The 461,373-nt window shown below is 44.3% G+C and carries 358 protein-coding genes, 1 other RNA gene and 5 pseudogenes (2 of these 364 running past the window's edge); 119 read left to right on the top strand and 245 right to left on the bottom strand.

Going from position 1 to position 461,373, the window contains the following annotated elements; translation table 11 throughout:
* The 4 genes from DN752_RS03410 to DN752_RS03425 form a co-directional block, all read right to left on the bottom strand.
* Positions 1-383, bottom strand: partial view of a 3-keto-disaccharide hydrolase gene (locus DN752_RS03410; protein ID WP_112782679.1) — the 5' portion only. The gene continues 226 nt to the left of window position 1, outside the view; only the first 383 of its 609 coding nucleotides appear in the window; it begins with the start codon at positions 381-383; its stop codon lies off the left edge, out of view.
* Positions 380-1,159, bottom strand: a complete 780-nt coding sequence (locus DN752_RS03415) for a 3-keto-disaccharide hydrolase (RefSeq protein WP_112782680.1) — start codon at positions 1,157-1,159, stop codon at positions 380-382. Before DN752_RS03415 ends, DN752_RS03410 begins: the two co-directional genes overlap by 4 nt.
* Before the next feature lie 682 nt (positions 1,160-1,841).
* Positions 1,842-2,609 (bottom strand): XRE family transcriptional regulator, encoded by a 768-nt coding sequence (locus DN752_RS03420; RefSeq protein WP_112782681.1) that lies wholly within the window; start codon positions 2,607-2,609, stop codon positions 1,842-1,844.
* Positions 2,610-2,620: 11 nt separating this feature from the next.
* Positions 2,621-2,878, bottom strand: a complete 258-nt coding sequence (locus DN752_RS03425) for a hypothetical protein (protein WP_112782682.1) — start codon at positions 2,876-2,878, stop codon at positions 2,621-2,623.
* A gap of 300 nt (positions 2,879-3,178) precedes the next feature.
* Here DN752_RS03425 and DN752_RS03430 point away from each other — a divergent pair, with 300 nt between their 5' ends.
* Positions 3,179-5,506 (top strand): TonB-dependent receptor family protein, encoded by a 2,328-nt coding sequence (locus tag DN752_RS03430; RefSeq protein ID WP_112782683.1) that lies wholly within the window; start codon positions 3,179-3,181, stop codon positions 5,504-5,506.
* Between the two features lie 739 nt (positions 5,507-6,245).
* On the opposite strand, the gene DN752_RS03435 is transcribed toward DN752_RS03430, so the two are convergent.
* The 3 genes from DN752_RS03435 to DN752_RS03445 form a co-directional block, all read right to left on the bottom strand.
* On the bottom strand, positions 6,246-6,665 hold the full coding sequence (locus DN752_RS03435) for a GxxExxY protein (protein ID WP_112782684.1): 420 nt from the start codon (positions 6,663-6,665) through the stop codon (positions 6,246-6,248).
* Positions 6,666-6,889: 224 nt separating this feature from the next.
* Entirely contained in the window at positions 6,890-7,462 is a 573-nt protein-coding gene (locus tag DN752_RS03440) for a hypothetical protein (RefSeq protein ID WP_112782685.1), read from the bottom strand.
* A gap of 11 nt (positions 7,463-7,473) precedes the next feature.
* Positions 7,474-8,091: a hypothetical protein gene (locus tag DN752_RS03445; RefSeq protein ID WP_112782686.1), complete on the bottom strand. Its 618-nt coding sequence runs from the start codon at positions 8,089-8,091 to the stop codon at positions 7,474-7,476.
* 98 nt (positions 8,092-8,189) lie between these two features.
* Between DN752_RS03445 and DN752_RS25290 the strand changes: the two genes are divergently transcribed.
* Positions 8,190-8,369 carry a DUF6396 domain-containing protein gene (locus tag DN752_RS25290; RefSeq protein WP_394337166.1) on the top strand — a complete coding sequence of 60 codons (180 nt, stop codon included), beginning with the start codon at positions 8,190-8,192 and terminating at the stop codon, positions 8,367-8,369.
* A 14-nt stretch (positions 8,370-8,383) separates the two neighbouring features.
* Here the strand turns inward: DN752_RS25290 and DN752_RS03455 are convergent, their stop codons facing one another.
* From DN752_RS03455 to DN752_RS03480, 6 genes are all read right to left on the bottom strand, one after another.
* Entirely contained in the window at positions 8,384-8,830 is a 447-nt protein-coding gene (locus DN752_RS03455; RefSeq protein ID WP_112782688.1) for a hypothetical protein, read from the bottom strand.
* Between the two features lie 196 nt (positions 8,831-9,026).
* Positions 9,027-9,176 (bottom strand): hypothetical protein, encoded by a 150-nt coding sequence (locus DN752_RS24350; RefSeq protein WP_162633092.1) that lies wholly within the window; start codon positions 9,174-9,176, stop codon positions 9,027-9,029.
* 13 nt (positions 9,177-9,189) lie between these two features.
* On the bottom strand, positions 9,190-9,480 hold the full coding sequence (locus DN752_RS03465; RefSeq protein WP_162633093.1) for a hypothetical protein: 291 nt from the start codon (positions 9,478-9,480) through the stop codon (positions 9,190-9,192).
* Positions 9,481-9,843: 363 nt separating this feature from the next.
* A complete protein-coding gene (locus DN752_RS03470; RefSeq protein ID WP_112782691.1) occupies positions 9,844-10,122 on the bottom strand; it encodes a hypothetical protein in 279 nt (92 codons plus the stop codon).
* Positions 10,123-10,134: 12 nt separating this feature from the next.
* Positions 10,135-11,634 (bottom strand): hypothetical protein, encoded by a 1,500-nt coding sequence (locus DN752_RS03475; protein ID WP_162633094.1) that lies wholly within the window; start codon positions 11,632-11,634, stop codon positions 10,135-10,137.
* Positions 11,635-12,036: 402 nt separating this feature from the next.
* On the bottom strand, positions 12,037-14,286 hold the full coding sequence (locus DN752_RS03480) for a Tex family protein (protein ID WP_112782693.1): 2,250 nt from the start codon (positions 14,284-14,286) through the stop codon (positions 12,037-12,039).
* Between the two features lie 192 nt (positions 14,287-14,478).
* Between DN752_RS03480 and DN752_RS03485 the strand changes: the two genes are divergently transcribed.
* Positions 14,479-15,066: a TlpA family protein disulfide reductase gene (locus DN752_RS03485; protein ID WP_112782694.1), complete on the top strand. Its 588-nt coding sequence runs from the start codon at positions 14,479-14,481 to the stop codon at positions 15,064-15,066.
* Between the two features lie 490 nt (positions 15,067-15,556).
* Here DN752_RS03485 and DN752_RS03490 read toward each other — a convergent pair whose 3' ends face one another.
* The 10 genes from DN752_RS03490 to DN752_RS03535 form a co-directional block, all read right to left on the bottom strand.
* Positions 15,557-16,468, bottom strand: coding sequence for a serine hydrolase (locus DN752_RS03490; RefSeq protein WP_112782695.1), 912 nt, complete (start codon positions 16,466-16,468; stop codon positions 15,557-15,559).
* 79 nt (positions 16,469-16,547) lie between these two features.
* Positions 16,548-19,247 carry an alpha-L-rhamnosidase gene (locus DN752_RS03495; RefSeq protein WP_112782696.1) on the bottom strand — a complete coding sequence of 900 codons (2,700 nt, stop codon included), beginning with the start codon at positions 19,245-19,247 and terminating at the stop codon, positions 16,548-16,550.
* A gap of 345 nt (positions 19,248-19,592) precedes the next feature.
* A complete protein-coding gene (locus DN752_RS03500) occupies positions 19,593-20,471 on the bottom strand; it encodes an ROK family protein (RefSeq protein ID WP_112782697.1) in 879 nt (292 codons plus the stop codon).
* A 6-nt stretch (positions 20,472-20,477) separates the two neighbouring features.
* The gene (locus DN752_RS03505) at positions 20,478-22,640 is read right to left on the bottom strand and encodes a GH92 family glycosyl hydrolase (protein ID WP_112782698.1); all 2,163 of its coding nucleotides are present in this window, start codon (positions 22,638-22,640) and stop codon (positions 20,478-20,480) included.
* A gap of 166 nt (positions 22,641-22,806) precedes the next feature.
* The gene (locus DN752_RS03510) at positions 22,807-24,225 is read right to left on the bottom strand and encodes a glycoside hydrolase family 125 protein (protein WP_112786405.1); all 1,419 of its coding nucleotides are present in this window, start codon (positions 24,223-24,225) and stop codon (positions 22,807-22,809) included.
* A 541-nt stretch (positions 24,226-24,766) separates the two neighbouring features.
* On the bottom strand, positions 24,767-25,921 hold the full coding sequence (locus tag DN752_RS03515; RefSeq protein ID WP_112782699.1) for a glycoside hydrolase family 76 protein: 1,155 nt from the start codon (positions 25,919-25,921) through the stop codon (positions 24,767-24,769).
* A 361-nt stretch (positions 25,922-26,282) separates the two neighbouring features.
* Positions 26,283-27,410: a SusE domain-containing protein gene (locus DN752_RS03520; protein WP_112782700.1), complete on the bottom strand. Its 1,128-nt coding sequence runs from the start codon at positions 27,408-27,410 to the stop codon at positions 26,283-26,285.
* A 31-nt stretch (positions 27,411-27,441) separates the two neighbouring features.
* A complete protein-coding gene (locus DN752_RS03525; RefSeq protein ID WP_112782701.1) occupies positions 27,442-29,073 on the bottom strand; it encodes a RagB/SusD family nutrient uptake outer membrane protein in 1,632 nt (543 codons plus the stop codon).
* 12 nt (positions 29,074-29,085) lie between these two features.
* A complete protein-coding gene (locus tag DN752_RS03530) occupies positions 29,086-32,457 on the bottom strand; it encodes a SusC/RagA family TonB-linked outer membrane protein (RefSeq protein ID WP_112782702.1) in 3,372 nt (1,123 codons plus the stop codon).
* Positions 32,458-32,499: 42 nt separating this feature from the next.
* The gene (locus DN752_RS03535; RefSeq protein ID WP_112782703.1) at positions 32,500-33,552 is read right to left on the bottom strand and encodes a FecR family protein; all 1,053 of its coding nucleotides are present in this window, start codon (positions 33,550-33,552) and stop codon (positions 32,500-32,502) included.
* A gap of 317 nt (positions 33,553-33,869) precedes the next feature.
* Between DN752_RS03535 and DN752_RS03540 the strand changes: the two genes are divergently transcribed.
* From DN752_RS03540 to DN752_RS03555, 4 genes are read left to right on the top strand one after another with little or no spacing between them, the layout of a single operon-like run.
* Entirely contained in the window at positions 33,870-35,294 is a 1,425-nt protein-coding gene (locus tag DN752_RS03540; protein WP_112782704.1) for a circularly permuted type 2 ATP-grasp protein, read from the top strand.
* A 10-nt stretch (positions 35,295-35,304) separates the two neighbouring features.
* Positions 35,305-36,285 carry an alpha-E domain-containing protein gene (locus tag DN752_RS03545; RefSeq protein WP_112782705.1) on the top strand — a complete coding sequence of 327 codons (981 nt, stop codon included), beginning with the start codon at positions 35,305-35,307 and terminating at the stop codon, positions 36,283-36,285.
* Complete coding sequence (locus tag DN752_RS03550; RefSeq protein WP_112782706.1) at positions 36,282-37,025, top strand: peptidase; 744 nt, start codon at positions 36,282-36,284, stop codon at positions 37,023-37,025. The genes DN752_RS03545 and DN752_RS03550 overlap by 4 nt, the downstream gene beginning before the upstream one ends.
* Positions 37,015-37,878, top strand: coding sequence for a transglutaminase family protein (locus DN752_RS03555; protein WP_112782707.1), 864 nt, complete (start codon positions 37,015-37,017; stop codon positions 37,876-37,878). The genes DN752_RS03550 and DN752_RS03555 overlap by 11 nt, the downstream gene beginning before the upstream one ends.
* A gap of 275 nt (positions 37,879-38,153) precedes the next feature.
* On the opposite strand, the gene DN752_RS03560 is transcribed toward DN752_RS03555, so the two are convergent.
* Complete coding sequence (locus DN752_RS03560; protein ID WP_112782708.1) at positions 38,154-38,825, bottom strand: RNA polymerase sigma factor; 672 nt, start codon at positions 38,823-38,825, stop codon at positions 38,154-38,156.
* 317 nt (positions 38,826-39,142) lie between these two features.
* Between DN752_RS03560 and DN752_RS03565 the strand changes: the two genes are divergently transcribed.
* From DN752_RS03565 to DN752_RS03585, 5 genes are all read left to right on the top strand, one after another.
* Positions 39,143-39,682: an RNA polymerase sigma factor gene (locus DN752_RS03565; protein WP_162633095.1), complete on the top strand. Its 540-nt coding sequence runs from the start codon at positions 39,143-39,145 to the stop codon at positions 39,680-39,682.
* A gap of 111 nt (positions 39,683-39,793) precedes the next feature.
* The gene (locus DN752_RS03570; protein ID WP_112782710.1) at positions 39,794-40,774 is read left to right on the top strand and encodes a FecR family protein; all 981 of its coding nucleotides are present in this window, start codon (positions 39,794-39,796) and stop codon (positions 40,772-40,774) included.
* 117 nt (positions 40,775-40,891) lie between these two features.
* Positions 40,892-44,419, top strand: coding sequence for a SusC/RagA family TonB-linked outer membrane protein (locus DN752_RS03575; protein WP_112782711.1), 3,528 nt, complete (start codon positions 40,892-40,894; stop codon positions 44,417-44,419).
* A 16-nt stretch (positions 44,420-44,435) separates the two neighbouring features.
* A complete protein-coding gene (locus DN752_RS03580; protein ID WP_112782712.1) occupies positions 44,436-46,214 on the top strand; it encodes a RagB/SusD family nutrient uptake outer membrane protein in 1,779 nt (592 codons plus the stop codon).
* A 329-nt stretch (positions 46,215-46,543) separates the two neighbouring features.
* Positions 46,544-47,209 (top strand): endonuclease/exonuclease/phosphatase family protein, encoded by a 666-nt coding sequence (locus DN752_RS03585; RefSeq protein ID WP_245949525.1) that lies wholly within the window; start codon positions 46,544-46,546, stop codon positions 47,207-47,209.
* 80 nt (positions 47,210-47,289) lie between these two features.
* Here DN752_RS03585 and DN752_RS03590 read toward each other — a convergent pair whose 3' ends face one another.
* The 6 genes from DN752_RS03590 to DN752_RS03615 form a co-directional block, all read right to left on the bottom strand.
* Complete coding sequence (locus tag DN752_RS03590) at positions 47,290-47,661, bottom strand: lipocalin-like domain-containing protein (RefSeq protein WP_162633096.1); 372 nt, start codon at positions 47,659-47,661, stop codon at positions 47,290-47,292.
* Between the two features lie 328 nt (positions 47,662-47,989).
* On the bottom strand, positions 47,990-48,568 hold the full coding sequence (locus DN752_RS03595) for a hypothetical protein (RefSeq protein ID WP_112782714.1): 579 nt from the start codon (positions 48,566-48,568) through the stop codon (positions 47,990-47,992).
* A gap of 231 nt (positions 48,569-48,799) precedes the next feature.
* Positions 48,800-49,372 (bottom strand): hypothetical protein, encoded by a 573-nt coding sequence (locus DN752_RS03600; protein WP_112782715.1) that lies wholly within the window; start codon positions 49,370-49,372, stop codon positions 48,800-48,802.
* A gap of 360 nt (positions 49,373-49,732) precedes the next feature.
* Positions 49,733-49,936: a hypothetical protein gene (locus tag DN752_RS24355; protein WP_162633097.1), complete on the bottom strand. Its 204-nt coding sequence runs from the start codon at positions 49,934-49,936 to the stop codon at positions 49,733-49,735.
* 291 nt (positions 49,937-50,227) lie between these two features.
* On the bottom strand, positions 50,228-51,040 hold the full coding sequence (locus tag DN752_RS03610; RefSeq protein WP_162633098.1) for a DUF6973 domain-containing protein: 813 nt from the start codon (positions 51,038-51,040) through the stop codon (positions 50,228-50,230).
* A gap of 478 nt (positions 51,041-51,518) precedes the next feature.
* Entirely contained in the window at positions 51,519-52,022 is a 504-nt protein-coding gene (locus tag DN752_RS03615; RefSeq protein WP_112786406.1) for a DinB family protein, read from the bottom strand.
* 910 nt (positions 52,023-52,932) lie between these two features.
* Between DN752_RS03615 and DN752_RS03620 the strand changes: the two genes are divergently transcribed.
* Both DN752_RS03620 and DN752_RS03625 read left to right on the top strand, forming a co-directional pair.
* The gene (locus DN752_RS03620) at positions 52,933-53,625 is read left to right on the top strand and encodes a 2'-5' RNA ligase family protein (RefSeq protein ID WP_112782718.1); all 693 of its coding nucleotides are present in this window, start codon (positions 52,933-52,935) and stop codon (positions 53,623-53,625) included.
* Between the two features lie 140 nt (positions 53,626-53,765).
* Positions 53,766-54,794: an endonuclease/exonuclease/phosphatase family protein gene (locus tag DN752_RS03625; protein ID WP_112782719.1), complete on the top strand. Its 1,029-nt coding sequence runs from the start codon at positions 53,766-53,768 to the stop codon at positions 54,792-54,794.
* A gap of 367 nt (positions 54,795-55,161) precedes the next feature.
* Here DN752_RS03625 and DN752_RS03630 read toward each other — a convergent pair whose 3' ends face one another.
* The 9 genes from DN752_RS03630 to DN752_RS03670 all read right to left on the bottom strand — a co-directional run bounded on the left by DN752_RS03630 (position 55,162) and on the right by DN752_RS03670 (position 63,659).
* Positions 55,162-55,950 carry a gluconate 5-dehydrogenase gene (locus tag DN752_RS03630; RefSeq protein ID WP_112782720.1) on the bottom strand — a complete coding sequence of 263 codons (789 nt, stop codon included), beginning with the start codon at positions 55,948-55,950 and terminating at the stop codon, positions 55,162-55,164.
* A 215-nt stretch (positions 55,951-56,165) separates the two neighbouring features.
* Complete coding sequence (kduI, locus tag DN752_RS03635) at positions 56,166-57,005, bottom strand: 5-dehydro-4-deoxy-D-glucuronate isomerase (RefSeq protein ID WP_112782721.1); 840 nt, start codon at positions 57,003-57,005, stop codon at positions 56,166-56,168.
* A gap of 652 nt (positions 57,006-57,657) precedes the next feature.
* The gene (locus DN752_RS03640; RefSeq protein ID WP_245949446.1) at positions 57,658-58,866 is read right to left on the bottom strand and encodes a DUF4861 domain-containing protein; all 1,209 of its coding nucleotides are present in this window, start codon (positions 58,864-58,866) and stop codon (positions 57,658-57,660) included.
* A gap of 219 nt (positions 58,867-59,085) precedes the next feature.
* Complete coding sequence (locus DN752_RS03645) at positions 59,086-60,093, bottom strand: TQO small subunit DoxD (protein ID WP_245949447.1); 1,008 nt, start codon at positions 60,091-60,093, stop codon at positions 59,086-59,088.
* Positions 60,094-60,105: 12 nt separating this feature from the next.
* Complete coding sequence (locus DN752_RS03650; protein ID WP_112786407.1) at positions 60,106-60,525, bottom strand: DsrE family protein; 420 nt, start codon at positions 60,523-60,525, stop codon at positions 60,106-60,108.
* A gap of 196 nt (positions 60,526-60,721) precedes the next feature.
* Positions 60,722-61,108, bottom strand: coding sequence for a hypothetical protein (locus DN752_RS03655; RefSeq protein WP_112782724.1), 387 nt, complete (start codon positions 61,106-61,108; stop codon positions 60,722-60,724).
* Between the two features lie 234 nt (positions 61,109-61,342).
* The gene (locus DN752_RS03660) at positions 61,343-61,522 is read right to left on the bottom strand and encodes a hypothetical protein (RefSeq protein WP_112782725.1); all 180 of its coding nucleotides are present in this window, start codon (positions 61,520-61,522) and stop codon (positions 61,343-61,345) included.
* A 17-nt stretch (positions 61,523-61,539) separates the two neighbouring features.
* Positions 61,540-62,025, bottom strand: a complete 486-nt coding sequence (locus tag DN752_RS03665; RefSeq protein ID WP_112782726.1) for an RDD family protein — start codon at positions 62,023-62,025, stop codon at positions 61,540-61,542.
* A 365-nt stretch (positions 62,026-62,390) separates the two neighbouring features.
* Entirely contained in the window at positions 62,391-63,659 is a 1,269-nt protein-coding gene (locus tag DN752_RS03670) for a chloride channel protein (protein ID WP_112782727.1), read from the bottom strand.
* 283 nt (positions 63,660-63,942) lie between these two features.
* Between DN752_RS03670 and DN752_RS03675 the strand changes: the two genes are divergently transcribed.
* A complete protein-coding gene (locus DN752_RS03675; protein WP_112782728.1) occupies positions 63,943-65,307 on the top strand; it encodes a Gfo/Idh/MocA family protein in 1,365 nt (454 codons plus the stop codon).
* Here the strand turns inward: DN752_RS03675 and DN752_RS24360 are convergent.
* Both DN752_RS24360 and DN752_RS03680 read right to left on the bottom strand, forming a co-directional pair.
* Positions 65,261-65,764, bottom strand: a complete 504-nt coding sequence (locus DN752_RS24360; RefSeq protein ID WP_162633099.1) for a hypothetical protein — start codon at positions 65,762-65,764, stop codon at positions 65,261-65,263. The two genes, DN752_RS03675 and DN752_RS24360, sit on opposite strands and share 47 nt — an antisense overlap.
* Positions 65,765-65,987: 223 nt before the next feature.
* Positions 65,988-67,025 carry an alpha/beta fold hydrolase gene (locus tag DN752_RS03680; protein ID WP_112782729.1) on the bottom strand — a complete coding sequence of 346 codons (1,038 nt, stop codon included), beginning with the start codon at positions 67,023-67,025 and terminating at the stop codon, positions 65,988-65,990.
* A gap of 469 nt (positions 67,026-67,494) precedes the next feature.
* Here DN752_RS03680 and DN752_RS03685 point away from each other — a divergent pair, with 469 nt between their 5' ends.
* The 3 genes from DN752_RS03685 to DN752_RS03695 all read left to right on the top strand — a co-directional run bounded on the left by DN752_RS03685 (position 67,495) and on the right by DN752_RS03695 (position 69,848).
* The gene (locus DN752_RS03685; protein WP_112782730.1) at positions 67,495-67,779 is read left to right on the top strand and encodes a hypothetical protein; all 285 of its coding nucleotides are present in this window, start codon (positions 67,495-67,497) and stop codon (positions 67,777-67,779) included.
* Between the two features lie 160 nt (positions 67,780-67,939).
* Complete coding sequence (gene hemN / locus DN752_RS03690) at positions 67,940-69,289, top strand: oxygen-independent coproporphyrinogen III oxidase (protein ID WP_112782731.1); 1,350 nt, start codon at positions 67,940-67,942, stop codon at positions 69,287-69,289.
* 178 nt (positions 69,290-69,467) lie between these two features.
* Positions 69,468-69,848 carry a hypothetical protein gene (locus DN752_RS03695; protein WP_112782732.1) on the top strand — a complete coding sequence of 127 codons (381 nt, stop codon included), beginning with the start codon at positions 69,468-69,470 and terminating at the stop codon, positions 69,846-69,848.
* Positions 69,849-70,370: 522 nt separating this feature from the next.
* On the opposite strand, the gene DN752_RS25095 is transcribed toward DN752_RS03695, so the two are convergent.
* On the bottom strand, positions 70,371-70,505 hold the full coding sequence (locus DN752_RS25095) for a hypothetical protein (protein WP_262511691.1): 135 nt from the start codon (positions 70,503-70,505) through the stop codon (positions 70,371-70,373).
* 27 nt (positions 70,506-70,532) lie between these two features.
* On the opposite strand from DN752_RS25095, the gene DN752_RS03700 reads away from it, so the two are divergent.
* The 4 genes from DN752_RS03700 to DN752_RS03715 are packed head-to-tail and all read left to right on the top strand — an operon-like array spanning position 70,533 to position 74,584.
* Positions 70,533-71,657: a cytochrome-c peroxidase gene (locus DN752_RS03700; protein WP_112782733.1), complete on the top strand. Its 1,125-nt coding sequence runs from the start codon at positions 70,533-70,535 to the stop codon at positions 71,655-71,657.
* A 9-nt stretch (positions 71,658-71,666) separates the two neighbouring features.
* Positions 71,667-72,635: an MbnP family protein gene (locus tag DN752_RS03705; RefSeq protein WP_245949448.1), complete on the top strand. Its 969-nt coding sequence runs from the start codon at positions 71,667-71,669 to the stop codon at positions 72,633-72,635.
* A complete protein-coding gene (locus tag DN752_RS03710) occupies positions 72,592-73,482 on the top strand; it encodes a cytochrome-c peroxidase (RefSeq protein ID WP_245949449.1) in 891 nt (296 codons plus the stop codon). The genes DN752_RS03705 and DN752_RS03710 overlap by 44 nt, the downstream gene beginning before the upstream one ends.
* A gap of 10 nt (positions 73,483-73,492) precedes the next feature.
* On the top strand, positions 73,493-74,584 hold the full coding sequence (locus DN752_RS03715) for a transporter family protein (RefSeq protein WP_112782735.1): 1,092 nt from the start codon (positions 73,493-73,495) through the stop codon (positions 74,582-74,584).
* Positions 74,585-74,926: 342 nt separating this feature from the next.
* Here the strand turns inward: DN752_RS03715 and DN752_RS03720 are convergent, their stop codons facing one another.
* Both DN752_RS03720 and DN752_RS03725 read right to left on the bottom strand, forming a co-directional pair.
* Complete coding sequence (locus DN752_RS03720) at positions 74,927-75,247, bottom strand: hypothetical protein (protein WP_112782736.1); 321 nt, start codon at positions 75,245-75,247, stop codon at positions 74,927-74,929.
* 120 nt (positions 75,248-75,367) lie between these two features.
* On the bottom strand, positions 75,368-76,705 hold the full coding sequence (locus DN752_RS03725; RefSeq protein ID WP_112782737.1) for a hypothetical protein: 1,338 nt from the start codon (positions 76,703-76,705) through the stop codon (positions 75,368-75,370).
* A 292-nt stretch (positions 76,706-76,997) separates the two neighbouring features.
* Between DN752_RS03725 and DN752_RS03730 the strand changes: the two genes are divergently transcribed.
* A complete protein-coding gene (locus DN752_RS03730; protein WP_112782738.1) occupies positions 76,998-79,361 on the top strand; it encodes a TonB-dependent receptor in 2,364 nt (787 codons plus the stop codon).
* Positions 79,362-79,670: 309 nt separating this feature from the next.
* On the opposite strand, the gene DN752_RS25100 is transcribed toward DN752_RS03730, so the two are convergent.
* Positions 79,671-79,805, bottom strand: a complete 135-nt coding sequence (locus DN752_RS25100; RefSeq protein WP_262511692.1) for a hypothetical protein — start codon at positions 79,803-79,805, stop codon at positions 79,671-79,673.
* Between the two features lie 73 nt (positions 79,806-79,878).
* Positions 79,879-80,226, bottom strand: a complete 348-nt coding sequence (locus tag DN752_RS03735; RefSeq protein ID WP_112782739.1) for a hypothetical protein — start codon at positions 80,224-80,226, stop codon at positions 79,879-79,881.
* 240 nt (positions 80,227-80,466) lie between these two features.
* On the opposite strand from DN752_RS03735, the gene DN752_RS03740 reads away from it, so the two are divergent.
* A complete protein-coding gene (locus tag DN752_RS03740) occupies positions 80,467-80,940 on the top strand; it encodes a thioredoxin family protein (protein WP_112782740.1) in 474 nt (157 codons plus the stop codon).
* 34 nt (positions 80,941-80,974) lie between these two features.
* Here the strand turns inward: DN752_RS03740 and DN752_RS03745 are convergent, their stop codons facing one another.
* The 4 genes from DN752_RS03745 to DN752_RS03760 all read right to left on the bottom strand — a co-directional run bounded on the left by DN752_RS03745 (position 80,975) and on the right by DN752_RS03760 (position 89,454).
* The gene (locus DN752_RS03745; RefSeq protein WP_112782741.1) at positions 80,975-82,270 is read right to left on the bottom strand and encodes a D-alanyl-D-alanine carboxypeptidase; all 1,296 of its coding nucleotides are present in this window, start codon (positions 82,268-82,270) and stop codon (positions 80,975-80,977) included.
* A 141-nt stretch (positions 82,271-82,411) separates the two neighbouring features.
* Positions 82,412-83,824: a SusD/RagB family nutrient-binding outer membrane lipoprotein gene (locus tag DN752_RS03750; RefSeq protein WP_112782742.1), complete on the bottom strand. Its 1,413-nt coding sequence runs from the start codon at positions 83,822-83,824 to the stop codon at positions 82,412-82,414.
* 12 nt (positions 83,825-83,836) lie between these two features.
* Positions 83,837-86,938: a SusC/RagA family TonB-linked outer membrane protein gene (locus DN752_RS03755; protein ID WP_112782743.1), complete on the bottom strand. Its 3,102-nt coding sequence runs from the start codon at positions 86,936-86,938 to the stop codon at positions 83,837-83,839.
* A gap of 281 nt (positions 86,939-87,219) precedes the next feature.
* Positions 87,220-89,454, bottom strand: coding sequence for a sodium-translocating pyrophosphatase (locus DN752_RS03760; protein ID WP_112782744.1), 2,235 nt, complete (start codon positions 89,452-89,454; stop codon positions 87,220-87,222).
* A gap of 321 nt (positions 89,455-89,775) precedes the next feature.
* Between DN752_RS03760 and DN752_RS03765 the strand changes: the two genes are divergently transcribed.
* The 3 genes from DN752_RS03765 (at position 89,776) to DN752_RS03775 (ending at position 94,457) form a co-directional block, all read left to right on the top strand.
* Positions 89,776-90,765, top strand: a complete 990-nt coding sequence (locus tag DN752_RS03765; RefSeq protein WP_112782745.1) for an NAD(P)H-quinone oxidoreductase — start codon at positions 89,776-89,778, stop codon at positions 90,763-90,765.
* 675 nt (positions 90,766-91,440) lie between these two features.
* Positions 91,441-92,847, top strand: a complete 1,407-nt coding sequence (locus DN752_RS03770; protein WP_112782746.1) for an amidohydrolase family protein — start codon at positions 91,441-91,443, stop codon at positions 92,845-92,847.
* 587 nt (positions 92,848-93,434) lie between these two features.
* On the top strand, positions 93,435-94,457 hold the full coding sequence (locus tag DN752_RS03775; protein ID WP_112782747.1) for a pirin family protein: 1,023 nt from the start codon (positions 93,435-93,437) through the stop codon (positions 94,455-94,457).
* Positions 94,458-94,551: 94 nt separating this feature from the next.
* On the opposite strand, the gene DN752_RS03780 is transcribed toward DN752_RS03775, so the two are convergent.
* From DN752_RS03780 to DN752_RS03800, 4 genes are all read right to left on the bottom strand, one after another.
* Positions 94,552-94,884 carry a hypothetical protein gene (locus DN752_RS03780; RefSeq protein WP_162633100.1) on the bottom strand — a complete coding sequence of 111 codons (333 nt, stop codon included), beginning with the start codon at positions 94,882-94,884 and terminating at the stop codon, positions 94,552-94,554.
* Positions 94,885-95,259: 375 nt separating this feature from the next.
* A complete protein-coding gene (locus DN752_RS03785; RefSeq protein ID WP_112782749.1) occupies positions 95,260-96,384 on the bottom strand; it encodes a glycerate kinase in 1,125 nt (374 codons plus the stop codon).
* 338 nt (positions 96,385-96,722) lie between these two features.
* Positions 96,723-98,081 (bottom strand): alanine/glycine:cation symporter family protein, encoded by a 1,359-nt coding sequence (locus DN752_RS03795; protein WP_112782751.1) that lies wholly within the window; start codon positions 98,079-98,081, stop codon positions 96,723-96,725.
* Between the two features lie 162 nt (positions 98,082-98,243).
* Positions 98,244-98,624 carry a GxxExxY protein gene (locus tag DN752_RS03800; protein WP_112782752.1) on the bottom strand — a complete coding sequence of 127 codons (381 nt, stop codon included), beginning with the start codon at positions 98,622-98,624 and terminating at the stop codon, positions 98,244-98,246.
* 279 nt (positions 98,625-98,903) lie between these two features.
* Between DN752_RS03800 and proB the strand changes: the two genes are divergently transcribed.
* The gene (proB, locus tag DN752_RS03805; protein WP_112782753.1) at positions 98,904-99,992 is read left to right on the top strand and encodes a glutamate 5-kinase; all 1,089 of its coding nucleotides are present in this window, start codon (positions 98,904-98,906) and stop codon (positions 99,990-99,992) included.
* Between the two features lie 321 nt (positions 99,993-100,313).
* The gene (locus tag DN752_RS03810; RefSeq protein ID WP_112782754.1) at positions 100,314-101,234 is read left to right on the top strand and encodes a sugar phosphate isomerase family; all 921 of its coding nucleotides are present in this window, start codon (positions 100,314-100,316) and stop codon (positions 101,232-101,234) included.
* A 222-nt stretch (positions 101,235-101,456) separates the two neighbouring features.
* Here the strand turns inward: DN752_RS03810 and DN752_RS03815 are convergent, their stop codons facing one another.
* Together DN752_RS03815 and pgi are read right to left on the bottom strand one after the other, a co-directional pair.
* Positions 101,457-105,944, bottom strand: coding sequence for an ATP-binding cassette domain-containing protein (locus DN752_RS03815; RefSeq protein ID WP_112782755.1), 4,488 nt, complete (start codon positions 105,942-105,944; stop codon positions 101,457-101,459).
* Between the two features lie 92 nt (positions 105,945-106,036).
* Positions 106,037-107,680 (bottom strand): glucose-6-phosphate isomerase, encoded by a 1,644-nt coding sequence (pgi, locus tag DN752_RS03820; RefSeq protein ID WP_112786408.1) that lies wholly within the window; start codon positions 107,678-107,680, stop codon positions 106,037-106,039.
* A gap of 319 nt (positions 107,681-107,999) precedes the next feature.
* Here pgi and DN752_RS03825 point away from each other — a divergent pair, with 319 nt between their 5' ends.
* A complete protein-coding gene (locus DN752_RS03825; protein ID WP_112782756.1) occupies positions 108,000-108,743 on the top strand; it encodes an energy transducer TonB in 744 nt (247 codons plus the stop codon).
* A gap of 29 nt (positions 108,744-108,772) precedes the next feature.
* Complete coding sequence (locus DN752_RS03830; RefSeq protein ID WP_112782757.1) at positions 108,773-109,498, top strand: AAA family ATPase; 726 nt, start codon at positions 108,773-108,775, stop codon at positions 109,496-109,498.
* Positions 109,499-109,604: 106 nt separating this feature from the next.
* Here the strand turns inward: DN752_RS03830 and DN752_RS24365 are convergent, their stop codons facing one another.
* The 12 genes and pseudogenes from DN752_RS24365 to DN752_RS03880 all read right to left on the bottom strand — a co-directional run bounded on the left by DN752_RS24365 (position 109,605) and on the right by DN752_RS03880 (position 120,799).
* On the bottom strand, positions 109,605-109,781 hold the full coding sequence (locus tag DN752_RS24365; protein WP_162633101.1) for a hypothetical protein: 177 nt from the start codon (positions 109,779-109,781) through the stop codon (positions 109,605-109,607).
* A 314-nt stretch (positions 109,782-110,095) separates the two neighbouring features.
* Positions 110,096-111,358, bottom strand: a complete 1,263-nt coding sequence (locus tag DN752_RS03835; RefSeq protein ID WP_112782758.1) for a 6-bladed beta-propeller — start codon at positions 111,356-111,358, stop codon at positions 110,096-110,098.
* 337 nt (positions 111,359-111,695) lie between these two features.
* Positions 111,696-112,186, bottom strand: a pseudogene (locus DN752_RS24855) (IS1595 family transposase); the annotation flags it as partial.
* Positions 112,187-112,294: 108 nt separating this feature from the next.
* Positions 112,295-112,882 (bottom strand): hypothetical protein, encoded by a 588-nt coding sequence (locus DN752_RS03845; RefSeq protein WP_112782760.1) that lies wholly within the window; start codon positions 112,880-112,882, stop codon positions 112,295-112,297.
* Between the two features lie 178 nt (positions 112,883-113,060).
* Positions 113,061-114,146, bottom strand: a complete 1,086-nt coding sequence (locus DN752_RS03850) for a 6-bladed beta-propeller (protein WP_162633102.1) — start codon at positions 114,144-114,146, stop codon at positions 113,061-113,063.
* Positions 114,147-114,499: 353 nt separating this feature from the next.
* A complete protein-coding gene (locus DN752_RS24370; protein WP_162633103.1) occupies positions 114,500-114,649 on the bottom strand; it encodes a hypothetical protein in 150 nt (49 codons plus the stop codon).
* A 3-nt stretch (positions 114,650-114,652) separates the two neighbouring features.
* Complete coding sequence (locus DN752_RS03855) at positions 114,653-115,867, bottom strand: 6-bladed beta-propeller (RefSeq protein WP_112782762.1); 1,215 nt, start codon at positions 115,865-115,867, stop codon at positions 114,653-114,655.
* Positions 115,868-115,929: 62 nt separating this feature from the next.
* Positions 115,930-117,147 carry a 6-bladed beta-propeller gene (locus tag DN752_RS03860; protein ID WP_162633104.1) on the bottom strand — a complete coding sequence of 406 codons (1,218 nt, stop codon included), beginning with the start codon at positions 117,145-117,147 and terminating at the stop codon, positions 115,930-115,932.
* A 58-nt stretch (positions 117,148-117,205) separates the two neighbouring features.
* A complete protein-coding gene (locus tag DN752_RS03865) occupies positions 117,206-118,420 on the bottom strand; it encodes a 6-bladed beta-propeller (protein WP_162633105.1) in 1,215 nt (404 codons plus the stop codon).
* Positions 118,421-118,510: 90 nt separating this feature from the next.
* Positions 118,511-119,623, bottom strand: coding sequence for a hypothetical protein (locus tag DN752_RS03870; protein ID WP_112782765.1), 1,113 nt, complete (start codon positions 119,621-119,623; stop codon positions 118,511-118,513).
* A gap of 46 nt (positions 119,624-119,669) precedes the next feature.
* Positions 119,670-120,305, bottom strand: a complete 636-nt coding sequence (locus tag DN752_RS03875) for a hypothetical protein (protein ID WP_162633106.1) — start codon at positions 120,303-120,305, stop codon at positions 119,670-119,672.
* A 65-nt stretch (positions 120,306-120,370) separates the two neighbouring features.
* On the bottom strand, positions 120,371-120,799 hold the full coding sequence (locus tag DN752_RS03880; RefSeq protein ID WP_112782767.1) for a 6-bladed beta-propeller: 429 nt from the start codon (positions 120,797-120,799) through the stop codon (positions 120,371-120,373).
* A 728-nt stretch (positions 120,800-121,527) separates the two neighbouring features.
* On the opposite strand from DN752_RS03880, the gene DN752_RS03885 reads away from it, so the two are divergent.
* Positions 121,528-124,410, top strand: coding sequence for a TIM-barrel domain-containing protein (locus DN752_RS03885; RefSeq protein ID WP_112782768.1), 2,883 nt, complete (start codon positions 121,528-121,530; stop codon positions 124,408-124,410).
* A 91-nt stretch (positions 124,411-124,501) separates the two neighbouring features.
* Here the strand turns inward: DN752_RS03885 and acnA are convergent, their stop codons facing one another.
* The gene (gene acnA / locus DN752_RS03890) at positions 124,502-127,279 is read right to left on the bottom strand and encodes an aconitate hydratase AcnA (RefSeq protein ID WP_112782769.1); all 2,778 of its coding nucleotides are present in this window, start codon (positions 127,277-127,279) and stop codon (positions 124,502-124,504) included.
* 163 nt (positions 127,280-127,442) lie between these two features.
* Between acnA and DN752_RS03895 the strand changes: the two genes are divergently transcribed.
* The gene (locus DN752_RS03895) at positions 127,443-128,489 is read left to right on the top strand and encodes an endonuclease/exonuclease/phosphatase family protein (protein WP_112782770.1); all 1,047 of its coding nucleotides are present in this window, start codon (positions 127,443-127,445) and stop codon (positions 128,487-128,489) included.
* Between the two features lie 295 nt (positions 128,490-128,784).
* Here DN752_RS03895 and DN752_RS03900 read toward each other — a convergent pair whose 3' ends face one another.
* From DN752_RS03900 to DN752_RS03935, 6 genes are all read right to left on the bottom strand, one after another.
* On the bottom strand, positions 128,785-129,783 hold the full coding sequence (locus tag DN752_RS03900) for an MlaD family protein (RefSeq protein ID WP_112782771.1): 999 nt from the start codon (positions 129,781-129,783) through the stop codon (positions 128,785-128,787).
* Positions 129,783-130,532: an ABC transporter ATP-binding protein gene (locus DN752_RS03905; RefSeq protein WP_112782772.1), complete on the bottom strand. Its 750-nt coding sequence runs from the start codon at positions 130,530-130,532 to the stop codon at positions 129,783-129,785. Before DN752_RS03905 ends, DN752_RS03900 begins: the two co-directional genes overlap by 1 nt.
* Before the next feature lie 3 nt (positions 130,533-130,535).
* Positions 130,536-131,333, bottom strand: a complete 798-nt coding sequence (locus DN752_RS03910; RefSeq protein WP_112782773.1) for an MlaE family ABC transporter permease — start codon at positions 131,331-131,333, stop codon at positions 130,536-130,538.
* A gap of 69 nt (positions 131,334-131,402) precedes the next feature.
* A complete protein-coding gene (locus DN752_RS03915) occupies positions 131,403-132,578 on the bottom strand; it encodes a response regulator (RefSeq protein WP_112782774.1) in 1,176 nt (391 codons plus the stop codon).
* A gap of 1,173 nt (positions 132,579-133,751) precedes the next feature.
* On the bottom strand, positions 133,752-136,625 hold the full coding sequence (locus DN752_RS03930; RefSeq protein WP_112782777.1) for a PD-(D/E)XK nuclease family protein: 2,874 nt from the start codon (positions 136,623-136,625) through the stop codon (positions 133,752-133,754).
* Positions 136,626-136,711: 86 nt separating this feature from the next.
* The gene (locus DN752_RS03935; RefSeq protein ID WP_112782778.1) at positions 136,712-139,975 is read right to left on the bottom strand and encodes a UvrD-helicase domain-containing protein; all 3,264 of its coding nucleotides are present in this window, start codon (positions 139,973-139,975) and stop codon (positions 136,712-136,714) included.
* Positions 139,976-140,095: 120 nt separating this feature from the next.
* Between DN752_RS03935 and DN752_RS03940 the strand changes: the two genes are divergently transcribed.
* Positions 140,096-140,866, top strand: a complete 771-nt coding sequence (locus tag DN752_RS03940; RefSeq protein WP_112782779.1) for a YdcF family protein — start codon at positions 140,096-140,098, stop codon at positions 140,864-140,866.
* Positions 140,867-140,899: 33 nt separating this feature from the next.
* Here the strand turns inward: DN752_RS03940 and DN752_RS03945 are convergent, their stop codons facing one another.
* The 5 genes and pseudogenes from DN752_RS03945 to DN752_RS03965 form a co-directional block, all read right to left on the bottom strand.
* Positions 140,900-141,361: a CBS domain-containing protein gene (locus DN752_RS03945; RefSeq protein WP_112782780.1), complete on the bottom strand. Its 462-nt coding sequence runs from the start codon at positions 141,359-141,361 to the stop codon at positions 140,900-140,902.
* Positions 141,362-141,485: 124 nt separating this feature from the next.
* Positions 141,486-141,980 (bottom strand): hypothetical protein, encoded by a 495-nt coding sequence (locus tag DN752_RS03950; protein ID WP_162633107.1) that lies wholly within the window; start codon positions 141,978-141,980, stop codon positions 141,486-141,488.
* Positions 141,981-141,988: 8 nt separating this feature from the next.
* Positions 141,989-142,731: pseudogene (locus DN752_RS03955) on the bottom strand (copper homeostasis protein CutC).
* A gap of 4 nt (positions 142,732-142,735) precedes the next feature.
* A complete protein-coding gene (locus DN752_RS03960) occupies positions 142,736-143,719 on the bottom strand; it encodes an isoaspartyl peptidase/L-asparaginase family protein (RefSeq protein ID WP_112786409.1) in 984 nt (327 codons plus the stop codon).
* Between the two features lie 207 nt (positions 143,720-143,926).
* A complete protein-coding gene (locus tag DN752_RS03965) occupies positions 143,927-145,729 on the bottom strand; it encodes a tetratricopeptide repeat protein (RefSeq protein WP_245949451.1) in 1,803 nt (600 codons plus the stop codon).
* An 81-nt stretch (positions 145,730-145,810) separates the two neighbouring features.
* Here DN752_RS03965 and DN752_RS03970 point away from each other — a divergent pair, with 81 nt between their 5' ends.
* Complete coding sequence (locus tag DN752_RS03970; RefSeq protein ID WP_015267800.1) at positions 145,811-146,029, top strand: PspC domain-containing protein; 219 nt, start codon at positions 145,811-145,813, stop codon at positions 146,027-146,029.
* Here DN752_RS03970 and DN752_RS24860 read toward each other — a convergent pair.
* The 5 genes from DN752_RS24860 to DN752_RS03990 form a co-directional block, all read right to left on the bottom strand.
* Positions 146,026-146,454 carry a glycosyltransferase family 2 protein gene (locus DN752_RS24860; RefSeq protein WP_245949452.1) on the bottom strand — a complete coding sequence of 143 codons (429 nt, stop codon included), beginning with the start codon at positions 146,452-146,454 and terminating at the stop codon, positions 146,026-146,028. The genes DN752_RS03970 and DN752_RS24860 overlap by 4 nt on opposite strands.
* Complete coding sequence (locus tag DN752_RS24865) at positions 146,442-147,032, bottom strand: glycosyltransferase (protein WP_245949453.1); 591 nt, start codon at positions 147,030-147,032, stop codon at positions 146,442-146,444. The genes DN752_RS24860 and DN752_RS24865 overlap by 13 nt, the downstream gene beginning before the upstream one ends.
* An 86-nt stretch (positions 147,033-147,118) precedes the next feature.
* Positions 147,119-147,454, bottom strand: coding sequence for a YbaB/EbfC family nucleoid-associated protein (locus DN752_RS03980; protein ID WP_112782783.1), 336 nt, complete (start codon positions 147,452-147,454; stop codon positions 147,119-147,121).
* A 136-nt stretch (positions 147,455-147,590) separates the two neighbouring features.
* Positions 147,591-148,964 carry a histidine--tRNA ligase gene (gene hisS / locus DN752_RS03985; RefSeq protein ID WP_112782784.1) on the bottom strand — a complete coding sequence of 458 codons (1,374 nt, stop codon included), beginning with the start codon at positions 148,962-148,964 and terminating at the stop codon, positions 147,591-147,593.
* A gap of 300 nt (positions 148,965-149,264) precedes the next feature.
* Positions 149,265-149,474: a hypothetical protein gene (locus DN752_RS03990; protein WP_112782785.1), complete on the bottom strand. Its 210-nt coding sequence runs from the start codon at positions 149,472-149,474 to the stop codon at positions 149,265-149,267.
* Between the two features lie 1,068 nt (positions 149,475-150,542).
* Between DN752_RS03990 and typA the strand changes: the two genes are divergently transcribed.
* The gene (gene typA / locus DN752_RS04000; RefSeq protein WP_112782787.1) at positions 150,543-152,348 is read left to right on the top strand and encodes a translational GTPase TypA; all 1,806 of its coding nucleotides are present in this window, start codon (positions 150,543-150,545) and stop codon (positions 152,346-152,348) included.
* Between the two features lie 125 nt (positions 152,349-152,473).
* Here typA and DN752_RS04005 read toward each other — a convergent pair whose 3' ends face one another.
* Together DN752_RS04005 and DN752_RS04010 are read right to left on the bottom strand one after the other, a co-directional pair.
* Complete coding sequence (locus DN752_RS04005; RefSeq protein WP_112782788.1) at positions 152,474-152,944, bottom strand: hypothetical protein; 471 nt, start codon at positions 152,942-152,944, stop codon at positions 152,474-152,476.
* An 840-nt stretch (positions 152,945-153,784) separates the two neighbouring features.
* Entirely contained in the window at positions 153,785-155,248 is a 1,464-nt protein-coding gene (locus DN752_RS04010; RefSeq protein ID WP_112782789.1) for an NADP-dependent isocitrate dehydrogenase, read from the bottom strand.
* 325 nt (positions 155,249-155,573) lie between these two features.
* Here DN752_RS04010 and DN752_RS04015 point away from each other — a divergent pair, with 325 nt between their 5' ends.
* The 6 genes from DN752_RS04015 (at position 155,574) to DN752_RS04040 (ending at position 161,425) form a co-directional block, all read left to right on the top strand.
* Complete coding sequence (locus DN752_RS04015) at positions 155,574-156,359, top strand: enoyl-CoA hydratase/isomerase family protein (RefSeq protein WP_112782790.1); 786 nt, start codon at positions 155,574-155,576, stop codon at positions 156,357-156,359.
* 21 nt (positions 156,360-156,380) lie between these two features.
* On the top strand, positions 156,381-157,892 hold the full coding sequence (locus DN752_RS04020) for an oligosaccharide flippase family protein (RefSeq protein WP_112782791.1): 1,512 nt from the start codon (positions 156,381-156,383) through the stop codon (positions 157,890-157,892).
* 197 nt (positions 157,893-158,089) lie between these two features.
* A complete protein-coding gene (locus DN752_RS04025; RefSeq protein ID WP_162633108.1) occupies positions 158,090-158,686 on the top strand; it encodes a hypothetical protein in 597 nt (198 codons plus the stop codon).
* A gap of 126 nt (positions 158,687-158,812) precedes the next feature.
* Positions 158,813-159,406, top strand: a complete 594-nt coding sequence (locus DN752_RS04030; RefSeq protein ID WP_112782793.1) for a hypothetical protein — start codon at positions 158,813-158,815, stop codon at positions 159,404-159,406.
* A 111-nt stretch (positions 159,407-159,517) separates the two neighbouring features.
* The gene (locus DN752_RS04035) at positions 159,518-160,114 is read left to right on the top strand and encodes a hypothetical protein (RefSeq protein ID WP_162633109.1); all 597 of its coding nucleotides are present in this window, start codon (positions 159,518-159,520) and stop codon (positions 160,112-160,114) included.
* Between the two features lie 183 nt (positions 160,115-160,297).
* Positions 160,298-161,425, top strand: coding sequence for a glycoside hydrolase family 88/105 protein (locus DN752_RS04040; RefSeq protein ID WP_112782795.1), 1,128 nt, complete (start codon positions 160,298-160,300; stop codon positions 161,423-161,425).
* A 106-nt stretch (positions 161,426-161,531) separates the two neighbouring features.
* Here DN752_RS04040 and DN752_RS04045 read toward each other — a convergent pair whose 3' ends face one another.
* Positions 161,532-161,864, bottom strand: a complete 333-nt coding sequence (locus DN752_RS04045; RefSeq protein ID WP_162633110.1) for a hypothetical protein — start codon at positions 161,862-161,864, stop codon at positions 161,532-161,534.
* Between the two features lie 707 nt (positions 161,865-162,571).
* On the opposite strand from DN752_RS04045, the gene dut reads away from it, so the two are divergent.
* The 16 genes from dut to ssrA all read left to right on the top strand — a co-directional run bounded on the left by dut (position 162,572) and on the right by ssrA (position 184,787).
* Positions 162,572-163,006 (top strand): dUTP diphosphatase, encoded by a 435-nt coding sequence (dut, locus tag DN752_RS04050; RefSeq protein WP_112782797.1) that lies wholly within the window; start codon positions 162,572-162,574, stop codon positions 163,004-163,006.
* Positions 163,007-163,160: 154 nt separating this feature from the next.
* Positions 163,161-164,873: a tetratricopeptide repeat protein gene (locus tag DN752_RS04055; RefSeq protein ID WP_245949454.1), complete on the top strand. Its 1,713-nt coding sequence runs from the start codon at positions 163,161-163,163 to the stop codon at positions 164,871-164,873.
* The gene (locus DN752_RS04060) at positions 164,866-165,606 is read left to right on the top strand and encodes a DUF4292 domain-containing protein (RefSeq protein WP_112782799.1); all 741 of its coding nucleotides are present in this window, start codon (positions 164,866-164,868) and stop codon (positions 165,604-165,606) included. The genes DN752_RS04055 and DN752_RS04060 overlap by 8 nt, the downstream gene beginning before the upstream one ends.
* A 3-nt stretch (positions 165,607-165,609) precedes the next feature.
* Positions 165,610-166,860, top strand: a complete 1,251-nt coding sequence (locus DN752_RS04065; RefSeq protein ID WP_112782800.1) for a murein hydrolase activator EnvC family protein — start codon at positions 165,610-165,612, stop codon at positions 166,858-166,860.
* 236 nt (positions 166,861-167,096) lie between these two features.
* Positions 167,097-167,303, top strand: a complete 207-nt coding sequence (locus tag DN752_RS04070; protein WP_015267819.1) for a Sec-independent protein translocase subunit TatA/TatB — start codon at positions 167,097-167,099, stop codon at positions 167,301-167,303.
* A gap of 14 nt (positions 167,304-167,317) precedes the next feature.
* Positions 167,318-168,745: an Asp-tRNA(Asn)/Glu-tRNA(Gln) amidotransferase subunit GatA gene (gene gatA, locus DN752_RS04075; protein ID WP_112782801.1), complete on the top strand. Its 1,428-nt coding sequence runs from the start codon at positions 167,318-167,320 to the stop codon at positions 168,743-168,745.
* Positions 168,746-168,759: 14 nt separating this feature from the next.
* A complete protein-coding gene (locus tag DN752_RS04080; protein WP_112782802.1) occupies positions 168,760-170,154 on the top strand; it encodes a lytic transglycosylase domain-containing protein in 1,395 nt (464 codons plus the stop codon).
* Between the two features lie 87 nt (positions 170,155-170,241).
* Positions 170,242-171,351 (top strand): DUF4837 family protein, encoded by a 1,110-nt coding sequence (locus tag DN752_RS04085; RefSeq protein ID WP_112782803.1) that lies wholly within the window; start codon positions 170,242-170,244, stop codon positions 171,349-171,351.
* Positions 171,352-171,358: 7 nt separating this feature from the next.
* A complete protein-coding gene (locus DN752_RS04090) occupies positions 171,359-173,632 on the top strand; it encodes an NADP-dependent malic enzyme (protein WP_112782804.1) in 2,274 nt (757 codons plus the stop codon).
* The gene (gene ruvA, locus DN752_RS04095; protein WP_112782805.1) at positions 173,629-174,228 is read left to right on the top strand and encodes a Holliday junction branch migration protein RuvA; all 600 of its coding nucleotides are present in this window, start codon (positions 173,629-173,631) and stop codon (positions 174,226-174,228) included. Before DN752_RS04090 ends, ruvA begins: the two co-directional genes overlap by 4 nt.
* Positions 174,229-174,240: 12 nt before the next feature.
* Positions 174,241-181,380, top strand: a complete 7,140-nt coding sequence (gene sov, locus DN752_RS04100) for a T9SS outer membrane translocon Sov/SprA (protein ID WP_112782806.1) — start codon at positions 174,241-174,243, stop codon at positions 181,378-181,380.
* A 58-nt stretch (positions 181,381-181,438) separates the two neighbouring features.
* Entirely contained in the window at positions 181,439-181,816 is a 378-nt protein-coding gene (gene gcvH / locus DN752_RS04105; protein ID WP_112782807.1) for a glycine cleavage system protein GcvH, read from the top strand.
* Positions 181,755-182,201 (top strand): VanZ family protein, encoded by a 447-nt coding sequence (locus tag DN752_RS04110; RefSeq protein ID WP_112782808.1) that lies wholly within the window; start codon positions 181,755-181,757, stop codon positions 182,199-182,201. The genes gcvH and DN752_RS04110 overlap by 62 nt, the downstream gene beginning before the upstream one ends.
* A 73-nt stretch (positions 182,202-182,274) precedes the next feature.
* Positions 182,275-182,949, top strand: a complete 675-nt coding sequence (locus DN752_RS04115; protein WP_112782809.1) for an energy transducer TonB — start codon at positions 182,275-182,277, stop codon at positions 182,947-182,949.
* Between the two features lie 525 nt (positions 182,950-183,474).
* Positions 183,475-184,152 (top strand): energy transducer TonB, encoded by a 678-nt coding sequence (locus DN752_RS04125; protein WP_112782811.1) that lies wholly within the window; start codon positions 183,475-183,477, stop codon positions 184,150-184,152.
* A gap of 225 nt (positions 184,153-184,377) precedes the next feature.
* Positions 184,378-184,787, top strand: a transfer-messenger RNA (tmRNA) gene (gene ssrA, locus DN752_RS04130).
* On the opposite strand, the gene DN752_RS24375 is transcribed toward ssrA, so the two are convergent.
* From DN752_RS24375 to DN752_RS04185, 11 genes are all read right to left on the bottom strand, one after another.
* Entirely contained in the window at positions 184,750-186,306 is a 1,557-nt protein-coding gene (locus tag DN752_RS24375) for a recombinase family protein (protein ID WP_162633111.1), read from the bottom strand. The two genes, ssrA and DN752_RS24375, sit on opposite strands and share 38 nt — an antisense overlap.
* 316 nt (positions 186,307-186,622) lie before the next feature.
* Positions 186,623-187,093 (bottom strand): JAB domain-containing protein, encoded by a 471-nt coding sequence (locus DN752_RS04140; RefSeq protein ID WP_112782812.1) that lies wholly within the window; start codon positions 187,091-187,093, stop codon positions 186,623-186,625.
* 885 nt (positions 187,094-187,978) lie between these two features.
* On the bottom strand, positions 187,979-188,443 hold the full coding sequence (locus DN752_RS04145) for a DUF2703 domain-containing protein (protein WP_112782813.1): 465 nt from the start codon (positions 188,441-188,443) through the stop codon (positions 187,979-187,981).
* A gap of 77 nt (positions 188,444-188,520) precedes the next feature.
* On the bottom strand, positions 188,521-189,063 hold the full coding sequence (locus DN752_RS04150) for a sigma-70 family RNA polymerase sigma factor (protein ID WP_112782814.1): 543 nt from the start codon (positions 189,061-189,063) through the stop codon (positions 188,521-188,523).
* Positions 189,064-189,087: 24 nt separating this feature from the next.
* The gene (locus DN752_RS04155; RefSeq protein WP_112782815.1) at positions 189,088-189,486 is read right to left on the bottom strand and encodes a VOC family protein; all 399 of its coding nucleotides are present in this window, start codon (positions 189,484-189,486) and stop codon (positions 189,088-189,090) included.
* Positions 189,487-190,054: 568 nt separating this feature from the next.
* Positions 190,055-190,450 (bottom strand): SRPBCC family protein, encoded by a 396-nt coding sequence (locus DN752_RS04160; RefSeq protein WP_112782816.1) that lies wholly within the window; start codon positions 190,448-190,450, stop codon positions 190,055-190,057.
* Positions 190,451-190,461: 11 nt separating this feature from the next.
* Positions 190,462-190,845 carry a VOC family protein gene (locus DN752_RS04165; RefSeq protein WP_112782817.1) on the bottom strand — a complete coding sequence of 128 codons (384 nt, stop codon included), beginning with the start codon at positions 190,843-190,845 and terminating at the stop codon, positions 190,462-190,464.
* A gap of 450 nt (positions 190,846-191,295) precedes the next feature.
* Positions 191,296-191,865 carry a Crp/Fnr family transcriptional regulator gene (locus DN752_RS04170; RefSeq protein ID WP_112782818.1) on the bottom strand — a complete coding sequence of 190 codons (570 nt, stop codon included), beginning with the start codon at positions 191,863-191,865 and terminating at the stop codon, positions 191,296-191,298.
* Positions 191,866-192,143: 278 nt separating this feature from the next.
* Positions 192,144-192,944, bottom strand: coding sequence for an NAD(P)H-dependent oxidoreductase (locus DN752_RS04175; RefSeq protein WP_112782819.1), 801 nt, complete (start codon positions 192,942-192,944; stop codon positions 192,144-192,146).
* Between the two features lie 14 nt (positions 192,945-192,958).
* A complete protein-coding gene (locus DN752_RS04180) occupies positions 192,959-193,528 on the bottom strand; it encodes a hypothetical protein (RefSeq protein ID WP_112782820.1) in 570 nt (189 codons plus the stop codon).
* Between the two features lie 127 nt (positions 193,529-193,655).
* A complete protein-coding gene (locus tag DN752_RS04185; protein ID WP_112786410.1) occupies positions 193,656-194,027 on the bottom strand; it encodes a DoxX family protein in 372 nt (123 codons plus the stop codon).
* Between the two features lie 88 nt (positions 194,028-194,115).
* Here DN752_RS04185 and DN752_RS04190 point away from each other — a divergent pair, with 88 nt between their 5' ends.
* Positions 194,116-194,478 (top strand): winged helix-turn-helix transcriptional regulator, encoded by a 363-nt coding sequence (locus DN752_RS04190; RefSeq protein ID WP_112782821.1) that lies wholly within the window; start codon positions 194,116-194,118, stop codon positions 194,476-194,478.
* A 118-nt stretch (positions 194,479-194,596) separates the two neighbouring features.
* On the opposite strand, the gene DN752_RS04195 is transcribed toward DN752_RS04190, so the two are convergent.
* The 19 genes from DN752_RS04195 to DN752_RS04295 form a co-directional block, all read right to left on the bottom strand.
* Positions 194,597-195,205 (bottom strand): Crp/Fnr family transcriptional regulator, encoded by a 609-nt coding sequence (locus DN752_RS04195; protein WP_112782822.1) that lies wholly within the window; start codon positions 195,203-195,205, stop codon positions 194,597-194,599.
* 851 nt (positions 195,206-196,056) lie between these two features.
* Positions 196,057-196,251, bottom strand: coding sequence for a hypothetical protein (locus tag DN752_RS04210; RefSeq protein WP_112782825.1), 195 nt, complete (start codon positions 196,249-196,251; stop codon positions 196,057-196,059).
* A 7-nt stretch (positions 196,252-196,258) separates the two neighbouring features.
* Positions 196,259-197,080, bottom strand: coding sequence for a class I SAM-dependent methyltransferase (locus DN752_RS04215; protein WP_112782826.1), 822 nt, complete (start codon positions 197,078-197,080; stop codon positions 196,259-196,261).
* A gap of 344 nt (positions 197,081-197,424) precedes the next feature.
* Positions 197,425-198,909, bottom strand: coding sequence for a TlpA family protein disulfide reductase (locus tag DN752_RS04220; RefSeq protein ID WP_112782827.1), 1,485 nt, complete (start codon positions 198,907-198,909; stop codon positions 197,425-197,427).
* 281 nt (positions 198,910-199,190) lie between these two features.
* Complete coding sequence (locus tag DN752_RS04225; RefSeq protein ID WP_112782828.1) at positions 199,191-199,970, bottom strand: hypothetical protein; 780 nt, start codon at positions 199,968-199,970, stop codon at positions 199,191-199,193.
* 3 nt (positions 199,971-199,973) lie between these two features.
* The gene (traN, locus tag DN752_RS04230; protein ID WP_162633112.1) at positions 199,974-200,849 is read right to left on the bottom strand and encodes a conjugative transposon protein TraN; all 876 of its coding nucleotides are present in this window, start codon (positions 200,847-200,849) and stop codon (positions 199,974-199,976) included.
* 4 nt (positions 200,850-200,853) lie between these two features.
* Positions 200,854-202,068: a conjugative transposon protein TraM gene (traM, locus tag DN752_RS04235; RefSeq protein ID WP_112782830.1), complete on the bottom strand. Its 1,215-nt coding sequence runs from the start codon at positions 202,066-202,068 to the stop codon at positions 200,854-200,856.
* A complete protein-coding gene (locus DN752_RS04240; protein WP_162633113.1) occupies positions 202,065-202,364 on the bottom strand; it encodes a hypothetical protein in 300 nt (99 codons plus the stop codon). The genes traM and DN752_RS04240 overlap by 4 nt, the downstream gene beginning before the upstream one ends.
* Complete coding sequence (gene traK, locus DN752_RS04245) at positions 202,361-202,978, bottom strand: conjugative transposon protein TraK (RefSeq protein ID WP_112782832.1); 618 nt, start codon at positions 202,976-202,978, stop codon at positions 202,361-202,363. The genes DN752_RS04240 and traK overlap by 4 nt, the downstream gene beginning before the upstream one ends.
* Before the next feature lies 1 nt (position 202,979).
* Entirely contained in the window at positions 202,980-204,020 is a 1,041-nt protein-coding gene (gene traJ, locus DN752_RS04250) for a conjugative transposon protein TraJ (protein WP_112782833.1), read from the bottom strand.
* The gene (locus DN752_RS04255) at positions 204,017-204,646 is read right to left on the bottom strand and encodes a TerB family tellurite resistance protein (protein WP_245949455.1); all 630 of its coding nucleotides are present in this window, start codon (positions 204,644-204,646) and stop codon (positions 204,017-204,019) included. The genes traJ and DN752_RS04255 overlap by 4 nt, the downstream gene beginning before the upstream one ends.
* Complete coding sequence (locus tag DN752_RS04260) at positions 204,643-205,305, bottom strand: hypothetical protein (RefSeq protein ID WP_112782834.1); 663 nt, start codon at positions 205,303-205,305, stop codon at positions 204,643-204,645. Before DN752_RS04260 ends, DN752_RS04255 begins: the two co-directional genes overlap by 4 nt.
* Positions 205,295-205,741 (bottom strand): hypothetical protein, encoded by a 447-nt coding sequence (locus tag DN752_RS04265; protein WP_112782835.1) that lies wholly within the window; start codon positions 205,739-205,741, stop codon positions 205,295-205,297. Before DN752_RS04265 ends, DN752_RS04260 begins: the two co-directional genes overlap by 11 nt.
* On the bottom strand, positions 205,734-206,423 hold the full coding sequence (locus tag DN752_RS04270) for a conjugal transfer protein TraI (protein ID WP_112782836.1): 690 nt from the start codon (positions 206,421-206,423) through the stop codon (positions 205,734-205,736). Before DN752_RS04270 ends, DN752_RS04265 begins: the two co-directional genes overlap by 8 nt.
* On the bottom strand, positions 206,420-208,882 hold the full coding sequence (locus tag DN752_RS04275; protein WP_112782837.1) for a TraG family conjugative transposon ATPase: 2,463 nt from the start codon (positions 208,880-208,882) through the stop codon (positions 206,420-206,422). Before DN752_RS04275 ends, DN752_RS04270 begins: the two co-directional genes overlap by 4 nt.
* Positions 208,875-209,201 carry a DUF4133 domain-containing protein gene (locus tag DN752_RS04280; protein ID WP_112782838.1) on the bottom strand — a complete coding sequence of 109 codons (327 nt, stop codon included), beginning with the start codon at positions 209,199-209,201 and terminating at the stop codon, positions 208,875-208,877. Before DN752_RS04280 ends, DN752_RS04275 begins: the two co-directional genes overlap by 8 nt.
* 1 nt (position 209,202) lies before the next feature.
* Positions 209,203-209,508 (bottom strand): DUF4134 domain-containing protein, encoded by a 306-nt coding sequence (locus DN752_RS04285; protein ID WP_112782839.1) that lies wholly within the window; start codon positions 209,506-209,508, stop codon positions 209,203-209,205.
* A complete protein-coding gene (locus DN752_RS04290; RefSeq protein ID WP_112782840.1) occupies positions 209,486-209,833 on the bottom strand; it encodes a hypothetical protein in 348 nt (115 codons plus the stop codon). The genes DN752_RS04285 and DN752_RS04290 overlap by 23 nt, the downstream gene beginning before the upstream one ends.
* 170 nt (positions 209,834-210,003) lie before the next feature.
* Positions 210,004-210,540: a DUF6252 family protein gene (locus DN752_RS04295; RefSeq protein ID WP_112782841.1), complete on the bottom strand. Its 537-nt coding sequence runs from the start codon at positions 210,538-210,540 to the stop codon at positions 210,004-210,006.
* A 445-nt stretch (positions 210,541-210,985) separates the two neighbouring features.
* Between DN752_RS04295 and DN752_RS04300 the strand changes: the two genes are divergently transcribed.
* On the top strand, positions 210,986-211,294 hold the full coding sequence (locus DN752_RS04300; protein ID WP_211324125.1) for a nucleotidyltransferase family protein: 309 nt from the start codon (positions 210,986-210,988) through the stop codon (positions 211,292-211,294).
* Positions 211,284-211,622, top strand: a complete 339-nt coding sequence (locus tag DN752_RS04305) for a HepT-like ribonuclease domain-containing protein (protein ID WP_112782842.1) — start codon at positions 211,284-211,286, stop codon at positions 211,620-211,622. The genes DN752_RS04300 and DN752_RS04305 overlap by 11 nt, the downstream gene beginning before the upstream one ends.
* 38 nt (positions 211,623-211,660) lie before the next feature.
* Here the strand turns inward: DN752_RS04305 and DN752_RS04310 are convergent, their stop codons facing one another.
* Positions 211,661-212,500 carry an RteC domain-containing protein gene (locus DN752_RS04310; protein WP_112782843.1) on the bottom strand — a complete coding sequence of 280 codons (840 nt, stop codon included), beginning with the start codon at positions 212,498-212,500 and terminating at the stop codon, positions 211,661-211,663.
* Complete coding sequence (locus DN752_RS04315; protein WP_112782844.1) at positions 212,490-214,043, bottom strand: cyclic nucleotide-binding domain-containing protein; 1,554 nt, start codon at positions 214,041-214,043, stop codon at positions 212,490-212,492. The genes DN752_RS04310 and DN752_RS04315 overlap by 11 nt, the downstream gene beginning before the upstream one ends.
* 307 nt (positions 214,044-214,350) lie before the next feature.
* Here DN752_RS04315 and DN752_RS04320 point away from each other — a divergent pair, with 307 nt between their 5' ends.
* Together DN752_RS04320 and DN752_RS04325 are read left to right on the top strand one after the other, a co-directional pair.
* Entirely contained in the window at positions 214,351-214,806 is a 456-nt protein-coding gene (locus tag DN752_RS04320) for a DoxX family protein (RefSeq protein WP_245949456.1), read from the top strand.
* Between the two features lie 269 nt (positions 214,807-215,075).
* The gene (locus DN752_RS04325) at positions 215,076-215,357 is read left to right on the top strand and encodes a DUF6520 family protein (RefSeq protein WP_162633114.1); all 282 of its coding nucleotides are present in this window, start codon (positions 215,076-215,078) and stop codon (positions 215,355-215,357) included.
* A gap of 46 nt (positions 215,358-215,403) precedes the next feature.
* On the opposite strand, the gene DN752_RS04330 is transcribed toward DN752_RS04325, so the two are convergent.
* The 4 genes from DN752_RS04330 to DN752_RS04345 form a co-directional block, all read right to left on the bottom strand.
* A complete protein-coding gene (locus DN752_RS04330; RefSeq protein WP_162633115.1) occupies positions 215,404-216,768 on the bottom strand; it encodes a RagB/SusD family nutrient uptake outer membrane protein in 1,365 nt (454 codons plus the stop codon).
* Positions 216,769-217,015: 247 nt separating this feature from the next.
* Complete coding sequence (locus DN752_RS04335) at positions 217,016-220,225, bottom strand: SusC/RagA family TonB-linked outer membrane protein (RefSeq protein ID WP_112782847.1); 3,210 nt, start codon at positions 220,223-220,225, stop codon at positions 217,016-217,018.
* Positions 220,222-221,586, bottom strand: coding sequence for a TlpA family protein disulfide reductase (locus tag DN752_RS04340; protein WP_112782848.1), 1,365 nt, complete (start codon positions 221,584-221,586; stop codon positions 220,222-220,224). The genes DN752_RS04335 and DN752_RS04340 overlap by 4 nt, the downstream gene beginning before the upstream one ends.
* Positions 221,587-222,016: 430 nt before the next feature.
* Positions 222,017-222,220, bottom strand: a complete 204-nt coding sequence (locus DN752_RS04345) for a hypothetical protein (protein WP_112782849.1) — start codon at positions 222,218-222,220, stop codon at positions 222,017-222,019.
* Positions 222,221-222,326: 106 nt separating this feature from the next.
* Here DN752_RS04345 and DN752_RS04350 point away from each other — a divergent pair, with 106 nt between their 5' ends.
* From DN752_RS04350 to DN752_RS04380, 7 genes are all read left to right on the top strand, one after another.
* Positions 222,327-222,569 carry a helix-turn-helix domain-containing protein gene (locus DN752_RS04350; RefSeq protein ID WP_112782850.1) on the top strand — a complete coding sequence of 81 codons (243 nt, stop codon included), beginning with the start codon at positions 222,327-222,329 and terminating at the stop codon, positions 222,567-222,569.
* Between the two features lie 118 nt (positions 222,570-222,687).
* Entirely contained in the window at positions 222,688-225,654 is a 2,967-nt protein-coding gene (locus DN752_RS04355) for a type I restriction endonuclease subunit R (protein ID WP_112782851.1), read from the top strand.
* Entirely contained in the window at positions 225,647-226,918 is a 1,272-nt protein-coding gene (locus DN752_RS04360; protein WP_112782852.1) for a restriction endonuclease subunit S, read from the top strand. Before DN752_RS04355 ends, DN752_RS04360 begins: the two co-directional genes overlap by 8 nt.
* Before the next feature lie 3 nt (positions 226,919-226,921).
* Complete coding sequence (locus DN752_RS04365) at positions 226,922-228,202, top strand: AAA family ATPase (protein WP_112782853.1); 1,281 nt, start codon at positions 226,922-226,924, stop codon at positions 228,200-228,202.
* Entirely contained in the window at positions 228,199-229,938 is a 1,740-nt protein-coding gene (locus DN752_RS04370) for a type I restriction-modification system subunit M (protein WP_112782854.1), read from the top strand. Before DN752_RS04365 ends, DN752_RS04370 begins: the two co-directional genes overlap by 4 nt.
* A 133-nt stretch (positions 229,939-230,071) precedes the next feature.
* Complete coding sequence (locus DN752_RS04375) at positions 230,072-231,055, top strand: tetratricopeptide repeat protein (RefSeq protein ID WP_112782855.1); 984 nt, start codon at positions 230,072-230,074, stop codon at positions 231,053-231,055.
* Between the two features lie 425 nt (positions 231,056-231,480).
* Positions 231,481-232,842, top strand: coding sequence for a fibrobacter succinogenes major paralogous domain-containing protein (locus tag DN752_RS04380; RefSeq protein ID WP_112782856.1), 1,362 nt, complete (start codon positions 231,481-231,483; stop codon positions 232,840-232,842).
* Positions 232,843-232,882: 40 nt separating this feature from the next.
* On the opposite strand, the gene DN752_RS04385 is transcribed toward DN752_RS04380, so the two are convergent.
* Together DN752_RS04385 and dinB are read right to left on the bottom strand one after the other, a co-directional pair.
* Positions 232,883-235,807, bottom strand: coding sequence for a DNA polymerase III subunit alpha (locus tag DN752_RS04385; RefSeq protein WP_112782857.1), 2,925 nt, complete (start codon positions 235,805-235,807; stop codon positions 232,883-232,885).
* Positions 235,808-235,809: 2 nt separating this feature from the next.
* On the bottom strand, positions 235,810-236,961 hold the full coding sequence (gene dinB / locus DN752_RS04390; protein ID WP_112782858.1) for a DNA polymerase IV: 1,152 nt from the start codon (positions 236,959-236,961) through the stop codon (positions 235,810-235,812).
* A gap of 70 nt (positions 236,962-237,031) precedes the next feature.
* Between dinB and DN752_RS04395 the strand changes: the two genes are divergently transcribed.
* On the top strand, positions 237,032-237,847 hold the full coding sequence (locus DN752_RS04395) for a helix-turn-helix domain-containing protein (RefSeq protein ID WP_112782859.1): 816 nt from the start codon (positions 237,032-237,034) through the stop codon (positions 237,845-237,847).
* Between the two features lie 12 nt (positions 237,848-237,859).
* Here DN752_RS04395 and DN752_RS04400 read toward each other — a convergent pair whose 3' ends face one another.
* The gene (locus DN752_RS04400; protein WP_112786414.1) at positions 237,860-238,537 is read right to left on the bottom strand and encodes an SOS response-associated peptidase; all 678 of its coding nucleotides are present in this window, start codon (positions 238,535-238,537) and stop codon (positions 237,860-237,862) included.
* A 108-nt stretch (positions 238,538-238,645) separates the two neighbouring features.
* On the opposite strand from DN752_RS04400, the gene DN752_RS04405 reads away from it, so the two are divergent.
* Both DN752_RS04405 and DN752_RS04410 read left to right on the top strand, forming a co-directional pair.
* Positions 238,646-239,089 carry a hypothetical protein gene (locus DN752_RS04405; RefSeq protein ID WP_112782860.1) on the top strand — a complete coding sequence of 148 codons (444 nt, stop codon included), beginning with the start codon at positions 238,646-238,648 and terminating at the stop codon, positions 239,087-239,089.
* A gap of 160 nt (positions 239,090-239,249) precedes the next feature.
* Positions 239,250-239,597: a helix-turn-helix transcriptional regulator gene (locus DN752_RS04410; RefSeq protein WP_112782861.1), complete on the top strand. Its 348-nt coding sequence runs from the start codon at positions 239,250-239,252 to the stop codon at positions 239,595-239,597.
* Positions 239,598-239,612: 15 nt separating this feature from the next.
* On the opposite strand, the gene DN752_RS04415 is transcribed toward DN752_RS04410, so the two are convergent.
* Positions 239,613-239,813, bottom strand: coding sequence for a winged helix-turn-helix transcriptional regulator (locus DN752_RS04415; protein WP_112782862.1), 201 nt, complete (start codon positions 239,811-239,813; stop codon positions 239,613-239,615).
* Positions 239,814-239,919: 106 nt separating this feature from the next.
* Between DN752_RS04415 and DN752_RS25105 the strand changes: the two genes are divergently transcribed.
* Positions 239,920-240,051 carry a hypothetical protein gene (locus tag DN752_RS25105; protein WP_262511693.1) on the top strand — a complete coding sequence of 44 codons (132 nt, stop codon included), beginning with the start codon at positions 239,920-239,922 and terminating at the stop codon, positions 240,049-240,051.
* A 556-nt stretch (positions 240,052-240,607) separates the two neighbouring features.
* Positions 240,608-240,835, top strand: coding sequence for a thioredoxin family protein (locus tag DN752_RS04425; protein WP_112782864.1), 228 nt, complete (start codon positions 240,608-240,610; stop codon positions 240,833-240,835).
* Between the two features lie 124 nt (positions 240,836-240,959).
* On the opposite strand, the gene pdxR is transcribed toward DN752_RS04425, so the two are convergent.
* Positions 240,960-242,384 (bottom strand): MocR-like pyridoxine biosynthesis transcription factor PdxR, encoded by a 1,425-nt coding sequence (pdxR, locus tag DN752_RS04430; protein WP_112782865.1) that lies wholly within the window; start codon positions 242,382-242,384, stop codon positions 240,960-240,962.
* Between the two features lie 99 nt (positions 242,385-242,483).
* On the opposite strand from pdxR, the gene DN752_RS04435 reads away from it, so the two are divergent.
* The 3 genes from DN752_RS04435 (at position 242,484) to DN752_RS04445 (ending at position 244,704) form a co-directional block, all read left to right on the top strand.
* A complete protein-coding gene (locus tag DN752_RS04435; RefSeq protein WP_112782866.1) occupies positions 242,484-242,945 on the top strand; it encodes a cupin domain-containing protein in 462 nt (153 codons plus the stop codon).
* 58 nt (positions 242,946-243,003) lie between these two features.
* A complete protein-coding gene (locus DN752_RS04440; protein ID WP_112782867.1) occupies positions 243,004-243,909 on the top strand; it encodes a dihydrodipicolinate synthase family protein in 906 nt (301 codons plus the stop codon).
* An 81-nt stretch (positions 243,910-243,990) separates the two neighbouring features.
* The gene (locus tag DN752_RS04445; protein ID WP_112786415.1) at positions 243,991-244,704 is read left to right on the top strand and encodes a type 1 glutamine amidotransferase; all 714 of its coding nucleotides are present in this window, start codon (positions 243,991-243,993) and stop codon (positions 244,702-244,704) included.
* A 69-nt stretch (positions 244,705-244,773) separates the two neighbouring features.
* Here the strand turns inward: DN752_RS04445 and DN752_RS04450 are convergent, their stop codons facing one another.
* The 37 genes from DN752_RS04450 to DN752_RS04630 all read right to left on the bottom strand — a co-directional run bounded on the left by DN752_RS04450 (position 244,774) and on the right by DN752_RS04630 (position 281,452).
* The gene (locus DN752_RS04450) at positions 244,774-245,679 is read right to left on the bottom strand and encodes an ArdC family protein (protein ID WP_112782868.1); all 906 of its coding nucleotides are present in this window, start codon (positions 245,677-245,679) and stop codon (positions 244,774-244,776) included.
* 545 nt (positions 245,680-246,224) lie between these two features.
* Positions 246,225-248,207, bottom strand: coding sequence for a conjugal transfer protein MobC (gene mobC / locus DN752_RS04460; RefSeq protein ID WP_112782869.1), 1,983 nt, complete (start codon positions 248,205-248,207; stop codon positions 246,225-246,227).
* A 2-nt stretch (positions 248,208-248,209) separates the two neighbouring features.
* The gene (locus DN752_RS04465) at positions 248,210-249,496 is read right to left on the bottom strand and encodes a relaxase/mobilization nuclease domain-containing protein (RefSeq protein ID WP_112782870.1); all 1,287 of its coding nucleotides are present in this window, start codon (positions 249,494-249,496) and stop codon (positions 248,210-248,212) included.
* Positions 249,490-249,873 (bottom strand): plasmid mobilization protein, encoded by a 384-nt coding sequence (locus tag DN752_RS04470; protein WP_112782871.1) that lies wholly within the window; start codon positions 249,871-249,873, stop codon positions 249,490-249,492. The genes DN752_RS04465 and DN752_RS04470 overlap by 7 nt, the downstream gene beginning before the upstream one ends.
* 6 nt (positions 249,874-249,879) lie before the next feature.
* On the bottom strand, positions 249,880-250,095 hold the full coding sequence (locus tag DN752_RS04475) for a hypothetical protein (RefSeq protein ID WP_112786416.1): 216 nt from the start codon (positions 250,093-250,095) through the stop codon (positions 249,880-249,882).
* 588 nt (positions 250,096-250,683) lie between these two features.
* Positions 250,684-251,907, bottom strand: a complete 1,224-nt coding sequence (locus tag DN752_RS04480; RefSeq protein WP_222840300.1) for a transposase — start codon at positions 251,905-251,907, stop codon at positions 250,684-250,686.
* 373 nt (positions 251,908-252,280) lie between these two features.
* Complete coding sequence (locus DN752_RS04485) at positions 252,281-254,008, bottom strand: heavy metal translocating P-type ATPase (protein WP_373289273.1); 1,728 nt, start codon at positions 254,006-254,008, stop codon at positions 252,281-252,283.
* Positions 254,009-254,074: 66 nt separating this feature from the next.
* Entirely contained in the window at positions 254,075-254,239 is a 165-nt protein-coding gene (locus tag DN752_RS25295) for a hypothetical protein (protein WP_373289272.1), read from the bottom strand.
* Between the two features lie 13 nt (positions 254,240-254,252).
* Positions 254,253-254,624 (bottom strand): hypothetical protein, encoded by a 372-nt coding sequence (locus DN752_RS04490; RefSeq protein WP_052331481.1) that lies wholly within the window; start codon positions 254,622-254,624, stop codon positions 254,253-254,255.
* Positions 254,625-254,883: 259 nt separating this feature from the next.
* Positions 254,884-255,234 carry a DUF3703 domain-containing protein gene (locus tag DN752_RS04495; RefSeq protein WP_015268161.1) on the bottom strand — a complete coding sequence of 117 codons (351 nt, stop codon included), beginning with the start codon at positions 255,232-255,234 and terminating at the stop codon, positions 254,884-254,886.
* Between the two features lie 7 nt (positions 255,235-255,241).
* Entirely contained in the window at positions 255,242-255,802 is a 561-nt protein-coding gene (locus tag DN752_RS04500) for a methyltransferase family protein (protein ID WP_112782872.1), read from the bottom strand.
* Positions 255,799-257,142 carry a Na+/H+ antiporter NhaA gene (gene nhaA, locus DN752_RS04505; RefSeq protein WP_015268163.1) on the bottom strand — a complete coding sequence of 448 codons (1,344 nt, stop codon included), beginning with the start codon at positions 257,140-257,142 and terminating at the stop codon, positions 255,799-255,801. Before nhaA ends, DN752_RS04500 begins: the two co-directional genes overlap by 4 nt.
* The gene (locus DN752_RS04510; RefSeq protein ID WP_015268164.1) at positions 257,127-257,483 is read right to left on the bottom strand and encodes a SpoIIAA family protein; all 357 of its coding nucleotides are present in this window, start codon (positions 257,481-257,483) and stop codon (positions 257,127-257,129) included. Before DN752_RS04510 ends, nhaA begins: the two co-directional genes overlap by 16 nt.
* Complete coding sequence (locus tag DN752_RS04515) at positions 257,452-258,387, bottom strand: cation diffusion facilitator family transporter (RefSeq protein ID WP_015268165.1); 936 nt, start codon at positions 258,385-258,387, stop codon at positions 257,452-257,454. Before DN752_RS04515 ends, DN752_RS04510 begins: the two co-directional genes overlap by 32 nt.
* 2 nt (positions 258,388-258,389) lie before the next feature.
* Entirely contained in the window at positions 258,390-258,887 is a 498-nt protein-coding gene (locus DN752_RS04520; protein ID WP_041739125.1) for a DUF2231 domain-containing protein, read from the bottom strand.
* A complete protein-coding gene (locus DN752_RS04525; RefSeq protein ID WP_052331506.1) occupies positions 258,887-259,213 on the bottom strand; it encodes a hypothetical protein in 327 nt (108 codons plus the stop codon). Before DN752_RS04525 ends, DN752_RS04520 begins: the two co-directional genes overlap by 1 nt.
* A 93-nt stretch (positions 259,214-259,306) precedes the next feature.
* Positions 259,307-260,104, bottom strand: a complete 798-nt coding sequence (locus tag DN752_RS04530; protein WP_187328725.1) for a cation transporter — start codon at positions 260,102-260,104, stop codon at positions 259,307-259,309.
* A 50-nt stretch (positions 260,105-260,154) separates the two neighbouring features.
* On the bottom strand, positions 260,155-260,541 hold the full coding sequence (locus tag DN752_RS04535) for a DUF302 domain-containing protein (RefSeq protein WP_015268169.1): 387 nt from the start codon (positions 260,539-260,541) through the stop codon (positions 260,155-260,157).
* 135 nt (positions 260,542-260,676) lie between these two features.
* Entirely contained in the window at positions 260,677-263,178 is a 2,502-nt protein-coding gene (locus tag DN752_RS04540; protein WP_015268170.1) for a heavy metal translocating P-type ATPase, read from the bottom strand.
* Positions 263,175-263,603 carry an MgtC/SapB family protein gene (locus DN752_RS04545; RefSeq protein ID WP_015268171.1) on the bottom strand — a complete coding sequence of 143 codons (429 nt, stop codon included), beginning with the start codon at positions 263,601-263,603 and terminating at the stop codon, positions 263,175-263,177. Before DN752_RS04545 ends, DN752_RS04540 begins: the two co-directional genes overlap by 4 nt.
* A 15-nt stretch (positions 263,604-263,618) precedes the next feature.
* Entirely contained in the window at positions 263,619-264,509 is an 891-nt protein-coding gene (locus tag DN752_RS04550) for a bestrophin family protein (RefSeq protein ID WP_112782874.1), read from the bottom strand.
* Between the two features lies 1 nt (position 264,510).
* Positions 264,511-266,397, bottom strand: coding sequence for an FTR1 family protein (locus DN752_RS04555; RefSeq protein WP_245949457.1), 1,887 nt, complete (start codon positions 266,395-266,397; stop codon positions 264,511-264,513).
* 136 nt (positions 266,398-266,533) lie between these two features.
* Positions 266,534-268,468 carry a heavy metal translocating P-type ATPase gene (locus tag DN752_RS04560; protein ID WP_015268174.1) on the bottom strand — a complete coding sequence of 645 codons (1,935 nt, stop codon included), beginning with the start codon at positions 268,466-268,468 and terminating at the stop codon, positions 266,534-266,536.
* Between the two features lie 41 nt (positions 268,469-268,509).
* Complete coding sequence (locus tag DN752_RS04565) at positions 268,510-268,932, bottom strand: Fur family transcriptional regulator (RefSeq protein WP_015268175.1); 423 nt, start codon at positions 268,930-268,932, stop codon at positions 268,510-268,512.
* Positions 268,929-269,480 carry a hypothetical protein gene (locus tag DN752_RS04570; protein ID WP_015268176.1) on the bottom strand — a complete coding sequence of 184 codons (552 nt, stop codon included), beginning with the start codon at positions 269,478-269,480 and terminating at the stop codon, positions 268,929-268,931. The genes DN752_RS04565 and DN752_RS04570 overlap by 4 nt, the downstream gene beginning before the upstream one ends.
* Positions 269,481-269,482: 2 nt before the next feature.
* Positions 269,483-269,872 (bottom strand): AlbA family DNA-binding domain-containing protein, encoded by a 390-nt coding sequence (locus DN752_RS04575; RefSeq protein WP_015268177.1) that lies wholly within the window; start codon positions 269,870-269,872, stop codon positions 269,483-269,485.
* Between the two features lie 151 nt (positions 269,873-270,023).
* Positions 270,024-270,383 (bottom strand): zinc-ribbon domain-containing protein, encoded by a 360-nt coding sequence (locus tag DN752_RS25300; protein WP_052331482.1) that lies wholly within the window; start codon positions 270,381-270,383, stop codon positions 270,024-270,026.
* 2 nt (positions 270,384-270,385) lie between these two features.
* Positions 270,386-270,523 (bottom strand): P-II family nitrogen regulator, encoded by a 138-nt coding sequence (locus DN752_RS25305; protein ID WP_373289271.1) that lies wholly within the window; start codon positions 270,521-270,523, stop codon positions 270,386-270,388.
* Positions 270,524-270,526: 3 nt separating this feature from the next.
* Positions 270,527-270,727 carry a P-II family nitrogen regulator gene (locus tag DN752_RS25310; RefSeq protein ID WP_373289270.1) on the bottom strand — a complete coding sequence of 67 codons (201 nt, stop codon included), beginning with the start codon at positions 270,725-270,727 and terminating at the stop codon, positions 270,527-270,529.
* Positions 270,728-270,829: 102 nt separating this feature from the next.
* A complete protein-coding gene (locus DN752_RS04590; protein WP_112782876.1) occupies positions 270,830-272,053 on the bottom strand; it encodes an efflux RND transporter periplasmic adaptor subunit in 1,224 nt (407 codons plus the stop codon).
* Between the two features lie 48 nt (positions 272,054-272,101).
* Positions 272,102-276,514 (bottom strand): CusA/CzcA family heavy metal efflux RND transporter, encoded by a 4,413-nt coding sequence (locus tag DN752_RS04595; protein WP_112782877.1) that lies wholly within the window; start codon positions 276,512-276,514, stop codon positions 272,102-272,104.
* A gap of 328 nt (positions 276,515-276,842) precedes the next feature.
* Positions 276,843-277,163, bottom strand: a complete 321-nt coding sequence (locus tag DN752_RS25235; RefSeq protein ID WP_083892023.1) for a DUF6660 family protein — start codon at positions 277,161-277,163, stop codon at positions 276,843-276,845.
* A 323-nt stretch (positions 277,164-277,486) separates the two neighbouring features.
* Entirely contained in the window at positions 277,487-277,927 is a 441-nt protein-coding gene (gene tnpA / locus DN752_RS04610; RefSeq protein ID WP_245949527.1) for an IS200/IS605 family transposase, read from the bottom strand.
* 191 nt (positions 277,928-278,118) lie between these two features.
* Positions 278,119-280,062, bottom strand: coding sequence for a mercury(II) reductase (gene merA, locus DN752_RS04615; RefSeq protein WP_112782878.1), 1,944 nt, complete (start codon positions 280,060-280,062; stop codon positions 278,119-278,121).
* Positions 280,063-280,081: 19 nt separating this feature from the next.
* Positions 280,082-280,420, bottom strand: coding sequence for a heavy-metal-associated domain-containing protein (locus DN752_RS04620; RefSeq protein WP_015268182.1), 339 nt, complete (start codon positions 280,418-280,420; stop codon positions 280,082-280,084).
* A 4-nt stretch (positions 280,421-280,424) separates the two neighbouring features.
* Positions 280,425-281,078, bottom strand: a complete 654-nt coding sequence (merTP, locus tag DN752_RS04625; RefSeq protein ID WP_015268183.1) for a mercuric transport protein MerTP — start codon at positions 281,076-281,078, stop codon at positions 280,425-280,427.
* Entirely contained in the window at positions 281,075-281,452 is a 378-nt protein-coding gene (locus tag DN752_RS04630) for an ArsR/SmtB family transcription factor (protein ID WP_112782879.1), read from the bottom strand. The genes merTP and DN752_RS04630 overlap by 4 nt, the downstream gene beginning before the upstream one ends.
* Before the next feature lie 299 nt (positions 281,453-281,751).
* Here DN752_RS04630 and DN752_RS25395 point away from each other — a divergent pair.
* A pseudogene (locus DN752_RS25395) lies at positions 281,752-281,991 on the top strand (transposase); the annotation flags it as partial.
* A 133-nt stretch (positions 281,992-282,124) separates the two neighbouring features.
* Here DN752_RS25395 and ltrA read toward each other — a convergent pair.
* Positions 282,125-283,339 (bottom strand): group II intron reverse transcriptase/maturase, encoded by a 1,215-nt coding sequence (gene ltrA / locus DN752_RS04640; protein WP_112782880.1) that lies wholly within the window; start codon positions 283,337-283,339, stop codon positions 282,125-282,127.
* Between the two features lie 781 nt (positions 283,340-284,120).
* On the opposite strand from ltrA, the gene DN752_RS25320 reads away from it, so the two are divergent.
* From DN752_RS25320 to tnpC, 4 genes are all read left to right on the top strand, one after another.
* A complete protein-coding gene (locus tag DN752_RS25320) occupies positions 284,121-284,321 on the top strand; it encodes a helix-turn-helix domain-containing protein (protein ID WP_373289281.1) in 201 nt (66 codons plus the stop codon).
* 56 nt (positions 284,322-284,377) lie between these two features.
* On the top strand, positions 284,378-284,665 hold the full coding sequence (gene tnpA, locus DN752_RS04650; protein WP_112782882.1) for an IS66 family insertion sequence element accessory protein TnpA: 288 nt from the start codon (positions 284,378-284,380) through the stop codon (positions 284,663-284,665).
* The gene (gene tnpB, locus DN752_RS04655) at positions 284,665-285,006 is read left to right on the top strand and encodes an IS66 family insertion sequence element accessory protein TnpB (RefSeq protein WP_015268187.1); all 342 of its coding nucleotides are present in this window, start codon (positions 284,665-284,667) and stop codon (positions 285,004-285,006) included. The genes tnpA (DN752_RS04650) and tnpB overlap by 1 nt, the downstream gene beginning before the upstream one ends.
* A gap of 170 nt (positions 285,007-285,176) precedes the next feature.
* On the top strand, positions 285,177-286,727 hold the full coding sequence (gene tnpC, locus DN752_RS04660) for an IS66 family transposase (RefSeq protein ID WP_112782883.1): 1,551 nt from the start codon (positions 285,177-285,179) through the stop codon (positions 286,725-286,727).
* 472 nt (positions 286,728-287,199) lie between these two features.
* Here the strand turns inward: tnpC and DN752_RS04665 are convergent, their stop codons facing one another.
* The 6 genes and pseudogenes from DN752_RS04665 to DN752_RS04690 form a co-directional block, all read right to left on the bottom strand.
* A complete protein-coding gene (locus DN752_RS04665) occupies positions 287,200-288,399 on the bottom strand; it encodes an ATP-binding protein (RefSeq protein ID WP_112782884.1) in 1,200 nt (399 codons plus the stop codon).
* A gap of 542 nt (positions 288,400-288,941) precedes the next feature.
* Positions 288,942-289,010, bottom strand: a pseudogene (locus DN752_RS25325) (DUF6922 domain-containing protein); the annotation flags it as partial.
* Positions 289,011-289,022: 12 nt separating this feature from the next.
* The gene (locus DN752_RS04675) at positions 289,023-289,358 is read right to left on the bottom strand and encodes a helix-turn-helix transcriptional regulator (protein ID WP_211324128.1); all 336 of its coding nucleotides are present in this window, start codon (positions 289,356-289,358) and stop codon (positions 289,023-289,025) included.
* Positions 289,359-289,599: 241 nt separating this feature from the next.
* Positions 289,600-290,121 (bottom strand): annotated as a pseudogene (locus tag DN752_RS04680) (AAA family ATPase); the annotation flags it as partial.
* 123 nt (positions 290,122-290,244) lie between these two features.
* Positions 290,245-290,781, bottom strand: a complete 537-nt coding sequence (locus DN752_RS04685) for a dihydrofolate reductase family protein (protein ID WP_112782885.1) — start codon at positions 290,779-290,781, stop codon at positions 290,245-290,247.
* Between the two features lie 222 nt (positions 290,782-291,003).
* Positions 291,004-291,654 carry a hypothetical protein gene (locus DN752_RS04690; RefSeq protein WP_112782886.1) on the bottom strand — a complete coding sequence of 217 codons (651 nt, stop codon included), beginning with the start codon at positions 291,652-291,654 and terminating at the stop codon, positions 291,004-291,006.
* A 794-nt stretch (positions 291,655-292,448) separates the two neighbouring features.
* On the opposite strand from DN752_RS04690, the gene DN752_RS04695 reads away from it, so the two are divergent.
* Positions 292,449-292,637 (top strand): hypothetical protein, encoded by a 189-nt coding sequence (locus DN752_RS04695; RefSeq protein WP_162633116.1) that lies wholly within the window; start codon positions 292,449-292,451, stop codon positions 292,635-292,637.
* Here the strand turns inward: DN752_RS04695 and DN752_RS04700 are convergent.
* The 11 genes from DN752_RS04700 to DN752_RS04760 form a co-directional block, all read right to left on the bottom strand.
* Positions 292,622-293,671, bottom strand: a complete 1,050-nt coding sequence (locus tag DN752_RS04700; protein ID WP_112782888.1) for a hypothetical protein — start codon at positions 293,669-293,671, stop codon at positions 292,622-292,624. The genes DN752_RS04695 and DN752_RS04700 overlap by 16 nt on opposite strands.
* A gap of 137 nt (positions 293,672-293,808) precedes the next feature.
* Positions 293,809-294,837, bottom strand: coding sequence for a PorP/SprF family type IX secretion system membrane protein (locus tag DN752_RS04705; protein WP_317048519.1), 1,029 nt, complete (start codon positions 294,835-294,837; stop codon positions 293,809-293,811).
* Positions 294,834-300,998, bottom strand: a complete 6,165-nt coding sequence (locus tag DN752_RS04710; RefSeq protein WP_112782889.1) for an MBG domain-containing protein — start codon at positions 300,996-300,998, stop codon at positions 294,834-294,836. Before DN752_RS04710 ends, DN752_RS04705 begins: the two co-directional genes overlap by 4 nt.
* A gap of 160 nt (positions 300,999-301,158) precedes the next feature.
* Positions 301,159-301,713 (bottom strand): phage tail protein, encoded by a 555-nt coding sequence (locus DN752_RS04715; protein WP_317048520.1) that lies wholly within the window; start codon positions 301,711-301,713, stop codon positions 301,159-301,161.
* A gap of 261 nt (positions 301,714-301,974) precedes the next feature.
* Complete coding sequence (locus DN752_RS04720) at positions 301,975-302,217, bottom strand: hypothetical protein (protein ID WP_112782891.1); 243 nt, start codon at positions 302,215-302,217, stop codon at positions 301,975-301,977.
* A 201-nt stretch (positions 302,218-302,418) separates the two neighbouring features.
* Complete coding sequence (locus DN752_RS04725; RefSeq protein WP_112782892.1) at positions 302,419-303,282, bottom strand: follicular epithelium yolk protein subunit; 864 nt, start codon at positions 303,280-303,282, stop codon at positions 302,419-302,421.
* An 828-nt stretch (positions 303,283-304,110) separates the two neighbouring features.
* A complete protein-coding gene (locus DN752_RS04735) occupies positions 304,111-304,812 on the bottom strand; it encodes a response regulator transcription factor (RefSeq protein WP_112782894.1) in 702 nt (233 codons plus the stop codon).
* Complete coding sequence (locus DN752_RS04740; protein WP_112782895.1) at positions 304,778-305,575, bottom strand: sensor histidine kinase; 798 nt, start codon at positions 305,573-305,575, stop codon at positions 304,778-304,780. Before DN752_RS04740 ends, DN752_RS04735 begins: the two co-directional genes overlap by 35 nt.
* Positions 305,554-306,177: a hypothetical protein gene (locus DN752_RS04745; RefSeq protein WP_112782896.1), complete on the bottom strand. Its 624-nt coding sequence runs from the start codon at positions 306,175-306,177 to the stop codon at positions 305,554-305,556. Before DN752_RS04745 ends, DN752_RS04740 begins: the two co-directional genes overlap by 22 nt.
* A 189-nt stretch (positions 306,178-306,366) precedes the next feature.
* Positions 306,367-306,696 carry a hypothetical protein gene (locus DN752_RS04750; protein WP_112782897.1) on the bottom strand — a complete coding sequence of 110 codons (330 nt, stop codon included), beginning with the start codon at positions 306,694-306,696 and terminating at the stop codon, positions 306,367-306,369.
* 476 nt (positions 306,697-307,172) lie between these two features.
* On the bottom strand, positions 307,173-307,556 hold the full coding sequence (locus DN752_RS04760; protein ID WP_112782899.1) for a response regulator: 384 nt from the start codon (positions 307,554-307,556) through the stop codon (positions 307,173-307,175).
* A gap of 416 nt (positions 307,557-307,972) precedes the next feature.
* On the opposite strand from DN752_RS04760, the gene DN752_RS04765 reads away from it, so the two are divergent.
* The 3 genes from DN752_RS04765 (at position 307,973) to DN752_RS04775 (ending at position 310,212) form a co-directional block, all read left to right on the top strand.
* Positions 307,973-308,359: a DUF7793 family protein gene (locus tag DN752_RS04765; protein ID WP_112782900.1), complete on the top strand. Its 387-nt coding sequence runs from the start codon at positions 307,973-307,975 to the stop codon at positions 308,357-308,359.
* Positions 308,349-309,221: a sensor histidine kinase gene (locus DN752_RS04770; protein ID WP_112782901.1), complete on the top strand. Its 873-nt coding sequence runs from the start codon at positions 308,349-308,351 to the stop codon at positions 309,219-309,221. The genes DN752_RS04765 and DN752_RS04770 overlap by 11 nt, the downstream gene beginning before the upstream one ends.
* A gap of 691 nt (positions 309,222-309,912) precedes the next feature.
* Positions 309,913-310,212, top strand: a complete 300-nt coding sequence (locus DN752_RS04775; RefSeq protein ID WP_211324132.1) for a hypothetical protein — start codon at positions 309,913-309,915, stop codon at positions 310,210-310,212.
* 717 nt (positions 310,213-310,929) lie between these two features.
* Here DN752_RS04775 and DN752_RS04785 read toward each other — a convergent pair.
* The 10 genes from DN752_RS04785 to DN752_RS04830 all read right to left on the bottom strand — a co-directional run bounded on the left by DN752_RS04785 (position 310,930) and on the right by DN752_RS04830 (position 328,676).
* Positions 310,930-312,969, bottom strand: coding sequence for a family 20 glycosylhydrolase (locus tag DN752_RS04785; RefSeq protein ID WP_112782902.1), 2,040 nt, complete (start codon positions 312,967-312,969; stop codon positions 310,930-310,932).
* A gap of 4 nt (positions 312,970-312,973) precedes the next feature.
* Positions 312,974-315,079 (bottom strand): GDSL-type esterase/lipase family protein, encoded by a 2,106-nt coding sequence (locus tag DN752_RS04790; protein WP_112782903.1) that lies wholly within the window; start codon positions 315,077-315,079, stop codon positions 312,974-312,976.
* 15 nt (positions 315,080-315,094) lie between these two features.
* Positions 315,095-315,859, bottom strand: coding sequence for a creatininase family protein (locus tag DN752_RS04795; protein WP_112782904.1), 765 nt, complete (start codon positions 315,857-315,859; stop codon positions 315,095-315,097).
* 70 nt (positions 315,860-315,929) lie between these two features.
* A complete protein-coding gene (locus tag DN752_RS04800; protein WP_112786418.1) occupies positions 315,930-317,108 on the bottom strand; it encodes an AGE family epimerase/isomerase in 1,179 nt (392 codons plus the stop codon).
* 47 nt (positions 317,109-317,155) lie between these two features.
* Positions 317,156-318,688, bottom strand: coding sequence for a sulfatase family protein (locus DN752_RS04805; RefSeq protein ID WP_112782905.1), 1,533 nt, complete (start codon positions 318,686-318,688; stop codon positions 317,156-317,158).
* Positions 318,685-320,226 (bottom strand): sialidase family protein, encoded by a 1,542-nt coding sequence (locus tag DN752_RS04810; protein ID WP_245949458.1) that lies wholly within the window; start codon positions 320,224-320,226, stop codon positions 318,685-318,687. The genes DN752_RS04805 and DN752_RS04810 overlap by 4 nt, the downstream gene beginning before the upstream one ends.
* Before the next feature lie 36 nt (positions 320,227-320,262).
* Positions 320,263-322,974, bottom strand: a complete 2,712-nt coding sequence (locus tag DN752_RS04815; protein WP_112782907.1) for a sodium:solute symporter family transporter — start codon at positions 322,972-322,974, stop codon at positions 320,263-320,265.
* Between the two features lie 38 nt (positions 322,975-323,012).
* The gene (locus DN752_RS04820) at positions 323,013-323,942 is read right to left on the bottom strand and encodes a dihydrodipicolinate synthase family protein (protein WP_112782908.1); all 930 of its coding nucleotides are present in this window, start codon (positions 323,940-323,942) and stop codon (positions 323,013-323,015) included.
* Between the two features lie 50 nt (positions 323,943-323,992).
* Positions 323,993-325,486: a RagB/SusD family nutrient uptake outer membrane protein gene (locus DN752_RS04825; protein WP_112786419.1), complete on the bottom strand. Its 1,494-nt coding sequence runs from the start codon at positions 325,484-325,486 to the stop codon at positions 323,993-323,995.
* Between the two features lie 16 nt (positions 325,487-325,502).
* Complete coding sequence (locus DN752_RS04830) at positions 325,503-328,676, bottom strand: SusC/RagA family TonB-linked outer membrane protein (protein WP_112782909.1); 3,174 nt, start codon at positions 328,674-328,676, stop codon at positions 325,503-325,505.
* A 327-nt stretch (positions 328,677-329,003) separates the two neighbouring features.
* Between DN752_RS04830 and DN752_RS24875 the strand changes: the two genes are divergently transcribed.
* From DN752_RS24875 to DN752_RS04845, 3 genes are all read left to right on the top strand, one after another.
* Positions 329,004-329,351, top strand: a complete 348-nt coding sequence (locus DN752_RS24875; protein ID WP_245949459.1) for a ligand-binding sensor domain-containing protein — start codon at positions 329,004-329,006, stop codon at positions 329,349-329,351.
* Between the two features lie 26 nt (positions 329,352-329,377).
* Positions 329,378-333,172, top strand: a complete 3,795-nt coding sequence (locus tag DN752_RS04835) for a hybrid sensor histidine kinase/response regulator transcription factor (protein ID WP_245949460.1) — start codon at positions 329,378-329,380, stop codon at positions 333,170-333,172.
* A 621-nt stretch (positions 333,173-333,793) separates the two neighbouring features.
* Positions 333,794-334,093, top strand: coding sequence for a hypothetical protein (locus DN752_RS04845; protein ID WP_211324132.1), 300 nt, complete (start codon positions 333,794-333,796; stop codon positions 334,091-334,093).
* A 338-nt stretch (positions 334,094-334,431) separates the two neighbouring features.
* On the opposite strand, the gene DN752_RS04850 is transcribed toward DN752_RS04845, so the two are convergent.
* The 7 genes from DN752_RS04850 to DN752_RS24385 form a co-directional block, all read right to left on the bottom strand.
* Positions 334,432-335,601, bottom strand: coding sequence for a glycosyl hydrolase family 28-related protein (locus DN752_RS04850; RefSeq protein ID WP_112782911.1), 1,170 nt, complete (start codon positions 335,599-335,601; stop codon positions 334,432-334,434).
* 47 nt (positions 335,602-335,648) lie between these two features.
* Positions 335,649-337,205: a DUF4955 domain-containing protein gene (locus tag DN752_RS04855; RefSeq protein ID WP_112782912.1), complete on the bottom strand. Its 1,557-nt coding sequence runs from the start codon at positions 337,203-337,205 to the stop codon at positions 335,649-335,651.
* Positions 337,206-337,342: 137 nt separating this feature from the next.
* Complete coding sequence (locus DN752_RS04860; protein WP_112786420.1) at positions 337,343-338,920, bottom strand: sulfatase family protein; 1,578 nt, start codon at positions 338,918-338,920, stop codon at positions 337,343-337,345.
* 234 nt (positions 338,921-339,154) lie between these two features.
* Entirely contained in the window at positions 339,155-340,786 is a 1,632-nt protein-coding gene (locus DN752_RS04865) for a RagB/SusD family nutrient uptake outer membrane protein (RefSeq protein ID WP_112782913.1), read from the bottom strand.
* A gap of 28 nt (positions 340,787-340,814) precedes the next feature.
* Complete coding sequence (locus DN752_RS04870; RefSeq protein ID WP_112782914.1) at positions 340,815-343,973, bottom strand: SusC/RagA family TonB-linked outer membrane protein; 3,159 nt, start codon at positions 343,971-343,973, stop codon at positions 340,815-340,817.
* A 92-nt stretch (positions 343,974-344,065) separates the two neighbouring features.
* A complete protein-coding gene (locus DN752_RS04875) occupies positions 344,066-345,301 on the bottom strand; it encodes a glycoside hydrolase family 88 protein (RefSeq protein WP_245949461.1) in 1,236 nt (411 codons plus the stop codon).
* A 258-nt stretch (positions 345,302-345,559) separates the two neighbouring features.
* Entirely contained in the window at positions 345,560-345,703 is a 144-nt protein-coding gene (locus DN752_RS24385; protein WP_162633117.1) for a hypothetical protein, read from the bottom strand.
* Positions 345,704-345,836: 133 nt separating this feature from the next.
* Between DN752_RS24385 and DN752_RS04880 the strand changes: the two genes are divergently transcribed.
* From DN752_RS04880 to DN752_RS04920, 8 genes are all read left to right on the top strand, one after another.
* Positions 345,837-349,955 (top strand): hybrid sensor histidine kinase/response regulator transcription factor, encoded by a 4,119-nt coding sequence (locus DN752_RS04880; RefSeq protein WP_162633118.1) that lies wholly within the window; start codon positions 345,837-345,839, stop codon positions 349,953-349,955.
* Positions 349,956-350,269: 314 nt separating this feature from the next.
* A complete protein-coding gene (locus tag DN752_RS04885; protein ID WP_112782917.1) occupies positions 350,270-350,461 on the top strand; it encodes a hypothetical protein in 192 nt (63 codons plus the stop codon).
* Between the two features lie 146 nt (positions 350,462-350,607).
* Positions 350,608-352,995: a TonB-dependent receptor gene (locus tag DN752_RS04890; protein WP_112782918.1), complete on the top strand. Its 2,388-nt coding sequence runs from the start codon at positions 350,608-350,610 to the stop codon at positions 352,993-352,995.
* Positions 352,996-353,223: 228 nt separating this feature from the next.
* Complete coding sequence (locus tag DN752_RS04900) at positions 353,224-354,234, top strand: heparan-alpha-glucosaminide N-acetyltransferase domain-containing protein (RefSeq protein ID WP_162633119.1); 1,011 nt, start codon at positions 353,224-353,226, stop codon at positions 354,232-354,234.
* Between the two features lie 411 nt (positions 354,235-354,645).
* Complete coding sequence (locus DN752_RS04905) at positions 354,646-357,765, top strand: SusC/RagA family TonB-linked outer membrane protein (protein ID WP_112782921.1); 3,120 nt, start codon at positions 354,646-354,648, stop codon at positions 357,763-357,765.
* 18 nt (positions 357,766-357,783) lie between these two features.
* Positions 357,784-359,502 carry a RagB/SusD family nutrient uptake outer membrane protein gene (locus DN752_RS04910; RefSeq protein WP_112782922.1) on the top strand — a complete coding sequence of 573 codons (1,719 nt, stop codon included), beginning with the start codon at positions 357,784-357,786 and terminating at the stop codon, positions 359,500-359,502.
* Between the two features lie 11 nt (positions 359,503-359,513).
* The gene (locus DN752_RS04915; protein ID WP_112782923.1) at positions 359,514-361,085 is read left to right on the top strand and encodes a hypothetical protein; all 1,572 of its coding nucleotides are present in this window, start codon (positions 359,514-359,516) and stop codon (positions 361,083-361,085) included.
* A gap of 337 nt (positions 361,086-361,422) precedes the next feature.
* A complete protein-coding gene (locus tag DN752_RS04920) occupies positions 361,423-362,748 on the top strand; it encodes a family 16 glycosylhydrolase (RefSeq protein ID WP_112786421.1) in 1,326 nt (441 codons plus the stop codon).
* Between the two features lie 907 nt (positions 362,749-363,655).
* On the opposite strand, the gene DN752_RS04930 is transcribed toward DN752_RS04920, so the two are convergent.
* From DN752_RS04930 to DN752_RS04980, 11 genes are all read right to left on the bottom strand, one after another.
* Positions 363,656-364,669 (bottom strand): L-rhamnose/proton symporter RhaT, encoded by a 1,014-nt coding sequence (locus DN752_RS04930; protein WP_112782925.1) that lies wholly within the window; start codon positions 364,667-364,669, stop codon positions 363,656-363,658.
* A 31-nt stretch (positions 364,670-364,700) separates the two neighbouring features.
* Entirely contained in the window at positions 364,701-365,735 is a 1,035-nt protein-coding gene (locus DN752_RS04935; RefSeq protein ID WP_112782926.1) for an aldose epimerase family protein, read from the bottom strand.
* An 83-nt stretch (positions 365,736-365,818) separates the two neighbouring features.
* Positions 365,819-366,949: a mandelate racemase/muconate lactonizing enzyme family protein gene (locus DN752_RS04940; RefSeq protein ID WP_112782927.1), complete on the bottom strand. Its 1,131-nt coding sequence runs from the start codon at positions 366,947-366,949 to the stop codon at positions 365,819-365,821.
* 2 nt (positions 366,950-366,951) lie between these two features.
* The gene (gene aldA, locus DN752_RS04945) at positions 366,952-368,397 is read right to left on the bottom strand and encodes an aldehyde dehydrogenase (RefSeq protein ID WP_112782928.1); all 1,446 of its coding nucleotides are present in this window, start codon (positions 368,395-368,397) and stop codon (positions 366,952-366,954) included.
* Positions 368,398-368,432: 35 nt separating this feature from the next.
* Entirely contained in the window at positions 368,433-369,203 is a 771-nt protein-coding gene (locus tag DN752_RS04950) for an SDR family NAD(P)-dependent oxidoreductase (protein ID WP_112782929.1), read from the bottom strand.
* A gap of 12 nt (positions 369,204-369,215) precedes the next feature.
* Complete coding sequence (locus tag DN752_RS04955) at positions 369,216-370,235, bottom strand: zinc-dependent alcohol dehydrogenase (protein ID WP_112782930.1); 1,020 nt, start codon at positions 370,233-370,235, stop codon at positions 369,216-369,218.
* Positions 370,236-370,350: 115 nt separating this feature from the next.
* Entirely contained in the window at positions 370,351-371,538 is a 1,188-nt protein-coding gene (locus DN752_RS04960; protein ID WP_112782931.1) for a glycoside hydrolase family 117 protein, read from the bottom strand.
* Between the two features lie 868 nt (positions 371,539-372,406).
* Positions 372,407-373,786 (bottom strand): DUF2231 domain-containing protein, encoded by a 1,380-nt coding sequence (locus DN752_RS04965; RefSeq protein WP_112782932.1) that lies wholly within the window; start codon positions 373,784-373,786, stop codon positions 372,407-372,409.
* A 2-nt stretch (positions 373,787-373,788) separates the two neighbouring features.
* A complete protein-coding gene (locus DN752_RS04970; protein ID WP_245949462.1) occupies positions 373,789-374,895 on the bottom strand; it encodes an NHL repeat-containing protein in 1,107 nt (368 codons plus the stop codon).
* Positions 374,895-376,388, bottom strand: a complete 1,494-nt coding sequence (locus tag DN752_RS04975) for a DUF1501 domain-containing protein (protein ID WP_112782933.1) — start codon at positions 376,386-376,388, stop codon at positions 374,895-374,897. Before DN752_RS04975 ends, DN752_RS04970 begins: the two co-directional genes overlap by 1 nt.
* A 3-nt stretch (positions 376,389-376,391) precedes the next feature.
* Entirely contained in the window at positions 376,392-379,616 is a 3,225-nt protein-coding gene (locus DN752_RS04980) for a DUF1553 domain-containing protein (RefSeq protein WP_112782934.1), read from the bottom strand.
* A 110-nt stretch (positions 379,617-379,726) separates the two neighbouring features.
* On the opposite strand from DN752_RS04980, the gene DN752_RS04985 reads away from it, so the two are divergent.
* Entirely contained in the window at positions 379,727-380,593 is an 867-nt protein-coding gene (locus tag DN752_RS04985; RefSeq protein WP_112782935.1) for an AraC family transcriptional regulator, read from the top strand.
* Between the two features lie 56 nt (positions 380,594-380,649).
* Here the strand turns inward: DN752_RS04985 and DN752_RS04990 are convergent, their stop codons facing one another.
* A complete protein-coding gene (locus DN752_RS04990; protein ID WP_112782936.1) occupies positions 380,650-382,062 on the bottom strand; it encodes a sulfatase-like hydrolase/transferase in 1,413 nt (470 codons plus the stop codon).
* 9 nt (positions 382,063-382,071) lie between these two features.
* Positions 382,072-383,334: a glycoside hydrolase family 117 protein gene (locus DN752_RS04995; RefSeq protein WP_112782937.1), complete on the bottom strand. Its 1,263-nt coding sequence runs from the start codon at positions 383,332-383,334 to the stop codon at positions 382,072-382,074.
* Between the two features lie 396 nt (positions 383,335-383,730).
* On the opposite strand from DN752_RS04995, the gene DN752_RS05000 reads away from it, so the two are divergent.
* The 3 genes from DN752_RS05000 to DN752_RS05010 all read left to right on the top strand — a co-directional run bounded on the left by DN752_RS05000 (position 383,731) and on the right by DN752_RS05010 (position 390,702).
* Positions 383,731-385,347, top strand: coding sequence for a guanine nucleotide exchange factor domain-containing protein (locus DN752_RS05000; RefSeq protein WP_112782938.1), 1,617 nt, complete (start codon positions 383,731-383,733; stop codon positions 385,345-385,347).
* A 388-nt stretch (positions 385,348-385,735) separates the two neighbouring features.
* Positions 385,736-388,939, top strand: coding sequence for a SusC/RagA family TonB-linked outer membrane protein (locus tag DN752_RS05005; protein WP_112782939.1), 3,204 nt, complete (start codon positions 385,736-385,738; stop codon positions 388,937-388,939).
* A 17-nt stretch (positions 388,940-388,956) separates the two neighbouring features.
* Positions 388,957-390,702: a RagB/SusD family nutrient uptake outer membrane protein gene (locus tag DN752_RS05010; protein WP_112782940.1), complete on the top strand. Its 1,746-nt coding sequence runs from the start codon at positions 388,957-388,959 to the stop codon at positions 390,700-390,702.
* Between the two features lie 166 nt (positions 390,703-390,868).
* Here the strand turns inward: DN752_RS05010 and DN752_RS05015 are convergent, their stop codons facing one another.
* From DN752_RS05015 to DN752_RS05035, 5 genes are all read right to left on the bottom strand, one after another.
* The gene (locus DN752_RS05015) at positions 390,869-392,434 is read right to left on the bottom strand and encodes a sulfatase family protein (RefSeq protein WP_112782941.1); all 1,566 of its coding nucleotides are present in this window, start codon (positions 392,432-392,434) and stop codon (positions 390,869-390,871) included.
* Between the two features lie 440 nt (positions 392,435-392,874).
* Complete coding sequence (locus tag DN752_RS05020) at positions 392,875-393,885, bottom strand: zinc-binding alcohol dehydrogenase family protein (protein WP_112782942.1); 1,011 nt, start codon at positions 393,883-393,885, stop codon at positions 392,875-392,877.
* A gap of 284 nt (positions 393,886-394,169) precedes the next feature.
* Positions 394,170-395,873, bottom strand: a complete 1,704-nt coding sequence (locus DN752_RS05025) for a sulfatase family protein (RefSeq protein WP_112782943.1) — start codon at positions 395,871-395,873, stop codon at positions 394,170-394,172.
* Positions 395,863-397,377, bottom strand: a complete 1,515-nt coding sequence (locus tag DN752_RS05030) for a sulfatase-like hydrolase/transferase (RefSeq protein ID WP_112782944.1) — start codon at positions 397,375-397,377, stop codon at positions 395,863-395,865. The genes DN752_RS05025 and DN752_RS05030 overlap by 11 nt, the downstream gene beginning before the upstream one ends.
* The gene (locus DN752_RS05035) at positions 397,374-398,696 is read right to left on the bottom strand and encodes a Gfo/Idh/MocA family protein (RefSeq protein WP_112782945.1); all 1,323 of its coding nucleotides are present in this window, start codon (positions 398,694-398,696) and stop codon (positions 397,374-397,376) included. Before DN752_RS05035 ends, DN752_RS05030 begins: the two co-directional genes overlap by 4 nt.
* 157 nt (positions 398,697-398,853) lie before the next feature.
* Between DN752_RS05035 and DN752_RS05040 the strand changes: the two genes are divergently transcribed.
* Positions 398,854-399,774: an SMP-30/gluconolactonase/LRE family protein gene (locus DN752_RS05040; protein WP_112782946.1), complete on the top strand. Its 921-nt coding sequence runs from the start codon at positions 398,854-398,856 to the stop codon at positions 399,772-399,774.
* A gap of 193 nt (positions 399,775-399,967) precedes the next feature.
* Here the strand turns inward: DN752_RS05040 and DN752_RS05045 are convergent, their stop codons facing one another.
* From DN752_RS05045 to DN752_RS25115, 17 genes are all read right to left on the bottom strand, one after another.
* The gene (locus DN752_RS05045) at positions 399,968-401,824 is read right to left on the bottom strand and encodes a sulfatase-like hydrolase/transferase (protein ID WP_112786423.1); all 1,857 of its coding nucleotides are present in this window, start codon (positions 401,822-401,824) and stop codon (positions 399,968-399,970) included.
* A gap of 16 nt (positions 401,825-401,840) precedes the next feature.
* Positions 401,841-403,652: a DUF5060 domain-containing protein gene (locus tag DN752_RS05050; protein WP_112782947.1), complete on the bottom strand. Its 1,812-nt coding sequence runs from the start codon at positions 403,650-403,652 to the stop codon at positions 401,841-401,843.
* 27 nt (positions 403,653-403,679) lie between these two features.
* Positions 403,680-404,078, bottom strand: a complete 399-nt coding sequence (locus tag DN752_RS05055) for an L-rhamnose mutarotase (protein ID WP_112782948.1) — start codon at positions 404,076-404,078, stop codon at positions 403,680-403,682.
* 354 nt (positions 404,079-404,432) lie between these two features.
* Positions 404,433-405,968 carry an alpha-L-fucosidase gene (locus tag DN752_RS05060; RefSeq protein WP_112782949.1) on the bottom strand — a complete coding sequence of 512 codons (1,536 nt, stop codon included), beginning with the start codon at positions 405,966-405,968 and terminating at the stop codon, positions 404,433-404,435.
* Positions 405,969-406,055: 87 nt separating this feature from the next.
* On the bottom strand, positions 406,056-407,606 hold the full coding sequence (locus DN752_RS05065) for a carbohydrate binding domain-containing protein (protein ID WP_112782950.1): 1,551 nt from the start codon (positions 407,604-407,606) through the stop codon (positions 406,056-406,058).
* A 23-nt stretch (positions 407,607-407,629) separates the two neighbouring features.
* A complete protein-coding gene (locus tag DN752_RS05070; protein ID WP_112782951.1) occupies positions 407,630-409,390 on the bottom strand; it encodes a RagB/SusD family nutrient uptake outer membrane protein in 1,761 nt (586 codons plus the stop codon).
* Between the two features lie 12 nt (positions 409,391-409,402).
* Positions 409,403-412,552, bottom strand: coding sequence for a SusC/RagA family TonB-linked outer membrane protein (locus DN752_RS05075; protein ID WP_245949463.1), 3,150 nt, complete (start codon positions 412,550-412,552; stop codon positions 409,403-409,405).
* Positions 412,553-412,884: 332 nt separating this feature from the next.
* Positions 412,885-414,420: a RagB/SusD family nutrient uptake outer membrane protein gene (locus tag DN752_RS05080; protein ID WP_162633120.1), complete on the bottom strand. Its 1,536-nt coding sequence runs from the start codon at positions 414,418-414,420 to the stop codon at positions 412,885-412,887.
* 69 nt (positions 414,421-414,489) lie between these two features.
* Positions 414,490-417,615: a SusC/RagA family TonB-linked outer membrane protein gene (locus DN752_RS05085; protein WP_112782953.1), complete on the bottom strand. Its 3,126-nt coding sequence runs from the start codon at positions 417,613-417,615 to the stop codon at positions 414,490-414,492.
* A gap of 807 nt (positions 417,616-418,422) precedes the next feature.
* Positions 418,423-419,916, bottom strand: a complete 1,494-nt coding sequence (locus DN752_RS05090; protein ID WP_245949464.1) for an alpha-L-fucosidase — start codon at positions 419,914-419,916, stop codon at positions 418,423-418,425.
* Positions 419,917-420,005: 89 nt separating this feature from the next.
* Complete coding sequence (locus tag DN752_RS05095; protein WP_245949465.1) at positions 420,006-422,933, bottom strand: glycoside hydrolase family 2 protein; 2,928 nt, start codon at positions 422,931-422,933, stop codon at positions 420,006-420,008.
* A gap of 61 nt (positions 422,934-422,994) precedes the next feature.
* Positions 422,995-424,545: a sulfatase-like hydrolase/transferase gene (locus tag DN752_RS05100; RefSeq protein ID WP_112782955.1), complete on the bottom strand. Its 1,551-nt coding sequence runs from the start codon at positions 424,543-424,545 to the stop codon at positions 422,995-422,997.
* A complete protein-coding gene (locus DN752_RS05105) occupies positions 424,542-425,936 on the bottom strand; it encodes a glycoside hydrolase family 28 protein (RefSeq protein WP_112782956.1) in 1,395 nt (464 codons plus the stop codon). The genes DN752_RS05100 and DN752_RS05105 overlap by 4 nt, the downstream gene beginning before the upstream one ends.
* On the bottom strand, positions 425,933-427,318 hold the full coding sequence (locus DN752_RS05110; protein ID WP_112786426.1) for a sulfatase family protein: 1,386 nt from the start codon (positions 427,316-427,318) through the stop codon (positions 425,933-425,935). Before DN752_RS05110 ends, DN752_RS05105 begins: the two co-directional genes overlap by 4 nt.
* A 25-nt stretch (positions 427,319-427,343) precedes the next feature.
* Positions 427,344-429,017, bottom strand: a complete 1,674-nt coding sequence (locus DN752_RS05115; RefSeq protein WP_112782957.1) for a sulfatase-like hydrolase/transferase — start codon at positions 429,015-429,017, stop codon at positions 427,344-427,346.
* 251 nt (positions 429,018-429,268) lie between these two features.
* Positions 429,269-430,594, bottom strand: a complete 1,326-nt coding sequence (locus DN752_RS25110; RefSeq protein WP_211324134.1) for an alpha-L-fucosidase — start codon at positions 430,592-430,594, stop codon at positions 429,269-429,271.
* Positions 430,591-430,857, bottom strand: a complete 267-nt coding sequence (locus DN752_RS25115; protein WP_211324136.1) for an alpha-L-fucosidase — start codon at positions 430,855-430,857, stop codon at positions 430,591-430,593. Before DN752_RS25115 ends, DN752_RS25110 begins: the two co-directional genes overlap by 4 nt.
* Before the next feature lie 405 nt (positions 430,858-431,262).
* Here DN752_RS25115 and DN752_RS05125 point away from each other — a divergent pair, with 405 nt between their 5' ends.
* The 14 genes from DN752_RS05125 to DN752_RS05195 all read left to right on the top strand — a co-directional run bounded on the left by DN752_RS05125 (position 431,263) and on the right by DN752_RS05195 (position 442,629).
* A complete protein-coding gene (locus DN752_RS05125) occupies positions 431,263-431,952 on the top strand; it encodes a hypothetical protein (protein ID WP_112782958.1) in 690 nt (229 codons plus the stop codon).
* A gap of 186 nt (positions 431,953-432,138) precedes the next feature.
* Positions 432,139-432,732: a TetR/AcrR family transcriptional regulator gene (locus DN752_RS25120; RefSeq protein ID WP_317048521.1), complete on the top strand. Its 594-nt coding sequence runs from the start codon at positions 432,139-432,141 to the stop codon at positions 432,730-432,732.
* 52 nt (positions 432,733-432,784) lie between these two features.
* Positions 432,785-433,645, top strand: a complete 861-nt coding sequence (locus tag DN752_RS05135; RefSeq protein ID WP_112782960.1) for an SDR family oxidoreductase — start codon at positions 432,785-432,787, stop codon at positions 433,643-433,645.
* Between the two features lies 1 nt (position 433,646).
* Positions 433,647-434,000 carry a DoxX family protein gene (locus DN752_RS05140; protein WP_112782961.1) on the top strand — a complete coding sequence of 118 codons (354 nt, stop codon included), beginning with the start codon at positions 433,647-433,649 and terminating at the stop codon, positions 433,998-434,000.
* A 617-nt stretch (positions 434,001-434,617) separates the two neighbouring features.
* Positions 434,618-434,827 (top strand): helix-turn-helix domain-containing protein, encoded by a 210-nt coding sequence (locus DN752_RS05150; RefSeq protein ID WP_112782962.1) that lies wholly within the window; start codon positions 434,618-434,620, stop codon positions 434,825-434,827.
* The gene (locus tag DN752_RS05155) at positions 434,824-435,159 is read left to right on the top strand and encodes a HipA N-terminal domain-containing protein (RefSeq protein WP_112782963.1); all 336 of its coding nucleotides are present in this window, start codon (positions 434,824-434,826) and stop codon (positions 435,157-435,159) included. Before DN752_RS05150 ends, DN752_RS05155 begins: the two co-directional genes overlap by 4 nt.
* Positions 435,149-436,093 carry a HipA domain-containing protein gene (locus DN752_RS05160; protein ID WP_112782964.1) on the top strand — a complete coding sequence of 315 codons (945 nt, stop codon included), beginning with the start codon at positions 435,149-435,151 and terminating at the stop codon, positions 436,091-436,093. The genes DN752_RS05155 and DN752_RS05160 overlap by 11 nt, the downstream gene beginning before the upstream one ends.
* A 300-nt stretch (positions 436,094-436,393) precedes the next feature.
* On the top strand, positions 436,394-437,950 hold the full coding sequence (istA, locus tag DN752_RS05165; protein WP_245949435.1) for an IS21 family transposase: 1,557 nt from the start codon (positions 436,394-436,396) through the stop codon (positions 437,948-437,950).
* Between the two features lie 18 nt (positions 437,951-437,968).
* The gene (gene istB, locus DN752_RS05170; RefSeq protein WP_112782570.1) at positions 437,969-438,691 is read left to right on the top strand and encodes an IS21-like element helper ATPase IstB; all 723 of its coding nucleotides are present in this window, start codon (positions 437,969-437,971) and stop codon (positions 438,689-438,691) included.
* A 301-nt stretch (positions 438,692-438,992) separates the two neighbouring features.
* Positions 438,993-440,177 (top strand): hypothetical protein, encoded by a 1,185-nt coding sequence (locus DN752_RS05175; RefSeq protein ID WP_112782965.1) that lies wholly within the window; start codon positions 438,993-438,995, stop codon positions 440,175-440,177.
* 480 nt (positions 440,178-440,657) lie between these two features.
* Positions 440,658-441,116: an excisionase family DNA-binding protein gene (locus DN752_RS05180; protein WP_211324138.1), complete on the top strand. Its 459-nt coding sequence runs from the start codon at positions 440,658-440,660 to the stop codon at positions 441,114-441,116.
* 119 nt (positions 441,117-441,235) lie between these two features.
* Positions 441,236-441,682, top strand: a complete 447-nt coding sequence (locus DN752_RS05185; protein ID WP_245949529.1) for a PIN domain-containing protein — start codon at positions 441,236-441,238, stop codon at positions 441,680-441,682.
* A gap of 427 nt (positions 441,683-442,109) precedes the next feature.
* Positions 442,110-442,349, top strand: a complete 240-nt coding sequence (locus DN752_RS05190) for a ribbon-helix-helix domain-containing protein (protein WP_112782966.1) — start codon at positions 442,110-442,112, stop codon at positions 442,347-442,349.
* Positions 442,342-442,629 carry a type II toxin-antitoxin system RelE/ParE family toxin gene (locus DN752_RS05195; RefSeq protein ID WP_112782967.1) on the top strand — a complete coding sequence of 96 codons (288 nt, stop codon included), beginning with the start codon at positions 442,342-442,344 and terminating at the stop codon, positions 442,627-442,629. The genes DN752_RS05190 and DN752_RS05195 overlap by 8 nt, the downstream gene beginning before the upstream one ends.
* A 131-nt stretch (positions 442,630-442,760) precedes the next feature.
* Here the strand turns inward: DN752_RS05195 and DN752_RS24390 are convergent, their stop codons facing one another.
* Positions 442,761-442,937 (bottom strand): hypothetical protein, encoded by a 177-nt coding sequence (locus DN752_RS24390; RefSeq protein WP_162633121.1) that lies wholly within the window; start codon positions 442,935-442,937, stop codon positions 442,761-442,763.
* 158 nt (positions 442,938-443,095) lie between these two features.
* On the opposite strand from DN752_RS24390, the gene DN752_RS05200 reads away from it, so the two are divergent.
* Together DN752_RS05200 and DN752_RS05205 are read left to right on the top strand one after the other, a co-directional pair.
* The gene (locus DN752_RS05200; RefSeq protein WP_112782968.1) at positions 443,096-443,602 is read left to right on the top strand and encodes a hypothetical protein; all 507 of its coding nucleotides are present in this window, start codon (positions 443,096-443,098) and stop codon (positions 443,600-443,602) included.
* A gap of 5 nt (positions 443,603-443,607) precedes the next feature.
* On the top strand, positions 443,608-444,072 hold the full coding sequence (locus tag DN752_RS05205) for a helix-turn-helix transcriptional regulator (protein WP_112782969.1): 465 nt from the start codon (positions 443,608-443,610) through the stop codon (positions 444,070-444,072).
* 275 nt (positions 444,073-444,347) lie between these two features.
* Here DN752_RS05205 and DN752_RS05210 read toward each other — a convergent pair whose 3' ends face one another.
* The 8 genes from DN752_RS05210 to DN752_RS05245 all read right to left on the bottom strand — a co-directional run.
* Positions 444,348-447,908, bottom strand: a complete 3,561-nt coding sequence (locus DN752_RS05210) for a hybrid sensor histidine kinase/response regulator transcription factor (protein WP_112782970.1) — start codon at positions 447,906-447,908, stop codon at positions 444,348-444,350.
* On the bottom strand, positions 447,878-448,507 hold the full coding sequence (locus tag DN752_RS05215) for a ligand-binding sensor domain-containing protein (RefSeq protein ID WP_112782971.1): 630 nt from the start codon (positions 448,505-448,507) through the stop codon (positions 447,878-447,880). The genes DN752_RS05210 and DN752_RS05215 overlap by 31 nt, the downstream gene beginning before the upstream one ends.
* 178 nt (positions 448,508-448,685) lie before the next feature.
* Positions 448,686-450,809 carry a thioredoxin domain-containing protein gene (locus tag DN752_RS05220; RefSeq protein WP_112782972.1) on the bottom strand — a complete coding sequence of 708 codons (2,124 nt, stop codon included), beginning with the start codon at positions 450,807-450,809 and terminating at the stop codon, positions 448,686-448,688.
* Positions 450,810-450,820: 11 nt separating this feature from the next.
* Positions 450,821-454,120 carry a VCBS repeat-containing protein gene (locus DN752_RS05225; protein WP_112782973.1) on the bottom strand — a complete coding sequence of 1,100 codons (3,300 nt, stop codon included), beginning with the start codon at positions 454,118-454,120 and terminating at the stop codon, positions 450,821-450,823.
* A 152-nt stretch (positions 454,121-454,272) separates the two neighbouring features.
* Entirely contained in the window at positions 454,273-455,832 is a 1,560-nt protein-coding gene (locus DN752_RS05230) for a RagB/SusD family nutrient uptake outer membrane protein (RefSeq protein WP_112782974.1), read from the bottom strand.
* A gap of 21 nt (positions 455,833-455,853) precedes the next feature.
* Positions 455,854-458,928, bottom strand: a complete 3,075-nt coding sequence (locus DN752_RS05235; protein ID WP_112782975.1) for a SusC/RagA family TonB-linked outer membrane protein — start codon at positions 458,926-458,928, stop codon at positions 455,854-455,856.
* Between the two features lie 198 nt (positions 458,929-459,126).
* Positions 459,127-460,770, bottom strand: a complete 1,644-nt coding sequence (locus tag DN752_RS05240) for a sodium/sugar symporter (protein WP_112782976.1) — start codon at positions 460,768-460,770, stop codon at positions 459,127-459,129.
* A gap of 29 nt (positions 460,771-460,799) precedes the next feature.
* Positions 460,800-461,373 carry the 3' portion of a glycoside hydrolase family 2 TIM barrel-domain containing protein gene (locus tag DN752_RS05245; RefSeq protein ID WP_245949466.1) on the bottom strand. It continues 1,982 nt past the right edge of the window, so 574 of the gene's 2,556 nt are visible here — the last part of the coding sequence; its start codon lies beyond the right edge, outside the window; its stop codon occupies positions 460,800-460,802.

Raw genomic sequence — 461,373 nt, forward strand, 5'->3', positions numbered from 1 at the left:
AGCCATCCCCTTCCATAAGACTCATATATACCTCCTGTATCATGTCCAGGAGGAGCTACCTCCACTTGCCAGCCTGAAACCTTGGTTCCATCCACGGTGGAGCGGATAAACACCCCACTATTACCATCTGCACCTTGCTTAAATTCCAGCTCCAATTCAAAATCCTTGTAATGTTCGTCGGTTCCTAAATAACCATAAGCCTCATCAGGACCGCTTTCACAAACCAGTAGCCCATCTTCAACATACCACTTTTCGGTTCCATAGATGGTCCATCCACTCAGGTCTTTACCGTTAAATAGCTTAATTTTTTTACCTGCCAAACCTCCGGCAGTCAGCACCACTACTATTGGGAGAAGTAGCAGAAGGGTTTTTACGTATTTCATAGTTTTCTGATTTTTATATTTTTATACCAAGTTTTCGCTCCGTGATCCTGCAAGCCTATCAGGCCTGACTTTGCCACGCCATAGTCTGGATAGTCTTTCCATTTACCTTCAGCTTTCCTTTTCTCCCAGTCTTCCGACCAAGGGTCAAATGAAACAGTCTTTTTACCATTAAGGAAATATTCTGCCTTATCTTCTGTAAAAACAATTCTAGTCGTATTCCACTCACCCGCTGGCTTAACGGCCCCTTCAAAATCAGGTGTATACATGCCATAGTCTGCACCTATTGATTGCCACATTTCTAACTTTTGAGGAAAACCAATCTGGTCGATCACCTGGTATTCAGGGGCGGTATTATAAGGTGCTTCATGAGTAGCCTCGTCCACTATGTGATAAAAAATACCACTGTTTCCTCCTTCTGCTATTTTCCAGTCTATCTTCAATTCAAATTCACCAAACTCCTCTGGCCCATAGACTACATCCCCTCCGATATCTCCTCCTTTGCCAAGTGCTATAAAATTACTATTCTCGATAATCCATCCAGAAGGAAGCTCTTCTGCGTTATAGCCTCTCCAGCCTTCAGCACTCTTGCCATCAAAAAGTAGCTGCCAGCCTTCTGATTTCTCTGCCGCTGTGAGGGTATTGTCCTTGGCCTCAGCTCCTACATCAGAAGCCTTTACTTCCGACACTTCCGCCTCTCCTGCGCTATCCTTTTTACCACTACTGCATGCCGCCATCATGGCCGCCATTGCAACGATGCTCAGTGTTGTCTTTTTCATTTAAACAAGTTTTAATTTTATAGTATCTAAATTTTATTCCTTTTACTTATTATACTGTTCCAGAACAAACCTCCAAGCCACTCTTTTCAACGTGTCAATGGCGATGCAATATGAACTTCTTGACCTAATTTCACTGCACTAACCATTTCACGCACACAGAACAGCATATTTATTTAAAATCTAAGACCATAAATATAATATTTTTATATATATAATCCCTCTTAGTTTATTTTTTTTGGTAAATAAGTTTACGAAAGGAAGGGGACAGGAGACAAAAAAAACAAAGCATGGGGCTCATATAAATCCATTGGCGTCCAAGCAAAGATTTTACTTTCGAAGGGGATTCATTAAACCCGGAATATGCATTAGCCTATCTGTTGCGACCTGAAACTGCCTCAAAATCAGCCGTTTCACTTTAGTTTTCGGCATAACCGTAGCGGTGCTACGCTAATACCTCCAAACTAACTGATTTTCTTGCACTTTCAGCTCTCACTACGATTCCTAACGCATAATCCGGGTTAAACCACGCCCCTAAATACCCTAAAGGGGGCTTTCTAATCAGTCTTTCAAAGGATGGGGTAGTTTTGGAAATCAAAAAAATCTTTACTCTTTTCGTTTAAACCTACTTTTTCAGCGTAGGTAAAATTTAGTCGGACGACAATCCCATAAAAAACCGGCAAACTTAACCGGACTTTTTAATGTTGTACTTCAATTCTGAAATCATCTCCGCTAAATCCTCCAAGGTGACTGCCTTGTTTTTGTCCTTTGGATTGGGAAAGTCAGTACTGATAAATGCTTTGGCTTCCCATACCTCTTCCACCTCTTCGCCTGGAACCTCATAGGGTTTGTACATTTCATTATCAGATACTAAAAATAACTTTCCGTTTTCATCCAGATAATTAAAGACCCTTTTATAAACGACCCCTTCTGAAGCAGTAACCAAAATATAAGTCTTCCCGCTTTTAATTTCAGCAGGCTGCTCCACAAAAGCCCCAATGACCACGGTACCGGGCACCAAAGGCAACATGCTGTCCCCACTGACCTCAAAGGCTCGATAAGTGGCGTTTTTGGCTAGATTAGGCAGATGGAATTGGGGAAGTTGCTGCATGTACTCTGGATCAGCGTAGCCGTTGAGATAACCTGCGGATGCTTTTTGGGGGACCATGGTGATATTCTCATTTTCCTCCTGATCCAGCGATACGGTCAATATCTTGACATCGCGCTTTTGAAGGGCCTTCCTCCCCTTGCCTTCTATATCATGAAAAAGCAGCTCGTCAATGGAAACAGAAAGAATGTCCCCAATCATTTTAAGCGTGGACAATTTAGGCTCCGACCTTCCGTCTTCATAGGCAGAAATCATCGTCCTTTTAATCCCCAATTGATCAGATAGATTCTCTTGGGTCATTTGCATTTGCTTCCTTAAATACCTAAGATTTTTTCCAAGTAGCATTTTCAGTGATATTAAGCACTATAAAGATAAAAATTATGATCGTCTCTCCACTCACTCTTAAACGAAAACCGGTTTAAATCCATATTCGATCGCTCCATCAATTCCATTCGCTCACGGATTTCATCAATAACATCGGAGACTGCGCGATCACCATGTACCAATAAATATCCATACCGCGGATGAATCTCGTCTTCAACAAAGAATTTTACCTGATGGTTTCCTGAAGCAAGCAGCTTACTTACGATTCTGATTTTGGGAGACTTTTCCATGTACCTTAACTATCTATCAATGTTTCTTTTACAAACACTAAGATATAAATGTTTACATAATAAACAAAAATAAGTTTGTTAAAAAAACCAAATTGAGACACATATTGTCACAAAAAACCAAAATCACTCTATGCATCAACCTTCACTTCCGGAATATTGGCCAGATAAGGCATTACCCTACTATCATCTTATCGCTAGGGTACCACAAATCAGCTCATTTACCCATTGATCTAAAAGCTCCCTCGATCCTAAACCCTACCACATTAACTTTGGTTAAGACTAATACTAATCTATCAAACAATGAAACCAATCACCTTCACACTTATTGTATTTTTATGCTTATCGCCGTTGATAGCATCTGCCCAGTTGACTGTTTCTGGACAAATTATAGATGGTGACAATGACGAGCCATTGCTATTTGCCCAAGTGGCACTTTTTGAAGCGGGAGGTGACGAAACCATCACCTACACCCAATCTGATGAAAACGGGAATTTTAACCTCGGGACAGAAAGCGGAACCTATGATGTAAAAGTGTTTTTGATCGGATATGAAAACAAGAAAATCGAAAGCCTGAATGTCAATGAAGACCGTGACCTAGGCAAGATCACGTTGATCTCTGAAGGCAAGCAGCTGGACGAAGTAGTCGTCCAGTCCAACACCATCCCCATGCGTACGGACGTCGAAGGACTGGTCATCACCCCTGATCAAAACCTGGCCAATGTCGGAGGCACACTGCTGGACATCTTGAGGAACACCCCATCCATCAGCGTATCTGACGATGGCTCCATATCCCTTAGAGGAAGCTCTGGCACCAATATCCTGATCAACGGAAGAAATTCCTCACTCACCCAAAACCTCGACCAAATACCCGCCAGTGCCATTGAGCAAATCAAGGTCGTGAACAATCCGAATGCACGCTATGATGCAGAAGCCGAAGGTGGGGTCATCAATATTATCCTGAAAAGAGGAGAAGATATGGGTACCCACGGCGGTGCAGAGCTCACCTATGGCACGCGCAGTCGGCTCAATACCGGCGCCAGGTTTAACCACACTACCACCAAGTATAATGTCTATGCAGGCTACAATTACCGGGACTGGAAAGGTGTGAGTGAACGCTCCACCTTCCGAGAGGTATATGAGGACAATGAACTCCTCAACCAACAAGGAGACAATAGCGACAGACGAAAAAACCATAACCTCAACTACGGCGCTGATTATTATTTTGGCAAAAACATCCTTAGTTATCAAGGGGTGTATTTTACAGGCAAAGATGCTGAAAACAATTCGCTGTACTCCAAAATGACCGATAGCGAAACCGATGACCTCTTGCTCCAGTATGTGCGGCAAAACAACGAGTCTGAAACAGATGATGGCTATGACAATGCCCTGATCTATGAAAGGACTTTTGATGACAAGAACCGAGAACTGAAAATCAGCGCCAATAATTCCTATCAAAACCAATACAAAACCCAAAACATCAATATCTACCGGAATGCCTCAGAAGCGACACCGGAAAACCTCAACGGTCGAGAAAAAGCCCTGACGGATGAAAAAAGGTACACCTCCGTCATCCAAGCGGACTACATCCACCCAGTCAATGAAAAAGTAAAGCTGGAAATGGGGCTAAAATCCACTTTCAGAAAGTTTGACAATGATTACAAATATTACCAGTTCTCCGAAAGTACCAATGACTTCGTAGAAAACACCGACATCAGCAACCACTTTCTCTACAAAGACCAAATCCACGCTGCCTATTTCATTTATTCCAGATCGGGCGAAAAATGGGACATCTCCCTTGGCACAAGGGCCGAACAAACCCTCGTAGAAGGATTGCTCTACAACACCAACGAACTGAACGAGCAGGATTACCTGAACCTCTTTCCCAGTGTCCAGGCACTGTACAAGCTGAATGAGGAAAACAGCCTGAAATTTACCTACAGCAGAAGAATCGACAGACCGACCGCCTGGAGGCTCAATCCTTTTCCGGATATCACCGACTCCCTCAGCGTGAGAAGAGGTAACCCCAACCTCCAACCCGAAATGATCAACTCACTGGAAGTGGGCCATATGATCAATATGGAAAAGGCCAGCTTGACCACCAACTTGTTCTATAGGCATGTGGATGGTGTATTGGACTATATCACCTTGGTGGAAGACGGGATTTCTTACCAGCAGCCTGCCAACCTGAACACCGGCGAAGCGTATGGACTGGAATTTATCGGCATGGCTGACCTGACCGATTGGTGGAATATCAACGGAAGTGTCTCTTTGTTCCAGAGTAAAGTGGATGGGTCCAATATCGGTGAGGAATTTGTCAGCAAAGGCTTTTCCTGGAACTCCAAAATCACCACTGATTTCAAGCTTCCCCATGCCTTCACCTTGCAGCTGGTGGGCGATTATGAATCCCCAGAAGTAGAAGCACAAGGACGAGATTTTGCACGCTACGGTATGGATGCCACCTTGCTGAAAAAATTAATGGACAACAAGCTGCAGCTATCACTCAGCGTCCGTGACGTCTTCAACACCCGCAACTTTGGCGGCTACAACCAATCCAATGACTTCTACCAAGAATTCCGAGCAGAATGGGAAAGCAGGATCGCGCTATTTAGTGCCCGGTATAATTTTTAAACACTCTTTGATCTTTCATGGGCTATGTAAAAATTATTTGAACAACATAGGCACATAGGGCACAATAGTAGGTACAGCACTTCCCCTTAGTGCCTTACCTACTTTGTGGCAAAAAGCCTGTTGTTCCTGCAGCTGTGCTGCGGAACCACGAAAATCGAGTTTTTAACTCAACTCCACTTATGAGAGCTATTCTTAGAAAAATGGCTTGAGGGTAACCATATAAAAAAACATAGGGTTACTAGCTAAAATATGTGTCCTCATGTTTCTATGTGGTTCTTAATAAAAACCAGTCCTTGACCTTTCATGGGCTTTGTCAAGTGTGTTTGAACAACATAGGCAGATAAAAAAACATAGGGTTGCTAGCTGAACTATGTGCCCTCATGTTTCTATGGGGTTCTTAATAAAAACCAGTCCTTGATCTTTCATGGGCTTTGTCAAAAGTATTTGAACAACATAGGCACATAAAAAACATAGGGTTACTAGCTGAACTATGCGCCCTCATGTTTCTATGTGGTTCTTAATAAAAACCAGTCCTTGATCTTTCATGGGCTTTGTCAAGTGTGTTTGAACAACATAGGCAGATAAAAAAACATAGGGTTGCTAGCTGAAATATGTGTCCTCATGTTTCTATGTGGTTCTTAATAAAAACCAGTCCTTGATCTTTTATAGGCATTGTCAAGTGTGTTTGAACAACATAGGCACATAGAAAACTATAGTATTTTTCCCTTATGTTTGGCTATTATTCAGGCAGTGTGCGGAAAAGTTCATTCACATATGTCTTTTGCCCTTCTTTAAAAAGATTGGCGACGTTGAAGTTGATTAGAATCCCCTTTGGTACTTTCAGTAATTTCATATAGGTCAATAACTGGGCTTCGTGTACTGGCAACACGCTTTCCACTGTCTTCAACTCAACAACCAAAGAGTCCCCTACAAAAAAATCACACCGCAAGGTAACATCGACCTCTAATCCCTTGTATTCGATGGGCATGGCCAATTCTGATCTGAAATGTACATTGCGAAGTTGCAATTCGTGACATAAACATCTGTGATATACGCTCTCCAAAAGCCCTGGACCTAATTCTTTGTGAACTTCAATAGCTGCCCCCACCACTTTATAAGTCAATTGGTCAAGATGTCTCTTTGTCAAGTCTTTTTTCATAATTTATCATTCTTGACTTTTAAAATCACTTAAAAAAAACATAGTGTTGCTAGATGAACTATGTGCCCTCATGTTTCTATGGGGTTCTTAATAAAAACCAGTCCTTGATCTTTCATGGGCTTTGTCAAGTGTGTTTGAACAACATAGGCAGATAAAAAAACATAGGATTACTAGCTGAAATATGTGTCCTCATGTTTCTATGTGGTTCTCAAATGTTCTTGAAACTAAAACAGCTTAATATTGATCTTGGCCATTGGATATAGCCAAGCATAGTGGCTGTTTCCCAAAGCCAATGTGGCTGGTATGAGTTCATAAGCTATCCTACCTTGTTTAGGATCATACCTTATGCCTACAGAGGCTTTTGCTCCGCCGTATAGCATCGTAAAGTAATCGGACGAATGGTGCTGGCCTTCGAAGTCGCCCGTTCCCATCAGTCCTCTGCTATAACTCACAAAAACACCACCAGAGGTCACCAGTGAAAATCCTTTATACTTCACTAAATCATAGTGGATATCAACACCTAATGCGCTCAGGCGATAAAACAAATCCCTGGTATCCGTGAGGTAATCCTTGTACGAGCCAAAGGTCATATTCGGGTTGATCCTTAGGCGTTGCCTGTCTCCCAGTTCTTGCTGCCACCCTACCATATAGACCAGCCCTAAACTGGATTCATAGGCTCCATTATGCACGCCTATCCCCAAGCCCACGGTGATGGATTGCTCTTGCTTCTTCTCAGACTGACCATATAGATCAACGCCCAACAAGATGAATATTCCGAGTATTATTGTTTTCTTCATAGGTAAAACTTTTAGTTGGAAGGAGTAGCTTTCTTGTGCAGCTTAAAGGCAATTTCAAACATGGGATATCCCAGCACAAAACGCCTACTTCCTACATGGATATTTATAGGCCTTAACTCATAGGATAGTTTGCTTTTCTTGGGGTTTAACCTTATCCCGAAGGCTCCTTTTGCGCCAAAATAAACATGCGAAAAATATGCTGATTGTTCATTTTCCTCCACACACCAGTAACCTCCCGTACCGATAAGTCCCCTAGAATAACTGGCAAATGCACCAGCTGTCACTACAAGTGAAACCGATTTAACCCGGATCAGGTCATAATTTACATCCACTCCTAAATTGGTTAAACGGTAAAATTGTTCCTCTGTGTCAGTAAAGCCTATGGGGATAAATCCTCCAAAAAGCAAGTTGGGATTGATGCGCAGTCGTCCATCCAGGCCAATTTCCCGCTGGAAACCTAACGTATAAACGAACCCCATCCCTAACTCCGACCATCCCTCATTTACACCAAGACCCACTCCGGCTTCAATGCTATTTTTTCCAAAATCCTTGGTCTGCGCAAAAACGGAAGAACTAGACCAAATCATAAAAATAAGGACAGGGATCACTTTATTGTTTTTTACAGACATAAGCTACATGGATATTTGGCACGAACCAAAAAAACTCAATTCCCTGTCCTTTTCCCAAAAACCACCTACGCATAGATACGCACAGAGGAAAAAAACAATTGCTTCCCTATTTTTATGTTATAAAGGAACTGGTATTCACTTGTGAGACAATCCATATCCACACACATATCCTGGATACGGTGCTCCCACTGCCACCAGCCGTCAAATCCCCGTGGAAGGGCGGCCTCCAGCTGGGAAAGACTAAAGAAGCGAATCCCAAACGCCCACCGCTTCATTAGCCATACCATTTCGGTCAATAACAATCCTCCTCACAGTCCACTGCCTGGGCATAGTCTTCTTCGGTGATGTGGTGGGCGTAATGTTTATCATCTACTTTTTGTCCATTTATAATAGACAAGGCTTTAGCATTGCCATCTCGTACATCTTTCCATGTATAGACCAATAACTTTTGGTCTTCAAATACCACTCTGACAGAGTCAACTCCTCCATTTCTTAAGGAATAAAAATTTTGATGATCGTCATCAGAAATTATCCTAACTATTTTATAATGGGAATGCGAAGCGATATATATCGGGTCTGCCATTCCTTTCTTTTCAGAATTCCACTTACTATTATATCCAACTACCGTAACGGTTTTATCAGTTTCGTTGAAAATAGAATAATATACTTTATGCGATTTGCTATCTACACATCCCAAAAGGATAAGGATCAGCATCATTGACATAATTTTCCCTCTCATTTCTTACACTTTAATGGTATTCACTAAATAGATAGTCCAGCTCTGAGCCTTCCGTCGGGTTATCGTACATATCCTGGATACGGTGCTCCCACTGCCACCAGCCGCCAAATCCCCGAGGAAGGGCGGCCTCCAGCTGGGAAAGACTAAAGAAGCGAATCCCAAACGCCCCCCCGCTTCATTAGCCATACCATTTTGGTCAATAACAATCCTCCCCACAGTCCTCCGCTTGGGCATAGTCTTCTTCGGTGATGTGGTGGCTATAATCATATTTACCTGTATTTTTTCCACTAAGAATAGAACGGGCTTTAGCATTGCCATTTCGTGCATCTTTCCTGGTATATATCAATAGCTTTTGATCTTCAAATATTACTCTGACTGAATCTACCCCCCCCTTTAAGTGAATAAAAACTCATAGAAGTATTATCGCCAATGCCATTTATCCTAGTTACAGTATAATTGGAGCCGGGTCTGATCAAAATCGCCTCGGCCCTACCATTGGTATTGGGATCCAATTGATTAGCAAATCCAAGTACAGCCACTTCTTTATCCGTCTCGTTGAAAATCCTATACTGGAACTCATCATAGGCCTGATCCACACAGCCTGAGGCCAGAAGCATGAGCGAAATGAATAATGTTTGAATATTTTTCATGGTCATCGATTTTTAGTGGTACTCACTAAATAAATAGTCCAGTTCCTCCCCTTCGGTGGGATTGTCAAACTTGTCCTGGATGCGGCTCTTCCATTTCCACCAGCCGCCGACTCCCCTCGGAAGGGCGTCCTCCAGCTGGAAAAGACCAAAAGAAGCGGAGCCCGGACAAGCTCCGCTCCCGGAAAAGCAGGCCGCCCCCCTGTCAATAACAGTCCTCCCCGCAGTCTACCGCTAAGGCGTAGTCCTCTTCGGTGATGCGGTGCTGATAGTTGCTGTCCCCCCTTAGTATAGTTGAAGCTTTTACATTGTCATAACTGTCCTTGTCCGTATATACCAGCAACTTATTGTCCTCAAAAATCACCCTTACCGAATCAACCCCCCTCCTTTAAGCGAATAAAAACGCATAAAAGTATCATTACCAATGCCATTTATCCTAGTTACAGTATAATTGGATCCGGGTCCGATCAAAATCGCCTCGGCCCTACCTCTGCCATAAGGGACCGACTTGGTATAAAAACCCAATACTGTGACTTGTTTATCTGTCTCGTTGAAAATGGTATAGTGGAACTCATCATAGGCCAGGTCCACGCAGCTGGAAGCTACTAGTATAAGAGCAGCGAATAAATTATGAATATTTTTCATGACCTTATCGTTTTAATGGTATTCACTAAATAGATAGTCCAATTCCTCCCCTTCGGTGGGATTGTCAAACTTGTCCTGGATGCGGCTCTTCCATTTCCACCAACCGCCAAATCCCCTCGGAAGGGCATCCTCCAACTGGCCTAGCGTGTAGCCGCTGGCACGGTCATTGGGGTATTCTTCCCCTTTCTTATCTCTTTCGGACTGGTTGTAATCATCGATCATATCGATTACGATCGGGGTATAGCCTTTTTGGTCTTCTATGTCCTCCAAGGTTAAATTTTGCAGATTAAATTCATAAGGAAAGTCATACTTCCAATATCCCCTGTCCGGGTAATAAGCATTGGTAACGGTATACTCGACCCCAACGGCCCAGCTCTCGGGCAGGCGGGGATCGTTCGGCTTGCCCACCGCGGACGCGGCGAACTCGGCATTGGTATAGCCCAGGTCCCAGTGGGACACATGCGCCAGCTCGTGTACCGCCGTGGCGAAGAGGTCACGGCTGTCCAGCACCTTTCCGCTTTTTTCCCTCGAATAGATGAGCACCTCTGCGGATCCCACCAGGCTGTTGAAGGAGAAGTAATGCGCCCGGCCGCTCTTGTCCCGTACACCGATGCGGATCTTTGCGCCCGGCCCCCCGTTGGCGTTCGGCTTCCGGATGCCGTAGCGGTAGTGGCCGTACATGTATTCCCGTGCGCCGCGGTGTACGCTGGCGTACAGCCAGTTCAGCGGCGTGCCGCTCTTCATGATGGTCTTCCGCCACTGGTCGCCCCTCTTCAGGGTCTCGTAGCTGTACCAGGCCTGCCCGTAGCTTCCGCTTCGGATGTCCCAGTCGCCACTCTCCCATTTGATCCCGCATTTTACCTTCTTGCTCTTGAATTTGCTGACATAGAAGTATCCTTGACTATTGGTAATGGCTTCTTTCACTTTAAACCAGCGTTTCACCATTACTTTCACGCCGGCGATGGGGAGGATTTCCCCAGTGGTATTGTCTTCGTACATGATCCGGCCACTTGGATACCAGCTTTTTCTGGCTGCTTCTCCTTTATCTTCCTTGTTCCATTCTTCCACATATTCCTCATTTGCCGTGATCCGAAAGGCCTCATTCTCCAACTCTCTCCACTGAATCCCTACAAGTTGTCTTTTTAGTCGGTTCACTGCTGTCTTTCCCCCCACTTCTTCCTCATCTTCCTGAAGAAAAAGCACTGCCAGTATTTCGTACTCCATATCCCTGAACATATAGTCCCTGGGGACCACGGTGTACTGCCAAGTAATCCGGTCCTTGGCCACCGTAGGGTCATGATATGCCCCGGCCACTCCCTCTTCGATCTCATAGTCAAGCGGGAAGTCCGAGAGCACCAAACTGTCCTGCTCACTGAGTATGGCCATCTCAAAATCATCTTTGGGTAGAAAACGTACGTAATAATCCGTTACCTCAATCTGAAGCTCTTCCTCCCTAGCTCCGTATAAGATACTTTTATCGTCCTGCCTCAGTCTAAGGTATGCCTCCCTCATATTGGCCACGGTATACGGATTTTCCAGCTTTTTCCCCTAACTTATCAGGTGATCCGGTTCTTCCAATTTTTCAGAATCATTTTTTTCATTCATCTCATTTTTGGGCCCTTCAGAGGGCACCTGTTCACACGCAAATAACATTCCGGCCAAAGCGGATAATAAAAACAGTCTTTTCATTGGAGTAGTCGTCTAAAAGAATAAAAACAAAACAGTATTTAGCAAGTAAGGGATTCCCAAAGAAAAACCTAAAAACCACCTACGCATAGATACGCAACTGCCTAAATAATATAATAATTCATCTCTTGGTCATAATAGAATAAAAGCCGACTGATCCATCAGTCGGCTTTTATCGGTTTTTCAACAAGTAAAAAACAAGCTACTTGTTCTAATTCCTTTTCTTCATCACTTCCCAAACTTGCCTTTCAGCATGGCCAGCTTGGCGGCCAAGTCTCCTTCGGGTTCTTTTTCTTTTTTCCTTTCGCGCTTGGCTCCGCCAGATTTTCCTTTGCCCCGCTCGGCAAATGGGTCGGACTTCATGCTCAGGCCGATACGCTTGCGGTTAAGGTCTACCTCCATCACGGTGACTTCTACTTTTTGGTTGACGGTGACCACTTCGTTGGGATCAGAAATATAGCGGTCGGCCAAGTGGCTCAAGTGCACCAATCCATCTTGGTGAACACCCACATCCACAAATGCTCCAAAGTTGGTGATATTGGTGATGATGCCCGGAAGCTTCATGCCTACCTTGAGGTCCCTCATCTCGTTCACGCCCTCTTGGAAGCTGAACACTTCAAAGGTCTCACGTGGATCCCTTCCCGGCTTGGCCAGTTCTTCCATGATATCCTGCAAAGTGGGCAAGCCTACCGTCTCCGTCACGTAATTCTTCAGCACCACCTTAGACCGCAGCTCTTCACTCTTGATCAGCTCGGACACATTGGACCCCAGATCGGTGGCCATTTTATGCACCAGTTCATAGCGCTCTGGGTGCACGGCACTTCTGTCTAGCGGATCGGGGGCATTTTGGATACGAAGGAAACCTGCCGCCTGCTCGTAGGCCTTGTCGCCGAGTCTCGGTACATTTCGGATATCTTCTCGGCTTTTGAAAGGGCCATTTTCATTTCTGAAATTCACGATATTTTGTGCCAAGGCCGGCCCCAATCCAGACACGTAGGTCAACAGCTGCTTGGAAGCGGTATTGACTTCCACACCCACGCCATTCACACAGCTCATGACGGTATCATCCAGGGAATTTTTGAGGGCAGACTGGTCCACATCGTGCTGGTACTGGCCCACTCCGATGGATTTGGGATCGATCTTCACCAGCTCCGCCAAAGGATCCATCAGCCTTCGGCCAATGGACACTGCACCCCTGATCGTCAAGTCCAAATCAGGAAATTCCTCCCGGGCCACTTCCGAGGCAGAATAAATCGATGCGCCACTTTCATTTACCATCACTATCAATACATTACTGGGCAAACCAATGGACTTAAAAAACTGCTCGGTTTCCCGACCGGCCGTACCGTTTCCGATGGCAATGGCCTCGACCTGATGCTGGTCTACCAAGTGCTTTACCAAGGCTGCCGATTCGGCGGTTTTACGCTGTGGCTCATTAGGATAGATGGCATCATAATGCAGCACCTGCCCCTGTGGTCCCAGACAGGCCATTTTACATCCCGTCCTAAAACCTGGGTCGATGGCCATCACTGATTTCTCTCCCAAAGGAGCTCCCAAGAGCAATTGCCTTAGGTTTTCGGCAAAAACTTTAATGGCATCTTCATCAGCTTTCTTCTTCGTATAGAGCCTTACCTCGGTTTCCATGGAAGGCTTCATCAAGCGCTTATAGCAGTCTTTTATCGCCAGCTTCACTTGCTCCGAACTGGTGTTCTGTGCCGTAACGGTCATTTTATCCATCAGCGCCAGCGCATCCAGCTCTTCGGGACAAGAATCCAGCATCAAAAACAGTTCCTTCTCCCCTCGCCTCATCGCCAGCACGCGGTGGGACGGTGCTGTCTTGATGGGCTCTGACCATTCAAAATAATCTTTATACTTGATCGCCTCTTCTTCCTTGCCGGGGATTACCTTGGAGACAAACTTCCCTTCTTCGATGAAGAGGTCACGCATTTTTTTACGTAGTTCAGCGTTTTCATTGATCCACTCGGCGATGATGTCCCTGGCACCTTGGAGGACATCCTCCACGGAGGTCACTTCCTTTTCCTCATCAATAAAAGCCGCCGCTTCTTCCACGTCCATGGACGCTTGTTCGTAAATCTTGGTCGCCAGAGGCTCCAAACCCTTTTCGCGGGCAATGGTGGCCTTGGTCCGTCTTTTGGGCTTGTACGGAAGGTAAAGGTCCTCCAAAGCCGCCATGGTTTCTGCCTCGTTGATTTTCCCTTCCAGTTCTGGAGTCAGTTTTTCTTGCTCCTTGATGGATTTCAATATGGCCTCTCTCCTCTTATCCAAATCCCGAAGTTGCTGTACCCTGTCCCGGATAGCAGCCACCTGCACCTCATCCAATGACCCGGTCACTTCCTTTCGGTACCTGGAAATAAAGGGCACTGTCGCTCCCCCATCCAACAATTCAATGGTGTCAGACACTTGTTTCTGTCTGATACTTAGCTCTTCGGCTATTTTTAGATAATGCTTGATATTCATAAACTTATATTACTTATGCCATCCTTAAAAGCTGCAATTTAAAGTTTATGCAACAGTTTTCTGAGAGGATTTCGGTTTAATTATGACATGTAACAATAAAGGATTGTAAATCAAAACATAACTTTGCCAATAACTTCCCGTTAAGCAATAAAACCTACATCCTATTTAAGCGCTTTTTAATCCACCCAAAAAATGAATTGGAAAAAAGAAGTAAAAAGCTGGGGAGCTATCCTGGCTGTTTTTGTTTTTGTGTATGCCATGGGCTGGTATGCTCCTATAGTCGGCAAAATACAATCCATCATCCTTTCCACTGGATTGATCAAACCTGACATCGAGCAACAGAACGAAGTCGGAAAGAATTTTGACTACAGTGCCAAATTCACTGACCTTGATGGCCATCTTGTGGACTTGCAAAACTACCGCAACAAAACCGTTTTTATCAATCTCTGGGCCACTTGGTGCCCTCCCTGTAGAGCCGAAATGCCGCATATTGCATCCCTGTATGAAAAACTCAAAGACGAAAAGGACATCGCCTTTCTGATGGTCAGCTTGGATAAAGATGCTGAAAAGCCAAAGGAGTACATAAAAGGCCAAGGCTTCGCTTTCCCAGTGGCACACGCCAGCTATGGACTCAATGCCTCACTGAAGCATTCCTCTATTCCTACCACCTTGGTCATCGGCCCTGACGGTAAAATCCTCTTTAGACAAGAAGGAATGAGCAACTTTGATACAGAAGAATTCAGGGAGTTTCTAAAAGGACAACAGGTCGCTGACCTTTGACTCCAAAGGCCTGCAAAAAATGAAACAACCAATACTCAAGGCTAAAAATAAAGACAAGTAGATGAGGAAAATTTCCCCATTATGCCCTAAGTCCCTATAGTGATGAATCCCAAACCGCCTCTCATCCATAGCGCACCATTTTATGCATAATTTAATCCGGTTTAAGATGAGCCAATTCACTTAAACTTCACCCTGATTGAAAATTCACTAACAAAAATTTATTTTTTATAAATAATCGACAATAGCAAAGTCAGAATTTTGATTTTCAGTATTTTAAAATAACTTTGTTAAACACAATATATTTTATTCAAAAACCGTTTTCCGATATTTAAAAAACACACACAAGTACATAAGCTACCCCAAAAGCAAAGTAGAGGGTGACTTTAGGTTTAATCATCCATAAACAACAAATTATCTGCTCTTAGTTTTAAGTTAAACCTTTTTGGACATACGGTCCAAACTGGCTTTCTTCTGGACGTTTAACCCTCGGTCACCTCTCTTTTCCTTTTATGTACTCATATAGCATTCGGGAGACATCAGCCATTGCTTCAATTCCCTCACTAGGTACTTTTAGATTTTTTGACAACAAAACCAAAACATACCTCCTTCCATCGGGTAATTCTACTATCCCAGAATCATGCCGAACTCCCGTAATAGAACCTGTTTTATGCGCCACTGTGACATTCTTTGGAAGCTGCCCGGGAATGATCTCATTAAAGTGCTGGGCTTTCAGCACCTCAAACATCGCTAGTGAAGCCTCTTCACTCACGGCCTTTCCGCCAGCAATGGCTTCCATGATCAGCATTAGGTCATAGGCTGTCGTGGTATTGCTTAGTCCCTGTTCGTATGCTTTTAAATCTTCCACTCCCCTTAATACCTCTATGTCCTTGGCGCCCAATGACCGCATGGCCTCTGTGACCTTTTTGGCATCCAGCTTATCGATCAGGATATTGGTAGCGAGATTACTGCTCATCATTATCATCTGGAAATTGAGCTCGCGATAGGTACTGTATTGGCCTATTTTGCCATAGAGCCCCTCTTGGCTATCTACAGAAAGATCCATACTGTATGGGCTACCATCCACAATGCTCTTAAATTCATTGACGATTTTCACAGAATCGTCCAAGGCAATATTCCCTGCGGCCACTTGCTTGTAGAGCGCTATCATTACTGGAGTCTTCATCGTACTTGCGGCGTGAAACGTCTCCTTTTCGTTGATCAGAAGTGTCACTGGTTCTGCTCCCATCGACCTAAAAGCCACAGCAAAATCCCCTTCTACCTTATCTAGGCGTGTATTTATGGCCTCGCGAAGTTCACCAACGGACCCCTCTTCGGAAGGACTAGAATGGCAAGACACTGCTACCAACAGGATCAAAATCCCTATAAAAATACCTTTGTGCATGGCTCGATAGAATTTAGTGGTAAATGATAAAACCCTGTCAATATCCGGATTCCACTTAATTTATCAAACCTAAATTTTATTATTGTTTATTCACCTTATCTTGAGTGATTTTCCAATTATATTCTCCTGCATCTACCCGATATGCCACCTTTCCGTCAAGCGGTACATCTTGGCGTGCTGGCACATCTTTTCCGGTAATTTCAGTATTTGCAGGTAAGATCAACGTCGCTGTGGAGTTGGCGGGGATTGACACCATGTAGTTCAGCGCTCCTTTCTCCGTTCGCTTCCATGAGGACACAATCTCCCCATAAGGGCCTTGATGACTTGCTTCGAAATGTTCCAGATCTCCCACAAAATGGGGTGCTAAAAGTACATTCTTAAAGCCTGGATTGGCAGGGTCAGGCTTGATCCCCCCAAGTGCTTTGTACATCCATGCGCCCACTTCACCAAACATAATATGGTTCATGGAAATATCATTCTTTGAATCGATTTTCCAGTTTTCGTACAACGTAGTCGCACCATTGACGATCCACCATCCCCATGAAGGGTACGTTTCCTGCGCCGCTACCTTATAAGCGATATCAGGATAACCATTTTCGCTCAGTGCATTGAGAATGGCCTTGGTGCCTAACAGTCCCACATCCAGATGAAAGCCGTCTTTTTCTACCCTTTTGGCAAGGTTTGCGGCTACCTGATCCCTTAGCTCATCGGGCACAATGTCCCATTGTAAGGCCACACTCAGTTCTGTTTGGACTCCCTTTCCATATAGTGCCGTTTCCCGGTTCAGGTAGTTATCATTGATGGCCTTTCGGATTTTTTGGGACAATAGCGCATACTTTTCAGCTTCTTTCTCGTAACCGAGCAATCTGGCTGTTTTGGCCAAAATCCTCGCATCGGTAAGGTAATAGGCGGAAGAGGTGTATTCCACTGGTGACTTGGACTTTACTGGCACCCAATCCCCGAGCCCCCAAGAGGTCAATCCATCGGGACTGATCTCGGTGATGTGGTCCACATACCTTTTCATGGCATCATAATTCTCTTTTAGGATACGCGTATCTCCATAAAACAGGTAGACATTCCAAGGAATCAAACAAATCGTACTCGTCCAGTCAGGACCATTTCCCCATTCATAGCCCCATCCGGAAGTCGGGATAATGGATGGAAGTACTCCATTTGGCTGCTGCTCGTCTCGGTGATCATCCAGCCATTTTTCATAGACCTTGATCCCATCAAAGGAATACAGGCCCGTTTCTATGGCTATGTGCGCATCTCCTGTCCAGCCGTTCTTTTCTCGCTGTGGACAGTCTGTAGGATAGCCAAAAAGATTGGACAGGTAGGCATTGTTGGTTGCCCACCAGATGCCATCCAGTGTTTCGTTGGCTGAACTGACCTTGCCTACTGCCTCCACATCGCTGTGCATAAAATAACCTGTCAAGCTCTCCTTGGTAAGGTCGATGGGACGATCAGCGGTGACTTCCACATATTGGAAACCCTTATAATTGAACCGAGCGTTAAAGGATTCTTCCCCTGCTCCTTTTAGGATATAAATATCCGTCTGGAAGGGGTCACTGTCATCGGTAGGACGATAATGTACATCGATATTGGACATATCCACTCGTCCATTTTCATAAAGCCGTTCCCCATGCTTTAATCTCAGCCTAGTTCCTTCTTCTCCTTTTAGGGTGATCTTACTGACTCCTGAAATGTTTCTGCCCAAGTCAAACACATAAGTCGAATCATTGATTTTCTCCACCGTCTTGGCAGGAATGGTCTTATTGTAGCGAATGGGCGGCATGACCTGTGCAGAAATTTCCTTCGCTGGCGCCGACCGATAGATGACGTCTTTCCACTCTCGGTCATCAAAACCCGGCTTGTCCCAGCCCGGCTGTTCCATTCGGGCATCATAGTGCTCGGCGGTATAAATGCTATTGAAGATCACCGGGCTCAGTGCAGTCTTCCAGCCCTTTTCCGTACGAATGGTTTCTTCCGTTCCATCTTCATAGGTGATTTTCAAGTCCATACAGAAAGTGGGACGGTTTCGCCAAGGTGCGTTGTGAAAATCCCAAACGGCGGTAGATTGGTGATTGTACCAGCCATTTCCCAGCAGCACCCCTATGGCATTCTTTCCATTACGGAGTACTTCTGTGACATCATGCGTCACATAAAGCACTCTACGGTCAAACCTCGTATAAGCGGGGTCCAACTGATGATTTCCTATTCTTTTTCCATTTACATGCAATTCAAACAGCCCTCCTACAGCAATATAGGCCCTGGCTTTTTTGATAGACTTGGTGCTGGTAAATTCTTTTCGAAAGTACGGCGCTGGCTTTACTTCTTCGCCTTGACCATCTCCGATCCAAGCCCCCTGCCAATTGGCCTCATCCATCATTCCCATTTCGAAAGTGGCCATTGCAGAAGTTCCCAGCGAATTCCCCGCCTTGTCCCATACTTCCACCGTCCAAAAATACGTGGTAAACGGCGTTAATTCTTCTCCAGCATAAGTCACCAGCTGCCTATCATTCATTATCTTGCCACTATCCCACACCATTGCTCTTCCCACTACCAACCCTTCCTGATCAGTGGCCACCCGCACACGGTAGGCACTTTGGGCTGCCCCCTGACTGGCATCGTCCATCTGCCAAGTCAATCGCGGATGCGAAGTATCCAATCCCAGCGGATCTACCAAGTATTCGGTTTTAAGTGACTTTTGTGAAAATGCAAGGCTAAAGGTCAGTAGCAACAAAAAAAGGGTCAGGGCAGCTTTCGGCAATATCTTCATGGTTGATGGGTTGGAAAATTGTAATGTTGTAAAATTGGAATCTTGGAAAATTTCTCTTCTTTATTTAACCAGGCAAGCCTGTTTGCGCCAGATAAACCCAAGACAGGAATCGGGAACAACTTAAATTGAGTCAGAGACTCAACCTTTGCCTGTACTAGGGCAGCAGACCCAGTACTACCCAGGCTAATGCATATTCAGGGTTAAAAATAGCTAAAGGTGCCTGATCGATTACTTGAGTCAGAGACTCAATTCTTCACCGTGCTGGGGCAGAGACCCAGCACAACCACAACCACAACCACAAGTCTCAAGTCTCACTTCTCATATCTCACTTCTCAAGACTTAATTTCACTCTTCATACCAGCAGCTTGCTGCTCCGATCAGGGCAGATTCCTCGCCCAAGATACTTTTTTTTATAGGAACGTTTTGTAGGAATTGGGACAATACCTTTGCTGTTTCTGGTAAAAACAATGCTGAGGAGTGCGCTATACTTCCTCCCAATACAATGATCTCTGCATTTTCCTCACTGGCAAATTTCCCCAAGAACTTCCCTAAGTTATGGCCAAATTCCTTAAAGATCCCTTGCACCCAACTTTCTTCCTTCATATCTACCAATTCCCTTACTCCGCTAAGTTCTTGGCCTGTTGCTTCTTGGTACTTTTTGGCAAACCACCGGGTCGAAAAATACTCCTCCGCTATGCTATCGCTAAACTCTTCTCCCCAACGGGCAGCATCATGCGCTTCTGTACCGTGGTAATAAGCCGTACCGGCGCCTGTACCCAGCGTCATTCCAATGGCCCTTTTGTATCCTTTTGCGATGCCGGCAAAAACCTCACCTTGCAAAAAACAGGCGGCATCATTCTTAAATCGCACTTGGGAATTGGCTATTCCCAGTTTTTTGGCCAGTAAGTCCTTTACATTTTTGCGGTACAGCGATTCGTATTTGTCCTGTGTACTGTCTATAAAACTAATGCCCGCGTCATAGTCAAACGGCCCGGGCATCGCTATCCCTATTTGGATAGTAGACAAAGCCTCTTTCCCACAAAGTGGCGCTATAGCTCCTGCCCAAGCGTCCAAGACCTCGGTTATGCTGCCTTTGGAGTCCACCGGATGACGCTCCAGTCGCCCCTTGTCAATAGTACGGCTCACCAAGTCCACCACCCCAACGGTAATGTGCGAACCTCCTACGTCTACCCCTAAAGCATATGATGTTTCCTTCTTATTCATGGCTTTTTATTCAGTGGTCAATGTTATCGTCCCTCCTTTTTCTAACACTTCATGAGGAACAAAGTAACCATCTATTTTCTTTTCATCCACTTCTATTCCCTTTAAATCTCTTCCTCCTGAGGGATTTTGGATCACCACTGATTTGCCTGTAGGCAGGGTCCATTCCACTTCGTCAAATACCGGAACGGTCACCAAATATTCAGGATCAGCCGGACTGAGCGGATAAAGCCCCATGGCAGCCCAAGCATACCAAGAGGACATTTCCCCTGCATCATCCATACCGGAAAGCGCCAGTCCATGTTCACCGATACCATAATAATCGGCCAATAACTTATCGATTACCGCTTGGGATTTTTCAGGCTTGTTGACAAAATAGTACGAAAATGGTGCTTCATGATCAGGCTGATTGCCTTGACAGTATTGTCCCATAAACCCACTTACATTCCGGGCGATGTACTCAGGATTCCAAGGTTTGGTAAACAGGGTATCCAGTTTCTTTTCAAACTGCTCAGCTCCACCGTAAATGTCCACTAGCCCGGGCATGTCATGAGGTACATAAAAGGACAGTTGCCACGCATTCGCTTCACGGTACATGTATTCGTAGTAAGGATATTCTGGGTTGAATGGGCTGATCCAATCGCCATTTTCTAGCCTTCCACGCATAAAATTCACCGATGGATCGAATACGTTTCGATAATTCTGACCACGCTTGATCAAGTCTTGGTAGTGCTCCTCATCTCCCATGACCTTGGCAAACTGTGCCAATGAATAATCATCGTAGGCAAATTCCAAGGTTTTAGAAACCCCTGCTTTGGCCTTGGTTTCTACATGGGGATTTTCCACATCAGGATCAGCAATATAGCCTTTTTCAATATACTCTTTGATATGTGGACGGGTGCCTCCCTCTTTGTAAGCATTGTTCAACAGGTATTCATAGGCTTTTTCTACCTCAAAATCCGTAACCCCCCTGCGATAAGCCCCAGTAATGAACGGCGCCGCATGATCCCCATGAAAAAACGTAGGAATAAAACCACTGTGACTACCTTTCTCTACCAACGACTGAATCACATCTGCCGTCACCTCCGGCTGCATAATGCCCAACAACACCACTTTGTTTCGGTAAGTGTCCCAGAGAGAAGGCAGGGTATAATAGCGGAAGTCCTCCGTTCTGGTTTTTCCTCGCTCGTCCAAAAACTGGCCATTCACATCACTCCTAAGTGCTGGCCACTGAAAGGAACGATAGAGGGAAGTGTAAAACAATGTCTTTTCCTTTTCACTACCACCTTTTACCTTGATATGGCCTAGGAGTTTATCCCAGGTTTTTGCTGCTGCCCACCGCACTTCTTCAAAAGATTTATCGGCCACTTCTTGCTTTAGGTTGGCTTTAGCATTGGCCTCACTGACGTATGAAAGCCCGATTTTAAGCAATACAGGGGCATCATTTCCATTGGCCAAGGCAATTTTGGCATAGCCCTCCTTACTGCCTTCTTGGATCACCTCCATGGTTTCCACATCTTGGCTCAGTTCTACATAAAAATGCACCTTATCACGGCCCACCCGCTGAAATCCCTGCAGGGTATTGGCAGTAGGATTGGTGATTTCCCAATCGGATACGCCATTATTGGCTTTTGCCAAATCAAACAAGATCGTTCGTTCTTGGTTGTTTTCAAAGGTATATTCATGCACCCCTGCCCGTAATGTACTGGTCAATCTGACTTGAACATTATAATCTTCCAGATAAACTTCATAGAAGCCCGGTGAAGCCGATTCTTTTTCATGGCTAAAAGTGGATTTGAAAGGTGCCGTGGCATCAGGACTGATCGGCAAAATGGGGATGTTGCAGAGGTTCCAGTGTCCCTTATTGGTGTGTGTAAATCCGATGATCTCAGTATCCTCATATTCATAGCCAGCCCCTGACCCAAACTGGGTAATGGGACTCAGCTGCACCATGGCATTGGGGAGGGACGACCCCGGGTAGGTCAAGCCAGCCCAGACCCTCCAGCCCTCCGGGGGAGTGTAGCCAATATGCGCTGGACCTGTCAAAGGTGCCGTACCAATAAAGGGATTGACATAGCGGGAAAATCCCGCTTCCTCTTTCGGAACAAAGGCACAGCCCATCAGCTGCAAGGCCAATATGATCAGCATACTAAAGCTCAAAGAACGGTTCATAGGTCAGGTTATTTCTATAGGTTTAATAGTAATAGTATCAAGTACTGAGGATTAAGTACAAAGACACCTCAATGCTATATAATTTAAAAGGGAAGCCCCTCACAGAGGCTCTGCTAAGATCACAAAAATCTTAGCGCCTTTGTGAGAGGTACTCTTTAATGATTTATTACACCAGCAAATGCGGCTTTTCCTTGTACAGGGTATATATCAGCTCTCCAAATAGCGTGTTTGACCAAGCAAACCAGCTTCTGGTGAAGTTGTCGGGATCATCCTTATGGAATCCTTCATGCATAAACCCAGTGCCACCATGTGTGGATTTTAGCCAGTCCAAACACTGTTTGATTTCCGTGTCATCCGTCGCCGTCATGGCCTGCAAGGTGATGCTCATGTGCCAGATATAGTCCATGCCCACGTGAGGACCGCCGATTCCCTTGGCAGCTTTTCCTGAGAAGAAATAAGGGTTATCTTCGCTCAGTACGAAATTCCTGGTGTTTTGGTAAATCGGATCGTCAATTTCCAAACTTCCCAAATACCCCATGCTCAGCAAGGACGGCACATTGGAGTCATCCATGAAAAGCTGGTTACCGTAACCGTCCACTTCAAAAGCATAGATTTTTCCATAGTCCAAGTGCTCTGCCACCGCATATTTATGGAGTGCTTCCTCCACCTCTTTAGCAAGGTCTTCGCATTCCTTGGCTGAAGAGGTGTCCTTTTTCACCTCCTTGTAAATCACCGCCAGCTGTCGCAAAGACTGCACAGCAAACAAATTGGAAGGCACCAAGAACGGAAAAATGGTCGCATCATCCGATGGTCTGAATGCAGAACAGATCAAACCAACTGGTTTCACGGGATTACCATATCCATCCCCGGAAAGCGTGTCCGTTGCCCTTGGGGTAGTCCTTTGGAAATGGTAGGGTCCGTTATCTTCTTTTCGCTGCTGCTCTTTGAACGTTTTCACGACCAGCTTCATGGCTCTTTCCCAGCGGTCATCAAAGATGCTGGTGTCGTCTGTTTCTTTCCAGTAGCCATTGGCCAAGCGGACAGCATAGCAGAGGGAATCGATCTCCCACTTCCGCTCGTGAAGCTCGGGCTTCATGTCGGTATGGTCACTCTCCCATTCACTTCCAGTAGGCCCATTGTTAAAGGCATTGGCATACGGATCGATGATGATGCATTCATTGTGGCGATTGATCACCCCTTGGATAAGCTTTTTGAGCTTTTTATCCTTATTCACCAAGGTCACATACGGCCAAACCTGCGCGGAAGAATCTCGCAACCACATGGCATGGATGTCCCCGGTAATGACAAAGGTATCCGGCTCGCCATTTTCCTCGGAGTACTCCACTGTCGTATCCAAGGTATTTGGAAAGCAATTTTCAAACAGCCATGCCAGTTCCTTGTCCTTGATGTTCTTCTTTATTTCATCAATGGTATTTTCAACTGCCTTACTGGTAAAGTTTCGTTGGGCTTTTGGTGGACGGTTGGTTTCCTTCATGGCAAGCCCTGCAGCCATGGATACTCCAGGTCCCATGGCCAGTCCAAAAGACGCCGCAGCACTGGTTTTGATAAAATCCCTTCTGATCATGTTTTTCGTTATATTTTGCAATCCCATTCAAGTATTCGGGTTGCTTTTTATGAGGTTATTAATTGAATTCCCTCGTAAATTAATCGATTTAGCGTTACCAAACAAAGTTTTTCATATGAAGACCGGAGAGAATAATAAGTTAGGCACTTTTTGATCATTTTTTCTTATTGACCAACAAACCTACAGCCACTTCAACTTTTATTTCCCCCTTCCCTAATGGTTCCATTATTGCGGATTTCAAATCCGGACTACTGTTATGTTAAGTGAGGCCATAATCCTCGACTTCGCTCGGGAAGACAGGTAACGATATCATCCCGAGCGGAATCGAGGGATAACCAGCCCGAAAATTTATAGTTGACATGACACTAGCCAAGTGCTGGAAAGGAGCCCCAGCACAGCTCAAGAAAATGCCCCTAACTCCCTATAGGGGGAATTTGTCAAATGCAATCCGGTATTTGCCTCAAATCTCATGTCTCATGTCTCATGTCTCAAATCTCAAGACTCAAGACTCAAAACTCCCTACTAACCACGAGTCCCTTCCCTATTCCAACACCCCTTCTTCTTGCAACAAGGCCGCAGCTTCCATCAACATCATACCGGACAATTGGGTAGAGAGGTCCACTTGGTCACCCGGCAATTCACGCCAATAGGGACCGCAAAGCATATCTGGCCTGCGGAGACCATCGGCATAGAACGTTTCTGCATTGAACTTAAAGAAACTGATAAGGTCACCCCGATCGCCGTCAGACACAGCAGGCTCCTGGATCAGTTCGGTGAAATAACGGACAAAGATGCCTTTGAACAGTCCACCGTCGCCCTGTCCTTCATTTTTGAGGATTCCTTCTGTGGACAATTCCGACCTATTCATGGCAGATTCTGCGGTCTGAAGGGCATCCATTAGGTAGCCCGTTTCGCCCGTGATTTGGTACATGCGCAGGCCAGAACCTATCCATGTCCCGGCATTATAGGTAAATATCCACTCCTTTTTGACCGTAGGCGTGCCCTCGATCAATTCGATATGATCCCACACCAAACCAGTCTGGGGATCCACCAAATTGGCCTTTTGCCATTCGTAGAGGTCTTTGGCCCAGGTGAGGTACTTTTTTTCTTGGGTGACATGGTACAGCCTGGTGGCCAAGACAATAGTCGGCCCGTTAGACACGGCATTTTTGAGATTGGGGGTGTCTTTTTTCCAGGTAATACCTCCACCAAACACCTCACTATAGCTCTCCAGAATGTCCTCCCACAGAAATTCAGCCACTTCCAGGTATTCGGTATCATCTGTTTCATTATAAGCACGGACGCAGGCATTGCCCAGCCACAGCATGTCATCATTGAAGACATTCGAAAAGGCACCTCCATTTCGGTCCCTTATGCCATGGAGCAATCTCTTCATTTTGTCCAGATAGGCTCCATCACCAGTCCGGGAATAGGCATCCACATAAACATGGAGCGCATGGGCATTTGGCCAATACTGCCCGTAATCTCCCCCGGGGTTATAGTTAAAGACTCCATCCTCGGCAATATAAAGGGAATAAAGGCTATTTTGCATCGAATCAGCCGTGGCAGCATAATCATACTGCACTTCTTCCACTTGGTCAAAATCTTTACGAAGCGGTCCCAAATCACTTTCGATACAAGACGAAAATGCCCCACTTATCGCTAGTATTGACAAGGCTATTTTATATGTTTTCATCGTTTTGCTTTTTCTTTTTGGTCAATCTCTTTTTTGATTTTACGCTTTCTTGCCAGTAGTTTTTATTTCTCGCCGAACGCACAGAAAACCCAGAATGAAACAACGCTTTTCTGAGATTTCCGTGGTTTCTGTGAGGACCTATTTCATATTTCTGTGATTACTGGTATCATTGCGGAAATACATAATCTCTTTTTACACTTTTCCTTCATCCACCAATCCTTTGGCTAAATGACTATCAGGCTCTCCCAACAGCCGACGTCACTGCCATCGCAGCGGTAGTCATGAAAGGCAATCTCCTTTCCTCTAAAGGGACGGCCGCGTTGTTCCTCTTCGCAGTGACGGGCTGCTGAGCATAGTTTCCTTATTCCACGGTCACGGAATGTGTATAATTAGACCCTTCGGCATTGAAAATAACCTGGATGTCTGCAGCGGAATTGTCCACCTCGGTGGCAAATTTAAAGCAGTTGTTCCAGCGGTCATTGGTCACGGGCACCATGTACCAATAAGCCGGACCAGTGGTTTCATTTGGTCGCTGGTTGTCGCCATTGGTACTTCCAAACCACTCTTCGGCGGTGTTGCCTTCGGCATCAGTGACCATAAAACGGAACTTGTACCGCTCATCTCTGCCCCAATCCTCCTGCCTAAACTCGATCGGAAAGTCGTCTACCATCCAGGTACCATTTGATGAATATGGCAGTGCCGTGAGAAATTCCCCATTCGGTGCAAACCACAACTCCACCTCCCCAATCTCATGTATTTCGGTGGTTCCATTGGAGAAATCGACCCGGATACGGTAGACTTTTTCGTCACCTGTATATGCTGTTTCTCCATCTGCCCGCAGCTTCTCACCATCGATATAGTAAGTATCCGGTTCACCGGAATTTCTTTCCGCAAAGGCATAGGATCCTTCTGTCAAGGAAGTATACGCTTCAAAGGTATTGGCACTGGTCTTTTTCATCAATATGGCGTTGCCAAGGTCCTCTCCTGCTTCCGTGGCAGAACCTGTCAGGTACAATTCATCAGGGGCAGGAAAACCGGCTGGCCTTTCCACTTCTATCGTTCTGATATCCATGATTTCCTGTACATTAATTCCTTTTGAGGACTGTACTGACCACTGGAGCTTCCCTACCGCTTCGGGTTGGATGCCCGCCCTTTCGGCAATGCTGTTCAGCTCTGAGAATGGCAGTGTCAGTCTCCGCTGCATTCCTCTACCATCTGACGGAATGATAAACAATGGATCGGAGAAATCTCCCCCTTCTTCATCAAACACCACATCATAGAGTACCACACCATTGTCTTCAGCTTTGGCAGCTTCCCACTCAAATATGGCCGAACTCTGCGCACCGAGGTTCATATAGGCATTGTTTTCTGGAGAATATAAGGCCTGCACAGGAGTTACTTCCGTATGCATCTCAGTATCTTCCTGACAGCCCCAAAAGGCCAGCAGCACCATCATAAATGAAAGGAGTTTATAGCTTGTATTTTTCATTGTTGTATTGTTTTCAGGTTATTGTTCAGGTTTATTCCCAGCCGGGATTTTGGGTCAAATTAGCATTCAGGTTGCGTTCATCACGAGGGATAGGCCACAGGTAATGCTTGGAAGGATCAAAAGTCCTAAGGTTCACCCGCAAGTAGCCATTGTCTTCGGACGGTGGACCATACTGGGCGCCGTGGGCCCAGCCATTCAGCACATCTTCAGCAATGCGCCATCTACGGATATCAAACACCCGCAGGCCTTCCATGGCCAGCTCAATTCTCCGTTCGTTCCTGATCGCCTCTCTCCAACCTTCCTGGCCAAGATCGGCATCAAAATCCAATGCCGCCGGGGCTTCAAACCCTGCCCTTTCGCGAAGTGCCCTGACCGTCTCGTCCCAAGTGGTCTGGTCCATTTGATTAAGTTCATTCTTGGCCTCTGCATACATCAGCAGCACATCGGCATAGCGAAAAAGCATCAAGTTTAGCCCTGAAGCATAATCCGTATTGCGCGAGGGATCAAAATACTTTCGGGTATAATACCCTGTCGTCGTGGATGACGAACCCGGCACATATTCATCCGGTGCTGATTCATCCGGATCTGTCCCCGGCTCGATATAAATGGTATGGGTATCGCCATTGTCTTCCCATTCATAAAGGTGGTAAACAATGGTCGCTGTCAACCTTGGATCCCTGTTATCATATGGATCACTCTCCTCATAACCGGAATTGGGATCAGAAATGGGCAATCCATTTTCCATTAGATAGCTGTCCACCAATTCCTGCGTGGGTGCCAGGGCATTGAGACGGGCACCAGCTGACAGAGGTGCCATGTCAAAGAACTCAGCCCAAGTGCGCAACTGCGGCACATACTGCAGGCTGAGGATATCTTCTTGGCTGAACTGGTTTTCAGGCATAAACAGCCCCTCATAAGAAGGAAAAAGTCCATAACTGCCGTATTCCTCTCCCATAATCAATGGCTCGGTAGTAGCCACTACCTCTTGCCACTGGCCTTCATACAGGTGAACCCGTGCTTTGAGTGCCATGGCTGCACCGCTGGTGATGCGGCCCCGTTCTGCTTCTGGTAATTCCTGCTGGGTGGGCAGTACCTCGCTGGCTGCTTCCAATTCTCCCAGGATAAACTCCAGCACCTGGCTTTTTGGTGTTCTGGAAATGGTCTGAGCGTCCTCGATGGAGATGTCTTGGTCCAGTAGCGGCACATCTCCAAACCAGGTCATCAACTGAAAATGCTGATAAGCCCTGATAAAACGTGCTTCGCCTTTGATGCGTGCAAGTTCGGCTTCGTCCATATCCTCCACACGATCGATATTTTCCAATATGATATTGCAGGTCTTGATGGCACTGTAATTATCGTCCCACTGCGACTGGAGGCGCCCAAGGGAAGGGTCGTAGGTGCCTGCGGCCAAGGAAGCTGCTCCGGCATTGTCTCCGCGGCCATTAAAGGCATTGTCGGAAGCCCCTTCATTGAAAAAGAAGCGGTTGCTGGTAAACATCTGCGAATAGGCCGTATTCAACATGCTTTCTGCTTTGGCCGCGGAGGTCCAATAAGTCAGGTCCGTAAAGGTATTTTCCGGCGCCAACTCCAAGTCCTTGCAGCCTGTCCATAACAGTGTGCAACACGCCGATAACATGATTGTATAGTTATTGAGTTTTTTCATTGTCTGAGCTCTTTAAAAGGTGATATCCAATCCAAAACCATAATACACCATCGTAGGGTAAGCACGGGCACTATTAGCACCACCACTTCTCATACTGTTGTCAAATTCTGATAATTCTGGATCTACAAAATCCACTTTGGAAAGGGTAAACAGGTTTTGGCCGGAGAGATACGCACGGCAATTTTGCATGCCCAGTTTTTCAGCAAGCGACTTCGGCAAGGTATAGCCTACTTGTACGTTTTTAAGCCGTAAGTATGCCGCATCAAACAAATACATGTCCGATCCCCTTCGGAAGTTATTGGTATTTGACTGGCTACCATTATCGGCCAGTCTGGGATAGCGGGCATCAGGATTCTGTGGCGTCCAATAGTCCAGCTGGTGCTCGTACATGGTCATGCCATAGTTATAGTGAAAAGGCTCCACCATTTCTCCACGGATCATCATGGTCCTATTGCCCACACCTTGGGCAAATACATTCAGGTCAAACCCTTTCACACGGACATTATAAGTCAATCCAAACGTCATTCTTGGAAAAGGATTGCCAAACACATACTTGTCATCGTCATTGATCACGCCATTACCATCGACGTCCACGTAGCGGTTATCTCCAGGCTGGACATTGAGTCCTTCTGGTTTGGCACCATTCTCTACTTCATCGACGTTTTGGAAGTAACCGTCCCTTTTCAGGCCCACATAGGAATTAAAAGGATAGCCCTCTTTTAGCAGCACCTGCAGCTCTTCCATGCCGGTAAGTCTTTCTTCTCCCTGAAAGTCCAGTACTTTGTTCTTGGAATCGGCCAGATTAAAGGAAAAAGTATGCTCAAACAAGTCGCCTCTGTGGCGGTAGGTCGTGGTGATTTCCCAACCTTTGTTGCTTACTTTTCCATTATTAAAGTCCGGCAAAGAAGTACCAAACACCCCTGGTACCGCAGGAGGCACCAAAATATCAGAGGTCACTTTATCGAAGTAATCCAAGCTCAAGGTCAGCGCTCCGTCCATAAAGTCCAAGTCGGCACCGATATTGAACGTGGCTGCTCTCTCCCACTGGATATTGGGATTGGCATAGTTAAACCCTGTTCCGCCCACCGCGGCATTGTTAAAGCCATAGGCATTTTGGAAGGTGAAGAAGGTGGTTTGGTATTGGTAGTTTCCCACGTTCTGGTTTCCAAGCACACCGTAGGAAGACCTGATTTTCACCTCTCCGAAACGATCACGGTAACTGCTCATAAAATCTTCCTCGGAGATTCGGTAGCCTATTGATGCGGATGGGAAAAAGCCCCATCGAATGTCTTCACGGAACTTGGAAGAGCCATCATACCGAAAGCTGAATTCTGCAAAATACTTCTTGTCCAAATCGTAAGAAACACGGCCAAACAGGGAATTCAAGCTATTTTCAGATGAGCTTTGGTTGGAGTTATAGCTATCTGGGTTAATAATAGTCTCCGTAATGGGGGTGCCCAGCTCAGGGTCTGTAAATCGCTTATAGATACCTACACCCCGATCAGTGTGGTTTTCATTGGATACCCCTATCAGGGCATTCACCTCGTGACGCTCAGAAAACAGCTTATTATACTGTAGCATCAACTGGGAGTTAAGGTCCAGTCCTTTTCTGTTTTCATCCGTGGTATTTCGGTCTCCCCCGTAAATACCTCTTGGGTAAAAATCTACCTGCGTGGTCCTGGCATACATATTATTGGCATACATATTAAAGCCAAAAACTCCACGCATTTTCAGGTCGCTGGTCAACTTCAGTTCACCGCTGATATTGCCAAATACATTATCATCTATGTGTTCTCTAAAGCCACCTTTTTCAAGAATCCCCAAGGGATTGAATTGTTGTAGAATATCATTGGTCAGGTACCTTCCCAAGGAATCTTTTTGGGTATAATATAACGGTACCCTGTTGGCATCGGCCATCAGTGTTCCGCTGGAGAAGCTATGGTCCTTGATCAGCCTTCTGGTATAGGCCAATTTTGAACTCATCTTGAACCTGCCAAATTCATTGGTAAGGTTCATGCGAAAATTATATCGTGTGTATCCCTTTTCAGGTCCCACAAAATTGCTGCGCTGATCGGTGTAACCTGCCGACACCAAATAGGTCGAGTTTTCTCCTCCACCTGAGACCGAAAGGTTATGGTTTTGCTGAAGCGCATTCTTAAAAATCTCCTTCGCAAACCACTCCGTATCGCCGTTTTCCCTCATTTGACGGATTTGTTCAGGGCTAAACACCGCTTCACTCCTTCCCGCATTGAAAGCGGATTCATTGCGCAGCATGGCATTTTGATACCCGTGCACCGGTTGGGTAAAAAACTGCGGCGTATTGACCCCCACCAGGCCATTATAGGTTACTTTTGGGCGGCTATTTTTCTTGCCCTGCTTGGTTGTGATCAGCACGACGCCGTTATTGGCCCTAGATCCATAAATCGCGGCACTACCGGCGTCCTTCAGCACAGAGACACTTTCGATGTCCGAGGGATTCAGTAAGTTGATGTCACCACCAATTACCCCATCGATGACGATTAGGGGGCTATTATCACCCAATGTGCTGATCCCACGGATATTCAGGTTGATTCCTGCTCCAGGTTCTGAATTCCGTTGTTGGACGATCAGGTTGGCCGAAACACCCTGCAAAGCTTGGCTCATCGTGGCCACTGGCCTTCCTTCCAGCTTTTCTTGGCCTACTTGGTCCACGGCTCCTACCACGCTAAGTTTCTTCTGGGTGCCATAGCCCACTACCACCACCTCTTCTAGGGATGAAGTGCTCATGGCCAAGGTCACATTGATGGTAGACTGCGATCCCACCACTACTTTCTTGGATTCAAATCCAATATAAGAAAACACCAATGTGGCTCCTTCTGCAGCTTCAATGGAATAATTACCATCAATGTCGGTCACCGTCCCTTTGCTAGGTTCTCCTTCTACGACCACCGAAGCCCCAGGAAGTGGCTCTCCCGTATCGTCCAATACCTTTCCGGTCACCTGAATGAAATCCAATTGGGAGGGGCCTTCGGTTTTTTGGACTGTTGATGAGGCTTTGGACACGTGGATGGTGCTGTTGATCTGTTTGAATTTTAGGTGGGTTTTGGAAGAAATATCCTCCAAAACGGATAGCAAGGATTGCTTTTTCACTGAAATGCTCACCAGAGGAGTATTCCTCACTTGATCCAAATCAAAGGCGAACCTAAAATCCGTTTTTTGTTCGATGGTACGAAGTACCTTTTCCACCGGAGCATCCTCCAGTGCTAGGCTAACAAAGACACTTTCGAGGTCTTTCTGCTGGCTTCCGAAAGTTTGCTGGTGGGCCAGTCCTCCTGTCATACACATCAAGAGGAACAGGTACCGCATCAGCAGCTTTCTCCTGAAAACGAGTAGTTTTTGTTTCATTATTTTGGGTTATTTAGTTAATGTTATTCGACGCTATGTCGGTTATTTATTGCTGATAATTAGTTTTCCATTTTTTATTTCATAATCAAAATTCAATGAATACTCCATTCCTTTTAGCACATTTTCCAAGCTTTCATTTTTGAACTCTCCACTATATTTTCCAGTGAACTCCACTCCTGCCGCCAATTCAACATCCACATTGTACCACCTTGACAGACGGTCAAAAACCTGCTTGTAGGATTCTTCCCGAAACTTCAGGATACGCTCTTTCCAGCCGATCAGCTGATCATAGTCATATGTTCCTTTCGTAAGAGACAGGTCTCTCACATCAAAAAAAGTCGCTTCATCAGGGAGTAATGTGGCCGAAACACCATTTTCAGTGGCTACTTCTACCTTTCCGGTCACCACCGCCACATGAAACCCGTCATCCTCTGGGTATGCCCCAATATCAAAGGAGGTCCCCAGAACAGTGGTTTTCAATTGGCCACTCTGTACGGTAAAAGGCTTTTCGGGATTCTTGACCACCTCAAAAAATGCTTGTCCATCCAGCTCCACGGTACGCTCTTCTCCAAAGCTGGAAGGAAACCGGATCTCACTGTCAGAATTGACCGTCACTTGGGAGCCATCCGGCAGTCGGAATACTTTCTTCATTCCCTTCGGGACTTTTCTCACGACCCAGTCTGCGACCGGGACTTCTTCACTTGCTCCAGTTTGTCCTATCTCGTAATAGCTCAACAGAAAAAATCCCATCACCACCAATGCCGCAGCCATGGGAAGCCACCATTTAACCACCCTGTTTGGATACCTGAAGTGACTGTTATCGATTTCCTTATACTGCTCTTGCTTGACGTGATAATGGAGGAGATTGTCTTTGATCCTACTGAAGTCTTCCTGCGGCATTTGGTGCTGCTCTTTCCATGAAAGGGACTTGGCCAAATCCTTGGCCCTTACCAGCATTTCCTTCTTTTCTGGATGCTTTTCCAGCCAATGCTGCCAATAGCTATCCAATTCAGCATTGGAATGGGACAGCCACTTTATGAAAAGTGGATGCTTCAAAAAGTCTGCTTCATTTTTCGGGTCAAAGCTCATTGACATGGGCGTTTTGGGTTATTACTCTCGGTACAGTACTAAAGAGACCGCTCCCTTTAAAGTGACCCCATCAGGTTTTACTTTTTTCCCAAAAAGTTAAAAATGCTATTTCCTCAATAAACTTGTCCCGCCTCTTATTAATCAAGTACAAATCACGAACTTAAAGTAACAAACACCTGAAAAAACCAAATAATCACCAAGTATACCGATACAAAAACTAAAAATCACGCCATAAGTATTACTAAAAACGAAATATATTTTGCTTTTTATTAAATTTTAGTTAAATTATAGGTACATTTTTTACCAACTTTAACGAATCATATATGGATTTAAGTAACTACCAATGCAAAGGGCTTTATGATGAGATGTTTCAAGAAGACGGCATCTGTAGGGCTCATTATCATCCCTTCGAAAAACTATTAAGAAAGACACATCCAAAGAAACTCAAACAATTACAATTTTCGGCCAACAAAAGCCAGTTGGCCATGGGAATGACCTTTAATGTCTATCATAATGAAGAAGGCTTGGAAAAAATCCTGCATTTGGACGTCATCCCAAGAATTATTCCCAATGCTGAATGGCTTCAACTAGAGGCCGGCCTTAAGCAGCGCATCAATGCGCTAAACCACTTCATTCAGGACATTTATAACGATCAAAATATCCTTAATGATGGCATTGTCCCCCGGGACCTTATTGAAAACAGCAAAGATTTTCTAAAACCTTGCATGGGCTTGACTCCGCCTAAAGGCATCTGGTGCCACATCACTGGAACCGACCTGATCCGTGACAAGAGCGGGGAATATTTTGTATTGGAAGATAACTTGAGGTGTCCTTCAGGAGTATCCTATATGCTGGAGAGCCGAGAAATCATCAAGCGGGCATTTCCTAATATTCTCAATAAAACAGGTGTCATGCCGGTTTCTAATTACCCCACACGGCTTTTAGAAATGCTCAAAAACTTAAGTGTCAAAGACAAGCCTGTGGTGGGCGTACTCACCCCAGGGATTTATAATTCGGCCTACTTCGAACATTCCTACTTAGCCCTGCAAATGGGTGCCGAATTGGTCACTGGGGAGGATTTGATCGTCAGGGACAAAAAAGTGTACATGCAGACCACTCAAGGCTTCGAACAGATCGATGTCATCTATCGTCGGATTGATGATACTTTTTTGGATCCTGAGGCGTTTAACCCCGATTCACTTTTGGGCGTTCCGGGGATTTTTGAAGCGTACAGAGCAGGAAATATAGCCTTGGCCAATGCTCCTGGGACTGGCGTCGCCGATGACAAAGCCGTCTACGCCTATGTACCGGACATCATCAAGTACTATTTAAATGAGACCCCAATCCTCAACAATGTCCCCACTTATCTGTGCAGGAAGCCAGACGACCGCCAATATGTGCTCGACCATATCGAAGATCTTGTGGTCAAAGAAACCAATGCAGCAGGGGGATACGGCATGCTGATCGGTCCAAAATCCACTCCTGAAGAACATGAAAAATTCCGGAATTTGATCAAAACAAATCCCGACAATTACATTGCCCAACCCACCTTAAACCTCTCCACTGTTCCTACATTGGTAGATGACAGCGTGGAATGCAGGCACGTCGATCTCCGTCCGTATGTCCTGTATGGTGAGGAAATAGATGTCGTGCCCGGAGCACTCTCCAGGGTAGCCCTCAAAAAAGGCTCATTGGTGGTCAATAGCTCTCAAGGGGGCGGAAGCAAAGATACTTGGGTACTTTATTAAACAATCAACTATGTTAAGTCGCGTCGCAAATTCAATTTATTGGCTGGGAAGATACCTCGAGCGGGCAGAAAACTATGCCCGTTTTATAGATGTTAATTTTAACCTCATGCTCGACCTCCCTCCCGGCCTAAAAGCCCAATGGGAACCCTTGGTACTGGCTACAGGAGACCATGCCCACTATGTCAAAAGCCACAAGGATTTTGACAAACGGTCAGTGATCTTTTTTATGACCTTGGACCGATCCAATCCCAACTCCATTCTATCGGCCATTACCTATGCCCGTGAAAACGGCCGGATCGTAAGGGAACACCTGAGCAAAGAAACCTGGGAGAAGATCAACGGACTATACCATATGCTCAACAATACCTCCGAACGAAAGATATGGGGGAAAAAAGATCCCCGAAGCTTCTTTGAAGACATCAAATACCAAATCCAATTACTCTATGGACTCGCTGACACCACCGTGGCCCGTACCGAAGGCTGGTATTTCAGGACCTTGGGGATGTACCTGGAAAGGGCCGACAAAACCAGCAGGATACTGGACGTAAAATACCATATGTTACTGCCTTCTCCACAGGAAGTAGGTAGCCCATTGGATTTTCTGCACTGGAATGCTTTGCTAAAATCGGTTTCGGCATTTAATACCTACAGAAGACTTTATGGCACCATCGAATCCAGCGGACTCTTGGAATTTTTGGTATTCAACAGGCGCTTTCCACGCTCCATTTACTTCTGTATCAAAGAAGCCGAGGACTGCCTCCACATGATTTCGGACAGCCAAAATTATGACTTTAAAAACAGTGCGGAGAAAGAAATAGGTGCATTACGATCAAAACTGGCATTTAGTGATATTGCTGACATTATCAAAGATGGACTACACGAATCGATCGATGAAATCCAACAAAAAATAAATGTAATATCTTCGGAAATTGAACTATCTTTCTTCCAAATCAAACAACCATCTTTTACTCAAAACCAATCTCAATCATGACTTTTTGTTTAGGCATAAAAACAAAACATGGAATAGTGGGGCTATCAGATACCCGCATCACTTCCGGAAGCGAAACTACCACGTCCAAGAAAGTGTACGTGGTAAATAAAAAGAAGCACACTTTTTTCATTATGACTTCAGGCCTTCGTTCTGTCCGTGATAAGGCCATTACCTACTTCACCGAAGTAATCAAACAACAAGATGACAAGTTCTCCAAGCTTTATGAAACCGTCAATGAGCTGGGCAAACAAATAAAACAAGTAGCCAAAGAAGATGAAGAACACTTGACCAAATCTGGACTCAACTTTAACCTCCACGCCATCATAGGCGGCCAACTGGAAGAGGATGGTGAGCCCAAACTCTACCTTCTCTACCCACAAGGCAATTGGATTGAGATCAAAAGAGGCACCCCATTTGTCATCATCGGAAACAGTGGCTTTGGCAACCCCGTATTGCGAAGATCCATCACCTATGACGAAACATTGGAGTTTGCACTTAAAAGCGCCTTTTTGGCTTTCGATGCTACCCGAATATCCGCCAATGACGTGGACTTCCCCATCGACACAGTAGCGCTGATCAATGATGAATTTCATATCAAAGAACACCGCTTCGAACAGAACGAATTGGCTCATATTTCTGATTTTTGGAACAGTCGTTTAAAAATAGCCGTTTCCGAACTCCCCGCCGATATGCTAAACCGGGCTTTTCAAGAGAATGATACCAGGATAGATGAATACTGAAAAACGCCTTCACATCCATCATAAAACGTGTTATACGTATGGAGGAAAGGTAAAACTCAACCCGCAGAAGATTTTACTTTCCCCTTCCAATAGAAGGCATTTTCAGGCCCACTCGGTCCATACCAGCTTCTCCCCAGCGCCCAAGGGAATCAACCAGCGCGTGGACATGGAAGGGAATTTGTTTCAGCAAGTATGGTTTGACCAGGAAGTGGAAAAGTTTGAGATCAACACGCAAATAGAACTAACGGTTTTTCCCGTCAACCCTTTTGAATTCATCATCGATAAAAGTTTCGAAAACAGGAATGAAGCCGACGAATTGACCTTTAGCTATGATGAGGAGAAGCGATTTTACCTGCATCCGTTTTTAGCCAATGACACCACGGCCAAGATCAGTGATCTAGCCAGTCAGTTTAAGCGGGACAGCATAAATGCGGTAGATTTTCTCGTAAAAATAACCGCCCATATTCATGGTTTATGCCGCCATATGATCCGGGAAGATCCGGGGATCTGGTCCCCAGAAAAAACCCTATCGGAAAAGCAAGGCTCATGTCGCGACTTGGCCTGGTTGCTCATCACCATTCTTAGAGAGGAAGGCATCGCCAGCAGATTTGTCAGCGGATACGCCTATAACCCCGATCTTGAAGAAAACCATGAGCTGCATGCTTGGGTGGAGGCTTACTGCCCCGGTGCCGGGTGGATCGGACTGGATCCCAGTCTGGGCCTGTTGACAGATGCTGGCTATATCCCATTGGCAGCCAGCTATCTTCCACACCTGACCTTACCGGTAGATGGCACCTATGTCGGCAACTATTCTTCCAAGCTTGACAGCAGTGTGGAGATCAAAGAAATTTGACAGGAAAAGGTACAGGCTTGCTTGCCTGACGGCTAGACCATAGCCGTCAGGCTAATGCATATATGATGCTGAAAATCTATATCCTTATGTGGTGTCTGAGCAATTCACATAAGGGCTAGGGGGGTTTGAAATCCCCCTTATCTTGGTTCGGGATTTTAAATCCCGAACAGCAAATTAGTACTGATAGAGTGCTGATTTAGCTCGGCGAGACAGGTGACGCAGGTCATTAAGATTTGCCAATCTGTGAAACATTCTTCTTAGGTGAGATCCGGCCACTACCCCATCAATACGAAAAGCATTCGAAGGATATCCTTGTGCTTTTCCAGCATGCCATGTAGGCTGTCCAGTGTCCTGTAAAGTAATTTTCTTGCGGACTTAACCTGGGAAAACTCCATGATATGGGCTATTTCCTTGTATGAAAGTCCTTCAAAAAAGTACAATGCCAAAATTTCACGCTGCCTTACAGGTAGCCGGTTACAGGCCTCCTCCAACACTTTACGTTGGTCCACTGTAAATTGGGTACTTATGGAATGGTAATCTGGATCCACACGCAGTTGAAAGCCATGTGTTTTCTCAAAATCCTCATCCAACACCACCCGTCTTCGCTGCTTGATCAACCGCAACAAACGTCGTCTAAAACTACTGAAAAGGTAATACTTTATGGATTGGGCCATCCCTAGTTTGTGCTTACTCCTAATGACCTGATAAAAAACATCTTGGACAGCGTCATTGATGATTTCGGTATCTTTGGTAAACTGTCGCCCATAGTTAAAAAGCTTATGGGCATAACGCTCAAAAATCTTTGCCAATGCCGAATCACTTCCCTGTAGAAATGCCAGCCACAGGGCTGACTCAGCTGCTTCATCAGTAGTGACTTCCCCCATTGGATGCTCATTAAAAGCTGCAGGAACTTCCTTTATTGGTTTTATGGATTCGGAAAGGGTCATTTTGGGTGTCTTGGTTTTTGTGATAATAGGGCATCTTCTACCCTACTTACTTTACCACTTTTATCAAATATACACGTTCTAAAATTAACAACAAAAAAACTAAACCATTTTAGCAATACACTAGAAGCATTTTTGTCGAAATAAAAAATACTACTAGTCTAGCCCCTTCTTTTTTGAAATAAACAGCAAATTGTCAGATTAATTAACCTTTTCTTAATTGAAAAATTGAATAATGAGTGCTTCTTAGTTCTACTTTTGGAGTAAATAATTTCCCAATGGCAAACAGCAGGTCAAGTGATACCGAACTTTTAGAATTAATGGCATCACATAATGATCAAAGGGCTTTTAACACCATCTTTGATTATTATTGGGATGAACTATATCATTTGGCTATTGTGAAGACCAGTTGCCCCGACTTGGCGCAGGACCTCGCTCACGAGGTTTTTATCAATCTTTGGAAATATAGAAAGACCATCAAGGTTAAGGCTACATTCAGTGCTTACCTGGCCACCATGCTCAAGTACGGCTTCTTTAGACACTTGGCAAAACAAGATAAAGAAAGCGTAAAGGGTGATTTTTTGGCAGAACCTTACCATGAAGAACACGGCTTTTCGATCATGGAGTTTAATGAGCTCTATGATAAAATTAGCCAAATCAAGAGCTCTCTTCCCCCACGGTGCAAAGCAATTTTTGAAATGAACAGCTTCCAGCAAATGTCTGTTGAGGAAATAGCCACGAACTTCAAAATTTCCAGTTCTACTGTCCGTAACCAGCTGGCAAGAGCCCGTGAAGTATTTAAAGAACAATTGACCGAAGATGTCTCTTTGATTACGCTGTTGGCCATCTTCTTTCACTAGGCCTTGTTACCAAAACATTAAATACACCTCGATATCATTAATGATTTCATAACCATTTTCTTGTAGACGCCACGGCCTTCTTTTGACTCATGTAAGTGAAAAGCAAAAATTATGACCGTTCACCAATACTGGAAAAAACTCATTGATAAACTCTTCAACAAAACCATTGATACGGATGAACTGCAACAGCTGAACCAATGGTATGATGAGAAGGAGCTGAATGCACCTTCCCTAACGGAAGCAGCGCTAATAGAGCGAAAACAAAAGGCCTGGAAAAACATCCAGACAAATACCTCCATCAAGAAGAAGATCCCTTCACAGAAGAGGCGCTGGATCACCTGGTCTGGAGGCATAAAAATAGCCGCCAGCTTGTTTGTGGCCACGATCATCGGTTTACAGTATTGGATGCCGGATGAAGAGGTCATTCCCCCAGCCAAAACGATCACGATCAGTAATAAACTGGGACAAGTCAGTAGCTTCACCCTTCCTGACAGTTCTAAGGTTTGGCTAAGTACTGGCTCTAGCTTTTCGTATCCAGAGCGTTTTGACAGCATCCGGAATGTGGAACTGATCGGAGAAGCTTATTTCGAAGTCAAAAGAAATCCTGCCAAACCATTCGTAGTGCAATCGGCGGGGCTCAGAACGACAGTACTGGGAACCTCTTTTAACATCAGCGCCTACCCCGAGGAAAGCCCAAGCGTTTCGGTGCTCACCGGAAAAGTCCAGGTAGCTGAGAACCTTCCGAATGGCCAAAAAATCAATTTGATCAAAAACCAGCAAACCCACTGGGAGAAGGAAAATGGCTTCACTCCGGCCTTGCCTTTTAGCCCGGAAGCTATTTTGAAATGGCAAAAAGGCATTTTGGTTTTCGAAAATGCCTCCTTGGAAGAAGTAATCGAGGAGTTTTCCAAATGGTTTAACACCGACATCAAACTTCAAGGTGCCAAGGACAGTGACTGTAGGTTTACAGGTGAATTTAAAAACACCTCCCTTAAAAACGCTCTGGAAATCATCCAATATGCACTAAAAATCAACTATACCCTTAATGAAAATGAAGTAATCATCACAGCGCATAATTGCCTAAGGCAATAAAAAAATCCGGTGAAATTGGCCCTTCCACCGGATCTAAAAGATCAATTTAATTATCCCTGTTGCTTCCATCTTCGACCATGTAGCAGCCAGGGAGTAAACCTTTTATTCATCAAAATTATGAAAAAAAAACTACTTCGCATTGTTTTGAAGTCAACAGCGAACTTATTAATCATCGGTACGCTCATGTACTGCCTCAGCAATTTTGCTTTGGCCCATGAGACTAAGGCCCAGCACATGGGCGAAACGCAAATTGAGCTTTCCACCAGCAAGATGGAGCTTAGGCAATTCTTCTCGCAGGTGGAAGCCCAAAGCAACTTCAGGTTCCACTACAATGCTGTCTTGTCGGATGTGGAAACCGTCGTGTCACTAAATGGCTCAGCAGATCTGGAAACACTTCTCTATGAAGTCGCCAAACAAACTGACCTTAGTTTTAAGCAAGTCAATGAAGACATTGCTGTAAGAAAGTTGAAAAAAACCAAAGAAAACAAGGCGGTAGTCATCGACATCAACATATCAGGAACTGTCACCGATGCGGATACTGGCGAACCCATTGTCGGCGCATCGGTATTTATTGAAGGTTCTGGGATTGGAATAGCCACTGACCTGGATGGTAACTGGACCTTGGATATTCCGGAAGACCTCATGGGAAAAGACATCACAGCCAGCTACTTGGGCTATCAGTCGGCCACTGCCACCATCGGCCAAGGACCGATCAATTTCAGCCTTAAGTCCAATGAGCTTGACGAAGTCGTGGTCGTAGGCTATGGCACCCAGAAAAAAATCAACCTAACAGGAGCAGTAGACAATGTAACCGGAGAGGTATTCGAAAACCGCCCCGTTCCCAACATTGCCCAGGGGCTACAGGGAGCAATCCCCAACTTGAACATCAACATTCAGGATGGAAAGCCTACCCAATCACCTTCCTTTAACATTCGTGGAACGACCTCCATCGGCCAAGGCGGCGATGCGCTGGTGCTGATCGATGGTGTAGAAGGTGATCCTTCCATGATCAATCCTTCAGATATAGAGAGTATTTCGGTGCTCAAGGATGCGTCGGCCTCTTCCATTTATGGCGCCAGAGGTGCTTTTGGGGTGATCCTCATCACCACCAAATCCCCCTCCAAGGACAAGATGTCCCTTTCCTACACCACCAACTGGTCCATTAAGTCCCCTACGGTGGTTCCTGACCTGGTGACCGACGGCTATACCTGGGCCAGCATGTTTAACGAAGCGTGGACGGCATGGAACGATTACTCCCAGACACCCCAAAATGCCAACAAGACCCTTCCTTTCTCCCAAGATTATTTGGCAGAACTGAAGAGAAGATCTGAAGATCCAAGCTTACCGGATATCGAAGTCGGACCAAATGGTGAATACATCTACTATGGCAGCACGGATTATTACGGAGAATTGTACAAAAATAGCCTCTTGGCCATGGAGCACAACCTATCACTTTCCGGTAGCAATGGCAAAACGGGTTATTATATCACAGGAAGGTACTTTGACCAGGAAGGTCTGTTCCGGTACAATTCCGATGATTTCAAAATGTACAATTTCAGGGCAAAAGGCTCTTTGGAAATGACCGACTGGCTTACTGTAGAGAACAATACCGAGTATTCCTTCAGGCAATATCATAACCCGCTCAACGTCGGCGAAGGCGGAAGTATCTGGCGGAACATTGCTGATGAAGGCCACCCTTTGGCTCCTATGCTAAATCCTGACGGCACGCTCTCCTACTCAGCAGCTTACACCATTGGGGATTATTACTATGGTAAAAACGGCATTGACACCGAGCGAAGCATCATCAAAAATATCACCAGCTTCAACTCCCAGTTCTTTGACAATACTTTCCGTGTGCGGGGAAACTTTACTTTCCAAGATATCCAAAACAACGAACAACGAACCCGTGTACCGGTACCTTACAGCAGAAGTGAAGGGGTCATTGAGTATGTCGGCACCAACACCAACGACATCAGAAACCAACGCGCAGAAACCCGGTATATGGCCACTAACATCTATGCCGAATACGAACCTAAACTGCAAGGGCTGCACAGTGTAAAAGGCTTGGTCGGCTATAACTTCGAGACCTCAACCTATAACAGCCTCATGGCACAAAGAAATGGCTTGATCTATGAAGACGCCCAAGATATCAACTTGGCCCTTGGTCAATCCATCACGACAGAAGGTGGCTGGGACAGATGGGATATCCAAGGAGGCTTCTTCAGGGTAAACTATAATTATGCAGGCAAGTACCTTTTGGAAGTAAATGGCCGCTATGATGGCTCTTCCAAATTCCCCGAAGATCAGCGCTATGCCTTCTTCCCATCCTTCTCAGCAGGCTGGAGGGTATCTGACGAATCCTTCTTCAACATATCAGAAACCACCATTTCAGATTTTAAGATCCGTGGATCCTATGGTTCACTCGGAAATGGCAATATCAACTCCTATGCCTTCCAAGAGCTGTTTTCGATCTCCCAATCAGACAGAGTGCTCAACGGCGTAAAACCGCAATACACCAATCAGCCCGGCGTACTTCCTGATGGCTTGACATGGGAAACCTCCACTACCGCCAATTTCGGTATCGACTTGGGCATGTTAAGTAACCGCCTGACATTTACGGGGGATGCGTACATCAGAAATACCACAGATATGTTTACGGTAGGCAAGTCCTTGCCGGCCGTATTTGGAACTGCTGTACCAAAAGGAAACTACGCTGACTTGCGCACCAAAGGGTGGGAATTTGTCATCGCTTGGAGAGATCAAATCAATGTCGCCTCCAAGCCTCTTAATTACAATGTGAAGTTCTTTATGGCAGATTATAACTCCACTATCACCAAATACAATAATGAGAACAAACAGCTCACCGACTATTATGAAGGCATGAAAGTAGGCGAAATATGGGGCTATGTCACCGAAGGACTGTTTGAGTCCGTGGAAGACATCAATTCACATGCTGACCAAAACTACATCCAGTCCTCCACAAGCCGTACCACACTGCCCGGGGACATTAAATTCCAAGACCTGAACAATGATGGTGTGATCAACAAGGGGCTCAACACCGTGGACAATCCCGGTGACCAACAAATCATCGGTAACTCTACCCCCCGTTACACCTATGGATTTAATGTCGACCTGAGCTGGAACAACTTTTTCCTCAACACCTTCTTCCAAGGCGTAGGCAAGAGAGACTGGTGGCCAGGTGGAGAAGCAGGCCTTTTCTGGGGCCAATACAACCGTCCTTACAACGACGTACCTAAATCAATGCTGGGCAATATCTGGTCAGAAGATAATCCGGATGCTTATTTCCCACGATATCGCGGCTATACTTCCATCGGCAGCAATCGCTCTTTATCATCAGTACAGACCCGCTATTTGCAGAGCATTGCCTACCTGAGAATGAAAAACATCCAAATCGGATATAACCTTCCCAAGCATGTGGCTTCCAAATACAAAATGAGTGCTGCCAGGATTTATCTTTCCGGTGAAAACCTGCTGACCTGGTCGCCACTTTACAAGGTCACCAAAAACCTGGATGTGGAAAGCACCGGTCCGTCTGACCTTGTCCTTACCTCCGGTACTTCTGGAAACGGAAACAACTACCCTATCCTCAAGAGTGTAACCCTTGGGCTATCTATTACCTTCTAAAAAACGACCTCAAGCAATGAAAAATATCAAAAAACTATTTGGATCCATTGTCCTGGCAAGTGTGGTCGCTGCTGGCTGCGCCGAACTGGACCAATATCCTGAGGCCACTACTTCAAAAAGCGCTGTCTTTAACAGTGAAAATGGCCTTAACCTATATGCAAACTCCTTCTATAACGCCCTGCCCACGGCCAGAGATATTCACGCTGGAGATGAAATGGCGGACTATGCTGCCCGGACACAGGTGCCGGATTTTATCCGGCCGGGCAACTATAACCCTTCTCAAAGTAGCGGATGGAGCTGGGAAGACCTTCGGAATATCAATTACTTCCTAGAAAACAACAACAGTGAAGAGGTAAGCAAGGAAACCAGGAATCATTTTAACGCCCTTGCCCGCTTCTTTAGGGCTTTCTTCTACTTCGAAAAAGTACAGCGCTTCGGTGATGTGCCTTGGATCAATACTCCCATGGCCGTAGATGATCCTGCACTATTCGATGGCCGTGATCCGCGGACCTTGGTAATGGACTCGGTCTTGGCAGATCTGGACTACGCCATTGCCAATATCCGTCAAGGAGAAAACGAAAGCCGAAGCCTTATCACCAAAAATGTAGTGTTGGGCATTAAGTCTCGTGTTTGCCTCTTTGAAGGCACCTTCAGAAAGTACCATGAAAATTATGAGCTGACGAGCTCAGTGGAAAAATGGCTCAATGAAGCGGCATCCGCTGCCAAGCAAGTAATGGATAGTGGGGATTTTACCCTGTACAAAGGTGCTGGAGAGGACTTTTCCTATCGCTCATTATTTATCAGCGAAAAACCCGTAGCACAAGAAATCATGCTCGCCGTCGTAATCGATCCCTCCCTTAGCGTATTTCATGATGCCAACTGGTGGTGGACCAGTTCCACTTATGGTGCCAGGGTGAGTTTGACGAGAGATTTTATCCGTACCTATCTAAATGAGGATGGCACGCCATTTACGGAGCTTTCGGGACATGAAACCATGACCTTTATGGAAGAAACCAAAAACAGGGACAAGAGGTTACAACAGACCATCAGAATGGGCGACTACACCCGTACCAATGCCGGTGCCGTCGTACCTGCCCCACCGATATTTTCCTATACCTACACTGGCTACCAACCTATCAAATGGACGCTGGACGATATGTACTTTGATGGAGGCAACAGGAACACCAATAGTGTAAGTATGCTTCGGTACGCAGAGGTGTTGCTGAACTACGCCGAGGCCAGAGCCGAACTGGGTGAATTTACCGAAGCAGACTGGCTACTGACCATCAGAGCACTGCGCGAAAGGGCTGGCATCACCGGAAACCTTGGCATGCCTACAATGTCTGATCCTTACTTACAACAAACCTACTTTCCCGAAATAGCGGATCCTGTTCTGTTGGAAATCAGACGAGAACGAGGCATTGAACTGGTTTTTGAGGGATTTAGGTTTTATGATATCGTCCGATGGGACAAGGGGGAATTGATGGAAATGCCGTGGAATGGCTTCTATGTACCTACACTCAACACTCCACTAGACCTCAATGAAGATGGAGTTCTTGATGTAGCATTTTACACCCAACTGCCATCCAACCAAGTGGACGGAGTGACCTATATCAATGTCAGTGAAAACATTGACTCAGGGATAAATCCACAGCAACTGGACGAAGGCAATAAGGGAGAAATCCATTGGCTGGACCATCAGCCACGCGAATGGGAAGAAAAAAACTACCTCTATCCTATTCCTGAGAATGACCTGCTGATGAATCCTGCGCTGGGACAGAATCCAGGCTGGTAATTCCAGAAATAACCAGTAAATTGGCCGCGGACAGACCGGTGATAGACAGGAATGTCCACCAGTGCTTTCTGCGGCCAATCAATTATTGACACACCTTTCTTTAAAAACTAAAAGTCCATTAAAGTGACCAACAACCGATTCAAAACTTATCTGATAGCAGTCTTTGCACTGCTGGGAGCATTTATTTTATCACTGAGGGCCCAGGCACAAAGTGAAGAGCTCACCGTTGCTACGTTCAATATTCGCTATGACAACCCTGGTGATGCCCCAACAACTGGGACCACCGCAAGGAGGTAGTAGTCGACCTGATCAAATTCCATGGCTTCGACATCTTTGGGATCCAGGAAGGACTAAAGCACCAAGTGGAATACTTGGACGAACACCTGTCCAGCTTTGCCTACGTCGGCGTGGGCAGGGATGACGGGAAGGAAAAGGGAGAATACTCCGCCATCTTCTATAACGAGGAGAAATTTGCGGTGCTTGAAAGCAATACCTTTTGGCTTTCGACAGACACCACCAAGCCCAACAAAGGTTGGGACGCAGCTCTTCCAAGAATCTGCACCTGGGCCAAAATGGAAGATAAATCCAGTGGCCAGCAGTTTTATTTCTTCAATACGCACTTTGACCATGTAGGTACAGAAGCGCGCCAAGAAAGTGGCAAGTTGATTCTCAGCAAGATCAAGGAAGCTGATCAAGCAGGCATCCCTGTCATGCTTACGGGGGATTTTAACGTGGACCAAGAAAACCCCGCTTACCTGCTTTTGGAAAATTCCGAAGAACTCAAGGACTGCTATAAAGCCGCAGACCTCCGCTACGCCAACAATGGCACCTTTAACAGCTTCGACAACAGCAAAAGCACAGACAGGCGCATCGACCATGTCTTCGTGAGTGAATTCCTCGATATCAAAAAGTATGGTATCCTTACCGATACCTACCACAATCTTTATCCCTCCGACCATTTCCCAGTGATGGCGGTGATCAAATGGGATTATTAGGGTGTATTTAGTATTTAGAAATAGGTCCAAGTCTTTCGACTTGGACCTAAATTTCATAAGTCTACTCCTGTAATTCCATTTCACTCTACCCTTTCGTATTCAAGAGCACCTTGCTTTTTATTGGAAATGATCCGCTTTTTATCATCCATATATTCAATTACAAAATTCACCTTCATCATCATCACTTTCACGGTTAGTTTTTTGTTGTTGTCGGAGAGCTTCCAGCTTCCCTTGGTCTCTTTACTACCGATTATACTAACAAAATCATTTCCCTCTTTAAATACCTGATAGACTTCATCCGTCTTAAACTTCGAATGGATGTTCTGCTCTTTTCCCTTTTTGGTCCATTTGACAAGCTTCCATTTGCCGATTAGCTGATCAGCACTTTGGGCTTGGACTTGAAGGCTACCTACAAAAAAAAGCAGCATAATAGTGGCTAGTACTTTAGTCATGGTTCTGGTGTTATGGTTGACAAACAATATGTTACACTTTCAAATTAACCCTTTATATTAAAAAACACCAAAACAACCCCATTTTTAAAGTAAAAAATACTGATTCCCCTTCTTAAACAACTTGTCAAAATAATCATCCAATCTGGTCCAAGTCTGGAGACTTGGACCTAAACTGAAAAAAGTCTCCAGACTTTTACTCCCAGTCTAAAAACTGACCAAAGTTTACACCCAAATCACCATTTCGTTGAAGACCCGGACGATGGCAACAAAGCAAAATCCACCTGCCACTACCCATTACTGCCATTTGAGTATTTTATAACTACATAGACTAAAACCTGTAACCGACTTTAAACGAAAATGTAAAAAAGATCACAACGGCATCATCATTATAGGTAACCTCTTCGTCCAAAGCATAATAATAGCTTAAGCCAGTGATCGCCTCGTAGTTAAAGTGATTGCCAATATTTCTTCGTATGCCCCACATGGTACGAAAGGAAATATCACTGATCAAATCAGAGGACTTGGGATCACCAATGACAAACCAATCTGGATGATGTGTGATTTTTAGGGACACAAAATTACCACTGTTCCCATCGATCCTTTTGGATTTATCTAGCCTCTTGCTCAAATTATAATACCACCTAGGCTCCACAGTAAGTGCTGGAACGAGCAAAAAAGCTGCATTATCGTAATAATAATGATTCCAAATGTTACCGTCCAAACCTAACTCAGTCCTTAGCACAATCGTATTGGACAGCTTGGATTCATTATGTGCCCACACCCCCAATAGCCCTGCTTGCACACCATACATCGATTTCTCCACACTGGCCTTCTGTGTCTGGGCTTGGAGCAATGCCGTAAACGGCAACAATAGTAGTAGAATAAGTAGTAGTCGCTTTGTTTTCATCTTTTTATAAAATTGTTGTAGTCTCCAACATAAGGTCTTTATACTACAAAATGGTAAACCCCGCCTACTCATCCCTACGCAATATGACAAAAATCACCCTTTCAATACTAGCTGGTTCAAGTCTTCAGACTTGAACCTAAACTAAAAAAAGTCTCCAGACTTTTACTCTCTATCTAAAGACCGACCAAAGTATGCCTCCAAGTCACCACTTCGTTAAAGACTTGGACGATTTTATTTAATATGATATCCAAATCTAAGGGAAATAAACCCAATGGTATCTCCTGAATTTTCGGTATATCCAGCACTTTTATAAAGCAAGTATTGGTAACCAATTCCAATTCCGGCCTCAAAATTAAACTGGCTTCCCACATTACGGCGAATCCCCCACATCGGTACCAATCCTATATCAGGGATTACGGTCACCCCTGATCCAGCACCTACGGTAAACCAATCAGGATGATGAAATGCCTTTAGGGTTACAAAATTTGCACTGTTCATTGCTGTTCGCTTGAGCCGTCTCGTTCTTTTTCGGATATTATAATACCATCGTGGCTCTAGGGAAAGTTCTGGAAATAGGATGATACCTGATGTATTATACAAGTCATTTTGCCATATTCCTCCGTTAAGACCTACCTCGGTCCTTAGCGCAATGGTATTGGACAGCCTGCTTTCATTATATCCCCAAAAGCCCACCAAACCTGCCTGCACCCCATAAATTGATCTTTCCACACTTGCTGTCTGGGCTTGCACCACCTTGGTAAGTGGTAATAAAAATAGAACAAGTAGTAGTCGCTTTGTTATCATCTTTTTTAAAATTGATTATGACCTTCAACATAAGGTGTTTATACTACAAAATGGTAAACCCCACCTACTCATCCCTACGCAACATGACGAAAATCATTCTTTCAATACTAGCTGGTTCAAGTCTGAAGACTTGAACCTAAACTAAAAAATGTCTCCAGACTTTTACCCAGTCTAAAGACTGGCCAAAGTATGCGTCCAAGTCACCACTTCGTTAAAGACTTGGACGATGGCAATAAAGCAAAAATCCACCTGCCACTTTCTAATAAAAAAGCGACAAGTGGATTTCTTCCTCCATAATCAATACTGACTACTCCATACCCAAACTATCTTTCCCAGAAAAATAGCGGCTCGATGCCAAGTTTACTGCTGCCTGACTCCAATAGAATCCTCGGAAACAGTCACCCAAAAAAGACCACTCCCTGATATATACCCATTGGTAAAATACCCCATATTGCTCTTGACGGAAGTATTTCCCTCCAAAACAATTTCAAAATCCCCCTCTCCTCTTAGGTCAGGTCTTTGCCAAACATGGTAGACACTGTCCTCAGCCATAATTGAAATCATGACCGAGTCTTTTTTATCATATCCCACAAACACTTTTAGGTTCTGATCCGTCTGACTTAGGTTACGGATTCCGAGTTTCAAATCTTTCGCACCACTTCCTGAATCAACCAAGGAGCAAGCTGAGCACAGCAATATAATTGCCGTGAAATAGATTAACAAGGTTCTATTATCCATTTTAACATTATAAATCTTTAAAATATACAAGTTTATTATGGCTTATAGCTTTTACAACATTTACGTCTTTGGTGACTTTTAGGGCTATATCAGCTTTTGCTTCTAATGCATATTTAATTACATTATCATCTGGACATTCCAGCCACTTTTTGGTAAACCAAAGTTTCCTCTTTTTCTTTTTGATTTCAGCCACACTTCGAAAATACTCCCTACCAAAAAAATTATTATGAAGATCCATCTCTTGATCATAATCGGGATACCATCTTTTTCATTGCACAATTCATGGATAGAAGTAAACTCTTGAGCTAATGTAAGGCCTTTTAATATATCCTTTTTACTATCGGCATAGTATTTGGCTATCAGCGCGTTCCAAGCTGCATGTCGAAAAGCATCGCTTTTTGTTTGACCAAAGTTTCCTCCATAAATATCATATTCAAATTTCTCACTTTGTTCCTTGGCCTTCATTACAGCAGTAGCTGCAGTCGGCCTTGAATACAGGAACCAAAATTCCTCACCACATGCTGCTCCCCCATAATAATTTACTCTTGAAACCAAAGAAGATTCAGTACCTGCCGAAATAGATAAAATTTCCAAAAATATGTCATACTGCAAGTTTTTTTCATAATATTCCTCGATAAGCTCGATGTTTTCTGCTAGCTGCTCATCGGTTAGTTCTGGGAAATCTTCCCTGATCCGTTCGATATCCTTATCATTCATATTGTAAAGGTCTGGATAATTTTCGAGAGCCTTTTGTTCAGCTATAACAAGCTCTTCCAGTGATGGGTAACTCACTGTTTCAAGGGTGGCATTTACCCGACCTACAGTCGAAGAAACTTTGCTCAAATATAGCTTTTGATAATCCTCAAGCGTATAATTCAACGCTTCAATAGCTCTGCCCTTATGATTAACCTTAAGCCCTTTATAATCCACCAATACCTCAAGCTCACCAGAAGAGACTTTTGGTTCTTCCTGCCCTACATCCTGGCAGCTATTAAAGATAAAGGAGATCAATACTAGCATCCAAGCAACATGCCTAAATCTCCGTGTGTGTGTAGATTCGTGGAATTTTCATATTATAAAACTTATTTGTTGAAAATAATTATTAACCAAACTTAATTATTACAATAAAAAAAATTGTAAAACCCACCTACGCAAATCTACGCAACATGACGAAAATCATTCTTTTAACACTAAACTGGTCCAAGTCTTCAGACTTGGACCTAAACTGAAAAAAAGTCTCCAGACTTTTACCCAGTCTAAAGACTGGCCAAAGTATGCGTCCAAGTCACCACTTCGTTAAAGACTTGGACAATGGTAATAAAGCAAAAATCCACCTGCCACTTTCCAATAAAAAAGCGACAAGTGGATTTCTTCCTCCATAATCAATACTGACTACTCCATACCCAAACTATCTTTCCCAGAAAAATGGCGGCTCGATACCCAAGCTTCTAAGGTACACATACCCTTGTCCGCGGTGATGGATCTCATTGTCCACAAAATACAGCAAGGTGGCATAATTGCTGTTTTCATATTGGCCAAAGGCTACCTCTACCTTCTGGAAGCGCTCAGAGGTGATGCTAGGCCATGTTTCGTCGATTACCTGCGTCGCCTTGTCCCAAAGCTCCAAAAGGCCTTCTTTGGTCGTAGGCATGGATTTGGTGTGGTCAAACTCCTCTACTTTTTCCCATTCCCCGGAGGCCAGTCCCTTCACCCCGGGCACAGCGATATCGATCATCTCCATGGCCAAATGGGCAAATGGACGCATCCCTCCGACAGAATAATCAAACAATTTGTCCTCAGGAAATAATTCAATAGTCCTTCTGGTCAAATTTCTGTGTCCTTGCCAATGCGCTAACATCGCTTCGGTCGAGATAAATAATGCTTGGCTGGTTGCTACTGATTCGGTTTTCATAATGGTGTTCTTTTTAAAAGGTTTAAGATCAATCATATTGTATTACAAAGAAAACACCGACCAGTGACAGCCCTATGTCAGTAGGGTTTGGAAAATTTGAAAAATTTTAAAATTGGAAAATCAAGAGATTGTGAGGGATTACAAACCTCCAGTATTTTGACTTCAGGTCTGTACTTCCTTATTAGTAATGTCCAGATCAATTATTCGTTTTCATTTTTACATATTATTATAATTATTGAGTCAGAGACTCAACGCTTGTCAGTGCTGGGGCAGAGACCCAGCACAACCCAACTATCTAATGTCCTGTATCTTCAAACACCGCAGAAGTCATTCATGGGTACCTCATGCCCAACAAAGGAATTTTCTATTCTGCCTTGAGGTATTTGACGTTAAGAAATCAAAGAAGTGGACTGGAAAAGAGGCAGGCTCCCCTGACGTGAATCAGCACAAAAAGTAGGTTTGCTGCTCAAATGGTTTACCTGGCTTCCTTTAGGTCTACCTAGCTTTTAGACAGGAGGAGTTTGCCTGCGCGAGTGCTGGCTTTGATTTTAACCCGGATTATGCGTTAGGAATCGTAGTGAGAGCTGAAATTGCAAGAAAATCAGTTAGTTTGGAGGCATTAGCGTAGCACCGCTACGGTTATGCCGAAAACTAAAGTGAAACGACTGATTTTGAAGCAGTTTAAGGTCGCAACAGATAGGCTAATGCATATTCCGGGTTTAATCAAATAGCTCACCGCAGCGGGTTTTTTTGGTTACTTTTTTGACCTGAAGCAAAAAAGTAACAAGGTGACAAAGTGATAGTCACGCTATAATTTGGCAAACAAAAGAAAAGTTACCCACAGTAAATCATATAAAACTGTTTTTTCTTATTTTTATTCCTAATCAGAAAATCACGACAACTGTTATCAATGAAGCTTAAATCTCATTACGAATCACTTTTTCAATCCGCTCGTCAACAATTAATCCATGACCAATACGAGGTAGATAAAAAAATCGACAACCCTTCCGATTCTAGGCGTGGCATCACCCTACTGGCCCGACCTGACCATCACTGCAAAACTAAGATCACTGCTTTCTTGGACGAACTTCAGCTACTTGATCCCTCACAATATTACTATCCCCAATCCGACCTGCATATCACGATCATGTCCATTATTTCCTGTTATGCGGAGTTTCAGCTTGAGCAAATAAACCCAAAAGAATACATCAGCATTATCCTCGACAGCCTCCGTCATATCCCCCCTATCAAGGTCCACTTTGCAGGTGTCACGCTAAGTCCTGCGGGAGTATTGGTACAGGGATATCCAGATGGGGAAGCCCTTCAAGAGCTGCGGGATCGATTACGCGAACACTTCAAGTCCTCCACCCTTCAGCAAAGCCTGGACAAGCGTTATACCATCCAAACAGCCCATAGCACCATCATGCGCTATAGACATCCGTTAAAAAACAAAGATAAATTCCTCCAAACGATCGAATCCAATAGGCATACTGACTTTGGTACTTTTACCGTAAGCGAACTGGAATTGGTAGTTAATGACTGGTACCAACGCAAAAAAAACGTACTGGTACTCCATCAACTACCGATCCCCTCACAGCACTGAGCAACAACGACTTATCAAAAAATACCCCATTTACGGTATTTTATTCCAAGGTAGAATATGGTAACTTGCCGACATCATTAAGTGAATAAAAAGAAACTACTACTCCTTTTTTGATTTGTTTTCATCAAACTCACTTAGCTATGCCTAATTTACGAGAATTCAGTTTGGTTACGTTTAACCTCTATAATCTCAACCTTGCTGGGCATTCGATGTATCGGGATTATGATGGCTGGAGCGATGAGCAGTATGAAAACAAAATTACCTGGACATCCTACATGCTCCACCTGCTACAGCCGGACATTTTTGGTTTTCAGGAACTTTGGCATGAGGATGCGCTTAAAGAAGCCTTTGAACGGGCAGGCCTGACAGCATCGTACGATATCCTGTGTCCTTCTCATCATGATGGAAACAAGATAATCTGTGCGGGCGCTGTCAAAAAGGGACTTTTGGAAGGCGAGCCGGAATGGCTGGAAACCTTTCCTGAGAAATTTATCTTGAAAAGTGCCGGTGATGATCCCCAGACGCCTGATATCTCCGTACAAATCTCGAGTTTTTCTAGGCCAGTGCTCCATTTTAAAGTAAAACTCCGCGAAGACCGTGAAGCTGTATCGGTATTTGTGGCACATTTAAAGTCCAAGGCTCCTACTGCCATCTACCGGGAAGGTTGGTACCGCGATGATTATGATTACTATAAAAACCACTCCGAAACCCTGGGATATACCCTATCCACCATCAGAAGGTCGGCAGAGGCGGCTGCTCTACGCATGATCATCTTGGACAAATTAAAACATACTGACCTGCCAGTCATCGTGTTGGGAGATCTTAACAATTCCCAGCTCAGCGATACCCTGAACATCATGACCGGTCAGCCCCGATACTTACAAGGGCTCTCCTCCGGAGGTGGTGATGCAGACCTCTACACGGTAGCGACCTTGCAGGAATACCGCAGCCTCAGGGATGTCTACTACACCCATATTTTCCAGAATATCAGAGAATCGCTCGACCATATTTTGGTCTCACAGGAGTTTTATGATAATTCCAGAAAACGGATCTGGGCATTTGATGGAATGGAAATCTACAATGATCACTTGGCTGACGAAAACCACAAAGATACTGGCACCAACGACCATGGAATCGTCAAAGCTACGTTTAAGTACTCCCCTGCTTAAACCCAGAATCAATGCCGTTTAGTTAAGAAGATTTTCCAATACGGATCGTCCATTGAGAGAGTTATGATTTTAATCCATGGCCTTTTAAAATATGTACAAAATGGATCCGCCTTGCAAGTATTGGACGTTAAGGAATTAAAAAGCAGGCGGGCAAGAAGGCAGGTTTGTCTATCTCGGTGCTAGACAGGTTTACCTAGCTTTTAGATAGGAGGAGTTTGTCTGCATGAGGGAAGATTTTAATTTTAGGCCAATAGATGCACAACGGAAAGAATTCCTTATTCTCCTATCTCAAGCCTCACATCTTAAAAACTTAAAAAGCCCTCTCAGAAATGTCCAAGAGGGCTTCAATCAGTTAGTTTTCACATAATTACTCTTCGCCATGTGGCTTGCCGATAGTGGCCAAGATACCACCGTCTACATAAACGATTTGTCCATTGACGAAGTTACTTGCTTGACTGGCCAAGAAGACCATCGTGCCCTGAAGGTCCTCTGGATCTCCCCATCTTCCTGCAGGTGTTCTGTTGATGATAAAATCATTGAACGGATGACCGTCCACACGGATCGGAGCAGTCTGCTCAGTAGCAAAGTACCCTGGCCCAATACCATTTACTTGGATATTGTACTTGGCCCATTCTGTTGCTAAGTTTCTGGTCAGCATTTTCAGTCCACCTTTGGCGGCTGCGTATCCAGATACTGTATTACGACCGAGCTCACTCATCATGGAGCAGATATTGATGATCTTGCCCCCACCTTTTTCCTTCATGCCTTTGGCCACACGCTTGGACATCAGGAAAGGAGAAACCAAGTCCATGTTCACCACTTTGGCAAAATCGGCCACTTCCATTTCGAGCGCAGGAGTACGCTGGATCATGCCGGCGTTGTTTACCAAAATATCGATGGTGCCAAATTTACTTTCTATCTCAGAAAGCTTTTCGTCAACTTCCTTTTCATTGGTTACATCAAAAAGGTAACCGTGCGCCTCGATGCCATCAGCAGCATAGTCTTCCAATGCTTTTTCCATCTTGGCAGGTGTATGTCCATTTACGATCAGGGTGGCACCACTCTTTGCCAATGCCTTTGCCATGGCCATTCCCAAGCCATGGGTCGCTCCTGTGACAAGCGCTACTTTTCCTGATAGATCAAATAATTCTTTCATGTTTGGTTATTGGTTAATTAGTTATTCGGTAACTGTGTAATTTGTTTTATTGTCCACGGTCGACAGTCCACTGATGCATACATGTTGTCCCGCTGTCTCTGGCCTGCCTGGGCAGACAGGCGCGGGACTGAATAGCTTGGAATATTTACTCCGCTTGGGCCAAGATACCTCCGGCTCAATCTAGCGGAACCAACATTACATCGGGCACAGTTTCCTTACTTCATGTCCTTTACGGCCACTTTGTCCATATCACCATAATCCAGGTTTTCTCCGGCCATACCCCAGATAAAGGTATAATTGGAAGTACCTGAACCTGCGTGGATGGACCATGCTGGAGACAATACTGCTTGATGGTTTTTCATCCAGATGTGTCGCGTCTCCTGAGGCTGTCCCATATAGTGACAAACCGCCGCTGATTCGTCCAGATCAAAATAGAAATAAGCTTCCATTCTTCTGTCGTGGGTATGCGCAGGCATGGTGTTCCATACACTTCCTGGCTTCAGTTGGGTCATGCCCATCTGCAGCTGGCAGGATTCGACTACACTGTTTACGATCAGCTTGTTGATCACACGGTGGTTAGACTCCTCCATAGAACCAAGCTCTACTTTTTCGGCATCTTCCAATCCTACTTTTTTGGTCGGGAAAGAGGTGTGCGCTGGTGCTGAATTAAAGTACAAAAATGCCTGTCCTTCTGTGGAAGGGTTAAAAATCACTTCTTTCACCCCACGCCCTACATAAAGGGCTTCGCGTGTATTTAATTTATGATCGGTACCGTCCACGGTGATCAGCGTTGGCGCACCTACATTGATCACGCCCAACTCACGACGCTCCAAGAAGTAATCGGCTTTCAGCTGATCTACAGTTTCCAGCTCCAAGGATTTGTTTACTGGAGCAATTCCGCCAACGATATAGCGGTCAAACATAGAATAAACGCCGGTGATCTTATCGTCCTGAAAGATATTTTCGATCAAAAAATGATCCCTTAATTTTTGGGTGTCATAGCCTTTGACATCTTCAGGATGCGCTCCGTATCTGGTTACGATGTTCGTATGCATGTTAATTGTCTATTTATATAATTAGAAAATAATTTTTTCACTTTAAAACGGTCTGTGCAATCGATTACCCAATGTCGAGTCACCGCCTATTTCAATTTCCCTATATCCTCTTTCAGCTTACCGAAAAAAGGAATACAAAAACCTACAATAATACAACTCAATAGGGTTTTAATCCCTCGATTACCTGTCTGGAAAACAAAACTAACATATTTCACGAGAAAAGAAACCCGCACAGTATGGCGAATGGATGCCCTGTTCTCTAAATTAATGCCGTTTGATTTGGCAATCCTGGTAGCACTACCATGAATATGCTTTAAAATCAACCGCTACGTTTTAGAAGAGATTGCTTCACTCCATTACGCTGCGTTCGCAAGGACGCTATCGACAAGTTACTGGATGTACTTCCCTGATTAGTGTTGACCGGATTAATATTAGTTTTCATTATCAATTATTGTAATCGCTAGTCATTTACTAAAATCCTATTGTGTTTCTCTTTGCTCCAAAATAACCCCACCTAACCTCCCCGCCGTGGCGGGGAGGATTCTCACGTCTCACATCTCATGTCTCACCCTTGGCTCTTTCCTCTTTGTTCTTGGTTCTTTATTCTTGGCTCTTTGTTCTTGGCTCTTTCCTCTCCTTTATATACTATCCATCACTTTACACTTACTTCCAGTGGTTTTTCCAGTCCTTTGGCAAACTTCTTCAAGTAAGCATCCCATTCAGCCACATTGGCAAATTGACCACTTTTCTTCCAGCCAAATCCGGCATAGTAACTTACCTTTCCTTCATCAGGCTTGGTCATGATCAGCAGTTGGCTCCCATCTGGGTAATCTACTCGGTGGTCCTTTGATCCAATAACCTGGGCAGGATCGATGATCACTCCCAGTCCTAGTTCGCTTTTGTCCATTGGCTCCCAATAGCGGAAAATCCCCTGATCATCGTTCATTTTCACATCCCCCTTGCCTTCATGCAAAGTAATGCCCATCGTAACATTGGGGACAGAAGTTTCGCTTTTTACCGTAGTCACAAAATGGGTCATGTTACTGCCTAGGTCCAAGCTAATGCACTTGGTTTCAGCCACCATCTTACCGTTCGCCTCCCACGGCGCATAGGTCAGTTCAAAAAGCGTCCTGATCGGGCCCACAGCGATCCGCTCATAGCTCACGAAATTTCTTGAAGTATATAGAGAGTCGTTTTCCCAAATGCCAATCCCCCCTATTCCGCGACTGGAACCTACATGGTAAGGATCATAACCTTCTCCTCGGTCAATATGATAAGCACCTACGTTCTCTTCATTTTCTTTGTACCATTTATCGATAATCGGATAGTCCACACGTTTCAGCCAGCAGTCAATCCCACTCGATAGGGTACCTCCTGGTTCATTCTGTTCTATCCTGCGCTGGGCATCGGGACCATACGTACGGAAGGCCACGCGGTCATTTTCCCATGTATAATCATCCGTACGCTCTGGGACAAAGCGTGAAAAGGTCTGCTGCTCGGAAGTAGGCTGCTGCTCTCCTTCCTCCAGAGGACGTACGGTATATGTCCCTGAGCCACCTGCTTCCAAGTTGACCTGGAACAGCCACTGATCCATGGTCTTGTCCCCATCCAGGTCTACCCACTGATTCAGCAGGAGTCCGCCTTGAGCATCCGCAACCACAAGTTTTTCGGCCCCATATTTCTCTATTAGTGGTTGTAAATCTGCAGCATTTACTTCCACAGTACTTGAAGTTTTGGCCACTTCGGCTGGATTTTTTACTTCGATAGTTAACGAATCGGATGGGGTTTGGCAGCTGGCCAGCATCAACGTCATTCCGCCGAATGCCACCGCTCCTTTTTTGACCAAATTACACTTGGACATAAGATTAATGGTATTTTTCATGAAGATGAATAAGTCTTTATAATCCCAAAAAAACAGTTTATTCTACTAATGTAACGATGCCACGATGGCATCTGCAAGTGAAGGCTAAAATATATGCTCCATTAGCAAAAATTAGTGCTTTCTCCCCTATTTCTCCCAATAAAATTGGCGGCACACGGTAGTGGCGCCGCCAATGGAGCTGAATAGGGCATCTGCCTCCTACTTTTTCACTTGGTATTCCCAGCTGGCACCGCTGATGTCTGTTATTTTTAACGTATAGGTACCTCCTGCTAGATTTTTCAATTCAGGAACCATCAAATTTATAGTTGCTTTGGCTCCCAGTGGCACCACCAAGCTATGCTTACCCGGCTTTACTTTTGCGATATAATGATTCGCTATAGATGCGGGATCCATAGCAGCCAAGGCTTCATTGGAAAGCCCAAAAACCTCATTTCCAGCACTATCTTCTACTTCCATGCCTATGATCCAGGCACCGTAGACATCCACACCTTCCGTCCTGAAGACATCAAAAACCAGCCCTTTGTCAGTTAGTTCTCCTGCAGAAATTTCCAATTTCGGCTTCACCGATTTGTTATGGAGCGGCCCCCATAGTCCTCCATGAAACACCTGATTGGTCATCAAGGTGATCGCCAAAATGAAGAGTGAACCTCCAAGAACCAACTTGGGGTAGATGAGTGCCCTCACGGGCAATTCCCCAGAAGCTAACCAAGGAAACCACTTTTTCTTAGTGAAGGCATAATTGTGCTGCAGGAGATAATGGTCCACAGAATACTTCCCACTGCCCGTCAGAAAGAGGACAAAACCGGTCGCTATTCCCAATACACCTATCTGCCATTCGTCCAGGCACGTGGTCCCGATCCATCCTGACCCCAACAAAATCCCCATGGCCAGACCAAAAACACCAACGCTCATCAATCGGGTAAAGGCTCCCAACATGATCATCAACCCCACAATTCCTTCTACCACCGTAAAGATCACCATGGCCCACCAGAGCAAATCAGGGTTCTCTACCAAGTACTGGATAATGGGCTTGATGCCAAGGGCATGGGGCAAGAAATGGTTGAATTTCTCGCCGATATAACCACTGATTTCGGGATCGAGTTTATCGGTCAAGATCGTCCTTCTGTAAAGGGCCGAAAAGTAAGTCCAGCCCACCACTAACCGCAAGGAAAGTGTCATTAGGCCTACATCATTTTTTATCTTCATGTTCATTGTTTCTTAAAGTGTTATGGAATAATATCCTTCTTTTTGTAGTTGCAATCCGTAGAGGATGCCGTTTTCGGTGACACTGATTTCACGTGGCAATCCATCGGGATTCACGTCAAACTTCTGCAATGAAAAACCACAGGCCAATAAGGTCACCCGTTGTTCTTTGGCTGTTTTTAGCAATGGCTCCATGAGCGCTTTATCCACGAGGTCTTTTACAGTCTTGCCGCAAATAACCACTTGGAATTCACCAAATTTACCTCCGTCTTCCTTTGCCAACGCCTCTGCAGCCAACAGAATCGGCTTGAGCTGCGCTACATTTCTGGTCAGTACATAATAGTTATACTTATCTTTATTGCTATGAAGTTGTGCACTTGCCTGGCCAGCCAGCAGTAGGGAGACCATGGCAAGCAATGCTATTTTAAGTTTCATTTTTTTGTGGAGCTGTTTACAATCCTCGGCGCTTAACACCAAAAGACTGTTTATGGAAAATTAATATCACTTAAGGTCATGGAGATTAGATATACCAAGATCGATTTTGTTCTATTGTACAAAACCTACTAACCTATTTCACCTCCAGTTTAGCCTAAAGCGCATGTAAGGGAAGTTCTAATGTCAAAAAAGAAATTTACAGAGGGGTCTTAAAATTCTGATACAAAATATAATAAGGAACCGTGACCGAGGTTCCTAGCTTGGCATAAAAAAATGTTGGCAGCGGATCCTGCTCATTCCGTTCCAATTGGATAAATGCAGCAATCAGTGCAAGTGCAGGAGCCAGTTCAGCAGTGAAATCCACCACCGCGTGAGCCGCCGTGGTATCGTCAATGGCAAAACAGGAATCCGTGGCCTGCACAGCCTTGCTCTTATTGAGCACTTGGGTCTGCGTGGCTCCCAAAGCTTCTTGAAGGGAGTTCCTGACGGAGCAGGGAGAGCACAGCAAAAGCACCGTTAGCACCAATACGGCTATTGGATGCCACTTTTGAACCTTGCGCTTATTTCCCGATCTTTTTACCATTTGTATTTACCAAACGACACTGGATCAAAAAAGTTTATTCCATTTATCATTCTTAAACCCGGATTATGCGTTAGGAATCGTAGTGAGAGCTGAAATTGCAAGAAAATCAGTTAGTTTGGAGGCATTAGCGTAGCACCGCTACGGTTATGCCGAAAACTAAAGTGAAACGGCTGATTTTGAAGCAGTTTAAGGTCGCAACAGATAGGCTAATGCATATTCCGGGTTAAACCCTTTCTATTGCTTCTGTTGTTTTTTCATAGAATAAAGCAATATGCCCATCGCAATCATCAACAGTACATTGGATGTTACCCGAAGGTAAAATCCCTGATCAAATTTTTCCGAAGAAAAGATATTGACCAAAAGCAATATTGCACTGGCTACCAAAACAAAAATGGCATAATACTGTTTTTTCATGATTCAAACTAATGACGTTATTTAATTCCAATTTTAGTCCCGCGATAAGACGTAGATTCTCTTGCCTTACGAACGATCGTTTGACAAATAATATCATGCAAGGCCTGTTTGTTTTTGTTGGTATCGAGCATTATCGCTCCCCAAACCGTAGCAACAGATAAAAGTTTTGCGGGGAATCTTAATATTGCCTTAAGTAAACCTAATTTCTGGCCATTGGCATCATAAACTTTTAGCCCCATCAGCATTTTCCCCAAAGTGGCTCCTAAAATCCCTTCACATCCCGAGAAATAAAGCCAATTCGTCGATATATATATCACATAATACCCTTTCACAGCTGCTATGGATACTGGACTTATACCAATTGAAAAATACACAACAGTGGAAATCAGCATTTTAATGACAATCAGATCAATAATGAGGGCAAGAAACCGTACCATCAACTGAGGTTCCAACCATTCCGTTTTCCTATTCTTTCTAAAAGTTATTCTTTTATTCCTAAGCACAGCTACAAAATTTCATCATCAAGCTCATTAAGTATATCAAACAATCACCCCTGCTAAAGATAATCAAACCAGTTGATTAACAGAAACTTCACTGTAACAATTTACAAACCTCAGTTCGATTAGAAAACCGTTTCCGTACAGTGGTCGGAACATGCACTGCGAGGCTTAGGGGAGATTTGAGGGAGTGGAAGCCGTGGCAGCTCGCCGCGGCGAGTTGCCACACCCTTTTCCAACCCACATCCTCCTAAAAAGGGTTCGCAACGCTTTTAATGCTAAAAATAAGTCGAGCTCAGGTTACAAGCCTAGTGTACGGATCGAGTAAATTTCATAAAGCTAAGCCACAGCGTTATGAAAACTGCTCCTTCTTATTCTTTCACCATCTGTGAACCTATAAAAGGTATTTTGGGTGCCAAAAAGTATCCTGTCAAGCTTGCGAAAAATATAGGGATTATATGCCCAAACCCTGTCAAAGTAGCCAATAAAATAGTAGTGCTCATCGGAGTACGGGTCACACAGGCATTGACAGCAGCCATGCAGCTCACAATCGCCAAGGTCAAGTTTATCGTTGGAAATAATTGGTGAATAATTAGCCCCATAGTAGCTCCCACAAAAAACAGGGGAATGATAAATCCTCCACGCCACCCGGAGGTGACGGTTATGGAAATGGCAATAATCTTAAATATCAAAATCCCGAACAGTAAAGTCAATGAAAAATCGCTGGACAACAGTTCGTTTATTTCGTGATGGCCAAAGTACCGCGTAATCGGAAAATAAAATGCAATGATCCCTAATAACAACCCTCCTATCGCGGTTTTGACATAAATAGCAATCGGTTTCTTCTCAAATAGGGTCTTAAAAAACTTGGTACAAAAAATAAATACCCAGCCCAAAACGGCTCCAATGATCGCAAATAGCACCGCATATCCAAAGTCAAAAATACCAGCATACTCATAAGCGGACAAATCCCATGTCGGACCTAGCCCTAAGTGAACGATCAGGGCAAATACCAAATAGCTAAAGCAACTTGCCACAAATGCCGGAATAATGGCTTTGTAATATTCGACGGCATGTTTATGGTGGAGTATTTCAAGGGAAAACAAACTACCTCCCAGCGGAGCCCCAAATAATGCCGTAAACCCTGAAGCCATTCCTGCTATGCTCATCGACCTCAATTCTTCACCTTTCAACCGGAGCATTTTACCAAACCAAGTCCCCGTGGATCCAGTTACCTGTACTAGTGGTGCTTCTGGCCCAAGGCTTCCTCCCGATGCCACACATAATAATGAGGAAAGCACCATGGAAGGATTGTTTTTGGGGTCGAGCTTGCCTTTATTAAACCGGATATTGTTTACGATAAGATGTATCTCTCCAGGGTCCCCGATAAAATGAATGATCAAGCCAGCCAACAGACCACAAATAGTCATCAATGGAATGACCTGCCATCCCGTAAAAAAGGCAAGCTGGTGCATCAAAAACTCAAGGCCAATCCAATAAATGCCAGCGATTACGCCCCCTATCAAGCCCAGAAAAGCCCAAAGCAAAAATGTCCTACTAAAAACAAACGGATTAAACCGGACCGGTCTGTCCAAGATATCCAAATACCTTACTAGTTTTCGTTTTTGCTTTAATTTCACTTTATCAGGTCAGTTACAAGTTTTCTTTAGCATTTCCCAAACTCAAAATTAATAAAAATAGCTCCTAAAATGGATACGTATATAGGATTCTTTACCAGAATGGAAGAACAGAAAACAACAATAACCTGACAATAGTGGGTTAACTACTACAATGAGAATCCACTTCTATTATCTTTCCTGCATAATAAAACCCAGTAAAATCTGTGAAATCCGCTCACTATCTACTATTTTTTGCCTTATTTACCATTTGATTGTTCATCAAACCCATTAAAAAACCTCATCCATGATAACCAATAACGCCATCAACCGTCGCCATTTTATCAAAAGCTCCGCAGCTTCCCTTACCCTCGCCTCTCTTGGCGCCTTTAATCTTAGCTTTGCTAATGCTGATAAAACCTACCGTGTAGCACTGATCGGTACGGGATGGTACGGTAAAAGCGACCTTTTTAAACTGATCCAAGTAGCTCCAGTAGAAGTCATTGCGCTATGTGATGTGGACCGTATCCGGCTCAGAGAAGCCGGTGAGCTGGTCAGTCAGCGGCAACTTTCCGGCAACACCCCGAAGCTCTACAGTGACTACCAAAAACTACTCGACGAAAACGAACTGGATATCGTCATGATCGGCTCACCGGATCACTGGCATGCCCTCCAAGCCATCGCTGCCATCGAAGCAGGTGCCCACCTCTATCTTCAAAAGCCCATCAGTGTGGACGTGCTGGAGGGTGAGGCCATCCTCGCCGCCGCTCGTAAGCATCACCGCACTGTCCAAGTAGGTACCCAGCGAAAAAGTACCCCGCACCTGATCGAAGCCAAAAAAGAAATCGTGGACAAAGGCCTGCTCGGCAAAATCTCCCACGTGGAAATGTGCTGCTACTACCACATGCGCGCCAATGGCAATCCTCCCGTCCAACCTGTTCCTGATTTTTTGGACTATGAAAACTGGACCGGCCCAGCACCGCTTCGCCCTTATGACAAGCTACCTCACGGCAGCTGGTGGCGGACGTTTATGGAATATGGCAATGGCATCATGGGCGACATGTGTGTGCATATGCTGGATACGGTACGGTGGATGCTCGACTTGGGCTGGCCACAAAAAATCACTTCCACCGGAGGTATTTATGTACAAAAAGACGGTAAATCGAACATTGCCGACACCCAAACCGCCATATTCGAATACGATGAACTCAATTGCGTTTGGCAACACCGCACTTGGGGCAATCCTGATGATCCTGAGTACCCTTGGGCATTCGTCCTTCACGGTGAAAAAGGCACCCTTAAAGCCAGCGTAAAACAGTATGACTTTGTCCCCCATGGTGATGGAGATCCCATTCATGGGGATGTGGTCTACGAAAAGGAAAAATACCCTGAAGACTTAAAGGAAGAACGCATCGAACTACACGCTGCTCCGGCTACCAGAAATCACCTGAAGGACTTCCTCCAAGCAATGGAAAACAAATCCAGACCAGTGGCAGACATCGAAGAAGGCCACATTTCCTCTGCTTCCTGCATCCTGGCCAACCTCTCCATGGAACTGGGCAGAGCCGTCACTTATGACCCCGTCAAAAAAATCATCACCGACGACCCAGAAGCCACCGCCCTCCTCAAACGAAGTTACAGAAATGGCTGGGCGCATCCATGGAATGGGTAATATGGAGTCCGAATATAAACCGGATTCTAAATTTTTGGTGCAGGTGGTCTCCTGCACCTTCTATATGATCCTCCGCCAAAGGCGGATTAAGAGGAATGCGCATTACGTTTGCCCTGATGAACCAACTGTAGGATAAATAATCAGCGCAAATCTTAATCACCTGTGTCATCAGCGTGCTATCAGCCCCCAGCTTTTCCGCTTGATCCTTGGTCATTCCTAAGTAACCGGAATAATCAACAAATAAAAAAGGCGTCAAATGACGCCTCTCAAATTGGTGCCCAATCTGGCAGTTCGCTAAAGCTGGTTTTGCCTGCAGCGCCAGATCAGGACTTAATGTTTTCCCAATAATAAACCCTAAATTATTAACGCCTTCATGGTATTTATAGTCTAGAAATGAGTGAAAAAAACTTATATGCTTGGACTCTAATACGTTGAAAACACCAATAACAAATAACACCTATTTGGCAAGAATAAAGATTACACCTCATCCCATAGGCACTATTTTTAGTTTTTCTGATTTTAGCTCCTTAAAATAGGTAAAATTCACTCCTTATCCAAAACTTTACCCGGAGGCGGATTTATTACTATGATAGCTACCGATACAAGTAACAAATCCATGGATATTACCAAAAAAGTACCCGCCTGATTCGCCCTATATCCCAAATCTTGAAGTGAAGGTTTTAGAATTCCCACGGATCTCCCTTTGGATAAATCATCCCTTTCTTCCAGAGATCCTGATAGACGTGCTGTTTATCGGCGATATCCTCTTCCAGAAAGGCCTGGATAAACCTGATAAATACAGGGTGATTTCGATAATGTGGCAACCCATGCCCATCATTAAACAGGAAAAAATCACCATCATGATAGTGGGCGGCCAGTACCTGGTCTACCCGCTGATCCGCCAAACTGTCTGCGACACCTGAAAAAACCACTGATTTCCCTTCAAAACCAGCCACTTGATCATAATGAATCCCCTTTACCTGAAATGGACGCCGGGCATATTCCTCCATTACAGGCATCGACTGCTCTCCTATCCATCCTGTATTTTTTGGTGGACGCGCTTTCTTACCATCCCACTCTTGCAAACCGTACAGGTGCTCGAAACAGCGAATTGCCAAGGCAACATTCTCTCCTCTTTCATAATGATCTTCTGTGTTGATGGGCAAAGATTCATCAGGAGACTTTTTAATGGTAATCCCCATGGAATGCTGCAGCTCTAGAAGCAAGGGGTCAATACTTATGACACCATAGACACGTTTGGGATATTGTGCCATGTAGCGGTGCAGTAGCTCTCCCGAGGAGGACACCCCAAATAAGCTCACCTTGCTCCCCTTGGCCACAGCCTCCCGTACAGCCTCTAGGTCTTTGACCAATTGGTCGGAATTAAACACCTGATAGGCCATTGACCAGTCTATTTTATCTTTGCGCCATAGGGCCTCTCCGAAGCTTGGCTGCTGCTCTCTTCCTATGACTTTGACGACATTGAACTTCAGACGAAGGGGCTCGGGCCAAGCATCATCACCACTATAAAAGGTGAGTGCATCAGACACGACCAGCACAGTATTTTTCTTTGGATCATAAGGTGTTTCGTAGGTATAGTAAATCCTCCCCCAGCCCCATTTCTGTTTGCCGTAGACGAAGGGTACCTCTATCGCATGGTAGTCTTGTGGGGCATTCAAGGCCAAGCTGAGTGACCAAAAAATCATTAAAAATTTCATGCTGTAAAGAAATTGATTTTTCTCAAAAACCTATATTACAAGCTCTTAAAATTCGTTAAACCCGGTTTATGCATTAGGAATCGTCATAACCTGAGCTCAACTTATTTTTAGCATTAAAAGCGTCAAAGCGAACCTGTCTGCCCAGGCAGGCCCTTTTTAGGAGGATGTGGGTTGGAAAAGGGTGTGGCAACTCACCGCGGCGAGCTGCCACGGCTTCCACCTCCTCAAATCTCCCCTAAGCCCTGTTTGGCTCCAGACAAGCCTGCCTTTGGCTTCAGACAGGCTCGCAGTGCATGTTCCGACCACTGTACGGAAACGATTTTATAATAGAACCAATATTTCCAGATACATACTAACTAAACGACATTAATATTCTGGGCTCAACTAGTCTACATCACCATCTCCAAGGATCAGCTGGAATTTCCAGTCTGATTTTTTAACTTTGTTTCTCTACCTAAATACATGGACCATGGACCTTACTGATTTCAAAGACAGCCTTTCCCAAAACCACCCGCCTACTGATATCAGCATCATGCTGGAAGCCCTCTGGTATGATGGAAAAGGAAACTGGGATCACGCACATGCTCTCGTCAATGACCTTACCAGTAAAGATGCTGCCTATGTCCATGCGTACCTCCACCGTAAAGAGGGAGATGACTGGAATGCCTCCTACTGGTACCGAAATGCCGACAAGACCAAACCCACTTGCAGCCTAGACAAAGAATGGGAAAATATGGTCGAGTATTTTTTATAGAAACGCTATATTTTTCACTTAATCAAGCAATGATTCACTATCAATTGATGATTTCTTGCTTGCAAATAATATTCATGATATATATCATCCGCTAGACTGACTCAGATCAACCAAAGTAGGAGCAACGTTCAATAGTTTTGCCTTAACAATAAAACGCCTTATGGAGATCCCTGCTGAACTGATCGATAAATATGATGTAGCTGTACCAAGATACACCAGCTACCCTACTGTACCTCTGTGGGAGAATGACTTGGATGAACACTCTTGGAAAAACAACGTACAGAAAGCCTATCGGGAGTTTGGGGACAGCGAAGGGATTAGCCTTTATATTCACCTTCCGTACTGCGACAGCCTATGCACTTACTGTGGATGCAACAAACATATTACCAAAAATCATGATAAGGAAATCCCGTACCTAGAAGCCTTACGAAGGGAATGGGACATGTACCTAGAAATGCTTCCTTCCAGGCCAAAGTTAGCTGCCATCCACTTAGGAGGTGGTACACCTACATTTTTTTCTGCCGAAAACCTACAATCATTAATCCAATATATCCTTGATTCTTCAAGTGTATTGTCCCAAGCAAAATTCAGCTTTGAAGGGCATCCTAATAACACCACTCTTGAGCATTTATTAGCGCTTAAGGAAGTGGGATTTACACGGGTGAGCTATGGTGTTCAGGACTTGGACCACAAGGTCCAAAAAGCAATCCATCGGATTCAGCCTATTTCGAAGGTAGAAGAAGCTACATATCATGCACAGCTGGCAGGCTTTCAGCAGATCAATTATGACCTGATTTATGGCCTTCCCCATCAAACCGAAGAAACGATTCTCAACACAATGGAAGAAATCAGGAGGTTAATGCCCAGCAGAATTGCATTTTACAGTTATGCCCATGTGCCCTCTGTTTTTCAAGCACAAAAGAGCTTTGAACAATACTTACCTAAAAAGGCTGAAAAACGGAATCTTTATGAAACAGGAAAAGCAAAGCTAACATCCATAGGATACGAGGAAATCGGAATGGATCACTTTGCATTACCAGGAGATGAGTTATTAGAAGCCAAACAGACGGGAAGGCTTCACCGGAATTTTATGGGCTATACTGATTTCAGTTCCCATATATTGATTGGGCTGGGAAGTAGTGCCATCAGTGATGTCCACTATGCCTATGCGCAAAACACCAAAGATATAGAACTCTACAAAGAACAAGTGAACCTGCGACACTTTTCCCATTCCAAAGGCCATAACATGACACTTGAGGATATAAAGACGAGAAAAACAATCATGGACCTTATTTGTACAGGGACTACAGATGAAACCAATGTGGTGTGGAGAAGGGAAAACATGAAGTTGCTAAATGATCTTCAAGAAGATGGGCTGATCACTATGAGAAACAATGAAATTACAGTAACCCCACTAGGAACTGCCTTTATACGAAACATCTGTTCGGCATTTGACCATAGAATGAAAAACAAGCAGTCCCAAACCTTTGTCTTCAGTAAAGCTATCTAACTTATATTTTTTTTTGTTTTCCACCAGCCAATTTTTAGGCTGGACCCAGACTTGTCGATAGACGAGTTTGGGTTATTTATTTTATAAAACTTTGCGGGAGCTCACGCCCTTTTGGTATTGCTGAATTTTCACTTGTATTCTCCTTTTTAAAAAAAATTATGCTTAATTTTGCCCGCAAATGTTAAAGTCCTTATTCCATATATGGCTCTCCATGATTGTGGTGCTGAACAGCATGGTCTTTTCGGTGATCCAGATGGATTATGCCCTTAATAAGGAATACATCGCAGAAAACTTCTGTATCAACAAGGACAAACCCATGATGAACTGCGATGGCAAGTGTTTTTTGGCCGAAAAGCTCAAAGAAGCCCAAGACCAAAAAGAACAACAACCAGGCAGCATTGACTTTAGCAGGGATTTCGGTATTTTCATCTTGCAAGAAAGTGCCATCGCTTTTCAAAAATCCCCAATTCCATTGGAAACGCCCCTTGCGTATTACCAACCAAGAACTGGAACCAATATCCAATCGGACATTTTTCACCCACCCAATCACATTGGCTAAGCCTTCTCTGAAAACCAACCACACCCACCGGACCATTGCTATACAGGACTTCGTTTTCTATAGCAATCAAGTGTCCGCAGTAGTGGCTGGCAAACGTTACATTACTCATTTTCCAAGAAGATTTGTCTTTTAAGGATACCGTTGTGCTTGTATTGGAAAGTTAAACCCGGATTATGCGTTAGGAATCGTAGTGAGAGCTGAAATTGCAAGAAAATCAGTTAGTTTGGAGGCATTAGCGTAGCACCGCTACGGTTATGCCGAAAACTAAAGTGAAACGGCTGATTTTGAAGCAGTTTCAGGTCGCAACACCTGTGCGCCGTGGCGTAGATAGGCTAATGCATATTCCGGGTTAAATTGGATCAAGCCCGAATCTAGGATATATGCTTGCTTTAGCGCTGCATTTTGATATGCGCAAAAAAGCAAGGTAAAGGCATCACTTAACCCCGGCAAAATGGGCTTAGGGTAATACCAATACTATTAGTTTTGGTTACCTTCTCGCCCCTTTCCCTCATTTAGTGATTTCTAAATTCCTTGAATTTCGTATGCTCCAGCTTTTGGCTTGCCTCCATAAACTACCTTGACAGGCAATAGGTCTTCTGTCTCCATCGTGATCAAAATCAAAGCAATTGATGGCGTCAAGACCACCTTTCTTAGCAAACCGGCTTGGTTAATTTCATTGATTTTATGCGTTACTCAATCCGCCTTTTGGCGGGGACATTCATCCTATGTGGCTTGCTATGGGCATGTGGCAATGGAGAGGAAAGTGAACCTTCCTCCCAAAACCCTAGTCTTTCGCTCCAGCATCCGGAGTATTTCCCCAATGATGTGCCCATGCCTGCCGATAATCCACTGACCGAAAAAGGCGTGGAACTTGGCAGGATGTTGTTTTACGACAAACAATTGTCCGTCGACAGGACGATCTCTTGTGCTTCTTGCCACCAGCAGGAAAAGGCATTCACAGATGGTAAAAAAATCAGCACCGGCGTCAATGACACTCCAGGTGACAAGAACGCCATGTCCCTCGCAAACCTCCACTGGACATCCCGGTTCTTCTGGGACGGCAGGGCTGCTACCTTAGAAGAACAGGCTGTCCAGCCCATAGAAGACCACCGGGAAATGAACCTGCCATTGGATGAGGCGGTAGCACGCCTTCAGGCTGATAAACAGTACCCCGAGCGGTTCGAGGTGGCATTTGGCACGGATCAAATTACCGAAGAGCTGATCGGAAAAGCCATTGCCCAATTCATGAGGACATTGGTTTCTGGCGATTCGAAGTTTGATCAATGGATCAAGGGCGAAGTGAAGTTTTCCGAACAGGAGCAACTTGGCATGGAGCTGTTCTTCACCCATCCAGAGCCTTCTCTGCAGATTCGCGGCGGCAACTGCGGGGACTGTCACATCACTTTTCTGACCTCAGGAGACAGAAACAACCTGCTGGGCTTTCACAATAATGGACTGGACAATGACCAAAACCTCGAAGAAGGCCTCGCCGCCGTGACAGGAAATCCCAGAGACAAAGGGAAATTCAAAGCCCCCACGCTCAGGAATATCGCTTTGACTGCGCCGTATATGCATGATGGGCGCTTTGAGACACTGGAAGAAGTACTGGAACATTATGACCAACACGTCCAAATAAACCGCACACTGGATATCCTGGTGCTGGAGGCCAGCAATGAAATAATTTTACCCGGTGAGGACATCAAACTGCACCTTACTGATGGAGAAAAGGAAGCTATTCTTTCATTTCTCCAAACCCTTACGGATGAAAAATTTATTACTAACCCGAAATTTTCGGACCCATTTAATTAAACAATTGACATGAAAAAATTAGCAATACTATTAGTGACTATGTGGGCTTTTATCGCCTGCAACGACCGAGAAGAAACTCCTGCCTCTATGAAGGTGAATTTCAGCTTTTCCCACGTCCTCGATGGACATCCCCTAGAGTTGGAAAGTGCACCATTTACTTTGCCGTCAGGGGAACGTTTCATTCCACGAAAATTCAAGTATTACATCTCCAATATTACCTTTAACAACAGCACCAAAGGTACCAGCCACAGGGTCTCGGATGGTTATTTCCTCATCGATGAAGCAGGCAAGAAAAATTTTAGCGTGGAAGTCCCCGCCGATGAGTATGATCAACTGACCTTCTATGTCGGCATCGATAAAGCACGTAACCTTTCCACTGATCAGGTCGGTGACTTGGATCCTAACAATGACATGGCCTGGAACTGGAAAACCGGTTATATATTTCTGGCCCTTGAAGGTGAATGGGAATATGAGTCAGATGAACGCCAAGGACTGGTCGTACATATCGGCAATAATGACCCTGAAAGCGAACAAAATTTCAAAGCAATTAATTTTGACCTAGAGTCAAGCGGTAAAACCTTGGGTACTGAAGCGGTCGTTGACCTTGATTTCCAAGCCGAACTGAACGAACTATTTTTGGCCCCCATGAACTTGTCCTCCACGAGTTGGAAAACACCAGCATCATGGGCGGAGAATGGGCAATCAATATTGCCAATAATTATCAAGACGGCTTCTTTACACTCCAGTAACAGGTTTCACCAAGTTGAAAAAAGCAATTATATATCGGCTGCTCCTTCTTCTGTGCCTACACATACTGTTGACAGGCTGTCTTCCGGACGCTGGGAGTATAGAAGGGCAATCACCGGACTATATCATCCCGGTGATTGCCTCCAGCCTCCTTCAGGAAGATTTTCCCCAACCAGAGCGGAATCCCATGAGCAAACAAGGAGTGCTGCTGGGAAAAGCCTTATTTTATGACCCCGCCTTGTCAGCTAATGGTAAAGTCGATTGTGCCAGCTGTCATTTGCCTCAATTGGCCTTCAGTGACGGTGTCGACCTTAGCGATCAAGGAGTATCAGGAAAACCGCTCCACAGGCACTCTCCTGCCCTATTCAACATGGCTTGGCACAAAGGGCTGTTTTGGGACGGAGGATCCAATAACCTGGAATCACTCGTCTTTGGTCCCCTTACCCATCCAGATGAAATGGCAGCTGACTTGGGTGAAGTCATCCATTACTTGCGTGGTGACGAGAAGTACCCAGACCTATTTAAGGCAGCTTTTGAGACAGACACCATCACCAGTGCCTTCATCGGCAGGGCCTTGGCGCAATTTGTCCGAACGCTCATTTCCCAAGACAGTCGGTATGACGAGTGGAGACGGAATGAGGCCATATTATATGAGCAGGAAACCCGAGGATACCAGCTTTACCGGCAGCATTGTAGCAGCTGTCACGAAGAGGGCCTATTTACCGATCTCAAGTACCACAATAATGGACTGGATGCGACCTATCCCGATCCCTATGAGCTGGAAGGGCTACTGCTCGGCCGCTACCGCATCACCTTCGATGACCAGGACTTAGGTGCTTATAAAACCCCTTCGCTGAGAAATATTCAGCTGACGGCTCCTTACATGCATGATGGAAGGTTCGAAACGCTGGATGAGGTACTCGATCATTATGAAAACGGTATCCAACATAATGGGAGCTTAGCGCCCCAGCTGGAAAAAGGGATCAGTTTGACCAATCAGCAGCGAGAAGACCTATTGGCTTTCCTGGCTACCCTGACCGATTACACATTCATCAACAATAAAGCTTACCAAAAGTAGGCCCAAACCAATGAGAAAAAAGTTAATCATCTTATTCATAACACTAACATTCCCCCTACTGTCAAAGGAAGCAAAAGCCTGCGACAGCTGTAATTTCTTCGAATACAGCCTGCTGCAAAACAGAAGCTATATTGGATTGTTTTACAGGCATCGACAGTTTGGTGGATATGACCAATACGGCTACTCCTCTCCCAGTCCAGGAACGGCTATAGTTACCCCTAACCTAACCAATGGATTTGAAAATGGAGCTACTACCAAATACGTCCCCAATGCGCGTAAAGGCATCTTTCCTGCGATCGATCAGGACTTTATCGTGATGCACGAGCCAGAGGGAACAGGGCTGTATGTCAATAAAACGGATCAAGATTGGGAAACTTATGAAACGGTAGAGCTTAGGGGAAATTTCACTTTGCAAAACAAATGGAACTTTACCTTTATCCTCCCCTATGAATCGAACAGGGTGCATTACCAAAAAATGCTGGACCTGCCCAATCCCGTCCAAGATACAACCTTGACCGTCCATGGTTGGGGAGACTTGACCGTGGCAGCAGATTACATCCATTATATCTATAACGACAAAGCCCGTCATACCTTTCGGCCAGGATTGGCCATTGTCGCCCCTACTGGCCAATCAAACAAGGTAGCTTCAAATGACAGTCCATTTGATCCGATCATCCAGCCGGGAACTGGGTCTTGGAGCTATGTGGCTCGGCTAAACTACCAGTTGTTCTATACCAAAACTGGGCTGAATGCCGGATTCAGCTACAAACAATCCACCGAGGGCGCCCAAAACTATCAGTTCGGAAACAGCTTCAATGCTTCTGCCATTGGCTTTCATCAACTATCCTTCAAAGATGATTGGATGCTGGTACCAAATGCCGGAGCCTATTACGAACAATCCCAAGAGGACACTTGGACAGGGGAAAAACAGCAGCTGACCGGGGGAAAAGTAGCCTTTGCCCAAGCAGGTTTGGATATCAACAGGCAAGAATGGACCCTGAGCCTGATGTGGCAGACACCCGTGTACCAAGACCTGAAAGGCAATCAAATCCACCATCAAGACCGGATCAGTATTGGCATTATCAAAGCTTTTAAACTTTAAACCCGGGTTCAATGCCGTTTAGTTAAAGGTATTTCCCTGTTTTTACATGCTAGGAGTTTCTTTTCTATTTGACTTTAACTGTATGGCTTTGGCCATTTTGGTGGATTTTATCCTTTTCCTTTTTTCCATTGATGAAAAAAGAAAGAAAAAAATCTAGGCCGGTGGTCTGCCCTTTAAAATGGGACATAGATTTCCCATGCGACGTGGATCCGTCACCCATTTTAATTTTCATCCGGTGGCTCCGGGCTGAAAGAGAGTGGATCTCGCTGTTCCACGACGCGAGCTAACTCCCTTTCTTAACAGCCTGCACCACCGGATGAAAAACAGGCATACCAAGGGCCGTCATATGGAAACAACACCTTTTTGGGACTTATTAACTGAATCCGCCTTGCAGGTATTGAGCGTTAAGAAATTAAAAAGCGGGCGGGCAAAAAGGCAGGCTTGTTTGACGAAATGCTGGCCAAAAAGAATGTTGGCTGCTAAAAAGGAGGAGTTTGCCTGTATGAGGGAAGGTTTTAATTTTAGGCCAATAGATGCAAAGCGGCGGGTTTTTTTGGTTACTTTTTTGACCTGAAGCAAAAAAGTGACAAAGGTAAAGAGATGAAAACCATCTTGGAATTTAGCAAGAAAAATAACTGCCCAAGGAGAAAATATAGAACACATATTTCCAGATACACACTAAACTAAACGGCATTAAAACCGGATTGAATAAATAAAAAAGGGGAAAGCCAGTAGCTTTCCCCTTTTCACCTTTTACATTAACCCTTATATAAATACTACTATTTACAAAGCGATCTGAAACTGCATCACCGCCAGTCCCTTCCGATCGTCTGTAACAAAATTCCCTTCACTGTTTGCCGCAAAGATGGGGCGGCTCTGATAACTCAGCGACAGCTTCACCCGATTACCATCGATCAGCCAGTTGACCCCTCCATCATACATGGCCATGGGATCATCCAGCAGGTCAAAATCGGAGTATTGGCTGCTGATATAAGGCTGCAGAGTGCCTGCTTTACCGAATAAATCCCTTCTAAACAGGTAGCCAAACTGCGCATAGAACGTATTTCCCGTACCGATGGTCGGGAAGGCACTTCCTGGTCCATTGAGTGTTCCTTCAGCATTGACTCCCGTGGCAGGGTTCATGGCACCGATATTCCTGATATAGTTTTTTCCATAATCGCTATGCGTGTAAGCAGCGTAGGCTGTAATGGCGTTTCCTTTGCTGGGATCTATTGGCCGATCATAGAAAACATCCACCGCAAACAATCCCAAGTTCGTATTGACCGTGTCGGTTCCGTTATCCGCATAATGCCACATGGCATCTTTTTGGGTCATGAAACCCGCGCCAATATTAAAAACGCTCTTGCTTCCCAGGTACGACCCTTTCTGATAAGGCGTGGTATTGGATTCTTTGTCCAGAAACATATACTTAAAATAGCCGTGAAACTGGGCATAGCCTGGCTCCGCCGCAAATAATGCATTATCATCAATAATCGGTTCCTGGGCAGTGGACTGTTCGATGGACATGGGCTTGGACACGGCTACTCGATAATCCAACTTCCCCAATTGCCCTTTGGCGTACACGCTGTATTTGCGGACAAACTGGTCATTCACGTCATTGGTGGCCTGCTGATAAAGCGGTGCATCCAACGAAAGTATCGAACCAATCGAGGGGGAGGCATAACGCGACACCCCATTCCAGCCGGTCAACCCAGCTCCTAGGGACAATTTTTCTTTGGCTACCCTATACTCTCCAATGGCATCGAGAAAAAATAGCCCCTGCTTTCTCGGTGAACGGTAGGATAAATTGTTTTGGCCAAATTGAGTGTAGAAAAACACCTGATCTGTAAGCTGTCCAAATACCTGGATCCTCGTACGTCTCAGTCCAATATCCATGATCTGGTCATCCGGAGTACCATCCACTACTGACCCGGGGTTGGTCTGTGTATACCTCAGCCACACTTGGTTTAGAAAAGTCCCCTTGACATAATGGCTACCATCTTCATTGAGATCGAATTTAAGTTCTTTGTTCTTTTTAGTCTTGTCGGGTGGGGAGGTTTGCGCTAGAGCAGTTACAGAAAAGATCGCCAATATGACTAGCAAAACACTAAAATACTTCATGATAAATGATTAATAATGGGATACTGTTAAACCTATTGGTACGGCAAAAATAGAAATCTATCCATCAATTGTAACTATTTTATGTAAACTACCTATAATCAATTATGAACGGTGATACCATTTATAAACTTCCACCCAGCATATACATTAGCCTATCTTATCAGAGATAGGATTCTTGGTTAGAAACACTTTTGATTATTTATTTAGCCAGGTCTAATATTTTTTTTCTATTTATTTAATATTTAATTTCGTTTATATAAATAATAATTTTAGCAAAACCATTATATCAAATATGAAACAAACCATTACCCTATCTATATTGATCCTGTTGTGTAACGCTGGCTATGCACAAAGCAATGGAAAGATCGCTGGGCAAGTCACCCTGCCCCATTCCTCTGCTGTGTTTGCCACTGTACAAGTAATGGGAACAGACCACGGTGCCACGACGGACGAAAACGGAGAATTCTCCATCGACGATATTCCTACTGGAAAAGTGACTGTCCTCGTAAAACTGATGGGCTATCAACCTGCCCAGAAAACCGTCACCGTGGTCGCAGGACAAACCACCAAGGTGGATTTTCAGCTAAAGGAAGATAACTTAAACCTCAATGAAGTGGTCATCAGTGCCACCCGTTATGAACTGGACCGAAAAGAAGCTCCCGTAGTGGTCAATGTCCTCAGCCCAAAGCTCTTTAATGCCACCCAGTCTGTCGCACTTTCTGAGGGGCTTAATTACCAGCCGGGAGTCCGAGTAGAAACCAATTGCCAAAACTGTGGATTTACCCAGGTAAGGCTTAACGGACTTGAAGGAGCCTATTCCCAAATCCTGATCAATAGCAGGTCGGTCTTCAGTGCACTGAACAGTGTTTATGGCCTTGACCAGATCCCTACCAACATCATCGAACGTGTAGAAGTGGTCCGTGGCGGTGGATCTGCACTCTATGGCTCCAATGCCATCGGTGGAACCATTAACATCATCACCAAAGAGCCAGTGGAAAACACCTGGCAAATCGGCTCCAACATCTCCCTGATAGATGGCACCACTCCTGACAACTCTTTGAATTTCAACGGATCTCTCACCAGTGAAGACCTCCACTCGGGAGTTACCTTTCACGGTCTATACCGCCAGCGTGGCAGCTATGATGCCAATGGGGACAGTTTTACAGAGATCACTCGTTTGGAAAACAACACATTTGGTATGAAGGCGTTTTTGAAACCAAGTGAGCGTAGCAAGCTAAGTTTGGACTTCAGTGCCATCAAGGAATACCGCCGAGGTGGAGACCAGCTGGACCTTCCTCCACACTTTACGGACATTACCGAAGAACTCACGCACAATACCATCATCGGTGGAGTGACCTATGAGCAGTTCAGCGAGGATAGTAAGAATCATTTCTCAGTATACCTTTCGGGCCAAAAGACCCAGCGGGACAGTTATTATGGAGGCTTGGGAGGTGGCCGAACCGCAGCTGACAGTGCCTTGGCTACTAATGCCTATGGAAAAACGAATGATCTCTCCTTGGTGGCGGGGAGCCAGTTTTCCCGAAATTTCAGCAATAGTGATGTCGTTATTTTTGGGGCTGAATACCAACGGAGTGATGTGGAAGATGAAATCATCGGCTACCAACGTCTCATAGACCAATCGGTCAATACAGTAGGATTTTATGGCCAATACGAATGGCGACCAAGCGAGAACATGACGTTACTTGCAGGGGGGCGTTATGACCACACTTTTGTGGACGGTTTCTACAAACTCTCGGATATAACTCGGTCTTCGGACATCTCCACAGGCGTATTTAGCCCAAGGATAAATCTCCTGTACGACCTTCGAGAAAACCTACAGCTACGTCTTGGCTATGCGCGTGGTTTCAGGGCACCACAGGCCTTCAACGAAGACCTGCATATCTCCTCGGTAGGTGGTGAACCCACTTTTGTGATCCTGTCCGATGGATTGAAAACCGAACTTTCAGACGCCTATACTACCTCTCTGAACCTTTCTGAAAACATTGGCGATTGGCAATTCAGCTTCTTGGCGGAGGGTTTTTATACCTTGCTCAAGCGGCCATTTACCACTGTCAGCACAGGAGCCACACTTCCTAACGGCTCCATTCTGGAAGAAGTCCGTAATGGAGCCGGAGCAGAGGTCCGCGGCGGGAATTTTGAACTGAGCCTTTCTCCTTCTTCCCGCCTTGTCATACAGGCCGGTGGCACCCTTCAGCAATCCACCTATAAAGATCCACAAGTGCTGTTTGAGCCCGAAATAGAAAGTGAGGAAGAACCGACCGTGACGACCGATCAGTTCCTTCGTTCTCCCAACGCCTACGGTTATCTCTCCACCAATTTGTCATTGACAGAGCGTTTAGGCCTGGACCTTACGGGGGCCTATACTGGACCCATGATGGTACCGCATGTGATCAGTGAATCGGGCTTTATGGACTTGGTGGACACCCAGCAGTTTTTTGATGCCAATATCAAACTGTCTTATCACTTCGACCTGGCGGAAGGGTTCCATTTAGAAATCGCTGGCGGTGTCCAGAATGTCTTTAACAGCTACCAGACCGACTTCGACACTGGAGCACTCCGTGACTCCAACTATATCTATGGCCCTGCCAAACCGCAGACCTTTTTCTTTGGTGTAAAAATTGGTGATTTTCACTGAAACCGGAAGGTTAGAAGGTTTAACCCAATTTAAACCCGGATTATGCGTTAGGAATCGTAGTGAGAGCTGAAATTGCAAGAAAATCAGTTAGTTTGGAGGCATTAGCGTAGCACCGCTACGGTTATGCCGAAAACTAATGTGAAACGGCTGATTTTGAAGCAGTAAGAGGTCTTTTATTTGATTGACTTTGGCTGGGGAAACCTGATCATCTTGGTGGATTTTATCCTTTTCCTTTTTTCCATTGATGAAAAAAGAAAGAAAAAAATCTAGGCCGGTGGTCTGCCTTTTAAAATGGAACATGGATTTAACCTACGACCGAGATCCGTCACCCATTTTAATTTCCACCCGATGGCTACGACCTAAAAGTGAGTGGGTCTCGCTGTTCCACGACGCGAGCCAACTCACTTTCTTAACGGCCTCCACCATCGGCTGGAAAACAGGCATACCAAGGGCCGTCATATGGAAACAACACCTTTTTTGGCGCAGGGGGGCTTATAGTTCTCGCTCAACTTGGTTACTAAAGAAAATATACCACTACATGGAATAATGATGATAATTTATCCATAAGAAACTTATTAATCGGATCCGCCTTGCAGGTATTGGGCGTTAAGAAAGTAAAAAGCGGGCGGGCAAGAAGGCAGGCTTGTTTGACGAAATGCTGCCCTAAAAGAATGTTGGCAGCTAAAAAGGAGGAGTTTGCCTGCATGAGGGCAGGTTTTAATTTTAGGCCAATAGATGCACAGCGGCGGGGTTTTTTGGTTACTTTTTTGACCTGAAGCAAAAAAGTAACAAAGGTAAAGGGATGAAAACCACCTAGGAATTTAGCCAGAAAAATAACTGCCCAAGGAAAAAATATAGAACCCATATTTTCCAGATACACACTAACTAAACGGCATTGATCCCGGGTTTAAAGTAGTTGATTATACGCTTTCTTACCAGTAGGTTTTATTTCTCCCGAAACGTACAGAACATCCATAATGAAATAAGGATTTTCTGAGATTTCAGCGGTTTCTGTGAGAGCCTATTTACTATCTCTGTGATTACTGGTGGCATTGCGGGTATACATATATTAAGTATTAGCTAAACAATAATACACCTAACAGTTATGAAAACATTATTGCTCCCATTCATGGTAATGACAGGCCTATTCACTTCCCACCAGGCCGCTGGACAGGAAGAGATCGATTGGTTGACTTTTGAGCAATTGGAGGACTCACTGGAAATAGCGCCTAAGAAAGTGTTTATTGATTTCTACACCGACTGGTGCACGTACTGTAAAAAAATGGACAAAAAGGTCTTTACTGATCCTGAAGTGATTTCCACAATCAATAGTACTTATTATGCAGTCAAAATGGATGCGGAAAGCAGAGATACTGTCCACTTTGATGGACAGGCCCTTATCAATAGACAAGCGACGGACAACCGCCCAGGAATCCATGAAATGGCTTTACTACTCGGAAGCAGGAACGGAAAATTCACGCCCCCTACCCTGATTTTGCTGGACGAAGATTTCAGGGTTATTGATCGTAGATTTGCATATTTGTATAGTAAAGAATTGCTGAAATGGATAACACAATAAGCTCGGATCAAGGCGAACGCATTTAAACCCGAGTTCAATACCGGTCATGGATCAAATACAGCACCTTTTCCATTTCCTTTTTCAATTCATTGGAGCTGATCACATAGTTATTGTGCATAAAAGAGAAATAGAGCGTTTTACCGCTTTTGGTGAGCAGGTAGCCGCTGAGGCAGTGGACACCGCTGAGGGTTCCTGTTTTGGCATAGACATAAGGGTGCTCATCGTCGGACTTGTACCAAGAGCGGATCGTCCCGGACACACCTCCTGAAGGGAAATAAGCAAAAATCTTTTCCTCTGGCACTTCAGCCTTAATCTTTTCAAGTAACTTGATGATGCTCCTTGGCGTAAATTTATTCTGCGCAGAAAGCCCCGATCCGTCCACCCACTGGGGCTCATCAGGAAGATCTGCCAAGTAATGCTCCTCCAAATACTTAATGGCACCCCGCACATTGAGCGAGTCAGCAAGCTCATCGGCCACGAGGACCATCAACTGCTCTGCTAGAAAGTTATCACTGATCTTCAGCATCTGCTTATACAACGAATCACTAGCCACCCCTTTGAGCTTTTGATGTGGCCTGTTTTTCACGTTATCATAATCGATCATCGTGATACTCCTTCCCAAGGTATCTTCCAGCATCTCCCGCGTCAGCTGAGAAGAAGTCACAAAAGGCTTGTCGGTTTCAAATGACAACTCCTCGCCCACCAAGTGGTACCGGAAGTCATTGATGTTCTTATCCCGTAAAATCGAATATTCCCGAGCTGGCAAGCTAAGGTCTTCTTTGATCTGAGGAGCAAAAAAACGGGGAGAGTACGTCAAACTTTCAGTTTGCACTTCCTTTTTGAACCGGACGATATTGCCATAAATGGGCATAGAAGATCGCTCTGGGCCGTAATAATAGTTAAACCAATTCCATGACCATCCCGAAGCATAGGCCTGCACTTCGTCAAAATTGTCAGCCATGAACAATTGCTTATCGCTGCTTTCCAGAAAGTTTAGCACCGATCGGTCTTCAAAATCCGGGTGCATCAGGGAAGGATCACCTGTCCCCCAAAAGATAAGGGAATCACCGCTCTCCACATAATCCAAGGCGTTTACCTGATCGCCAAGCACCTTATGGGCTGCATAATAAGTAAACATCTTGGTATTGGAAGCGGGGGTAAAATACTTGTCCTCATTCAGGGCATACAGCACCTTGTCCTTGGCTGGGTCCACCAGCATAAAACCGGTAAAACCTTGGTCAAAGACCTTAGAATCGCGCACGGACTTTTTCACTTTCTGTACCGTACAGGCAGTAAATAAAACGAAAAGGGCTGGTAATATTTTTTTCATAAAGATGGTGGTTTCGTAATGATCATAAGTAGTAGCTCAAAAAAAAGAACCACAGATAAATGGGACAAACACAGGTGTATCGATTTTAAAATCATACTGTGTTTATCTATCATTATCTGTGGTTTGAATATTTTTCAACACTTACTCAACATCCCAGAATATACGATCTAGCAATGTTACTTCAGGAATGTTTTGACCATTTCTACTTACCTCACTGTCTGGATAGCGCAGTCTTCTGATGAATTGCCCGTTAAGATCTGGGTTAAGGTTTGCTGGTATAGTCATACCCTTATAGGCATAATCAAACCTTCTAGCATCATTCCAAGATTCAGGATGTAAGAACAAGGCCACCCATTTCTCTTTGAATATATCCTCCATGGTAAAGGCCGCCTCACCCATACTTACACTTGGGTCAGCCAAGTACGCTTCCATTTCGTCTGAAGGCACTTCTAGCATCTCCATGTGTGAAGTAATGCCATCAATGTAAGCTTGATAAGCCCTTGCTTTATCAGCTTCAAACGCTGCTTCAGCTTCAATGAACTTTTGCTCAGCGTAGGTCCCAATTAAAACCGGTGATTGCTTTGAAGTATAAAATTGGTCTTCGATCAAAGTGGACCTTGCTCCTTGCTCAGGAGCATTTCCCCTTCCTACTCCATTGGCTGTACCCACAAATTCACCTTCATCAGTAGTACCTATCATAAGGCTAAGCCTCGGGTCTTCCATAGCGTAAGAGGTACCGTCCAACGCTTGAACAAATTGCTCGGAAATCCAGCCTCCTAAAAGTAGGTTATCATTGTCTATTGCCACTTGCGCCCAAGGGTTAAAATCCTGCTCAAAAAAGAATACCTGGGCGTTATCCTCATTGGAAGTAAACCCATTTTCGACGGCTGACAACACCTCTTGCGCACTGTATTCGGCCTGTCCTTTTTGATGAATCATCAGACGGGCTTTTAGCATATTGCCAAATGCAGCCCACTTATCCAAATCCCCTTCAAAAATAAAATCATCTTCAGCAATAGTATAAATACTCTCTCCTTGCAGATTTTGTATTCCTTGATCTAGGTATTCCAAAGCTTGTTGATACAATACCATGTCATCATCATACACCGGTGTCAGCGTTTGGAATTCAAAACCTTCAGAGAAGGGAACATCACCAAAAATATCCACCGTCATACTCATGTTCAGTGCCATCATAATCTGAGCCACTCCCAGGTAGTTACTCGCACCGGATTCTTCCGCCTTTCCGACCATCACATAAAGATCGGTCATCACATTGTACAAATTAAACCATGTCGTACTGTAATCCAATGGATCCATGGTGTCCGTTGAACTTCCCGGATTGGCTGAGGCGAGGTATTGGACGTAATAGGACGTAAAACTCCCTAACCTGTATGTGTTCAATGCTGACTGATACGTTACATTGGTCATCAAGCCCGACAGTGGGGCATCTTGTGGGTTGTTGGGGTTTTCATTGACATCCAGATAGGAATCACATGAACTGGCAAACATGACCACAACAGCCCAAACGATATATTTATAGTTAAATCTCTTCATTGCTATCATTAATTAAAGTCCTAGATTGAGTGTAAAGAAGAAGCTTTGTACACCTGGATATCCCAATCCAGTGAAACCTACAGCATTTCCACCTGCACCAGCGGAGAATGACTCTGGGTCAAACCCGTCCCAAGGAGTAAACAAGATAATATTGTTTGCTGCCACTGAAGCCCTGATGGATCGGAATGGTGTATTTTCTAACAACTTCGTGTCAAAGTCATATCCCAAAGTAATATTCCTTAATTTGATATAACTGGCATCATTCACAAAATTCTCACTGATTCCGCGATAAGTATTTCTCCAATAACCTGCTCCATAGTCCACACCGTCGGGGCCAACACCCTGTCCGAGCCACACCTCTTTCGTGTTAGTGGATCCATCTTCCAAAACACCGTCAAACACAATGGATTCATTACGAATTGCGGTGTAATCATTTTTACCAAATGCAGAAAGGAAGTTTTCAAACTGGTTATATTGTTTCAAATCTGCCCTAAAATCAATAAGGAAGCTCAAATCAAAGTTCTTATAAGAAAATTCATTTTTCAACCCGCTAAACCATTTTGGAACGGCATTTCCCAGGATAAGCTGTGTAGTATTTCTCAAAGGAAATCCATCCTCACCGATTATCATTGGCAAGCTGGACTGGGCATACTTACTTTCAGGGTCTCCACCATAGCGCTGATAACTTGTACCATATAAATTACCATAAGCGTCACCTTCTATGAGTTTCATGGTCACTGTACTCCCTGCGTAGCCAGACTGACTACCTACGATGATCTCATCGATCCCCTCTCTGATTCCCACTACTTCATTTTTATTCTTTGTCATGTTTCCAGTCACCGTCCACTTAAAGTCGCTGGTTTCGATGATTTCTGCCCCCACTACCAATTCGATACCACTATTCTCTATTTCTCCGGCATTGGTGATATAGCTACTGAATCCTGTGCCATCTGAAATAGGAACAGGAATGATCATGTCCTTTGAATTGGACTTGAAATAAGTCACATCCAAATCAACCCTACCCTCAAAAAATGACAACTGGGTGCCAAATTCCAAAGAGGTAGTCAACTCAGGCCTAAGACCGGGATCACCAAAAGTACTGTTTCGACTAAATCCCACCTGTCCATTAAGAGGGAATACATCTGGAGCCACAAAAGTTGCTCCTAGGATATGGGGTTTGGTGTCTTTACCCACCTGCGCCCAAGAGGCTCGGATTTTACCAAATGTAAACCATGAAGGCATCGTCATATTCTCACTGAATACATAACTCACATTTACAGAAGGATAGAAAAAGGAATTGTTGTCCTTTGGAAGTGTAGAAGAAATGTCATTTCTACCGGTTAGATTAAAGAACAAGTAGTTTTTGTAATCCACTGTCAAATCTCCATAAAAGCCCACCAAACGCTTAATCTCACTATCTTGGTCTGTAAAAACCTGAGAAGTATAGTTAAGGTGATAAAAATCAGGAATCACAAAATCTGACCCGGTCGATACCACTCGATCAAACCTTCTTTCGAAAATATCATTACCCAATCTTAATGTAGTATTCCAATCTTCGGAGAACTGTTTTTGAAGGGTAATATAGAAGTTAGATGTCAAATCCCGCGCATTGATCCTGGTTTCCTCGATAAATCCCGTAGAGCTCAATGCGACTTCACCATCTATCCCTTTGGGACCAGGAGTAATTTCTGTCCTGCTGTCACTCGACACATCAGTCCCTAATCGGTAAGATAAAGTCAACCAGTCAGTGGGCCTATAATTAAGGTTAATGTTACCAATGATCCTATTGACATTATCTTCATAAGTAGCAAAACGTGCATCATAAATAGGATTGGTATTGCTATAAGTATTCATGGTACCATCAGGATTAATATAATCCCGGACATCCTGGGTTTCTGCCCAGTACATCATTCGCTCCATAAACCTATCATGGGGCACCCGATTACCTCCGGAATTAGAGAAATTCATGGATCCACTGAAATCAAACTTTTCACTGGCCTTTACCGTACCGGAAAGTTTGGCAGTAGTTCTGCTCCAATCACTAAAAGGAATAATACCCTGCTGATCCAATCTACCAAAGGAGCCGTAGAAAGTGGCATTTTCACTACCGCCAGAAAAGCTGATGTTATTATCAATATTCAAGCCGGTATCAAACGCCCTGTTCCAATTGTCCTGATACTTGTGTCCCGGCACTGTTTCCGCCACTTCTGCAATCGGCGCACCCCAAGCTGGCCAAAAACTGGAAGGGTCATACTCTCCACTAAACCCTTGACCAAATTGATCTTGAAGGTTGGGCATTTTTACCAGCTTATCCATTCCAATGGAGCTATTGATATTGATACGTGTCTCTCCTGCCTTGCCTTTTTTGGTACGGATGATCACTGCACCATTTGCTGCTCGGACACCGTACAAGGCAGTAGCCGCTGCTCCTTTCAGTACAGACATGGATTCGATATCATTGGGATTGATATCAGCCGCCCTGTTTGACATGCCTCGAGGAGTGTTGCCAGAGCCTGATTCAATGGTTGAATTGTTAATCGGCACACCGTCTACCACAAAAAGTGGCTGGTTATTGGCATTGGGGTCAAGAGAGTTGATCCCTCTAATGACGATCCGGGCACTTTGACCTGGAGCACCACCAGAATTAGTGATCTGCACACCTGCCACTTGGCCTTGGAGTGCATTGACCAAGTTAGGTTGCTTCGTCTTAGTAATTTCTTCGGATCCCACTACTTGAGCGGCATAACCAAGGCTTTTTTCACTCTGATCAATATCAAATGCGGTAACAACAAACTCACCCATCTCCGACACATCCTCTTCCATTACCACACCAATCGTCGTTCGGTTTTCGATGGCGATGGTCTGGGTAATATAGCCTAGGTAGGAAAACACCAAGGTTCCTTGCCCATTTGCTGCATCAATGGAATAATTCCCGTCCAAGTCCGTCACGGTACCCGTATTGGTTCCCTGTAACAACACACTCACCCCTGGAAGTGGCTCCCCATCTTCCGCGGTCGTCACCGTTCCGGTGATCGTCATTTCTTGCCCATAGACTTGACCTACCAGCAAAAAGACGAAAACCAAGAAGGTTAATTTCGTAAAGGTTTTCTTCATTTGTAATTAATTTATGGGTAAATATTTTTTAAACGATATTATATTTTATTATAAAAAAGAAATAAATTCATTTGTTTCGAATAAACCTATTTCCTAAAAACATACAAAATATAATATGTCAATTTTGTAAATTATTTGTTAATAAACAAACCGATAAAGTAAAAATTGAATAATGTGTAATTTTATGTCATTACCATAAAAATGGGTATAAAAAAAAGCCCCGATGCATCATCGAGGCCTTAATTCATTTCTTTTCAGTTGCTTAACACACCTCTTCTCTCTTATCGCTTCCCCTCTTCTTTCGCCTCCACCTCCTGCTGAAGCAACACCAATTCTTCTTGCACACTTTCTATGTTGATTTCTTTGTGGTCTTCATTGTTTCCGCCCATGCCGTGTGACGGAACTTCAGCTATATGAGGAGCAATAATCAAGGAGACAATGGAAGTCAATTTGATCAAAATATTCATGGAAGGTCCAGAAGTATCCTTAAAGGGATCCCCTACGGTATCTCCTGTCACAGATGCTTTATGTGCCTCAGAGCCCTTATATTCCATTTTGCCATCGATCTCCACTCCTTTTTCAAATGACTTCTTGGCATTGTCCCAGGCTCCTCCGGCATTGTTCTGAAAAATCCCCATCAGCACTCCGGAGACGGTGATCCCTGCCAAAACTCCGCCCAAAACCTCTGGACCAAAACTGAAGCCCACAATGATAGGCACCACCAATGCGATGGCTCCCGGTGCGATCATCTCACGGATGGAAGCCCTTGTGGAGATTTCCACGCATTTGTCATACTCAGGCTTGGACTTGTATTCCATAATACCGGGAATCTCCTTGAATTGCCTTCTTACCTCATTGACCATGTCCATGGCCGCTCGGCCCACTGCTGCTATCGCCAGGGATGAAAAGATAAACGGTATCATCGCCCCGACAAACAAGCCCGCCAAAACATCTGCCTTATAGATGTCAATGGAGTCTATGCCTGCAATCCCCACATAAGCTGCAAACAAGGCCAATGCCGTTAGCGCCGCAGATGCTATCGCAAATCCCTTTCCAGTGGCCGCCGTGGTATTCCCTACGGCATCCAAGATATCAGTCCGCTCTCTCACTTCCTTGTCACAGCCAGACATTTCTGCTATTCCACCGGCATTGTCTGCTATAGGACCGAAGGCATCGATGGCCAACTGCATTGCGGTCGTGGCCATCATCCCTGCCGCCGCTATGGCCACGCCATACAGTCCAGCACTCAAAAAGGATCCATAAATACCTGCTGCCAACACCAAGATCGGCATTACCGTAGACTCCATTCCCATGGAGAGGCCTCCAATGATATTGGTGGCATGCCCAGTAGAAGATTGCTTGATGATATTATTTACCGGCCTTTTACCCATGGCTGTATAATATTCGGTAATGATACTCATCAGCGCCCCTACCACCAAACCGATCAACACAGCTCCAAAAACGCCCATTTTGGTAAACACGGGTGAGTTGTCCCTTATCATGACCAAATCACCCTCGGGCAACATGAAATCAATCACAAAATAAGACGCCGCCACAGTAAGTAAAATGGATATCCAGTTTCCTTTGTTCAAGGCCGCCTGAACGCTGTCGGTTTCTTTGGAGATTTTTACAAAAAAAGTACCGATAATAGAAAAAACCACGCCCAATCCAGCAATGACCAAGGGCAGCAATACTGGTTCGATCCCACCCATCTGATCATTGGAAACAATCTCTCTTCCCAAGACCATAGAAGCGAGAATAGTAGCCACATAAGAACCGAATAGATCTGCTCCCATGCCGGCAACATCGCCCACATTGTCACCTACGTTATCGGCGATCGTTGCGGGATTACGTACGTCGTCTTCCGGGATGCCTGCTTCTACCTTTCCCACTAAATCAGCCCCTACATCAGCGGCCTTGGTGTAAATCCCACCTCCCACTCGCGCAAACAACGCAATGGACTCTGCCCCCAATGAAAAACCAGCCAATACTTCCAAGGCACGTTCCATATCCAATCCATTGACGTCACCGCCAGCGGATACCACGTAGAGATGGTAAAAAACAATAAATAGGGATCCCATTCCCAACACCGCCAATCCTGCTACTCCCAAACCCATCACGGTACCTCCTGTAAAAGATACTTTCAGCGCCTTGGCCAAACCTGATTTAGCCGCCTGTGTGGTGCGGACATTGGCCTTGGTGGCGATATTCATCCCGATATATCCGGCAAAGGCTGATAAAAAAGCTCCCAAAACGAATGAAGCTGCAATCACGGGGCTGGAATTTTCTACCAGTGTCCCCGACCAAGCCAAAATAATCCCTGCAATGACCACAAAATAAAAAAGTACTTTCCATTCTGCCTTTAAAAATGACATGGCGCCGCGGGCAATATAGCCTGCCAATTCCACCATCTTTTCGTCGCCTGTGGGTTGTTTATTTACCCAAGCGGACTTTACGGCCATCACAATAAGCCCCAATATCCCCAAGAAGGGGACCACGTAAATCATCTTTTCCATAGTATGTATTAGCGGTTTTTTTAAATGTTATATACCTAAACAAATATATTACTATTCAACTACGAAACAACCAGTACATTAATTATGAAAAGAACCCATATGACAATACAAATTTTGAATTGACAGTAAATATGTAAAATATTAACAATTAAACAATTCAGCTTGTTTTAAATTACTAAAACCCAAACCGATGATATGTTTTATTAAAAATCAGGAGAACGGGGTGATTTTTCCCTTTTTATAAGTTGATTTTGGTCATTGCTACTGTTTTTTTCCTATTCCCAACCATTATATTTACCAAAAGTACCATAACAGATCACTATGAAAGCAATCGTAATCTCTGAACCCGGAGGACCCGAGGTCTTACAAATCCAAGAACGCAATATCCCCAAACCTGCCGCACACGAAGTCCTGATCAAAGTGGCTGCTGCTGGCATCAACCGCCCCGATGTGGCACAACGGAAAGGCCACTACCCTGCTCCGGCTGATGCTCCAGCTGATATTCCGGGATTGGAAGTTTCGGGAACCATCTCTGCCAAAGGCAAAGACGTGAAAACTTGGGAGCTCGGCGATGAAGTCTGTGCATTGGTGGCTGGAGGTGGCTATGCGGAATTTGTCACCGCCCCCGCGGTCCAGTGCCTGCCCGTGCCTGAAGGTGTTTCGCTCTTGGAAGCGGCTGCCCTGCCGGAAACGTTCTTTACCGTTTGGAACAATATTTTTGACATTGGCCAGTTTGAAGAAGATATGACCGTGCTGGTACACGGAGGCAGCAGTGGCATTGGCGTGACGGCCATACAGCTAGTCCGTGCGCTTGGCGGCAAGGTCATCGTTACGGCTGGATCCAAGGAGAAATGTGAATACTGCACTGACTTGGGCGCCAATTTGGCCATTAACTATAAGGAAGAAGACTTTGAAGAGGCGATCAAGTCCAATCCGGCATTTAAAAAGGTAAACATCATTCTGGACATGGTCGGTGGAGACTATACCGCAAAGAACATCCGCCTGCTCAAACCTCAAGGGAAGCTCATCATGATCAACGCCATGAAGGATAGAATGGGTGAAGTGGATTTGCTAAGGATCATGGCCAACCGCCTTACGCTAACCGGATCGACCCTTCGTCCGCAGTCTATCGGATACAAAGGAAATATCGCCAAAAACCTCCAAGCGCATGCCTGGCCGTTCTTCCCGGAAAAGATCAAACCTATTATCCATAGAATCTTCCCCTTGGAAGAAGCACCCCAAGCACACCAGCTCATGGAAACCTCTGCACATATCGGCAAAATCCTACTCCAAATCCCTACAAAAGCATAATGGATTGGGGAATTAGGGAATTGGAAAATTTGAAGATTGAAAAGTTGAAAGGTTCTAAGGTTGTAACGTTGTAAGGTTGCTTATGCCCGTTGTTCCGACAGCTATGCTGCGGAACCAGTAGCATTGAGTTTTTAACTCAATACCACTAGTTTAGTGGTTTCATGGAAAGCTTGGCATGGTGTATCACCAAAACTTTACTAGAGACTTGAGAGCCTCATGCCGTAGGCATAAAAGCTTGCTAACAGCCACGATCATCAATGCTCAGTCATGTGCCGTAGGTACACCCCGTTGTTCCGACAGCTATGCTGCGGAACCAGTAGCATTGAGTTTTTAACTCAATACCACTAGTTTGGTGGTTTCATGGAAAGCTTGGCATGGTGTATCACCAAAACTTCACTAGAGACTTGAGGACACCATGCCGTAGGCAAGAAAGCTTGGTAACAGCCACGATCATCAGTCCTCAGTCATGTGCCGTAGGTACACCCCGTTGTTCCGACAGCTATGCTGCGGAACCAGTAGCATTGAGTTTTTAACTCAATACCACAAGTTTAGTGGTTTCATGGAAAGTTTGGCATCGATATCAATCGGTAAAAGCAATTTCCCTCGCCGTAGCCTCGCTTGTCCTGTACACTTCCAAATAAATACGTATATTTAACTAACACAACCGCTTTATCCATGAAAATAACCTCTCCTTTCATCTTGATGGTCTTATTGGCCTTTGGAATGATTGCTTGCCAAAACAAAAACAGCCAAAAGGAAGCGCCTTCACCGACCGCAAAAGTCATCGCCGATGTCAACATCATCGACATCCGTAATGGGCACATCACTAAAGGACACGTGGTGGTGGATTCGGGGAAAATCCAACGGATACTGCCCGTTTCGGAAGATGAAGCAGAAGTAATCCAAGAAGCAGAGCTGATCAATGGAAAGGGGAAATACCTAGTGCCGGGCATAGCAGAAATGCACGCCCACCTACCTTCGGTCATCTGGAATGACCCTCAAATGGAAGAGGTACTTTTTCTCTACCTTTCCAATGGCATCACCACAATCAGGGGAATGCTTGGCCACCACCTACACCTAGAACTCAAGGAAAAAGTGGCCAACGATAAAATCCTCAGCCCCAGAATCTACACTTCCAGTCCTTCGCTAAACGGCAATACCGTTACCAGCACCGAACAGGCTACCGAAATGGTCACTTCCTACCAAAAGGATGGCTTTGATTTCCTAAAACTCCACCCTGGCCTCCGGCTGCACGTCTTTGACCAAATCGTCAAAACAGCCAATGAAGTAAATATCCCTTTTGCCGGTCATGTCTCCACCTTGGTGGGTATCAGACATGCACTCGAAAGCGGCTATGCCAGCATTGACCATGTGGATGGTTTTTTGGAAGGACTGGTACCGGAATCGGCAGGGGTAAATCCTACCGAAAATGGTTTTTTTGGCTATAATTTTACCGAAAAGGCAGACACCACACTTATTCCAGACTTGGTAAAAACGACCAAAACACATGAAGTTTGGGTCGTACCGACCCAAAGCTTGTTTAGTAGGTGGTTTTCGCCCACTCCCGCCAAACAGCTGGCCAATGATCCCGAAATGAAATATATGGCTCCTGAGGTAATCGAAAACTGGATCAACAGCAAAAACAACCTCACCGAAACAGATGCGTACAACGCTGAGCAATGGGAGGATTTTATGGCCATCAGGAAGATGCTGATCCGTGGACTTCAAGAAAATGGACATGGCCTGTTGCTAGGTTCGGATGCTCCACAGGTGTTCAACGTTCCAGGTTTTTCCATCCAGCATGAAATGCAGGCAATGGTAGAGGCAGGTCTAAGTCCGCTTGAAACCCTGCAAATGGGTACAGTCAATCCAGCCAAATACTTTGGTCAAGAAGGCAATTTTGGTGAAATAGCTACAGGAGCCAGCGCAGACCTCATTCTTTTGGACGCTAACCCACTGGAAGATATTTCTAATATGCAACGCCCCAGGGGAGTGATGGTCAGAGGACATTGGATCAGTCGAGATCAGATCGACCAGAAGTTAAAAACTATCGCCGATAAGTACAGGGAATTGAATGAGTGAGAAATCATTCAATATGCTATAACACCTACTAGCCTATCTCTACCCCCTTACCTCAAAAGCGGCTCTATACTGAAATAAAGCCACACGCTAAGGCATATAAAAATGCTACATAAAACAGGTAACTTATTTGAGAACCACATAGCTATATAGGGCTCAATAGGGTGAAATTCCGAAATCAATTTACCCTGTACCTGTAACCTCGGTTCGATTATAAAACCGTCACTACGAGGCTTAGAGGGAGGTCTGAGCGGGTGGAAGCCGTGGCAGCTCGCCGCGGCGAGTTGCCACACACTTTTCCAACCCACATCCTCCTAAAAAGGGCCTGCCTGGGCAGACAGGTTCGCTATGACGGTTTCAATACTAAAATTAAGTCGAGCTCAGGTTTGTACTTTTAGATTGGGGCTTTGCACCAACTGGTGGTGGAACGTTGTGAGCGTCTTAAATACGAGTTTTTATTTTAAGTCCGGTTTAGCCATTCTACTAACCGAAAAAAGCAGAACTTTCATTCATTATGAAACCTTTTCAGGGAAATACGTGTATATACATTAGATTCATTTACATTTAATTTAAACGGCTTAGGAGGCACTATGAAAGATACAGCAGTCAAAAAAATCAGACAACTTGGATTCCAATGGCAAACACAAGATCCCTTTTTGTTTTGCGCCTATCACTTGGACGAATTTCCAGAAGGAAACGATGATCTTGGACCAAAAGCTTCTTTGGAAGGCCGAAATATCGGTCAGGACTTTACCATCCGAGATGGATGGAGAATGTACCATGGAAGCAAGGTACCCGGCTTTCCTGCCCACCCCCACAAAGGCTTTGAAACGGTTACATTGGTGGAGCGTGGATTTGCGGACCATTCGGATTCATTGGGAGCAGCCGGGAGATTTGGGCAAGGTGACGTGCAGTGGATGACCGCCGGTAAGGGCGTCATGCACAGCGAGATGTTCCCACTGCTGAACAAGGATGAAAAGAACCCTTTGCTGTTGTTCCAGCTATGGCTAAACCTGCCCAAAGCAAACAAAAACGTTCCTGCGCATTTCAAAATGCTTTGGGGAGAGACCATTCCAGTGCATACCGAAAAGGATGAAAACGGCCATCAGATCAGCATCAAGGTAGTGGCCGGACAGTATGCAGACGCAAAGGCTCCTGCTCCCAACCCAGATTCATGGGCAGCGGATCCTGAAAACCATGTGGCCATTTGGACCATCAAATTGGCGCCCAATGCCAAATGGACATTACCGGCCACAGCGGAAGGCATCAATCGCTCTCTATTCTTCTATAAAGGAGAAAAACTAGATACAGAAGGCTTTGAGGTGCCAGAGGGACGTTCACTGGACCTGTTTTCCGAAAAGGAAATCACTTTTGTGAATGGTAATCAACCTGCTGAGCTGTTGTTCTTGCAGGGAAAACCCATCAATGAACCAGTCGTGAAGCATGGCCCCTTCGTCATGAACAGTACCCAGGAAATCCATCAGGCCATGACGGAATTTCAGCAGACCCAATTTGGAGGCTGGCCATGGCCAAACCATGAACCCACCCATGCCAAAGAAAAAGGACGGTTTGCCATCCATGCTGATGGGCGCGAAGAGGTAAAAGACCAGTAACATTATTCATTCCGGCGACAGCAAAGTCTTCCTAGAAAACTAGGGCCTTTCCTTCGTCGGAATGTCTTTTTAACCCGGAATCAATGCCGTTTAGTTAAGGGTATTCCCTCCTTTTCATATACCTAAAAGTCCTTTTTTTGATTGACTTTGGCTGGGGAAACCTGATCATCTTGGTGGATTTTATCCTTTTCCTTTTTTCCCCCGAAAGCCTTCGGGGCAGGCTATTGATGAAAAAAGAAAGAAAAAAATCTAGGCCGGTGGTATGCCCTTTAAAATGGAACATGGATTTACCCTGCGACCGAGACCCGTCACCCATTTTAATTTCCACCCGATGGCTACGACCTAAAAGTGAGTGGGTCTCGCTGTTCCACGACGCGAGCCAACTCCCTTCCTTAACGGCCTCCACCATCGGCTGGAAAACAGGCATACCAAGGGCCGTCATATGGAAACAACACCTTTTTGGGACTTATTAACTGAATCCGCCTTGCAGGTATTGGGCGTTAAGAAATTAAAAAGCGGGTGGGCAAGAAGGCAGGCTTGTTTGACGAAATACTAGTCAAAAAGAATGTTGGCTGCTAGAAAAGGAGGAGTTTGCCTGCATGAGGGGAGGTTTTAATTTTAGGCCAATAGATGCACAGCGGCGGGGTTTTTTGGTTACTTTTTTGACCTGAAGCAAAAAAGTGACAAAGGTAAAGGGATGAAAAACACCTAGGAATTTAGCTAGAAAAATAACTGCCCAAGGAATAAATATAGAACCCATATTTTCCAGATACACACTAACTAAACGGCATTGAAACCGGGTTTAATCCTCTTCACCGAAATCACACTTACTTAAAAATTCCTTCAAGCTACTTTTCAGGTACTTCTCGGCGACATCACTTATATTTTGCAGACTAAAGTCCAATTCTGGCAAATTGACGACTTCATCAAAGCCACTCTTTATGCCTTCCTCCTCTCCTCCGGAAGTGATTAAAATAGCCTTTTTACGCTGTTGTTGAGCCAGTTGCAATAACTCATAGCTTCCTTTGCCAGCGGATGACTGACGGTCAAATCTTCCTTCTCCCGTAATCACCCAATCTGCCCACTTCACCTTTTCTTCCATCTCCACTCGCTCAAAGAAATAGTGGGCTCCTTGCTTGATTGCTACCGGAAAAAAAGCACTTAGCCCTAGGGCAATTCCACCTGCCGCACCAAAGCCCGGCTGATCCTCCAATGCTCCCTTTCCTTTGGCTTTCATCAGTTCAAAGACCCTTTTCGCTGCTTCTTCAAACGCCTGTTGGTCGGTATCCTTCAAACCCTTTTGCGGCCCAAATACCGGAATGGCACCTTCCTTCCCAAAAAAGGTATTGTTCACATCGCACAAACAGGTAAAGCGGATATTGTGCTTGATCGGCGACCGCTGGATATAGGCCACTTTGGACAGAAATCCTGGACTAAACACCGGGATTTCCCTGCCATGTTCATCCAAAAACAAAAAGCCCAATGCCCTCAATATCCCTGTTCCCATATCCACTGTAGCACTTCCTCCAAGTCCTAGGATGATATGGTCAGCACCTTGGCTGATCGCCTCCAAGACCAATAGCCCTGTCCCATAGCTACTGCTCGCTTTGGCATCTATCAAAGCACTATCCAGCCCTTCAAGCCCACTTACTGTGGCCACATCAATCAAAACAGTTTTTTGACTTTTATTTAAAAACATTAACCCTAATTTAACCCTTCCGATAGCATCAAGCCCCATCACCTGTAGTTCACTTAGCCCCAGCTGTTTGCCAAGCAACAAGCAAGTTCCGTCTCCTCCGTCGGCAATGGGACACAATTGGAATTCGGCTTGGCGCAAATGTTGGCTCAGTACTTCCTTGATCAGAGCTGCAGCGCGATCAGCTGGGATGGTTCCTTTGAAAGCATTGGGGGCTATGAGGATTTTCATAGGTTGGATACTAGGTTATTCATAAACAATCAACCAGCTTAACTCATACAGGTTCACATAGATCTATTGCGTCTTTAGTCCTCCATCAGAAACCTTTCGAAATTCCCTTGGTGGATTATTTGAAACGTACTTTCAGGATATGCTTTTAAGAAACTGTTAGGTCGTTTCACCTTAGCATTAGGGTTCCATTTGAATTCATAGGCCTGTATTTCCCCTCCTGACTCTTCAATAAAATCAATTTCAATGACTTTAAAATACAACTTTTTTGGATTTCATTCCGAAAAAGTCAGTACTTTATTGGATTTTATTCCGAAAAAGTCGATTTTAATATGGCCATTTTATAACGTGTTTTTTTTCTTCATCCGTATAAAGTAGTCCTTGGTGGCTGCCATTACTTTTGGTGAAAGGTAAATGGCAGAAATCATGGTTGGGAAAGCCATCACGGCATACATGCCATCCACAAAGCTCATGACCACCTTTAGCGAAACAACCGCTCCAGCCACGATGGTCAGCAGATAGAAGTAGTTGTAATAATTCGCCTTATCCGCTCCGAAAAGGTAATTAAAGCATTTGTGGCCATAATAGCTATAGGTAAACATGGTGGACAGCGCAAATACCAATACGGCAGCCATCAAGAAATATTTGCCTACCACCGGAATCCCGCTCTGAAAAGCAGAAAGGGTCATCAGCACGCCATCCTTTTCACCCGTTTCCCATACTCCTGTCACCATAATGGTCATGGCGGTAAGCGTACATACCACAATGGTATCGATAAATGGCCCCAGCATCGCAATCAAGCCCTCACGCACAGGCTCTTCATTTTTGGAAGCCCCATGCACCATGGGCGCGGTACCGATCCCTGCTTCATTGCTGAAGGCCGCTCGCCTTGCTCCTGTGATGATCACTGCTCCGACGGAGCCACCCAAAACGGCTTCTCCTGTAAAAGCATCATTGATAATGGCCCAAAAAGATGGTATTATCTGCCCACTGAATTTATACAAAATCACCAACACGCTAAGAAAATAAAGGGTCACCATAAAAGGCACCATTTTCGAAGCCACAGCCGCAATTCGCTGTATACCGCCCAAAATAACCGTAGCAACCAAAAGCATCATCGAAATGCCCAAAATCCATCGAGTAGAGGAACCATAATCCAAGCCAAAGGGCTTTAAAAGTACCACTCGCATCACCTCGGTCAACTGGTTGGCCTGGAAGATGGCCAGCAGTCCCATGATCCCAGCGACACAGAAAATGACAGACAGAAAGCGCCACTTCTTGCCCATCCCCTCTTCGATCACGTACATCGGCCCGCCTTGGATGTGTCCGGAGCTGTCCTTGCCACGGTACATGATGGCCAGCGTACAGGTAAAGTACTTGGTCGCCATGCCGACAAATGCCGACATCCACATCCAGAATATTGCTCCGGGACCGCCCATTCCGATGGCCAGGGCCACCCCACTGATATTGCCCAGTCCCACTGTCGCAGCAATCGCCGAAGTGAGAGCTTGGAAGGAAGTGATGTCCCCTTTGGCATTGGGGTCGTCGTATTTGCCACTTACCACCTTCATGGCGTGGGCAAATCCCCTGAAAGGAATTATTCCAGAATATAAAAACAACAATGTACCTCCCCCCAAAAGAAGGGACAGCAATGGCCATCCCCAAATCCAGTTACTAAAATCAATGATCAGTTGCCCCATAGTTTACGTTTAATTCATGCTATGCCGTCTTGCTTTTATTTTAAAGCAAAACTAAAAAGTGAATATTACCACCATTTTCCTACTTATCCAAAAATGAATTTTATAATCTAACAGATATTTTTGCTCACGGAAATCACGAAATACTCAGAATTGAAGGAAAAATTAATTAATAATTCTAATGATACTTTCTCTGTCTATTAAAAATGAACTGTTAAAGTTAATCAAGAAGCCTAGGGGTTTATTGGACAATTTGAGATAAGTAAGCAATTGTTTCTTATGCACATCCAGTAAATCGGAAACCGATTTAATTTCTAAAATCACACAATTTTCTATCAAAATATCCAGCCTAAACCCCATATCCAATTTTACTGAATGATAGTTTACAGGAACAGCAACCTGAGCTTCGGCAGCCAGTCCCGCTTTAGAAAATTCATACAATAACGCTTCTTCATAAACACGCCCCAATAAGCCGGGACCCAATTCTTTGTGAACTCTAAAAATAATCCCGCGTATTGTATATGTCAACTCCTTGTTTACTTCCAATTGCCTGATAATTTAGTTGGTAAAGCTTCAATTTAGAAATTTACTCGAGGACTTAGGGATTTTATAAAAAATGTCACCAAAAGTACTTTATTCGTACAGAATTCCAGTAACATTCCCCTCCTTAATCACCTGGTACATTCTGTGTACTCTGTGCATTCCGTGAGAACCATAAAAATTCCTGTGTAATCCGCGGGAAATCCCCACAATAAACATCCGGTCAATCCGAGAGAAATATCCGGAAACCTTGCTATTTTTGGTACTGCTTTATAAACTGTCCGTATGATCCACCAAAAGGCCAATACCATCGTTATCAAAATAGGTTCCAATGTCCTCACCCAAGCCAATGGTTCTCCTGACAACTTGCGCATGAAAGCCTTGGTGCGACAAATGGTCTACCTCCGAGAGCAAGGCCAAGAGATCGTCCTGATCACTTCCGGTGCAGTGGCTTTCGGGAGAAAATCTACGATTTTTGAGAAAAAAACCGATGCGGTCGTCCAGAAACAGATACTCGCAGCAGTTGGCCAAATCGAGCTGATCAAGAACTACAAGCAGCTTTTCCTAGAGCACAACACGCCAATTGCGCAGATCATGGTGACCAAGAGTGATTTCAGGGACAGAAAGCACTACCTGAACATGAAAAACTGCCTGGAAGGGCTCCTGAAAAACAATATCATTCCAGTAATCAATGAGAACGACACCGTTTCGGTGACCGAATTGATGTTTACCGATAATGATGAACTCGCAGGGCTGGTGGCCGCCATGTTGGATGCCAACAACCTGATCCTCCTCAGCAATGTGGACGGAATCTATAAGGGCCATCCGAATGATCCCGAAGCTGAGCTGATCGAAAAAGTAGGCTCAAAAACTCCATCGATGGCCAATTTTATTTCCTCTTCCAAAAGTTCCTTCGGCCGTGGCGGAATGCTCACAAAGATGAACATGGCCAAAAAATCAGCCGATCTGGGCATCGGTGTCACCATTGCCAATGGCAAACGGGAAGATGTGCTGATCGATTACTACCACAACAGGTTGCGGTGTACCTATTTTGAACCCGCCAAGGCCAAACAAAGCCCCAAAAAGTGGATTGCTCACAGTGAACACTATTCCAAAGGCGAAGTCATCATCAGTGCTGGTGCCGAAAATGCCCTGCGATCCGATACCATCACCAGCCTGCTCCCCATTGGAATCCTTGAGATCAGGGGAAACTTCACCAAGGGTGAAATCATCCGTATCCAATCGGAAGATGGCCGTAAAATTGGCCTTGGCAAGGCCGCCTATGGTGCCAAAGTGGCTGCCGAAAAACAAGGAATAAGCAATCAAAAACCCATTGTCCACTACGATTATCTCTACCTCTATCAAGATCGCTAAGGATAATCGCTTAACAAAAACAGCTGGAAATCAAGTATTGGAAAGCACGCTAATCACCCTCTTTTATAAGGAAAGCGATTTTCCTACGTGACTTTCACCACATCACCTTTGTTACCTTTCCCTTCAGGTGAAAAAAGATCAACACAAATCATACTCATCTGCAAGGTCTGTGTTCTATCAGAACCAGGCACAATCCCCAACTTTCCGGCTTGATCCCAATGAATATCCCGTGTATAAGTGTATTTTTGACTTTTGTAAAGCTATTCGGTATACCAATATAGCCTAAGGAAAAATTAACCATTACAAAAAGATACGATTACAATGAACACAGACCACACGACATTCGTCAGAAATGAAGAAAATAATAATGTATGGCTGTCCAAGAAAAGTGATCCAGCCGCTAGCTTTTCGGATCATGGCATTACGCCCACCGTCCTTGACAGTGAGGCGGAGATAGGCCAAGCCATGCTAAATGAGCTTTATGCCACCGCAGAAGGAAAAGATGGTGATATCAATATTGCCCTGCTTGGTGGTAGAGGCGCTCAGGAATTACATCGTTTGCTAGGAAAGCTGGCAGAATCGGGAGAAAAAGATGAGCTGCTCTCGCGGCTGAATGTATTTACCCAAGATGCCCTGGCACCGATGGGTATGGCCAATGGTTTTAGTTTTGTCAGGGATTTTGAGCGCATTTTGGGCGATGCTTTTTTCAAAAAAATAAAGAGTTTTACGCCCATGCAAACCGATACGGAGGACTTAGAATCTGCCTTGGTCGACTATTTGAATAAATTGGAAGACTTGGGCGGTCTGGACATCTTCTTTATTGGTCATGGTCCAGAAGAAAACCAAGCATCGCACCTGGCCTATATCAAGCCCTTTTCCGGAGCAAAGCCCCAACACGTGGCCGGTTTGATCCCCATTTCCAGTAGTATTTTGGAGCACCACATCAGCAAGTTTAAAGCTGGTGGAAGTGTGGTGAACGAACATGACGAAAAGGAATGCCGCTCTGCCGAGTACATCCTCACCTTGGGGCCAGCAGCCATCTTGCAGGCCAAAAAGGTGGTTCAATCCGTAGTAGATGCCGATTCTGCCCCCGCCAAAGTCAAAACCTACGCTAAGGTCCTCCACACAGCCATCAGTACCGACAGAGAGGAAGCCCTGCAACAGCTAAATGCCAACCCAGGCTTATGGATCCGGCTAAACGCAAACACGAAATCCTTTGTACTGCCTAATTTGGGCGTGTAATTCCTGGTGAATGCTGTTGTCAGTTAGGCAATAATCAGGTCGAAAACTCAAGATTATGATTTCCCAACCCGAGTTTGCAACACCGGTTGGGAAATCATGGTATTTGCCATACGACAAAGTTACTTTACCATAGAAAAGTGCTAACCCTGTCTGTTGCACCCCGTTGTCCCGTCAGTTGCACTGCGGGGGCTTTTGAAATTATGCCCCCGACTCCCTTCATAATCACTCTAACACCACACCCACGCCAATTTTCTCCAGCAGGTACGGATTGTGATCGATCACTAGGATGTCATTGGCTTGGCTAAGATCTTGGAGAATATCAAATAGCAGATCGATATCCGCATAGTGCAGGCCAGTGCTCGGCTCATCCAAAACCAAGAGCTGGTCTTGTGTCTTGCCATTAAGCCAATTGAGCAATAGCAAGCGTTGTTTTTCTCCCGAGGAGAGGGATTTTACCGTTTGCTCCAAGCTCAGGTGCGCCAAGCCTATCGCTTCCAGTTGTTGGATAAATTGCTGCCTGGAGCTGGCCAAATGCTGATCAGCCAGCCAAGTTTGCCATTCCTTCAGCGATAGGGCCAATACCTCCGCGATATGGAGCCCTCCCACACGGTATTCCAATAAATGGGACTGGTATCGCTGTCCATGGCACACCTCGCATTGTTCGATATGGTTGGCGGCGACATCCAGACTGGTAGCTACTGTTCCGGTTCCCTTGCAGTTGGGGCATTGACTGGACTTGTTTTTGTAGGAAAAGTCCTTCGCCTTTAAGCCTGTCTCCTTTGCAAAGATTTTGCTAATGTCTTTTAATAGATCCAAATACGCCACCAGCAAAGTACTGTTATGGGCATTCAGCTTTTTCGGCTCAAAATACTGGGCACCGCTGTATGGTTGAGGACAGCTAATGGCGGTACAGTTCACCGGATGACCTTGGACGATGCTTGGTATCAGGACATCTTTCACCAAGGTAGTCTTTCCGATCCCCGACTTACCCGTAATGGCCGTAATACCGCCTACAGGTATGTCCAATGCTTCCTTGACCAACGTATGCTTGGCCAGTTGCCGTAATGATATCGCCTCCTTCCCTGCTTCCAAGGCAATCGGCTTGGTAGGTTGCTTTAAAAATGGATGGCAATCCGGCTTTTTCAGAAAGGCATTCGGGATTCCATCAAAGGTAACATATCCCCCATGTTTTCCGGCTTTTGGGCCAATCTCCACCAAATTATCCGCTGCCATCATGATTTCTTTGTTGTGCTCGATCACGATTACGGTATTTCCCTTTTCTACCAACTCCTTCAACAGTTGCACCAGGTCCGGAATATTCTCTGCCGATAACCCCGCAGAAGGCTCATCCAACAAATAAGTAATTCCCTTTAGTGGACTATTGAGCTGCTTGATCAGGGCCACCCGCTGCTGCTCTCCCCCGCTTAAGGTCGTCGACTTTCGGTTGAGCTGAAGGTGATCGATATGTAGTTGGCTTGCCCGTTTAAGCGTATTGGTCAAATGTGCCCTGATGCTTTCGATCAGCTGTTGATCGACCTGTTCAGTAGCTTTCGATGTACTTAACCAGCGGTCAAGTCCTCTGAAATCCATCGATTTCAGTGCATGGATGGACTTATCTCCAATTTGTACTTCCAGCCGTTCCGTTTTGAGCCCACTACCGTAGCAATGGCTGCATTCAGCGTATGAAAGCAGGGATTTGAGCGGTTGGTATTTGTTCTTTCGGGTCAAAAAATATTCATCCATCAGGTACTTGAAAAGACCGCTCCACTTCATCTTTACCTGCTGCGTACCTTCCCGGGTTTTGGTTTTGAATTTCCAAGTTGCCTCCCAGGTTCTTTCTTCCACACCTTTGAACACCACCTCTTTTTGAACAGCAGTCAATTCCTTGAACGGGGTAGTCAGGTCAAAGCCATATTCCTTTCCGACTACTTCCAAAATGGCCATGTACTGTCCACTGGCTTGGCCATAATACGCCAAGGATTTGTGATGCTCAAACAGCCCATCCGCAATGCACTGGTTCTCATCCAAGACGATTTTGTTGAGATCGGGGAGCAATTCCTGCCCCACCCCATCACAGACTACACATTTTCCCAATTCATGGTTACTGGAAAAGTGGCTTGCAGACCACTCCAACCCAGTGTACTGGGCCTTTCTGGAAAAGGCAAAACGCAGGGTTTTATCAAAATCCGTTTGTTGGGCAATGTCCGAATGCTCGGAAAAGTTCTTCTCCTTTCGGGTAATGCAAATACTCGGGGTAAGGCCTTCGATATAATCCACTTCCAGCTGAAAATTAACACCCACTCTCGATTGCTGATAGCTTGAAAATTGCTTGGTCATTTCCTGCAAGCCATACCCGTGCAAGGTATCAATGACCAAGGAGGACTTTCCGGACCCAGAAATTCCAGTGACCACCGACAAATGCTCCTTGGGGAATTCCAGGCTGATGTCTTTGAGGGCATGCGTACGGGCTCCTCTGACGGCTATGACGTCTTGGTCCTGTACCGGTGGCAGCTTGTCCTCGGACAACTGAGGGCGTAAGGCATTGTCCACCAATATATCACATCCGGATTGGAAAAGCGGGTGATTCTCGAAACATACAATCCCTGCCGTTTGCTCTTTTAGTTGGTTCAAGGCATCCATCAATTGCTGCACATTCTGCTGATGCAGCCCGATGCTCGGTTCCTCCAAGAGCAAGATGGTCTTTTTGAAAGGCTTGGCAAAATGCTTGGTCAACTTGATACGCTGAGCTTCTCCCCCGGACAAGGTATTGGAAGGCTGGCCCAGCTTGATGTATCCCAGCCCCAATTGGAGCATCAAGGTCAATATCTCCGCCAGTTTCTTTTCTTCTGCAAAAAAGCCCCTTGCTTCCTTGATACTCAGGTCATAGATCTCCGCAATATTCTTATTGCCCCAATGTACTTTTAGCACATCGGGCTTAAAGCGCTTACCTTGGCAGACAGGACAGATTTGATTGATATTTCCCATCACGCTCATGGAAAGGGTGATCACGCCCGCTCCTTCACAGTTGGGACAGCGACCGGTTTTGTTGTTAAAGGAAAAAGCGCCTTTTGCCAATTTCAAGGCTTTTGCCTCAGGGGTTTTGGCCAGCAAATCCCGGATTTTATCGGCCAGCCCGGTATAGGTGGAAGGATTGCTCCGAGGCGTTTTTCCAATCGGCTGGTCCGTTACCGTAAGGATATTCAGGTCATGCTCTTCAGCGTAAGCGGAAATCCGCTCCTGCACCGCACTTGTTTTTCTGCTGACCACGGACAAGGTTTTGGCAGCGGGCTGAAAACTGGCTACCGGCTTGAGTGCCACTTGCTTTTTAGTCTGCTTACCAGCCTCTTGAGTAGCGGTCAAGGTCGGGCTTTCAAGCCCTGTTGCCTGTAGAAATTCCTCGGTGGCTCCGTTAAAAAGGACTTCTCCCCCATCTACTCCTGCTTTTGGGCCCAGCTCCACGATCCAATCTGCCGATTGGATAAAATCAAGGTCATGCTCCACCACCATCACGGTATTTCCCCGATGGATCAATCGATCAAAAATATGGCGAAGATGCTGTTGATAAGCCGACGGCAAACCGATCGAGGGCTCATCGAATACATACAAGATGCCTTGCAGGCTGCTGTTCACCTGCTTGATCAACTTTATGCGCTGCCCATCCCCAGAGGAAATGTCCAAGCTGGATGTGCTCAGTTGATAATGCTCCATGCCGAGCCGGATAAGGTCCAGCAGTTGGGTGCACAGCTTATCGACCAGTACTTTTTCACCACCGGTAAAGGCTTGTGCTTGAAGGCGGTCATACAATTGCTGCAAGGGCAGCTCCATCCACTCCTGAAAGTTCAATCCCTTCCATCGGTACGTCAGGTGTTCGGGCTTTATCCGTGCCCCGTGACAGCTTGGGCATAATTTGGAGCTCACAAAGCGCAAGATGCTGACATTCCTATCAAGTCTAAGAATATCAGACATGATAGGGATAATCCCTCTGTAATAGCCTTCCTCACGCGGTTTGGCCTTGAACCCCTCCCACCTGAGTCGGGATTCCAGGCTGTGTTTGCCGTAAAAGACTTTGATGCGGTTACTGCCATAGAGGATTACCTCCTGCTGTTCGGGACTGAGCTCCTTCCAAGGTACATCTACCGAAAACCCATGCGCGGCACACACCTTGTCCAACTCCTCCACCGTTACCTGTGAATAAACAATATAGCCATTGGGCAAGGTGGTGGTGATGGCACCTTCCCGCAAGGTCTTGTTCTCGTCGCCCACCAATTTATCGATATCGATGTACTCCGCCTCACCAATGCCACGACAGTTTTCGCAGGCTCCCTTTGGGTGGTTAAAGGAGAAAAGTGACTTGCTCATGGTCTCCTCCCCCGCATAGCGGGCAAATAACACCCGAAACAGCGGTGTCAACTCCGATAGTGTCCCAAAAGTAGCGCTGATAGACTGAAAGCGCTTGGACTGCTCCACCTTGATCACCGGTGGCAACTCAGTGATACTGTCCACCTCTGCGGTAGGGATCGCTTGTGCATTTTGCTGGTTATAGGCCGGCAGGCTTTCCAAAAAATAGCGATATCCTTCATTGGCTATCACTCCCATGGCCAAGGACGATTTCCCTGATCCCGATAAACCTGTCACCACGACCAGCTGATTTTCGGGAATGGCCAATGAAACGTTCTTGAGGTTGTTTTGGTAGGCGTTCGTAATGCGCATATAAAATCTGTTTTCTTATAGAAGAGCAAAGATAGAAAAGAAAAAGCCCGACAAAAGCCGGGCCTTGAATCCTGTTCAACTGATCTATTGATTTATCTCATGGCTTTGTAAGCATTGATCAGGCCATTAGTAGACGCATCATGTGAGGTGACTTTTTCATCCCCTTCCAGCTCAGGAAGAATCTTCTTGGCAAGGACTTTTCCAAGCTCCACACCCCACTGGTCAAAGCTAAAGATGTTCCATATTGCCCCTTGGACAAAGATCTTGTGCTCGTACATCGCCACAAGCGCTCCCAAGGTATAGGGATCTACTTTTTTAACCAAAATGGAGTTGGTAGGACGGTTGCCTTCAAACACCTTGTGCGGTGCCAATTTGGCGATCTCGGCTTCAGATTTGCCGGATTTGGCAAGCTCCTCTTTTACCTCCTCCAGCGACTTACCGTTCATCAAGGCTTCTGTCTGCGCAAAGAAGTTGGAAAGCAACTTCGGGTGGTGGTCGCCTACAGGATTATGGGAAATGGCTGGTGCAATAAAATCACAAGGGATCAAATGGGTGCCTTGGTGGATCAATTGGTAAAAAGCATGCTGACCATTGGTTCCTGGCTCTCCCCAGATGATGGGACCGGTAGTATAGTCCACTTTTTCGCCATTCCTAGAGACATACTTCCCGTTACTTTCCATATTTCCCTGCTGAAAATAGGCTGCAAAACGGTGCATGTATTGATCATATGGCAAAATAGCCTCTGATGCAGCTCCAAGGAAATTGGTATTCCATATTCCTATCAAAGCCAGAAGCACAGGGATATTTGACTCCAAGTCAGCTCCTCTGAAATGCTTATCTACCGCATGTGCACCTTCCAATAGTTTTTCGTATTGATCAAAACCTATGGCACAGGCAATAGGCAATCCGATGGCAGACCAAAGCGAATACCTTCCTCCTACCCAATCCCAAAAGGCAAACATATTGTCCGTATCAATCCCAAATTCCGAAACAGACTCGGCATTGGTGGATAATGCCACGAAGTGCTTGGCTACGGCTGCTTCATCTTTGGCATGGTCAAGGAACCAAGATCTCGCCGTATGGGCGTTGGTCATGGTTTCTTGCGTCGTAAACGTCTTGGAAGCAATAAAGAAAAGGGTCGTCTCCGCATCTACTTTTTTCAAGGTTTCGGCCATATGTGTACCATCCACATTAGAGACAAAGTGGATATCGAGGCTTTCATATTGGTAAGGCTTCAGTGCTTCAGTCACCATTACAGGCCCCAAGTCACTTCCCCCAATACCGATATTCACCAGTGATTTGATGGGCTTTCCGGTGAAGCCTTTCCACTCACCATTATTTACCTTATCGGCAAAGGCCTTCATCTGCGCCAACACGGCATTGACATCAGGCATGACATCCTTGCCATCTACTTCCACAGGGGTATTGCTGCGGTTTCTCAAAGCCGTATGAAGCACAGCCCTATCTTCTGTCTGGTTGATATGGACACCAGTAAACATCGCCTCTACGGCTGACTTTAGGTCAATTTCATTGGCCAATTCAAAAAGCGTGGACAACACTTCATCATCTATCCTGTTTTTCGAGTAATCCACCAAAATGTCCTCAAAACGGGTCGAGTATTTCTCAAATCGACTGCTGTCAGCAAAAAGTGATTGGATGGTTTGTGATTTTTTCTGGTCAGCCAGCTGGGACAATTTTTTCCAAGCTGCTGTTTGTGTTGGATTGGTATTTTTCATGTTTATTAGGTTGATTGGAAGGTCTGCTGTGACCAGCCCATGGTAAAATGAGTTTTCCAATTATTGGTTTAAAAACAGTTCAGTGAACAAAAATAAGATTTATATTTTGGCCATAAAATTAATCGGCACGAGTTTCAGTTACCATGTTGTTAATTTTAGTTCTAATAGTTAGCTTTTTTTAATTAAGATGACAGCATTCATTCTAAAAACCGTCTCCCCCTCCCATCAAAAAGGTCATTTGCGTATTTTTGCGTAGCCGGATTATTGCCGCACAACAAAAAATCCACTAAATTATTGAACTACACAACTCCTCTGAATTATGCTAAACAAAGCTTTTCTATGTGTATTTTGCCTCACGCTGATTTTGACCTATAAGCTTCAGGCCCAAGGCGTTATCCCTCTTAATAAATACGGGGAAGAAATCAAGAAAAAAGAGAAGGCGTACTATTACAAAAGGTTATTTTCCAGTGACGACCAAAAAGATGCCTATCATATATTGACCAAAGACCTTAAACTCGTTGGCTTATGGGTATTTATCAAGGACAAAAATGGAGAAATCATCCATTCCTCCAAGACTACTGTAGATTCCCTGGGCAACAAGACGGCAATAACCAACCACGATTATGTAGCCCGTATCGTCGAAAGGACATTTCTGAAAGAAGGAAAACCCATCAAGCAATACTATCAGGTATTGAAAAGCAATGCTACCTATATCAAGGAGGCTGATAGTGGTGAGTTTATCGAAACCCAACGTGTCATCCATGATGCCGCTTTCAAGGAGCCTAATGATTGGAATGACTTTCTGGCTCGGGAGATCACCTACCCCACTGAGGCTCGGCGAAATGGGGACTCGGGTACCGTCAAGGCTGCATTGTATATCTCCAAAGAAGGAAAGCTATCACATGTAGAAATTGCCAATTCGGCTTTTATGGCAAACAGTTTATGTAAAGAGGTCAGAAGACTGGTCAATAAATATGATGGGGACTTCTACCCTGCCCTAGACCTGGAAGGAAACCCTGTGGATGATTATTTCATTGTACCCATCAGATTTGTGTTAAATTGAATTTTTGAAATCACTGTTCACTCCCGATCATGGAACTCAACCAGAATTTTCTTACTTCCCTAGAGCCTCTTTTTGGCAATAAAAAAGGCTACCCCTATGATATACCTTCCCTCGCCAACTTGAAGGAGCTTTCATTTGGTGCTCCTGTCACGTTCTTCGTCGGGGAAAATGGCAGTGGAAAATCTACCTTACTGGAAGCCATTGCAGTGGGCATGAGCCTAAATGCCGAAGGCGGCAGTAAAAATTTCAACTTCTCGACACAAGAAAGCCATAGTCCACTATCGGAAGACATCAAGTTTATCAAAGGCTATAGAAAGCCCAAAGACAGTTTCTTTCTTAGAGCCGAGTCCTTTTACAATGTAGCCTCCGAAATCGATCGGCTCGGAGAAGAAATTTACAAATACTATGGCAATAGATCATTACACACCAGATCGCATGGAGAGGCCTTTTTGGCACTAATGGAAAACAGGTTCAGGGGAAATGGATTTTATCTTCTTGACGAAATAGAGTCAGCCTTAAGCCCTTCCAGGCAACTAGACGCCTTGGCCCAAATTGACCGTTTGGTAAAGCAACAGTCTCAATTTATTATTGCCACTCATTCCCCTATTCTGCTGGCCTACCCCAATGCCGATATCTTGGAATTCTCCGAGCAGGGCTTACAAAAAGTGCCCTACGAAGAAACAGCCACTTATCGTGTGACAAAGGATTTTTTGACGAATTATAAGCACATTCAGCATGTATTGTTTGATCAATAGACAGTAGTTCGTCCATTAGCAAACTTTTTGGCCAGTGCTTGATCACTGCTCCCGTTTTTTTTAGTAAAATCGAGTTTGGTAGGAGCTGGTACGGCTTCCTTTTTTGTCAGTAAATCCCCCCGAAGGCAACAGGAAAGACCACCGATAGATAACCGGAATACGGTCCAGGATTAAAGAAGCTGCCCGTAACCGGAAATCCCGAATGCAATGAAGGATATATCCCGTAAAGCTGGAGCTCTCCGTAAATTACCTGAGCCAGACCTCCCAGTACTAGAACTGTCATCAGTATTATGCTCTGGTTACCTGTACCTATTACTCTGATCATGAAGTACAATATCCCCATACCAGTAATATAATGGATTCGATATGATATAGGCGGCCCCTTGTGTAACACAAACTACTAGTAAAATATATATTATAAAATAGAGGTCAGCAGATAAATTCATAATTGGGACAATTTTTATAATACGACTTCATGATATCTGTCTCTAATCAAACCAGATAATAGGGTATTATCAACGTTTACTGAGAAACTCACTATATTTATCTTCTTGGTCAGGTACGAATCATTGCCTGTCCATAACCACACAACCTATTTTACATAAATACTTTCTTGGGCTTCATCAAAAGAATAATCGGATTGTCTTCCGCTTTAACAGTGCCCACCCCATTAAAATACATTTCTTTTTCCTGAAGTTCATGCCAGGGTAATACTACCTCCACTAGGAAATCACCGTGCATCACCTCATAGCGAATGGCCCACAAATATGAACTCAAGTAAATGTTCCTTGGAAAATCAGTCAAGTCATTGACTATTTTGTGAACGTGAAAATACCTATTTGATTTCTTGAAGTTTATATAATGGTTCAGCTGGTTGGTCGAATTTTCCTTAAAGTAATAGGAGAACGCCATAACATCATCGTTATTGATATTAAGTACCGGAAAAGTTGCCAACCCTTCCGTTCCCCTTTCCAAATACTCCATTTGTTTCTGGGTACTCCTTTGCCCAACTGTATTATCCATTCCATATTTCTCAAAATCAATGGTCAAAATAGGATCTGCCTCCATTCCAGATAACTGATAAAACGTATTGCTGTACATCAGCGAGACATATATATCCCCTTTATCATTCACTGTGAAACTTTCCACATTTGGGGAAAATGTATTTCCTTGGGAGTCTATATTCTTCTTAAAAAGCGCCCTTTGATCCTTATTGTCTTTTACCACAATAAGATCAGCATTGGTTACTTCATCATTTACAATATTTTCAATCTGCTGGGTGGAAAAGTACATAAAGTCATTTTTCCTTCTCCAAGAATTCGCCACTGGGGCAATAACTGGACGTTCTCGAAGGTACTCAAAGGAAATATTGGAATACTTGATCATTCTGGATCGCTCTCTTTTAGAATCATCGATTACCTCTATAAAGTCTTCATTTTCACTTATAAAGACCGGCCCCATCACAGTATATTCTTCGGGAGATTCCCCTTTATTGTCCAATTTTGAAATAAAACGCCCTTTCTTGTCAAATACAAAAATCGCCTCCTGTTGTTTATCTATTGCATATATGTACTTCTCTTTGATGACAACCTCTCTCAATTGCCCCATAAGGCAATTTTCACTGGTTTCGAGTTTTATATAATATACTGAATCCACCAATTCAGACAGTAGCATTGACCGATCAGCTTCTTTGGGGTTTATAACCAATACCTCATCTGCTGTGTGTCTTTTATCACCACAACTGCTGAAACATAATAAAAGGGTAAAAAAAATAAACCAACCAATCCCACAATCGATTACTAATGCCCTAAGCAGAAATAGCCGTCTTCTTAGGGTATAATTAAAGGCTAGAGAGAACATCTTATTACCTAATTGCACTCGCACCTTATGGAACTACATTCCGGCGATTTTCCACTAGGACAACATGCTGTACATTTTACAGTAGGTTGTCCATTATAATAATCCGTATGTGTGCAAGATCCACCAGGACAGTCAGAAACTGAACCCTCACTCTGCGCATACGCCTTACTATCTAACACTATAAGCGCCAAAGAAGGCAACAACTTTTCCTTATCAAAGTCCAAGCTGATCATAATGTTAAAGGTCAGCATTAGTCCGAAAACCCCTGCTGCGACCCAACGAAGCCATTTAATTGCTTTTAGGTTGTTTTTCATCATATTATAGTTAAATGTTATGATTATACGCTATCGTGCCAGTACGGGTAAATAGCCGCAATTACCAGCCTGTCAAATAATTTTTGGCCGAAGTTACTGATGGCTATATGTGCCCATTTCAGGTTGAATTTCCCCTCTGTCGATGAGGATATTTATGGATATGGATATCCACGCAGTCCTCCAGATTGACATAAGTCGTGCTTTCATCGGTCTGCAATACAGCCTCTTTATCTATAAAGTCCCTTACCAGTTTTTCGGCCGTTTTGGCTTTCTGGTCTTCGATCTTCTTCATTTTGAAATAACGGCAGCTTTTGTCCTTCTTCCCTGGTTCAAGGTCTCCCAAAACCGTAGATTCTGCCATTGTGGCCACTATGGCCTGTCTTTGGCTGCCCCTTCCTTTTTTGAGTGCCTGTTTTTTATCCTAACTGGTGGCTTTTTCCAAAAGGTCTCGTCATACTCCGCCATATCCTCAAGCCGGTATAATCCGTCGTTTTTTGCCCATTATTTCCCTGATTGTCCTGACACAAATAATCAACATCCTTCCGCTTTATAAAAGCTTTGAGACTAACTTAGGATACTGCCATAAATTCGTAAAATCATAAATGCCTTTTTCTATACCAATTCACCTGTATTTATCCAAAAACAGATCTGGGATTTCAGGAAAGCCTTTTGGGATGACACAGGCATCCAGAACGACTCCATTTAGATCACAGACCACATAAGCTGGAGAGGAAATTTGCTGGAACAACCGAGTAGATGTGTAATGGACATCTCCTTCATAAGTATACTTGTTTTTGAAAACTCTCCTTTGCCGTTCCGAGCTCTCGTTTATTAAGATATTAATGATTCCCTCCAACCCTTTTTCCTTTATCCGTTTCATCTCTATATCCAGGCACTTTGTACAAGAATTGACATCGATCAGTAAAATCAAGCGACGCCCGTTTTTATGGTTCATGCCCAGCCCTGAAAGATCCAATTGCTCCTTCTGGAGCCTGATGTTTTCCATTGCGATCCCCTGTAAGGTCGCCGTATAGCCCTCCATGAGGGAAGCATATTCCTGGAGCGATTCCAGTTCTTTTGTTTTTTTTGTCAACTCCACTGCATGCTTCACGCTATATTGTATATTCTGTTCCTTGGCTTTATAAAACGTATAAGCTAAAAATGCCAAGAGAAAGTTAAATACAATACTTATAATGATGACTTTTTTCATAAAACGATTTTTTTAAAATTTACAGTTACCATGAACTATCAGAAATAACCATCGCATAGGGCACCGGAGACCTGTCTCTTACAGATGCCAGCTTAAAGTATCCTGAGCGCAAAGCGAGGGGATGTTCATCGCACAAGAAATAACTGCTGCAGTAGCGATCGTACGAAAAATTGATTTTCTACGAGGGCATTTTGACATATCGGTATTTGTATATAACAGGTTTTGATATATCTATACTATCCAGGTTTTCCTCCTTCATCCCCAGCAGGCGGAGTGTTTCCCTGGAATATTCATCGGGGTACAGCAGCGCGATATTATAGCCTTGCTGGACACTGATTGGGGCAATGACATAATCTGTAACTTCGCCCAAGTCTTTTATGATCATCCCTTTTTCGGTTTTGAAGTCATACAAACCTTGCAATTGGGGTTCAATATCTTGGTTATAAAAGTTCACACTTACGATACTTCCAGTCCTATTAAAGTTATGCGCTGCAAAAAAATAATGTCCCTCAGAAAGGAGTTCATAAAAGTCCTCAGCATCTGAAAACTCGGCGACCTCTGTAGGAATCCCATGACTTCCAAAGTCAATCAAATACTGTTCTTTAAGTATTTTCCCATCCATCTTGTACACCATCTCCGACAAAGGCTCGCTATAATACAGCTCACCTGTATCGTCAGTTGAAAAACCAGTACTTTCCGTAGCTTCTATAATCCCAGGCCTTTTCTTTATATTGCTAATCAGCTGAAAATCTTCATCGTAGAATAGCTGTCCGTAATAATAACCCTCCTCCTCAAAATCGTCACTTATTCCCATGAAACCTTTTCCGGTGCCTACCATTTCGGTCAGGTAAATATTCATAGACTGCGAAGAAACCAGGTCAAATTCGGGAAAGGTATATTTAACAATGTTCCCTAGCCTTCTATCATATACATAAACGTTTCCTCCACTTACTGCAAAGGCATATAAAGATAAATACTCTCCTTCTGCTTCTCCATGTCTCTTCAATCGACCAATGTAGTTCCCTTCATGATCAAAAACATACAGTGCTTTGGCTAGTTCCCTGTCATGGAGAACCATATACTTATCCGTAAACCTTATGGTCTCAATCTTTCCGAGATAAACAGAATCTGGAAGTCGAAGGGGTACAAACTTGCTTTCCTTCGGAATTTCTCTGAAATCCACGTCCTTCAATGGCGCCTTTGAAAAATCAATTTTCTTAAGCCCTTCTTTTACATTGGCTGAATTACAACTTATCGTAACCAATAACGAAACAATTAAAAAAGCTATCTTCCGCTGAAATTCCATACTTTTCACTAAAACTGGGATAAACCAAACCTAAATGCAACAACACTTGGGTCTTTGTCAGGAACGCCATAACAAACCAAAGTACTACTCAACATACCTAATAAAGGAGTCAAATAAAAAATAATCTATTGAAAAAAAATACAAAATATTTCAAATATTATACAATTCACTACCTACAGGTACTTTATATATTAAGGGCATGAAAATATACCCCTGCTATAAACTGAATCTGTAAGGCTAATTCCTAAAATGGAGTCCAGTTGTCGGCCACCATTCATAGCAGCCACATGAAAGCTGGACTTATATGGTGCCTACGCATTTTCTTGATGCTCATCTTGGTACTCATTGAGCTGAACCAACAATCCCACATCGCGTTCCATTCGGACATACCTGTAAAGCATTGCGCCGTTTAGCCCCATCAACAAAACGACCAAGGCTATCCACACCACCCTTTCCTTCATTTCCTAAAAATCATTAAGCCTAAAGAATACCAGTACCGGATTGTCCTCTTTGGTCAGGTCACGTACCTTAGCCTTGTCCGTCTCGGACAGCATCTTACTTTTCGTATTAAATGGAAAATCCTTTCTGGGAATATACCAAGAGATAAACTCTTCTTTGTAAGTGCTTTGGGGAGGAGCTAAACTAGGGATTTCTTCAATATTAAACCGACCACTTGTTCCTCCTTCCATATTTCCAGTTCTTTTATCTCCATATATAACAGTTTTGGATTTTCTAAACCAATTATCAATACTAAAAAATTGAAAATCAGCCGTTTCCAAATATTCTCCAATAAAAAAGAAATAATCATTTTCTTTTACCACCTTTTGAAACTCCTCGAAAGACCCCTTTATGTATTTTAGGGGGAGTTGATTTTCATTATAATTCAAAATGTATTTCGATTTCAACTGGTCTGAACTTTGATCATACTGGTAAATAGTATCATTGAATCTTTGAGTAACGATTATTTCATCGTTATCATAAATATACCTTTGCCAAAGGTACCTCACTTTTATTGATGAGCTGGAAAGCCCCACACCATTGACCTTAAAGTTCTTGTCTGTCACCCAAAAACTATACTGTTCGAATCCTCGCATATGGTCATTACCCTGGACAGGCAATTCATAAATTAAATATCCCTTTGGTATAGCCACAATATTGTAAAAACCAAAGGGCAAACGCTCCTGTCGGATGAATTTACCATCTGGTTTATAAAAGGACAAAAACGAGTGTTCATAGGCGATCAACTGATCATTTTCCTCATCAAAATCAATATCGTACAAGCGACTCAGCTCACCAGGCCCTTGACCATTTGGTATCCTTCTGATAAACTTGCCCTCATTATCAAACACCACCAATCCGCCGCCCTTAAATCTATCATAAATATAAATGTGTGATTCGGTAGCTAAAACTTTGTTTATGGGACCAATTAGGCTCTTTTCAGTAGTTTCAAGGGGTACAAGCCGAATGCTTTTTACCAATTTTTGAAAATCAAATACTTTATTTGACAATATGGGATTCAAGTCCACCCTGACCAAGGAGTCACTAACCGTATGCATTACCCTCGTCTCCCCTAAGTGAAGGGAAGACACCTGCTCTTCAGTATATCGGTCGATCTTTTCCTTTTTCTCGGAACATCCCAATAGAAATAAGAAAATTACCGAGTAAATAATATTTTTCATAAAATAAACATGTTTATATATAAGTTTCAGACCACAATAGATAGGCTAATGCATATTCTAAGCTAAAAATCATTAAGTCTAAAGAATACCAGTACCGGATTGTCTTCCTTGGTCAGGTCACGTACCTTAGCCTTGTCCGTCTCGGACAGGATCTTGCTTTGCGTATTGAACGGAAAATCCTTCTTTGGTGTGTACCAAGAGATAAACTCGTCTTTGTAAGTGCTTTGGGGAGGAGGCAAGTCAGGCATATCTTCAATCCTAAAGCCTGAAATCGCCCCCCCTGTCAAATTACCTGATTTTTTATCTCGATAAACTACACTCCTACTTCTCCTATGCCTGTTCCTTAGGCAAAAAAGTTGAAAATCACCTGCCTCTAGGTATTCACCTATATAAAAGAAATAATCATTGTCTATTGATGCACTTTCAAACTTCGCATACCCCTCTTCCAAATAGCTTTCCGGGAGTTTTGTTTCATGAAAATCCAGTAAGTATTTTGCTTGAAGCCGGTTTGTCTCTGCTTCATATTGATAGATGGTATCGTTGAATTTTTGGGTTACTATGATCTCCTTGTTTTTGTACAGGTAACGATACCAAGTATAATAACTAATATTAACAAAATGGCTTGGTAATTCTACTGAAATCACCTTGAAATTTTTGTCCGTCACCCATAAATTAAAATCCCTAAACGCGTCACCACCTCCGTTACCTTGACCTGGCATTACACTAATCAAATAACCATTTGGTATAGACATAATATTGAAGAAATCAAAAGGCAAACTTTCTTCCCTAATGAACTCCCCATCCGGACTATAAAAGGACAAAAAAGAATGTTCATAGGCAATCAACTGGTTATTTTCCTCATCAAAATCAATATCATATAAACCACTCAGTTCTCCAGACCCTTTACCATTTGGTATCCTTCTGATAAACCTCCCTTCATGATCAAACACCGCCAAACCTCCACTTTTAACCTTATCATAAATATAAATGTGTGAATCAGTAGCCAGCACTTTATATATGGGGCCAATTCGGCTTTTTTTCGTAGTTTCCAAGGGAACAAGCCGAATGGTTTTCACCAAATCCTGAAAAGCAAAAATATTTCGTCGCAATATGCGGTTAATGTCCACAATTTCTAAGGAACCGATTTTCTTACGCCGAGCCTTTATCTGTCCCAAGTTGAGAGAGGAAACCTGCCCTTCAGTATAGCGGTTGTTCTTTTCACTTTTCTCGGAACATCCCATAAGAAATAAGAAGATTACCGAATAAATAATGTTTTTCATGAAAAAATCTGTTTTATCATAAGCTTCAGACCACAATAATAGGCTAATATATTCTGGTCTAAAAATCATTAAGCCTAAAGAATACCAGTACTGGATTGTCCTCTTTGGTAAGATCCTTGATTTTCTTCTTATCCTCTCCAGAGATTATGTTACTCTTGGTATTAAAAGGGAAATCCTTATTGGGGATATACCAAGAAATCAATTCATTACCATAAGCACTTTTTGGAAAAACAAGAGGTGGTAATTCTGAAATTTTAATATCCCCATGCGTTCCTCCGACCAAATTACCTGACCTTTTATTTCTATAGATAATAGGCCTTAAGTTATTATACCAATTGTCCAGGTAGATCACCTGAAATTCACCTATGTCTAGATATTCTCCAATAAAAAAGTAATAGTCGTTGTTTTTTAATGTACGTTTAAACTCCTCATAATTCCCTTCCAAGTAGCGCTGCGGAAGTTTTTTGTCTTGAAAATCCAGCAAGTATTTTGCTTGAAGCCGATTTGCCTTTGCATTATACTGGTATATGGTATCGTTGAATTTTTGGGTAACCATTATTTTTTGATTTTTGTACAGATAACGATACCAACTATAATTAATATTGTCATAATAACTTGATAATGCTACTGAAATGACCTTGAAATTTTTATCCGTCACCCATAGGTTGTACTGCTCTAATCCCTGCATATGCTCATTACCATCACCTGAAGATGAAAACATCAAATAGCCATTTGGTATAGCCACAATATTGTAAAAACCAAAGGGTAAACGCACTTGCCGGATGAACTCACCATCTGGCTTATAAAAGGACAAAAATGAGTGTTCATAAGCAATCAACTGGTCATTTTCCTCATCAAAATCAATATCGTACAGACGACTCAGCTCCCCAGGCCCTGGGCCATTTGGAATTCTTTTAACAAATTTGCCTTCTTGGTCAAAAATAACAATACCTCCTCTCTTATACCTATCATATACATAAATATAGGTTGCTGTGGGTATTACCTTATAAATCGCATCTACCAAGCTCTCCTCGATTGTTTCCAAAGGTACCAGGCGAATCTCCTTCACCAAGGATTGAAAATCGAAATTCCTTTTTCCATAAAATTGATTAAGATCTATCGGTATCAAAGAATCCTTTTCGGATACCAGAACCCTTGAATGTTCTAGATGAAGGGAGGAAATTTGTTCAGCTGTGTAGCGTTCATTGGTTTCTTTTTTTCGAGAGCAACCTAGAAGACCAAACAAAATAAAAATGATAAAGTAATATTTCATAATAGTATAAATAATAAAAAAAATAAAAATAGATGTTTTTATCCAAAAAAACCAACTACAAAGCATTAACAATATTTGTCAGAACATTTTTTATATTTCATCTAAATCAAACCCAATAAACTTCATAATATCCTCATCATCTATATCAATTCTAAAAAATAACTTCCCGTCGTATATAAAGCCTTGATTCGTCAAATATTTATACTTATCATCCAAAACAGAAAAACTAAGTGGAGACAACCTTTCAGAGAATTTAATTAACTCAATCTTTCTTTTAGGATCAGTATCTTCTAATCTATCAAAAATAGCTTTCTGTTTTTTTACTCTAATTATATTTCCTGATTCAATATCAAAAAACAATTCCAAAAAAATAGGTTGCAAATTAACTCCTCGATTCCAATCGGAAGAATGAGTGTCATATTTCTTAGAATCGAAAGGAGCCGAAATATTATCACCATATGAGCTTGAGTTAATGATTTTTAGATCATTTAAAAAATCAAACTCGAACAATTCATTGGAAGCAGGAAACGAAAAGATAATTCTATCTTCTACCTCGTCATACACCTGGTAAATATAATCATAGGGAAATGATCCCCACTCCCCGTTTAAATATTCTTCTGGCAAAAAACCATATGTTGTAACTTTTTTATTGCTAACATTATACTTCATTAAAGGCTTGTAATCATCTTTATAATAACCAAAAAACACGGAGTTGTAATAAAGCTCTCCTTTCCGGAAAATCATAGGACTGACTGTAGTAGAGTAGATACTTTGTCTTATATTTAAGTCTATGGTACTATACCTATCGATCAATTCTCCATCAATATTGGATAGATAAGTATATAACCCTTTTGTCATTAGAAATATTGAGTCATTATTATGAAACCGATAACTCATTAAACCATTTTGTAATCCCTCACCCCCTTCCTCAAAATGAAGTAGTTTAACAGGCGCGCCTTGAGCCTTAAGATCATAAAAATAAATAGTGTTTGTCATATCATTCAACATCGTTAGGTGTTGTAATGAATCACTCATAACTACCTGAAAGGCATTGGAATAGCTTAGGGTAAGGCTATCTAATTTAAAAACTAAACTATCAACAGGAGAAATTACTTGGTCACCTTTATTTGAATGGTCCTTTACATTACAAGAAAGGACAAACAAAAACCCTACAGATAAGATGTATTTACTATTTATGAACATATTTTAATTTAAAAGGCCATGAGAATCAAAATAACCTAAAGAGTTATCACTTCCCAATTGGATCGACTTGGTATGAAAGTACAACAGGACTTTCTGGATCTCCTGTCAGCTGATTTTTCACCTTAAACTTCTCGGGAACATGTGATAAATGAATCATATTCAGATAGTTACCCTCTTTGGACATACCCTGAGGCTTTTGCCAATCACCTAAATAAAGGTCATTTTCTATTCCGGAAATAACCTTGCTCACACCTGACTCCAGGTCAATCAAGCCAAGGTGAATGGTATCAATAAATCCAACGTAATAATAGAAAAAGAGCTGATCCGAATTACCATCAAAATAAACACAAAAAGGAGCAAAAGCGTAGTTATTCCTTTTAACCTCCCCAAATAACAATTCTGGATCATCACTTTTCCAGACTTCCGGTGGAACCGTTTTCTCGCCAAAATCAATTTTAACCCAAGGCACAAACTCCTGATTTCCTTCATCCACCTTAAAAGCTACTCCCTGAAACGGATGAAAAAACAGAATTTCATCTTTATAATAGCCAAAACTCTCTGGGACGACACCCATAGAGCTTAAAAGTGAAAGGGATAGATTGGCGTCTTTTTGTACTTCATTATTAATGTCTAAAAACTGGAACCCTTTATAATTCCCGTTGTCCAAAACATTTTCATTCATCACAAGCTTTTTTCCGCTGCCCAGTAATATCCCTACACTCCAAAAGCTTCCTACAGACACGCTCTTTAGCAACCTAATTTCATCATTTTCATAGCTGAAATACAGTATCCGCTGGCCTCTCCGCTCGTAAATCTGGACAATGCTATTTTGGCTATATCCTTATAATCTTCCGGACCATCTCTCTCCTTATCTAGTTGCCATTTAAATCTTCCTGACCGATCATAAGCCGTGACGGTCTTTGACTTTTCACTGTCCAAAATATAATAATCACCACCTACCTGTTTGATCCTGTCCGACGCTCCAAAATAAATTCCCTTTGGGTTTATTAAAGGGATATAGGAAACATCATGTACCATTTCTGAAGCCAAAACGCTTACACCTTTGCTTGGCTGTACTTTATAATGTATTAAATCATGCCTGTCTCCATTTTTACCTGTGCATGCATTTAAACATATACAACAAAATGATATTAACACTATTGCGGGACTTCTCATTAGATAAATAGTTTTTCTGATTATACGCTTTATTGCCAGTAGGTTTTATTTCTCATGGAACACACAGAACTCCCAGAATGAAATAAGGCTTTTCTGAGATTTCCGTGTTTTCTGTGAGCACCTATTTAATGTTCCTGTAATTACTGGTATCATTGCGTATAATCATAATAGTTTTTATGAGTCTCCGGAATCATACACGTAACCAAACCTAATTGATAAATTGTTTTCCCGTTCTTTTCCTTTGATGAAAAGAACCAAAAATCTAGTCCAGTGGTGAGATCTTTAACTATCGAAATCATATTATGTAATTGTTCCACTACGTGCAATTTCACGGATAGTCATTATAGTTTTTAATGTTGATTGATAAAGAAAACTAACTCATTACAAACCAAAGTACTACTCAACATACCTAATAAAGGAGTCAAATAAAAAATAATCTATTGAAAAAAATACAAAACTTTTCACTTATTATACAATTTACTACCTACAGGTACTTTATATATTAAGGGTATGAAAATATACCCCTGCTATAAACTGAATCTGTAAGGCAATGTCGCATCTGTCACCTACCCCTCTTCCCCCTTTTTACATCCTAAACATTCCAACCTTCAAACCTTTCTCCCACAGTTAACATTTCCCCCTTCTTTGTAAACATTTGGATACGTTTGGATAAGGAGTGGCTATCTACCTTTACTGTACTAAAATAACCTATTTACCAATCGGACATTATGTACAGTACTAAGCTGATTTTTGCCCTTATCCTGACGGCCGTCATGGCGGCTTGTTCTTCCTCGGCAAGTGAGCATGTTCTAACTGAAAACAGCATCACCATTACCCTCCCTTCTGACGAGCCCACCGCACCTAAGCAAGTCCGACTGGAAGTCATCACGGAAAATATCATCCGTGTATCCTCTTCGCCGCAGGACAAGCTACCTCCTTCCTCCAGCCTGATGATCACCGACAAACTTCCCAGTCCACCAACCTGGGAACAAGTGGAAACGGCAGATTCCATCTGCCTTAAGACATCCCAGCTCCAAGCTTGGGTGTCCAAGCAAACAGGCGAAGTGACTTTTAAAAGTGCCTCCGGTAACAGCATCCTCAGTGAAGCCCCCTCCGGTAAGGCATTCGGTCCGCCTGCGGACCTGGATCAGGACGGTATTTTCTCTATCCGCCAAAGCTTCGAAAGCGATGCCGATGAAGCCCTTTATGGCCTTGGCCAGCAGCAAACCGGCTTGTTTAACTACAAAGGCTACCATGTAGACCTCACGCAGTACAACAGCGTGGTGGCGGTACCTTTTCTGGTATCTAGCCGCAACTATGCCATTCTTTGGGACAATTACTCCATTACCAAATTTGGTGATGACCGGGATCCCATGCCCCTGTCCGAGCTAAGGCTCTACGATGCCAACGGAAAGGAAGGCTTTCTCACGGCCATCTATGCCAATGACAAAAGCAGACCAGATGAAGGCCTGATCGAACAGGAAGGCCATATCGCCTATGCCTTTTTGGATGATCTGAACAAAATTCCCAAGGATTTTGACATGGCCAATGGGGTCGCCACGTGGCAAGGCAAGCTCCAAGCCAGGAAAAATGGCATGCACCATTTCCACATGACCTATTCTGGCTATATAAAAGTTTGGGCAAACGGTAAGTTACTGGTAGACCGCTGGCGGGAAAGCTGGAATCCTGGGCCATTGGTTTTTGACGTTCCACTGGATACGGCAGCAGCAACGGATTTTAAGATCGAATGGATTCCTGAATCCACCCAGTCTTTCCTCAGTCTAAAATTTCTCCCTCCTGATCCACACAAAACAGACAGCACCTATACCTTCCGTTCAGAAGCAGGCAAAATGCTGGATTACTATTTTGTGGCTGGCAATAATATGGATGAGCTTATCTCTGGTTACCGTCAGCTCACCGGCAAAGCCCAGGTCATGCCTAAATGGGCGATGGGTTTCTGGCAAAGTCGCGAACGATACAAAACCCAAGAGGAATTGCTGAACACTGTCGCCGAATATAGGAAGCGGAATATTCCACTGGATAATATCGTCCAAGATTGGTCTTATTGGCCGGAAGATGCTTGGGGAAGCCATGATTTTGATCCCGCACGCTTTCCTGATCCTGAAGGCATGATCGACCAAGTGCACGACCAATACCAGGCCCATATCATGATCTCGGTCTGGCCAAAATTCTACGAGGGAATCGAACATTACAGGCAGTTTGATGAAAAAGGTTGGCTCTATAAGCAAAACATCATTAACCGCCAGCGGGATTGGATCGGAGAAGGATATATCAGCACGTTTTACGATGCCTTTAACCCCGGTGCCCGAGAGCTTTTCTGGAAGCAGATCAACGAAAAACTGTACAGTAAGGGCTTCGATGCCTGGTGGCTCGACGCCACCGAACCCGACGTCCTCTCCAATGCCTCCATCCAACACCGCAAAAGCCTGATGAACCCAACAGCCTTGGGATCCGCCACGGAGTTCTTCAATGGCTATCCCTTGGTCAATGCCAAAGGCATCTATAACGGCCAGCGGGCCACCAATCCAGACGATCGAGTGTTCATTCTCACCCGTTCCGCTTTTCCCGGTATCCAGCGATATGGAGCGGCCACTTGGAGCGGTGACATTTCTGCCAGGTTTGATGAGTTGGAACAGCAAATCCCTGCTGGTCTGAATTTTTCATTATCGGGACTACCTTATTGGACCACAGATATTGGAGGCTTTTTTGTGGAAGACAAATACGACCGACCTGATCCTGAAGGCGAGGCCTTGGACGAGTGGCGTGAGCTGAACACGAGATGGTACCAATACGGTACATTTACTCCCCTTTATCGCGCTCACGGCCAGTATCCGTATCGAGAAGTATTCAATATTGCTCCTGAAGGGCATCCCGCCTATGAGTCCATTGTCTTTTATAATAGGCTACGCTATCGGTTGATGCCTTATATCTATTCGGTGACAGGAAGTGTCCATCATGATGACTACACCATTATGCGCCCTTTGATCATGGACTTTGGGGAAGATACGGCTGTCAGGGAAATCGATGACCAGTTTATGTTTGGTCCTTCGATTTTGGTCAATCCCGTTTACCATTACAAGGCTACCAGCAGGAGTATGTATTTCCCCAAAGGAGCTGGCTGGTACGATCTCTTAACGGGGGTCTACCAAGAGGGGGGTGTCCAGAAAAGCGTCGATGCTCCCTACGGAAAAATCCCTTTGTATGTGCAGTCAGGCAGCATCATCCCTCTTGGTCCTGCCATCGAATACACCGATGAGAAACCTGCGGAGGAGATAACCCTCTTCGTGTATGGAGGCCAAAACGGAAGCTTTGAACTCTACGAAGATGAAGGAACCAATTATAATTATGAACAAGGCAAGTTTTCTATCATCCCGATAACCTACAATGACCCTGACAAGACGCTGACCATAGGTGACCGCAAGGGAAATTTCGAAGGAATGTTGACTTCCAGAACTTTCAGGATCATTCTGGTAGAAAAAGACCATCCTGTGGCCTATGACCCTGATCTGACTTCTAATATCATTATCAATTACACTGGTGAAGCGGTAAAAGTAACATTGGGAGAACAATGGTTAAATAAAAGTCAATAATATTAAATTTGAGTTAATTTTGGGTTTTATAATTATAAAAAAGGGCTTCATGATGTCATGAAGCCCTTTTTATGATTTGGGGGGTACTATATCAATCTTGCTTCAGGAATTCCCTTAACACATAATGGAGAATACCACCATTTTTATAATAGGCAATCTCCACCTCTGAATCCAAGCGACAAACCACCTCAAAATTCACTACAGCACCGCCCTCCTTCTTGGCCGTTGCTTGCAGTTTTTTAAGTGGTTTGAGGCCGTCCGAGATACCTTCAATGGTAATCTCTTCCTTCCCATCTAGCCCTAGACTAGAAGCAGATTGGCCTTCGGCAAACTGCAAAGGAAGCACTCCCATCCCTACCAGGTTAGAGCGGTGGATACGTTCATAACTTTCCGCTATGACCGCATGGATTCCCAGCAAGGTAGTTCCCTTGGCAGCCCAGTCACGCGAGGATCCGCTTCCGTATTCTTTACCTGCCAATACCACCAACGGTATGTTGTCTTGCTGGTATTTTTCGGAGGCCTCGAAGACGGTCATTTCTTCACCAGAAGGAATATGTGTAGTATAGCCTCCTTCTCTGGATGCCAATTGGTTTTTTATACGAACATTGGCAAAGGTACCCCTGACCATTACTTCATCATTTCCCCTACGGGATCCATAAGAGTTGAAATCTTTTTTCTCCACTCCCCTTCCCACGAGGTATTGACCGGCCGGGGAGCTCTCTGCAAAGGCTCCTGCTGGAGAGATGTGATCTGTGGTGATCGAATCCCCCAATTTCAATAGAACATTGGCTCCGTTGATATCCTGCGGCTCAGGCACTTCGTTGCTAAGTCCCTGAAAGAAAGGCGCCTCTTTGATATAGGTGGACTTTTCAGACCAATTATACACCTTATCACTTGGAGCTTCAAGGTTTTTCCATTGCTCGTTTCCTTCGAAGATTTCTCCATAGTTCTTTTCAAAATCACCTGGGTTGAGGACTTTCCCCATCACCTCGAAGATTTCATCATTGCTCGGCCATATATCCTTGAGGTAAACTGGCTCCAAGTTAGGATCAAATCCCAATGGCTCTTCATTAAGGTCTACATCTACCCGGCCGGCAAGGGCGTAGGCCACTACAAGCATTGGTGACATCAGGTAATTCATCTTTACTTGTGGATGCACCCTGGCCTCAAAGTTTCTGTTGCCGGACAATACAGAAGCCACGACCAAGTCATTTTCTTCCACCGCATGGGCTATATGCTTGGGCAGCGGCCCAGAGTTACCGATGCAAGATGTACAGCCGTAGCCAACGATATGAAACCGCAATGCTTCCAGATCATCCAAAAGACCGGAATTTTCGAGGTAATCGGTTACCACCTTGGAGCCTGGTGCCAATGATGTTTTGACCCAAGGCTTCACATCCAGTCCCCTTTCTCTTGCTTTCTGGGCTACCAGCCCAGCCCCGATCATTACACTTGGATTGGAGGTATTGGTACAAGAAGTAATGGCCGCTATGACGATACTGCCATCGGATAGTGCAAACTCCTCGTTATTGATCTTTACCTCCACAGTTTTAAGACCATTTTTGGTCTTGGTGGCGATCTCCACGTCCTCAGGAAGATCTCCTGGCTTATCTACAGGCTGCCCCCCTCCTTCACTAAACCACCGGCTCTTGTCACGCTTATCTATGGGGATATATTCCCTTCCGTGTACTTCTTCCAGCAATTCGCCGAATTTATTTTTGAAATTTCTTACCAAAATTTTGTCCTGAGGACGTTTAGGCCCCGAGACCGTTGGCTCCACAGTGCCTAGATCCAGTTCTACCAGACTACTGTAATTCACTGATTCCTCATCCTCACGCCACAGCATATTGGCTTTTGCATAATCTTCCACCAGCTTGATCTGGTCCTTAGATCTATTGGTCTTGCTCATATAATCGAGCGTACGGTCATCGATCGGGAAATAGGTTACCGTACAGCCAAACTCTGGCGACATATTGGAAATAGTAGCCCTATCCGGAACGGTCAGGGTATCCAGACCGGGACCGAATACTTCCACAAACTTCCCGACCACGCCATGTTTACGCAAAAGCTCCGTAATGGTCAGGACCATATCGGTGGCGGTAGTTCCCAACGGCAATTTACCAGTGAGCTTAAGACCTACGACCTGTGGCATAATGAAATAAATAGGCTGGCCCAGCAGGGCTGCTTCCGCTTCGATACCGCCTACACCCCAACCGACTACACCGATGCCATTTACCATTGGGGTATGTGAATCTGTGCCGACTAGGGTATCGGGAAACACATTGCCGTCCCGCTCGATCACCCCTTTGGCCAGGTATTCGAGGTTTACTTGGTGGCAGATCCCCATGCCAGGTGGTACCACAGAAAAATTATCAAATGATTTTTGTGCCCATTTCAGAAACTCATAACGCTCTCCGTTGCGCTCGTATTCAACATCCACATTCTTTTTGTAGGAATAGTTGGTGCCAAAATAATCCACTTGGACGGAGTGATCCACGACCAGATCTACCGGGATCAATGGGTTGATCTTTTGTGGGTCTTTGCCTTTACGAACCGCCTCGGCTCTCAAAGAGGCAATATCCACCACTGCCGGCACTCCTGTAAAGTCCTGCATGAGAACCCTTGCAGGCTTATATGGCACATCTTTGTCAGATGCTTCCGGCTTCCAGTTAAGAAGCGTCTCGGTATGCTCTTTGGTAATGGCAAAGTCATCATAGTTCCGTAATGCATTCTCTAGCAAAATCCGGATTGAAAACGGAAGCTGATTGATCTTATGACCTTGTTCCTGCAATGACGCCAAACTCCAGTAGCTTAGCGACCCTTTTGCAGTATCAAGTTGCTTTTTGATATGATAAGGATCTAATGACATATGTTTATAATGGTTATAAATGGTAAAAAGATTACTATACTAATAACTGCCTAAAAAACAGTTTGATTCCTTAATATAAGTTTTTTTGCCTTAAATTGTAAGTCCATCGACATGGCACTTGCTCATTTAATTCAAACTTAAACACCCTTAAATCACCTGTTCTATGAAAGCAGCGCTCTACGCTTTTTCTGCTCTTCTTATTATCGCAACACTCATGCCATTGGTAAAAAAAGACTATTGGACTTTTAGGGTTTTTGATTATCCCCGCTTCCAAAAGTTCTTATTGATATCGGCAGCATTAGCGGGCTGGGCTTTTGTAGATTATAATGGATTATCAAAAGTCGATTTCGGCATCATCATCATTCTTGGTATACTGTTCCTTCACCTGCTAAAACAAATCATTCCTTATTCACCATTCCATACCAAAATGGTCAAACCTGCTCGTTCCCGAGAAAAGACCTCGATCAAAGTACTTGTAAGCAATGTCTACCAATACAACAACCACTACAGTAAATGCCTTTCATTGATCAAAAAAGAGCGCCCAGACTTATTTATGCTAGTGGAAACAAGTAATGAATGGGCCAAAGCCGTCTCAGCACTCAAGGAGTCGTATCCCTATCAAGTAGAACTACCTCTGGAAAACACGTATGGCATGCTACTTTATTCAAGGTTTCCCTTAAAAAACACTTCAATCAATTACCTAATTAATGAGGAGATTCCATCCATCTTCACTGATCTCATCTTGGACGGGCAGCCAATCAAACTTTTTGCCATCCACCCTACTCCTCCTGTGCCGGGCGAAAACACCCACAGCACCGAAAGAGATGCTGAAATCCTGATCGTAGGAAAAAAAGCCAAGGCAGAAAAAAAACCAACCATCATCATGGGAGACCTCAATGATGTAGCATGGAGCTATACTACTGAACTGTTCTTAAAGATCAGTGGCATGGGAGATCCCAGGAGAGGCAGGGGGATGTTCAATACTTTCCATGCCAAGTACTCGTTCCTTCGCTGGCCCTTGGATCATATTTTCGTAAGCGACCAATTTCGACTAAAAAAAATAAAGGTACATCACTCCATTGGTTCGGACCATTTTCCCATCAGTGTGGAATTGGTGCTTGATAAAAACAATGATAATGAGCAATTGGAAGCTAATGCAGAAGAGATGTCCGAGGCCAAAGAAAAAATCATCAGCGGAATAGAATTCTAGTGAACCATCTAAAAACAATTCTCAACTGTAAAAAAACCACTTTTAATTGTACAACACCTATCGCTGGTAAATTGCAATAGAAAAACGGCTGTCCTTTTCGAACAGCCGTCATTTTAATTTAGTTATTTGATTATGCGCTTTCTTACCAGTAGAATTTATTTCCCTCGGAACGTTCAGAACACCCAGAATGAAACAAGGTTTTTCTGGGATTTCCGTGGTTTCCGTGAGAGCCTATTTACTCTTTCTGCGATTACTGGTATCATTGCGGACATACATATTCTAGGTATTACGCTGATTATTCACCAGCCTTTTCTGCTTCTTTTGCCGCTTTGGCTTCTGCCTTTTCCTTGCGCTTATGCGCCTTTCTCATGATCCACGCATACTTAAGCGCTTCCAGGTTTTCGTTGAGCAGCTCGGTAGAGGTTTCTGTATTTTTAAGCGTCGCCTTTATATAGTCGGCAAACTCCTCGTCATTGAGCAGCATTCCCACAGCGTTGTCCTTTGAATTCAGTTTTTCACTGGCATCCTTGAAGTTTGTCGCTGCCTCAGTGGCTGTCATACTGGTATTTTCGAGTTCATAGGCGGTCTTCTTCAGACTGGAATATACCGTCGTATCATGGGACAACTCATACAGGATGGTACCTTCCCTATCCAAACTGGCCGTAAAATCTCCCAAGTCCCGGGCTATTTGACTACTACTGGCTGCTGTTCTCTCCAAACTCACCAAAGTGTTCTTAAAATTAGTGGCCAATAAGCTATCGGTCAGCACCGCACCGACGATCCCTTCTCCGTTGGCTATTTTGCCCGTAAGCACTTTTAGATCATTGGTAATGGAGACAAGGTTCTGGTTGTTTTCCTGTAGCGTCTCCATCATATTATCCGTATCCAGTGGCATTACTGCTTGCAGTCGGTCTCCATCAGAGATCGCTGGCGCTTGGGTGGTACCTCCATAAAGGACAATGATCTTGTTACCGATAAGGCCATCGGAACTAATGGTGGCCTTGGAGTCTTTCCGGATATAATCCTTGGAGTCGGCATCCACGTTCATTTCTATTTCTACCTGCGAATCCCCATAAAATTTGATGGAGGTCACCGTTCCTATCTTGACCCCTGAAAACCAGACGTTATTTCCTGTCTGAAGTCCTTGGATATCGTCAAAAACAGCTTTTAGCTTTACACTTTTCACAAAAACCTTTTGCTGTGCTCCCAATGTCAGGATCCCTACTACCGCAATGATAATTCCTACTAGTACGAATATCCCGACGATTACTGATTTTTTATTATCATTTCTCATTATGTAATGAAATTATAGTCATAAAATGATTTCACTCTTTGGTCATCCGGTGTCTTAAACACCTCTTCAAATTTTCCTTCGGCGCCAAACTGACCGTCCAAAAGCACCGCCACCCTATCTCCTGTATCCCTAGCACAGGTCAAGTCATGGGTAATAATGATAGAAGATGTATTGTATCGCTCCCTTACCTCATTGATCAGGTTATTGATATCACTGCAGGTGATCGGATCCAATCCTGCTGTGGGTTCATCATATAGCATGATTTCAGGCTTTAGGATCAGTGTCCTAGCTATCCCTATCCGTTTTCTCTGACCACCCGAAAGCTCTGATGGCATTTGGTTTATCGTCTGGGAAAGCCCCACTGCTTCCAGCACTTCTTCCACCATCGTGTCCTTTTCAGTTCTGCTAAGCCCCTTAACATTTCTCACAAGGGGAAACTCTAAGTTTTCACGAACAGTCATACTATCATACAACGCACTTGCCTGAAAAGAAAATCCAATCTTAAGCCTCAGGTCATTCAGGTCATTCTCCTTGAGTTTGGAGACTTCTTTGCCGAGGACGTTCATGGTACCTTCATCTTGTGTAAGTAAACCCACCATGATCTTAATCAACACGGATTTGCCCGTACCGGACTTCCCGAGTACCACGACATTCTCCCCTTTGTAAAGATCCAGATCCACCCCCATCAGCACATCTAACTCTCCAAAAGACTTCTTCAGCCCCCTGACTTCTACTACTTTTTCTCTCATACCTTAGGACATTCTGATAAAGTTAACAATTTGAAGCGCCAGTAATTCTTCGATAAAAATCAAAAACATCGCCAATACCACCGAGGCATTGGCAGCCTTTCCCACTCCTTCTGTTCCTTTTGAGGAATGGTAACCCTTGTAGCAACCTACGATCCCAATGGTAAAGCCAAACACTAAGGATTTGATAATGGATGAAAAGATATCCAAAAACGAAATGGCATCGAACACTTGGACAAAGTAAGTCGAGAAACTAACGCTCTCATTACTGCTTACAGAAAGAAACGCACCCATTAACGCCACGCAATCCGTGTACATCACCAATATCGGAATCATAAACGTAGTGGCCAATACTCGTGTGACCACCAAAAACTTAAACGGGTTGGTCGCAGAAACCTCCATGGCATCAATCTGCTCGGTTACCTTCATCGAACCAATCTCCGCACCGATACTGGACCCCACCTTGCCGGCAGCGATCAACGCTGTCACTAGGGGGCCCATCGCCCGTACAATCGCAATGGAAATCAAGGATGGCAACCACGAAGTAGCGCCAAACTCAGATAAGGATGGACGAGACTGATTAGTAAAAACGATCCCCACTATAAAACCTGTCAAAGAGATCAGTGGCAAAGAATTATAGCCAATTTTATAACATTGGCGAATTACCTCTCTAAATTCATACGGCGGCATCCAAACTTCCTTAAAGAATCGCCTGATAAATGCAAAAGCATCTGCCAGCCCTAACATCATCTTATCGATCCTCGGACTTATCAAATGCTCTCTGTTACTTGATTTATTTGCCATAAAACATACTTGAATGTGCGAAACTAATAATTTTAGCGCTATTAGACTTAAATAAAAACGATAAATGCCCTATAAAATCTCTCCTAAAGAATCTTTTTTTAAGGGCTTTACTAAAAAACCACTGACCATATCATACTGCTGGCTTCTTTCCTCATCTCTTGGGTCAATCGAAGAGGACAGCATTTTCACTTCTAATTTGATCTTTCGTTCAATTAGCTGATCCAAAAAATCCCAGCCAACCATCTGCGGCATATTTATATCAAGCAATAATAAGTCCACTTTATGATTTTCCAACCATTTTAATGCTTCCAACGGGTTAGAAAAGAAATATAGCTCCAACTGCGGGTTGCTTTTTAGCAGTAACCGTTTATTGATCAGATGTTGTACTTTGTCGTCATCCACAATAAGAATTGACTTGGATCGATGACCCGATACTGGCATGTTGAATTCATTCTGTACCATCTCTTCAGCTAGTATTTCATTCATTTTTTTCACCTCCTCATCAAGTTCTTCAGAGGACCTTTTAAGCATGTCAATTACCTCTTTACTGTTTCGTTCCTCACTAAGGAAATTCATCATCCCCAAAATATTGGACAAAGGCCGGCGTAGATTATGCGAGTTCATAAAAGAGAATTTCCGAAGCCGATCATTCTGCTCTTTTAGCGACTGATTAAGTGACTCCTTTTCCATGATGTTTTGATGGATTGAGGTATTGTCCACTGCAGCCACCATAAGCTTGTCCCTGCCATTTCTGATGAAGGGAACAGCATAGATATCCATCACCCTTTCATCACCATTTTTATCGGCTAATTTATATTCTTTTAGGGCCTTTTTCCTACCTCCAAAAAAGGCCAACATTTCTTCAGTTTCTACACTAAAAAAATCATCAAATCCGACCAAGTCTTTTTCGTCTTTATTCGTATCAAAAACATCCCTGGCCATGAGGTTGGATTCCCTGATTTTGAGAGAGGCCCGATCCACCACCCACATGCTAATTGGCATATGGTCAAACACCCCGGCATATCCCTTCCAAACTTTCTTATCCATACGGAGCGATCGCTCTACCAAAAAGTAAATCAATAAACCAGATGCCCCCACAAATAACAACGCCTTGATCACTTCTACCTCTACCGCATTATCAATACCAAGCTTGGACTGAATCTGATCCAGTAACATAGAAGAAATGGTCACCCAACTTCCTCCGATTAAAATGTAGATAAGTGCTATTTTATGACTTGACTTCATTGATCGTTCGCTGTATAAACTAAGATATAAAAAATATCCGCGTAATCCCCATTATCAATGTACATCGAAGGTATATTTTGTTTTAGCCTAAACTAAAAAGATTAAGTCAAGCTAAATTAGTTTAGACTAAAAATATTTTATATATCTATATTCCAATACATTACAACATATAATTTAAAGTAATTTTAATGAAAAACACTTATTACTTCCAAGAAACTTTATTTGGTAAATTTATTAGGGTATTTACTCCACTTCAATAGGTTGTTTCTACGTACTGGGACCTAAGCCCTAATGAAATGCCGCTATTCACCAAGCCAAGAATACAGCTCCAAGATGTGTAATCGATAAATAAATACAGCTATATTGACCCTAACAAGAATCAATAAATCCCTCCTTCTAACCTTAGAAATACCGCTATCTTTTAAGGCCTATTTTCTCTCTTCCCACCCTACTCTATTTTTATTTTTCTAAGTTCGCATAACAAAAATCCTCCCCTGATTAGACATTTTTTTCACCTTTATAAAAGATCATTCAGTGCTTCCAATACCCATGACATAAGCTGAAATCCTCCCCCGAAATCCTCAATGCTACCAAGCCTTTGATCGGTATAAAAATCGGGAAATACACTTATTTTTTACTCGCAAAAAACGGGGGATAAATGGGGGATAATTCAGCTCTTATTTCACCAGTATATTGGAGGGAAAAAGACAGGAAAATAGTGCTACAAAACCCACCTATCATCAGCCGATTTTTCAGCCATATCCCCCTGTATTTCTTCAGAAAAATCGCGATGCAATACTCGCCAAAAAATTGCTTAGATATATCATCGATTTTTTTTTCAGAAGACGAACGGCAGTAGTCAACTCTTCCCGAGAAAATGGAGCAGAAACCCTGCAAGAAATTTTGGCACATATTCAGAAATTGACCTGAAGAAACAACTCGTTTTGACGGGCTTTTTTTTGGGGGTGTAAGATCCCCTGCATCACTATTTTTGGTGCAAAAGATATCTTAGGAACCGAGGTGATTCTCCAAAATGCCTCAGTCATCAAGGCCGACATGCCAAAAATAAACGTCCTGAAATGACAGAGTTTGGCCACCATGATCCCCCTAGCCGAAACCCATCTAAAATCCAGAAGATCTAATATGAACCTTAAGGCCAAAACATGTAAAACTTCATCGCCCGCATATTTCCTTATAGGGACAATACTCGCATTTTTTCAAATCCTCTGTTTGATCAAAAGGCACATCTTTATCAAATATCTCCGAAAGCATTTCCCTTAATCCCTCTTCAAACGGTATCTCATAATCAAGATAATTTTCCAATTCTTGCCGCCCCCCTCTTCCTTCTTTCAATTGGAGATAGGGATTAAAATCCTCATTGAATATTTCCCTAAGATTAAAAATAGCAGGCTTCAGGGGCTTTTTGTTGTCGGGAAATTTATGTTGATAGAGCAGACCATAGATCATCGTCTGCATGGCAGCTTTGTTCCGTTTGGGATCATCCCTAGCAAAAAGCGATGGAATAGACGGAAAATCCTTGACATCTTGGCCTGATTTATAGTCTATGAGCCTCACTATTCCATCCTGATTATCTACACGATCGATGATCCCCTTAAGTGCTACTTGATAAAATTGGCCATTGGCTTCGACCGAAACGGCCGTTCTATAATGGGTATCTTTCTCCAATGAAATCAGCTGAAAAGGAGCTCCAACTTCATCCCACTTTAACAACTCTTCGATGTATTTCTGCATTACATCTCTCACAATAGCCAGCTGTCCACTCAATCGAGTGTCCGCCTCGTCTTCCAAATAATAAAATTCCCTTATGGCCTTTTCGATGGAAGGAAAAATATATTTCTTCAACTGTTCAACATCTTCCTTTTGGACGACATTACGCTTCTTCCGGTCCATAAACCCCTTATAAAGGTACTCGAGGCTATAATGGGCCAGGTTACCAAAAACAGCTGCATTGACTTCCTCTTCCACCTTATCCTTCTCGTTGATATTGGCCAAGTAGCGCAGGTAAAACTTCAACCTACAATCCAGCCAAATGCTCAAGGCCGAGGGCGAAAAAGCCGTTGGGGAAGTACCGTCTTGTCTTACCAGGTACTTTGACAATAGCTGCATGACCTCGTCTGTCTTTTCAATTGTAATGGGTTTTTCGGGACACACATCCACCGGTACAAATACCACTTCCTCTGAAATACCACTGTTCATTTCCATCATCATTTGACGGATATACCGGCTCATCTCTCCTACTTTACCTTGATCTGAAGCAGTCCAATAGATCATATGCACCTCTTCTGCCCGATGGAGGAGCCGATAAAATGTATAAGCGTAAATAGCATCATTCTGTTCCTGTACGGGCAAGCCAAATGCTTTGCGGATATTAAATGGAATAAGTGAATTAAGTGTTCCAGAGGGCGGAAAGCTGCCCTCGTTCATATTGGCAATGATGACCCTCTTAAAATCCAAATTACGGGATTCGAGCACCCCCATCACCTGTAAGCCTGCTAGAGGCTCCCCTTCAAATGGCAACCGCACTTCTCTGAAAACCTGTCTGAACAACCTGATGAAAAATTCAAGATTGATGGATATTTCTTCCTGTTGTTGAAAAACATCCTTCAGACGAGTCAGTTGCTTATGGCATTGGTAAAGATAGCTTCGCTGGAGTTGCTCCTCCTCCAGCCCTTCTGCAAGCATTACCATAAGGCTTTCCAAGTAAATAAAAAGCCCCTGTGTATCCAGCTTTTGAAATATCAGTTCAAAAAACCGTCCTCCGGCTTTCAGCTCTTCTTGCGGTATATACACTTGGTTTTTGCGTTGGATTCCTTCCAAAAGCCCCGACACAAAATCTGGATTTTCGGACTTAAGGTAAGTCGAAGAAAGCAGCTCCTTTACGGGTTGGTGATAGAAACTCACCTCACCTCCATCTACTTTCACATAGCGCTGAAGCTCTAACACTGCTTCTAAAAAAGCATAAACCGGGGCATTCCTTATCGGATACCCCATTGTGACATTGACCTTGCCTATATGGGTGGGCAACTGGTTCATTACTGGAAAAAGTAATTGTTCATCGGGGAGGATCACCACGGTTTCCTCAGGATTCTCCTCCTTTCCCATCCCCTCCAATACGCTTCCAATCAAGTTGGACTGATTGACCTTAAGCGGCGTTTGATAGACTTTGACCTTGGCTTTTCCAGGTTTTATACGCTGGGGAAGTTTTTCGGGAAAAGTGGGCCCCAACACCTTGTCTTTTCGATATTCCCTAAAAAACAAACCCGCCTCCTGTTCGGAATCATGGATATAAAAAGCATCTAGGTCCCAATAGATCGATGCCCCAAACTGACTTACAAAATGCTTAACGAGCAATTCTTCCGTTCCCGTAAAAGCATTGAATCCCACAAAAGCGTAGTGCACAGAAGGCTTCTTCATATGCCTCATGTTTTCGGCCACCTCACGATAAAGCATTCCTGAATAAGCATAATCCGATATCGCCAGTTCACGCTTATACCGCTTATAAAGCGGCAGCAATAACTCCCAATATCGAATAAACCGGTCTTTGTGACCTTCGGCACTCCCTCTTCCTTCTCGCTCAAAAGACTTCCAAAACTGCTTAACGAGCTCGATCTGACTCTCGGTCAAGAAACTCAAATCCGTCTCTATCTCCTTGATTTCTGCTACCAGCTTATACAGTTTGGACGGATCTACCAAAAACTGGTCGATATCATTAAAGTCCTTGAGGATCATTTCGCCCCAAAAATAAAATCTGTCAAACGGCTCCGCATCAGCCTGCAATTCGTTATAAACCCTGTAAAGTTCAAAAATCAAGGTCAGTTGGTCAGCAGGCTTTTTATTGGCCAACTTATAAAAAAGCTCCTCCACCGTCAATACCGCTGGCATCCATTGGGGACGATCGATCAGCTGGCCAAGATGTTGGACAAAAAACAATCCTGCCCTACGATTGGGCAATACTACGGCTACTTTGCTCATATCATCGTATTTCCGTAGTAAATCAGCTGCTGTATCCTTAAGAAAACTCTCCATGGGAGTATATTGGTTTTTCGTGACTTTTTATTTAACCCGGTTTATAGTTCTTTTCTAATATGACAAAGTAGGGCTAAATCCCCCTGCTATTCAAAGAGGCCAAACTGACGGGTATTTTCAGTATTGACTTCAATGATTTTTCCGGTCTCAAGGTAACACAGGTACCCTTTTACCTTGTATGGTCCAAGTTTGGCCACCAAGTACATGTACTCTTTGACCTGGCGCTCGTATTTTTCCTGTTCTTCGCCTGTCTTGAAATCTACAATTTCAGCCAGATCACCTTTGATGACCACCCTGTCAGGCCGCTTTTGCCTACCACCTGGCAGAATCACCCCTTGCTCGGTAAGTACGTTTCCATCGGTGTCAAACCAAGATCGAAACTGGTCATTGGCAAAGAGTTTATCCAATTGGTCTGCGACGATGGCTTTTTCTTCATTGTCCAATCTTCCTTCAAAATAGAAGGCCTGCAATTGGTCCTTCGCTTCTTGCTGATCCCCTGATTTTTCGAGTAGTTCATGGATCAACACCCCAAAGCTTCGCTTATAGCGCTGTGATAACCCTTCCTCGCTAAAATCAACAGCATATTTCTTGACTTCCAGGAGTTCTCCCCATTTTCGGAAGTTCCAAGTAAGTGGTTGCTGTTTTGGCAATTCTTTTTGGGGGATATCCTGCTTACTTGGCCATTCTCCCCAGTCAAACACACTTGACTCATGGTCAAAAAACTGGGGCAATTCCTCTTTGTCAGACTTCAATAAGCCATTTTCCATGATTTGAAGAAGGTTCTTTTCGAGTGGGTTAAGGGAGCCTTTGCTATTGTTTTTGGTGGTCTTTTTTGGGCTGAGGGTCCAAAGGACTTCTTCCGCTCTGGTCAGTGCCACATAGATCATGTTAAGTGTATCCAAATAGGCCATGGTGACCTCCTCCTGATGAATAGGCTGGAAAACGGACGATGCAAGGCTTTTTTGGAAGGAAAGTGGGATAATCGCCTCGACGTTTTCTTCCTGATCCCTAAATGGAGACCAAATGATATTATCTTTGGTAAAATCCACTATTCTCCACGTCAAAAAAGGCATCAATACCACCTTAAATTGCAGCCCTTTGGATTTGTGAATTGTCATGATGGGCATAGCGTCATGTCCTTCGGGAATCTTCACCGTACGTTTTTGGCTGTTTTCTTCCCACCAATTCAAAAAACCGGACAAATCTGCCCTGTTATTTGCCACATAATCATAAACGGCTTCCTTGAAGCCCGAAATATAAGCCAGCTCAGCTTTCAATGCATAGAAACCTAAAATCTCTATCAACTCCTCCGCCAATTCAAGCAAAGGCAGACGCATCAACCTGCCTTCATGCTCTGCAAATACAGTTATTTTCTCGTCCAACCAATCGGGCTTTTTGGATGCTGAAAACACCTCGTGAGAAACAGGATGTCCATTCAATGTACTCCAATAAAACCACATCGTCTGAAAAGGTACCCGATCAGCAGGGTCTGCCAGATACTGCATGGCCGCTATCAGTGCCTTGACGGTGGCGGCCTTTTCGAGGAACATAGATTCATCGGAAACCACATCAAAACTATAACCGGAATCTGGATGCTCGTTTTTATAGGCCATTAAAGCATCCGCGATCATCGCTCCCTCTTGTTTCTTGCGCACTAGAAAAGCGATGTCCTTTGGCCTGTACCCACAATCCTGCAACTTCATGATCATCTTGGGGATTTCCTCCAAGGCCAGCTCGCCATAAGTCAGCTCATCATCGCCTCCGCTTTCCTCCAAAAACTGCATTCTTACCTTCCCCTGAAAGTCCAAATCTAGTTTTCCCGTAGGCACTTTCTGCGCGACATCCGCATATGCTTTGGCCAAAATCCCTGTGGCCTGTAGGCCTGTTTCCTGCTCAAAGCTCTTCTCCAGCTGTGAAGGCAATGCATGGAAAAGACTATTGTTAAACGCCACTACCAAGGGCAAAGAACGGTAGTTGGTTCCCAGCCCTTTTACTTCTGTGCGGTGCTGGCCAATGTCTTCTTCCACCTTTTCCAACAACAATTTCATGTCCCCACCCCGCCAGCGGTAAATGGACTGTTTGACATCGCCAACGACTAAATTAGTATGCTCAAACCCAAGGGAGTTTTCTAATAAAGGACGGAAACTATCCCACTGAAAACCAGAAGTATCCTGAAATTCATCTATCAAAAAGTGCTTGTACTGATTACCTACTTTCTCATAAATAAACGGCGTATCGTTCTCCTTGGTAATTTCCTTCAAAAAATCATTGGCATCAGATATCAGCAGCAAGTTCTCTTCATCTTTGATCTCTCTCAGCTCTTCGAGCAAATTTCTGAAAATACCGTAGGCATAAAAATTCCTGTTAATGGCCTGAAAAGTCAGCCATTCCTCTCTCAGAGGGAGAAACTGACGAAGTATTTCTCCCAAACCGGCTTGGTACGCCGAAATGATTTGTTCCTTTTGCTTGCTGGACTTGGCATACCACTTTGTCTCATCATCAGGATAAGCTTTTTGCGCATCCGTCAATTCCGGAACCGGCTCTTTTTTATCGCCCAACTTCTCAAACCGCCGTGCAAAGCTCCTCCCCCCACCAGAAAAATCCGTCCATTCCAAGCCAAACTGACGCCGGATCTCATCAGCATCTTGCTGCATCTTTGCAGCCCGTTGCTGTATAGCCTGTTTTTTAGTATTCAGGTATTTTCTAAAGCCCTTCAGGTTTTCCTCATCGGCCAAAAACTCCCTGATAAAGTGCTGGTACTGCTTGAAATTCTCCGTGAAGATTTCCATGCCCAAGCTTCTAATATTACTACGAATATCCCAGGATTTCCCTTCTTGAATCTTGGTCAACGCATAATCTACCAACCATTTATGCAAATAATCATCATCAAGTACTTGCTGCACCACCCTATCTACTACCCGTTCCAGTACCGCATCTTGGTCCAAGGCCACATCAAACTTTGCCTGTAAATCAATTTCCCTGGCAAATGCCCTGACCACCTTTTGAAAAAAACTATCTATGGTAGTTACGGAAAAATTAGCATAATCATGCAAAATCGCCGTCAGCACTCTTTCTGCCTGCGATTGGAGTGCTTGTTCATCTATACCAAGACACTTCATTAACTCTTGGTCAAGAAACTCATCTGGTCTTATTTCGTCCTTTAATCGTCCCAGTACCTCCAAAATCCGATTTTTCATTTCTTGCGTGGCCTTATTGGTAAAGGTCACTGCCAGGATCCCCCTAAATGCAGTGGGGTTTGCAAGCGCCAGCTTCAGGTATTCCAAGGTCAATGTATAGGTCTTTCCCGACCCCGCTGATGATTTATATATGATAAAAGGTTTCGCTTCCATTGCTATGAATTTAGGCAAAACAAGGGGATTTTTTGGTATATAAAAAGTAATGGACACCAACTGTCACTATTTAAAGAAGTCTTTTTATCTTCACCCGCCAAAACATCAATTTCATCAGCTATGTTCTTTTACCTCGCCCAGTTTCTTACTTTCCTAGCCATGCCCCTTACTTGGGTGATGCTATCTCTGCTGGTGGGCCTGATTTGGAGAAAATACAAAAAGGCGAGAATTATTGGAGCCTTTGGATTAATACTTCTGTTTTTCTTCACCAATAAATTCCTATCCAATGCAGCCATGTATCTTTGGGAGCCCTCATTTGTCCCTATTACTCAGCTCCCTACTTATGAAGTGGGCATTGTCCTTACGGGTGTCACCAATATGGATAAAACCGCTTACGATCGTACATTTTTCGATAAGGGAGCTGACCGTGCCACCCAAGCGGTCCAGCTCTACAAAATGAATAAGATTAAGAAAATACTGATCACTGGAGGTCAAGGCCTAAATCCCACCAATGATAATACAGAAGCTCAATTACTAGCAGATTTTATGGAGATTGTGGGAGTCGCCAAAAGTGACATTATCATCGAAAACCAAGCAGTAAACACCAGACAAAATGCGCTCTTTGCCAAGGAAAAATTAATACAGGAAGGTTTTGACCCTGAGTCAACCTTCCTGCTGATTACTTCTGCCTTTCATATGAAAAGGGCCAAGGCTTGTTTTGACAAGGTCGGTATCTCCACTGACACCTTCCCTGTCGATTATTATGCTTCAGATATCAAGGTTGATTTCAAAAGCTTGGGCATTCCCACACCAGACGGATTGGTCCTTTGGCATAAGTTGTTCAAAGAATGGATAGGAATTACAGTGTATAAATTGGTAGGTTACAGCTAAACAGTGAGGTAGTAGTAGCTACTCTTTATTCGTTTACCACGTCGCAGATTTGAGACGAGGCATAGCCCTGATAATGTCACTAAGACTGATTTGTCCTAAAAGCTTTCCATTTTTGACTACTGGAAAACGCCTGATCTTTAATTCCAAAAATTGATGGGCAGCATCAAAAATCGTCACTTCTGGTTCCATCGTAATCACTTCCTTGGTCATGTGCTCACTCACCCTTCCGGCCATTCTGGGGGTATTGTTGTATTTTCCGCGAATGATCTCTTTCAGGCAGTCCACCTCCGATATGATCCCTACCAAATTTTGCTGATCATCCAACACTGGAGCTCCAGAAATCTTTTTTTGGGTCAATAATTGGATGACGTAATCAATCGTGTCATTGGGATGGAATGTAATAAGATGAGTGGTCATGTGATCCTCCACCAAAATAGGCTGGGAGGCACGGGTATCTGACTCCGCTATGCGAACACCTTGGAAACTTTTTACCATAATTATTTCGGGTTTAAGTAAATTATCAACTGTATAATATACTTTAAAAAAGTGATATTAGCAAATATATTTCATTATGACATTAAAAAATCGGTACATAATATCGATAAACCCAACTGCTTCACTAATCACTGCCGTCACACTTAACTCTTAACAGTTCAATACCTCCTCCAAATTCCAGGTGTTTTGACGTAGCAAAACGCAAAACTCCCCCCTCTTCCTCCATGGGGCCATGGCCTTCCACCACCAAATTGTCTTTAAATAGAAAGGCCACTTCACGTGTGGATATCCTCCCCTCAGAAGCGAAAGTATATTCAGCCAACAACGTGTCACCTTTCATCTCTCCATCAAATGCCCCCGAATTGGCATCTTTTTCAAAAAACCGATAGATCAATGTACCTGTCATGCGTCCCTTTCTTTTATTTTTTACATGGAGACGAACAGTATCTTTTTCATTCAAATAGGCATAACACACTTCTCCATGAGTAGAAAGTGAATCGGACAGGCCGACTTCCTCTTCGTACAACCTGTCCGATCCTTCCCCACTCCGCTGTCCGCATGCTCCCAATATCAGGGCCACCAGGGGAATAATATACGATTTAATATCTGTTAATGGCATAGCAATGGTCATTTGGCCAACACCCGCAAAAACCTGTCCACCGCTGCTTTACTGACTGACAAAATTTTATCTTGATTGGCCGGTACCGCACTCAGCTCCAAGTCATCATTCCAAAACTGGCTGTCCGAATTTCTCCATGCTTTACAACTGGCATGGATTTCTTTCAGCTGTCCTGTCGAAGAAAGCTCCTCTACCAACTCCACTTTCATACCACCTCCCGGCATGATGATGGCCCGGTCACCTGCTTTGGCCAGTAAATTCTTGATGGTTTCCATACCTTCGGCCACCGTGTTTTTACCACCGGATGTCAGCACCCTTCGAAATCCACACTCAATAACTGCCTCCAATGATTTTTCCAGGTTTCTGCTGGCATCAAAAGCCCTATGAAACGTACATGGCAACCCACTTGCTACTTCTATTAATTGTTCACAGGCACCAATATTGACTCCCCCTTGGGGTGTGAGCACGCCAAAGACGAAACCATCTGCTCCTAAGTCCTTAAGGATACGGATATCTTCCTTCATCACCTGCAGTTCATCGTTGGTATATACAAAATCCCCCCCCGTGGCCTTATCATTACGAATACGGGGATATTGACTTTTTCTTTAATATACCTAAGCGTTCCCGCCGAAGGAGTCACTCCCCCTTCCAGAAAATCAGCGCACAGTTCAAGTCGATCGATACCATACGCTGCTGCTTTGATCGCTGCCTCCACAGTGAACACCGGGGCTTCCAAAAGAACCTTTGACATCGTCTTAAAATTTACTCTTTGAATCTACCAATGCTTTACCCCCTTGATGGTGCATGGCGTAGTTAAACCCAGGATGCACCGCATAAGCACCATGCTCTCCCTCTTTGTTGATCGCCAGAAAACCGGCCTGAATACCTTCAATGCCCTTGTTTTTACGGATCAACCTCTGTACCGCCTCCTCACATGCCTCTTGGGGGCTCCTCCCCTGACGCATCAATTCAACTATCAGAAAACTACCACAAATTTTGATAATGGACTCACCAAGACCTGTCGCCGTGGCCGCACCAACTTCATTGTCCACATAAAGTCCTGCTCCGATGATCGGGCTGTCCCCTACTCGTCCGTGCATCTTATACGCTAAACCACTAGTAGTACATGACCCAGCCAAGTTGCCGTTTTGGTCGAGCCCTATCATACCTATGGTATCGTGGTTTTCAATATTAATGATCGGTTGGTATTCGGATTTCACCTTCCACTTTTCATAGGCTTTTTCGGCAGCTGGGCTCAGTTTTTCCTCCTCGATCGGAAATCCCTCCTGAATGGCAAATTGTCGTGCCCCTTCTCCAGCCAACATCACATGGGGAGTATTCTCCATCACTTTCCTGGCCAAAGAAATAGGGTGCTTCACCTGACGCACAAAACAAACAGAACCGCATGAACCATCCCCTTTCATAATGGAGGCGTCCAAGGTGACAATTCCTTCTCTATCAGGCAAGCCCTGCAAACCCACTGATAAGTTCTTCAGGTCATTTTCGGTCACCATCACCCCTTTCTCCACAGCATCTACAATACTTCCTGTTGCTCCCAAAACCTCCCAAGCCTTGTCATTGGCAGGCATTCCGTGGTTCCAGGTGGACAAGATCAGGGGTTGGTGCTTTTCCCCTTTTCTTCTTTTGGCCAATTTTCCCAAAGATCCCTGCATGGAGCCTGGTAAAATAAGTGCCGAGGACAAAAGTGTGTTTTTTAGAAATCTTCTTCTATCTGACATGTTGGTTTCTTTACTGTTCATATTACATCGAAAAATAGCTATTTTTATAGAGAAATAATACTTACTCCGAGCAAATAAACTATTTTTTCAAGTAACTAAATCGATAAACAAATAAATTTCAAGTAAGTAACAAAAAAGCACCGCCTGCTGACGGTGCTTTTTTGGGAAGGTGATCCTCCCCAGTCCGAAACATCTATTTCGTCTTTCTTACTTTATGGCCTCTATGTATTTTTGGTCATCAAAATAATCCTTGAATTCCAAGTCTGTGGCTGCTCTTCGTTTGAGATAAGGACTGCGTTGGGCAGCTTTTCTTAGGTTTTCATAAAGTCTCTCTTCATCACTGTTCTGGGCAGCTACCAATGCCAACCCATAAAAAGCATAACCGAATTCCATATTGCTCAAGGCGCTTTCTTCAAAACTAATGGCTGCTTGTCCATAATCCTCAGCCAGAAAATAGGCCAAGCCTTTATTAAATAGGTTAGTAGCGGTTTCTGGTGCCTTGTCAAGTCTCAAGGTAGCCAACTTATAATCACCTCTAATGATATCCAGTGCTCCTCTTTTTCCCTCGTTGAAGCTTTGAAACTCGGGAATGCTCTTGGCAAGGGCATTGGCTTGGGAAATTTCGAGGTAAGCAGCGCCATAATCCCCCCACATCAGGTAAGCCTGTCCCATATTATGACTGGCCTGTGCACTTTCATTGATTTCATTGGACATTCTAAAAAGCCTCATGGCTTCATTGACCTTTTGGTTTTTGTCACTGATTTTGATCATGCGGTGGGCTTGGTTCAGGTAGACCACTCCGAGATTATTATAGGCCAGTGCCGACCCGTGCTTTTTAAGCATGGCTTCATAAATGAGCTGTTTTTCCTTCAGGCCGGGATTAAATTCCGCAGCTCGTGCCAATTCTGCTTCCGTAAGTTCATCTCCACTAGCTGTACCTTTAATATACATGTTGGCCATTGCGGATATTTCAGGGTCACTTCTCCTATCCTGTGCCATCATCACCATGACTTTTGCCATCTGCATCTGACTGAATTTCTCTCTGGCAAAACGGTCATACGAATCAATCTCCTTCAGCTGTTCTACCTTCTCTTCATAGCTGTCTTCTGCATAGATCACATCAAAATAACGGTCCCGCTCCGCCATGTCTATCCCCTCAAATGTCCTTAACAGGTGCCTGAACAATAGCCAATCAGGCTCCTTTCGCTGAAGCTCTATCTCCACATCGCTTAGGGCACCTTGGTATCCCAGCTTCTTCAGCTGTGTCCTGACTTGCTGCTCTGCGACTTGGGTCCTGGTGGCTGCCAAAGAGCTGTAGTCTTTCTCGTCAGGGGAAGCCATTCCCACTATGATGATTTTCTGGATATCCTCACCCTTTTCTACCATGCTCCTCAATTGACTGATAAATGCACCATTGGAGGAGGACGGGTTGGCCTGGGCGGCATTTTTTGCGAAATAATAATTGACCTCATGGGAAGCCATATTCATAAAATCATCATCATAACTCATGTAAGCACCCACATCTGGGATATTTTCTCCAGGAACAAACTGCCCCACCCTCACCAGATTGACCGTGCTGATGATGCCATTGGCTAACGTGATATAAGGGGTGCTGAAGGTTTTTCCGGATTCCACCTCCTCCAATAGACCTTTAATTCTCAGCTCTCCACGATCCATTCCCTCCATATAGGGGAAGGACATGTTTCTAATAATCTCCACAGCCTGTCCAGCACCTGCCAGATCACTTGCATCTACGGTGATTTCCTCCAAGGGAAGTGCTCCTTCACCGTACTGGTATTCTGGCAATAAAGTGTAGGTCCTTTCTTCAGAAACCAAACCCGCAGGAATGGTGGCACGTAATTTGAACCGGACGGAATCGTTGTGCAATACTAATGGGTCTTTATCTACCGTTATGGAAGGTAGGCCAGACTTGTCAAAAAGTGATTGTGTGCTGCATGACATCCAAAACACTGAAAAGCAAACCATTAAAATCTTAAATGGATAATTCATAAACTGTTTAGGCTTGAGGTGGTTTATTAGAATATTCATTATATTTTCATTACTTTTAGACAATATTTAAAATCCGCAATGATGGAAAAACTGAAAATATTCTTTGAAGACAGAGCATTTGGCGTTTGTTCCAAACTGGGCGAAAAACTAAATTTTCCAATTGACGGCATTCGCCTGTTCTTTATCTACACATCCTTTATCACATTAGGGTCACCGATTATCATCTATGTGACCATGGCCATGCTGATGAAAGTGCGGAAATTTTTCCGCAAGAGTAACAATCCTGTGCTTTTTGATTAAAGCTCCGGATAGTTTTTCCTTCCTAACAAATAATAGGAAAGCACTACCGAATACACTTCCTTATTGGCCTTCTGGAAAGGCAATTTTAATGCCAAAGCGCTATCCCCGCTTGGCCTTCTCCGCATTTTAAAAAAATCACGGTAGGCCTTCACCACTTCCTTGGCATGTGCGGCTTTTCCAGAAAGGGCAAAATGAACCGATGCCGCCATATCAAAAAAAAACCGCAGCAGCATCACACCTATAAAACCTCCCTTGGTCATGTTCCCATAAAGCATCAATAAGTTGTTTCGAAAATTCAGGTAAGTCTTATAGGGACTTGTCCTCGCCAAAGTCCCTCCTCCCACATGGTAAACCGTAACTTGGCCGAAATACCCTAGCTTCCACCCTTTCCGGGCCATCCTCCAGCAAAGGTCTATTTCCTCCATATGGGCAAAAAAATCTGTCGTAAAACCTCCCATTTCGTGAAAAACAGCCGATCGTGTGGCAAAGCAGGCTCCTGAAGCCCAGTCCACTTGCACTTCATCATCATACTGGCCCCTGTCCTGTTCCAGCGTATCCAATATCCTCCCCTGCAATAAGGATACCCCAATCTATCAATATAGCCACCACCAGCTCCAGCATAATCAAAAAGCAATTTGTCCTGCTGGGAAAGGATTTTAGGCTGCACTGAGGCATAATCTTCATGACAATCTAACCATTGGACCAAGGCCTTATCCCACCCGGAACTGACCTCCACATCGGAGTTGAGCAGGATATAATATCGGTATTGACCTTCCAGCTTACCAAGTGCCTTATTATAACCTTCACTGTAGCCGTAGTTCTGGGAAAGGAGAATAAGTGGCACAGATGAAAAGTGCGATTTCATCAGCTTCACAGATCCATCGGTACTATGATTATCTGCTACGATCACATCAAAAAAACTATTGGTCAATACACTGGGCAGAAATTGCCGAAGCATTCCTTCCCCATTGTAATTCAGTATAACGATAACCGCTTCTTTCATGTGTTCATAAGTGATTTAATAGGGTCACATGGAACCTCACAGGAATAATACACCCCTTCTGTAATTGGCTTTTGCCATGACCGACTTCATCCAAACATGCTCCCCATGTCCATTCCTGGAATATTGGGCATCATTCCTTCAGTGGCTTTTTGCATCTCTTCCTTGATGGTCTTGTCCATGCTTTCATAAGCCTTGTTGGCAGCTGCCACGATCAGGTCTTTGAGCATATCCTTGTCTTCCGGGGTCATCAGGCTTTCATCAATGGCAATGTCCACCATCTGTCGGTGACCATTGACGATGACCTTGACCATCCCTGCCCCCGCTTCACCCTCGGCGGTAAGATGAACCAGCTCAGCCTGCTTTTCCTTGATCTTGGCCTGTGCTTCCTTCACCTTATTCATGATATTCATAAAATCAAACATAACTCTCGCTCTTTAATTGAATTCCTACTATAACTGATTTTGTACCCGGTCTCCTCGTGCCCTTCATCCAAGAAATGATGAAGATGCAATATAACCCGGAATATGCATACACCGCGCTTAATCAATCTCTGCTTACCTAACTGGCCTTGATAATGCCAATGGCCTCTTCCAAGGAATGTAGCTCTTGTGCTCCGGTCTTTAAATTCTTCAAGGCCACCTTATGCGCTGCTATTTCATTGTCTCCAATCATCATTACATAAGGGATTTGTTTCTTATCGGCATAATTGAACTGCTTCTTCACCTTGGCCACATCTGGATAAATCTCTGCCGCCAAACCTGCCTTTCTCAGACTATTAAGTATTTTCAAGCCATAATCCCTGCCCTTCTCATCAAAGTAACCGATCATCACTGATGTGGAGTGAATATCCTCTTCCGGAAACAACCCAAGCTCATCAAGAACATCATAAATCCTGTCCACACCAAAAGAGAAGCCTACTCCTGACACCCCTTCCAAACCAAATACGCCTGTAAGATTATCGTACCTTCCACCACCGCTCACAGATCCTATGGATGCGTTATTCACCTTCACTTCGAAAATAGCACCGGTATAATACGACAATCCACGGGCTAGCACAACGTCAAAAACCACATGTTCTTGGTGTTCGCCAAATGCCGCCAATAACTCAAATACTTCCTCCAACTCTGCTACTCCTTTAAGTCCTTCCTCACTATTTGCAAGAAAGTCTTTTAAGTAAGCCAATTTCTCATTGTTACTTCCACCCAATTCTATGATGGGGGCAAGCCTCTGGATCGAATGATCTTCAAAACCGCGCTGGGTCAATTCTTCCTGAACCTTCTCCCAGCCTATTTTATCCAGTTTATCGATCGCTACACAAAGCTCACTTTCTTTACCAGGCTCCCCGATTACTTCGGATATCCCAGTCAAGATTTTTCGGTTGTTGACCTTAATATCATAGTCCTTCAGCCTAAGCTCCCCAAACACCCTTCTTATCATCAGAAGGATCTCCGTTTCACAGATGAGGCTGTCCGTACCCACGACATCAGCATCACACTGATAAAACTCTCTGTATCTGCCCTTTTGAGGCCTGTCTGCACGCCAAACTGGCTGTATCTGATATCGCTTAAAAGGGAAAGTAATTTCGTTTCTGTTCATCACGACATACCGTGCAAACGGCACCGTAAGATCATACCTTAATCCTTTCTCGGAAACCTTTGGTAACACATGGGCTATTCCCTTCTCCAAATCTTCTCCAGTCACTTTTTTAAGGTAATCTCCACTATTGAGAACCTTGAACAACAGCTGGTCTCCTTCATCACCATATTTCCCAGTCAGCACGGATAGGTTTTCCATTGAGGGGGTTTCCAGCTGCTGGTATCCAAAAAGTCGGAAAGTAGCCTTAATGGTGTCTAAAATATAATTTCTTCGGGCCATTTGTGCAGGCCCAAAATCCCTGGTTCCTTTAGGTAAAGATGGTTTTTGGTTGCTCATGTATGCTGAATTTTGCCCAAAGGTAAAAAAACTGTTCGATTAAGTGAAGATTTGTCCAATACCATTGTTACAATTTCGTACTCCTTGCTCCTACTTCACCTCGGCTCAGCTGTTTTATATTGTACACAACGGCGGGTTGATCCTGAAATCAATATCATTCGGTCAAGTAAACCGCAAAAAAGATCAGACTGTAAAAGAAAGAACCGTAGCAGCTGCTACGGTTCTTTCTTTTACGGTATAGGAATTATTATATGTAATTTTTCACCATATTCTCGCTTTTTTTAGTTCCCTTCCAACTTATTACAATAATAATGCACTACGGATTCCTTCCGCCAACTTTCTTCCTAAAGATGGATCTTTTGGCGCTAAAGCTTCCGTTTCGATAGACTTCACTGATGTCTTCTCCCTAATGATTTCCCAAACATTATCCTTGGCCTCTCTTTCACTACTGGCCTCGGTATGGATCTGAAACTCCACATCATTAATCTCAATTTTTATTAGATACTTCATATCTACATTGTTTTTAAGCAGTTTTTAACAAAACAATTCAAATCACGATTACATTTTCATGTCACCTGCCACGTATTGGCGCTAATTTTCATTAAAAAATGAATAAAACGTATTTCACATTAACTTATTTGTATTTCGTAAATATAATCAAATTACTTTTAATGCAACTATTTTTTTATCTTTTGACATATCACTCCGTTTTATTATACGATAAGAAGCTGCTTATCAGATGATAGTCGATGAAATGTAGCCGATCTTAGCTTGATATCACCACATAACATATATGTAAACCAATAACATAATACCAGGTATAAATGTTCAAAATAATGAAATTGGTAAAAAATACTATCCAATCACTGTGCCAAAAAAACACCCCGTACCAACCATCTTGCTTTGATCTTAGATCACCTGTAATTTTTTATGCGTATCTCCACAGTGCCACCAGTAATCACAGCCAGAAATAGTAAATAGGTCCTCACAGAAACCATGGAAATCCCCAAAAAGCCGTATTTCATTCTGGGTGTTCTGTGCGTTCTGTGAGAAATAAAATCTACTGGCAAGAAAACGTATAATCAACGTGTTTTTTATTCTATATGGAATAATATGGGTAAATTACCCCTAGAAAATCCACGATTGAGAATACAGCACTACTTACTTCAGTTCGATTATAAAACCGTCTCCGTACAGTGATCAGAACAGGCACTGCTAGCTTGTCTGGCACCAAACAGCCTTGTCTACAGCCAAACAAGGCTTAGAATGAAGTTTGAGAGGAGATTAAATTTAACCCGGATTATGCGTTAGGAATCGTAGTGAGAGCTGAAATTGCAAGAAAATCAGTTAGTTTGGAGGTATTAGCGTAGCACCGCTACGGTTATGCCGAAAACTAAGGTGAAACGGCTGATTTTAAAGCAGTTTAAGGTCGCAACAGATAGGCTAATGCATATTCCGGGTTTAAGCTTCCAAAAAATGGCTGACGGGGATTTTTTCATAAATAGATGTAAACTTTACACAGGCTTAAAAATTATACCAAATTTAATTCGTACTTTTGCAACTTAATTAATCCTTATCATGCAGAATATTCGTAACATCGCGATTATCGCACACGTTGACCACGGCAAGACCACCTTGGTAGACAAAATTATTCACGCTTCCAAAATCTTCCGTGAAAACCAGCAATTTGAAGACCTGATCCTGGACAACAACGACCTGGAACGAGAAAGGGGCATTACGATCCTTTCCAAAAACGTGTCGGTAAGATATAAAGATATTAAAATCAACATCATCGATACACCTGGTCACGCCGACTTTGGCGGAGAAGTGGAAAGAGTGTTGAAAATGGCAGATGGTGTTTTGCTTCTTGTGGATGCCTTTGAAGGGCCTATGCCGCAAACACGTTTTGTACTGAGCAAAGCCTTGGCACTTGGACTTACCCCTATCGTGGTGGTCAACAAGGTGGACAAACCAAACTGTCGTCCTGACGAAGTACACGAGGCGGTATTTGACCTCATGTTCAACTTGGACGCTACTGAAGAGCAGCTGGACTTTGTGACCATGTACGGCTCTGCCAAAAACAACTGGATGGGCCCTGACTGGAAAGAGGAGACAGATTCCATCCTTCCGCTTTTGGACACCATCATCGAGCACATTCCTGCTCCCCAGATCCAAGAAGGCAGCACCCAAATGCAAATCACTTCCCTGGATTTTTCCAATTTCGTGGGAAGGATTGCCATTGGCCGTTTGAAGCGTGGAACGCTTAAAGAAAACACCCAGATTGCGCTTTGCAAAGCGGATGGATCCATCAAGAAAATGCGTATCAAGGAACTTCACGTATTTGAAGGACTTGGCAAAAATAAAGTAGAAGAAGTACATGCAGGCGATATCTGCGCAGTGACTGGTATCGAAGGATTTGAGATCGGCGACACCATTGCCGATGCAGAAAACCCTGAGCCGCTGCCGAGAATTGCGATCGATGAGCCTACCATGAACATGCTCTTCACGATCAACAACTCCCCTTTCTTTGGCAAGGAAGGTAAATTCGTTACTTCCAGACACTTAAGAGACCGTCTCTTCAAGGAAATGGAAAAAAACCTTGCCCTTCGGGTAGAACCTACTGACAATGAAGATAAATTCTTGGTCTATGGCCGGGGTATCCTCCACTTGTCCGTACTGATCGAAACCATGAGGCGTGAAGGCTACGAACTACAGGTGGGCCAACCTCAGGTAATCTATAAAGATATCGACGGTATCAAAAACGAACCAATCGAATCCCTTGTCGTGGATGTACCAGAAACAACCTCCGGTAAGGTAATCGAACTGGCTACCCAACGTAAGGGGGAACTCCTTGTCATGGAGCCTCGTGGAGACCTCCAACACTTGGAATTCCGCATTCCTTCCAGAGGCCTGATCGGTTTGAGAAACAATGTACTGACCGCCACCCAAGGAGAAGCAATCATGAACCACCGATATGTGGACTACGAGCCCTTCAAAGGCCCTATCCCAGGCAGGATCAACGGATCACTGATCTCTATGGAGTCTGGCCCTACCACGGGTTATGCTATTGACAAGCTTCAGGACCGAGGAACTTTCTTCGTGGATCCCGGAGAAGAAATTTATGGTGGCCAAGTAATCGGTGAACACTCCCGGGACAACGACATCGTGGTAAACGTCCAAAAGGGCAAGAAACTTACCAACATGCGTGCTTCTGGGTCTGATGACAACACCAAGATCCCACCTGCCAAAAAATTCTCTTTGGAAGAGGCCATGGAATACATCCAAAAAGATGAATACCTGGAGATCACTCCTAAGAGCATGAGGATGCGTAAAATCTACCTCGACGAAGGTGAAAGAACAAGAATGGCCAAAAAAGACGCCTAATCGCCTTAACGGTTTGAAAAACAATAAAGACTCCCTTGAAGAAATTTAAGGGAGTCTTTATTATTTAAAATTCAATCACCGCAGGCCAATAGGTATAAACCGGATGGTCTCAAATCGACAATGAATTAATTGTCATAATACAGCCAAGCGCCATCGCAGGGGGCCCAGCTTATATTGACCAATTGATGTTCCAACGAAATATGCAGCGATTCCCGCTCCACTTCATCGCTCGAACAATTGTAGGCCATGCCATCCCCTCCGGTAAAGGTCAGCACTACTACGCCTATATAACGGTCCTGCATTTCCTCCGAAACCTCTTCAATCACAAAGGTTCCAGTGGCTTCTGAGTGGAAATCCTCCGCATCCACCGTTTTGGTAAAGGTACCTTCGTTGGTAAAAGTATAAACTTCTTCTCTTTCTAGGTCATCTCCTTCCAAGGTAACATCCACCATTGAACCTACACTTTTGACCAGCCTCCAGTCGCCAGTTACAAAAGATTCCTCCGGATCAATGATGATTTCTGGTTCTGGATCGTTCTGTGTGCATGCGCCCAAAATAAATAAAAACATAAATGAGCTAAAGAATATTTTTTTCATAACAATTAAGTGGTTTTACAGCCTATACGAAAAGCATCATAAAGATGTCTCAAAAGAAACTTTTATTTTTACACTTTTATATAACGGCTTTATCCCAGCAGGGCAATGCCTAATCACTTGAGCCGGGCAATCAAACACTGACCGACAATAGACAGCCCTCAACTGCCAATGTTTTTTATTTGGTATAAATTTCCATCCGGTGGCTACGGCCTGAAAGCGGGTGGGGCTCGCTGTTCCACGACGCGAGCCAACTCCCTTTCTTAACGGCCTCCACCATCGGCTGGAAAACAGGCATACCAAGGGCCGTCATATGGAAGCGATACCTTTTTTGGCTCAGGGGGGCTTATAATTCTCGCTCAACTTGGTTACTTAAGAAAATATACCACTACATGGAATAATGATGATAATTTATCCATAAGAAACTTATTAATCGGATCCGCCTTGCAGGTATTGGGCGTTAAGAAATTAAAAAGCGGGTGGGCAAAAAGGCAGGCTTGTTTGACGAAATGCTGGCCAAAAAGAACGTTGGCTGCTAAAAAGGAGGAGTTTGCCTGCTTGAGGGAAGGTTTTAATTTTAGGCCAATAGATGCACAGCGGCGGGGTTTTTTGGTTACTTTTTTGACCTGAAGCAAAAAAGTAACAAAGGTAAAGGGATGAAAACCATCTTGGAATTTAGCAAGAAAAATAGTAGAACCAATATTTCCAGATACACACTAAACTAAACGGCATTAATTCCGGGTTAAACAGATAAAACAAAAGAGGCCATCACTCAGCTCCACATCATTGTGATGCTTTTGCTTATTAGTGATAGCCTCTCCAGTCAACTTTGAAAACTTCGTTTTATTCTCCCTGCGCTAGGGAAAATCCTCTTTCCCCATCAAATGTGTACAAGTTCTCGGTTTTGATAAAGTCAAAGCCTAGACCCTCCACCTGCTTCAGCACGTCCAGGACCTGTCCATGGGTAATCGGAGTTTGGTCAGCATTAAAGAACCTTACCCTCCAGTGATCGGAGCAGAAAGTCTCTTTCATGCCGTCAGGATATACCTTTACGCCACGATTGGTAATCAGCTGCATCTTCACTCCATCAGCATCTACCGCGCGTAGCCTGTCACCAATGACATTGGCATCACGGTCATTTTCTTTCCAGTCGATAAATACATCCAGACCGATCAGTTCTTTGTTGCACGGCTTCCTTTCGGCCAGCTTGATCGCTCCCATATTGTCATCGGCACCATCACCTTTTTTAAATTCGGCAGGAACCATTTTTTCAGGTTTTTTGCCAAGCCTGTCTATAACAGCCTGCGCAAACTCCTTCGTGCCCACCAATTGGGAAGAAACACCTTCCTGGTAAATATCACCAGTATGAATACCGTCTTCCAAGGTTTTCATCCAAGCATTGCTCACTTTTTCTGCCACTTCAGGTTGTCCGATATGTACCAACATCATGATGGCGCCATTCAGCAGTCCTGATGGGTTGGCGATGTTCTGTCCTGCGATATCAGGGGCAGAACCGTGGATCGCTTCAAACATGGCCACATCTTCCCCTACATTCGAGGAACCACCAAGTCCTACAGAGCCTGTGATCTGTGCGGCCACATCGGAGATGATATCACCGTAGAGGTTTAGCGTCACGATCACATCAAACATCTCGGGCTTGTCTGCGATCAATGCCGTACCGATATCGATGATCTTATGATCTGCTTCAATATCCGGATACTCCTTGGCTACTTCGTTAAATACTTTATGAAAAAGACCATCAGCCAACTTCATGATGTTGTCCTTGGTCATACAGGTCACTTTCTTTCTATTGTACTTTTTGGCATACTCAAAAGCGTAACGGATGATTTTTTCCGATCCAGGCCTAGAAATAAGCTTCAAGCACTGATAGACGTCATCTGTTTGACGGTGCTCGATACCAGCGTAGAGATCTTCCTCATTTTCGCGTACGATCACCATGTCCGTTTTCGGAAAATGGGTCCTGATATACGGTGAGTAGGCTTTACATGGCCTCACATTGGCATATAGTCCCAGCGTCTTTCTGGTGGTCACATTAAGGCTTTTGAAGCCTCCTCCCTGAGGTGTTGTGATGGGAGACTTTAAAAATATCTTTGTTTCTCTAAGCGAATCCCAAGCTTTTGGTTCTATCCCTGAACTGATACCTTTCAGATAAACCTGCTCGCCTATTTCGATGACTTCAGGTTCTATTTGCGCCCCTGCAGCTTCCAAAATCTCCAAGGTGGCTTTCATGATTTCTGGGCCGATACCGTCACCGTAGGCTACGGTTATTTTTCTTTTGGATGACATAAAGTATTTTATTAAAGATGTTAACGTTCAAAATATGGTACAAAAATATAAAATTTTGTCAGAGATGCCCCCTATTATAAAGCACAATTTCAGCGGACCATTAGTGCGGTATTTTCCGATCAGTAATTCTATAATCCGCTTATTGGGCAAATGTCCCATCTACCTTCATTGAGGTTTCACTTCATCGCATGTATTCCCCTCATGCAGGTAAACCCAACATCGTCACTATCAGCCATAAGCTGATAACCACATTCATTTTTACAAGGTTTGCTTTGTGTTTGCTATACCACCTCGTATATTTGAGTTTAAACATAGATTTTAGAGCATGGCTGAATCTACCAATATTCTTTCTGAAAATAAAGAGGGTATTCTTTACCTCACCATTAACCGGGAATCCAAACTCAATGCAATCAATTTTGACACGCTTGAAGAGCTGAAAAACATCTTTGATGAAGTAAGCGACAACAAATCCATCAGGGGTGTAGTTTTGACTGGTTCTGGGGAAAAGGCCTTCGTCGCCGGTGCGGACATCAGCGAGATCGCAGAGCTGAATGAGCTGAACGCCCGTAAGTTTTCGGAAAACGGACAAGAAGTCTTCAGCCTGATCGAATCCTGCCATAAACCGGTCATTGCCGTGGTCAACGGATTTGCCCTCGGTGGCGGCTGCGAACTTTCCATGGCCTGCCATATGCGCATCGCCACCAGCAACGCCAAATTCGGACAGCCAGAAGTTAACCTCGGCATTATCCCGGGATACGGAGGAACCCAACGACTGACGTTTTTGATAGGAAGGACCAAGGCCAATGAGCTGCTGATGACCGGAGATATGGTCGATGCACGTGAAGCAAAGTCCCTCGGTTTGGTAAACCATGTCACGAACACCAAGGCCGAGGCAATCGAAAAAGCAGAGGAAATCCTCCAAAAGATCATGAACAAGGCTCCATTGTCCATAGGAATGATCATTGATTGTGTAAATGCCGTCTACAGCAATGACGAAAATGGCTATCTTATCGAAGCCAACAGCTTTGCCAGATGTGTAAAATCCGAAGACTATTCCGAAGGCACTTCCGCCTTTTTGGAAAAGCGGAAACCCAATTTTAAAGGGGAATAAGCCCCTGCTTCTCCCTGCTCCATGAGTAAACTGAAACAACTTGCCGGTCAAACCGCCATTTACGGGATCAGTAGTATTCTGGGGAGGGTTATCAATTTTCTCCTTCTCCCCCTTTACATCGCTTACCTTTCGAAGGAAGACCTTGGCTCATTTACTGCCATTTATGCCTTTATCGCATTTTTTAATGTGATCTTTACCTACGGTATGGAGACCACCTTCTTTAGGTTTGCTACCGGAAAAGGCATAGATCCACAAAAAGTCTATAATAATGTCCAGTCTCTGATCCTTACCACTTCCCTGTCTTTGGGAGCATTGCTTTTCCTGAGTGCGGAGCAATTGAGCGTGTGGATGGACTACCCCGGTAAATCCCACCTGTTTCGGTGGACGGCCATGATCCTGACCATTGATGCTATCTTGGCCATTCCCTATGCCAGGCTCAGGGTAGAAAATAAGTCCCTCAAATTTGCACTGACCAAGCTGCTAAATATCCTGCTTAACGTCGGCTTCAATATCTTCTTTATCGTAGTCTGCCTACACGTGTACGAGGGTGATTACCTTGGCTTTCTCCAGCCGTTCGTTGGTAGTTTTTACCATCCTGAATGGGGGGTGGACTATATCCTGCTATCCAATCTCTTTGCCAACGCCCTGATCATTCCGGTGCTGTTCTTCATGTCGGGAAAGTTCAGCTGGCAGCTGGACAAAAGCATCCTTGGCCCTATGTGGCATTACGCCCTCCCGCTGCTGTTTATGGGCCTTGCCGGAGTGACCAATGAAGTCTTTTCACGGTTCTTGTTCGAATACGTGCTGCCCGAAAACTTCTACCCCGGCCTTACCGCCCGTGAAGCAGGAGGTATCTTCGGGGCCAACTTCAAGCTGGCCATCTTCATGAACCTGATCATCCAGGCTTTCAAGTATGCCGCAGAGCCGTTTTTCTTTTCCCAAAGTGAGGACAAAAACAGCCCACAGCTGTATGCACGTGTCATGCACTGGTTCATTATTTTCTGCAGTGTGCTGATGATACTCGTCGCCGTGAACCTGGACATCATCAGCAAGATCATCTTGGGCAATAAGGGCTACCAAGCAGGCATGGACATCGTGCCCATGCTGCTGATGGGCTACTTGATGCTGGGGGTTTATTTTAATCTCAGCATCTGGTTCAAAATCACCGACCGGACCATCTACAGCTTTTATATCACCTTTGCTGGCGCAGTAGTCACCATACTCGTGATTTTTCTGATGGTACCCCAATACGGCTATACCGGAGCTGCCATGAGCACCTTGGCCACGTATGTAGTCATGTCTGTCATGTGTTATTTCTTTGGTCAGAAGTATTACCCAATTCCCTATAAGACCACCAAGGATATTTTCTACCTGGTCATTGCCTTTGGTTTTTCCTACTTGGGGTTCTATATACGACTGGATTCCGGCATCCTTACATTCCTCGTCCACAACCTCCTTCCGTTGGTTTTTTTGGGATTGGTGGCCCTGATGGAGCGGGAAGAAATCAGCCAATTGAAAAAGAGATTGAAATAAACTCAGGTTTGATCTGGGCAAGTTGGAAAAACGGGAAACGCTGGCGATCCCAAAATTGATATTATACCTCATGTACACATTCAAGGCAGGGATAAAGACGGTAAAAAAATAAATCCAGCACCTTATGTGGCCACCAAATTTGACCACAAAACGGGCAAAGGCACTAAACCATGTAATTAGTCTTTAATCAATTATAAATGAGTAAATCATCAATACTAATTTTGTTAGTATTACTATCTATTCAGATACTTAATGCTCAAAGCCAGCAATTCTACTCCATGGATAAACTGGCATTGATTTCTCCCACCAATAAAAGTAAAGGTATAAAGTTAGGAGAGGATATCAATAAAGCCCTACAAGCTTTTGGTCAGCCTAATTCAGTGGAAGACTATCCTTTTGAGACTGATGGAGAAATGGGGAAACTATACATTTTTAAAGGGAATAAATTATTTGCCCTTCATGGCAAATTGGATTCATATCATCTATTTAACAACTCCATTTTAGTTGGTAAAATCAATGGTACTACCTTTAAAATTGGAGACATGATCAAGAGTACCAGAAAAGAAATTAAGAATGGCCCTCCAGGTGGCCCTTATCAGATCACCGTCAAAGAGTCCCATACCTTTCTAGACTTTCCTATTACAGCGGGGAAAGATACTGGCCGAAATATTACTTTCCAATATTCCTCAATATTGCCTCTCATTAATGGTAATATAAAATATGACGGAAGTGTACATCTATATTTCGACTCAACAAAAAAATTGGTATACATTGGAGCCAGCGTAGTTGACTAATATCTTGTCTATCTTGTAAAGAAGAGGTAGATATCAAATTTCCAAATGCAGATAACCTTTCGGATTAGGCCAGCCTTTTCCAGTCAGGCCTAAACTTGATAATTTCCTGTGATAAAGATTATTACAATGAAAAAACCAGTTATCATTTTTCTCTTAGTGTTTATCAGCTTCTGGGGTGTTAATGCCCAAGAACAGCCGTATTGTACTGTCGACAATATGGCCCTTATATCCCCTATCAATAAAAGTAAGGGGATCAAGCTTGGCGAAGACATAAGCAAGGCCATTACAGCATTTGGCCAACCCACTTCTGTGAAGGATTATCCTTTTGAAACTGATGGTAAAATGGGAAAACTGTATGATTTCAGAGGCAATAAACTCTACGTACTCGATGGAAAATTGGATGGTTACGAAATCATTAACAGTTCCCTACTGGTAGGCAAGATCAGTGGCATCACCTATAAAGTCGGTGACACCATCAAATCTACAAAGGAGGTGATAAAAACAGGACCTCCCGGTGGCCCTTACCAGACTACCTATAAGGACACCCATACCTTTTTTGGTTATTCGGTCACCGCAGGTAGTAGTAATTCTCAAAACCAAAGTTATTCGTACAGCATCGATCTGGTATTCAAACACGGAACCGTAACAACAGATTCGTTTGCAAGTTTGTTATTCGGTAGTAATAAAAAGCTCACATTTATAAGCACAGGCAGCTATTAAAAATAAGGCTCGGCAATCAACGTGCCGGGCCATTTCCCAATTCCTTTTGTTCGATGTACCTCAAAATCAAGCTGTAGAATGGATTTTACCAATGGACCAATCCTTGTAAAAATGAAGAGATTACTCTTATTTATAGTATTAACATTACTATTCACTCAAATGGTACATGCCCAGACCAGACAATATTATTCCAGCGATAAACTGGCCTTGGTCTCCCCTACCGACAAAAGCAAAGGCATCAAACTGGGTGAAGATATCAGTAAAGCCATTCAGGCTTTTGGTCAGCCTACTTCCGTGGAAGATTATCCCTTCGAAACGTTAGGTATGATGGGCAAGCTATATGATTTCAACGGGAACAAATTATACGTAACCGAAGGCAAACTCCATTCATACCATATTTTCAACAGCTCCATTTTGGTTGGCAAAATCAATGGTACCACCTTTAAAGTAGGGGATACCATCAAGTCCACCAGACGAGAGATCAAGAACGGCCCTCCAGGTGGCCCCTATCACATCACCTATAAGGACACCTATACTTTCCTGGATTTTCCTATTGTAAAAGAAGATGGATATTCCAGAAATCAGCATCATTACTACTACGGTGTGGTCTTCGTTTTGCATAACGGCATCAAGTATGAAGCATCCGCTCATTTGTACTTCGACTCAAATAAGAAACTGTTCTATATAAGTGCAAATCTAGCAGATTAAATAAGTTGCCCAAAAGTGCTTGAAATGAAGGATTGCCATCGATTCTATAATCCAAATCGGGTTATAGATCAATAGTTTCATTTCCAAAAAACCGAAGAAGCACTACTTCATCGGTTTTATTTAATAAAATCATTTATATCTTTGGCAGTAAAGCATTATTTCAATCATTTATATAAACTTCAAATGAACAGCATTTTTAAAAAGGGAAAGCTGGCACTTACTATCCTGACGGTAGGGATTTGTGGCACCGCTTGGGCACAGACCAATGCCCCCACTAAACAAGAAATCCACAACAGCATGCAAAAAGTGGCTGACTGGCAAATCGAAAACTTCTGGGAGGCAGGGCATGGCAGACGGGTCCACCAGCCTACCAACTGGACCAATGGAGCCTTGTACGTGGGCATGATGAAATGGGCCAACCTTTCGGATGATGAAACTTATACGGATTTTTTAGAAGGAATTGGCGAAAAAACCGAGTGGAAACTGGGTGAACGGCATGGGCTCTATCATGCTGATGAACATGCCGTAGGACAAATGTACCTGGAGCTTTACCGGAAATTTGATGATGAAAAAATGCTGGAGCCTACCCAGAAGCAAATGGAGTATATCATCTACCACCCTTCCCAAAGCTCCCTGCACTGGAAAACTCCCTACCACCAAGACCGCTGGAACTGGTGTGATGCGCTGTTCATGTCGCCGCCAGTCTGGGCAAAGCTGACCAAGATCACTGGGGAAGAAAAATACTTGGATTTTATGGTATCAGAGTTCAAGGCGACCACGGATTTCCTGTTCGATAAGAAAGAAAGCCTTTATTACCGTGACGAAAGTTTCTTCGACAAAACAGATAATGGCACCAAAATCTTTTGGTCCCGTGGCAATGGATGGGTATTTGCCGGATTGGCCAACATACTCGAAGAGCTTGAGCCGGGCACTTCCGAACACAAGTATTTTGTCAAGATCTACAAGAAAATGGCCAAACGCCTAAAAGAACTGCAAACTGCCGATGGCTATTGGGCCATGAGCCTATTGGGAGCCGAATATTACCCCACTCCCGAAACCAGCGGAACGGGATTCTTCACCTTTGGATTTGCCTGGGGCATCAATAACGGCATTTTGGACAAGGAAGATTATACACCCGTAGTTTGGAAAGGATGGAATGCCCTACAGCAATGCGTCACCGACGACGGCATGCTGGGCTATGTACAACCGATCGGTGCGGCTCCGGGGCAGGCGTGGCCAGACAAAACCGAGGTTTATGGCGTCGGCGCCTACCTGAGTGCTGGCTCGGAGGTCTATAAAATGGCCCAGTAAAATAAGTAAAAGACAAAAAGGACTTTGCCAAGCCCATCGCTTTTGACAAGGTCCTTTTCTTCATACAAGCCGTTTCAATGTTTACCCCGGTTTCAATGCCGTTTAGTTAAGGGGATTTCCTCCTTTTCATATACCTAAAAGTCCTTTTTTTGATTGACTTTGGCTGGGGAAACCTGATCATCTTGGTGGATTTTATCCTTTTCCTTTTTTCCCCCGAAAGCCTTCGGGGCAGGCTATTGATGAAAAAAGAAAGAAAAAAATCTAGGCCGGTGGTATGCCTTTTAAAATGGAACATGGGTTTACCCTGCGACCGAGATCCGTCACCCATTTTAATTTCCACCCGATGGCTACGACCTAAAAGTGAGTGGGTCTCGCTGTTCCACGACGCGAGCCAACTCACTTTCTTAACGGCCTCCACCATCGGCTGGAAAACAGGCATACCAAGGGCCGTAATAAGGAAGCGATACCTTTTTTGGCTCAGGGGGGCTTATAGTTCTCGCTCAACTTGGTTACTTAAGAAAATATACCACTACATCGAATAATGATGATAATTTATCCATAAGAAACTTATTAATCGGATCCGCCTTGCAGGTATTGGGCGTTAAGAAATTAAAAAGCGGATGGGCAAAAAGGCAGGCTTGTTTGACGAAATGCTGCCCAAGGAAAAAATATAGAACCCATATTTTCCAGATACACACTAACTAAACGGCATTGAACCCGATTTATGCATTAAATCTGCAAACATTGGTTTACAGACCATTTTAAAGATGTGTACCATGGGTGCTGCCCATGGGGCTATAGATGTCACGCCCTTTCAGGGCTTTCTTTTATACTACTTGACTTGCCTGTTTAAGAAGAAAGTCAGCACCAATCTTAATCATCTGCGCCACCTGCCTCGCCGAGGTCAATCAGCGTTCTATCCAAACCGTCCCAAATCCTCCACCTTTTCCGCTGGCCCCGTAAAAACCCTGTGCCATTACAAACCTGTTCCGCTACAAAAAGACAAGCCCCGACAAACCGTTGTAGGCATCAAGGAAACTGGACATACCAGCTGCACTTTCATTGCTATTTTTCACCATCACGTTCCTTCAAATAAAAATAACCCCCTATCTTTGACCCAAATAAACATCAAAAAAAAATTCAACCATGCAGGTCAACGTCATCAACCAATCCAAGCATCCACTTCCCGAATACCAAACGGACCTTTCTGCAGGCCTGGATCTAAGGGCCAATTTAACGGAACCGATCACCTTGGAGCCGCTGGAAAGGACCTTGGTAGGCACAGGCTTGTTCATGGAACTACCTGCAGGCCATGAAGCCCAGATTAGACCTAGGAGTGGTCTGGCCTATAAGCATGGCATTACCGTCCTCAACTCCCCGGGAACGATAGATGCGGATTATAGGGGAGAAATAAAGGTGCTCTTGGTAAATCTGTCCAAGGAACCTTTCGAAATCAACAATGGTGAACGTATCGCCCAAATGGTGGTGGCACGCCACGAACAAATCCAATGGAAAGAGGCTACAGAAGTATCCGAAACCCAAAGAGGAGCAGGAGGTTTTGGCAGTACAGGGCAATCCTGAAAAGTCAATTTTCCAAAAATGGTTTTTGGTGATTGAACTAAAAAGACTTTAATTTTGTACGTTTTTTCAGGTGAATAACACTTATCTACCTGATCATTTTACCAGTCCGGAATCAAGCATGCGATTTTATACCCTTAAGCAACACCTACTCTTAATGGCATTGATAATGCCGCTGATGTTTCTTGGCTTAACGGCCAATGCACAAATCAACCTATTTAAAAGTGCAAAAAAGCAGCAAAAAGAAGAGGACAAAGCCGCCCGGCTGTTTATTGAAGGAGAGAAGCACATGATGCTGGAAGATTATGAAAAGGCCTATTTTTATTTTGACAAGGCACATGACCTGACCCCAGAATCTGGGGCGGTAAATTTCAAGATGGCTGAAATACTGGCGCGCGCCAATCAAAACGAAAAAGCACTCGAACATGGCCAAAAAGCCATTGAAGCTGACCCAGAAAACAAGTATTACCACCTGCTAATTGCCGAAGTCTATACCCAACAAAACCAACCGAAAAAAGCGGCGGAAATCCTCAAGACCCTCATCGAGCGTTCTGATGACAACCAACAATACATTCTCGAACTGGCCTCACTTTATCTTTCCACCCAGCAGTTTGAAAAGGCGTTGGAGGCCTTGGACGAAGCCGAAGAATATTATGGCGTAATCGAACAGCTTTCCGTTCAAAAACAGCGCATATATCTTAAGCAAAACAACTTGGAAGCGGCCATAAAAGAGGGAGAAAAACTAATTGAGGCCAACCCTGGAAACTCCCGCTATGTGCTAGCATTGGTGGAGATGCTCTTTAACAACAACCGTACCGACCAAGCCCTAAGCATGGTGAATGCGTCATTAGAGGACTACCCAAACCAACCCAACTTGCACCTGGCCGCTTACACACTTTATAAAAAGCAAGAGCAATTCACTTCCGCACAGGAACACCTCTTCACCGCCTTCCAAAGCCCAGACTTAGAGGGAGAGGTAAAGGCGCAGACCTTTGGAGACATCATCCAAAAAGACCTAAAAACCACTGAACGTGAAAGTCTCTTGGACAGTTTGCAAACATTGATGGTCAAGACCAGCCCCAAGAGTGCTCCGGTGTTTACCATCATGGGGGACCGAGCCATGCAAAACCAACAGCCAATAAAGGCACTGGAATACTACCAACAATCCATTGCACTCAATCCCCAGGACGCCAAAGTCCTACAAGGAGTCATCAGTCTGATGTTTGAACAGGGCAAGGATTTTGAAGAGATAGAAGAATACACCGTAATAGCCACAGAGGAATTCCCCAAAAAGCCTGAATTTTGGTTTTTTGACGGCACCGCCAAGCTGGCGCTTAAAAAACATGAGGCCGCCGAATCCTCCTTAACGCAGAGTCTAGACCTCAATGAAGGCGCCAATAAGCAACTTGACCTGATGGTACTTGGCCAATTAGGCGACACCTACCATGCCTTGGACAAGGACGAAAAGGCTTTCGATGCATATGATAAAGTATTGGAGATTTCTCCAGAAGATGAGCATGTACTGAACAATTACGCTTATTTTTTGTCGTTGGAAAAAAAGGACTTGGACAAAGCCCTGGATATGTCTTCCAAGCTAGTAAGAAGGTTCCCCGACAATGCAACCTACCTGGACACGCACGCTTGGGTACTTTTCCAAAACAAAGACTATCAGAATGCAGAGAAATACATGAAAAAGGCCCTTGACATAGAGGAAAGCCCCAGCGGAGTCATGCTGGAGCACTACGGTGATATCCTGTTCCATATGGGCAATCAAAAAGAAGCGGTAAACTATTGGCAAAAGGCCGTAGGAAAAAGTGATGTTTCCGATGTACTGGACAAAAAAATAAAGGACAAAAAATACTATGAATAAACACTTTTTGCTGAGTTTATTTGCGGCCATTTTGCTTTTGGCAGGCTGTGCCAAAAAGACGCGGGTCTATTCTTCTGACGAGACCATGAAGGAGTTTACCCCCTCCTATTTTGACTATAGTTACCTTAGTGCCAAAGCACGTGTGGTCATGGAGGAAGAAAGCGGCAAAACCACCCGCGGCACACTTAACCTCCGGGCAAAGAGGGATAGCGTCATTTGGTTCAGCATCAGTCCAGGACTGGGCATAGAAGCAGCCAGAGGAATCATCACCCGTGAGGACATCAAGGTCATGGACCGGATCAATAATAAGGACATTAACCTTACCTTTGACCAGTTCCAAAACACTTATGGCCTTAAACTTTCATTGGATTTGTTCCAAAACGTACTCTTTGCCAATATCCCATACGGTGTCAGCTATCGGGACCGTTTGATCAGGGTAGGAAAAACCTTCGAGCTTACCCAGCGAAGAGATGGCATTACCTATGAATCAGTGGTAGGTGTCCAGCATGGAAAGGTCAATGAACTTACCACTTCTGCCAGGTTTCATAAAGGCAAGCTATCTGCCAGCTACCCAGAGTTCGAAGATTTGGATGGCCAGCCTTATGCCTATAAGATCCTTTTGCGGATATTGATGGAAAACGAATCCTCCGACCTCCAATCTACTGTGGTCAATCTGGAATTCAATAAGGTAGAGATCCAGGACTCCCCACTCTCATTCCCTTATAACTTTTGATCTATGAAGTACTTTCTGGCGCTAGTTTTTCTGTTTTCACTCACTTGGGCTGTAGCTCCTGACCAGCACGCTCTTTTGGCACAGACATCCAAAACCCGTACTGAACTGGAGAAAGAAAAAGCAGCAGTTCTCCAACGGTTAAAGGAATTCGATGAGATACTGAAAAAAACATCCGCCAGAAAGAAAAATACCATCAGTGAACTTAATGTGGTCAGCAAACAATTGCAGACCCGTGTCAGTTATATCCAGACCCTCAACAACGAAGTAGCCCTCCTCAATAAGGAAATCAAGGAAACGGATAACCTGATCATCTCCCTGGAGGAGGACCTGACTACATTAAAGGAAGAATATGCCCACATGGTCTATGTCTCAGCCAAGCTGAACAGTGGCGTGACCATATTGACCTTTATTTTCAGCTCTTCTACTTTCAAGCAGCTCTACATGCGCCTCAGGTACCTCAAGCAATATAGTGACGCCAGAGAAAAACAGGTAGAACAGATCGAGAAAGTAAGTGCTGACCTCCAACAACAGCAGACCAAACTGGAAAAGCAAAAATCCGACAAGCAAGCTGCACTGCAAGAAGAACAAAGCCAGAAAAAAGAACTGGACCAACTCAAGCAAGAACAGCAATCCATCGTCAACACCTTGACCAATAAAGAAGAGGAAATCCGAAAGGACATTGCCGAGACCAAAAAGCAGCAAGAAGAGCTGAACCGACTGATTCGTAAAGTCATAGAAGAGGAAATCAAGCGCGCAGAAGCCGAAGCAAAAAAAGCCAACACCAAAACCACCAAAACGTCGGGGAGCAGCATGCCGATGACTCCAGAGGCAGCTGCATTATCCAGCTCCTTTTCCAGCAATCGCGGCAAATTACCGTGGCCAGTAGCCAGCGGGTTTGTGTCAGAAGCCTATGGCGACCACCCTCACCCTACGCTAAAAGGTATCATGATCACCAATGACGGTGTGGATATCCAGACCAACCCCAGTGAAAATGTCCGTGCGGTATTTGACGGAGTAGTGACCAAAATCTCTACCATCCCAGGCATGGGTGGCACCATCATCATCCGCCATGGTGAATATTATACCATGTATAGTCGACTTAAGACCATTACTGTAAAATCCGGACAAAATGTCAATGCAAATGATATAATTGGGGAAGTAGCGACGAGCAGTGACGGGGTATCAGAAGTCCACTTCCAAACATGGAAAGGACTCCAAAAGATGAATCCATCCATTTGGCTGGTAGGAAAGTAAGCAGCGTACCGGCTAGGGAGTATCTCGCTAGGTGGTATGATAAAGATATGAGGTAATTAATACCCCAATAACTGCCTCCCGCCCTGTAATTCATCCCTCACTGTAAGTATATATCCTAGAATATGAGTATCTTTACAAAAAAGATATTGAAAAAAACAAGAACTGTGTACGATTCCTTTGTGTTAGTAAGACACAGTTATATCTTTGTACCGATTTAAAACTTAAATACGCTTATCATGACTACATTGGGTTTCATTCAGAATATAGGGGGAGGTTCCTTGGTTGTTATCATCTTGGTTGTCATCCTTCTATTCGGAGCAAAACGAATCCCTGAGCTGGCTCGCGGGCTGGGCAGAGGCATCAAAGAATTCAAGGATGCCACCAAAGAGATTCAAGATGATATCGAAGATGGCATCAAGGGAGACAGTAAAAAGAAAAGTTAAAAAAGTAACTACCATTGGAAAAATTCCATTCTTTCGACGACATAAAACGTTCGCTTGACCACAAGGAAACAGACTGTAAAGCGATCGTCAATTACTATCTCAAGAACATCAAAACGAAGGCGCATCTCAACGCCTTCGTTGAAGTTTATGAGCAATCCGCTTTGGAGCAAGCTGATAAAGTGGATCAAAAAATACAGGCAGGCAATGCTGGTAAACTTGCCGGTATGGTCATCGGCATCAAAGATGTCCTATGCTATGCTGATCATACGGTCAATGCATCCAGTAAAATCCTAGAAGGGTTCCAATCCCAATTCACTGCTACCGCCGTCCAAAAACTCATCGACGAAGACGCCATCATTATCGGACGTCTCAACTGTGATGAGTTCGGCATGGGATCATCCAATGAAAATACCGTTCACGGAAAAGTGCTCAATGCCCTGGACGAAGAGCGGGTACCCGGTGGATCATCAGGTGGATCAGCCGTGGCCGTACAGGCCAATCTGTGCACCACCTCCTTGGGCACGGACACAGGAGGTTCGGTGAGACAGCCCGCTGCATTTACGGGGCTAGTTGGCATCAAGCCTACTTATTCCAGGGTATCTCGTTTCGGCCTGATAGCCTATGCATCTTCCTTTGACACCATTGGTGTGTTTTCTACCAACGTGAAGGACAATGCGCTGGTACTGGAAGTGATCGCCGGCCAAGACGAGAACGACAGTACCGTTTCGAGAAAGGCTGTCCCCCAGTACACCCAACAGCTGGAGCTGGACAGACCAGTGAAAGTGGCCTACCTAAAAGAGACCATCGAATCGGAAGCGCTACAGCCCGCCATCAAGGAACATACTCTTGATATCCTCCAAAAACTCAAGGAAGAAGGGCACCAAGTGGAAGAAGTAGATTTCCCTTTACTTGAATATGTCCTTCCTACTTATTATATTCTGACCACTGCCGAGGCAAGTTCAAACCTCTCGCGATTCGATGGCGTAAAATATGGTTACCGTACCCCAAACGCCCACAATCTCGAGAGCATGTACAAACTCACCCGCTCGGAAGGTTTTGGGGAAGAAGTAAAAAGAAGGATCATGTTGGGCACCTTTGTTTTGAGTGCCAGTTACTATGATGCCTATTTTACCAAAGCCCAAAAAGTAAGGCGACTGATCAAAGAGTTTACGGAGAACTTGTTGGACAATTATGATTATATTGTCTTACCAACTACGCCTTCTACAGCGTTTAAGTTTGGAGAGCACAGTGATGATCCTGTGGCCATGTACTTGGAAGACCTGTACACCGTACAAGCGTCAGTTTCAGGGGTTCCAGCTATTTCTATTCCCAATGGGAAAGACGAAAATGGCCTCCCTATTGGCTTACAGGTAATCGCCAATTCCTTTAAGGAGGAAGCGCTATATGCCTTTGCCGATTATATAATGAAGATCAAGAAATAAAACTATATCCTGTCATGAGCAACTGGAAATTACTTACACTCTTATCACCGATGATACTCTGTGTGGCAATCGCCAGTGCCCAAAATCAGGAAGAAAATGGTTTCATAGCAGGCGAAGAAGAACTTGTCCATCCCACTTATCATTATGAGTATATACCCGACTTTACTTATGATCAAGTAAACGAAAGGGTAGACAAGATGGACACAGGAATGCCATTCGAGCTAAATGAAACCATTTTTGCTTTTATCAATTACTTTACGGTCAGAAACCGGGAATATTCCAAGATGACCTTGGCCAGAAAAGAGATTTATTTCCCACTTTTCGAAAAGGAGCTTAAGGAACATGGAATGCCCGAGGAGATCAAGTACTTGGCCATCGTAGAATCCGGCCTCAATCCCAAGGCCAAATCCCGAGTTGGAGCCATGGGGCTGTGGCAGTTTATGCCTGCTACCGGAAGGGTCTACGACCTACATGTCACCAGAGACATCGATGACCGTATGGATCCAGAACTGGCCACAGAGGCTGCATGTCGCTATCTCAAATCCCTATATCGAATGTTTGATGACTGGGAACTTGCGCTGGCAGCCTATAACTGCGGGCCAGGAAATGTAAGGAAGGCCATCAGGCGATCAGGAGGTAAACGCACCTTTTGGGGAATTTATAATTGGCTCCCTAGGGAAACAAGGAGCTATATTCCGCAATTTCAAGCTATCATTTATGTATTTAATCATGCAGATGACCATAACTTGATATTGGAAGATGGTACTTTCCCTATAGCCCATGAAAAGGTGAAGTTTGACCAAGAACTCGATTTGGAAAAACTGGCAGACATCAGTGGAACCTGTCTGGAAGAACTGGAGTTCTTAAACCCAGCTATCCAACATAGTAAAATCCCCGCAAACTCTGGACACTACGCTCTTCGTGTACCCAAGGCCAAGGCAGATTACATCGCCGCCAATGTTCATTGGATGATGGATAGTATCCATCTCCAAGAAGAGCGACTACTGGCGAGACAAGAAGAAAACAAACCAGCAAAAAAGGAACCGGAAAAACTGATATACAAAGTCAGAAGAGGAGACGCACTAGGTAAAATTGCCAGGATGTACGGCACCACTGTTTCAGAACTGAAAGCTTGGAATGGACTGTATAACAACCACATAAAAATAGGCCAACACTTGACCATTTATCAAGATAGTGATGCCTTCACCCGAAACCTCGCAGCAGACAATAAAAGCAAACAAGACGCCACTTTCGTAAAAGGAACACCCAAAACCTACGTGGTACAACCAGGAGACTCCCTTTGGCTCATTGCCAATAAGCTCGAAGGTGTAACCATCGAAAAAATCAAGCGCCTCAATAAACTCAGCAATAACAAGATCAAACCTGGCCAGAAGCTAATAATTGGCTAACAATTAACAACTAAAAAATTAGTAGATTGTTTCTTTTCGCCGTTCATTTTTATAAATTGTAGACGGTAATCAATAAATCCACATACAATGAATAAGAGAAAAAGTTTAATACTGGCCCTGTTGATCTTTACGGCTGGTCTTGTTATCAGCTGTACAGAAGGAGAAGACGGCGATAATTCCAATAAACCCCGAGCAAGGGGAGCAAGTGGTGAAATACTACTGGTCATAGATTCTTTAAAATACAAAGGGCCTGTAGGTGATGCCCTAAAAGGGATATTTGAAGAAGACATCAAAGGACTCGTCAGGGAGGAGACCCTCTTTGACATGAGAAAGGTAGATCCACGGTCCATGACAAGAATCCTGAAAATGGCTTATAACATCGTCTATGTGACCACATTCGATGACAAAAAGCCAGGTAGCCGTATGATCAGTAACCAGTTTAGTCCCCAATCCAAGGAAAAGGCAGCAGCTGATCCCTCGCTCTTTATGTTAAGGAATGAAGACGAATTTGCCAGAGGGCAGGAAGTAGTCTACCTTTTTGGCAACAACGAAGAAGACCTCATCAATAATCTCCGTAAGAACAAAGAAAAGCTTCAGAATCTCTTTGAAGTAAGAGAAAGAAATCGACTTGGAGAGGTCATCCTTAGCCGTACCAACGGTGCTGTGCAAACAAAAGGTGAGGAAATATTGGGTCTTGATCTCACAGTCCCGGCCTCTTACCAGTTTGTAAAAGAAGAAGAAAATTTTCTGTGGGCCAGGCAACCCACACCTACCACAAAACGAGCAGATATTAGTTTGATTTTTTATCAGACAGACTACACCTCCGAAGAGCAGGTCTTTCCCGAAAACCTCATTGCATTTAGGGATCAAATACTAAAAACACGTGTATTTGGTGATCCGGAAAAGCCCAACTCCTATTTGGAGACAGAGAAACAAATTGTTCCTTCCTTCAGGAATATGGAAATTGACGGGCATTATGCGATAGAAATGCGCGGACAATGGAAGACCCACACCATAAGTATGGGCGGATCTTTTGTATCCTACGCCGTGGTAGACGAAGCCAAAGGAAAACTTTATTACCTGGAAGGATTTTTATATTACCCCAGCGAAACCCATAAAAAGGCCCTTAGGGAAATAGAAGCAATATTGATGGCTACAAAATTCCCTGAAGCCCCCAAAACTAAATCCAAATTATAGCTGAACAATGGCGATTAAAATCAGAAAAGAAGATGCTTTGGGCTATCATTCCCAAGGTAGCCCCGGAAAAATCGAGGTCGTACCCACCAAACCACTTTCCAGCCAGCTGGATTTGGCTTTGGCCTATTCCCCAGGAGTGGCTGAACCCTGTTTGGAAATCGCCGAGAAAAAAGAAAATGTCTATAAGTACACTGCGAAGGGCAATCTCGTAGCTGTTATATCCAACGGCACGGCTGTCTTGGGACTAGGGGACATTGGTCCCGAAGCAGGAAAGCCCGTTATGGAAGGAAAAGGCGTACTTTTCAAAAAATTTGCCGGGATTGATGTCTTTGACATTGAGATAGACGAAAAAGACCCCAAGAAGCTTATCCAGATCATCAAATCATTGGAGCCCACTTTTGGAGGGATAAACCTAGAGGACATCAAAGCTCCTGAATGTTTTGAAATCGAACAAAGGCTAAAGGAGCAAATGCACATTCCTGTAATGCATGATGACCAACATGGTACTGCCATCATTTCTGGTGCAGCCCTGCTCAATGCCTTGGAAATAGTCGGAAAAAAAATAGAAGATATTCGATTGGTCGTATGCGGTGCCGGCGCTGCGGCGGTTTCCTGTACGCGGTTTTACATGACATTAGGTGTCAAAAAGGAAAACCTGGTAATGGCCGATATCAAAGGAGTCATCCGTACCGACCGTCCTGATCTGGATGATATCGGGCGAGAGTTTGCCTATGAAGGCGATGACCTCCAGACCCTTACAGATGCGATGAAAGGTGCCGACGTTTTCTTGGGACTTTCAGCGGGGAACGTGGTCTCTCCAGAGAACATCAAGTCCATGGCAGATAACCCGATTGTGTTTGCCCTGGCCAATCCCCATCCCGAGATTGACTATGACTTGGCGACCTCCGTTAGAGAAGACCTCATCATGGCTACGGGCAGATCCGACTTTCCTAATCAGGTGAATAATGTCCTTGGATTTCCTTATATTTTCAGAGGGGCCTTGGACGTCAGGGCAACAGCCATCAATGAAGAGATGAAGCTGGCTACCGCCCATGCGATCGCCAAATTGGCCAAAGAACCTGTTCCTGAGATTGTCAACAAAGCCTATGGAGATGACCAATTGGGATTTGGGAGAAACTACCTGATCCCCAAACCGTTGGACCCCAGGCTTATTACCACCATCGCTCCGGCAGTTGCGAAGACGGCCATGGATACTGGTGTGGCCCAGACTGCGATTACCGACTGGGAAACCTATGAGCTAGAACTTCAGGAGAGAATCGGAATAGACCAACGTCTGATGTCCAGGGTCATTGCCCGCGCCAAAAAGAACCCTAAGCGGGTGGTTTTTGCAGAAGCAGATAACACCAAGATCCTTAAAGCTGCCCAGCTGATCAACGATGAAAAAATCGGTGAGCCCATATTGCTCGGCAACAAAGAGGTCATCCTAAACCTGATCGAGGAGCATTCCCTTGACCTCAGTAATGTACAGATCATCGACCCTTATGAAGAGCCCAAACGCCTAGAAGAGTTTGGAAACCTACTCTATAAAAAACGTCAACGAAAGGGATTAACCCCCTTCGAAGCTCAAAAGCTAATGCGGGACCGCACCTATTTCGGAGCCATGATGGTGGAGACAGGTGAAGCTGACGCACTGATTTCAGGACTGACCAAAGATTACCCCAAGACGATCCTTCCAGCCCTACATGTCATAGGCGTCAAAAAGGATGTAAACAGAGTGGCAGGCATGTACATCATGAACTCGGACAAGGGTCCCTACTTCTTCGCAGACACCACGGTCAACGTGGACCCTACGGCAGATCAAATGGTAGAAATCATCGGATTAACGGCCGATGCCGTGAAGTTTTTTGACTTGGAACCAAAAATAGCTGTTCTCTCCTACTCTAACTTTGGATCTGCCAAGGGAAATACTCCTACAAAAACAGCCTTGGCCACTGCCAAAGCCAAAGAGAAGTTCCCGGACCTGATCATTGAAGGAGAAATGCAAGCTAACGTGGCCATCAATGAAACGATCCAAAAGGAAAATTATCCTTTCAGTGCATTGGCCAATAAAAAAGCGAATACATTGATCTTCCCTAACCTCAGTTCGGGGAATATTGCCTACAAACTGTTGGCAGAAATCGGCAATTCCGAAGCTATCGGGCCTGTATTACTTGGGATGAACAAGCCCGTGCATATTCTTCAGCTAGGCAGTTCTATCCGTGAAATCATTAATATGGTAGCCATTGCAGTAGTGGATGCCCAAAGTCACGATAATATATGATTGATTATTTAAAGGGGCAACTCGTTTTCAAGGACCCCACTTTTGTCATTATTGATATTCAAGGAGTTGGCTATCATGTCAAGGTATCTTTGAATACCTATTCGCAGATCAAGGATGAGGAGCATATCAAGCTCCTCACCCACCTGCACATTAAAGAAGATGCCCACACGCTCTATGGATTTAAGGAAGAAATGGAAAAGAGGCTATTTCTCTTGTTAATTTCCATCTCAGGGGTTGGTCCCAATACCGGTCTCATGATCCTTTCGTCCCTTTCAGGAGGAGAGTTGGAATCGGCTATCGCACAAGAAGACTACAAGACCATACAAAGGGTAAAAGGTGTAGGTGCCAAGACTGCGCAGCGCATTGTCTTGGAGCTGAAAGACAAGATCAGTAAAGATCACCCTCAAGGTGCTGCTGCAGGCTCGGGCGGCTTTATCCAACAAAACAGCTACCTCAAGGCAGAAGCCCTACAAGCCTTGATTACCTTAGGATTTTCAAAAGCTGTTGCAGAAAAAAATATTAATGCTGTTTTGAAAAAAAGCGGCTCAGAAATTTCATTGGAAGAATTAATTAAGGCATCTTTGAGGTCAACCTAACTGTTAGTAAGTTTGGCTATTATTGGATCATATTTTTTAAAAGGCAGTATCTACCAAAAAAACTTTTCAGCAACGATCATCCTGTTGTTGACGATTGTTCTTTTGTCCGGTTGGGAAGCTGCCCAAGCACAAAACGTTTCTTCTGACACCATACCCAATAAATTGGATACGTTGGAAGAACGAAGGGCTTTGCCGTCTTTTTTATTGTGGGACAATTACCGTACCAACCCACTCTACCCAAGACAAACACCTCAGGACTACAGGAGTTCGCCCTTCTACCGCCAAGCGCCACAACAGCAGCAGGTGGATATAGAATTGGACTCGACATTACAATACCGAGTATACGACCAACTGGATTCTTCAGAAGTCGCGCCAGGTTATACATTTGATTTCGAAGAATTTTCAAAAATACAAGAGCTGCGGATGCGTCAGCAGTATTGGCGAGACCGATCCAAAGGCATGTATGGCGAGAGTGCCGTGAGTGGACGGGGGCTTATACCTCCTATCACCATGAGTCCCACCTTTGACAGGCTCTTTGGAGGGAGCGAAATCAATATCGTCCCTACCGGCTATATCAATCTTGACTTTGGGGGAATATTCAGACGGATAGACAATCCCTCTATTCCGATCCGACAACAACGCAACGGAGGCTTCAACTTTGATCAGCAGATCCAACTGAGTGTCAGCGGTAACCTTGGCCAAAAAATGCAGATCAATGCCAACTTCGACAGCAATAATTCCTTTGACTTCCAAAACCAGCTGAAGGTTGAATACAAAGGGTTTGAGGAAGACATTATCAAAAGTGTCGAAATAGGTAACGTCAGCATGCCGGTCCAAAACAGCCTGATCCAAGGGTCTCAAAATCTGTTTGGTGTCAAGACACAACTTCAATTTGGCAAGTTATTCATGACGGCAGTTGCCTCCACACAGCGTGGCCAGCGTGATGAAATTATCATCGAGGGTGATGGACAAGGAAGGCCCTTCGAGCTAAGGGCTTCTGACTATGATGACAACAGACACTTCTTTCTGGCGCACTTCTTCCGAGATAATTATGAGCGATGGCTTCGTGGACTTCCTCAGATTCTGTCCGGTGTCAATGTGACACGTGTAGAAGTCTATATCATGAACAGGGCAAATAATACAGAAACCCTACGGAACTTCACAGCCTTCATGGACTTGGGAGAAGGCGAACGCATCTACCGTCCCAACAACCCCAATATCGGCACAGGAACACCTGGAAGCCCTGCTTCGAATGGTGCCAATGAGCTCTTCTCCAACCTTACAGCGAACCCCAACTTCAGACCATACGACCAAGCTTCCAACCAGATTGAAAGTGGCTTGGGACTGGTCAAGGGGACAGATTTTGTCCAAGTCAATGGAGCTAGGAAATTGGCTGACAATGAATATACCTTTCATAAGGAGCTCGGCTACCTTAGCCTTAACCGAAAAATCCTGAACGACGAAATCGTAGCAGTCTCTTTTGAGTACACCTATAATGGCCAAGCCTACAAAGTCGGTGAGATGTCAGAAGATTACCAAAACAGGCCAGAATCCGATGTCCTATTCCTAAAGCTCCTTCGCCCGGCACGCATCAATACAAATGTGCCTTCGTGGGATTTGATGATGAAAAACATCTATAGCTTCAATGCCAATCAAATCCAAGAGAAAGGTTTTCAACTACAGGTCATATACCGGGATGATCGAACTGGTCTGGATAACCCCAGCCTACTGGAAGGCGAACAGGTCAAAGATGTCCCATTGGTACGGTTAATGGGTTTGGACAACCTCAATCCACAAAATGACCCTGCACCAGACGGGAATTTCGACTTCGTTCCGGGCTTGACAATTTTGCCCGAAAAGGGCATGCTTATCTTCCCTAAACTGGAGCCTTTTGGACAGACATTGGCTGACAACTTCTTGCCCAACGAAGAAAGTCTAAAGAATAAATTCGTCTATGACACGCTGTATCGTACCACCAAGGCTGATGCCGAATTGGTAACCCGCTTGAACAAATACTATATCAAAGGTAGCCTGACTGCTGGTTCATCTTCTGAGATCATGCTCCCTGGCCTAAATATCTCCGAAGGATCCGTCATTGTCAATGCAGGCAATATCCCATTGACCGAAGGAGTAGACTATACGGTTGATTATAATATCGGCAGGGTAGTCATCATCAACGAAGGCATTTTAGCCTCCGGCAAAAGGATCTCCATCAGTTTTGAAAAAGCAGACTTGGTTTCTTTCCAGACCAGAAGCCTGTTGGGAACACGGTTTGATTATATTTTCAATGACAACCTGACCCTTGGCGGTACTTTTCTATACCTGAACGAACGTCCTAATATCACTAGGATCAGCACTGGCAGTGAAACGATCAAAAACAGTCTTTGGGGACTAGACCTGAACTACAGCGAAAAGTCCAGGTGGTTAACGAAGCTAGCCGATGCCCTGCCCTTTACAGACACCAAAGAGGAATCCTTGGTGACATTCAGTGGTGAATTTGCCCATTTGATTCCCGGTACTTCCAACAAGGTGGATGGTGAAGGTGCTTCATATATTGACGATTTTGAGACAGCTGTAACTCCCTTTAACCTGGGAGGATCCCCTCAAAGCTGGAAACTATCCTCCACCCCACGGACGGATGACAACCGCTTCGACCTCAGTATGCAAACAGAAGACCAGCTAGGCAACGCTTACAGAAGGGCACGCCTGGCTTGGTACAATATTGACAATGTCTTTTACAGACAAGGAGGTCAGGGCGTACCAGAAAACATCACCGATGAAGACCGGGAAAACCATTATGTACGAAGTGTCACACCACAAGAAATCTTTCAGCAAAGGGACCAAGATGCCATAGTCTTACCTGAACCATTATTTGAACTGGCCTATTATCCTTCTGAAAGAGGCATGTACAATTACAACCCTAACCTGACCAATGAAGGGCTTCTCCCCAGTCCAGAGGAAAATTATGGTGGTATTTCCAAGGTGATCACTTCCGATGTGGACTTTGACCGTACCAATATAGAGTACATAGAATTTTGGATGATGGATCCATTCATCTCAGGTGAGAATGGACGAGTGCTGGATGGTGTATTCAATGAAAACAACACCACAGGCGGTAAACTGGTCTTTAATCTGGGGGAAATTTCCGAAGATGTTATGAAAGATGGTCGTCAGGCATTCGAAAACGGCCTCCCTACCAATGGCGACCCTTCCGAAACCACAGAAAACGAATGGGGTCGGGTTACCAACCAACAGTACTTGACACCGGGATTTGACAATTCTCCAGAATCCAGGGCTTTTCAGGATGTCGGTTTAGACGGACTGAACAGTGAGCAGGAAGTGGACTATTTCCAGGATCGTTTTCTCAGCAGATTAAATATAAGTGGAGAAGCTTACCAGCAGATCGAGGCAGATCCCTCAGCTGACCGGTTCCAATATTACTTGGGCGACGAGCTAGATCAACAAAACCTCAAAATCCAAGAGCGGTACAAATACTTCAATGGAATGGAAAACAACACCCCCATTTCAGCCAATTCGGATCAAGCATACACAGCTTCTGGATCCAATAAACCAGATAATGAAGACCTTAACGGGGACAATACAATCAATGAAGTAGAAAATTACTATGAATATGAAATAGACCTCGATCCCAACAGTCTGGTGGTAGGTCAAAACAACATTGTCGACCAAGTCACCTCCATCCAAGAAGGTGATGAAGTCAATTGGTACCTCTTCCGCATACCCGTCAGGCAGCCTGACAACGTACAAGGGGATATTACGGGATTTAAGTCCCTCCGCTTTATCAGGACTTACCTTACCGACTTTGAACAGCCAGTGGTGTTGAGAATGGCCAAGTTTCAGATGGTAGGCAGCCAATGGAGGACCTTTAGGGAGTCTCTCTATGAGCGGGGTCTTTTTGAGGTACCGGAGCCCGATGTATCCAATATGACCGTAGGTGTAGTGAACATAGAAGAAAACAGTCAGGGCAACAGTTACCAAAGTGCTTATCGTCTTCCGCCCGGCATCAACCGTGACAGGGACAACACCTCCACTGTCGAACGACAGCTCAACGAACAGTCCCTAAGCCTCTGCATCGACAATCTCCAGAGCAGAGACGCCAGGGCTGTGTTCAAAAACGCCAATTTGGACCTGGTCCAATATGGCCGTCTTAAGATGTTCTTCCACGCCGATAGTGAAGACGCATTGGACGGGGAGCTTACGGCCTTCTTACGACTGGGGACAGACTATACCGATAACTATTATGAGATCGAAGTACCGCTAAACATTACACCAAAAGGCACCCTTGATCCCAACCAAATTTGGCCCAGTGCCAATGAAATAGATATTGCCATTGAGGAAATCGTAGGCGTAAAATCTGAAAGGGACAATAGCCAGCATCCACAAAACCTCCCCTACACTTCCCAGATCAGGCAATATAATGTCACCGTGGTGGGTCGCCCTGAGCTAAACTACGTCCAAGGCCTGATGATAGGAGTACGTAATCCGGCTTCGACCGGAAGTGCCAGTAAGTCCATATGTGTCTGGGCCAATGAACTAAGAGTGGTCGACTTTAACAAATCCAATGGCTGGGCTGCCAATGCACGGCTCAATGCCAAGATAGCAGATGTGGCCACCGTCTCCAGTACCATCCGACACAACACCTTTGGTTTTGGTGGATTGGAAACCCGGCTCTCTGAAAGATCCAGGGAATCCACCACGCAGTATGACGTCTCTGCCAATGTACAGGTGGACAGACTACTCCCTGAAGGGCTCAAGGTAAGTATCCCAATGTATGTAAGCATGGAAAACAGCACCACCAAACCACAGTTTGACCCCTTAAACCCTGACGTTCCCTTTGAACTTGCCCTGAGCAAATTCCGAACGGCAAGTGAGCGGGAAGCCTATCGTGACCTGGTACTGGATCAAGTAAAGCGCCGAAATATCAGCTTTTCGAATGTCCGAAAACTTCCGAGTGAGGAAAAGGAGAAAAACCACCTATATGATCTGTCCAATTTCTCTTTTTCCTATGCCTATGGGGTGGTAAAACAAAGTAATATCAATACAGAAGATTATACCTACGAAACGTATAGGGGCAATATTTCCTACAATTATGCGCCCAACCCCATATTGATAGAACCCTTTAAAAACTGGGGAGTCCTTAAAAGCCCGTATCTCCAACTGATACGTGATTTCAACCTTAACCTTGCCCCCAGCATGATTACGGCAAGTATTGATGTAGACAGGAAGTTTATGCGTACCCAATACCGAAACGACCAACTGACTACTGAGGGAGTGGATCCGCTTTTCCAAAAAAGTTATTACATTAACCGTTTCTTCGGTCTTAATTGGGACCTAACAAAGAACTTGGGTTTTGACTATCGTGCCAGTGTCAATGCCATCGTGGATGAACCTCAAGGAGACTTGGACACCGAAAGCAAACAGGACTCTGTCAGAAACAACTTTAAAAAACTAGGGAGACCTACCAACTACAACCATTCTTTTATTGCCAATTACACCATACCGCTGGACAAAGTGCCGGCGTTGGACTGGATAAGTGCTGATATTAGGTATGAAGCCACATATAGTTGGCTTACCGGTTCCATTGGCCAAAAGGACACACTTGGCAATGTCATTCAAAACACCCGTAACCGGGCCCTTAGCGGTCAACTGGATTTTGTACAGCTTTACAATAAATCCAGCAAACTCAGGGCGCTAAATGCACCCAAACGCCCCTCCATCCCTGGCCAGCGGAGCAATAACGAGCAGGACAGTATCACCACCGACGGCATAGGCAATGGCCTGTTAAAATTTGCCATGATGCTAAAGTCGATCTCAGGGCAATATACCGTAACAGAGGGGACATTTTTGCCCGGGTATATGGAAGGCACAGGGCTATTTGGTATGGATAGGAGCTTCATGAATCCTGGACTAGGCTTCTTATTTGGTAGCCAAGATGCCAGCCTGAGGTATGACCTGGCCAATAGGGGCGTCATCGCCCCAAGTGCGGAGCTCACACAAACCTTCCGGCAAAACCAAGTAAAGAACTTACAATTACAGGCCATTTTGGAACCTACGAGGGATTTCAGGATCACCTTGGACATGAGAAAAAGGGAAACGGGTCAGTACAGTGAGATTTTCCGTAGGGAATCGAACACAAGTGAAGACTATCTCTCCATAAACCCCAACCGTCTAGGCGCCTATAATATCACTTATAACATGATCAAAACGGCCTTTGCCAAGGACGATGCAAACAATAATTCCCCGCTATTTGGGGATTTTGAATCATACAGATCAGTAATCAAAAGCAGGCTGGAAACATCCAACCCTGGAGGAGAGTATAATGTCAATGGCCAAGACGTATTGGTACCAGCATTCTTAGCGGCCTACAGTGGCAAATCACCACAGGAAATCCCGCTAAGCCCTTTTCCGAAGTTTCCTTTGCCCAATTGGCGCGTGGAATACAGAGGACTATCACGGCTTCCCCTGTTTGAAGAAACCTTCAGCTCAATTAACCTTACACATAACTATACATCCACCTATGATGTGAGCAATTTCTCCTCTTCCCTGCTCTATCAAAATGGATTGGAACTGTATAACTCATTGGAAAACTATCCAGCAGCCAATATAACGGATGAATATGGAAGCTATATTCCTGTTTTTATCTTTAATCAAGTCGTACTTTCTGAACGATTTGGACCATTTCTTGGTGTGGACCTCCTGACCAAAAACCGCATGAATATTTCCTTTGAATTCAACAAGGAAAGAAATATTGGCCTCAATTTCTCCAATGCCCAGGTAACGGAGCAAAAAAGTACGGATTTTAGGTTTGAACTGGGGTATACAAAATCGGGTGTGAAGATCCCATTCAAGATACAAGGGCAACAAGAAATCCTAGACAATGACCTGGAAATCCGACTAAGTACCAGTATCGTAGACACCCAAACTCTCCAACGCAAGCTGGAAGAAGGCAGTACCATTACCAACGGCAATGTCAACCTACAAATAAGGCCAAGCTTGGGCTACATCATCAATCAAAACCTAAAAGTGACCCTTTACTTTGACCGCACGGTCAACGATCCCCGGATCACCACCGCCTATAGACGCAGCTCAACCGCATTTGGTGGACAATTACGATTTAATTTAGGGCAATAGGTTTTTTGATTTCGGGAAAGCTCGTATTTTTGACTTTGATTAATCCTAAATATAACATATGAACTTCCCTAAAGACTTGAAGTACACAGAAGACCACGAGTGGGTTAAAATCGAAGGAAACACAGCTACCATCGGTATTACGGAGTTTGCCCAAAGAGAATTGGGTGACATCGTATATGTAGAAGTAGAGACTGTCGGTGAAACTATTGAGACCGGAGAAGTGTTCGGTACAGTAGAGGCAGTAAAAACCGTATCAGATCTTTTCATGCCGCTAAATGGCGAGATCACTGAGTTCAACGAAGAGTTGGAAGGTTCCCCGGAACTGGTCAATGATTCACCTTATGAAGGCGGCTGGATGATCAAAGTGAAGTTTGATGGAGAGCTTCCAGGCGATTTACTGTCGGCTGAAGCATACGCTGAACTGGTTGGTGAATAAACCAAAACAGGTTAGCGAGCGATTATTACCTGCACTCATTTGGCTGGCCATATTGTTATGGCTAATCCTGTCACCAGGAGAAAAACTGCCAGATGTTTCCAAGACCCCAGGAATGGACAAAATAGGTCATTTCGGCCTTTTTATGGGGCTCTTGTTTACTTGGAATAGAGTTTGGAATCACACTACTAGGCCATTGAACAAAAAACATTTTATTACTAATTATTTAGTTTTGGGTGTTTTTTTTGCTATATTAGTAGAATGGATTCAGCAGTTGGTTCCTAACAGAGCCTTTGATCTGCTGGACATTGCAGCAAACTTGCTGGGAAGTGCAGTCGGTACTATTTGTTTTTATATTTTATACAAGAAGAAAAGTAAGCTTGTATAAGTTAAAATAAATGGTTAGAATTGTTATCGCTAAAGTGCAAAGAATTATTAACCTTTATATGAAGTAATAGACTATGGAAGCCAAAAAGACACCGAAAGCTGATTTGAGCAAGAAGTCAGGAATGTTCCTGAACTTGGGGCTCTTGGTCAGCGTTGGTCTTACGCTGTTTGCTTTCGAGTACAAAACGTACGAATCAGGAGAGCTGATGGACTTGGGAACAGTGGAAGACGATTTCGAGGAATTGTTAGATATTCCGATCACCGAACAACCACCACCGCCACCACCGCCAGTAGAGCAACCAATTATCGAGGAAATTCCTGATGAAGTAGAAATCGAAGAAAAAATTGAAGTAAACTTCGATGTGGAAGTACAGGAAGAAACGGTTATCAAAGAAGTGGTTATTGAAGATGCTCCAGTGCAAGAAAAAGCTGAAGAGATTTTCGATGTGGTAGAAACCATGCCTACCCCTCCAGGAGGAATGGAAGGCTGGAACAAATACCTCAGCAAAAACCTGAAGTACCCTACCCAAGCAAGGAGAATGGGAATCGAAGGTACTGTATACGTGGTATTCGTGGTGAACACTGATGGCTCCATCCAAGACGTAGGTATCCTTAGAGGTATCGGCGGAGGCTGTGATGAAGAAGCCATGAGAGTAGTAAGAAACGCCCCTAATTGGCAACCTGGTAAACAAAGAGGTCGCCCAGTTAGGGTAAAAATGAGACTACCGATTCGATTCAAGCTAAGCTAATCGATCGAACAATTCATAGAAAAAGGGCTGTCATTAATTTGATAGCCCTTTTTTAATTCTTCCCCTCACATCATTTTTTAGGATCAAGCGGAAAAGTTGGGGGACTGATGGAACGCTGATGACGCAGATGATTATAATTTGCGTTGATTTTTTTCTTAAATTGGAAAAGAAAAGGAGCATAAAAAAGTCCTGAAATGGCGTAATATCCTTAGCCAGGGGCATCGCCCATGGTGAAACAATAAAAATAAGGTCATTGTTTTAGTAGCAACACCCCTCCTAGCGCTGATAAATTCGCGCTAAAACCCAATACACACCAATAGCGCATTATTCCAATAATCAATAGGGAGAAGCAATTTCAAGAAAGTGTGTCGAAATTTATCCCCCGTAGAAATATTGCTTGATCCATTTTTCAACTTGGAATATGCCTTAGCCAATCTATCACTTGAAGAAAATATTATAACTACATTATTAGTTTATTAACTAATAATGTAGTATATTCATTACATAATTAAAACTTCAGATAGTATGGAAGCCAAAAAAACACAAAAAGCAGATTTACGGAGCAAACATGGCCTATTCCTCAATATTGGTCTACTGATTAGCACAGGACTAGCCCTAGCGGCCTTTGAGTTCAAATCCCACTCTACTGTTACAGTACAGGACTATGAGCTAAGGTCAGATCCATTTGAAGATATACTTGATGTCCCCATCACCACCCACCAAGTTCCTGAACCACCGAAGGTCGAGCAACCAGAAATCAACGAAGTTCCCAATGATAAGGAAATCGAAGAAGAATTCGAGCCTCTTCTGAACATAGAATTTCCACAGGAGCCTGTTATCCACAGCCCTGTACTCCCTACAGCCCCACCAATAGAGGATAAAGCTGAAGAGATCGTGGACTTTGCTGAAAAAATGCCCGCTCCACCAGGTGGAATGAAAGGCTGGAACAACTACCTTAGCAAAAACCTAAAATACCCTAGACAGGCCGTCAGACAGGGAATTGAAGGTACCGTGTTTTTGGCTTTCGTCGTGAACAAGGACGGTTCGATTCAGGATGTTGAAATCTTGCGAGGTGTGGGCGGTGGCTGTAGTGAAGAGGCTATCCGAGTACTCAAAAATGCCCCTGACTGGAAACCTGGCCTCCAAAGAGGACGACCGGTGAGGGTAAAAATGAGATTGCCCATCAAGTTCAAGCTAAACTAATTTCCACCAACCTTTATCCTGAGGCCACTTCTATGAGTGGCCTCTTTTGGTATTAATAAGCCGATAAATAAATCACCTCCATTGCATTGGATGGATTCGCGTATTCCGGATCATAAATAGCCCCGTTGGCAAAAGGCCATTGATCGTGAACAGTCCTGAATAATGCATGACAATTTACTTTATTGGGAACTAAATTTGTGGTATTTTTGTCATCCCTTACCGAATGGGGCTGACCGGTTTTGACAGTAGGTGTGAAGACTGGGCTCGCATGTCGGGTGGAGCATGTACGCCCGTGAATAATTCATGCGATCTATAATTGGCGAATCTAATTACGCCATGGCTGCCTAATCAGACCCTAACAGGGACTGATACTGCTTAAAGGGTTGAGTTCGCTAGGCGGATTCCCCAGCCACATCCCGCAGCTCTCTGTCTTGGCAGAGCTGATCTTGGGGTGTCGACTTGCCAGGACTAGTGCCACTGATGCTATTAAGGTAGTGCGAAACTAAAATAGCTAAGCGTGACGGTAGCTGTGTCATCCAGCGGCCCAACGACGAAAACCCAATAGATGACTAAACATGTAGACGGTACAGTGTTTCCCTATCTGGACCAGGGTTCGACTCCCTGCAGCTCCACCTGACGGCACAAATGCTCATTTTGAGATTTTGTGCCGTTTTTTTTAACACCTAACCCTCTATCTATCAAATAGATAAGACTAACCATTTTATTGACTTTCGGGGTTCGATAATTATTTTTTTCAAACACCAATTTTTCACTAAAGATCGAACTCAACAGCCTCTGCTTGTCTTCTAGGCCTGATTTTGAATATAAATCACCTAAATTAGAAATTACCCTTAAACAGGAATTTATCGTTTCTTTTATGTTTCTTTTTGGCTTTTCCCGTACACTCGCCAATTGACGCTCTAATCGATCTATTGAATCAGTTACTTCTTTTTTGATTTCTTTAAAATCATCACTATCAATCTTATCATTCAGCAATAGCTGCCTTGCTTTTTTTAACTTATTACTCTCATTTTCAATTTTCTCCAATAAGGATTTCTTTTCATTTCCTCTATCATTCAATTTTGAATTAAGAATTTCAATTAGTTCATTTTGAAAATACTTAAGCCTTTCTTCTTTAATTGAAAACTGGTTAAGCATCTCATTCAGATTCTCATTTACGAGATCAGCTCTAAAACGACATCTACATGGTGATTTACAATGGTAGTAATAATAATACTTCCCTGTTTTACTCTTTGAAGGGCTTCCCGTCAAACCTCTTCCACAATTGGGACATTCTAAAAAACCTCTGAGCGGCAACTGTTCCTTGGAAATTATTTTCACCTTATTCTTCCTTCCTCTTCCATCCAAAACATCCTGAACACTATTAAATAACCTTTCTGATATTAACGCCTCATGTTGCCCCTCAACGAAATGAGGTTCTTCATCCTTATAGGCTGGAACAAAAATTTTTCCAATATAATGTTTACTCCTTAGCATTCTCCAAAAGCTGGATTTTGTAAGGCTTAAACCCTTTTTGAACATTTCTGTATAGATTTTCTCGGTATTAAAAGTACCTTCTGCCACCTTTTCAAATGATTCGATGACAAGACTAGCTTCAGGTTCTTTTGGTGCAATGTATTTTTTTCCTGTTTCAGTCGACCGATTAATATACCCTATTGGTGCTTTCTTCAAATACCGGCCTTCTTTGGTTGCCCTTCTAATACCATGGAATATATTGAGCGCTCTCCTATCATTTTCGACTTCTGGCGCAGCCAAATAAATTGCCAACATCATTTTGTTCTCGGGTATTTCCAAATCAAGAGGCTGTTCTATTGCTTGAGGTTCAATATTAAGACTTCTTAGAATATTGATCATAAAATAAGCATCACCTGCATTTCTGCTAAACCTGTCCCATTTTGTAAACAGGATAAGATCTACTTTTCCTTTCTTTCTTCCTTTAAGATCAGTCAAAAGTCTTTGCCACTCTGGTCGATCAAAAGTCTTGGCACTATGGTCTTCATAAATAACCTGCCTTACCTTTATATCGTTAACAAGGCAATACCTTTTCAATACCTCTTCTTGATTACGTTGAGAATAACCTTTATCAGCCTGCTCGTCTGTACTTACTCTAATATATAAATCAGCAATTTTCATTGGTAAAAATTTGGTTTACAGCTAATTTACAAAATAGGTGGATAGTGTCAAACAAATGTTCAGCATCAGCATAGGAGATTTCCTGACCATCTTTTCTCAATAATTTTATCAGCTTTTTAATTTTTTCCTGCCTCTTTTTCCCTTTAAGTTGTACCATATTATTAATCTGATAGAGGCTTAATTAAATTTACATTCATTACAAATATTCACCAGTTTAACCCTACTGGGGTATAATATAAAAGCAATTATGAAATGACATTTCTCTTTTAATTAGCCCGACCTATCATCAGCTTAAATAATCAGCAAAAAAAAGGGCTTATAGCCCTCCTTCATCAGCAAAGGAATAATAACTTTCCGCAGTGAGGATGATATGGTCCATTACCGGCAAATCCAAAAGTTTGCCTGCTTTGACCATTTTATCGGTCAGGCGGTTGTCCTGTTCACTTGGCCGAAGGGTTCCGGAAGGGTGGTTGTGTGCTAGGATAATACAGGAAGCAGACGCCTTCATGGCTGCAGCAAAGATCACTTTCAGATCCACTATGGTTCCACATGTCCCCCCGGAAGAGGCGTTTACTATGCCCAATACACGGTTTGCCCGGTTGAGCAAGATTACTTTGAACTCTTCGATGAACTCCAATTTCGATTTTTCCCAGTTTGCCCTGAGCACCTTACTGGCACCAAGAGAAGAGACGATCTGGGGTTTTTCGGAGACTTTTGAGTTAGGACGATAGCTTAACGTGATTTCGGCTACTTGGCTGGGAACGAAATTTGTGTTGTTGGTATCCATAACATTTCATGTTTTAGGTTAGAAATTAATTATGGACGCCTCCCAGCTTGAGGGCAACCAAGGCCAAGTGGCAACGGAATAAATGAAGGCACTGTGGGAAGCCCTGTGCTTATGCCGTAAGCTCATGGCCGCTCGGCAGGCCGAAAGCTAACTTTGTGGAGTGATTAATGATTGAAATAATTAATTTTTGAAATTTAGAATGGAACCCTTTCCCCTTTTCAGTTAATGTCCACTTTTCAATTCCGGCACGCTGTCTGGCGCGCTTCGGCCAAAGGTGACAGAATTTCGGACTGTGGATCAAGACTCAGGTTTGGGTAGCCCTGATCGCCAACCTGTTACAAAAAATGCAGGAAAGCCGAAATATTCACCACGCTCGTGAGTTTGGCCGCCGTAAACATGGGATCATATATTTACCTGATACAGATAGTAAAATCCGGAAGGATGGGTGCCATAAACCGTGACCTTAAAATAGTTCAATTGGAAATCTTCCAGAATAGCAAAGGGGTTGTTTTTCAAAAACCGGAAAATCGCCCTAGATGCACTTGAAAGGACTATAACCTTTTCGTTTAAAATTTTATCGGGTGACAATAAAAAAGCACCATGCTGGACATGTAAAGGACATCTTGTCTTGTTGGTTTGTTAAAATATTGATTTCATTAGTAGAAACCTGAGCTCGACTTAATTTTAGTATTAAAACCGTCACGCGAACCCCTTTTAGGAGGATGTGGGTTGGAAAAGGGTGTGGCAACTCGCCGCGGCGAGCTGCCACGGCTTCCACCCGTTCAGACCTCCCTCTAAGCCCTGTTTGGATACAGACAGGCTCGCAGAGCATGTTCCGACCCATGTACGGAAACGCCCTTATAATCGAACTGAGGTTATAAACCATCAGCTGCATCTACAATCTGAATTCGTTAATTTATTTTCTTCAAGGTATTTAAGAACATATGGAGAGATTTCTTTTTTATATTGTTCTTCCTTTAGGAGGTAACCTTTCAACAAAATCTCTATCAGCATTTCCTTTGTGGGTTCAGGTTTTGTCAATCCATTCCAAATCCATTCTCTTATATCAGAATTACCCGTTGAATGATTAGGATAAAAGTAAAAATTGCCCACCTTTATGGTTGGTGACGCTATAATTTGTGCTTTTTCAGCCTCTTCAATTGTCTTAACTGTTGTTGACTTGAATAATATCTTACAATCCAAATTATCAAAAAGTTTTTGTACGTCCTGAATTGCCGAAACAAGCTCATCATGCACGTTATCACAGGCTGAACAAGAGTTGTTTTCATTAGAGGGCATTTCTACTTGAAATAGTTCTACTTTCAACACTTTTTTTGTTGCTGTTTCCATTTTTCTTAATGATTTAAAATTATTGTTTATTTCTTAGACTTTGGAAACACTAAAAAGATGCAAACTATTTAATTCAATTATTCAAGGCAACAAGTTTTGGTGATACTATATGACATAAATTGATTTTCTGAAGCTTCCATTTTGCCACATTCATCAAACTTATCACGAAGCATTATTCTAGCTCTTTGAATTCTTGATTTAGTTGCTGATAATGTTAAACCGAGCTGTTTTGCAACTTCCTTTTGAGGCTTTCCTTTTATATCAAAAAGATGTAATGGCAAGGCATATTTGCTTGGTAGCGTCTTTATAAATTTATTTAGCCACACATAAATGTTTTCATCATAATCTTGAAAGCTTGGAAAGTCTAAATTTTCTAAACTCACCTCAGTTGTTGTTTGATCTGACTTTTTATAATAGTCAACAATTGTATTCTGTGTGATTCTGTATAGCCAAGCCCTTATATGTGTTACATTGTTTTTTCGCTCGCAATAAGACGTAATTTTTATAAGTACCGACTGCACAATATCATCGGCATCTTCTACATTTGACACTCGTTTCCTTACATAAGCTCTTAGGTCATTTTGATAAGTTTGCCAAATGGTGTAAATATCACATTTCATATTGTGTTTTTTTATGTACAAAATCTATCCCAAATTCAACTGCCAAGAAACCCCGAACCTATCCTCAACAAAAGCAAATCGTCTGCTAAAACCGTAGTTGTCCAACGGCATTTTAACATCACCATTTTCTGATAAATGTCTGAAAACGTGTTTAAGTTCTTCTTCTGTTTCGCATTCTACCCAATTAGACACTGCAGGTGTGAAATTCCAATCGTGTTTTATAAAACTGTCACTACACATAAACAGTGCTCCATTCAATTCAAAAATGGCTTTTACAATCGTCCCTTCCCTACCAGGACCATCTTTACCATATCGTTGCACATCAATTACTCTAGAGTTGTCGAACAAATCAACATAAAAGTCCATGGCTTCTTCGGCCCTATTATCCTGAAATGTCAAAAAGGTTGTAATCTGTTTTTTCATACCCTTATACTTTATAAATAAATTGGTTCTGGTGAAGCATGGTTTTTCTTAGCTGCTAAAACTTTGAATATACATGAGAACCCATTTTAAGAAGGTCTGTACCGGTTTCCCAGTAATTTTTTCAACCATTGGAGTTACCTTATAACCTTGTTCTGGTGTATTTCCATACCATTCATAGAGATAGTCCATTGTCTTTTAGGTAAACACCATTCTTTCCAACGGGTTTTGGCTGTTCTTCATTTAGCTCTTGAAAGGTCACTTCTTTTTTTAGTACTTTAGCTATTTCTTCAACTGGTTTCCGAGGTGTTAAAGTTTCAAGCCCGGCTAAAGTGTGTTTTTTTTGATTGTGGCCACCATTAATTAAAATTGAGGTAATTACCTTACCTACATCGTTTTCATGTATTGCCGCGGTTGGCCTGCCACCAAAAGGTTCTTTTACTTCGCTTTTATGAATTATGGATGCTGCCCAACCGTCCCTGTTCCTCCAGCAATTATGTAAACTTTATTTTTGTTTTCTATTTATTCGACACCTAATGAAAAAGCTGTGCTTGAAACGCAAAGCACCCTTCTATTTTTCACAATAAGACTTTAACCTATTTAAAAACATTGCCCAATTATAACTGCACCAACGGTAATAGTCGGTGCGTTCTCTCCAGTGGTAATGCTTTAAAGATACGGTTGTGATGCTGTCTTTTTCAGTGAGTTCAAAAGACACTTTAGTTCCAATCCATTCTTCATCAGAAACAACACACTCCCAAACAATCTTATTATTTTCAATAAGTTCTATAATCTTAAATTTCGTGGTATAGCCTTCATCAAAATCAAACTCATTGACGAAATCAATTTCAGGTTTCACTTTAAGTTTTTTAGTCCAAATCTCGCTTAATCCGCTTTCTGTGACAAGCGCATTATAAACTGTTTCAATAGGTGTTTTTATGTAGTTGATTTGTTCTATGCTTTCCATAAAATAGGTACTTATTTCATTGAGTGAAAACCAATTGAATTTCCTTCGATGTCCTTAATTACGGAAACAAAACCATGCTCTCCTATAGACATTTTAGGTTGAATGATTTCAGCACCACTTTCTGCTGCTCTATTTTCCAAGATTTCACAATCCTCACAACCAAAATAAACTAGACTACCATCGGTGGAGGGCTTTACCTTTTCCATTTTCACCAAGGCCCCAGAAGCTCCATAATATTCCATATCGCTCGGGAAGCATTTCATTTGAATAGACGGATTTGTCGGGTCGCTTATATCTTCCATGGCTATTTGAAGTACTTTTTCGTAAAACTCAGCAGCTCTATCCATATCGCTTACGTATATTTCGAACCACACTACGGGATTAATTTTTTTCATCTTTGAACCTTTTAATTGTTGGCATTACAAAAGTGAAAAAAGGAAGTCAAAAAAATCTTGTCCTATGACAAGTTTTAATGCCCTCCTATTACCTGTCTGATTCTTACGCTAGTACCTATGATTAAAACAACCGCTATAACCAGGACCGAACTCATTGACTCCTTAAAGAAAATAGTGCCAATCAATGCAAGTAAGCTAATGTCTATTGCCCCCTCCCTCCTATAAACCAAATACATCATCATTCCGTGTTTTCAAGACAAGGATAATAAATAGTAAGCACCAAGCGCAGCAAGCAGTGGAAGGTATCAGCTTTGGAAAATCAACCAATTGCCTTGTAGCCATTGCTCCTATGAGTTCTGCTGCTATTATTGCACCGGATAAGTAAATCCTTTATAAAACTCATTCTAAACCCTCACCTTGAACACTGTGGATATACATGCAAATTAATTTTCATAGCTCTTTTCTTATCCTACTCAAAGAAGTGTCCGTAATCCCTAGGTAAGTAGCAATATGTTTAAGTGGGACTTCTTTTATAATTTGTGGCTTCTCCTTCATCAGTTCCAAATATCGTTGCAAGGCACTTTGTGTATGCATTGTAACGGCACGCTGTTTTGCCATAAAGAGTTGGTGGGACATCCAGTTTCGACCCCATTCAGTAAAACCGTCAATGGTACTGTACAGATATTGGAAATCTTTGAAATCAATTTTGTACATCTCACAATCTGTTAAGGCTTGAATGGTTTCTTTTGAAGGAATACGAAGAAATAAAGAAGCCACTTCAATGAGAATATCGTTAGGACCAAAAAAATCGGTAGTAATTTCGTTTCCTTTATAATCTATCACAAAAGAACGAAACAGCCCTTTTTTTATTAAATAGTAGGCGTTACTGACTTTACCTTCATTAAGTACGGTTTCATTTTTAAAAAAATCGACTTTTGTATGGGCATCAATTATTCTTTTATATTCCTCATTTTTAATATTGGAATGGCTATATATTTGTTTGAAAAAGGAATGATCCATTATTTTAAAATTTGTTTTAAAAATAAGGAAAAATGAAACACGAGGAACAATGTTATTTTTTATCTGACTAACTACTTCACTGGAACAGGATGCCTTACATAATCAATCCCATTCGGGTCGATAACTTCAAAAGGTCAGTCTTTCCATGACTAGTCTCGGATATTAATCTCTATATGAAGACCTTTTTCTTTCTTTGGTTTGTAAATCTCCATTACAAGTTTTTTATGATTACCACCATAGAACAAGCTAAGCAACAAAATAAAATTCTAAAGCAGTAATCATTTTTTAGGGTCATCTTTAAAATTGTGATTTAAGTGTATCGATAAGCCACTTGCACCATTTATCAGTTCATTCCTTAATTTTTGTTCATCATCATAATCGCCTTTGTTTTGATATCTAAATGGGATTATTGGTGTACTATTTAAAGTTGAAAGCCTATTCTTAAAAATATTTAATTGTTGACTAAATCGGGATTCATCTATACTGTCAGCTTGATAAATGATATTTGGAGGAATAACACTTATCCCAGGATACCATAGCATTCCGTGATGAATAGGGAAAAGTAAATCGAAAATATAACCGTTGATTCCGCATTCTTGGTATTGGGGCTCCCTACCACCTATGGTAATGGATAGCATTGCTTTTTTTCCCTGTAAGTTACCTTCACCATAGCGGTTTCCCCAATATTTCCCTCCGTATTTACCGGTACCGTATGCAAATCCAAAAGCATAAACCCTATCAATCCACCCTTTTAGAATGGCAGGCATTCCAAACCACCAAAAAGGAAATTGAAAAATAATAAAATCTGCCCATAATAACTTTTCCTGTTCCTTGGCGATATCTTCGGTTTGCGTACCATTATGATAGGCCTCATTGGAAGATTTCATATAGCGCAGTCGTTCCTCTGGGTTAGATTTTTGAAAATCACTTTTATCGGCAACCGCTTTCCAATCCATTTTATATAAATCGGAAACTATCACTTCGTGTCCCAAACTTTCAAGGTGTGAAACAGCTACATCTTTTAATGTGCCGTTAAGGGACTTTGGCTCGGGGTGTGCATAAACTATAAATATTTTCATCTTCTATTAAACAGTTAATTATCTGAGAATTTATTTAAAACGGCATTCCACCTTTTTTTTATAGCTTTAAAAATTAAAGCCGTATGTAATAGTCCCATCATAACAGCCCCAGGGATTAAATTTTGGACAAACCATACAAAAGTTGGATAGTTTGATATATTATCTGCATTATGAACTATTTCAATTCCATTTTCATTTATTTTTAATTTTAATACTAGAAAAACCGATATTGCCGCAAAATGAAATCCGTTTACAAACAGATGTAAAATATATTCCCTTTGAGGTAAACCGCCCATAAAATTCCTACTTTCTTTTTCTGAATAGGCGTCTATTCCTAAGGCCAAAATATCCAGAAGGATAAGCACCAAGCCTATATAGAAAAAAAGATCCCCCCTTGACAGGTAGAAGAATATTAAAGTGAGGGGAAATAAAATAGCTCTGACCGTATGTGTGATATGTTCAAACCTACTATCGGCGTGCTCATAAAGCCGATATTTCACTAAGTGCAAGTAAAGGCCATCATAGGTAGCAAGTAAAGCAAACAGAATTAATAAAATTAGAGTTGTAATTATAGCTGCTTCCATATGTCTTGTTTTTTGTTTGGACAAAATTAAATTGACCATACACAACTCTATTTGACATATGTCACATAATTACTATACCGGCAAATAATTAAGAACATTCATTCTTTAATTAGAAGAGATTAAATCATTAAAGTATAACCTTAAAATTTTTATCTGTAGCCAGCCCAATTAAGCAAGCAGCACAGCAAAACAAGGCGGTATAGAAGAATGTATAATCCTTATATGCAAAATGAACCATTAATGCCCCTATTGCAAAAGGAAATAACCACATTACTGAAAGGTTTTTTACTTGATGCACCCAAAAACCAGCAATTAAACCAATTACCCCCAACAATTCACCATACCCAATAAATAAAGTCCATACTTTTCCGAAACCAAAATTGCTCATATTTTCCATCATACTATGTTTTTGAAAAACTTTGAAAAGACTCGCATAACCAAATGCATATAATAAGTATCCATATGCAATCCAATGTATGACCTGTACTAACATTTTCATATCCCTTATAGTTTTTTCAAAATTAAGGGTTACATTCAAATATTGAAAGTACATACAAAAATGTAGGGTACTAACAAAAAAGTAAGAAATGAGAAAAACGAGTTCTACAAACACAATAAACAAAAAACAATTAGAAGAAAATTGCGGTATAGCTTATACAAATTCAGTTTTAAGTGGTCGATGGAAGTTAAGTATACTTACTTTCTTATTAGATGAAAAAAAACTACGGTATAGCGAATTGAAAAGCAGACTTATTGGTATTTCTGAAAGAATGCTTATAGCACAGCTTAAGGAATTACAAACAGATGATTTAATAAAACGGATTTCTTATCCCGAAGTTCCACCTAGGGTTGAGTATGAACTCACGCAGAAAGGTAGGTCACTTGAAAATATCCTAATACAAATGTCAGATTGGGGAACAAAAAACGCAGTGAAAAACAAAAACCTATAAAAACCGATTAACACCCCTATTGGTTATACAATTCTATATTCTGATAGTTTATACCTAAATCAGCAAGGACCTCCATCTATTAATTTGTTTTTTTGATTGGACAAAATTAATCGCCCTTTCAAAAACCTGTTGGATTTAGGTCAGGTAACTGAGCAAGATTTTTTCTAATACGGCTAAGTGTTTCACGTTTAATTCCGAGATACGATGCGATGTGTTGAACAGGTGCTTTATTTACTATTTCTGGCTGCGACTCCAATAGATTTAAATAACGTTCTTGTGCTTGTTGCGAATTTAAACTATGTGCATAATTCCATAAAGAAATGTATTCTTTTTCTATTTGGACCCTTACGATCCGTTCCCAAATAGGCTTCAACTTATATAGTTTTTGTAAACTGTCGTAATCGATAATAAAAAGTTCAGACGCTTCTATGGCTTGTATTTGTATATTTGAAGGTGTTTGAGCAATAAAACTTTTAAAAGAGGAAGCCATTGAATTTGAAACACAGAAACAAGAAGTAATTTCATTTCCATTACTATCAAAATAAGAGCTTCGTAAAAGCCCTTTTTTAATATAGGCCATATGACGACAGGTTTTGTTATTTTCTACCCAAACTTCATTTTTCTTTAAATATCTATGGTTAAAAAACGGATGACTTTCTTCCCAATCCAAATCTGTGAATTCTGCATTAGACTTTAGGAATTCATGGAATTTATTTATGCTCTCCATATTTAGGTAATTTAAAATTTGGCTCTTTGCTACTTTGCAAATAAATGTAAATTGCCGCAACAATTATTCTGTCAAACAATTTGCCCCCGAAATATCTTTTGTTGAACTTATAAATAAACTCAACCAAAATTAAACTGTATATATTTCCTGTTGCCAAGCGATCAATATCCAACAGGTTCGTTTTTAATTATTGATTGCTGTTTGTAAACATTACGGTTTTGCAAGTCATTCAGTTTCCATTTATCAGCAAGCTCTTTATCAAATCCTTCTCCTTGCATGGGTGACAGGTTCTCCCTTGTCTGTGGGTATTAACGAGTAGGGACTGTTGTTTATCATTATCCCAACCGTCCCTGCACACTTCTTAGTATTCGTGGTTTTTTATTAGTCCTTCCGGGATTGGAAAAAGGTAAGCTATATACAATCACCTTCCTAAGGAATATCAAATACTCGCTTTTTTCCGATCCTTTCATCGTTGTCTTCAACAAAATTGAAACGGCTTTCCAAGACTTCACATACTACCTTTTAATGAGGCACCAGCTCTATGACCATAATTTTACACAAGTGCACCCCAGCTTGAGGGCAATCAAGGCCATGTGGCAACGGAATAAATGAAGGCAATGTGGGAAGCCCCGCGTTTATGCCGGAATCTCATGGCCGCCCCTGCAGCCCGAAAGCTAACATTGTGGAATGATTAATAAATAAATCAAATCCCCAAGAAGCCATACTTAGGTTTAACTGTACCTCCCATAACCCCGCCTTTCCCAGTATCAGTTCATTCAACACCTCATTTAGATTACCCTACCTTTAAGAGATGGGATGTTCGAACGACCAGAACACAAAATTATTATCTGTCATTTTCTCTTTTTCAAAACTCGGTAATTACAAGCTTTATTTTCCGCATATTCAATTTTATGTTCGGACATAAGTTGAACTATTGTTTTCATTGTTTCGTTTTCACAAAGGCCAATTTTTTCCCCAAGGTCAATTTCATTTAGTTGACCGTTGTTTTCATTCAAGGCCATGTAATATCTATCTTTATTTTTCATAAATCATTTACTTTTTTACTGCTATCATCATGTGTGGGCTAAATGGTAAAAGGTAGGGGTCGTTTTCTGTAACCTGGATAAGTTCTAATAATGTCTTTTTTCGTTTATCATTTAACATATTGGCAAAGTAATCCTTATCTAACCAAGCCATCCCTTCTATTGCATACATATTAATATAAATCAGTCCTTGATTTATAAATTCCTCTTTTAATTGTTCAGGTTTGTGATAATATGCTTCGGCTAATAGCCAAGGAAAATCGTCCGGTGGATTATGTTTTCCCGTTGTCAGTTCTTCCATGCACATCTCAAGAAATGTACTTTTATGAATTAGTCCATTTAAAAGTCCAACCAAAGTCGATGCTGTATAATTAATGGCGAAAGCCAGTATAATTCCATTATTTTTCAAAACTCTTTTAGCTTCTTGAATGGATAAATCCCTATCCTCCTTTTTCTGAAGGTGATAAAGTGGTCCGTGCAAGATTATTAAGTCTGCATAATTATTTGGAAATTTCAATTTTCGTGATTCACCATAATGAACCGAAAATTTGTTTTTCAATTTATCCGCTCTGTTTTGGGCTATCTTTATATGTTTTGAAACAGGGTCCACCAAATGAACTTGATGCCCATTTTTAGCTAACCATTCCGAATATTTTCCTGTTCCTCCCCCAACATCGATTATTTTTGTATTTGATCCTGGTGTATATTTTTCTATGAGTAATTTAATTCTTTCAAATTCAAATATCCCCATCCCTTTGTTGAGTCTGTTTTCTTCGGATACTTTTTCGTAAAAAATTTCTATGTTTCTGCTTATTATCTGTTTACTATTCATAATTAAATTTTATACATCACTATCACATTTAAGATGTCGAATACATCACAAAGCGATGAAACAATTGATTTGAAAATCAACTGGTTTTGTTTAAGATTTGATGAAATAAAAGGGTATTATTATCCATGCATTGAAATAAAAAGTCTTCAATGCATTATTTACTCGTTTTTTATCGAGTTGGTCTTTTAGAGAAAGACATGGATAATATGTCAGCAATAGTATAACAGATTACCAAGGTAGGAATTCTGAGTGATATTTTTTCTGGTTTGTTGGTTTTTCTAAATGCCAGGTAAAGGTTTTGTGCATGGATTCGATGCGTGAACATGGATAAAAAAATCTTCACCTTAATTGTCCTGTAATTGTTTTTCCAACGTTTCAATTTCAGTGGAACCACCCGCATATTTTTCAATCACATTTCCATTCCCGTCAGTCAAAATATGCCAAGGGATTCCAAAAGTATCCTTTCCTCGTAACCGCCTCAAATCTTTGTAAAGATCTTTATTGGCTATAAGGTGATACCCCTCCAATTGGTAATATTTTATCATTTCCCTCCACTTTTCCACTTTATCATCTTTATCGACAGAAATATAAAGCATAGTGGTTTTTTCATTGCTCAATAGATCATATAACCTGTCATTGTGCTTGAATTCCTGCTTGCACGGCCCACACCAGGTGGCCCAAATATCAACATAAATCTTCTGGGAATTGATGGATTTCACGGCTTCTTTAAGCGAGTTTATACTGTTTACATCTTCCAGAAAATGAATATTCTCATTTAACACTTCATCCTGCTTTCTGTGAAAAGCAATGATGGGTATTATTTCGGACTCTATATAGGGTATATATTCACTGGATGGATTTTCTTTTTCAAATTGTTCAAAGAGCGTAACCAGTTCTTTTTCATAGTTTTTGCTGATAGCTTCCATATAAATATATGCAGCACAATAATACTCAAGCTGCTTTCCTGTCAAATACTTTTTGGCCAAATCTATGTGACGGGTGTGAATCAACCTTTGTTTTTTGGTTTCGGACAAGTCTTCGGGGTTTACCTTGCCTTCCACAAAATCCTTATACCATAGATATGATTTCACGTAATAAAAAAACCATGGTGAACGCATTAAATTCGGATCGCCAACGGAGAATTCCTTAAAAGTGTCCCCCCATAGTCGGCTATATTCCTCTTCGGTTAAAATAATTTTATTGCGCTCGCTCAATAGATAGTTCATTAAAGCGATACTCGTTCGGGCCCCAGCATAAAAATAAATCTGATCAGCGATCACCAACTCATGGAACCTTTTTGAGATTATGCCTGCATCAAGTAAACTATCGTACTTTGCAACATTCCTTAATCTGCTTTTTCCTAGGCCCTGCATGATTTCAGCAGGTACGGAGTCTTCACTGTACTTCCTGGCTTCCAGCTCAAAGTGACCTGACAACATACTTCGGTTGGGATTCTGATTATATAATTCTTGCCCTTTACTGTTCTTTGATTTAACGGTAAATTGGACATCTCCCTTCTTTTGCTTGATCTGAACCCTATAGAGCATTCCTGGCTCTGCAACTATGGTCCCATATGGCTCATGGCCATTTGATAACTCTATAAAACTTGCTTTGTCCAGCGACAAGGATATTTTGAAATGACCTAGTGAATCAGGTTGAACGGAATTTTCAAATCCGAAGTAGCTGATTCCGTTGAGCGGAACAGTATATTCAATTTTCCCAGGCACGTTACCCGAAATCATTCCCTCTATGGTCATTTTTTCGTCATTCTCTTTCTGGCAACAACAGCCCAATAGCATTAGAGATACAAAGGTCAAGAATTGTTTCATAATATTTAAAGTTCATCCGGCCCTTACCAAGGATACAATACTATCAGGTATACATTAAGGCTAAAGTGGTTTTGACCTATCTTTATAAGTTGTCCTGCTTATTTTGTCCCGTCACAATTTCAGCTATTTATGGTCTATTAGTGCTCAAGGGCACTATTTGGTAAAATCCCTGCCAGTCCAAGGTAGTAATTTTCTATAAATTCAAAAACTAAGGTTGTAGAAAAGAAAAACACCTCCAATCAACTTGAAGGTGCCTCTATTTTATCAAAGTCAAACTACGACTACATCTTCGCCCCTTTCCCCTTTTTGGGTTCCTTAGGAGTGTTCTTCACCTTCGGGGCCTGTTGCTTTTTTTCCTGCTGGCCCTGCTTTTCCTCCTTTCCCTGCTCTTTGGCAAGGAGCAGATCCTTGGTCTTGACCATTTTCATTTCCGCATCATAGACGTTGACCGATTTGAACTTGGGATTGGCCGATACGTACATGATCTCTTCCCTGCCGCCCTTTTCCATGGTCACCGGATAGACATTCCCCTTTTCGAAGGCCTTCACCATCCATTCGGTCTTGGTAGGGTCCTGAAGCTCCTTGATCGGGAGTTTGGACAGGGCCTCCTTACTGTCAAAGCCATAGTTCTCATGGTAGGACTCTATCCTGAAATTGTTGTTCTTGTCCTTCTGGGAAAAGTCCAGCTGCATCCATGCCTGGTAGGGCTCGTTTTCCTGGTTGAGCATACCCTTTTTCACCGCCCTTCCTTCCAAAAGGTTAAAGGCCTCCTTGGCCGTTACCGACTGGTTGTTGTAAAAAGTGTGCTGCTTGGGGGCAATTTCAGGGTTGGGATTGTGCAGGCTTGCATCGTACTTGTTTAGAAAATACCGCTCCGAAGTATTGGACTTTCTGAAATAAAGCGAAAAGTCCATTTTCCTGCCCTCTATTTCCATTTGGTGTGGCAATTGGAAGGCTTCGTTACCTGCCTTGATCTGCTTTTCCAGCGCGGCGTTCATGTCGGTATCAAAACCGGTGTACTTTAGTTTTTCCTTGAGGTACGCTAAATTTTCCTGGTCCATGGTTTATTCGGTTTCAGGTTGAACATCGGTCAGGTTCCGTGTTTTCAGGATATCCCTGCCCCTGACCTTTAGGCGAAGGTTCCTGTCTCCGTTTTTCTCCTTGAGCTGTATGACCAACTGCTTGTTGTCCGAAAGGGTAAATTTTGGAAAGGCCGCTACCAGGGCATTGCTCCGGTGACCAGCAATCCCTTTCCCGTCCTGCCATTCGAGCAGGAGCGGGTCAAGGAATCCTTCGCGTAGTGAGGCATGTTTGGCCTGCTTCTTATCGGTGATGGTAAAAAGTAGGCCTTCCACGCTATAGGGCAACCTGGAGCGGTTGGCCACACGGAACCTAAAGAAGAGCAATCCCTCCTTTTGGTAAATACCTTCCAGCCTGAATTTCATCCGGTAATCCTTGGACGTCCTTCTAAGGAACGCTTCTTCTTCCATCACGGCATCTCCTGTCCTTTCCAGCTCATCAGCCGCCAGCCTGCTAGCGGCAAGCCGTACATTTTCCCAGAACCTCAGCTCCTGACGGGCAATGTTAATGGAAGATCGTGCCAGTGATTCATCATAGCTGATCCTGAAATGGTACAGCCGGGCATCGGCGGTGACCACATGTAGGTTGGTGGGGGAAAAGGAGCGCTTCCCGGCCTTTAGCAGTAACAGATTGGGTGCTTTTTCTTCTACTTTGGCCATGACACTGCCATGTCCCCTATCTACACTCACCACCTTCCCGGGAAAAACCAGTGCGGTGGTATGGTCCCAGCCAACACTGACCGGATAGGCCGGCAACACCGCATCTTTGGTTATGGGCCGTATTTTCAGTTGTTGCTGTGCGGACAGCGATCCTGTATGGAGTGAAAAAAGGATCGCAAAAATTATCATGGTGTTTTTCATTTGATTATGCATTTTCGGTGTTGACCAATAAAATGGGATGTCCGGCCTTCAGTGTTATTTTGATGGCCTTGTTCTTTTTCCTGAAAAGCCCCTTCGCTGCGGACACCCCTGCCGAGGCCATTTGTGTTTCCAGGGTCATCCCCGAGGACATGTTGGGCATTCCGGTCACCAGGGCATCACCGGCGCCCTGCTGGAGTTCTTTCCCAAGGTTTCCACCGATAGGAATGCCCGCCATGGCATCATGGTCATAGGCGTCCAGTGACACGGGCAATATATGGTTGCCCGACCGCAGGGAGCTGACCGTCAACTGCACACGGTCCCCGTCCAGGGAGGCCCTGCCATAAACAATGCTTCCCGAGGGGTATTCCATCCCGTTTACCCGCACCTTTTCCAATAATTTCAGCTTGATCCTCCCTTCCCTTTCCAGGACGGTTTCCTCTGCAATTTCTGCTGAGATGGCGGGTTCCAGGACATGTGCCATCGGTTGGTGTTGCTCCAGTCCGTAAAAGGCATTCTGTTCCTGCCGGCGGGTATCCATAGCTCCCCTTTTCTTAATTTCTGAAAGCCCTTTTGATTCCTTCTCGACGGTAAATCGTGTCTTTTCCAGCTGCTTGTTACGTAGGCGCTCCCTTACCCGTTCAGGATGCTGGACATCCAGGATCTTTTCGAGCATGCCTTCCAGTTGCTGAATTTCGGGATCGGGACCGTTGGGCTGCATACGGTCCATCAGCCCTTCCAATTGGGCAATATCCCTTTCAAGGCCGCTGGGGATTTCTTTTTTGACCGGTGCTGGCCTATGTGGCGACCTTTCAGGTGTAAAATCTTCCCTTGGACGCACCAACTGCCGATCGAGCTGTTCCAGTTTTTCCATCAGCTCTGTCTCGCTGTGGTCGAGGCTTCCCTTTTTGGATAGCGGCAAGAGTTCGCTGGACTTGCCTGCCGTTGGTTGTTCCCGTTTCCTTAAATAGGGATCCATCCGTGCCATTTCCCGTTTACGCTGGTCTGCCTTGGCTTTCTTTTGGTAGAGTTCCATTTTGCCCAGTTCCCGTGTTTCCAGCTGGGGCCCGGGAAGGTCGGCCCGCAAGCGCATGGGCAATCGTTCAGCATCGTCTTTATTTCGTAATCCCTGCCCTGCCCAGGCAAATGCGAGGACAAGGGGAAGGACAAACAGTGGAAGGACCAGCAGCAGGGTCCGTTGTCTTGTGTTGGGTCTTTTCATGGTTTTTCTTTGTTTAATTGGTGAATAGTTGTATCCATTACAGGCCTATATTCCCCTAGTGGATTATCAGGTGTGGCAGAAACCACTGCCACGTTCCCTCCGGCGGTCAGCTGTAGGACAATGGCCCCTGCCCAAAGGGCGAGTAAAAGGCCATATAGCAGGATGCGCTTCTGATTGGAGAGCCGTCGGTCCATTTTGTCCAAGTTATGGGCAAGCGATTTGGGTACATCCCTTATCAATTCCAACAGCTGTGATGTTTTCACTTTTGTGCCAAGGGCAATGGGGCATTGTTTCATCTTTTTTCGATTTTGAGGTCCTTGTTTTCCAGTGTTTCCCATTTCTCGATAAGCAGGCCGTGGGGATTGTTGCGGGACCGGGCCATTTCCCGGAGCACACCGGTGGTGACCAGCCTTCTGGTCAGCTTGGAAGTGGGCCTGGTGATGACCTGGGATCCATAGTACCAGAAGCGATAAGGGCTTTGCCCCATGTCCAGTGCTATGCTGTCGGCATAAATTTCCTGGCTGATGTTGCCGGTCACCAGCCTGTCGTAATAGCCCTGCTCCCGCAGCACCTGGTAGGCATCCCGGACTGACCCATCGCCAAGGTACATGGCCTCGGCGAGCCTTTGTTCGATAAGGTCATCATCCGGGGAAAGCCCAAAGAAACGGTCATGGAAACGGATGACATGCTCCCTTGCTTCCACATTTAGGTTGCCTTGTCTACTATCGGCAAGGGCCTCCATTACCTTCCCGTCCAAAAGGATGTATACCCGCTCTGCGGCCTGCTGCTGGAAGCGGTAGGAAAGCAATATTGCCCCAAGGGCCAGCAGTACCGCCCCGATGGACAGCACCAAGCTAAAGCGTTTCACATGCTGGAAGGCAGTTTCGATATTGGTCAGGTGTTCGAACATATCAGGTAAGGGTCTTGGCGGCCGCAACGGGTGCAGAGGTCACCATGCTGCTGGTCTTGTGGAGCAGTGTGTCCCGGCCTGCTGAATAGACTATGTAGTTGGCCACCGAGGGGACGGTAAAGTAGCCGATAATGGCAATGACCAGAAAGATCAGGTAGGCCGTATCGGTGGAAGAAAAGAAGGTCTTGCCCGCATTCTCCACCTGGCCGATATCGATCAGGATCATGTTCTCCTGGATCTTCCCGATGATGGCCCCGAAGATATTGGCCACGGGGAGCCACATGTACACGTTGATATAGCGGGCTATCCAGGAGCGGAGGGTTTGCTGGAAACCGTCGAATACGGAGATGCCCATCACGATCGGCCCCAATATGGAGAGCACGATCAAATAGAACACCCTGATGGTATTGATGCACAGGGCTGCGGCCTGATAGAGCACTTCAAGGACTTCGCTCATCCATTTTTTTATGGAGTTGGAGAAGTTGAAGGAGGCCTTTTCCATGGCAAACTTGATGTCGTTGCCCAGCCCGTCCCAAAAACCCTCTTCACTGCCCTCGGGATGGGTGTATTCGTACCAGCTATCCCGGTCACCACTGCCGCTTTCCCCCACGTACATTTCCCAATATTGGGTGGATTCCAAGGCCCGTTGTTTCTCGGCAAGGAGCCTTTCGATGGCCGCATTGGATCCTTCCACCATTTTTCCGGTGGCTCCTGCCAGTGGGGAAAGTACTGCGTTCATCAAATGGAGCACGGAAGGGAAGAGCATGATGGCCATGCCCAGGGCAAAGGGGCGCAACAGCGGATAGAAGTCCACCGCCTCTGCCCGTGCGATATGTCCCCATACCCTGCTTCCGATATAAAATATTGCCGCAAACCCCGCAAGTGCCCTGCCCGCCCCGATCAGCTCGGATGCCAGCGGTACCATGTCCACATAGAGGCGGTCCAACACTTGATGGAGCCCCCCTGCCCCTCCGCTCACGCCTTGGGCCTGAACGCCCACGGCCATTAGGGCAAACAATAATGTGATGGCAGCCTTTTTCATGGCTGTAGGGATTTGATGGTTTCAAGATTTGCAGAAGCCTGTTTCCGCTGGCGGTTCAGTACCGCCGCTTCATTATTGAAGATGCGCACAAATACATAGCGGTCCTTTATCTCATCAAAGATCCGGTCGATGGCCGCCATCCTTTCCTCATCGGTCATCTGCAGTTTCCCTCCGGTGACCACCAGCAGCAGCTCTTCGATATTGCGGGCACTCATGTCCAGCAGGTTGCCGTACACCATGGCCAGGTAGTCAAGCTCCCCACGGTTAAAGTTCCCCCTGTTGATGAACTGGCGGTAGGCCCTGCGGTATTCCTCCAGGACAAGCTTTTGGTAATTGATGATCCCGCCTACTTTATGGTAGCGTTTCACCACGGGACTGACAGCGGAGAGCCCATCGATAAAGAGCTTGTGCAGGGAGAAATTGCCCGAGGCAATGTCCCTTACCGCATTATAGCCACGGCTCAAAGTCCGGTAGCCCGTGTACATATCATCGAGGATCTGCTTGAACTGGTTCAGCTTTTCCACGTTGAGCAGCAACTGGGCGGATTCGCCGACCTGTGACACCGCCACCCGCGGCAAGCCACACAGGCTGCCCATAAGCAATAGCATGGTCAAATAGTGTTTCATGGTGTTTTCAATTGATGTAGTTGCCGAATGGTCTCCAAGTCCCCCGCATGCCAGGCACGGTGCCGCAGCTGCTGGTAATTTTCCCGGTTAAAGGAACGGACAAAGCGGTCCAGGCCCTGCAGCTGCTGGTAAAGCCGGTCGATGAGTTTTAGCCGCTCCCCTTCGGAAAGCTCCAGTCCCGGTTGTAGCGCCACTGCCATCAGCTCGTCCAACAGCTTCGATGCAGTGGCAACCGTCTTATCAAATACCGCCCCGAGATATTCACTCTCATTCGGTTTCAGCCGGACATGGGCGGCAAACAGCTTTCGGGCCGTTTTCATACGGTCCAGCAAGCGGAGCTGCAGGGCGATAAATTCCGGCACAACCCGGTAATTTCTGACAATAGGACTGATCGAGGCAAGACCGCCAAAGAAATCCCCGTGCAGGTTGAATTCCCCATTACGCAGCATCTGTACCGTATTCCACCCGGTACGGAGCGTTTCATAGCCTTTTCGGGCATAGCCGATGTAGAGCTGCAGGCCGGTGATCTGTTTGGCCAGGTATTCCTTTTGGGTCTTTTTCTGCCGGAACCATTCACTGAAGGTCTGGGCTTTTGCCGTGGCAGTAAATGACAGCAGAAAAACCACCAGTAATCCCATTTTTGTCCTTTTAAATTCCATATCGTCTTGATTTTTGTTGTTCCATCGGGTTGACCATTGAAATGGCCAGTTTTCGGGAAGGGATGTCGTGGATATCCTTGGGGGACAGCCTTTTTTCCTTTATGGTCCATCCAAACCGGTCCTGGTGGCAAAGCTCCATGTGGGCAAGTCTCCAGTTCCCTTTTTCATTGGGCTCCAATTTCAGGTAGGCCGTGGTATAGGGGTGGCCTTCTCCCTGCCATTGCAGGTAGGTGCTCATTAGCAGTCCATCGGAGGGATAATCCTCCTCTCCTTTCAAATAGGCTTTGATAAACTCCCTGATCGAAGTGGTAAACTTGCCGGGATAGGCTCCCTTGCAATGGTATGCGCTGTCATAGCCCTTGGATTTCAATATCGGCATCCAGGCATGTGCGGTATCCAGGAGTTGCCGGAGTCTTTTGATAGGTTGCTTATTCATGGATTTCCTTAAGTGTTTTGATTGCTCCCTTGGCATGGCTGCGCTGCCGTGTGATCAATAGGTTCCGTTCATTGAACCGCATCAGGTCGTTGAGGTTGAAGCGGACCTTCTTTTCTACCCGGTCGATCAGGGCAAGCCGCTCGCCGTCGTTCATTTTCAGGTTAAAGGCGCTGACCACGCCGAGCACCTGTTCGAGGTTCCGCACCGAATGGTCAAGAATACCCAAATACACCTCTTCCATCCATCGCAGCTCATCTGCCGAGAACTGCCCGCTTGCCGTGATGTGCTGCCAAGCCTTTTGGTATTCGCCCACCAGTCGCCCCTGCATTTCGGCAATGTCCCTGACCTTTTGGTACTGGCTTATGGCACTCTTCACCTTCCAGAGCCCTTCGTAATAATCCCCGTAGAGGGTTTTCTGTCGCTCTCCCCACTCGGCGATCTCTTCGAGCTTGAGCTTGTTCAGGGCATTTTCAAGCACCTTCTGCGCATTCTGCAGCCATATCGTATTGTTCTGCATCCGCTGGATCTTCAGATCGATCGCCACAATGGCCTTTTTCACCCCTTTGCGGATGATTTCCAGGATATAGGCCGGTACTGCCGCTTCGGTGCGGGGCATTTGCGGAGCCCCAAAAAACAGCAGCCCGGCCAATAATCCTGCTTTCCATACTTTTGCAAACTTCATCCCTGCCCTCCTTTCATTTCTGCGGCCACAGCCGCTATGCCTTTTTCCAATTTCCCGCCAAAGGCTTTGGCCCTTTCCTGCACCCTGAGCTTCTCCTTTTGCTCGGTGGTATAGGCCAAGTATTCCTCGGGCGACACCTCAGTGCGGTACACCTTGCCCACGGGGCCAAGGCCGATAAAGACTTCCTTGTACTTCCTGCCCGGCTCATTGGCCTTGTTGATCGACATGATCTGCATGGTCTCCTTTTCGGTAAGGCCCAACAGCTCCCGGATCCCGTCGAACTTGTTGCGGTATTTGGACTGGTCGAGTAGGATCTTGCAGTCGGAGTTGTTGATGATGGCCTGTTTGATAATGGGGCTGGAAATGATATCCTCTACTTCCTGGGTCACCACTACGGCTTCGCCGAAGAACTTCCGGACCGTCTTGAACAAGTATTTTATATACTCGGCCATCCCCTCCTTGGCGATGGCCTTCCAGGCCTCTTCGATCAGGATCATCTTGCGCACGCCCTTTAACTTTCTCATCTTGGAAATGAAGATCTCCATGATGATCAGCGTCACCACCGGAAAAAGGATGGGATGGTCTTTTATATTGTCGAGCTCAAAGACGATAAAGCGCTGTTCGAGCAGGTCAAGGTTCTCTTTGGCATTGAGCAGGTAATCGAATTCCCCTCCCCTGTAATAGGGCCGGAGCACGTACAGGAAGTTGTCGATGTCAAAATCCCTGTCCTTTACGCCTTGCGCTTCCAACTGCTGTTTGAATCCGGTTGAACAGAATTCAAAAAAGCTGTCAAAGCAGGGAAAGGTATCCAGCTGTTCATAATAGCTGCCAAGGGCATTGGAGATGGCCACGTACTCGCTGCGCGTAAAGGTCTCATCGTCCTTTTTCCAGAGGGCCAAAAGCAGGGTCTTGATGCTTTCCTTTTTTTCGGTATCCAAGGGCCTTCCGCCCAGGTGGAAGGGATTGAAGCAGATGGGATGGTCTTCTTCATAGGTAAAGTAATAACCGCCAGTCAGCTCACATAGGCCACGGTAGGAATGGCCCACGTCCACCAGCACCACATGGGCACCCTTGGCATGGTAGCTGCGCACCATATGATTGGTAAAGAAGCTCTTGCCGCTGCCCGAGGGGCCGAGGATAAACTTGTTGCGATTCGTTATCCATCCCCGCTCCATGGGTTCATCGGAGAGGTCCACGTTGACAGGTTTTCCGGTCTGCCGGTCGCCCAGCCGCATACCGAATGGTGATGGACTGGAGATATAGCCCGTTTCCATGTTGAACAGGCAGCTTGCCTGTCGGCCAAAGGTCAGGAAAGTTTCTTCTATGGGAAGGGCTGCCGCATTGCCGGGGATCCCTGCCCAGAAGAGCTGCGGGGCGGCAAGGCTTTCCTCCTTGGCCACCGCATCGATCTTGGCAAAGGCCGCCCCGACCTTGTTGCGAATGGGTTTGGTCCCTTCCGGATCATCCGACCAGGCAAGGACATTGAAATGGGCCCTTACCGGCCGGCTGCCTTCGGTAATGCTTTCGTTCAGAAAGCCCTGTATCGCCTCTTTCGCATGCAGGTTGTCCCTGGAATAATTGGCCAGGCTCTGCATGCGCAGGGCCCTGCTTTCGAGTTGTTTTGCCACCGCCTGACGGTTTTCCACGATCACATACTGGTTGTAGACATGGTCAATGTCCAGCAACTGCCCCAATGGAGCCGCCTGCCCGATGGCATAGGCCTGCTTGTCGCTGCTGTATTCTCCATAGGTGGTCCGATCGTGCAGCACATTGGGGAGGCTGTCCATTTCCGAAAGGGAAAACACCTTCACCTTGGAAGATCCAATCTGCAGTTCCGGCTTGAAGGCAATGTCCTTTACCCGTGGCTTTGCAGCAAAGGGATCCAAGAAAAGGTACCTTTCCAATAGCCCTGGCATATTGGAAGTGCCCAGGTAGTCGGTTTTGTCCAAGCGCTGGATTTCCATCCCGTTATCGGAGACCAATTGGACAAATTGTCCCAGCACGTTTTCAAATTCCTCCAGTCTTTTGGTATCCAATAGCTCCGCGGAAAGAAATCTTGAGGAAAGCAGGTTGGAAGTGGCCAGGTCCGTTGGCCGCTTTCCTTTTCTTGGCAGGGTGAGGAACAGGTAGCAATGGTGTTCGAGATAGGGGCGTTCATGGAAGAACAGCCCACTGCTCCTGTCCAGGAAGCCTTGGTCTTCCTTTCGGACAAGCCCGTCGAACCGCTTTCTTGCAAACCAGTCCTGCTTGTGCAGCACCGTACCCTCCGGAAGGAGCCTGATCGCCTTGGCCCACCCCGATTGTAGGCCAGCATAGCCCGGGCCGTCATGGGTAAAGATTTCCGGCAGCTGCACTTCATGACCGGCGGTGATGTCCCCTGCCCCCGAGAGCAGGAACCCTTTTTCCAGCTTACTGATCGGAAACCAGGTGTTGATCTCTTTTACATTGGTGCTATCCATTTTTTTTACGGTTTGATTTCCTGATAAATTCCCTGTCACGCACCTTGATCCCCATGGGCACCCTGCGGTGGGCCATCCGCTTTTTCAGGCCATGTTCCCCGTATTTCAGGTTCATCCTGAATACTCCTTCGACAAGCAAATAGCCCATAAAGCCACAGGCCACCCCGTTGATCCAAAAGGATAGGCCCAGCACATAGCCCATCGCAAATACCAACAGCAATACCACCAGGCCAACGCCCAGGTAGAGGATATACTGTGCCTGCAGGCCTTTAAAGGAAATCGGCCTGTTGACGCCCTTGTTGACCGTATAGCGCTTCATATCAACCAAAGAAGCTGGTGAGTACCGTGGCCACGATGACCAGAAACACGCAGCTGCCGAACCATGCTGCGGCCACTTTTCCGGTATCCGGTTCACCTGAATTCCACTTGTTGAAGACCTTTACGGCCCCTATCAGGCCGACGATGGCACCGATGGCGTACATCAGGTTCACGCCCGACTGGAAGTAGCTCCGCACCTTGGTGGTGGCTTCCATAATGCCGGCATTGCCGTCCTGCCCGATTGCTGGCAATGAAATGCCCGTAAGCATTAGTACAAGCATCCCTTTACTGAGTTGGTTGTTTGTCATGTTGTGAAGGTTTAGTTTTTTCCCTTTCCACCGCCCGGCGGAATGGGTCTTTTAATAGCAAGTCCAATTGGATATGGGAAGGGACGATCAGTTTGCCCTTTTTGAACCTGGGTGGGTCAAGGCCCGCATGGATTTTGGCATACTCCTGGAATGCCCGGCAGAGGGTTTCTTCCTTTGGCATGGGGACGGTTTTCTGCTTACGGCCTATCCATCTGGTCAGGGCAAAGGGTCCGAACAATACCGCTAACACAGTCAAATAATACAGGAGAAGGACTCCGGCCAATGCTGACCAGAACCCGGGGCTGAACGAGATCCATTCCGGCATATCCTTTTTTGGTTTGATGATGGGTCAAATCTCAAAAAGGCGGGAATAAAAATTTCACCAGTTGTACCCTACTGGGGTGAAAAATGTTTGAAAACTTTATCTTGAAAGAGGCAATTACCTTTCAAGGGAAACATTTCATGGGCATTGGTCAAATTGAAAAAACAAAAAAATCACGGACTGTATTTTATATCAAATCGTCCGTCCGTTATCCGTACAGTATCACAGGTTCCACTAACAGTAGAAAACTCAAATGTCCCTGAAACAATAAAGTTGGTCTTGTCAATTCTTGAAAAATTAATTAATCCATCAAAAGTATCTTCTGCCTCATAGCGACACTCGTTATGGTCGTTGTATTTCAAATATTTGGCTCTATTCGAAGGTGCTTCACCTGAAAGATTATAATCAATGTATTCCTCGAAAGGATCAGGGATAATTATACTAACATTTTGTGTGGTATCACCAATATCCATACTGCTATGGATTTGTATAAATCCTCCCTGGTATATGGCCGTAGCAAATAAGGTGTTTTTAGAAAACATTGCCTTCCCCTTTACTAAACAACCAAAGGTATTTTCTCCGGTTTGGGTAATAGGGGGAAGCTTTTCCAATTCCGTTTTTGGCTCGCTTTCCTTGCCGAAAAAATTTAGGTCACATGCAGTACACATGGCAAAAACCAGTAAAATAATAAGGTAGAGGATACTTTTCATATATTTAAAATTTAGGTTTATGAAAATAAAATGAATAATTTAAATATAAATATTAATTATTTGAATTATTGTTTAAATATTTTTATCAGGAACCATTTGTATTTTACCATGGGTAGGGCAGATTTATCTTTGGTGAAATTTAGCCCATCTTATCGCCCAAATCTGCGCAATTTGCATGAATTGTAATCAAAAATCATTTACGTCATCCCATCCCCTTCCTCCTTATACCCTTCCAATTTTCCCCACAGGCTGCCCAAAGATACCTTACTCTTGAATAGCGATGTTTTTTTATATGGTGATTACTGTAAATTCATAGTGATTTTGTTCCAATTCCACCGACCCAATTTTCAGGGGCTGGCCTATGTGCATTTTGTTTTGTTATATCATACGCTGCGCCACCGGTCAGGGCATGGGAATTGTTTGAAATTCATGTATCTTTGGAATTATGATTGAATTGGTTCAAAATAAACTTGAGGAAATAATAACAGCGTGTAAACAGCACCACGTTGAGTCCATTTCCTTATTTGGGTCAGCTGCAAAAAACGCCCTGCATGAGAACAGCGATATCGATCTGCTCGTTGTTTTTTCAGATGATATCGATGTGTTGGAATATGCCGACAATTACTTTTCATTGTTGGACAAGCTTCAGGAAATCCTGAACAGAAAGGTAGACCTTGTGTCAAGCAAATCTATTAAGAACCCAGTACTCAAGAATGAAGTTTATAAATCAAAAGTAGATTTGTATGCAGCCTAAACTACTCAAATACATTTTGGACATTGAAAGTGTTATTGAGGAGATCGAATTTATAAAGCAAAAAACCCAAAACAATTTTAAAAATTTTTCTGATAACATCATTTTGCAGCGCGCAGTTGAGCGGGATTTGGAAATTATCGGGGAAGCGGTGCGAAAAATGATCGAAATTGCCCCCAATATCACCATTACAGCTTCCAAAAACATTATTGGATTAAGAAATATAATTTCACATGCTTATGACTCGGTCGAACCTGAAATGTTGTGGGGAATAATTCAAAAGAACATTCCTGTTTTGGCCGAGGAAATCCGAAGTTTGAAAGGTACATAATCCGGTATTTATTGGGCAACTGCTTTCTCCCAAAACACCTACATGCCATCCCCCTCCTCCATATACCCTTCCAATTTCTCCCGGAGGCTGTCCAAGAACACCGTCCTGCCTTTTTTACGGATACGGATTTCCTGGAATATCCGGTAGATATCCCCTATTTTGGTTCCCAACAATTGCTCCAGGTTCCGGGCAAGTTCCTTGATACCGATCTCCCCGTTGTTGAACACGTTGCACACTTTTAGGGCGTAGATCAGTTCTACCAATTGGACTTTCTGGGCGGTCCATTTGAGTTTGGAGGGAGATTGCTCAGGCGGTTTTATCCCATCCAGTTCCTGCAGCATTTCCTGGATATAGGCATTGATCCGTAACACGGCCTGTAGCGTACTTACCTGTATACTGTGCACGGTGCAGCAGCGATTGTCGATGGTACTATGGTACCCGTGGGGCATGCTCACATCGCTTCTGGCCCTACGTAGAAAATACTGTGCATCAAAATGGCGCTGGTCGAGCAGCATGTAATTGTGCAATGCCCGGTGCCTGTCCATATAACCTTTAAGGCTTCGCTGCTCCTCCAGAAAGTAGTCCTTTTGTGTTTGCTTACCGGTGAGCGGCCGGTTGGATTCGAGGATAAACAGTTCTGCATAATAGATGGATTCGGACTGGAATTGTGGTTTTATACGTTTGAAAAAATGGATTTCTTCAGCTGTGGACTCGAATTGATACCCACAAACGAATACGTTCAATTCCTCCAGGATTTTCTCGGCCTGCTGAAAAGCGGATTCCAACTGGATAAGCTTGTCCCGCCCCTGTAGGTTGATCAATGAAAGTTCATTGTCCAGCTGTTGACGTAGCTGCTGGGTATAGTTTTCAATTGCCATAGCTTCGGTAGTTTTTCGTTTCAACTTTCCTGGACAGCACCTTACTGTACCATTCCGGCCAAGCGGCCAACTGTAATTCGACCAAGCGCATAAAATCCATTAACTGTTTCTTGGCAGTACCATGGCTTTGGTCCATCAACACTTTTTTCTGGTGGACCATTTCAGCATGGATTTCCCCATAGGATTGCCAAAGCCTCTCCAAAACTTCCTTCCGGGAAATCTCGTTGATCCTGGATTCCAAGGCCACCAAATTATGTGGCAGGTGTTTGAATACAACCGCATTTTCCACCATCATCTCATTGGAGATCGAGATCAGGCAAATGGCATTTTCCAGCAATTGATCCATTCCCTTTTGGTGTGGACCTAGACTGGCCCATAGTTCCTTGTGCACGATTTTAAGGCAGGCCAAGGTCAACCGTCCTTCGGAGAATTGCGTTCTAAGACTTTTGAGTCGGAACAGGTCTGTGGAAGAGGTTGCTGTTTGGCTTCCTGCTTTCCATTGTCTTTCTTCCAAATAACTTTTGATCAAAAGACATATCATCAACTCCTCTTCTTTGCTTAGCATGGTCCTTGCCTCTTCCATGAGGTCTCCTAAGGCTGAAAAATAGGCATTCAATCGCGGGACATGTTCATGGTTCCGTTTCCCTAATAAAATCCGCTCAAACCCGTTTTTTATCTTTTCCCAATACATGGGGCCTTCACCATAGTAAAATTGGTACATAAAAAGATCCACGGCGGTCAACAGGGCCATAAGTTTCCCTGCCCATTCTACCCTGTCTTCTTTCCCCATGGAAAAGACATGGACGATAAGAAAGGGCAGGTTCATTAACTGCATTTGGCCTGCCGTCTCGGTATCTGCCAGCAAGGGATAATAATTCACCCATGAAGTAACCTTACGCCTTATCCTTACTTTGGCTGGATGTGAAAGCGGTGTAACACCGAGTTTTTCCAAAAAGGGCACCTTGGAGGTACGTCCTGACATTTTCAAATCAAACCGCAATATGGTCTTGGTGGACTTCCCAAAAAGTTCTGCAAATCTTTTTCGGGAAAGCCTTTCCTCCAACTGTCCACAGTTTTCCCGGAAAAGGGGTATAGCAGATCCATATTCCAGCATCTGGAGGTGTTCATAAAAACGGTCGAGGTCCTGAAAATCGCGGTACAAGCGTTTTGACATCTCCTTAAAAACAGGAACCTTTTCCATGATGACCTTCTCCCAATCTTTTTCCCAAAAAACCACCAGGCTGTCTTCCATGGCTTCAATGGCATAGATGCTGGGACTTTCCATTGCGCCACTTGCCCTGTCCATACAAAGGGACCCTTCGGGAAAGACCTTCTCCAATTTGCCTTTAAGGGTTATCCCGGCCATTCCTTTCATGACCAGGTAACAATACCGCTCCTTTATACCGGCAGACCTGATCAGCTGGCGTTTTTTAAAATGTTGGAAGGAAAGGTTCTCCTTTAATTTAAGGTAGTGTTCCCACTCCACCCGCAGCACTCCATCCAAAAGGTTCTTCAGTAGTTTCAAATTAGTTAGTTTATTCATGTCCGTAAAATTTATGGGCCATCTGTAAGCCCGTCCTAAAAATGGCCTGAAAAATTTTGGCCTTCACCTTTGCCCTGTACAGCTATACCATTGTATGACAACAGGTTAATAGTTCCTTACATGCGTTGAATCTACTTTTTGAAAGTAATTAAAGTCAAGTTTTTGGCTGACAAAATGAAAAATTCCAAGCTTTTTAGGACAAATTCCTTCACTCCTTGGGACATTTTCAAAATACCACTACAAAATATTGACTTATAAACACTTACCCTCCTACCTTGATCCCCAACAAACCGGAAGTAAGAAATCCATGGCAACAACAAGCCCCATAAAAGCAACCTCCAAGACAACGGAACAGTTGACAGTTACGGTCATCTCTGTCCTACTACTGGGAATATGGAGTTATTCGGGCCTGGAAAAGTTGATAAACTGGGACGGCTCCCTTGCTGCTTTCCACAATCAACCATTCCCCGATGGATTGGCCGAACGGCTTGCTTACGCTGTCCCTGTTATTGAACTCGTACTGGCTGTCCTGTTACTGACCTCAACGCTAAGGTGGTGGGGACTTTTGGGATCAGTAATGGTGCTTTCGGTTTTCACCACCTATATTGGCCTGGTCTGGTGGAATGTATTTGAAAGGGTGCCCTGCAACTGTGCAGGGTTCTTGGAATCCATGGGCTGGACGGGACATTTATATTTCAATGGCCTTATGCTGCTGCTGGGAACAATTGCCCTTAAACTAGCAAGCCATATATCCCCAACTTAAATCAACGCTGCTCCATGTATGGTCGATAAACGAAATTTGCACAAGGTCCCAGCCTTTGGCCAGGGCCAAGGGATCGACTACCGTCTCTCCCATGTCCGGAAGTTTGGGAGACCGGGCAACACTTGACGGTAGACGGGGAATGGACAGTCCCTATGCAGTATCCCTGTCCGTTGTTTTCTGGAATCCCCAATAGCAAAATCGGGAAACCAGAAGGCTGCTATAATCGATGTTTAACCATGGCAATCACTGCCATACAACCAAAAATTGATATGAAAAAGCTCATAAAAAGGCTGCCCGTGCTGGGGTTGGCATTGGCAGCAACAGCGGCATTTGCATTCAACATGCCGATTGAAGAGGAATCCATGGCCACTAGGGTCTGGACGCCGGACGCTTCGCAGCCTGACGGCTACCGGGATGTGACGGCCATTGCCGAGGAAGGCAACTACGATTGTAACCTCTCCTCCGATGAGTGCCTGGTCGAGTTCAGCAATGATGATCCGGCCAGCGGTACCAAGACCATCCTACAGGATGGTGAATTCGAAGCGCAATAAGCGCCAAAACTTACCCAAGGCCGATCGGCCTTGGGTATTTACCTTGCTATCGGGGATTCTGCTCAATGCCCGATTCCCTGATCTCTTCAGGTGGAATGGGAAAAATGTATTTTTCACTTTTTGGTTCCAATATAAACTCCTGACCTTCCAATGTACGCTGCAAGGTCTTTGCGGTAATGGGATCTTGGTTAAGTCTTCTAAGGTCAAACCAGCGCAGCCCTCTGCCCACCAATTCCTTTCTCCTTTCATCAAGAATAAAAACCAACAGGTTCTCGTCGTCCACCCCTTCCAAGGAAGGAGCTTTTCCTTTTTCATATCGGTTTTCCATCAATTGCTCCAAATAGGTCTTGGCCCTGCTCCCATCCCCTGTACGGTAGCTGGCCTCAGCGGCCACCAAGAGCATCTCGCCAACGGAAATCCCACCGAAAAAACGGCTGTTGCCCGTCAGTTTTCCAGTAAACTGGTAGTCCCCCTCTTCGGTAAGGGTGTAATAGAGTTGTTTTCTAAGGTCCCCTTCTCCATAACTCCCCATTAACCCTGGATCGACAAAGGTCAAGTTGGCATTCATAAAGCTGTAATTTTGCAGGTGGGCATAAAAAACCACTTCCTCATTGAAATCCTCAAAGGGTCGGGATGCGGTCATATCCAGGGTATTAAAATCCAGCGGGACTGTATGTCGACCAAGCACTTCGGAGGCAGCCTCCCGGGCCAAAGAATAATCCTGCATCATCATGGCCACCCTTGCCTGCAATCCATAGGCTGCTGCTTTTGTAGGCCTGCTTGCGATGGACGATTGTTCGGGAAGGTATTCCATGGCCATTTGCAGATCGTCCAATAGTGCATTGAAGCTTCTGGCCAAACTGGCCCGCCGCGGAGTCACCTGGACATCTGGCCCTGCCCGAAGGACAATTCCCAAAGCATCTTCATTGCTGCCATCCGGCCGGTGGAGCGCTGTGAACACCTGCAACAATTGGCTGTAGGCATAGGCCTTGTGAAAATGTGCCGTTCCCATCAGTTCGTAGTATTCATTCACTTTTTCCCCGCCCAGCTCTTGGAGTGCCTGTAGGGCTACATTGGCATAAAAGACCTGTTCGTAAGGTCCTGTCCACACATTGGTCACCCCGCCCTGGTAGGGATCGCCCCCCCAAAGGTAGGTGGCCTGTTCTGCGGGGTTGGAAAGGGCTTCCCAACCTTCATCGGTAGTATAAAACTCATCGGTGGCAATGGTGGGCAATCCGGGCTGGAGGTTAAACACCACGGTATTGTCCAACAGGGCGCGGATATCCTCTAGGGTTTCGGGCACCACGACATTACGGTCCGGCCTGGGATCCAAAAAGGCATCACAGGAATTCAACAGGTGTATCAGGGCTATGATCATAATTTTATGGAAATGGTTTATTCGATGTTTCATAACTGGAATGGTTAAGGTTAAGCAGAAAGGCGCCAAGGTCACCTTTCCCCTAATTGTAAAAAGATAAAAGCCCCTGTTTCCCGTCTGGAAACTTGTCCCGCGGCTATGAATGATCACATATGAAGAAAGTGTGCGGTAAGGGGCTTTTGGATAATTCATATGATGAAGGAAAACATAGGCCCCGCCCTCTACCTTTTTAGTATAACCCGATAAATGATAGATGACAGGCGGAGCACTATGCAATTCCTCAGAAATCCAGGTTAATCCCCACGGCAATGCTCCGTAGGGGCTTGGAAGTACCGTAATCAGGATCCCAGTTCCCCTCTGCTGCCTGCCAGATCATCACCACATTATTGGCGTACAGGTACAGTTGGGCACGACGCACGGAAGCTTTGGACAGCCACCCCTTGGGCAGTGCATAGCCCAGCCTGATATCCTGCAGGCGCACATGGTCCCCGCTTTCCACAAGTACCGCACTGTTGCGGTAAAAGGTATCCCGAAAGGTGTTCCGGGCCTCCGGTTGGGAAGGTATATGGGTATGCCCTTCATCACCGGGTTCCTGCCATCGGTCACCATAATCCCGGTGTCCTCCCCTGCCCAGCATGATGGAGTTGTACTGCACAGAAGTCTTCTTGAAATAATACCCCAGTCTAAAGGATATATTGGCCGACAGGCTAAAGCCTTTATAGCTCACTGTATTTCTGAATGCCCCAAAGGTGGTGGGACGCGCAGGCCCATTATAGATGATGGATTCCAAGCTCGCCTCATTGACCAAGGAGGCGTAATCCTGGCTCTTCTCCCCGTCCAACAGTCCAATGGGTGCCCCCGTATCCGGGTCAAGCCCTGCCCAGGGAAGGGAATACACGCCGAACAAAGGCCTTCCTTCGATGGGAAAATACTGCCCGCCCTGCCCGGAAGCACTGTAGTCCAATAAAGTGGTGACCGGAATTTCATTTTCATAGGATACCACCTCTTCTTTAAGGCCACTCCATAACAGCACCGATGACCATTGCCAGTTGCCAAAGGCCTTCCTGTACTCCAGGTTCAGGTCATAACCTGTAGTCAGGGTGGAGGCGTTATTTCCCGTAAAGAGTGTTATTCCGGTGGAAGGGGCAAAGGAACTGGTCCCGATAAGGTCAAGGCCTTCTTTTCGGTAAAACTCCAGGCTTCCTTTAAAGCTTCCCGATCGACTTTCAAAATCCAGTCCTGCATTGACGATCTTGATCCGCTCCCATCGCAGTTCACTGTTGGGTGGATTGATGATCTGGGCATAGGGAATGCGGGTAATGGGGTTGAAGCTTACCATCCTGGCGGTGGTAAAGGCGGTGAGGCTTCGGTCCACATTTCCATTATAGCCGTAGCTGAGCCGCAATTTGAGGAAAGGAAATTGTTCCCAACCATAAAAATCTTCCTCACTGATGGTCCAGCCAAGTCCTGCAGACCACAGGGGAACCGCCCGTTGGTTGGCATTCACCCCAAAGAGGTTACTGGCATCCTTTCGGGCACTTACGGTAAGCAGGTACTTTTTTTGGTACTCCAGGGAGGCATTGCCATAAAAGGAATAAAAGCGGTCCTGCGTAAGGGAGTGACCGTCCACATTGGCAATTTGTGCCGTCCCAAAGGGATTGTCATACACGGGAAAACGGCTGATATAATCCACTGGTTGGCTGATGGCCCTGTTTTCATTATAACCATAATAGCGGGTATTGTGTCCTTCTGATCTCACCGCCTTTAGTTCGGTCCCCAGTAGGCCATGAAGCTCCCAGCCTTTCTGCCATTGGTGGCCATATTTGGCCTGTATCCTGGCCGAATGGCTATGCGATCCCCGGACACTGTTGTCCAAGATCCCGCCATCAGGAACGGCCTTGTCCAGGTTTCCACTTTCATCCACCGCCGTAAACCGATTGACCATATTACGTACCATATAACTCTCTGGTGCATATTGGGATTCCCTGTGTTGCTGGTCGGTCCAGTATTGGTAGAGGCCATCCACGGACAGGTCCTTGTTCAGCTGGTAGGAAATGGTGGTGTTCAACCGCCATACATTGGAAAGGGTCACCTCGGGCATTCTGCCGATTTCCTCCAAGGGCACAAAGTCCCAGTTGTGCAGCCCTGCGGCCTCAGCCTCCTGCTTAAACTGTTGGCGGTACTCCCGGTAGATCGGCAATGGATTCCCACTGTCATCGGCCAACTGCGCATAGGGATAAACGGCCCCAACGGGATCAAACACCAGATCGGAAATGCCCATCTGTTGGTCTTCCTTCCGGTTCCTTACTCCGTTGATGCCCATTCCAATGGTCAGTTTGTCGTCCATCAGGCCAAAGGTATTCTTCAGGTCAAGGGTCATCCGGCTGTTGTCATTGCCAACGGTCCCCTCCCGGTTTTGGTCCAGCCCCAGACCAATGCGGTAGGCATGGCGTTTGGCTCCCCCGCTGATGCCCAGGCTGTATTGCTGGTTCAGCTGTGGCCGGAGCATGTATTGGGAGATGTCCTCCCTTAGGTCGACATCCCGGTATCCTTGAATAAGGCTGTTGGCTTCCTGCGAGCCGATGATGCCATCCCGTTCCAATATCAAGGTTTCCACCACTGGGCTCAGTACTGGATTGCGCACGTTATTTTCCGAGGACGTGTAAAAACCCTCTTCAAACAGTTGCTGCTCCACATCGATATAATCGTCCACCGAAAGTACGGGGTTCCAATAGGGATCCATGGCCTGGATCCAATTGGCATTGGCCGAAAAACTCACTTGGGTAGGCGAATCGCGACTGCCCGACTTGGTGGTGACCACGATCACCCCGTTACCGGCCCTGGCCCCATAAATGGAAGCTGCTGCGGCATCCCGCATCACGGTAATGCTTTCCACATCATTGGGGTTGATATCGGACAGCTCCCCGTCATAAGGGAAGTTGTCCACCACGATAAGGGGTGATGCATATGCACCAAGGGTACTCCTGCCCCGGATGGAAATGGGGTCACGCCCGACATCGCCGGAACGGTTGATGATCAGTCCAGAGGTAACATCTTCAAGGCGGTCGACCAGGTTGGTACTTACCCGGCGCTGGACCAGCTCCTCGTCCAGGCTCACAAAAGAACCCGAAGCCCTTGATTTGGGGATTTCCTGATAGCCCGTGGCCAGTACTTCCACTCCCGCCAGTGCGATTTCTTCCTGCACCAACGCCACTGTAAATCCATCAACAGGAATGTCCACGTCCAAGGTCTGCGTCTGGTAGCCCAATCCCCCAAACCTGATCTCGTACTCTCCATCTGCAAGGTCCAGTGAAAACTCCCCTGCCCTATCACTGACGGTGGAAAGTGGCCTGTCCACCACTTTGATCCAAGCGCCCGGTATTGGCGCAGCCGTCCCACTGTCCAATACAGTTCCCGAAAGCCCTTGCCCAAAAGCTAGGTTCAGTCCCATTAACCAATAAAGGCCCATTAACAGTAAATATCTCCTCATGGCATAAAGGCTTTAGGGGTTCCTGTTTTCTTCAATACAAGCACTGGAATGATGGCCTTTTGCCTGACCAGTTCCAGCCCAATCGCATTAAGGCCTTCCCGAAGGCTTTCCAGATTGGCCAGAGAGGCCTTTACCTCAAAGTCGATGGGATAGTCGATGCCCGTAAGGTCCATGACCGGATAGGCACTATTCTGCATAAAATACAGGTTGAGGTAGTAAACAAAACCAGTGAGGGTGGATTTGTCAACACGGATACCGGTAGGTTTGACATCATACCATACTTTCTCGGCAGTAGAGGGCGGAAAATTGGCCCCTTCTTTTTTGACGATTGCCCAGACTTCACGCTCCCTGTTTTCCACCCGGGCTTCGATATGCGGAAAATAGCGGTCAAGGTCCTCCCGCATCATGGCAAACTTGTCCATGCCCGGTGGACTCAACTGTTCGTAGCCATAAACATGGCCTCCTGCTTCCATCCATTCCAGGTAATCAATACCCGTGCGATCGGTAAACAGCTCTTCTTCCCCAAACCCTTCGGCAATGATCCTGTTATCACCAAAATAATTGGCCAGGTCCTTTCCGGAATAGGCCACACGGTACAGTTTATAAAGCGGCACATTGACCAATTGGATATGGCCACCGCGCTCATCGGATACCATTTGGGCACCACGGACACCGGGAATATAACGGGTCAGCGCTGACTGGAAGCCAATATTCTTATCGGGAATCTGTTCATTGCCACTGATCAGGCCCTCGGAGTTCTCAAAAGGGATACGTATATCCTCCTTCAGCCGAAAAGAGGTCTCACCGGTAGCCAATAGCGTATCGAGATTTTTAGCAGTGAGGTCTTCCAGTCCCGTAATGGCCACCACCTCCCTATCGGCATCCAATACCACAAAATGCGGTAAAGTGCTGTGCGGAAAACTGCGCAACAGGCCCCGCTCGCCCACTACCATCGGTAGGTCCACGGCCTGGAGATTGGGATAGCCTTCCAGTATTTCGGCCACCTTCCTGGACTCATCCATGGTGACAGGCAAAAACTGGATTTTATCCGCATATTCTTCTTGTAATCCTTCCAGATTTGCCAGCGCATGGGTACTACTGCTACAGACCGATGACCAAAAGGCCAGCACTATATATTGCCCTTCAAAATCATCCAGCGACAACCTTTTGCCACCATGGTTATAGGTACGATTGAAGGACTTGCCAAAGGGCAGCCTATCCCCTATTTCAAGGGTGTCGGAAGGGAGAGCAGGATATCCCACTCCCCCGGGTGATCCGGCCGCAACTTTAGCGTACAGTTCCAAATGGCTTCCAAAAAGGCACAGCAATGCCAGGAAGCACAAAAACGTTCTTTTTTTCATGCTTTGTTAGGTTGTGTAGAAAGGAATGGAAAGGCCTGGCGAAATTCTAATAAGAGGTCTAACCTATCAACTTAGCCCTCCTAGCCTCCCCATGAATTGGAGAGGAATCATATAGTGTATTGAGGAGCGTAACCCAATTCTACGAGGGTTGTTAGGTCAAGTATCCTTCGAGGCTTTCCTCTTTCTACAGGTTATAAGAAATTGATTGAATCTTGCTGCACCTTCCGATATCCCGGGCGACCGGAAAAGTCATCAGCAATGCGTAGCCTCCCGCAGGCGGCCAAAAATCACTTGCCGAAAAGCAGACAAGGATGAGGTGGGAAAGGGAAACGCCCAGCAACAGCAAACCGCTGACGCCTCCCCAATAGGTTATATAGGGTTTTTCGGCTTCGTCTTGATGACGAGGTCGTAGATGGTGATTTCTATCAACTTAATGACTTTCATGATTATTCAAGGCATAATTTAGCTGATCTAAAAGGTCATAAACATTTTTCAGGTTTTCTTTCATTTGAGGTTTGCAATTTCTGATTTTGATTTGATCTAAAATTCCCAATAGACCATTTCTAATTCTTTTTCCTTCATCTAGATTGTCAAATGAAATCACAATTTTTGTTGAATTACTGGTATTGCTCATAATGAGTTATACTGTTATCAGGTATAAATATACCTATTTTAGGTATATATCAAAAAGAAGAAAGAAAACTTTTTAAAAATTTATACTTAGTTGTTACATTAATATCATGAAGAAAGGTACAAATAGAACCAAATTAGGTAAACTCTTCGATGAAAACTCGGTTAACCAAGCGGAGGTTTCAAGGAAAACAGGTATTGGTCAAAATAGAATAGGTCAATATGCTACGAAAGATGATAAACTTAAAAACCTTAAAGCAAATGAACTTTACTTAATTGCCTTGGCTATCGGAATGAAACCTAGCGAATTATTGGAAGTTGTTTGTGAAGGATTAACCTTACCTCACCAATAAGATTAAATTCCTTGTTGAAAGCTTGGTAATAATTAGTAAATTCATATTAGTTTTTTAAGGTTCAATAATTAAAACTGAGCGGTTAAAATCCCCCTAAATTTCTTATACGCAACAATTAATGACCAAAGAATTTCAAATAGAAGAATCGTTAGTTAATCAGCTCAAAGCACAAAAATACAATCACAGACCTGATATTACCAATAGACGAACCCTCGAAGAAAACTTCAAATCCAAGTTTGAAGCACTTAACCGTGTGCGGTTGTCGGATAGTGAGTTCAAGCGATTGCGGGAAGACATTATTGAGCCAGATGTATTTATAGCTTCCAAGAAACTGAGGGAACAACAGTTTTTCCAACGTGAAGATGGAACACCGTTGCATTACACTTTGGTGAACAACAAAGATTGGTGTAAAAATGATTTTGAAGTCATCAGCCAGTTGCGGATGAATACCGAAAACAGCAATCAACGGTATGACATCATTCTGCTGATAAACGGATTGCCTGTGGTTCAGGTGGAATTGAAACGCTTGGACATTTCCCCACGAAAAGCCATGCAGCAAATCGTGGACTATAAAAATGAACCTAGCAATAGCTATGCCAATTCGTTGATGTGCTACATGCAGTTGTTCATTGTGAGCAACCGTTCCAATACTATCTATTTTGCCAATAACAAAAAGCAGCATTTCCAATTCAATGCCGATGAACAGTTTTTACCCATCTATCATTTAGCAGATGAGAATAACAACAAAATCAAGCATCTGGAAGACTTTACCGAACGCTTCCTGAAAAAGTGTACGCTTGGTGAAATGATCAGCAAATACATGGTGCTGGTGGAGACGGAGCAGAAACTGTTGGTGATGCGTCCGTACCAAATCTATGCAGTAAAAGCAATTGATGATTGTGTAAGACAAAGCCGTGGGAATGGCTATATCTGGCATACTACGGGAAGTGGTAAAACATTGACTTCTTTTAAAGCTTCTACCCTTTTAAAAGACAATAGGAAGATTGAAAAATGCCTCTTTGTGGTGGACAGAAAAGACCTTGACCGCCAAACACGCGAAGAATTCAACAAATTTCAGGAAGGCAGTGTAGAAGAAAACACCAATACCGAAACCTTGGTAAGGCGGTTGCTTTCAACCGACTATGCCGATAAGGTGATTGTAACCACCATCCAAAAATTGGGACTGGCACTGGATGGCACCAACAAACGAAACTACAAGGAACGCTTAGAGCCACTGCGTGACAAACACATGGTATTCATTTTTGATGAGTGCCATCGTTCGCAGTTTGGCGAGAACCACAAGGCCATCAAAGAGTTCTTCCCCTATGCGCAGCTGTTTGGATTCACAGGTACGCCCATTTTCGAAGACAATGCAACATATTTTGAGGTTAATGGAAATGAGAAAACGCTAAAAACCACAAAAAGTATATTTCAACATGAATTGCCAAAATATACGATAACCCATGCGATAGACGACCGCAACGTGCTTAAGTTCCATATCGACTATTATAAGGGTGAAGGTGCCGTAAATGCCAAGGCTGGAGAAGCCATAGCTCAAAAAGCCGTTGCAGAAGCTATTTTTGACAAACACGATAAGGCCACTAACCAACGAAAGTTCAATGCCGTGCTGGCGACTGCCTCTATCAATAACGCGATAGAGTATTACCGTTTGTTCAAAGAACTGCAAAAGCAAAAGCAGGCGGAGAACCCTGATTTTATTCCCCTGAATATTGCTTGTGTGTTTTCGCCACCTGCAGAAGGAAATAAAGACATTCAGCAGATTCAGGAAGATTTGGCTCAGGAAAAGGAAGACAACAAACAGAATCCTGAAGAGAAAAAAGCAGCCTTGAAGGAAATCATTGCGGATTACAATACGCAATTCGGCACCAACCACAACATCAACAATTTTGACCTGTACTATCAGGATGTGCAAAGCCGCATCAAAAACCAAAAGTACAGCAACAAGGACTATCCGCACAAAAACAAGATTGACATCACCATTGTGGTGGACATGCTGCTCACGGGTTTTGACAGCAAGTACCTGAACACTTTGTACGTGGATAAAAACCTGAAATATCACGGACTGATTCAAGCATTTTCACGAACTAACCGTGTACTTAACGACACCAAGCCTTACGGTAATATTTTGGATTTCCGTTCACAACATGAAGCCGTAAACCAAGCTATTACGCTCTTCTCTGGCGAAGAAGACGGCAAGGCCAAAGAAATTTGGATGGTGGATCCTGCGCCTGTGGTGATTGACAAATACCAGGAAGCGGTGGAAAAACTCGGTGTGTTTATGGAAGAGCACAATTTGGTAAGTGAACCGCAGGAAGTGTACAACCTGAAAGGAGATGCCGCTCGCATTGCTTTTGTGAAAAACTTCAAAGAAGTACAGCGGATTAAAACCCAACTCGACCAATACACCGATTTGGATGAAACACAGCAAGAAAAAATTGAAAAAATCTTGCCCAAAGAAACCTTGCAGGAGTTCCGCAGCTCGTACTTGGAAACCGCTAAGCAACTGCGGGAAATTCAGCAAAAAGAAGGTGAAGGCGCACCGGATGACATTCAGCAACTGGATTTTGAATTTGTACTCTTTGCTTCTGCCGTGATTGATTACGACTACATCATGAGCCTGATTGCCGACAGCACCCAAAAGAAGCCGAGTAAGCAGAAAATGACAAAGACGCAGGTGATTAGCTTGCTGAAATCCAATGCCAACCTTATGGACGAAGAAGAAGACCTGACCGACTATATTGAGCAGGTGGATTGGACTATAGGGCAAACTGCCGAAGAGCTGAAAAATAACTTTGAAACCTATAAAGTAGAGAAGTACGACAAAGAATTGGCAGACATTGCCAATAAGCACGGTCTGCAAACGGCAGACCTGAAAACATTTGTAGAGAAAATTATGGGGCGAATGATTTTTGATGGGGAAAAACTCACCGATTTATTGGAGCCTTTGGAATTGAGCTGGAAAGAACGCAGGACAAAAGAACTGGCTTTGATGGAAGACGTGGTTCCCCAATTAAAAAAATTAGCCCAAGGGCGTGAAATATCAGGATTAGCCGCTTATGAATAAGGAGAAAGTATTACTACCTAGTTTGCGTTTTCCTAAATTCAAGGAGAATAGAGAATGGATTAAGAAAAGCATAGGATCTATTGCAAAAGTAAGTGCAGGCGGAACCCCCAGTAGTGGTGAAACTAAATATTGGGGTGGAAATATTCCGTGGATGAATTCTGGAGAACTTAATTTAAAAAGGGTCTATGCCGTGGAAAACAAAATAACTGAAATAGGTTTAAAGGAATCGAGCACAAAAAAAATCCCACCATTGTGTGTATTAATTGGATTAGCTGGCCAAGGAAAAACAAGAGGTACAGCAGCTATCAATTATATTGAGCTATGTACAAACCAGTCGATTGCCGCCATTCATCCAAACCAGAAAAAATTTGATAGCGAGTTCTTATTTCACAAGATTGACTCATTGTATCAAAAACTTAGAAGTCTATCCACAGGACAAGGAGGTAGAGGAGGACTGAATTTGTCAATTATAAGAGAAATAGAAATTCCACTTCCATCAATCCCAGAACAACAAGAAATCGCCTCCTGCCTTTCCTCTTTAGATGAGCTGATAGCAGCCCACAAGGACAAGCTTCTAGCCCTCAAAGACCATAAAAAAGGCTTGCTGCAAAACCTTTTCCCACAAGAAGGCGCGACTGTTCCTAAAGTTTGTTTTCCTGAGTTTGAAGGTGATGGGGAGTGGGAACTAAAGCAGTTTTCGAAATTCATCAAGCTTTATCGTGGAAGTTCACCACGCCCAATTAAAGAGTTCTTAACCCAAAGCGAATCAGGTGTTAATTGGATTAAAATCGGAGACACAAGTTCTGTAACTGACTTTGTATTAAGAAGTGTTTCAGAAAAAATTACACCTAAAGGAGCCAAAAAATCAAGACCTGTAAAAAAGGGAGAATTGATTCTAGCAAACTCAATGAGTTATGGTAGTACATATATATTGGAAGTTGAAGGCTGTATTTATGATGGATGGTTTGTCTTGAGAGAGTACGAAGATTTCTTTGACAAGCAATTTTTATTGCAATTACTTAATTCAGAATACACTCAAAGTCAATATAAAAAATATGCAGCAGGTGGCATTGTGCAAAATATAAGCAGTGAAATAGTCTATAGTATCATTTTACCTAAAACATCGAAAAAAGAACAACAAAAAATTGCTTCCTGTCTTTCGGCTGTAGATGAACTCATATCCGCCCAGCGGGAGAAAATCGAGCAATTGCAGCAGCATAAAAAGGGCTTGATGCAAGGCTTGTTTCCAAAAATTGAGAATTAAGAGATGGCAATAATAACAAATTTTAATAAACTAGCGGACGTAGCTTCCGAATTCCGAAAGTATCTTACAGGAGATCATAGAAAGCAAAAGGACGTGATTCTTTTCTATGCTCACAATGGAACTGGAAAGACACGTTTATCCATGGAGTTTAAAAAAATGGGTAAAGAAACAGTCCAGAACAACCTAGTTGATGAAGAAGATAATATTATAACAGATGAAGAGGGCAGTGCATTTACAACCGAAGAATTAAAGCGTGATACCTTATACTTTAATGCTTTTACGGAAGATTTATTCTCTTGGGATAATGATTTAGATAGCGATGAACATAGAGTACTTTTGCTGAACAAGCACTCTAAGTTTTTCGGTGGTATTGAGAATTTAGATATAGACAACAAAATTCGCCCTATACTTCATAATTACAGTGACTTCAACTTTGTGACAGACTTTAATTACGTAAAACCAACTGATGCTGGTCAAGAAAATCCCGAAACTTACTGGGCGATTAGGTTTATAAGAGAAGAATTGGTAGATGGAGTAGCGCAGAATGTTGAAAATATAAAAATATCCAGAGGTGAAGAGAATCTATTTATTTGGTGTTTTTTTCTCGCTATTTATGAATTAGCCATTGATGGTGCTGAAGGCTATGACTGGGTAAAGTATGTTTACATTGACGACCCTATTTCTTCGTTAGACGAAAATAATGCCATTGCATTAGCCTGTGGTTTAGCAACAATTATGGAAAGTGGGATATATAAGGAAATTGAGGAAGCTGGGGAGAAAAAGAAAGTTGAAAGAGATCGAAAGGTAAAAGTAGTCTTGTCGACTCACCACAGTCTTTTTTTTAATGTGATGTATAATGAACTAAAGATGAAGCGGAAAACATATTTCCTTCATTCAAATGGCCTACTGGATTATAAATTGCAAGACACAGAAGACACACCGTTTTTTCACCACATTGCTTTATTGAGCGAACTGAAAAGAGTTGCTGAATCAGATGTTATTCATACCTATCACTTCAATGGATTAAGGACTGTAATGGAAAAAGCCGTAAGCTTTTTTGGTTACAGAAAGATTGATGAAGTTATTCATGGGTTGGAAGATGATATCCTTTTTCACAGAGCAGTACAATTACTCAGTCACGGTAAGTATTCCATATTTGCTCCTTCACCAATGACACCCGACACTAAAGATTTATTCAAAAAAATACTAAAAGGGTTTACAGATAAGTACCAATTCAGATTCCCTGAAATATTTAACGAAGTTATTCCAACAGAAGAAGTATGACACAAAAAGATCAAGATAGATTAGGGAAAACCCTTTGGGCCATAGCAGACAACCTGCGTGGTGCTATGAATGCGGATTCCTTCCGCGATTATATGCTCTCGTTTTTGTTTTTGCGCTATTTGTCTAAAAACTATGAAGAATCGGCCAAAAGAGAACTTGGAAGAGACTATCCAACAGAAAATTTATTTGTTACGATTGAAAAATCTGATTTTGAAATAGAATTCGAAAAAAGAATGCGTTCTCATGAAAACCTTGAGAACTCAATAGATTTGGAAAAAACAAAGAGTATTCCTGTTTCTCCTTTGGCTAAATGGTACCATGAAAATTCAACTGATGTATCTGAATTTGAAAAACAGATGCGTAGAAAGGTGCATTACGTCATTAAACCTGAGCATTTGTGGAGTAACATCACCGAACTCGCAAGAACGCAAAGCCCTGATTTGCTTATCACCTTAGAAGAAGGTTTCCGTTATATAGAGAATGAATCCTTTGCTAATTCTTTCCAGGGATTATTTTCCGAAATCAACTTGAATTCAGAAAAGCTTGGCAGGACACCAGCAGACCGGAATAAAAAGCTCTGCACCATCATCCAAAAGATTTCAGAAGGAATAGCCGAGTTCTCTACCGATACAGACACGCTTGGAGATGCTTACGAATACCTAATTGGACAGTTTGCCGCAGGCTCAGGGAAAAAAGCCGGAGAATTTTATACTCCCCAACAGATTTCTACTATTCTTTCTAAGATAGTAACGCTTGATAGTCAAGATCCATCCACTGGCCCAAAACAAAAGTTGGATAAAGTATTGGATTTTGCCTGTGGTTCGGGTTCACTTCTCCTGAATGTGCGCAATCAGCTCAAGGAACAAACAGATGGCAAAGGCACGATTGGTAAGATCTACGGACAGGAAAATAACATCACCACCTACAACCTGGCAAGAATGAACATGCTCTTACATGGTATGAAGGACACCGAATTTGAAATCTACCATGGGGACACCTTAAAAAACCAATGGGACATTTTGAATGAAATGAACCCATCCAAAAAAACAGAGTTTGACGCGATTGTTGCCAATCCGCCTTTCAGCTTGCGTTGGGAACCCAATGAAGCCATGGGAGAAGATTTCCGTTACAAGAGCTACGGTTTAGCACCCAAGTCAGCCGCTGATTTTGCATTCTTGTTGCACGGTTTTCACTTCCTAAGTCAAGAAGGTACCATGGCCATCATTTTGCCCCATGGTGTCCTGTTCCGTGGTGGAGCAGAAGAACGCATCCGTACCAAACTACTCAAAGACAATCATATTGACACGGTCATTGGCTTGCCTTCCAATCTGTTCTATTCTACTGGTATACCCGTTTGTATTCTAGTCTTGAAGAAATGCAAGAAAGAGGATGATGTGCTGTTCATCAACGCCACTGAGCACTATGTGAAAGGAAAACGTCAAAATATACTTGGAGACGGGAAGGACGGCAAAGCTAATCACATTCAGAAAATTGTAGATGTTTATGCAACTCGACCAACTAAAATGGAGCGTTATGCCCGCAGGGTTCCAATGGAAGAAATCGAAAGGAACGGGTACAATCTGAATATCTCGAGATATGTGAGCACAGCAGAAGATGAAATTAAAATTGATTTAAAGGGCGTCAACAAAAAACTTGTAGAAATTAATAAAACTATCGAAGAGGCTACTTCTACGCATAATGAATTTTTGAAGGAATTGGGATTACCGCCGATATAAAAATTAAAGAAAAAAATATTTGGCATGTTAAGAGGGGAAATACATGCTATGACTATTCGGTATGTTCCACGGTAAGAGGGAGTGTATAGGTTACAGTCTCAATATTAAGAATTACATATACTACTTACTCTAAATGAAGACACTACTACTCACCATACTTTTATTGATTCAATTCTCCTTAGCAAATGGCCAAGATGATGCATCAGTCCTTTTAGGAAACTGGGTCAAGGTAAATGCAACCTATAGCACTGGGAAGCCACTACCGGAAGGCCATATTTTAAAATCCAGTTATCTAAGGTTCACCTTTAAAGAAAACGGTATTGCCTTTAAGACCTCTGATCCCCTCAGCAACGGCCTCCGCTTCAACTTTAATGAGCAAGGAGAAAGCCTTCAAATTGGGTTCATTAACTATAAAATCCTATCTGTGGCCAAGGACACCTTGACTGTTCTGGAAGAAGGACTTTCCGGTTTTGACGGGAATGCGGTAAAGTTAGAATTGGTTAAGGAGAACATATACCAAAACAGCCTCCCATTGGAGAAGGAAACCATCATTAGCGATACTCCAAAGGTCTATAAGGAGAGTGAAAAAATAAGGGCCATATTTAATGCAGATGAAAACTTTCAGGAATTCTTAAGAATGCAGATCCCTTCCTATGATCAACACCAATCAAAAAATGGCTTCCTTCTTGCTACCTTCATTGTCAGTGAAAATGGTAAGATTGATAGTCTGACAATCCATATGGGAATTGACAAAAAGTTTGATCGCCAGTTCACCAAAGCTGTGTATAAAGCTGAAAATTATTTTTTACCGGCACAGTTGAATGGTCAAAACATAGGGGTGCTACGCACATTTGAGTTTAAATTTATTTCCAGCAATGACTTCCTGAATTTCTATTCCAGCTTTAGAGCGGGGTTAGAGGAAATGGGAAAAAGGAACTTCCATGCGGCCATAAGATACTTTGACAGCAGTCTGGAAACAAAAGACAGTGACGATGCCCTGTTTAACCGAGGACTTTGTTATTTCCATTTGGGCCTCCTGGAAAAGGCCTGTGAAGATTGGAACCGTATAAAATCCAACAAAAGAGCTGATGAAATGCTATCGACGTATTGTAAATAGCATACGCTTCAATGATAAAGACCACGGGGCCTCATAGGTTTAATCTCCAACCTCGAACACAACAGGTATTTGGTCCATATTGGATCCGGTATTATCTAAAAGATAAACGAAGTGACCTAAATAGCGCATAGTTCTCTAACCGAAAGCACTTAGTCTTTCAAGGATAAACATTAATCCGCTCCATTTCAACTACTTACATATTATTTAATTTCACACCTAAATAACCTTTTTTCAACTACATTATCATATTTACGATATATTTTTTATACGAAATATTATATTTTTACTAAACGAAACATTTTTTTTTAATTATTCACAAACATCTGAATCAACAGAAAAACTTTTTTATGCCAGATGGGCATAGATCTCGTTTTTTGTCCCAATCCATGGAATTAACCTTTTCCCATAACCAAACCATATAACTTATGAAAAAACAGTTCATTCTTTTCGCCATGTTGATCGCAGTTGCCACGGGCTGCGTGCAGGAAGGTACGGAAACCCCTTCCATGGGATCCGTCAGTATAACCGGCATAAATATCGCACCTTTTGGAAGCAGTTCCCCAAACCAGCGCCAGGCCGTTACCAGTGAATGGGAACATATCTTCCCGGATTCGGCCGCTTTCATCATTACCAATGAAGAAACGGGCCAAGAATACATTTTGGGCTATGACCCCAATGATTTCTCCACCCCTCCCCAGATCCAGTTGCCCATGGGTTCCTACACCATCCTTACCCAAGTGGAAGGTACTGATATGGAGTATTTTCTCCCCTATGAGGTCTGGTCCGACTTTGAGGTCAGCTCCACCAGTCAGGACATCGCCTTGGAAGGCCACACCTATTTTGGGCTGGTGACCGTAAAAAAAGACCATGTCCTGAGTGCAAAACTTGATGGCACGGACCTGGTGCTGGATCCTGAGACCAACACCTATTATATCTACGCTTGGGAAAATGACTTCCAGGACATAACGGGAAGGACCTTGGAGGTGCAGGAGGATTTTACCCAGCAGACCTTGCGAAAGCATTTCTTCATCAATAGCAGGGACCATTATCACTTTAATGTCTTGGTCCCCCAAGGAGAGGTCAATTTTATCGAACTTGCTTTGGGTGAATTCCGCTTGATGGAATATGATTTTGACCTGCAGCACGGCACGGTCACCGATGCCTCCGGCCACACCTATACCACTGTCAAAATCGGTGACCAATATTGGATGGCCCAAGATCTTCGGTCCACGCAATTCTGTAATGGTGACAGCATCACCATAGGCTATTCCAGTGGCTTGGATATGAACGAAGATTCCTATCTTCGAACCTTGAACGGGGAATATCCATTATACAGTGCTGCTGTTCTGTCAGACGAGCGGAACATCTGCCCTTGTGGTTGGCACATCTCCACTGACCAGGACTGGAAAGCGCTTGAAAGTGAATTGGGAATTACTGCGCCGGAACTGGATGCTTTCGAATACGGGTCCACTAGAGGAGCAGATGTCTTTGCCGGCACCCAATTAAAAGATCCTTATACCTGGCCTTTGGATACAGCCTCATCACTGGCAAATGCTTCAGGATTATCCGCTATCCGGGGAACCTACATGTACATGGAAGGAGATTACTTCCAATCTGATTGGCCCAACGAGCACTATATGGCTTATTTCTGGTCTCCAAACTACAGTGATTCAATTGATGTGCAAAAAATCTACCGAAATATCAATGGTGATATCCATGGCATAACCAGAAGAATGGCACCCGAAAACGGAGAATATGGTTACCCTATCAGGTGCGTAAAAGATTAACAACCATTTATTTAAGCAGGCGGCACGGAGACCGCCTGCTTTATTTCCTTAACCCTACCCCTCTCATGTCCCTCACCTCTACTGCATACACCCCAAACTCCTCTGTCACCTTGCCATATATCCGGTAAAAACCTCCGGTGTGGAAAGGGTATTTCTTTAGCACGAGTGGAAAATGTACCGTATCCAGCCAATCCCCCTTTTCATCCAGAAAGGTGCCGAATGCCATATAATCTCCCCTTACCGTCCTGACGGGCTTGGTGGTCACCAGGTGTCCCAACAGGCAGACCTGCCGGCCCACCAGCTTGGGAAGCTCATGGACATAGACCACCCCTGTCCTGTCATCATCGGCCAACTCAAATGGATCGCCCAGGGTAAAACCGATCAGCTCGATCTCGTCATAGGCATCCTCCAGGGGTTTCTTGGGAAACCGGGGCAAGCTAAAGTCCAAGGCTTCCTCTTCAAACATGACTGCACTTGTTGGTACTTTCTCCATGCGTTTGTGCTTAAAATTGGCATGCCAGAGCAGTTCCTTTTTATCCATACCTGTAAACCTGAGTGCCCCTACCCTGATCAGGACATTGAGCTGCTCGGCATCCACTTGGATACGGTTCATAAAATCCACTAATCCCAGATATTCCCCATTCCTTTCCCGTTCGGCCAGTAAGTGGTCAATGGTCTTCCGTTCGAGGTTCTGCACATGTACAAAGCCCACCGTTACCTGGTCCCCTGCAATGGATGTCAGGTATTGGCCTGTATTCAAGCAGGGAGGCAAGACCTTTCCCCCTGCCTTTTTGAGCTCATGGAAGTAAAACTGGGTACCATAAAAGCCACCAAAGTTATTGATCACCGCCACCATGAACTCCAGGGGATAATAGGTCTTCAGGTACAGGCTCTGGTAACTTTCCACGGCGAAGGAGGCAGAGTGGGCCTTGGAAAAGGAATAGCCACCGAAGGATTCCATCTGCCTCCAGACCTCCTTGCTGATGTGCTCGGGATGGCCAAGGGCACGACAGTTGGCAAAGAACTTCTCCTCGATCAGCTTGAAGCGGTTGTGCGAGCGGTACTTGCCCGACATGGCCCGCCGCAGGATGTCTGCCTCGCCCATATCAAGCCCCGCAAAATGGTGGGCAACCTTGATCACGTCCTCCTGGTAGACCATCACCCCATAGGTTTCCTTCAAGAGTCCCTCCATCTTGGGGTGCAGGTAGGGAATGTTTCCAGGGTTGTGGAAGCGCTCGATGTACTGCTTCATCATGCCCGATTGTGCCACGCCCGGACGTATAATGGAGCTTGCCGCCACCAGTGTCAGGTAGTCGTCGCACTTGAGCTTGGTTAGCAGCTGCCGCATCGCAGGGCTTTCGATATAAAAGCAGCCTATGGTATCTGCCCTCCTGATCTGGTCGGCCACTTTCGGATCCCGAAAGAACTTCTCCACCTGGCGGATGTCCACTTCCTCCCCTCGATTGTCCCTGATCAGCCCAATGGCATCCTTTATATGCGCCAGTCCCCGCTGGCTGAGGATATCGAGCTTGAACAGCCCGATCTTTTCTGCCAGGAACATGTCCACCTGTGCCGTGTTGAAGCCCTTTGGTGGCCGCTCCATGGCGGTATATCGGAATATCGGCCGTTCACTGATCAGCATGCCTCCCGGGTGGATGCTCTGGTAGTTGGGAAAGTCCTGCATCAATGCCCCATACTTGAGAATGGCCCGCTGGATACGGTCTTCGGGCGGTGCAGCATCCTTTCTGCGGCTGACCAGTTGGTCGATCTCCGGCTTGGGCAGGCCAAAGACCTTTCCCAGCTCCCTGATGATGGCCCGTCCCTGAAAGGTAGAGAACATACCCAACAGGGCAACGTGGTTGCGGCCGTAGCGCTTGAAGATATAGTCGATCACCTCGTCACGGTCCTGCCAGCTGAAGTCCATATCAAAGTCGGGGGGCGAGGTGCGGTGCGGGTTCAGGAAACGTTCGAAGTACAGGTCCAGCTTTATGGGGTCCACATCGGTAATCTTCAGGCAATAGGCCACGATCGAATTGGCCCCTGATCCCCTGCCGACATAGAAGAATTCCCGGTGCTGGGCGTAGCGCACCACGTCGAGCACGATCAGGAAATAGGCATTGAAATCCAGCTCATTGATGATCCGCAGTTCCTTTTTTACCCGTTCCAGGGCCGGTGTATTGTCCCGTCCATAGCGCAGGGCAAGCCCTTCCATGGCCAACTTCTCCAACAGGATGCGGTCGTCCTCCTTGGAGGAGGTAAAATATTTCTTGTTCTTGTCGGTGTGCAGTTCCATGTCCACCGAGCAGCTTTCCATGACACGCAGGGTATTCTGCAGCATTTCAGGATATTCGCCAAAGGCGTTCCACAGCTCCAGTTTAGTAGGAAAATGCTCCCCTTCCCCTGCAATGTCACCGGAACCAAGCTTGGAAAGCAGCGTGTTCCCATCGATGGCCCGAAGGATCCTGTGCAGGTTGTACCTTGTCCTGTCCTGGTAGGTCACCGGCTGGAGCACGACCCACTTGTCCGGGTGGCGTTCAGGGTGACATCCGTAGAGCCGGGACAGTTCTTCCCTCCTTACCCCTATCAGTTCACAGTTCCCAAGGTCCTCGGGGCCAAGGCTGCCAAAGGGATAGATGGTCCAGACTTCCTGTACGTCCGGCCTTTTGGGAAAGTCCCTTTTTTCCATCAGGTGTTCAGAAAGAAAGCGGTTGACCTGCATCAGCCCTTCATCGTTTTTGGCCAGCAGCACGTACAGCAGCCTGTTGCCATTGCGGATCTCCGCTCCGAGGACGGGCCTGATGCCCGATTTCCTGCAGAAGTCCACAAAGTCCCAGGCATCGGCCGTACTGTTGATATTGGTCAGTGCGAGTGATCTTACCTTTCGTGCCACGGCCATGTCCACCAGCTCTTGGGTGCCGATGGTACCGTAACGGTAGCTGAAATAGGTCTTGCAGTTCAGGTACATTCCTACCTCCCTTCCAATTTCCCCACTGCCCTCATGACCGCATGCGACCCGTGCTTCCTCCTTATCGTGTCCATGGCCTGGTAAAGCCGCACGTTCTCCTCGGTATCCTCGAACAGGCTTATCTGCTGGAACCCGCCCACCAGGTGGCTGACCTTTACCCCGATCAGGCGTACCAGCATCCTTCGATCATAGAGCTTGGCAAAGAGCTCCTTGGCCTTTGCCAGCAGCACATCATCATTGGCCGTATAGGGAAGCACGGCCTGCCGGCTCACGGTATCAAAATTGGCATAGCGCAGCTTGACGGTAATGCAGCCACAGAGCCGCTGCTGTTTGCGCAACAGAAAGGCCACCCTTTCGGTCAGTCTTACCAGTTCCCCGCCCAGGAAGCCCATGTTGATCGTATCGCTTTCGAAGGTCTCTTCCTTTCCTATGCTCTTCTGTTCTGTATAGGGTACTACCGGGCTGTCGTCCTTCCCGTTGGCCTTTTTGGAAAGGGCAATTCCGCTTTTGCCCAGCAGGTTCCGCATCATGGGCTCGGGGATTTCGGAGAGCAGCTTGATGGTTTCCACTCCCATCCGCCGCAACAGCGAAGAGGTCTTCAGCCCGATGCCCGGCATCCGTTCTACGGCCAATGGTGCCAGGTAGCCCTTCTCAAAACCGAAGGGTATCTCCATCTGTCCGTTGGGCTTGGCATCCTCTGTGGCCACCTTGCTGACCAGCTTATTGGAGGCCAGCGCATAGCTGATGGGAAGGCCCGATTCGCGGAGGATCTTCTTCTTGAGCTCGGCCGTATAGCTGCTGCAGCCGAAGAAGCGGTCCATACCCGTCAGGTCAAGGTAGAACTCATCGATGGAGGCCTTCTCCACGACGGGCACCTCGCTGCGGATGATGTCGGTCACCACACGGCTGTGATAGCTGTAGCTGTCCATGTCACCCTGCAGGTACACTGCCGACGGACAGAGCCTTCGGGCCAGCTTCATGGGCATGGCACTGTGCACGCCAAACTTCCGTGCCTCATAGCTGCAGGAGGCCACCACCCCACGGTCGGAGTGTCCGCCGATGATCACCGGTTTGTCCTTTAGGGCACTGTTGCCCAGCCTTGCCACACTTACAAAGAAGGTGTCCAGATCAAAATGCACCACATTCCTTTTCATTTGTCCGAACGTTTTGGTATAATTGGTAACAATTACGACATTATTATGTTTTAAATATTACCAATAAATCATGGACAATACAAGCTTTTTTTGGTCTTCCAATATTAAATTCCTCCGTAAGCGCAAGAAAATGAGCCAGATGTCGCTGGCAGAAAAATTGGACATTTCCCGTCCCAAGGTGAACACCCATGAAAACGGCCATGTCAAGAACCCGCCCATGGCCGATATGGTGCTGTTCTCCGACTTCTTCCGCATGAGCATCGATACACTGGTGAAGGTGGACCTGTCAACACTCTCCGAGCTAAAGCTGCGGGACCTGGAGGCGGGCAATGACGTATACCTGAAAGGAGGCAGTATGCGCATCCTGGCCACTACTGTCAACAACGACAACCAGGAAAATGTGGAACTCGTCCCGGTCAAGGCCAAGGCAGGCTACCTGTCGGGGCACAGTGACCCGGGGTTTATCAGTAAACTGCCGGTGTTCAACCTGCCCCAGTTGGACGTAAACCGAAAATACCGCATGTTCCCCACCGAAGGGGACTCGATGCTTCCCGTGCCCGAGGGGGCCTTTGTGATTGCCGAGTTCCTGCAGGACTGGAGCGGGATAAAGGAGAAAACAGCCTGTATCGTGGTGACCAAAGAGGAAGGCATCAGTTTTAAACTGGTCACCGACCGCATAGAAAAAAACAGGAGTTTGTTGCTGGAATCTCTCAACAGCCTGTACGAGCCCTATGAAGTGGATGTGATGGAAGTATTGGAAGTATGGAAGTTCCACAGTTATTTCACCGAAAACATCCCCGGCCCGATGAGCTCCATGGAGCAGATGGGCAGGGATGTCAGGGAGATCAAGGCAACCCTCCATACTTTGGCGAAAAAGGAAAAGTAGAGGAGCCTGTCCCTAAATTGGTTGGAGCACTTCGGGCACGTTGGTATTGACGCGGGAATTGGTCACCCCGTCGATCACCCGGTAGCCTTCCATCTTGCTGTCATCGGGGTAGGGTACCATCAGGTCGGACATTTCGTCCTTGTCCAGGTCCTGTAAGAGCCAAGCTTCTGCCTGTTCCCCGTCCAACACCAATGGCATGCGTTTTTTTTCGTTGTGGATCCCTTCCAACAGCGGATTGGCCGGAACGGTAATGATGCTGAAAGTGGGCATGTCCTTCCACACGGAATAAATGGCGCCAAGGGTAAAATAGTCCCCTTCTTTGGGCCTGATAAAATAGGACTGGGCTTTTTTCTGTCCGTCCGGATGGTGGGGCTCAAAAAAACCGTTACAGACCACCAGGCAACGGCTCTTCCAGTAGGCCTTGTAGGAACCCTTCTCAAAGAGCTCTTCGCCCTTGGCATTGAGGGTATTGGCCTTCCAGGCGGATTCTTCCTTTACCCAGTGGGGAAAGAGCTTCCATCGGTACATGTGGATGGCATTCTGGTCTGCCGTACTCAGTACGGGAAGGAAGGGTTGTGCAAAGCCGTTGAGGTCGTAGCCCGGCTCGAACAGGTCCGGTTCGGCCACTTTCTTTCCAAAGTCCTTTTCTACGGCCTTGATGTCCTTGTGCAGGGAAACATGGTAACACATGGGCTTAAAAAGATGGTGAAGTACCAATATAACCATAAAACCAACAACTCCCTATGCGGATCTTGTGGAAAATTTCGGTTATTTTAAAGTGCACTATCTTCCTTGCCCATGCTTTTTTCCATTGATTTTGACCATACACATTTCATCAACCTGTGCCACAACTTCAGGACCTTTGCACAGCGGGAACCCACGCATGAAGAAATGGAGGAAATTTATCGCATCGCCCTGCTATTGGACAGTTACGGCATGTTGGCCCCCACCTATCCCCTTTCTGATTTTTATGTCGTCAGCAGGGCCCTGTTGGGCACCGATGTTGAAATGGGGTTCAGCAACCGGGCCACCCGGGCCACCTGCTGGATCGGGATCTATGAATGGGAGGACGACCTTTTCTTGGTCTATTCCATAAAGGACGGCAAACATCCCGTCATGGAGGTGAACCACTTGGGAAGCTGTCCCTTGAATGCCCTGTTAATGATGTGCAACAAATCACTTTTTGGGGAATCCCGGGTATTTGAGGGAATTTTCAACGCAGTTTATCCTACAAAAAGCTGAACCTAAGGTATAAATATTCGACTGCTCCCTTGCTTAGGCTCGGACACCTAATAAACTACCCCGAGGCAGAGCCATCGAGGAATTCTTATTGATTAAAATCCCATTTCATTACCTGAGGTTTCTTGGGATAATCACCTATATTTATCGAAAAGGTTGGTAAATGGAAAAGTCAAGAACGGTCCAACCCGGAGAACTGCTAAAACTGGAATTTATGGATCCATTCGAACTTTGTATTGCAGAACTTTCTACAAAATCCGGAATAGCAGAGCAACAACTCTCCACGATCATTAGAGGAGAAGGTAAGATCACTTTAGGGCTGGCCAAAAACTGGGACTACTTTGGTACCACCATTGCCATTCATACAGAGCAAGGATACCTGACTTTTCAATGGCCAAATGAAGTACAAACCAAAGGAGCTTTTTTTTGTCGCCAAACTTCAAAGACTCTACTGATGGACAAAAAACTTTATAGCGCCCTACTGACATTGGAGGACATGCTTCCTAACTAGCTATTTTCTGTCCCTTTATTTCCCCAATACTTTCCAGCTTCCACCCTTATCAGGGCCGATTCTTTCAATCCTACCTTCCTCATTTAATTTTTTAATATTGTATTCCACTCCTTGTCTAGTCAATCCTGTTAGCTTACCAAGTTCTTTTATGGCTATTTTGGCATTTCCTGCATTGCTGACAGGATTATCCCCACAGTTTTCTCCACAGTCCTGCACAGTACTACTGTAAACATCCCCTCGGTTTTGAAGCTGGGCTCCGGAAGTTTGGCATTTTTCATCAAGTCCCTTATTCTACCAATCCCCGAACCAAAACAGCCTGGAAATGGTAAACGGTATTTTGGAATATTCCAAAACCACCGTAATGTCCAGGGCGCAGGAAAAGATCGCTTTGAAGGAGTTGTGTTCCGGCATCGTCGATAGCCTATCCATTGTCCAGCCGGTAAGCATATCCTAAAAATATCTACAACCTTTCTTTCGCCTGAACAGGGACAAACAACCTCCAAATTATAAAACCATCCTCTCGGAATACAATGGAAGGATACGGACAGCGTCCCCTGTGGGAGAAGGCACCATTTTCCATTTTACCGTACCCTTGGAGCAATAATGGACGTGTCCATACTAATTGGCATTCAAACGCACCCGTTTTTGGTTCCTGAGGGTCATAATCTGGGGGCTCTTAGTCGCCCAGGATTTCATTAAAATCAGTCGCTGAACCATTAACCCAAATTATATCTCTCCGGCGTACCAGATGACAATCCCCTGGCCAATAATCTCATTAAGTTCCAAGATAAATATTGATTCCCCGTGAACTTAGCTGGTTTAATTGAGCCACTCCTACTACCCATTCGTGTAATGGCAGTTTCTTTGTAATCCCCTCCTCTTTTATCAGCCATTCTTACGATATGGTCCAGTTTATTGGGATACATAAACATTCTGGTTCAGACAATAAAAAGTAAGGTTTCACAATTTTGTAATAGCAATATCGCTGAAATTAATTTGTTCTTAAAACTATGGCAAAGTCAACATTCTACCATGCAGGATGTCCTGTATGTGTAAACGCAGAAGAAGAATTATTGGGGCTGATCGACAAATCAGAGGTGGACATCATCCATTTGGGTGAGTCAAAAAACCGGATAGCTGATGCAGAAAAAGCTGGCGTAAAATCAGTGCCTGCACTTGTTACTCCAACAGGGAACGTTTTACACATCAACTTTGGTGCAAGCCTTGAAGATGTCTAAAACCAAGTGGAGAGGGAGCGATCCCTCTCCATTGTTATTCAACTGAAACCGTACAACTTCATGCAATCCATTAAATACGTTTTTTTTATCTTTATATAATACAGCTAATCCTAGTATTAAAATTTCATTTTTCCCTCAGCTCCGTGGCAATAGCTTTGACACCAATTTCCAACTGCTCTTCATTCAATGAACCAAAGCCAAGTCGCAACCCGTTAATTGGCTGTCCATAGCTGAATTTATCAGGGGTAATGACCTGAATGCCTTTGTGCATAAGGCTTTCGAACAACCCAAACAAGTCCACATCTTCATTAAAGCTGACCCAATAGGATAAACCACCATCTGGCTTCACAAAACCTGCCTTACCTTCAAGATATTTGGTAAGGATTTGATGCAGCATGTCCCGTTTCATCCTGTAATGGTTGGTCGCCTTTCTGAGGTGCCTTTTTATTTCACCTGATGTAATTAATTCAAGGACAGCCAGCTCCATAATAACATCCCCCTGGACATCAATAATACTTCTTAGTTGACCAATTTTTTTTATCATTTCCTGACTGCCAGCAAGATAACCAACCCTTAATGCAGGCGCTACTACTTTACTCAGGCTTCCAACATACAGGAAGCTATCGAGCTCTTTGTAACTGCTCAAGGGGAGCAATGGTCTTTGCTGGTAATGGAACTCATGATCGTAATCGTCTTCTATCAGCGTAATTCCAAAGGTATTACAGAGCTCAATAATCCTTAACCTTCTTGGTAATGATAGGGAAACGGTAGTAGGGTATTGATGGTGTGGCGTAACATAAATGGCCTTGATTGGTCGTTTCATTGCAATGGACATTACCTGCTCTACATTTATGCCTTCGGCATCCACCTCAACCGGAACGATAGTTGCCCCACTAGCTTCAAAAGCCCTCCATGCCGGTTTATATCCTGGATTCTCAACAATGACCGCATCTTTGGGCCTTAGCAGCACCTGAGCAGCCAAATACATCCCCATTTGACTGCCCCTCGTTACGCAAAGCTGTTCAGTAGAAAGGTGCATTCCCCTGTTGAAATTCAACATCTGCACCAGTGCTTCCCTGAACCGCAAATCCCCGAGGGGATTTGCATATCCCATCATCTTCCACCGTGCAGTTCGGTTGAATATCTGACGGTAAGCCCTGGATAATGCCTCTATCGGTGCCAGTTTACTGTCCGGGAAACCATCGTCGAAAACAATCGTAGGTTTGGTCTTTTGGACTGGATCCTGAATTGGGTTGTTCCTCACGGAATTTTTTGCTTTGGTGGTTTCCTGTAGTGAATCCGAAACAAAAGTCCCCTTGCGCGCTTTGGACGTTAACCACCCTTCGGCCAACAAAACATCGAGTGCCTGTACAATGGTATTCCTGTTGACTTTCAGTGATCCCGCCAATAGTCGACTGCCAGGCAAAGCATCTCCGGGTTTCAGTTTTCCTTCCCGAATGTCCACAATAATGGCATCCGCAATTTGAAGGTACACGGCTTTGTCACAGTCAAAGTTGGGTTCTATCTGTAGTTTCCATGGACGGAGCATCTGGACTATCTGGTTTTATGAAATCTGTACTAGTACGATAGTCCAAATATAAGGTTTATTTGTAATGCAATTTCGCATAACACCAAAAAAAACAATCCAATGGAAACAACGGAGAAAAAGTACTCATCAAAAGATTTTCACCGGACATTTGCCCGGCCCAATTACGAAAAGGTGGGAAAACTCATTCACAGGGATGTGGAACACTCAGGTGAGCATGATCAGTTTTCAACCGAACGAAAACACCCTGTTTTCTTTGTAGACCTGCCCACCAAAAATGTCAGCATGACACTGGGCGGACTGCTTCCCGGGCAGGTGACCAACAGGCACCGTCACACCTATGAAACAATCCTTTTTGTGATAGAAGGCAGCGGCTGGACCGAGATCGAGGGAGAAAGGGTAGAATGGAAAGCAGGCGACGCAGTATATATTCCATGTTGGGCTTGGCACAGCCATGGCAATTTAAGCGGAAAAGGAAGGGCCAGATACATTGCATGTGAAAATGCCCCGCAACTACAAAACCTGGGTGTGGCCCTTAGGGAAGAAGAGGGACGCGACCTATAATTTAACAGCCCCTGTTCCAAGGGGCTGCCCATATATTTAAACCCATAAATTTACTACAATGAATGTACCCTTCAATGGCATCATTGCCTATCCAATCACCCCCTTTGATGAGAAGGAAAGAGTGGACATTACAGTATTCAAAAAGCAAGTGGAAAGACTTGTAACCAGCGGGACTCATGGTATAGCACCTTTGGGGAGTACCGGGGTACTGCCCTATCTATCCGATGAGGAAAAAGAGGCAGTTACCGAAGCAACCATCAAACAGGTCAATAAACGTGTCCCGATTCTCGTGGGTGTTTCCAGCCTTACCACTGAACGTACTATTTATCATGCCAAGTTTGCAGAATCGGCGGGAGCTACTGCGGTTATGGTCATACCAATGAGCTATTGGAAACTGACCGATGAGGAGATATTCAGCCACTATGATGCTGTGGCAAGTAAAATAACCATCCCGATCATGGCCTATAACAATCCTGCCACAGCTGGGATTGATATGTCTCCAAATTTACTCAGGCGCCTTTTGGAAATTCCAAATGTAACGATGATCAAGGAAAGTACTGGAGATGTCCAGCGAATGCACTATTTGAGGAAAGAAATTGGAGAAGAGGTGGCTTTCTTTAACGGAGCCAACCCCTTGGCGCTGGCGGCATTTGCAGCAGGGGCAAAAGGCTGGTGTACAGCTGCACCCAATTTGATTCCTGAATTAAATCTCGGTTTGTACGCAGCAATCCGGGACAACGATCTGGTCCGGGCACAAGGAACTTTTTACAAACAGGTAAAGCTGCTAAGGTTTATCGTTGAGAAAGGATTGCCCAGGAGTATAAAAGAGGGGTTGAACTTACTTGGTGAAGAAGGTGGTCAGTTGAGGTCTCCCCTAAAACAACTATCCCAAATGGAAATCAACGAGCTAGCTTCATTGTTGGGTGAATGTGGAAAGGACATAAAACCTACTGCTATGGTTTAACAATTCAGCCCCGCTGTTTTTGGCGGGGTTTTACCACCGAGGTCAATGTATATTGTACAAGGATGTAGACCATATTACCCCATGAAACAATTACGAATTCATTATCTTCAACATGTCCACTTTGAAGGTTTGGGCCTAATCAAAAATTGGATTGGAGAACATCAACATATATTAACAGCTACGCGCTTTTACAAAAACGAAAAACTCCCTACTATCGACTCTTTTGATTGGCTTATCATAATGGGAGGCCCCATGGGTGTTAATGATGAGAAGGACTATCCCTGGTTAATAAAAGAAAAATCCTATATCAGGAAAGCAATCGATATGGACAAAACGGTGATTGGGATATGCCTGGGAGCCCAATTGATTGCATCTTCCCTGGGGGCAAGGGTATACCAAAACCCAGTGAAAGAGATCGGTTGGTTTCCTGTCCAAAAATCCAAGGAAGCTATAGGGAACCCACTTGTTGGGTCCTTGTGTGATACCTTTACCGTATTTCACTGGCATAGCGAAACATTTGAAATTCCACGGGGAGCAACAAGATTGTTTGAATCATCGGCCTGTAAAAATCAGGCTTTTTTGTACGGTGAAAAGATAATTGGTCTCCAGTTTCATCTGGAGATTTCACCAGAAGCAATAAGGAACATGGTGAGCAATGGTAAAGGTGAGCTGGCCATTGCTTCCGCTAATATGCAGAAAGGAGATAGTATTATGGCTGAATTAAGGCATTACTCCAATTCCAATCAAGTCTTGAATAATATTTTGAACAAACTTCACACCAAGAAAATAACATAATGGCTATCAACAGCTTGAGACACAAAAACACAATAGACATGACCAAAAAAGGGGCATCCCCCTTTTTCCTCAGGTCAAATTCCCGGTCAGGTAATCCACGGCTTTCTGTGCCTTTCCGGCAGCTTCCACCAATAGCCGTTTGTCGTTTTTAAGCTGTCCCAGCCAATGCTTGATATAGACCGAGGAATTCTCCTGTTGGTCTTCCTCCCATATCCCGCACAGGTTGCCCAGGTAGCTTGCGCCCATCTCGGCGGTCAGTTCTTCGCGTGCGTAGCAGCCCTTCCCCTTACAGGAGGTATCCCAAAGCTCCTTACGGTCAAGCCTTTTTGGATGTCCGGTTCCGTGGATGACCTCGTGGTACAGGCACTGGTAATAGTGTTTTTCACTGTGGAACAGCTCCTTTTTGGGCATGTTGATATAGTCCTTTCTGGGATGGTAATAGGCCTGCGCTTCCCCGTGCCTGATCGCTGGAAGGTCGGGGGCATTCTGCAGCAGCTTCTCACAGGCCGCGATGGTTTGGAAAGGTGTTTTCTTAACGGTTTCGGGCATGACCCATTTGGCCCCATCGATATCCCCGATATTGAACACATTGTAATATTTCAGAAAGGCCTTTCTGTCAACTGTCCCCTTGGGCAGTTTCCGTGCTTCGGCCTCCGTCAGCTTTTCCCCAGTCCCCTTATGGCGGTAGACAAAGTTCCAATAGACCACCGGGACCGATTTGGCCCCTTTCCTGATTTTTGCGCCATAACCTTCGGCCTGTTTGAAGGTGAGGTAATACGGATAGGCATGGCCACAGCTGAGCAACAGCCACAGGTTGATGCCCTTGTAGACCTTTCCGGAATGGAAGTTTTTGGGAAGTCCCATCACTGACCAAGGCTGCTTCCATGGGACAATGCCCTTTTCAAGGCTGGCCATGATCCTTTCGTTGACGATCTGGTAAACATCTGTACGGGATTTTTTGCTTTGTCGCTTCATAACGTTATCGTTTTTAAGTTGAAAGATTCAATTATGAAGCACCCCCAGGCTGCAGGGGACATTAAAGGCAAGGAGGATCGGAATAAACAAGCGGAGGAACGGCAAAGGCTTTATGCCGAAGTTCCTTGTCCTGTATGGAAACTGGCTGCCTAACTTTGCGGGATAACTGAATAAGGAATAAAAAATAGGTTTCTTTAATCCTTCATCGCTTATATTTACATTGCATGAAAAAGTTATATGTCATAGCGAGCGGGATGTAATGGAGCTGGGAAAACCACTCCTTCTTATACCTTCCTTCATGAAATACTGGATTGTAAGAAATATGTCAATGTAGACTAAATTGCCAAATGCCTATCACCTTTCCGGCCGGAAAAAACTTGTATACAGGCGGGAAAACTGATGCTCACCAGGATCAAAAAATTGATCAAATGGACAATACCAGAGACAAGATCATCAAGGGATTGGAAGAGACCTATAAAAAAATGGTCGAATTGAGTCCTTTCGATGCCAGTCCCACTACTAAATACGGGCATAAAACAAAATAGCTACCTTTTTTGGATTATATACCTGGCCAGTCCCGGACTGTCCATCATCCGTTCGAGTTCGGACTCGACAAGCTCATTGACCTCTGCCTTGATCCTTTTATAATTGTCGAGCACTTCGCCATCATCCAGCTTTCTACAGGCAGGAATCTCAAGGTACCCCTCCTCTTCCCTTTTAAGCCCTTCATGGTCATTGATGATCCTTGCATGAAAGCCCTTCAGCTTCATGGGCTGATCCGGTGTATCGGCCACCAGTCCCACAAACTCCCCTGAAGACAGGGATGCAATGGTGGACTGGGGCACTGCCAGGTCCAGTTGTACCGAATGGCTGATGGAGGTATCGTTGGAATTGACCGAGCGGCTTTGCCTCGGCTGCCTAATCTTCCCAAAACGGTCGGACAGCTGTTTGGCCGTATCGCCCAGCACCTGTCCGGAGAGGATATTGCCCACGGTGTTCATGACGACCTCTGCTTGCTCCCTGCCATAGTCCTTTTTGAGCTGGCTATAATCCTGCACGCCCAGGCAGGTGGCCACTTTATTGCTCCTTGCCGTAGCGATCAGGTTGTCGATACCATTGAAATAGATCGTGGGAAATTCATCAAAGATAAGGCTGGACTTGAGCTTTCCCTTTTGGTTGACCAGCTTGGTGATCCTGGAAATATAGAGTGACAGCACTGCCCCATAGACCTGCTGTTTTTGTGGATTGTTGCCCATGCAGATGATCTTTGGCTTTTGGGGGTTGTTGACATCCAAGGTAAATTCGCTTTCCGATAGCACATAGTAGAGCTGTGGAGAGGACAGCCTGGCCATGGTGATCTTGGCACTGGCAATCTGTCCTTCAAGCTGGTCGGTGGCACCTTGCATGAAGGCCGATACAAATGGGTTGATCAGCACTTCGATTTCCGGTTCGCATCGCAGCACCGAAAACAGTTTATCATAATCGGTCTGCATCATTTCGATGACATGGGGAAGGGTACAGTATTTCCCTTGTTTGTACCGCTTCAGGAACCAGATTACCGCAGTGAGGAAGTTGATGGGCGACTCCACAAAAAAGTCCCCCTGCTTTTTGATCCATTCGCGGTTGAGGCCCATCATGATGGTCCGGGAGGATTCGCTGGCATCGGTAATGTCCAGCATGGTGGACGGTTCCAGTGGATTGCAACGATGGCTCCGTGACAGGTCATCGAAGTTGATGGTATAAAACTTAGGGGAAACCGCATAAGCCGACTTATTGCGCAACAGGGCATTATAGGCAATGCGGGAAAGGTCGTCGTACTTGAAGTCATAGACGAACATGGAAAAGCCCTTGGCAATATGCTGGGTGATCACATGACGGATAACAAAGTAGCTCTTCCCAGAACCGGGCGTCCCCAGGACCAAAAGGGCACGGAAGGGGTTGATGATATTGATCCAGCTATTCTTGATTTTCCGTTTTAACTGGTATTGTGCAGGAAGGTTAATGGAATATTCATTGACCAGTTTTCTTTCCTCCTGGGGAAAGGTTTCGTTTTCGTGGTTGAACACCTCACTGCTTCCCCTGTCCCTAAGGTAACGTGACAGCCTCCCCCCTCCGTACAGGACCAACAGGTATCCCACAAGCATTGTCACGGCATAAGTATATTCGGCAGCCAGGGGGCGCTCCAAAATCAGGCTGATGTGCGCAGAAGCCATAAAAAGCAGACCGCCAACCATCATGGTCACGGAGGCTGCTATCCAGCTTATGCGGACATCCTTTTTGCCCTTTGCCCCCAAGAGGCTTACCAAAAGCAGGCCAAGGGACAGGTATTTCGCATATGTGCCCACTCCGAGAAAGGGCAGTTTGGCCAGGTCCTGCAAAAAGTTATCCGATAAGGGCAGCACCAAGCCCCAGCTACCAAACAGCTGGGGAAGTTCAAGGTAGGCATGTACCAGCAAAATGAGGATGCTGAGCTTTCGGGTCAGGTCTAATATCTGGCGCAATGCCTGGAGATTTTCCCCTGTCGCCATGATCAGGATAGTTTACGTCTCTTTTTCTTCTTTTTCTTTTGGTCAAGGGGCATTGCCATTTCCTGGGATTCCGGCCTTACCATTGCCTGTACTACGGAAAGGATTCCGGACAGGACGGGGCTCTTTTCTGATTTCCAAACGGCGCCCTGTCGTCGCTTTTCGTTTTCCCCCTGTCTGGGGATACTTTCCTGTGCAGTGGCTTTACTGGGAACTGGCCGTACTTGCATTTCTAGGTCCAGGACCTTTTCTCCCAGGTGCTGCGCGGTCTTTTTTCCGCTCCAGATCCGCGAAAGTTCCGAGGCTTTGCAGACGGTCCTGTTGACATGGTCAATAATGGTCAGCCCGAACACCTCCCCTGCGCTGCTGTAATGGAACTGTGCGGCAAGCCCCTTTTTCGTAAGTTCCTGTTGGAAGTGCTCCATGCCCTTTCCAGCTGAATGTTGCAGGGCATTTTCAACGCCCACTCTCATGGCCGCCATTCCTTTCAGCTTTGTACGCTGGTTACGCTCCATCCTTTTCTGCAGCCGTTCCATTGTGGGACGGGCATAAAGGGCACTGGCCTTGATGGGCACACCGAGCCTTCTTCCTTTGCTGTCCAAGACCGCGTAGGCAAGCCCGTTGTTTTCCTTCATACTGCTTCCTTCTTCCCCTTGGATCAGTCCCACGTTGAACTGTCCGAGGACAGCACTGAATTCCCCCAGGGAAGTATAGGCATAGCTGCGCATCACTTCGGTGATGACATTTGACATGGCTGCCTTGGTTTCTTTTTTGCCGTACTCAATCGGTGCAAGGGGCTCCATCGGAAGCCGTTGTCCTTGTTGCCTTTCGGCCTTGACCAGTCCGAGTTCCTTCTCCAGCTGCTTTCTGGCCTTTTCCGACTTGTCCTTTCCCAGATTGTGGGTCTCGATCCTTTTACCTTCCCGGGTGATATTGGTGGAAACGATATGGACATGGGGATGTGCCGCATCGTCATGGCGGTAGACCAGGCAGGGCTGTCCGCCAAAGCCGACCTGCTCCATATAGCTTTGGGCAATATAGCGCATCTGGTCATCGTCCAGTTTATCTTTAGGGGAAAAGTTCAGGGAGACATGGAAGGCGTTCAGTTTGGCCCTTTTGTTCCTATCGGTAAAGTACTTGAAACGGCGGTGTTTTTCCTTGATGGGAGCACCTGTTCCCCCAGCTCCGAAACCGGCAGCGGACAGGACTTTGGCCTTGCCCTGCCGGACCTTTTCCTCGTTATAGTGGAGCAGCCCAAGTATATTCCTTCCCAAGCTGATCCTGGCTACCATCTTGGAAAATGTTGTTTGATCATTTTTTCCAGAATGTCCACTTTACTGCCTGTCTTCGTCAATTGGGCTTCCAGTTTTTTGACCAGCGCTTTCTTTCGCAACGGATCGTTGAGCGAATTGAAATGCCGGGTCACCTGGTTGATATTGACACCGATGGCGTGGATCTCCATTTGGACGGCATGCATCCTGTCCAAGAGCAGGTCAAAGGTCTCGTCATGGGCCCTGCAGACGATTTCCTTACCGGAAAGGATGTCACGGATCAAGGAGCTCATCGTGGCATTCTGTGACCGGGAAAGCAGCTCCAGTAATTTCTTGTACCGGTCCATGGATATCCGGGACTCCACCTGTTTGAGGGTTGCTTTTTTTTGGTTGGACATGGCCGTTCAGTTTTCAAGGTTGTAGAGCCAATCCTCTGCGGCCTCTTTCCAGTTATGGATGGGCATGCCACTTTCCGAATGCCAATCCAGGGACTGATAGTAATAGTAGAATACTTCGGCTTCTGCCACGGGCACTGCCTTTGCCGTAAAGAAGGTTTTGACTTCATCGAGGGTGGGCGGGTTGATCTGCCCAAAGCCGAAGGATAGTTGAACATCGTTCATGCCTTTTTTATTTTGGTGAGTGACCAAATTGAAAAAGCCCATGAAAAAAAATTCACCAGTGGGACACCAGTGGGGTTAAAATTAATATGGAGGAACCTATGGATTTAGAAATCAGGCACAACCTTTGGCCTGTTTTATAGCATGGACAGATAAGGGAGGACTAAAAAGCATGTACTACGGTAAAAAATAAAACAAGGCACTGCTATTAAGGGTGTTAATTGTGGGTAACTTCCGGAAAGTTATCCACTATTCACGCCCCGCATAATAGGATTTTCTTAAGGTATTCACCAAATGATTTTTCCCCATCAAAAGGCTGCGAGTCCCGAGCATCTTTCCCCCGACTTTGGAGGCTGAAAAGATGGTTTTGTATACAAAACTACATCTTGCTGGCCGCAGGATCGCGGCCCCGGATTGGGGCAAACTGTCCTCCGTTTAACCTATTAAAATGTTGAAATCTCAAAATCCCAAGCTCAGTTATCCAGGTTCCACACCCACTTGTTGGCGGTCATCACTCAGTCCCATAGCGGACTTCCCGACTCGCTCTTCCAATCCAGTCCCTGGTAGTATAAGTAGGGCCTGCTGAAAAACTCAGCATGAACAGGGTATAAGAACCGGCCTGAAATTCCGCTCAGGCCGGTTTTTATCAACCAGGTCGTCCAAGAAGCTATTTTCCCGGTCTATAATGGTCATTCCCAGGGCATTCCATGCTGAAAAACTCCGGCACAACAGTGCCCGCCCGGCCAATCTGACCAGGTTGAGCACCAAGATGATAGAGGCAATCCATGATTGGCTGGTATTCCTGAGCCTTGCCCTGATCCGGTCCATCCCATAACCGTTCTTGGCCTGCCCGAACTTGCCCTCTATCGGATTCCTTTCCCCCGGCCTTACGTGGTCTTCCACTGCCCGGGCCGAGGGCCGGCCCAGGAGCTTGGCCGACAGCTTGATCCCCTTGGATTTAAGCCATTTCCGGTTTTCCCGGCTGCAGTACAGTTTATCGGCCAAAACCTTGGCAGGATAAAAGCCAAAGCGCTTCCGGTAGTTCTCCACATAATCGGCCAGGTGGCAGCCTTCATGGTAGGCGTCCCAGGAAATGGTGTCCAAAAAGGCATATCCGTCTACCAGCAAAAGGTGGATCTTCGCCCCAAACTCGGTTTTGTTCCGGGCCTTGCCCCGGACTATCGGGCGGACATGGGGCTGGTGGATACTCACGATCCGGTCCTCCACACTCCTCGACCGGTTATCGAACATCTCCTTCTGCTGGAGGTACAGTGTCTGGATGATCCAATAATACCGCTGCCATTTATGGGGCAGGGGAAATATTTTGAACCTGTCCAGTTGGCCTTCTATGGTTTTCAGGTTACGCCTGAGGTATTGGAGCTGGGACTTGATGCCCTTTCGGATCGTTTTACGGCCCGGGTTCCGGTTTTGGGCCACTTTAAGGTAGTCCTTACGGGCCTTCTTACGATAGGTTCGCGGCTTCTTGCCCTCCGGAAGCTTTTTGTGGAGCAGATCAATGATCGACTCGCTCTTCAGGCGGGCATCATTGAGCAGGTTCAGATCGATGGGGTAGGCAATGTCCTGCAGACAGGCCGTGGCATCAATCAGCAGTTCCCCCTTATGGGGGCCGTCCCCGTCATCGTCAGCCCCGTCGCCATTCATGTCCCGGACCGGTACCGGTGAGCTGTAGGCCAGTACCCTGGCATTCATCTCGGCGATCAGTTCATCTCCCATCCGTTTGCGGATCTCCACAAAAAGGGAGGGGTCAAAAGGAGGTTCCGGGCTGTAGGAACTGTAGCCCAGAAAGTACTGCATATACATGTGATATAAATGTACTGCAGGGCCGCCATCAACGCGGCCAGGTGGCTGCGTGTCTTGGTGGGGATCTTCACTTCTTCTATCGGGGTACATCCCAGGCTGAGCTGGGCTTCGAATCGTGGGCGCATATTTGTTGACAAAGAATTATTTTGGTCCGAACCTGAAAACCTGAATCGCTTTATATGGCCCAAAATAAGCCTTTTTGACCTTTTGACATAATTCCCCCCTTTAGATTCAAAATAAAATCCACAACAAAACCAGCCCTGGGATTGTCCTAAAGGCTATTTTCTTGTTTTCTTACAGGCACTATTTAGTCCTTTAAAACCTCTCTAATTACATTCAGCTATAATTAAACACACTACAGTTTGGTTTAAAACTTCATTTTCTGGATTCTTATCGCATTCAAAATCGCGAGAAAGGCCACTCCCACATCAGCAAAGACGGCTTCCCACATGGTAGCCAGGCCTCCGGCTCCCAGTGCCAGCACAATAACCTTCACCCCAAATGCCAGGCTGATATTTTGCCATACGATACGCTTGGTCTGTTTACCTATTTGAATAGCAGTAGCAATTTTAGAGGGCTGGTCGGTCTGAATGACCACATCGGCTGTCTCAATGGCGGCATCACTGCCCAAACCACCCATTGCCATGCCTACATCTGCCAGAGCAAGGACGGGAGCATCGTTGATACCGTCCCCCACAAATGCGATGACACGGCTGGTATCCTTTTTCAGTTCTTCTACTTTTTCCACCTTTTGCTCTGGCAGCAGATCGCCAAAGGCTTTATCTATTCCGAGTGATTTTGCCACTTGTTGGGTCACAGCATCCTTATCTCCTGACAGCATGATCAGTTCCCGAACTCCTGATTTGTGTAATGCATTAATTGCCTGGGCAGCATCGGCTTTGAGTTCATCTGCAATCACCAGATAACCGGCATATTTTTGGTCCACTGCTACATGGATGACAGTATTGACCTCTCTGGCAGCATCAGCACAGGTAACAATCCCTTCCTTGTCCATCAGTTTTTGATTGCCGATGAGCAAATGCTTACTATTTACTTTTCCTTTCAGACCGTGCCCGGCTATTTCTTCCTGTTGCTCGGGTTCTGAAATTTTCCCTCCCTGCTTTTTAGTATATTCTGTAACGGCTTTTGCGATGGGATGTGTGGATTTACTTTCCATAGCTGCCGCCAGACTTAGCCAATCTGTAGTAATACCGTCCATGGTCACGGCTTTCTGAACTTCAAACACCCCTCTGGTCAACGTGCCTGTTTTGTCCATCACTACGGTGTTTACTCTGGTCATGAGGTCAAGAAAGTTGGAGCCTTTGAACAGTATCCCTTTACGGGAAGCTGCGCCTATTCCTCCGAAATAGCCGAGCGGTATTGAGATGACCAACGCACAAGGACATGAGATCACCAAAAAGATCAATACCCGGTAAAGCCAGTCTTCAAACACATAGTTTTCTATAAAAAAGTAAGGCAGGAAGGTCAATCCCACCGCCAGAAAGGTAACAATGGGCGTGTAAACCCGTGCGAATTTGCGGATGAACTGCTCGGTTTTTGACTTGCGTGCGGTAGCGTTCTGCACCAGCTCCAGGATACGGGCAAGTGAACTTTCGTTGAACCGCCTGGTTACTTTCAGTTCAATCAGCCTGTCGAGGTTCACCATCCCAGCCAGCACATTTTCTCCTTTGTTGTACGTAGCAGGTTTGCTTTCACCCGTCAAAGCGGAGGTATTGAAGCTGCTCTTTTCCCTCAGCATTTCCCCATCGAGGGGTACTTTTTCTCCGGGTTTTACTTGTATGGTTTCCCCGGTTTGGACTTCTTCCGGGTGTACGATCACCATTTGCCCGTTTCGCTGTACAGAGACCGAATCGGGGCGGATGTCCAGCAGGGCTTTGATGTTGCGTTTGGCTCTGTTCACTGCTGCATCCTGAAACAATTCCCCGATGGCATAGAAAAGCATCACCGCCACCCCCTCGGGATATTCACCTATGGCAAAAGCCCCCAGGGTGGCTATGCCCACTAGGAAAAATTCAGTGAACACATCACCTTTCAGGATGGACTTCCAGCCTTTGACCAATACCGGCCAACCCACAGGCAAATAGGCCAGCACATACCCGCATACGCGGATCCATCCCTGGAAAAATGCTGGCTGTCCCCATTAGTCAGCGGCTATTCCTGCAAGCAGCATGACAAGGCTTGCGATACCACTTCCCCAGGTTTGAAGGAAAGTGGAGGAGGCTTTTTCATCCTGCTTTTTTGGTTTGTCCGGATGCTGGCCGGTGCTGCAGCAGGCTTTGTTGTCTGTATTGTTTGTATTAGTCATACGCTTATCTGTTTTAATGTGTGAAAAAGGAAATGATGCCTGTGATAATGAGGATGCACCCTGAAACCAGCCCGGTACTATGCTCCAACCTGTGCCAGTTGAAACGGTGCAGGCCTTTCTGTGCGAGGTACACCCAAAAGGTGATCCCCAACACGGAAACGATGGTGTAGAGCAAGCCCACTGTCAGGATCATCGGCCATCCCTGAGTCCCTGCCATCAGAAAGTAGGCTTCAATTTCCAGGCAGGGCGAAAGAAACATCATAAATACCAGCAAGGTCACTACTTGTGTTGCTCCGGTCTGGTTCAGCTTCTGCTTTTCATTGAAGTGAAAATGATGGTGCCTGTGGTGTTGGATGATGAAATAAAACCCAATGGCAATGAGCAAAGCAGGAATGACCCAACGGTGTAACTGTTCAGCGTTTCTGCCAGTGACAGGCTGAATAAGCCCAGAAACACTCCGAGCAAAAAGGTACTCAATGAATGAGCCAAAGCTACCATAGCCGCAATGCGAACCGTCTTGCTACCTTGCCAGCCAAACTTTTCTTTCAGTGCCAGCACCGGCAGTCAGTGGCTGGGAATCAGCCCGTGGAGGAGGCTGAGCATGATGGTCCCGGTGAGTAAAGTGGTCATTGTATGGTGTCAAATTATTTTTTGAATCGATCTATTATTACCTTCAGGTCTTCAGGTATTTCCATGGGCAAAAGGGGAGGAACATTGGCTCCTCCGGTATTGCCTACAGGTACCTTTCCCACAAAAGACTTTACCCCTCCCACAAAAAGCCTGAGTATCTGCCCCCGGATTTCTGTCCAATCCTTGATCATGAAGCCAAACCGGAGCATGAGCCAATGCGCTTCCGAGTGCTGGTATGGATAGGGCTGACCAAGGACGTGCGCCCGCTCCAGATGTCGCCAGGCTTCCCGAAGGTGACCCCTGGCGAGTTTTTCTTTATACAGAACGAGCTCCTGCTTAAAAAAAGACTTGAGGCCTTTAGGCATTGTGGTGTTAAATCCATCTTCTTACCCGCTTCTCATAAGCAAAATAATCATCACCAAAAACACTCTCCAGCACCTTTTCTTCCAGTCCAACACGGACAAATACAATCAAGAAACCAAGTATTAGCAGAACACCTGAATAGATACTGGGAATGCAAAGAAAAAAGCCAATCAGTGTGATTAGTTGCCCCAGATGAACCGGATTTCTGGATTTAGAATAAATGCCAGTTGAGAGTAGCAACCAGCCTTTTGTTTCACTTCCTCTATTCAATCTTTGTTGATTTTTTGCTGAGATAACGATCAGGAAGGCTAGCGACATGAGTCCAATAGCTGCCCAGCTCAACCAATGACTTTTCAATGCCTCAAATGGCACAATGTATTGATGGTAAACCTCCGGGTATAACGAGAAAACTGTCATTAGCACTATTACCAATAACCATATCAGGTTGTTCAATAAGGTAACAGTTTTAAGTTTAGGTGGCTTTTTCTTCTTTTTGGAAGCGTACATTAAAAATGTAAGTAAAAAGTAAAGGAGGAAAAACACCGGCAGAAATATTCTTAAATGTATCATAGGTTTTCATTTTTAGGTTTGGTAAATAGTAAAGTGATGATGCCTCCTAAAGCACCAATCAGGGAAGCTATTAAAATACTGATTTTGGACACTTTGACCAATTCAGGATCGCTAAATGCCAGGTTGGTGATGAACAGCGACATGGTAAAACCTATTCCGGCTATCATGCCCATGCCAATAATGTGCCCCCATCTTAAAGAGATATGCAATTCTGCTATACCCAACTTTTCTCCGATAAAGGCAAAGAGACTGATCCCCAGTACTTTCCCTACTGCCAGACCCAATAATATACCCAGGCCAAGAGAACCTGATACGACCTCCAAAAAGCTAACATCCAGTTTCACGCCTGCATTGGCAATGGCGAAAATAGGAATAATGAAAAAGGCATTAAAATCAATCAGTGCATTTTCCAGTTTCAGTAATGGAGGCTTTGCGTTTTCAGTATCCTTTTTGATGTCTTTGAGTATTTTCCCCTGGCGAACATCCTGCAACGGGTCACGGGTTTCAATATCCGTTTCTTCCAGTCTTTCTACATTTCTGGCGGTGCGATCTTTCAATAATTTACTGTCTAATTTAGGTTTTACAGGAATGGTAATGGCAAAAAGCACTCCGGCTATGGTAGGGTGAACGCCTGAATTCAGGAAGCAATACCAAAGCCCTACGCCTCCCAAAAGGTACCAGAACAAGTTTTTTATGCCCAATCGATTGAACAGCATTAAAAGGATAAAAATCCCTGCCCCGGTTCCCAGGTATAACCAACTCAGTTGGTTGCTATAAAACAGCGCAATCACGAGTATGGCCCCCAGATCATCTGCTATGGCCAGAGCCACCAAAAAGATTTTAAGCTGGGCTGGCACTCTTCTACCCAATAACCCGATTATACCCAAAGAATACGCAATATCTGTTGCCATCGGAATTCCCCAGCCATTGATATTTACTGTCCCTGAATTAAGCATTGTAAATATTATGGCAGGCATTGCCATTCCACCGAGCGCTGCCAGGAGCGGCATAGAAGCTTTCTTAAAGGATGACAATTCACCTACCATTATTTCCCGCTTAAGCTCCAAACCGGCCACCAGAAAGAATATGGCCATTAGCCCGTCATTGATCCATTCCTCGATGGTCAGACCAAAAGTAAAATGCTCAGATAGCTCAAAGAGAAATTCATCTTTAAGGTAGTGATGGTAAGCATCCGCCCATTGAGAATTACCTAAAATCAGGGCTAAAATAGTAGCTGCAATTAAAAGTAAACCACCTGAAGTTTCTCTATTTAGAAACCTTCGGGCTGTTTGCTGGATATATGCTATTGTTGACTGATTATTTTTTATTGACCGATCCATTGCCTTGCTGACTCTTTTTCATTCCTGTCAAAGTAACGGATTTCCGCATTGGTAAACGGTTTCATAAATTGGGTAATCCAATCCTGCCATTTCTTTTCGCCTACCATGGCTATCTTTTCATAATCTTTAGCATGAGACAAATCCATTTTCGCATCTGCCCATAAACCCTCTATACTCCAACCGGTGAAGTTTTCCATTTCAAAATACCACCGTACTTTTTTTCCTGTTTTTAATATATTATGAATCAATGGATGGATCTTTTCCATATCCAGTTCGGTAAGATTTCCATCTGCTTTTGTACAGATAATATTATCTCTTGTCAATTCCAGTATTTGTAGCATAGCTTTTTAATTTTTTAGTAGGTTCTACATGAATATGGACATCAATTATTTGGGGAATGTTTTCAACCAGGCTTTCTTTTACCTTGTGTGCTACCTGGTGTCCTTCATCTACTGACAGCTTGCCATCTACCCAAATATGAAGGTCAACGTGGAACGCAGGCCCCATTTTTCTGGAATGGCATTGCTCCACTTTTTCAACCTCTGGTATTTGCTCGGCAAGATGGGTTACCTCCTTATGAAATTCAGGTTCCAGCTCTTCATCTAATAATTCACCAATGGCAGGGCGGCCAATCCCGTAGGCATTGTAAATGATAAAAGCTGCTGCGATAAGTGCCGCGTAATCATCAGCTACCTCATATCCTTCACCACCCCATAAAGCAATGGATATTCCTATGAATGCCGCTACAGAAGTAATGGCATCACTTCGATGATGAAAGGCATCTGCTTTTACTGCTCCACTTTGTATTTCTTCGCCAGTTTTCAACACAAAGCGATATAGCAATTCCTTAGTAACCACCACTACTACTAAAATAATTAGCGTATATGGTGCCGGAGTTTTATGTGGACTTTGAATATGGGCAATACTGTCTTTTATAATGATAAAGGCTGCCCCCACAAGTGCCAGTGAAATTCCAAGTGCCACCAAAGCTTCCGCCTTACCGTGCCCATACGGATGGTTTTCATCCGCTGGCTTGGTTGACCATCTCAAGCCTAACCAAAGCATACCGGAAGTTACCACGTCTGTCCCTGATTCTATTGCGTCAGCTATAAGTGCATAAGAGTGGCCAAAAATTCCTCCCAGAGCCTTTACAATAGCCAATAGTGCACTCACAACAATACCTGTCAGGGTGGTTTTCAACCCTTTTTCAGAGATAGCATTGGGATTTCTTTTATTTTCCTTCATTATTATTCATTAAATTCAACACAATCTTCTGTCGGTTGATATACTCCCGCCCCTTGCTGATATACCACTGATGCACCCAGATGACCTGCATAGCCTAAGCCAAAGGCTCCTATAATCAACAAAATGGTTATTGCATGAACCAATAATTTATTTTTGGAGATGATTTTTAAATACAGTACCCATTCTGTAAACATGGCCGTACTGTATGTAATTGCTGAGGCATAAGCATACCATTGGTGCTCGCCAAGCATTTGTGGATCGCATATTTTACGAACTACCACATTGTAAGCCAATGACCCTGTGTAAATAGCTATCCAAATAGTAACGGTTCCTATCATCAATAAGCCTGCTCGGCAGTATTGCAGGAATTTTCGCTGTTCACCGCTGGCAAAGTAAATAACCAGGCAGACAAGCGTTGCTAAAAGAAGAAAGGCAATAGGAAAATGAACGGACAGAGGATGCCAGGTTTCTGTCCGCCATATTGATGGAATATCACCCATTACTCACTAAGAATTTCAACATGAATTGGATCCAATCTTTTACCTTTCTTTTCTAATTCCACCTCTACTTTGGTGCCTTCAGAAAGCATATCAAAGGAAACTTCATTTCCATTTTTTGATAGCTTGGTCTGATCAGTAAAATACAATTCAAGTAGTTTGTCATCGGGAGTCCTGACATATATTTCTTTTTCTTCCGGTTCGACTTCTTCAGCAACACCGGTATAGGTTCCTGATTCTACTAAATCAGTCTCTTTGTTTTCTCCACAAGATTGTAGCATTATCACCCCAAAAACCAGGGCGATACTCATCATTACTGCTTTTCTCATTTGATTCATCATTTTACTTAGATTTAAATTAAACATTGATTTACTTCTTATTTTCATCTCTCTCGTTCCTAGATAATATATGGCCAGAATTCATCATGTCCTAGCTAACTTCAATATCCTTACAGCCCCTCTCATCACAAAAGCAAAAACAATCCCTCCAATAGCCAAATCAGGCCATTTGCTTTCCAGCAAATAAACCAATACCCCGGCTAGGATCACTCCTCCATTTACTACAATGTCATTGGAAGTGAATATGGCACTGGCCTGCATATGGGCCTCCTCACTTTTGGCTTTGTTGATCAGCCAGAGCGAAACCAAGTTGCCAATGAGGGCCAGTACCGATATGATGATCATCCACTGAAAAAGTGGTGTTTCACTTTGGCTAAAAAACCTCCGTAAGACTTCTGAAAAGCCTAATAGTGCCAATCCCATCTGAAAATAACCACTGATTTTGGCTACCTTTTTTTTGCGAGCCATTGCTGCTCCAACAGCAAATAAGCTCAGGCCGTAGACTATGGAGTCTGCCAGCATATCCAGAGAATCAGCCACTAAACCCATAGAGCGGGAAATCCAACCGGTAGTCATTTCTACAACAAAGAAACCGAAATTGATGCCCAACACACACCAAAGTATTTTTCGCTGTTGAGTATCATCAATAGTAGATGGTAAATCAACATTCTCCTCCGTTTTTTCCAGCCTCTCGTTAAAGTTCAATGCTGTTATAGCCTGATGGATTTCATCTACTTTTTCGGTATGATAGACTTTTAATTTACGATTAGGTATATCAAAATCTAAATACTTCACACCATTAAAAGGTTCTAATTTCATGCGGATTATCTGCTCCTCTGAGGGGCAGTCCATTTTGCTGATGTGGAAGGTGGATTTTTTCAAAATATGTAGTTAAACTTTTGGGTTTTGATGAATATCCTAAATGCAAACTGTTATAGACTTTCAATAACTGCTTTTAACTTTGACTGAATTTCTTCAGCAATGCCTTCCAGATCTTTATTCTCTACGGCCTGCATAGATGCTACCGGATCCACTGCTGCTATTTCTACGCTATCATCGCTTTGTTGGACGATTACATTGCAGGGCAGCATTGCCCCAATTTTATCTTCGGCTAATAATGCCTTGTGTGCGAAGGGCGGATTACATGCACCGAGAATCTTGTAAGGACGAAAATCTTCATCCAGCTTTTTCTTCAGAGTTTCTTTTACATCAATTTCAGTAAGGATACCGAACCCTTCCTCTTTCAGAGTCTCTGTTACTTTTTGAATCGCTTCTTCGAAGCTTATATTTTCCAATGTTTTTTCGTGATAATATGTCATGTGTGTCATATTTTTTGTTATCATTGTTTTCATTATATGAATTTTGCTCAGCAAAGTCCGTAACTATTGTTACAAGGTGAAGAACCCTGTCCAGCTAATGAAAGCAGTTGACTATGTCTTCAATTTTCACCGATTCTACTTTTTATAAGCCAACAACCTCAATGCATTAAATACTACTACCAAAGTAGAACCTTCATGGATGAGTACGGCAGGACCTATAGTTGCAATACCAGAAATTGTCAGTGGAATTAAAATACCTACAATTCCCAGACTTATCCACAGGTTTTGTTTGATGATACTCTTAGCATTTCTGCTCAGTGCGATGGCAAAAGGCAGTGTTTCCAGCTTATCGGCCATCAGGGCAATATCGGCTGTTTCCAGGGCCACATCACTGCCTGCTGCCCCCATGGCAATCCCCACAGTACTATTGGCCATGGCCGGTGCGTCATTTACGCCATCACCCACCATCGCCACTTTGGATTCATTTTTTTTGAGCTTTTTAATCGCTTCTACCTTTTCTTCCGGCAGCAAGCTGCCCCAGGCATCCGTGAGACCGATCTCTTTGGCCACTGCATCGGCTACTTTCTGGTTATCACCCGTAAGCATGATCATACGCTTGATACCAATCTTTTTGAGCTGCTCCAGGGTATTTTTAGCTTCCTTTCTGGGCGTATCCATCAGGGCAATGATACCAATGTAGTGGTCATTCTGACGGATCAGCATTGTGGTATTTCCATCTGATTCCAGTGACTTAACCTTTTCTTCCGTTTCCTTCTCTGGCTTATTGTCATCCAGGGATTCAAACAGGTCCAGATTGCCGATGTATACTTTGTCATCACCCAAGGTAGCCTTAATCCCCTTACCAAGCACCGCTTCCAGGTCTTTCGCATCAGGCACATCAGCACCATCCAATCGCTCTTTCCCATCCCGTACCACGGCTTTTGCCAGGGGGTGGTCGCTCAGGCTTTCTACAGCTACTGCTATTTTCAACAGTTCGTCCTCTTTTACATCACCTACAGCAACTACTTCAGTGAGCTTAGGCTTTCCTTCTGTTAATGTTCCGGTTTTATCAAAAGCCAGGGCGGTGAGTACACCCAAATCTTCCAACGGACGGCCGCCCTTGATAAGCACCCCGCTTTTGGCTGCCCGGGCTACTCCACTTAGCACTGCACTAGGGGTCGCAATGGCCAAAGCGCAAGGGCTGGCAGCCACCAATACAGCCATTGCACGGTAGAAGCTTTCGCTAAAACTTTCATCAATGACCAGAAAAGCAAAATTGAGCAACACGACCAGTACCAATACAGAAGGCACAAAATATTTCTCAAATTTATCAGTAAGGCGCTGTGTAGGTGATTTCTGGGTCTGGGCTTCATTCACCAGTTTCACCAGGCGGGAGAGCGTAGAGTCCTTTGCTACTTTAATCACTTTGATTTCCAGCGTATTGTTGCCATTTATGGTACCCGAAAATGCACGGTTCTCATCTTTGATATCATCTTCCTGTGACCAGTCTTTATCGGGATTATCCACCGGTTCTTTATCTACCGGCACACTTTCCCCGGTGATAGGCGCCTGATTCACGCTACTTTGTCCACTAATTACCACCCCATCAGCAGAAATCTTACTGTTGGGCTTCACCACAATGATGTCACCAATGCTCAATTCCTCAATACCGACTTCTTCGGTCTTACCATTTCTCTTGAGCAATGCCGTTTTAGGAGCGAGTTCTGCCAAAGCAGCAATGGATTTACGGGCTTTGTTCATGGCGTAGTGTTCCAGTGCATGGCCCATGCTGAACAGGAATAACAATAAGGCGCCTTCCGCCCATTCGCCAAGAATAGCCGCTCCAATGGCAGCCACGAGCATCAGGAAATCAATTTCAAAGCCTCCTTTGGCCACTGTTTGAATGGCTTCTTTGGCTGTAAAATAGCCGCCAAAGAAATAAGCTCCGATATAAAGTGAAAGACTTACCCAGGAAGGCACAGCTTCGATATAAGTAAGCCCAAAGCCAATACCTAATAATGCTCCGCAGATAATGGAAAAGATCAACTCTGTATTTTTACCGAAAATACCGCCATGCGAATGATCATGATCTTCACCTTCCTCATGGACATGTTCCTTATTACCTTCCTTTTGATCTTCGCCTTTTTCAGTTTCTTTTACCTGCTCAAGAAAACGTTCAGCACTCACCTGCGTATCGGGCATATCAAGCCCGTCTTTTCTCAGGGCTTTCAGGATTTCGGCTTCATCTGTTTTGGCGGTATCATACTCTACCCGCACCATGCCTGATGCCGATACAGAGGCTTCCATAATACCCGCTATACCTCGGAGACCACGCTCAATGTTACGAGCATGGCGTGTATGACGAATACCATCTACTTCTATGAGTTTATGTCCAAATTTTCGTGTGATTTCTGCCCCGGTTTGCTCGGCCAGCGACTGAATGCGGTCTATAGAGATCAACTCAGGGTCGTAGTGAAAGCATAGCTGGGGTACGCCATTGTCTGTTTCGTCTGCTATATGCACTTTTTCCAATCCCTCTTTGTTTTTAAGACGCTCGATGAGTTTTGCCACACATTGGTCCTTCTCATCGGGGACTTCTGGCAGGAGGAGCGGTATTTTTATTTGTAGTTTTTTCATTTTCTAATATTTTTCTTTTTTAAAAAAGGGAAATGCTGTGAAATCAATAATAGAATAAGCAAAGCGGATGTGACACTCACGATAAGGTACATGCCATATCCAATAGCAATTCCTACAGCAGCAGTGACCCAAATAGTAGCTGCGGTTGTCAAACCTGAAATGAAATTTTTGGATCCATCTCTGAAAATAATACCCGCCCCCAGGAAGCCAATGCCTGAAACAATATTGGCAACAATTCGGGTCTGATCTGCAACTTCAATGTGGGAGTTGATAATTGTGACTAAAGCCGCACCCAGGCAAACGGCAGCATACGTTCTGATTCCTGCGGCATGCCCGTCAATTTCCCTGTCGAGTCCTATCAAAACACCAAGTACCAGGGCAACAAGTAGTCTGGGTATGAGCGTTATTTCAGTTTGAAAATCCATTGTTAATATTTTGTGTTATAAAACATAATAGTCTGTCGGTTTTTTCTTTTCAGGAACATCCGTTTCTCCAATCATTTGCTTGATGTTTATTTCTATCGTTTCCGCCAGGTCTGTCATGGGCGTGTCCAAAGGCTGGTTCTCAAAAGGATCCTGCATGAGAATGGAGTTTTTTTCGATGGCAATAAAAATGATCGGTATACCAATAGTCAGGCCTATTTCTACTGCCAGGTATTCATCTGATAAGCCAAACGGTAGCATGGTAGCAAACACATAAATGATCAAATGGATCAACAGGCTGTGTGCTTTGGGGAAGACCGTGTTTTTTATGCGTTCGCACTTGCCCATAGAATCACATAACCTGGCGATGGTGCTATCGATTTGCACCTGCTGAAAATCATTAACCATCTTTTTTTTCTTTGCCTTCAGTAAGGTTTCAGAATGTTCTGACAATAAAGCATTTGGAATATTAAAAGCTTCGGTCTTATTGGATTCTTTATATTTAATGACCCTGTGGGAAAAAGGTAGTTTTCTTAGTGATTCCCCAAGCGCATAGCACCAAATGATCTGACGATTGGCCATTTCCGCAACCAGGGCTTCATAGCTATCGTTGCCTCTTTTAAAAAATGAAACACACTGCCGAACCAGTGTCCTGGAATCGTTTACAATAGCACCCCATATAATACGGGCTTCCCACCACCGCTCATAGGCTTGATTGGTTCGGAAACCCAACAGTAAGGCTACCGCAGTACCAAAAACAGCAGTGACGCCAATAGGAACCGAAATTTTGTCAAGAAATCCGTATTGATCGAAAATACCTACCACGACCGCATAGGAGGAGATAAGTACAATATCAACCTTAATGGTTTTGATAAAGTCAAGTATGGATATTCTTTTATTTAAGAGCATTTTAATTCAGTTTTGTTGATCTGATTTTGGTTTTATGGTTACTCCAAAAATAGAGCAACAGCATGAGCACCAGCAGCGCTACTTGTGCCGCTACTGTTTCAATAGTGGGATATATCCCCAGCAAATCTACACTCACCGATACAGGAAAACCGGTAACGGATAGCCAGCCGGCTTCCTGAATGGAATGAACGCCTTTACCGATCAGAATTAATGCCAGTAAGGTAATTGCCCAGGCCGAATAGCGAAACAACTGCCGAACAGGTATCTTCTTTGAATACCTTACAAACAGGACAGCAAACAGGGAGATCATTACAAAAGCAGCCAAAACCCCCAATCCAATAGATGATTGATGAGCCGGTTGTGTTTCCAGGCTGATAGCCTGTAAAAACAATATGGATTCAAAGGCCTCACGAAACACAACCATAAAGGAGAAAAAAGCAATACCAAACATCTTGTCTTTTTTTAGTTGCTTGCCTATTTTTTCTTCGATAAACTTTTTCCATTTTTTGGCATGTGAGTGGTCATGCAGCCAGAACCCAACGAAAGCCAGGACGATCACTGCCACCAGCGAGATCATTCCTTCCATGATCTCCCGGTTTTTACCACTTATACCAATCACCCAATCGGAGAAAAACCATCCGGCCACTCCTAACAGTATGGCGGTTATCCACCCTCCGTGCACCCAGGGTATAGCCTTTTTTAGTCCTGATGAACGAATGAGGGCCAGGATGAGGGCCAGGATCAAAAATGCTTCCAGCCCCTCTCGCAACATAATGGAAGCTGACAGTGCGAAGGATACCCAATAATTAAGTTTTTTGTCCTGCATGAGTTCCTCTGCCTGCCCCAGCATGGCAAGGCCATTGTCAATTTCCTTCTCAACTTGTGCTTTATCACCTTTATTTTCGATTACCTCACGAATCTTAAACATTTGCTGCTCCAGGCGGGCTGTAAAAGCAGGGGCATTGGCCTTTAGTCTTGCCTCCGAAGGCTCGATACCCTCCAGGTAAGCTGCCAGGGCATCTTCACGTGCAGAGGAGTAGCTGCCGGATGTATAATTTTGCAAGGCACTTTTTAAATAATTTCTTGCTTTATCAAGCGAATATTTTTGTGCATTATCCCCGGGAGATTGTGTTCTCAGTGCAGTTAACAACAGCTCTTTGTCAGCGCTATCATTATTGCTCAGCCGTTTGACCAATTCCACATCAGAGAGGGTAGCCACCTCCTCTAAATTCACTGTATTGTTTGCCCGATCAAACTTCTGTTGCAGCTCGCTATTTTTGTCAGCTTGAGGTGTAAAGCGGAGGGCTTTTATATAAAATGCCAAATCCCAAATCTCTTTATCGGATAAGGTGGCAAAACTCTGCATGGCAGTGCCTTCCACACCCAGTTTTATAGTGTTATATGCCTGAAAGGACGAGATTTCCTGCATCAGGGTATCGTTGAGAAAATTGGTAGGAGCTGGTTTTAAGCCAGCTGCCAACTTACCGTCTCCCGCTCCATTCACTCCATGGCAGGAAGTACAATTCTGTACATATAAGCTTTTTCCGTTTTTGAGATCAGGCCATATCAGGGGAGCCGTTTTAAGACCGGTAGTTTTGATAATATCTTGTCTGGTCTGCTGGGCTAAGTTATAAATACTTTGATGCGGAGCTTTTTTTTCTATCTGCTTACCTAATTCTTTTAACTGCGACAGCATACGGAGTTTATCATCCTGTGGCAGCTTACTTTCTTCAATGAGTACATACACTTTGTCACTGAATTCCTGCATTTCTGCAAACTCGCCTTCGTCTATTACTTCGCCATTTTGCACTGCTGCGGTATAATCCCTTGAAATGTAGTCCAGCAAATGAATGCTAGTTCGCAGGTTGCTATCATCCTGGCTTGCCATTGCGTTGTATGGAAAAATGCAAAGCAGTACACCTACCGTAAAAATTGTATATAATGAGTTTCTTATCATTTCTATTTAGTCCTTTAAAACCTCTCTAATTACATTTAGCTATCTATTAAACACACTACAATTTGGTTTAAAACTTCATTTTCTGGATTCTGATAGCATTCAAAATAGCCAGAAAGGCCACACCTACATCTGCAAACACAGCTTCCCACAAAGATGCTAACCCTATGGCTCCCAGGATCATCACTATTAATTTCACCCCGAAGGCCAGGGCAATATTCTGCCAGACTACATTACGTGTAGATCTACCTATTTTTATAGCCCTTGCAATTCTTGAAGGCTGATCTGTCTGGATGACCACATCGGCCGTTTCAATCGCCACATCACTTCCGAGCCCACCCATGGCTATCCCCACATCACTGACTGCCAAAACGGGTGCATCGTTGATCCCGTCACCCACAAAAGCAATGCTGGCTGATGGATCTTTCTTCATTTCCTCCACCTCATGAAGCTTATCTTCCGGTAACAGGCCGCCTTTGGCTTGTTCTAAGCCCAATTCGTTTCCAATTTTTTCGGTAATAGACGGCTTGTCGCCCGACAGCATAATGATTTTCTTAATGCCGGCATTATGCATTTGCCTTACAGCTTCTACCGCATCTTCTTTCAATTGGTCGGCAATGGTAACATAGCCGGAAAATTGATCATCAATGGTGATCATCACGATAGATTCAACGATGGTATCTGTCTCCGATGGGACATCAATGCCATGAGCTGTCATTAATGCTTTATTGCCTACTAAAACAGTTTTATTATTAACCTTACCTTTTAATCCTTTTCCACCTATTTCGCTTACCTCAGAGGCTGTATGATTCTGCCCATTTAATTCATACTCCATAATGGCACGTGCAATCGGGTGGGTCGACTGCTCCTCCAGGGCCAACAGATAGGACATCATTTCATTTTCGGAAATACCTACCGGTCTGATCTCTTTGATCTTAAACACCCCTTTGGTAACGGTGCCTGTTTTATCCATAACCACTGTATTTACTTTAGTTATGGCATCAAGAAATGAGGCTCCCTTAAACAGGATACCGTTTCTTGAGGCTGCACCTAATCCCCCGAAATAGCCCAGTGGAATAGAAATTACCAGTGCACAAGGACAGGAGATTACCAGGAAGATAAGCGCTCTGTATAACCAATCCTGGAATACGTAATTATCTACAAAAAAGTAGGGGAGAACGGTGAGGCAGATGGCAAGAAATACCACGATAGGGGTATATACCCGGGCAAACTTTCTGATAAAAAGCTCCGTTTTTGATTTCCTTGCCGTGGCATTTTGTACCATATCCAATATCCGGGCAATGGAGCTGTCGTTAAATTCTTTGGTCGTTTCCAGTTCTATTACGCCTTCAAGGTTGATGCTTCCCGCAAAAACCTTATTTCCTTTATATATAGTGTCAGGTTTACTTTCCCCTGTTATGGCTGCCGTATTGACGCTGGCCTTTTCAGACAAAAGGATGCCGTCTAAAGGTATTTTTTCTCCTGTTCGCACCTGAACCTTTTCCCCGATATGCACCGTTTCCGGGTTTACCTCTACAAAATCATTGTCCCGATATACCAAAGCGATATTAGGCCGTACATCGAGTAAGGCCTTTATATTGCCTTTAGCCCGTTTCACCGCAGCATTTTGAAAGAGTTCACCTACCGCATAAAACAACATCACGGCTACACCTTCCGGGTATTCACCGATGGCAAACGCTCCTAATGTAGCAATGGACATCAGGAAGAATTCAGTGAAAAAATCACCTTTCCTGATGCTTTCCCAGCCTTCTTTGATCACGGGAAAGCCCACAGGAGCATAGGCTAAACCGTACCATACAGGGCGAACCCACCCCTTAAAAAATGGTAGTAGATTAAAGTAGTCCAGTGAGATACCGACTATCAGCATTGCAAAACTTACTATTGCCGGAACATACGTTCCTAACTTCATTTTACTTTCAGAATTTCCGGTGGATACCTTCTTTTTATTAAGATCTCTCAGATTTATTTTTTTCTTTTTTGTCATAATGCAAACAGTTCAAAATGGTTTTGCTTCGAAGGATATTTTTAGCCACTGCATTGTGAACAAACACCCTTTACTACCAGGTTGGCTTCTTCTGCCTGATGGTTGGGTGGTAGGACAATTTCTGGTATTTTATAGCTGTACAGGCATTTGGTTTCCCCACATTTTCTGCAATGAAAATGCAAGTGCAGATCTCTTTCTATTTCACATTTACAACCTGTTTCGCATAAAGCATACTTAGGCACTCCGGTACCATCATCAATGCTATGCACCAGTCCATTATCTTCAAAAGCTTTTAGCGTTCTGTAGATGGTAGTTCTATCAGATTTCACAAAGTCCCTGTATAGATCAGTAAGACTTACTGCTATTTCGTGATCCAACAAGTACTCTAGCACAAGCAGTCGCATGGCCGTGGGTTTTATTTTATGTTGCAATAGGTTTTCTTCCAGTTCTTTTATAGTGCTCATAGCTCATTTTTTCTAAGTATTACCTGTGTAAACTGAATCTTTAGTGTTTTACCTATTTCCGGTAAAATTGATTTCAGGCCGATTTCGTTTGTGTCAACATCTCCGGTAGCGCTTAGCCTACAGGCTATGGCCTCACCTCCGTTAAAGTGTTTCAGGTTGCCTGAAAGAATTACCTCAAATGTTCTACTTCCCACTATGACTTTTAAAGGCCAGCTAAATGAAATAGGTAAATGCGGCTGGCTAATAAAATCCTCAGCGGGGATCATTCCGGTAAAGGATATCAAAGATTCTTCATCAGCAACATTGTTAATTTGTTCATTTAAATAACCGATACCAGTATTCATTGTTTTTATATTAAGTCTACCTGAAATTTCTTTGGTATTGTAATCTAACACAAGAAACAGCTTATGGCTTTCTGCAATTATTTTTTCATCATCTATTTCGGCCACCATGACGATATGCCCCTCGGTAGTCCGGTAAAGGGATTGGCCAACAGCCAGCCATGTTGGACCAAAAAATAATAGCATAATAAATAATTTCTTCTCCATGGTTAACGACCATTTAAATTTTCTTCGATGTAATTGAGCGCTTCAGGTATATCAAGTTCACGCGTACCATTTCCTGTACGGATATAAAAGTGTGAACGGTCGTCCTGATGCAGATAGACCGGAGAGTGCGCATGTTTAATCTCAAGATGACAGACATCAAGCCCTTCTATTTGGTAAAAAGAAACATCTACCAGAGAGCAATAATTTGTCCCTAATTTGGTGGAGATCAGTTGCATTATATACTGCTCAAAACCATCTCGTCCCGGTTTTTTCAAACAACGGTAGTTCTCGACCAAACCAAGTGGTTTACCCTCGTCATCAATACCAATAAAAAGATTCCCTCCCCGGGTGTTCATAAACCCTGCAATTGTTTTTGCTACTACATCTTCCATTGCCTTATCCCTCCATCTGTTTTGTCCGGGAATAGAGTATGGAATTAAGAAAATCCAGAATATAAGGATAAGCCACAGGATCCACCAAATCCAGTGCATTCCTCAGAAATACCAATCATACATCATAACTGTAGATTTTAGGGTTAAACATTTATTTACATTTCGGACACCAACTCCCCTGAACTACACTATCAGCAGTAGCCTGGAAACGATGACCGTTTTTACACTGCCACCTGAGTGTCGTTTTGGAGTTTATGTATTCCCTGGAAATACATTTACCTCCCTTTACTTTAGCCAGGGATTGCATCTTCTCTATTCCGTGTGGAACGTTGTTAGCACATACAGGACACCAGCTTTTTCTGATTTTCACACTAAAAGGGGTGGCCTGCCATTGATGACCTTTTGCACATTGCCACCACAATTTGGACTTGCTGTTGATATATAAATCTGATAAACAAAGTCCGCCACGTTCCCTGGCTAATTGCTGCATTTCTTCAATAGGAGTTGACATAACTACTTCATATCAAATCTTTTGATAGACTTTCCGGTCTTTATTCTGTAGGCATCCTCTATTTCAGAGATGTAAATAATGCCATCGCCCGGATCAGGCGTTTGGGCTTTTCCGCATATCAATTGCACGGCTTTTTCCATTTCTTAATTTTGGCACACAAGCTCCAGCTTTACTATCGGGCTATCGGTAAAATGAAAGTCCAGGGAAGGAGAAGCATCAGGGTCTTTATGAGCACCTGTTCCCTCACCTTTGGAGACTGTAACGCTTTCAAATCCTGCATCTCGCAGAGATTCTACCACTACCTGCACTCTTTTCGGTTTTATAAATGCTTTTATTTCTTTCATCTTTTTTTCTGTTTTTTGGATTATTTAATTCTTATTCAAAGTTGACAATGGGCAAAAGGCAGTTGGCCAACTAATCCTGCCAACTGCCCTTTGCCAACTGATTTAGTGGCTATGAGAAGTCTGGCTTTTCTTCATTTCAGAAATCAGGTAATAGGCATTGTTCCAGGCAACCTGGGTACCATCCGGAAGCGGCTCCAACAATTTAATTTCTACCCAACCGTCTTCATTAATACCTGTTCGTACTTCCACTGCTTTAAATGCCCATTCGGTCTTCCCATCTTCTTCATGTGCTTCTGCCATAAAAATATAAGGCTTGCCTTCTTCTTCTATAATGGCGCTTTCAGGTAAGGCCTTTACCTGAGTATTTCCGGTACGTATTTTACCATTGATGTACATCCCCGGGATCAGAAAATCTTCCTTTTGATCTATTTCTGCATGTACATGTACGGCTTTTGGCTTTTGTTCAAATTGTTTTCCTACTGAATAAATTTTGGCAGTCAACGTATTTCCCGGAACAGATTCCACAGTAAAAGACAACTTTTGTCCTTTTTTCACTTTGTGAACATCCTTTTCAAAGACCATTAGGTCGGCATGGATATGGTCTATGTTGACGATCATAAACATCACTGTTTGAGGATCAACATACTGTCCCAGTTGAACTTTTACCTTTTCAACGTAGCCTTTGATCGGGCTGACCACAGGCACGTACTCATAGATGTCTCCTCCTTGAATATTCTCAATATTCAAGTTCAGTTGTTTTAACTGGGCTTCATAGCCTTTCACTTCTCCCTTCATGGAATTGTAATCAGCCAATGTTTCCTGATAAGTTTTCCCGGAACCTACTTCTTCCTCATACAGTCTTTTTTGCCGTTGCATTTCCTTTTCCAGATATTGAAACCGACTATATGCCTTTACATAATTAGTTTGCAAGTTCGTCAGGTTAGGGTGGGAGAGGTATGCCAACACCTGTCCTTTTCTCACCTTGTCTCCCTCTATCACTTTTATGGAGTTTACATTTGCTCCCAGGATGGCCGTAACTGTCGCCTCATGCTGGGGTGGAACTTCTAACTGGCCATTGGCTTCTACCACGCCCGATAGTGAACGGGTGGGTATTGTGTCAATCTTGATGCCCAGACTTTCAAATTTAAGATTCGAAAGGTGGACCTCGGCCATGCCTTCCTCATTATGACCTTCCTCTTCATGTCCTCCTTCATTATGCGCTTCATTGGAAGCTTCTCCCGCCTTATCAGCCGAATTGCTTTCGCATGCCGTAAATACCGATACTATCAGTACCAGCGCTAGTATATATATGATCTGCTTTTTCATTATACTTATATTTTTAATCTGATAATTTATCCAGGTTTTATTAAATGCTTAATTTGATGTTTTTAAGAAGTATTCCAGTTGGTAGCGGCTATCCAGGTAGTTGCCAAAGGCATCCCAGGAGTCCACTTCTATGCGAATGGCATCTCTGATGTTTTGCAGGAAGGCCACATAATCAATAGCACCTTCCCGATAGGCGGTAATAGCCCCTGACCGCTGATCTGCTGCCAGCGGGAGCGCTTCATCACGGTAATAGACCCAGGAGTTGTGCCATTTCAAATATTTTTCCTTGGTATTCTGATAAGCAGTGTTGATTTCCAGTTGGGTTTGTCGCAGGTTTTGGCTGGCTATATTCCTTTGGATCTTTGCAGACTGTGTCCTTCCAAGTTCAGGTCCGAACAATAATGGAATGCGTATCCCAATCTGATACTGATAAAATCCCGACTGTCCGGCAATTTGCTGCCGGCCATACTGACCTTGCAACTTTGGAAGAAACTGCGAGCGCCTCTCTTTGATCGTGGCATCCGCTACATTTACCCGTTGTTTTGAAACATTAAGTAAAGGATGACTCATAAGTGAATCAACAACATAATTCAGGGGTCGATCCAACTGGTTGGCCGGAATATCCGGTACTGTAAACAGGGTGTCATTGGCAAACCAGAGATTGAGGCGTTGCAGTGAACTCAAATAATCCCGATAAGCCTGTTCTTTCTGTATCTGTACCTGATTGGCCTGATTGGAAGTAGCGAGGTATTCCAGTTTGGAAGAGGCTTCCGTTTCCAGCCTTATCCTGGCTGCCCTTTCAATATCTGTAAAAATAGAATCGAGATGCTGATATACCTGGTAGGTGTTTTTCGCAGCATAGACCATGCCCCAGGCGCGGCTTACCTCAAGCTCCAGCTCAATCACAGACAGGTCAAGGGCTTTTTCAGCCAGGGCTACCCTCTCTTTTTGCAGTTTGAGCTTTGGCGCTATTCCAAAAATGTCAATTTGCTGCTGTTGGATACCGATTTGGGTATAAACTCCTTCAGCACTCACATCCGAACCATTACCCACCTCTTCTTTCCCGGTAAATATTTGGGTATTACCAAAATCCCAGGCAGTTTTCTTCAGCATCTCCTGGTTTTCTATTTCCAGACGTGCCGATTGAATTTTAGGATAACTTTCTACAGCCCGCTTCCTGGCCTGTTCTAATGTGATCGTAGGTAAACTGTCTTGCTGCTGGGCATTAGCCACTGCCGGTAATCCAAACAATCCACCACAAACGAAAAAAACAATGATCACATTGGCATTCGGAGCACTCAGACTTTTTCCTTTTTCTCTCCTTCCCTCTACAAATGTGTATAGCACTGGCAGCACTACCAGCGTAAGCAATGTCGCAGTAAGCATGCCACCAATTACTACCGTTGCTAATGGTCGCTGAACTTCAGCTCCCGCAGATGCTGAAAATGCCATCGGCAGAAATCCGAATATGTCTGTTGTTGCAGTAAGCATAATAGGCCTGATTCGTTCTTTTGTTCCCGTTAGAATTCTTTCTCTAATACTCGTCACGCCTTCTTCTTTCAATGAATTGAAGCGGTTGATCAGTACCAGGCCGTTCAACACAGCCACCCCGAAAAGTACTATAAAGCCAACGCCTGCCGAGATACTAAATGGCATACCTCTTATCCATAAGCCAAAAACTCCCCCGATAGCTGCCAAGGGGATAGCCATATAGATCATAATGGATTGAGAAAATGACTTTAGGGCAAAATATAACAATACAAATATCAGAAACAGGGCGATAGGCACAACAATCTGCAGCCTGCTTTTAGCCCGCTGAAGATTTTCAAATTCCCCACCATAAGTAATGTAGTAACCGGGCGGTAAATCCAATTCTGCATCCAGCTTTTCCTGTATGTCATTCACCACTGATTCTACGTCACGCCCCCTGGTATTAACTCCAACATAGGTTCTTCTATAGGTGTTGTCACGTGATATCTGCATAGGGCCTGGCATATAACTAATATCAGCGACTTCTTTGATGGGTACTTGGGTGCCATCAGGCAGATCAATGTAGAGTGTGCGCAGGTCATCTATACTTTTACGGTGAGCCTCGTCAAAGCGGATGACCAGGTCAAAACGCTTTTCCCCTTCAAAAATGACTCCTGCAACACCTCCGGCAAAAGCAGAGCTCACATACTCATTAAGCTTTTGAATAACCAGGCCGTATTGTGCAACTTTATCCCTGTTGTAGCGGACGGTCATTTGAGGAAGCCCAGATGTCCGTTCGGGGTTAACATCCCCGGCTCCAGATACGGTAGAAATAATATTAGCCATCTCCTGCACTTTTTCGGAAAGCACTTCCAGGTCTTCACCATAGAGTTTAACGGCAATGTCCTCCCGTACTCCTTCCAGCAACTCATTAAAACGCAGTTCTACGGGCTGAGTAAATACCAGATTTACCCCTGTCAGATGGGTCTCTAGTTTATCCTTTATTTGCTCAATCAGCTCGTCCTTGGTTTCAGCAGAAACCCATTGATCTTTATCTTTTTCTAAAATGAGGTACATGTCTGCTATATCCATCGGCATGGGATCAGTAGGAATATCTGCCACTCCGATTCGGGCAGTTACTGTTTTTATTTCAGGAAAACTTTCCAATAACAGGTTCTCTATCTTGATGGATACTTCTTTTGATTCACTTAAGGAACTTCCAGGCCTGATGAGTGCCTGCATGGCGATATCTCCCTCATCAAGCTGTGGAACAAATTCCCCTCCCATTCTTGAAAAAACAAACCCGGCTGCTCCCAGCAGTACAATAGCCACAATAATCACAATGGCTTTAAAACGAAGAGCTCCTTTTAATAAAGGCAAATAAACTTTTTGTATGCTTCCAATTATCTTATCGCTCACCCTCTCTAACCAACGTTCGAAACGGCCAAACCAGTTTTTCTTGTTTTGGATGGGTTTCATGAATAAGGCCGACATCATCGGTACATACGTCAGGCACAGGATGATGGCACCAATCATGGCAAATCCAAAGGTGTAGGCCATAGGCTGGAACATTTTACCTTCCACACCGGTGAGAAACAAGATCGGGGCAAATACAATGAGGATGATAATCTGCCCGAAAAAAGCGGAACCCATCATGGTACTTCCTGCATCATAAGCCACCTCATCCATCAAGACCTGATTGAACTTAATTTTCCCGGAGCGTATGCGTTTCTGAATTTCGTAAACCGTACCTTCTATGATAATCACCGCCCCGTCAATGATGATCCCAAAATCAATGGCCCCGAGACTCATTAGGTTGGCCCAAACATTAAATTGCTTCATCATAATGAAGGCAAAAAGCAGGGAAAGCGGAATAGTAGTCGCAGTGATAATTCCACCACGAAGGCTACCCAACAAGATCACCAATGCGAATATTACAATCAGCGCCCCCTCAAAAAGATTGGTTTTCACAGTATCAGTAGTTCTGGAAATTAAATCACTACGATCAATTATAGTGTTGATCGTCAATCCCTCCGGAAGCGATTTCTCTACCTCTTCCATGCGCGCTTTCACATCCTGGATGACCGCATTGGGGTTGGAGCCTTTCATCATCATAATGATGCCGCCGACGGCCTCTTTTCCATCCTGGGTAAACGCCCCGTATCGTACCTGATTGCCGAAATGCACTTTTTCTGCCACATCACCTATGGTGACCGGGATTCCATTTTCCGTCTTTATGACTATTTTTCTGATATCATCCAGCGAGCGTACAAGTCCTTCTCCACGGATGAAATTGGACATGCGATTCTTTTCAATGTAAGCACCTCCGGTATTCACATTATTTCTGGCCAGGGCTTCATATACCTGAGAAATGCTCACGTTCTGCGCGTTGAGTTTTTCTGGATTGATGGCCACTTCATATTGCTTGATATAGCCACCGAAAGAATTTACTTCAACCACACCATCAAGCAAAGTCAGTTGTCTTTTTACAATCCAATCCTGAATAGTGCGCAGTTTCATGGGTGAATACTGATCCTCATAACCTTCTTTGGGTTGAATGGTGTATTCGTAAATCTGGCCTAAACCTGTAGAAATAGGCCCCATAGTGGGACTACCAAATTTTTCAGGAATAGTCTCCTTTAGTTCATTTAATTTTTCCTGCACCAACTGCCGGGGTTTGTAGATCCCCATTTCGTCTTCAAAAACAATGGTGACTACTGATAGGCCAAACCTTGAAATAGACCGAATTTCGTCCACACCTGGCAAATTACCCATGGCCAACTCTACCGGATAAGTCACAAATTGTTCTATATCTTCTGTGGCAAGGTTGGGCGAAACGGTCATCACCTGCACCTGGTTGTTGGTAATGTCCGGGACAGAACCCAGATTGACCGTGGCCATGGAGTAGATCCCCACACCAATGAGGGCCAGCGTCAGCAGACCCACGATGAATTTATTCTTTATAGAAAAAGAAATGATTTTATTGATCATATGACTTTTAATTATTTAATATGGACAGAGAAGAAGTGGTGAATTCTTTCCGCAATACCTGCCAGCAAGACAGCGCACACCAACCCAATAAAAAACCACTTTAGAATCTGTTTGAATGTGATTCCCTTCCTTCTCATTTTCCTTTTTTTCGATTTGCTTTTATTCAATTTTTTCAACTTTCTGAATAAGATTGGACACAGTGAAAGGATACCTTTTATGGTAAAGGCTCATTAAAGAAAATAACTAGGGAGTAAGTTTAAATGCCTGCCCAGTCCTGATAAAAGGGCTTTATCAAAAGGGCATATTTATCCTGTCAGTCAGAAAAGGATTATGATATTGGGGGCTTAAGAAATTCGGAGATTTCAATGCTTTCGAGTCCCTGGTAGTGGGAAAAAAAAGTAACAGGTAACTTCACGGGATGTGAAAATACTACTTCTGCAACGGGGAAAAAGTGCAAGTGACAACAATGACAAACACACAACGGAGAACAACCATCCCCACCCTGATTATGCTCATGGTTGGGATGGTTATCTGCAGTATTTACTACGGTAACATTTTCCTTATCATCATTAAGCGGAACAGAATCTGCACAGGTCATCCCTGCAAGGACTATGAAGTATAAGCTTAATATGTAACACGCGATTTTCACTATGCAATTATACGTAATTATTCGATGCAAGGGTATTGCAAAGTTGTATTAAGAAAATAAACCAAAAAATTATATAGTTTGCTTAAAAATTCATTTGCGGTTGTTTTTAGAAGTAACTGGAAATGCCAAATTGAAAACCACCAATCATGGCCGGTGGATTTCCAAGAATATCAGTTTCTTGCATATGCCTATAATTTAGACGAATTACGGTTTGAGAAGTTGGCCTGAAACTAACGGCTGGTACTATTGCCCATAAATCATCCCCAATATTTCCACCTGTTTCAGTAAATAATCCTCGGGGCAAGCCCACGAGGCATTATTTGTCAATCGAATATTTTTAGTTGATAATTGGTCTTTAGTTTTTTGTATTCTTTTTCCAGCCCCTGACTCTTAACATAATTAGCTATCTTTTCCTCAGTTCCATGTTGGCCAACGGTATTGACAAAGTACCCTTTACCCCAAAATTCTCCGCCCCAAAGCTGCTTTTTCACCTCTGGGCATTGTTGAAATACCTCTCGGACTAGCAAACTCTTTATCGTTCTCACAATCTTAGTTTTACTATAGGTGGGAACCGATTGTATAAGAAAGTGTACGTGGTCTGCATCTGTCCCGATTTCTAGAAACTTAATCTCATATCTTAATTCTATCTGTTCACAGGTCGAAATCAATACTTGATCAACCCCCTTGCTGAACACTACACGTCTATATTTTGCTGCGCAAACTACATGATACAGCAAAACTGAAACATTATGACTCTTATGGATTTACTTACTATCTTGGGACATCGAGTCACAAGATAGTAAAACGAGGCAAGCCTCGGGGAATTAGACCCTAAGAGATTAAAAAAAAGGCTATTTGCCCCTTTTCTTTTGAAGTATCATTAGGACAACTGCTAACATCAGTAGTGAACAGCATAAAAAATGTAACAGTCCAACTCCTAAAAATGTCATATCAATTAACTGGCACAACAACTCAATTCTGACACATCTTTATTAAAGGTGATGGCAGCCAGTTTCACTCCTTCTGATAAGGTCAGGTAAGGGTGAAATGCATCGGCCAGTTCCTGAATAGTCATTCCGGCTTTAATTGCCAGACTGACTTGCATAGCCAATTCGCCTCCCTCAGGAGCGATGATTCGTCCACCAATAAGTTTATCTGTCTCACTGTTTCTGATCAGTTTGATAAACCCCCGCGTGTCCAAAGCTGCTTGTGCACGTGGCACCTCGGTTAACGGCATCACACTGGTTTCATAAGGTATCCCTGCTTCTTCGGCCTCCTTTTCGTCCAAGCCAGCCCCTGCGATCTGCGGATCTGTAAATACGACCCATGGAAGGCCTGTATAATCGACCATATCGCCGGTGCTTTGGAAAGCGTTTAATACAGCGACCTTTCCTTCTTTTGCAGCGGTATATACGAATGCAGGTGTATCGGTACAATCCCCTGCCGCATAAATGTGGCCTACATTCGTCTCCTGTTTAGTATTGACTAAAATATGACCTGTTTTATTGAGATTGACACCAGCGTTTTCAATCGCCAGACCGCTGGTATTCGGTCTGGTTCCTGTGGCTACCAGCACATGAGAAGCTTCAAAAGTCCCCTCATTGGTATGGGCCACTATGGCATCTCCGTTCTTTTCGAATTTTTGAATACTGACATTGGTATGGACCTCAATGCCTTCCTCTGTAAAATGGGATGTCAGGTCATCCGTAATATCGGCAGCCTGTGTTCGTAGAATTCTTTCTGACCGATGCAACATGGTGACCTTAGTGCCAAAGCGATGATATGCCTGGGCAATTTCCAACGCAATGTATCCGGCTCCAAGCACGATTAAGTGTTCGGGCTGTTCCTCCAGGTCAAACAGTGTTTCATTCGTCAGGTACCCAACATCCTCTAAGCCTGGCAGGTCAGGCACATTGGTTGTGGCGCCAGTTGCCAGCAAATACTTCATGCCTTTGTACGGCTTTCCATCCACTTCAATGGTGTGCGCATCCACGAACCTGGCCCAACCCTCCAGAATAGTGATATTATCCAGGTCACCCACCACGCCCAGGTATTTCTTCTTTTGCAGGGCTGCCACCAATTCTTTTTTCTGTTGTATGGTAGCCTTGAAATCAAAAGTTGGATTTGCGCCTGACACGCCATTAAAAGGCGAATGCTGCGCCCGGTGAACCTGCTCTGCAGCTCTGATCAAATGTTTGGAGGGTACGCAACCCACATTCACACAGGTGCCGCCAATGTCCAGTCCGGCATTCACCATCAACACGGTCAACCCAAGTTCATTGGCCGTAGTGGCCGCTGAAAATGCCGCAGATCCTCCACCTATGATGATCAGATCGTGTTGCCCGGGATCTGCGCGTTCCAGGTTGCCGTTTCCTCCAATTTCCTTTTGTACTTTGTAATTGCCCTCCTTGTTGATCGTTTCAATAATTTCCTGACGGCTTATTTTATCGGGGTTGAAGATAAATGTGCCTTTTTCATCGGCATAACTCACCGATTTGGAGATCAAACCTTCATGGCCTTCAAAGCGCTTCTCAATGGAGGTGGCGCAATGGTCACAGGTCATCCCGGAAATGCTAAACGTTACTTCTTCTTCAGTTCCCTGACCATTTGATGATGCAGGCAATTCCTTCTTAACGGAGTAATTGCCCATGCCGTTAATGGTATCTATGATCTCTTTCTTTGAAACCTTTTCAGGATCGTAGGAGAATATTCCCTTTCCCTCCGGATAGTTTACCTTCTGACTTGCTGTTCCAACAAGATGACCAACCTTTTTCTCAATACCGGTGGCGCAATGATCGCAGGTCATGCCTTCTATTTCCAGCACAACTTCCGATAAACTTTTTTGTCCTTCACCGATCTTGTTACTCTTAGGAGTAAACATATTTCTTATTTTAACCATGCATGTATTAGTTTTAATTCTAATCATTTTTCCCAGTGTATAGTTCAGCTTTGTAAGCAGTTTTTTCTTTGATAGATGCAATGAGCTTCTCCGGATTGGTCTGTTTGGGATCATATTCCACCACTGCGATATCCCCTGGATACTCCACCGATTTGTCGATGACGCCCTTTGTTTCTTTTAATATCTTGTAAAGGTGATTGGTACAGCCGGCACAGGTGAGCTCGGTGACTTTCAGTTTAACCGTCTCGTTTTCCTGAGTAGTACTGGCTTTTTCAGTTTTTTGTGAATCGGTAGATTGTACTATCCCATGTCCTGCAAGTAAAAAGACGAATGCCAGGCTTAAAATTATGGTTTTCATTATTTTATTGATTTAAAGTTTTTTCTTGTATGATTTTCTTTTCAGTGACTTTATAGCCTGTAGCTTCCTCTACCGTATCAGCCAATTGATCAATGGATACTTTTGTTTGATCAAACTTTACCGTTGCAATACCACTTTTGTAGGACGAAGAAGCTTCGAGAACACCTTCACTATTATTAAGCGCTGCATTTACGCTATGCTCGCATCCGGTGCAGGTCATGCCTTTGACCCTCAGCTCAGTATTCAGAATATCATCTTCTTTTACCACGATAACTTTATCGGCTTTGCTGTTGTCCGGGAAAAAGATGCCGGAATAGGACGGAAAAGCAAGCATCAATACCGCAAAGACGGTAACGATTCCAAGAAACTTTTTGGACTGCCAAAAGGAGGGACGCTCATTCTCATCACAGGCACAGTCGATTTCCTCCTGAGTCCTGGGTCTTAATTTCTGATACCAGGCAAAGCCCAATACCAAAACTGTAAGGCCTATTAAATAAGGTCTAAATGGTTCCATCCATGAAAAGGCCGAAGCAATGCCTCCTATTCCTGCCAGCGTAGCAAAAACCGGGGTGATACAACAAAGTGAGGCAGTAAAGGCTACTAACAATCCAGCCCCAATACTTTTTGATGAGGTATTTGATTGGTTTGAATTACTCATGATATTGACTCCTTTTTGTTATTATTATTAAGCAGGCTGTCTAATACAGGTCTTATTGCTTGGATATTATCTTCCACAATAGAGTAGAACACGGTTTGTCCTACTTTCTTGTATTTAACGAGCTTTCCATCTTTCAGCTTTCTTAAATGTTGGGAAATGCCACCGACAGATATATCCAAAATATCGCTTAGATCACAAGGACACATTTCACCTTCTTTATGAAGTAGAAAGAGAATCTTAAGCCTTGCGGCATTTCCTGAAAGGTTGAAAATCTGAGTGGCCAAATTCAACTGTTCTTCAAGTTTGTAGAGTGTTTTCTTGCACTCCTTGATTTGAACAGGATCGGCCAATACTCTGATACAATTATTGTTCATGTTTTAATATTTTAGCTATTACTAAAACTAAAACGTAAAGACAGGGAAAAAGTTCAATATTTTAGTAAAAACTAAACTAATCAACCTCAATTCCTTTGCTATGTAGCCTCTTTGGCCAGTTAAATGACTTAATGAAAAATGTCGGTGAGGCTGTCTCATAAGTCATCTTTGGAAAAAAGTAAAAGCTACACGAAAAATCGGGTAGCCATTTTTAGGTTTTAACTCGAAACTGTTATTTTTGAGGTGTGCAAAAAACCAAAGACAAGTTAGTCCTAAAAGACTACAATCCCAACCAGTTGATGTTTCTTCCACCGTCATTGGGGGAACTTTTGCCGTCAAACCATCCGGCACGCACAGTAAGTGTGAAAGTGGACAAGATCTCCATCCCCCCATCCTCGAGCAATACCCTGATCTGGGGGGCAGTAGCTCCCATCCCCGTATGCTGCTGAAGGTGCTGGTGTACGGCTACCTTGAGAACTGTTTTTCCTTCCCGTAAACTTGAGAAGGCCACAAGGGAGAATATCGCCTTCATGTGGCTTCACTACCTGGTTGGTTGCCATGCACCGCACACATCTAAAAAACACAATCCATCTAGGGTATTTTTCACCAAATCCATCAAAAAAGCCCTCCAAAAGAAGGGCTCCATTACTTTTACAGAGACGTATTCCAGTCCTAAACTATTTTTTCCAGGTAGAGCGGTTCGTTGCCTCCCCGCCTGTTCAGCCATTTGTGCAACAGCCGTTCAACACATCTGTGATACTTGTTTAGACTTCTGACATTGAAGGTTACCCCATAATAGGCATAGTGGCCTCGAAGCCTAACGTTAAGATCACAGATCAACTCCTTTAATTTCCTGTGCCTGTTGCCTTTGATCCAATCGCCTGTTTTGGTAATAGCCATCACCAGCTTCTTGCTGCTTGTCTTTCGTTTCAAGACTAGCCTTCCTTTACGTGTCTTACCCATATAGTGGGCAAAACCCAGAAAATCAAAGCTTCTTTCTCCACGTATATTAGTGTTCAGATCGATAACCTTTGTCTTTTCCGGATGTAGTCTAAGCCCATATTTTGTAAATCGTTTGTCGAGAACAGCCATGACACGCTTGGCATCTTCTCCTTTTTCAAAACCCATCACAAAATCATCGGCATACCTCACCATGAAACTTTTACCTGTTAACAGGGGCTGGATTTTATCCGAAAACCATTCATCCAGCACATAATGAAGATAAATATTGCTCAATATTGGTGAGACAATACCGCCTTGCGGCGTTCCTCCCTTCGGATAATGCAACTGCTTATCTTCCAGTATTCCTGCCTTGAGCCATTTATCCAGCATTTTGCGCACCACGCCATCTTTCACCCTACGGTCTAGAAACACACGTAACAGGCCGTGGTCTATGCTCCCAAAGTAATCCTGGATATCTGCATCTATAATATACCGCATCCTTCCATAGCTTACTTTCTCGAACATGTACTCTATGGCATGGTGACAGGATCGGTTTGGACGGAATCCGTAGGAAAACTCTTTAAAGTCTTCCTCATAAATCGGCTCCAACACGCTCCTGACACTCGGTTGAAGTACTTTATCCTCTATGGTGGGAATCCCTAGCGGACGCTTCCCCGTTTTCCCCTTCGGAATATACACCCTGCGTATCTGTGGTGCCTTGTACTCCCCTGATTTAACTGTCCTCAGTAGTTCCGGAAGCCGGTCCGGTAGGCGTAACCCATACGCATTCCAGCTTTCTCCGTCAACCCCTACACTACTGGTTTTATTCAGCTGTCGGTAACTGCTGGTCAGCAACTCCACATCTATGTACTGATGTAGGTTCGTCAGGGCTTCCCCTTTGTGTTTGCTAGCCCGATCTGCTATTTGTAATTTGTGTGTTGACATTGGTCTTCTTGTCTCTGGTACAATTAATGTTTCTAAACTACAATTCCGATTTAAGGTATCCCCCTTTCCTACTTGCTGGCTTTCTTGGGATAGATTTCCCAGCGTTCAATCGGTACTATGGGGATACTAAGACTGCCTTCGCCCTTCTCCTTCCCTTCAGTTTCCTTCGGTACAGATACCTTGCGGCAATGCCTCTTCTTAACGTCTTATCAACTGGCATTGCTTACTTGACAGACCTGGATGGTTACTGTGTGGTCAATCCTTATACCAACTGTTCGCTTGGAGGCGGGAGGCTCTCCCATGTTCCATGCAACCCTTATCTGCCTTTGACCAGGTCTCAGACCACGACCAGGCTGTGACTACTTGCCTTTACTCTCTCGCTGTCATCAATGTTGTTCCAACTCATTTAACAGTTAAAACCCCGGTATTGCAAATATTTCGTGGCTCTATACTGGCCTTCGGCAGTCGCTGTCTACGCTTCATGCCATCGTCTCCAGTGACTATGCAAGACTCGCTTCCGTTGGGTGGCTAGCCCTTGACGGGACACGCTACTTACGTGACTGGGTTACTGTAAGATGTTTTTGATATAACTATACGCCTTATATCTGTCCCCATCTTATGGACTTGCATGGCGCAATAAAAGCGTTTGCCGTGGGAGAAGAATGACTATTTTAACATTGAATTTATTCGACCACAGACAACCCTATCCTCAAAGGAAAGTATTGAGCAAGACCAATAAATAAGACAGGATTACGAACGATTAGAGAAAGAAAAACAAACCATCCTTTTATACTTACTTGAAAAAGGAAAAATCTCAAGGAAAGAAGCCGGTAACTTAATGGGATTGAAAAACACAAAGATTTACGAAATTCTCGCCAAAATGGTGGTCCAAAACCTTATTAAAAAACAGGACAAAGGGAGAGCCACTCCCACAAACTATAAGGCCTTCTCTCCAAGCTTCCCCAATGTAACCACCTTATAAAGTACAAGTTTCATAGCGTGTTTTGACCACCTAGCTTTCTGGAAAAACTAGAAGTTATGAATCTACAAGCAGAAATGGCCTCTCTGGTCGAAGAGTTTAAAACCACCGGTCTAACACAAAAATCCTTCAGTGAGCAAAAAGGGATCGGCTTCCATAAATTCAATTATTGGTACCGAAAACTGAGGGATGAACAGCCAGCGGGAACCACCGGCTTTCTACCGGTCCGTACACAGGGCAGCAGTGTTCCTGCAGAGGCGATGGAAGTGGTCTACCCGAACGGGGTAAAGCTGCGTGTGCCGGCCAGGGACCTATCGCTGTTGTCGGGCCTGATCAGACTGTACTGATGTTTTCTCTGGGCTCCCAGCACCAATATTTCCTGTACCGTTCCCCGGTTGACATGCGCAAAGGGTTCAACGGGCTTTACGGGATGGTCATCAATGAACTGGACCGGGACCCTGTTTCCGGGGAAGTGTTCGTCTTTGTCAACCGCCACCGCAACCTGATCAAACTCCTGCACTGGGAGAAGGGCGGTTTCGTTGTCTATTACAAACGATTGGAAAAAGGCACCTTCCTGCTCCCGGAGGACAGAGGTGACGGCGTGCTGGAATGGCCCGAACTGGTGCTGATGGTCGAGGGCATCCAGGTGGACGGCTACCGGCAGCGTCCCCGGTATATCCCCGGTTGATTTTTTTTACTGACCCGTGTTCAGCTTTTCGGGGCTGTATGCCCTTCTGTTAGTCCTACGGGCAGCTTTTTGAAGCCAGAATGGCCGAAATCATCTCCTGAGGGTTTTTTCCACAGGGGCTGTGGAAAAAAAGTCCATGGTTTTATAAGCAGGAGGTTTTATTTTCGGGCATGTCAAAGCCACTCGACCAGTTGACCAAAGCCGAACTGCTTGCCCTGCTGCAAAAGTCAGAGCAACAGGTGGCCGACCGTGAGCGGGTGATAGCCGAGAAGGAACGTATCCTGGCCGAGAAAGAAGCTTATGAGAAGCAGTTGTTGGCCCTGATCGAGAAGTTCAAGCGCATGGCCTTTGCCCAGAAGCGGGAACGCTTCGAGGGGAACAAGGACCAGCTGAACCTGCTCTTTGAACCTACCCAAGAACAAGAACAGCAACAACAGGAAGGGTTTTCCCGCAAAGTAGAATACATCCGTAAGAAACGCCCCGCCCATACGGGCAGACAGCCCTTGCCTGACCACCTTCCCGTAGAAGAGATCGAGATCCATCCGGAAGGGGACCTTTCCGGAATGGAGTGCATCGGCAAGGAAGTGACCGAAGAACTCGACTATATCCCTGCCCAATATATCCGCAGAAGGTACATCCGTTACAAGTATGCACCAAAGGACAGGTACAGCAGTGCCGGGGTAAAGATCGGCCTGTTGCCGGAAAGGGCCATCCCAAAGGGCATCCCGGGTTATGGGCTGCTCACCGACATCCTTACAAGGAAATACCTGGAACATATGCCGCTGTACCGGCAGGCACAGCGGTTCAAACGGGAAAAGATCCCCATAGCGCCCACCACACTTGAGGGATGGGTGAAACAGGGCCTGGAAAAACTAGAGCCCCTGTACGACTGCCTGGTGGCCGACACCAAGGCCATGGGCTATCTTATGGTGGACGAAAGTACCATCCGGGTATTGGACAGCGACAAGAAGGGCGCCTGCCACACGGGCTACTATTGGGTATACCATAACCCATTGGAAAACACCGTACTCTTTGATTACCAGCCTACCCGGAGCAAGGGAGGCCCCAGTGCCATACTGGAAAACTTTCAGGGCTACCTGCAGAGTGATGGCTATGCGGTGTACGAACACTATGCGGCCAATAAGGAGATCACCCACCTGGCCTGCTGGGCGCATGCGCGAAGAAAATACTTTGAAACCCTGGTGGAGAACAAGAAGCTGGCTTCCGAAGCCCTGGGCTTTATCGGCAAGCTCTACGATGTGGAAAAAAAGGCCAAGAAACTGAACCTCTCTGCCGAAGACCGTAAAAAGCTCCGTTTGGACGAGGCCTTGCCGGTGATCAACAAAATGTCCGAGTGGATCAAGAAGCAGCTTCCCAAGGCCCTGCCCAAAAGTGGGCTGAGAAAAGCCCTGTTCTACTCGGCCAATAGATGGGCCGAACTGTCCAATTACCTGTATGACGGGGAACTGGAAATCGACAACAACCTGGTGGAACGGGAAATCAGGTCCATGGTGGTCGGCCGGAAGAACTACCTGTTTGCCGGTTCCCATAAAGCGGCCCAAAGGACGGCCATGATCTATTCCTTCTTTGGGATATGCAAGCTACATGACGTGAATCCCCAGCAGTGCCTCGAACATGCACTGAGAAATATCATGACCATCAACCATAAAAACATCAGGGATCTATACCCGCAAAACTTCAACTTCACAACACGGGTTTAATAGGGCGGTTACTCCCCAATGCCATAAGCTTCTCTAACATTTCCATATCTTCCAAAAAAGAGTTCGACCCACGTACCGCCAGCTCCACTCCTACTAAAAATCCCCTTGAAATTGATAATCAAGGGGATTTTCTATTAATCATAGCTCATTTTCTCAAGTAAACTATCCACCTGATTTTTAAGTAATTTGAGATGATCTTTAGAAACAATTCTGTTTAACCCGGAATATGCATTAGCCTATCTGTTGCGACCTGAAACTGCTTCAAAATCAGCCGTTTCACTTTAGTTTTCGGCATAACCGTAGCGGTGCTACGCTAATGCCTCCAAACTAACTGATTTTCTTGCAATTTCAGCTCTCACTACGATTCCTAACGCATAATCCGGGTTTAAAAAATAGACTGGGGTTACACCTACCCATTTGGGAAGAATTTAGGTATAAAATGGATGGGGTTTCTGAAACAACAAATTCAACGTCAATACAAAAATCCAAAGAGCCAGAGTGGAATCTTCTTTGCAGTACCGTATTCCAGGTCATCGAGTGCGAGAAAGGCGTTCTGTATACCAGCAATCTGTTTCTCACTTTTCCCTTTACCACCTATTTCAAACGTATAGCTGCCATCTATCAGGAAGTCCCCGGCTTTTGGATAGGTGACGCGGTGACCTGCCCCCGACAATTGCGTATAAAAGAAAGTTTCCCGCAGATTGCCAGCGTTGGGTTGACCTTCAGCCAGTGCCATTATGAGGCTTGTATTGTGCAAGAGCACCTTTTCAGGCTTATTCATTAGACTCACGCCAAATGCCGCGCTGCGTAGGTTATGAATCAATTGTGCCTTTTCCAGTAGATCAAGCATTTCCAACAGCCTGCTGCGGGAGGTGCCTACCTGATCGGCAAGTCGTGCAATATTAGGGGTAAATGGCACAGCTGTGGAAATGATATACAGCAACTTCTTCAATTTGGCTTGTGTGCTCGATTCTAGGGAACGGGCCTCAGGCAAGTCGTAGTCAATAATTACATTGATCAGCTGATTCAAGCGCATAAGATAATCTTGCTTACCACCTTCCAAGAAAAAGGGATAAGCCCCCATTGTCAAATAGTCCCTAAATGATTTCAACGGCGATTCCAGCTTACTTTTCAATTCATCTACGATCTGCGTATGATGTTCAAGAACATCCGTCAATGTAAATGACGGCAATACCAATCGCTCTTTCAGTGCGATAAATTCGCGCAGCGATAATTCTGGCAGGTGATAGCGTAACATCCTTCGGCTTAAATCGGCTTCTGAACGCTGCAAAGCTAAAATAGACGACCCGGAGACCACCAACTGAAGCTGTGGCTTGAAATCATACAGGTTCTTCACTTCTCTTTGCCAGTCTGCATACTTATGTACCTCATCCAAAAACAAATGCCTGCCGCCATGATGATAAAATTGTTCGGCAACATCGATCAGCGTATGCTGCTTGAAATACAAATCGTCTACGGATAGATAAAGCGTTTTATCCAACGGTAAGTTTGACTTAATATGCTGCAACATCAGCGTAGATTTGCCCGTCCCGCGTGCCCCTTCTATGCACACTGCCTGTGCCTTCCAGTTAATGTGTTCAGCGAGTCCTCGTACAAACCTCGTTTTTATGCTCCCTATAAGCTCCCTATATTTAGTAACTAATACTTCCATCGTATCAACAAAGATACTAAAAATAGCAATAAACGTATCACATACGATACGTTTAGATCAAAAAATGTATCACACCATGTACGAAAAAGGAAAAAACAGGTCTCTTACTAAGCCTGAAAAACACAAACAATCATGAAATTCTGACTGACATGGTTATGAAAATCTGATTGAAAACACGGAAAAAGGAAAAGCTACTTATTGCTCATTAAAATGCCCCCACTCTCCTTTTTAAAACATATTATCTCCCCACCTAAATACAAGCTAAAAGTCGAATATCCTCCCCTAAATGGTTCGAGTTTGCTCTTATCAGCTCCACCTGACGGCACAAATCCTCATTTCGAGAGTTTGTGCCGTTTTTTTTAACACCTAATACCCTGTCTATCAAACGGATAATACTAACCATTTTATTGACTTTCGGGGTTCGATAATTATTTTTTTCAAACACCAATAGTGCTGTTCCCCCGGCCAACTGAAATCCATCAAAAGGCAGCGGTCATCAGTTGTTTCAGGCTATCCAAAACAGCCTGAACCCTATAGGTTCCCTAAAATCGGGTGATTTCCTTTCTTTCTGCTTCGTTGCCTCGTTCAAAAACCCTTTTAATAACCGCCTTACCGTTTTTTTTTCAATCTATTTTTTGGATATCTGTATCCCAGAAAAGCGACTTCCGTAGCATGGACATATTGGGCTTATTTGTGGGCAATTTGTTTTTCTCTTTTTGGATATTAAAATACGTTTGGAACACCGCCAGGGTACCTCCTTCCAGCCCCAGCTTGTCCTCGATTTTCAGAGCCAAGGCAGTGTTAAGGCTTCTCCTGCCTTTGGTGATGGCGTTGAGGGTCTGCGGATATTCATGAATGGACAGGGCAAAGGGATGTTTTTTTATAGCACGTCTTTTCAGTTCCCGTTCCAATACAATACCCGGATGTATGCCTCTGTATTTTTCAATGTAAGAATTCATACCATAAGTATAAACAAAATCGTTTATACTTATTATTTCATAAAAGGGTATATAGAATTGATTTCACAACCGAACCTCTTGTATTTTAAGACTATCCGATGAACAGGGGTATTTTAACCAGTTTTGTAAACATCTACAAAACTATTTTTGGGATGATTATCAAAAAAATCATCCTTCCCGCTAGTCTTTAAAATATTAGACGTGTAAAATAATATTTCGCAAGCCCAACTGCTAGGTGCAGTTATTTACCACAAAGACTTCCTATATACGCCAACACAAAATCAGCTCTCTCCCTGACCGATCCCTTGGGCACCGTAATTACCTCATAACCATAGCCGGTATAAGTATCCAACATTTTCTCGAAGGTCTGGACAGCTTCCGACCATTCCTGTTTCCGTTCACTGTCTGTTTGGTAGATTTCCTTCCAAGGGGGAAGGATAAATACAGATGGGTTATACCTCCATTTTTTGGCATATGCCTGCATCCGTTCGCTTATGGGTGATTGGATAAGTACACCGTAGCATATGGCATCCAAAAAACCTCGGTCAAAGAAGACCGGAAACTCCTTACTTTCCTTATCACAGGTCTCTCCAAAACTCATGACGGAACGTTCAAACATGACCTCCATAAACAACTCCTTGTCCTCCCATGGAAGAGCATTTCCGTCCATCTCCTGCTGTTCGCGGATAAGTTCACGGGCGACCTCGGGCACAACTTTATGGCCTCTGCTTATCAGTTCGTCCAATAGGGCTGTTTTCCCAACTCCGGGACCACCTCAGATGACATAAAAGTTGCTTTTAATCCTTTCCTCCACCATTTACTTTCTATACATATTTATCGGTCAATTACTATAAGGACGAGAATCCCCCTATCCCATTCGTCCTTTTTAGGGTTTCTTCCGTTTGTACACCAACTGGACCAGGCCCGTATCAAATGTTTTGGCAGTGACCAGTTCGAGCATTTGTTCGGGCCTGCCCTCCTTAAACAGCCTTATTCCTTCTCCGAGCAATACCGGTACCACCGAAATGGTCATTTCGTCTACGAGATCATCTTTCAACAACGCATCAATGATTTCTGCACCACCGTCACAATAGATGCCCTTTCCTTCCCCGCTTTTCAACTTTTTCACCAACACGCTAGGCCCATCCGAATGGAATATCACTTTGCCTTGATTTGACATGGCTCTCCTGGTGATGACATAAACATCCCTCTCCCCATTGTCATAGTGGCCAGGACCCATGGTCCCCAGGACATAATCATAGGTCTTTCTTCCGATGATGACCGTATCTACCGTTGCCGTGAATTCGGCATAGCCATAATCTTCCCCTTCTTTTTCTACTGAAGCCAAGAAACTAAGGTCGTCACCTGGTCCTGCAATAAACCCATCCAAGCTGGTGGCAATAAACAATGACAATTTTCTCATAGTGTTTTTTTTGACCAAAAAAACAAGATCCAGGCACCTGAGCAATTTATTGTCATCAACTGTCCCATTTTAAATCGATACGCACACAATATCCTTTAGGGTCTTTTTCCCTAAATACAATAAAAATACAGAAACCAGATGGACAAAACGTGAAGGCTGCTGGTCATGCCGGACTTTTCCGTTAAACCTGGGTTAAATCAAACTCACATTCGATAAGGGGCCTTATTCAATAGAGAAGCTCACACCACCCTGAGTTGAATATTTTTGGGGCCGGCCAATGGAAAGCATCCAACGGTCATAGGTGGCCTTGGCCAGCCATTGTACCTGATAGTTGTCTTTAAGCTCTGGGGCCGAAGCAGCTTTATTGGCAAGGCTGTGGGCCTGTTCATAAAGGGAACTGTCATGCATCGGGTTATGGTGAAGTATAAATGCTGCATGAAACCTATCAATGGGGCTAAATTCCGGCTCCTTGTCCATCACTTCTCTCACCTGTTCCAAGCGTAAACTGTCCCTTCTGCGCATTTCCTTGTGGAAAGGGCGAACAAAAAACTGGAGGTTCATCCTGTCCCCTTGGTCGGTAGAATAGGCATGGGCAAGCTCTTTGGAACTATTACCGGATGAAATAATGGGATCCGGCAAGGGACGCAGCAGCCCGATTACCAAACCGGTAAGGAGGATTCCCAACATGATAAACGGTGAATGAAACCTCTTTACCGATAGGTTGTTTCGCCACATCCATATAGTTCCCGCCAAAAGCATATAAATGATCATCCCACCGAGCAGGGCCAATAATAGGAATGCAAACCATGGATATCGGTAGGAGAAATAGGCCACAACCAAAAGGAGGGCGGCATAGGTTATCAGCTTCTTCATAATGATTGGATTTTATGACTTTTTTTCACTGGAGGGAATTAATGTACACCTGTCCAATTCGTTAACGGACACCTATTGTACACCATTGGACACCTTAGTCAATTGAAAAGCAATGAAATGTATCAGGATTATTTCTTAAAATGCATCTATTCAACCTCAGGAGCCAATTTGTCAGGTGACTTAAAACACCTCCATATTATTTGACCAAATATTTTCAATAACAGTACCGAAGCTTTCCGTAATAAGACCATATCGACCCCAACCACTCTCCTTTAACCCGGATTATGCGTTAGGAATCGTAGTGAGAGCTGAAATTGCAAGAAAATCAGTTAGTTTTCGGCATTAGCGTAGCGGTGCTACGCTAATGCCGAAAACTAAAGTGAAACGACTGATTTTGAAGCAGTTTCAGGTCGCAACAGATAGGCTAATGCATATTCCGGGTTTAAGTTAAAACCGGTACCAAAAAACGTTCATGGGGCTAAAAAAAAGTAAAAGCATTTTCCATAAAATCACAGAAAACATGGAAATCTCAGAAAAGCCTTATTTCATTCTGGGGGTTCTGTGCGTTCCGTGAGAAATAAAAACTACTGGCATGAAATCGTATAATCAGATATCAATACCTACTTCAGCATTATTCCAAGCCTTACTTCTTTCATCATAAACTTCAAGGCACACTTACTGTCGTATGAGTAAAATCAGCCCTGTTTTCTGTTAACCTTAAAAAAATACAATAGCGAGGTTTTGAGGCCTCGCTAAAGTTAATGATGTTTAAAGTGGCGAAACTTTCACACACCATGTCCAATCATACAAACCTTGCCGGACAACCGGTAATTTGCCTGTTGCTTTCTTTCCCCGGCAAATTATCGACAGTTGTGTCGGTAAGCACCTTGAGCGATGCCAATATTAACCGCAGCAGTGAGGTCTTTGCCTCAATATACCTGGAACTGAACAGGTCAATCCCCAGCTTTCAGGCGTTTTTGTAATCTTTACCAAACCATTTTTTCAGAAATTCAATCAGTTCCTCAAAGTGTTTTTTAAGAAAATCAAACACCTCCTCAATGGCCTCGTCAAGCGCATTTTCTACTGGATCAAACTCCTCCCCGTTAAAATACCGAGCTTTTGACCCTGGGCCGTCCGGAGAGCCATGATGTTCGTCAATGGACTTGCGCCAACGCTCGGCATGTGTGCGCCATTCATGCTGGTTGACCAATTCAGGTGCCTCGAACCAGACATTCCAGGACAGGATATTCCCCGGAGCTAGCATATTGCCCGATGCAATGTTGAACGCCTTCATGACCAGTTCATTGAATTCGTCCACCTTGGGATCATTGGTTTTGGTGATTTCCCCAATTTCGACATCCAGATGACCTACTGCCCATGCCATTTCACTATGGCGGCTAAATTCCGGGCTTTTAAATGTCGTGGACTCTCCTGCCCTCAAAGGGAAAATAGGCTGGTTTGGTTTGCTTGGACAATGCGTCTGCACTTTGATCGCGTGGGCCTTGTCCAAGGGGAACGGGTGATGGCTTTTTTCCAATATCGCCCACATCAATTGACCGAAAATCCCCTGCTTTGGACTAAACCATATTTTCCCTTCCACGGTCATGTCACCGGCCAATAATGGCCCTTTTGCTGGGGATTCAGGCGATTCGTCCACCCATCCCCGCTGGCCTGTGACGGTCACCTCCACATTAAGGCATACTTTATCAAAAATCCATACGCCTTGCTGAGGGCAAATAATCGAATATACCCTGCCCGTATCCGTATAGCCCAATCTTGAGATATAAGGGGCAAACATCTGGAAACACCGGGTGGACTCCTCCCCTCCCAGCACTGTCTTCCAACTAAATTCCGGCCATTTTACAGGCATCTGCCTTTGCAGCAGGTTGATATTGGCAAGATTGTCCAACATAGGCAAAGCGCTCAAATCAGGATCGGGATAAGCGCATTGCGGGTGTTTCTTAAGAAAGCCTCCTTTCCAACCCGGTACGGGCTTGGAGTTTTTTAAAGTGTACATGATTTTTTTGTTTAATGGTCAACATAAAATTGGGCCCTTCGGCCAAGATCGATTCAAAAAACCTTCTTATGAATGCCACTACGCCTTCCTAAAAATGACCAAGCCATTTCCACAGGTGTGTATCCGGATTCATGTGGTTACCATATCAGCACCTCATCGGGCTGCCTTCGTTCATTTTTCCTGAATAGGTTAAAGACCACCATAAACTCTTGGGTAGTGCCTGACATAAGGTAACTCCCATTGGTGGGAAATTCATACACATACCCCATTTTAAATTTATCAAAGACCAGTCCTGCCTGGAGATTATTGGCATAGTCTATCCGGTGTCCGCCGCCTATCCAGAACCTGTCCATAAATAAGGCCTTAACATTAAACTCTACATTATCGGGCAAATCCTGCTGCGACCTATAAAAGAAATTGGTACTAATCGCCAAGCTACTACTCAGCGCTTCCCGGTATCCTGCCTGTACGATATAGTTAACAGGCCGACCTTCCATGAAATCATCTCCACTGGAAATCCGCCCCCCATTTACCTGGTGTATGGCATAGGAAAGGTAATAGTTGGCATGGGTCAAGGCCAATCCTAAGTTAAAATCAACAATACTCATATCAGAAAAACCACCAATATAGTTACTGAGCACGTCATCGGCCTGCTGCTCAACAGTCATGGCCGTACCGTCCAACCTGACATTGGTATAACTTACCCCCGCTCCAAGCCGAAGGTTATGCTTGGCCGTCAATCTCACCCGACTGGCATAGGACACCACTAGTCCAGTCTCCTTAAATGCCCCGTATTGATCAAACAACAGGTTCAGCCCTACTGCATTTTTCCCCATTAGCGCGGGATCCTCACTTCCCTTCATCTCAGCAAAATCCAATTCCCCACTGAAGAACATGGTCTTGGGAGCCCCTTCATATCCACTCCATTGATTCCTTACAAACCCACGAAGGGTGCTTCCCTCATAACCTGTCAAGCCGGGATTATAATAACTCTGGAAAAAGCTGAACTGGCTGATGTACTTTCTGGATTGGCCCAGTACAGTCAATGACCCGACCAACATTAAAAGCAATATTAATAAGGCTATTTTGTTCATTTTGGCAAACTGGTTATTGATTAGCATACTGCTGTGTCCTGGCTGGTCGATATATTTGCTGATTTTTTTCATCTCCTCAATAAGTTTAATGTACCCCTTCTCACTTCTCCGGTTTCTCCCACTTCTATCACCCAGAAATAGGTTCCTGCCGCCATTTCCTTACCATTGAACGACCCGTCCCAGCGCTCTTCAGGGTTTTCGGAATAGAATAGCCTGTTTCCACTGCGCTCAAAGACCATGATCCTCACTCCGGTGTAGAACATCAGCTCCTCCACTCCCCAGGTATCATTGGCGCCATCTTGATTTGGGGTGAAGGTGTTATAGATCACGACCTCATCCAATGGCTCCCTTAGACGGTTAATGACAAACGACTTTTGCAATTGGTTGCCATCTGCGTCCGTCACTTCCAAAAGTACCTCAAACGCCCTTCTGCCCGGCAATGCTTCCGTGCTGCTCCAATAGAGCGTGTTCCCAGACAAATTGAAATAGGCATTGTCCATGGCACCCCCCGCTAAGGCCATTGAGTGCTGATCATCCACGGGGTCGATCACCGTAAGGACACCAACCGCTAATTGGGACCGGCCTATTTGAGCCGTAAAAGTATCATTGTCCAAGGCGACATCTTCGGGAGCAGGCTTGGGTAGGACGACCACCTCCTGGTAGGGCCCAGAAGCACTATTGGTGAGCCCTGGCGGTACCGTGATGGCTCCCTCCACCGTATAGCTTCCCCTACTCCTTGAGACAATGGAAGTCCTGTCCCATAAGACCGGTAAATTGATTATTTCATCATGACGTGTCCTTACCAGCACTTCCTCAGGAAGAGGGATTTGGTCTGGCAAAGTTCCCCAGTCGGTTTGCACTACCGGTTGTTCATAGAATTCCACAATCTCTATAGATTCAATGGTCAAGGTAGCCCCTTCAAACTGCAACAGGTAGTTGTCACCCGCAGCCAGGTTTCCCCTACCAATGGCATATGTTCCCACGGCTTCTCCAGCACTACGATCCAATTTTCCTGTAAGAACTTCATACCCATCACCATTGGCAAAACCAGTCGCCTGATAGGTAAAGTCGGGATCCTCGACGCCATAAATCCTGACATGATCATTTGCCCTTACCGTCAAGGTCGCAGGGGTGATATCAAAGCGGCCATCAACGTAGCTGATTGTATAATTCGAGGAGGTATAACCGGACGCCGTAACCGCATAAATGCCCACATTCTCACCAGCTGATCGCGAAACCGTCAAGCTGCCGCCAAGATCACCTTCATCATCGCCATTGGCAAAACCAGCATAGGAAACCGTCATCGCTGGATCGGCAGCGCCGTAAACTTTGGAATTATCTTCCGCTGTGACCGTCAAGGCCGCCAGAGTGATCTCAAAACTGCCGTCAACATAGCTGATTGTATAATTCGTAGAGGTATAGCCGGACGCCGTAACCGCATAAGTGCCCACATTCTCACCAGCTGCTCGTGAAACCGTCAAGCTGCCGCCAAGATCACCTTCATCATCACCATTGGCAAAACCTGAATAGGAAACCGTCATCGCTGGATCTGCAGCGCCGTAAACTTTGGACTTGTCTTCCGCTGTGACCGTCAAGGCCGCAGGGGTGATCTCAAAGCTGCCGTTAACGTAGCTGATTGTATAATTCGAGGAGGTATAGCCGGAAGCCGTAACCGCATAAGTGCCCACATTCTCACCAGCTGCTCGCGAAACCGTCATGCTGCCGCCAAGATCACCTTCATCATCACCATTGGCAAAGCCTGAATAGGAAACCGTCATCGCTGGATCGGCAGCGCCGTAAACTTTGGAATTATCTTCCGCTGTGACCGTCAAGGCCGCCGGAGTGATCTCAAAACTGCCGTCAACGTAGCTGACCATGTAATTCGTAGAGGTATAACCAGAAGCCGTAACCGCATAAGTTCCCACATTCTCACCAACTGCTCGCGAAACCGTCATGCTGCCGCCAAGATCACCTTCATCATCGCCATTGGCAAAACCTGAATAGGAAACCGTCATCGCTGGATCGGCAGCGCCGTAAACTTTGGACTTGTCTTCCGCTGTGACCGTCAGGGGCGCAGGGGTGATCTCAAAGCTCCCGTCAACGTAGCTGATTGTATAATTCGTAGAGGTATAGCCAGAGGCCGTAACCGCATAAGTGCCCACATTCTCACCAACTGCTCGTGAAACCGTCATGCTGCCGCCAAGATCACCTTCATCATCGCCATTGGCAAAACCAGCATACGAAACCGTCATCGCTGGATCGGCAGCGCCGTAAACTTTTGATTTGTCTTCCGCTGTGACCGTCAAGGCCGCCGGAGTGATCTCAAAGCTCCCGTCAACGTAGCTGATTGTATAATTCGACGAGGTATAGCCAGAGGCCGTAACCGCATAAGTGCCCACATTCTCACCAGCTGATCGCGAAACCGTCATGCTGCCGCCAAGATCACCTTCATCGTCGCCATTGGCAAAACCTGAATAGGAAACCGTCATCGCTGGATCGGCAGCACCGTAAACTTTTGATTTGTCTTCCGCTGTGACCGTCAAGGCCGCCGGAGTGATCTCAAAACTGCCGTCAACGTAGCTGATTGTATAATTCGTAGAGGTATAGCCGGACGCCGTAACCGCATAAATGCCCACATTCTCACCAGCTGCTCGTGAAACCGTCAAGCTGCCGCCAAGATCACCTTCATCATCGCCATTGGCAAAACCAGCATAGGAAACCGTCATTGCTGGATCTGCAGAACCATAAACTTTGGACTTGTCTTCCGCTGTGACAGTCAAGGCCGCCGGAGTGATCTCAAAACTGCCATCAACGTAGCTGACCGTGTAATTCATAGAGGTATAACCAGAAGCCGTAACCGCATAAATGCCCACATTCTCACCAGCTGATCGCGAAACCGTCATGCTGCCACCAAGATTGCCTTCATCATCACCATTGGCAAAACCTGCATAGGAAACCGTCATCGCTGGATCGGCAGCGCCGTAAACTTTGGAATTGTCTTCCGCTGTGACAGTCAAGGCCGCCGGAGTGATCTCAAAACTGCCGTCAACGTAGCTGACCGTGTAATTCATAGAGGTATAACCAGAAGCCGTAACCGCATAAGTGCCCACATTCTCACCAGCTGATCGCGAAACCGTCATGCTGCCGCCAAGATTACCTTCATCATCACCATTCATAAAACCTGAATAGGAAACCGTCATCGCTGGATCGGCAGCGCCGTAAACTTTGGAATTGTCTTCCGCTGTGACCGTCAGGGGCGCAGGGGTGATTTCAAAACTGCCGTCAACGTAGCTGACCGTGTAATTCGTAGAGGTATAACCGGACGCCGTAACCGCATAAGTGCCCACATTCTCACCAACTGCTCGCGAAACCGTCAAGCTGCCGCCAAGATCACCTTCATCGTCGCCATTGGCAAAACCAGCATACGAAACCGTCATCGCTGGATCGGCAGCGCCGTAAACTTTGGACTTGTCTTTCGCTGTGACCGTCAAGGTCGCAGTAGTTACGGTCAAGGTTTGGACAACCGAAGTAGCTGCATTGGTCGTTTGGTCCCCATTTTGGGAAGCGGTAATTTGTGTTGTTCCCGCACTTAGGATTGTCGCCTGGTTTCCACTAATTCTGACAACTGAAGGATCATCCGCTACATAGGTCACCTCCAATCCCTGATCTGTCTGCGCATCTCCCAAGGTAAAAGTTGCATCGCCATATACTTTAGTCGCAATCGCCCCAAAATCAATGGTCTGATCTGCTTTCACAGGCCCTTCCAACGTACTTTCGACGGTCGTACCTGCATCTTTCCCATCACCTGGAGTCACCTCCACACTGAGGAATTTACCTCGATCTCCAGTTTGCAAGGTGTATTGTACTGTGGTTGCCATCGGGATGGCGGATTTGCCGGTTCCTGTATTGTCGTCGGATCGGTACCATTGATAAACGGTACCGCTTTCGGTATCTCCATCGACATCATTAAAGGTATAACTGGCCGATAAGGATTCTCCCACCGTAAATGTCCCGCTAAGGGAAAGTCCACTGACTGTAGGTGCTTCATTGGTATCTTTGGTACTGGTGTCGCCCACAAAGGCTCCTTGGTTTCCGAACGAATCTGTTAGGGTTGTCGACAAGGTAATGGCCCCATCACCAAGGGCGGAGACATCTATTCCCGTGACCTGAATACCAGTGGCAGAAACGGTACCCGTACCGCTGATGGGAGTTCCTCCACCCGAACTTGAAAGTTCATAATCATACGTCGCCCCCACTTCTGCTCCAGAAAAGGTAAAGCTGACAGCTGATTGATTTTCGACATTGATGTTGCTTTGGTCTATTGTCGCACTATAGCCCGATGGAGCTGAAGTATCTTTGGACTGTGTGTCCGTAACGGCCAAACCAGTATTCCCAAAACCATCTGTCAACGTCACGGACAGCGTAATGACACCGTCTCCCAAACCACTGAGATCAATCCCCGTAATTTGATCGGTGGTGGTGCCAATAGTTCCTGATCCGGTCACATCTGTTCCTCCTCCAGCACTGGAGAAGGTATAATCATAGGAAGCACCCACCTCAGCTCCCGAAAAGGTGAAGCTGACAGCCGACTGATTGGCCCCATTGATATTGCCTTGGTCTATTGTCGCACTATAGCCTGCGGGCGGACTAAGGTCTTCATCTTGGATTGTCAAGGTAACTTGCTGGGTACCATCCTCTGCGGCATTGGTGGGGGTGTCCATATCAATGATGACCGTCTCATCCCCCTCTTCTATTCCATCGAAAAGGGAAGTGACACGGATACTGTCCCTGACCTCCCCTGGGGATACCGTAATAAAGTTTTGGGAAATCGAATAGTCTGTTCCTCCTCCCGTAGCGGTACCAGAAAAGAGCAAAGGAATGGTAACCGTTACCCCTGCAGGGTTGTCGATTTTTCCTCTCACATACGCTTGCCCACCTGATTCATCAGAAATTGGATTCCAAAAATCCACTATTTCCAAGGAGGCGTTTGGCTGGACATCATCATTTACAATGGTGTATGTCACTTGTTGGACTCCATCTTCTGTTCCGCCTGTAACGGAACTGATATCCAAGACAACGGTCTCATCATTTTCAAAAGAGGTGTCATTAATGTTTTGCAGCGTAACAGTGCCCGTGGTGCCTCCAGCAGGGACGATAATTGCCATACCGCTCAGGGTATAATCCACTAAATTCGTCGCCGTCCCATCGATGGAAAGGTTTACGGTGGTATTCATTCCGTAACTATTGGAAAGTGTCGCGGTAACGGTGGTCGCTGTAGTTTGACTTTCAGATTTGGACGTGGAGTTTATGCTGAGTGTCACCGTAGGAAGGGGTGTTACATTCAAGGTAGCGGAATAATTTCCGGAGCTATTTTCCGTACCATCATTCACTTCAAATTGGAAGGAGGTATTGGCACTTCCATTTTGGAGGTAATGCAAATGGCCCGCATCCAAGTTTACCTTGCTGATCTGCTGGTTGGCACTTACTTCTTCTCCACCGTCATAAACATCATCATTGTCAGCATCCAAAAACAACGTCCCTGCGCTGGGAACCGACTCGATCAGCACATGGTCCAAGAGGTCTCCGTCGCTATCCGAATAGCCAAAATCCGAAGTCGAAAAAGTATAAACCACATCTTCGAAAGGGCCATTGGAAGCAGTAAAGCCAGAGGCAGTTGGGGCGGTATTTGCCACAGGAACACTATAAACGATATCATCCAAATCCACAACAATGTTCCCACCGGAAATGGTAAAGCTTGTGATATCGCCAAAACCAGGCTCAGTTGAAAAATCATAATTTTGCTGAGGAAAATAGAGTCCATTGGAAGTAAAACTCTTATTCCCTCCCGCATTGGTTGAAAAGGTGATGTCAGCATCTGCAAGAATATCAAAGGATAAGGAATGGAGACTAAAGCTACCCCCAGAGCTCAGACTTATGACAATACTACTAATATTAAAACTGCTATTTGAATCAAATTGAAGGGCATAGTCTGCAGCTCCTCCTTCAGACAAAGAATAGGTAGAATTTGAAGTAGCATGTGAATAATTCGAACTTGTTCCTGTGATCTGATACCTGATACCATCATTTGAAAAGTCTTTACTGGTAATTGCAAATCCAGAATCGTCATCAAAATTCTCTGTAAGCGTCTGCCCATTTACCTGAAAGCAGCAAAGCAGGCCCAGAGCCACCAATAGGATCTCCTTAAAATATCGTATATCGTAAATATGTTTCATAGTTTCTGTTTCGAGGGTCAACTGCTATTGACCGGGTAATCAAATCATGACCGATTCCGAGAAAGCAATCGCTGAATGCGCAAGTCTTTACTGTTCAAAAACAGGAAAGGGCAGGGAAAAACCACTCCCCCTACCTTATTCTCGACTACTTATCTCCTGATCAATCCCGCGGAGGGAAGATTCCCTGCACACAAATGATAAAACTGATGCAGGAATAGGGCTGAACATTGTTCACTGGAATATTACTTCCTGTCCTCCCCGTTTCCGAAACTGACTGGCTGCCAGCGTTCAGCGAGACACTGGGCGCTTCATTGTTAAACCCTTGTGCTGGCCTACCCGCTGCCATGGGTGCCGCTATAGTCGCTGCTCCATTGGTTCCAGGTATTTGCTCGGTAGCCTGTGCAGGGCTTGCCTTGATCGAGACCGGAGCCAACGAGTGACTGTGGGAAGGTAGGTTGGCTAAGGTAAGCGTATTAGTTTCTGCACCATCTTTTTGTCCCAATCTATGATCGGACAATCCTGGCCCATGTCCCGGACCTACAGGGACTCTTCCCCTCAGGTCGGGCAGTGCAAAAGTAGTCCTGCCATCTCCACCATAGGTAGTTCCCAGCAGTGAAAAAAGTGCTGTATATTGCGCTATGGGAAGCAGCTGTCCCTCGCAGTACATCCACCCTCTCGGGGCAAAATTGCCTGCAAACATTTTAATTGATGCCATGTACTCGTCCATTTTTTCGTTGTTTTAGGTTAAAAATTAGATTTACTAAATATTATTCTTGTTGGTGTTTTATTTAAGCTCCTTATTATAAGTGATTTCACTCAACCAAAACGGTTTTAAAAAATTAACCAAACCACTTAAAACAAGTAATAAAATACTATTAATCGTAAATAAAGAACATAATAAGAACAAATAAAACTTTAATCCAATCAGATTATCGAAATAAAATATTAAGGTCATAATATTACCCCCAATATTACGTTAAAAGGCGACAGCCCAATCTTCCCGGGTAACTGCTACTATCAGATCAAGATCTTGAATGGCATCAAGTTCCTCTATAAATTTTTGGCTTTCCTTCTGGACATTGTCTTGATAATAGTGGACCGCAAAGTCCACTTCATCGTGCTCACCACTGTCCATACCTATTCTCAAGCCATTTTGGATTTCCTGTTCAACGCGGGAAACCTGGCCTGAGAACGGTATAAACAATCCTACTTTCATCATCAGAAAAATTACTTTTACTATCTATTTCTTTTTACTCATGTTGGTAAGTACAAATTTGCGCTATTATCAATTTCCCTGACAGCGCAAAAATTCCCATTCTCCAAATCAGGTAGAAATACCTGGTCATGCCATCAAAAAAAAACCGGTAGTACCCAAAAGGAAATGACAGGAGAATATCCCCTGCCATCCTGTAAAGAAAAATCAAACGCCCACCTCATCGGCAAGCACCCTTTCACGTACCAACTTACCGTTGGTCTTATCCTTCAGCTCGATTTTTGAATTGGAATAATATCCAATTTCGATGTCCTCTGTGGACTGAACGGAATTTTGGATTCCTCCAGAAGACATCACCCCTCCTATCCCAAGGCTGTAGAAGTGGTGCCCTTTGTAGGTGGGGTTATAGTTGATCGCCGTATTGCCTATCAGGTAGGCATTGTAACGTATCCTTACCTTCATCACTCCCCTGCTGGCAGAGAGTTCTGCAAGAATGGATTGCCCTGGATCCAGTTCGACACTGACTCCGGCGGAGGACCCAACAGTAATGGACTTGGACTCTTGACCGCCTATCCCCCAGGATTGGCTGTAGGAAAGAGACGTCTCCCCTCCACCTCCGGCACCAAGAAACTTCACATCATAGCTAAACTTCTGACCTATGGAAAGTGTCCCTCCTGTACTCCAATTGGAGCTAGTCGTATTGTTTACAGCATCCGAAATGGCTACGTTAAACGTTCCCTTTTTGCTGCTTTCATTGGTAAACTCTTGGGTCTTGACAATCACTGGTTCTGATGTAATGCCCAAGATCTCCGCACTTTGCACGACCAAGACCATCTGCACCTGAGGCCAGCTATAGGTCTTGTATAGATCGCCCCAAGGTGTCGGGCTGTGCAAATAGGCATCGTTGGGAGATTTGCCAAAATACGCTTTGACAGCATCTTTGAGCTGCTTGCTCCCCAGTTTAAAGGTTGTTCTTTCCTCGTCAGTGATGACGTGCTGGACGGTTCCGCTTGCATTTACACTGGAAACGGACTCATCATGTCCTGCGATAATACTAATGTTGATTCCCATGATTATAAGGATTTAATGGTTAAAAAAAACTTGGTATTGCCTACTCTTTTATGGGGATTTTCAGCGTTCTCCCAGCTTAGAAAACTGCCCATGACCATTGCTTGGCCACAAGCATCACAACAAATAACTTGTTGCTGATAAAAATACAGGCTTGCTAGCATCACCTGTACCCGTTGGCGCAATCTGATCCCTTGGCACAAAATGTACGCTTGGCCGGAATTTGGTATTTTCCGGGGCAAACAAAGTCAAGGGATTTTTCCTTTTCGTTATTTCAAAGGTCTATAAAACTTTACTTTTGCAACAGCGCAGAAATCGCCATCTTTTTTTACGGGTATTATTACCTACATGGGAAAATGTGCCAATAGCTTCCTCATTTATTAAACCCGGAATCAATGACGTTTAGTTAAGGAAATGCTCCAATACGAATCGGCCGTTGAGAGAATTATGGTTTTAATCCATGTTCTGTTAAAACTTGTACAAAATGGATCCGCCTTGCAGGTATTGGGCGTTAAGAAATTAAAAAGCGGGCAGGCAAGAAGGCAGGCTTGTTTGACGAAATACTAGCCAAAAAGAATGTTGGCTGCTAGAAAAGGAGGAGTTTGCCTGCATGAGGGAAGGTTTTAATTTTAGGCCAATAGATGCACAGCGGCGGGGTTTTTTGGTCACTTTTTTGACCTGCAGCAAAAAAGTGACAAAGGTAAAGAGATGAAAACCATCTTGGAATTTAGCATGAAAAATAACTGCCCAAGGAAAAAATATAGACCCCATATTTCCAGATATACACATCAACTGGGTTAAAAAAATCGGAGAATCATTGTCTCCACAAGATCAGTCCTTCAAGGGGTCCGTCAAATCAGAAACATCGATGATCTCATGTTGCAGGCCAAACACAATCAGGCCTACCACATTCTTGGAATTGGTCTTACTTAGCAGGTTGTTCCGGTGTCCTTCCACCGTCCGTTCACTTAAAAAGAGCTTTTCGGCAATTTCCTGAGTTCTGTATTGCTGGCAGAGAAGCAATAAAATCTCCTTTTCACGCTTGGTGATAAAGTTGGCATCAAACTCCGACGTACTGTTTTTCTTATTTCTGTTATGAAAGTCTCCATTGATGATCTGCAGGACTTCATTACTGTAAAAAAATCCCTTGCTGGCCACTTCCCCGATCACTTCCAGCATGGCTTCTGGACTGCTATCCTTCGTTATATATCCCGAAGCCCCAAGGTTTAGCATATTGAGAATAAAGGCCTTGCCCTTGTGTGTGGTCAGTGCCACCACATTGGTATCAGGGTATTTTTTGGTAATTACCTTGGTTGCTTCCACGCCATTCATTTCGGGCATCTTCAGGTCCATCAAGATGATGTCCGGGAACCTACTTTCACCTTTGGCTGCCGCCAGCTTTTCCATCAATTCAACACCATTCCCTACATCAAAAACCACTTCATAATTCTCGGTGTGCTCCAACAAATGACGAAGTGCTGACCGAAATAGCCGTTCATCATCGGCTAAGGCTATCCGTATTTTTTGCTCCATTAAAGTGTTTTTTTATGGTCAATGTAATGCCATTTCCTGCGCTGGTAACCAGGTCCATCTCTCCCTCCATCATGGCCACTCTGTTTTGGATATTCAGCATGCCGATACCGGCATTGGCTTTATTATCATCAAATCCTTTTCCATTGTCCTTGTACAAATAATCAATTCCATCGGGTCCTATCTGAACCTTGATAAAGACTTCCGAGGCTCCTGCATGCTTGACGGTATTGTTCAGGAGCTCCTGGGTGATCCGATACAGGACCAACCTGCTCTCCTGGTCCAATAGCTCCTCCTGCATCGAAGCCTGCAATTCACCGGATAGTCCCTCTTCGGTATGGGGAAGGTCATCAAGCAACTCAGCAATCCCCGCTTCCAGTCCGAATTTCTCCAAGATCACTGGTGAATAGGCATGGCTGAGTTCCCGGGTAATGCTGATCACCTTTTCTGAAAGGGCCAGCACGTCAGGCAATAATCCATTATTGTCTCCAGCGGACAATTGGTGCAGGTTTAATTTGATAGTCGTCAATTTCGAGCCGATGTCATCATGCAGCGCATCCGATACCCTGCGACGCTCTTCCTCCTGTGACCTGATCACGGTATGCAATAAGTCGGTCTGATGCTTCAGCTTGAGCTCCGCATTCCGCATTTTTTCCTGGATGACCTTTTTCCTGAAAAGCTCCAAGGAAACGATCACAACTACCACCAAGACCAATACCAGGCCAATGGCCAAGGTGATATACCTTACGAACTCCGTACTCTCCATAGCTGTGCAAAATAAAATCCTTGGAAGACCAGAAACAACAACAAGTTAATGAGCAATAGCGGCTTCCAATCCAACTGGTTCAACTTATCTCCCAATAGAAATACGATAGAGCTCCCCCCTGCATATACGATCATGCCATAATTCAAGAGCTTATGGAATATCTCTCTGTCTTGCAACACGCCGTGAACCAAATAGTAAATGGAGGTGAACACAAACCCCAAATTCATGACAAAGTAAGAATACCCACCAAACACCTGGGCCAAATTGTCCCATTTGGAACTGTACTCCCATACTATCAAGCCCAGACAAATTACAAGGAAGACCAAAAACCCCTTTCTGGCAGTACTGGAGGGTAAGATCATCCAATAGAAAAGGCCATAGCCTATCAGCTGGGCAGCAAAATAAACATGAAACAGTAACAGGTTACTGATCGAAAATCTCGCAAGGAAAAAGCTTACCACCTGGATAATATAAACGATAAAGAAGGTGACTGTAAAGACCTTGGTAGGTGGGTTGGATTTTTTGAAACATACTCCTCCAAAAATTACCGCCAATGACAATGAAATCAAATTCAGGTAATTCAATATACTATAACCACTCATTATCGTTTGCTAATTCCAGGTGATTTACTATTTATGATTACTCGCTCTCTTGCGAGTAATATAAGGTGCTCACGGTTTTCTCGGATGATCACAGATACAGCATCAAAAACCCATGCTCATCTGTACAATCCCTGAAACATTCTTCTTTGGCCAAACCTTTACTAGCTCAGTGCGGACATGCATTTATTGTTAAATGCTCAGCAAGCCATCATCATCCATCTCCCCACAATCCGGCGGACACGGTCTGGTAAAATCATATACAAACTGCCCCTGCGCTTCATTGGTCATGTCGTTTCCCTTCTCATCCACCCCTACAATCAGGAGTTTTTCCATATCACTGTCATCAATCCCCAAATAGGCACGGACATTAGTCGCGCCCACCTCCGCAATCACCTCTTGAAGGTCGATCATGGGTACCATAAAACCATTGACAGGGGTCTTTTTATTGTAATCTTTTTCCATTTTTTTCCACCGTTTCATCCATTTTTTGGCGGTCGCTTTAGGAATAGTATTTTTCATAGTTTTTATTATTTTTGATTAAAAAGAATCAAACTTGGGAAGGGGTGACTTATACTGCAAGCTAATCCTAAATAAAGGATAATCAAAGCATGTTTTGGTAATTATAAAATATTACCGGACACTTTTTACAAACAATTATCTAACGTTAGTTTACCTTAATACTCGGTTTTGCTACAAAGGGCCAGTATTAAACAAAAAAATATCAACTTGATAATAGATGGCACATTTGGGCAAGCATATAATAAAACACAGATTATATATTACCAATACACCGCTAACCATGTAGGTAAAGTTCTCCGCATCTGATGATCCTAAAGTGACCGCTCTGCTGGCCTTCTTCTGAGAATGATAATACAGTGTCATCCTCCACCTATATGCCGCAATATACCTGGACTGATAATATTTACCATATGCGGAAAGAGCTTCCAGCAGTACATATAGGTTGCCTTCTGGCCTGCCGTGCTCAATAGAAGTGTTTAAAAACAAAATTCCCTTTTGATCTGTAAAAGCCTGTCCGTAGAAAGTGGCTTTTCCAGATAATCAACCACTTTAACATATTTCTGTACTCGCTCCACATCCCTATAATCCACGGATGATGACACAATATAAACCACCAAGTGCTCGTCCAATCCACCTTTCCCAAGTCTTTCCAGAAATTGCCATCCTGATACTTGGGGCATATGGATATCCAAAAAAAGCAGTCTTTTCACCGCTGTACTTTCCTCGAAAACTGCCAAACATTCCAGTGGAGAGGTATAGGTCTTAATTTTTATGGATGGGAAAATTTTCTTGATCACTTTCTTGTGTACAAGATTGATTACCCGATCATCGTCCAATAATAAAATTTCAGGATCACTCATTAGTAATACTTGTTAAAAGGCGCTCTTCCGAGAACTGGCAATACCTGAAAAGTAAACCTATCACTAGGTTTTTTTCAAGTACCCTAACCTCTCTTTTCAATCGCTGCACATAGTGCCGGTAAGGACATCAAAAACTCAAAATTTGACACAAAATATAATATTAATCAATTTGAGTTTCATGAAGATCAATTATGCCAAAACTCACATTTACATAATTTACAACATATCAAACCACAAAAACATCTTTCAACGTAATTAAAGTTTTTCAAACCATAAAAAAACATCTTCAAAACACCCAAAGTTGGCCTGATTTTAGATAAAGCAGTTTCAACTATTTAAAATAGCCTATTTTAATCCATTTGATCAATAAACATCTAGAATTTTACATATTTTAATGATATTGAAAGATAATTTATATGAACAGTACCACCACTGCCACCCAAGAACTTACACTTCTTAATAATGGTATCATTTATTGTAAAGTACTCCCCAATAAGTTTCTGGAACTTAATGATGGAAAAGAAAACCTAAAAGCCGTATCGGAACTATCACAAGGCAAACCTGCAGCTGTCTTGATCGATATAAGCAGAGCTACCGGTATTTCCAAAGAATGCCGGGATCTATTTGCCAGTACACAATGCGCCGACATACAATATGCAGTGGGGATTGTGGCACAAACCGTTTATAGCAATCTCATTGGAAGTTTCTTTTTGGGATTCAATAAACCCCTATTTCCCGTAAGAATGTTTACAGAACATTCCATAGCAATTGAATGGTTGAAAACAATTGAAGATGATGAATAAAAGTGAACAGTATACCCGCAACGGTAATGATATTATAATTGAACTTATACAACTGCTAACGAACATAGCAAGTTTTAACTTTCCATGTAGGGTCGAACCAAAAGCCACTGAAGAGCCATTGGGCATGTTGACAAATGGATTGAACATGTTAAGTGAGGAAGTCGAAAAAAAAACAAGGGAAAATGAAACATTAAGAGAATCCAACCATAAACTTGAAAATTTCTCTTATACGCTCGCCCATGATATCAGGTCTCCCTTAAACAATGCCAATGGTGTCCTGGACCTATTGGGCTCTGAAATCAAGAGCGGCGATTATTCCAATTTGGACGAGTATGTTGAAGTGCTGAAATCATTGAATAAAAATAGTCTGGACATGGTAAATGGTCTATTAGAATATTCGAAGGCCACTGACAAAAGCACTACCCAGGAAAAAATCGATTTGAAGGAGTTGTGTTCCAGCATCGTCGATGGCCTATCCGTTGTCCAGCCGGTAAGCATATCCTATCAGATCGAGGTTTCTTATGTCCGTTATAACCCTACTGCACTTTACCAGATCCTCTCGAACCTGATCAACAATGCCATTAAATTCAACGACAAGGACAAATGCCAATTGGTTGTCAGCAGTACCCATCGGGAGAATGACATCCTAATTTCCGTTCAGGACAACGGCCCAGGGATACCCGAGGAATCCAAGGACACAATCTATAACCTGTTCTTCCGTCTGAGCAGGGACGACCAAATGACGGGAACAGGTCTAGGGCTGGCAATTATCAAAACGATAGTTCAGGAAAACGGTGGAAAGGTATGGACAGAATCATCCCTAGGGGAAGGCACGATTTTCCATTTCACCGTGCCTTTGTAGCAATAATCACACGAATCAAAGGATGACGATACCATAAAAACGACCATTCAGTAATCAGTCCCACCCTTTTTAACCCGGATTATGCGTTAGGAATCGTAGTGAGAGCTGAAATTGCAAGAAAATCAGTTAGTTTGGAGGCATTAGCGTAGCACCGCTACGCTAATGCCTCCAAACTAAAGTGAAACGGCTGATTTTGAAGCAGTTTCAGGTCGCAACACCTGTGCGCCGTGGCGTAGATAGGCTAATGCATATTCCGGGTTTAACCATTCCAGCAATTCACTCCCCGAGATTTGGAGCAAATGGATGTGCAACAAGAGTATCCTGTCTTTGTCAGGGTATCTTTCTACAATGCCTAGGCATTCCAATGGTGAGGTTAACACATTTATCGCTATATGTTGACAAATCCAATCCCAATCCGAAAAAAAACTGCAAGAACATCATTGAAACACCTGACATTGAAGGACATGGACTCTAACAAGTAATTCTTTATTTCCTCCATATTTTCCTGTTTCCACCTTTGTCGGGTCCGATTCTTTCAATCATACCAAAATCATGCATAGTGGTGTTTTTTCTAGACACCACTATGCATGATTAACCAAGCCTTCCTAAAAGATTAAGCTTCTCTAACATTTCCCTTTCTTCTAAAAAAGAGCTCTATCCACTTACCGTGAGCTTCACAAGCCAAAACAAGTTGAAATTTCACCTTGTTTTTTATTTTGACATTGAATTTATTCGAAGACAGATAACACCATCCTCAAAGGAAAGTATTGAGCAAGACCAATCAATAAGACAGGATTACGAACGATTAGAGAAAGAAAAACAGACCATCCTTTTATATTTACTTGAAAAAGGAAAAATCTCAAGGAAAGAGGCTACGATCTTATTGGACTTAAAAAACACAAAAACTTATGAAATCCTCACTGAAATGGCAGGCCAAAACCTTATCAAAAAACAAGGCAAAGGGAGAGCCACTTACTATACGCTTGGTTGACTCCCCCTAAACCTAGGTGTGCCCTTATTGATCTCAAATACCAGACAACAGCCGAATATCCTCCACCCAAGGAGAGTAAGGCGACTTTTTGTTTTACTCTCATTTTTTTCACCTGTAACCAATTGTTTATCTGGCTGATACTATCAATTATAGCATTAATTTTTCCGGTTCGAGAAGCTGTTTTTGAAAAACACAGTTTTTCGGGGAATATCGAACCTATTAATTTTCTTTTTGTCTCAATATGTCCGTTTTCATAAAGTATGTCCAGCTTAGAGAGCCTTTCAAGGGATCTATCAACATATTTGGAATGGTTCGACACTCTCTGTGGCTTGGTCGCAGCCAGTTGGTTTTCCAGGCGAGAAGTTTCCCGATTCTATTCGAACCATATTTCCCTATAACCCCAGTTCGATTATAAAATCGTTTCCGTACAGTGGTCGGAACATGCACTGCGAGGCTTAGAGGGAGATTTGAGGGGTGGAAGCCGTGGCAGCTCGCCGCGGCGAGTTGCCACACCCTTTTCCAACCCACATCCTCTTTAAAAGGGTTCGCTATGACGCTTTTAATACTAAAATTAAGTCGAGCTCAGGTCTATAATCATCTGCCTCAATGCCTCGGGCAATTAATAGATTCCTGCTCCTAGGCGGTTGCTACCATAGTATAGGCACAACAGACGTCTTCCTTGATGCGGTTTTCGGTCTGCCCCCTTTTCTAATTCGGTCAATAAGCCACCCTATCTAAAATGGCAAAAGTCACCATACAGTTTTGGTATTTATTAGCATAGGGAATGGTAATGGTCACCTCATTCATACCTTTTTCCAAGGACAGTTTATAAGGTTCTCTACGCCAGTATAGTTCTTCTTGTGCCCAGGGAACTTCTTGGTCCTGTTTGCTCCCCCATCCTTCAATTTTCGAAGGATGCCAGCCGGGGTTTTCCCACTCCGGGGCTGGCAAGGCCTCACCATTCACCCATATTCTTCCTCCTTGAACATCCCAGCTGCCTTTTTCGGGAATGCCTCCATAGGTTCTATTGGCCCTTAGGGGTGTTTCAAAAGCAATCCAAGCCAGCACCTCTCGTTTGTCCTCGCTGAAAACGGAAGTTTTGGCTACCACTGTTTCCCCTTTCTGTATGCCAGGGAAATAGCCTCCCTGCTGGAATCTATCTCGAATGATGATGGTATTTCCCCTGCCCTGAAGGAATTCACCACCTTCACTTATCCATTTGTCGATCGGTCCAATATCGGTCATGGGCTGATCTATCGGTCCATAAAGCTTCCATGAACGATCACTCTGTCGAAGGTAGGGAAAAGACTTATGCTCGAAAAACCGGTTTTTATGGTCTAAAAGGTAATCTTCAAATATATTAAAATAGTCAGCGGCACCGGTATCGAATGGAGGAAGTGTAACCATATATTCAGCAGGTGCCTCCAAAACATCAGCTGTCCAAGTGGCCCATGCATAGGTCAGCAGCCCGGGATAAACGGGGTTATTAAGGTACACTTCCTTCTGGTCAGCTACATTGACATCATGCCATAGACATAGTATTCCTCCAAGACAATCATTTTGGCTCATGGTAGCCCCAATGGGCTTGAACAGTAACTTGTTCACAAATGTCATGGGTTCTGCGTTATTGATATAACTGTTACGGGAATCAATCTCCAAAAAACGGTGGTCTTTTGCCTTAACAGTATCCATCTCTCCCCAAGACTGCCGTAAGACGGAAGGAGACGCAGGAAGCCCGGGGCTCCACATCATGGCCTTTCTACCATTGGACTCCACTACTGCAACCATCCGCTCCATAAACTCCTTTGGATTTGGCACATGGACCTCATCGGAACCAATGTGGATAATAGGAGCTAGTTCTTTCGGGATTTCTGAAAAGAATTCCGTCAAAATCACCTTCAAAGCGTCCATACCTTGTTCTGACTCCATCCGGAAGCCCATCGCCTTGGTAAAGGAATCACTGTGCCCTGGCATATCTATTTCGGGGATTACTTGGATTTTTCGCTCTTTGGCATAAGCTATCAGTTCTCTGATTTCACCATAAGTATAATAGCGTCCTGGATCCCTTCCTTTTCTATGGTTTTCTGCTGCGGTCAGCTGGGGAAAGGCCTTACTTTCTATCCGCCACGCAGGCCTATCGGTCAAGTGCCAGTGAAACACATTCATTTTATAATCAGACATGATATCAAGTTGCTTTTTCAGCAGATCTAGCTCCTGATAGTTTCTTCCTACATCAACCATGAACCCGCGAACGGGAAATTGGGGCTTATCAACTATTTTGACCTTTGGTATATAATGGACACCCTTTTCTTGAATGATCAATTGGCGAAGTGTTTTCATCCCATAATAAAAGCCTTCTTCAGTACTTGACTGAACAGTCACTCCATGCTGAGTAATCAATAGATTATAGGCCTCCTTATCCATTTCTGGTATTTCCTCCAATTTAATGGCCAAGCTGTGCTTTTCGGATGAAGAGAAGCCTTTTTCTCTGACGATGTCTTGGCACTCGTTCTGTAAAGACGCTATGATTTTTGTTTCTCCTTGCAATTTCAGGCCATCAACCATGACTCTTCCGCCATCTTCCCACACGATCGAGTCAGGATAAGGAATCAATCTCACAGGGGCTTCCCTAAGTTCCCGTATCGTTTTTTTGGTTACAAACCTTTCATTAAGGTCACTTTTCTGCCCCAAAACCTGAAAGTGATTCCCTGTAAAAAGAAGTATTAAAAAGGTAATTAAAAGAGACTTGGTCATCATTAGCTTATTTTAGTTGCTCATTTCTTTTTGATGGTACTTGTATTGACGAAGTACCCATTGGCATTCCAGACGTGTTGGATAAATTCGCCCTGGTAAAGGGTTCGTATGCATACCTTATTTCCTTCACATGAAAGTCCCTAGGTATAGTTAGCTTTACTTGATCACCAGTTATATTTCCAAGGACTGAAACCGACTGTCCCTTCCCGTTGACCAATTCAAACCCCATCACTTTTTCTCCATTAAGCGTGCATAGCCCCTCCCCGTGGTCAAAACTTACGAAAATCGCCTCCTGTCCGCATTCCACTGAACTCATTTTTGGGGCATCGGCCAATACTTCCATACCATAGGTTTGGGAGAGTGCTTTTAGGGCCAAGCGTTCACCTACTTTCTTCTTTTTTGTAGGATGTACATCGAGGGAATCTCCCAGGTCCACAGTGACCACCATTTCTGAAAACGAAAGCTCTTGGGCTATTTCCTGTTGCATTTTCCTGAAGTTGGGCCAAGAGGGTCTGGCCATCCCGGGAAGCTGAGCGTACACTATGGGAAGGGATGGATTGTGCCACTTTTGCCTGTAATCCCTGACCATCTGAAAAAACATTCTTTTGTACAAATCAGGATTATGGGTGTTACTTTCCCCTTGGTACCATAGTATTCCCTTGACATCAAAAGGAATGATATTGCTCAATGCTGCATCATATATATAGGAAGGTTGATAAGGGTGTCGTTGTCGTTCGGAAAATTTATTGCTCATATTTACCGTTGCCCTTTCCCTTACCCATGGCATGATATAATCAGAATTCGCCCAATTCTCTAACAGATTAACCAACAGTGGATCTTCCCAAAGTGCCTTTTTATCCACAAAGGCTTCGATCGGGGCTCCTCCCAAACTTAATTGTACAAGGCCTATAGGCACGTTAAGCTGACCTTGGACAGATACTCCAAAATGATAGGCGACTGCAGAAAAGCCTTTTCTTTCAACATTCCAGTACCCCTTAAAATAGCCGAGCCCATTGACCTTTTTAAGGGTTAGGCTATCCCATGGGCTGTTATCCGTTGCCTTTATTGCATGGAATTTAAAAAGTCTAATGTTATTGTTTTTTAGCTGTCTTCCTTCCTCTCCCCATGACTGGGAAGCTTGCAGAGGGAAATCCATATTGGATTGGCCCATACACAACCATACATCCCCCACCAATACATCTTTCAAGGTAATGCACTGTTTGGAATGGTTGATTTCCATAACAAATGGCCCTCCCGTTTTGACTCCCGTAAGGTATAGCTTCCATTTACCATGTCGATCCACTGTGGTATGTCTTCTTTTGCCTTGAAAATCTACCGTCACCACCTGACCTGGATTACCCTTTCCAAATACAGGAATACTATCTCCTCGCTGAAGTACCATACCATCACCAAATAATTCCGGCATGTGCAATCCTCCAAAATCTTTCAAGAGGTAAGAATAAACGGTTTTCGCCATTAATGCCGCTCCTTCTTTTACGGGGTGGATATTGTCAGGAAATAAGTCCGGACGTTTTACTAGCGGGGCAAATAGGTCTATCAACTGCACCTCATTTGCACGGGCCACTTTTACCATCTTGTTATTGATGACCTGATGCCAACGGTGAGTTCCTGACTTGAAGCGTGGATGGCCACTAAAAATGGGGCTTAGCAGGGCTACATAGATTTCAATGTTTGGGTTTATCTTCCTGAATTGTGCTATTAGCCAAGCATAATCAGCTTCGAAAGCAAGCCCATAATCAGGCCAATTCCTCGGGTCTGTATCGTTTAATCCCAAATTGATGACCGCTATATCCGGCTTATACTTCAATGCACTGTCAAATTCTTCGGTCAAATAATACGGGCGGTGCCCTTTACGCAGCAGCGTGGCCCCACTGTGACCATAATTTTTAACTTCATATCCCTCTCCCAATAGCGCTTGGAGCTTGGCGGGGTAAGAAAAAACACACCTTTTCGGAATCCCCAGACCATAAGTAACTGAATTGCCTATACAAGCCACCTTGATTTTAGTTTGACCATTTACATTGATCAGGGCCAAAAACAATAGCATCGAAAGGATTGTTGCCCTTGCTGTTCGGTTCTCCAAGGTATTCATTCTTTCCACTTGTTCTTATTGATAAATATCCATTGGGTTTACCTTATCCAATTCAGTCAGAAACTCCATGGTTCTATCGGTCAAAACATCCAAAAAACGTTCACCTTTCTTGGAAGAGGCCTTTTGCGGATTGCCAACTCCTGTATCTTCGCTTACTTTCCCCCAATTCCTGGGCGTCCATACCAACTTACTTTTTAGGCCTCCCAACTTAAATCCCGTCGTTTTCCCTTCACCTGCTTCTTCCAAGGGCAAAACCAGCTCTGGGTAGCAAAACTGCATGATGCTGGTTTCCATTTCCCCTGCATGGTCACCGGGCTCATCAAAATAATCTTCATTATTTAGTACTTTAAACCAGTCTATTACTCCAATAAAACAATGTTCAAATTGGATCTGAAGCTCCCTGATGATCGGTTTAAATTCATTGCCCCCGTGACTGTTGACAATGACCAATTTGTGAATTTTTTGACGATCCAGTGACGTAAGGATATCCTGCAATATAGCCAACTGGGTAGTTGGTCTCGTATGAATACAAAAAGGATAATCGATCTGCCCGGGATTTTGTACACCCAAAGGGATGGAGGGAAGTACCATACATTTGACCCCATTCCTATGCGCCTTAGAGGCGGCCATTTCTGCAATTTTTTCAGATTGAAGGGTATCCGTCCCATAAGGTAAGTGATAGTTGTGCGGTTCTGTGGCTCCCCAGGGTAGTAGGGCAATTGTAAACTTTTCTTCCTTGACCGTTTTCCAATTGGATTGGTTCAATATGTATTTTTTCATTGTTTATTTGCTTTGATCAATGATCCTCTCAACACCTATCGGCTAGCTCTTCTGACATGGCTAAAATGTCCTATTTATCTATCCCACTTTCCATGGTCTTCCAGACCTGATAAAGTGCCCGCGGCACGTGAAAACAGCCTTTCCACTTTCCTCCTTTGAGATCGAGCAGTACATCTCCCCTTCTGTTCAAATACCCGAACCACTCCCCTTCTTTGGCATCATAAAAATTCCCCCAAGCATATTGGTGTACCGTCTCAAACCACTCCCAACATCGCTTGTCCCCGGTCATCCGATATCCTTTTGCTAATGCCACCAGTGTTTCTAAATGTACCCACCAAAGCTTTTGGTCCCATTCCAGTTGCTGAGGAGGATGACCTTTATGATCCAAGAAATAAAATATCCCTCCGTACTCTTTGTCCCAGCCATTTTCCAGCTGCCTTATCATTATCGTTACGGCTTTGTCGGCAAGGGATTGGTCTCCCCGTCTTTTTGCTATATCCATCATAAACCACATAGCTTCTATAGCGTGCCCGGGATTGAGCAAACGGCCTTCAAAGCTGTCGGAATACCCATTGTTCGATGTCCTGTTTTCGAACATCAACAAAGAGTCCTGATCGAGAAAATTCACCATGACCTCTTGCACACAAGTGTCCAGAAGTCCTTCTACCAAATCATTGTCCAGCAAGGGCTCCATTTCCAAACAGAGATTGCTAAGGATCATGGGCAAAGCAAAGTTCTTCAAGGGCCGGGTTCCGGGATAGGATTTGTTGTATCTTCCTTTAGGGTTTTCCTGACGATCCAAAATCCGTTGGAAAATCCCCACGGCTTTGCTACCTAGTTCCTCATTTTGTGAAATCTGTCCATATTTCGCAAAGGCCATTGCCACGAAACAATCTGAGAAGATATTATATGGCTGTACCAATGGACTTCCCTTTTGTGTCAGGGAAAAGTAATAGTCACCGTTACTGTCACTACCATGTTTTGTTAGAAACTCGATACCAAGCCTGGACATGGCCAACCATTCCTCCCTTTTATCCACTTCTTGATAGAGTAAGCTAAACATCCAGGCTTGTCTTCCTTGGAGCCATACGAACTTATCGGTATCAAATACCTTCCCCTTTCTGTCCAAACAGGTAAAATAGCCCCCGTTTTCCCAATCGGGGGAATTTCGTTCCCAAAAAGGAATGACATTTTCCAAAAGTGCAGTCTTATACTGCTGGCTATAATCACGAATCTTATTTTTGTCCATGGTATGCGATGGTATATTTCCTTTATTAGGCAAGCTATTTGATCTGATTATTTAAAATACTGCAAGTACTTCCACCTAAAAGTGGAATCTTTAGCATAGGAGTGGTTAGGGAAATGCCTGTTCACTGAATCCACTTCAGCTACAAATCGATCTAAAATACCCTTGTCATAGAATGGATCATCAGTTTCTTGTTGCCACTTGACCAAGGCTCCAATCATTTCACCTTTTATGGAGACATATTGCGGATTTCCTATTAAGTTCCTGAACTCATATGGATCTTCCTGTAGGTCATAAAGCTCATATTCGGGCGGATTTTTCCATGTGGCGTAAGCTGCCCTGACCTCATCGGTGCCTTGCATAAGCTCTCCCTCCTCAGTTCCACCGTCAAAATGTCCATTTAAATGATCAGCATAAAATGAATACTTTGGGTTTTCTCTTGTATACAATAGGTTATGTATCAGTTTATAGCGGTCGTTTCTCACACTTCTTCTCGGGTAAAAAAACAAAGAAGTGGAACCTGCACCTCCGGCAAAAACATACTCTCTCCACTGCCCTTCTGAGCCTTGGCCCAATAGTGGCAATAGCGATCTCCCATCCAAGGAATCGGGGCATTTAGCTCCGGTAATATCCATGATAGTGGGTACAATATCGATGGAAGACACCAGCTCCTTCCGCATACCAACATGAGGATTTCGGGGTGGATAGCGAATGATCAATGGCACTCTCAGACCCGCTTCATAGTTAGAGCACTTTGCTCTAGAAAATTGGGGCCCATGATCTCCCATGTAAATCACCACTGTATTTTCCAATAACTTTTCCTCCTCCAGTTTCTTCAGCAACAATCCCACAGCGATATCCAGACGGGCCATGCTGTTGTAGTAGTTTGCAGTGTACTCTCGTAATCTTCTACTGTCCACACCAATAAAGGGCAGCGTGCCAGTTACATCATCTGCATCCAAAGGCTGTGGAGGTAATCCATCCACTTGCTTTTGAAGTGGGAAATGGGCATCGGGAAAATTGACCATTAGAAAAAAAGGCTTTCCAGCATCCATTTGGATAAATTCCAAGGCACTTTCAGCATATTTTTCCAATTGCACTTTTTCAAAATTGGCACCCTTGATGGCTTCATAATCCCACTTGAAAGAAGTAGCTGGGTTAACATGCCGTTTACCGATAATCCCAGCACGGTATCCTACATCATGTAAATACCCCGGGAGGGTCTTCAATGAATCATACATCTGATAATGATGAGTGGCCAATCCAATCTGTCCATTTTGGTGAGGATATAATCCTGTAAACAGGGTCGAACGAGATGGACTACAGACCGAATAGGTAACAAATGCATTGTCAAACCTTACACCAGTTTCAGCAAGCTGGTCAATATTGGGTGTGGAAACATCCTGATTACCGTAACAACCTAGTTCAGGTCCATTATCCTCTGATACGATAAAAAGGACATTCATTTTTTCCTTTGCTCCTGATCCATTTTTTGCACCTTTATCACATGATGACAGAAGCAGTACGGCCAAAAACCAGCCCCATAGAAAAACACTATTTTTTATTTCAATGGCTTTTATCATGGGACCAAGTCAGTAATCGGTATGATCTGGTAGGTCATATGTGCCTGGCTGCTTTCGTACAGGATCCCCAGATAATCCTCATCTATTACGGTTAGGCAGGAATAGCCCCATCCTTTCCCTTCATCCAGTAACAGTCCACTAGACCAAGACACTCCTTCATCCTGACTGGATTTAATGGTCATATCATACCTACCGTCTGTTACGGCCGGATTTGAAAAGAACAGATGAGAGGCATCCATGGATTGCCTGTTTTCAGGGTAGGTAATGAGACTTGCCATACAAACTGGCTCGACCAAGGCAGATCTGCTTGAGGGATGTTCCTGCCAGGTTTTTCCAAGGTCCTTGGTGACGGCTACCGACCGTGCCCCACCCCTGTTGTCCCTCATGTTCAGCATCAGGCTTCCGTCATTGAGCTCGACCACTTGCGCCTCGGTAGTGTTTGACTTGGCTCCAGTACCGATATGCCATGTTTCCCCTTTGTCCTGACTGTAAATCACCGTGCTATGAGGCATGTCATTTTCATCTTTAAACTGTCCAGCAAAGACCAATGTCCCATCCCTCATCGTAATACCTTTTCCTGGCCCGTTGAACATGAGTTTCCATTCCTTCTTTTTGAGCTGTGCAGTGATATTGATGGGAGCGGACCACGTTTTCCCATCATCCTTGCTCTTGACCATCACCAGCTGTCCTGTTTCATCTGGGGAAATCCCCTTACCTGAGCTGAACCATGCTCTTTTCCCCGGTTTTCCATGCAGCCAAAGTGCGACCACATAGATCGTGTTGTCACTTGGATCCACCAGAATGGCGGGATCCCCAATACCATTTTCCTTCTGGGGTTTTCCGCCCCACTCCTCCATATCCATGATGATTTTCATTGGCTCCCAGTTTTCCCCTCCATCAGTGCTCCTGCTCATTCCCACATCAATATCCTCCTGAAGATCCACCGAACTGTTGTGCCGCACATCGTACACAGCGATCAAACTACCTTCCGTGGTGGTCGCCAATCCGGGAATCCTATAAGCCGCTATCCCATCATCGCCTGCAGTCCTTAGGCTGGTTGCCAAACGCAGTGGCATCGAGTTGACTTGCTTTGAAAGAGTAGCATTGGACCTGGCAAACGTTATATCTTTTAAGCCAATTTGCAGCGTTTCTTTTAAAGATGCGTTTTCCTTGGGCTGAATGCCGAGCACCAATTTATGTGAACCAGGTGAAAAAGGCCTGTCCACATCAATCAATACTTTTTTACCTACCTTTACCAGTGCCGCTAGGGGTTGCCGTTTATCACCTGCGGCATTTTCCAATTCATGGATCGTTAGTGATTCCAAAACCTCTGCCCCCTCAATAGCCAATGACAATTCCTCCAGTACATCCCCTTCCTTTAGGGTAAATTCCATAGAAAGCACATCGTTATTTTGCCCTTTGATTACCGGATACGTGTGCTGGTTTACTGTTACCTGTACCTCGGCAGCAGCCCCGGTTGGCCGTGAAGTACAGCTGCCCATCATGATCAATAAGCTTCCCATTAGGAATGCGTGCATTTTGTTGAATGTTATCATCTCCAATATTTTTCTTAATTAAGCTTTTTCCAATGTTTTATTTACCTGTTTCCCCTTCTTATTCCCCAATGAATGGATCGTTAAGCCATCGATATCCCGCTTATCGGTAAAGAAGAAACTACCTATATAAGTCATCCCCATCGCACTTACCAGACCGGTCAGGGCATACAAGTGAATACTAAGGTCCGAACCGTATTTTACGGCCACCTGCACCAATGCACTGCACAATAGTCCAAGCAATGCGCCCTTCCCATTGACGCTATCCGACAGCATTCCGATCAGAAAGATGCCACCCAAGCCTCCTGCAAAAAGCCCTATGATCATATTGAACTGGTCCCAAAGTGACGGGAGTCCCAAACTGGCCATCACCAGGGCAAAACCTGTCCCAAAAACCCCAACAATAACGGTTACCCACCGGGCAAATCCCAGGGTGTTTTTACCGGTGGTATCTTTGGGAAACCATTTCTGGTAAAAATCTGTGGTCACCACTGTGGCCACCGAATTCATGCTACTGTCCAGACTGGACATCGCTGCCGCAAAAACTGCGGCAATCAACAAACCGGATATACCTGTGGGGAGTTGGGTCACAATATAAAAGGGAAAAATACTATCGGTATTTTGGACTGCTGGGCTAAGTTCTGCAGGGTGCAATTTGTAAAACAGGTAAAGTGCCGTCCCCATACTAAAGAAGATCAGGGCTGAGGGCAGTGCCATCAATGCACCAGTAGCAATCCCGTTAGCTGCAGCCTTCTCATCCTTGGTGGTCAAGTACCGTTGGACCACGGTCTGGTCACTGCCATACTGTACGATATTTGCCGCTATCCCCCCGATGAGCACTACCCAAAAGCTGGTACCCGTAAAATCCATGCGCATGTCAAAGATCTTTCCTTTTTGGTTATCCATGACTATGGACATTAATTCGGCTGGACTTTCATGGATTTCATAAAAAACAAAACCTAGACATATCAATGCGCCACCAAGGAGTACGACCACCTGGATCACATCCGTCCAGATCACTGCTTCGATGCCACCCAGGACGGTGTATACAATACTCAAAAGTCCCATGATCAAGATACACATGGAGACATCTATTCCAGTCACCACAGTCAGTGCCAGGGATGGAAGGAGTAATACGATTCCAAGTCTTCCCAGCTGAAGCCCCACATAGATCAAGCTACCGATCAGCCGTACCGATCGGTTATACCTCAATTCCAAATATTCGTAGGCTGTAGTGATATTCAACCTTCTAAAGAATGGCAGAAATACACCTATGATTATGGGAGCGACAATGATAATGGTCATCAATAAAAAAAACAGGGTCCAGTCTGTGGCAAAGGTCTTGGCCGGTATGGCCATAAAAGTAATCGCGCTAAGCTGAGTGCCGAATATACTGATGCCAGCCGCCCACCATGGAACCCTTCCACTAGCCTTAAAAAAGTCCTCAGTGGAATGCTGCTTTCCAGAAATCAAAACCCCCATCAATACCAAGGATCCCAAATAGAGTCCCAAAACGGTATAGTTGACCCAGCCAAAAGCGCCTTCTTTTTTGAATCCCACGCCATGGATGGATGCGGTCCGCACCCCCGGAGAGATCTCCCCTGATGGCAATATCACCTCCCCGCCCCATGGCACGGCCGTAGTAGTAACAGGCACCGTGAATGGAAGCCTGCCCATGGTATGCCAACTGTCCGTTATGGTATGATAGACCTGGATATCCCTGTCGAAGCCAGGATGGTTTTCCATCAAGATGTCCCGTTTTTGTATAAGTTCTTGCCGGGCCAAGGTATCCACAACCTCAGAAAGAGCTGCCCCATACCGCTCGAGTTCATTGAAGGTATCTCCCCTGACACCACCATAAAACACGATTTGGCCTGCCCCCTGTGCTGCGGCAGTTCCTGCCGATAATGTAAGGGGGTTTCCTTGCTCATCCTGTATACTGCTTATTTTTTTCCAACCTTCCTTTTGAGGGTCATAACAGAAGGCATCTGCATACAACTCACTTACACCAGTTTCCTGTAGCCGCCGTCCACCAAATAGAAAAAAACAATCGTTCATCCCATTGTTCTGGACAGCAGAAACGGCATGTGAACGTGGTTTTCCAGGCCATGACGGCAACCTCTCCCAACGCAGCTTATCTTGATCAAGATCCATACGGAAAAAAGCATCGGAAACCACCTCTCCTTCCCCACCAGCCAGGTATGCGCTAGCCCCTACTAACCCTCCAGTGGAATTGCTAAGGGCTAAGGGCAAATCAGGCAGGTATTGTAATTCCACTTGCCGTATCACGGGGTCCCACTTCAGTAGAAATACTTTTTTGAATGTAGCGTTTTGGTTATTGCCACCGATGCACAAAAGCCCTTTTGGTGTGCTAATACTGGTACCATAGGCGACTGGAAAGGGCAACTTCAGGTCCAGTCCTTCTACCCAACGATATCCCCCAGGTGATTTTTCCAAAACGTAAACATGCTGTGAGAAGTGTTTCGTTCCTCCTTTCCACGGTGCTTTGTCTGGAAAATTGGCACCACCTGCCAAGATCAACACATCCTCGTGCACACCGGCAAACATGCCCGCATACCCTAAGGACACACTGTCTCCCACAGCTGCCGGCATGTCCGGTAGGTCCTCAAAGGTAAAACTCCCTAGATAGTTATCGAAAAGACCTTGTCCAAGGACGACTTTTCCGAAGAATGTAAAAAATAAGATACTGGCAATATAGGTTATAGCTCTCATGGATGGATGTTTAATTTACAATGGGAATTTGGCTTGTCCTATTGCCCCTGCTTTGCGTGACTACTCCACTGGAAAAAGCCCTGTTGATCGAGATCCTTTTCCAATTTCATATAATCATTCTTGTCCAGCTGTTGTACGGGATAGCGGAATTGGCCACAGTCAAGACCACATAGTTTCATAATAGCCTTTCCGCAGGCCGCACCACCATAATGAGCAAATAGGCTGATCAGGTCAATGGACTTTTCTTGCCAATGCCTGGCCGCTTCCATATCCTGCTTTTGAAAAGCCTCTATAAGGTTCTGGTAAAGTGGTCCGGCATAATTATAGGTACTGCCTACTGCCCCTTTTGCTCCCATGGACAATCCTGCCAGCATGGTCTCATCCCATCCCCAAAGAATATCATATTTACCAGCTTGGTAGCGCAGACATTTGTTAAACTCCATTAGGTCATTGTGCGTGTATTTGATCCCAGCAAAGTTGGGGATTCTTCTCCCCGCCTCTTCCAAAAAGTCCACCATTGGAAGTTCCACTTTGGAAAGCAAAGGGATATGGTAAAAATAAAATGCTTGACCAGGTGCCGCCGCGGCAATCGGCTCATAATAGTCCACCAATTGCTTCACCGAATTGGGCCGCATGTAATAAGGAGCCGTAAGCGCAATCCCGTATAGGCCTAACTCATGGGCCTTCTTTGCCAAAGAGACGGCTTCTTTCTGGTTGGTCCCTCCCAACATGGCCATCACTTTAAATTCGGGGGAGGAAAAAGGTGCCCATGCCTCAAACAACGTTATTTTTTCGTCATGGGTCATGGCTGCACCTTCTCCAGTAGTGCCAGCAATAAAAACCCCTGCCATACGATTAGCACTTAAAGAGCGTGCGAGAATAGGGATTTTACGCTCATCAAGGGATCCGTTTTCGCAAAATGGTGTAAAAGTGGCCGCGATTAGGCCGTTTATTTTCTTGAACTTCATGGTTGCTTTTTTATGGACAGGAAGGCAGCTGCCTTCCTGTCCCCTAACAATTAATTTCCGTATCCTGGATTTTGGGTGATTTTAGAATTGAGACTTATGGTGTTCAACGAGATAGGCCATAAGGTCAAGTATTGCTCATTTTCTCTACCTTGGAGGGAGGGTACCAGCTCAAATTCCTTGTCAAACCTCACGAGATCCCACCATCGTTTTCCTTCAAAGGACAGTTCCAACAGCCGTTCCTCCAATATGGCCTCATCATTGGCAAGCTGCCCCATGTCCACAAAACGGTGACCTTCAAAGTCCTCGCCATAAGCCCTTAGCCTCACCTTATTCATCTCTTCTGATGGATCCATTCCCAAGGCATTTTTTGCCTCGGCGATCATTAACAACAAGTCCGCATAGCGGTACAATACCACATCATCTAAAAACCTACGGCCAGAAGGGTCGATATATCCCCTTAATTTGGTCACTATATTCGCATAGGGTTCCATTTGTCCATCTTCATTGGGAATGGAAATACTGAGGAAGGTGGCGTTTTTACGTTGGTCTCCATTGGTATAAGCGGAGGTGACCACTGGCGAAGGTCCCCAACGATTCAATCCACCACCTTGGCCAATTTGGTCAATAACTTCCGGGTCTGCCCCTGCAGGGATTTGGTCGTCCCTTATGTACATGCCACTGTTGTAGTTTGTCCCGGATTCCAGGTCCCTAAAATGCACGGCCATCAATATTTCATTATTGCCTTTGTTATCATATCGGAAGATATCATCATAATTAGGCAGAAGGTCCAATTCAGCAATATCTGCCTCTTGGAGAGCCTCCAAGGCTGTCTGCAAATCGGCATCTCCTCCGTCCAGCTGCTTGGCCGTCCAAAGGTAAACATCCCCCTTAAGGGCGTTTGTAGCGGGTTTGCTCCACGATACTTTTCCAGCAGACAACGAATTATCGGGATAAAGTGATAAGGCCGTATTAAGGTCTTCCTTTACCTGCGCGAATACTGCGTCTACCGAGGAACGCTCCCTAAAAGTCGTTTCGGCATCATATCCTTCTGTTGGGCTGGTCACCAGTGGGACGCCTCCCCAGGTTTTGGCCATGGTAAAGTAGACGAACGCCCGCATGGTATAGGCTTCTGCAAGCATTCTGTTTTTGTCTGCCTCATTGGTAAACCCAATTCCAGGGACATATTCGATCAAAAGATTAGCATCGTGCACCACGGTATACATCCGCAGCCAGTCTGGGCCGGCAAAATTGGGATCAACCGTATTTTCAAAATACCTTTCCAAGCCCTCGGAAGCCTGAAGTCCATAGGTCAACGTTCCGCTACGTCCCTCTCCCCAAGTAAAAAGGTTGCTGGCTGACTGGTCTCGAAAGCGCACATACATCCCGTTAAGCGCGCCCTTGGCGTTATCCTCTGTGGTCCAAAACCCGGCAACAGTGATTTCACTCGTTGGGGTAAGTTCCAAGTTCCCCGTACATGAGACTACCGGCAAAAGAACGCCCAAGCATGCCGCCGCTTGTATTAATTTATGCTTTATATTTTTCATGATTTTTCGTTTTGGGTTAAAAACTGACATTCACACCGAACAAAAAGCTTCGTGGAATGGGATACCTTCCAGAATCCGTCCCACCTTCTTCAGGGTTCAGGCCCGTATACTGGGTAAAATAATATAGATTGGACCCTGTCATATAAGTCCTTACATTCCCGATTTTCAGGGCATTCACCCACTTTTTTGGTAGGGTATAGCTCAATGTCAACTCCCTTATGGCCAAATAATCTCCCTTCTCATAGTAGAAGGTATTGCCACGGAATGAATTGTTTTGTGCCAATTGGTCTGCCCAATAATACCGTGATATATCGGTCACATCTCCCTGTTGCTGCCAGGAAGTAGTCGTTTCCTCCAATATCCCTATATCTCCCTGATACTGACCGTTAAACCTTGCTCTCGTTTCATGGTAAATGGTATGTCCCAGTGCAAAATCAGTACGAATGGTGAGCGAAAGCCCCTTGTAGTTAAATGTATTGGTAAATCCGCCCGTCCATTTGGGATAGATATTTCCTGCATATACCCTGTCTCTACTATCGATAGAGTCATTTGCGTCCAAGTCTGCCCAATTCACATCCCCTCCAAATTTGCTTTTGTCGGTTCCCGGCACCAGTTCATCATAAGGTCCTTCTGCGGCCTCTTGGTCTGTTGCATACACGCCAAGCTGTTGATAAGCAAACAAATCACCGATATAACCACCTTCCTGCAAGCCTCCTTTCCATGTGTATTGGCCGGTCACTTGATCATATACCAAGACACCGCCTATCCGATTGTTCTCGTTATCATTCTCTGGCAGCTCCACTACAGTATTAATGTTGTAGGAGGCGTTTGCAGAAACATTCCAGGCAAAATGCTGTTTTTGGATGATTGCTGCACCTACTTCCATTTCTACCCCCTCATTTCGTAGGGAACCCAAATTGGTCAGGATGCTGCTAAAGCCAGTAGACTGTGGCAGTTCCAAATTGGTCAAAAGATTATCTGTCAATCGGTTATAATAGTCAGCAATCAAGCTCACCCGGTCGTTGAACAATCCCAAATCCAACCCAATGTCAAATGTTCCTGATCGCTCCCATTGTAGGTCCTGATTGGCCATTCTGTTATTTTGGATCGCCGCTTGATCATTATACCTGTTGCCAACAGAATACAAGCCTTGGGCATGAAAATCTGACAGGTTACCGATGTTCCCGTTCACACCATAGGAAGCTCTTACCTTGAATGACGAAAATGTCTCTGGCATATTTGTCCAAAACGCTTCCCGGTGCAAGTTCCATCCGGCAGATATTCCCGGAAAAAATCCCCAATAATTATTGGATCCCAGATTGGATGCCCCATCGTAACGGGCCGTAAAGGAAAACAGGTATTTTTTGTCAAAGTCATAATTGACCCTACCAAAATATCCGATAATGACCTGCTGGCTCAAAGAGCTACTCACTGCAGTTGGCTCTGCTGATGCATTTAGTGTTGGGATCAGGTCAGATGCAGCGCCCCTTCCAGATGCGCTGGCCACATAGTTTTGTCTATCGTAGTATGACCCACCCAGCTTAAACTGGAAATTATGGAGTCCCAGCATTTTCTGATAGCTGAATACACCATCAAACTGTTTCTGCCAATAAGTGGAATTATAAGCCGAAGCATTCCGGGAGTCCACAAATTGCGTCGGGCCATTGTAGTAAGATTTTTGGAAACTATTTTCAGTCGTCTGTACATAATACAAGGAAGCCATTGGCTCAAAGGTAAAGTCCTTAAAAATCTCCCAATTGGCTCCTCCTGACAAAGTCATTCTGTGGGTGGCATTGAGTGCATCGACCCGACCAAGCTGGTACAGGGGATTCCCCATACTTCTATTCTGGCCAGGGGCTAGGGTTCCGTCCTCATAGTATAGTTTCGCAGTTGGAGGAAGTCCCAAGGCCCTTTGAAAAAGCTGGTTTTCACTATATACTTGACTATTGGAACTGGAGGTAAAATTCAACCTTCCATATACGCCCAATTTGTCGTTCACTTGGATGTCCCCATTCATACGGGTGGTAAACCGTTTGAAATCCGTATTGATGGCAACTCCTTCATTATCTAGATAGCCCACTCCTATATCATACCTTGCCTTTTCTGATCCCCCACTGACGTTTATATAGTGATTTTGGCTTACCGCTGTCCTAAAAAGTATATCCTGCCAATCAGTTTCCGAAAAAATGATGGTTTCATCAGGGTTGGCTGGATCTGGCATGGATTGCCAGCCCTCATTGAGTTTGTATTCATTTTCGGAGGTGAGGTACTGTGGGGTAAATGCAGTGGTATTGGAAAGGTCGTTTCCTATACCAAACCCATTGGCCAAATCCAACCTAAAAAGGTGTTCAGGGTGTTTTTCGGAGGTAGCCAAGACACCTTTTCTGTTAAAATAGATATAGTCCCTTGCAGATGCCATATCATACTGGTTCCACATCTGCGAAGCACCGATATTGAACCGATAGGTAACCGATGTCTTGCCCACCTTTCCGGACTTGGTGGTGATGATTACTACTCCGTTTGACCCCCTGGCTCCATAAATGGCCGTCGCTGCAGCGTCCTTCAACACCTGCAGTGATTCTATATCATCAGGATTGATATCATTCATATTGCTCCTGATCACCCCGTCTATAATGTATAGTGGTTCGGCACCATTGGGGTTATTGATAGAGGTTCCTCCTCTAACAATGATCCTAGGAGCTGCTCCCGGCTGTCCAGTGGTGGTCTGTACCCTCACGCCTGACACCGTTCCTTTCAATGCCGAAGCCGCATTAGGAAAAGGAATATTCTCCAGTACCTTTTTGTCGAGCTTGGCCACAGAAGAAGTCAGTGTCTCGCGGGATTGCTCACCATATCCGATAACGACGATTTCGTCCAGTTGCTTGGAGTCTGTTTCCATACCAACATTAATATTGGATTCATTATCGATGGTGATATTTTTGGTAACATAGCCTATATAGCTAAATACCAGGACATCTCCCGTGTTGGCAGCGATGGAAAACCTTCCATCCAAATCCGTTACGGTACCTTGAGAGGTGCCGTCTATTAAAATATTCACTCCGGGGATCGTTTCCCCTGTGCTGATGTCCGAGACAATGCCTGTGATGTCTTTATCCTGGGCAGCAAGCCCTTCGGAAAAAAACACTAAAAGCAATATCAGACATGTTCTCAAGTAATTTTTCCAGTACATATCTTTTTGGGTTATAGTGTGATGGTAAGTGTAATAGATGATGAAAGCTTTTGAAGTGGTAACTGTACAGTTGCTGATCGCTAACAATTGCTTACCTAACAAAGCTAGCAAGGGAAATTTTCAATTATGGGTATCAGGGATCCTGAAAAAGGGCACCAAAAGTCCGGTAAGGTGAAATATTGTACTTAAAAAGGGATAAAATCGTACGGGAAATAAATTTCCCTATCAGCATCCACCAAAATATCAGTGAAAAAAATTAGTTTAGAAAGTTCAATGACGTTTACAGATGATATGTTATATCGCCCTTGCATTTCAATATTCCTCTTGATGTTGACATGTACAGCATTACTTGGCCAGGGCACGGGCCACCCTTTCTATAAATTCACCCATTTTACTTCGCAGGACGGTCTTCCCCAAAATTCCATTTTGGCCATTCTCCAAGATGACATGGGCTACCTATGGTTTGGAACCGATGATGGATTGGCCAGGTTTGATGGCTATCAATTCACCGTTTACAAACACCAATTCCAAAACCCAAACAGCCTCAACAACAACGTGATCAGGGGATTGGTCCAGGATAAAAACGGGTATATCTGGATCAGTACAGAAGGTGGGGCATCAACATCTATGACCCTACTACCGCTTCCTTTTGTTCTGTGCGAAACAGTGAACTGATTGATTCAAAAAAAACAGGCTCTTTATTGATCGATCACCAGGGAAATATATGGGTCAGCACCTTGACGGATGGTATATATAAGGTCAATTTGCCGCATTCATCTGAACTTCATCACTTGGACCAGCTAGTGGGCCAGCTCAAAGTCTCCCATTATACCAAAGACAATTCAAGGTTGGCTGACAACAATATCTGGCAGTTATTTCAGGACAGTGACCAGCAGATATGGATAGGTACTTATGACCATGGAGCCCAGCTAATCGACCCGGTAACAGGATCCTTTTCCTCCGTAGATATTGATCACCACGGGAGTAAGGTCAGGTCTGTAAAGGGGTTCTTTGAGGATCATGAAAAAAACCTTTGGGTAGGGACCGAAAATCACGGGGTTTTTATAAAAACTTCAGGTAGTGAATCGTTCCAACCTTTTAAAACCTCGTCTGGGCTGGAAGAGGAAAACATCACCAGCTTTTTACAAGACCAACAAGGCAATATCTGGATCGGAACCTTGGGAGGCGGCCTTTTTGTCTACGAAACTATAACTTCTACCGTCTTTCATTACGATGACAATCCCAGTGACAGCTACAGTTTGAACGGAAAATCGGTCTATACCATGCTGGAGGATGTAAATGGGAATTTGTGGATCGGTATGTATTCTGGTGAAGGGCTGAACAAAATCAACCCCTCTTCCCAGCACTTTGAGCATTATCGTCCACAGGCCAATGACAGGGGAAGTTTATCTGGAAAAATGGTCAAATCAATCCTTATCGACCATCAAGAAAACCTTTGGGTCGGAATGTTCAATGGAGGCTTAAATGTGAAAATGGATGACTCCAACAATTTTCATGAGGTTCCCCTTAACAAGAATACTGGACAGGGCTCCACCAATGTTCAGGTGATTTTTGAGGACAGTCACCGCCAACTATGGATAGGCACGGATGGCTCAGGGCTCTACCAATACTCCCCTTCTTTGCACAAAATAAACGCATATCACCATGATGTTCTTGATAGCACTTCGCTAAGCAAGGATGAAATCTGGGCCATTGCCGAAGATGCAAACGGCAGCTTATGGATAGGCATGGCAAATGGAGGAGGACTGAACAGATTTGACCCCAACACGGAGCAATTTGAACATTTCTTCCATCGTCCAAGCAACCCACGAACTCCTAGTTTCAACGATATTCGCACACTTTTGGTGGATTCCAAGAACAGGCTTTGGATTGGCACCTATGGAGGGGGACTTAATCGATATGATTTTGAGACAGAAACTTTCGTGTATTATAAACACGACCCGTCCAATCCCCAAAGCATTAGCCATGACATTATCACTTCGCTACATGAAGACCAACACGGGGCCATATGGGTAGGTACCTTTGGAGGAGGCCTGAACCGATTGGATCCTGCTACAGGACATTTCATTCATTTTAGGGAAAAAGATGGACTTCCCAGTGATGTAATCAAAGCCGTATTGGAGGATGACAGTGGACAACTCTGGATCAGTACGGTAAAAGGGTTGTCTTCCTTTAATCCAGAAATGGGTACTTTCAAAAACTATACAGCCGAGGATGGTTTACAGTCGAATGAGTTCAATTTAGGATCTGCATTCAAATCAATCGATGGAAAAATGTATTTTGGCGGTACCAATGGCTTTAATGCCTTCCTTCCAGAACAGATAGGTCTCCCACAAAGCCCCAAAAAGCCTGTATTGACCAAACTCCGCGTACTTAACCGTTTGGTCCATCCTGGCGATACGGTGGAGCAAAATGTATTGCTTGTCAATAGTATTAGTTACACGGATGAGCTGACCCTCTACGATGACCATAACAGTTTTGAACTGGAATTCAGTGGCATGGAATTTAACCAACAGGAAAAAATCGGATACGCCTACATGCTAGAGGGATTCGATAAAGATTGGGTGCACACCGATGCCTCTAGGCGCTATGCTGCTTATTCCAACCTGTTGCCCGGTAACTATAACTTCAAGGTAAAGAGCACATCTGAAAATGGTCTTCAAAGCTCAGAGGAACGCACGTTACGCCTGTCAGTACTACCTCCTTGGTACAAAAGCACCATTGCCTTTTGGGTATATATTGTCCTTTTTCTCCTGATTGCCTATTTCGTCAAATCTATCATTAGTTTCCGGATCAAGATGAAAAACGACCTTCGCTTTGAACGCCTTGAAAACCAAAAACAGGAAGAGATCAACCAACTCAAACTGAGGTTTTTTACCAATATCTCCCACGAGCTTAGGACGCCGTTAATGCTTATCAAGCTGCCCCTTGAGCAGCTTATCCGTCAAAAAGACCTCTCCCATCAAATCCATCAGCAATTAAACTCGATCCATAACAATGCCTCTCGCTTACTCAGGCTTATCAATCAACTATTGGAATTCAGGAAACAGGAAACTGGGCATCTAAAACTGGAGGTCCAGGAAAACGACCCCGTTTGTTTTGTCAAAAGTGTTTTTGCCTCCTTTGAAGCACTGGCGAAACAACGGAACATCGATTTTAGATTAATTATGGACAATCACTTGCCCAAAAAAATCTGGTTTGACCTTGACCAAATGGAAAAAGTGGCCTACAATCTCTGTTACAATGCCTTCAAGTTTACACCGAATGGTGGAAAAATATCCGTTCAGGTTAAAAACCGTAGCCTAACTGAAGGCAACACCGATATTGAAGGAATTGAAATCATGGTTGAAGATAATGGCAAGGGCATACCTTTGGAATACCAAGACCGTATATTTGAACGTTTTTTCCAAATTGAAGACACCCATCGCAACATCACAGCAGGTACCGGTATAGGTTTATCGTTGAGCAAGAACATTGTCGAATTTCACCATGGAAAAATCAGCATGTCCAGTATTCCTGATGTCCGTACTGTTTTTTCAGTATTTCTAAGAAGTGGTATGGAGCACTTTAAACCTCATGAAATAAGGCCCGTTCCCACCACAGGAAGATCAGAAAGGCCTACATTGGAAAAGGAGCTGTCCACGTTGGATTTACATATGCTCGCCTCCTTTAATCCAAAAAACGATAGTACTTCCGTAGATGCGGCACTAAAGACCAAGAAATTATTATTGGTGGAGGACAATGAAGAGCTTCTTTCCCTTATGAAGTCTGCTTTAAAGGACCATTTCCAGATCCTAACTGCCTCCAATGGGAAGGAGGGTCTTCAAGTGGCTACTTCGCGTTTGCCTGATATCATTATTTCAGATGTAATGATGCCTGAAATGGACGGTGTGGAATTGTGTTCTTTACTAAAAAAAGAAATCAAAACAAGCCATATTCCTGTTTTGCTCTTGACTGCCCGAAGTAATCACGACTACCAACGGGAAGGCTATTCATCTGGGGCAGATGATTATTTGAGCAAACCATTTCCCTTGGACCTTTTGATTGCCAAAATACGAAACCTGCTCCACACCCGAGAGAAATTCAAGGAAGCTTTTAAATTAAAACCTGAAATCATGCCTTCCGAGATATCCATCAGTCCAGCAGATACAGCATTGCTGGAAAAAGCCATCCAGATTGCCGAGAAACATATGGACAATCCAGATTTTGATGTTACGATGTTTGTCCAAGAAATGGGTATGAGCAGGACTGTGTTGTTTGACAAATTAAAAGCCACCACCGATCATACTCCAAATGAGTTCATCCAGACCCTTAGACTAAAAAGAGCCGCACAGTTGCTCTTACAAAGTGAATATAAAATCTCAGAGATTAGCTATATGGTTGGTTTCAATAATCCCAAGTACTTTAGCAAATGCTTCCAAAAGCAATTTGGATGTAGCCCAAGACAGTATTCCAAATCAAAGTTTGGAAGCTAACACTCCCTTTCCATCCCTTTAACCCCGATTATGCATTAGGAATCGTAGTGAGAGCTGAAATTGCAAGAAAATCAGTTAGTTTGGAGGCATTAGCGTAGCACCGCTACGCTAATGCCGAAAACTAAAGTGAAACGACTGATTTTGAAGCAGTTTCAGGTCGCAACAGATAGGCTAATGCATATTCCGGGTTTAACCATTCCAGCAATTCACTCCCCGAGATTTGGGGCAAATGGATGTGCAAAAAGAGTATCCTGTCTTTGTCAGGGCATCTTTCTACAATGCCTAGGCATTCCAATGGTGAGGTTAACACATTTATCGCTATATGTTGACAAGTCCAATCCCAATCCGAAAAAAAACTTCAAGAACATCATTGAAACACCTGACATTGAAGGACATGGACTCTAACAAGTAATTCTTTATTTCCTCCATATTTTCCTGCTTCCACCTTTGTCGAGTCCGATTCTTTCAATCATACCAAAATCATGCATAGTGGTGTTTTTTCTAGACACCACTATGCATGATTAACCAAGCTTTCCTAAAAGATTAAGCTTCTCTAACATTTCCCTTTCTTCTAAAAAAGAGCTCTATCCACTTACCGTGAGCTTCACAAGCCAAAACAAGTTGAAATTTCACCTTGTTTTTTATTTTGACATTGAATTTATTCGAAGACAGATAACACCATCCTCAAAGGAAAGTATTGAGCAAGACCAATCAATAAGACAGGATTACGAACGATTAGAGAAAGAAAAACAGACCATCCTTTTATATTTACTTGAAAAAGGAAAAATCTCAAGGAAAGAGGCTACGATCTTATTGGACTTAAAAAACACAAAAACTTATGAAATCCTCACTGAAATGGCAGGCCAAAACCTTATCAAAAAACAAGGCAAAGGGAGAGCCACTTACTATACGCTTGGTTGACTCCCCCTAAACCTAGGTGTGCCCTTATTGATCTCATATACCAGACAACAGCCGAATATCCTCCACCCAAGGAGAGTAAGGCGACTTTTTGTTTTACTTTCATTTTTTTTGACACACAATATTGAGGCAAAACTCAGCAAAAATTTGCAACAAGGGCTTATTAGTAATGTTATTTAAAGATGCCCCTTCCCTATATTCAGATCTAGCCAAAATCCACCATAGCCTCTACTAAACCATTATTAACCCGGGTTCAATGCTGTTTGGTTAGTGCATATTTGGTATCACTGGTTCTTTTTGATTTACAAAAAACCCTTAACTAAACGGTATTGTATACGGGCCTAATTTGATGGAATATCAATGGGATATAAGGTTCCTCCCGTTGGGGTTCCTCCTTGGTAGGGCGTAAAGTTTTCCAAAATAGGATTATGGCCAATTGGTTTCACCATATGAGGCCCATAATAAACCACGCTACTGTCACTCCAAGGTGATAATGGACCTTCGGACATATTATGATGGTAACATTGGTTTCTATAAATAAAATTGGGCTTTTCAGAAAGATCGTGCTGTATGGACCAAGGCCCCATAATCGCATAATAATTCTCCCACATATCTGCGGGAAGATTGATAACATTATTTTCTATCAGGTTGTCTCCACCGTCGCCAGTGTGAAAACTAACCTCTTGGTCAAATGAGTTTCCATATACGACATTGTATTTTGCATTGGCGCCTTGAATGGAAAAATGCCTTAAGTGGGTCATATAACAACCTGTCACCAGATTATCACCATTAAGGACCATAAAATAGCCTTGGGCTCCGCCACCCTTATTGTGTACACCATCAATATGTAAATTTCTTAAAGTAATATGTGTGGCATTAACCCATACAGGATGCATGGCACTGTTCATGATTTTTACATTATCAAGAAAACAGTCAATGGCATTTTTAAATTTTACTGAAACATTACTGTTATTAGGCAACTCGGTATTTCCGCTGCCTAGCCCCATATTCCAATCATATTGAGGTTCGCCCCAACTTCCCTGAATAGTAAGGTCATATATTCCAGAATTGGAGTCATCACCATCAAAATAAAACGCATTCCCACTGGTCATGGTGATATTACAAATTACACCTTCCCTACTTTCACCTATTAAATATACATCCTTCTTTAAGTCAACTTGTCCATCGATGGTATAGGTACCGTTGGGCAAAAAAACGTATTTTCCAGATGGACATTGGGCAATGGCAGCATTAATTCCGGAGCTATTCATGCTATTTACGGTTATTCCCATTTCTAAACTATCCTTAAAGGGAATTCCGTTCCGGGCCCCTGCCGATCCCCACCGCTCCATTTGGGGATAATCCGCATCCAGCTTGCTATTGTCGATAGCCACTCCAGGGTCACCAATTACACGTGACCAAAGCAGGGATTCTTCACCTATTTTTTTCTCCTCCACCAGTGTACATGCACTTAAGGCGATAAGGACTACAATTAAATATTTTGGGTTCATTGGGTTGTTTGTTTAGGTTATTAATTTATTTCAATGATTTTAATCTGTCAATCGTCAATTTTTAAATATTCCGGGATTTCCAGTCCTCTTAATTGCTTTTGATATATAAAAAGCGACTCCGGCTCCACGTGCTTGCCCCAAGAGACCATCCTGCCTACACTGGATTGAACAAAGCTGGTTCCTTGACCAACATATCCAACAATTACGGGATTGACAGCGGTAAGGGGGCCATAAAGCTTTTCAGGATCATCTTCATACAGTTCCCAAAAATCAAAGTTCGGTCTTGGTCTATCCGTTTGTGTAAAGTTCCAGATAACCAATCCTCCCAAATGGTTAGGTAAGTTTTTATAATTGGCCCCGTGACTGGCCTTTCCCACATCATCCCCATCAAATCCTGCCATTTGACATTGATCAAACAGGGTATTTCTAGGAAAATCCCCATGTAAATCAATGCCTCTATTTATGCCTTTAAACCTGAAAACCACAGATCCAACGGAGCGGTGTGACGCATTTGGGCCATGCCAAGCATTCGCAGCGTCCTCACAATATGCCATTAAGCCCCTTGTGCTGTTATGGAATCCAAAACTGGAATGCCCTCCGTTACCTTCCACCTTGTTGGCCAGAAAAGTACCACATAATGAACTGGAAAAGCTGGCGGCTGCACTAACATTGCTAAAGCTGGTATGCTTAATCCAGGAATTAAAAGTCCGCTGCATGCTAATCCCTGTAAATCCAGAGTCATGTAAAGCGTTCTTATGGTGAACAAATCCCTCCTTAAAGTTTCCTACAAAATGGATGTTTTCTACAGCGCAATTTTCAATGAGGTTAATCTCGAAAACTTCCCACGGTGAAGCGCTATCCATGGCCATGGTTACTGGAGCATGAAGGGAGACGACATTGCCTTTTACATCTTTTACTTGATGCATCTCATCTACTGCGGCTCCTCTTTCGTTTAGTCGACTCCAAATGGGTCTGCTCTCTTTTCCTTCCATAAGACCCTCATTTAAAAATGTCCCCACCGCTGACAAAAGGATAAAATCACCTGATTTTAGGGCACTTGTATTTTTTAGTACAATATCGAAATCCCCTTCTCGCACATCTTCTTCCAAGCCTCCAAGTGAAACCTGTTCGGAGGAGCCTTTAAATTGTATCATCGCAGGAGTACTGTATATTTTTTTGGGATCACGAGGTTCAAGTTCCCATCTCATAAAAAGTAATGTACCATTAGAGCCATTTCCAGCCCCCCTTAAAATAATATTTCCGGCCTCCACTACCAGTCCTTCCTCATTGCCCTGCTGTTCATTTACCAAGTACCGTCCCTTTTGAAACTTAACAATTCCCCCGGTGATCTCTGCAGCATCAATGGCTTTCTGTATTTCCTTGAAATCAGATTTACCATCGTCTGGAATAGCCCCATAATCTCCCACATGATAAATGGGCAAATCAATTTTTGTGGGCAGGTTTTTCTGTCCAAACCCATAACCGGCATAGGAGAAATCAGGGAGCTTCTCCACCATTTTGGCGATAGAGGTTTCTTGTGCACGCAAGTGGACCCTACTGCAAAGAACTAACAACATTAACGAAATAAATATCTTGGCTTTCATAATTTCAATATTGAAAATAAAGAACTACCCTAAATGAGAAGGGGTACAATTTCCCTCCGAAAATCCTCCAATTCAGGGCTAATTTTTTTAGGTATGCCATGGTGAGCTTGGCAAGAAACGATATTGGTGGTCTATTTTCATGAATATTCCAAGAAACCATCCCCTACCTTTTCCACATACCAACTATCATTGGTCTCCTTCAATAATCTTTGGAGTCTGGATTTTAGTCTGTCCTGTAGTGCTTTTGGAAGCTCATCAAAAGGTACTTTATGAAGTTGATATGGGTCATTCTGATTATCATAGCAATACTTTTCTTGTATGACTCCACCCTTCGCTTTTACCACAAAGGTGTGGCTTTTCGAGTAAAGGCCTCTTGAATCATAATTCATTATAAGTGCATAATTTTCATCATCAGAATGGCTATTTTCTCCCAAGATTACATTGGAGTGATTTTGTCCCTGTACCTCCGATGGGATCAATTCATCAAACCCTGCCAGTGAAACCAATGTGGGCAGTACGTCGGGTACGCTTAAAACCAAGTCTTCGACCCTATGGGTAAGCTTCTTGCCCCACTTGATCATAAAAGGGATGTTCAACGATTCATTTTCCAATACCAGCTTTCCTTCTTTACCATGGCTCCCCAACATCTCGCCGTGATCCGAAGAAAAAACTATTATGGTATTCTCTGATAATCCCAAAGTCTCAAGCTTATCCATAACCTGACCTATGTAGTGGTCCACCGCACTTACGTTGGCAAAATAATAAGGCGCGTAGTCTCCTACTGTATCCTCAGCATTTTCTCTTTTCAGTAATCCATCCAATTTTACTTCTCCATTTTCAGTGTATTGGTCAAAATATTCCATCTTGGTACTTTCTTCTGTCCAAGGGTTATGTGGCGGATTAAGCGACCAAATCATAAAAAATGGCTGTTCTGGATTTCTTTGACCATGTGTATTGTCCAGATAATCCATGATTTTTTCAGCTTCAAATTCTGCCGAAAACCGATGTGGTAGATATTGCTCTCCATCTTTTTTGCCAGCTACCACCTTTGGGTCACTCGAATAAACAATTGGGTTAAAATGATCATCCTTAATCATTTGGACAAAGTAATCAATACCGTGCCGATCAGGACCTGGAGGGACATAAGTATCATAATCATTTATATAATATCCTCCCGGTTTATCTGTAGTCCCTACATAGGTGCCTTCTTTATTGAACACAGGGTCATTTTTCAAATAGTGCGCTTTACCAAAATACGAAACGGCATAACCTGCCTTGGAAAACACATCACTCATACATTCAGCATCTGTTCGCAGTGATACGTCCCTGTCCTTCCGACAATTTGCATTGACACCATTCGAGTTGGGGTACATACCCGAAAGCATCATCGCACGGTAAGGGCTACATAGAGGGAAGTTACTTACCGCATTGCTAAACACCACTGATTCTGAAGCTAGCTGATTAAGGGCAGGTGTAGAAACAGGGTCTGGATCGCCAGGAATGAACTCGTCATAACCTGGTTCTGACCAAATCCCAAGGCTGAAATTCCTGAATTGGTCAGGAAAGATGAAGATGACATTTGGAGGAGTGGTATCCTTTTTTGCCGCCTGCTGATTACACCCTAAGAAGCACAGTGGCAACAAGCTCAATAGTATCAAATTGACCTTTGTGCCTTCTATGCATAATTTATGTATAGGTAAAACTAGTTTATCCATTATCATACCGCTATCGTAGTTGTTTCATTTACAGATTTATTCCTTTTTTTATTTAAACCCAGTTTATGCACTAGGAATGGTAGTAGCCTGTCCTGACAGATGTCGGGAAGAGCTACCAGTGCAAGAAAATCAATTAAGCTAATGCATAAACCGGGTTAAAGTAAGACTGTCCCAAATATTAACTTGACCATCCTTCTTTGGATATAGTGACAACCTCCGGGACAGCCGCACTGACTATTCTGGGTAGCCTGGGTTTTGGGTCAGGTTCTCTCCTCGTTCCAGTTCGGAAGTAGGAATAGGCCACAAATAGTGTACTTCTGGATCAAAATACCTTACTTGGTTAATAACATTGGGATTGAAACTAACATCCTTACCTGCATCCACTGTAAGTCCATGCACTTCAAAGCCATCATTTAGCTCTATCATCCCGTTTCGCTTCATATCAAAATACGACCAACCCTCCATGGCCAACTCTACAATCCTTTCTCTGTAGATATCGTCCATCGTAATATTACCGGCTGTATAGAGTGGGAGATCCTCTGATGCCCTTGATCGCACGGCATTGATCGTTCTGTCCAATATACCCTGTGATAGATTACCTGCCCCTCCATCTCTCATGGCCACTGCTTCAAGGTAATTTAACAATACATCTGCGTACCTAAATATGATATAGTCCAAAGGGGAATCACGGCTTTGGGAAGATTCAGCTCCAGGAATCACATACTTCCTCATATGCATCCCTACTTGAGAATGGTTTACTGCCTGAAAATCATGTGGATAAAGAATATCCTGATCATTTTTGTCAATAAAATGTGAGCCAGGACGTAAGATGGTTTGGTCCAACCGTGGATCCCTTCCTTCAAAATATTCATATATTTCGTCGGGAATTCTATCTGGGTCCTCATTATCAAAATCAACTCCTTCTTCGGGGTTTTCAATTGTTCTTTCGAATTGTTCTACTAACCAGCTAGTTGGTTGCACCCAAGACCAGCCATCTCCTGAAGCACTCCGAAAGGCGTACATTTTTTCAAAATTCCCCCCGGATTCTGATTCATTCATAAAAACATGCTCTACATCAAATATTACTTCCTTATTGTTTTCATTATCCACATTGATGACGTTAGGATATTCAGGCTCAAGTTCATATCCAAGGGTCATAACCTCTTCAGCAGCATTGGCAGCTCCTGCCCAATCCTTCTCAAACAATGCCAACTTTAACCTTAACGCCAGGGCAGCTCCTTTAGTAGCTCTGCCAGTTTCCTCATCTCCGGGAAGAGGGAGTTGATTAATGGCTGTTTCCAAGTCTTCTTTCATTAGCGCTACCACTTCAGAGACAGGTGCCCTTGAAGCATCTGCATCCTCTATGGATGGTACAGAAGTAAACAATGGAACGTCTCCATAAACCTCTATCAATAAGTAGTAATACATTGCCCGCAAAAACTTCGCTTCGCCTATCATCACATTTTTTCTTACTTCTCCATTTTCGCCTTCAAAGGGGATTTCATAAATATGATCAAGGAAGTCATTGGCCCTCACCACACCACGGTACATGTTTTCCCATAGTTCATTGACTGCCCTATTGTTCGGGTTATGGTTTCCTTCAGCGATTTGTCGATAAAACCCCGTTCTTGAATTCCCCAATGGGGTAAACAGATCAAACAGTCCCATTGTAGCCCATCCAATACTCTCATTTCCCGTTTCAAGTGCATCATATATGGCCGTTAACCCTGCTTTTGCATCGGATTCGTTAGACCAAAATGATGATGCAGAAAGCGCATTGTTTGGGGATTTTTCCAAAAAATCCTCATCACAAGAGAATTGTGTCAATAGTAGCACTAGAATAGTGATATATTTAATTACTTTCATGGTTTCTATTATTTAGATTTCAGTTTCGTTACAATCGTATGTTTAATCCGATAGTAGTCGTCCGCACGTTAGGTACCTGATCTGCGGAAACGGTCTCTGGATCGAATCCCCATTCCTCATTGGTAAAAGTCATGAGGTTTTCGATACTGAAATAAACTCTTAGTTTTTGTATTTTCAGGGAGTTGATAACTGCTTGGGGCAGGCTATAACCAAGCTGAAGGTTCTTCACTCTAAAGAAAGAAACATCCTTTACCCAAAAAGAAGAGGTATTGCCGTTCAGTCCCTGCATGGCATCTTGGTTTAACCTCGGAAGTTCTCCATCAGGATTTTCCTGTGACCACGCATCATCAATCCATCGTTGGTGAAGGACGCCTCTATCACTCCATTCAATAGGTCTTACTCCAATCCCAAAGGTATTGATATCTCGGTCGGCAACTCCCTGAACTACCAGTCCAAAATCAAATCCCTTATACCCCAATCCTATTTTTCCCCCGTAGGTAAATCCCGGGATCCTGTTTCCAATAATTGTCCTATCGTTACTATCGATCACCCCGTTTCCTGCATCTGGAATCCCATCGTTATTGGTATCTTCGGTCAATTGGTCCTTAAACCTTATGTCACCAGGAGAGGTGTTGTTTTGATGCCGCGGAGCATTTTCCACTTCATCCTCTGACTGAAATATACCAATAGCTTCAAGCCCATAATATGACTGGTAAGGGTATCCGATTTGCGTTCCTCCTGTTTGGATGTCAGCAAAATAATCGGTCACTTCATTTTGTAAACGGGTAACATTTCCCGAAACATCAAAGTCCACTTCGCCAATCCTGGTTCTGTAACCCAGACTTAGCTCTACCCCCTTATTTACCATAGACGCCAAATTGACTGTTGGATTGGACTTATTACCCAAAAACTGGGGTACTGGCAACCCGGTAAGAATACCATCGGTTTCCCTTTTGAAATAATCAAATGTAAAACTCAACTTTCCTTCAAAGAATGCGGCATCCAATCCTATATCAGTGGTAGTGGTTTCTTCCCACTTGATATCTTCATTGACCAAGGAAGTCTGGGCTATACCTGTATAGACTTCTCCCCCAAAAGCATAATTTTGGTTTAGGGAATAGGTGGGCTGGTAGGGATAATTGCCTATTCTGTTATTCCCCAGTTTTCCCCATGAGGCCCTTAATTTTAAATTGTCCACGGCTCCTATGGATTGCATAAAGTCCTCTTTGGCAATGTTCCACCCTACAGAAAACGCGGGGAAATACCCCCATCTATTTCCCTCCTTAAAGCGCGAAGATCCATCCGCCCGAAAGTTCACTTCGGCAAAATATTTCTCTTGGAAATTATAATTCATTCTTCCAAAATATGACCGCAAAGCCCATTCAACGGTGTTTCCACTCGCTCCGGCCACCAATAAACCAGCGTCTATGGCAGTGACCTCATTGTTCTGGTATTGGTTCTTGGTAACCGACACATAATCATCCCTATAATTCAACTGCTCATAACCTCCCAAGAGTTTGAAGTTGTGGTCATTAATGGAACGCTGGTATTCCAATAGGAAATTGGTGGTAAGTTGGTAATCTTGATCTTGTCGGGAGGTGGATGATCTACCTGAGGACAGCCCAAATTCTCGTGTTATGATATCCCGCTGAAAGTCCCACAAATCCCATCTTTTGTTAAATGTGTTCCTCATTTGGTTGTTATAATTCATGGATAATTTGGCTGTTGCGGTCAGCCCATTCACGATCTCATAACTAGCAAAAACACTCCCCAAGATTCGTTTCTGATTAATATTATCATTTTTATTATAAACTTGACCATGTGGATTTGTCACTGTTCCTACAGCGGGGTGTTGGGCACCTCCCCACCTTCCATCAGGATGTTGCATACTTGGGATGCCAGGAACGGTCCCAAGGTCGATCGTGTTTGAACCAAGGGAATTGGGAATAATATCTGACCACCTAAAAAAAATGTCCCCACCAACTTTGAACCCTTTGGCAATCTCTGATTGGAGGTTTGTCCGAACACCGTACCTTTTTATATTATTGTCCTGCACGAGACCGTCCTGATCTAAATAGTTCATAGACAACCTATATTGAGTAGACTTGGTCCCTCCTGTAACAGAAAAGGAATGGGATTGGATTTTGGCAATATTTCCCACTTGTTCTCCATACCAGTCTACATTTGGGTAAAGCAATGGATCGTTTGCGTTTTCACGCCACGCTTGAATATCTGAAGGATTGAAAATCTCCGTTCCCCGGTTTATATTGGCATACTCCATATATGTAGCCATATCACTAACAAAATCCGGGTTACGGGTACTTTTTTGCCAACCGGCATAGCCATTATAGGAAACAGAAACTTTCCCTTCCTGCCCTCTTTTCGTAGTGATCAATATCACGCCATTTGCACCTCTCGAACCATAAATTGACGCAGAGGCAGCGTCTTTAAGTATGGAGATGTCCTGAATGTCATTCGGGTCGATGTCATTCATAATGCCCGTACCTTCTGAAGGTATTCCATCCACCACTATTAGTGGATTGGCATTATTAAATGTCCCAACCCCTCTAATTCTAATAGTTCCTCCATCTCCACCGGCGATTCCCCCATTGGATTGTGAAACTTGAACCCCTGCGGCCAATCCGGAAAGACCCGCACTTATATTGGTAATCGGTCTTGATTCAATGTCTTGATTGCTAATACTACTTACCGAACCGGTGAGGTTGATCTTTTTTTCTGAGCCATAGCCAACGACCACCACCTCTTCGAGAGACTTCAAGTCCTCTTTCATCTTCAGGTCAATGGTAGTCTGGTTTCCGATCTTTATTTCTTCGGTAACATACCCTACTATTTTGAAGACCAGTGTTACCTGCGTATCGGGAGCTTCGATGGAATAATTCCCATCAATATCGGTCACTGTCCCATTGGATGTCCCTTTTATTAAAACATAGACACCGGGCAGGGCTTCTCCATTTTCATCAGTTATCGTTCCGGTGACTGTAGCTTGGTCATTCTTAACGGAACTGGTCTTCGATAATCCTTCGGAATCCACGTGAGGGTGTCTGGGAATACCGTTTTTTTCGCTTTCTCCACCGAAGGTGTTTCCAATAGGGAAAATACCTATCGCGATTAAGGTAGCTATCGCAAAAAACACCTTTTTGCGATGTTGGGTAAAATTAAAACTCATGATTAATTGTTTAGGTTAAAATTAATTGGGTTTAGTAATTGATTGTGTTAAGAGTAAACTGAAATCAAATTTGAAAGCTCCGAGAGCTACGCTTAATTTTGATGACCAGCAGTATCAATAGCAGTTATACCCTTGTTCTTCAATCTGAACAAACTTTCCAAATAGTAATAATCAGCATAATTTAGCGGCTTGTCGATTTCGGCTCCATGCGGGATACTCCCCACAGAGTGCATTAACAGGAAGTGGTGATTCGCTCCATTCTGGGCAAAATACTTGGAACCTGATAAGGTAGAGATCATTTCTTTGGCACTGTCCAAATAACCTTCCTCCAGATAATTGCTCAGTTCTATCAGTGCGGAAGCGGTGATTGCCGCAGCTGAAGCATCCTTGGGCTCATTGGGAATTCCAGGGGCATCATAGTCCCAAAAAGGAATGCTATTGCTTTTTATTTCTGGGTTACTCAAGATAAAACTGGCGATGTTTTTTGCTTGCTCCAGATAGGTCTCGTTATTAGTATACCTATAGCACATGGTAAATCCATATAAGCCCCATGCCTGTCCTCTTGCCCAAGATGATTCATGGGCGGCTCCCTGTGCTCTTTCCTTTTTGCGGACTGCTCCAGTTAGGGAGTCGTAATCCACTACATGGTAGGAACTATAATCATCCCTGAAGTGATTGGCCAAGGTTGTATTGGCGTGCTTGATAGCTATATCTGCGTACTTGGGATCCCCAGTGAGTTTGGAAACCTCAAAAAGCAACTCCAAATTCATCATATTATCTATGATCACAGGGTATTGCCAGCCCCTCTCCGACTGCCAGCCCTTATCCGTGTCCCATGATTTAATGCTCTCTACTTTGGGGTCATACCTCTCCAAAAGAGTATTGGCTGCATCTACTAGAACCTTTTCATATGACTTCTGGCCTGTAAGCCGCAGTCCATTTCCGAATGAATTGTTAAACACAAAGCCCAGATCATGGTTGGAATAAAACCTGTCCTCTTTGATCAGCTCTTGGAAAAACCCCGCATCTGCCTTCCATTTTTGATCGCCAGTAAGGGCGTATAGGTACCAAAGAGAGCCTGGGAAAAACCCTTCTGTCCAATCAAAGCCATCATGGACCCACATCATCTCACCATCCTCCTCCACACTTCTGGGGATTTTGTTGTTTTTCTTTGCAGTCGTGACCAATGCTGCATAATGATCGGCTGCTTTTGATAACTGGGAGCTAAGTGCGATAGGCAACTTTCTTTGTGTATCTTTTTGCTCCTTGTTATCACTATAACCGGATTTGGCCGAACTACTACATGCCGTTTCAAAAAGTAAAGTCAATAATAGACAACTTAAGAAAGTGGTGTAAAAACTGGGGTTATTTTTAATCCCCCCCTAAAAAAGAGTGACATATTTTTCATTTACAAGGTTACGATTAGGTTTATCAATGATTTCAACACCCTAAACTTAGATCATTTAAAACCATATTTTCAACCTCTACATCCCTTTAAACGAATTCCTCCCCTCTTAAATAAGAGTATATACCCTAGTATATGGTAAGTAGCCAAGCAGAACTATCCCTGCAGCCACTTCTCACTACTAAAACAATATACTGGGTGTCCTGATCAATACCCCTAGGTTCTTTTGTAATGTGGGCACAGACCTGTCTTTCCTTCCATCCAATCTGGACTGGTCTGCGGATAGGTTATCCAAAGGACGCTCCATTAGGACAAACCATAACATGGGTAAATTGGGATTTTTAGGGGGAGAGATTCATCAAGTCCCTCTAAAAAACTTTTTTCAACATATATTAAGGTTAATTTTGATTTAAAGTTCTAACTTTTTATCTGCCAAGCACCCAACCACTATGATGAGAATGGATAGATGGACATATCTACTAACTGTCCTGGTAATATCATGCTTTGTTTCGCGCATTACAGCACAAGAAACTACAAATCTAAAATTCAAGAAAATTGGAACGGAAGATGGCCTGAGCAGTTCGTCTGTTATTGACATCCTACAGGATTACAAGGGTTTTATCTGGTTTGGAACCAGGGATGGATTAAATAAGTTTGACGGAGAAGTCATCAAGACCTACCATAATGAGCTCCACAACGACTCCACCTTGCGGGACAATTGGGTTTCCTCTTTATTTGAGGACAGTGCCCACCATTTATGGATCAGCACGCTTAAGGGGGTTTCTATCTATAATGAAGACCTCGACAAAATCATCAGGGTAGTAGATAAGGACAAGATTTTGGAGGGATTGAGGATAGCCCACATTACCGAAAGCAAAAACAATGAGATTCTATTAAGCAGCAAGAAGGGACTATTCTCGTTAAAATTCAACTATGAGGAAAATGGTAATCTCAAATTAAATCGCTTGGTAAGCCAGCCCGTAATCAGCTCATACATCGAAGAAGAGGTGATCTGGACAGCTTCACCTGATGGTATTTATCGTTATAATATAGCATCGGATCAGTTAGAAAAGGTATTTGATTACAACAGTCATTTTATCCCTTATAATTTCCACGTAGATTTCCATAAGCTGAAAGATAAATTACTGCTTTCCTCTCCCATCGGGCTTTTTCAATGGGACAAGTCCAGTGCTTCATTTACCGAATATAAATTCATAAATGCAGAAAACAACATTCACAGCTTTACCTCTGCAGTGCGAAAAGTAGTCAAAGATGCCAATGGTTTGGTTTGGGTAGGCACCATAAACGGTCTTTATATCATCAACCCCAGTAGCAAAAAAACAACAAAGTATATCCACAGACCTCAAGATCTCTATAGCCTCAGCCATAATTCAGTTTATGATATCCTAGAGGACAATGATAATAATATTTGGATAGGAACCTGGGCAGGGGGAGTCAACTTTTTTGATCGCAACTTGGTCACTTTTAACCATTATTACAGCTCTGAAACCAAATTTGCGTTAAGCAATAATATTGTTAGTTCCTTTGTGGAAGATGAGCCCAATGAATTTTGGATTGGTACTGAAGGTGGAGGATTAAATTATTTTGATAGGAAATCGGGACAATTCAAAAAAGTCGATTACAGGCCTGCTAACGAACCACCCGCAAACATTAAAAAAATCATAAAGGACAAGGCCGGCAACCTTTGGATAGGACTGCACTATCACGGATTGGAAAAGTACCATCCCAAAACAGGGGAGTACCGGTTATTTAAACATCAAAACAGCTCCAAAAACAGCCTTAGCAACAATACTGTCATGTCCCTATTTGAAGACAAAAGCGGTAGAATCTGGATTGGGACCAACGAAGGGGGATTGAACCAATATTTAGGAGGAGGCGAATTTGAAAGATATGACAATGAGTCTTGGTACGCAAACATGACCGTTTTCACCATCCATGAAAAGCGTGCTGGCTTACTTTTGTTGGGCACTAACAAAGGACTGATAGAGTTCAATGTCAATCAGAAGACATTCAAAGCCATCCCCATAAAATCCGATATACTGGACCAGGAAATCACCGTACATTCCTTATTTACAGAAAACGACAGCTTATATTGGCTAGGGACCTCAAGTCATGGTCTCATCAAGTATAATGACATCAACAACCAAGTAAAAACTTACCATACGGCCAATGGCCTACCAAACAACCTCATCTATGGAATTTTAAAGGATGATAGCGGGAACTTATGGATTAGCACCAATAACGGGCTATCTAAATTCAACCCCCAAAATGAAGATTTTACAAACTATGGCATCAAAAACGGCTTACAAAGCAGTGTGTTTAATTATAATAGTTTCTTAAAAACATCCAATGGAGACTTGATGTTCGGGGGCATTAATGGATTCAATATCTTCGACCCAAATAACTTAATCCATAATCAGGGAAGTAACCCGCTGTATATAACCTCCATAAAAATTTTCGACAAGGAGCTGGCCAAAGGTAAAAATGAAGTCACAAGGAACGTATCCAATATGACCGAAATAACGTTGCAGCCTCCTCAATTCAACTTTACGATCAATTATACTTCAATTAACTTTACCACGCCGGAGAGAACGCAGTTTCAATATAAACTGGAAGGGTTTGACAACAAATGGATCTCTGCCGGCAACCAACGGTTTGCCAATTATAACAATATAGCCCCAGGTGATTATACCTTTATGGTAAGGACCAAGCCTACTTCCAAAGGACAGTCCGTTTCCCAGGCAAGGCTAAAAATCATTGTTTTACCACCTTGGTGGATGACAAAATGGGCCTACTTCTTCTACTCCTTAATTGTGGCCGGATTGATTTATGTGTTTTGGAAGTTCAAGTCCTCCCAGTTTGAGATGAGGAAAAAATTGTTACAAAACCAATTGGACACCGAAAATGAAAAGCACCTTTACAACCTAAAACTCAAATTTTTTACAAACATATCCCATGAACTAAAAACACCTCTAACACTCATTCTAGGCCCCGCAGAAGAATTGATTTCCCATGAATGGAAGAGCAATACCCTAAAGGAAAAGGTACATTTGCTGTATTCCCAATCAAAAAAAATGTACCATCTGGTCAATCAGTTATTGGAATTCAGAAAAACGGAGACTGGAAACACCCAGTTAAGAGCTACAGAAGGGGACATTTCACAATTTATCAATGAAATATATTTGGTTTTCAAACTAAAAGCCGAAAAAAAGGGTATTCAATACACCTTTAAGAGCATTGATCATGAGATCCCCATTTTTTATGATCGGGACAAATTGGAAATGGTTTTTACCAACTTATTATCCAATGCTTTCAAGCACACCCATGAAGGTGGTGTTATTAAAATAGATGTAGACTATACGGGATCCACTACTAGTAATGCAGAATTTGCCAACAATAATCTGGCAAACAATTTTGCAACCATTTCCATTACCGATAACGGGACAGGTATGACACCGGAAGAAACGGGCAAAATATTTGATCGATTCCATCAAACCTTTAGAAGTGAGACGCTATCGGTATCAGGGACTGGTATCGGGCTCTCCTTGGTAAAGGATTTGATTGACCTGCACCGTGGGGAAATAGTCGTGAAAAGTGCGCTTCAAAAAGGCACCTGTTTCGTAATCAAGCTTCCCTTTGGGAAGGAACATCTGAGTCCGGAGCAAATCCTCGAAGACATCGATCCCAACGCTGAGCACACCTTCTATAAAGATTACGATATTCAAAAAGACCGAAGTAAAATTGAATTAAAAAATGCCCAGAACAACCCCTATACAATATTATTGGTAGACGACAACCCCGACTTGCTCCAGTACCTCAAAGAACTGTTGATGAATAGCTTTACGATTTTCTGTGCCGAAAACGGGAAAGAAGCACTGGAACTTATCAAGCAATCGACTATTGATTTAATTATAAGTGATGTGATGATGCCTGAAATGGACGGGATTACTTTATGCCAAAAAGTCAATGAAGACAAATCATTGGGCTTCATACCCTTTATATTGCTCACTGCCAGGACCGCCGCAGTATACGAAATCGAAGGATTGGTCATTGGGGCTACAGATTATATTGCCAAACCTTTTAATCCTAAAATCCTACAGGCCAAGATCCAGAATATATTTATCAATAAAATCAGGCTTCAGGAATTTTATGAAAAATCAATATTACAGGAACATTACGACCTGGATATACCAAACGAAGAAAAAGATTTTATCGAATCATCCATAAAAATTGTCGAGGAATATGTAGAAGATCCCACGTTTAATGTACAGGCATTGGCCCGGAGCATGGCCATGAGTCAGTCCTCTTACTATAAAAAGCTAAAAAGCCTAACGGGTAAAACAGCCGTTGAATTTATTAGGGATGTAAGGGTGAGGGTTGCCGCCCAGCTCCTGCTAAATTCCAATTTTAGGATATCGGACATCGCCCAAAAGGTCGGTATCTCGGACACAAAATACTTTAGGGAATCGTTTAAAAAAACCTACGGAATAAGCCCATCAAAATACAAAACCTCTAAAAAACAGGACGAACTTACCAGTAAAAATCAACCCCAGTAGTAAAACGGTAAATCACCCTTCCATTTTTTATTTAATTCCATAGAAAACATAAATAGACTTTTAATAAACATCATCTAAACACTGTAAAATTGATTTTTAAAATTTTATCATTTTCACTTTGATTTAAATCAATTAAAAATACCTTTGCAAGCACAAGTATTTATTTAGATTTATTCCAATTAAATAAAAGAACGTTTCGATAACTAAATACTATCAATTTTACATTTCGGTTAGATTTTATCTATTGAAATTTCTAAATATTAAATACTGTTGAATTTCAACCATTATTAAAAAACTGCTAAAATCATTTTTCCATGACCAATGCACATTTTAATGAAGGCAGTGCTTCCATCGGTGGAACAACCGGATTACTACCAACCTCACAAAAAAAACCTACCTCTGTATCCCCTCCCATTTTGGACATTAGCCCATCAGAAAGGAAGTCCATAAAGGAAGCTGTGCTTTACCTGAGGCAAACCAAAGCCCAGAAGCAAGGGCCATTCTAGTTGAGTTTTGGGAAAAGGCCAACCGGCTTCAGCTTTCCAACAACAGAAAACTAAGGGACCGCTCCCAACCCTTTACCGGTTTGCCTACAGTTGGCAAGCTGGCCAACCCCATTACTAATTTTCACTATTCATAAACAATATATAAAATGAAACAAACTTTATCCCCCATTTACCTTAGGCAGCACGTCCAAAGAGTTATGGTATTCATCACTACGCTTCTGCTTACATTTTCGGTCCAATCCGCCTATTCCCAAACAGGATCTATCAGCGGGAAGGTCACAACGAGTGATGGAAATCCTGCGGAATTCTCAACGGTGAGCTTGGAAGGAAAACAATACACATTAGTGGATCACGAAGGGAATTATGTCTTCACCCAATTACCTTCAGGGGAATATACAATTGAGGTAAGTTTTGTAGGTTTAGAGCCAAAGAAGAAAACCGTTCACCTAAATGAAGGAGACAAGATCGCCATAGACTTTGAGTTGCCTGCTAGCTCCAACACCTTAAATGAATTTATGGTTGTAGGGGATAAATATTCAATCACTTCCCGGAAAGAAAGTCCCTATGTGGCCAGATTGCCTATCAAAAATCTTGAAAACCCCCAAGTCTACAGCGTCGTTGATATCGAATTGATCAATGAGCAAATGGCCCTTACCCTCGAGGAATCTTTCCGAAATGTACCTGGGGCTGCTCCAGCTAAGACAGGGGCGGGTATGCCTGCCTTCTTTTCCCGCGGATTTCAGACCTCAGATAATTTAAGAAATGGCCTGGCCACCTCCCTGAAAACAGGCATTGACTTGGCCATGGTAGAAAGAGTAGAAACCATCAAGGGCCCTTCCTCCACCCTCTTCGGTTCTTCCATGGTCTCTTTCGGTGGGCTGGTAAACTATGTCACCAAAAAGCCTTATGACCACTTTGGAGGCGAAGTTTCTTACCTTCAGGGAAGTTGGGATCTCAGCCGGTTAACAGCCGATATCAATGCCCCACTGGACCAAGAAAAGAACCTATTGTTCCGTCTGAATACCGCATTCCAAAAAGAAAACAATTTTCAGGACCAGGGACATGGCACCACTTTGGTACTTGCCCCCAGCCTATCCTATCAAATAAATGACCGCCTTACCGTAAGGCTTGATGCAGATGTCCAACAGTACAAAGGCACCGCCAATACTGCTTGGGCAGTAAACAGTGGCGTCACGCTCAACTCCTACGACCAGCTGCCCATTGCATATGAGCGTTCGTTGATTGACGACTCATTTGTAGGGAAACAATTATCCAGCAACGTTTTTCTTCAGGCAGAATACAAGCTTTCCGAAAACTGGACTTCCACCACCAACTATGCCTACGCCAATGGTGAATACAACGATCTATTATACAACAATCAATACTGGATCAGCAACACGGAAGTCAGACGTGCCATAGGTGTATTCTCTCCTGACAAAACCGGCAGGAAACAATTTCAACAAAACTTCACAGGAGATTTTAAAATCGGTTCGGTCCGAAACCGGTTGGTAATAGGCCTGGACTATATCGACCAGTTCCGTAACATGAAATATTCCTATGTATGGCTGGATACAGTAAATGTGATGGAGACGACACCGGACATCCGACTGCAGTCTTTGGAAAACACATTGGGCGACATGGATACTCCAGCAAGGCTGAGCAAACAAAGAAGTTATGGGGCTTATTTCTCCGATGTGGTCAATCTTTCCGACAGACTGATCGCCATGATCAGCCTAAGAGCAGACCGATTTGCCAATAAAGGCACCTATTACCCACTTACCCAGCAGACATCCGGAAGCTATTATCAAACCGCCTTTTCACCTAAATTTGGATTGGTCTATCAGCCGGTCAAAGAAAAAGTAGCTCTTTTTGCCAACTATATGAATGGCTTCAAAAATGTGGGCAACGCCGCTCAGCCCGACGGAACCGTCAGTGTTTTCAAACCTCAACAGGCCAACCAGCTCGAAGGAGGTGTCAAACTCGACCTGCTCAACAATAAATTAAATGCCACCATCAGCTACTATGATATACAGGTCTCTAATTCTACGAGGGCAGAAACCAGAGAAGATGGTTTGACATATACGGTTCAGGACGGCACACAGCAAAGCCGCGGTGTAGAAGTTGAAGTTATTGGCAACCCTTTTCCTGGCTTCAATTTTGTCACTGGCTATGGCTACAATGACAACGAGTACATTAATGCAGCAGAAAATATAGAAGGAAAAAGGGCTCTGGGAACACCTGAACATGTGGCCAATGCCTGGTTAAGCTATTCCCTTATCAATGGCCACCTAAAGGGGCTGGGTTTTGGTGCCGGAGTTATCTATGTATCCGATGTATTCTTTAATGATACCAACACATTTACCCTACCCTCCTATACCGTATTGGACGCTTCCATTTTCTATAACCAGCCGAAATACCGCATCAGTATTAAAGCCAATAACCTGACCGATGAACACTACTGGATCAGTGATGGCTATTATGTCAGGCCACAGAAACCAGCACACTTCCTGACCAGTTTTACCTTTAAGTTTTAAAACTACCACTAACTACCATCCCCGGGACATTTGTTCCGGGGACTATCATGATTGATTTTAACCAAAGACCGCCTTTGCCAAAATCCCTAAAGGTTGCCATGGGAGCAGTCATGCTATTGGCCATCCTAGACCATACCAGGATTTTCTTCCATTACTGGAACACTTCCCCGACAGACTTGGAGACCACGACCTTACACCTATTTTTTACCCGGTTCATTTCCCATTTCTTTGCTCCCACAGTTTTTTTTCATCAGTGGGATACAATGCCATATGTACCGCCAAACTGTTTCCAATAAAAAATTGTCAATCATGCTGGCAAAAAGAGGAGGCGCCCTATTACTTTTAGAGTTGGCTGTCAACAACTTCCTTTACACCTTCGACCCCTATTATGGGACCACCGGCGTATTCATATTGGCCATGCTGGGGATATCCTTGCTTTTATTATCAGTATTGATCTACTTACCCTCGAGGGTATTATTGTTCTTGTCCATCATGGCAGTGTTTGGGCACCATCTGCTCGATGGCTTTCACGTTGGGGAGACCTTCCTTTTGGACTTGTTAGGTTCACTAATTCATGAACAGCAATTTATTGAAACCAAGGCCACCTTATTTATCATCAATTATACCATTCTTCCATGGGCCCCATTATTATGGATTGGATATGTGATAGGACATTGGTTTGACCCAACTTACCCTAAGGATAAAAGAAAACAAAAACTAAGGTTTTTGGGTATTGCCTGTTTGTTATTATTCATAATCCTACGAATATCCGGATGGTATGGAGAGGCTTCTCCGTGGCTCATTGATGCCAACTCCTTTCCTATGACCTTGATGTCATTTTTTGACCTCACCAAATATCCTGCTTCCCTGTGCTTATTGGCTTGTATATTTGGGGTTATGTTGCTTTTGCTAGGATCGTTTGAAGACTCAGGTACCAAAGTCACCAAAGCGCTGACAACTTATGGCCAGCATAGCTTGCTGATCTACCTTTTTAGCACCCTTATCCTTCACCTGACTGCACTGGTCATTCTTCCGATTGAAGGAATCTCCATGTCCGCAATGATTATTAAGCCTGAATCGTACCTTCTAGGTAACGAATTAGAAAATCATGGGTTTCCTTTAATTACGGTCTATGCCATCTGGATTTTTGCCATCATTACCCTTTATTTATTATTTCAGCAACTAACTTTTACTCCCCGAAGCAAGACCAATCAACAAGACAGGATCACGAACGATTAGAGAAAGAAAAAAACAGGCCTTCCTTTTATACTTACTTGAAAAAAAGGATAAACCTCAAGGAAAGAAGCCGCTCTCTTATTGGTGTTGAAAAACACAAAAACCAATGAAATCCTCACTGAAATGGTGGGTCAAAATCTTATCAAAAAGCAGAAAAAAGGGATTATCGATAGATCATCTGCATTACTGCCTCAGCAAGACCATTATTTCCCCTATAATCTATTCCCAAAACAGCTATTTACCTCCTTATTATCTATTGTCCATTTTCAATCCAGCGCCTGTACAGTTGTTGTCTAGTATAGAAAAGTGCTTTAATAATCTCCATAAGCTACTTTGGAAGGACCGTTTGAGGTGTTGTTCATAGGACAATCCTTCATTGAGGTTAATATAATACTAAACTCAAAATAACCATTTATGAAACAGATGTATTACGCTGCACAAAAGCGGAGCATCAGCATGCTCTTACTTTTATGCTCATTGGTGTCCACAGCTCTCGCTCAACAAAACATCAATGGCAAAATCACAGATGAAACCGGAGGGCCACTGCCTGGGGCCACAGTGGTGATCAAGGGAACCACCAAAGGAAACGTTAGCGATATTGACGGTCTATACTCCATCTCAGCTTCCACAGGTGATGTACTTACCTATACCTTTATAGGATATGAAACCCGAGAGATCACTCTCCAAAACCAAACGACTTTAGACATCCAACTAGTACCTACTACTGCGAGCTTGGAAGAAGTAGTCGTGGTAGGGTACGGTACCCAGACCAAAAAGGAAATAACGGGCGCCGTCGCCAATATCAAATCCGACTTGATAGAAAAAGCACCGGTTTCTGATATAGGACAAGCCCTACAGGGCCAAGTAGCAGGCGTCAATGTCCAAGCGGCCAGCGGCAGGCCCGGGGAAGCTTCCAATATCCAAATAAGGGGCGTAGGCTCCTTGCTGGGCACCCTGGAACCGCTATATGTAGTCGATGGTGTCCCCTACCAAAACAATCCAAACATCGCTCCAGAGCAAATCGAGTCAATCGATATCCTGAAAGACGGAGCTGCTGCCTCCATTTATGGTACCCGCGCTTCCAACGGTGTTGTTTTGATCACTACCAAAAGGGGAAAAAAAGGGAAAATCAAGGTGGATTTCAGTGCTTATGGAGGAATCCAGAACATCACTTCCGGCACACCCCTGATGAATACTTCCCAGCAGATGTACGCTGAAGAAGTCAGTCTGGAAGCCCTTGGAAGAGATCCGTTGATCTTTTTTTTCAGCCCAAATGCACTGGATTATGACAGTGACTTTGTAGCTGATGTACAAAATAACAATGCCGCTATACAAAATTACAGCATCGGAATAACTGGCGGAACGGACGAGCTGGCCGTTAATTTCACTTCAAATTACTTTGACCAAGAGGGTATTTTGATCAACTCCGGCTTTGACCGGCTCAGCTCCCGGTTGAATGTCCAGTTTAACAAAGGGAAATTCAAGGCATTTGCAAGCTTGGCACTTACAGAAGAAAACCGGGAGCAGGAGCCTTGGTCACTTTATGAATATGCCATCGCCCAAAACCCTTGGCAGCCCCCTTTGGGAGGATTGAGCTCTCAGGGAAATGATTTTGAATTGCCCGCAGACAACCCTATCCTTTACAGTTATTTGTCCCGAGAACTCAACAATATTGATAACAGGACAATCAACAGTAACAATATTGCTTTAAACCTTGAATACGAGTTCTTCGAAGGGCTCAGCTTTAAAGTAAACCTCGGAACCAATCAATGGAACTACAGAAGGAAATTCTTCCGTCCACAATACCTAGTATACACCCCCGAAGGCGACTACAGCCCTACAGCATCCAGAGAAGATGCCCTACTGAATGAGGACTATACTTTTACCCGACGAAACGTCATGGAGAATATCCTAAGGTATTCAAAGACCATCAATAAACACAATATTGAGCTCACAGGGGTCGCTTCCTACGAAAAATTCACTTCTGAGCAAATAGGTGTAGGCATCATCGGCTTATTGAGCAATGACACTCCGGTGTTAGGCGCAGGACAACAGGCCACCAAACCAAGCAGCTATGACTACACCAATACCCTAAGTGGACTTATGGCAAGGGGCCAGTATAATTATGATGATAGGTACCTTTTTTCTGCCAGCTACCGTAGAGATGGCTCTTCCAATTTTGGCCCGAACAATAAATACGGTGACTTCTTCGGTGCATCTGCTGGCTGGAACATTTCGGAAGAAGCATTTTTCAAGAATGCTCAGCTGAGCTTTGTGGACAACCTAAAGATAAGGGGAAGCTGGGCAGAAGTGGGGAACCAAAGTATTCCTGCTTACACCTACGCCTCTCTGATAGAAAGCGGGGTCAATTACCTGTTTTCAAAAGAGGAAATCCTTGCTAATGGTGCTATCCAGCGGAGGTATGCCAATCCTAACGTAAAATGGGAAAGTAGTATATCCACCAATATTGGGCTGGACCTGAGCCTCTTCCAAGGAAAACTCAATTTTACGGCAGACTATTACAAAAACGATAAGCAGGACATGCTGCTGCCTAGGGTCACTCCTCCATCTGGTGGTGCCCACCATCCTGGAGCTGTGGACACCTACAGTCCTATTATTGTCAATGCGGGCAATATGACCAATCAAGGCGTCGAACTTTCCTTGAATTACAAAAACGAAACATCAAAAGGGCTGAAATACGGACTTACCGGTACTTTTACCCGAAACCGTAATAAAATCACCAACCTTAACGGTATCAATCGAGGCTATGCCAATGGACGTCCTACCCAATCACTGGGGCCAAACGTTGATTACACAACCTATTTTGCCGTAGGCTATGAAGCTGGGGCGTTTTTCCTCACGGAAAATGCTGGAGTGATCAAGACCGAAGAGCAATTGGCCAATTACCAAGCCATAGAGCCCAGTGCCCAATTGGGAGATATGATGTATGTAGACCAGCTTACCGAAGACAGTGATGGAGACGGCATCCCTGATACTGGAAATGGAACCATTGATGAAAATGACCGCGTATACAAGGGATCTGGACAATCTAAGTTTGAAGCAGGGATCAACTTTAACCTAGCGTACAAAAACGTTGATTTCTATCTCCAGAATTACATATCCTACGGCGCAAAACTCTACAATGGCGCCCGTATGTATGCCTATACGCAAGGACGACACCTCGACCAATATCACCAGTGGTCGCCACAAAACCCCAACTCTGATATTGCCTCCTATCGTGGTGATTATTATCACAATAACGTCAGGGCAAGATCTGACTTCTTTCTGGAAGATGGAAGCTACTGGAGGATACGAAATATCACCATTGGCTACACGCTCCCTTCCAGTGTAATGGATAAGTTAAAATTAACCAAAGCCCGTGTGTACGCCACAGGAATGAACCCTTTCACCTTTACCAAATACACAGGTTATGACCCCGAAGTAGGTGGTAACGGCATCAGTACCCGCGGTGTGGACCAAGGGAATTACCCCGTGTCAAGAAGGTTTATCATGGGCATCCAAATCCAGTTTTAACCCAAAATCCCTATCATAATGAACATAAGAATCAATACTAAAAAAATCATAGGGTTTGCCCTCACGTCCTCACTATTGTTTGGTTGTGGGCAGGATTTCCTGGAGGAAGTAAACCCCAATGCCATCACTACAGAGACCTTCTGGAAAAGCCCAGAACAATTCCAAAGTGGCCTCACCACAGCTTATGCAGCACTGCAGTTCCAGTCCATCAGTGGAACTGGACTGGTCTATGAGATGGCGCTAGGAGACATTGGGGGCACAGAGAGCTGGTACAGACCTACTGCCTTCCGAAACCTCACCTATAATGACGCCAGTATCCAAGTGACCGACAAGTGGAACGAACTGTACATTGGCATATTCAGAACCAACCAGGTCATTGGTCAAGTACAAACCGTAGACCCTTCGATCCTAGGGGAAGAAGAGCGGCTTGAAATAGAAGCACAAGCGCGGTTTTTAAGGGCTTTCTTCTATTTTCAGCTGGCTACGACATACGGTCAGGGTGTCCTTCGAACGACAGTACCGGATGCTGACGAAGATTTTAACAAGGGCCTAAGTACAAAAGAAGAAATCTATAGTACCGTGGTATTGCCCGACTTGGAGTTTGCCAAAGCCCATCTTCCCGAGCAGTGGCCGGAAAGTGAAAAGGGTCGTGCCACTTGGGGCGCAGCGACAGCCTTAAAGGGAAAATCACACTTGTTCCAAGAGGAATGGGACTTAGCGGCGACAGAATTCAAAGAAGTCATCGACGCCGGAATTTATAGCCTCGTACCAGATTATATGGATAACTTCACCCATCTCAACGAGCATAATGAAGAGTCCATCTTCGAAACTGCCTATAGCGCTGAAGTGAACCCCGGTGCCAACGGAAACACCGTGGATGACACCCCTAACACCACAGGATCCGAAGCCAGTGGAATTGCCACACAGTTTGGCCAACTCAATTTTGGAGCATACAACACGTTATTGCCCAGCTACTATCTCCATGAGATTTACGTAAACGATGAAGTGGACCCTTCCAACCCTATTAACGAGGGGAATATTCATTCTTCCAGGCTTTCGGCAAGTATTGTCCCCATCAATGGCGAAACGGATTACTACCTACTCCCCATCGGTGAACGCGGAGGATGGGCCTTTGGGCAAAGTGCCTATATCAAAAAATACACCAACTGGTACCACCTTCCCAATGAAGATGGCAACAGCCGGTCCGGAATCAACTTCCGCCATATCCGGTTGGCGGACGTCTACCTAATGTACGCAGAAGCTATTCTCCAATCCACGGGAGATATCGACGAGGCCATTACCTACATAGACATCGTGCGCAGCCGTGCAGGAGTCATCACGCTAAGAACGTACCTGGATGAAAACGGAAATACCTTTCCCCAACTACACATCAGCAAACAGGTTCACGGTACCCAGCCATGGGTAAGTCCTAATCCGGCCACACTCCTTACCCACTTGAGACGCGTAGAAAGACCCATAGAGCTGGCTTTTGAAGGGCACAGGTACAAGGACCTGGTAAGATGGGGCATTGTGCAGGATGTATTCGATGAGCTAAGGGCAGATGAAATATGGCGGGAAGCAAACAAGGATGGCATCTTTGACCAAGCGCCACTTTATATACAAGAGCGAATCCGGCCAGACTTTCTGTTATCATCACAGAATTATAATCCATCGGTACACAATTATTTCCCTGTACCAGCTGGTGAACTACAGAACAATGAAGCGTTAGGCCAATAAGAGATAAAAACATGAAATCAATTATAAAAATACTTTCAATAGCATGTCTGGGAGCTATGGTCTCCTGTGAGGACATTTATGATGATCTTAATCTCAACGAAGCCAATAACCAAGTGATTTACACTTCTGAAATGGACTTTGGGAACAGGATTCAGGTCAATGGCACCATTACCTTTGGCGATGTCTCTTCTGGGGTTCAGAGCCGGCAGTGGAGCTTCCCAGAAGGTGCAGTGGACATAATAGGCTCGGACAATGACACCAGCTCCACAGAAAACACCGTAAAAACCGTCTTTACATCCCCTGGAGAGCATAAAGTGAGGTTACAACAAACCTACAATGGCAATGCCTACGTGGGCACGGACCAAAGGGGTAGTGACCTGGACACCACCCTGACCATCACCGTTCTTGACTCCGTTGCACTTCAGGTCCAAGCATACTTGTTGAATCCCGACGGCAGTCTTGGAGAAGAACTTACCCTGTCGGACAATGCCGAAAACGAGGTAATGGCCGGGAGTTTTGTACGGTATATCGTAAGCCCTACTGGCGAGCCTTCCGATTATGTATGGAATACCGATGGTGGAGACCCTGGCACCTCAGAGGAATTTGTCAACGAATTTGATGTGAGGTATAAAAAGCTCGGGACTTTTGGGTTTGGCCTTTATGCTTCCAGAGAGAGGCCGGCTGGGGAGTCACTGGTGGAAGTCGAAAACTTCCTCAAAATCATCCCGTCCACTGAGCCGGTAATTCTCGAGGGGGCTTTCGATGCCAATGGTAAAATCTCCCTAAACTTCAGTAGGGAAATGAATGCGAACACCCTTAACCCTGCTGACTTTATAGTGAGTATTGCCCATGATGGCACTGATATACCCGCCACTGTGGCCGCAGCGACAGTAGATCCAGAAGAAGCCAACCTTGTCATCTTAAGTCTGGAAAACGAACTCATTTATAATGATGACCAAGTACTGATCTCCTACCAACAAGGCGAAATGGCAACCACCGACGGGATGCCTGCGGACAGCTTTTCGGATCTCCCCGTGGTCTTTATCGGAACCAATATCCTAGAAAACACTGCTTTCGATTATAGCTTTGAAAACTCCACTGTCGACAACTGGCCGTATCAGTGGTGGGGTGCCCCATGGGACAAGTATCAGCTAGCCATTTCCAACCATCAGGCTTTTGATGGCAATAACAGCGCGGCCATCACTCTAGAGCCCCACGGCGGCATGATCATTAGCAATGCAGACAGTGACAATAATTTAATTACGTTCCCTGCAGAAGCTGGAAAAACTTATGAAATGGGTGTCTGGGTCTATGTAGAGGACCTCGGTAACACCCCAGAGGGAGCTGTCCCTCCTGACTTGAGGTTTTATTGGTCTCCCAATACCAACTGGGGCGTAGGAGCAAATCCAGCTTTTGACGCAGCATTCCCCGTGGGTGAATGGGTCTACAGCTCTGTTTTGGTAGAGTTTCCTGCCTCAGGAGATTACAGCCTGAACATACGCGGTGCCAATGAAAACAACACCGCTCCACTTAGCATCTTTATGGATAACATTTCACTATCCGAGGCCAGGCTAAGACCATAAACCCGGAATATGCATTAGCCTATCTGTTGCGACCTGAAACTGCTTCAAAATCAGCCGTTTCACTTTAGTTTTCGGCATAACCGTAACGGTGCTACGCTAATGCCTCCAAACTAACTGATTTTCTTGCAATTTCAGCTCTCACTACGATTCCTAATGCATAATCCGGGATAAATCAATATTCAACGAAGTGGCTTTAGTGTCGTGTCATTGCCTAAACCCGAAGATTCCTAATGCATAAACCGGGTTAAAAAACAAGTAAAAAGGTCTAGGCTTGACACGACACTTGCTTTGCTATAAAGCAATGGACCAGAGCCGCTTCTCTCAACCAATTATCAAAATGAAACATTCTATTTTATTCGTATTAAGCTGTTGTCTATGGGCATGCAGCGCTACAGAAGATCCTGACATTCCTCCAAAAGACACTGATCCCTTGGAAGGCTATACTTATGAAAACCTCCCTGTAGTTAACACCGATGGTTTTTTGCCACCTGACAAAAGCTGGGAGTTTGTAGAGGACTTCTCAGATGAATTTGATTATTCAGGGAAGGAGGATGGTTTCTTTCAGAAGTGGAATGACACCTACTTCAACGCCTGGATGGGGCCGGGCCTTACTGAATGGAATACTGAAAACAGCACCGTAAGTAATGGTAACTTGGTCCTTTCGGCAAGTAGGAAACCTGGCACCGAGCAGGTGTATTGTGGAGTCATAAGTTCCAAAACGACAATTCAATATCCCATCTACACCGAGGTACGTGCCAAGGTCGCCAACCAGGTTCTCTCTTCCAATTTCTGGTTTCTCAGTGAAGATGACACCCGTGAAATCGACGTAGTGGAGATCTATGGCAGCGATCGTCCTGACCAGTCGTGGTTTGCTGCAAGGCCATCCACCAACTACCATGTCTTCGTCAGGGACGACAACAATAACATCTTGCAGAACTTCAATGACCAACAGCACCATCCTCTGCCAGATGAATCCCCGTACCGCAATGATTACCACTTGTTTGGTGCCTATTGGAAAGATCCTTTTAGTATAGATTTTTACTATGACGGTAAACTTGTAAGACAATTGAGAAAAGAGGGACTGGAAGATCCTTCTGGTGAAGGTTTGGAGCGGGAAATGTTTATGATCATTGACTTGGAAGACCATGAATGGCGTTCATTTCCTGCCAATGATGCTGACCCCATCCGGGCCACGGACGAAGAACTCGCTGACGAAAGCAAAAACAAGTACCTAGTGGATTATGTCAGGACCTTCAGGCCATTGGACAGCTTTGACGGAGGGCTTATCTCCAACGGAAGTTTTTCGGATCCTTCATTGGTCAACTGGTACTGGAAAGGCGACATCAAAATCTCCCACCAACTGGACCAAAATGACGGTGATGCAAAAGCCCTCCAGCTAACGGGCAAAAATACCGGAATCGCCCAAAAGGTAAACTTGCAAAAAGATACAGCTTACCAGCTCAGCTTCCGTGCCAATTTTTCAGGACAATTGGAGATCGCTATCCCGGGGGTAATCCAAAAAAGCATATCGGGAAGTGGAAAATGGCAAAGCTACCAACTGGAATTCAACAGTACTGACAACACAGAAATCACTTTGCTAATTACTCAAATAGAAAATCCCGGTACCTCCTTTCTGGACGATGTCATCCTCAGTAAAAAGTAAATGCTGAGGTCCGATCATAAAATCGATAGCAATCCGTCACACGAGCTCTTTTTGGGAGGGCTTATGATTTTGGCTCAACCTGGTTACTTAAGAAAATAGGGCACTGTATAGAATAAAACAGACTTATTAACTAAATCCGCCTTGCAGGTATTGGGCGTTAAGAAATTAAAAAGCGGGAGGGCAAAAAGGCTGGCTTGTCTATCTCGCTGCTAGACAGGCCTGCCTAGCGGCCTAGACCATAGCCGTCAGTTTAAGCGGATATCGGCACACCAACTGCCACAATTTAGCTGTTCGGGATTACAAATCCCGAACCGAGATAATGGGGATTTGAAATCCCCCCTAGACCATTTGTGAGGAGCATCGACATCATTAGGAATATAGATTTTAAGTAACAACATGCGTTAGCCTGACGGCTATGGGCGGCCTAGACAGGCCTGCTTGGCTTTAGACAGGTTTGACGAAATGCTGGTCAAAAAGAATGTTGGCAGCTAAAAAAGGTTTACCAGGCTTTAGACAGGTTTATCTAGCTTTTAGACAGGCCTGCCTAGATTTAGACAGGAGGAGTTTGCCTGCATGAGGGAAGGTTTTAATTTTAGGCCAATAGATGCACAGCGGCGGTTTTTTTTTGGTTACTTTTTTGGCCTAAAGCAAAAAAGCAACAAGGGTAAAGGGATGAAAACCACCTTGGAGTTCGGCAATAAAAATAGTTACCCAATGAAAATATATAGAACCTATATTTCCATATTCACACTAACTAATCCGCTTTGACCTCAGATGTACAAAGAAAAACTAAAAATAACAGGGACTGTTCGACAAGCTATATTCTTGAAGACAGTCCCTGCTATTTTTTACCAGTTCTATCGCAATCGGTAAGCCGAATTACTATCGGCCATTTTCATTCCTTACCTTACATTCCATTCCCTACTCCAATGATAATGATCCCTATCACCATACAGGCCAAGCCCGCATACAGGAAACCCTTCGCTTTAGATGATGCTCCTAACCATTCCTTGGTAATCAATCCACTGATAATAGCCGTGGCCACACTACTGGTATTAAAGATGGCATAGCCTACCGAATTACCTGCATCACCTAAGAGATAAGCAGCATAAGCAAAAATAGCAGAGGCGGCATAATGAAACACCGCCATTACCAAAATCAACAGGAAATTCTTTGAAAGATGAGGCGTTTTGAAATCCACCCATGCTTTCTTTTGGGTCAGCTGCCAGGCAAAATAGATGGTCATGACGATCCCCCCACTGATAAAAATGGGAAACATCACACAGACAGCGGTAATCCAATCCGCATTTCCTTGCGCTTGACTGGCTTCATGTAAATACGGTCGGCCTACAGCGTTGGCGTAACTAAATCCCGTAGCCAACAAGCCCCCAACAATGGCAATGATAATGCCCACTACGATATTCCCTTTGGTCTGGCCTTCAGCAGCTTCTTGTGCATTCTGGTCCTTTTCCCGGATAATCCCTGCTTTGCCGTTAAATATCACGCCTATCAGTACCACGACAATTCCTGCTATGATATAATAAAGCGAGCTCTGGTCAGGCAGACCATCTACGGCAAAGGGCAACAAGGATCCAATAAGGATGATGGTACCGATAAAAATAGAAAAGCCCAGTGACAAACCAATATGATTGATGGCTTTGCCCCACATCATCACGCCTGTACCCCACAAGATACTGGCCAAGCCCATCTTCAGCCAAATATCACCTGGCATATTTCCGAAAATCTCAGAAAAACCATCAATCAACACCACGGAGGTGATGATCGGCACCACAAACATCGTGAGCACAAAAAACAAACTCCAGGTATTTTCATACTTAAAATCCTTGGTGAATTTCTCTGGCAATGCATATAATCCCAAAATAAGGCCGGCACTTATGGCCCAAATAATTCCTGCTATCATGATTTTTTCGTTTTAGTAAAGTGAATAGTTATTACCAGTCCAGCTTGAAAGTAGTCTGGCTGGTATAGGTCGTATTGGCTGGCGTGACTGCTCCTGGGGCATTTTCCAAGTTAGGGCCATTAGGATACGGGTGGGTTTCGCAACAAAACGCCCGAAATTTCCCAAAGCGGTCGCCATTTTCCCTTGCTAACTGGTCGGAAGTATACATTCCTGTATAAAAAAGCATCCCCGGCTCCGTGGTAGACACGGTCAGCTTCCTACCCGAAGGTGCATGGGCAATTTGCGCCCTACGAGCCAAGTCTTTGGGCTCGCCAAAAGTAAAATAGTGCTCAAAACCATCCGGCAGATACCTAAACACCTCATCCATAGGCACCCCATTGCTTATATCGAAAGGAAACCCTGAAACAGAAGCTACTTCCCCTACAGGCACATTAGTGACATCTGGAACCAAATAATCTTGGGTTTGGATAGCTATCCGGTGGCCTTTGATATCTTCTTCAAAGCCTGAAAGGTTAAAATAAGTATGGTTGGTCAAGCCCAAAGGTGTATTCTTGTCAGGGGTAGCCTTATAAGTAATGGCCAGCTCCTGTTCTTCGGTCAAGTGAAAATGAACGGCAACATCTACGTTTCCAGGATAACCTTCCTCACCATCTTCTACCGCCAGCGATAACACTAGCAAATTACTGTCGGATTGGAGCTCCTTCTCTGACCATATTCTTTTATCAAAGCCCTTCACCCCGCCATGAAGGTGATTGGAACCATCATTGGTGGCTAGCTGGTAGGTCTTTCCCCCTAGGGTAAAAGCTCCATCCTTAATCCTGGAAGCATACCGGCCTACCGTGCTTCCAAAATAGGGGGAATTGGCCTTGTATTCATCACTAAAGTAACTTTCAAAGTTATCAAATCCACATGCCAGTTCTGTCCTATTCTCTTCATTGGGTATGGAAATGGACGTCACCGTGGCGCCGTAAGTCATGATTTTTACTTGCATCCCACGGTTGTTTTCCAAGGTATATAGCCATACATCCCGGCCTTCATATTGGCCAAATTTTTTCTTTGTGATCATTTGGGTTATTGGTTTGGTTTATACAAATCAAAAAAAACAGCAACCCTTCTGCCCGAAAGCATCTAGGCTGCTGAACCATTAAACTAAATCTGTAAGGGCTTATCTCCAGCATTGCTGGCTGTACCTACCTCATACGGTGACAGTTTACCCCAGTCAAACTCCACTCCAACCCCAGCTACGTCTGGAGCTACGGCCATATGGTTTTCAATGACCAATGGTCGCGTGGTATATTCATCAATTGGGAAACTGTGCACTTCTAGCCAACCACTGTTTTCTTGGGCTGACACTAAGCTCACATGCAGTTCCTGCATACCATGTGAGCAGGCAGGAATGTTGTAGTCCTTGGCAAGACGTGCTGCCCGTAACCAACCTGTCACCCCTCCACAATTGGATGCATCAGGCTGGACAAAACCCAGTTTTGCCTGCTCCATTGCATATTCAAACTCATGGATGGTATGTAGGTTTTCCCCCATGGCCAAAGGGACGTTGGTAGCATCAGCTATCAGGCCATATCCTTTATAATCATCTGGGATGGTAGGTTCCTCAAACCAAAGGATATTGTATTGCTCAAAAGCATTGGAAGCCTTGATGGCCTTCTCCCGGCTCATCGAGTAGTTGGCATCCACCATAAACGTAATATCTGGCCCAATAAACTCCCTCACGGCCTTGATCCGCTCTAGGTCTTCTTCCAGGTTTTCCCTACCTATTTTTATTTTCACTGCATTGAACCCCGCCTCCAAATAACTTTTCATATTATCAAGCAGCTTGGGAAGGGGAAACTGCAAGTCGATCCCCCCGCGATAGGCTTTGCATTTATTGTTATGGCCTCCCGCCATCTTCCACAGTGGGGATTCCGCTTGCTTTCCTTTTATATCCCAAAGGGCTATATCAATGGTAGAAATGGCAAATGAAGCCACTCCCCCGCGGCCCACATAGTGGATATGCCACTCCATAAAATCATAGATCTTATCGATCTCCGTACCATCCATCCCCAGTAGTGCTGGCGCCAGATCATGGTCCACCATTGCTTTGATAGCGTGGCCTCCCTTGCCTCCTGTATAGCTATAGCCGGTTCCTTCGCTTCCATCTTCCAGCTTGATCGTGGTGGTAATCAGCTCGAAATGGGTATGATCTCCGTGCTTGGCATCATTGAGCACTTCTGGCAGAGGTACTTGAAACAACCGACACGTAATATCTTTTATTTTACTCATCATCCTCAAGCTTTGAATTTCACATAAAAGGTCTTTTTTTCTAGGTACTGCTCGAAGCCGTACTTTCCATCCTCACCTCCTGTACCACTCAGTTTGTAACCATTATGGAAACCTTGGTGCTGCTCACCATGTCCCCTGTTTACATAGATTTCTCCAAACTCCAGATCTTCGTTACATTTCATGATGGTGCTCATATCATTGGTGAAGACCATTGCTGCCAGCCCAAACTCGCTGTCATTGGCATATCCCATCACTTGGTCAAAGTCCTTGAATTTTATCACCGGCAAAATAGGACCAAATGATTCATCATGGACAATCCCCATGTGCTGCTCTACATCTGTCAGCACAGTGGGCTCAAACCAATACCCCTTTTCAAACTGGGGGCCTTGCGGTCTTTTGCCACCATGGAGCAAAGTCGCTCCTTCTGACACGGCCTCTTTCACTAGCTTCTCCATATTGGCCAATTCTTTGGCGTTCACTTTGGGACCCATCTCGGAATCGGGATCCATGGGGTTCCCTACCTTTATGGCCTTTACCTTATCCATAAACTTACCCATAAAGTCTTCATAGATATTTTCATGCAAGTACAACCGCTCGTTACAGGTACAAACTTGGCCACAGTTATCAAACCGTGAATGAAGCGCCGCATCCACTGCAGCATCGATGTCTGCATCTTCAAAAACGATAAACGGGGCTTTTCCACCAAGCTCCAACTGGACATGGGTAAGGTTTTCAGCAGCAGATTTGGCGATTTGCTGCCCCACGGGTGTACTTCCCGTCATGGTAACCATTTTGGTAATAGGATTGGCGACGAGGGCGCCTCCCATCTCCCTTCCTGGACCGGTAATGATATTAAGGACACCAGCCGGCAAACCTACCTTGGAAGCTATATTCCCAAGCTCCAAGGTGGAAAGGGGCGTTTCGGTGGTTGGTTTTACTACGATGGTATTTCCGGCTACCAAAGCCGGTCCAATTTTCCGGCCAGCCAGTGCCAAGGGAAAATTCCAAGCCGTAATGGCCACTACCACACCTCGGGGAATCTTATGAATCCAGATGTGCTCGTTCTCGTTGTCCGAAGGCACCAAATCGCCTTCTATTCTCCGGGCCCATTCGCAGGCATATTCTATAAAGGAGGCGGTGACTTCCACTTCCATTTCTGCCACACCGATCAGCTTGCCCTGCTCCTTCACGATCAATTCAGAAAGCTCCTTTTTTCTGGCTTTTATTTCCGCAGCAAAGGCATACAGGTATTCAGCTCGCTGTCTGGCGGGGAGCTTTCGCCATGCCTTCTGCGCACTTTCAGCAGCTTCCAAAGCTCTTTGGGCGTCGTTGGCATCACCATCTTGGACAGTGGCCACCACCGTCTCATCCGATGGATTGATTACTTCGGCAGTTTTTCCAGAAGGGGTATTTACCCATTCTCCATTTATGTATAATTGATAATCTTTCATGTTATTTAGTTTAATGGTTGATTAAAAAACAACAATCACCGGCCCATCCAGCCGCCATCCACTAGCATGATACTTCCATGCATATAAGCTGCAGCTTCCGAACACAAAAACACCACTGGCCCTCCAAAATCCTCTGCTTCGCCCCACCGCCCTGCAGGTATTCTGGAGAGTATGGACTGGGACCGATCAGGGTCATTTCGTAAGGCTTCCGTATTATCGGTACTAATGTATCCAGGTGCAATGGCATTTACATTTACTCCTTTAGAGGCCCACTCATTGGCAAATGCCATGGTCAGCTGGCCGATCGCCCCCTTGCTGGCAGCATAGCCTGGAACAGTAATGCCACCTTGGAAGGTCAGTAATGACGCTGTAAACACCACTTTACCGCTTCCTCTGGCCACCATTTCTCTCCCAAACTCCCTCGTCAGGATAAACTGGGCGTTCTGGTTCACTTCTATGACCTTGTCCCACATCTCATCTGGATGCTCGGCTGCAGGCTTGCGCAAGATGGTTCCTGCATTGTTGATCAGTATATCTATTTGGGAGTGGTCTTTTTTTACTGTTGAAATAAACTGGTAAAGGGACTCCCTATCCGAAAAATCACATTGATAGGCAGAGAACTTACGCCCCCTATCTTTGATGGATTTCTCTACATCACTGCCCTCAAGCTCCAGGGAGGCACTTACACCGACAATGTCCGCACCTGCATCTGCCAATGCCTCTGCCATCGCTTTACCGATTCCTCGCTTACAGCCTGTTACCAAAGCTGTCTTCCCTTTTAGACTGAATTTATCTAAAACACTCATTCGTTCGTTGGTTTATTGGTTTATGTCAATTAGGTATTTCATCCCGGCAGGATGCTGGTCGATCTCATCGAAGATCTCCTGGATCTGTCCCAATCCTCCCACCTTGGTGATGAGTTTTTCGAATGGCACCGCTCCTGAAGCCGCGATATGAAGCGCTTCATCATAATCCTCTTCCTCATAAAGCCTGGCTCCAAGCAATTCAATTTCGGACCAGAAAAACTTAAACAGGTCAACTTCCCTTGGCCCGCCGCCATGTATGGCCACCATTACGATCCTTCCCCTGACATTGACCACTTCGGTCATCGCCTCCACGCCTGGCTTAGAGCCAGAAACCTCAAAGGCGCAGTCGATCATTTTCTCATTTGTCAGATCAGAAATGGCTGTTTTCAGGTCTTGTTCGATTGGATTCACCACGGTAAAACCAAGCTCCCTCAGCATGCTGATTCGCTTTTCGTTTACTTCGGAAATAATTACATTGGCGCCCTTGTCTTTTAGCACATAGGCAATGAGTGTACCGATGGGACCTCCACCTATTACCAAGGTATTTTCTCCTTGCTTTACCCTACCGATTTTCACATCATGACAGGCCACTGACAAGGGCTCTATAAATGCGCCATGCTTCAAGCTAAGCCCTTCGGGAAGTTTATGAAGTGTATATGCTGGTACTACCCAGTTTTGCTGAAATGCCCCTGCACTATCTATTCCTATAAACTTCAGGTTTTTGCCGACATGCTTATGGCCTTTGTCAAATGGGTGATCTGCTCCGAATCTTAAGGGGCGTACCGCTACCTCATCACCGACCTTGATGTCCGAAACACCTTCACCAACTTCCGCCACAATCGCAGAAGCTTCATGGCCGATCACTTGGGGAGGCCCTACACGCTTGTCCATCACCCCGTGAAAGATGTGTACGTCGGTGCCGCAAACACCACAGTACTGAACAGAAAGCCTTACTTCGCCTTTACCAGGACTATGTACTGGTGAATCTCCTAAAGTGAACTTTCCTTTTTCTTGATAAAATGCTGCTTTCATAATGTTTTCTACTCGTTCTGTTTTGATAAACTAGGTTTAAATCACTCCTATCATTGCCACTGATCGCCATAATGCTAACACATATGTAGCGACGCAGAGGGAGGGGAGGATATAATCAGGGATTAAAAGACTTCTTGGCATCAAAGCGCTTGATGACCTGCCAGTCTCCAGTAACGTATTCATGGGTAAGCCCCCATTTTAGTGCAGCCACTGGACCTGTTTCGAAATCCAAGGATTGATCCAGTCCGGCAGCTTCAGGCCCACCTTTTATATGTGACTTGATTTCGAAGTTGATTCCATCAGGAGACCATTGGATGGTGTTTCGCTCTGGGCCATCTGTGATGATCAAAGCCGCTACTCCTCCATCATATTTCCAAACACACAGCTCATGTCCACTGTTGGTAATGGGATTATAGGGTGACTTGGTATAAGGGCCAGTGAGTTGGTCGGAGATGGCTACGCCCCACTTGATTTCCCTTCCACCGAAGGTTCTCTTTTCGCCCATTCTTTCCCCTTTATAATAGAGGTAAAATTTTCCTTTGTAATGTAAAAGTGTGGGGTCGTGTACTTTATGACTATCAAAAGACCCTTGTTTGGTCACTTTAAAGCGGGTATCCTCTTCGCCAAGCCACTCACCGTCATCACTAGGTGAGAGTATAGGTGCATCTAACTTTTCGAATGGGCCGTCAGGGCTATCAGAAATTGCCATTCCTACTTGGTTCTTGACCCTATTCACATAGGGGGCTTTTACGGTCTGGTAGACCAAGACATATTTCCCTTCGTGTACCATCACTTGTGGAGTAAATACAGAACGGTCATCATAGGCACCGTCTTCACCTCTGCCCACTGCGAGTCCTTGCTCATCCCAGGTCCAACCGTCAGTGGATGTCGCATACCACACCTCGGATTTGTCCCATGGAAAGACTTTCTTTTCGGGATCACCTGAACCAAAACCATAGGATTTCCCTGACGTTTTGGTATAATAAACATAATAGGTGTCCCCTACTTTGATCAAGTCACTAGGATCCCTTCGGGTGACACCTTCTTCATAGGCAAAATCACCCTTGAGATCCGAATGGGTAAATTCGATAAACCATTCCGGTCCTTGGGCGTAGTTGCGCTCTAGGGCGCGCTTGGATGCCGCACTTAGCTTATCTGTTTTGGGTATGGCCAAATAATCATAGACCGAATCCGGATAATGCTGAAGGGATTGCTCTTCTGATGACTGGTCTTGGGTGGGACTGGATGGTGTACATCCGATGACTGCTGACAATAATACTGCAAGTGGCAGTACAGATTTCATTCTAAACATATTTTTGAGGTTATTAAATTGAGTTTACTTTTATGGATACTTGGCCAAAAACCATGTATCCATTATTTACCAATTGCTATTATTGGCATACTGAACTGGAAACCGGAATGATTTTCTTTCTTTCCTATTCACTGATCTAAAACTCGAACATTACCTCTACTATCCCATAAAAGAACACTAGACAAAAACTGGATAAACCACTATTAAATCCAAATCGGGCTGGATTTTAGCTGACACTTCACTTTTTGAGTACCCAGACCCCAGTTTAAAAGCCAAATTGGTGGTGGGAACGGGGTAGTGGTCTAGCAAGCGGATACTTAATAAAAAAACATTTGTCAAACGACCAGAAACATATCTCTCACAATTGTACAAAAGGAGTTACTTTTTTATGATTATCCGAAATGACACCAGTAATCAAAGGGAAATTAAATAGGTGCTCACAGAAAACATGGAAATCTTAGAAAAGCCTTATTTCATCCTGGGTGTTCTGTGTGTTCCGTGGGAAATAAAACCTACTGGCAATAAAGCGTATAATCAAATTACTTTTTTCACCTGAAGGAAAAAAGTAACAAGGTAACTAGGACAAATGCGTTTAGTCTTTTGAAGGGGAACAATTTTCGTGTGCATAGCTATCATCCGTGCCGCTGGCACTCCTTCGGGAGGTTCAGGAGAGCTTAAGCTCCTGCGGATGAATCCGCAGGTTACTAAATTTATCGTGCCGCTGGCACTTTGCCCCGATTTGCACATTGGGAACCGCAGTAGCCCATCCCTCCATTCGGCAAGATAGGCTGAAAGAATGATTAGTTGATTTGGGTCGTACAAGCCGTCGCAGCTATCTGCTCATGTATTTAGCTACTTTTCATCTTTTCATTCGCCCTCCGATGAGCTCTAAATGAGGATAATCCTGACGAAGGGTTTGTAATTCTTCGTTGCTCACTGCTGTTTTCCATAGGTAAATTTTCAGTTTTTGAGGTGTCTTTGCCAATGCGTCAAATCCTGCTTTTGAGATACCTGTGCCATATACATTGACCACCTCCAAATGGGGTAAATTGGCCAGGGTTTCCATTTGTTCATCAGACACATTGGAGTGTCGTAGGTCAATTCGGATCAGGTTTTGCATCTTGCCTATCGCTCCAAAGTCTTCAGGAGACAGCTTAGCTCCAGAAAAATCCGCATACACGATATTCTGGGCCATATCTTCCAATACTCCAGGTGCAGAGGATGTAAGCTTATTTGACGTCAGCCTTAGTTCCAGTATTTGACTGTCAGGCGTAAGCCTTGACACCATCAGTCCAGTTTCATTTGCTTGTGCAATTTTTTCATCGTCCACTTCAGGTGGGAGCAATTTTTCTATAAAGGAACGGGGACTGGCATCTACCCCATAATCCCGGTCCATCACGGCTATTATTTCCTGAGGGAGCTCTTCACCTGCTAGTTTTAAGCTGTCCGTAGCCCCTTGGGATACCCACCACTTCAATAGCGCTATCTCTCCATAAGACAAGCCGTTTCCTTGTGGTGGCATGTATTTTTCATTGTCCGTAGGCAGTGTCACCCGGTGTACAAGCTCACTTTCCAAGCTCGAACTACCGGACAAAACGCTCCCTTCGTCCCCTCCTGATTGTATGGCCTCAAAACTGCTCAAATCAAGCCCTCCTTTTGCTTTGGAGGGATTATGGCATCCGGTACATTTCTCTTCCAGAATCGGCTGAATGATATGGGAGAACACCAAAATAGAATCTGAATTGCCCGGCAATGTGTTTTGGCTACTTCCACTCGGAGACATCCCCGCCAATCTCTTAATGGGAGCAGGTGCATGAGCCAATAAATAATCCGACCCATGTGTCAAGTTTCCGCCCAAATGCCCTGTCAAGGAAACCAAGATAAAGGAAACCGCTACCAACCCATAGGCAATTACTGGGCTTTTTTTATCCCATTTCTTGGACTTTGACCAATACAAAACTGCGGTCAACGCCACTAAGGCAAATCCCATCCATTTATGCAATGATAAAGCGCCTGCTTCGTAGCCACCACCTTGGGCAAGCAATAGGCCGATCAGTGCACTCATCAGTGCTCCTACCGAACCGGCCAAATAAGACCAAGCAGTCACCTTCCTGAGATCAGGCTCCTTGGACTTTCTGAACACCCCGACCAATTCCAGTAATAAGCCAAATAGTAAGAAACCTATCGGAAGGTGCACCACCAAAGGGTGAAACCTTCCTATAAACTGCGACCAATCCATCGTTATATCCTTTCTAGTTTAATGGGCGGCGTATGGTGGGCATTCCACTGGCACACATATAGGTTCTTGTCCTCATCCACACATACATCATGGCCATGGTTAAAAATGGGCGTCTCAGCCCTATACATTTGTTGTAGTTCTCCATTTTCATAGGATGGCGAACTGCCTCCGGGATTGGAGACGACCCTATCTCCTTCCATCACCGTAACAAACCCCGTATCACGTACCCAGCCTTTGTTTTCGTCCCTGGTCTTGCTCCAGCAAACACCTGCGTACAGGTTGTCATCATCAAAGACAGGTCGGCAAACATACAGCCCTGGTAATTCCACCGTCTTGATATATTCTCCCTCCAAGGTAAAATACTTGAAGCAATTTTCAGTCCGCGAGGTACATACCAGCACCGGTTTCTCACCTCGGTAGTCTATGGCTATGCCATGGGCATTCTGCAGATTTTCAGTTGCATTTTCATTGTGATGGCCGCCAAAATGTCGTTTATATTGGCCTTTATGGTCATATTGAATGATATAATCTGATCCATATCCATCAGCCACGTAAATATCCCCATTGGGGCCTACGGCTATCTCAGTAGGCATAAATGGCTCGTCTTCCTTATAGACCCCGATGGTATGCGGATCTGGTAGATTAAAAATCAGCCTTCCATTTATATCGGTCTTCGACACAAAACCTGCCTGTCTCTGCATGGCTCCATTTCTGTCCATGAACCAGCCGCAGTCCGCAATATAAAGGACATCCTCTCCCCCTTCATCATGGATGGTAAGTCCGTGCCCTCCGGGGTATTGTGTCCCCCAATAATCCAGCAGTTTTCCCGACTTATCAAAAACCAAGATATTGTTATCGGTATGGTCTCCTATCATCAGGAGCCTACCTTTACTGTCCATGACCATTTCATGGCAATTGAGGAGGGAAGTTTGAGCCAAGCCTATCTTGGCCCAGTCCCGCTTCACTTTATATCTATAGTCTCCGTGTCCGACGATTTGATCTTCCAGTCGTGTGGATTTTCCCATCCCCAGACTGATATTGGGAAACATACTCGCTGCACTTAGGGCCATGGCCGTGTTTCCTATAAATTTTCTCCTTGAGTTTATCATTATGCTAAAATATCTTTTACTACATGCCCCCCTACATCGGTGAGTCTAAAACGGCGGCCTTGGTGCTTAAAAACAAGTTTTTCATGATTCACTCCCAGCAGGTGCAATAGGGTAGCATGAAAATCATGGACATGCACCGGGTTTTCCGTTACATTATAACTAAAATCATCCGTAGCTCCATAGGTAAATCCAGGTTTCACTCCTGCACCGGCCATCCACATCGTAAAGCACCGTGGGTGGTGGTCTCTACCATAGTTATCGGGGGTCAATTTCCCTTGGGAATATACCGTGCGCCCAAATTCACCTCCCCAGATCACCAAAGTATCCTCAAGCATTCCCCGTTGTTTTAGGTCCTTGATAAGGGCTGCTGTGGCCTGATCGGTATTCTTACATTGATTACGGATGCCTCCTGGCAAATAATTATGCTGGTCCCATCCCCTATGATAAAGCTGTACGAACTTCACGCCTTTTTCCAATAACCTTCTTGCCATTAGACAATTGGCCGCATAGGTTCCTGAATCCCTACTATCTTCTCCATACATATCAAACATATGGTCGGGTTCGTCGGACATATCGGTGATTTCTGGCACAGAGGTCTGCATCCTATAGGACATTTCATATTGGGCTATCCTGCCCAATATCTCCGGATCCCCATAGGCGCTATGCTGAATCTCATTTAGTTGCTTCAGGTATTTCAACATTTCTGCCCGATCCTCGCCATCATAATTTTCAGGATTGTTTAGGAACAACACCGGTTCCTTTCCAGACCTAAACTGGACACCTTGATGCTGGGTAGGCAAAAAACCATTGCCCCATAACCTCGAATAAATGGGCTGGCCTCCTGCGTTTTTGGAGTTAAGGACAATAAACGTGGGCAGGTTTTCATTGGACGAGCCTAGGCCATAGCTGACCCAAGAGCCGATGGATGGCCTGCCCGGCAACTGGTGTCCTGTCTGGAAAAACGTAATGGCAGGGTCATGGTTGATCTGTTCGGTTTGCATGGACTTTATAAAACACAGGTCATCCACCACTTCGGCGGTATGAGGCATCAGCTCACTTACCCAAGCCCTGCTCTCACCGTATTGGTCAAATTTATAGGCACTTGGCGCAATCGGCAGCGACGACTGCTGGGCACTCATCCCTGTCAACCGCTGCTCTCCCCTGACACTTGCCGGAAGTTCCTTTCCAAACATATCCGACAAGGCCGGTTTATAGTCAAATGTTTCAAACTGGGACGGCCCTCCACTCATAAAGAGGTAAATGACACGTTTGGCTTTGGGGAGATGGTGGGGAAGCCCCGGTAATCCACCACTGCCCACCGGTGGCAAGCCACTGTTTCGTGCAAATAGCTTGTCAGCCCCAAACAGGCTTCCCAAAGCAGCTGCTCCCAGCCCTAGAGAGGTCCTGGTCAAAAACTGCCTTCTATCTATCTTTTTTTCTTCCTGTTGCATCTCCTGATCGGAGGAGCGCAAGATATCATGATGGTGACACATAGGTTATCTTTTTGTTATTGCTGCATCTGAATTAATGATTACGCTGGCCACAACTGCATTGGCGGCTATGTCCAGTAGATCCAGTTGGGGATCTACTTGGTACTCGCCTGCTTCCAGCCAGCCTTTGGCTTTTTGAGGATTGTTGGCGAATTTCTCGTATTCTTTTTCCTTGAGTTCGGTAAGTAACCGCAGCTCTTCTGTTTTCGGTTCCCTACCGGTGAGCTTGATGAACGTCCGGCTAATGGCGGCTTCATTTTCCCCTTCCTTGGTCATTTCTTCTCCCAGCTTTTTAGAGATCTCCACGAAAGTAGGGTCATTCAACAGTACCAAGGCCTGTAGCGGCGTATTGGTCTTTTGTCTTCTTACGGTACACTCACTCCTGTTGGGCTGGTCAAATGTAGATTGGGTGGGATTCGGTACTGTCCTCTTCCAAATCGTATAGAGGGATCTCCTGTAGAGCTTATCTCCCGTATCCTGCACATAGGTATCGGCATTCATGGCCCATAATCCTTCTGGTTGGTAAGGGCGGACGCTTTTGCCCCCTACCTTGTCCACAAGCAAACCACTCGCTACAAGGCCATTATCACGGATCATCTCACTGCTCAGGCGTACTTTTGGGCCTCTGGCAAGGTAGGTATTGTCAGGATCATTCTTTCTTATTTCCTCAGCTACTTTAGACGACTGCCTGTAAGTCGCTGACATGACGATCTGCTTGTTAAGAGCTTTCACATCCCAGCCACTTTCTCTAAAACTTATCGCCAGATAATCCAATAAGGCAGGATGGGAAGGCAGCTCCCCTTGGTTGCCAAAGTCCTCACTGGTCTTCACAATCCCCCTACCAAAGAAATTTTGCCAATATCGGTTGACCGCCACCCTAGAGGTGAGTGGATGGTCAGGATGAAAAAGCCACTTGGCCAATCCAAGTCTGTTTTTTGGGTAATCCTCTGGCATGGGCAATATCCTTTCAGGAACATCCGGCTGAACCTCCTCTCCATGCTCACTGTACAATCCTCTCTCCAGTAGATAGGACTGACGCCTGTTTTCCATCTCCTTCATGATCATGACCTCTGGTACCTGCTCAGTACTGTCCACTAGGGCCGTCCGCGTTTGCATCAATTCTTTTTCTACCTCTTGATAGGGACGATAAACCTGTTTTAGGTAATATTCGTATAAGAGCTCCTTTTCTGTCTTAGATAGCTGATCGGATGTTTTTTCAAGCATCTGAGGGGGGTCTTTTCCTGCCCAAGCGAGTACCTCAAGACCTGTCAGCTGCCTACCATATACCTGAATTTCATCCACCATTGCATTGCGGATGCCAAAGCCCCTCCATCTTCCGCCGATTTTCAGGCCAGGTTCTATTGGATCTTTATAGATTTGGTCTTCATAGTTTCCAAATATAATGTCCTTATAGAGGTTGTCGTTGACGACAGTCATCTCCATTTCTTCACCGTTCATAAACAGCTTAAGTCCTTCTGCCTGACTGCTACCATCATAAGTCATCGCTACATGGATCCACTTTTCCCTGGGGATTTCCTGCACCGTATGTTTCTCAATAGCATTATCTGGCCAGGTATGGGCCATTAGTAGCTCTAGTTTATTGTCCCTTAAATACAGGTGATACCCTTTATAACTGTGCAGTCGGGCCCCTTTGTTTTTATGGAAGAGCACACCTTCTTTCAGTGAATCCGGAAGATGGACCCACATCCCAATACTGAACTCCTCGTTCCTCTTGTATATTCCGACAGGCTTAAGGTCGAGCCAAGCATCCCCATCAATTTTCAATGCTTTTCCTGACCGACCTTCTACAAAAGTAGGCTGCTCACCTTTCGTGGCATTCCTATCCATCTTTCCTGATTTTCCCGTGACGGTATTGGTCAGGTTACCGTTAAGGTCAAACCGGCCTGCCCTTCCGTCCAAATCCGAAAGGGAGATTTTCTGATATTCTTGGTTCTCTATCCATTCTTCCGCTTGTGCTTTCCCTTCTTCAGCTGCTTTTTTGAGCTTGTTCTCATCTTTCTTTTCCATATCCTCTAGGTAAGCCAAGACCTTTTCCTGCTTTTCATTGGGCCAAAGCATATTGGGAACAGGAATATCTCCGGCATCCCATGAAATCTGCCCTGTCTCATTAAGGTTATTGAAATAGGCATAAAATTCGAAAAAGTCTTTTTGGGAAATGGGATCGTATTTGTGATCATGGCAGCGGGCACAGGCCATGGTCATCGCCATAGCTCCTTGGCCCAATACGGATGCCCGGTCAGCCACATACTCTACCCTAAACTCCTCATCCACAATACCACCTTCCATGTTCTGGGGATGAAGACGGTTAAAACCAGTAGCCAACAGCATCTCTTTGGTCGGGTCGGGATATAAATCCCCTGCGATCTGCCAACTCAAGAACTGGTCATAGGACATGTTTTCATTGAAAGAATCAATGACCCAAGTCCTCCACGGGCTCATGTCTCGGTAACGGTCTACTTGATACCCATACGTGTCGGCATACCTGGCCACATCCATCCAGTCCATCGCCATCTTCTCTCCATAGTGTGGCGACTCCAATAGCCGGTCTACTTGCTTTTCATAAGCATTGGGAGACTGGTCGTTTACAAACGCCTCTATTTCAGCTGGACTTGGAGGAAGTCCGGTCAGGTCCAACGACAACCGCCGAAGCAAAAGCGGTCTTTCCTCTTCTTCGACAAAGGACAGCCCTTTCTGCTCTAACTTGGACAAGACAAAACGATCAATATCGTTGTGGACCTTCTCTTCATTGGCCACTTCCGGTGCTTCTTTCTTTTCTGGCTTTTTAAAGGCCCAATGAGGCTCATATTCGGCTCCATCCTCTATCCACTTTACCAATATGGCCTTTTCACGGTCGGTTAGTGAAAGATTGGACTTAGGGCTGGGCATCACCACATTTTTATCATCGCTCAATATCCGTCTGACGACCTCGCTTTTCCCTGGTTTCCCCGGAACGATGGCACGCTCTCCAGAATCACCTGAACCATGTGCAGTCTCTGCCATATGCAGCTGAAGCCCCGATTTTATCGTCCCCTTGTCTGGACCATGACAAGCAAAACACTTATCAGATAGTATGGGTTTTACATCGATGTTAAAATCCAATTGCTCAGGAAGGTCATTATACACTTCTTCTATTTCGGGAGGAATCGGCTCCGAACATGACCAAAATATAATATTGATCAAGAAAAATATTAAACGTATATAACTTTTCATAAATGGGTTTTATTGTTTTTTATACTTTTACAAATATTCTCAAATAGAATTTAATTCTATTATAGTAATTCGATTAAAAAATATACATTTCCGATATATAGCAACAACACATGAAACTAAACTCCTTACAGTTACAATTGCTCCACGCCGGCAAAGCTAGGCTCGACAACAGATGGAATTTTGATAATGTGATCAGTCCATTTTATCGGCTATACCTGATCAAAGATGGTTCGGGCATAGTGAACCATTCCAATGAAGTATTCTATCTCAAACCTGGCCATCTATACCTTATTCCAAGCTTTACTTTTGGACGGTATTTTTGTGAATATTTCCAGGTCCAATATTACTTGGGGGTCGTCGAAGACATCGGAGACGCTGGTTCTGTCTTTGACCACTTTAACTTTAGCTATGAAGTACCTGCAGTACCTGCTGACGAGTTGATTTTCAAACGAATAATCGAAATCAATCCAGGCAGAAACTTGATCAATGACGACCCTAAGGTATATGACAGGTATCCTGAGCTTGAAAGTTTCAAAGTAAAAAACCAAGAAATGCCTCCTTCTAAATCCTTAGAAACCCATGGCCTGTTACAACTCCTTTTGTCCCGGTTTATACGCCATACCAAAATCTCCAAGCAGCCCTCTATTAGCGAAGGTAAAATCCAAGAATCTGCTAAATTCATCCGCCAAAACCTACACAGGGACCTTACCGTTCAGGAAGTCGCCGATGCAGTCAATTTAAGCACAGACTACTTTTCCAGTCTCTTCCACAAGACCTTTGGTATTCGGCCATTGAAATATATACAATCCCGAAAAATAGAACGGGCGCAAGTATTGCTTGCCACCACCAACGATCCATTGCCGGTTATTGCCGAAAAAACCGGATTTGAATACGTTAGTTATATGTCCAGATTATTCAAGAATCAGACAGGAAAGAGTCCAGGGCAATACAGAAAAGACCTCTTGGGAAGACAATAAAGCACACAAAACAGGTGATTTTGACCAGATAGTGGTGAATGATCAGATTGCCACCGTTATTTTTCTGGGTAATGTGTCCGGTACCTGTCCATCCGCTCCATCGCTTTTCCTTCATACTCCCTTTTTAGTTGCCATAAAGGACGCTCTAGTGAAAGCTCCCACTCGAAGAGCTCCTTGTATAGCTTACGCACCATATCGGGATGGTCATAGGCCAGGTTTTTTTCTTCTCTTTCATCTTGACGGATATTGTACAATTCTGCGGGTCGGTCTGGAAAACGCAACAATTTCCAGTCTCCCTTTCGAATGGCCCCTCGATTCTCTTTTTTCCAGAATAATTTATCATGGGGCCTTTCAGCAATCTCCCCCGAAAGATAAGGCAACAGATTCACTCCGTCGCTTCCTTCCAACACCTTAGGATCTCCCCCCGCAGCTGCATAAAAGGTAGGCAAGAGGTCCAATGTGGAAGTGGGAAATGAATAGGAGCTCCTCCCGGAAAGCCCCGCCGGGTACCGTACTAGACATGGAACCCGGATTCCCCCTTCCAAGTGATTGGCTTTAGTCCCGCTAAGGGGATAGTTATTGGCGGCACTGGCATCAGTAGGCCCTCCATTATCATTGGTAAAGACCACTAGGGTATTTTCGTCCAGACCTAACTCTTTGAGCTGGTTCAGCACCTGTCCACAAGCCCTATCCATTGCCAAGGTCATGGCAGCCATTTTTTTTCGTTTTCCTGAAAGCCCCTCTATCATGGCCAAATCCTCTTCCTTGGCCTCCAGTGGTGTATGAACGGCATTGAAAGACAGGTAAAGAAAAAAAGGATGGTCTTTATTATCACGGATAAAACGACAGGCTTCATCGGCAAATACATCTGTCAGGTACCGCTCTGGCTCTTCAAACTCCCCAAAGCCACGCTCCATTCGGTCTTCGGGTCGACTGGCCTTTTGGTCTTCATCCAAGGGCCAAAAACTTCTGGCGCCCCCACGGAAACCATAAAATTCATCAAACCCGCGGTCCAGGGGGTGGAATCTGTCCGCATTGCCCATATGCCATTTTCCGATGACCATCGACCTGTAGCCTAAGGGCTTGAGATAATCAGCTATGGTATTCAAGCCTACCGGAAGGCCCATTTCATCACCAGTAAGACCTGAAGCGCTCATAATGCCGGGAACGTTATTTTCCTCGTAGCCAAATCGCTGCTGGTACATCCCTGTCAATAATCCAGCCCGTGATGGACCACAAACCGCAGCAGTAACATAAAACTGATCGAGCTCCACACTTTCATTGGCAAACGCATCCAGGTAAGGCGTGGGAAAGCCGCTGTTTCCTTGGAAACCAAAATCATAATATCCTGCGTCATCACTGAAAAGCAACACGATATTGGGCTTCTTTTGTTGTCCTTGTACTGTTACCGTGCAGCTAAAGGCTGTCACTATCAGTACCCATAAATGTACCCTATTCTTTGTGCCCATTATGCTCCCCTATTTCATGTCCTCCATTACCTGGGCATTTTCTTCTGCCACTCTTTGCTGTTGCTTTTTGCTGAGGCCATGTTGATAATAGAATTCCGGCTTATAATAGTAATTGTGCTTTTTCATTTCCGGGTCATGGGTATCCAAGCTCAGGTCGCAATCAAACCTTAGCAGGATAGCGTGGTTGTGTTTCCAGTCCGTAGCATTCGTGATATGTGAAATGCCCCAAGTGATGCCTTTGCCATAATCCGTATCCGTAAAAGCATCAGGCATAAAAGGACCAGCTGCAGTCGGCATCAGGTTGGTGATCGCAGCGATTTCAAAGTTCACTCCATCTTCTGCATATTGAATGGTAAAGTGCTCATTTCCATCTTTTATGACCAGAGCAGCGATGCCTTCTTTGAACGGAAAAAGTGTGGTCTCATGTCCACTATTGATAACCGGATTCAATGGATGTTTTCTGAATGGACCCAGCGGGTGATCGGCTATGGCCAGTCCTTGCATCCTTACCAAATTAGGATCACCATCAAAATCAGACTTGTAGTATAGGTAAATTTTACCATCATGCACAATAGGTTGGGGGTCATGAATGGAAAACTGATCCCATTCTCCTGGTCCTCCATTGGGGATGACGATTTCATTGTACGGCGTCCAAGGACCGTCAGGCGAGTCGGCATAGGAAACGGCCACTGGACAGTCATCTCCCCGCTTGCCACTGGCTTCCATAAATCCTTGATAGTACAGGTAATATTTTCCTTCCCATTCCAGTATGTCTGTTGTCGTCACTGAGCGCCATCCCACTTGTGGTTTAGGAGGTCTCGGCACTGCCACGCCCTGTTCTTCCCAATGGACACCGTCCTTACTCGTGGCATACCAAATCTCCGACAGGTCCCAATCTGATGAGGGGATGGTATCATTGGATTTTTCAGCTCCCTGTGGTGGGAGCGGCGTATTCCTATAGGTGTACCAAACGTAATATTGGCCATTGGCATAGATCACTTTAGAAGGGTCCCTTCTTGAAATGGTCCCGTCGTGGCCGTTATAATCGAAGCCCTTTAATTCTGTATATTTAAACTGGCTGTACAATTCATTGTCCTCTGGCCTGGGTGCGGGGTAGGCATCGTAGTTTCTTTCCAACGCTGCACTGAGTTCGATATCCGGCTTTTCTTTGGGCAAGACAAATGGAAACGCTTTGGATGACTGCTCTTGGGCAAAGACATTCATGGTAATTGTCAGCCCTCCTACTAGCGCCATAGTTAATTTTCTGTTCATCGTATTTAAGGTTATTTCAAGTTATTTAAATCATTAAATAGCCGTCAGGCAATAAATCTTTTCCCCTAAAATGATGGTAAATCCATAAACCACGGCAATACTCCTCCTAGACAAAAACTGTACAGTACAATAAAACCCTAAACATCCTTATTTAAATTACTGTACAATTCCATAAATTTAAAACTTACTTACTAACAAAAAATTCATCCATATTCCGAATTGACCATTAAAATTTTAGAAGAATACAATAGTAAAGAGACATATGACCATCCAATAAAAACATACCAGCTACTAGACTATTTCTAAAGCTGTCTAACTTACATCTGACAATCTACTAGATTAATTAACATGAACCCAATCCATTTAATCTCCAGTAAATTTCAAGATATACGGCCAATGAACCTTTTAATGGCCTTACTATCTTTGTTGGTACTCGCTGAACCAATCGCTGCCAAACAGTTTCCTCCTCAAGGGATTTATAAAAAAGGCCGGTGTATCGAAGGGGATAGTTTAAAAACCATTGATCCGGAAGCCTCCTTAAAGCTCTTCCAGCAATGTAAAGCCGACCTTCTCCATAAAGGCGACACCCTCGGCGCCATCGACATCATCAACCGTATCTCCAATATCCATGGAAACCACGCACGCTATAAAATGGCTTACGATGGATACTGGGAAGCGCTCGACTTGGCGACGAAGGCCAACTTAGAATATGCCAGAGGAACCATCTACTATAAAATCGGCCAAACCTACGGGTACTATAAAAAGATCAACAAATCACTCAATTACCTGAACATTGCCCTTGATATCAATAAGAAACTTATCGAGGCCGGTGAGATCCATAAAAATGAACTGATCAACAACTACCTGGGAATGGTGGCCCTTTACCGACAAAACCAAATGCCCTTTGAGGCCAAAAAGTACTTGGACAGTTGTTTTCAGATACTGCCCCCTACCGTTACGCCTGTAGAATCCCCTTATGTGTTCTTTGAAAAAGGCTATGTCCTGTCAGAAACCGGAGACCCCGAAAAAGCCATTTCCATATCGAAAGAAATCATACCTTGGTTTCAAAAAAACACACCGAGCTATCTCGTGCTGGTCTATGCTTATCTGGCAGACTATTACAAAGTACAAAAGGACTTTCAAGCTAGTGAAAATTATTACTTGCAGTCCATAGAAACATCAGCCAAATACCATAGCCACATCGACTTCTCTTCCTTGGTACACAAAAAGCTATCTGATCTATATGCACAAATAGGGGATTTCAAAAATGCCTATATCAGTCTGGGAGAAGCCAAAAGCTTGGATGATCAGTTTTTTGACAGCAGAAGCCCCAGCAATACCGGTTTGTTGGAAATACAGGACCTCTTTCGCTTAGAAAAGGAAAAGCAGGAAGAACTCCTCCAGCAACAACGGCTCGAAACCTTGGAGCACAAAGACCGCGTGTCCTTTCTTCAAAAGGTGATATTGGCCATTATCATTGTATTTGGTGCATTTATCGGCGGAGTATATATCCGTAATCGAACCAAAAAATTCAAAGCTGAAAAAGAATACCTTAAGAAAAAGCAAGCCTTGGAAGTCCAAAAAGCCCAAGAGGTACTAGAAATCAAGAACAAGGAGCTTATCGCCAGCACGGTGCAATTGATCGAAAAGGATGAGCTGCTAATGGACATCAAGACACAGCTCAAGGAACTTAAAAAAGACGACCAAAAGACGCCTGTCAACACATTGATAAAAAATATCGACTTTCATTCTACCCGAAATTGGGATGAGTTCGAAAAGCGGTTTATCCAGATCAACACTGGGTTCTATGAGCGATTGAAGGTCAAGTTCCCAAAACTCAACCATAATGACCACAGACTCTGCGCCTTGATCAAATTGAATATGTCAAGTAAGGAAATGGCAAGTTTACTGGCCATCTCTGTAGAGTCCGTGCACACGAATAGGTACCGCCTAAGAAAAAAACTACAACTGGATAGAAGTGTCAACCTAGAAGACTATATAGGGAATATATAAACTGCTATTCTGCACATCACTTTCTTTTTACTTTATCGTCAGTTTCCACCATTTCACCTCTTGTCCATATGTTTCATATCCGGTAACATATGGACAATCTTCCTCATTTTTATTCTTTCGAAAAAACACTCTAACACCATAAAAAAGGCTGCAACGAGCCGTTACACACTGTTTTACATCGTTGTCTAGTTTATATCGAGGCACAAAAATTGGTTTAAGGGCAGGATTTCAACTTTTTGCTAGGGTCAATTAAAGTTAATAACCCAAACCCTATTCTTATGCAAAACTATACATAGCCCTAAAGTGCCCGATCTACTCGGACACTTATTCCCACAGCACTACAAGTATTCACTTGTTAGATCTCATTTTTAATTTAAAGTTATACATTATGAAACCCAGAATTTCAATTAAGCCCCAGCATTTATTGGGGGTGTTAATGATTTTGTCTGCCTTTTTCTGGCCTTTGGCCGAGTCAATGGCACAAAATCCAACGATTACCGGTACCGTTATAGACGAAAACGGAGAGACGCTTCCAGGAGTAAACATCCTATTGAAAGGAAGCAGCACGGGGACCATCACGGATATTGAAGGGAACTACACCATTGATGCCCCAGCAGAAGGAACATTGGTCTTCAGTTTTATAGGATACCAAAGCCAAGAGATTTCTGTCTCAGGAAGGTCAAAAATAGACATCACCTTATCTTCAGATCTTGAAAACCTCGACGAAGTGGTCGTCATCGGTTACGGAACCCGGACCAAAGGGGAACTAACTGGTGCCGTGGCCACAGTGGACAAGGACTTTCTCGATCAGCAGCCAACGGGCAACGTCAGTAAAGCCCTCCAAGGTAGTACTTCGGGCATTACCGTGGTCAATTCCGCTACTCCTGGTGGCCAATCTGAAATCAGGATCCGTGGTATGGGAACGATAAACAACAATGGTCCTTTATGGGTAGTGGACGGAGTATATGGCGCCAATCCTCCCCCTCCAAACCAGATCGAGTCCATTCAGATACTAAAAGATGCAGCATCTACGGCCATTTACGGTGCTAGAGGTGCCAATGGTGTAATATTGGTCACCACCAAATCAGGTAAGGCCGGTCAGCCTGCCCAAGTATCCGTGAGCATGCGTACAGGATTCAACAAACCGAATGCGAAATTTGACATCATGACCAACCCTCAGGAACTCGGGGAGTTGATGTGGATGGAGTTGGAAAACGATGGACTGCCTACCTCCAGTGTACATTACGGAAGCGGTGACCAACCTGTGTTGAACGATTACCTTTACCCCAATGGTGGCTCATTCGGTGATCCTTCTACCAGTATGGACCTCTATGACCAACTAAACTACCCCATCACTGAATCCAGTAAAGCCGGAACAGATTGGATGGATGTCGTTTACCAAGATGGTTCCATCCAAGACTTCAACCTATCGGTGACTGGTGGTGGCGAAAAGACAAATTATGCTTTCCAAGGTAACTACCTGAAGGAAAATGGCATATTCAAACACACCTCCTATGAAAGGATCTCACTTCGTTCCAATGTGGATGCGAAAATAAACGATTGGCTAAAGATCGGCGAGCGATTAGGGGTCATGTTCAGCCAAAACAAAGGGTATAATGGAAACAATACCCATGAAAGCCTTTTGAACGAGTTGTATACTATCAATCCTATTTTGCCCGTTTACGATGTGGCCGGGAACTATGCAGGGGGAGTAGTCGGCGGAAATGTCTACGAAGGTCCTAACCCTTTGGGACTGCTCGAAAGATCAGGAGACAGCAAAAACACCACGTATAACCTCACTGGTAATATCTACGCTGAGCTAAGCCCAATTAAAGATTTTACGTTCAAAACGTTATTTGGGTACAATATTAATCTTTCCCAAAATTTCACTCCTAGGTTTCCAGACCCAGAAAATACCAATGGCACTGATGGTACCACCCTAAATGAAGGAAGTGCTGTCAATATGGCCTGGAACTGGAGTAACACCTTAAACTATACCAAGACCTTCAACAAGAACCACAACATCGATCTTTTGGTAGGTACAGAAGCTGTCAAAAGCAGTTATAGAAACATTTACGCTTCCAGACAGGATTATTTCAGTACAGACCTTAATTTCATGGTACTGGATGCCGGGGCAAGTAACCAGCTAAACGGAGGAAATGCCTCTGCTTGGTCGTTGTTTTCCTATTTTGGGAGAGCCCACTATGACTATAATAAAAAGTACATCGCCGATGTCACTATCAGAAGGGACGGCTCTTCACGTTTTGGGGTAAACAACCGATTTGGTGTGTTTCCTGCGGTATCTCTCGGCTGGGTGCTCTCAGAAGAGAACTTCATGTCGGGAGTAGATGGATGGATGGATTTCCTAAAACTCCGTACCAGCTGGGGACAATCCGGAAATGACCAGATAGGTAATTACAACAGCTATTCCATCTACAATAGTAACCCCGGTAACTCCTACTACGCCATCGGTGGAGGAGATAATACCATCGTGGTAGGCTACCAATCGGCCACCCGTGGAAACCCCGATGCCAAATGGGAAACGACAACATCGACCAACATTGCCCTTGATGCGACGTTCTTTTCAAACTTAGACGTAACAGTGGATTTTTGGCAGAAAGACACCAAGGACATGCTGTTCCCCATCGCCATTCCTCTGGTAGCAGGAAGTGCCACTCCTCCATCAGTAAATATTGGCTCTATGTCAAACAAAGGAGTGGATATCACCTTGGATTACAGAGGGAAATTTGGGGCTAGTGGAGTGACCTACACCCTTTCCGGAAACTTCACCCATTACAAAAATGAGGTGACCAAACTTTCCAATAATTCCAGCGAATTTATCCAAGGGTTTCCAATAAGACAGTCCGTCTATACACGTACTGAACCAGGACGTTCCTTTCCTGAATTTTACGGATATGTGGTCGATGGAATCTTCCAGACTCAGGAAGAAGCCGATAACCACCCCACCAACGGAACCTACAATGCCCCTGGTAATCTAAAAATAAAGGACGTGGATGGTGACGGAACCATCACCCCAGAGGATAGAACGTATATAGGTAACCCCCATCCGGACTTCACCACTGGTCTTCGCTTGGGACTTGGGTATAAAGGATTTGATTTTGCTGCTACATTATATGCTTCAGTGGGCAATGATATTGCCAACTATACCAATCGTTTTATCAGGTATGGCCTTTTCCAAGGTCCCAATAGCGCTGACAGGCTGTATAAGTCTTGGGGATCTCCCTATTTGGAAAATAACGAAGACGCTATTTTGCCTAAAGTATCCAACAGTACTTCCTTCGAGCAGAATCCTTCTTCGGTATACATAGAGGACGGTTCTTACCTGAGATTACAAAACCTACAGATAGGGTACAACTTCCCAGAACACATTCTGGATCGTCTAAAAATCAATAACCTTAGACTGTATTTCATGGGGTCAAACCTGTTTACCATCACTGGATACTCAGGTCTGAACCCAGAGATCCCAGCCAAAAGGGATAATGGTGTCGCCAGGGAAATAGACCGAGGGGTAGATACTGGTGCGTGGCCCGTTTCCCGTCAGTTAATGTTCGGTCTCAATCTCAGTCTTTAACCCAAAATCTCATTATCATGAAAAAACCAATTTTAATAATAAGTGCGTTTTTCAGCCTGTTCCTACTGCATGGTTGCAGCGAGGAGTTTTTGGATGAGAAACCTTACGGAGCGATCAATCAAACCCTACTTAACAACGAAGAGGGTGTCAACAGCCTGTTAATATCAGCATATGCCATGCTGGACGGATACGCAGAAGGGGAAGCCCCTAGCGGCAACCAAGGTGAAGCTTCGGTGATGAACTGGGTATGGGGCGATGTCCCCTCCGACGACATGCACCGAGGTGACCAAAATGGAGGATGGACCCAAATCAACGACGTGGAACGATACGAGGTCCGCTCGGACAATGAATGGCTAAATGGCTCCTGGGGAGTAAACTATGAGGCTATCTCAAGGGCCAATGATGCGCTATTGGCACTTTATGAATCTGAAGACATTCCCGAAACCAGGTACAAGCAGCTGGAAGCAGAAGCTAAATTCCTAAGGGCTTGGTTTCATTTCCAACTGAGAATGGTATTTGAGCGCATTCCTTATATCCTAGAAGGGGTGGATGCTACCCAAGTCAAAAACGATGTGGAAGTATGGGACCAGATAGAAGGCGACCTACAATTTGCCATAGACAATTTAAATCCGAACCCAAGTGACCCCGGCCGGGCATCCATGTGGGCAGCGATGGCCTTCAAAGCCCGTGTTCACCTTTTCCAACAGGAATATGCAGAAGCAAAGCCTCTTCTGGATGACATTATCATCGATGGCCCTTTCCAGTTGGAGTCCCATTTTTACAATAACTTCGACGAGGAAAAACAGAATAATGGAGAGAGTATCTTTGAAATCCAATATTCGGTAAATGACGGAGCTGGTGTGGCCAATTCTGGCATCGACCACCAGACCCTCTACCCACGAGGCTCGGATGTAGGTCTATGCTGTGCATACAGTGCTCCTTCATTCGATCTCTTTAATGCCTTCAAGGTGGACGAAAATGGTCTTCCTCTTTTGGATACTTTCCAAGATAACCTCCTCGTGGAGGACTATGGTATCTTGACCACCGAATCATTTACCCCTACCGATCACCTTCTGGATCCACGAGTAGACTGGACCATTGGCAGACGGGGAATTCCCTTCCTTGACTGGGGACCAATGAGTGGTAGTGACTGGATGCTTGACCAGCTGAACATGGGACCTTTTGTCAACAAGAAAATCATGTGGTACAAAAGAAACAGGGGTGAAATATCCACTGAATCCAGCTATTGGGCATCAGGTGTAAACGGGAACAACTTCCGAGTACTGCGGCTTGGACACGTCCTGCTGTGGAGAGCTGAAGTGGCTGTGGAAGAAAATGACCTAAGCACAGCGCTATCGTTGGTAAACCTCATCCGAAACCGAGCTGCCGATGACATGGTAATGGGAAAAGTACTCAACGATTCATTTGGATCTAACGATCAAATCGAAATCGACGAAACCCAACCTGCCGCAAATTACAAACTGGAGCCCTACCCTTCTTTTCCAAGTCAAGAATACGCACGTAAAGCCGTCAGACATGAAATCCGAATGGAATTTGCCCTTGAGGGAATGCGTTACTTTGACCTGAGGAGATGGGGAATCGCCAACGAAACCTTGAACACTTACCTCGATAGTGAACTTGATGGCGGGCGGTTGCCTTGGCTCAATGGATCAAGCTATGGTGCCGAGGATGATTACTGGCCACTCCCACAAGTCCAGCTAGACCTGCAAATTGGAATTTTGGAACAAGACCCTGATCATTAAACGTGTATTATGCATTGGGAACTCGATAGGAGAATTTCTAATGAATAGTACGAGCTAAAATAAAAAGCAAGCACCTTGAAATAATTGGGTGCTTGCTTTTTTTTGATTTCAATAAAGGGAACCGAGGAGCGCCCTTCAACTGTATTTTTAAATCGAACTCAGGTTTTTACTTTAAATCCAACGCCCCACCAGCTACACTATAGTCTCCCACTAGGCTTTCATACTTATCTTTGAGTTCACTCAGTTTCTTCTCGTTAGAGGTCGCCAAGTTGTTTTCCTGGCCAATATCCTTCTTGAGATTATACAGCTGATAATCACTACTGTTCCCTAGTTCAATATTAACTTTTTTATTCTTCTCGGGACCTTGATAAGGAGGGATCATCAGCCAGTCACCTTTACGGAGAGCTGTCCTGGAGGTTGCTTCTAAAACAAGTGATTCACGACCACGAGGCGACTCGCCCATAAATACGTCCATCATGGCTTCACCATCCTTGGTGATTTCATCACTTCCCAAAAAGCTGGACAAAGAATTGAGAATGTCCATTTGGCTTACTAGTGCATCAGAAACTTTTGGTTCGATTTTTCCATTCCAGTACGTAAAGAAAGGTACACGTGTCCCCGCTTCGAACAGGGAATATTTGCCACCGCGGAGGGGGCCTGCAGGAGTATGATCACCCAATTTCTCCACGGCTTCATCATAATAGCCGTCATTTAGGACAGGACCATTGTCACTGGAAAATATGATCAGCGTATTGTCCAGCACACCTTGCTCTTCCAATGTTTCCATAAACTGGCCAATGCACCAATCTGCTTCCAGGATAACATCACCCCTAGGCCCCAAACCAGATTTACCGGCAAACCTTGGGTGGGGAGTGCGGGGGACATGCGGTTGCTGAAGGGCATAATAGAGAAAGAAAGGCTCGTCTTTATGCGTTTTCACATAGGCAGTGGCTTTTTCCAAGAAGTGATCGGCCATATCTTCATCCTTCCACTTGGCAGCTTCGCCTCCTTTCATATAACCGATTCGGGGAATGCCATTTACAATCGAATTGTTATGTCCATGATGCCATTTCATTTTTAGCATATCTGGATTCTCCTTCCCTGTAGGTTCACCAGGAAAGTTGTTTTTATAATCCACTTGAATGGGATCATTGGGATCAAGGTTGGCCACCTTTCCATTTTCGATATACACCGTTGGCACCCTATCCTGAGTAGCCGCCATGATATAGCTATAGTCAAAGCCCACTTCATTTGGCCCTGGACTAATCGGTTCATTCCAGTTCACATCACCTTCTCCCAAGCCCAAATGCCATTTGCCGACAATACCGGTATGGTAGCCGAGGCTGTTAAGCATCTTGGGTATGGTGAGTTGGTCTGTCCCTATTAGCAAGGGAGCTGTACCGGGCAATATTCTTGCATTCTTATTTCTCCAAGGATAAGAGCCAGTCAGCAGGCCATACCGGCTTGGCGTACAGGTGGCGGAAGTAGCATAACCATTGGTGAAGCGCACACCACCATTTGCGAGCTTATCCATATTGGGTGTGCTTAGGGCGGTGGCTCCATAAGCACTCATATCACCATATCCAAGATCATCCATATAGATGATCACTACATTGGGCTTCTGTGGGTCGTTCGCTTCATTGGATTCGGCGAGCCCTTTTGATTCTTTGCCGGAGCAGCTTACAAGTTGTGTCAATATGAGTACACCAACTGCTATTATATTATATTTCATACTTATTATGATTGTAGGTTTTTAGATCGATTAAACCCGAATATGCATTAGCCTATCTACGCCACGCACAGGTATTACTGCCTGATCCACCGTGGAGGACCAAATCAGTCGCTACGTTGCTGTTTTCTATTCTATCTGGCCGCTAGACAGGTTCACCATCCGCCCTTTGGTGGATGCCTCAATCTCCAAACGACCAGATTTATTCCCGTTTCAAACTATCCCGATAGCTATCAGGACAGGCGATAACGATTCCTAATGCATAAACCGGGTTAAACCCGGATTATGCATTAGGAATCGTAGTGAGAGCTGAAATTGCAAGAAAATCAGTTAGTTTGGAGGCATTAGCGTAGCACCGCTACGGTTATGCCGAAAACTAAAGTGAAACGGCTGATTTTGAAGCAGTTTCAGGTCGCAACAGATAGGCTAATGCATATTCCGGGTTAAAGTGTTACCATTGCTTTGATGACCTTATTGGCGGGATCCAGCCAGCTGGCAAAATCCTCCTTTACTTGATCAAAGCTTACTCGATGAGTGATATAAGATTCCGCTTTCACCTTTTGTTCTTTCAGGGCTTTCAGTACCGTATCAAAATCTTCCCTAGTGGCATTTCTGCTACTCATCAGTGTGGACTCACGTTTGTGAAATTCAGGATGGTTGATCTCAATCGGACCTTTTTGAAGACCTACGAGTACATACCTGCCACCATGAGCCATGAGACCGAAGCCATTATGGATGGCTATCGAGCTACCCGTGGCATCAATGACCGCCTCAGCAAAATTCCCTCCGGTAATTTTCTCGATCTCCTTCCTGAAATCACCTTTGGCATTGACGGTATATTCCACCCCAAGGGTTTCACGACAAAAAGCCAACCTGTCCTCGTTGATATCCATGGCAATCACCTTCCCTCCTGCTATCCGGGCAAACTCCATAACACCCAATCCAATAGGTCCTGCTCCCATCACCACCACAAACTCGCCTGACTTCACGTCTGCTCTTCTTACTCCATGGGCACCGATGGCCAATGGTTCTGCCAAAGCCAACTGGTCCAAACTAAGTCCATCCTCTTTTACCAACGCTGAAGGGGGTACCGAAATGTATTCTTTCATTCCACCATCCTCATGGACACCAAATACACTGATGCTGGCGCAGCAATTTGGCTTCTGAGCGAGACACGCTACGCATTTGCCGCAGTTAAAGTAAGGAATGATCGTAACCAGGTCCCCAACAGAAAAACCCTCTGCTCCCCCTGTTTCTATGAGCTCACCTGACAGCTCATGTCCCAATACCCTTGGGTAACTGAAATAAGGCTGGGTACCTTCATAGGCATGGAGGTCTGTACCACATATGCCGATACGTTTGATCTTGATCAGTGCCTTGTCTGAGCTTGAAGTAGGTTTCTCTCCCTCTACATACTCAAAATGCCCCGGTTTCTTACAGGTCAATATTTTCATTGTTATATAATTTTTAATAGTTGTACCTATCTTTTATTTAAAAAGAAAAACCATTGCCTTAAAAAGAACAATGGTTTCTATAACTAATAAACCCCTAATTAAAATGATCTCTGGAAAAAATGATTATATCTGATTGCACTTAAAATCAGGTTTTCCATCACTTTAATTAATCAAAGATGTCAAATTATACCTGTTTTCTCCACCTCATATGTTTATAATCACAGGACAATTGTTTATTTCTTACGCTTAGCGTCCATATTTTTACGAAAGACTACATTTTGACCTCAATCATCCCAGTGAGCATCGATTACCTGCTGAATATGGGGATAGTTTTCGTCTGTTTCGTTTAGCTCTTCCCGTAATCTTTTGAGTTCTATCTTTAGCTCATCTATCTTCTCTTGGTACTTGGGATCATCATAGCGATTATCCATTTCGTTTGGATCTTCTTTTAGATCATAAAACTCCCAAGCGACAGGTGTATGGCGGGTAAAGTCATTGCCCCAGCTGGCTTTGTTCCATTCAGCATTGGGGTCATCCGTATCTACCCAATACCTACCATAATAAAAGATCAGCTTGTACCTTTTGGTCCTGACGCCAAAATGGGCGGGATTTCCATGCCTATGTGCCAAATGCATCCAGTACCTATAATAGGTGGATTTTTGCCAATCTGCTGGCTCTTCATTGGTTTTCAAAATAGACGCAAAGCTCTTTCCTTGCATGTATTCAGGCACACTTCCACCAGCCAGATCTATTAGCGTAGGTGCAAAGTCAGTGTTATTGATGATGGCATCTGTCCGGGTGTCGGCTTGGATTTTTTCTGGATACCTGATTAAAAACGGCATGCGCATCGATTCATCATACATCCATCTTTTATCTATATAATCATGCTCGCCCAGCATAAACCCTTGGTCACTGGTGTACACAATAATGGTGTTTTCCAATAATCCCTCTTCTTTTAAATATGCCAAGAACCTTTTTACATTATCGTCTACCCCTTTGACGCATCGGAGGTATTTCTTTAGATAACTTTGGTAAACCTTGGAAGTATAGGCTTTTTCTTCGGCATCCATCTTCCACTTCACCAGTTCTTCTGGACGGATATCCTCTGCATTCCTATAATTTTTATAATTTTCGCCTTTCCAAATATTCATCGCTTGGTTTCGGATCAGGTTTCTATGTGATACCGATGAACCGATAATTCTGGTAAGGCTATCATTTTTTCCCCTGGTAGCTACCGAGCCATTATTGCCATTGTCGTAGAGACTTGCTGGCTCAGGGATAAACGTGTCTTCCAAATACGATTCGTACCTAGGTGCATTTTCAAAATCATCATGGGGCGCCTTGAAATGATACATCATGAAAAATGGCTGATCCTCTTTTCGTTCATTCTCAAACCAGTCAATTACCTGGTCGGTAATAATATCGGAACTATGCCCTTTGTAGCTTACCGTATTATTTGGCCAGGGCTTTTCTCCCCGCACCCTGAAATCCGGATCAAAGTATTTGCCCTGCACAGGAAGTACTTTATAGTAATCAAAAGCTGCAGGCTCATCATGTAAGTGCCACTTTCCAACTATAGCAGTTTGGTACCCTAATTTTTTCAGCTCTTTGGGCAAATATTGCTTTTCTGGTGGCAATTCACCTTCCAAGTCAATGACCCCATTCGTCTGGGCACGCTGTCCAGTCAATACCGCAGCCCTGCTGGGCACGCATATGGCATTATTGACAAAGCAGTTATCAAATATCATCCCTTCTCTAGCCAGACTGTCCAATGTAGGCGTAGGATTCAGGTCTGCCAGACGACTACCGTAGATCCCAAATGCTTGGCTGGTATGGTCATCTGCCATGATATAGATAATATTGGGGGGACGCTCTTCGGAAGTTTTTTCTTTCTTTGAAGGGGAACATGCCATAGCCAAAGCCACCATACAGGCCGGTAATGTCCTCCCTAGTATTTTAGGTGTTAACTTTTGTATTTTATAGGTCATAATCTTCTTTGTTTAATACCAATTGATCCCCCAACCTCCGCTGTTCTGCTTGGAGAGCGGCAAACATTGAGGTTATTCTTTCACGTTGTGCTTTATTGCCTGACAAATCATCCATTTCATGGGGGTCTTGGGCAAGGTCATACAGTAGGATTTTACTTGCTGATGGATAGACGATCAATTTATAGCCATCTTGCTTGATCATCCGTTGATAGTTGATGTATGCGCCGTATACCTTATCCATCCCTTGGTTTGGATGACCTTTTGCCAAGTCCAAAATACTGTTAAAGGCCACGTAATCTGGCTTTTTCACACCTGCTATCGCTAGACTCGTCGCCATTGCATCTTGCAAATAGATGTTTTCATCCAGCCGTTTTCCTTCTGGTATTCCCGGGCCAACAATGATAAATGGTGCTGCCACACTATGTTCATACATGTTTTGCTTTCCCAATAATCCATGTTTCCCCATTGCTAGCCCATGATCTGCGGTAAAGATGATATAGGTGTTTTCTCTAGCGCCAATAGCTGCTAGTTTGTCAACGATTTCCCCAATTTGAGCGTCCATATGACTGAGCAAGGCATAATACTCCTGAAGGTGCTTTTTAATGGCGTAAGGGGTTCGGGGAAATGGTGCCAGCGCTTCGTCTCTCAAGGAAGGGCCATTGCCAATGGCATCCTTATGCGGGTATAAGGGCATATAGCTCTTGGGAAGTTTTAGCTCATCCACCTTATACTGCTCCAAAAAAGATCCCGGAGATTGGCGTGGGTCATGGACAGCATTGAAAGCTAGGTACATAAAGAACGGCTCTTTTTGCTCATTGGCATGATCCATAAATGCCAATGCATCTTCCTTCACTACCTCACTCCAATGTTTTCCACCTTCCCAGTACCCTCCCTGACTTACATCTGCTGGATCCCAAGAAGTATCATTTGGTTTTTTGGGACGGTCATAGCCTAACGGCATGATGGACGAAGGATCGGCATTTTCCTGCCTTGCCAGAGAATCAAATTTATGCACCATCGTAGCATGGTCCCAGTGGTCTCCCGGCATCCCGCCCCTGATATGGGCTGTATGGTCAAAAATCTCACTGGGATGGACATCTACATGCCACTTTCCACTCATATAGGTCTCATATCCGGCTTCTTTCATCAGCCTTGGCCAAGTCTGGTCCAATTTCTCCCCTTTCTTCCAGTTTTCCTTAAACTTCTGGGCCTCCCATACTGACCTTCCTGAAATCATCATGGTCCTGGATGCGGTACATACCGCCCCTGTCCAAGATCCCATATTATAGGCTTTGGTAAAGGATGTCCCTTCTGCCATTAATTTATTGAGATTTGGAGTATGGACCGCATTGGGTTCTAAGCCACCTAAAGCGGTAAATGTCAAGTCATCTGCAAATACAAACAGGACATTGGGTTGTGTAATTTCTTCCTGACTTGGTGATTGGCTACAGGCGGAGATCAATATCACCCCCGCCGTTGCCAATGCTCCTATTAGTTTATTCATTGCTGAAATTTCCTGTATTCGTACCCCATCATGGAGTTGGCTTCTTTGTCCTTTTTGAATTTCTCCTTCTTCGGATTCCAGTCCAATGGCCTGTTTAGTCGATAGGCAATATTGGCAATATTACAGATAGTGGCTGACCGGTGTCCGATTTCCACATCACAGATTGGCTTTTCACGGCTTTGCATACAATCAAGCCAATTCTTATGGTGCCCCCCATGAGTATTGTACAATTTCACATCTGTGGGTTTCAGTTCGATATCCTTTAGGTGAGCGGGGGTAGGTTCGAAGTAATTTCTGCTGATATCCATCTTACCTTCTGTCCCGATAAAACGTACGCCATAACCTCTGCCAAAATCATGATGCACCATCTCCACGCCATTATCATAAATCATCTTCAAGCCAGTCTGGGGGTTGGTCTCGCCTGCGGGTGGAACGTACTGTACCGGGCCGCTGCTGTCCATACCCAAGGCCCACTGGGCGATGTCAAACATATGTGCACCCCAATCACAAAGAATACCTCCACCAGTTTCATCAAACAGCCTCCAATCAGGCCAAAATTTCACATCATTGTCAGCTGGAGCCAACCGATGATTATAGGCCAACATCGGTGCTGGACCGCACCATTGGTTCCAATCCACCTCTGAAGGTAGGGGCTCTTTTTGTAGATCATAGGGTCGGGATGGTGTTCCCACTTGGACCAGGACTTGTTTTATCTCGCCCAAATAGCCATTTCTCACCAGTTCACAGGCTTTTCGAAAGCTGTCCCACGAACGTTGCATACTTCCGGTCTGGACAATGCTGTCATATTTTTTGGCCATATCCACCATTTCCTTGCCTTCATTAATGGTCAATGTCAGCGGCTTCTCGCAATACACGTCCTTTCCTGCCTTCATCGCATCGATGGCATTGAGCGCATGCCAATGGTCTGGGGTCGCAATGACCACCCCGTCAATGGAATCACTGGCCAACAACTCCCTATAATCTGAGTAGGTCTGTAGAGAATTAGCGGAGATTTCTCTTCCGGCATTTTTATAGGATGCAGATGCATGTTGTTTGAACCAATCCATTTTTGTGGTCCACACATCTGATCCTGCTACGATCTGCGCATTTTCCTGCTTTGCAAACGCCCCGATCAATCCACGGCTTTGCTTACCAAGCCCAATAAACCCTAGGTTGATTTTGTCACTGGGAGCTACATACCCCTTGCCCAATACATGCCGGGGCACAATGGCAATTCCCCCGAGGGCTATCAATGATGATTTTAAAAAATCTCTTCTTCCGGCATTTTTGGTCCGGATTTCCGCTTTATTGTCTTTCATTTTCAGGTTAATTTTAGATTTATTTACAATGCAATATGTCAATTTTTACTAAATAGATGTAGAACATATGTTTACTAATATGGCACATATCTGCACTGGTTTGGGGACTTTCGATCATTTGGTCTATTTTTGACGAAATACAACAGCATACACAACCATGGACAGTTCACACCTATTTTTAGAACATACTTGCGAACTTGGTGAAGGAATATTCTATGACGGCCCCACAGCATCGCTGTTCTGGGTAGACATAGACGGGCAAATGGTCTATCGGTATTCCTTTGCCACCTCGCAGACCAGCACTTGGCACCTTCCTGGAAAAGTCGGCACCATTGCCCCATATCCGCCGGATAGCTTATTGGTATCCTTGGACAAGGAAATCGGATATTTAAATCTCTCTGATGGTGAATACACCAAGCTCATCGAGCTTGAAACAGCGCTCCACGCCAATCGCTTCAATGATGGAAAATGCGACCCGCAAGGAAACTTTTGGTTTGGAAGCATGCACCTGCCCGAAAGACTACCGACAGGACATCTCTATTGCCTAGATCGGAAAGGCATGGTAAGAAAACAGTTATCAGACATTACGGTTTCCAATGGCCTGACTTGGGACCAAAGAAAAAACAAATTCTATTTTATAGATTCCCCCACACGTTCCATTGTTTCATTTGACTATCATGATGGTGCTACTTCCCTCCACAATAGGCAAACGGTCATCAAGGTCCCTAGCCAGATGGGCTTCCCTGATGGAATGACCATTGATGAAAACGGACTGCTCTATATTGCCTTATGGGGAGGCTATGGAGTAGGCATTTGGGATCCCGAGAATGGCCAACTGGTGGATAAAATTCCTGTCGATGCACCCTTGGTGACCAGCTGTGCATTTGGCGATAAGGACCAGAAAGGACTCTATATCAGCACCGCGCGTAAGGGTCTCGGCCAAGACGTATTGGCCAAATACCCCCTCAGCGGCAGTATCTTTTACGCCCGATGCGAGACCAAAGGAATGCCTGCATTCCCTTATCTTCGAGATGCCAGCATTCCCATTGGCCACTCACCTACTTATGTGAACGGATAAGCACTTTTTATGATCCTTTAACCCGGAATATGCATTAGCCTATCTGTTGCGACCTGAAACTGCTTCAAAATCAGTCGTTTCACTTTAGTTTTCGGCATAACCGTAGCGGTGCTACGCTAATGCCTCCAAACTAACTGATTTTCTTGCAATTTCAGCTCTCACTACGATTCCCAACGCATAATCCGGGTTTAACTCATAATCCGTTCATATACTCTAGTCTCCTGATAATATTGCTGTCATCTGCCACAGAAGCCGCCAACTTGCCCTCTTCTACGGAGGTGGTATATCCATAAGGACCATCCGCCAGCTGAACCAAAATATTCATAATCAGTAGCGCTTCATGTGGATCCGTCGTCGAATAAAGGGCTTCCTCTATATCCATCATAGGATCTGAAACGCCACAGATTCCCAGGAATTGGCTTGCCCGAACCCTGTTTATCCTCACTGGATCACTCTTGGACAGTCCTATAACAGCTTCTTCCAGCGTTTTTGCTTCCTCTCCAAAACTGGACAAGACACATAAGGCCCAGTACCTCACCCACGGGTCATCGTCTTCCAATTTCCGTTTAAGTTGCTCCTCCACATTTTGAAAACCTGATGTGGCAAGGTTAGCTGTCAAGTAATACTTTTTGATATCCCTCCTATGGTCTTGCCCAAAGGCAGTGGGGTCATCAAAAGCCTCTTCAATCAGGTAAAACTCCGGATAAAAGGAAAGGTCTGGCATGGACAACAACCAATCCCCCAGCTCTTTTCTCATTGCCAGCAATTGCTTTTCATAAGCTGGGTCCTCCGCTAGGTTATTGATCTCATAGGGATCTTTTTCTATATCAAACAGCATCTCTACTGGCTTTACTTCAAAAAATTGACGTTGGTCCTCATTGAGCTTACCTGATCTATACAAATCGACCCATTCTTGATAAGCTATCTGCTTGTACCGGTAATTGTTCCAGAGACCGTCAAAATTAAACGGATGAAAATTCCTGATGTACTTATACTTCCCCTTTCTTACCGACCTGACAAAATCATATTTTTCATCAAAACGATCCGCATAACCGTATGCCACATCATTAGGGGACTTATTTTTTTTACGTAAAAAAGGCTCCCCGTCCATCTGCTTAGGCACTTTTACCCCTGCCAGGTGAAGTACCGTAGGGCCAAAATCCACAAAACTCACGAATTCCTGCACCCTTGTCCCTGCTTTATAGGAAACCCTTTCTTTGTATTTTTCGGGTACATGGATTACCAACGGCACATGCAGTCCCGTTTCATATAAATACCCTTTACTCCCAGGCAAAACGCCTCCATGATCACCAAAGTAAAACACAAAAGTGTTTTCCAGAAGTCCATCTGCTTCCAATTGACCGATCAGCTCTCCTACTTGCCTATCCATCTCCGCTATCCTGTCCAGATAATACGCTCTGGTATATTCAAACAATGCCGTTTGAGGATGGTTTGGCTGCAAATTCCCGCTTGGAGGCAAAGTAGATATAGGCGTTTCCTCCATCTTTTCCGGCCCAAAGTGGAGCTGACCTTCATGGGTAACGGAAAAGTTATGGACATAAAAGAATGGCTGGCCTTCCTTCCTGTTTTTATAACTTGCCTTATTGGAGGATTCATCCCACACCTTATCTCCTTTGTCCAGATTGTAATCTTCTTTGGCATTATTGGCGGTATAATACCCTGCTTCACGCAAATAAAACGGAAACATCTCCAAATTATCCGGCATAGGCACCGTCTTCATTTTCCGGTGATACTGTGCCCCAATGCGCGGAGCATAGGATCCTGTGATCAAGGTCGACCGTGCCACACTACATACTGGCCCATTAGAAAAAGCATGGTCAAACACCAGTCCTGTCTGCGAAAGCTGTTCGATATGGGGAGTTTCCACTCCATCCGAATCGTACAATTTCATATAATGCTTGGAGTTATCCTCCGATGTGATCCAAATAATATTGGGACGCTCCTGTGCAATGGAGCCATGGGAGATCAGGCAAACTATTATCAACAGGAATAATTTCGTCCACCTATCCTTGATTGTACTTTGAAACATGCTTGTTCTTGTCATTTTAATTTTCTGTTCGCTGAAGCCAAATTGCCCAGTCCTTCTCGGCACTCATTGGCGCATCGCCCAATTCTACATTTTGTCCTCCTGAGACAGTAAGCGTTTTGCCTTCTTGCAATGGCCCACCACTACGCGGATCGTACCATTTGACATCAAACCGTCCGTCGAGACTACCAAGGTCTATCTCAGCAGCTTGAGCAGCTTTCAAGTACACCACCACTTGGTCTTTTCCATCACTCAACACGTATCCTTCTCCTTTTACCAGCCACTCATCTCTGTTTTCCATCTTCCAATAAGGGATGTTTTGGCCAGTGAAGAAATCAAGACATATCCTTCCCTGATCCCAAAACTTGTCCCTCGACCTAAAGTCCTGACAAGTAAGGTCCGAATGGGCATGCTTATAGCCAAAGTACCACTCTGTACCCCATGCTCCCGCCATCATGGCTCCCCAAAGTCCATTTTGACGGGCGTCATCATGTAAGGGGGCCTCTTCGTCGGGAAGCAACGAGTGTTGCGCATCTCCTGGCTCATCGCAAGCTACAGCCCACTGCTTACCTGCTTCCTTGCTGTCATTAAGGATCTTGAGAACGTTTTTATGTACATTGGCAAAATCCTTCCTATTGGTCTGTAAAGAGGCTCCGGTGAGTGGGGTATCTCCATAAAGCGGGTCAAACCATTTACCGTTATGGATCACAATATGGTGGTCATAGGGATCTACAGTCCGAACATAATCCGCCAACATCAGCCAATCCCTAGGTTCTAATGGAAAAGTCCGTGGGGTCTTCACCCAGTCTCCTTGTTCCTCACAAAGGTTCCAGTTTAGCGCCAAATGGTGACCAAAACGTGCAATTAATTCCCGGTAATACAATTTGGTAAACATGCCTATTCCTCCATTGTCCAACAGTCCTTGGTTTTCGACTTCCAAGGTCTTGAAATGCAAAAACATGCCCAACTTGTCGGCATGCTCAAAGACCATCTCCCACTGATCGAGTTTAGAGACATCGTACCTGTCCCAAGTATCATAATCCACAAAAGGAAAAACATTCTGGTCATCACCGGATACGTTCATCGTCAGAAATGAAAAAGCATTGGCACCTTTCCCGTGAAGGTAATTGACCGCACCTATCAGGCCCTTCCCCTTTCCATTCTTCCATGTAGGGTCTCCGCTTTTCCAGTCTCCCACATGGGCCTGGTAGGTCTTTACCAAATCATCCTTATGGCCATCTTCGGCAAAATCCCCATCAAAGTCCGCAAATGCCAACAGGTTTTCTGGTGCGTCTGAACCGAATTTCAAGAAATATTCTCCAGTTCCCTTAAATTGAAGGTAACGCTCTCCAACGTAATCAAGCCGTCCCTTGCTTCTAAAATCCCTTCCTTCTTTATCGCTGGGAGCTATTATAAATTCCCCTTTTAAGCCATTGATTGAAGAAACGGGGCTGAGTTTGGAAGTATCCCTGAGTGCGGCCCATTTTCCTTCAAAAAACAGGACCTCATAATTCCATTCCCCTGTTTCATCCGGAGCAAAATGCGCCCTCCAGACATTGCCTTCGGTGGCACCGGATTCTCCTGCTTGTCCGTCAGCGGCAAAATAACCGGGAACCAAATACCTTTTTCCAGAGGCCTCATGGCGAAACTCCACATCAAATTTATATTGGAGAAAGGGGTTATCCTCATCCATTTCGCCCGCTTGGGGGCCTTCTACATCAAGGGTGACTTTATGCCATTTCTGCAGCTCTCCATGAAGACGCTGTCCATGTACAGTATGCACTGCTAACAGTAGAAGAAAACCTACCAAGGCATTTTTATAGTGTATCATAATGTCAAATTGGGTTATTATTGTTTTTTATTTTGAATGCGAAGACTTTAACTGACCTGATGCGGCTTCATAGGAAGCGTTTTGGTCCATTTCATAAATTCTCTCCATCAATTGCCATTTTTGATCCGCCGTTGCTGATTTATCGGATTGTTGAAACTCCGCAACATAGCTTTCCCATTCCTCTTGCCTGGGCAACTTGGAAAGCCTTTCCATGGCCTTATCATGGTCAAAGTCAGCTACCGTGTCCATGATCATAAACAAGGTGGCATCATAAATATAAATTTCCATATCCAAAATCCCTACTTCTTTCATACCAGCGGTTATTTCTGGCCATGCCTTCCCCATACCATGTACTTCTTTATACCGAGCTATCAGTGCTGGATCATCTTTTAGCCTAAGCTGTTTACAGTATCTTTTATATTTCATGTGTTTATGTTGTTTTCTAAGGCCGTATGGAATCTAGCATGATTTATCCCGGAATATGCATTAGCCTATCTGTTGCGACCTTAAACTGCTTCAAAATCAGCCGTTTCACTTTAGTTTTCGGCATAACCGTAGCGGTGCTACCCTAATGCCTCCAAACTAACTGATTTTCTTGCAATTTCAGCTCTCACTACGATTCCTAACGCATATTCCGGGTTTATAATCATCCCAGTGTGTGAGCTATTCATCATATTCGATTTTATATAGCCTTTTGATTTTTATCGGAAACTAAAAAAAGCAGGAAGGTAACCTTCCTACTTTTTTCAATTAAACCCTATTAATCAATCAAGTTATCCACTAATTAAGTTTGATTTTGAACACATAAGCAAAATCCCCGGGCTTATTGTCCGGTAGGTCTATAAGGAGGTGCTCCTCTCCCTGCTTCCAAGTCAACTGGCCATCATGCCCCAGTAAGGTTACTTCCTTTATTTCCTGGTCCAGCAGGTCACTTCCAGCCCTGAAGGATTCGATCTCCGCTTTACCTGAATCCGGCCAGTCCATTGCTATCGCATAGATGTTTCCGTCTTTTTGGGTAAACCTAAAATCTTTGCCTGTAAGGTCTTTGTTCTTGCCTTCGGTATGGTGTCCAGTAGCCACCTCTGTCGGTCCTTCCCCGAAGGTTTTCCAGTGGGTGGTTCCATAAATGGCTTCCCCATTTTGGTCAAGCCACTTACCAATGGCCAACAGTACTTCTTTTTGGTCTTCAGGAATGGTACCGTCGGCTTTTGGTCCCACATTCAGTAGCAGGCAACCGTTCTTACTGACGATGTCAATCAAATCATCCACAATGGTATTGGGAGTTTTGGATATCCAATTGGACACGTAGCCCCAAGAATTAGCACCGATAGAAGTATCGGTTTGCCAAGGATATTCATGGATGTCCGACATTTTACCCCGCTCTAGGTCCAGCACATTAGTGCCTGGAGGGTAGGATTCAAAATCATCGAAGTTTTTATTTTGCAAGACTACCTCTTTGCCCCAATCGAGTCCTTTATTATAGTAATAAGCCGCAAGCTTGGGATGGTAAGGTCTATATTCTTCCCGATCAAGGACAAAGTCAAACCAAAGCACATCAGGCTGGTAATTATCGATGATTTCCTTGGTTCGCTTCCACCAAAGTTCGAGAAACTGCTCGTCCGCTGGCACATACGGAGAATGGGACCTTCCATATAAATCACTGAAGGTTTGGTCTGAGGCATCGCCGGTTTTGTTGAAGTAGTCCCAGTTGAATGCAAAATGGGACGAAGCACCTACCTTGAGCCCTTGCTCTCGGCCTTCTTTGACCAGCTCACCCAAAATATCCTGCTTTGGCCCCATCTCTACGGCGTCCCATTTCGTGTGACTGGACTGGTACATCGCAAACCCATCATGGTGCTCGGCTACTGGAACGATGTATTTTGCCCCTGCCTTTTTGAACAAGTCGATCCACTCCTTGGCATCGAAATTCTCTGCGGTAAACATAGGGATGAAGTCCTTGTACCCAAACTCATCAAGCTCTCCCCAGTTTTCGACATGGTAGTCATAAATCTCTGAAGGTTTCTCACTGACGATTTCCCCCTTTGGATTCCAAACTACCGAATCCATGTACATCAATCGAGGATACCATTCTGACCCGTAAGCAGGAACAGCATATGGTCCCCAGTGGATAAAAATCCCCAATTTAGCATCCTTAAACCATTCAGGAACTTCATATTGCTTTAAGGAGTCCCAATTCTCCTCAAATCTAGGCTCTTCACTGGCCTTTTGTTCTTTGCCATCGCTGGCACACCCACTTCCTCCCATGGACCACGCAACAGCCAAGGCGGAAAGGATCATGCTTGTTCGTTTTTTCATTACTTATTTTATTAATATCTCTGTGCTTATAAAAAACCCTATAGGTAGATCAGGCACCGCCTCCCACCTATAGGGTTACCTCATTAATTATGGTCTGACTTCTTTTTCCATCACCCAAAAATCATCAAAATAGAAAGTGCCATTTCCCGGTATTTGGAGCATAAATCGTCTATTGGCATCACCTTGTATCGCCTCATATTCGGTGGTCACTTCCACCCACTCTCCTCGTGGTTTGTCCGCTGCGGACTCCCAAAACTGCTTCCAGTTAGGCAATAACCAAAGGCTTACACTTGGAGCTGTCGTGCCCTCTTCTACATATATTTTATACTTGAACAAGTAGGTTTTGCCAGGCTCTAAACTAAATGGTGCATTGATACTATGGATTTTACCACCAGCATGCTCTTCATTTTTTATCACTTTGAGGCTGTAATCTCCTGTCGCGGCCAATTCAGTGGTAAACGCTACTTCGGAATCATTGTCCCACATGGCCTTCCAGCCAGCACCGCCGTCTTCAAAACCATATGCGGTGTTATCCAACAGGTTAGCCGAATGCATGACTACGGGGATATCCGTAAATGCTTTAGGCGTTCGTTCATCTACAGAGGCAAGTTCACCTCCCGCAAAACTCACGGTCACCACATCGGGACGGTAAATTTCCTGTGCCAATTTGATATCCAGCTTGGTAGGATTGGCCGCATAAGGCTGTACGGAAGTTATATCAAAAACCTCTCCATTTACCTTTACCGTAAATAATTCCTCTCCTCCAGAGAAAGGTTTAAATTCTCCATTAAAAGACATTCGCAGGGTTTGATCTTCCAGCTCGACGATGTCTTCTGTCAATTCAAAAGGCTTACTGGAAGGAATGACCTTAATCGGATTTGGAATGGTGTCCCTGCCAGTTCCCGGAGGTATGGTTTCGCCAGTCCTTGAAGCGGTTAGTATAGCTCTATAAACTCCGAGCTTATTGAAAGGGATCAACGCCACAGAATCAGCACTGTTGTTCACGACTTCTTCCGTGTCCACATTTCGGATTTGCCAGTTTCGTGCATTTGGACGTCCTTGGGTAGACCTATCGATAAACGCCACTTCAGTACCAGCCTCTACAAACAAGGTATCCTCACCTCTGGCAATCGTTTCTTCCAGGTACTTCATTTCTGCTTCTGCCCTGATCGAGTCATAAACATCCACCATAAAAGCAGTGTCCATCACCCAAAACTCTCCATCCCACTTGGTGCTGACGGTATCCAAACCTCTGAAGGCCACCGAATCCCTAAACTTATTGACCAACCGGACATACTGGATACCGGGATTTTGAAACAGCACGTGAATGGTTTTCTCTGTAGAGACCGTATCACCTTCATTGATGATGAATTCGGTAAGGATGGTGTCATTTCGACTTATCGGTCCTTCCAAAAAGAAATTGCCACTATCGATAGACCAAGTATGCGCTACAGCTCCCTGAGACAGATCGGAAAAACTCTCAAACTGTCCCACACTGGTAACGTACGATGGTTCTCTAAGGAAACTGGTATACCATCCCACATCCGAAAATTCGGTGGGTGCTATATACTCATCTTCTACACAGGAATGAAGCCCTGCGATAAAAACAAACACTAATAATATATATCTTCTTTTCATGATCAGGTTCTTTTTGGGTTAGTTTAGTCTTCTCCTCCTATTTGCGGATTGGCCACGATCTCAGAATTAGGTATCGGCCAATAAGCATGCTCAGAGGCAATATAGTTGGAGGCAGCTTGCTGGTAATCCATTAGGATCTCCGACTCCATTTCCTCGGTCGTCAACACCGATGCCCACCTGGTCACGCTTTGTCCATTACTATTGACGAATGCAAAATTATCTGTATAGTACCTTCTTTGCGAAAGCTCTTCAAAGCGATCTTTGGTAATGCCCCATCTGCGCAAATCTATGGTCCTGATGGCATTGCCCTCCAAGGACAATTCAAGCGGTCTTTCCACATACATCAAGTGGTCCATTAGCGATTGGACATCATAGGTTTGGTTGTCATGTGCGGCAGCGGGATATTCACCCGTTCCATCCATTCCCAATAATTGTAGCGCAGACCTGTGCCTCACCCTATTGATGTAGGTCATGGCTTCTTCTACATTTCCATCTCCCATCAATAAGGCCTCTGCATACATCAAGTACACATCAGCGAGCCGGATTACCCGCACATTGACACCGGAACGTAAATTAGGCACAATATCCTTTTCGTCCTCTACAATCTCCCAATTCGAATATTTCCTGAAATAACCTGTTTCTTTATTATTAAAGGCGGTAGCTTCAGCAGTACTGGTACCATAATATTCCAAATCCGTATCATCCACCAATGCGATGGAGTACGAAGTCCTCAACGAATACTTTCTTAATCGTGTAGATCCATCTTCATCCACCACGTAATTCCTTGGATCATTAATATCCACAGGGTCCTCCTTATAGGCCATGATCAACCAGCAGCTTGGATAAATAGACCTCCATCCTCCTACGGGGCTAACGGCAAAGTTCAAGCTGTTGGACACCTGCTCCTCTGCCCAGACGGAAATTTCCGATTTATAGGCAAGGGAATAATTGATCTCCAAGATGCTTTCACTATTTAGCTCATTGGTCGTGGTGAAGTTATCACCGATATTTTCGGTCAATGCGTATCCGTATGCTGGATTTTCCATCACATCTTCAAAATACTCCATAGCCTGTGAATAATTTTCATTATACAGATGGCTCTTTCCCAGTACCGCAGCGGCAGCCCCCGCTGTCACCCTGCCTTGGTCAATATCCCTGCTATAGGAAGGTGGTAAATGCTCATGGGCGTATTCAAGATCCGCCAAGTAAAAAGCCATTACCTCTTCCTTGGGTTTCACTGGTTGGTAGAATTCCTCTTCATTTTGCGGAACAAAATCGAAGATGGGTACATTTCCTTCATTAAAACCCGTGGACAAATAGAAGTAGAAAAGCCCTCTGAAAAACCTCGCTTGGGCGAGTATGGTATTGGCCCTTTCCTGACTGCTTTCATCTTTTAGTGTAGGAATCAATTCTTCTGAGGCCACGATGACCTGATTGGCCCTGAAGATACCTTTATACAAGGCGTCCCATTTATTATTGGGCGTACTGGATGATTCATTGAATTCCTGCAAGTAATACTGGTTACTGGTATTGGGCCTTCCCCAGCCAGGCCAAGTCATGTCACTTCGATTGTATTCATCGGAAATGGCAAGTAGGTTTTGATTTTTAAATGCATTGTAAACCCCTATCAACCCGGCATCCAAGTCATCGACGGTTTTCCAAAAACTCTCCGTAGACATTTCATTTGGATTTACTTCTTCCAGAAAATCACTGCATCCCGTGCCCATGCCCAGTATGGGGAGAGCACATAACATTATTTTATATAGGTTATTTCTAAGTTTCATACCATGTTCATTTTAAAAGTCAAACTGTATACCTGCTCTGTACTGGGCCGAAATCGGATAGTTTCCTTTATCTATTCCTCTCGTGTTCAGCCCATCATTGCCCACTTCTGGATCAAATCCATCATAGGAGGTTATCGTCAGTGGATTTTGGGCGGCGATATACACGCGGAAATTCCTTACACCGACTTTATTGGTTATTCCCGATGGGATGGTGTAGCCCAGTGCCACATTACGCAGCCTGATAAAGGTGCCGTCTTCTATCCAGTAGTCCGTATATCCACGGTAATTTTCATGGTCCCTACCCCTATAAGCAGGTATGGTAGAGGTAGTATTTTGTGGTGACCATTGATAGAGGATATCCAAATGCGTTCCTTGCTTATAGGCATACGCTTTGCTTCCGTTGATGATCTCTCCCCCAAAGGCACCGTACCACTGCATGGAAAGATCAAAACCTTTATAATCCGCATTGAGGTTTAGTCCCATCTCAAACTCCGGCATGCCGCTACCTGCATACACCCGATCGTCATTATTGATAAGGCCATCACCTGCATCAGGCACGCCATCACCATCGGTATCGACAGTCAGGGCGTCCACGTATTTCAGGTCACCCATCTTGGCGGTGGGCATGATTTCGCGATACTCCTGAAGCTCTTCCTGGGAAGTAATCAAACCATCTGTCTTGAGCACGAAAAACGCCCCTGCCTCGTAACCTTCTTTCAGCACGGTCACCAAGTCTTCATTGGGAAGTCCGCTGGTCACGGTACTTCCAGATAGATAGGCGATTTTATTGGCTCCGCTCATCTTGGTGATCTTGTTATTGTTCTTACCGAAAGTAAGCCCTGCCGACCAGGAGAACTTCCCTTTGTGGCGGTAATTTGCCGTAAACTCCATCCCCCGGTTATTCATATTCCCTACATTCAGGATGACAGTAGCATTACTGCCGGCACCTGTAGTGGGAGGAAGCAGCAACGGAAACAGCATGTCTTTCTTGTTGGTGTTATAAAAATCAGCTGAAAAGGTAAACTTGTTCTCAAAAAAAGCAAGATCAAATCCCAAGTTGGCCTGTTCGGTAGTTTCCCATTTGACATTTTCATTGGCAAATGCCGTCTGTATGGCTCCCAACACCAAATGATCACTGCCTTCTGGGCCAAAAACGTAATCCTTTGCCAAACTAATGGTAGCCGCATTACTGTAATCCAAGAAATTTTGGTTACCGGTGGTACCGAAGCTACCACGGATTTTAAAGCTATTGGCCACAGGGGCTAGGGAATTCCAAAAATCCTCGTCTGACACATTCCATCCAGCAGATACAGACGGGAAAACTCCCCACCTATAATCTTTCGAAAACCTGCTCGAACCATCTCTTCTTGCACTGACGCTAAGTAGGTACTTACCTTTATAATCGTATTGCGCCCTGCCCAAGAAGCCAATGAGGGAGTTGACACGGTCCTGTCCATAACCACTTCCTGAACCGACATTGGGATCCAGTGTGGCGCCGTTGAGTACTAGGACATCATTACTGATCAAGTCAAACTTCTCCGCAAAGAAAGAAGTGTACTCATACCGCTCCATGGAAAAAAGCCCCAAGACCTTCAAACTATGCTCACCGAACTTTTTATGGTAGTTCAGTGTGGTCTCAGAAGTAAAGCTCTTGGACCGATCACTGAAGTTATAGATGCCCGACCTTACGGTAGTGGGCAGAAGCTCCCCTAACTCATTGTACACCTTAAACAGGGGATTTACCCGCACGCGGGTATTATTGGTGATACTGCCCCCCATTCGGCTCATGATATTGAAGGATTTTGACAGGTTGTACCTCGCTTGGAAGAATCCGTTGAAGTGATCGCCACTCCTGACATCGGTTTGCTTCATCCTAGCGGCCATATAGCTCAGGTTCAATGCATCATTGGTAGAGCCACTGGCATCTGAAATGGTGGAAGCACTCGGGTCGATTTCTTGCTGATAAGGCTTTTGCTTGTAGGCGTCCAGTAGGAAGTTCCAAGGGGCGTACTCCTGTTCTTCTAGCCTGATACCAAGCCCAGTATTGATCACCCATTTACCTTTGGTATAACCCGTATTTGCCCGGATGTTAAACCGGTCAAACCCCGAATTAATGATCACACCTTCTTGGTTAAAGTAAGTACCCGTGATATTGTAATTTAATCCTTCTTTGCCACCAGAGATGTTCAAACTGTGATTTTGTATAGTCGCATTGTCATTCTGAATAATACCTGCCCAATCGGTGTCATTGGTAAAGCTATAGAGGTTGTTTTCCAATGGTGTCCATGAATTCCCGTAGTTGGTTCCGTTTTGGTTGTATTTGCTCAAGAACTCCGAATACATGTACTGGTCAAAATTCATAAGAGGAACATCGGAAGTGATTTTTTGAACCCCATAATAACTATCCAGCCCTACTTTCATGACGCCTGCCTTGCCCTGCTTGGTAGTGATGAGGATCACTCCACCAGCACCACGTGTACCATAAATAGCGGCTGAAGCGGCATCTTTGAGAATATCTATCGATTCGATCTCATTCATACTGAGTTTAGGGTCGCCATTATAGGGAATACCATCTACCACATACAGAGGTGCGCTGTTTCCGGTGACAGAGCTCAGTCCCCGGATGACGATATTGGAGCTGGACCCCGGCTCTCCAGAAGAGGCGGTGACATTTACACCTGCCACCTGTCCTTGCAGGGCTGTACCTAGATCGGCTGTGGCAGATCTAGTCAGCGTCTCACCATCCACATTTCCTACCGCACCAGTGACTTCCTTTTTTTTCTGGGTACCATACCCGATCACGACGACTTCTTCCAGTGATTCGATATTGATATCCATCACGAGATCCATCTTGGTTTCATCGGTCACCACCACCTTTTGGGTAAGGTAGCCTATCGATGAAAATACTAAGGTAGTTTCCTTATTGGGGACCATTATTTTATAGTTTCCGTCAATGTCCGTGACGGTCCCTTGGCCGGTGCCTTCTATGATGATATTGACACCAGGAAGGGTGGTGCCATCATCACTAGAAGTGATCGTACCCGTTAGCTCTCTTTTTTGCCCTTGGGCAATGGTCGAATGAAGGGATAGTAGCAGTAATAAGCCTATCATAAAAAATCCTTTGACAGAACTGCTACCCTTTGAGGGTAAGTTTTTTTTCATAACGGTTTGGTTAATTGGGTTATCAATTGCAAAAAACTTCTTTACGAACAGATTTTGCTTTTTCCTATATCAAAACTAAAAAAAGTTTAAGCTACAGTTTACAACAGATGTTGAACAGAATAGTACATATGTATAAAGCCCACCCTGAAACCTCCCAAACAGGTTTTTAACCAGCCAATGACTCCATTTACTGTTTATATTTTTTTCGAAATTTTTTAAAATAAAACCAAAGCATGGTCTGTCTAGTTATTTTCGAGGCGCCTTTTGAAATAAAAATGGCCAGCCTTTAGAAAAGGCTGACCATCAACAACAACATCTCCTCGTTCCTTATGTCAATAATCTGGGTTTTGCTCCAGTAGAGGATTTCTGTCCAAAGCCTCCTGAGGTAAAGGCCACTTATAATGTTTGTCCTTAAACACCCGGGCATAAACAGGATCTCCATCAAATCCGTCCAATTCTTGTACGGCCAAGCCCCAACGTTTAAGATCAAAGTAACGGCTGTTTTCCATGAGAAACTCCACTCTTCTTTCATACCGAAGTTCTTCTCTTAATGCTGCTTGATCCATCGTAGACACAGCAGGATACTGTTGGGTTTCCAGGAAATTGACCCCGTATGCACGAGCTCTTACCCGATTGATGGCTTCCAGTACAGACTGGTCTATATCATTGGATTCTATTTTAGCTTCAGCATACATAAGTAATACATCTGCATACCTAAGGTGAATGAAATCGGTACCATCATTAATTGGTTTTTCGAGGGTCTCTCTCACTACAGGGCTAATCCCCTTGATAAAAGTAAATCCAGTCTGGGATTTAATTTCCGAAAATGGATTCCATTCACCTTGATAGATGGACATCCCCATCCTGGGGTCCCTGTTTTCCATTGGGTTTTCCGAATCATATAAGGGTGATTCACTAATGGAAAGGCCATCGATGCACTGATAGCTGTGCACTAAATCAAGGGTAGGATGCATGGTTCCCCAAAACCCTATCATCTCCTGCACTGATCTTTGATGGGCTTCCTCTGGTACATTGGCGTACTGGATAGAAAAGATGACTTCCTGGTTATTTTCCTGCTCTTCATCAAAGAACAACGTCGTGTAGTCGTTTGCCAAGGCATAATTCCCCGATTCCATCACCGCTTTTGCTGCCGATGCAGCTTCTCCAAGGTTCTCCCCGCTGTACAGCAGTACCTTTGCTTTCAGTGCTTGTGCTGCGGCTTTTTTCACATGGCCATCATATCCTTCTTGAGGGAGATAGTCGATAGCTATATCGAGGTCATTTAGGATATGTGAAAACACCTCGGATTGGGAGTTTTTAGCACTATATTGGTTCTCCACAGTGCTGGGTGCTGTCCTGATGGGGACATCTCCATAAGTCGCTGCCAAGTAATAGTAATAATAGGACCTGATAAATAGCACCTCACCTTTCCAGGCATTCAACTGGGCTTCGGATACCCCGGTGACATTGTCAATGTTCACCAAAAACTCATTGCAGCTAGCTATACCGTTATAACTTACTGCATATACCGATATGAGTGCATCTTCAGGTCTTCCATTGTTGCTATAGGTACCATCCAAGATGGAGTGGAAGCCAGCCCCTCTACTTAAATAACCATTGTCCGTTATCCCATCCCAAATCGTATGAGGCTTCGGGCCACTGTTCCAATTTGCAAAAGAAGTGATTCCATAGAAATTGGTCTGCAGGTCACTGTACACCCCTGCGAGCCCGATCAATGCATCATTTTCATTTTGCCAAAAAGTAGTACTGCTGATAACATCCGGTGGTTGTTGATCCAAAAATTCTTGGTTACACCCATTTAAGCCCAACGCTGCCAGGAAGATTCCTTTATATATGTGATTTTTCATGATATTCATTTGATTGCTAGTAATTTTGTACATAAAACTTACTGATACTTTTCCATTGGCCACATTTGCCTATAGCGTCACTGAGACACCAAAAGTGTAGCTTTTATTAAGCGGATAAGTATAGGAAGTGAGCACTTCTGGATCCAGCTGGAACAAATCATTGTCCGTAAAAGTGACCAGATTGTCACCTGAAAAATAAAGCCTTAATTTTGTCAATTTCAGCCTTTCTGTCAACGCCTCTGGGAACGTATACCCTAATGAGACGTTTTTCATTCTGAGGTAAGACGTATTTCTCAACCAAAACGAATTTGCGTAGCTATTTGCATCATAATTACTCAGTGTTTCATTGTACACGGTAGGCAATGGTGCATTTACATTGTCCCTAGTCCAAGACTGGTTTAACCAAACACTTGGTGCATTCCCATCCTGCACAAATGGCTCCACGCCGTGGTTATTTCGGTAGGTTTTTTGTCCCGCTACACCCTGCCAAAACATGGAGAAATCGAACTGCTTAAAGCTCGCCGAAACATTGGCACCATAGGTGAAGGCTGGATGCTGGCCATCCAAATGGATCCGGTCGTCGGTATCTACTACGCCATCTCCATTCTGGTCCTTTAATCGGATCCCTCCTAAGTAGGCTGGCAAGGGCTGAGTGGGGGCATTGTCAATATCTTCTTGGGACCTAAACAGTCCATCAGATTCCCACATATAGAACCCATTGAGGGGGTATCCTTCCTCATTGGCTGTAAATCCATAAATCTCCCTGGCTCCGTAATTTAGGATCTCGTTATTATAGAAAGCTATATTACCTGAAAGATTATAGGACCAGTCTCCTATGTTATTCCGGTGACCTAGGACAAAATCCATCCCTCGGTTACGCATTTTTCCTTGGTTTATCTGAGGACCTGAAGCTCCTGCCTCAATAGACACCTGTAATTCCCTTAAAATGTCATCGGTCACTTTATCGAAATAATCTATCCCTGCGGTAAGTTTTCCACTCCACAATGATATATCCAACCCGATGTTTGCGATAGTAGTCGTCTCCCAAGTAATATTTGGATCTGTGAATTTTTCCAACACCACACCGGGGGCAATACCTATACCGAATGGGTAGCCATGAGAACCTGTAGCCCTTGTCTGCACATAATTATTCAGTTCATAATTACCAAAGGAGTATTGGGCCTGATAGGGATAATCAATATCGCCGTCATTGCCCAACTGCCCCCATGAAGCGCGTAACTTCAACTGATCAATAAAGGTGGCATTGTATAGAAATGGCTCATTTTCCAATCTCCATCCTACACTAAAAGAAGGAAAAATCCCCATCCTACTTCCCTCCGCAAACCTTGAGCTTACATCTGATCTAATATTACTTTCGATCAGGTACTTTTCATTAAATACGTAGTTAACCCTTGCAAAAAAACTTCGGACTGCGCTCTGGGTATTGGTCCCTCCCACTAGCTGGTTATCTGTACCTGCTCCATCCAACTCAGTAATGGTAGTGGTCGGCACACCGTATCTAGAACCAACCGTATTTTCTCTTTTCCTAAACTCTTGGCTGTATCCACCCATAAAAGTGAAATCATGAATTTCGTTCACGATTTTATCGTAAGCTAAGGTAGAGTAAAAGGTAGTAACTGTGCTAAACACATTGTTGGCATCTATCTTTGCTGGATCGGTCGTTCGCCGTAAAAATTCTCCGGTTCTATAATTATATTCATCAAACCGTAGCTGTTGAAACTTTGATTTCATATAATCAAATTTCATTGCACCTTTCATCGAAAGTCGTAGGTTTGGCAGTATATCGATATTAGCGTATAAATTTCCGTTAAAATTATACTTTTCGTCAGAATAGCCTTTCTGCCCATATAACCTAGCTATCGGGTTCTCTCTCGTAAAACCTTCATCGAATAAAAAATCCGGATCTTCTGTACTTCCAGAAAAAGCTTTGGCAGCATAATGGCCCGTACCGTCCAAGGTATATGGCCCCCAGGTAGGTCTCACAGACCAAGCTGATGTCAGTGGATTGGTCCAATCAGAGTTTGGTCCTTGGCGCTTTGAGTACATCCCCATGATATTACCACCGACAGTGATCCGATCAGTAATATCAGAATTGATACTGACAAAGATATTGTTCTTGTCATATTCGGAAGTGGACATAATGCCTTTTTGCTTCCAATTGCCCAAGGTGATATTATAAGAAGTGGTTCCTGAAGTCCCATCCACCCCTAAGGTATTTCTCCATACCGATCCAGTCTGTGTCACCAAATCGGTCCAATCAGTATTGGGGTAATAAGGGTCATTGTTCGCCGTACGGTAAGCCTCGATGATCTCCTGAGGGTAATAATTCCCTCCATCTCCTGGCGCATTGTCCAGCGCACGGTTATACAAGGTCATATAATCTGCCGAATTGCTGATCATTTCGGGAATCACCGTGGGGGTATTTATAGCATAACTTCCCTCATATTTTACGCGTACTCCTTCCTTATACCCTTTCTTGGTTTCTACCAAAATCACCCCATTGGCCGCTTTTAGGCCATATATGGCAGCGGATGATGCGTCCTTCAATACCGATACGGACTTGATGACCGATGGATCCAGGTCGTTAAGGTTTCCTTCCACGCCATTGATCAATACCAATGGCGAGTTACTACTCCCAAAACTATTCAGTCCGCGTATGGTTACATTTACTCCCTCCGCTCCAGGGTTACCGTTATTCTGTGAGATGTTTAGTCCTGGCACTTGTCCTTGTAGCGCCTGGAATGCATTCTGTACAGGCCTTCTTTCCAGCACCTCTTCTCCCACAGATGCCACGGCACCCGTGAGGTTGGCTTTTTTCTGTACCCCATAACCAACGACCACCACTTCGTCCAATCCTATATCTTCTGAGTCCAGAGAAACATCCAATGATCCCGGTGTGGCCTCCAGCACCTTACTTTGCATTCCAATAAAACTAAACTGCAATTGTGCCCCCTCCGATACTTCTATCGAGTACTTTCCGTCGATATCTGTTACCGTTCCATTATTGGTTCCCATCTCCATGATGGTGGCACCTATAATCGGCGCACCGTTACCTGCTTCGGTAACGGTCCCTTTTACCATAATTCCCTGTCCTAAAACCGGCTGCCAACACAGCCATAGAAAACAGGCCAATACTGTAATAATCCGTTGCTTGGTTAATAAAAAACTGTCCATATATTTTGGGTTTGGTTAATAAAATATTTTAAAATTCAACTGAACAATACGAACTCCCCGACCATAGGCTGTTAACTATGGTCTCATAGAATTATTGAATGAATTTGGTAGAGCTTAGATTTATACAATTCTTAATGTGGAGAGTGATTACGTATTCTTCCATTTAAAACGGCTGTTCCCGTAGTGAATAATTAATTCTAAACGAGCACGTTAAAAGTACAGCCCTTAAAAAAAACACTATATCATATATGTTCTTGTTAATCCTACATATGTCCCACCAAAAAAGATTACTCAATATCATTTACTGACAAACACACCATTATCCCGTATTCGCCCCATCCATTCAGGCCATCACACGGCTTTACGGTCCTGTTTTAGCCTAGACGCCAAGCCATCAAAAATAGCAGCGCAAAACAGCCAACTTACTTGACATCCACATTGGGCACATTAGGGCACTCCACCTGTCTAAAGCCAAGTGCCTCTAATACATGAATTTTGCTGTTCGGGATTTGTCATCCAGAACCTAGATAACGGGGATTTGAAATCCCCGTTATCTAAACCCGGAATATGCATTAGCCTATCTACGCCACGGCGCACAGGTGTTGCGACCTGAAATTGCTTCAAAATCAGTCGTTTCACTTTAGTTTTCGACATAACCGTAGCGGTGCTACGCTAATGCCTCCAAACTAACTGATTTTCTTGCACTTTCAGCTCTCACTACGATTCCCAACGCATAATCCGGGCTAAACCTGGAATCGCTTCAAAACCTGGCTTAGGTAGCTTAGGCTCTTCTTACTTGTCTTGATTTCACTGCTTAAATGTCACTTTAAAAGCGTGGGCATAATTTCCATGTTTGGCATTGGGCAATTGTATCATCAGGGCTTCATCCGTTCTTTGCCAACTAAGCTGCTGGTTATCGCCCAATAGCTGGATAGAACTGATTTGCTGATCCAAATAGCCTTCGGCCTTGCCCAAACTCCGGACCGCAAGGCTATCACTTGGCCAGCCCAAAACGGTAATGTACAGGTGGTTGTCCTTTGTCGTAAACCGGATATCTTTTGATGTAGCAGGAGGATTTTTATGTTCTGATAAGTGCCCTTCGGTAATTTCCTGCGGCCCTTCTCCATATATCTTCCAAGGTCTGGTTCCGTATATAGCTTCTCCATTTACAGATAACCATTCTCCTAATTCAAGCAATCGGCTCTCTACTGCTTCGGGAATTTTCCCATCTGGTGTCGGGGGAATATTCAGCAACAAAGAACCGTTTTTGCTTACTACATCCACCAAAAAATCCACTATTCTGTTGGCAGACTTATACCTTGGATTCGCTATATAAGACCACGCTTCCCAGTCAATCGAATCATCTGTAAGCCAAGGAAAATCCTTTTTCTCACTCATTCTGGATCGCTCTAGGTCAAGCACGGCACTTCCTTCTGCCATATCTTCTGACTTATAAGTGCAGACTACTTCCCGATCCCATTCCAAGGCCTTGTTGTAATAATTGGCCAAAAACTGTTTTCTGTACTCCTCTCCAATAATGTCCATTTTATTGTCAAACCAGATCATGTCCGGCTGGTAGTTATCCATCAATTCATCCAACCTGTCCAACCACTCTTGGTTAAATGCGTCGTCCGGTAACGGATCAGTGGGGGTATTCGCCATTACGAAGGTACCTTTGGGTACTTTTGGGCCATAGAGGCCTTCCCATTTGGGATTACCAGCATCCACCTGCGTGTCCCAAGTAGGAAACCAACTGTACAGCCAATGTCGGTGATAGGTAATGATGAATTTCATTTCCTCTTCACGAATAGCCTTTTCCATTTCACCCACTATATCACGATGGGGTCCCATGTCCATGGCATCCCATGTCGTGAGCTTACTGTCCCACATCGCAAATCCATCAGCATGCTCAGCCACCGGCCCGGCAAACTGGGCGCCGGCTTTCTTAAACAGTTTCGCCCAAGCACCCGCATCAAAGTTCTCCGCTGTAAACATGGGTATGAAATCCTTGTACCCAAATTCATCCAAAGGACCATAGGTCTGTTCATGGTATTTTCTGATAGGATTTCCTTCGATGTACATATGATGGCTGTACCATTCCGTTTTATGGGCAGGTACGGAATAGGGCCCCCAGTGGAAATAAATACCAAACTTAGCATCCTCAAACCACTCAGGAACGGGATGTTTCTGTAGAGATGACCACTCAGGCTGGTATTTTTTCTCCTCCTGTTGGGAAGACTTACAGCCCACGAGCACCGTCATGTACCCCACTGCCACTACGAATCTTATAACATTTGTCATCTTTATCATTGTATTTTACTTTATCGCTTTACACCAAGATTATCAAGACCTAATACTGCCGTCCTTACTTCCCTTCACATAGGGAATAGTTAGTATTCAGAAAACCACTCAGATAACTGGAACCCATTTAGCCAGATACCTTTACCTTCATGACCATTGATATAGACCACGGTCTCCCTTCCTTCTTCTACCTTAATATAAACCGTGGCTATCCCGGGTTGGGCTTCTTGCATGTTCTTTCCTTCAGTTACTTTCACTACTTCCTCGGATTGGTCACTTTTGATCGTCAATGAACGCTCATGGGGAATATCCAAGATCCTGATATGCTTTAATTTCTCCTTGTTCGGGTCCATTTCATCAGAGTTGCTTTGAGGCGCATGATGCCAAGTCTTTAGTCGGTAAGTACCAGCGGGCAACCCTGAAAAAGTAAGCTGAATGCCCTTATCATCGATACCAAGAAGGCCATCTCCATAAACAAAACCATATTTGCCAATGACATTCATTTCTCCCAGCCATCTGATTATTCCTTCCCCACTGGTAGTGGTCACCCGGACGGTGGCTTCCTCAAATCCCGGTATTTCATAATTGGATGCTTCCTCCTCTTTTCCCAACCAATATTCCCATCCAAACTGCACCAGTTGGTCGTTGGCTCCTATGTCCACGTTTGTGGAAGTAAAATCATATATCGGCTTGGCCTGTGATATCATCCTATCAGGTTCGTTGGGCACTAGCTGTACACTGGCCATCCCTGACTCGAGTCCTTTTGCTGAGGCTTTGATGGTGACAGTACCCGGTACCTTCCCGGCCCTGATCAGTGCAGGAGCCACCCCGTATTCGGTAAACATCGGATTGGCATTAATATCCTTGCTGTCTCCGATGACTGAAGCATCGCCTTCCACAGAAAATTGCACTTTATCATCATAATCCCTGACCACAGTGCCATTTTCATCGACCACCTTTGCATAGGTCATCAATATATCTGATCCATCTGCCGTAAAATCCCTTCCTACGGTATCCACTTCCAAAACAATCCTTCTTGGTTTTTTGGGTGTCCTCCGGACAAAGAAAACCGGCTCTCCACCGCTATTGGCCGCTACTGCTTTTAATGTTCCCTCTTCATACGTGACATCATTGAATACAAACGGGGCATGGTGAAGACCAATGAAGGCAGTGTCCTGGGAAGGCTTCTTTCTAGCTATTTCTTTATCATTCACATACAACACCACTTCAGGTACATTACTGAATACGGTGATACTGTCCCTTCCGGCGGTCCAATCTTGGGGAATATAGATAAAAGGCTCCTCTTTCATCTCCGCCTTGTACCAATGCAGGTCTGGCCGTGGATACCTAAAAATGGTCATAGCTCCACTTCGTGTCCTGTCTATGGGGTCATTGGCCTTGTCATGGCTAGGATGAAAAGTATAGTAGGCATGCGCCGTCCAGGAAATCAATCCCGTCATCAATGTATCAGCTCGAAACGGAGCCAGGGCTTTAGGACCTGCATGGCCTTCCATCGCAAACATCGGTTCGGACCGATCCCAAATAAAAGGCCCATACAGCATATTGGCATTGATATCGGTAAGGCCAGAAGACTGCCAGCCAGTCCACCGGGCTCCTTGTGAGGCCGTTAACCGCGTAGGATCCTCTTGCTTTGCGGTATTGTGTACCCTCGGCACATACCCGCGGTGGTTGATCCCTCCGCCCCATATCACCACAGAAGGGTGATTGCGGTGATTGCGGATCATGGTCCGCTCGGCTTTTTCGAAATTCTCCCACCATTGCGGGTTTTTGCTCATATCAATCCAAGAAGGAGCCTCCTCATACACCAAGATCCCTAACCGGTCACAAGCATCCAAAATAGCATCATCCTGTGGGTAGTGGGCCGTCCTCATTACATTAAAACCAAACTCCTTGAATTGGAGCATGTCCTTATAGTGTAGAGAATTGGGCACCGCATCACCGACATACGGGTATTGCTGATGGCGGTTAAAGCCAATGAGCTCTATGGGTTTTCCATTGAGGATAAACCCCTGCTGCGGATCCAGCTCGAATTTCCTAATGCCCAGATTATTTTCTACATAATCCACCGTCTGATCATTCACCACCACCACGGAGTTGACCCGATATAAGTAAGGGTTATCAATACCCCACAACTGTACATTATCTTCCAAGCTTCCTATTTGATTATATTGATAGGATTGCCCTGCAGGAATCTTGGCAGTTTGGGCCAAACGCATCACGACCATGCCTTCCTGATCTATGATCCGTGTCAAAACCTTTGCTTCTACAGGTTCGGGCAGGTCATTTTTTACGGATGTTTTCACATTGATCGTGGCATTCCTGTTTACTGGATCCACTGTAGGCGTAGTGATGGTCACCCCAGAAGTCATCGATTCCCAATTGAACCCTACGTGAACGGGGTGGGTCTGGACAAGGTAAACATCCCGGTATAGCCCACTGAACTTCACATAATCAAATGGTCCTGGATCTGGCGGAACCGCCTCGTTACGGCGGTTGTCGACCAAAAGGGTAATTTGATTGGAAGTCCCCTTCTCCACATGGTCTGTAATATCAAAATGAAACGGGGTATACCCGCCTACCTCGTGTTTTCCCACATGCTTTCCATTCACCCATAAATCCGTTACCTGATGGGCTCCCTCAAACTCCAGGTACACTTTTTTGTCATTTTCGGGAACAGTGACCTGTCTTCTGTACCAGCCCACTTCCCGATGAAATTCCAACTGTGTTTTTTCATCCTGCATCCCATCCAATGCAAGGGAAGTCAAGGATAAGGTGTGGGGCAAGGTGACGGTTTCCCAAGAGCTGTCATCATAGCTTGCTCCGTAAAATCCTCCTTCTGGATCACCTAAATGAAATTTCCAATCCTGATTGATAGTGCTTTTGCTGCGGTCAGTGGACGGAAAGCCATGAGGTAGGGTTTGTGCCTGAACACCATTGTCCCAAATACCCCAGGTCAATATCAGCAAGACCAGCATGCTATTTTTCAAATCTTTCATCTGCCGTTTTATGTTAACTCGTTTATTACTCGTTTTTTAAAATCCTTTCTTCTGGCCGTATTCACTGGTAATAATCCCAAAAATCATATTCCATACCCAGCTGGGATTTGTTGTCATTCAGCTTTGCGGCCATTGCTTTCATCTCTTTTTGAAGCTCTTTGACTTTATCAAAATAGTTGGGATTTATCGCTAGATTATTGATCTCCCAAGGGTCTTTGGCGATGTTGAAGAGTTGGGTCACCTTGGACCCCGCCTGAAATCCCCCTAATTTCTTATTGCTATCTTTTGCCCTTACGTATTCAATTAATTTGTAATCTCCTTTCCTGTAGGCCCTTTGAAACTGCCGATAGGCATGGTAGGTATGATCCCTCACACTTTCTTCTTCTCCTCTGATGATAGGGGCTAAACTTTTGCCGTCTATGTTCTTTGGTATGGGGACGCCTGTAAGCTCTCCCAGGGTGGGTAAGATATCATGGATATAGGCAAAGGCCTGCTCCCTCCTGCCTTTTGCCCGAACTGCCCCTCCGCTGAATACAAAGGGCACGTGAATTCCATCTTCATCGTATAAGTTTTGTTTGCCAATCAAGCCATGATTACCTACAGCCAGTCCACTATCCCCTACCAGTACCACGATGGTATTCTCATATTCTCCAGTGGCTTTTAAGGTATTCACGACTTTGCCTATCTGGGCATCCAGGTGACTAATGATAGCGTAATAGTCCGCTAGCTCCTCTTTCATCCTATCCTCTGTCCTTGGCCAAGGGGCCAATTGCTCATCCCGCAAAAACATATGACCATTATCGAAGCCATGCATTGGCATATAAGATGGAGGAAGGTTAATTTGGGCAGAAGGATAGGCATTTCTAAATGACATCGGCGCTTGTCGGGGATCATGTGGGGCGTGAAAAGCCAGGTACATTAAAAATGGGGGCTTTTTATCGTAATCTTCCAAGAACTTTTTGGCTTCATGTGCATATATCTCGGAGGTATGGGGGCCTTGACCCTCGGTAGCAATAGGCCCGCTGGGCCCTACTCCTTCCAGGCCTTTTCGGTACCACTTGCCTTGATGGTCGGTCTTGATCACATATCCCTTCTCAAGCGGGTACTCTCCACTAGGATCCCAGTCCCACAGGGGCATGCGAAAGTGGTCTTCTAAATACATGCCTCTGCTCATCAATGCCGCCCCACTATCAAATGACCTTGCCAAAGAAGCGTTGTCTTGGTGCCACTTGCCTATGATATAGGTATAATAACCCGATTTCCTGAAGACCTCTCCTAGGGTGGGATGATTTGCCGGGATCGTATGGCCCGCTCCCTTTAGGTTAAAAACATTCCGGCCAGTCAACAGCATGGCCCTGCTCGCAACGCAGGTAGCTCCCGTAAACGCCCCCATCAGGTAGGCCCTGTCAAAGGACACTCCTTCTTCCACCAGCCTATCCATATTAGGGGTATCGACCTGCCCATCCATCAAGGCTCCCACCCCAGAATACCGATGATCATCCGTATAGATAATGACCACATTGGGCCTGTCCTGTCCCTGCAAGTCGGATACAACCAGCATGCCGAAGCTAATCAAGAGGCCGATAAAATAAACCGTTCCTTTAGTCTTCATCTTATCTCCAATCCTTTATCGGTGTTCACTAAATCGTAATTTTGGTAAACTCCATCCAACTGGTAATGCCGGACGTCCTCCAGGACTACTGCCGGCCGCTGTTCGGGTGATTTCACTTGCAGGTTTATTCCTGCCAGCCTCAGCCCAGTTACATGTCGCAAATAAAAAGCGGATGCCGGTAAGGTGCCTACCAAGCGGAACTCCGGCCACCATCCATCCAATACTTCCAATGTATATTCTGGCAAATCGACCCGATTGGCATCTTCTTCATTTCCTCCGCCAGGGTGGACAAAATGGATATTTGAAAAACTTATATCTTCGATGGGGTGCCCGGGCATCCCTGTAATAAAAAAACACGTGTTTTTGTCCATTTCAGCATTATCAATGGTCAAATGATCAAATGAAAACCCCTTCATCGCTTCCATAGGGTACATCTCTTCTAGTGCATCCACGCAGGCTTTTTGCTGGGCAAAAGTCATAAAAACTGGCCTTGGTACATTTTTCATCACCAAGTTGTTAAACACCATGTTTTTCATGGTACCACCTTCATTCATTTGAATTTTCAAGCCCGCATCCTGGATATTTCTAAAGGTACAATTGGAAACCGTTACCGATTCAAAATCCCCTCGGGACAATAACCCTATGCGCATTCCGGCCCACTTTGACGTAAACACACAATTGGTGACAGTAATGTCACGGCATGGGACATCTGGTAGGGAGGCCTGCAGACAAATAGAATCATCACTGGTATCAAAACTTGAATTGGATACGCGCACATTTTGGCAGCCATCGAAGTCCAATCCGTCTCCGTTATGGTTGACACGGCTAGTGATGGTGATGCCCTCCACCACAATATTTTTACAATATAGCCAAGCAGAAGTCCAAGCTGCGGGGTGTTGCAGCGTGACGGCCCTCATCGTAATGTCATTGCACCGCAAAAACCTGATCAGCATCGGTCTACCCGTCTTCCGGTTGAAGTGCCGAGGATGCCCATTTCCATCAATGGTCCCGTTACCTTCTATTCCAAAATTCTCAGCATCCTTTGCAAAAATGAGACAACGATCCATATGAGGTTCGTTTTTGTACATGTTTTTATGGGTATCTTCACTATAATCCGCTATATCAGGACTTCCCAGCAGTACAGCCCCGCGCTCTATGTAAAGGGTGACATGGCTTTTGAGAAAAATGGTACCCACCAACACCGTATATCCACTGGGTATAACGACTCTCCCTCCCCCGTTTTCATGACAGCTATCTATTGCCGCTTGTACGGATTTCGTATCCAGCTGCTTCCCGTCACCAATGGCGCCATGATCCCGTACATCATAGTCTGTGGCATACGCTGCCAAGCACAGGAAAAAGCTGCAATATATTGACAAGACCGCTTTCATCTCTCCCCGCTTTTTGCCTTATCGATGATCCTCTGTCTTTGGGCCTCTTCCTTTAGCACGTTTTCTGCGTGGGGATCTTGCCACATTGCCGGTACGGTGCCCTCGTTCCAGTTGGCATAACTGTCCTTCAGCAGCTGTGTTTTTTCAGGAAAAATTGCTTTGATATCCTGCTGTTCGTAGGGGTCTTCCTCTAGGTCAAATAGGAAATAGTCCTCCTTGTAGCCGGAATATACCAGCTTATAATTCCCGTCTCTCACGGCATATCCTGCCCCATCCGAATACCTCCAGTATAACATCCTTTGGGGCTTTTGCTCCTGTCCGGTGAGGAAAGGCAGCAAGTTCACGCCGTCAAGTGGCTTCGAAGGGCTAGAAATATCGGCCGCTGCCAATACCGTGGGAAAAATATCCAACGCAGAGATAGGATGATCGTAATGTTGGCCTCCTTGAATGCCTGCTGGCCAAGTAACCAAAAACGGCACCCTTATCCCTCCTTCAAACAACATCCCCTTATGCCCACGAAAAGGAGCATTGCTGGCACCATGAAGATGTCCTCCATTGTCACTGTAAAAAAATATCAAGGTGTTTTCATACTGGCCAGTATCTTTCAGTTTTTGAATTACCCGGCCTATCCCTTCATCCATTCCTGTCACCATGGCTGCATAGGCGGCCCTGTCCCCATCTTCGATATGGTTGACCTTATCAAGGTACTTGGACGGAGCTTGGATGGGGGCATGGGGAGCATTATAGGCCAAATACATAAAAAATGGACGTTGGTCGTTACTGAATTGGTCAATATACCTTGCTGCCTCCTGCGTAAAGTCATCCGTAAGGTAGCTCAGCTGCTCCTTTGGGACTATTTGACCATCTCTCAACACCCCGTGGTTTTCTGGCTTGTTGCCGGTATCGCCCCAATAATTCAACCCTCCGCCAAAAAAACCAAACCAATGTTCAAAACCACGGTTGATCGGCCAAAATTTCTCATGGTCTCCCAAGTGCCATTTTCCAATGGCGGCGGTAGAATACCCTTTCTCCACGAGGTACTCGGACAGCATCAGCTCACTTAGCGGCAGGCCATCATCATCAGTGGCAGACTCATAGGGAATGTTGTTTTCATGACCAAAACGCTGTTGGTATCTTCCGGAAAGTAAGCCCGCCCTGCTGGGACTGCAATAGGGATGAGACGCATACCCTTGGCCAAAAACCACTCCATCTGCAGCAAGCGCATCCAAGTGGGGAGTAGGAATGTCCGTGCCTCCGTTAAACCCCACATCATTCCATCCTTGATCATCAGAAACAATGATCAGTACATTGGGTTGTTGTGCGGAGGTAAATCCAGGTAGGATCAAGCAGCCTATTAGGATAAGGCGTTTGATTGCGTTCATTGGGTAAGTGGTCATTTTGAGTAGGTTAGTTAGATTTATATTTCCGGTTGCTTTCCGATTCACTTTCATAGGTGTACCGTAGCACCTTGGGTTTTTCCGTGCCAGCGGCTTCATTAACCTGTCGGTGCCATTCCTTTCTAAGCTGTTCCAATACACCTTTCGCGCTAGGATCATCGATCTTATTATGAAGTTCGTCCGGATCCACAGAAAGATGATAAAGCTCTTCATAGACTGGCGCTTCCGATCGCTGGTAAGCTGTCGCAAAATAGCCGTACTGTACCATATCAAAATCATGCACTTGGTACAGCAGTGGATTTAATGGCATATCAAATTTTTTGGCAGCCTTTACTTTTTCCCTAGCAGGAATCGTATTGTTTTCATAATACCTGATGTATTTCCATTCCTTGTTTTGGACGGCTTCGCAACGGGGGTTTCCGAATTGGGTAGACCATAGATTTTCGGTAAAAATATACTTCCGAACCTCCTCTTGGCCTGCCAAAAGAGGCCCTAAAGATTTCCCTTGATAGCTATCAGGCACAGCAATTCGTGCCCGCTCCAACATCGTCGGAGCTATATCAATGGTTTGTACCAGTGCATTGGAGCGTTTGGCGATCATCTTATCATCCAGTAAGGGGTCATACCAGATCATGGGTACATGGGTGGTCTGCTCATAACAAAGCGCCTTTCCTCCCAGCCCATATTGTCCCATAAACAGTCCATGGTCTGAAGTGAAGACAATAACCGTATTTTCCGACAAACCTTCCTTTTCCAATACTTGGCGAAGGTTTCCCACAAATCGGTCTATGCCTGTGAGCGCCTGGAGCTGTCGGGTATAGATATCCCGCGTGTCGGCTGGTGTATCCACATAGTCATAGCCGGATTGCCTGTCCTCCGTCCTTAGGAGTTCTTCTGGTAACTTAGGCTCGGTGATGTCCTTTTTTGCTATGTAGTGATCGGGAAGGGGAATTTCTACCTCCCGATAAAGGGACTTATATAGATCATCATCAGTTGCTCTCATCTCCATACTTCTAGTCCCAGCACTGTGGGGCAAATTGAAGCATACTGACAACATAAACGGCTGATCTGCTGGCCTGTCCTTCAAAAACCGCATGGCACCATCTTCCTTTTCGGAACTGCTTAAAAAGTAATCTACTCCTTCTCCGATGATTTCTATTTGTGTATCCTGCTCTGCATTGCTGAATATCTCATGCCTGTCCTTGGGATAAAAACCCAAATGGCCATGACCGGCATACCAAAAGTCAAAAGACTGTTCCATCACCCCACTTTCATAGCCGCCTTCACCGACGGGAACGTGGTTTTTACCTATCCATCCTGTAAAATACCCGTGGTCACGAAACCGTACAGGGTAACTGTCCTCCCAGGCAGTTGGAGAAAGGCTCGTTCCGGAGTTGAAGTTGATCCCGTGTTGCCGTTCATATTGGCTCAGCAGGATACTGGCGCGGCTCGGTGTACAGATGGCACTGGTCACATGGGCATTGGTAAACAGCACCCCCTCAGCAGCCAACTGATCCAGATTTGGCGTACTGACGATGTCGTTCCCCGTACAGCCCATGTATCCATATGGCTGATCATCTGTTAGAATAAATATAAAATTGGGCCGGGTGGTGTTTTGGGACTTGGCCGGTTGGCACCCAAGCACTACACTCAACACCAAAAACAAAATCATCCGAATCTTCATAGAGGTTATTGGGTTATCGTTAACGAAGATGGGAATAGCTCAATAAAAAACTCCAAACAAATGTTGAAGTTGCTACTACAAATGTTTGGAGTTCAATCCAGTTTATGCATTAGGCGTCAATATCGCCTTTCATGACCGATGTCGGGAAGGTATGAAACAGCCTGATTTGGTCCGCAGCGGCGGATCAGACAGTAATAACCTGTGCGCCCTGGAGTAGATAGGCTAATGCATACGCTGGGTTCATACCACTACTAATCCATATGGGCTTCTACTGCTCCGCCAATGTCATTTTCTACATAGCCTTCCAGTGTAATCTTAAAACAGTGGGCATAGTCTGTCGGAAAATCAGTAGGTCTTTCAATCACCAACCCACGTTCATTCCTTTTCCATTCCAGTTTTTGATCACTTCCTACCAAAGCGACCTCCAGTATTTTGGAGTTTAATGCACCGATTTCTGTACTTAGGGTCTTCATCACGATATCTCCATCCGGCCTGTCCATCACGATAGCATAAAAAAGCTGATCGGATTTCTTCACGTACCGAATATCCTCTGCCTTATAGGCAATTTCAAGTTTTTCGATTTTATGTCCTCCTTCAGGAAGCCTAGTGGGGCCCTCCCCAAAAACCGTCCAAGGTCGTGTACTATAAATCGCTTCACCATTCACCTCTAACCAGCTTCCCATATGGGTCAACAAATCCACCATTTCTGCAGGAATACTCCCGTCTGGATTAGGAGGGACATTCAGTAACATCACCCCGTTTTTGGCTACGATATCCACCAAAATATCCACTAGTTCATTAGGTGACTTGAACTGGGCTTCTGGCCGATAAAACCATGCCCCTGGCGATGTATCGGTAAGCCAAGCTGGGCTTTTGGGCTGATTGGGTCGGCCACGTTCATAATCCTTCACCGCCGTACTGGTGGTAAAAGTACTCTCCTTATAGGCCACAGCTACTTCTTTGCCCCATTTCTCCGCTTGGTTATAGTAATAGGCCAAAAACTTCAAGCGAGTTTCCTCGTCCATATTTTCAAGCCACCAATCAAACCAAATTAAATCAGGCTGGTATTTATCAATGTATTCTTTGAGCTTAGCCCACCAGGAGGTATAAAAATCCTTGTCGGGGGTGTCATCATCCAGTTCATGGGGATTGGTATACAAGTCGTAGTCTTTTGGGTCTATGTCCCCATAAGCATGTGCCGGGCCAAAATACTTCCAAGTGAAAGCATGGTGAAAAGAAGCCATAAATCTCATATCTCGCTTCTCAATAGCCTCCTTTAGCGCAGCGGATGGATCAAAACCACCATAGTTCATGGAGTTCCAGCGGGTGGCCTTACTGTCCCACATCGCAAAGTTATCATGGTGCATCGCCACTGGCCCCGCAAATTTAGCTCCGGATTTGGCAAACAATTCTGCCCATACTTCCGCATCAAAGCCACTTGGATCAAACTGCTCGATAATGTACTTGTAGCCAAATTCTTCGGGATCACCGTATTTTTCACTATGGTGGAGATAATTATTGGAAGGCGTTCCCTTCCCATTGAGGGAGACTTTTTCTCCATCTTCATACATCATCATTCCATGCCATCCACGATAATACTTCTTCGGATCCGCCCCTCAAATGCCGAAGAAACTGGCCCCCAGTGAGCATAGATCCCAAACTTGGCATCTTGGAACCATTCTGGGATTTTATACTGCTCCAGTGACTCCCAAGTAGGCTTGTAAGGTGCCTGGGCTTTTAGGGAATGTGTAAATACCATTAGACAAATAAATGCAATGGAAAGAATCTCTCGACGGAGATTCAGAAAATGATCAATGTTACTTCCTCTCATATTTAGCATTGGGTAAAAGGTTTTTGCTTGGGCAAAAAGATGGAAGTCCATCTTTCATCAGAACGGAAGGCTATTTTGCTAGAAGACACGCCCACATTCCCTGCCCTAATTACTACAATCAAAGGTATTTAAATTGCAAACAGACACTTATCACATATGTTTCAAATCGTACTACAAACACCCAGAATGCAAAAAGCCAAAGTACCTATTCCGGGTTTCACAAGCGCTACCTCCTCACCCACGGCTATGCAAATACCCCGATTAGGGTATTTTTTATAATATAAAGATTCCCTATTTTTCAAGAATATCCGTTTGCAAACGGAAGTAAACGTTTATACTCGTTTACAAACGGAAGATATAATGGATATAGAGGCAATGGAGTTGCTTTTATAGAAGTGTTAGGCAACATTTGAAATGAGCATTTTCAATCGAAAAACAAAAAAGAAACATATTGAACAGTTCGGACTTAAAATAGCTGAATTGTTGGAATCGGAAATGCCCCAAATCAAAACTGCAATTGGACTTTCCAAAGTTTACGGAATTAGTTTTATGCACGAACCGAAAGGAATTTATATCACTCGTGGTTATAAGCCTAAAGAATTTGAAATTATAAACAGAAATCACAAAACCTGTTTTAATTTGACTGGAATTTCAGTATGGAACAAAAAAGAAAATATCTTCCAGCCGATTAAATTATATTATCAATCTGACGGACTGACCAAAATTCAAATAGATAATCCAGAGTATTTTTATAAAACATATGACTTAAACCAAATTCGGAAAAACCAAATAGAATTGGAGCATCTGAAAATGGAAAATCCAGACCAAAAGACAGCGGAAAAAATATTAAAATCTCTAACCAAAGAACAAATTGAACTTTTGGAATTAGACTACACGTTCGAAATTGAATTTGACGAAAAACTATTCTACACAATTTTGGATATGGAAGACGGAAATTATATTGCAGTGGACAAAAAGGGAAAAGTATATCGACTAAATCACGACCACGAAAAAATGGTTAAACAAATAGCTGACAAGCCAACCGATTTCTTTAAAATTTACAATGGAGAAAAAAGCGAACTGGAAAACTTAATGTATGAATAAAAAACGTTGCCTAACAATGTATAACCGCAATTACGGCGGATTCGACTACATCCGAATCCACTCGGAATTGCTAACGTCTGTGCCAAACCGAAAATTAACGCATATTAACCCGTAACTGACGGTTATACGAGACCGTTACCCACAATATAAAATTACTACCAGTTCCACAAAAAAAATCATAAAAATTTGGAACAATCATTCCAATTGTTGTATATTTGCAAAGTGAATAAAAAACAAATCATATTAGCTTCTGCACTCGAGCTACTTGTAGAAAAAGGCGTTCATAATACTCCAATGTCTGCTATTGGCAAAGCGGCAAAAACTGGAATGGGAACGATCTACAACTACTTTCCAAACAAAGAAGCCTTAATTAATGAAATTTACACTGATATAAAAAAACAGGAAAAATTACTCTTTGAGAATTTTGAATCGGACAAGCCAATCAAAACTCAATTTGAAAACTATTTTACTATTGCTGTTACTTTCTTTATTAACAATCCTAACTATTTCCGATTTATGGAGCAACTACAAGCATCTCCTATTATAACGGAAAATAGCAAAGAAGAAGGTCGGAAATCTATTACTCCTGTTTTTGAACTTTTAATGTTGGGAAAACAACAACGCATTATCAAAAACATTGACATTGAAGAAATTTTAATGTTCATAGGTGGTGCTATTCTATCCTATTTAAGATGGTATTTTAATCAAACACAAACAGAGAAAAAACAAGCTTCTCTTAAAAATCAAGTAACAATGGTTTGGGACGCCATCAAAGAATAAAAAAAATTTATTAATAACTTGGAATGAACGTTCGTTCCATAAAACTACAATTATGACGAAAAATGTATTAATCACAGGAACATCAACAGGCGTAGGATTTGAAAGTGCTATTCTATTCGCCAAAAACAACTACAAAGTTTACGCTACAATGCGAAATCTTGAAAAATCGGAAAAACTTAAACAGAAAATTCAGGAAGAAAATCTGAATATAGAAATACTCCCTTTAGATGTAACTAAAATAGATTCAATAGAATCAGCCGTAAAAACTATTATAGAAAAAGATGGAAAAATAGATGTATTAGTGAATAACGCAGGTGCTGGTTTCGCGAAAACAACAGAGCAAGCTTCTGAGGAAGAAATCAAATGGGTTACTGACGTAAATTATCACGGAGTTGTGTTCTGCACCCAAGCCGTATTGCCTTATATGAGAAAACAAAAATCTGGTCAGATCATTAGTATTACCTCAGTAGGTGGTTTAGTAGGACAACCTTTTAACGAATTATACTGTGGTGCTAAGTTTGCAGTAGAAGGTTTTATGGAAGGTCTTGCAGCCTATGTTACTGATGCCTTTAATATTAAGATTACTTGTGTTGAACCAGGTGGAATAGCTACAGAATTTATGACTTCTGCTATTGAAAAATCTGCGACTGAAGGACAATTTGCAACAGGCGAATACTTACCAATATTTGAAAGATATATGGCTGGAAATCAAAAAAGAGCAAATGAGGGCAAAGAACAAGTTTACCAAACAGGTCTAGAAGTAGCCGAAGTAATTTTAGATATTTCTGAAAATGAAAATCCACCTTTAAGAATCAGAACTTCAAAATGGGCAGAAGATTTTTGTGAGCTAAAAACAAAAGCAGACCCAGATGGTACTAAATTGGTAAAACAAATTACTGATAGTTTTTTATAGTATGAAAGCAATTTATTGGTCTTCAACAGTAATTATATCAGCTTTCCTCTTCTTAAGTTCTTATTGTTATATATTCAGTAAAAGTACAATTCAAGGGATTAAAGCCTTAGGGTTTCCTGATTTTTTCAGGATAGAATTAGCTATTTTAAAATTGATAGCTGCAATAATATTACTAATACCATTTGCTTCTTTGCAACTAAAAGAATGGACTTATGCAGGTGTTGGATTATTTTTAATAACGGCTTTAATCGCGCATATCAAACATAAGGATTCTATCTTTATTATGCTTTTACTTATAATACTTATGGGAATTCTAATAATATCCAACATATATATGAACAAGATTTTGACATAAATACTGTGGGTAATCGAGTAGCCCGACCTGAGCCAAGTAGCTCAGGTTAAGGCTCTCACAGCTCTGAGCTTGTCGAAGTACCACTCCCGAAAGCTTTCGGGATACGGGTCTTACCGATAGTCATCGGTACAGGCTGTATACGGCGGTTCACTGGATTGTAGGTTGCGATTTGAGATAGTAGGAAAGCATGGATTCGTATCCCTTTCTTCTCAGGCGTGACAAAGTGATAGTCGTGATCAGAATTGGGCTTTGAGCCACTGCCCACCCCCCTTTTCTGGTACAGCTCCAAGCATAGGCATGGTCTTGGTCTACCCCCAATCTGATGAGGTTTTTGCGTTTTCGCTCAAACCCGCCCTCTATACTGGCCCAAAAGTGAGTAAATGTAAAAAAGGCCTGTGTTTAACCGAAAAGTTAGTGCGTGAAAATTCGCTATTATTCTTATACGAGACCGTTGTGTGCCATATAAAGCCAAGCAGACTATACGCAAAAGGATATAGAACAACCCTACCCTACCTTACTATATTTAACTGCATATAATATAACCTTAACACTTTTTATTATATCTAATTACATATAATTTATGTATATTTGTTTGATATTATATTTAAATACATATAATGAAACAATTATCAGAGTTTGTAAAAAAACGAAGAAAGGAAGTAAATCTCACGCAGGAAGAATTTGCTGAACGTACTGGAGTTGCACTAACTGTAATACGTAAAATCGAACAAGGCAAAACGAATCTGAATATGGATAAAGTGAATTTAGTTCTTAATATGTTTGGGCATGAACTAGCACCTGTCAAAAGTAAAGACCTAGATAAATGAGACAAGGTAAAGTGTTTTATAAAGACTGTTTAGCCGGCATCGTTACTGAAACGAATGAAGGTGAGTATGTATTTCATTACGATGACAAATACGTAAAAGATCATCCAAATGACTTCATCACATTTACAATGCCTGTTAGAACAAATCCATATACTGAAAAGCGACTTTTCCCATTTTTTGAAGGATTGATTCCAGAGGGTTGGTTGCTTGATATAGCTTCAGAAAACTGGAAAATCAATAAAAATGATCGTATGGGTTTACTACTTGCTTGTTGTCAAAATTGCATTGGTGCAGTGAGTGTGGAACCAATAGTAGAAGAAGATGAAAAATAGATGTTTATATTGTTACAAACCTGTAGAAGGTAAAAATGACTTTCACGAGAAATGTTCGATGGAATTCTTTGGAACACCAACTCCTCCAGAAATTGAATATTCCCTTGATCAAATGGATGAGCTCGCAAAAAAGATGGTTGAGAGAAGTATTGCTGTTCCTGGCGTTCAGGCAAAACTATCAATGTCATTAGTTAAAAAAACCAAAGATAATCCTGAAACAAGACTAACGGTAGTAGGTGCATTAGGAGGTCATTATATTTTCAAACCACCTTCTGACAGGTTTCCAGAAATGCCTGAAAACGAACACCTAACCATGCGAATAGCAGAATCCTTTGGAATCCAAGTAGTGTCATCATCATTGTTTAGATTATTGTCAGGTGAACTGTCCTATATCACAAAACGAGTTGACCGAACACAAACTGGATCAAAGATTCACATGATCGATATGTTTCAAATCACGGAAGCATTTGATAAATACAGAAGTTCTATGGAAAAAGTTGGAAAAGCATTAGGTAGCTTTTCAAGTAACACTTTACTAGACAAAACTTATTATTTTGACCTAGCCGTATTTTCCTTTTTAACTGGAAATAATGATATGCATTTGAAGAACTTCTCAATGATCGAAGGCCCATCTGGCTGGGTGTTGTCTCCTGCTTACGACTTGTTAAATGTTGCAATAATATTCCCAGAAGATTCGGAAGAACTTGCACTGACATTAGTTGGGAAGAAAAAAAAGTTGAGAAGAGAGCACTTTGAACAATTGGGAAAAAGTTTAGGGTTGACTCCTAAACAGATCAAAGGAACATTCAATAGGATGATGAAAAATAAATCAAAGGCAGTTGATTGGATCGATCGATCATTCTTATCAGAAAATATGAAAATAGCATATAAAGATTCACTTGAAGAAAAATACAATCAATTAGGACTAGAATAATAAAGACACACACTGTATAAACTGCATTAAAACGCAGTTTATGGATATTCCGGAGCAAGTTGACCCCTTGGATCCAGGCAATAATTCAAGTACCGAAGTGGCTTTAGGTGCCGGAACCGCCTGCCATTCCGGCGGATGCTGACCCCTGAAGAATAATATTGAGCTGATTCCGGAGCAAGCTGACCCCTTTGGATCCTGGATTCCGGAGCAAGTTGCCCCCTCTATGGAGTTGTTTTGGTTTTTTAGCGGACATTTTAAAAAACCGCTAAGTATAGTCCGATGGCAGGAAAACCAAAACCGATGAGTCAGATCAAACAGATGATTATTTTACGGCAGCAGGGCAACGGTATCAAAACCATTGCCCGTATGCTGGACATGAGCAAGAACACGGTAAAAAGCTATCTTTTCAAGCTTGACAAGCTGCTGGAAAACAACAGGAAGACAGGGCTTACAACCAAAAAGCTGCTGTCCATGGAAGACCCCGAAGTTGAGAAGCTGTTCCTTTCAGGGGATCCGTCCTATAAAGACCCCCGTTACGAGCACTTTATAGCCAACCTCCCTTATTATCAAAAAGAACTCAAGCGTAAAGGGGTGACCAAAACCCTTCTATGGGAGGAATACAGGGAATCTTACCCCGAAGGGTATGGCCGGAGCCAGTTTTGTTATCACCTTGGCCAGCAGGAGGTGGCCAGGGCAAAGCCTTCCATGGTGCTTGACCATAAACCGGCAGAGAAGCTGTATATAGACTTTGCGGGCAAGCCCATCTGCTACATAGACAGGGAGACCGGGGAGGAGATCAGGTGCCAACTGTTCGTGGCCTGCCTGCCCTATTCGGACTATGCCTTTGCCATGGCTGTGCCCTCCCAGACCATCCCCGACTTCCTGCACGTCCTGGGCTGTTGTATGGAGCAGCTGGGAGGGGTGCCACAGCTGCTCGTCCCTGACAACCTAAAAGCGGCCGTAAACAAGGCCGACAAATATGAGCCAGGTATCAACCGGGCCCTGGAGGACTTTGCCAACCATTACGGCACGGCCGTAGTGCCTGCCAGGGCAAGGAAACCGCAGGACAAGGCATTGGTGGAAAACCAGGTAAAGGTGCTCTATTCCCGGGTATATGCCAAGCTCAGGAACGTCCAATTCTTCGACATACACAGCCTGAACCGGGCCATTGCCGAAAAGGTGAAGGCCCATAACCAGACCCGTATGCAGCAAAAGCCTTACTGCAGGGAGGAAAGGTTCCTGGCCGATGAGAAGCACTTATTGGGAAAGCTTCCCGGGGAGCGCTTCGAGCTGAGGCATTATGCCGAACTGACGGTAGCCAAGAACAACCACGTCTACCTGTCCCGGGACAAGCACTATTACAGCGTGCCATATTCCCTGATAGGCCAGAAGGTAAAGGTGGTCTACACCCGCAGCATGCTCTATGTGTTCCATAAAGGGGAACGGGTGGCCATACACGGCAGGGGCTTCCAGCAAGGGCCTTATTCCACACTCAAAGAACACCTGTGTTCCCAACACCAACACTACAGGGACAGAAGTCCGGCGTATTACCGCGACAAAGCTGCCCAATACTCCAATACCTTCGCCAAATACATTGCCCTGATCTTTAAGCAGGACAGGTACCCTGAGCAACTCTACAGGACCTGTGACGGCTTACTTGCCCTGGCCAGGAAGGTGGATGAACAGCGGCTGGACAAGGCCTGCAATATCGCCATGGAGTACAATCAATACAGCTATGGCTTTATCAAGAACATGCTGGAAAACAATATGACAGAAGCCACAACGGAAGCCTCCGGCAAGGAACTTCCCAAACACGGCAACGTCAGGGGAAGAACATATTACAACGAACAACGATAACTTAAACTTTAAACAACTATGCCCAACCCGATCGAAACACAACTTATCAAACTCAGGCTCCATGGCATGCGCCAGACCTGGGCAACATTACAGGAGACCCGTAAAAACCAAAGCCTCTCCCTTACCGAAGGCCTTGAGCTTATGCTGCAGGCAGAAGAACAGGAACGGGACAACAGGAGATTCAAAAGACTGGAATCCAATGCGGGCTTCCGTTACAGGGCTTCCCTGGAAGAACTTTCCCTGGACAGGACCAGGGGCCTGGATGACATGCTCCTGACAACACTGGCGACCGGGGAATATATGGAACATGGTGATGCGGTACTTATCACGGGAGCCACCGGCTGCGGAAAAAGTTACCTGGCCTCGGCCCTCGGCCATCAGGCCTGTGTGCACGGCAAAAAGGTCGCCTACTTCAATACCCAGAAGCTTATGCTCAAAATCAAGATGGTAAGGTTGGACGGTACCGTGCTCAAGTTCTTCGATAAAATGGCCAGAACAGACCTGCTTATCCTGGATGACTTCGGGCTCACACACCTGGACAAACAACAACAAATGGACTTTATGGAACTTATCGAAGACAGACATGGTAAAAAATCCACTGTTATTGTAAGCCAGCTCCCTGTCTCAAGCTGGTATGATGTAATAGGTGAACCGACCATAGCGGACGCCATCCTTGACCGGTTGGTGCACGCCTCCTACAGAATCGTGTTAAAAGGGGAAAGTCTCAGAAAAAAAATGTAAAATTGTCAGTCTTCTGACTATACTACCAAAACAGCCTCTGCAGAGGGGTCAATATCACCGGAACAGGGGTCAACATCGACCGGAATATCCAGTTTATACTAAACGTTGGCAACAAGCTGTGAAAAACGAGTAAACTAATAAGCAAAGGGTATAAAAATCGAAACCCGATAGTTTGATAAAATCAGGGACTATCGGGAATAAGATGATACAAATGTATTAACGACAAGGCAGGTACGGCGGTTCACAGGGGCAGTACTCATAGCCGAGACCGTTGTGGTACATTTTAGAAAGACAGAGCCAAATGACAAACATTCACTTTAGAAAGGAAAAAATATCAATTAAGAATATTGGCCGGCAGAGATTTTGGATTGGAGTTGTAGCAGGACTGATTTCAGCGATTTCAATCTCATTGTTTTTCAATCATTCAAGAGAAGTTCTTCGTCTATTCACAGGTATGTCAACGGACTTGCTGATTTTAAAAGAAAATGAACTTCTATTTTTCAATTATTTCTTCTCATTACTTTCATCAGTATTGGGACTTTCAATCACAATATGGCTTTGGTTGCAGAACAAAAAACACAATCGGAAAAAAGACAGAATTTATAAACAACTTTCAGTAACAAATACCATTTTGATTTTCTGGTTCATTTTGATGATAATATCTCGCTTTGGTTCAATCCTACCAATAGTTTTATTTGGAACTCCAGGTTATGACAACCATTTAAATCTCTATGAAGAATATTGGATACTTTTCGTATTGATACCAATCGTTGTATTTACGCAAAGTTGGTTTGCCGTCAGGCTTGTTTACCAAGCAGGAAGATGGATTTTTCTATCGTTCCTTTTCTGCATACTGACAGCATTTACACTTCAATTAACAACTACAGTTAATCAAGAAAAGCTCAATTCAGCATACCACCAAAGATATGAAAGAGACTACAACTATATCGACCAAGAAATAAGGATTGCTAAAGAAAAATATGGCATTGACTATAATGAACAGACTGTAGAAATTTTGAAAAAACGGTTTACAGAAAGTTCCGTCAAACAGATTGAAAGTATTAAAAATGTATTTTCTGCTAACAAACCAGTTACATTGGACACTATAATTCTTCAAAAGATAATAATCAGGAACTACAAAGAAGGTGGTTGGTATTATTACAGAAGAAACTCAATTGAAAATTGGCGATATGCATTACCTATTGACATTTTAAAACAACTAAGTTTTTTTGAGCAGAACTCTAAGGAAACAAAGGAACTTTTTGAGGTTCTAAAAGAAATGATTGACTTAGTGAATACACCAGAAATACATTGGGAAGCCTATCAAAATTTCACAGAAACAGAAAGACGAAGAAGTTTAGGAGCAAGATATAATATACCTGCCCCATTGATTGAACAGTTAAAAGAAGTTCGAACACGACTATTAAAAGAAGAGCGATATTCAAACTCTTCTAAGGATTTAAAATCCGTAAAGGACAGAGAATGAAAAAAAATAACGTGCGCTAGTCGAGTAGGTAAAGGGGAATTTCACCACTAAACCTCCCACAGAATCGTACATGAACCTCTCGATTCATACGGCCCTTATTATGCAGTCGGTTAATCGTCCATAAGTTAGACCAATTGGCATCTCATCTCCCAGTGATCAAACAGGTTTGGATGGTGCTCTATACCGGCCAAAAACTCCCGCTTTGTCCTCATGGACTCTCGCCCATTAGAACGGTCAACTTTGTGACCTATATGCACCATTTAAGGCTCACACACGGCATATAGCTTATGGCAGGTGAACAGCTATCGGCAAGGTTTTCGTCTCGTAGCCAACTTTGGTTTCGGCGGACAGGAAAGTGCTTTGAAACCACCAAAAGCCATATGCAAACCGTTAGCGCACATCTAAAAATGCCATTATCGTTTATTACGCTTGTTTCGTTTATTTCGTTTATATACCTTTGATTAATCAAAAAGGAGAAACATGGAAACAATATTGAAAAGAACATCCGGAGACGATCAAAGAATCGCTCTAGGATCAATGACAAGACTCAAAGAGGTTTCGAGTAAACTGCGTACTGTATCAACTGCCGGTGTTAAGATTAAAATTCAAGAAACTGGAGAGTTCATCACTATTCCTAAAAAGGCTCTTTCCTTGCTCATAACGATCTTATCAAATATGTCAGAGGGAAAGTCAATAACAATCATTCCCACAGATTCTGAGGTGAGTACACAACAAGCGGCAGATATGCTGAATGTATCTAGACCTCATTTGGTTAAATTGTTGGAGAACAATACCATTCCCTTTAAGAAAGTCGGTAGTCATCGAAGAATTTTGCTAAGAGATTTAGTCGCTTATGAGAAAAGTCTTCAAAGAACTCGAGAAGAAAAATTGAAATTTCTTTCGGAACAAGCTCAAGATCTGGATCTTGGTTATGAATGATTTACTCGTCAAATTTCATAGCTATTCTTGATGCTTGTGTACTCTACCCTGCACCTGTAAGAGACTTACTTCTCTCCTAGGCCGACTATGGACTATATAAACCGAAATGGTCAGAAGAAATTCAGGATGAATGGTCTCGAAACTTACTACTAAATCGACCAGATTTAAACAAAGGGCAATTGCAACTAACTATTGAGGCGATGAATGATACCTTTCCTGACTCCAATGTAGAGAAGTTCGACTCTCTGATTCCTAGCATCATTTTACCGGACCCAAACGACCGTCATGTTGTGGCAGCTGCAATTAGGTCAAAGGCGGACGTAATAGTGACATATAACCTAAAGGACTTTCCTAAATCTATTGAAAACGAATTCGATATTCAGATACAGCATCCAGACGAATTCTTGTGTAATGTCTACGATCTGCATCCTGAAAAAGCGAAAGAAGCCTTTGCTAAAATGGTTAAAAGACTAAAGAACCCACCAAAATCACAATCTGAAGTTCTCGAGACTCTTTCAAAATCTGATCTGAAAAGAATAATTGAAAAATTAAAAGACGTGCGCTAATCGAGTAGGTAAAGGGGGAATTTCACCCCTAAACCTCTCACAGAACCGTACTTGGACCTCTCGATACATATGGCTCTTATTATACTGCCGGTTAATCGTCCATAAGTTAGACCAATTGGTATCCCATCTCCCAGTGATCAAACAGGTTTGGATGGTTCTCAATACCGGCCAAAAACTCCCGCTTTGTCCTCATGGACTCTCGCCCATTAGAACGGTCAATTTTGACCTATATTTACCAGTCAAGACACACACAATGGCTATGCGTTATCCGGCAAAAGTACTGAAATAAAAGCAATTACATTAAATAAACTAACTGCTAAACGGAAAGTGAAGGGCCTTGAAATCCCGCACTACGCACAGCCGGACCGTTGGCAATAACTTGGAAATGATTCTTATTTGGTGCATATTTACATCAAACGAATAAATTATGGCTAGACAAAGTATATCATTCACAAAGCCAAACGATGAATGGCTGAAAACTCAAGTAGATAAAAAAGAGTATTCAAGTAAGAGTGAACTCGTAAACGACTTAATTAGACAAGCTCGAAAACAACAAGTTGAAATTAACTGGATTCGCGCTAAATTGGAGAAAGCCGAAAACAGCGGATTTACAAGCGAAAGTGAAAATGAAATTTTAGCTCAATCAAAGTCTTTGCTTAATGGCTAAATATAGATTGAGCAATGAAGCGAAAAATAACCTGATACGGATTCATCATTACGGTGTGAAAAAATTTGGAATGACTCAAGCGGACGAATACTTTGCATCATTTTTTAAATATTTCGAAATTATTGCCCAAAGACCCTTCTCATTTGAATCGGTTGACTATATAAAAAACGACTACAGACGTTGTGTCTGTGGAGTTGATAGCATTTATTTTAAAGTAAATGAGGAGATTGTCGAAATAATGGCAATTCTCGGAAGACAAGACTTGAATGAAAAACTATAGTAGGTAAAGGGGGATTTCACCCCTAAACCTCTCACAGAATCGTACATGAACCTCTCGATTCATACGGCCCTTATTATGCAGTCGGTTAATCGTCCATAAGTTAGACCAATTGGTATCCCATCTCCCAGTGATCAAACAGGTTTGGATGGTACTCTTTTCTTCTTAAGCGTGACAGGGTAATTGTCGTTCCGAGAATCGGGCTCTAGGCTACTGCCCATCCGTCTTTTCTGTTGCCCTCTCTCATACCCGCCCAAAGCTCCTGCTTTGTCCTCATGGGCTCTCTCCCATTCGCCCCTTGGGTCGGTCAACTTTTTGACCTATATGCACCATTCAAGGCACACACAATGGCTAAAACGGCAATATGGACTATGCCCCCATACTGCGTTTAGCCAGGACGTTGGCATTTACTAAAAAAATTGTACAATATGTATAATTTCCGTATCTTTGACTTATAACAAAGAGTTGAATGAATGTAAAAATCCTAGAAACGGCAACCAAATCCGATATTAAATCCCAAATTTATTTGGTAAAAAAAAATAAGTCGAAATTACCTTCGATAAATGAAGGATGGAGATTTAATTTTAGTAAACACTCCAAAAGGAAAGATTGCGAGACTTACATTTTAACGACTGACAAAACACCTGAAATAATTGAGGGATGCTTGATAATAGATACTAAAAGTCCTCATCAAGTTTATATGGCTTTTGTTGAGGTTGCACCGCATAACAGAGGTGATAAAAAAAGATACGAAAGAGTTGCAGGTTGTTTAATAGCTTTTGCTTGTAGACAAAGCTTCATTAATGACAAAGAAGGTTATCTCGCTTTTGATGTCCTAGAAGAAAAAAAAGAGAATGAAACAAAACTAATGACGTTATATAGTAAAAAGTATAATGCTGTTAGATTCGACACATCTACAACAATGATTATTCTACCTGAAGGTAGTGAAAAACTCATTAATGAATTTTTAAATTGAAGGTTATGAAAAATATAGAAATCTTACCTAAAGACATTTGGAACAATGACAAACTCAATAAAATAGATGAGTTTATTAAAGAGCATTCTGATAATCAGTCTAAAGAAAGAAAAATCAGGAATAAACTTCTTTCCATTCAATATAAACTAGAAGACTATATTGAAAGAGATGATATTAAAGAAAATGAGACTCTTGATATTTTGGACTTTGTAAAATTGTACTTAAAGGTCTTTGACATTACCAAAAAAGATTTAGCCAAATATTTTGGAATGCGAGACAGTAACCTTCATAAATATTTAACCGGTCAAAGAAAACTGAACCCTGAAGTTGTGCTTAAAATCAGTTCCTTTTCTCGAACAAAACCTGAATATTGGTATAGAGTCCAAGTTAAAAACGAAATAGTAAAATTAAAAAAAGAGGACCGAAAAGAATATGACAAATATGACTATGAAAAGTTATTGTCTATATAAAAAAACAAAATTCCAACAACTAAGTATTCGTGTAGCCGGAACGGCCAAACATGATTGCAGAATTGAACGAGTGGTGCTGGGAAAGGACATTTATGGAGAAAAGTGATAGTAGTGATCAGAATCGGACTCTGGGCTTGTCGAAACCTAAAAGTCCTGAGTAAATTGATTTCACCCCCCTATTGTGCCCTATTTCCCTAATGTGGTTATCAAATAAGGTAACTACTTTATGTTACTCTTTTCCGAGGCCTTAGAATTCGGGATTAACCCTAGAACTTTTAACTCCCCTCACTACCTGCATTATTTTTCTTTTGGTTAAGGTAATCTGTGGGAGACATTCCAAACTGCTTTTTAAAGCATTTGGAAAAGTAAGATGCCGTATTAAACCCAGTTTGGTACATGATTTCCTTAACTGAAATATCACTCTTTTCCATAAGTTGTACCGCCCGCTTCAACCGGACCGTTCTAATAAATTCACTTGCGGACTGATCAGTAAGGGACTTCATTTTTAGATGGAGCTTAGACCTGCTCATGCCCATTTCTTTCACAAACTCCTCCACGGTAAACTCTGGATTGTCCATATTGGCCTCCACCACCTCCATCGCTTGGGTCAAAAAGGAGTTGTCTGTGGAGTTTACGGTGATCTCAGAAGGCTGCAATAAAACCTCATTGGTAAATCGCTGGCGCATTGCCTCCCTGCTTTTCAGCAGGTTATTGACCCTAAGCAATAGCTTCTCCAGGTCAAAGGGTTTCGTAAGGTACATGTCTGCACCATGTTTGAGCCCCTCCAGTTCTCCCTCTTGTGTATTTTTTGCCGTTAACATTAATACGGGGATGTGACTGGTCTTCGTACTGGCCTTAAGGCGCTCGCACAACTCCACTCCATCCATGACAGGCATCATCACATCCGTAATGATCAGGTCAGGGTCTTCTTTTTCTGTAAGTGCCAGTCCTTGCTCTCCGTTGATGGCTTCTATTACCTCATACTGTCGATGAAACGCCTCACGGATAAGTCGTCTAATTTCTGCATTATCATCCACCACAAGCACCTTCAACAGCTTCTGGTGCTTGGCTTTGGATTCTGGTACTGGGCTCTTTTCGGTAAAATCCTTCTCCAGATCCACGTCTATCCATCGCTCAGGCAAGAGATCAAAGCCCGTCTCCATATTCATCACCACATTATCGGCATCCTTGTACGCTTGTTTATGGAGGGGCAGGATAACTGTAAACGTTGTCCCCTTGCCTTCTTTGCTCTCAAAGGCTATCTTCCCTTGATGGATCTCCACCAGGCTTTTCGTATAGGACAGTCCAATGCCTGTACCCACATGCCTCCCCGATTTTTCATTGGCCTGAAAAAAACGTTCAAACACTTTTCCTATCCGATCACTGGGAATCCCCACTCCCGTATCCACGACTTGGATGCTTACTGCCTCTTCACCATCCCACTCTTTTGCGGTAAGTGGCGTTACCGACAAGGTCACTTTCCCGCCTTTTGGGGTGAATTTAAAGGCATTGGACAAAAGATTGTAGAGGATCTTTTCTACCTTATCTGTATCCAACAGACCGTGGATTTCGCCTTGCAGACGAACGTCAAACTCCACTTCCTTGCTCAAGCCAACAAGGTGGAATGGCTCTGCTAATTCTTGGACAAAATCACTCACATTTTGCTCAGAAAGGAATAATTTCATCTTATTCTGGTCAATCTTCCGAAAATCCATGAGCTGGTTGACCAACTTCAACAGCAACCGTGCATTTTTTTGCATCAGGGTGTACATCCTATCCCTTTCGGATTCGCTGAATTGCATACCAGACTTCATCAGCTGCTCCAAAGGCCCCAAAATCAACGTAAGGGGTGTCCTGAATTCATGGCTGATATTGGTAAAAAAACGAAGCTTCATTTGATGCAGTTCCTCGGTTTTTTCGCGGGTAAGGTGCTCCACCTCCAGCTGGTGCTTTTTGGTGATTCCTATTAGGGTATATTTTCTTACGCCGATCAGCACCAGCACTGCCACTGCCACATACAGCAAATACGCCCACCAAGTAAGCCAAAACGGAGGAGCAATGACCACTTTGATAGCCGCTACCTCTTGTTCATTCCACAATCCATCATTATTGGCCGCCTGGACTTTCATGGTGTACTCTCCATGACCAATGTTGGTATAGGAAGCAAATCTCCTCTCTGCAGAAGTCTCGGTCCACTTCGTGTCAAAACCTTCTAACTTATACCGGTATTGATTTTCACTTGGCGCAGCATAGTGCAACGCCGCAAATTCGAAAGTGAAGTTGTTTTCCCAATATTTCAGATCGATCTGCTCACTTTCATAAATGGCCTGTGAAAGGACTACTCTACCATTAAATTCCTGCCCCAGCGGTACTGATTTATTGAAAATTTGAAAATCGGTGATGGCTACTTTGGGCTTATAAGGATTATCTTTTATCTCGTGGGGATAAAAAGCATTGAACCCATTCACTCCACCAAAGAGCATTTCTCCATCATGTCTTTTATAGGCAGCCAGTTCACTGAACTCATTACTCTGCAGCCCATCAGTCACATCGTAGGTTTTAAAACTCTCCTCAAAAGGATCAAACTTATTGAGCCCCTTATTGGTAGATATCCACAAAAAACCATCGTTGTCTTCCAAGATACCCTTGACGACGTTATTGGATAGGCCCTCTGTCTCTTTATACGACTTGAAGGACAACTCCCCGTTTCCATCCATCATGACCTTGTTTAACCCTCCTCCGAAAGTCCCAATGTACACTTGCCCCTCTAGGGTCTCGTACATATCCAAGATATAATCATAACTCAGGGATGTCGTATCACCGGGGATATTCCTATAGACTTCTATGTCAGGATGGGGCTGGTATAACTGATGTTGTCTGATCAGGTTCAGGCCTTTGCCCGTTCCGACCCACAAGTTGCCCAGCTTGTCCTGCATAAGACTTCGGATCATTTGGATGGACAGTCCATCACTTTCGGTAAACTGGTCTACTTGATAATCTCCACCCGGCCGTGGTGTCAGCCGATAAAGTCCCTGATGATAGGTGCCGACCCAGAGCACCCCGTTCTGATCACTGTGAAGATCAAAAACCGCCCCGTAAATCCCGTGCTTGGTCCCAAAATCCCAGTCCACTGTGGCTTTTCCATTTTGGTCAAAAATTACCCGTGACAAAGCTTGGTCCTCCGAACCTAGCCAAATGATCCGATTGTCGGACAGGACGGTCTCTTCAATACTGAAGATGCTTTTAATATCATTGTCATAATGGGTAAATGACTGGTATTTTTCACCCTTATTATTGTCCCAATCCACGTTTAGCCCGCCACCCTGCGTGCCTATCCACACAGCGTTCTTAGAATCCTCAAAAATACTACGAATCTTATCATAACTGATACTGCCCTCCTTGATGTTTTTCCGGTAAACTCTAAAGGCCTTTTTCTCTAAATTGACTTTATTGACTCCTCCACCGTTGGTCCCTATCCACACGATGCCGGAATTGCCACGATAAATACACCTTACATTGTTCTTATTTAAACTCGCCGGATCCTCTACATGGACGGTAAATTCCTCCTTCTCCAGTAAAAATGGTGAGGTACTTTCCTCTTTCATCAATTGGATCCCTTGGCTGGATCCTCCCCAGACACTGCCTTTCCCATCCGAAGTCATTGACAGGAAATTTCCATGTACTGTAGGGTAAAATGTTCCGTCTACTAAAATATAAACGGTATTACCGGCATTGGCGAGCAACTGTCCTTTTGAGTTTTCTCCAAGAGAGCGGATATTCTGGTTAGAAAATCCAGGATGTTCCTTCACCGAATACTCCTTGCCATTGCGCACCATGTAAAACAAACCACTTGTAGTGCCAAACCAAATCTTGCCATCCCGCCCTCGTAGATGGCCTGAATTGGGTTTTTCGATGCTGTACCTACTAAGAACTTCTCAAAAACCGGAGATTTAAGAGGTGTGTTCCTGATGAGGTTGAGCCCATTTTGTGTCGCTATCCACACTTCTTCTTTGCTGGACACCACGACTTGGGTGATGAAGTTATTGGACAGCCCTTCTTTATTTCCAGGAGTATGGTAAAACCGTGTGAATTTTTCGGTACTGATATCCAGCAAGTTTAACCCTGCCCCTGTCGTCCCCACCCACAAATACCCCCTGGGATCTTCTTCAAGGGCAAATATCAGATTACTACTGATCGTGGAGCTATCGTTGGGATTGGATTGGAAAACTTGAAAATTGTACCCATCGTATTTGTTCAGCCCATCATGGGTGCCAAACCACATAAACCCATTTTTATCTTGGGCAATGGCGTTGACATCGTTTTGGGACAGGCCTTGCTCTGTGGTCAAGTGCTCGAAGGTAATATTATGGGTCTGTCCATATCCATTGCCCCAAATCAATATCAGGAATAAGAAAGGTATATTAAGCAGTTTCATTTTTCTTATTTTGGGCTAAATGTTATTTTTTCAGGTAATTACTAAAATGTAATCGACCTACAAAACCTAATTCTAGTGTTTTCTACACGTGTTTAATTAAGCAATTTAACAGTAATTATCATTCCATCATGAGCAAAGTCGGCTTATTGTCGAAGTATTGCCTATTTTTTATCCTGTATCACGGTTCCTTAAGCTGACGAACCGCCAGCTCTAGCTGGTCCACCGGTAGCTTGCAGGTCTTGTTTCTACATACATATATCATGGTTTTCCCTGTGACCTTTTTATGCTTCAGCAAAGGCAAATTCTCCTCTTCACCTCCTATGAACAAGGTATTGGGGTAATATCTTCGCTGTAATTTCACCGCCCAGGCTTGGGCTTTATCTCCAAGTAAGGCCACTTCGGTGATGTCTTCTGAATGGAGAGCCATCAATTGCCACCAAGAAGCTTTTTGGATGATATTTCCCATACCTGTTGATGTCACTTTGTCAAGCATTGCCTTGGACCGATCAATGTATTTGGAGTTGCCAAATAAGGTCCCGACCAAAAATAAATTTCTGGCCATCAATGAATTAGAGGAAGTCATATCTCCATCCAGCACAGGCACTTCACTCATGTACAAGGTACTGTCATTACTCTCAGAGTACGTAAATAAGGGCGATCCGGGGTCATCAAAATGCGCTAAAACATACTTGGTGGTTGCTAAGGCCATGTCCAGCCATTTCTTATCCAAACTGGCTTGGTAAAGTTGGATCAATGCGGCTATCCAGTTGGCATAATCATCCAAAAAGGCCTTTCCATGGGCTGCATCCTGTTCCGATGCGAGCCTTTGGAGGCCATCATCCTGTTGCTGGAGCTTTTTGTGAACCGTATTGGCCAGTGAAACCGCCTCGGTATAGGCTTCTTCGACGTCAAAGGCCAGGGACATTTCTACCAAGCCCTGTACCAATAGCGCATTCCAACTGGCAATTTGCTTCGTATCTACATCCGGCAGCTTTCTTTCCTTTCTTCTTTGGTGAAGCCTTAACAAATTGCTCTTGATAATTTTTCCGACCTTATTTTCTGGTAGACTATACATTTCCGAGAGCTCTTGATCGGTATATTGACGATAAAGGACATTCTTGCCATCTTGCCAATTGCCGTCTCTGGTAATGTCAAAAGCACTAAAGAACAGCTCCCTGTCCTCACCACTCATGAGCGCTGTCAGCTCCTCCCATGTCCACGTATAATACAATCCTTCTGTCTGCCCGGAAACAGCACTCAGAGAACAATGGTATAATCCATTTGCCCCCTTCATTTCTTCCCTTAACCAATCGAAGGTCGCAAGGGCCCTATCCCTCAACAGCGGCTGCTGTGTAATCTTATAGGTTTTAGAAAGAAGTCCGAGCAGTTGGGCATTATCGTAGAGCATTTTTTCGAAGTGTGGGATATGCCACTGCGCATCAGTAGAATACCGGGAGAAGCCACCTCCTACATGGTCATAGAGCCCTCCGGTAGACATCTGGAAGAGGGTCTTTTCCACCATTTTCTGGGCATTTGGATTGGATGTAAGCGCTGCGTAATCCAATACAGCACCCCAAAGCGCTACCCGCGGAAACTTCTGCTGTTCCAAAACACCCCCAAATTGACCATCAAACTGCTGCTCTAAAATAGGATATACCGATGCATATCCTAACATAGCGGAGGACTCTCCTGTATGCTCCTTGGCTTCATTGGTCAATTGAAAGTCATTGGGATCGATGATTTTTTCCACGATATTTTGCGCTTGTCTTCTCAGCGCTTCTGGCTGTTCCCTGTACAGGTCACTGGCCTTTTTTAACAATACCAACCAGCGGTCTTTCGGCATGTAAGTGGCCGCCACCAAGGGCCTGCCATCAGGTAAGGCGATGATATTAAGTGGCCAGCCAGTGGATCCGTTCAGGAGAACGGCAGCTTTGGAGTACACTTGGTCGATATCGGGCCTTTCTTCCCTATCTACTTTTACGGAAACAAAATCCCTGTTCATCTCCTTGGCCACAAGCGTATCCATAAAGGTCTCTTGCTCCATAACATGACACCAGTGACAAGAAGCATATCCAATGCTTATCACCAATAGTTTATTGGAGGATGTCGCCTTTTCCAACACCTCATCAGACCATTCATTCCACCGAATCGGGTTATCACTATGTTGTTGCAGATAAGGACTCAATGCATCAGCCAGGTCATTCTTGTGACCCTCTTTTTGATTTTTGGAAGTACATGCCATCACCAACAGTGACACCATCAACGCCAAGCAAACCCCGAAACTACCCACTTTCTCCTTCATCCTGTTGCGCTTTATGGTTTATCCAACGTTACTACCTTTAGCCTACCGCTATTAATGCCAAACACCAACGCCTGCTGTCCCCCCTCAAGTCGAATGCTGGAGGATGCCATTACCTCCCCCTTGATATAAAGCCCGGACTCGGACGAGGGCACCGGCAAGAGCGCACCCTCTGTGGTGGTCAGTAGCATTTTTCCATAACCTGCATCATTTCTCGGGGTTTCTACCTCCGACTGGTACAGGTTACCTGTAGCAATATAATCAGGCTTGTCATCATCATTTATGAAAACCGGCAAAAAATCCCGAATGGCCGAAAGCTGTAATGCTTGAGGCAATGGACTCAGCTGCCATTTACCCTCATCATCCCTATGTAGCCAAGAGCTGGCAAAGGTATTTACATCATAGGACAACGAGTTTTCAAGCATCTTCTTCCCGTAAATATCTTCCAAGCTGGCAGAAGCAAAAGCTGAATAGGTTTCAAACCTTTTGGCGATCGTCGGCACTTGCTGGGAAGAACACTCCCTACCACGTACCGGCAATTGCTTTCCTTTCTTTTCATAGCTCAGCACAATATCAGAGGTGCCGTTCTCATCAAAGTCATTGAGATAAATCGTAAATGGAGAAGGTTCACTGGTCTTATACTTATAGTTAAGGCCCAGGTTTCCTAAGAGAAAATCGGCTTTTCCATCTCCATCCAAGTCGGTCTTTTCTACGGTATACCACCAGCCTCTGGTCCCTGCCAATCCTTCCTCCTCGGTAACGTCCTTCATCCCTTCTGGGGTATTGAGCAGCATGGTGACATTCATCCACTCTCCCACCACCACTAAATCATCCCTGCCGTCGTGGTTTAAGTCAGTGACCACAGCATCCGTCACCAAGCCCAACAGCTCGTTTTCCAGACCACCTTCCAGTTTTTCAAATTCCAGGTCACCGTTTTTTTGTCCATTATTTACCAATATTATACTCTTAGGCGGGCTTGGGTAATGCCCCGGGACAATCCTCCCTCCTATAAACAAATCCAAATCTCCATCACCGTCCACGTCAAATGGACACACCGTCTTACCACTTATCCCTTGGGTCGCCGATGTGGCTTTGGAATGCTTTTTAAAACCAGCGGGCATATTGACATACAACCTATCCTGATAATAATCGGCAGGTTTATTCTTATCATTTCCGCCACTAACTACATAGAGGTCAAGGTCCCCATCTTGGTCTGCATCAAACCATATCGCCCCAGTATCTTCTTGCTCTTTATCCATCTCCCATGGCCCCTTCAATACCTGAAAGTTGCCTCCTGCCTTTTGGACAAAGACCTGAGATGTATATCCTGCCCCATTACCGATAAACAGGTCTTCCCTACCGTCTTGGTCAATATCTCCTACTGCTAGCCCCGGCCCCATCGCCGAATTGCGATGCGGCAAAAGTGGCTCATATTGGAAGTCGTCATATCCATCCTCCTGATGGACAAAATCCAATCCTGAAGAAGAGGGTAAGTCACTCACCCAAGCGGCCCTTTTTTGGGGGGATAGCTTCTCTTCTGCATCAGAATAGTGGACAACGAGCTCTTGACGAGACGCTAGGCCGGTTAGCTTCTGTACTTTTCCGTCCGGCCATTTGACTACCAATGAATCGACTTCCTGTGTCCCTTTTCCCAAGCCAAAGTGAACGATAGGTTCCACACTTGATTGAAATCCCCTAGAAGTGATGTGCTGTATAAATTGTTGGTTCCCTTGGTAGTAAACTTCTAATTTGGTTCCTATCCCAAAAGGATTGTTGGCGGCTCCCTGTAGTTTCACTCTTAAAAATGAATTTCCAGTGCCTGAATTTTCGTAGATGGATGCCTTATCGCCAAGGTTATTGATTACCAAATCCAAATCTCCATCACTGTCCAGATCGGCATAAGCTGCACCATTGGAAAACCCAGGCTGATCCAAGCCCCAGTCTTTGCTGGTTTTTTGGAATTGCAGCCCATCTATGTTCTTAAACGCATAATTGGAAATGGGCGTACTGGGTAGTTTATTGATATCCAATACCAGGTCATTTCCAAAAAATGACTGCTCATCGATTTCCATGTTGGCATCATTATTATTAACATCCCTTTTCATGCCATTGGTCACAAAAAGGTCAGCAAAACCATCATTATCCAAATCTGCCAATAATGGAGCCCAGCTCCAGTCCGTGGTAGCTATTCCCGCATACCGGGCAATATTACTGAACATAGGTGTTTGCTTATTGCTTCCTTGGTTTAGCTGAAGACTGTTTTGCATATACTGGTAATGAAAGCCTAGGGCTACAGCCTCATAAAAAGTCCTCGGGCTCATACTGGCCATATTGGTTTTGGAACGCTGGTGGTCTTCAGGAGTCATGTCCACTTGCACCAGGTCCAATAGTCCATCCCTATTGACATCCCCCACATCTATGCCCATTCCAAACATACTCGTTTGGTTCATCGCTTCCTGCGAGACCTCCCTGAATGTCCCATCTTGGTTATTGATATAAAAATAATCCGGGACATTAAAGTCATTGGAAAGATAAAGGTCGTCCCAACCATCATCATTGAAATCTGCTGCCATTACTCCTAAAGTTAGGCCAAAGTTCTGTATCCCGGCCTCGGCTGTCACCTCTTGGAAGTTTCCATTTCCTAAGTTTCTGTATAAGTGGCCTGCATCCTCCCAGCTATTTTGATCCATCAATTCTTTATAGAACAAGTTCCCTTGGCTGACAGGTACCAAAGGATAATTGGCCACAAAAACATCCAACAAACCATCTCGGTCAAAGTCAACCGTAGTGGCATGAATAGAGTGCCCTAGGTCATCTAGGCCATAAGTGGATGCCATTTCAGAAAAAGTACCATCTTGGTTGTTTATAAAAAGCTGGTTATCGGTACGCCCGCTTTTTCCGGATACACAGGCATAAATATCCAGCCAACCGTCTTGGTTAAAATCGGCCATTAAAGTCCCTGTATACCATCTCCCATCGCCCTGTACTCCAGCAGTTTCACTTACATCCTTAAAAGAGAAATCACCTTGATTTAGGTACAGCTTGTTGGGTTTTTGATTTCCTGTAAGGTAAATATCGGACAGGTCATCGCCATTTACATCTCCAATGGCCACGCCCCCACCCATGTACAGGTAAGGAAAGTTGAAATAGTTAAGGGTATCGTTTTCAATGATATCGTTCGAAAAATGAACATTACTGCTTTGTGGCACAACCGGCGAAAACAGTGGAGCAGAACTTTTATCAGAAGAAGACCTTGTACAGCTTACAATTACCGTACATAGCAATAATAGTAATGTTGGGTAGCTGTTGTTCATAGAATATATTACTGGGTTTATTAGTCGGGGAAGATAGCGATATCAGCAAATCCCTCTATTAATTCCGGGGTCTTTTATTCCCTAAAAAAAAGGCACCCTACTGCTCCAATCCATGAAACAATAAGGTACCATATTAGGGTCAATCAACTTTATTATTCATATCCCGGATTATGCTCAAAGTTGGAGTTATTGTTAAATTCATTCTGGGGCAGGTCAAAATACTCCCGACCTGGTTTGTAGGCACCGGTACCGCCACTTTCAGATTTGACTTCCGGATTATCCACGATTTTTTCTTTGACCAATCCCCATCGCAGCAAATCAAAATAACGTACCCTCTCCAAAGCGAGTTCTTTTACACGTTCATCCCTTACGTCCTGAATGGTCATTTCCAAACCGAAGGGAGGCATATCAGCCCGGGATCGGACTTCATTTACCGCATCCACTGCTGCTTGGGTGGCATTACCTCCATTGGCCATCATATCTGCTTCAGCAAACATCAGCAAGACATCTGCGTAACGTATCAGTCGGAGGTTATTGGGTGATTGTTGGAAATTAGCCGTGGTCACTCCTTCATCGAGGCCAAGATATTTCTTTCCCCAGACCCTGTTCTCGTCCGATCCGTACACGTCATCATAGCGTTTTCCTTCATAAATCGTCGCCGCAAGCGTTTCACCTTCATAGGTGGTCGTTTCATCGGTTCTCCAAAACAAGGTATTGAAAGCTCTTGGGTCGATTTCCCCATTGACCGTCCGTTCGTCCAAAAACAAGTCGAGCACCCAGTCGTTTATCCGCATGCCATCCTGTCCTGTAAAGCCCCTAGGTGCTAAATCAGGCGTAAAGGAATTGGTCCGGCCTACACCTGCTGCATCACCTCCCCATCCTCTGTTATCGTCCAGCACAAACTGGATTTCAAAAATGGACTCTTCATTATTTTCTGAAAATGAGCTGAAATTATCTCCATAATCATCGACCAACTGGTATCGCCCGTCCATGATTTTGGCAAACTCATCACGGGCCAGGCTGTACTGCTCTGTATAGAGATAAGCCTTTCCTAGCATGGCAGTAGCAGCACCGGAGGTGGCCCTACCGATGTCTGCAGGTGACCAAGAAGGAGGCAGTAGGTCTTGGGCGTTCTTTAGATCTGTTATAATCTGGTTCCAAACGTCTTCCGGAGCAGCCTGCAATATATCCTTGGAAGCCTCTATCGATTCAATGGGCTCTGTAATCAGCGGGATATTGCGCCAATTGTTGACCGCATTAAAATAATTCAACCCTCTAAGGAAATGTGCCTCACCAAGGATATTGTTCTTTTTGGTTTCATCCATATCTATGGCAGGTACATTAGCCAAGATTTCATTGGACCTGGATATGATTTTCCATATTACAGTCCACAGCCAGACATTGACATTTCCGATAGCGGTACCTTCAAATCTCCCGGGATTGGTACGGTCTGAGGTACCAAAGCCATTGACAATATCATCTCTATAGTCAGATGCAAAGATCTCCATTCGGCTATAATACCAAATATCAGTAAAAGGACTATAGGCACCTACAACGGCCTTTTTGGCGTCATCCTCATTCCTCCAGAAGGTATCTGGTGTGATGGCATTGGGATTGGTCTGATCCAGCAGGTTTTTGTCACAGCCGGACACCATCATCAGCGAGATGCCCAATGTCAGTGTGATTGCTCTTTTATTTATAGTAAGTTTCATTGGATTAAGCTCTTGTGTTTTTTAAAATGATATCTGAAGTCCAAACTGATAAGTCCTAGGGGTGGGATAAGCACTTTCATCTACCCCTTGGTTAAAGATATTCTGGTCTGATCCCCTGTCTCTACTACCTCGGCCCACAATAGGGTAATACCCTGTGTAGTTAGTGATAGTAAACACATTCTGCAAGGAACTGTACACCCTCAACCGCTGAATCCTCAGCTTCTCCGTCAGCACTTCTGGCAAGGTGTAACCAATCTGAAGGTTCTTCAACCTAAAGTAGGCGCCACTTTCCAACACATAATCGGACATTCGCCTGTTAAACCCAAAGTCCAGTAAGGTCATCTGCGGAACATCCGTATCGGTATTTTCCGGTGTCCAAGCATTCATGGCATCGGCCAGGTAGTTTCCTTCCGTATCAAAGTACCCCCTGTAGCGATTCCCATTCAGGATCTTGTTTCCTGACACTCCATTGAAGAACAAACTCAAATCGAAATTCTTCCAGCTCGCGTTCACATTAAATCCATATTCAAAATTCGGGATAGAACTACCCAAAAAGACGCGATCATCTTCTGTAAGTGCTCCATCACCGTTGGTATCCTGAAAGCGAAGATCACCGGCTCCGGCACCGTCAGTACGGCCATCTTGGATCGCTTCATCATCGGATTGATATATCCCTAGCACTTTGTAGCCAAAAAAGGAAGCTACCGGCTGCCCCACATCTGTAAGGGTAGCACTTAGTCCATTAGAGCTGTATCCTCCACCAAATATGGGGTCTGGTATTCCTAGCTCGGTCACTTCATTATCAAGCACTGTAAAATTGGCCGCCAAATTCAGGTTTACCTCTCCTACCATTTGGTTATAAACTGTACTGAACTCAAAGCCACGGTTTTCGATAGTGGCTACATTGCTGGGCACTCTTCCATCCAATCCCGTGTACCTTGGTACGGTGATGCTCAGGAGAATGTCCTCTGATTTTTTGTTGAAATAATCCATCGTAAATTGAAGACGGTTATTTAGCATACTGAATTCAAGTCCTATATCCGTTGTTTTAGTGGTCTCCCAGCGGATATCCCTATTGACAGGCTTGGTGATCGATGTTCCTGGCACCCTATTTTGTCCTTCTCCCAAAATGGCCTCACTAAAAAGGTTCATTTCTGGATCTATGGAATAAGCAGCCACATTATTGGATCCCAACTCACCATAACTTGCCCGGATTTTTAGATCAGACAGAAAAGTAATGTCCTCCATAAAATCTTCCTCGCTGATATTCCAACCCAAGGCAACAGATGGGAAGGTCCCCCACCTGAGGTCTTCCCTAAAGAGAGATGATCCATCCCGGCGAATGGTAGCAGTAAGTAGGTATCTGCTGTCATAGGAATAATTTACCCTGCCAAAATAAGAACGAAGACCAGTGGTGACATCCCTAGATGGTGCTTGCGCCCTGTTTTCGGCTGCGGAAGCCACACGGACTTCGTTGTTTGGAAACCCTGTGGCTACTATCCCGAGTGATCGAGAGTGGGTCTTCTGCGTAGTATACCCCGCCAATAAATTCAGGGAATGATCGCCAAAGACCCTGGAAAAGTTCAAGGTATTCTCTGCCAGAGATGATAGGAAATTCGTATTGGTTTCCCTTAGTTCGGCAAAATCCTGTCTTCCCAATAGGGTGGCATTAAAGAAAAATGTCGGAGTAAAGGTATAATTGTTTTGGCTGTATTGATCCAGCCCCAGGTTCAATTTGTACGTAAGCCCATCAATGATTTCGAAGGAAGCGGCTATATTCCCCAACACACTGTTTCGTGTGACGGTCCTGTCCTCTACAGATGCCAGCCCCAGTGAGTTGGTGATGTTGCCTATGCCGTAAATAGAAGTACCACCATCAGGCATGGAAGAGGCCGTGAAATTCCCTTCTTCGTCATATATGGGAATCGTAGGCAATAAATCACGCTCTTGGTTAAAGTAATTATTGGGGTTATTTACCGTTCGGGTAAGTCCGATGGTTTCTTCTAGCTTAAACCTCCCTTTGGTGAAAGTGGAATTGGCACGGATATTTGTTCTGGTGTAATCAGACTCCTGTACAATACCTACTTGATCCAGGTGATTGGCAGAGATACTATATGTAGCATTCTCTCCACCGCCTGACACCCTGATATTACCGTTAAATATAGGCGCCACTCGGAGATTGGCAGCTTGGATATCACTATCAATGGAAGGATCAAACTGGCTATCATTTGCTGGTGACCTAGGAGTACCATCATTATCGTTGGCCATGTTTCTGATAGTGGCATATTCCTGGGCATTGGCCCAATCGATGGTATTGACTGCTTTCTGCCATCCATAGCTAAAATCCGTATCGACTTTAATCTCTCCCTTAGTGCCTTTTTTGGTGGTCACGATAATGACACCATTGGCTGCTCTAGAGCCATAAATCGCACTGGCAGAGGCATCTTTCAACACACTGACCGATTCTATATCTGCCGGGTTGAGCATATCCATGCTATTGGTAAGCATCCCGTCTATCACATACAGAGGACCGGAGTCGGACATGGTGCCTGTACCACGGATGGTGACGATGGAGTTGGCGCCTGGCGTGCCGCCATTCGCATCTACCCTGACACCGGGGACACGTCCTTGGATCGCTTGGGTAGCATCTGCATTAGTATATTTGTTGATCTCTTCTGATGAAACAGTACCTACGGATCCGGTCAGGTCACTCTTTTTTTGTGAGCCATAACCGATGACCACCACCTCATCCAGGGACTGTACATCCTCCTCCAAGGCCACATCAATGGTCGTTTGGTTTCCGACAGTGATTTCTTTTTTTAGGAAACCAATGGAACTGAATACTAAAACAGCTTCTGGGCCGCTGACTTCTATGGTATAGCTCCCATCCATATCTGCCACAGCTCCGTTAGAAGTGCCTTTTTCAAGAATGTTTACAATGGGCAATGGTTGGCCATCAGCAGATGAAGTGACCTTTCCCGAGATTTTTTGACTTTGCCCATAGGATAGTAGGGCAATAAAATAAATGGGCAAGCAAAGCAAGATCTTGCTTTTACGGGCAACTAACACCTTCATGGTGCGTAGAGCTTTTTTCATACTGAATTGGGTTATTAGGTTTATTTAATTAAACTGACTCCTTGATCAGAATATCATCTTCAGAAGGGTTCAGCATTATAAAGGTATATCTAAGGCACTCCATAGCTTGCCCCATATGTTTTTAGGATTGAAACAAATGTTTCTTTATAAAAAACAAGAACAATCACTCATTGGGCATATACCTAGTCTGCATGGTTATCACCAAAAGACGGCATATAATACCACGAGTCCCAAGATGATTATAGCTGCTCCTACCTTGAAGGTTGAGCTCGTCTTGAACAGCTTCTTATCGATTTCAATGGCATTGGGACTGTCTTTTCCTTTGCCCTGTACCAAACTGATAACCACCATCAATACCGCTAGGATCACAAATACCACCCCCATTCTATCGATAAATGGAAGCGAGGGAGTCAGAAACTTGAACATCGCCGATAAGGGAATCGTGAGTATCGCTGCCGTCATCGCTGCATCGGAAGTGGTTTTCTTCCAAAAGAACCCAAACATAAAAATGGCAAATACACCAGGTGACACAAATCCCGTGTACTCCTGAATATACTGGAAGGCTTGATCTAGCTGTCTTAGCTGTGGTGCCACCAATGCCGCCACCACAAAAGCCACTAGGGTCGTTAACCTCCCCACAGTAACTTGTTTGCGCTCTGTAATTCCTTTATTGATATAGGATTTAAAAATATCAATTGTAAAAATAGTGGAAGTACTGTTTGTCATGGAGGCCAATGAAGAGACAATAGCAGCTGTAAGCGCTGCAAAAGCCAACCCTTTCAACCCAGACGGCAATAACTGAAGCAGGGCCGGATAGGCTTTATCGGACTTTATGCTGGACGTGGATGCATCCGTCATGGCTTGTACAAAAGGCACATCGATCCCTTCTTGGACGATGACATAGGCGGCTATCCCTGGAACCACTACGATCAAAGGCATCAGTAATTTCAAAAAGCCGGCAAACACCATCCCTTTTTGGGCTTCGTTTAGGCTTTTTGCGGCCAATGCCCGTTGGGTGATGTACTGGTTACACCCCCAATACGTCAAATTAATGATCCACATACTCCCTATCAGCACGCTAAGTCCCGGCAGGTCCAGGTAAGCATCCCTCGCTCCTCCTTCTCCATCAGGAATCATCATTTCCCCTTTTTGGACAATCATCGAAAAATGCTTTGGCGCAGCCTCCCGAAGCTTACCCAATCCATCCCAAACACTGCCTTCACCGACCATGGACAGTGCCAAATACGTAGTCGCCAAGCCACCAGCCACCAAGAAACACACTTGGACCACATCGGTCCAAGCTACCGCTTTAAGCCCTCCATAGATGGAGTATACCATTGCAAAGAATGCCAATCCATAAATCCCGTATTCCAGCGGAACCCCCATGATGGTCTGTAAACTCAGCGCTCCCAAATACAGCACTGACGTAAGGTTTACAAACACATAGATCAATAGCCAAAATACGGCCATGAGCAGTCTTACCCTACTGTCGTACCTCCTGTGCAGAAACTGTGGCATCGTGTAAATGCCCTCCTTCAGGTAGATGGGCAGAAAAAACACCCCTACCACCACCAATGTGGCCGCCGCCATCCATTCATAGGTGCTGATCGCCAGACCAAGCGCAAATCCAGACCCTGACATCCCTATGAACTGTTCAGCTGAAATATTGGAAGCAATCAGTGAAGCGCCTACTGCCCACCATGGCAATGCCTTGCTCGCCAAAAAGTAATCTTGGGCATTCTTTTCATGTCCTTTTTTCTCTCTGGACACAAAAAGCCCCATCCCAATAATCAGCAGACAGTATGCCGTGAAAATAATTATATCAAGCGTATTAAAATCCATTTGATTGTTATTTATAGTATGGTTTTCTCTTAATCTATCGTGATGGACTGCCTGAACGACTGGTCGTTTACCTTAATCTCCACGGTACCTGTGCCTTTTTGGCCTTTTATACTCTGGACAATTACCAATGCCTTTCCCTCGGAAGTTTTGATCCGCGATGAAGATGGGTGGGTAAAGTTGGTAGGGCTCCCATTGTCCACTCCCAACAGCTCCAATGGTCCATCCACGGTTACTTCCAGTTCCTCATCACGGTGATATACTGGAAACCCTTTCTGGTCCTCAAGCTGAACCTCCACGTGGGCTACCGAACTGCCATCATCCTCCAAATATCGCTGGTCCAACTGCAGCCGAACGTTAGCGGATTCTCCAGCGGTATGGAGAAATTGGGTCGCTAATTGCCCGTTATTTCTGCCTTCCACTTTGAGGCTTCCAGCACCGTAAGGCACCATCCACTTGTATATCCTATCATCAAAATCTTCCAAATCCTTCTTGCCCAGAGATTGACCGTTTAAGCTCAACTCCAGGGAAGGAAGATTGCTAATGACCTCGACAATGACACTGTCCCCTTTTTTATAATTCCAGTGCTGATTGGTTTCCGGCCAA

The sequence above is a fragment of the Echinicola strongylocentroti genome, assembly GCF_003260975.1.
In the GTDB taxonomy this organism is placed as follows: Bacteria; Bacteroidota; Bacteroidia; order Cytophagales; family Cyclobacteriaceae; genus Echinicola; species Echinicola strongylocentroti.

Excerpts from the sequence above, each read along its gene's own strand:
- DN752_RS25295 (WP_373289272.1), bottom strand. The coding sequence starts at position 254,239 with ATGACTAATACAAACAATACAGACAACAAAGCCTGCTGCAGCACCGGC.
- DN752_RS03970 (WP_015267800.1), top strand. The coding sequence starts at position 145,811 with ATGGAAAAACTGAAAATATTCTTTGAAGACAGAGCATTTGGCGTTTGT.
- DN752_RS24355 (WP_162633097.1), bottom strand. The coding sequence starts at position 49,936 with ATGATTTCAATTATGGCTGAGGACAGTGTCTACCATGTTTGGCAAAGA.
- DN752_RS03915 (WP_112782774.1), bottom strand. The coding sequence starts at position 132,578 with ATGAAGTCAAGTCATAAAATAGCACTTATCTACATTTTAATCGGAGGA.
- DN752_RS04825 (WP_112786419.1), bottom strand. The coding sequence starts at position 325,486 with ATGAAAAATATAAAGCATAAATTAATACAAGCGGCGGCATGCTTGGGC.
- DN752_RS04810 (WP_245949458.1), bottom strand. The coding sequence starts at position 320,226 with ATGCACGCATTCCTAATGGGAAGCTTATTGATCATGATGGGCAGCTGT.
- DN752_RS25115 (WP_211324136.1), bottom strand. The coding sequence starts at position 430,857 with ATGCTAAATATGAGAGGAAGTAACATTGATCATTTTCTGAATCTCCGT.
- DN752_RS04790 (WP_112782903.1), bottom strand. The coding sequence starts at position 315,079 with ATGAATACCTTGGAGAACCGAACAGCAAGGGCAACAATCCTTTCGATG.
- pdxR (WP_112782865.1), bottom strand. The coding sequence starts at position 242,384 with ATGCTCCGTCCATGGAAACTACAGATAGAACCCAACTTTGACTGTGAC.
- DN752_RS03905 (WP_112782772.1), bottom strand. The coding sequence starts at position 130,532 with ATGAGAGAAAAAGTAGTAGAAGTCAGGGGGCTGAAGAAGTCTTTTGGA.
- DN752_RS04370 (WP_112782854.1), top strand. The coding sequence starts at position 228,199 with ATGACACAAAAAGATCAAGATAGATTAGGGAAAACCCTTTGGGCCATA.
- DN752_RS03550 (WP_112782706.1), top strand. The coding sequence starts at position 36,282 with ATGACTTTTTGTTTAGGCATAAAAACAAAACATGGAATAGTGGGGCTA.
- DN752_RS04550 (WP_112782874.1), bottom strand. The coding sequence starts at position 264,509 with ATGCTCTTAAATAAAAGAATATCCATACTTGACTTTATCAAAACCATT.
- DN752_RS04465 (WP_112782870.1), bottom strand. The coding sequence starts at position 249,496 with ATGGTAGCCAGGATCAGCTTGGGAAGGAATATACTTGGGCTGCTCCAC.
- aldA (WP_112782928.1), bottom strand. The coding sequence starts at position 368,397 with ATGAAAGATTATCAATTATACATAAATGGAGAATGGGTAAATACCCCT.
- DN752_RS05110 (WP_112786426.1), bottom strand. The coding sequence starts at position 427,318 with ATGAACGCAATCAAACGCCTTATCCTAATAGGCTGCTTGATCCTACCT.
- DN752_RS03435 (WP_112782684.1), bottom strand. The coding sequence starts at position 6,665 with ATGAAAAAAGACTTGACAAAGAGACATCTTGACCAATTGACTTATAAA.
- DN752_RS04495 (WP_015268161.1), bottom strand. The coding sequence starts at position 255,234 with ATGCCTAAAGGCCTCAAGTCTTTTTTTAAGCAGGAGCTCGTTCTGTAT.
- DN752_RS04975 (WP_112782933.1), bottom strand. The coding sequence starts at position 376,388 with ATGTGTCACCATCATGATATCTTGCGCTCCTCCGATCAGGAGATGCAA.
- DN752_RS03960 (WP_112786409.1), bottom strand. The coding sequence starts at position 143,719 with ATGTCAGATAGAAGAAGATTTCTAAAAAACACACTTTTGTCCTCGGCA.
- DN752_RS03495 (WP_112782696.1), bottom strand. The coding sequence starts at position 19,247 with ATGAAGATATTGCCGAAAGCTGCCCTGACCCTTTTTTTGTTGCTACTG.
- DN752_RS05220 (WP_112782972.1), bottom strand. The coding sequence starts at position 450,809 with ATGAAGGAGAAAGTGGGTAGTTTCGGGGTTTGCTTGGCGTTGATGGTG.
- tnpC (WP_112782883.1), top strand. The coding sequence starts at position 285,177 with ATGTCAAAGCCACTCGACCAGTTGACCAAAGCCGAACTGCTTGCCCTG.
- DN752_RS04185 (WP_112786410.1), bottom strand. The coding sequence starts at position 194,027 with ATGAAAATGTTAGTACAGGTCATACATTGGATTGCATATGGATACTTA.
- DN752_RS05090 (WP_245949464.1), bottom strand. The coding sequence starts at position 419,916 with ATGACAAATGTTATAAGATTCGTAGTGGCAGTGGGGTACATGACGGTG.
- DN752_RS04820 (WP_112782908.1), bottom strand. The coding sequence starts at position 323,942 with ATGAAGTTCAAGAAAATAAACGGCCTAATCGCGGCCACTTTTACACCA.
- DN752_RS04545 (WP_015268171.1), bottom strand. The coding sequence starts at position 263,603 with ATGGATTTTCAAACTGAAATAACGCTCATACCCAGACTACTTGTTGCC.
- DN752_RS04675 (WP_211324128.1), bottom strand. The coding sequence starts at position 289,358 with ATGAATTCTTACATTGAAAAATACAGAGGCATACATCCGGGTATTGTA.
- DN752_RS03440 (WP_112782685.1), bottom strand. The coding sequence starts at position 7,462 with ATGAAGAAAACAATAATACTCGGAATATTCATCTTGTTGGGCGTTGAT.
- DN752_RS05000 (WP_112782938.1), top strand. The coding sequence starts at position 383,731 with ATGAACCTTTTAATGGCCTTACTATCTTTGTTGGTACTCGCTGAACCA.
- DN752_RS03535 (WP_112782703.1), bottom strand. The coding sequence starts at position 33,552 with ATGTCAATGAGCTTTGACCCGAAAAATGAAGCAGACTTTTTGAAGCAT.
- DN752_RS05210 (WP_112782970.1), bottom strand. The coding sequence starts at position 447,908 with ATGGTGCGCAATGGCAAGGAGTATTCGGTGAAGGAACATCCTGGATTT.
- DN752_RS03485 (WP_112782694.1), top strand. The coding sequence starts at position 14,479 with ATGAATTGGAAAAAAGAAGTAAAAAGCTGGGGAGCTATCCTGGCTGTT.
- DN752_RS04180 (WP_112782820.1), bottom strand. The coding sequence starts at position 193,528 with ATGGAAGCAGCTATAATTACAACTCTAATTTTATTAATTCTGTTTGCT.
- DN752_RS03525 (WP_112782701.1), bottom strand. The coding sequence starts at position 29,073 with ATGAAAAAACTCAATAACTATACAATCATGTTATCGGCGTGTTGCACA.
- DN752_RS04560 (WP_015268174.1), bottom strand. The coding sequence starts at position 268,468 with ATGACAAAAAAGAAAAAAATAAATCTGAGAGATCTTAATAAAAAGAAG.
- DN752_RS03745 (WP_112782741.1), bottom strand. The coding sequence starts at position 82,270 with ATGAAAAAAATATTACCAGCCCTTTTCGTTTTATTTACTGCCTGTACG.
- DN752_RS04280 (WP_112782838.1), bottom strand. The coding sequence starts at position 209,201 with ATGAAGCGCTATACGGTCAACAAGGGCGTCAACAGGCCGATTTCCTTT.
- DN752_RS04515 (WP_015268165.1), bottom strand. The coding sequence starts at position 258,387 with ATGAAGGAAAATAAAAGAAATCCCAATGCTATCTCTGAAAAAGGGTTG.
- DN752_RS04500 (WP_112782872.1), bottom strand. The coding sequence starts at position 255,802 with ATGATACATTTAAGAATATTTCTGCCGGTGTTTTTCCTCCTTTACTTT.
- DN752_RS03510 (WP_112786405.1), bottom strand. The coding sequence starts at position 24,225 with ATGATCAGAAGGGATTTTATCAAAACCAGTGCTGCGGCGTCTTTTGGA.
- DN752_RS05080 (WP_162633120.1), bottom strand. The coding sequence starts at position 414,420 with ATGAAAAATCACATATATAAAGGAATCTTCCTGGCAGCGTTGGGCTTA.
- DN752_RS04965 (WP_112782932.1), bottom strand. The coding sequence starts at position 373,786 with ATGGATTGGTCGCAGTTTATAGGAAGGTTTCACCCTTTGGTGGTGCAC.
- merA (WP_112782878.1), bottom strand. The coding sequence starts at position 280,062 with ATGGTTAAAATAAGAAATATGTTTACTCCTAAGAGTAACAAGATCGGT.
- DN752_RS05075 (WP_245949463.1), bottom strand. The coding sequence starts at position 412,552 with ATGAAAAAAAACTTACCCTCAAAGGGTAGCAGTTCTGTCAAAGGATTT.
- DN752_RS03480 (WP_112782693.1), bottom strand. The coding sequence starts at position 14,286 with ATGAATATCAAGCATTATCTAAAAATAGCCGAAGAGCTAAGTATCAGA.
- tnpB (WP_015268187.1), top strand. The coding sequence starts at position 284,665 with ATGTTTTCTCTGGGCTCCCAGCACCAATATTTCCTGTACCGTTCCCCG.
- DN752_RS25110 (WP_211324134.1), bottom strand. The coding sequence starts at position 430,594 with ATGATGATGTATGAAGATGGAGAAAAAGTCTCCCTCAATGGGAAGGGA.
- DN752_RS05055 (WP_112782948.1), bottom strand. The coding sequence starts at position 404,078 with ATGAAATATAAAAGATACTGTAAACAGCTTAGGCTAAAAGATGATCCA.
- DN752_RS05160 (WP_112782964.1), top strand. The coding sequence starts at position 435,149 with ATGAAAAATAGATGTTTATATTGTTACAAACCTGTAGAAGGTAAAAAT.
- DN752_RS04090 (WP_112782804.1), top strand. The coding sequence starts at position 171,359 with ATGGCGATTAAAATCAGAAAAGAAGATGCTTTGGGCTATCATTCCCAA.
- DN752_RS03660 (WP_112782725.1), bottom strand. The coding sequence starts at position 61,522 with ATGAAAAAACAGTATTATGCCATTTTTGTTTTGGTAGCCAGTGCAATA.
- DN752_RS04085 (WP_112782803.1), top strand. The coding sequence starts at position 170,242 with ATGAATAAGAGAAAAAGTTTAATACTGGCCCTGTTGATCTTTACGGCT.
- DN752_RS04705 (WP_317048519.1), bottom strand. The coding sequence starts at position 294,837 with ATGAAAAAAATCAGCAAATATATCGACCAGCCAGGACACAGCAGTATG.
- DN752_RS25310 (WP_373289270.1), bottom strand. The coding sequence starts at position 270,727 with ATGAAAGAAATAAAAGCATTTATAAAACCGAAAAGAGTGCAGGTAGTG.
- DN752_RS04510 (WP_015268164.1), bottom strand. The coding sequence starts at position 257,483 with ATGCTACAAATACTGGAATTGACAAGAGATAATATTATCTGTACAAAA.
- DN752_RS03780 (WP_162633100.1), bottom strand. The coding sequence starts at position 94,884 with ATGCCTGTTTTCCAGCCGATGGTGGAGGCCGTTAAGGAAGGGAGTTGG.
- DN752_RS04565 (WP_015268175.1), bottom strand. The coding sequence starts at position 268,932 with ATGAGCACTATAAAAGAACTGGAAGAAAACCTATTGCAACATAAAATA.
- DN752_RS03430 (WP_112782683.1), top strand. The coding sequence starts at position 3,179 with ATGAAACCAATCACCTTCACACTTATTGTATTTTTATGCTTATCGCCG.
- DN752_RS04955 (WP_112782930.1), bottom strand. The coding sequence starts at position 370,235 with ATGAAAGCAGCATTTTATCAAGAAAAAGGAAAGTTCACTTTAGGAGAT.
- DN752_RS03965 (WP_245949451.1), bottom strand. The coding sequence starts at position 145,729 with ATGAATTATCCATTTAAGATTTTAATGGTTTGCTTTTCAGTGTTTTGG.
- DN752_RS04990 (WP_112782936.1), bottom strand. The coding sequence starts at position 382,062 with ATGGGCACAAAGAATAGGGTACATTTATGGGTACTGATAGTGACAGCC.
- DN752_RS04005 (WP_112782788.1), bottom strand. The coding sequence starts at position 152,944 with ATGAAAAAAATATTCTTTAGCTCATTTATGTTTTTATTTATTTTGGGC.
- DN752_RS04070 (WP_015267819.1), top strand. The coding sequence starts at position 167,097 with ATGACTACATTGGGTTTCATTCAGAATATAGGGGGAGGTTCCTTGGTT.
- DN752_RS03455 (WP_112782688.1), bottom strand. The coding sequence starts at position 8,830 with ATGAGAGGGAAAATTATGTCAATGATGCTGATCCTTATCCTTTTGGGA.
- DN752_RS05175 (WP_112782965.1), top strand. The coding sequence starts at position 438,993 with ATGACAAACATTCACTTTAGAAAGGAAAAAATATCAATTAAGAATATT.
- DN752_RS03810 (WP_112782754.1), top strand. The coding sequence starts at position 100,314 with ATGAACACAGACCACACGACATTCGTCAGAAATGAAGAAAATAATAAT.
- DN752_RS04115 (WP_112782809.1), top strand. The coding sequence starts at position 182,275 with ATGGAAGCCAAAAAGACACCGAAAGCTGATTTGAGCAAGAAGTCAGGA.
- DN752_RS05150 (WP_112782962.1), top strand. The coding sequence starts at position 434,618 with ATGAAACAATTATCAGAGTTTGTAAAAAAACGAAGAAAGGAAGTAAAT.
- DN752_RS04315 (WP_112782844.1), bottom strand. The coding sequence starts at position 214,043 with ATGAATAAACTAACTAATTTGAAACTACTGAAGAACCTTTTGGATGGA.
- DN752_RS04045 (WP_162633110.1), bottom strand. The coding sequence starts at position 161,864 with ATGCCTGTTTTCCAGCCGATGGTGGAGGCCGTTAAGAAAGTGAGTTGG.
- DN752_RS03930 (WP_112782777.1), bottom strand. The coding sequence starts at position 136,625 with ATGGAGAGTTTTCTTAAGGATACAGCAGCTGATTTACTACGGAAATAC.
- DN752_RS04850 (WP_112782911.1), bottom strand. The coding sequence starts at position 335,601 with ATGAACCCAAAATATTTAATTGTAGTCCTTATCGCCTTAAGTGCATGT.
- DN752_RS04525 (WP_052331506.1), bottom strand. The coding sequence starts at position 259,213 with ATGAGAAAAGCAGTAATGATGAGTATCGCCCTGGTTTTTGGGGTGATA.
- DN752_RS05025 (WP_112782943.1), bottom strand. The coding sequence starts at position 395,873 with ATGACCTATAAAATACAAAAGTTAACACCTAAAATACTAGGGAGGACA.
- DN752_RS05125 (WP_112782958.1), top strand. The coding sequence starts at position 431,263 with ATGAGCATTTTCAATCGAAAAACAAAAAAGAAACATATTGAACAGTTC.
- DN752_RS05100 (WP_112782955.1), bottom strand. The coding sequence starts at position 424,545 with ATGAAGACTAAAGGAACGGTTTATTTTATCGGCCTCTTGATTAGCTTC.
- DN752_RS04470 (WP_112782871.1), bottom strand. The coding sequence starts at position 249,873 with ATGTCCAACCAAAAAAAAGCAACCCTCAAACAGGTGGAGTCCCGGATA.
- DN752_RS03475 (WP_162633094.1), bottom strand. The coding sequence starts at position 11,634 with ATGAGGGAGGCATACCTTAGACTGAGGCAGGACGATAAAAGTATCTTA.
- DN752_RS04425 (WP_112782864.1), top strand. The coding sequence starts at position 240,608 with ATGGCAAAGTCAACATTCTACCATGCAGGATGTCCTGTATGTGTAAAC.
- DN752_RS25300 (WP_052331482.1), bottom strand. The coding sequence starts at position 270,383 with ATGTCAACTCCTATTGAAGAAATGCAGCAATTAGCCAGGGAACGTGGC.
- gcvH (WP_112782807.1), top strand. The coding sequence starts at position 181,439 with ATGAACTTCCCTAAAGACTTGAAGTACACAGAAGACCACGAGTGGGTT.
- DN752_RS04570 (WP_015268176.1), bottom strand. The coding sequence starts at position 269,480 with ATGGAGAAGAAATTATTTATTATGCTATTATTTTTTGGTCCAACATGG.
- DN752_RS03465 (WP_162633093.1), bottom strand. The coding sequence starts at position 9,480 with ATGAAAAATATTCAAACATTATTCATTTCGCTCATGCTTCTGGCCTCA.
- DN752_RS04830 (WP_112782909.1), bottom strand. The coding sequence starts at position 328,676 with ATGTACTGGAAAAATTACTTGAGAACATGTCTGATATTGCTTTTAGTG.
- DN752_RS05230 (WP_112782974.1), bottom strand. The coding sequence starts at position 455,832 with ATGAAACTTACTATAAATAAAAGAGCAATCACACTGACATTGGGCATC.
- DN752_RS03545 (WP_112782705.1), top strand. The coding sequence starts at position 35,305 with ATGTTAAGTCGCGTCGCAAATTCAATTTATTGGCTGGGAAGATACCTC.
- DN752_RS05235 (WP_112782975.1), bottom strand. The coding sequence starts at position 458,928 with ATGAAAAAAGCTCTACGCACCATGAAGGTGTTAGTTGCCCGTAAAAGC.
- DN752_RS04035 (WP_162633109.1), top strand. The coding sequence starts at position 159,518 with ATGAAGAGATTACTCTTATTTATAGTATTAACATTACTATTCACTCAA.
- DN752_RS03595 (WP_112782714.1), bottom strand. The coding sequence starts at position 48,568 with ATGAAAACAAAGCGACTACTACTTATTCTACTACTATTGTTGCCGTTT.
- DN752_RS04800 (WP_112786418.1), bottom strand. The coding sequence starts at position 317,108 with ATGGACAAAAATAAGATTCGTGATTATAGCCAGCAGTATAAGACTGCA.
- DN752_RS04475 (WP_112786416.1), bottom strand. The coding sequence starts at position 250,095 with ATGAACGATGTTCAACTATCCTTCGGCTTTGGGCAGATCAACCCGCCC.
- DN752_RS03860 (WP_162633104.1), bottom strand. The coding sequence starts at position 117,147 with ATGAAAAACATTATTTATTCGGTAATCTTCTTATTTCTTATGGGATGT.
- DN752_RS03755 (WP_112782743.1), bottom strand. The coding sequence starts at position 86,938 with ATGAAGAAAACCTTTACGAAATTAACCTTCTTGGTTTTCGTCTTTTTG.
- DN752_RS05085 (WP_112782953.1), bottom strand. The coding sequence starts at position 417,615 with ATGGACAGTTTTTTATTAACCAAGCAACGGATTATTACAGTATTGGCC.
- DN752_RS03530 (WP_112782702.1), bottom strand. The coding sequence starts at position 32,457 with ATGAAACAAAAACTACTCGTTTTCAGGAGAAAGCTGCTGATGCGGTAC.
- DN752_RS05005 (WP_112782939.1), top strand. The coding sequence starts at position 385,736 with ATGAAACCCAGAATTTCAATTAAGCCCCAGCATTTATTGGGGGTGTTA.
- DN752_RS03570 (WP_112782710.1), top strand. The coding sequence starts at position 39,794 with ATGACCGTTCACCAATACTGGAAAAAACTCATTGATAAACTCTTCAAC.
- hisS (WP_112782784.1), bottom strand. The coding sequence starts at position 148,964 with ATGAGCAACCAAAAACCATCTTTACCTAAAGGAACCAGGGATTTTGGG.
- DN752_RS05205 (WP_112782969.1), top strand. The coding sequence starts at position 443,608 with ATGAAAAATATAGAAATCTTACCTAAAGACATTTGGAACAATGACAAA.
- DN752_RS04290 (WP_112782840.1), bottom strand. The coding sequence starts at position 209,833 with ATGCCGGAATGGATCTCGTTCAGCCCCGGGTTCTGGTCAGCATTGGCC.
- DN752_RS04375 (WP_112782855.1), top strand. The coding sequence starts at position 230,072 with ATGAAGACACTACTACTCACCATACTTTTATTGATTCAATTCTCCTTA.
- dinB (WP_112782858.1), bottom strand. The coding sequence starts at position 236,961 with ATGAAAAGGAATGTGGTGCATTTTGATCTGGACACCTTCTTTGTAAGT.
- DN752_RS04960 (WP_112782931.1), bottom strand. The coding sequence starts at position 371,538 with ATGAAATCTGTACTGCCACTTGCAGTATTATTGTCAGCAGTCATCGGA.
- DN752_RS04620 (WP_015268182.1), bottom strand. The coding sequence starts at position 280,420 with ATGAAAACCATAATTTTAAGCCTGGCATTCGTCTTTTTACTTGCAGGA.
- DN752_RS03685 (WP_112782730.1), top strand. The coding sequence starts at position 67,495 with ATGGACCTTACTGATTTCAAAGACAGCCTTTCCCAAAACCACCCGCCT.
- DN752_RS04935 (WP_112782926.1), bottom strand. The coding sequence starts at position 365,735 with ATGATCACAAAGAAAAAATTTGGCCAATATGAAGGCCGGGATGTATGG.
- DN752_RS04700 (WP_112782888.1), bottom strand. The coding sequence starts at position 293,671 with ATGTACACTTTAAAAAACTCCAAGCCCGTACCGGGTTGGAAAGGAGGC.
- DN752_RS03650 (WP_112786407.1), bottom strand. The coding sequence starts at position 60,525 with ATGAAACTTAAAATAGCATTGCTTGCCATGGTCTCCCTACTGCTGGCT.
- DN752_RS03515 (WP_112782699.1), bottom strand. The coding sequence starts at position 25,921 with ATGAAAACATATAAAATAGCCTTGTCAATACTAGCGATAAGTGGGGCA.
- DN752_RS04535 (WP_015268169.1), bottom strand. The coding sequence starts at position 260,541 with ATGACATATTATCACGAAAAAACATTGGAAAATATAAGCTTCGAAGAA.
- DN752_RS05070 (WP_112782951.1), bottom strand. The coding sequence starts at position 409,390 with ATGAAACTTAGAAATAACCTATATAAAATAATGTTATGTGCTCTCCCC.
- DN752_RS05105 (WP_112782956.1), bottom strand. The coding sequence starts at position 425,936 with ATGAAAGCGGTCTTGTCAATATATTGCAGCTTTTTCCTGTGCTTGGCA.
- DN752_RS04480 (WP_222840300.1), bottom strand. The coding sequence starts at position 251,907 with ATGCAGTACTTTCTGGGCTACAGTTCCTACAGCCCGGAACCTCCTTTT.
- DN752_RS04295 (WP_112782841.1), bottom strand. The coding sequence starts at position 210,540 with ATGAAAAGTATCCTCTACCTTATTATTTTACTGGTTTTTGCCATGTGT.
- DN752_RS03950 (WP_162633107.1), bottom strand. The coding sequence starts at position 141,980 with ATGCCATTAACAGATATTAAATCGTATATTATTCCCCTGGTGGCCCTG.
- DN752_RS04155 (WP_112782815.1), bottom strand. The coding sequence starts at position 189,486 with ATGAAAAAACAGATTACAACCTTTTTGACATTTCAGGATAATAGGGCC.
- DN752_RS05190 (WP_112782966.1), top strand. The coding sequence starts at position 442,110 with ATGGCTAGACAAAGTATATCATTCACAAAGCCAAACGATGAATGGCTG.
- DN752_RS03655 (WP_112782724.1), bottom strand. The coding sequence starts at position 61,108 with ATGGTAAAAAGATCGGGAAATAAGCGCAAGGTTCAAAAGTGGCATCCA.
- DN752_RS04380 (WP_112782856.1), top strand. The coding sequence starts at position 231,481 with ATGAAAAAACAGTTCATTCTTTTCGCCATGTTGATCGCAGTTGCCACG.
- mobC (WP_112782869.1), bottom strand. The coding sequence starts at position 248,207 with ATGGCGACAGGGGAAAATCTCCAGGCATTGCGCCAGATATTAGACCTG.
- DN752_RS04880 (WP_162633118.1), top strand. The coding sequence starts at position 345,837 with ATGGATAGATGGACATATCTACTAACTGTCCTGGTAATATCATGCTTT.
- hemN (WP_112782731.1), top strand. The coding sequence starts at position 67,940 with ATGGAGATCCCTGCTGAACTGATCGATAAATATGATGTAGCTGTACCA.
- DN752_RS04450 (WP_112782868.1), bottom strand. The coding sequence starts at position 245,679 with ATGAAGCGACAAAGCAAAAAATCCCGTACAGATGTTTACCAGATCGTC.
- DN752_RS04735 (WP_112782894.1), bottom strand. The coding sequence starts at position 304,812 with ATGGAGCAAAAAATACGGATAGCCTTAGCCGATGATGAACGGCTATTT.
- DN752_RS03815 (WP_112782755.1), bottom strand. The coding sequence starts at position 105,944 with ATGCGCATTACGAACGCCTACCAAAACAACCTCAAGAACGTTTCATTG.
- dut (WP_112782797.1), top strand. The coding sequence starts at position 162,572 with ATGCAGGTCAACGTCATCAACCAATCCAAGCATCCACTTCCCGAATAC.
- DN752_RS04595 (WP_112782877.1), bottom strand. The coding sequence starts at position 276,514 with ATGATCAATAAAATCATTTCTTTTTCTATAAAGAATAAATTCATCGTG.
- DN752_RS04190 (WP_112782821.1), top strand. The coding sequence starts at position 194,116 with ATGAGAAAAACGAGTTCTACAAACACAATAAACAAAAAACAATTAGAA.
- DN752_RS04330 (WP_162633115.1), bottom strand. The coding sequence starts at position 216,768 with ATGAAACATCGAATAAACCATTTCCATAAAATTATGATCATAGCCCTG.
- DN752_RS03710 (WP_245949449.1), top strand. The coding sequence starts at position 72,592 with ATGAGCAAACAAGGAGTGCTGCTGGGAAAAGCCTTATTTTATGACCCC.
- DN752_RS04325 (WP_162633114.1), top strand. The coding sequence starts at position 215,076 with ATGAAAAAGCTCATAAAAAGGCTGCCCGTGCTGGGGTTGGCATTGGCA.
- DN752_RS04995 (WP_112782937.1), bottom strand. The coding sequence starts at position 383,334 with ATGAACAGAAAATTAACTATGGCGCTAGTAGGAGGGCTGACAATTACC.
- DN752_RS04335 (WP_112782847.1), bottom strand. The coding sequence starts at position 220,225 with ATGAGGAGATATTTACTGTTAATGGGCCTTTATTGGTTAATGGGACTG.
- DN752_RS04985 (WP_112782935.1), top strand. The coding sequence starts at position 379,727 with ATGAAACTAAACTCCTTACAGTTACAATTGCTCCACGCCGGCAAAGCT.
- DN752_RS03700 (WP_112782733.1), top strand. The coding sequence starts at position 70,533 with ATGCGTTACTCAATCCGCCTTTTGGCGGGGACATTCATCCTATGTGGC.
- DN752_RS04590 (WP_112782876.1), bottom strand. The coding sequence starts at position 272,053 with ATGAAAAAGCAGATCATATATATACTAGCGCTGGTACTGATAGTATCG.
- DN752_RS03705 (WP_245949448.1), top strand. The coding sequence starts at position 71,667 with ATGAAAAAATTAGCAATACTATTAGTGACTATGTGGGCTTTTATCGCC.
- DN752_RS03445 (WP_112782686.1), bottom strand. The coding sequence starts at position 8,091 with ATGTCTGTAAAAAACAATAAAGTGATCCCTGTCCTTATTTTTATGATT.
- DN752_RS03500 (WP_112782697.1), bottom strand. The coding sequence starts at position 20,471 with ATGAATAAGAAGGAAACATCATATGCTTTAGGGGTAGACGTAGGAGGT.
- DN752_RS24875 (WP_245949459.1), top strand. The coding sequence starts at position 329,004 with ATGTTGACATGTACAGCATTACTTGGCCAGGGCACGGGCCACCCTTTC.
- DN752_RS04165 (WP_112782817.1), bottom strand. The coding sequence starts at position 190,845 with ATGAAAAAAATTAATCCCGTAGTGTGGTTCGAAATATACGTAAGCGAT.
- DN752_RS03540 (WP_112782704.1), top strand. The coding sequence starts at position 33,870 with ATGGATTTAAGTAACTACCAATGCAAAGGGCTTTATGATGAGATGTTT.
- DN752_RS04055 (WP_245949454.1), top strand. The coding sequence starts at position 163,161 with ATGGCATTGATAATGCCGCTGATGTTTCTTGGCTTAACGGCCAATGCA.
- DN752_RS05225 (WP_112782973.1), bottom strand. The coding sequence starts at position 454,120 with ATGAACAACAGCTACCCAACATTACTATTATTGCTATGTACGGTAATT.
- DN752_RS04195 (WP_112782822.1), bottom strand. The coding sequence starts at position 195,205 with ATGGAGAGCATAAATAAATTCCATGAATTCCTAAAGTCTAATGCAGAA.
- DN752_RS25305 (WP_373289271.1), bottom strand. The coding sequence starts at position 270,523 with ATGGAAAAAGCCGTGCAATTGATATGCGGAAAAGCCCAAACGCCTGAT.
- DN752_RS03555 (WP_112782707.1), top strand. The coding sequence starts at position 37,015 with ATGAATACTGAAAAACGCCTTCACATCCATCATAAAACGTGTTATACG.
- DN752_RS05180 (WP_211324138.1), top strand. The coding sequence starts at position 440,658 with ATGGAAACAATATTGAAAAGAACATCCGGAGACGATCAAAGAATCGCT.
- DN752_RS04025 (WP_162633108.1), top strand. The coding sequence starts at position 158,090 with ATGAGTAAATCATCAATACTAATTTTGTTAGTATTACTATCTATTCAG.
- DN752_RS04920 (WP_112786421.1), top strand. The coding sequence starts at position 361,423 with ATGAAACATTCTATTTTATTCGTATTAAGCTGTTGTCTATGGGCATGC.
- DN752_RS04320 (WP_245949456.1), top strand. The coding sequence starts at position 214,351 with ATGGCAACAACAAGCCCCATAAAAGCAACCTCCAAGACAACGGAACAG.
- DN752_RS03940 (WP_112782779.1), top strand. The coding sequence starts at position 140,096 with ATGTTCTTTTACCTCGCCCAGTTTCTTACTTTCCTAGCCATGCCCCTT.
- DN752_RS04870 (WP_112782914.1), bottom strand. The coding sequence starts at position 343,973 with ATGAGTTTTAATTTTACCCAACATCGCAAAAAGGTGTTTTTTGCGATA.
- DN752_RS05240 (WP_112782976.1), bottom strand. The coding sequence starts at position 460,770 with ATGGATTTTAATACGCTTGATATAATTATTTTCACGGCATACTGTCTG.
- DN752_RS04750 (WP_112782897.1), bottom strand. The coding sequence starts at position 306,696 with ATGAAAAATACTATTCCTAAAGCGACCGCCAAAAAATGGATGAAACGG.
- DN752_RS04770 (WP_112782901.1), top strand. The coding sequence starts at position 308,349 with ATGATGAATAAAAGTGAACAGTATACCCGCAACGGTAATGATATTATA.
- DN752_RS03565 (WP_162633095.1), top strand. The coding sequence starts at position 39,143 with ATGGCATCACATAATGATCAAAGGGCTTTTAACACCATCTTTGATTAT.
- DN752_RS04740 (WP_112782895.1), bottom strand. The coding sequence starts at position 305,575 with ATGGAGAGTACGGAGTTCGTAAGGTATATCACCTTGGCCATTGGCCTG.
- DN752_RS04355 (WP_112782851.1), top strand. The coding sequence starts at position 222,688 with ATGACCAAAGAATTTCAAATAGAAGAATCGTTAGTTAATCAGCTCAAA.
- DN752_RS04270 (WP_112782836.1), bottom strand. The coding sequence starts at position 206,423 with ATGAAGTTTGCAAAAGTATGGAAAGCAGGATTATTGGCCGGGCTGCTG.
- typA (WP_112782787.1), top strand. The coding sequence starts at position 150,543 with ATGCAGAATATTCGTAACATCGCGATTATCGCACACGTTGACCACGGC.
- DN752_RS03680 (WP_112782729.1), bottom strand. The coding sequence starts at position 67,025 with ATGAAATTTTTAATGATTTTTTGGTCACTCAGCTTGGCCTTGAATGCC.
- DN752_RS03825 (WP_112782756.1), top strand. The coding sequence starts at position 108,000 with ATGCTAAACAAAGCTTTTCTATGTGTATTTTGCCTCACGCTGATTTTG.
- DN752_RS05060 (WP_112782949.1), bottom strand. The coding sequence starts at position 405,968 with ATGAAAAAACGAACAAGCATGATCCTTTCCGCCTTGGCTGTTGCGTGG.
- DN752_RS04170 (WP_112782818.1), bottom strand. The coding sequence starts at position 191,865 with ATGGATCATTCCTTTTTCAAACAAATATATAGCCATTCCAATATTAAA.
- DN752_RS03675 (WP_112782728.1), top strand. The coding sequence starts at position 63,943 with ATGATAACCAATAACGCCATCAACCGTCGCCATTTTATCAAAAGCTCC.
- DN752_RS04265 (WP_112782835.1), bottom strand. The coding sequence starts at position 205,741 with ATGAATAAGCAACCTATCAAAAGACTCCGGCAACTCCTGGATACCGCA.
- DN752_RS04910 (WP_112782922.1), top strand. The coding sequence starts at position 357,784 with ATGAACATAAGAATCAATACTAAAAAAATCATAGGGTTTGCCCTCACG.
- DN752_RS04285 (WP_112782839.1), bottom strand. The coding sequence starts at position 209,508 with ATGACAAACAACCAACTCAGTAAAGGGATGCTTGTACTAATGCTTACG.
- DN752_RS04970 (WP_245949462.1), bottom strand. The coding sequence starts at position 374,895 with ATGATAAACTCAAGGAGAAAATTTATAGGAAACACGGCCATGGCCCTA.
- DN752_RS24865 (WP_245949453.1), bottom strand. The coding sequence starts at position 147,032 with ATGAAAGAAGCGGTTATCGTTATACTGAATTACAATGGGGAAGGAATG.
- DN752_RS03730 (WP_112782738.1), top strand. The coding sequence starts at position 76,998 with ATGAAACAAACCATTACCCTATCTATATTGATCCTGTTGTGTAACGCT.
- DN752_RS03630 (WP_112782720.1), bottom strand. The coding sequence starts at position 55,950 with ATGAAAGAATTATTTGATCTATCAGGAAAAGTAGCGCTTGTCACAGGA.
- DN752_RS03715 (WP_112782735.1), top strand. The coding sequence starts at position 73,493 with ATGAGAAAAAAGTTAATCATCTTATTCATAACACTAACATTCCCCCTA.
- DN752_RS03795 (WP_112782751.1), bottom strand. The coding sequence starts at position 98,081 with ATGGGGCAACTGATCATTGATTTTAGTAACTGGATTTGGGGATGGCCA.
- DN752_RS04305 (WP_112782842.1), top strand. The coding sequence starts at position 211,284 with ATGCAGCCTAAACTACTCAAATACATTTTGGACATTGAAAGTGTTATT.
- DN752_RS04720 (WP_112782891.1), bottom strand. The coding sequence starts at position 302,217 with ATGATGAAAGTAGGATTGTTTATACCGTTCTCAGGCCAGGTTTCCCGC.
- DN752_RS03935 (WP_112782778.1), bottom strand. The coding sequence starts at position 139,975 with ATGGAAGCGAAACCTTTTATCATATATAAATCATCAGCGGGGTCGGGA.
- DN752_RS03645 (WP_245949447.1), bottom strand. The coding sequence starts at position 60,093 with ATGAAGATAAAAAATGATGTAGGCCTAATGACACTTTCCTTGCGGTTA.
- DN752_RS03880 (WP_112782767.1), bottom strand. The coding sequence starts at position 120,799 with ATGAGAAGTCCCGCAATAGTGTTAATATCATTTTGTTGTATATGTTTA.
- DN752_RS05035 (WP_112782945.1), bottom strand. The coding sequence starts at position 398,696 with ATGAAAGACAATAAAGCGGAAATCCGGACCAAAAATGCCGGAAGAAGA.
- DN752_RS05020 (WP_112782942.1), bottom strand. The coding sequence starts at position 393,885 with ATGAAAATATTGACCTGTAAGAAACCGGGGCATTTTGAGTATGTAGAG.
- DN752_RS04540 (WP_015268170.1), bottom strand. The coding sequence starts at position 263,178 with ATGAAAAAACTACAAATAAAAATACCGCTCCTCCTGCCAGAAGTCCCC.
- DN752_RS04080 (WP_112782802.1), top strand. The coding sequence starts at position 168,760 with ATGAGCAACTGGAAATTACTTACACTCTTATCACCGATGATACTCTGT.
- DN752_RS04785 (WP_112782902.1), bottom strand. The coding sequence starts at position 312,969 with ATGATGACCAAGTCTCTTTTAATTACCTTTTTAATACTTCTTTTTACA.
- traN (WP_162633112.1), bottom strand. The coding sequence starts at position 200,849 with ATGAAAAACACCATGATAATTTTTGCGATCCTTTTTTCACTCCATACA.
- DN752_RS04220 (WP_112782827.1), bottom strand. The coding sequence starts at position 198,909 with ATGAAACAATTCTTGACCTTTGTATCTCTAATGCTATTGGGCTGTTGT.
- DN752_RS05140 (WP_112782961.1), top strand. The coding sequence starts at position 433,647 with ATGAAAGCAATTTATTGGTCTTCAACAGTAATTATATCAGCTTTCCTC.
- DN752_RS04760 (WP_112782899.1), bottom strand. The coding sequence starts at position 307,556 with ATGAGTGATCCTGAAATTTTATTATTGGACGATGATCGGGTAATCAAT.
- DN752_RS24860 (WP_245949452.1), bottom strand. The coding sequence starts at position 146,454 with ATGGAGGAAATAGACCTTTGCTGGAGGATGGCCCGGAAAGGGTGGAAG.
- DN752_RS05015 (WP_112782941.1), bottom strand. The coding sequence starts at position 392,434 with ATGAAATATAATATAATAGCAGTTGGTGTACTCATATTGACACAACTT.
- DN752_RS04020 (WP_112782791.1), top strand. The coding sequence starts at position 156,381 with ATGAGTAAACTGAAACAACTTGCCGGTCAAACCGCCATTTACGGGATC.
- DN752_RS24365 (WP_162633101.1), bottom strand. The coding sequence starts at position 109,781 with ATGACAGTTCTAGTACTGGGAGGTCTGGCTCAGGTAATTTACGGAGAG.
- DN752_RS03775 (WP_112782747.1), top strand. The coding sequence starts at position 93,435 with ATGAAAGATACAGCAGTCAAAAAAATCAGACAACTTGGATTCCAATGG.
- DN752_RS04520 (WP_041739125.1), bottom strand. The coding sequence starts at position 258,887 with ATGGGTGATATTCCATCAATATGGCGGACAGAAACCTGGCATCCTCTG.
- DN752_RS03885 (WP_112782768.1), top strand. The coding sequence starts at position 121,528 with ATGTACAGTACTAAGCTGATTTTTGCCCTTATCCTGACGGCCGTCATG.
- DN752_RS03990 (WP_112782785.1), bottom strand. The coding sequence starts at position 149,474 with ATGAAGTATCTAATAAAAATTGAGATTAATGATGTGGAGTTTCAGATC.
- DN752_RS25100 (WP_262511692.1), bottom strand. The coding sequence starts at position 79,805 with ATGCCTGTTTTCCAGCCGATGGTGGAGGCCGTTAAGAAAGTGAGTTGG.
- DN752_RS03760 (WP_112782744.1), bottom strand. The coding sequence starts at position 89,454 with ATGGAAAAGATGATTTACGTGGTCCCCTTCTTGGGGATATTGGGGCTT.
- DN752_RS04275 (WP_112782837.1), bottom strand. The coding sequence starts at position 208,882 with ATGGATAGCACCAATGTAAAAGAGATCAACACCTGGTTTCCGATCAGT.
- DN752_RS04805 (WP_112782905.1), bottom strand. The coding sequence starts at position 318,688 with ATGATAAAAGCCATTGAAATAAAAAATAGTGTTTTTCTATGGGGCTGG.
- kduI (WP_112782721.1), bottom strand. The coding sequence starts at position 57,005 with ATGCATACGAACATCGTAACCAGATACGGAGCGCATCCTGAAGATGTC.
- DN752_RS04225 (WP_112782828.1), bottom strand. The coding sequence starts at position 199,970 with ATGGACCAGGAAAATTTAGCGTACCTCAAGGAAAAACTAAAGTACACC.
- DN752_RS05155 (WP_112782963.1), top strand. The coding sequence starts at position 434,824 with ATGAGACAAGGTAAAGTGTTTTATAAAGACTGTTTAGCCGGCATCGTT.
- DN752_RS04340 (WP_112782848.1), bottom strand. The coding sequence starts at position 221,586 with ATGAAAAAAAGAACGTTTTTGTGCTTCCTGGCATTGCTGTGCCTTTTT.
- DN752_RS05135 (WP_112782960.1), top strand. The coding sequence starts at position 432,785 with ATGACGAAAAATGTATTAATCACAGGAACATCAACAGGCGTAGGATTT.
- DN752_RS03865 (WP_162633105.1), bottom strand. The coding sequence starts at position 118,420 with ATGAAATATTACTTTATCATTTTTATTTTGTTTGGTCTTCTAGGTTGC.
- DN752_RS04630 (WP_112782879.1), bottom strand. The coding sequence starts at position 281,452 with ATGAACAATAATTGTATCAGAGTATTGGCCGATCCTGTTCAAATCAAG.
- proB (WP_112782753.1), top strand. The coding sequence starts at position 98,904 with ATGATCCACCAAAAGGCCAATACCATCGTTATCAAAATAGGTTCCAAT.
- DN752_RS04405 (WP_112782860.1), top strand. The coding sequence starts at position 238,646 with ATGCTTTTTTCCATTGATTTTGACCATACACATTTCATCAACCTGTGC.
- DN752_RS04665 (WP_112782884.1), bottom strand. The coding sequence starts at position 288,399 with ATGGAAGTATTAGTTACTAAATATAGGGAGCTTATAGGGAGCATAAAA.
- DN752_RS04260 (WP_112782834.1), bottom strand. The coding sequence starts at position 205,305 with ATGGAATTTAAAAGGACAAAAATGGGATTACTGGTGGTTTTTCTGCTG.
- DN752_RS03945 (WP_112782780.1), bottom strand. The coding sequence starts at position 141,361 with ATGGTAAAAAGTTTCCAAGGTGTTCGCATAGCGGAGTCAGATACCCGT.
- DN752_RS04140 (WP_112782812.1), bottom strand. The coding sequence starts at position 187,093 with ATGGATACCAACAACACAAATTTCGTTCCCAGCCAAGTAGCCGAAATC.
- DN752_RS04885 (WP_112782917.1), top strand. The coding sequence starts at position 350,270 with ATGACCAATGCACATTTTAATGAAGGCAGTGCTTCCATCGGTGGAACA.
- DN752_RS03720 (WP_112782736.1), bottom strand. The coding sequence starts at position 75,247 with ATGTGTTCTATATTTTCTCCTTGGGCAGTTATTTTTCTTGCTAAATTC.
- DN752_RS03785 (WP_112782749.1), bottom strand. The coding sequence starts at position 96,384 with ATGAAAATCCTCATAGCCCCCAATGCTTTCAAAGGAACCATCCCAGCT.
- DN752_RS04865 (WP_112782913.1), bottom strand. The coding sequence starts at position 340,786 with ATGAAAGTAATTAAATATATCACTATTCTAGTGCTACTATTGACACAA.
- DN752_RS05030 (WP_112782944.1), bottom strand. The coding sequence starts at position 397,377 with ATGAATAAACTAATAGGAGCATTGGCAACGGCGGGGGTGATATTGATC.
- DN752_RS03750 (WP_112782742.1), bottom strand. The coding sequence starts at position 83,824 with ATGAAGAGATTTAACTATAAATATATCGTTTGGGCTGTTGTGGTCATG.
- DN752_RS04150 (WP_112782814.1), bottom strand. The coding sequence starts at position 189,063 with ATGAAATGTGATATTTACACCATTTGGCAAACTTATCAAAATGACCTA.
- DN752_RS05195 (WP_112782967.1), top strand. The coding sequence starts at position 442,342 with ATGGCTAAATATAGATTGAGCAATGAAGCGAAAAATAACCTGATACGG.
- DN752_RS04765 (WP_112782900.1), top strand. The coding sequence starts at position 307,973 with ATGAACAGTACCACCACTGCCACCCAAGAACTTACACTTCTTAATAAT.
- DN752_RS04410 (WP_112782861.1), top strand. The coding sequence starts at position 239,250 with ATGGAAAAGTCAAGAACGGTCCAACCCGGAGAACTGCTAAAACTGGAA.
- traJ (WP_112782833.1), bottom strand. The coding sequence starts at position 204,020 with ATGAAAAAGGCTGCCATCACATTATTGTTTGCCCTAATGGCCGTGGGC.
- DN752_RS04905 (WP_112782921.1), top strand. The coding sequence starts at position 354,646 with ATGAAACAGATGTATTACGCTGCACAAAAGCGGAGCATCAGCATGCTC.
- DN752_RS05050 (WP_112782947.1), bottom strand. The coding sequence starts at position 403,652 with ATGATACACTATAAAAATGCCTTGGTAGGTTTTCTTCTACTGTTAGCA.
- DN752_RS04310 (WP_112782843.1), bottom strand. The coding sequence starts at position 212,500 with ATGGCAATTGAAAACTATACCCAGCAGCTACGTCAACAGCTGGACAAT.
- DN752_RS03725 (WP_112782737.1), bottom strand. The coding sequence starts at position 76,705 with ATGAAGTATTTTAGTGTTTTGCTAGTCATATTGGCGATCTTTTCTGTA.
- DN752_RS04365 (WP_112782853.1), top strand. The coding sequence starts at position 226,922 with ATGGCAATAATAACAAATTTTAATAAACTAGCGGACGTAGCTTCCGAA.
- DN752_RS03735 (WP_112782739.1), bottom strand. The coding sequence starts at position 80,226 with ATGGGTTCTATATTTTTTCCTTGGGCAGTTATTTTTCTGGCTAAATTC.
- DN752_RS04125 (WP_112782811.1), top strand. The coding sequence starts at position 183,475 with ATGGAAGCCAAAAAAACACAAAAAGCAGATTTACGGAGCAAACATGGC.
- DN752_RS03575 (WP_112782711.1), top strand. The coding sequence starts at position 40,892 with ATGAAAAAAAAACTACTTCGCATTGTTTTGAAGTCAACAGCGAACTTA.
- DN752_RS04435 (WP_112782866.1), top strand. The coding sequence starts at position 242,484 with ATGGAAACAACGGAGAAAAAGTACTCATCAAAAGATTTTCACCGGACA.
- DN752_RS04930 (WP_112782925.1), bottom strand. The coding sequence starts at position 364,669 with ATGATAGCAGGAATTATTTGGGCCATAAGTGCCGGCCTTATTTTGGGA.
- DN752_RS03765 (WP_112782745.1), top strand. The coding sequence starts at position 89,776 with ATGAAAGCAATCGTAATCTCTGAACCCGGAGGACCCGAGGTCTTACAA.
- DN752_RS03490 (WP_112782695.1), bottom strand. The coding sequence starts at position 16,468 with ATGCACAAAGGTATTTTTATAGGGATTTTGATCCTGTTGGTAGCAGTG.
- DN752_RS04555 (WP_245949457.1), bottom strand. The coding sequence starts at position 266,397 with ATGGCAAGCCAGGATGATAGCAACCTGCGAACTAGCATTCATTTGCTG.
- nhaA (WP_015268163.1), bottom strand. The coding sequence starts at position 257,142 with ATGGATCGGTCAATAAAAAATAATCAGTCAACAATAGCATATATCCAG.
- DN752_RS03895 (WP_112782770.1), top strand. The coding sequence starts at position 127,443 with ATGAAAGCAGCGCTCTACGCTTTTTCTGCTCTTCTTATTATCGCAACA.
- DN752_RS04685 (WP_112782885.1), bottom strand. The coding sequence starts at position 290,781 with ATGAGAAAATTGTCATTGTTTATTGCCACCAGCTTGGATGGGTTTATT.
- DN752_RS04060 (WP_112782799.1), top strand. The coding sequence starts at position 164,866 with ATGAATAAACACTTTTTGCTGAGTTTATTTGCGGCCATTTTGCTTTTG.
- traM (WP_112782830.1), bottom strand. The coding sequence starts at position 202,068 with ATGAAAAGACCCAACACAAGACAACGGACCCTGCTGCTGGTCCTTCCA.
- DN752_RS04030 (WP_112782793.1), top strand. The coding sequence starts at position 158,813 with ATGAAAAAACCAGTTATCATTTTTCTCTTAGTGTTTATCAGCTTCTGG.
- DN752_RS04240 (WP_162633113.1), bottom strand. The coding sequence starts at position 202,364 with ATGAAACAATGCCCCATTGCCCTTGGCACAAAAGTGAAAACATCACAG.
- DN752_RS04010 (WP_112782789.1), bottom strand. The coding sequence starts at position 155,248 with ATGTCATCCAAAAGAAAAATAACCGTAGCCTACGGTGACGGTATCGGC.
- DN752_RS04395 (WP_112782859.1), top strand. The coding sequence starts at position 237,032 with ATGGACAATACAAGCTTTTTTTGGTCTTCCAATATTAAATTCCTCCGT.
- DN752_RS05045 (WP_112786423.1), bottom strand. The coding sequence starts at position 401,824 with ATGTTTCAAAGTACAATCAAGGATAGGTGGACGAAATTATTCCTGTTG.
- DN752_RS04915 (WP_112782923.1), top strand. The coding sequence starts at position 359,514 with ATGAAATCAATTATAAAAATACTTTCAATAGCATGTCTGGGAGCTATG.
- DN752_RS04215 (WP_112782826.1), bottom strand. The coding sequence starts at position 197,080 with ATGAATAGTAAACAGATAATAAGCAGAAACATAGAAATTTTTTACGAA.
- DN752_RS03580 (WP_112782712.1), top strand. The coding sequence starts at position 44,436 with ATGAAAAATATCAAAAAACTATTTGGATCCATTGTCCTGGCAAGTGTG.
- DN752_RS03425 (WP_112782682.1), bottom strand. The coding sequence starts at position 2,878 with ATGGAAAAGTCTCCCAAAATCAGAATCGTAAGTAAGCTGCTTGCTTCA.
- traK (WP_112782832.1), bottom strand. The coding sequence starts at position 202,978 with ATGTTCGAACACCTGACCAATATCGAAACTGCCTTCCAGCATGTGAAA.
- DN752_RS24370 (WP_162633103.1), bottom strand. The coding sequence starts at position 114,649 with ATGAAGGAAAGGGTGGTGTGGATAGCCTTGGTCGTTTTGTTGATGGGG.
- DN752_RS04160 (WP_112782816.1), bottom strand. The coding sequence starts at position 190,450 with ATGGAAAGCATAGAACAAATCAACTACATAAAAACACCTATTGAAACA.
- DN752_RS04400 (WP_112786414.1), bottom strand. The coding sequence starts at position 238,537 with ATGTGTTACCATGTTTCCCTGCACAAGGACATCAAGGCCGTAGAAAAG.
- acnA (WP_112782769.1), bottom strand. The coding sequence starts at position 127,279 with ATGTCATTAGATCCTTATCATATCAAAAAGCAACTTGATACTGCAAAA.
- DN752_RS04385 (WP_112782857.1), bottom strand. The coding sequence starts at position 235,807 with ATGTACCTGAACTGCAAGACCTATTTCAGCTACCGTTACGGTACCATC.
- DN752_RS04890 (WP_112782918.1), top strand. The coding sequence starts at position 350,608 with ATGAAACAAACTTTATCCCCCATTTACCTTAGGCAGCACGTCCAAAGA.
- DN752_RS03910 (WP_112782773.1), bottom strand. The coding sequence starts at position 131,333 with ATGGCAAATAAATCAAGTAACAGAGAGCATTTGATAAGTCCGAGGATC.
- DN752_RS04175 (WP_112782819.1), bottom strand. The coding sequence starts at position 192,944 with ATGAAAATATTTATAGTTTATGCACACCCCGAGCCAAAGTCCCTTAAC.
- DN752_RS03640 (WP_245949446.1), bottom strand. The coding sequence starts at position 58,866 with ATGTCCAAGTGTAATTTGGTCAAAAAAGGAGCGGTGGCATTCGGCGGA.
- DN752_RS04715 (WP_317048520.1), bottom strand. The coding sequence starts at position 301,713 with ATGGCATCAATTAAAATGTTTGCAGGCAATTTTGCCCCGAGAGGGTGG.
- DN752_RS03505 (WP_112782698.1), bottom strand. The coding sequence starts at position 22,640 with ATGAACCGTTCTTTGAGCTTTAGTATGCTGATCATATTGGCCTTGCAG.
- DN752_RS03470 (WP_112782691.1), bottom strand. The coding sequence starts at position 10,122 with ATGAAAAATATTCATAATTTATTCGCTGCTCTTATACTAGTAGCTTCC.
- DN752_RS03615 (WP_112786406.1), bottom strand. The coding sequence starts at position 52,022 with ATGAAAACCGAATCAGTAGCAACCAGCCAAGCATTATTTATCTCGACC.
- DN752_RS05040 (WP_112782946.1), top strand. The coding sequence starts at position 398,854 with ATGGACAGTTCACACCTATTTTTAGAACATACTTGCGAACTTGGTGAA.
- DN752_RS04575 (WP_015268177.1), bottom strand. The coding sequence starts at position 269,872 with ATGGAAGATGTAGTAGCAAAAACAATTGCAGGGTTTATGAACACCCGG.
- DN752_RS04345 (WP_112782849.1), bottom strand. The coding sequence starts at position 222,220 with ATGAGCAATACCAGTAATTCAACAAAAATTGTGATTTCATTTGACAAT.
- ruvA (WP_112782805.1), top strand. The coding sequence starts at position 173,629 with ATGATTGATTATTTAAAGGGGCAACTCGTTTTCAAGGACCCCACTTTT.
- DN752_RS04350 (WP_112782850.1), top strand. The coding sequence starts at position 222,327 with ATGAAGAAAGGTACAAATAGAACCAAATTAGGTAAACTCTTCGATGAA.
- DN752_RS03560 (WP_112782708.1), bottom strand. The coding sequence starts at position 38,825 with ATGACCCTTTCCGAATCCATAAAACCAATAAAGGAAGTTCCTGCAGCT.
- DN752_RS03770 (WP_112782746.1), top strand. The coding sequence starts at position 91,441 with ATGAAAATAACCTCTCCTTTCATCTTGATGGTCTTATTGGCCTTTGGA.
- DN752_RS24385 (WP_162633117.1), bottom strand. The coding sequence starts at position 345,703 with ATGTTATGGTTTGTCCTAATGGAGCGTCCTTTGGATAACCTATCCGCA.
- DN752_RS05010 (WP_112782940.1), top strand. The coding sequence starts at position 388,957 with ATGAAAAAACCAATTTTAATAATAAGTGCGTTTTTCAGCCTGTTCCTA.
- DN752_RS04860 (WP_112786420.1), bottom strand. The coding sequence starts at position 338,920 with ATGGATAAACTAGTTTTACCTATACATAAATTATGCATAGAAGGCACA.
- DN752_RS03740 (WP_112782740.1), top strand. The coding sequence starts at position 80,467 with ATGAAAACATTATTGCTCCCATTCATGGTAATGACAGGCCTATTCACT.
- DN752_RS04445 (WP_112786415.1), top strand. The coding sequence starts at position 243,991 with ATGAAACAATTACGAATTCATTATCTTCAACATGTCCACTTTGAAGGT.
- DN752_RS24375 (WP_162633111.1), bottom strand. The coding sequence starts at position 186,306 with ATGAAAATTGCTGATTTATATATTAGAGTAAGTACAGACGAGCAGGCT.
- DN752_RS04725 (WP_112782892.1), bottom strand. The coding sequence starts at position 303,282 with ATGGGAATCAACATTAGTATTATCGCAGGACATGATGAGTCCGTTTCC.
- DN752_RS03845 (WP_112782760.1), bottom strand. The coding sequence starts at position 112,882 with ATGAAAAAAGTCATCATTATAAGTATTGTATTTAACTTTCTCTTGGCA.
- DN752_RS04040 (WP_112782795.1), top strand. The coding sequence starts at position 160,298 with ATGAACAGCATTTTTAAAAAGGGAAAGCTGGCACTTACTATCCTGACG.
- DN752_RS04255 (WP_245949455.1), bottom strand. The coding sequence starts at position 204,646 with ATGAAACACTATTTGACCATGCTATTGCTTATGGGCAGCCTGTGTGGC.
- DN752_RS04440 (WP_112782867.1), top strand. The coding sequence starts at position 243,004 with ATGAATGTACCCTTCAATGGCATCATTGCCTATCCAATCACCCCCTTT.
- tnpA (WP_112782882.1), top strand. The coding sequence starts at position 284,378 with ATGAATCTACAAGCAGAAATGGCCTCTCTGGTCGAAGAGTTTAAAACC.
- DN752_RS04940 (WP_112782927.1), bottom strand. The coding sequence starts at position 366,949 with ATGATGAGTAAAATAAAAGATATTACGTGTCGGTTGTTTCAAGTACCT.
- DN752_RS25105 (WP_262511693.1), top strand. The coding sequence starts at position 239,920 with ATGGTAAACGGTATTTTGGAATATTCCAAAACCACCGTAATGTCCAGG.
- DN752_RS03830 (WP_112782757.1), top strand. The coding sequence starts at position 108,773 with ATGGAACTCAACCAGAATTTTCTTACTTCCCTAGAGCCTCTTTTTGGC.
- DN752_RS03420 (WP_112782681.1), bottom strand. The coding sequence starts at position 2,609 with ATGCTACTTGGAAAAAATCTTAGGTATTTAAGGAAGCAAATGCAAATG.
- DN752_RS05200 (WP_112782968.1), top strand. The coding sequence starts at position 443,096 with ATGAATGTAAAAATCCTAGAAACGGCAACCAAATCCGATATTAAATCC.
- DN752_RS04015 (WP_112782790.1), top strand. The coding sequence starts at position 155,574 with ATGGCTGAATCTACCAATATTCTTTCTGAAAATAAAGAGGGTATTCTT.
- pgi (WP_112786408.1), bottom strand. The coding sequence starts at position 107,680 with ATGAAAAATACCAATCCAACACAAACAGCAGCTTGGAAAAAATTGTCC.
- DN752_RS04980 (WP_112782934.1), bottom strand. The coding sequence starts at position 379,616 with ATGAAAAGTTATATACGTTTAATATTTTTCTTGATCAATATTATATTT.
- DN752_RS04710 (WP_112782889.1), bottom strand. The coding sequence starts at position 300,998 with ATGAAACATATTTACGATATACGATATTTTAAGGAGATCCTATTGGTG.
- istB (WP_112782570.1), top strand. The coding sequence starts at position 437,969 with ATGCCCAACCCGATCGAAACACAACTTATCAAACTCAGGCTCCATGGC.
- DN752_RS03625 (WP_112782719.1), top strand. The coding sequence starts at position 53,766 with ATGCCTAATTTACGAGAATTCAGTTTGGTTACGTTTAACCTCTATAAT.
- DN752_RS03980 (WP_112782783.1), bottom strand. The coding sequence starts at position 147,454 with ATGTTTGATTTTATGAATATCATGAATAAGGTGAAGGAAGCACAGGCC.
- DN752_RS04695 (WP_162633116.1), top strand. The coding sequence starts at position 292,449 with ATGTCCAATCATACAAACCTTGCCGGACAACCGGTAATTTGCCTGTTG.
- DN752_RS04950 (WP_112782929.1), bottom strand. The coding sequence starts at position 369,203 with ATGAGTGTTTTAGATAAATTCAGTCTAAAAGGGAAGACAGCTTTGGTA.
- DN752_RS03600 (WP_112782715.1), bottom strand. The coding sequence starts at position 49,372 with ATGATAACAAAGCGACTACTACTTGTTCTATTTTTATTACCACTTACC.
- DN752_RS03870 (WP_112782765.1), bottom strand. The coding sequence starts at position 119,623 with ATGTTCATAAATAGTAAATACATCTTATCTGTAGGGTTTTTGTTTGTC.
- DN752_RS05215 (WP_112782971.1), bottom strand. The coding sequence starts at position 448,507 with ATGAAACTGCTTAATATACCTTTCTTATTCCTGATATTGATTTGGGGC.
- DN752_RS05095 (WP_245949465.1), bottom strand. The coding sequence starts at position 422,933 with ATGAAAGATTTGAAAAATAGCATGCTGGTCTTGCTGATATTGACCTGG.
- DN752_RS03520 (WP_112782700.1), bottom strand. The coding sequence starts at position 27,410 with ATGAAAAATACAAGCTATAAACTCCTTTCATTTATGATGGTGCTGCTG.
- DN752_RS04360 (WP_112782852.1), top strand. The coding sequence starts at position 225,647 with ATGAATAAGGAGAAAGTATTACTACCTAGTTTGCGTTTTCCTAAATTC.
- DN752_RS04855 (WP_112782912.1), bottom strand. The coding sequence starts at position 337,205 with ATGAAAGCCAAGATATTTATTTCGTTAATGTTGTTAGTTCTTTGCAGT.
- DN752_RS04795 (WP_112782904.1), bottom strand. The coding sequence starts at position 315,859 with ATGAAAAAATACATATTGAACCAATCCAATTGGAAAACGGTCAAGGAA.
- merTP (WP_015268183.1), bottom strand. The coding sequence starts at position 281,078 with ATGAGTAATTCAAACCAATCAAATACCTCATCAAAAAGTATTGGGGCT.
- DN752_RS03695 (WP_112782732.1), top strand. The coding sequence starts at position 69,468 with ATGTTAAAGTCCTTATTCCATATATGGCTCTCCATGATTGTGGTGCTG.
- DN752_RS04815 (WP_112782907.1), bottom strand. The coding sequence starts at position 322,974 with ATGAGAGCTATAACCTATATTGCCAGTATCTTATTTTTTACATTCTTC.
- DN752_RS04065 (WP_112782800.1), top strand. The coding sequence starts at position 165,610 with ATGAAGTACTTTCTGGCGCTAGTTTTTCTGTTTTCACTCACTTGGGCT.
- DN752_RS03415 (WP_112782680.1), bottom strand. The coding sequence starts at position 1,159 with ATGAAAAAGACAACACTGAGCATCGTTGCAATGGCGGCCATGATGGCG.
- DN752_RS03620 (WP_112782718.1), top strand. The coding sequence starts at position 52,933 with ATGAAGCTTAAATCTCATTACGAATCACTTTTTCAATCCGCTCGTCAA.
- DN752_RS04745 (WP_112782896.1), bottom strand. The coding sequence starts at position 306,177 with ATGAGTGGTTATAGTATATTGAATTACCTGAATTTGATTTCATTGTCA.
- DN752_RS03590 (WP_162633096.1), bottom strand. The coding sequence starts at position 47,661 with ATGACTAAAGTACTAGCCACTATTATGCTGCTTTTTTTTGTAGGTAGC.
- DN752_RS03875 (WP_162633106.1), bottom strand. The coding sequence starts at position 120,305 with ATGAATGAAAATGTTTTGGACAACGGGAATTATAAAGGGTTCCAGTTT.
- DN752_RS04300 (WP_211324125.1), top strand. The coding sequence starts at position 210,986 with ATGATTGAATTGGTTCAAAATAAACTTGAGGAAATAATAACAGCGTGT.
- DN752_RS04210 (WP_112782825.1), bottom strand. The coding sequence starts at position 196,251 with ATGAAAAATAAAGATAGATATTACATGGCCTTGAATGAAAACAACGGT.
- DN752_RS03855 (WP_112782762.1), bottom strand. The coding sequence starts at position 115,867 with ATGAAAAATATTATTTACTCGGTAATTTTCTTATTTCTATTGGGATGT.
- DN752_RS03835 (WP_112782758.1), bottom strand. The coding sequence starts at position 111,358 with ATGTTCTCTCTAGCCTTTAATTATACCCTAAGAAGACGGCTATTTCTG.
- DN752_RS04110 (WP_112782808.1), top strand. The coding sequence starts at position 181,755 with ATGGAGAGCTTCCAGGCGATTTACTGTCGGCTGAAGCATACGCTGAAC.
- ltrA (WP_112782880.1), bottom strand. The coding sequence starts at position 283,339 with ATGTCAACACACAAATTACAAATAGCAGATCGGGCTAGCAAACACAAA.
- DN752_RS05065 (WP_112782950.1), bottom strand. The coding sequence starts at position 407,606 with ATGAAAAGAAGATATATATTATTAGTGTTTGTTTTTATCGCAGGGCTT.
- DN752_RS03900 (WP_112782771.1), bottom strand. The coding sequence starts at position 129,783 with ATGAGAAATGATAATAAAAAATCAGTAATCGTCGGGATATTCGTACTA.
- DN752_RS05115 (WP_112782957.1), bottom strand. The coding sequence starts at position 429,017 with ATGAAGATTCGGATGATTTTGTTTTTGGTGTTGAGTGTAGTGCTTGGG.
- DN752_RS04690 (WP_112782886.1), bottom strand. The coding sequence starts at position 291,654 with ATGAAGAAGCTGATAACCTATGCCGCCCTCCTTTTGGTTGTGGCCTAT.
- istA (WP_245949435.1), top strand. The coding sequence starts at position 436,394 with ATGAGTCAGATCAAACAGATGATTATTTTACGGCAGCAGGGCAACGGT.
- DN752_RS04145 (WP_112782813.1), bottom strand. The coding sequence starts at position 188,443 with ATGGAAACAGCAACAAAAAAAGTGTTGAAAGTAGAACTATTTCAAGTA.